This is a genomic window from Sulfitobacter sp. OXR-159 (genome assembly GCF_034377145.1).
In the GTDB taxonomy this organism is placed as follows: domain Bacteria; phylum Pseudomonadota; class Alphaproteobacteria; order Rhodobacterales; family Rhodobacteraceae; genus Sulfitobacter.
In genome coordinates this window covers 57,119-500,000 of record NZ_CP139707.1, presented here as the reverse complement: position 1 = coordinate 500,000, position 442,882 = coordinate 57,119, and the positions used below count along the sequence as shown (strand labels likewise).

Annotated in this window: 425 protein-coding genes, 5 tRNA genes, 5 pseudogenes and 2 riboswitches (1 of these 437 only partly in view); of the genes and pseudogenes, 203 read left to right on the top strand and 232 right to left on the bottom strand. The window is 61.6% G+C overall.

Annotation, left to right across the window (positions count from 1 at the left end; genetic code table 11):
• Window positions 1–41: 41 nt before the first annotated feature.
• Window positions 42–947, bottom strand: a complete 906-nt coding sequence (gene msrP, locus T8A63_RS02410; RefSeq protein WP_322344898.1) for a protein-methionine-sulfoxide reductase catalytic subunit MsrP — start codon at window positions 945–947, stop codon at window positions 42–44.
• A 122-nt stretch (window positions 948–1,069) separates the two neighbouring features.
• On the opposite strand from msrP, the gene T8A63_RS02405 reads away from it, so the two are divergent.
• A complete protein-coding gene (locus T8A63_RS02405) occupies window positions 1,070–1,504 on the top strand; it encodes a DUF302 domain-containing protein (RefSeq protein WP_322344897.1) in 435 nt (144 codons plus the stop codon).
• A 74-nt stretch (window positions 1,505–1,578) separates the two neighbouring features.
• On the opposite strand, the gene clpB is transcribed toward T8A63_RS02405, so the two are convergent.
• Window positions 1,579–4,194 (bottom strand): ATP-dependent chaperone ClpB, encoded by a 2,616-nt coding sequence (gene clpB, locus T8A63_RS02400; RefSeq protein ID WP_322344896.1) that lies wholly within the window; start codon window positions 4,192–4,194, stop codon window positions 1,579–1,581.
• A 355-nt stretch (window positions 4,195–4,549) separates the two neighbouring features.
• On the opposite strand from clpB, the gene T8A63_RS02395 reads away from it, so the two are divergent.
• Complete coding sequence (locus T8A63_RS02395) at window positions 4,550–4,864, top strand: orotidine 5-phosphate decarboxylase (RefSeq protein WP_067942287.1); 315 nt, start codon at window positions 4,550–4,552, stop codon at window positions 4,862–4,864.
• Between the two features lie 245 nt (window positions 4,865–5,109).
• A complete protein-coding gene (gene pyrF / locus T8A63_RS02390) occupies window positions 5,110–5,811 on the top strand; it encodes an orotidine-5'-phosphate decarboxylase (protein WP_322344895.1) in 702 nt (233 codons plus the stop codon).
• Between the two features lie 182 nt (window positions 5,812–5,993).
• Here pyrF and T8A63_RS02385 read toward each other — a convergent pair whose 3' ends face one another.
• Window positions 5,994–6,428, bottom strand: coding sequence for an NUDIX hydrolase (locus T8A63_RS02385; RefSeq protein ID WP_322344894.1), 435 nt, complete (start codon window positions 6,426–6,428; stop codon window positions 5,994–5,996).
• A 60-nt stretch (window positions 6,429–6,488) separates the two neighbouring features.
• Between T8A63_RS02385 and T8A63_RS02380 the strand changes: the two genes are divergently transcribed.
• The gene (locus T8A63_RS02380) at window positions 6,489–7,742 is read left to right on the top strand and encodes a DNA polymerase IV (protein WP_322344893.1); all 1,254 of its coding nucleotides are present in this window, start codon (window positions 6,489–6,491) and stop codon (window positions 7,740–7,742) included.
• Window position 7,743: 1 nt separating this feature from the next.
• Here the strand turns inward: T8A63_RS02380 and T8A63_RS02375 are convergent, their stop codons facing one another.
• Window positions 7,744–8,604: an N-formylglutamate amidohydrolase gene (locus tag T8A63_RS02375; protein WP_322344892.1), complete on the bottom strand. Its 861-nt coding sequence runs from the start codon at window positions 8,602–8,604 to the stop codon at window positions 7,744–7,746.
• A gap of 145 nt (window positions 8,605–8,749) precedes the next feature.
• On the opposite strand from T8A63_RS02375, the gene T8A63_RS02370 reads away from it, so the two are divergent.
• The 4 genes from T8A63_RS02370 (at window position 8,750) to T8A63_RS02355 (ending at window position 11,173) form a co-directional block, all read left to right on the top strand.
• Window positions 8,750–8,824 (top strand) — tRNA-Val (locus T8A63_RS02370).
• A gap of 75 nt (window positions 8,825–8,899) precedes the next feature.
• Window positions 8,900–9,025, top strand: coding sequence for a type B 50S ribosomal protein L36 (ykgO, locus tag T8A63_RS02365; protein ID WP_005850168.1), 126 nt, complete (start codon window positions 8,900–8,902; stop codon window positions 9,023–9,025).
• Window positions 9,026–9,151: 126 nt separating this feature from the next.
• Window positions 9,152–10,027: a glutathione-dependent disulfide-bond oxidoreductase gene (yghU, locus tag T8A63_RS02360; protein ID WP_322344891.1), complete on the top strand. Its 876-nt coding sequence runs from the start codon at window positions 9,152–9,154 to the stop codon at window positions 10,025–10,027.
• Window positions 10,028–10,156: 129 nt separating this feature from the next.
• A complete protein-coding gene (locus T8A63_RS02355; protein WP_322344890.1) occupies window positions 10,157–11,173 on the top strand; it encodes a Fe(3+) ABC transporter substrate-binding protein in 1,017 nt (338 codons plus the stop codon).
• A gap of 290 nt (window positions 11,174–11,463) precedes the next feature.
• Here the strand turns inward: T8A63_RS02355 and T8A63_RS02350 are convergent, their stop codons facing one another.
• The 9 genes and pseudogenes from T8A63_RS02350 to T8A63_RS02310 form a co-directional block, all read right to left on the bottom strand.
• Entirely contained in the window at window positions 11,464–13,134 is a 1,671-nt protein-coding gene (locus T8A63_RS02350) for an iron ABC transporter permease (RefSeq protein ID WP_322344889.1), read from the bottom strand.
• 54 nt (window positions 13,135–13,188) lie between these two features.
• Window positions 13,189–14,415: a phenylacetate--CoA ligase family protein gene (locus tag T8A63_RS02345; RefSeq protein ID WP_322344888.1), complete on the bottom strand. Its 1,227-nt coding sequence runs from the start codon at window positions 14,413–14,415 to the stop codon at window positions 13,189–13,191.
• A gap of 90 nt (window positions 14,416–14,505) precedes the next feature.
• Complete coding sequence (locus tag T8A63_RS02340; protein WP_067630052.1) at window positions 14,506–15,342, bottom strand: ABC transporter ATP-binding protein; 837 nt, start codon at window positions 15,340–15,342, stop codon at window positions 14,506–14,508.
• Window positions 15,343–15,409: 67 nt separating this feature from the next.
• Window positions 15,410–16,690 (bottom strand): ABC transporter substrate-binding protein, encoded by a 1,281-nt coding sequence (locus T8A63_RS02335; protein WP_067630058.1) that lies wholly within the window; start codon window positions 16,688–16,690, stop codon window positions 15,410–15,412.
• A gap of 82 nt (window positions 16,691–16,772) precedes the next feature.
• A complete protein-coding gene (locus tag T8A63_RS02330) occupies window positions 16,773–17,849 on the bottom strand; it encodes a branched-chain amino acid ABC transporter permease (RefSeq protein ID WP_120350062.1) in 1,077 nt (358 codons plus the stop codon).
• A 63-nt stretch (window positions 17,850–17,912) separates the two neighbouring features.
• Window positions 17,913–18,902 (bottom strand): annotated as a pseudogene (locus T8A63_RS02325) (branched-chain amino acid ABC transporter permease).
• Window positions 18,903–18,958: 56 nt separating this feature from the next.
• Window positions 18,959–19,777 (bottom strand): ABC transporter ATP-binding protein, encoded by an 819-nt coding sequence (locus tag T8A63_RS02320; protein ID WP_120352129.1) that lies wholly within the window; start codon window positions 19,775–19,777, stop codon window positions 18,959–18,961.
• Between the two features lie 50 nt (window positions 19,778–19,827).
• Window positions 19,828–21,759, bottom strand: coding sequence for an AMP-binding protein (locus T8A63_RS02315; RefSeq protein WP_300054416.1), 1,932 nt, complete (start codon window positions 21,757–21,759; stop codon window positions 19,828–19,830).
• Window positions 21,760–21,957: 198 nt separating this feature from the next.
• A complete protein-coding gene (locus T8A63_RS02310) occupies window positions 21,958–22,401 on the bottom strand; it encodes a c-type cytochrome (protein ID WP_416153228.1) in 444 nt (147 codons plus the stop codon).
• 93 nt (window positions 22,402–22,494) lie between these two features.
• On the opposite strand from T8A63_RS02310, the pseudogene T8A63_RS02305 reads away from it, so the two are divergent.
• Window positions 22,495–24,395 (top strand): annotated as a pseudogene (locus tag T8A63_RS02305) (PAS-domain containing protein).
• Window positions 24,392–25,108: a response regulator transcription factor gene (locus T8A63_RS02300; protein WP_322344887.1), complete on the top strand. Its 717-nt coding sequence runs from the start codon at window positions 24,392–24,394 to the stop codon at window positions 25,106–25,108. The pseudogene T8A63_RS02305 and the gene T8A63_RS02300 overlap by 4 nt, the downstream one beginning before the upstream one ends.
• A gap of 6 nt (window positions 25,109–25,114) precedes the next feature.
• On the opposite strand, the gene T8A63_RS02295 is transcribed toward T8A63_RS02300, so the two are convergent.
• Window positions 25,115–26,308, bottom strand: coding sequence for a Zn-dependent hydrolase (locus T8A63_RS02295; RefSeq protein ID WP_322344886.1), 1,194 nt, complete (start codon window positions 26,306–26,308; stop codon window positions 25,115–25,117).
• A 14-nt stretch (window positions 26,309–26,322) separates the two neighbouring features.
• Window positions 26,323–29,088, bottom strand: coding sequence for a formate dehydrogenase subunit alpha (gene fdhF / locus T8A63_RS02290; RefSeq protein ID WP_322344885.1), 2,766 nt, complete (start codon window positions 29,086–29,088; stop codon window positions 26,323–26,325).
• A 162-nt stretch (window positions 29,089–29,250) separates the two neighbouring features.
• Between fdhF and T8A63_RS02285 the strand changes: the two genes are divergently transcribed.
• From T8A63_RS02285 to T8A63_RS02275, 3 genes are read left to right on the top strand one after another with little or no spacing between them, the layout of a single operon-like run.
• On the top strand, window positions 29,251–29,901 hold the full coding sequence (locus T8A63_RS02285) for a histidine phosphatase family protein (protein WP_322344884.1): 651 nt from the start codon (window positions 29,251–29,253) through the stop codon (window positions 29,899–29,901).
• Window positions 29,902–29,927: 26 nt separating this feature from the next.
• Window positions 29,928–30,551 carry a glutathione S-transferase family protein gene (locus T8A63_RS02280; RefSeq protein WP_322344883.1) on the top strand — a complete coding sequence of 208 codons (624 nt, stop codon included), beginning with the start codon at window positions 29,928–29,930 and terminating at the stop codon, window positions 30,549–30,551.
• A complete protein-coding gene (locus tag T8A63_RS02275) occupies window positions 30,548–31,603 on the top strand; it encodes a saccharopine dehydrogenase (RefSeq protein WP_322344882.1) in 1,056 nt (351 codons plus the stop codon). Before T8A63_RS02280 ends, T8A63_RS02275 begins: the two co-directional genes overlap by 4 nt.
• 2 nt (window positions 31,604–31,605) lie before the next feature.
• Here T8A63_RS02275 and T8A63_RS02270 read toward each other — a convergent pair whose 3' ends face one another.
• The 12 genes from T8A63_RS02270 to T8A63_RS02215 all read right to left on the bottom strand — a co-directional run bounded on the left by T8A63_RS02270 (window position 31,606) and on the right by T8A63_RS02215 (window position 44,712).
• Complete coding sequence (locus T8A63_RS02270) at window positions 31,606–32,337, bottom strand: SDR family NAD(P)-dependent oxidoreductase (RefSeq protein ID WP_322344881.1); 732 nt, start codon at window positions 32,335–32,337, stop codon at window positions 31,606–31,608.
• Window positions 32,334–32,900, bottom strand: coding sequence for a DUF3833 family protein (locus T8A63_RS02265; protein ID WP_067629629.1), 567 nt, complete (start codon window positions 32,898–32,900; stop codon window positions 32,334–32,336). The genes T8A63_RS02270 and T8A63_RS02265 overlap by 4 nt, the downstream gene beginning before the upstream one ends.
• Window positions 32,897–34,132: an MFS transporter gene (locus T8A63_RS02260; RefSeq protein ID WP_067940023.1), complete on the bottom strand. Its 1,236-nt coding sequence runs from the start codon at window positions 34,130–34,132 to the stop codon at window positions 32,897–32,899. The genes T8A63_RS02265 and T8A63_RS02260 overlap by 4 nt, the downstream gene beginning before the upstream one ends.
• The gene (locus T8A63_RS02255) at window positions 34,129–34,917 is read right to left on the bottom strand and encodes a DUF1365 domain-containing protein (protein ID WP_322344880.1); all 789 of its coding nucleotides are present in this window, start codon (window positions 34,915–34,917) and stop codon (window positions 34,129–34,131) included. Before T8A63_RS02255 ends, T8A63_RS02260 begins: the two co-directional genes overlap by 4 nt.
• A complete protein-coding gene (locus T8A63_RS02250) occupies window positions 34,914–36,233 on the bottom strand; it encodes an NAD(P)/FAD-dependent oxidoreductase (RefSeq protein ID WP_067629634.1) in 1,320 nt (439 codons plus the stop codon). Before T8A63_RS02250 ends, T8A63_RS02255 begins: the two co-directional genes overlap by 4 nt.
• Before the next feature lie 138 nt (window positions 36,234–36,371).
• Window positions 36,372–37,385 carry a pyridoxal-phosphate dependent enzyme gene (locus tag T8A63_RS02245; RefSeq protein WP_322344879.1) on the bottom strand — a complete coding sequence of 338 codons (1,014 nt, stop codon included), beginning with the start codon at window positions 37,383–37,385 and terminating at the stop codon, window positions 36,372–36,374.
• Entirely contained in the window at window positions 37,386–38,630 is a 1,245-nt protein-coding gene (locus T8A63_RS02240) for a DNA recombination protein RmuC (RefSeq protein WP_322344878.1), read from the bottom strand. It abuts the gene before it with no gap.
• The gene (gene mutL / locus T8A63_RS02235) at window positions 38,627–40,513 is read right to left on the bottom strand and encodes a DNA mismatch repair endonuclease MutL (protein ID WP_067629180.1); all 1,887 of its coding nucleotides are present in this window, start codon (window positions 40,511–40,513) and stop codon (window positions 38,627–38,629) included. The genes T8A63_RS02240 and mutL overlap by 4 nt, the downstream gene beginning before the upstream one ends.
• Before the next feature lie 283 nt (window positions 40,514–40,796).
• Complete coding sequence (locus T8A63_RS02230) at window positions 40,797–41,726, bottom strand: metal ABC transporter permease (RefSeq protein WP_322344877.1); 930 nt, start codon at window positions 41,724–41,726, stop codon at window positions 40,797–40,799.
• Window positions 41,723–42,928, bottom strand: coding sequence for a metal ABC transporter permease (locus T8A63_RS02225; protein ID WP_322344876.1), 1,206 nt, complete (start codon window positions 42,926–42,928; stop codon window positions 41,723–41,725). The genes T8A63_RS02230 and T8A63_RS02225 overlap by 4 nt, the downstream gene beginning before the upstream one ends.
• Entirely contained in the window at window positions 42,925–43,719 is a 795-nt protein-coding gene (locus T8A63_RS02220) for a metal ABC transporter ATP-binding protein (protein ID WP_322344875.1), read from the bottom strand. Before T8A63_RS02220 ends, T8A63_RS02225 begins: the two co-directional genes overlap by 4 nt.
• 3 nt (window positions 43,720–43,722) lie before the next feature.
• The gene (locus T8A63_RS02215; RefSeq protein WP_322344874.1) at window positions 43,723–44,712 is read right to left on the bottom strand and encodes a metal ABC transporter solute-binding protein, Zn/Mn family; all 990 of its coding nucleotides are present in this window, start codon (window positions 44,710–44,712) and stop codon (window positions 43,723–43,725) included.
• Window positions 44,713–44,887: 175 nt separating this feature from the next.
• On the opposite strand from T8A63_RS02215, the gene deoC reads away from it, so the two are divergent.
• Window positions 44,888–45,901, top strand: coding sequence for a deoxyribose-phosphate aldolase (deoC, locus tag T8A63_RS02210; protein WP_322344873.1), 1,014 nt, complete (start codon window positions 44,888–44,890; stop codon window positions 45,899–45,901).
• Between the two features lie 44 nt (window positions 45,902–45,945).
• Window positions 45,946–48,291 carry an aldehyde dehydrogenase family protein gene (locus tag T8A63_RS02205; protein ID WP_300054380.1) on the top strand — a complete coding sequence of 782 codons (2,346 nt, stop codon included), beginning with the start codon at window positions 45,946–45,948 and terminating at the stop codon, window positions 48,289–48,291.
• Between the two features lie 56 nt (window positions 48,292–48,347).
• Here T8A63_RS02205 and T8A63_RS02200 read toward each other — a convergent pair whose 3' ends face one another.
• The 6 genes from T8A63_RS02200 to T8A63_RS02175 all read right to left on the bottom strand — a co-directional run bounded on the left by T8A63_RS02200 (window position 48,348) and on the right by T8A63_RS02175 (window position 55,498).
• Entirely contained in the window at window positions 48,348–49,670 is a 1,323-nt protein-coding gene (locus T8A63_RS02200; protein ID WP_322344872.1) for a pitrilysin family protein, read from the bottom strand.
• Window positions 49,667–51,013: a pitrilysin family protein gene (locus tag T8A63_RS02195; RefSeq protein ID WP_322344871.1), complete on the bottom strand. Its 1,347-nt coding sequence runs from the start codon at window positions 51,011–51,013 to the stop codon at window positions 49,667–49,669. The genes T8A63_RS02200 and T8A63_RS02195 overlap by 4 nt, the downstream gene beginning before the upstream one ends.
• Window positions 51,014–51,077: 64 nt before the next feature.
• Window positions 51,078–51,590, bottom strand: coding sequence for a DUF3035 domain-containing protein (locus T8A63_RS02190; RefSeq protein ID WP_067629198.1), 513 nt, complete (start codon window positions 51,588–51,590; stop codon window positions 51,078–51,080).
• Between the two features lie 52 nt (window positions 51,591–51,642).
• On the bottom strand, window positions 51,643–52,131 hold the full coding sequence (gene lspA, locus T8A63_RS02185) for a signal peptidase II (protein WP_322344870.1): 489 nt from the start codon (window positions 52,129–52,131) through the stop codon (window positions 51,643–51,645).
• Window positions 52,132–52,146: 15 nt separating this feature from the next.
• Entirely contained in the window at window positions 52,147–53,733 is a 1,587-nt protein-coding gene (gene purH, locus T8A63_RS02180; RefSeq protein WP_067629202.1) for a bifunctional phosphoribosylaminoimidazolecarboxamide formyltransferase/IMP cyclohydrolase, read from the bottom strand.
• A gap of 16 nt (window positions 53,734–53,749) precedes the next feature.
• Complete coding sequence (locus T8A63_RS02175; protein WP_322344869.1) at window positions 53,750–55,498, bottom strand: heparinase II/III family protein; 1,749 nt, start codon at window positions 55,496–55,498, stop codon at window positions 53,750–53,752.
• Window positions 55,499–55,663: 165 nt separating this feature from the next.
• Here T8A63_RS02175 and T8A63_RS02170 point away from each other — a divergent pair, with 165 nt between their 5' ends.
• On the top strand, window positions 55,664–56,413 hold the full coding sequence (locus tag T8A63_RS02170; RefSeq protein WP_322344868.1) for a phosphate/phosphite/phosphonate ABC transporter substrate-binding protein: 750 nt from the start codon (window positions 55,664–55,666) through the stop codon (window positions 56,411–56,413).
• A 3-nt stretch (window positions 56,414–56,416) separates the two neighbouring features.
• Here T8A63_RS02170 and T8A63_RS02165 read toward each other — a convergent pair whose 3' ends face one another.
• Window positions 56,417–57,688, bottom strand: coding sequence for an RsmB/NOP family class I SAM-dependent RNA methyltransferase (locus T8A63_RS02165; RefSeq protein ID WP_322344867.1), 1,272 nt, complete (start codon window positions 57,686–57,688; stop codon window positions 56,417–56,419).
• A gap of 199 nt (window positions 57,689–57,887) precedes the next feature.
• Between T8A63_RS02165 and T8A63_RS02160 the strand changes: the two genes are divergently transcribed.
• Window positions 57,888–58,088 carry a DUF1674 domain-containing protein gene (locus tag T8A63_RS02160; RefSeq protein ID WP_322345651.1) on the top strand — a complete coding sequence of 67 codons (201 nt, stop codon included), beginning with the start codon at window positions 57,888–57,890 and terminating at the stop codon, window positions 58,086–58,088.
• A 6-nt stretch (window positions 58,089–58,094) separates the two neighbouring features.
• Here T8A63_RS02160 and T8A63_RS02155 read toward each other — a convergent pair whose 3' ends face one another.
• Both T8A63_RS02155 and dapB read right to left on the bottom strand, forming a co-directional pair.
• On the bottom strand, window positions 58,095–58,454 hold the full coding sequence (locus T8A63_RS02155) for a dihydrodipicolinate reductase (protein ID WP_322344866.1): 360 nt from the start codon (window positions 58,452–58,454) through the stop codon (window positions 58,095–58,097).
• A 77-nt stretch (window positions 58,455–58,531) separates the two neighbouring features.
• Window positions 58,532–59,350 carry a 4-hydroxy-tetrahydrodipicolinate reductase gene (gene dapB / locus T8A63_RS02150; RefSeq protein WP_322344865.1) on the bottom strand — a complete coding sequence of 273 codons (819 nt, stop codon included), beginning with the start codon at window positions 59,348–59,350 and terminating at the stop codon, window positions 58,532–58,534.
• A 98-nt stretch (window positions 59,351–59,448) separates the two neighbouring features.
• Here dapB and rbfA point away from each other — a divergent pair, with 98 nt between their 5' ends.
• From rbfA to T8A63_RS02105, 9 genes are all read left to right on the top strand, one after another.
• The gene (gene rbfA, locus T8A63_RS02145) at window positions 59,449–59,880 is read left to right on the top strand and encodes a 30S ribosome-binding factor RbfA (RefSeq protein ID WP_067626238.1); all 432 of its coding nucleotides are present in this window, start codon (window positions 59,449–59,451) and stop codon (window positions 59,878–59,880) included.
• Window positions 59,877–60,623, top strand: a complete 747-nt coding sequence (locus tag T8A63_RS02140) for a phosphodiester glycosidase family protein (RefSeq protein ID WP_322344864.1) — start codon at window positions 59,877–59,879, stop codon at window positions 60,621–60,623. Before rbfA ends, T8A63_RS02140 begins: the two co-directional genes overlap by 4 nt.
• A gap of 78 nt (window positions 60,624–60,701) precedes the next feature.
• Window positions 60,702–61,628, top strand: a complete 927-nt coding sequence (truB, locus tag T8A63_RS02135) for a tRNA pseudouridine(55) synthase TruB (protein ID WP_322344863.1) — start codon at window positions 60,702–60,704, stop codon at window positions 61,626–61,628.
• Window positions 61,629–61,634: 6 nt separating this feature from the next.
• On the top strand, window positions 61,635–62,144 hold the full coding sequence (locus T8A63_RS02130) for a DUF1643 domain-containing protein (RefSeq protein ID WP_067626953.1): 510 nt from the start codon (window positions 61,635–61,637) through the stop codon (window positions 62,142–62,144).
• Between the two features lie 126 nt (window positions 62,145–62,270).
• Entirely contained in the window at window positions 62,271–63,197 is a 927-nt protein-coding gene (locus T8A63_RS02125; protein ID WP_322344862.1) for a calcium-binding protein, read from the top strand.
• Window positions 63,198–63,365: 168 nt separating this feature from the next.
• The gene (gene rpsO / locus T8A63_RS02120; protein ID WP_067624299.1) at window positions 63,366–63,635 is read left to right on the top strand and encodes a 30S ribosomal protein S15; all 270 of its coding nucleotides are present in this window, start codon (window positions 63,366–63,368) and stop codon (window positions 63,633–63,635) included.
• A 282-nt stretch (window positions 63,636–63,917) separates the two neighbouring features.
• On the top strand, window positions 63,918–66,059 hold the full coding sequence (gene pnp, locus T8A63_RS02115) for a polyribonucleotide nucleotidyltransferase (protein WP_322344861.1): 2,142 nt from the start codon (window positions 63,918–63,920) through the stop codon (window positions 66,057–66,059).
• 61 nt (window positions 66,060–66,120) lie between these two features.
• A complete protein-coding gene (locus T8A63_RS02110; RefSeq protein WP_067624305.1) occupies window positions 66,121–66,825 on the top strand; it encodes a glycosyltransferase in 705 nt (234 codons plus the stop codon).
• 52 nt (window positions 66,826–66,877) lie between these two features.
• The gene (locus T8A63_RS02105) at window positions 66,878–67,630 is read left to right on the top strand and encodes a glycosyltransferase family 25 protein (protein WP_300054350.1); all 753 of its coding nucleotides are present in this window, start codon (window positions 66,878–66,880) and stop codon (window positions 67,628–67,630) included.
• A gap of 7 nt (window positions 67,631–67,637) precedes the next feature.
• Here T8A63_RS02105 and T8A63_RS02100 read toward each other — a convergent pair whose 3' ends face one another.
• The 4 genes from T8A63_RS02100 to T8A63_RS02085 form a co-directional block, all read right to left on the bottom strand.
• Entirely contained in the window at window positions 67,638–68,291 is a 654-nt protein-coding gene (locus T8A63_RS02100; RefSeq protein ID WP_067937672.1) for a peroxiredoxin, read from the bottom strand.
• A gap of 184 nt (window positions 68,292–68,475) precedes the next feature.
• Entirely contained in the window at window positions 68,476–69,123 is a 648-nt protein-coding gene (locus T8A63_RS02095) for a pseudouridine synthase (RefSeq protein ID WP_067631262.1), read from the bottom strand.
• 48 nt (window positions 69,124–69,171) lie between these two features.
• The gene (locus tag T8A63_RS02090; protein WP_067631280.1) at window positions 69,172–69,630 is read right to left on the bottom strand and encodes a GAF domain-containing protein; all 459 of its coding nucleotides are present in this window, start codon (window positions 69,628–69,630) and stop codon (window positions 69,172–69,174) included.
• A gap of 73 nt (window positions 69,631–69,703) precedes the next feature.
• Window positions 69,704–70,876 carry an acetyl-CoA C-acyltransferase gene (locus T8A63_RS02085; RefSeq protein ID WP_322344860.1) on the bottom strand — a complete coding sequence of 391 codons (1,173 nt, stop codon included), beginning with the start codon at window positions 70,874–70,876 and terminating at the stop codon, window positions 69,704–69,706.
• 87 nt (window positions 70,877–70,963) lie between these two features.
• Here T8A63_RS02085 and T8A63_RS02080 point away from each other — a divergent pair, with 87 nt between their 5' ends.
• The 3 genes from T8A63_RS02080 (at window position 70,964) to T8A63_RS02070 (ending at window position 73,572) form a co-directional block, all read left to right on the top strand.
• Window positions 70,964–71,302: an STAS domain-containing protein gene (locus T8A63_RS02080; RefSeq protein WP_120352124.1), complete on the top strand. Its 339-nt coding sequence runs from the start codon at window positions 70,964–70,966 to the stop codon at window positions 71,300–71,302.
• A gap of 4 nt (window positions 71,303–71,306) precedes the next feature.
• The gene (locus T8A63_RS02075; RefSeq protein WP_067631267.1) at window positions 71,307–71,771 is read left to right on the top strand and encodes an ATP-binding protein; all 465 of its coding nucleotides are present in this window, start codon (window positions 71,307–71,309) and stop codon (window positions 71,769–71,771) included.
• Between the two features lie 223 nt (window positions 71,772–71,994).
• Window positions 71,995–73,572, top strand: coding sequence for a gamma-glutamyltransferase family protein (locus T8A63_RS02070; RefSeq protein WP_322344859.1), 1,578 nt, complete (start codon window positions 71,995–71,997; stop codon window positions 73,570–73,572).
• Window positions 73,573–73,608: 36 nt separating this feature from the next.
• On the opposite strand, the gene hspQ is transcribed toward T8A63_RS02070, so the two are convergent.
• On the bottom strand, window positions 73,609–73,935 hold the full coding sequence (gene hspQ / locus T8A63_RS02065) for a heat shock protein HspQ (protein WP_067261750.1): 327 nt from the start codon (window positions 73,933–73,935) through the stop codon (window positions 73,609–73,611).
• A gap of 297 nt (window positions 73,936–74,232) precedes the next feature.
• On the opposite strand from hspQ, the gene T8A63_RS02060 reads away from it, so the two are divergent.
• Window positions 74,233–74,823, top strand: a complete 591-nt coding sequence (locus T8A63_RS02060; protein ID WP_067631275.1) for a lytic transglycosylase — start codon at window positions 74,233–74,235, stop codon at window positions 74,821–74,823.
• Between the two features lie 70 nt (window positions 74,824–74,893).
• Here T8A63_RS02060 and T8A63_RS02055 read toward each other — a convergent pair whose 3' ends face one another.
• The 4 genes from T8A63_RS02055 to T8A63_RS02040 all read right to left on the bottom strand — a co-directional run bounded on the left by T8A63_RS02055 (window position 74,894) and on the right by T8A63_RS02040 (window position 81,241).
• Window positions 74,894–75,499, bottom strand: coding sequence for a LolA family protein (locus T8A63_RS02055; RefSeq protein WP_067936428.1), 606 nt, complete (start codon window positions 75,497–75,499; stop codon window positions 74,894–74,896).
• A gap of 174 nt (window positions 75,500–75,673) precedes the next feature.
• On the bottom strand, window positions 75,674–78,589 hold the full coding sequence (locus T8A63_RS02050) for a DNA translocase FtsK (RefSeq protein ID WP_322344858.1): 2,916 nt from the start codon (window positions 78,587–78,589) through the stop codon (window positions 75,674–75,676).
• Window positions 78,590–78,601: 12 nt separating this feature from the next.
• Window positions 78,602–79,783 (bottom strand): aminotransferase class I/II-fold pyridoxal phosphate-dependent enzyme, encoded by a 1,182-nt coding sequence (locus T8A63_RS02045; protein WP_322345650.1) that lies wholly within the window; start codon window positions 79,781–79,783, stop codon window positions 78,602–78,604.
• Between the two features lie 123 nt (window positions 79,784–79,906).
• A complete protein-coding gene (locus T8A63_RS02040; protein WP_322344857.1) occupies window positions 79,907–81,241 on the bottom strand; it encodes an amidase in 1,335 nt (444 codons plus the stop codon).
• Between the two features lie 85 nt (window positions 81,242–81,326).
• Here T8A63_RS02040 and T8A63_RS02035 point away from each other — a divergent pair, with 85 nt between their 5' ends.
• Entirely contained in the window at window positions 81,327–82,553 is a 1,227-nt protein-coding gene (locus T8A63_RS02035) for an FAD-dependent monooxygenase (RefSeq protein WP_322345648.1), read from the top strand.
• A gap of 10 nt (window positions 82,554–82,563) precedes the next feature.
• Here the strand turns inward: T8A63_RS02035 and T8A63_RS02030 are convergent, their stop codons facing one another.
• The 5 genes from T8A63_RS02030 to T8A63_RS02010 all read right to left on the bottom strand — a co-directional run bounded on the left by T8A63_RS02030 (window position 82,564) and on the right by T8A63_RS02010 (window position 86,343).
• The gene (locus tag T8A63_RS02030; protein ID WP_067624385.1) at window positions 82,564–82,746 is read right to left on the bottom strand and encodes a Trm112 family protein; all 183 of its coding nucleotides are present in this window, start codon (window positions 82,744–82,746) and stop codon (window positions 82,564–82,566) included.
• The gene (locus T8A63_RS02025) at window positions 82,743–83,387 is read right to left on the bottom strand and encodes an LON peptidase substrate-binding domain-containing protein (RefSeq protein ID WP_322344856.1); all 645 of its coding nucleotides are present in this window, start codon (window positions 83,385–83,387) and stop codon (window positions 82,743–82,745) included. Before T8A63_RS02025 ends, T8A63_RS02030 begins: the two co-directional genes overlap by 4 nt.
• 27 nt (window positions 83,388–83,414) lie before the next feature.
• Entirely contained in the window at window positions 83,415–84,335 is a 921-nt protein-coding gene (gene trxA, locus T8A63_RS02020) for a thioredoxin (protein ID WP_322344855.1), read from the bottom strand.
• 54 nt (window positions 84,336–84,389) lie between these two features.
• Window positions 84,390–85,178: an exodeoxyribonuclease III gene (locus tag T8A63_RS02015; RefSeq protein WP_067624394.1), complete on the bottom strand. Its 789-nt coding sequence runs from the start codon at window positions 85,176–85,178 to the stop codon at window positions 84,390–84,392.
• 478 nt (window positions 85,179–85,656) lie between these two features.
• Entirely contained in the window at window positions 85,657–86,343 is a 687-nt protein-coding gene (locus T8A63_RS02010; protein ID WP_067261731.1) for a response regulator transcription factor, read from the bottom strand.
• 162 nt (window positions 86,344–86,505) lie between these two features.
• Between T8A63_RS02010 and ribA the strand changes: the two genes are divergently transcribed.
• Both ribA and T8A63_RS02000 read left to right on the top strand, forming a co-directional pair.
• A complete protein-coding gene (ribA, locus tag T8A63_RS02005) occupies window positions 86,506–87,597 on the top strand; it encodes a GTP cyclohydrolase II (protein WP_322344854.1) in 1,092 nt (363 codons plus the stop codon).
• Window positions 87,594–88,088, top strand: coding sequence for a L,D-transpeptidase family protein (locus tag T8A63_RS02000; protein ID WP_322344853.1), 495 nt, complete (start codon window positions 87,594–87,596; stop codon window positions 88,086–88,088). Before ribA ends, T8A63_RS02000 begins: the two co-directional genes overlap by 4 nt.
• Here the strand turns inward: T8A63_RS02000 and T8A63_RS01995 are convergent.
• Entirely contained in the window at window positions 88,078–88,731 is a 654-nt protein-coding gene (locus T8A63_RS01995; protein ID WP_322344852.1) for a YggS family pyridoxal phosphate-dependent enzyme, read from the bottom strand. The genes T8A63_RS02000 and T8A63_RS01995 overlap by 11 nt on opposite strands.
• Window positions 88,732–88,833: 102 nt before the next feature.
• Window positions 88,834–89,811: a porin gene (locus T8A63_RS01990; RefSeq protein WP_322344851.1), complete on the bottom strand. Its 978-nt coding sequence runs from the start codon at window positions 89,809–89,811 to the stop codon at window positions 88,834–88,836.
• A 291-nt stretch (window positions 89,812–90,102) separates the two neighbouring features.
• Between T8A63_RS01990 and T8A63_RS01985 the strand changes: the two genes are divergently transcribed.
• From T8A63_RS01985 to T8A63_RS01965, 5 genes are all read left to right on the top strand, one after another.
• A complete protein-coding gene (locus T8A63_RS01985) occupies window positions 90,103–90,597 on the top strand; it encodes a DUF3576 domain-containing protein (protein ID WP_067936865.1) in 495 nt (164 codons plus the stop codon).
• A gap of 82 nt (window positions 90,598–90,679) precedes the next feature.
• Complete coding sequence (gene leuS, locus T8A63_RS01980; RefSeq protein ID WP_322344850.1) at window positions 90,680–93,226, top strand: leucine--tRNA ligase; 2,547 nt, start codon at window positions 90,680–90,682, stop codon at window positions 93,224–93,226.
• Entirely contained in the window at window positions 93,213–93,713 is a 501-nt protein-coding gene (gene lptE / locus T8A63_RS01975) for an LPS assembly lipoprotein LptE (RefSeq protein ID WP_067624415.1), read from the top strand. The genes leuS and lptE overlap by 14 nt, the downstream gene beginning before the upstream one ends.
• A complete protein-coding gene (gene holA / locus T8A63_RS01970; RefSeq protein ID WP_322344849.1) occupies window positions 93,710–94,708 on the top strand; it encodes a DNA polymerase III subunit delta in 999 nt (332 codons plus the stop codon). The genes lptE and holA overlap by 4 nt, the downstream gene beginning before the upstream one ends.
• A 19-nt stretch (window positions 94,709–94,727) precedes the next feature.
• Window positions 94,728–95,321: a glutathione S-transferase gene (locus tag T8A63_RS01965; RefSeq protein ID WP_322344848.1), complete on the top strand. Its 594-nt coding sequence runs from the start codon at window positions 94,728–94,730 to the stop codon at window positions 95,319–95,321.
• Here T8A63_RS01965 and T8A63_RS01960 read toward each other — a convergent pair.
• The gene (locus T8A63_RS01960) at window positions 95,318–96,496 is read right to left on the bottom strand and encodes a TIGR03862 family flavoprotein (protein WP_322344847.1); all 1,179 of its coding nucleotides are present in this window, start codon (window positions 96,494–96,496) and stop codon (window positions 95,318–95,320) included. The two genes, T8A63_RS01965 and T8A63_RS01960, sit on opposite strands and share 4 nt — an antisense overlap.
• Window positions 96,497–96,617: 121 nt before the next feature.
• Between T8A63_RS01960 and T8A63_RS01955 the strand changes: the two genes are divergently transcribed.
• On the top strand, window positions 96,618–96,923 hold the full coding sequence (locus tag T8A63_RS01955; RefSeq protein ID WP_322344846.1) for an HNH endonuclease: 306 nt from the start codon (window positions 96,618–96,620) through the stop codon (window positions 96,921–96,923).
• On the opposite strand, the gene T8A63_RS01950 is transcribed toward T8A63_RS01955, so the two are convergent.
• On the bottom strand, window positions 96,920–97,534 hold the full coding sequence (locus T8A63_RS01950) for an enoyl-CoA hydratase/isomerase family protein (protein WP_322344845.1): 615 nt from the start codon (window positions 97,532–97,534) through the stop codon (window positions 96,920–96,922). The two genes, T8A63_RS01955 and T8A63_RS01950, sit on opposite strands and share 4 nt — an antisense overlap.
• Window positions 97,531–98,280: an SDR family oxidoreductase gene (locus T8A63_RS01945; protein ID WP_067624432.1), complete on the bottom strand. Its 750-nt coding sequence runs from the start codon at window positions 98,278–98,280 to the stop codon at window positions 97,531–97,533. The genes T8A63_RS01950 and T8A63_RS01945 overlap by 4 nt, the downstream gene beginning before the upstream one ends.
• Before the next feature lie 143 nt (window positions 98,281–98,423).
• Between T8A63_RS01945 and T8A63_RS01940 the strand changes: the two genes are divergently transcribed.
• From T8A63_RS01940 to lpxK, 6 genes are all read left to right on the top strand, one after another.
• Window positions 98,424–99,953: a DUF2125 domain-containing protein gene (locus tag T8A63_RS01940; protein WP_322344844.1), complete on the top strand. Its 1,530-nt coding sequence runs from the start codon at window positions 98,424–98,426 to the stop codon at window positions 99,951–99,953.
• Window positions 99,954–100,065: 112 nt separating this feature from the next.
• The gene (locus tag T8A63_RS01935) at window positions 100,066–101,412 is read left to right on the top strand and encodes a TldD/PmbA family protein (RefSeq protein WP_322344843.1); all 1,347 of its coding nucleotides are present in this window, start codon (window positions 100,066–100,068) and stop codon (window positions 101,410–101,412) included.
• Window positions 101,405–102,181, top strand: a complete 777-nt coding sequence (locus T8A63_RS01930) for a 3'(2'),5'-bisphosphate nucleotidase CysQ (RefSeq protein WP_322344842.1) — start codon at window positions 101,405–101,407, stop codon at window positions 102,179–102,181. The genes T8A63_RS01935 and T8A63_RS01930 overlap by 8 nt, the downstream gene beginning before the upstream one ends.
• Before the next feature lie 63 nt (window positions 102,182–102,244).
• Entirely contained in the window at window positions 102,245–102,487 is a 243-nt protein-coding gene (locus T8A63_RS01925; protein ID WP_132444107.1) for a DUF4170 domain-containing protein, read from the top strand.
• A gap of 6 nt (window positions 102,488–102,493) precedes the next feature.
• Entirely contained in the window at window positions 102,494–103,738 is a 1,245-nt protein-coding gene (locus tag T8A63_RS01920; RefSeq protein ID WP_322344841.1) for a 3-deoxy-D-manno-octulosonic acid transferase, read from the top strand.
• Complete coding sequence (gene lpxK / locus T8A63_RS01915) at window positions 103,725–104,711, top strand: tetraacyldisaccharide 4'-kinase (RefSeq protein WP_322344840.1); 987 nt, start codon at window positions 103,725–103,727, stop codon at window positions 104,709–104,711. The genes T8A63_RS01920 and lpxK overlap by 14 nt, the downstream gene beginning before the upstream one ends.
• On the opposite strand, the gene T8A63_RS01910 is transcribed toward lpxK, so the two are convergent.
• The 3 genes from T8A63_RS01910 to T8A63_RS01900 are packed head-to-tail and all read right to left on the bottom strand — an operon-like array spanning window position 104,708 to window position 107,059.
• Window positions 104,708–105,826 (bottom strand): CaiB/BaiF CoA-transferase family protein, encoded by a 1,119-nt coding sequence (locus T8A63_RS01910; RefSeq protein ID WP_317390489.1) that lies wholly within the window; start codon window positions 105,824–105,826, stop codon window positions 104,708–104,710. The two genes, lpxK and T8A63_RS01910, sit on opposite strands and share 4 nt — an antisense overlap.
• On the bottom strand, window positions 105,826–106,512 hold the full coding sequence (locus tag T8A63_RS01905) for a DsbA family protein (protein WP_322344839.1): 687 nt from the start codon (window positions 106,510–106,512) through the stop codon (window positions 105,826–105,828). Before T8A63_RS01905 ends, T8A63_RS01910 begins: the two co-directional genes overlap by 1 nt.
• A 37-nt stretch (window positions 106,513–106,549) precedes the next feature.
• A complete protein-coding gene (locus T8A63_RS01900) occupies window positions 106,550–107,059 on the bottom strand; it encodes a DUF721 domain-containing protein (protein ID WP_322344838.1) in 510 nt (169 codons plus the stop codon).
• An 82-nt stretch (window positions 107,060–107,141) separates the two neighbouring features.
• Between T8A63_RS01900 and T8A63_RS01895 the strand changes: the two genes are divergently transcribed.
• From T8A63_RS01895 to T8A63_RS01885, 3 genes are all read left to right on the top strand, one after another.
• On the top strand, window positions 107,142–108,206 hold the full coding sequence (locus T8A63_RS01895) for an A/G-specific adenine glycosylase (protein WP_322344837.1): 1,065 nt from the start codon (window positions 107,142–107,144) through the stop codon (window positions 108,204–108,206).
• Window positions 108,207–108,272: 66 nt separating this feature from the next.
• Window positions 108,273–109,421, top strand: a complete 1,149-nt coding sequence (locus T8A63_RS01890; RefSeq protein WP_322344836.1) for an alkane 1-monooxygenase — start codon at window positions 108,273–108,275, stop codon at window positions 109,419–109,421.
• Window positions 109,422–109,489: 68 nt separating this feature from the next.
• On the top strand, window positions 109,490–109,915 hold the full coding sequence (locus T8A63_RS01885; protein ID WP_082849504.1) for a response regulator: 426 nt from the start codon (window positions 109,490–109,492) through the stop codon (window positions 109,913–109,915).
• Window positions 109,916–110,030: 115 nt separating this feature from the next.
• Here T8A63_RS01885 and T8A63_RS01880 read toward each other — a convergent pair whose 3' ends face one another.
• The 3 genes from T8A63_RS01880 to T8A63_RS01870 form a co-directional block, all read right to left on the bottom strand.
• On the bottom strand, window positions 110,031–111,131 hold the full coding sequence (locus tag T8A63_RS01880) for a site-specific DNA-methyltransferase (RefSeq protein ID WP_067942027.1): 1,101 nt from the start codon (window positions 111,129–111,131) through the stop codon (window positions 110,031–110,033).
• Window positions 111,132–111,219: 88 nt separating this feature from the next.
• Window positions 111,220–111,849, bottom strand: a complete 630-nt coding sequence (locus T8A63_RS01875; RefSeq protein WP_322344835.1) for a ribonuclease HII — start codon at window positions 111,847–111,849, stop codon at window positions 111,220–111,222.
• 125 nt (window positions 111,850–111,974) lie between these two features.
• Entirely contained in the window at window positions 111,975–112,556 is a 582-nt protein-coding gene (locus tag T8A63_RS01870) for a hypothetical protein (RefSeq protein WP_067623567.1), read from the bottom strand.
• Window positions 112,557–112,772: 216 nt separating this feature from the next.
• Between T8A63_RS01870 and T8A63_RS01865 the strand changes: the two genes are divergently transcribed.
• The 3 genes from T8A63_RS01865 (at window position 112,773) to T8A63_RS01855 (ending at window position 114,873) form a co-directional block, all read left to right on the top strand.
• Entirely contained in the window at window positions 112,773–113,066 is a 294-nt protein-coding gene (locus T8A63_RS01865) for a hypothetical protein (RefSeq protein ID WP_322344834.1), read from the top strand.
• A 1-nt stretch (window position 113,067) separates the two neighbouring features.
• On the top strand, window positions 113,068–113,742 hold the full coding sequence (locus T8A63_RS01860) for a winged helix-turn-helix domain-containing protein (RefSeq protein ID WP_082849503.1): 675 nt from the start codon (window positions 113,068–113,070) through the stop codon (window positions 113,740–113,742).
• Between the two features lie 108 nt (window positions 113,743–113,850).
• Window positions 113,851–114,873 carry an aspartate-semialdehyde dehydrogenase gene (locus T8A63_RS01855; protein ID WP_067623574.1) on the top strand — a complete coding sequence of 341 codons (1,023 nt, stop codon included), beginning with the start codon at window positions 113,851–113,853 and terminating at the stop codon, window positions 114,871–114,873.
• Between the two features lie 80 nt (window positions 114,874–114,953).
• Here the strand turns inward: T8A63_RS01855 and T8A63_RS01850 are convergent, their stop codons facing one another.
• Window positions 114,954–115,604 (bottom strand): carbonic anhydrase, encoded by a 651-nt coding sequence (locus tag T8A63_RS01850; protein ID WP_322344833.1) that lies wholly within the window; start codon window positions 115,602–115,604, stop codon window positions 114,954–114,956.
• 155 nt (window positions 115,605–115,759) lie between these two features.
• Between T8A63_RS01850 and T8A63_RS01845 the strand changes: the two genes are divergently transcribed.
• The 3 genes from T8A63_RS01845 (at window position 115,760) to T8A63_RS01835 (ending at window position 118,362) form a co-directional block, all read left to right on the top strand.
• Window positions 115,760–116,137, top strand: coding sequence for a hypothetical protein (locus T8A63_RS01845; protein ID WP_322344832.1), 378 nt, complete (start codon window positions 115,760–115,762; stop codon window positions 116,135–116,137).
• A gap of 63 nt (window positions 116,138–116,200) precedes the next feature.
• Window positions 116,201–117,583 carry a leucyl aminopeptidase family protein gene (locus tag T8A63_RS01840; protein ID WP_322344831.1) on the top strand — a complete coding sequence of 461 codons (1,383 nt, stop codon included), beginning with the start codon at window positions 116,201–116,203 and terminating at the stop codon, window positions 117,581–117,583.
• Window positions 117,580–118,362, top strand: coding sequence for a C40 family peptidase (locus T8A63_RS01835; RefSeq protein WP_322344830.1), 783 nt, complete (start codon window positions 117,580–117,582; stop codon window positions 118,360–118,362). Before T8A63_RS01840 ends, T8A63_RS01835 begins: the two co-directional genes overlap by 4 nt.
• On the opposite strand, the gene T8A63_RS01830 is transcribed toward T8A63_RS01835, so the two are convergent.
• Window positions 118,359–118,706 (bottom strand): DUF2794 domain-containing protein, encoded by a 348-nt coding sequence (locus T8A63_RS01830; RefSeq protein ID WP_067622201.1) that lies wholly within the window; start codon window positions 118,704–118,706, stop codon window positions 118,359–118,361. The two genes, T8A63_RS01835 and T8A63_RS01830, sit on opposite strands and share 4 nt — an antisense overlap.
• Window positions 118,707–118,836: 130 nt before the next feature.
• Here T8A63_RS01830 and paaI point away from each other — a divergent pair, with 130 nt between their 5' ends.
• Window positions 118,837–119,274, top strand: a complete 438-nt coding sequence (gene paaI / locus T8A63_RS01825) for a hydroxyphenylacetyl-CoA thioesterase PaaI (RefSeq protein ID WP_322344829.1) — start codon at window positions 118,837–118,839, stop codon at window positions 119,272–119,274.
• A complete protein-coding gene (paaK, locus tag T8A63_RS01820; RefSeq protein WP_322344828.1) occupies window positions 119,274–120,584 on the top strand; it encodes a phenylacetate--CoA ligase PaaK in 1,311 nt (436 codons plus the stop codon). The genes paaI and paaK overlap by 1 nt, the downstream gene beginning before the upstream one ends.
• A gap of 14 nt (window positions 120,585–120,598) precedes the next feature.
• On the opposite strand, the gene T8A63_RS01815 is transcribed toward paaK, so the two are convergent.
• On the bottom strand, window positions 120,599–121,078 hold the full coding sequence (locus tag T8A63_RS01815; RefSeq protein WP_132444098.1) for an I78 family peptidase inhibitor: 480 nt from the start codon (window positions 121,076–121,078) through the stop codon (window positions 120,599–120,601).
• 155 nt (window positions 121,079–121,233) lie between these two features.
• On the opposite strand from T8A63_RS01815, the gene mbfA reads away from it, so the two are divergent.
• From mbfA to T8A63_RS01785, 6 genes are read left to right on the top strand one after another with little or no spacing between them, the layout of a single operon-like run.
• On the top strand, window positions 121,234–122,208 hold the full coding sequence (gene mbfA, locus T8A63_RS01810) for an iron exporter MbfA (protein WP_322344827.1): 975 nt from the start codon (window positions 121,234–121,236) through the stop codon (window positions 122,206–122,208).
• A gap of 55 nt (window positions 122,209–122,263) precedes the next feature.
• Window positions 122,264–123,193 carry an AEC family transporter gene (locus tag T8A63_RS01805; protein ID WP_322344826.1) on the top strand — a complete coding sequence of 310 codons (930 nt, stop codon included), beginning with the start codon at window positions 122,264–122,266 and terminating at the stop codon, window positions 123,191–123,193.
• 28 nt (window positions 123,194–123,221) lie between these two features.
• Window positions 123,222–124,055 carry an S-formylglutathione hydrolase gene (gene fghA, locus T8A63_RS01800; RefSeq protein ID WP_322344825.1) on the top strand — a complete coding sequence of 278 codons (834 nt, stop codon included), beginning with the start codon at window positions 123,222–123,224 and terminating at the stop codon, window positions 124,053–124,055.
• 3 nt (window positions 124,056–124,058) lie between these two features.
• Window positions 124,059–124,511, top strand: a complete 453-nt coding sequence (locus T8A63_RS01795) for a YaiI/YqxD family protein (RefSeq protein WP_067622176.1) — start codon at window positions 124,059–124,061, stop codon at window positions 124,509–124,511.
• Window positions 124,512–124,543: 32 nt separating this feature from the next.
• A complete protein-coding gene (locus T8A63_RS01790) occupies window positions 124,544–125,164 on the top strand; it encodes an HAD family phosphatase (RefSeq protein WP_322344824.1) in 621 nt (206 codons plus the stop codon).
• Window positions 125,161–126,075, top strand: a complete 915-nt coding sequence (locus T8A63_RS01785) for an ornithine cyclodeaminase family protein (protein WP_322344823.1) — start codon at window positions 125,161–125,163, stop codon at window positions 126,073–126,075. The genes T8A63_RS01790 and T8A63_RS01785 overlap by 4 nt, the downstream gene beginning before the upstream one ends.
• Here T8A63_RS01785 and T8A63_RS01780 read toward each other — a convergent pair.
• Window positions 126,072–127,313, bottom strand: a complete 1,242-nt coding sequence (locus tag T8A63_RS01780; protein WP_322344822.1) for an MFS transporter — start codon at window positions 127,311–127,313, stop codon at window positions 126,072–126,074. The genes T8A63_RS01785 and T8A63_RS01780 overlap by 4 nt on opposite strands.
• A gap of 124 nt (window positions 127,314–127,437) precedes the next feature.
• On the opposite strand from T8A63_RS01780, the gene T8A63_RS01775 reads away from it, so the two are divergent.
• Window positions 127,438–127,869 carry an Lrp/AsnC family transcriptional regulator gene (locus T8A63_RS01775; RefSeq protein ID WP_007118685.1) on the top strand — a complete coding sequence of 144 codons (432 nt, stop codon included), beginning with the start codon at window positions 127,438–127,440 and terminating at the stop codon, window positions 127,867–127,869.
• Window position 127,870: 1 nt separating this feature from the next.
• Here the strand turns inward: T8A63_RS01775 and T8A63_RS01770 are convergent, their stop codons facing one another.
• The 4 genes from T8A63_RS01770 to T8A63_RS01755 are packed head-to-tail and all read right to left on the bottom strand — an operon-like array spanning window position 127,871 to window position 130,834.
• Window positions 127,871–128,824, bottom strand: a complete 954-nt coding sequence (locus T8A63_RS01770) for an OmpA family protein (protein ID WP_322344821.1) — start codon at window positions 128,822–128,824, stop codon at window positions 127,871–127,873.
• On the bottom strand, window positions 128,821–129,390 hold the full coding sequence (locus T8A63_RS01765; protein ID WP_322344820.1) for a peroxidase-related enzyme: 570 nt from the start codon (window positions 129,388–129,390) through the stop codon (window positions 128,821–128,823). Before T8A63_RS01765 ends, T8A63_RS01770 begins: the two co-directional genes overlap by 4 nt.
• Window positions 129,391–129,401: 11 nt before the next feature.
• Window positions 129,402–130,118 (bottom strand): GNAT family N-acetyltransferase, encoded by a 717-nt coding sequence (locus T8A63_RS01760; RefSeq protein WP_322344819.1) that lies wholly within the window; start codon window positions 130,116–130,118, stop codon window positions 129,402–129,404.
• Complete coding sequence (locus tag T8A63_RS01755; RefSeq protein WP_322344818.1) at window positions 130,115–130,834, bottom strand: competence/damage-inducible protein A; 720 nt, start codon at window positions 130,832–130,834, stop codon at window positions 130,115–130,117. The genes T8A63_RS01760 and T8A63_RS01755 overlap by 4 nt, the downstream gene beginning before the upstream one ends.
• A gap of 48 nt (window positions 130,835–130,882) precedes the next feature.
• Between T8A63_RS01755 and sfsA the strand changes: the two genes are divergently transcribed.
• Window positions 130,883–131,590 (top strand): DNA/RNA nuclease SfsA, encoded by a 708-nt coding sequence (sfsA, locus tag T8A63_RS01750; RefSeq protein ID WP_322344817.1) that lies wholly within the window; start codon window positions 130,883–130,885, stop codon window positions 131,588–131,590.
• A 51-nt stretch (window positions 131,591–131,641) separates the two neighbouring features.
• Window positions 131,642–132,472, top strand: coding sequence for a type I methionyl aminopeptidase (gene map / locus T8A63_RS01745; protein ID WP_322344816.1), 831 nt, complete (start codon window positions 131,642–131,644; stop codon window positions 132,470–132,472).
• A gap of 29 nt (window positions 132,473–132,501) precedes the next feature.
• On the opposite strand, the gene T8A63_RS01740 is transcribed toward map, so the two are convergent.
• The 8 genes from T8A63_RS01740 to T8A63_RS01705 all read right to left on the bottom strand — a co-directional run bounded on the left by T8A63_RS01740 (window position 132,502) and on the right by T8A63_RS01705 (window position 140,101).
• On the bottom strand, window positions 132,502–133,578 hold the full coding sequence (locus tag T8A63_RS01740; protein WP_322344815.1) for a DUF1513 domain-containing protein: 1,077 nt from the start codon (window positions 133,576–133,578) through the stop codon (window positions 132,502–132,504).
• Window positions 133,578–134,564 (bottom strand): imelysin family protein, encoded by a 987-nt coding sequence (locus tag T8A63_RS01735; protein WP_322344814.1) that lies wholly within the window; start codon window positions 134,562–134,564, stop codon window positions 133,578–133,580. The genes T8A63_RS01740 and T8A63_RS01735 overlap by 1 nt, the downstream gene beginning before the upstream one ends.
• Entirely contained in the window at window positions 134,564–136,087 is a 1,524-nt protein-coding gene (locus tag T8A63_RS01730) for a di-heme oxidoredictase family protein (RefSeq protein WP_322345646.1), read from the bottom strand. Before T8A63_RS01730 ends, T8A63_RS01735 begins: the two co-directional genes overlap by 1 nt.
• Window positions 136,088–136,157: 70 nt before the next feature.
• On the bottom strand, window positions 136,158–136,643 hold the full coding sequence (gene bfr, locus T8A63_RS01725; protein ID WP_067628967.1) for a bacterioferritin: 486 nt from the start codon (window positions 136,641–136,643) through the stop codon (window positions 136,158–136,160).
• Window positions 136,640–136,888 (bottom strand): (2Fe-2S)-binding protein, encoded by a 249-nt coding sequence (locus tag T8A63_RS01720; RefSeq protein WP_067628965.1) that lies wholly within the window; start codon window positions 136,886–136,888, stop codon window positions 136,640–136,642. Before T8A63_RS01720 ends, bfr begins: the two co-directional genes overlap by 4 nt.
• A gap of 61 nt (window positions 136,889–136,949) precedes the next feature.
• A complete protein-coding gene (locus T8A63_RS01715; RefSeq protein ID WP_322344813.1) occupies window positions 136,950–138,212 on the bottom strand; it encodes an imelysin family protein in 1,263 nt (420 codons plus the stop codon).
• 129 nt (window positions 138,213–138,341) lie between these two features.
• A complete protein-coding gene (rsmD, locus tag T8A63_RS01710) occupies window positions 138,342–138,899 on the bottom strand; it encodes a 16S rRNA (guanine(966)-N(2))-methyltransferase RsmD (RefSeq protein WP_322344812.1) in 558 nt (185 codons plus the stop codon).
• On the bottom strand, window positions 138,896–140,101 hold the full coding sequence (locus T8A63_RS01705; protein WP_322344811.1) for an FAD/NAD(P)-binding oxidoreductase: 1,206 nt from the start codon (window positions 140,099–140,101) through the stop codon (window positions 138,896–138,898). Before T8A63_RS01705 ends, rsmD begins: the two co-directional genes overlap by 4 nt.
• A gap of 88 nt (window positions 140,102–140,189) precedes the next feature.
• Between T8A63_RS01705 and T8A63_RS01700 the strand changes: the two genes are divergently transcribed.
• Window positions 140,190–140,678, top strand: coding sequence for a peroxiredoxin (locus T8A63_RS01700; RefSeq protein WP_120349964.1), 489 nt, complete (start codon window positions 140,190–140,192; stop codon window positions 140,676–140,678).
• Window positions 140,679–140,754: 76 nt separating this feature from the next.
• On the opposite strand, the gene T8A63_RS01695 is transcribed toward T8A63_RS01700, so the two are convergent.
• From T8A63_RS01695 to T8A63_RS01660, 8 genes are all read right to left on the bottom strand, one after another.
• The gene (locus T8A63_RS01695; protein ID WP_132444086.1) at window positions 140,755–141,600 is read right to left on the bottom strand and encodes a mechanosensitive ion channel family protein; all 846 of its coding nucleotides are present in this window, start codon (window positions 141,598–141,600) and stop codon (window positions 140,755–140,757) included.
• A gap of 12 nt (window positions 141,601–141,612) precedes the next feature.
• Complete coding sequence (locus tag T8A63_RS01690; RefSeq protein ID WP_067628953.1) at window positions 141,613–141,921, bottom strand: 4a-hydroxytetrahydrobiopterin dehydratase; 309 nt, start codon at window positions 141,919–141,921, stop codon at window positions 141,613–141,615.
• Window positions 141,918–143,105: a GNAT family N-acetyltransferase gene (locus tag T8A63_RS01685; protein WP_322344810.1), complete on the bottom strand. Its 1,188-nt coding sequence runs from the start codon at window positions 143,103–143,105 to the stop codon at window positions 141,918–141,920. The genes T8A63_RS01690 and T8A63_RS01685 overlap by 4 nt, the downstream gene beginning before the upstream one ends.
• Window positions 143,106–143,153: 48 nt before the next feature.
• Window positions 143,154–143,915 carry a glycerophosphodiester phosphodiesterase family protein gene (locus T8A63_RS01680; protein ID WP_322344809.1) on the bottom strand — a complete coding sequence of 254 codons (762 nt, stop codon included), beginning with the start codon at window positions 143,913–143,915 and terminating at the stop codon, window positions 143,154–143,156.
• Window positions 143,912–144,370 (bottom strand): RidA family protein, encoded by a 459-nt coding sequence (locus T8A63_RS01675; RefSeq protein WP_067628947.1) that lies wholly within the window; start codon window positions 144,368–144,370, stop codon window positions 143,912–143,914. Before T8A63_RS01675 ends, T8A63_RS01680 begins: the two co-directional genes overlap by 4 nt.
• Window positions 144,371–144,461: 91 nt before the next feature.
• Complete coding sequence (locus T8A63_RS01670; RefSeq protein ID WP_322344808.1) at window positions 144,462–145,772, bottom strand: HlyD family type I secretion periplasmic adaptor subunit; 1,311 nt, start codon at window positions 145,770–145,772, stop codon at window positions 144,462–144,464.
• Window positions 145,769–147,505: a type I secretion system permease/ATPase gene (locus T8A63_RS01665; protein ID WP_322344807.1), complete on the bottom strand. Its 1,737-nt coding sequence runs from the start codon at window positions 147,503–147,505 to the stop codon at window positions 145,769–145,771. Before T8A63_RS01665 ends, T8A63_RS01670 begins: the two co-directional genes overlap by 4 nt.
• 115 nt (window positions 147,506–147,620) lie before the next feature.
• Window positions 147,621–149,876 (bottom strand): PBP1A family penicillin-binding protein, encoded by a 2,256-nt coding sequence (locus T8A63_RS01660; RefSeq protein WP_322344806.1) that lies wholly within the window; start codon window positions 149,874–149,876, stop codon window positions 147,621–147,623.
• Between the two features lie 271 nt (window positions 149,877–150,147).
• Here T8A63_RS01660 and amt point away from each other — a divergent pair, with 271 nt between their 5' ends.
• Window positions 150,148–151,455 (top strand): ammonium transporter, encoded by a 1,308-nt coding sequence (amt, locus tag T8A63_RS01655; RefSeq protein ID WP_322344805.1) that lies wholly within the window; start codon window positions 150,148–150,150, stop codon window positions 151,453–151,455.
• Between the two features lie 59 nt (window positions 151,456–151,514).
• Here the strand turns inward: amt and T8A63_RS01650 are convergent, their stop codons facing one another.
• The 5 genes from T8A63_RS01650 to T8A63_RS01630 form a co-directional block, all read right to left on the bottom strand.
• Window positions 151,515–153,239, bottom strand: a complete 1,725-nt coding sequence (locus T8A63_RS01650) for a histidine kinase N-terminal 7TM domain-containing protein (RefSeq protein WP_322344804.1) — start codon at window positions 153,237–153,239, stop codon at window positions 151,515–151,517.
• A gap of 200 nt (window positions 153,240–153,439) precedes the next feature.
• Entirely contained in the window at window positions 153,440–154,621 is a 1,182-nt protein-coding gene (locus T8A63_RS01645; protein WP_322344803.1) for an amino acid aminotransferase, read from the bottom strand.
• Between the two features lie 33 nt (window positions 154,622–154,654).
• Window positions 154,655–155,509, bottom strand: coding sequence for a 3-mercaptopyruvate sulfurtransferase (gene sseA / locus T8A63_RS01640; protein ID WP_067622460.1), 855 nt, complete (start codon window positions 155,507–155,509; stop codon window positions 154,655–154,657).
• A 310-nt stretch (window positions 155,510–155,819) separates the two neighbouring features.
• On the bottom strand, window positions 155,820–156,308 hold the full coding sequence (gene smpB / locus T8A63_RS01635) for an SsrA-binding protein SmpB (RefSeq protein WP_067266812.1): 489 nt from the start codon (window positions 156,306–156,308) through the stop codon (window positions 155,820–155,822).
• A 47-nt stretch (window positions 156,309–156,355) separates the two neighbouring features.
• Window positions 156,356–157,174, bottom strand: coding sequence for a sulfotransferase family protein (locus T8A63_RS01630; RefSeq protein WP_322344802.1), 819 nt, complete (start codon window positions 157,172–157,174; stop codon window positions 156,356–156,358).
• Window positions 157,175–157,342: 168 nt separating this feature from the next.
• On the opposite strand from T8A63_RS01630, the gene T8A63_RS01625 reads away from it, so the two are divergent.
• Both T8A63_RS01625 and T8A63_RS01620 read left to right on the top strand, forming a co-directional pair.
• Window positions 157,343–158,920, top strand: coding sequence for a DUF5928 domain-containing protein (locus tag T8A63_RS01625; RefSeq protein WP_322344801.1), 1,578 nt, complete (start codon window positions 157,343–157,345; stop codon window positions 158,918–158,920).
• Between the two features lie 108 nt (window positions 158,921–159,028).
• Window positions 159,029–159,541 (top strand): PepSY domain-containing protein, encoded by a 513-nt coding sequence (locus tag T8A63_RS01620; protein ID WP_322344800.1) that lies wholly within the window; start codon window positions 159,029–159,031, stop codon window positions 159,539–159,541.
• 117 nt (window positions 159,542–159,658) lie between these two features.
• On the opposite strand, the gene T8A63_RS01615 is transcribed toward T8A63_RS01620, so the two are convergent.
• From T8A63_RS01615 to T8A63_RS01605, 3 genes are all read right to left on the bottom strand, one after another.
• Window positions 159,659–162,169 (bottom strand): cation:proton antiporter, encoded by a 2,511-nt coding sequence (locus T8A63_RS01615; RefSeq protein ID WP_322344799.1) that lies wholly within the window; start codon window positions 162,167–162,169, stop codon window positions 159,659–159,661.
• 76 nt (window positions 162,170–162,245) lie between these two features.
• Window positions 162,246–162,875, bottom strand: coding sequence for a DUF1523 family protein (locus T8A63_RS01610; RefSeq protein ID WP_067940976.1), 630 nt, complete (start codon window positions 162,873–162,875; stop codon window positions 162,246–162,248).
• Between the two features lie 128 nt (window positions 162,876–163,003).
• Complete coding sequence (locus tag T8A63_RS01605) at window positions 163,004–163,792, bottom strand: alpha/beta hydrolase (RefSeq protein WP_322344798.1); 789 nt, start codon at window positions 163,790–163,792, stop codon at window positions 163,004–163,006.
• A 91-nt stretch (window positions 163,793–163,883) separates the two neighbouring features.
• Here T8A63_RS01605 and T8A63_RS01600 point away from each other — a divergent pair, with 91 nt between their 5' ends.
• Window positions 163,884–165,359 carry an NAD-dependent succinate-semialdehyde dehydrogenase gene (locus tag T8A63_RS01600; protein ID WP_322344797.1) on the top strand — a complete coding sequence of 492 codons (1,476 nt, stop codon included), beginning with the start codon at window positions 163,884–163,886 and terminating at the stop codon, window positions 165,357–165,359.
• A gap of 180 nt (window positions 165,360–165,539) precedes the next feature.
• On the opposite strand, the gene T8A63_RS01595 is transcribed toward T8A63_RS01600, so the two are convergent.
• The 7 genes from T8A63_RS01595 to T8A63_RS01565 all read right to left on the bottom strand — a co-directional run bounded on the left by T8A63_RS01595 (window position 165,540) and on the right by T8A63_RS01565 (window position 172,117).
• Window positions 165,540–166,094 (bottom strand): hypothetical protein, encoded by a 555-nt coding sequence (locus tag T8A63_RS01595; protein ID WP_322344796.1) that lies wholly within the window; start codon window positions 166,092–166,094, stop codon window positions 165,540–165,542.
• A gap of 247 nt (window positions 166,095–166,341) precedes the next feature.
• A complete protein-coding gene (locus tag T8A63_RS01590; RefSeq protein WP_067940998.1) occupies window positions 166,342–166,812 on the bottom strand; it encodes an Hsp20 family protein in 471 nt (156 codons plus the stop codon).
• A gap of 151 nt (window positions 166,813–166,963) precedes the next feature.
• A complete protein-coding gene (locus tag T8A63_RS01585) occupies window positions 166,964–167,794 on the bottom strand; it encodes a trypsin-like serine peptidase (RefSeq protein ID WP_416153227.1) in 831 nt (276 codons plus the stop codon).
• Window positions 167,795–167,843: 49 nt separating this feature from the next.
• Window positions 167,844–169,172 carry a glycolate oxidase subunit GlcF gene (glcF, locus tag T8A63_RS01580; protein WP_322344795.1) on the bottom strand — a complete coding sequence of 443 codons (1,329 nt, stop codon included), beginning with the start codon at window positions 169,170–169,172 and terminating at the stop codon, window positions 167,844–167,846.
• 13 nt (window positions 169,173–169,185) lie between these two features.
• The gene (locus T8A63_RS01575; RefSeq protein WP_067631124.1) at window positions 169,186–169,554 is read right to left on the bottom strand and encodes a hypothetical protein; all 369 of its coding nucleotides are present in this window, start codon (window positions 169,552–169,554) and stop codon (window positions 169,186–169,188) included.
• On the bottom strand, window positions 169,551–170,669 hold the full coding sequence (locus tag T8A63_RS01570) for an FAD-binding protein (protein ID WP_067631122.1): 1,119 nt from the start codon (window positions 170,667–170,669) through the stop codon (window positions 169,551–169,553). Before T8A63_RS01570 ends, T8A63_RS01575 begins: the two co-directional genes overlap by 4 nt.
• Window positions 170,666–172,117 (bottom strand): FAD-linked oxidase C-terminal domain-containing protein, encoded by a 1,452-nt coding sequence (locus tag T8A63_RS01565; protein WP_067631120.1) that lies wholly within the window; start codon window positions 172,115–172,117, stop codon window positions 170,666–170,668. The genes T8A63_RS01570 and T8A63_RS01565 overlap by 4 nt, the downstream gene beginning before the upstream one ends.
• Before the next feature lie 185 nt (window positions 172,118–172,302).
• Here T8A63_RS01565 and T8A63_RS01560 point away from each other — a divergent pair, with 185 nt between their 5' ends.
• Window positions 172,303–172,659 (top strand): hypothetical protein, encoded by a 357-nt coding sequence (locus T8A63_RS01560; protein WP_067631118.1) that lies wholly within the window; start codon window positions 172,303–172,305, stop codon window positions 172,657–172,659.
• A gap of 23 nt (window positions 172,660–172,682) precedes the next feature.
• On the opposite strand, the gene rlmH is transcribed toward T8A63_RS01560, so the two are convergent.
• The 3 genes from rlmH to T8A63_RS01545 form a co-directional block, all read right to left on the bottom strand.
• Window positions 172,683–173,153 (bottom strand): 23S rRNA (pseudouridine(1915)-N(3))-methyltransferase RlmH, encoded by a 471-nt coding sequence (rlmH, locus tag T8A63_RS01555; protein ID WP_322344794.1) that lies wholly within the window; start codon window positions 173,151–173,153, stop codon window positions 172,683–172,685.
• Window positions 173,154–173,176: 23 nt separating this feature from the next.
• Complete coding sequence (gene rsfS / locus T8A63_RS01550) at window positions 173,177–173,548, bottom strand: ribosome silencing factor (protein ID WP_067631153.1); 372 nt, start codon at window positions 173,546–173,548, stop codon at window positions 173,177–173,179.
• Window positions 173,549–173,732: 184 nt separating this feature from the next.
• Window positions 173,733–175,088, bottom strand: coding sequence for a mechanosensitive ion channel family protein (locus tag T8A63_RS01545; protein ID WP_322344793.1), 1,356 nt, complete (start codon window positions 175,086–175,088; stop codon window positions 173,733–173,735).
• 278 nt (window positions 175,089–175,366) lie between these two features.
• Between T8A63_RS01545 and leuC the strand changes: the two genes are divergently transcribed.
• Complete coding sequence (gene leuC, locus T8A63_RS01540; protein WP_322344792.1) at window positions 175,367–176,773, top strand: 3-isopropylmalate dehydratase large subunit; 1,407 nt, start codon at window positions 175,367–175,369, stop codon at window positions 176,771–176,773.
• A gap of 38 nt (window positions 176,774–176,811) precedes the next feature.
• Here leuC and T8A63_RS01535 read toward each other — a convergent pair whose 3' ends face one another.
• Window positions 176,812–177,027, bottom strand: a complete 216-nt coding sequence (locus T8A63_RS01535) for a DUF2945 domain-containing protein (RefSeq protein ID WP_067631101.1) — start codon at window positions 177,025–177,027, stop codon at window positions 176,812–176,814.
• Window positions 177,028–177,107: 80 nt separating this feature from the next.
• Between T8A63_RS01535 and leuD the strand changes: the two genes are divergently transcribed.
• The 5 genes from leuD to T8A63_RS01510 all read left to right on the top strand — a co-directional run bounded on the left by leuD (window position 177,108) and on the right by T8A63_RS01510 (window position 181,250).
• Entirely contained in the window at window positions 177,108–177,713 is a 606-nt protein-coding gene (gene leuD / locus T8A63_RS01530; RefSeq protein WP_120349936.1) for a 3-isopropylmalate dehydratase small subunit, read from the top strand.
• A 275-nt stretch (window positions 177,714–177,988) separates the two neighbouring features.
• Complete coding sequence (locus tag T8A63_RS01525) at window positions 177,989–178,819, top strand: hypothetical protein (RefSeq protein WP_300054205.1); 831 nt, start codon at window positions 177,989–177,991, stop codon at window positions 178,817–178,819.
• Window positions 178,702–179,808 carry an endonuclease/exonuclease/phosphatase family protein gene (locus T8A63_RS01520; RefSeq protein ID WP_322344791.1) on the top strand — a complete coding sequence of 369 codons (1,107 nt, stop codon included), beginning with the start codon at window positions 178,702–178,704 and terminating at the stop codon, window positions 179,806–179,808. The genes T8A63_RS01525 and T8A63_RS01520 overlap by 118 nt, the downstream gene beginning before the upstream one ends.
• 70 nt (window positions 179,809–179,878) lie before the next feature.
• On the top strand, window positions 179,879–180,985 hold the full coding sequence (gene leuB, locus T8A63_RS01515) for a 3-isopropylmalate dehydrogenase (protein WP_322344790.1): 1,107 nt from the start codon (window positions 179,879–179,881) through the stop codon (window positions 180,983–180,985).
• A 188-nt stretch (window positions 180,986–181,173) separates the two neighbouring features.
• A tRNA-Pro gene (locus T8A63_RS01510) sits at window positions 181,174–181,250 on the top strand.
• A gap of 52 nt (window positions 181,251–181,302) precedes the next feature.
• Here the strand turns inward: T8A63_RS01510 and T8A63_RS01505 are convergent.
• Together T8A63_RS01505 and T8A63_RS01500 are read right to left on the bottom strand one after the other, a co-directional pair.
• Window positions 181,303–182,061: a glutaredoxin gene (locus tag T8A63_RS01505; RefSeq protein ID WP_322344789.1), complete on the bottom strand. Its 759-nt coding sequence runs from the start codon at window positions 182,059–182,061 to the stop codon at window positions 181,303–181,305.
• Window positions 182,062–182,207: 146 nt separating this feature from the next.
• Window positions 182,208–183,605: a PAS domain S-box protein gene (locus T8A63_RS01500; protein ID WP_322344788.1), complete on the bottom strand. Its 1,398-nt coding sequence runs from the start codon at window positions 183,603–183,605 to the stop codon at window positions 182,208–182,210.
• A 217-nt stretch (window positions 183,606–183,822) separates the two neighbouring features.
• Between T8A63_RS01500 and queC the strand changes: the two genes are divergently transcribed.
• The 5 genes from queC to T8A63_RS01475 all read left to right on the top strand — a co-directional run bounded on the left by queC (window position 183,823) and on the right by T8A63_RS01475 (window position 186,938).
• Window positions 183,823–184,524 (top strand): 7-cyano-7-deazaguanine synthase QueC, encoded by a 702-nt coding sequence (gene queC / locus T8A63_RS01495; RefSeq protein WP_322344787.1) that lies wholly within the window; start codon window positions 183,823–183,825, stop codon window positions 184,522–184,524.
• Window positions 184,524–184,877: a 6-carboxytetrahydropterin synthase QueD gene (gene queD / locus T8A63_RS01490; protein WP_067939230.1), complete on the top strand. Its 354-nt coding sequence runs from the start codon at window positions 184,524–184,526 to the stop codon at window positions 184,875–184,877. Before queC ends, queD begins: the two co-directional genes overlap by 1 nt.
• On the top strand, window positions 184,874–185,581 hold the full coding sequence (gene queE / locus T8A63_RS01485) for a 7-carboxy-7-deazaguanine synthase QueE (protein ID WP_322344786.1): 708 nt from the start codon (window positions 184,874–184,876) through the stop codon (window positions 185,579–185,581). Before queD ends, queE begins: the two co-directional genes overlap by 4 nt.
• A 15-nt stretch (window positions 185,582–185,596) precedes the next feature.
• Entirely contained in the window at window positions 185,597–186,061 is a 465-nt protein-coding gene (queF, locus tag T8A63_RS01480; RefSeq protein ID WP_067624216.1) for a preQ(1) synthase, read from the top strand.
• A gap of 211 nt (window positions 186,062–186,272) precedes the next feature.
• On the top strand, window positions 186,273–186,938 hold the full coding sequence (locus T8A63_RS01475) for a L,D-transpeptidase (RefSeq protein ID WP_067624211.1): 666 nt from the start codon (window positions 186,273–186,275) through the stop codon (window positions 186,936–186,938).
• A 46-nt stretch (window positions 186,939–186,984) separates the two neighbouring features.
• Here T8A63_RS01475 and T8A63_RS01470 read toward each other — a convergent pair whose 3' ends face one another.
• The 7 genes from T8A63_RS01470 to T8A63_RS22380 all read right to left on the bottom strand — a co-directional run bounded on the left by T8A63_RS01470 (window position 186,985) and on the right by T8A63_RS22380 (window position 194,195).
• A complete protein-coding gene (locus T8A63_RS01470) occupies window positions 186,985–187,257 on the bottom strand; it encodes a hypothetical protein (RefSeq protein ID WP_322344785.1) in 273 nt (90 codons plus the stop codon).
• A 346-nt stretch (window positions 187,258–187,603) separates the two neighbouring features.
• Window positions 187,604–188,569 carry an AAA family ATPase gene (locus tag T8A63_RS01465; RefSeq protein ID WP_322344784.1) on the bottom strand — a complete coding sequence of 322 codons (966 nt, stop codon included), beginning with the start codon at window positions 188,567–188,569 and terminating at the stop codon, window positions 187,604–187,606.
• Window positions 188,566–190,779, bottom strand: a complete 2,214-nt coding sequence (locus T8A63_RS01460; RefSeq protein ID WP_322344783.1) for a hypothetical protein — start codon at window positions 190,777–190,779, stop codon at window positions 188,566–188,568. Before T8A63_RS01460 ends, T8A63_RS01465 begins: the two co-directional genes overlap by 4 nt.
• The gene (locus T8A63_RS01455) at window positions 190,779–191,510 is read right to left on the bottom strand and encodes a hypothetical protein (RefSeq protein WP_322344782.1); all 732 of its coding nucleotides are present in this window, start codon (window positions 191,508–191,510) and stop codon (window positions 190,779–190,781) included. Before T8A63_RS01455 ends, T8A63_RS01460 begins: the two co-directional genes overlap by 1 nt.
• Window positions 191,511–191,946: 436 nt before the next feature.
• Window positions 191,947–192,303: a hypothetical protein gene (locus T8A63_RS01450; protein ID WP_322344781.1), complete on the bottom strand. Its 357-nt coding sequence runs from the start codon at window positions 192,301–192,303 to the stop codon at window positions 191,947–191,949.
• 214 nt (window positions 192,304–192,517) lie between these two features.
• Window positions 192,518–193,873, bottom strand: a complete 1,356-nt coding sequence (locus tag T8A63_RS01445; protein ID WP_006473457.1) for an IS1380-like element IS1247 family transposase — start codon at window positions 193,871–193,873, stop codon at window positions 192,518–192,520.
• Window positions 193,874–193,949: 76 nt separating this feature from the next.
• Entirely contained in the window at window positions 193,950–194,195 is a 246-nt protein-coding gene (locus T8A63_RS22380) for a transposase (protein WP_416153241.1), read from the bottom strand.
• A gap of 175 nt (window positions 194,196–194,370) precedes the next feature.
• Between T8A63_RS22380 and T8A63_RS22375 the strand changes: the two genes are divergently transcribed.
• A complete protein-coding gene (locus T8A63_RS22375; RefSeq protein WP_416153240.1) occupies window positions 194,371–195,039 on the top strand; it encodes a TniQ family protein in 669 nt (222 codons plus the stop codon).
• 12 nt (window positions 195,040–195,051) lie between these two features.
• Here the strand turns inward: T8A63_RS22375 and T8A63_RS01440 are convergent, their stop codons facing one another.
• The gene (locus T8A63_RS01440) at window positions 195,052–196,143 is read right to left on the bottom strand and encodes an IS630 family transposase (RefSeq protein WP_067931132.1); all 1,092 of its coding nucleotides are present in this window, start codon (window positions 196,141–196,143) and stop codon (window positions 195,052–195,054) included.
• Between the two features lie 554 nt (window positions 196,144–196,697).
• Here T8A63_RS01440 and T8A63_RS01435 point away from each other — a divergent pair.
• The 8 genes from T8A63_RS01435 (at window position 196,698) to T8A63_RS01400 (ending at window position 203,699) form a co-directional block, all read left to right on the top strand.
• Window positions 196,698–197,396 carry a hypothetical protein gene (locus T8A63_RS01435; RefSeq protein WP_236629141.1) on the top strand — a complete coding sequence of 233 codons (699 nt, stop codon included), beginning with the start codon at window positions 196,698–196,700 and terminating at the stop codon, window positions 197,394–197,396.
• A gap of 446 nt (window positions 197,397–197,842) precedes the next feature.
• Window positions 197,843–198,790 carry a MurR/RpiR family transcriptional regulator gene (locus T8A63_RS01430; protein ID WP_416153226.1) on the top strand — a complete coding sequence of 316 codons (948 nt, stop codon included), beginning with the start codon at window positions 197,843–197,845 and terminating at the stop codon, window positions 198,788–198,790.
• Window positions 198,780–199,565 carry an ABC transporter substrate-binding protein gene (locus T8A63_RS01425; protein WP_300056959.1) on the top strand — a complete coding sequence of 262 codons (786 nt, stop codon included), beginning with the start codon at window positions 198,780–198,782 and terminating at the stop codon, window positions 199,563–199,565. Before T8A63_RS01430 ends, T8A63_RS01425 begins: the two co-directional genes overlap by 11 nt.
• Before the next feature lie 30 nt (window positions 199,566–199,595).
• Complete coding sequence (locus T8A63_RS01420) at window positions 199,596–200,303, top strand: ABC transporter permease (protein ID WP_322344779.1); 708 nt, start codon at window positions 199,596–199,598, stop codon at window positions 200,301–200,303.
• Window position 200,304: 1 nt separating this feature from the next.
• Window positions 200,305–201,039 carry an ABC transporter permease gene (locus tag T8A63_RS01415; protein WP_322344778.1) on the top strand — a complete coding sequence of 245 codons (735 nt, stop codon included), beginning with the start codon at window positions 200,305–200,307 and terminating at the stop codon, window positions 201,037–201,039.
• The gene (locus tag T8A63_RS01410) at window positions 201,036–201,794 is read left to right on the top strand and encodes an ABC transporter ATP-binding protein (protein ID WP_322344777.1); all 759 of its coding nucleotides are present in this window, start codon (window positions 201,036–201,038) and stop codon (window positions 201,792–201,794) included. The genes T8A63_RS01415 and T8A63_RS01410 overlap by 4 nt, the downstream gene beginning before the upstream one ends.
• A 31-nt stretch (window positions 201,795–201,825) precedes the next feature.
• Window positions 201,826–202,974, top strand: coding sequence for an o-succinylbenzoate synthase (gene menC, locus T8A63_RS01405; RefSeq protein ID WP_322344776.1), 1,149 nt, complete (start codon window positions 201,826–201,828; stop codon window positions 202,972–202,974).
• Window positions 202,971–203,699 carry a GNAT family N-acetyltransferase gene (locus T8A63_RS01400; protein ID WP_322344775.1) on the top strand — a complete coding sequence of 243 codons (729 nt, stop codon included), beginning with the start codon at window positions 202,971–202,973 and terminating at the stop codon, window positions 203,697–203,699. Before menC ends, T8A63_RS01400 begins: the two co-directional genes overlap by 4 nt.
• Window positions 203,700–203,924: 225 nt before the next feature.
• Here the strand turns inward: T8A63_RS01400 and T8A63_RS01395 are convergent, their stop codons facing one another.
• The 18 genes and pseudogenes from T8A63_RS01395 to T8A63_RS01310 form a co-directional block, all read right to left on the bottom strand.
• A complete protein-coding gene (locus T8A63_RS01395; protein ID WP_067624176.1) occupies window positions 203,925–204,128 on the bottom strand; it encodes a hypothetical protein in 204 nt (67 codons plus the stop codon).
• A gap of 81 nt (window positions 204,129–204,209) precedes the next feature.
• Window positions 204,210–204,434, bottom strand: a pseudogene (locus tag T8A63_RS01390) (bile acid:sodium symporter); the annotation flags it as partial.
• Between the two features lie 198 nt (window positions 204,435–204,632).
• Window positions 204,633–205,787, bottom strand: coding sequence for a CaiB/BaiF CoA-transferase family protein (locus T8A63_RS01385; RefSeq protein WP_322344774.1), 1,155 nt, complete (start codon window positions 205,785–205,787; stop codon window positions 204,633–204,635).
• A 104-nt stretch (window positions 205,788–205,891) separates the two neighbouring features.
• Window positions 205,892–206,947, bottom strand: a complete 1,056-nt coding sequence (locus tag T8A63_RS01380; RefSeq protein WP_067627547.1) for a phosphotransferase family protein — start codon at window positions 206,945–206,947, stop codon at window positions 205,892–205,894.
• A complete protein-coding gene (locus tag T8A63_RS01375; protein WP_322344773.1) occupies window positions 206,944–209,067 on the bottom strand; it encodes a 3-hydroxyacyl-CoA dehydrogenase NAD-binding domain-containing protein in 2,124 nt (707 codons plus the stop codon). The genes T8A63_RS01380 and T8A63_RS01375 overlap by 4 nt, the downstream gene beginning before the upstream one ends.
• Window positions 209,068–209,087: 20 nt before the next feature.
• Window positions 209,088–210,278 (bottom strand): acetyl-CoA C-acyltransferase, encoded by a 1,191-nt coding sequence (locus T8A63_RS01370; protein WP_067942411.1) that lies wholly within the window; start codon window positions 210,276–210,278, stop codon window positions 209,088–209,090.
• Between the two features lie 20 nt (window positions 210,279–210,298).
• Entirely contained in the window at window positions 210,299–211,759 is a 1,461-nt protein-coding gene (locus T8A63_RS01365) for an aldehyde dehydrogenase family protein (protein ID WP_322345642.1), read from the bottom strand.
• A 17-nt stretch (window positions 211,760–211,776) separates the two neighbouring features.
• On the bottom strand, window positions 211,777–212,172 hold the full coding sequence (locus tag T8A63_RS01360) for a carboxymuconolactone decarboxylase family protein (RefSeq protein ID WP_322344772.1): 396 nt from the start codon (window positions 212,170–212,172) through the stop codon (window positions 211,777–211,779).
• Window positions 212,173–212,206: 34 nt separating this feature from the next.
• The gene (locus T8A63_RS01355) at window positions 212,207–213,379 is read right to left on the bottom strand and encodes a CaiB/BaiF CoA transferase family protein (protein ID WP_067627554.1); all 1,173 of its coding nucleotides are present in this window, start codon (window positions 213,377–213,379) and stop codon (window positions 212,207–212,209) included.
• Window positions 213,376–214,248, bottom strand: coding sequence for an NAD(P)-dependent oxidoreductase (locus tag T8A63_RS01350; protein ID WP_067627555.1), 873 nt, complete (start codon window positions 214,246–214,248; stop codon window positions 213,376–213,378). Before T8A63_RS01350 ends, T8A63_RS01355 begins: the two co-directional genes overlap by 4 nt.
• A 1-nt stretch (window position 214,249) precedes the next feature.
• A complete protein-coding gene (locus T8A63_RS01345) occupies window positions 214,250–215,485 on the bottom strand; it encodes an acyl-CoA dehydrogenase family protein (protein WP_067627561.1) in 1,236 nt (411 codons plus the stop codon).
• Window positions 215,486–215,607: 122 nt separating this feature from the next.
• Window positions 215,608–216,405: an SDR family NAD(P)-dependent oxidoreductase gene (locus T8A63_RS01340; RefSeq protein ID WP_201722093.1), complete on the bottom strand. Its 798-nt coding sequence runs from the start codon at window positions 216,403–216,405 to the stop codon at window positions 215,608–215,610.
• Window positions 216,402–217,592: a mandelate racemase/muconate lactonizing enzyme family protein gene (locus tag T8A63_RS01335; RefSeq protein WP_067627562.1), complete on the bottom strand. Its 1,191-nt coding sequence runs from the start codon at window positions 217,590–217,592 to the stop codon at window positions 216,402–216,404. The genes T8A63_RS01340 and T8A63_RS01335 overlap by 4 nt, the downstream gene beginning before the upstream one ends.
• A 36-nt stretch (window positions 217,593–217,628) precedes the next feature.
• Window positions 217,629–219,233 carry a choline dehydrogenase gene (locus tag T8A63_RS01330; RefSeq protein WP_322344771.1) on the bottom strand — a complete coding sequence of 535 codons (1,605 nt, stop codon included), beginning with the start codon at window positions 219,231–219,233 and terminating at the stop codon, window positions 217,629–217,631.
• Window positions 219,230–220,948, bottom strand: a complete 1,719-nt coding sequence (locus tag T8A63_RS01325) for an ABC transporter ATP-binding protein (RefSeq protein WP_416153225.1) — start codon at window positions 220,946–220,948, stop codon at window positions 219,230–219,232. The genes T8A63_RS01330 and T8A63_RS01325 overlap by 4 nt, the downstream gene beginning before the upstream one ends.
• A complete protein-coding gene (locus T8A63_RS01320; RefSeq protein WP_082849588.1) occupies window positions 220,948–221,862 on the bottom strand; it encodes an ABC transporter permease in 915 nt (304 codons plus the stop codon). Before T8A63_RS01320 ends, T8A63_RS01325 begins: the two co-directional genes overlap by 1 nt.
• Window position 221,863: 1 nt before the next feature.
• Window positions 221,864–222,781, bottom strand: a complete 918-nt coding sequence (locus tag T8A63_RS01315) for an ABC transporter permease (RefSeq protein ID WP_067627566.1) — start codon at window positions 222,779–222,781, stop codon at window positions 221,864–221,866.
• Window positions 222,782–222,914: 133 nt separating this feature from the next.
• The gene (locus tag T8A63_RS01310) at window positions 222,915–224,444 is read right to left on the bottom strand and encodes an ABC transporter substrate-binding protein (protein WP_322344770.1); all 1,530 of its coding nucleotides are present in this window, start codon (window positions 224,442–224,444) and stop codon (window positions 222,915–222,917) included.
• Between the two features lie 197 nt (window positions 224,445–224,641).
• On the opposite strand from T8A63_RS01310, the gene T8A63_RS01305 reads away from it, so the two are divergent.
• A complete protein-coding gene (locus T8A63_RS01305; protein ID WP_161487434.1) occupies window positions 224,642–225,529 on the top strand; it encodes a LysR family transcriptional regulator in 888 nt (295 codons plus the stop codon).
• A gap of 373 nt (window positions 225,530–225,902) precedes the next feature.
• Here T8A63_RS01305 and T8A63_RS01300 read toward each other — a convergent pair whose 3' ends face one another.
• The 4 genes from T8A63_RS01300 to T8A63_RS01285 are packed head-to-tail and all read right to left on the bottom strand — an operon-like array spanning window position 225,903 to window position 229,564.
• Window positions 225,903–227,399 (bottom strand): tripartite tricarboxylate transporter permease, encoded by a 1,497-nt coding sequence (locus tag T8A63_RS01300; protein ID WP_067627573.1) that lies wholly within the window; start codon window positions 227,397–227,399, stop codon window positions 225,903–225,905.
• Between the two features lies 1 nt (window position 227,400).
• Complete coding sequence (locus tag T8A63_RS01295; RefSeq protein ID WP_322344769.1) at window positions 227,401–227,850, bottom strand: tripartite tricarboxylate transporter TctB family protein; 450 nt, start codon at window positions 227,848–227,850, stop codon at window positions 227,401–227,403.
• Window positions 227,851–227,853: 3 nt separating this feature from the next.
• On the bottom strand, window positions 227,854–228,804 hold the full coding sequence (locus T8A63_RS01290) for a tripartite tricarboxylate transporter substrate binding protein (RefSeq protein ID WP_067627576.1): 951 nt from the start codon (window positions 228,802–228,804) through the stop codon (window positions 227,854–227,856).
• Between the two features lie 28 nt (window positions 228,805–228,832).
• Complete coding sequence (locus tag T8A63_RS01285; RefSeq protein ID WP_300057143.1) at window positions 228,833–229,564, bottom strand: GntR family transcriptional regulator; 732 nt, start codon at window positions 229,562–229,564, stop codon at window positions 228,833–228,835.
• A gap of 83 nt (window positions 229,565–229,647) precedes the next feature.
• On the opposite strand from T8A63_RS01285, the gene T8A63_RS01280 reads away from it, so the two are divergent.
• The 5 genes and pseudogenes from T8A63_RS01280 to T8A63_RS01265 all read left to right on the top strand — a co-directional run bounded on the left by T8A63_RS01280 (window position 229,648) and on the right by T8A63_RS01265 (window position 233,953).
• Window positions 229,648–230,421 carry an amidohydrolase family protein gene (locus tag T8A63_RS01280; RefSeq protein ID WP_067627580.1) on the top strand — a complete coding sequence of 258 codons (774 nt, stop codon included), beginning with the start codon at window positions 229,648–229,650 and terminating at the stop codon, window positions 230,419–230,421.
• A 351-nt stretch (window positions 230,422–230,772) separates the two neighbouring features.
• Window positions 230,773–231,060 (top strand): annotated as a pseudogene (locus T8A63_RS22370) (helix-turn-helix domain-containing protein); the annotation flags it as partial.
• Window positions 231,061–231,116: 56 nt separating this feature from the next.
• Window positions 231,117–231,491 (top strand): hypothetical protein, encoded by a 375-nt coding sequence (locus T8A63_RS01275; RefSeq protein WP_322344768.1) that lies wholly within the window; start codon window positions 231,117–231,119, stop codon window positions 231,489–231,491.
• Window positions 231,492–232,314: 823 nt separating this feature from the next.
• Entirely contained in the window at window positions 232,315–232,719 is a 405-nt protein-coding gene (gene tnpA, locus T8A63_RS01270) for an IS66-like element accessory protein TnpA (RefSeq protein WP_289084415.1), read from the top strand.
• 66 nt (window positions 232,720–232,785) lie between these two features.
• A pseudogene (locus T8A63_RS01265) lies at window positions 232,786–233,953 on the top strand (IS3 family transposase).
• Between the two features lie 605 nt (window positions 233,954–234,558).
• Here the strand turns inward: T8A63_RS01265 and T8A63_RS01260 are convergent.
• Window positions 234,559–234,635, bottom strand: a tRNA-Arg gene (locus tag T8A63_RS01260).
• A gap of 172 nt (window positions 234,636–234,807) precedes the next feature.
• On the opposite strand from T8A63_RS01260, the gene T8A63_RS01255 reads away from it, so the two are divergent.
• Together T8A63_RS01255 and T8A63_RS01250 are read left to right on the top strand one after the other, a co-directional pair.
• Complete coding sequence (locus tag T8A63_RS01255) at window positions 234,808–235,845, top strand: LacI family DNA-binding transcriptional regulator (RefSeq protein WP_322344767.1); 1,038 nt, start codon at window positions 234,808–234,810, stop codon at window positions 235,843–235,845.
• Window positions 235,842–237,056 (top strand): winged helix-turn-helix domain-containing protein, encoded by a 1,215-nt coding sequence (locus T8A63_RS01250; protein ID WP_322344766.1) that lies wholly within the window; start codon window positions 235,842–235,844, stop codon window positions 237,054–237,056. Before T8A63_RS01255 ends, T8A63_RS01250 begins: the two co-directional genes overlap by 4 nt.
• Here the strand turns inward: T8A63_RS01250 and T8A63_RS01245 are convergent.
• Window positions 237,053–237,748 (bottom strand): aspartate/glutamate racemase family protein, encoded by a 696-nt coding sequence (locus tag T8A63_RS01245; protein ID WP_322344765.1) that lies wholly within the window; start codon window positions 237,746–237,748, stop codon window positions 237,053–237,055. The genes T8A63_RS01250 and T8A63_RS01245 overlap by 4 nt on opposite strands.
• 163 nt (window positions 237,749–237,911) lie before the next feature.
• Between T8A63_RS01245 and T8A63_RS01240 the strand changes: the two genes are divergently transcribed.
• The 8 genes from T8A63_RS01240 (at window position 237,912) to T8A63_RS01205 (ending at window position 245,558) form a co-directional block, all read left to right on the top strand.
• Complete coding sequence (locus tag T8A63_RS01240) at window positions 237,912–239,153, top strand: FAD-binding oxidoreductase (RefSeq protein WP_322344764.1); 1,242 nt, start codon at window positions 237,912–237,914, stop codon at window positions 239,151–239,153.
• A gap of 38 nt (window positions 239,154–239,191) precedes the next feature.
• A complete protein-coding gene (locus tag T8A63_RS01235; protein WP_322344763.1) occupies window positions 239,192–240,181 on the top strand; it encodes a TRAP transporter substrate-binding protein in 990 nt (329 codons plus the stop codon).
• 76 nt (window positions 240,182–240,257) lie between these two features.
• Entirely contained in the window at window positions 240,258–240,782 is a 525-nt protein-coding gene (locus T8A63_RS01230) for a TRAP transporter small permease (RefSeq protein ID WP_067631297.1), read from the top strand.
• 4 nt (window positions 240,783–240,786) lie between these two features.
• On the top strand, window positions 240,787–242,103 hold the full coding sequence (locus tag T8A63_RS01225) for a TRAP transporter large permease subunit (RefSeq protein WP_322344762.1): 1,317 nt from the start codon (window positions 240,787–240,789) through the stop codon (window positions 242,101–242,103).
• A 6-nt stretch (window positions 242,104–242,109) separates the two neighbouring features.
• Window positions 242,110–243,045 (top strand): hypothetical protein, encoded by a 936-nt coding sequence (locus T8A63_RS01220; protein WP_322344761.1) that lies wholly within the window; start codon window positions 242,110–242,112, stop codon window positions 243,043–243,045.
• A complete protein-coding gene (locus tag T8A63_RS01215) occupies window positions 243,038–243,766 on the top strand; it encodes a 5-oxoprolinase subunit B family protein (RefSeq protein WP_322344760.1) in 729 nt (242 codons plus the stop codon). Before T8A63_RS01220 ends, T8A63_RS01215 begins: the two co-directional genes overlap by 8 nt.
• Window positions 243,763–244,794 carry a biotin-dependent carboxyltransferase family protein gene (locus tag T8A63_RS01210; protein ID WP_322344759.1) on the top strand — a complete coding sequence of 344 codons (1,032 nt, stop codon included), beginning with the start codon at window positions 243,763–243,765 and terminating at the stop codon, window positions 244,792–244,794. Before T8A63_RS01215 ends, T8A63_RS01210 begins: the two co-directional genes overlap by 4 nt.
• Window positions 244,791–245,558 (top strand): 5-oxoprolinase subunit PxpA, encoded by a 768-nt coding sequence (locus T8A63_RS01205; protein WP_322344758.1) that lies wholly within the window; start codon window positions 244,791–244,793, stop codon window positions 245,556–245,558. Before T8A63_RS01210 ends, T8A63_RS01205 begins: the two co-directional genes overlap by 4 nt.
• Here T8A63_RS01205 and T8A63_RS01200 read toward each other — a convergent pair.
• On the bottom strand, window positions 245,555–246,424 hold the full coding sequence (locus T8A63_RS01200) for a branched-chain amino acid aminotransferase (protein WP_322344757.1): 870 nt from the start codon (window positions 246,422–246,424) through the stop codon (window positions 245,555–245,557). The two genes, T8A63_RS01205 and T8A63_RS01200, sit on opposite strands and share 4 nt — an antisense overlap.
• 171 nt (window positions 246,425–246,595) lie before the next feature.
• On the opposite strand from T8A63_RS01200, the gene T8A63_RS01195 reads away from it, so the two are divergent.
• From T8A63_RS01195 to dxs, 5 genes are all read left to right on the top strand, one after another.
• Window positions 246,596–247,108 carry a MarR family winged helix-turn-helix transcriptional regulator gene (locus T8A63_RS01195; protein ID WP_243266339.1) on the top strand — a complete coding sequence of 171 codons (513 nt, stop codon included), beginning with the start codon at window positions 246,596–246,598 and terminating at the stop codon, window positions 247,106–247,108.
• A complete protein-coding gene (locus tag T8A63_RS01190) occupies window positions 247,105–247,806 on the top strand; it encodes a response regulator (protein WP_067628577.1) in 702 nt (233 codons plus the stop codon). Before T8A63_RS01195 ends, T8A63_RS01190 begins: the two co-directional genes overlap by 4 nt.
• Window positions 247,807–247,915: 109 nt before the next feature.
• On the top strand, window positions 247,916–248,158 hold the full coding sequence (locus tag T8A63_RS01185) for an exodeoxyribonuclease VII small subunit (RefSeq protein ID WP_067264990.1): 243 nt from the start codon (window positions 247,916–247,918) through the stop codon (window positions 248,156–248,158).
• 8 nt (window positions 248,159–248,166) lie between these two features.
• Entirely contained in the window at window positions 248,167–249,051 is an 885-nt protein-coding gene (locus tag T8A63_RS01180) for a farnesyl diphosphate synthase (RefSeq protein WP_322344756.1), read from the top strand.
• A gap of 41 nt (window positions 249,052–249,092) precedes the next feature.
• The gene (gene dxs / locus T8A63_RS01175) at window positions 249,093–251,021 is read left to right on the top strand and encodes a 1-deoxy-D-xylulose-5-phosphate synthase (protein WP_300051144.1); all 1,929 of its coding nucleotides are present in this window, start codon (window positions 249,093–249,095) and stop codon (window positions 251,019–251,021) included.
• Here the strand turns inward: dxs and T8A63_RS01170 are convergent.
• The 7 genes from T8A63_RS01170 to T8A63_RS01140 all read right to left on the bottom strand — a co-directional run bounded on the left by T8A63_RS01170 (window position 251,018) and on the right by T8A63_RS01140 (window position 259,218).
• A complete protein-coding gene (locus T8A63_RS01170) occupies window positions 251,018–251,611 on the bottom strand; it encodes an exopolysaccharide biosynthesis protein (protein WP_067942494.1) in 594 nt (197 codons plus the stop codon). The two genes, dxs and T8A63_RS01170, sit on opposite strands and share 4 nt — an antisense overlap.
• 26 nt (window positions 251,612–251,637) lie before the next feature.
• Entirely contained in the window at window positions 251,638–252,492 is an 855-nt protein-coding gene (locus tag T8A63_RS01165) for an SDR family oxidoreductase (protein ID WP_067628597.1), read from the bottom strand.
• A gap of 51 nt (window positions 252,493–252,543) precedes the next feature.
• A complete protein-coding gene (locus T8A63_RS01160; protein ID WP_161487351.1) occupies window positions 252,544–253,242 on the bottom strand; it encodes a YjbF family lipoprotein in 699 nt (232 codons plus the stop codon).
• Window positions 253,239–255,407: a YjbH domain-containing protein gene (locus tag T8A63_RS01155; protein ID WP_322344755.1), complete on the bottom strand. Its 2,169-nt coding sequence runs from the start codon at window positions 255,405–255,407 to the stop codon at window positions 253,239–253,241. Before T8A63_RS01155 ends, T8A63_RS01160 begins: the two co-directional genes overlap by 4 nt.
• Before the next feature lie 153 nt (window positions 255,408–255,560).
• Window positions 255,561–257,444 (bottom strand): polysaccharide biosynthesis protein, encoded by a 1,884-nt coding sequence (locus T8A63_RS01150; RefSeq protein WP_067628587.1) that lies wholly within the window; start codon window positions 257,442–257,444, stop codon window positions 255,561–255,563.
• A gap of 267 nt (window positions 257,445–257,711) precedes the next feature.
• Window positions 257,712–258,323, bottom strand: coding sequence for a sugar transferase (locus T8A63_RS01145; RefSeq protein ID WP_067942490.1), 612 nt, complete (start codon window positions 258,321–258,323; stop codon window positions 257,712–257,714).
• Window positions 258,324–258,333: 10 nt separating this feature from the next.
• Window positions 258,334–259,218: an NAD(P)-dependent oxidoreductase gene (locus tag T8A63_RS01140; RefSeq protein ID WP_322344754.1), complete on the bottom strand. Its 885-nt coding sequence runs from the start codon at window positions 259,216–259,218 to the stop codon at window positions 258,334–258,336.
• Between the two features lie 152 nt (window positions 259,219–259,370).
• Here T8A63_RS01140 and T8A63_RS01135 point away from each other — a divergent pair, with 152 nt between their 5' ends.
• Window positions 259,371–260,489 (top strand): polysaccharide biosynthesis/export family protein, encoded by a 1,119-nt coding sequence (locus T8A63_RS01135; RefSeq protein WP_259947027.1) that lies wholly within the window; start codon window positions 259,371–259,373, stop codon window positions 260,487–260,489.
• A 6-nt stretch (window positions 260,490–260,495) separates the two neighbouring features.
• On the opposite strand, the gene T8A63_RS01130 is transcribed toward T8A63_RS01135, so the two are convergent.
• Window positions 260,496–261,740 (bottom strand): glycosyltransferase family 4 protein, encoded by a 1,245-nt coding sequence (locus T8A63_RS01130; RefSeq protein ID WP_322344753.1) that lies wholly within the window; start codon window positions 261,738–261,740, stop codon window positions 260,496–260,498.
• A 123-nt stretch (window positions 261,741–261,863) separates the two neighbouring features.
• On the opposite strand from T8A63_RS01130, the gene ade reads away from it, so the two are divergent.
• From ade to msrA (T8A63_RS01100), 6 genes are all read left to right on the top strand, one after another.
• Entirely contained in the window at window positions 261,864–263,666 is a 1,803-nt protein-coding gene (gene ade, locus T8A63_RS01125; protein ID WP_322344752.1) for an adenine deaminase, read from the top strand.
• Window positions 263,663–265,126 carry an AMP nucleosidase gene (locus tag T8A63_RS01120; RefSeq protein ID WP_067624625.1) on the top strand — a complete coding sequence of 488 codons (1,464 nt, stop codon included), beginning with the start codon at window positions 263,663–263,665 and terminating at the stop codon, window positions 265,124–265,126. The genes ade and T8A63_RS01120 overlap by 4 nt, the downstream gene beginning before the upstream one ends.
• Before the next feature lie 127 nt (window positions 265,127–265,253).
• Window positions 265,254–265,541, top strand: a complete 288-nt coding sequence (locus tag T8A63_RS01115; RefSeq protein WP_007118569.1) for an HU family DNA-binding protein — start codon at window positions 265,254–265,256, stop codon at window positions 265,539–265,541.
• Between the two features lie 354 nt (window positions 265,542–265,895).
• A complete protein-coding gene (locus tag T8A63_RS01110; RefSeq protein ID WP_067942611.1) occupies window positions 265,896–266,765 on the top strand; it encodes a DMT family transporter in 870 nt (289 codons plus the stop codon).
• A 79-nt stretch (window positions 266,766–266,844) separates the two neighbouring features.
• Complete coding sequence (msrB, locus tag T8A63_RS01105) at window positions 266,845–267,294, top strand: peptide-methionine (R)-S-oxide reductase MsrB (RefSeq protein WP_300051110.1); 450 nt, start codon at window positions 266,845–266,847, stop codon at window positions 267,292–267,294.
• The gene (gene msrA / locus T8A63_RS01100; RefSeq protein ID WP_067942613.1) at window positions 267,291–267,800 is read left to right on the top strand and encodes a peptide-methionine (S)-S-oxide reductase MsrA; all 510 of its coding nucleotides are present in this window, start codon (window positions 267,291–267,293) and stop codon (window positions 267,798–267,800) included. The genes msrB and msrA (T8A63_RS01100) overlap by 4 nt, the downstream gene beginning before the upstream one ends.
• A gap of 29 nt (window positions 267,801–267,829) precedes the next feature.
• Here the strand turns inward: msrA (T8A63_RS01100) and T8A63_RS01095 are convergent, their stop codons facing one another.
• The 11 genes from T8A63_RS01095 to T8A63_RS01045 all read right to left on the bottom strand — a co-directional run bounded on the left by T8A63_RS01095 (window position 267,830) and on the right by T8A63_RS01045 (window position 282,149).
• Window positions 267,830–269,836: a hydantoinase/oxoprolinase family protein gene (locus tag T8A63_RS01095; RefSeq protein ID WP_322344751.1), complete on the bottom strand. Its 2,007-nt coding sequence runs from the start codon at window positions 269,834–269,836 to the stop codon at window positions 267,830–267,832.
• Between the two features lie 11 nt (window positions 269,837–269,847).
• On the bottom strand, window positions 269,848–270,912 hold the full coding sequence (queG, locus tag T8A63_RS01090) for a tRNA epoxyqueuosine(34) reductase QueG (RefSeq protein WP_322344750.1): 1,065 nt from the start codon (window positions 270,910–270,912) through the stop codon (window positions 269,848–269,850).
• Window positions 270,912–271,580 (bottom strand): glutathione S-transferase family protein, encoded by a 669-nt coding sequence (locus T8A63_RS01085; protein WP_067624607.1) that lies wholly within the window; start codon window positions 271,578–271,580, stop codon window positions 270,912–270,914. The genes queG and T8A63_RS01085 overlap by 1 nt, the downstream gene beginning before the upstream one ends.
• Window positions 271,581–271,638: 58 nt before the next feature.
• Complete coding sequence (gene mtgA / locus T8A63_RS01080; RefSeq protein WP_322344749.1) at window positions 271,639–272,367, bottom strand: monofunctional biosynthetic peptidoglycan transglycosylase; 729 nt, start codon at window positions 272,365–272,367, stop codon at window positions 271,639–271,641.
• Between the two features lie 7 nt (window positions 272,368–272,374).
• A complete protein-coding gene (locus tag T8A63_RS01075; RefSeq protein WP_322344748.1) occupies window positions 272,375–273,079 on the bottom strand; it encodes an SGNH/GDSL hydrolase family protein in 705 nt (234 codons plus the stop codon).
• Between the two features lie 249 nt (window positions 273,080–273,328).
• Window positions 273,329–277,861 carry a glutamate synthase large subunit gene (gene gltB, locus T8A63_RS01070; RefSeq protein WP_132444038.1) on the bottom strand — a complete coding sequence of 1,511 codons (4,533 nt, stop codon included), beginning with the start codon at window positions 277,859–277,861 and terminating at the stop codon, window positions 273,329–273,331.
• Entirely contained in the window at window positions 277,858–278,292 is a 435-nt protein-coding gene (locus T8A63_RS01065) for a GFA family protein (RefSeq protein ID WP_067942620.1), read from the bottom strand. Before T8A63_RS01065 ends, gltB begins: the two co-directional genes overlap by 4 nt.
• Entirely contained in the window at window positions 278,289–278,762 is a 474-nt protein-coding gene (locus T8A63_RS01060; RefSeq protein ID WP_322344747.1) for a GFA family protein, read from the bottom strand. The genes T8A63_RS01065 and T8A63_RS01060 overlap by 4 nt, the downstream gene beginning before the upstream one ends.
• 1 nt (window position 278,763) lies before the next feature.
• Entirely contained in the window at window positions 278,764–280,197 is a 1,434-nt protein-coding gene (locus tag T8A63_RS01055; RefSeq protein WP_322344746.1) for an NAD(P)-dependent oxidoreductase, read from the bottom strand.
• A gap of 159 nt (window positions 280,198–280,356) precedes the next feature.
• A complete protein-coding gene (locus T8A63_RS01050) occupies window positions 280,357–281,163 on the bottom strand; it encodes an undecaprenyl-diphosphate phosphatase (RefSeq protein WP_300051084.1) in 807 nt (268 codons plus the stop codon).
• The gene (locus T8A63_RS01045; protein WP_300051081.1) at window positions 281,163–282,149 is read right to left on the bottom strand and encodes a complex I NDUFA9 subunit family protein; all 987 of its coding nucleotides are present in this window, start codon (window positions 282,147–282,149) and stop codon (window positions 281,163–281,165) included. Before T8A63_RS01045 ends, T8A63_RS01050 begins: the two co-directional genes overlap by 1 nt.
• Before the next feature lie 168 nt (window positions 282,150–282,317).
• Between T8A63_RS01045 and T8A63_RS01040 the strand changes: the two genes are divergently transcribed.
• Window positions 282,318–282,403 (top strand) — tRNA-Leu (locus T8A63_RS01040).
• 107 nt (window positions 282,404–282,510) lie between these two features.
• Here the strand turns inward: T8A63_RS01040 and T8A63_RS01035 are convergent.
• The 3 genes from T8A63_RS01035 to T8A63_RS01025 form a co-directional block, all read right to left on the bottom strand.
• Window positions 282,511–282,906: a response regulator gene (locus tag T8A63_RS01035; RefSeq protein WP_300051021.1), complete on the bottom strand. Its 396-nt coding sequence runs from the start codon at window positions 282,904–282,906 to the stop codon at window positions 282,511–282,513.
• 75 nt (window positions 282,907–282,981) lie between these two features.
• Window positions 282,982–283,161 (bottom strand): hypothetical protein, encoded by a 180-nt coding sequence (locus tag T8A63_RS01030; protein WP_269341980.1) that lies wholly within the window; start codon window positions 283,159–283,161, stop codon window positions 282,982–282,984.
• Window positions 283,162–283,290: 129 nt separating this feature from the next.
• A complete protein-coding gene (locus T8A63_RS01025) occupies window positions 283,291–284,388 on the bottom strand; it encodes an NAD(P)/FAD-dependent oxidoreductase (protein WP_322344745.1) in 1,098 nt (365 codons plus the stop codon).
• A gap of 236 nt (window positions 284,389–284,624) precedes the next feature.
• Between T8A63_RS01025 and T8A63_RS01020 the strand changes: the two genes are divergently transcribed.
• The 4 genes from T8A63_RS01020 to T8A63_RS01005 are packed head-to-tail and all read left to right on the top strand — an operon-like array spanning window position 284,625 to window position 288,963.
• Window positions 284,625–285,716, top strand: coding sequence for an ABC transporter ATP-binding protein (locus T8A63_RS01020; RefSeq protein ID WP_322344744.1), 1,092 nt, complete (start codon window positions 284,625–284,627; stop codon window positions 285,714–285,716).
• Between the two features lie 60 nt (window positions 285,717–285,776).
• Entirely contained in the window at window positions 285,777–286,820 is a 1,044-nt protein-coding gene (locus tag T8A63_RS01015; RefSeq protein WP_322344743.1) for an ABC transporter substrate-binding protein, read from the top strand.
• A gap of 60 nt (window positions 286,821–286,880) precedes the next feature.
• Window positions 286,881–288,110, top strand: a complete 1,230-nt coding sequence (locus T8A63_RS01010; RefSeq protein WP_322344742.1) for an ABC transporter permease — start codon at window positions 286,881–286,883, stop codon at window positions 288,108–288,110.
• A 4-nt stretch (window positions 288,111–288,114) separates the two neighbouring features.
• Window positions 288,115–288,963, top strand: coding sequence for an ABC transporter permease (locus tag T8A63_RS01005; RefSeq protein ID WP_322344741.1), 849 nt, complete (start codon window positions 288,115–288,117; stop codon window positions 288,961–288,963).
• Between the two features lie 58 nt (window positions 288,964–289,021).
• On the opposite strand, the gene T8A63_RS01000 is transcribed toward T8A63_RS01005, so the two are convergent.
• Window positions 289,022–289,097 (bottom strand) — tRNA-Lys (locus T8A63_RS01000).
• 104 nt (window positions 289,098–289,201) lie between these two features.
• Here T8A63_RS01000 and dapF point away from each other — a divergent pair.
• Together dapF and mtaB are read left to right on the top strand one after the other, a co-directional pair.
• Window positions 289,202–290,035 carry a diaminopimelate epimerase gene (dapF, locus tag T8A63_RS00995; RefSeq protein ID WP_322345638.1) on the top strand — a complete coding sequence of 278 codons (834 nt, stop codon included), beginning with the start codon at window positions 289,202–289,204 and terminating at the stop codon, window positions 290,033–290,035.
• Entirely contained in the window at window positions 290,032–291,285 is a 1,254-nt protein-coding gene (gene mtaB / locus T8A63_RS00990; RefSeq protein WP_322344740.1) for a tRNA (N(6)-L-threonylcarbamoyladenosine(37)-C(2))-methylthiotransferase MtaB, read from the top strand. The genes dapF and mtaB overlap by 4 nt, the downstream gene beginning before the upstream one ends.
• A gap of 254 nt (window positions 291,286–291,539) precedes the next feature.
• On the opposite strand, the gene T8A63_RS00985 is transcribed toward mtaB, so the two are convergent.
• The 5 genes from T8A63_RS00985 to T8A63_RS00965 all read right to left on the bottom strand — a co-directional run bounded on the left by T8A63_RS00985 (window position 291,540) and on the right by T8A63_RS00965 (window position 296,339).
• Entirely contained in the window at window positions 291,540–292,934 is a 1,395-nt protein-coding gene (locus T8A63_RS00985) for a cytochrome c1 (RefSeq protein ID WP_322344739.1), read from the bottom strand.
• Between the two features lie 11 nt (window positions 292,935–292,945).
• Window positions 292,946–294,289, bottom strand: coding sequence for a cytochrome b (petB, locus tag T8A63_RS00980; protein WP_067265773.1), 1,344 nt, complete (start codon window positions 294,287–294,289; stop codon window positions 292,946–292,948).
• Window positions 294,290–294,304: 15 nt separating this feature from the next.
• Complete coding sequence (petA, locus tag T8A63_RS00975; protein WP_067623073.1) at window positions 294,305–294,865, bottom strand: ubiquinol-cytochrome c reductase iron-sulfur subunit; 561 nt, start codon at window positions 294,863–294,865, stop codon at window positions 294,305–294,307.
• Window positions 294,866–295,055: 190 nt separating this feature from the next.
• Complete coding sequence (locus T8A63_RS00970; RefSeq protein ID WP_322344738.1) at window positions 295,056–295,664, bottom strand: glutathione S-transferase; 609 nt, start codon at window positions 295,662–295,664, stop codon at window positions 295,056–295,058.
• A gap of 60 nt (window positions 295,665–295,724) precedes the next feature.
• Window positions 295,725–296,339, bottom strand: coding sequence for an FMN-binding negative transcriptional regulator (locus tag T8A63_RS00965; RefSeq protein ID WP_322344737.1), 615 nt, complete (start codon window positions 296,337–296,339; stop codon window positions 295,725–295,727).
• 58 nt (window positions 296,340–296,397) lie between these two features.
• Window positions 296,398–296,537: riboswitch (FMN riboswitch) on the top strand.
• Between the two features lie 76 nt (window positions 296,538–296,613).
• Here T8A63_RS00965 and T8A63_RS00960 point away from each other — a divergent pair.
• A complete protein-coding gene (locus T8A63_RS00960) occupies window positions 296,614–297,096 on the top strand; it encodes a 6,7-dimethyl-8-ribityllumazine synthase (RefSeq protein WP_322344736.1) in 483 nt (160 codons plus the stop codon).
• On the opposite strand, the gene T8A63_RS00955 is transcribed toward T8A63_RS00960, so the two are convergent.
• Genes T8A63_RS00955 through thiB form a run of 3 tightly spaced genes read right to left on the bottom strand, consistent with a single transcriptional unit; the run spans window position 297,093 to window position 300,281 of the window.
• Window positions 297,093–297,785, bottom strand: coding sequence for an ATP-binding cassette domain-containing protein (locus tag T8A63_RS00955; RefSeq protein WP_322344735.1), 693 nt, complete (start codon window positions 297,783–297,785; stop codon window positions 297,093–297,095). The genes T8A63_RS00960 and T8A63_RS00955 overlap by 4 nt on opposite strands.
• Window positions 297,772–299,328, bottom strand: a complete 1,557-nt coding sequence (locus T8A63_RS00950) for a thiamine/thiamine pyrophosphate ABC transporter permease ThiP (RefSeq protein WP_322344734.1) — start codon at window positions 299,326–299,328, stop codon at window positions 297,772–297,774. Before T8A63_RS00950 ends, T8A63_RS00955 begins: the two co-directional genes overlap by 14 nt.
• Window positions 299,304–300,281 (bottom strand): thiamine ABC transporter substrate binding subunit, encoded by a 978-nt coding sequence (gene thiB, locus T8A63_RS00945; protein WP_322344733.1) that lies wholly within the window; start codon window positions 300,279–300,281, stop codon window positions 299,304–299,306. Before thiB ends, T8A63_RS00950 begins: the two co-directional genes overlap by 25 nt.
• A gap of 34 nt (window positions 300,282–300,315) precedes the next feature.
• Window positions 300,316–300,417, bottom strand: a riboswitch (TPP riboswitch).
• A gap of 92 nt (window positions 300,418–300,509) precedes the next feature.
• Between thiB and aroC the strand changes: the two genes are divergently transcribed.
• From aroC to T8A63_RS00855, 18 genes are all read left to right on the top strand, one after another.
• Window positions 300,510–301,619, top strand: a complete 1,110-nt coding sequence (gene aroC, locus T8A63_RS00940; protein ID WP_322344732.1) for a chorismate synthase — start codon at window positions 300,510–300,512, stop codon at window positions 301,617–301,619.
• 10 nt (window positions 301,620–301,629) lie between these two features.
• Complete coding sequence (locus T8A63_RS00935) at window positions 301,630–302,568, top strand: DMT family transporter (RefSeq protein ID WP_067935337.1); 939 nt, start codon at window positions 301,630–301,632, stop codon at window positions 302,566–302,568.
• A gap of 70 nt (window positions 302,569–302,638) precedes the next feature.
• Entirely contained in the window at window positions 302,639–303,244 is a 606-nt protein-coding gene (gene cobO, locus T8A63_RS00930) for a cob(I)yrinic acid a,c-diamide adenosyltransferase (RefSeq protein WP_322344731.1), read from the top strand.
• A gap of 242 nt (window positions 303,245–303,486) precedes the next feature.
• Window positions 303,487–304,692 (top strand): 3-oxoadipyl-CoA thiolase, encoded by a 1,206-nt coding sequence (pcaF, locus tag T8A63_RS00925; RefSeq protein ID WP_322344730.1) that lies wholly within the window; start codon window positions 303,487–303,489, stop codon window positions 304,690–304,692.
• Window positions 304,693–304,720: 28 nt separating this feature from the next.
• Window positions 304,721–305,713, top strand: coding sequence for a 1,2-phenylacetyl-CoA epoxidase subunit PaaA (paaA, locus tag T8A63_RS00920; RefSeq protein ID WP_322344729.1), 993 nt, complete (start codon window positions 304,721–304,723; stop codon window positions 305,711–305,713).
• Window positions 305,714–305,718: 5 nt separating this feature from the next.
• The gene (gene paaB, locus T8A63_RS00915) at window positions 305,719–306,063 is read left to right on the top strand and encodes a 1,2-phenylacetyl-CoA epoxidase subunit PaaB (protein ID WP_082849541.1); all 345 of its coding nucleotides are present in this window, start codon (window positions 305,719–305,721) and stop codon (window positions 306,061–306,063) included.
• A 32-nt stretch (window positions 306,064–306,095) separates the two neighbouring features.
• Window positions 306,096–306,818, top strand: a complete 723-nt coding sequence (gene paaC, locus T8A63_RS00910) for a 1,2-phenylacetyl-CoA epoxidase subunit PaaC (RefSeq protein WP_322345790.1) — start codon at window positions 306,096–306,098, stop codon at window positions 306,816–306,818.
• Window positions 306,812–307,360, top strand: coding sequence for a 1,2-phenylacetyl-CoA epoxidase subunit PaaD (gene paaD, locus T8A63_RS00905; RefSeq protein WP_322344728.1), 549 nt, complete (start codon window positions 306,812–306,814; stop codon window positions 307,358–307,360). Before paaC ends, paaD begins: the two co-directional genes overlap by 7 nt.
• Before the next feature lie 7 nt (window positions 307,361–307,367).
• On the top strand, window positions 307,368–308,432 hold the full coding sequence (locus T8A63_RS00900; RefSeq protein ID WP_322344727.1) for a 2Fe-2S iron-sulfur cluster-binding protein: 1,065 nt from the start codon (window positions 307,368–307,370) through the stop codon (window positions 308,430–308,432).
• A gap of 10 nt (window positions 308,433–308,442) precedes the next feature.
• Window positions 308,443–310,467, top strand: a complete 2,025-nt coding sequence (gene paaZ, locus T8A63_RS00895; RefSeq protein ID WP_322344726.1) for a phenylacetic acid degradation bifunctional protein PaaZ — start codon at window positions 308,443–308,445, stop codon at window positions 310,465–310,467.
• Window positions 310,457–311,236, top strand: coding sequence for a PaaX family transcriptional regulator C-terminal domain-containing protein (locus tag T8A63_RS00890; protein WP_322344725.1), 780 nt, complete (start codon window positions 310,457–310,459; stop codon window positions 311,234–311,236). The genes paaZ and T8A63_RS00890 overlap by 11 nt, the downstream gene beginning before the upstream one ends.
• A 55-nt stretch (window positions 311,237–311,291) precedes the next feature.
• Window positions 311,292–311,906: a ribonuclease D gene (locus T8A63_RS00885; protein WP_067630549.1), complete on the top strand. Its 615-nt coding sequence runs from the start codon at window positions 311,292–311,294 to the stop codon at window positions 311,904–311,906.
• The gene (locus T8A63_RS00880; RefSeq protein WP_322344724.1) at window positions 311,903–312,871 is read left to right on the top strand and encodes a KpsF/GutQ family sugar-phosphate isomerase; all 969 of its coding nucleotides are present in this window, start codon (window positions 311,903–311,905) and stop codon (window positions 312,869–312,871) included. Before T8A63_RS00885 ends, T8A63_RS00880 begins: the two co-directional genes overlap by 4 nt.
• A 6-nt stretch (window positions 312,872–312,877) precedes the next feature.
• Window positions 312,878–313,486 (top strand): LPS export ABC transporter periplasmic protein LptC, encoded by a 609-nt coding sequence (lptC, locus tag T8A63_RS00875; RefSeq protein ID WP_322344723.1) that lies wholly within the window; start codon window positions 312,878–312,880, stop codon window positions 313,484–313,486.
• A 26-nt stretch (window positions 313,487–313,512) separates the two neighbouring features.
• Window positions 313,513–313,986: a lipopolysaccharide transport periplasmic protein LptA gene (lptA, locus tag T8A63_RS00870; RefSeq protein ID WP_386283852.1), complete on the top strand. Its 474-nt coding sequence runs from the start codon at window positions 313,513–313,515 to the stop codon at window positions 313,984–313,986.
• Entirely contained in the window at window positions 313,983–314,741 is a 759-nt protein-coding gene (lptB, locus tag T8A63_RS00865) for an LPS export ABC transporter ATP-binding protein (protein WP_120349865.1), read from the top strand. The genes lptA and lptB overlap by 4 nt, the downstream gene beginning before the upstream one ends.
• Window positions 314,742–315,049: 308 nt before the next feature.
• Window positions 315,050–315,616 (top strand): ribosome hibernation-promoting factor, HPF/YfiA family, encoded by a 567-nt coding sequence (gene hpf, locus T8A63_RS00860; protein ID WP_067630564.1) that lies wholly within the window; start codon window positions 315,050–315,052, stop codon window positions 315,614–315,616.
• A gap of 40 nt (window positions 315,617–315,656) precedes the next feature.
• Complete coding sequence (locus tag T8A63_RS00855; RefSeq protein WP_067630567.1) at window positions 315,657–316,121, top strand: PTS sugar transporter subunit IIA; 465 nt, start codon at window positions 315,657–315,659, stop codon at window positions 316,119–316,121.
• A gap of 22 nt (window positions 316,122–316,143) precedes the next feature.
• On the opposite strand, the gene T8A63_RS00850 is transcribed toward T8A63_RS00855, so the two are convergent.
• From T8A63_RS00850 to T8A63_RS00820, 7 genes are all read right to left on the bottom strand, one after another.
• Window positions 316,144–319,275 (bottom strand): efflux RND transporter permease subunit, encoded by a 3,132-nt coding sequence (locus tag T8A63_RS00850; protein WP_322344722.1) that lies wholly within the window; start codon window positions 319,273–319,275, stop codon window positions 316,144–316,146.
• On the bottom strand, window positions 319,272–320,513 hold the full coding sequence (locus T8A63_RS00845; RefSeq protein WP_322344721.1) for an efflux RND transporter periplasmic adaptor subunit: 1,242 nt from the start codon (window positions 320,511–320,513) through the stop codon (window positions 319,272–319,274). Before T8A63_RS00845 ends, T8A63_RS00850 begins: the two co-directional genes overlap by 4 nt.
• 42 nt (window positions 320,514–320,555) lie before the next feature.
• Entirely contained in the window at window positions 320,556–321,026 is a 471-nt protein-coding gene (locus tag T8A63_RS00840) for a GbsR/MarR family transcriptional regulator (RefSeq protein ID WP_067939715.1), read from the bottom strand.
• 128 nt (window positions 321,027–321,154) lie between these two features.
• A complete protein-coding gene (locus tag T8A63_RS00835; RefSeq protein WP_300050930.1) occupies window positions 321,155–321,721 on the bottom strand; it encodes a PqiC family protein in 567 nt (188 codons plus the stop codon).
• A 3-nt stretch (window positions 321,722–321,724) separates the two neighbouring features.
• Entirely contained in the window at window positions 321,725–323,809 is a 2,085-nt protein-coding gene (locus tag T8A63_RS00830) for an intermembrane transport protein PqiB (RefSeq protein WP_322344720.1), read from the bottom strand.
• Window positions 323,802–324,461, bottom strand: coding sequence for a paraquat-inducible protein A (locus tag T8A63_RS00825; protein WP_201722075.1), 660 nt, complete (start codon window positions 324,459–324,461; stop codon window positions 323,802–323,804). Before T8A63_RS00825 ends, T8A63_RS00830 begins: the two co-directional genes overlap by 8 nt.
• Entirely contained in the window at window positions 324,419–325,066 is a 648-nt protein-coding gene (locus T8A63_RS00820; RefSeq protein ID WP_067939709.1) for a paraquat-inducible protein A, read from the bottom strand. The genes T8A63_RS00825 and T8A63_RS00820 overlap by 43 nt, the downstream gene beginning before the upstream one ends.
• 157 nt (window positions 325,067–325,223) lie before the next feature.
• On the opposite strand from T8A63_RS00820, the gene T8A63_RS00815 reads away from it, so the two are divergent.
• Window positions 325,224–325,784 (top strand): type 1 glutamine amidotransferase domain-containing protein, encoded by a 561-nt coding sequence (locus T8A63_RS00815; protein WP_067629478.1) that lies wholly within the window; start codon window positions 325,224–325,226, stop codon window positions 325,782–325,784.
• A 51-nt stretch (window positions 325,785–325,835) separates the two neighbouring features.
• Here the strand turns inward: T8A63_RS00815 and T8A63_RS00810 are convergent, their stop codons facing one another.
• The 11 genes from T8A63_RS00810 to T8A63_RS00760 all read right to left on the bottom strand — a co-directional run bounded on the left by T8A63_RS00810 (window position 325,836) and on the right by T8A63_RS00760 (window position 341,200).
• Window positions 325,836–326,939, bottom strand: coding sequence for a CaiB/BaiF CoA-transferase family protein (locus T8A63_RS00810; protein WP_322344719.1), 1,104 nt, complete (start codon window positions 326,937–326,939; stop codon window positions 325,836–325,838).
• Window positions 326,936–327,907: a C45 family peptidase gene (locus T8A63_RS00805; protein ID WP_322344718.1), complete on the bottom strand. Its 972-nt coding sequence runs from the start codon at window positions 327,905–327,907 to the stop codon at window positions 326,936–326,938. Before T8A63_RS00805 ends, T8A63_RS00810 begins: the two co-directional genes overlap by 4 nt.
• Window positions 327,908–327,924: 17 nt before the next feature.
• Window positions 327,925–329,382, bottom strand: coding sequence for a biotin carboxylase (locus tag T8A63_RS00800; RefSeq protein ID WP_067629482.1), 1,458 nt, complete (start codon window positions 329,380–329,382; stop codon window positions 327,925–327,927).
• Between the two features lie 17 nt (window positions 329,383–329,399).
• Window positions 329,400–332,135 (bottom strand): ornithine decarboxylase, encoded by a 2,736-nt coding sequence (locus T8A63_RS00795; RefSeq protein ID WP_322344717.1) that lies wholly within the window; start codon window positions 332,133–332,135, stop codon window positions 329,400–329,402.
• A 65-nt stretch (window positions 332,136–332,200) separates the two neighbouring features.
• On the bottom strand, window positions 332,201–333,283 hold the full coding sequence (locus T8A63_RS00790; protein WP_067629486.1) for a carbon-nitrogen hydrolase family protein: 1,083 nt from the start codon (window positions 333,281–333,283) through the stop codon (window positions 332,201–332,203).
• A gap of 67 nt (window positions 333,284–333,350) precedes the next feature.
• Window positions 333,351–333,782: a universal stress protein gene (locus T8A63_RS00785; protein WP_067940946.1), complete on the bottom strand. Its 432-nt coding sequence runs from the start codon at window positions 333,780–333,782 to the stop codon at window positions 333,351–333,353.
• Between the two features lie 12 nt (window positions 333,783–333,794).
• Window positions 333,795–336,548, bottom strand: coding sequence for a TRAP transporter permease (locus T8A63_RS00780; protein WP_322344716.1), 2,754 nt, complete (start codon window positions 336,546–336,548; stop codon window positions 333,795–333,797).
• 102 nt (window positions 336,549–336,650) lie between these two features.
• Window positions 336,651–337,610, bottom strand: coding sequence for a TAXI family TRAP transporter solute-binding subunit (locus tag T8A63_RS00775; RefSeq protein WP_067629490.1), 960 nt, complete (start codon window positions 337,608–337,610; stop codon window positions 336,651–336,653).
• Window positions 337,611–337,842: 232 nt separating this feature from the next.
• A complete protein-coding gene (locus T8A63_RS00770) occupies window positions 337,843–339,444 on the bottom strand; it encodes a dipeptide ABC transporter ATP-binding protein (RefSeq protein WP_322344715.1) in 1,602 nt (533 codons plus the stop codon).
• Window positions 339,441–340,256 (bottom strand): ABC transporter permease, encoded by an 816-nt coding sequence (locus tag T8A63_RS00765; RefSeq protein WP_067629497.1) that lies wholly within the window; start codon window positions 340,254–340,256, stop codon window positions 339,441–339,443. The genes T8A63_RS00770 and T8A63_RS00765 overlap by 4 nt, the downstream gene beginning before the upstream one ends.
• A complete protein-coding gene (locus T8A63_RS00760) occupies window positions 340,253–341,200 on the bottom strand; it encodes an ABC transporter permease (RefSeq protein WP_322344714.1) in 948 nt (315 codons plus the stop codon). Before T8A63_RS00760 ends, T8A63_RS00765 begins: the two co-directional genes overlap by 4 nt.
• 251 nt (window positions 341,201–341,451) lie before the next feature.
• Between T8A63_RS00760 and T8A63_RS00755 the strand changes: the two genes are divergently transcribed.
• Window positions 341,452–341,892, top strand: coding sequence for an HdeA/HdeB family chaperone (locus T8A63_RS00755; RefSeq protein WP_322344713.1), 441 nt, complete (start codon window positions 341,452–341,454; stop codon window positions 341,890–341,892).
• A gap of 73 nt (window positions 341,893–341,965) precedes the next feature.
• Here T8A63_RS00755 and T8A63_RS00750 read toward each other — a convergent pair whose 3' ends face one another.
• Window positions 341,966–343,450 (bottom strand): ABC transporter substrate-binding protein, encoded by a 1,485-nt coding sequence (locus T8A63_RS00750; RefSeq protein ID WP_322344712.1) that lies wholly within the window; start codon window positions 343,448–343,450, stop codon window positions 341,966–341,968.
• Window positions 343,451–343,609: 159 nt separating this feature from the next.
• On the opposite strand from T8A63_RS00750, the gene T8A63_RS00745 reads away from it, so the two are divergent.
• The 3 genes from T8A63_RS00745 (at window position 343,610) to T8A63_RS00735 (ending at window position 346,897) form a co-directional block, all read left to right on the top strand.
• The gene (locus T8A63_RS00745) at window positions 343,610–344,875 is read left to right on the top strand and encodes an Hsp70 family protein (RefSeq protein WP_322344711.1); all 1,266 of its coding nucleotides are present in this window, start codon (window positions 343,610–343,612) and stop codon (window positions 344,873–344,875) included.
• A gap of 198 nt (window positions 344,876–345,073) precedes the next feature.
• Window positions 345,074–345,919: a formate/nitrite transporter family protein gene (locus tag T8A63_RS00740; RefSeq protein ID WP_067623994.1), complete on the top strand. Its 846-nt coding sequence runs from the start codon at window positions 345,074–345,076 to the stop codon at window positions 345,917–345,919.
• A gap of 48 nt (window positions 345,920–345,967) precedes the next feature.
• Window positions 345,968–346,897, top strand: a complete 930-nt coding sequence (locus tag T8A63_RS00735) for a YihY/virulence factor BrkB family protein (RefSeq protein ID WP_067936468.1) — start codon at window positions 345,968–345,970, stop codon at window positions 346,895–346,897.
• A gap of 3 nt (window positions 346,898–346,900) precedes the next feature.
• Here T8A63_RS00735 and T8A63_RS00730 read toward each other — a convergent pair whose 3' ends face one another.
• Window positions 346,901–347,629 carry a Crp/Fnr family transcriptional regulator gene (locus tag T8A63_RS00730; RefSeq protein WP_067623991.1) on the bottom strand — a complete coding sequence of 243 codons (729 nt, stop codon included), beginning with the start codon at window positions 347,627–347,629 and terminating at the stop codon, window positions 346,901–346,903.
• A 90-nt stretch (window positions 347,630–347,719) separates the two neighbouring features.
• On the opposite strand from T8A63_RS00730, the gene T8A63_RS00725 reads away from it, so the two are divergent.
• Window positions 347,720–348,091: a hypothetical protein gene (locus T8A63_RS00725; protein WP_150120001.1), complete on the top strand. Its 372-nt coding sequence runs from the start codon at window positions 347,720–347,722 to the stop codon at window positions 348,089–348,091.
• Here T8A63_RS00725 and T8A63_RS00720 read toward each other — a convergent pair.
• The 3 genes from T8A63_RS00720 to T8A63_RS00710 form a co-directional block, all read right to left on the bottom strand.
• Complete coding sequence (locus T8A63_RS00720) at window positions 348,042–348,377, bottom strand: phage holin family protein (protein ID WP_150120000.1); 336 nt, start codon at window positions 348,375–348,377, stop codon at window positions 348,042–348,044. The genes T8A63_RS00725 and T8A63_RS00720 overlap by 50 nt on opposite strands.
• A 16-nt stretch (window positions 348,378–348,393) precedes the next feature.
• Window positions 348,394–348,699, bottom strand: coding sequence for a DUF883 family protein (locus T8A63_RS00715; RefSeq protein WP_067623987.1), 306 nt, complete (start codon window positions 348,697–348,699; stop codon window positions 348,394–348,396).
• A 105-nt stretch (window positions 348,700–348,804) separates the two neighbouring features.
• On the bottom strand, window positions 348,805–349,614 hold the full coding sequence (locus tag T8A63_RS00710) for a response regulator (RefSeq protein ID WP_067623984.1): 810 nt from the start codon (window positions 349,612–349,614) through the stop codon (window positions 348,805–348,807).
• A 94-nt stretch (window positions 349,615–349,708) separates the two neighbouring features.
• On the opposite strand from T8A63_RS00710, the gene T8A63_RS00705 reads away from it, so the two are divergent.
• From T8A63_RS00705 to T8A63_RS00690, 4 genes are all read left to right on the top strand, one after another.
• The gene (locus T8A63_RS00705) at window positions 349,709–349,879 is read left to right on the top strand and encodes a NepR family anti-sigma factor (RefSeq protein ID WP_201722086.1); all 171 of its coding nucleotides are present in this window, start codon (window positions 349,709–349,711) and stop codon (window positions 349,877–349,879) included.
• Complete coding sequence (locus tag T8A63_RS00700; protein ID WP_067623982.1) at window positions 349,879–350,436, top strand: RNA polymerase sigma factor; 558 nt, start codon at window positions 349,879–349,881, stop codon at window positions 350,434–350,436. Before T8A63_RS00705 ends, T8A63_RS00700 begins: the two co-directional genes overlap by 1 nt.
• A 32-nt stretch (window positions 350,437–350,468) precedes the next feature.
• The gene (locus T8A63_RS00695; protein ID WP_322344710.1) at window positions 350,469–352,163 is read left to right on the top strand and encodes a sensor histidine kinase; all 1,695 of its coding nucleotides are present in this window, start codon (window positions 350,469–350,471) and stop codon (window positions 352,161–352,163) included.
• Between the two features lie 138 nt (window positions 352,164–352,301).
• Entirely contained in the window at window positions 352,302–352,469 is a 168-nt protein-coding gene (locus T8A63_RS00690; protein WP_161487433.1) for a hypothetical protein, read from the top strand.
• A 68-nt stretch (window positions 352,470–352,537) separates the two neighbouring features.
• Here the strand turns inward: T8A63_RS00690 and T8A63_RS00685 are convergent, their stop codons facing one another.
• Complete coding sequence (locus T8A63_RS00685; RefSeq protein ID WP_067936475.1) at window positions 352,538–353,089, bottom strand: cupin domain-containing protein; 552 nt, start codon at window positions 353,087–353,089, stop codon at window positions 352,538–352,540.
• A gap of 181 nt (window positions 353,090–353,270) precedes the next feature.
• Here T8A63_RS00685 and gabT point away from each other — a divergent pair, with 181 nt between their 5' ends.
• The 4 genes from gabT (at window position 353,271) to T8A63_RS00665 (ending at window position 358,077) form a co-directional block, all read left to right on the top strand.
• Window positions 353,271–354,671: a 4-aminobutyrate--2-oxoglutarate transaminase gene (gene gabT, locus T8A63_RS00680; RefSeq protein WP_201722087.1), complete on the top strand. Its 1,401-nt coding sequence runs from the start codon at window positions 353,271–353,273 to the stop codon at window positions 354,669–354,671.
• Between the two features lie 250 nt (window positions 354,672–354,921).
• Complete coding sequence (locus T8A63_RS00675) at window positions 354,922–355,911, top strand: P1 family peptidase (protein WP_322345787.1); 990 nt, start codon at window positions 354,922–354,924, stop codon at window positions 355,909–355,911.
• Window positions 355,904–356,713 (top strand): alpha/beta hydrolase, encoded by an 810-nt coding sequence (locus T8A63_RS00670; RefSeq protein WP_322344709.1) that lies wholly within the window; start codon window positions 355,904–355,906, stop codon window positions 356,711–356,713. The genes T8A63_RS00675 and T8A63_RS00670 overlap by 8 nt, the downstream gene beginning before the upstream one ends.
• Window positions 356,710–358,077 (top strand): tetratricopeptide repeat protein, encoded by a 1,368-nt coding sequence (locus T8A63_RS00665; RefSeq protein WP_322344708.1) that lies wholly within the window; start codon window positions 356,710–356,712, stop codon window positions 358,075–358,077. The genes T8A63_RS00670 and T8A63_RS00665 overlap by 4 nt, the downstream gene beginning before the upstream one ends.
• A gap of 15 nt (window positions 358,078–358,092) precedes the next feature.
• Here T8A63_RS00665 and T8A63_RS00660 read toward each other — a convergent pair whose 3' ends face one another.
• From T8A63_RS00660 to hemC, 5 genes are all read right to left on the bottom strand, one after another.
• Entirely contained in the window at window positions 358,093–358,782 is a 690-nt protein-coding gene (locus T8A63_RS00660; protein ID WP_322344707.1) for a fumarylacetoacetate hydrolase family protein, read from the bottom strand.
• 98 nt (window positions 358,783–358,880) lie between these two features.
• Window positions 358,881–360,590: a hydantoinase B/oxoprolinase family protein gene (locus tag T8A63_RS00655; protein ID WP_322344706.1), complete on the bottom strand. Its 1,710-nt coding sequence runs from the start codon at window positions 360,588–360,590 to the stop codon at window positions 358,881–358,883.
• Window positions 360,591–360,594: 4 nt separating this feature from the next.
• Window positions 360,595–362,670: a hydantoinase/oxoprolinase family protein gene (locus tag T8A63_RS00650; protein ID WP_322344705.1), complete on the bottom strand. Its 2,076-nt coding sequence runs from the start codon at window positions 362,668–362,670 to the stop codon at window positions 360,595–360,597.
• Between the two features lie 62 nt (window positions 362,671–362,732).
• Window positions 362,733–363,665, bottom strand: coding sequence for a LysR family transcriptional regulator (locus T8A63_RS00645; RefSeq protein WP_322344704.1), 933 nt, complete (start codon window positions 363,663–363,665; stop codon window positions 362,733–362,735).
• Window positions 363,662–364,609 carry a hydroxymethylbilane synthase gene (hemC, locus tag T8A63_RS00640; RefSeq protein WP_322344703.1) on the bottom strand — a complete coding sequence of 316 codons (948 nt, stop codon included), beginning with the start codon at window positions 364,607–364,609 and terminating at the stop codon, window positions 363,662–363,664. The genes T8A63_RS00645 and hemC overlap by 4 nt, the downstream gene beginning before the upstream one ends.
• A gap of 84 nt (window positions 364,610–364,693) precedes the next feature.
• Here hemC and hemE point away from each other — a divergent pair, with 84 nt between their 5' ends.
• On the top strand, window positions 364,694–365,734 hold the full coding sequence (hemE, locus tag T8A63_RS00635; protein ID WP_322344702.1) for a uroporphyrinogen decarboxylase: 1,041 nt from the start codon (window positions 364,694–364,696) through the stop codon (window positions 365,732–365,734).
• A 327-nt stretch (window positions 365,735–366,061) separates the two neighbouring features.
• Here hemE and hemF read toward each other — a convergent pair whose 3' ends face one another.
• Both hemF and idi read right to left on the bottom strand, forming a co-directional pair.
• Window positions 366,062–366,943 carry an oxygen-dependent coproporphyrinogen oxidase gene (hemF, locus tag T8A63_RS00630; RefSeq protein WP_322344701.1) on the bottom strand — a complete coding sequence of 294 codons (882 nt, stop codon included), beginning with the start codon at window positions 366,941–366,943 and terminating at the stop codon, window positions 366,062–366,064.
• Between the two features lie 18 nt (window positions 366,944–366,961).
• A complete protein-coding gene (gene idi / locus T8A63_RS00625; RefSeq protein WP_300050835.1) occupies window positions 366,962–367,492 on the bottom strand; it encodes an isopentenyl-diphosphate Delta-isomerase in 531 nt (176 codons plus the stop codon).
• A 195-nt stretch (window positions 367,493–367,687) separates the two neighbouring features.
• Between idi and T8A63_RS00620 the strand changes: the two genes are divergently transcribed.
• The gene (locus T8A63_RS00620) at window positions 367,688–368,161 is read left to right on the top strand and encodes a c-type cytochrome (protein WP_067631210.1); all 474 of its coding nucleotides are present in this window, start codon (window positions 367,688–367,690) and stop codon (window positions 368,159–368,161) included.
• A gap of 62 nt (window positions 368,162–368,223) precedes the next feature.
• On the opposite strand, the gene T8A63_RS00615 is transcribed toward T8A63_RS00620, so the two are convergent.
• The 7 genes from T8A63_RS00615 to T8A63_RS00585 are packed head-to-tail and all read right to left on the bottom strand — an operon-like array spanning window position 368,224 to window position 375,927.
• Window positions 368,224–369,369: an iron-containing alcohol dehydrogenase gene (locus T8A63_RS00615; protein WP_322344700.1), complete on the bottom strand. Its 1,146-nt coding sequence runs from the start codon at window positions 369,367–369,369 to the stop codon at window positions 368,224–368,226.
• 3 nt (window positions 369,370–369,372) lie between these two features.
• Window positions 369,373–370,746, bottom strand: a complete 1,374-nt coding sequence (locus T8A63_RS00610; RefSeq protein WP_322344699.1) for an aldehyde dehydrogenase family protein — start codon at window positions 370,744–370,746, stop codon at window positions 369,373–369,375.
• Between the two features lie 2 nt (window positions 370,747–370,748).
• A complete protein-coding gene (locus tag T8A63_RS00605; protein WP_322344698.1) occupies window positions 370,749–372,113 on the bottom strand; it encodes a glutamine synthetase family protein in 1,365 nt (454 codons plus the stop codon).
• Window positions 372,114–372,171: 58 nt separating this feature from the next.
• Entirely contained in the window at window positions 372,172–373,209 is a 1,038-nt protein-coding gene (locus T8A63_RS00600; RefSeq protein WP_067939693.1) for a TRAP transporter substrate-binding protein, read from the bottom strand.
• A gap of 50 nt (window positions 373,210–373,259) precedes the next feature.
• Entirely contained in the window at window positions 373,260–374,585 is a 1,326-nt protein-coding gene (locus T8A63_RS00595) for a TRAP transporter large permease (RefSeq protein WP_067916408.1), read from the bottom strand.
• Entirely contained in the window at window positions 374,585–375,151 is a 567-nt protein-coding gene (locus T8A63_RS00590; RefSeq protein ID WP_132443990.1) for a TRAP transporter small permease subunit, read from the bottom strand. The genes T8A63_RS00595 and T8A63_RS00590 overlap by 1 nt, the downstream gene beginning before the upstream one ends.
• The gene (locus T8A63_RS00585) at window positions 375,148–375,927 is read right to left on the bottom strand and encodes an N-formylglutamate amidohydrolase (RefSeq protein WP_322344697.1); all 780 of its coding nucleotides are present in this window, start codon (window positions 375,925–375,927) and stop codon (window positions 375,148–375,150) included. The genes T8A63_RS00590 and T8A63_RS00585 overlap by 4 nt, the downstream gene beginning before the upstream one ends.
• A gap of 119 nt (window positions 375,928–376,046) precedes the next feature.
• Between T8A63_RS00585 and T8A63_RS00580 the strand changes: the two genes are divergently transcribed.
• From T8A63_RS00580 to T8A63_RS00560, 5 genes are all read left to right on the top strand, one after another.
• Window positions 376,047–376,919: a MurR/RpiR family transcriptional regulator gene (locus T8A63_RS00580; RefSeq protein ID WP_067939702.1), complete on the top strand. Its 873-nt coding sequence runs from the start codon at window positions 376,047–376,049 to the stop codon at window positions 376,917–376,919.
• Window positions 376,920–377,053: 134 nt separating this feature from the next.
• Complete coding sequence (gene nadA, locus T8A63_RS00575) at window positions 377,054–378,106, top strand: quinolinate synthase NadA (RefSeq protein ID WP_322344696.1); 1,053 nt, start codon at window positions 377,054–377,056, stop codon at window positions 378,104–378,106.
• Between the two features lie 11 nt (window positions 378,107–378,117).
• A complete protein-coding gene (locus tag T8A63_RS00570; protein ID WP_322344695.1) occupies window positions 378,118–379,680 on the top strand; it encodes an L-aspartate oxidase in 1,563 nt (520 codons plus the stop codon).
• Entirely contained in the window at window positions 379,677–380,522 is an 846-nt protein-coding gene (gene nadC, locus T8A63_RS00565; protein WP_322344694.1) for a carboxylating nicotinate-nucleotide diphosphorylase, read from the top strand. Before T8A63_RS00570 ends, nadC begins: the two co-directional genes overlap by 4 nt.
• A 44-nt stretch (window positions 380,523–380,566) precedes the next feature.
• Window positions 380,567–381,016 (top strand): GNAT family N-acetyltransferase, encoded by a 450-nt coding sequence (locus tag T8A63_RS00560; RefSeq protein WP_322344693.1) that lies wholly within the window; start codon window positions 380,567–380,569, stop codon window positions 381,014–381,016.
• Here the strand turns inward: T8A63_RS00560 and T8A63_RS00555 are convergent.
• The 3 genes from T8A63_RS00555 to T8A63_RS00545 all read right to left on the bottom strand — a co-directional run bounded on the left by T8A63_RS00555 (window position 381,006) and on the right by T8A63_RS00545 (window position 384,872).
• Complete coding sequence (locus T8A63_RS00555) at window positions 381,006–382,511, bottom strand: heme biosynthesis protein HemY (RefSeq protein ID WP_322344692.1); 1,506 nt, start codon at window positions 382,509–382,511, stop codon at window positions 381,006–381,008. The genes T8A63_RS00560 and T8A63_RS00555 overlap by 11 nt on opposite strands.
• Before the next feature lie 10 nt (window positions 382,512–382,521).
• Window positions 382,522–384,102: a hypothetical protein gene (locus tag T8A63_RS00550; RefSeq protein WP_322344691.1), complete on the bottom strand. Its 1,581-nt coding sequence runs from the start codon at window positions 384,100–384,102 to the stop codon at window positions 382,522–382,524.
• 71 nt (window positions 384,103–384,173) lie between these two features.
• Window positions 384,174–384,872, bottom strand: coding sequence for a uroporphyrinogen-III synthase (locus tag T8A63_RS00545; RefSeq protein ID WP_322344690.1), 699 nt, complete (start codon window positions 384,870–384,872; stop codon window positions 384,174–384,176).
• A gap of 75 nt (window positions 384,873–384,947) precedes the next feature.
• Between T8A63_RS00545 and tsaD the strand changes: the two genes are divergently transcribed.
• Genes tsaD through T8A63_RS00525 form a run of 4 tightly spaced genes read left to right on the top strand, consistent with a single transcriptional unit; the run spans window position 384,948 to window position 387,694 of the window.
• Complete coding sequence (gene tsaD / locus T8A63_RS00540) at window positions 384,948–386,051, top strand: tRNA (adenosine(37)-N6)-threonylcarbamoyltransferase complex transferase subunit TsaD (RefSeq protein WP_322344689.1); 1,104 nt, start codon at window positions 384,948–384,950, stop codon at window positions 386,049–386,051.
• On the top strand, window positions 386,048–387,001 hold the full coding sequence (locus T8A63_RS00535; RefSeq protein WP_322344688.1) for an NAD(P)H-dependent glycerol-3-phosphate dehydrogenase: 954 nt from the start codon (window positions 386,048–386,050) through the stop codon (window positions 386,999–387,001). Before tsaD ends, T8A63_RS00535 begins: the two co-directional genes overlap by 4 nt.
• Before the next feature lies 1 nt (window position 387,002).
• Window positions 387,003–387,275, top strand: coding sequence for a YciI family protein (locus T8A63_RS00530; protein ID WP_067623436.1), 273 nt, complete (start codon window positions 387,003–387,005; stop codon window positions 387,273–387,275).
• Window positions 387,275–387,694, top strand: a complete 420-nt coding sequence (locus tag T8A63_RS00525) for an EVE domain-containing protein (protein ID WP_300050781.1) — start codon at window positions 387,275–387,277, stop codon at window positions 387,692–387,694. The genes T8A63_RS00530 and T8A63_RS00525 overlap by 1 nt, the downstream gene beginning before the upstream one ends.
• A gap of 267 nt (window positions 387,695–387,961) precedes the next feature.
• Here T8A63_RS00525 and T8A63_RS00520 read toward each other — a convergent pair whose 3' ends face one another.
• From T8A63_RS00520 to T8A63_RS00505, 4 genes are all read right to left on the bottom strand, one after another.
• A complete protein-coding gene (locus T8A63_RS00520; protein ID WP_120349823.1) occupies window positions 387,962–388,303 on the bottom strand; it encodes a DUF2853 family protein in 342 nt (113 codons plus the stop codon).
• A 189-nt stretch (window positions 388,304–388,492) separates the two neighbouring features.
• On the bottom strand, window positions 388,493–389,404 hold the full coding sequence (locus T8A63_RS00515) for a PRC-barrel domain-containing protein (RefSeq protein ID WP_322344687.1): 912 nt from the start codon (window positions 389,402–389,404) through the stop codon (window positions 388,493–388,495).
• A 206-nt stretch (window positions 389,405–389,610) separates the two neighbouring features.
• Window positions 389,611–391,002 carry an adenosylhomocysteinase gene (gene ahcY / locus T8A63_RS00510; RefSeq protein ID WP_322344686.1) on the bottom strand — a complete coding sequence of 464 codons (1,392 nt, stop codon included), beginning with the start codon at window positions 391,000–391,002 and terminating at the stop codon, window positions 389,611–389,613.
• Between the two features lie 85 nt (window positions 391,003–391,087).
• Window positions 391,088–391,390 carry an S-adenosyl-L-homocysteine hydrolase gene (locus T8A63_RS00505; protein WP_322344685.1) on the bottom strand — a complete coding sequence of 101 codons (303 nt, stop codon included), beginning with the start codon at window positions 391,388–391,390 and terminating at the stop codon, window positions 391,088–391,090.
• A 75-nt stretch (window positions 391,391–391,465) separates the two neighbouring features.
• Between T8A63_RS00505 and T8A63_RS00500 the strand changes: the two genes are divergently transcribed.
• Window positions 391,466–392,062 (top strand): HD family hydrolase, encoded by a 597-nt coding sequence (locus T8A63_RS00500; protein ID WP_322344684.1) that lies wholly within the window; start codon window positions 391,466–391,468, stop codon window positions 392,060–392,062.
• A complete protein-coding gene (locus tag T8A63_RS00495) occupies window positions 392,059–392,538 on the top strand; it encodes a GNAT family N-acetyltransferase (protein ID WP_322344683.1) in 480 nt (159 codons plus the stop codon). Before T8A63_RS00500 ends, T8A63_RS00495 begins: the two co-directional genes overlap by 4 nt.
• On the opposite strand, the gene T8A63_RS00490 is transcribed toward T8A63_RS00495, so the two are convergent.
• A complete protein-coding gene (locus T8A63_RS00490) occupies window positions 392,535–393,083 on the bottom strand; it encodes an ActR/PrrA/RegA family redox response regulator transcription factor (protein WP_322344682.1) in 549 nt (182 codons plus the stop codon). The genes T8A63_RS00495 and T8A63_RS00490 overlap by 4 nt on opposite strands.
• A gap of 52 nt (window positions 393,084–393,135) precedes the next feature.
• Window positions 393,136–393,750, bottom strand: a complete 615-nt coding sequence (locus tag T8A63_RS00485) for an SCO family protein (protein WP_322344681.1) — start codon at window positions 393,748–393,750, stop codon at window positions 393,136–393,138.
• A gap of 99 nt (window positions 393,751–393,849) precedes the next feature.
• On the opposite strand from T8A63_RS00485, the gene regB reads away from it, so the two are divergent.
• The 8 genes from regB to trxA (T8A63_RS00445) all read left to right on the top strand — a co-directional run bounded on the left by regB (window position 393,850) and on the right by trxA (T8A63_RS00445) (window position 405,733).
• Complete coding sequence (gene regB, locus T8A63_RS00480; RefSeq protein ID WP_322344680.1) at window positions 393,850–395,241, top strand: sensor histidine kinase RegB; 1,392 nt, start codon at window positions 393,850–393,852, stop codon at window positions 395,239–395,241.
• A gap of 85 nt (window positions 395,242–395,326) precedes the next feature.
• On the top strand, window positions 395,327–396,853 hold the full coding sequence (locus T8A63_RS00475) for a PAS-domain containing protein (RefSeq protein WP_322344679.1): 1,527 nt from the start codon (window positions 395,327–395,329) through the stop codon (window positions 396,851–396,853).
• Window positions 396,854–396,909: 56 nt separating this feature from the next.
• Window positions 396,910–397,383 (top strand): tRNA (adenosine(37)-N6)-threonylcarbamoyltransferase complex ATPase subunit type 1 TsaE, encoded by a 474-nt coding sequence (gene tsaE, locus T8A63_RS00470; RefSeq protein WP_322344678.1) that lies wholly within the window; start codon window positions 396,910–396,912, stop codon window positions 397,381–397,383.
• Entirely contained in the window at window positions 397,380–398,393 is a 1,014-nt protein-coding gene (locus tag T8A63_RS00465) for an aminoglycoside phosphotransferase family protein (protein WP_322344677.1), read from the top strand. Before tsaE ends, T8A63_RS00465 begins: the two co-directional genes overlap by 4 nt.
• Complete coding sequence (locus T8A63_RS00460; protein ID WP_322344676.1) at window positions 398,366–399,058, top strand: nucleotidyltransferase family protein; 693 nt, start codon at window positions 398,366–398,368, stop codon at window positions 399,056–399,058. The genes T8A63_RS00465 and T8A63_RS00460 overlap by 28 nt, the downstream gene beginning before the upstream one ends.
• The gene (gene addB, locus T8A63_RS00455) at window positions 399,051–402,008 is read left to right on the top strand and encodes a double-strand break repair protein AddB (protein WP_322344675.1); all 2,958 of its coding nucleotides are present in this window, start codon (window positions 399,051–399,053) and stop codon (window positions 402,006–402,008) included. Before T8A63_RS00460 ends, addB begins: the two co-directional genes overlap by 8 nt.
• Complete coding sequence (addA, locus tag T8A63_RS00450; RefSeq protein WP_322344674.1) at window positions 402,005–405,376, top strand: double-strand break repair helicase AddA; 3,372 nt, start codon at window positions 402,005–402,007, stop codon at window positions 405,374–405,376. Before addB ends, addA begins: the two co-directional genes overlap by 4 nt.
• A 36-nt stretch (window positions 405,377–405,412) precedes the next feature.
• Window positions 405,413–405,733: a thioredoxin gene (gene trxA / locus T8A63_RS00445; RefSeq protein ID WP_007118424.1), complete on the top strand. Its 321-nt coding sequence runs from the start codon at window positions 405,413–405,415 to the stop codon at window positions 405,731–405,733.
• An 80-nt stretch (window positions 405,734–405,813) separates the two neighbouring features.
• On the opposite strand, the gene T8A63_RS00440 is transcribed toward trxA (T8A63_RS00445), so the two are convergent.
• Window positions 405,814–406,716: a hypothetical protein gene (locus T8A63_RS00440; protein WP_322344673.1), complete on the bottom strand. Its 903-nt coding sequence runs from the start codon at window positions 406,714–406,716 to the stop codon at window positions 405,814–405,816.
• Window positions 406,717–406,816: 100 nt separating this feature from the next.
• On the opposite strand from T8A63_RS00440, the gene hslV reads away from it, so the two are divergent.
• Genes hslV through T8A63_RS00425 form a run of 3 tightly spaced genes read left to right on the top strand, consistent with a single transcriptional unit; the run spans window position 406,817 to window position 409,931 of the window.
• Window positions 406,817–407,377 (top strand): ATP-dependent protease subunit HslV, encoded by a 561-nt coding sequence (hslV, locus tag T8A63_RS00435; RefSeq protein ID WP_067623712.1) that lies wholly within the window; start codon window positions 406,817–406,819, stop codon window positions 407,375–407,377.
• On the top strand, window positions 407,374–408,675 hold the full coding sequence (hslU, locus tag T8A63_RS00430; protein ID WP_067623710.1) for an ATP-dependent protease ATPase subunit HslU: 1,302 nt from the start codon (window positions 407,374–407,376) through the stop codon (window positions 408,673–408,675). The genes hslV and hslU overlap by 4 nt, the downstream gene beginning before the upstream one ends.
• A 38-nt stretch (window positions 408,676–408,713) precedes the next feature.
• Window positions 408,714–409,931 (top strand): MFS transporter, encoded by a 1,218-nt coding sequence (locus T8A63_RS00425; RefSeq protein WP_322344672.1) that lies wholly within the window; start codon window positions 408,714–408,716, stop codon window positions 409,929–409,931.
• Here T8A63_RS00425 and T8A63_RS00420 read toward each other — a convergent pair.
• Genes T8A63_RS00420 through T8A63_RS00410 form a run of 3 tightly spaced genes read right to left on the bottom strand, consistent with a single transcriptional unit; the run spans window position 409,928 to window position 412,202 of the window.
• Window positions 409,928–410,512: a Smr/MutS family protein gene (locus T8A63_RS00420; protein WP_322344671.1), complete on the bottom strand. Its 585-nt coding sequence runs from the start codon at window positions 410,510–410,512 to the stop codon at window positions 409,928–409,930. The two genes, T8A63_RS00425 and T8A63_RS00420, sit on opposite strands and share 4 nt — an antisense overlap.
• Window positions 410,509–411,501 (bottom strand): murein transglycosylase A, encoded by a 993-nt coding sequence (locus T8A63_RS00415; RefSeq protein WP_322344670.1) that lies wholly within the window; start codon window positions 411,499–411,501, stop codon window positions 410,509–410,511. The genes T8A63_RS00420 and T8A63_RS00415 overlap by 4 nt, the downstream gene beginning before the upstream one ends.
• Before the next feature lie 41 nt (window positions 411,502–411,542).
• A complete protein-coding gene (locus T8A63_RS00410; RefSeq protein WP_259946790.1) occupies window positions 411,543–412,202 on the bottom strand; it encodes a Tim44/TimA family putative adaptor protein in 660 nt (219 codons plus the stop codon).
• Between the two features lie 104 nt (window positions 412,203–412,306).
• Here T8A63_RS00410 and T8A63_RS00405 point away from each other — a divergent pair, with 104 nt between their 5' ends.
• Window positions 412,307–412,810, top strand: coding sequence for an FxsA family protein (locus T8A63_RS00405; RefSeq protein ID WP_067623697.1), 504 nt, complete (start codon window positions 412,307–412,309; stop codon window positions 412,808–412,810).
• A gap of 65 nt (window positions 412,811–412,875) precedes the next feature.
• Window positions 412,876–413,358: a protein-export chaperone SecB gene (secB, locus tag T8A63_RS00400; RefSeq protein WP_067623694.1), complete on the top strand. Its 483-nt coding sequence runs from the start codon at window positions 412,876–412,878 to the stop codon at window positions 413,356–413,358.
• 3 nt (window positions 413,359–413,361) lie between these two features.
• Here secB and dnaQ read toward each other — a convergent pair whose 3' ends face one another.
• The 4 genes from dnaQ to T8A63_RS00380 are packed head-to-tail and all read right to left on the bottom strand — an operon-like array spanning window position 413,362 to window position 416,063.
• Complete coding sequence (gene dnaQ / locus T8A63_RS00395; RefSeq protein WP_322344669.1) at window positions 413,362–414,051, bottom strand: DNA polymerase III subunit epsilon; 690 nt, start codon at window positions 414,049–414,051, stop codon at window positions 413,362–413,364.
• On the bottom strand, window positions 414,044–414,634 hold the full coding sequence (gene coaE, locus T8A63_RS00390) for a dephospho-CoA kinase (RefSeq protein ID WP_322344668.1): 591 nt from the start codon (window positions 414,632–414,634) through the stop codon (window positions 414,044–414,046). Before coaE ends, dnaQ begins: the two co-directional genes overlap by 8 nt.
• Window positions 414,634–415,467 (bottom strand): shikimate dehydrogenase, encoded by an 834-nt coding sequence (locus T8A63_RS00385; protein WP_322344667.1) that lies wholly within the window; start codon window positions 415,465–415,467, stop codon window positions 414,634–414,636. Before T8A63_RS00385 ends, coaE begins: the two co-directional genes overlap by 1 nt.
• Window positions 415,464–416,063 (bottom strand): Maf family protein, encoded by a 600-nt coding sequence (locus T8A63_RS00380; RefSeq protein WP_322344666.1) that lies wholly within the window; start codon window positions 416,061–416,063, stop codon window positions 415,464–415,466. Before T8A63_RS00380 ends, T8A63_RS00385 begins: the two co-directional genes overlap by 4 nt.
• 406 nt (window positions 416,064–416,469) lie before the next feature.
• Here T8A63_RS00380 and T8A63_RS00375 point away from each other — a divergent pair, with 406 nt between their 5' ends.
• The 7 genes from T8A63_RS00375 (at window position 416,470) to T8A63_RS00345 (ending at window position 423,814) form a co-directional block, all read left to right on the top strand.
• Window positions 416,470–416,919 (top strand): CopD family protein, encoded by a 450-nt coding sequence (locus T8A63_RS00375; RefSeq protein WP_322344665.1) that lies wholly within the window; start codon window positions 416,470–416,472, stop codon window positions 416,917–416,919.
• Window positions 416,920–417,043: 124 nt separating this feature from the next.
• On the top strand, window positions 417,044–418,315 hold the full coding sequence (rho, locus tag T8A63_RS00370; RefSeq protein ID WP_067267859.1) for a transcription termination factor Rho: 1,272 nt from the start codon (window positions 417,044–417,046) through the stop codon (window positions 418,313–418,315).
• A 32-nt stretch (window positions 418,316–418,347) separates the two neighbouring features.
• On the top strand, window positions 418,348–419,634 hold the full coding sequence (mnmE, locus tag T8A63_RS00365) for a tRNA uridine-5-carboxymethylaminomethyl(34) synthesis GTPase MnmE (protein ID WP_322344664.1): 1,287 nt from the start codon (window positions 418,348–418,350) through the stop codon (window positions 419,632–419,634).
• 13 nt (window positions 419,635–419,647) lie between these two features.
• The gene (mnmG, locus tag T8A63_RS00360; RefSeq protein ID WP_416153224.1) at window positions 419,648–421,510 is read left to right on the top strand and encodes a tRNA uridine-5-carboxymethylaminomethyl(34) synthesis enzyme MnmG; all 1,863 of its coding nucleotides are present in this window, start codon (window positions 419,648–419,650) and stop codon (window positions 421,508–421,510) included.
• Window positions 421,507–422,112: a 16S rRNA (guanine(527)-N(7))-methyltransferase RsmG gene (gene rsmG, locus T8A63_RS00355; protein WP_322344662.1), complete on the top strand. Its 606-nt coding sequence runs from the start codon at window positions 421,507–421,509 to the stop codon at window positions 422,110–422,112. The genes mnmG and rsmG overlap by 4 nt, the downstream gene beginning before the upstream one ends.
• Window positions 422,105–422,902, top strand: coding sequence for a ParA family protein (locus T8A63_RS00350; RefSeq protein WP_067630794.1), 798 nt, complete (start codon window positions 422,105–422,107; stop codon window positions 422,900–422,902). The genes rsmG and T8A63_RS00350 overlap by 8 nt, the downstream gene beginning before the upstream one ends.
• Before the next feature lie 12 nt (window positions 422,903–422,914).
• Window positions 422,915–423,814 carry a ParB/RepB/Spo0J family partition protein gene (locus T8A63_RS00345; RefSeq protein ID WP_067630797.1) on the top strand — a complete coding sequence of 300 codons (900 nt, stop codon included), beginning with the start codon at window positions 422,915–422,917 and terminating at the stop codon, window positions 423,812–423,814.
• Here the strand turns inward: T8A63_RS00345 and hemW are convergent.
• From hemW to rph, 3 genes are read right to left on the bottom strand one after another with little or no spacing between them, the layout of a single operon-like run.
• Complete coding sequence (hemW, locus tag T8A63_RS00340; RefSeq protein ID WP_322344661.1) at window positions 423,811–424,965, bottom strand: radical SAM family heme chaperone HemW; 1,155 nt, start codon at window positions 424,963–424,965, stop codon at window positions 423,811–423,813. The genes T8A63_RS00345 and hemW overlap by 4 nt on opposite strands.
• On the bottom strand, window positions 424,958–425,569 hold the full coding sequence (rdgB, locus tag T8A63_RS00335; protein ID WP_322344660.1) for an RdgB/HAM1 family non-canonical purine NTP pyrophosphatase: 612 nt from the start codon (window positions 425,567–425,569) through the stop codon (window positions 424,958–424,960). Before rdgB ends, hemW begins: the two co-directional genes overlap by 8 nt.
• A complete protein-coding gene (gene rph / locus T8A63_RS00330; protein WP_067630810.1) occupies window positions 425,566–426,279 on the bottom strand; it encodes a ribonuclease PH in 714 nt (237 codons plus the stop codon). The genes rdgB and rph overlap by 4 nt, the downstream gene beginning before the upstream one ends.
• Before the next feature lie 110 nt (window positions 426,280–426,389).
• On the opposite strand from rph, the gene hrcA reads away from it, so the two are divergent.
• Entirely contained in the window at window positions 426,390–427,454 is a 1,065-nt protein-coding gene (gene hrcA, locus T8A63_RS00325) for a heat-inducible transcriptional repressor HrcA (protein ID WP_120349793.1), read from the top strand.
• 9 nt (window positions 427,455–427,463) lie between these two features.
• Window positions 427,464–428,027, top strand: coding sequence for a nucleotide exchange factor GrpE (locus T8A63_RS00320; protein ID WP_067630818.1), 564 nt, complete (start codon window positions 427,464–427,466; stop codon window positions 428,025–428,027).
• 29 nt (window positions 428,028–428,056) lie between these two features.
• Here T8A63_RS00320 and mutS read toward each other — a convergent pair whose 3' ends face one another.
• Window positions 428,057–430,678, bottom strand: a complete 2,622-nt coding sequence (mutS, locus tag T8A63_RS00315; RefSeq protein WP_322345785.1) for a DNA mismatch repair protein MutS — start codon at window positions 430,676–430,678, stop codon at window positions 428,057–428,059.
• Between the two features lie 194 nt (window positions 430,679–430,872).
• Between mutS and T8A63_RS00310 the strand changes: the two genes are divergently transcribed.
• Both T8A63_RS00310 and T8A63_RS00305 read left to right on the top strand, forming a co-directional pair.
• Window positions 430,873–433,131, top strand: coding sequence for an NADP-dependent malic enzyme (locus T8A63_RS00310; protein ID WP_322344659.1), 2,259 nt, complete (start codon window positions 430,873–430,875; stop codon window positions 433,129–433,131).
• Complete coding sequence (locus tag T8A63_RS00305; protein ID WP_120349790.1) at window positions 433,131–434,006, top strand: ribokinase; 876 nt, start codon at window positions 433,131–433,133, stop codon at window positions 434,004–434,006. The genes T8A63_RS00310 and T8A63_RS00305 overlap by 1 nt, the downstream gene beginning before the upstream one ends.
• Window positions 434,007–434,022: 16 nt before the next feature.
• Here T8A63_RS00305 and msrA (T8A63_RS00300) read toward each other — a convergent pair whose 3' ends face one another.
• A complete protein-coding gene (gene msrA / locus T8A63_RS00300) occupies window positions 434,023–434,688 on the bottom strand; it encodes a peptide-methionine (S)-S-oxide reductase MsrA (RefSeq protein WP_067622262.1) in 666 nt (221 codons plus the stop codon).
• 155 nt (window positions 434,689–434,843) lie between these two features.
• On the opposite strand from msrA (T8A63_RS00300), the gene T8A63_RS00295 reads away from it, so the two are divergent.
• Both T8A63_RS00295 and T8A63_RS00290 read left to right on the top strand, forming a co-directional pair.
• Entirely contained in the window at window positions 434,844–435,542 is a 699-nt protein-coding gene (locus T8A63_RS00295) for an HAD family hydrolase (RefSeq protein WP_322344658.1), read from the top strand.
• Between the two features lie 67 nt (window positions 435,543–435,609).
• Complete coding sequence (locus tag T8A63_RS00290) at window positions 435,610–436,023, top strand: hypothetical protein (protein WP_322344657.1); 414 nt, start codon at window positions 435,610–435,612, stop codon at window positions 436,021–436,023.
• Between the two features lie 147 nt (window positions 436,024–436,170).
• Here T8A63_RS00290 and T8A63_RS00285 read toward each other — a convergent pair whose 3' ends face one another.
• Window positions 436,171–437,397: an argininosuccinate synthase gene (locus T8A63_RS00285; RefSeq protein WP_322344656.1), complete on the bottom strand. Its 1,227-nt coding sequence runs from the start codon at window positions 437,395–437,397 to the stop codon at window positions 436,171–436,173.
• Between the two features lie 124 nt (window positions 437,398–437,521).
• Between T8A63_RS00285 and ilvA the strand changes: the two genes are divergently transcribed.
• Both ilvA and T8A63_RS00275 read left to right on the top strand, forming a co-directional pair.
• Complete coding sequence (gene ilvA / locus T8A63_RS00280; RefSeq protein ID WP_322344655.1) at window positions 437,522–438,754, top strand: threonine ammonia-lyase IlvA; 1,233 nt, start codon at window positions 437,522–437,524, stop codon at window positions 438,752–438,754.
• 89 nt (window positions 438,755–438,843) lie between these two features.
• Window positions 438,844–440,112, top strand: a complete 1,269-nt coding sequence (locus T8A63_RS00275) for a PP2C family protein-serine/threonine phosphatase (protein ID WP_300050683.1) — start codon at window positions 438,844–438,846, stop codon at window positions 440,110–440,112.
• On the opposite strand, the gene T8A63_RS00270 is transcribed toward T8A63_RS00275, so the two are convergent.
• Window positions 440,109–440,546 carry an NUDIX domain-containing protein gene (locus tag T8A63_RS00270; protein ID WP_132443952.1) on the bottom strand — a complete coding sequence of 146 codons (438 nt, stop codon included), beginning with the start codon at window positions 440,544–440,546 and terminating at the stop codon, window positions 440,109–440,111. The genes T8A63_RS00275 and T8A63_RS00270 overlap by 4 nt on opposite strands.
• A 76-nt stretch (window positions 440,547–440,622) precedes the next feature.
• Here T8A63_RS00270 and T8A63_RS00265 point away from each other — a divergent pair, with 76 nt between their 5' ends.
• The 3 genes in view from T8A63_RS00265 to T8A63_RS00255 are tightly spaced (at most 1 nt apart) and all read left to right on the top strand, a layout consistent with a single transcriptional unit that may run on beyond the window.
• A complete protein-coding gene (locus tag T8A63_RS00265) occupies window positions 440,623–441,597 on the top strand; it encodes an Hsp33 family molecular chaperone HslO (protein ID WP_067622281.1) in 975 nt (324 codons plus the stop codon).
• 1 nt (window position 441,598) lies between these two features.
• Complete coding sequence (locus T8A63_RS00260; protein WP_322344654.1) at window positions 441,599–442,195, top strand: CoA pyrophosphatase; 597 nt, start codon at window positions 441,599–441,601, stop codon at window positions 442,193–442,195.
• Window positions 442,192–442,882 carry the 5' portion of a CCA tRNA nucleotidyltransferase gene (locus T8A63_RS00255; protein WP_322344653.1) on the top strand. It continues 470 nt past the right edge of the window, so only the first 691 of its 1,161 coding nucleotides appear in the window; its start codon is at window positions 442,192–442,194; its stop codon lies beyond the right edge, outside the window. The genes T8A63_RS00260 and T8A63_RS00255 overlap by 4 nt, the downstream gene beginning before the upstream one ends.

The following is a 442,882-nucleotide window of genomic DNA, read 5'->3' as shown; positions in this document are numbered from 1 at the left end:
GAGGCGGTCAAAAACTCTGTGCATATATAGTGTGTCGCGCATCAGAAGTTCGCGGTCAGGTCCATGCCCTCGTAGAGCCCTGCCACCTCTTCTTCGTAGCCGTTGAACATCAACGTCGGCTGACGCCGCGCAAACAGCCCGCCACCGATGGGGCGCTCATCGGCCTGCGACCAACGCGGATGGCTCACGTCGGGGTTTACGTTACTGTAGAAGCCGTATTCCCGCGGCGCGGCCTTGTTCCAGCTGGTGGGCGGCTGTTTGTCTGTCAGGGTGATCCGCACGACGGATTTGATCGACTTGTAGCCATATTTCCACGGCACCACCAAACGCAGCGGCGCGCCGTTCTGGTTCGGGATGTCTTTACCATAGATGCCGGTGGCCATGATTGTCAGCGGATGCATCGCCTCATCCAGACGCAGCCCTTCGACATAGGGCCAGTCGAGCACGGGGAAGCGGACGCCGGGCATTTCCTCAGGCCGGTAGGCGGTCTCGAACGCGACGTATTTCGCACCGGATTGCACCCCGGCCATATTCAGCAGATCGGCCAACTCGAACCCGTTCCACGGCACCACCATCGACCAAGCTTCGACGCAGCGCAGGCGGTAGATGCGCTCTTCGACGGTCATGGCCTTCATGATGTCCTCAAAAGCGTAATCGCCTGGCTTATCGACCATCCCTTCGATGGCCACTGTCCACGGCTTGGTCGTCAGGCTCCCTGCGTATTTCGCGGGGTCACCCTTGCCGGTGCCGAATTCGTAGTAATTGTTGTATTGGGTGATGTCCTCATAGTCATTCGGGGTCAGCTCCTCTTGGGCCATAGCCCCCTGCCCCAAGCTGGCAAGACCAAGCCCCGCCATCGCGCCTCCCATGATCTGACGCCGGTTAAAGTACTGCGCCTCGTCAGTCACGTCTCGGTCTGTCAGTCGATTGATCCAGCGATTGGCCATTTCAGCACTCCCTACTATACTCAATAGAAGTTAGCGCCCGCCGCGGGTGGCACCAAATCCTTTCGTCCGGATTTCAGCCAGCACACCGGAATGTTAGGCGCCGTTATTAAAGGAGTGCCGCCATGATCCGTTTTCTTTTTGCCGCCGGTCTGATGCTAGCCAGCGCCGCGCAGGCGGATGAGATGGTCACCTATACCACGGATCAGAGCTTCGGCGATGTGACCTTTGGGGTGGAGAATGCGATCTTGAACCAAGGGCTGATCCCCGAAAACGTCAGCCATGTGGGTGAGATGCTCGGCCGCACCCGCGCGGATGTCGGCTCTGACGTAGTGCTGTTTGAGGCGGCGGAGGTGTTCAGCTTTTGCTCGGCCGCGCTGTCGCGCAAGGTGATGGAAGCGGATGTGATGAACATCGGCTTTTGCCCCTACGACATTTTCGTGATGCAACTGCCCGAGAGTGACGAGGTGACCGTCGGCTACCGCGCCTTCCCCGAGGGTGCGATGCAAGAGGTGCAAACCCTGCTAGATACCATCGTGAAGGAAGCGATTGGCGAATAATGGGCGCCTTTCGCGGGTCTTAGTCCAAGCAAAAAGGCCGGGAAAACCCCGGCCTTTCTTAACGTCTTGGGCGTTTAATGCACCGTGGCATCATCCGGTTTGGGCCGGTTCGACGCGGCCACCTGATCGCCAATGATCAACCCATCGGCCCCGGCACGGACGGTGACGGTATCGCCGTCTTTCACGTCTCCGGCCAGCAGCATCTCTGCCAGCGGATCCTGCACGGTGCGCTGGATCACCCGCTTGAGGGGCCGCGCCCCAAAGACCGGATCATAGCCTTCGTCAGCCAACCACTTGCGCGCGGCGTCATCCAGATCAAGCGTGATCTTCCGCCCCGCAAGCCGCTTGAGCAGGCGTGCCATCTGGATATCGACGATCCCGTCCATATCCGCACGGCCCAGACGGTCAAAGATGATCGTCTCGTCCAGACGGTTCAGGAACTCAGGCCGGAAATGCGCCCGGACCGCGTCCATCACGTCGCGCTTGGCCCCGGCCATGTCACCCCCCTCGGGCAGTTGGCTCAGCGCCTGCGCCCCGAGGTTTGAGGTCAGGATGATCAGCGTCTGCTTGAAGTCGACCGTGCGGCCCTGACCATCGGTCAGCACACCATCGTCGAGCACCTGCAACAGCACGTTAAAGACATCCGGATGCGCCTTTTCGACCTCGTCAAAGAGCACGACCTGATAAGGGCGCCGCCGCACCGCTTCGGTCAGCACACCGCCCTCGTCATAGCCGACGTAGCCCGGAGGGGCACCGATCAGACGGGCTACCGAATGTTTCTCCATAAACTCGGACATGTCGATGCGAACCATCGCATTGTCGTCGTCAAAGAGAAACTCGGCCACGGCCTTGGTCAATTCGGTCTTGCCCACGCCAGTCGGCCCGAGGAAGAGGAAACTGCCCAACGGGCGGTTCTCATCATTCAGCCCCGCCCGCGCGCGGCGAACGGCATTAGCGACCGCTTTGACAGCCGCGCTCTGACCGATCACCCGATCATGCAACTGCTCTTCCATCCGCAACAACTTGTCCCGCTCCCCTTCGAGCATCTTGCCCGCGGGGATACCGGTCCAACGCTCGACGACGCTGGCGATCTGATCCGGGCGCACGGCCTCTTCGACCATCATGTCGTCTTCGCGGCCCTCGGCGGCCTCAAGGTCGCGCTCCAATTGCGGGATCACGCCATAAGATAGCTCGCCCGCGCGCGCGAGGTTGCCTTCGCGTTTGGCAATGTCGAGGTCCGCCCGCGCATGGTCCAGCTTTTCTTTGATGTCACGCGCCCCGGCCAGCTTGTCCCGCTCGGCCTGCCACTGCGCTGTCATCTCGGCGCTGCGGTCTTGCAAATCGCTCAGGTCTTTCTGCAAAGCCTCCAGCCGATCCTTGGACGCGGTATCGTCTTCTTTCTTCAGCGCTTCGGCCTCGATCTGAAGTTGCAGGATCTGACGGTCCAGCGCGTCCAGCTCTTCGGGCTTGCTGTCGACTTCCATACGCAGACGGCTCGCGGCCTCGTCCATCAGGTCGATCGCCTTGTCGGGCAGGAAACGGTCGGTGATGTAGCGATGGCTCAGCGTCGCCGCCGCGACCAGTGCAGTGTCGGAAATGCGCACACCGTGGTGCAACTCATACTTCTCTTTGATGCCACGCAGGATCGAAACGGTGTCCTCCACCGTCGGCTCCTGCACGATTACTGGCTGGAACCGCCGCGCAAGTGCTGCGTCTTTTTCGACATATTTGCGGTATTCTTCGAGCGTGGTGGCACCCACACAGTGCAACTCACCCCGCGCCAGTGCAGGTTTCAGCAGGTTCGACGCATCCATCGCGCCGTCGGCCTTACCGGCACCGACCAGCGTGTGCATCTCGTCGATGAACAAGATCACCTCGCCCGCGGCTTCGGTCACCTCGGTCAGAACCGCCTTCAGCCGCTCCTCAAACTCGCCACGGTATTTCGCCCCGGCGATCAGCGCGCCCATGTCGAGCGCGAGCAGGCGTTTGTTGCGCAGAGATTCAGGCACGTCACCGTGCACGATCCGCAGCGCCAAGCCTTCGGCAATCGCAGTCTTACCCACACCCGGCTCACCGATCAGCACCGGGTTGTTCTTGGTCCGGCGGCTCAGCACCTGCATCGCGCGGCGGATTTCCTCATCCCGGCCAATGATAGGGTCGATCTTGCCTTCTTCGGCCCGCGCGGTCAGGTCGAGGCTGTATTTCTCCAAAGCCTCATAGCTGTCTTCGGCGGTGGCGCTGTCGGCCTTGCGTCCCTTGCGCACATCATTGATCGCGGCGTTCAGGGCTTGGGCCGTTACTTTGCCCGCTTCCAACGCCGTCTTCGCGCCAGACTTCACCATGCAAAGCGCGGTCAGAATGCGTTCGACAGTAACGAAACTATCGCCCGCTTTCTTGGCCATGGTTTCGGCCTCAGCCAATACTTTGGCGGTGGTGCCGTCTAAATAGACCTGCCCCGCATCGCCGGTGACTTTCGGGATTTTGCCAAGTGCGAGGTCAAGCGCCTGCATCACGCGCGCACCATCGCCGCCCGAGGCCGCGATCAGGTTGCGCGCCAGCCCTTGGTCGTCGTCCAGCAATGCTTTGAGTACATGTTCAGGGGACAGCCGCTGATGGCTTTCCCGTGTCGCAATGGTTTGCGCGGCTTGAATAAAGCCGCGCGATCTTTCCGTGAACTTGCTCAAGTCCATGGGTCTCTCCTTTTCTACAAGCGCTCCAAAATGCTGCGCCCGATATGTGGCACGCAGCGGTCTGAGCCTCGGTATCAATTTGGGAAGCGGTGCTGCGGGTTCAAGACCGTATGGGCGCAAAATACCGCCCTGAAAGAAGCTGCCAATAGGAAGAATTCAGCCAATAAGGCGAAAATACGGCAACTTTGCGTCAAAAAATACCATCCTATGCCATTGATATAAATACATTGTTAACCTTTATCCACAGAAAGTGTAACCATAATGAAACCATTTGGCTGCCTCTCGCGTTTATTCCGCAGACGAGAGCAGGACGACAAAGCCTGCCAAGGTTCAGAAGAACACAAGAGGTGAAACGATGCAGACGCGCCCTATCCAGTTGACAGATGTCACCTACAATGCGGCCACTCAGTGTTTCGAAGCGCTGGTGACCGTCCAAGACGGGGAGCAGCTGCGCCGCTACGCTTGTGCCATCGATGCCCCGATTACCATGTCATACCGCGATGCCGCTGACGGCCTGTCCCGTCAAGCGCTCCGCCGCCACGCCCAGAAGCGTGGTTTGAGTTCCGAAGTCCTGCGCCACGTCCCCGCTCAGCGGGCTGGACGCCGCAGCTTCGATCCGCTGCGTTGGTTGGAAGAGGTCATGGACCTCCCCGGCCGCGACGCAGCCTAACCCTCTTCCGTGCGGCTCCTGCCTGCCGCGCGGCTGCCCGCGGACCTGCTGCCACCTCATCTGTCCCGATGTGGCGTTCCGCATACCAGAGACCAGTGCCTGCCTGCTAAGTCTCTGATCACTTGGCCCGGACCCCGCAATGCGGTGTTCGGGCCTCTTTTTTGCGCCCCTGCTGCATGAATGATGGACTTGCCCCGCGCCGCGGCGTAGGTCAAAGCCGTTTGAAAATTGGCAGGAGCCCTCGCATGTCTGATGACCGTCTGATTGTCGCCCTTGATGTTCCCCATGCGGTCGCGGGGCTGGAACTGGCCGAAAAGCTCGGCGATGCCGTGGGCTTTTACAAAATTGGCCTCGGCATGCTGACGGGCGGCGGCTTGGCCTTGGCCTTGGCCAATGAACTGAAACAGGAACATGGCAAGCGCATCTTCCTTGATATGAAGCTTTTCGACATCGGTGCCACCGTTGAGGCGGCGGTGCGCGGGTTGGCCCAGTTCGATTTGGATTTCTTGACCGTCCACGGCGACCCGCATGTGGTGGCGGCGGCCAAGCAAGGGGCCGCCGGCACCGACATGAAGATCCTCGCCGTCACGATCCTCACCTCGCTTGACCGCGCCGACCTTGACGCCGCGCTGATCCAACCGGGCGATCTGGGCGATCTGGTGCTGACCCGTGCGGGCCGCGCGTTGGACGCAGGCGCGGATGGCGTCATCGCCTCCCCTCAAGAGGCCGCCGCGATCCGCGCCCTCCCCGAAGCGAACGGCAAGCTTATCGTCACGCCGGGCGTGCGCCCCCAAGGTGCCGCATTGGGCGATCAGAAACGGGTCGCCACCCCCGGTCAGGCCATCGCGGATGGCGCCGATCACATCGTGGTGGGCCGCCCGATCTGGCAGGCCGAAGACCCCGCTGCCGCTGCCCGCGCCGTTCTTCAGGAAATTTCTGAACGTTAACAAGTGCCTCCCTCCGCCCTGTAGCAAATCGACCACAGCGCGCCGGGATGCGCCGCGGGGGCGGCCATCAATGCTAGGCGAAAACCGCGTAACATGTTATGTTGAACTCAGGTGATACTCCCCGACGAACTGGTTCTTCCTGATGTTCGTCACCTCCCCCCGCTCACGCAGGCGGGGGGCCTTTATTTCCCCCTTTCGTGTTGCTGTTTTTCTGTCGCGCTTTGCGCCAGATAGACCCGCAAGCGGTCCTGAAATGCGGGCACCGCGCGGGGATGGGTCAGAAACTCATCCTGCGTCATCAAACGCCAGCGCTGCCCCTCGTCGCCAAAGACGACCTGGGCCTCTGCCTCGGCGGGCAAGCGTGCAACGAAGAACCATTTGATCCGCCCCGCCTCATCAAAGCTGCCTTGCCAGATCACCGCGTCTTCGGGCACCACGATCCCCAACTCTTCGCGGCATTCGCGCAGCGCGCAGGCCAGCGGGGTCTCTTCCCCCTCGCGGCCCCCACCGGGCAAATCCCAATGATCTGCAAAGGGCAGGCCCGGCGTGTCGTCGCGCAGGATCACGGCCAGCTTCTCTCCAAGGTAAAGCGCCAGCTTTGCGCCATCAAAGCCCATGTTAAATCCCTCGCGATCTGGTTAGAATCGTCGCCCGAACCCTGCCCTCCCGGTGTACTCATGGCTACCCTCTGTCGCGACTGTCTTTCTGAAATCGCTCCGGCGCGGCGCTGTCCGCGCTGTGGCAGCCCGCGTGTGCTGTCCCACCCGGAACTCTTCGACCTGTCAATCGCCCATATGGATTGCGATGCCTTCTATGCCTCGGTGGAAAAACGCGACAATCCCGAACTGGCTGGCAAACCCGTCATCATCGGCGGCGGGCGGCGCGGGGTCGTGTCGACCGCCTGCTATGTCGCGCGGATCCGCGGCGTGCGCTCGGCCATGCCGATGTTTCAGGCGCTCAAGCTGTGCCCCGAGGCGGTGATCATCAAGCCACGCATGGAGGTCTATGTCGAAGCCTCCCGCGCGATTCGCGCGATGATGGAAGAGATGACCCCCGCGATTGAGCCCTTGTCGCTGGACGAAGCATTTCTCGATATGACCGGCACCGCGCGGCTGCACGGCCAGCCCCCGGCGGTGATGCTGGCACGGCTGGTGCGGCGGATGAAGGTAGAACTGGGGCTGACAGGTTCTATCGGGCTGAGCCATAACAAGTTTCTGGCCAAGGTCGCCTCGGACCTCGACAAGCCGCATGGGTTCTCTGTCATCGGCGCGGGCGAAACGGCGGCGTTTTTGCGCGACAAACCGGTGGGCATGATCTGGGGCGTCGGGGCCGCCACGCAGACCGCGCTGGAAAAGGCCGGCATCCGCAGTTTTTCCGATCTGTTGCGGTGGGACCAGACCGATCTCATCGCCCGCTTTGGCAGCATGGGCGACCGGCTCTGGCATCTCGCGCGCGGCCAAGACAAACGGCGCGTGTCGCGGCACCGTCCGGTGAAGTCGATCAGCAACGAGACGACATTCTCTGACGATACGGGCGATGCGGAGATTCTGGACGGCCATATCTGGCGTTTGGCGGAAAAGGTGGCGGACCGCGCCAAGGCGAAAGAGATGGCAGGCCGGGTGGTGACGCTTAAACTGAAACGCGCCGATCACTCTTTGCTATCACGCCGCCTGTCGCTGCACGATCCGACGCAACTGGCCGACCGCATTTATCGCACCGCCCGCGCCCTGTTCGATCAGGTCGACCACAATAGCGCCTATCGGCTGATCGGCGTGGGGCTATCGGATCTCTCGGGCGCAGAGGGGGCGGATATGGCCGGCGATCTACTTGATCCCGGAGCCGCACAGCGCAGCCGCGCCGAACGCGCAGCCGACAGCATCCGCAGCCGCTTCGGCGAGAAAGCAATCGTGAAAGGCCGCGCCCTGCGCTGACCTACTCCGCAGCGAGGGGAAGCCGCTGCTGCCCGATCTGCGCCACTTCGGCCACCACACGCTGCAGCGCCGCCTGCACCGCCTCGAAAGCACCGTTGGGCCGAATCAACCGCTCGTTCATATAGAGCGCCCGGTCGATCTCGACCTGCACGGCATGCTGCCCGCGCGAGGGACGGCCATAGGCTTGGGTAATATAGGCCCCGGCAAAGGGCGAATTGCGCGTCACCACGAACCCCGCCTCGACAAAGGCGGCTTCGATCCGGTCGACCACCTCGCCCCCCGCCGCCGCGCCAAAGCGGTCGCCCAACACGACATCGGGCCGCCGCATCCCGCCGCGCGCGACGCCATCCATCGCCTCATGCGGCATGGAGTGGCAATCGACCAGCACCGCCTGCCCGTGACGGCGATGCGCCCCGCTCAGCAACTCCTGCAATTTCGCGTGATAGGGCCGCCAGTAGCTGTCGATGCGCAGCTGCGCCTCCTCTTGGGAAAGCTTGCCACGATAAATCGCCCGACCATTGGCCACCACGCGGGGAATCACCCCAAGCCCCGAGGCCACGCGCGGGTTATGACCCTGCCGCGGGATCCCTTCGATGACCGATGGGTCCAACTCCTCGGGCGCGCGGTTGAGGTCGATATAGGCCCGCGGCGCACCTGCTTTGATGAAAGTGGCCCCATGCAGCGGCGCGCAATCGAACAACAGATCAACAAATGCATCCTCGGACGAGCGGATCGCATGTTCATCCAAAACCGACCGCCGCAGGAAAGACGCAGCATAATCCCGACCCGAATGGGGCGAGGCAAAGACCACGCAAGAGCGGTTTCGGTCGGGATGCAGTACTTCGTAGGCGGTCATCGGCATAATAATTCCTTCTAAGTCGAACATAGCGTGTTTATTCCGCTCCAAAAGCCCTTGATCCCGTCGCCGACTCCTTTTATAGCACCCCAACGGCGCGAAATTTCGCGCCCCATTTAGTTTTGGGGCCGGTATGGAAACGCTTAAAAGTGGGTGATTAGCTCAGCGGTAGAGCACTTCGTTGACATCGAAGGGGTCACTGGTTCGATCCCAGTATCGCCCACCATTATTCATCGACCTGCCTTTGGCAGGTTGCCCGCAACCCAGGCGCTGGCCCGCGCCACGACATGAGGAGACGACCATGAAGGTTCGCAATTCGCTCCGCTCGCTCAAGAATCGGCATCGCGATTGCCGTGTTGTGCGTCGCAAAGGCCGCGTTTACGTCATCAACAAGACGCAGCGCCGGTTCAAAGCCCGTCAGGGCTGAGCTTCGCAGCTATTCGGTTTAAAGGCCGCTCCTTCGGGGGCGGCTTTTTTCGTTGCGCCTATCTGCTTGCAACCCCGGCGCAAAACCCCACCTTCAAAGCAGACTTGAATAACAAGGAAGACCATCATGTCGGACACGCCCGAATATACGCCGCCAAAGGTTTGGAAATGGGAATCAGAAAGCGGCGGCAAATTCGCCAGCACCAACCGGCCCATCGCCGGTGCGACCCATGACAAGGACCTGCCCGTCGGCGACCATCCCTTCCAACTTTATTCCCTTGCCACACCCAATGGCGTCAAAGTCACGGTGATGTTCGAAGAACTGCTAGAGGCGGGCCATAAGGCGGCTGAATACGACGCTTGGCTGGTTGATATTTCCGAGGGCGATCAGTTCGGTTCGGGCTTTGTCGAGGTGAACCCCAACTCTAAAATTCCCGCGCTGATGGACCGCTCTGGCGATGCGCCCCAGCGGGTTTTCGAATCGGGCGCGATCCTGCTCTGTCTCGCTGAGAAGTTTGGCGCCTTCCTGCCCCAAGACCCCACCCGTCGGACCGAGGCGCTGTCGTGGCTCTTCTGGCAGATGGGCAGCGCGCCCTACCTTGGCGGCGGCTTTGGCCATTTCTACGCCTACGCCCCAGAGAAGTTCGAATACCCCATCAACCGTTTCGCGATGGAAACCAAGCGTCAGCTTGATGTAATGGACAAGCATTTGGCCGAGCATGAGTATTTCGCCGATGAATACTCCATCGCCGATATGGCGATCTGGAGCTGGTATGGTCAATTGGTGCTCGGGCGGCTCTACTCGGCGGCTGAGTTCCTTGACGTGACCTCTTACAAAAACGTCATGCGTTGGGCCGAAGCGATTGACGCACGCCCTGCCGTGACCCGGGGCCGTATGGTCAACCGCGCCTTCGGCGACGATCTGTCGATGCAACTGCATGAGCGGCACGACGCCAGCGATTTCGACACCAAGACCCAAGACAAGATCGGCAGCAAGGACTGACCGCTTAGCCCTCGGCCTGATGCGGTCGGGGGCTTTCCGACCAAATTTATCGGAATTGGTTGCAGGGCCGGATAAAACCTGTTTCTTACTGTTTCAGTCAAGTTATCCCAAATGGAACAGGACCCTGATATGACCTTCTGCAAAACATCGACTGCCGCCGCTGCGCTGATGGCGCTGGCCCTTCCTGCGCTGGCCGATGGCGAGTTGAATCTCTACTCGTCGCGTCACTACGACACTGACGAGCGGCTCTACTCCGACTTTACCGAAGCGACCGGCATCACCATCAACCGCATCGAAGGCAAAGCCGACGAACTGCTGGCCCGTATGGAAGCCGAAGGCGCGAACTCCCCCGCCGACGTCCTGCTGACCGTGGACACCAGCCGCCTCAAGCGCGCCAAAGACATGGACCTGCTGCAAGCGGTCGAGAGCGACACGCTCGAAGAGCGCATCCCCGGCAACCTGCAGGACGACGACAACCAGTGGTTCGGTCTGTCCCAACGCGCGCGGATCATCTTCTACAACAAAGAGACGATGGACAATCCGCCAGCGACCTACATGGATCTTGCCGATCCGGCCTACAAAGGTCAGGTCTGCATCCGGTCTTCGACCAACACCTACAACCAGACCCTGCTGGCCTCCATCGTGACCCATGAGGGCGAAGAAGCCGCGACCGAATGGGCGCAGGGCGTGGTCGACAACATGGCGCGCGCACCCCAAGGCGGTGACACTGACCAGCTGCGCGGCATCGTTTCGGGTGAGTGCGACATCGCGGTCTCCAACAGCTATTACTTCGCGCGCGCGATCCGCACTGATGTCGACGGCGTGAGCGCCGATATCGGCAAGATCGGCCTGATCTGGCCGGACCAAGAAGGCAACGGCGCGCATATGAACCTCTCGGGCGGCGGCGTGGCCAAGAACGCACCGAACAAAGAGAACGCGGTGAAATTCCTTGAGTATCTCGCCTCTGATCAGGCGCAGGTCTATTTCTCGGCGGGCAACGATGAGTTCCCCACCGTGGAAGGCGTAGAACTGGCCGACAGCGTCAAGCAGTTGGGTGAGTTCAAAGCCGACGAGGTGAACCTGTCGGACGTGGCCGAGAACATCGGCACCGCGCAGAAGATCTTCAACTCGGTTGGCTGGGAATAATTCAACCTAGCGAGTAGTGCAGAAGGCGGGCTTTCGGGCCCGCCTTTATTTATGCGCACGGCGTGCAGCAAACGCTTCGCCCGGGGGCACCTCAGGCATCGCCCTCCCCCTCATCGCGCCCGGCCCGGAATCAAGCCGCAGGCGCCGGGCCATCGCCTGCCCGTCCCGGCGGGGAGGCGATTTGGTGAGGCAGGGCAAGCCCTAGCGAACACACACCAAGATTGCACCCTAAAGTGGCACCAAGGCACGTCAGGATCGCCACCCCACGAGCAGGCGCTAGCCCTTGTGGCTTACCGCTGACGCCCCACCTGCCGACAGATCAAGATCACCGGCAGCAGCCCCATCGCCACGATCACCAAGCTCGGCACCGCCGCTCCGTTCAAGCGTTCATCACTCGCCAGCCGGTACGCCTGCACCGCCAGCGTGTCATAGTTGAAAGGCCGCATGATCAGCGTCGCAGGCAGTTCCTTCATCACGTCGACAAAGACGATCAGCAGCGCGGTCAGCAGGCTCGGCGCAAGGATCGGCAGATGCACCCGGCGCAGCGTCCCCAAGGGCGTCTGCCCCAGTGACCGCGCGGCGGCGTCCATATTCGCATGCACCATCGACTGCCCGCCCTCATAGGCCCCAAGCGCCGCAGCGAGGAAGCGCACCAGATAGGCCAGCACCAAGAGCCAAATTGAACCGGTAATCAAAAGCCCGGTGGAAACATCAAAGGTCTCGCGCATCCAAGCGTCGAGCGCGTTGTCGAAGGCCGCGAAGGGCACCAGCAGCCCCACGGCGATCACCCCGCCCGGCACCGCATAGCCCAACCGCGCGACATAAGCCGCCCCCTGCGAGACCCGGCCCGGGCGCAGCCGCCGGTAAAACCCCACACTGATCGCCGCCAGCACCGTCAGCACAGCCGCGACCCCAGCAAGCGTTACCGAGTTGCGCATGAAACCGAGGTAGCGCGGGCTGAAAAGGCTCTGCTCGCTATCAAGCCCCATGGTCACGAGGATGACCACCGGCAGCACCGCGCCAAAGAGCACCGGCACACCACAAAGTATGATCGCCGCTGCGGCTTGCCAGCCTTTCAACTCGGCTGGCGGTGCGGATTGGGTCCGGCGCGCGGGGTCGTGATACTTGGCCTTGCCGCGCTGCGCCCGCTCCAGCATCGCCAGCAACAGCGCGAAACTCAGCAGGCAAAGCGCCAGTTGCGCGGCGGCGGCCCGGTCGAACATGGAAAACCAGCTGGTGTAGATGCCGGTGGCAAAGGTCTGGACGCCGAAATAGGCCACGGTGCCGAAATCGGCGATGGTCTCCATCACCGCCAGCAACACGCCGCCCGCAATGGCAGGACGTGCCAGCGGCAAGCTGACCTTGAAAAACGCGGCCCAAGCGCTGGAGCCGAGCGCGCGGGCGGCCAGGAATGTCGTCCCGCTTTGTTGCAGAAATGCGGCGCGGGCCAGGAGGTAGACGTAAGGATAAAGCACCAACACCAGCATCGCCGCCGCCCCGCCAAGCGAGCGGATCTCGGGGAACCAGTAGTCACGCGGACCCCAGCCCGTGATGTCGCGCAGCATGGTCTGCACAATGCCGGGATGGTCGAGCACATGGGTATAGGCGTAGGCCAGCACATAGGCCGGGAAGGCCAGCGGCAGCACCAGTGCAATCTCCAACAGCTTGGCGCCGGGGAAACGTGTCATCGTCACCAGCCAAGCCGCCCCCACACCGATGGCAAAGGTGCCAAGAGATACCAGCAACACCAGCAGCAGCGTCGTCACCGTGTAGCGGCCCAGCACCGTGTCGATCAGGTGTTGCACCGTCTCCGTCCCGCCGCTCAGCGCGGCGATCAGCACCGCCAGCATCGGCAGCGCACAGAGGGTGGCGACGGTCAGGGCGACAGCCGACAGCGCGCGCAGCCCGTCGCGGGCGCGGCGCAGATGAGGCGTCTCAGAGGAGGCGGTGTTCAGCGTCATGCGCCCTATTTCGACGATTTCACTCGGAAATGCCAGAGGGCGCGACGCCGCGCCTCAATCGTAGCTGCGGGTATCTTCGATCACCAACCCGTCGCGCGGCAGGCTGCCGGGGGCAACCAGCTCGACCCGGCCCTTGAGCTTGAGTAGATCGGCGACGGATCGGGCATAAGCGTCCTTGTCCACTCCGGCGGTTTCGATCTGAACTGTCATCACATCGGCCTCGCCTTCCCGGCTGGCGATGACGCGGGCCTTTTGGATCTCCTCGTGCTGGGCGACCAGTGCCGCCACCTGCTCGGGCCGGACGAACATGCCCTTGATCTTGGTGGTCTGATCGGCGCGGCCCATCCAGCCCTTGATCCGCATGTTGGTCCGCCCACAGGGGCTTTCGCCCTCCAAAACGGCACTAAGGTCGCCGGTGGCGAAGCGAATGAGCGGGTAATCGGGGTTCAGCGTGGTGACCACCACCTCGCCAACCTCGCCAGGCGCGACCGGGATTCCGGTGCCGGGAGTGACGATCTCGACGATGACCTGCTCGTCGACGATCAGCCCCTCCATCGCCGGGCTTTCATAGGCGATATTGCCCAGATCGGCGGTGGCATAGGATTGCAAACAGGTGATACCGCGCTCTTGATAGAAGGCCCGCAGGCTGGGGAAAAGCGCGCCGCCGCCGACTGCCGCCTTGGTGATTTTCAGCTCAACCCCCATGGCATCGGCCTTTTCCAAGATCACCTTGAGGTAATCCGGCGTGCCCGCATAGGCGGTTGAGCCCACATCACGGGCGGCGGTGACCTGTAGCTCGGTCTGGCCAGTGCCTGCGGGCAAGACGGTCGCCCCGACCGCGCGCGCCCCGGATTCGAAGATCATGCCGGCAGGGGTCAGGTGGTAGCCAAAGCAGTTGTGCACCACATCGCCCGCGCCGATGCCCGCGGCATGCAGGAAGCGCCCCATCCGCCACCAGTCAGGATCGTTGCTGGAGGGCTCGTAAATCGGTCCGGGCGACTGGAAGACATGGCTGAACTCCGTCACCGGCTTGGTCGTGAACCCGCCGAAGGGCGGCTGCCCCGCCTGCGCCTTGCCAAGCTCAGATTTGCGCAGCACCGGGAGGTCGGCTAGGGCGGCGGCCGAGGTGATCTGTGTCGCATTCACCCCTTTGAGCGTCTCGCCATAGCCCGGCAAGCCCTGCGCGCGGGCGATCTGCTGCGGCAGCGCCTGCGCCAGATCGGCCGCCCGTTGGTCGGCGCTGCGGGTTTCCAGATCGTCGAAATGGGGCTTGGTCAGCATCCCTGTCACTTTCCTGCTATGGCATCACTGGAGAGGGCATAGGCCCGCTCTGGTCTTGTCTTGGGTCTTTCTGGTCCGGTGGGTACCGGCTTAACTCAGCCAGCGTTTGCGGCGGCGGTAGCTGCGCACGTCGCGAAAGCTTTTGCGGCCCTCGTCGGACATGCCGAGGTAGAATTCCTTCACGTCTTGGTTCTCACGTAGGTCCTTGGCGGGACCGTCCATCACCACGCGCCCCGATTCGAGGATGTAGCCGTAATGCGCAAAGCGCAGCGCGACGTTGGTGTTCTGCTCGGCCAGCAAGAAGGTCACGCCCTCTTGCTCGTTCACCGATTTCACGATCTCGAAAATCTGCTCAACCAGTTGCGGCGCAAGGCCCATCGATGGCTCGTCCAAAAGGATCGTCTCAGGCCGGGACATCAGGGCGCGGCCAATGGCGCACATCTGCTGCTCGCCGCCCGAGGTATAGCCAGCCTGCGAGCGGCGGCGCTCTTTCAGGCGGGGGAAATAGTTATAAACCATCTCAAGATCCTGCTGAATCGCGGCATTGCCATCGGTGCGGGTATAGGCACCGGTCAGCAGGTTTTCTTCGATGGTGAGGTGCTCAAAACAGTGACGGCCTTCCATGACCTGCACGACACCTTTCTTCACGGTCTCGGCAGGATCCTGATGCTGGATCGGACCGCCGCGGTATTTGATAGAGCCTTTGGTAACCTCGCCTCGCTCCGAGGCCAGCAGCCCCGAGATCGCCTTGAGCGTCGTCGTCTTGCCCGCGCCATTGCCGCCCAGCAGCGCGGTGATGCCGCCCTTGGGCACGTTCAGGCTGACGCCCTTCAGCACGAGGATGACGTGGTTGTAGATCACCTCGATATTGTTGACCTCAAGCAGGTTGTCGACTGCGACGTCATTGGTGTTGGCGGCATCCAGCATGGGAAGGACCTTTCTTGGCGCTTGGGTAGGTTCCCGGCCACCCAGAAGGGCAGCCGGGAGCGGTATCTTAGCAGTTGCCTTCGATGGCGTTTTCGTCGGCATAGGCCGAGCTATCCGCATCGATCAGCGGCTGGATCACGTCTTGATCCGACTGCATGAAGTCCGACACGAGGTTCCATTCCTTGGCTTCCGCATCCCACTGGGTCACGGCGACAAAGCCCTCACCACCGTGGTTTTCACAGGAGACCGAGAACTCAGGCCCGAAGTCCGGCAAGCCAAGCGCCGCCATCTTCTCTTCGGTGATCTCAAGCTGCTCCATCCCGTCGCGCATCTGGCCGCCGGAGATGTCGCTCACACCGTGGATTTCCTGCGCCGTACGGGCCGCTTCAGACACCAGCATGGCGGCATAGACGCCACGGTTATAAAGCACCGAACCAACCTGATCGCCTGCGCCGGCAGCTTTGCCCGCATCGACGACGTACTTCTGCAGATCGTCATAAAGCGGATAGTCGGAGCCCACGTTGTGGAAGGTCAGCGCCTTGTAGCCATCGGCCTTGGCACCCGCCGCCAGAACGTCGTTTTCCGAACCGGACCACCAGATCCCAATGAACTTATCCATCGGGAAGCGGATGTTGGCGGCTTCTTGAACCGCAACTTGGTTCATCACGCCCCAGCCATACATGATCACATAGTCAGGCTTGTCGCGGCGGATTTGCAGCCACTGCGATTTCTGCTCCTGACCGGGGTGATCGACGGGCACTTCTTTCAGCTCGAAACCATGCTTCTCGCTCAGCTCTTGCAGCGTGCGGATCGGCTCCTTGCCATAGGCGGAGTTGTGGTACACGAGCGCGATCTTCTTGCCCTCAAGGCTGCCGCCTTCCTGCTCCATGATGTGCTTGATCGCAACAGACGCGCCATCCCAGTAGTTCGCAGGGAAGTTAAAGACGTGGCTGAAAGTGTTGCCGTTCTTGGCCGAGGTACGGCCCAGACCCGATGTCAGCATCGGGATGTCGTCTGCGGTGACTTTGGGGATCAGCTGGTAGGTGATGCCGGTCGAGAGCGGCTGATACACCAGCGCGCCTTCGCCCTTGGTCGACTCGTAGCACTCAACGCCTTTTTCGGTGTTATAGGCGGTCTCGCACTCTGGCACACGGATGGTTTCGCCACCGATGCCGCCGTCACGCTCGTTCAGCAACGTGAAGTAATCGGCGTAACCGTCGGCGAAGGGGATGCCGCCCGCCGCGTAGGGCCCGGTACGATAGCTCAGCGATGGAAAGACAAGGTCCGCCATCACGGGGCTTGCGGCCATCAGGCCAGCTACGGCCAGTGTTCCCAGTTTATATTTCATCGGTGTTTCCTCCCTTGGATTGTCCGACTTGGGTGTTTGGGCCGGGTTTCCTCCCTCCGGCCTCGCTTTTCATGGCCGTCCCTTAGTGCGGGAAGGGCCACAATCTCAGTTTTTCCTTGGCCACGCGCCACAGCTGCGCCAGCCCGTGCGGCTCTGCGATCAGGAAGATCACGATCAGCCCGCCGACAATCACCAGCTGCAAATGCGCCACGATATCCGTGGGCCAGCCCAGCCAGTCGACGCCGACGATCTTCAGAAGCACCGGCAGCAGCACAAGGAATGCGGCCCCCGCAAAGCTGCCAAAGATGCTGCCCAATCCTCCGATGATGATCATAAAGAGCACAAGGAACGATTTGGTGATGCCGAAGGCTTCGCCCACTTCGACCGCGCCGAGATAGATCGAAAAGAACAACGCGCCGGAGATGCCGATGAAGAAAGAGCTCACCGCAAAGGCCGTCAGTTTCGCCCGCAGCGGGTTCACCCCGATGATCTCGGCCGCGATGTCCATGTCGCGGATCGCCATCCATTTACGTCCCACCGAGCCGCGCGTCAGGTTGCGCGCCACCAGTGCCGAAAAGACCGTGAAGATCAGGCAGAACATATAGGTGGCCCAGGCTTCGGCGCTCGGTCCGGTGATCAGGATGCCAAAAGTGTCCCGCTCAGGTGCGCTGATCTGGCCGGAGGCCGAGTAGTTGTAGAACCACGGCACCCGGTTAAACAGCCACACAAGGAAGAACTGCGCCGCAAGTGTCGCCACGGCAAGGTAGAACCCCTTAATCCGCAGGCTTGGCAGGCCGAAGAGCGCCCCAACGGCGGCGGTGATCAACCCGGCGAGCAGGATATGGATGAACATGCTCACATCTGGCATCGCCGTCATCAGTTTGTAGGAGGCGTAAGCGCCCACCGCCATGAAGCCCCCGGTGCCAAGGCTCACCTGCCCGCAATAGCCGACAAGGATGTTCAGCCCGATCGCCGCGATGGCGTAGATCAAGAAGGGCAGGAACAGCGAGTTTACCCAGTAGTCATTGACCATGAAGGGAATGACGAAGATCGCGACGAACAGCACCACATAGTAACGGTAGCGGTCGAATTTGATCGGAAAGGTCTGTTGGTCTTCGGCGTAAGTCGTGCTGAAATCGCCTGCTTCACGATAGAACATTAGACTGATTTCCCTTCTGCGATCATTGTGTCGTTGGATGCACAGTGGCGCATCATGCCTGTATCAAACCCGTTCAATGATCTTCTCCCCAAACAGGCCCTGCGGGCGGAAGACGAGGAAGACGAGCGCCAGCATATAGGCGAACCAGTTCTCGGTCGCGCCGCCAAGGAAGGGGGCACCGATCAGGAACTCGAACAGCTTCTCACCCACACCGATGATCAGCCCGCCGACAATCGCGCCGGGGATCGAGGTGAAGCCGCCCAGCATCAGCACCGGCAGCGCCTTGAGCGCGATCAGCGACAGCGAGAACTGCACGCCCGACTTGGCGCCCCACATGATGCCCGCCACCAGCGCCACAAAACCCGCCAGCGACCAGACCAAGATCCAGATGAAGTTGAGCGAAACCCCCACCGACAACGCGGCCTAATGGTCGTCCGCCACAGCGCGCATGGCGCGGCCCTGTTTGGTGTATTGTGCGAACATCACCAGCCCGATCACAAGGATCGCCGCGACGATGGAGGCCACGATATCGAGGTTGTCGATAAAGAAGCCGTAGCCGGTGGCCTCAAAGGTGAATTCGTCGATCCAGACGTTGATGCCCTGCGGCAGACCGACATCGAGCGTCTTGATCTCGGATCCCCACATCAGGTCACCCACGCCTTCGAGGAAATAGGCCAGGCCGATGGTCGCCATGAACAGAATGATCGGCTCTTGCCCCACAAGGTAGCGGAACACGAAACGCTGCACGCAATAGGCCAGCACGATCATCACGATCATCGTTAACACAATGGCAAGGAAGGCAGGCACATGCCAACCAAAGTGATGCACTTCGGTGCCCAAGATCGCGTTGATCAGATGGCTAAAGGGCACCTGCCCGTCCATGATCCCGACCAGTGTCAGCGCGGCAAAAAGCGCCATAACACCTTGGGCATAATTGAAAATACCCGAAGCCTTGTAGATCAGCACGAAGCCAAGCGCGACGAGCGCATAAAGCACCCCGGCCATCAGCCCGTTGAGAAAAACCTCAATTGTAAACGCCAGTTGCTCAGGCATCATTGGCCCTCCCCAAAGTCAGAACGGCTGTGTCGTTGCGGGTGGTCGTGCAAAGATCACTCATGTGCCACCCCCAGATAGGCGTCGATCACCTCTTGATTGTTGCGCACGTCATGGGGCGAGCCGTCACCGATCTTGCGACCGTAGTCCATCACCACGACGCGGTCGCTAAGGTCCATGACCACGCCCATGTCATGCTCAATCAGCGCGATGGTGGTGCCGAATTCGTCGTTCACATCGAGGATAAAGCGGGACATGTCCTCTTTCTCTTCGACGTTCATGCCAGCCATCGGCTCATCCAGCAGCAGGATCGTTGGCTCAGCCGCCAAGGCGCGGGCCAGTTCAACGCGCTTTTTCAGACCGTAAGGCAGACGCGCGACCGGGGTTTTACGGATCGCCTGAATCTCCAGAAAGTCGATGACCTTCTCGGCGATCTCGCGGTTCTCCACTTCTTCGCGCTCGGCTTTTCCCTTCCACAGGGACTGCGCCAGCAGCCCCGATTTCATCTGGGTCAGACGGCCCGTCATCACGTTGTCGAGCACTGACATGCCCTCAAACAGCGCGATGTTCTGAAAGGTCCGTGCGATGCCCTGCTGCGCCACCTGGTAGGGTTTCATCGGCGGACGCTGCGCGCCTTTGTACCAAACCTCACCCTCCTGCGGGACGTAGAAGCCACTGATCACATTGAGCATCGAGGACTTGCCCGCCCCGTTCGGCCCAATGATCGCGCGGATTTCGCCCTCGCGGATGTCAAACGAGATGTCCTTGATCGCTTCCACACCGCCGAAACGCAGGGTGATGTTTTTCATCTCCATCACCGTGGGGCCGATTGTGCGGCCGTCGTCGGTGACATAGCTGTCAGCCTGATCTTTCACGCTGTCCCTTTCCATAGTTCCCGCCTGCCCGGCGCTGGCCCCGGCCGCGCTCATTCTGCTGCCATCTTGTGGCTGGTCGGCTGCACCGCGGCGTCGCGAATCTCGAGCGTCGCCTTGATCGAGCCTTTGCGGCCGTCCTCATAGGTCACTTCCGTCTCGGTACTGACCTGTTTGGAGCCGTCATAAAGTGCGGTGATGATATCGGCGTATTTCTCTTCGATGATCTTGCGGCGCACTTTGCGGGTGCGGGTCAATTCACCATCGTCGGCGTCCAACTCTTTGTGCAGCACGACAAAACGGTGCACCTGACATCCCGAAAGCATCTCATCCTCGGCGACCGAGCGGTTCACCTCCTCCACATGGCTTTGGATCGTGTCCATCACCTGCGGATGCCGCGCGAGTTCTTGGTAAGAGGCATAGCCGATGTTGTTGCGCTCGGCCCAGTTGCCCACCGCCGTGAGGTCGATGTTGATGAAAGCGGTGCATTCGCTGCGCTGGTTGCCAAAAACCACAGTCTCAAGGATGTTGGGGAAGAACTTGAGCTTGTTCTCCACATATTTCGGCGCAAAGAGGCGCCCATCGGCCATCTGGCCCACGTCCTTGGCGCGGTCGATGATGCGCAGGTGGCCCGAGCCTTCTTCGATAAAGCCCGCATCGCCCGTGGCGACCCAGCCCTCGGCATCTTTGGTGTCTGCGGTGCTTTCGGGGTTCTTGTAGTATTCCACAAAAACACCCGGCGAGCGGTAGAAGACCTCGCCATTGTCGGCGATTTTCAACTCAACGCCGGGGCAGGTCACACCCACGGTATCACTGCGCACCTCGCCATCGGGCTGCGCGGTGATGAACACCGTCGCCTCGGTCTGGCCGTAGAGTTGTTTGAGGTTGATGCCGAGCGAGCGGTAGAAATCAAAAATCTCAGGCCCAATCGCCTCGCCTGCCGTATAGCCAACACGCACGCGGCTGAACCCGAGCGTGTTTTTCAGCGGGCCATAGATCATCAGCTCACCAAGCGCATATTTCGCACGGTCCATGAACGAGACCTTCTTGCCGTCCAAAATCGCAGGCCCAACCTTGCGGGCATGGGCCATGAAGGTATCGAACAGCCATTTCTTGAAGCGGCTCGCGTCTTCCATACGGATCATAACGCTGGTCAGCTGCGTCTCGAACACGCGCGGCGGAGCGAAGTAATAGGTCGGCCCGATCTCGCGCAGATCGACATGCATGGTGTCGGCGCTTTCAGGGCAGTTGGTGCAGAACCCGGTCCAGAGCGCTTGGCCCACGGAGAAGATGAAATCCCCAACCCATGCCATCGGCAGATAGGCGAGGATCTCGTCCGTGCGACGCAGATTGTCGAACTCTGACGAAGATTTCGCCGTTTCAATCACGTTGCGGTTGCTCAGCACCACGCCCTTGGGCTTGCCTGTGGTGCCCGAGGTGTAAAGCATCACACCGGTCGAGTCGTAATTCAGCTTGGCCTGACGCGCCTCCAACTCGGCGATGTGCTTTTCGCGATTGGCGCGGCCCAATTCCTGCACTGCGCTGTATTGGTCAAGCTTGGAGTGGTCATATTTCCGCAGGCCCCGCGGGTCGAGATAGACCATCCGCTCAAAGTCAGGCAGCTGCGCCTGCACTTCGATGATCTTGTCGACCTGCTCCTGATCGCCCACCACGGCGATGCGCGCGCCGCAGTGGCCCATGACATAGGCCATCTCTTCGGCGTTGGCGTCTTGGTAAAGCGGGACGGGGATGGCGCCAGCCATCTGCGCCGCCATCATCGCCCAATAGAGGTATGGTCGGTTGCGCCCGATAACAGCGACGAAATCGCCCTCATCCAGTCCCAGCTCCAAAAATCCGAGCGCCAGCGCCTCAACCTCGTCGCGGGTTTGCGACCAGGTCCAGCTTTGCCAGATCCCGTATTCCTTCTCCCGGTAAGCGGGGGCGTTTGCGAATTCACTTGCGTTGCGATGCAACAGCGCCGGCACGGACTGAGGTCCGTCGGCACGCGTCAGCGGCTTGGCCAAATTGTCTTCCTCCCATGCCCGCCCTCCCCGGCGGGTTCGATCGCTTGTGCGATTCTATGATCTCACAAGTGACGTTGTCTTAGGTGTGGAGGTCAACTTTTTCCTGATCTTTTCCGAATCCTAACGAATTGTTACAGCGCGATTTAGCACCCTTCGCGGCTAGTCGATGCCGTTGGCACGCTGCACCTCGCGCACATAGGTCACGATGGATTTAACCTCGGCCTGGGTGATCCCTTCCACCGGGGGCATATTGCCGAAAGACCAGTGGTGCTGGCGTACGCCATTGGTTGCCGCGACCAGAAAGGCGCCATCGCCATGGTGGCTGGGCTCATAAATTTTATGGATCAGCGGTGGGCCGGACCCGTCGCGCCCGGCGGCATTAACCCCGTGACAGGCCGAGCATTTCGCTTCAAATGCACGTGCGCCGATCTGCGCCTGCTCGCTCAGGCTGTCCGGCAGGGTAACGGCTGCCATCGCCGCGCCGCTTGCTGTGGGGGCCGGGGCCTCTTCGGCACGCCACCACATATATCCGCCAATCGCGACCACCGCAGCCACCGCCACCATTCCAAAGTTCTTGTCCATGCCCTGCCTTTCGGGTTTCATTTGCCGCGCTTCTCCGGGCCTCCAGCGCAAGAAGGTCAAGCGCCATTTGGCCTTTCCTCTGCGCGGCGCTGGCCCTACCGTCGACGGATGCCAATGCAGATCACCGATGACCAAACCAAAGCCCTGACCCAAGCCGGTCTGAACCTGATCGCTCAGGCTATGACAGCGACCTGCGCCTTGCGGTCTGCAACGGGCCGTTTCAATCCATGTTCGACCTGCCCGATGAACTGGTCACTCCCGGCGCGCCGTTTGAGGATACGATCCGCCATCTTGCCGGAACCGGCGAATATGGCGAGGTCACGGATGTCGATGCCTTCGTGGCCGAGCGTGTCGAACAGGCGCAGGCTTTTGTGCCGCATTACATGGAACGCACCCGCGCGAACGGGCGCACCATCAGCGTCGAAGGTTCTCCGCTGCCGCAGGGCGGCTGGGTCACCGTCTATACCGACATCACCAACACCAAACGGCAAGAGGCGCTGTTGCGCGCGCGGTCCGATGCGCTGAGCGATCAACTGCTCTCCCATGCCGAACAACTCGCCGCCAGCAACCGCAAACTCGAAGCGACGATCACGGCGCTGGAAGAAGCCAAACGGCAGGTCACCGAAAGCGAAGCCCGCACCCGCCTGACGACCGAGATGATGCCCGCCCATATCGCCCATGTCGACGAGAATGGCCGCTATATCTATTCCAACCGCCGTCTGAGCAGTGTCATGCCGGGACGGCCCAGCAATATCTACGGACTGCACATCAGCGACGCGCTTGGGGCCTCGGCCTATGCGCGGATCAAACCGGCGCTGACCCAAGCCTATGCGGGCAGCCCGGCGGTGATCGAGTTCACTCATGACGCCTCTGCCCGCCGGATACGCGGTGCCTTCACCCCCGATGGGCGCGGCGGGGTCTATATCCTGTCGATGGACATCACCGAAGAAACCCAGACCCGCGTCGCCCTGCAACAGACACTGAAACGCGAGCTCGCCTCACGGATGATCTCTGGGCTGGCGCATGATTTCTCAAACCTTTTGACGATCATTCTGGGGATGCAGTCGAAACTCGCCCGCCTGCCCAACATGCCGCGCCAAGCGGGCGAATTGGTCGAAGGGACCTTGGCCGCCGCGCGGCGGGGTGGCACGCTGCTGAGTTCCATCGCCGATGTGACCGAACCCCGCGCCCTGCGCCCCGCGGCCACCGATCTCGCCGACCTGCTGAACGAGCTTTCGACCCTCGCCGCCCCCACTCTGCCGCCGAAATGCGCGCTGGTGGTGCGCAATGACGCGCCGGAGGGGGCTGTCCTGCTCGATAAAGGGCGGGTGCAGGACGCGCTTTTGAACCTCATCCTCAACGCCCGCGATGCCTGCGGCGCGCAGGGCACGATCACGCTGACCCAACGGCTGGTGCATGACACATGGACCGAATGGGTGATCCACGATACCGGGCCGGGCTTCTCGCCCTCTGCGCTGGAGCGTGGGGTCGAGCCCTTTTTCACCACAAAGGGCAGCGAGGGGTCGGGGCTGGGCCTGTCGATGGTCTACGACATGACCAAATCCGCAGGCGGCGATCTGCGGCTGAGCAATGCCCCCGAGGGCGGCGCGCAGATCAGCCTGCGCCTGCCCTACCGCGCCACCGTGCCCGCCACGACAGGACTGGTGCTGCTGGTCGAAGACACGAGTGATATCCGCGCTGTGGTGCGCGACATGTTGATGGATCAGGGCCATTCGGTGATCGAGGCCACCAGCGCCGATGAGGCCACCGCCCTGATCGCTGATCTGCCCGACATCACCCTTGTCCTCTCCGACATCCAACTCACCGGCGAAGGCACCGGCATCGACCTTGCCCGCCGTGTCGGCAGCAGCCTGCCACTGTTGCTGATGACCTCTCTGCCCGCCGATCACCCGCTGTTTGCCGAGGCGCAAACCCTCGCGCCGGTGCTGCGCAAACCCTTTGAAAAAGACGATCTGCAAGCGTTGATTGCCCCATTGAAAGCCACCGCCCCATGAGCCGTGATACCGCCCCGCGCCCGCTGGTCACCATTCTGGATGACGAGCCTGAAATCCGCAGCATGCTGTCAGATACGCTTGAAGAAGCGGGCTTCGACACGCTGAGCTTTGGTCGCGCGCGGGCTTTTGAGGCCGCCTTGGCCAACCATACGCCCGATGTCTGCCTTGTCGATCTCAGCCTGCCCGACACCGACGGGCTGACGCTGGTCCACCGGCTGGCGCTGGAGCAAGGCGCGATCGTTATCATCATCTCGGGCCGCGCGCAGGTGCAAGACCGGGTGACCGGGCTGGAGTTGGGGGCCGATGATTACATCATCAAACCTTTCGACCCGGCGGAAGTGGTCGCCCGCATCCGCGCGCGCCTGCGCAGCGCCAAGCCCACCCCGCAGGCTGGCACCACCGCGCGGTTCAACGGCTGGACTGCGCATTTCGACCGCTATGTCTTGCAGGATGCGACAGGCACCGAGGTGACATTTTCCCACGCCGAAGGCGAGGTGCTGCGCCTGTTCCTAGACGCACCGAAACGCCTGATCAGCCGCGCGCAGATGCAAGAAAGCCTTGGTGGCGTCGCCTCGGAGAGCTTTGACCGGGCGATGGACGTGCGCATCTCGCGGTTGCGCACGAAACTTGGCGAAGACCCGAAAAACCCGCAATTGATCAAGACGATCTATGGCGCGGGCTATATCTTCCTTGGCGATGTGGATTGGGACTGACGGCGCTCAAAGCGCCGCGACGGCCCGGCCCAACACCTCGACCGCCGCGACCAGATCGTCTTCGGCGGTGTCCTCTTCGAAAGCATGGCTGATCCCGTTGATCGACGGCGCGAACAACATCGCCACGGGCATCAGCCGGGCCACATTGGTCGCGTCGTGCAAAGCCCCCGAGGGCATCTTGCGCCACTTGCCCGGCGCTACCGTCTCCGCCGCATCGGCCAGCGCGTCGCGCAGCCGGGCATCCATCGCCACCGGCTCCAACCCCAACATCGGACCAAAAGACAGCTCCATCCCGCGGGTCTGGGCGACCTCATCGGCAGTCTCGCGGATGATCGCTTCCATCCGGGACAGACGGTCGCTGTCGCCGTCCCGCCACTGCATGGAAAATACCGCCTTGCCCGGCACGATGGACGAGGCATTGGGATGCAGGCTGACATGGCCGATCGTCCAGACGGTGCTGGGCGTCACCACATTGCGCAGCCGGTCATTGAGCAGGCTGTTGAAGGCAGATACCGCTTGAAAGGCATCCTTGCGCACCGCCATCGGCGTGGTGCCCGCGTGGTTCTGCTGGCCTTCAAAGGTCACCTTCATATCGCGAATACCGACGATATCGGTGACGACACCGATCTGCTCGCCACTGTCATCCAGCGTCGGCCCCTGTTCGATGTGTAGCTCGATATAGCCGGTGAACTGCGCGGGATCGACCGGGCCGGTCACCATGCCCGTCATCGCCTTGCGCGCCTCCGCCAAACTGACCCCCGCATGATCGGTGAGACCGTCAGCATCCACCTGATCCAGAGCGCCGGACCAGACGGTCGAACCGGTGGTCACGCCAAAGCGCCCCTCTTCATCCTGAAACGACACGACCGAGACCGCAGCCCCCCCGGCCTCCTGTGCTGCGCGGGCCACTTCAAGTGCGGCGATCACACCCAAGGCACCATCAAGCCAGCCGCCTTCGGGCTGGCTGTCGGAATGCGATCCCAGCAGGATCGACGGCCCCTCGGCAAGTCCGAAGAGGTTACCCATGGCGTCGACCTCAACGGTCAGCCCCGCATCGCGCATCCGCCCGGCAAGCCATTCCCGCGCCTCCACATCGGCAGCGGAATAGGCCGGGCGCACCACGCCCTTGCCCACACCCGCCGCGCCAATGGCACGCAGGTCGTGCAGGTCTTTCAAAAATCGGGCAGCATCAATCTTCATCTTCAGAACTTTCCTTACTCGGCAGCGACGGCCCCTTTCGCCGCCTCCACCCTAACGGCAGAGAACTTAAACTCCGGGATCTTGCCGTAGGGGTCAACCGCTGGATTTGTCAGGATATTCGCCGCGGCCTCGACATAGGCGAAGGGCAGGAAAACCATATCAGGGGCCACGGCGCGGTCCTCACGGGCCATGATCTCGATACTGCCGCGTTTGGTGGATAGCCGCACATGTTCACCCGGTGCCACACCCAGACGCCGCAGGGTCGACGGATGAAGTGAGCAGTTTGCCTCTGGCTCCAGCCCATCCAAGACCTTGGAGCGCCGCGTCATCGACCCGGTATGCCAGTGCTCCAACTGGCGTCCTGTCGTAAGGATCATCGGGTAGTCTGCATCCGGCACATCATCAGGGGCCACGATCGCGGCGGGGGTGAATTTGGCACGGCCTTCGGGCCGCGGGAAACCCTCGCTAAAGACAATCGCCTGCCCGGGATCGTATTCGCTGAGCGACGGGTAGGTCACAGCATTCTCACGCGCCAAACGGTCCCATGTGATGTTGTCAAAGGACTTCATGTTCAGCTTCATCTCGGCAAAGACATCCGCCGGGCTTTCGTAGGACCAGCCAAGGCCCAGCCGCTTCGCTAGTTCGACCTCGATCCACCAATCCTCGCGCGCCTCCCCCGGGGGCGTCACCGCCGGGCGGCCCATCTGGACCTGCCGGTTGGTGTTGGTCACCGTGCCAGTCTTCTCGGCGAAGGCAGAGGCGGGCAGGATCACATCGGCGTAATTCGCCGTTTCGGTCAGGAAAATGTCCTGCACCACCAGATGATCAAGCTTGGCAAGTGCCGCGCGCGCATGGTCGACATCGGGGTCCGACATCGCCGGGTTTTCCCCCAGCACATACATCGCCTTGATGCCCCCATCATGCACCGCGTCCATGATCTCGGTCACGGTCAGCCCCTTCTCGGCGCTGAAATCGCCCGAGCCCCAGACCTCGGTAAAGGCCGAGCGCACGCCGTCGTCCTCCACCGGCTGGTAATCGGGCAAGAACATCGGAATGAGGCCCGCGTCCGAGGCGCCCTGCACGTTGTTCTGACCCCGCAGCGGATGAAGCCCGGTGCCGGGGCGGCCGACATGACCGGTCATCAGTGCTAGCGAAATCAAGCAGCGCGAATTGTCGGTACCGTGGATGTGCTGGCTGACCCCCATACCCCAGAAGATCATACCCGCCTTGGCACGGGCAAAGGTCCGCGCCACATCGCGCAGCACTTCGGCTTCGATACCGCAGATCGGGGCGATTCTTTCGGGGCTGAAGTCCTTTAGGTGCGCCTTTTCGGCCTCCCAATTCTCGGTATAGGCCGCGATATATTGCGCGTCATACAGCCCTTCTTCGACGATCACATGCATGATCGCATTGAGCATCGACACATCGGTGCCGGGGCGGAATTGAAGCATATGGCTGGCGAAGCGCCGCAGCCCCACGCCGCGGGGGTCCATCACGATCAGCTTGCCACCGCGTTTGGTGAATTGCTTGAAATAGGTCGCGGCGACGGGGTGGTTCTCAACCGGGTTCGCGCCGATGACGATGGCCACATCGGCATTTTCGATCTCATTGAAGGTGGCCGTGACAGCGCCTGAGCCGACGTTCTCCATCAGCGCTGCCACGGATGAGGCATGACACAGCCGCGTGCAGTGATCGACGTTGTTATGGCCAAAGCCCTGACGGATCATTTTCTGGAACAGATAGGCTTCCTCATTGGTACATTTCGCACTGCCAAAGCCCGCCACCTCGCGCCCGCGCCCCTTGAGGCCCTGTGCTGCGAAATCCAACGCCTCGTCCCAACTGGCCTCGCGAAACACCTTGCTCCAGTTTCCGGGATCGACGTTCAGCCCCTTAACGGGCGCATCGTCGCGGCGGATCAGCGGTTTGGTCAGGCGGTGATCGTGGTGTATATAGTCAAAGCCAAAGCGCCCCTTGACGCAGAGCCGTCCTTCGTTCGCCGGGCCGTTGATGCCTTCAACATATTTGACCTTGTTGTCCTTCACCTTCAGCGAAATCTGGCAACCCACGCCGCAGAAGGGGCAAATGCTTTGGACCTCGCTGTCGTAATCCGCACTGTCACCGACCTGCGCCTCATCCACCACCGTGGCGGGCATCAACGCCCCCGTCGGGCAAGCCTGCACGCATTCGCCGCAGGCCACACAGGTCGACGCGCCCATCGGATCGTCGATGTCAAACACCGGATAGGCATCATGCCCGCGTCCCGCCATGCCGATCACGTCATTGACCTGCACCTCGCGGCAGGCGCGGACGCAGAGGTTGCACTGGATACAGGCATCAAGGTTCACGCGCATCGCGACGTGGCTGTCGTCCAACAGCGGAATGCGGTCCCGTTCGAGCTTGGGAAAACGGCTGCTTTCCACCCCACTCTGCGCCGCCATTTCGCGCATGTGGCTCGACTTGTCGTGGGCCACCTCCTGCGCGGGCTGATCGGCCAGTAGCAGCTCCATCACCATTTTGCGCGCATTCTCGGCGCGCGCATTGTTAGTGGTGACGACCATCCCCTCGGCAGGCTCGCGGATGCAGGAGGCCGCCAGCACCCGCTCGCCTTCAATCTCAACCATACAGGCGCGGCAGTTGCCGTCGGGGCGGTAACCGGGGGCAGGTTTATGGCAGAGATGCGGGATCTTCAGACCCCGGCCATTGGCCACTTCCCAGATGGTCATGCCAGTTTCGGCCTCGACGGTCTGACCATCAAGCGTGAATGTGATCCTCTCGGACATGGCTACCCCTCCCGCTGGCTATTGACCAAACTATAGGCAAAACCCGGCCCGTGTCAGGGGCCAATCCCGACACCCCGTCACGGATAAACGCCGCCGCAGCGCATTGGATTGTATGGCCCGACAAGCTGCCCTATCACTTGGGCGAACAGTGAAAGCCATTTGATGTCCCACATTACCCTGATCCGCCACGGCCAAGCCAATTCCACCGCCAAGGACGAGTTGAGCTATGACCAACTTAGCCCGCTTGGCCATGAGCAAGCCGCATGGTTAGGCGAGCATCTGCGTCACAGCGAAAGCCACCACACGCGGCTCTATACCGGCACCCTGACCCGCCATATCGAAACCGCCGAGGCGATGAAGACCGGGCTGGAACCCATCCGTGACGCCCGGTTGAATGAGTTAGAGTATTTCACTCTCGCCAATCTGATGGAGCAACAGCACAAGGTGCCCTTCCCCCGCGCGGGCGAGTTTGTGCACCATCTGCCGCAGGTCTTTGACTATTGGAAAGCGGGCAAGCTTGCCGACACGCCCGAAACCTATGAGCACTTTCAAACCCGCGTGCAATCGGCACTGGCCGAGATCGCCGAGGGCGAAGGCCCGGCGCTGGTGGTGACCTCGGGCGGGCTGATTTCTTTGGCGATGGCGCAGGCCATGGGCGTGGGCATCCCGGCCATGGCGCGCTTGGCGCTGGCGATCATGCATACTTCGATGCACCGGCTCTTTCCCATCGGCGGGCATTGGTCGCCCGTGCTGTTCAATGCCGTGCCGCATCTTGACCGTCCCGACCGCCGCCTTGCACAAACGCATATCTGATCCCTCGCCCGCGAAAGGCTGCCCCCATGCTGAAACTCCACTACGCCCCCGGCACGATCTCGGTCGCCGTTGCCATCGCCCTCGAAGAAGCGGGGCTGGCCTATGAGCCGGTGAAGGTCGATTTCGCCAGCGCCGAACAGACCGCCGCGCCCTATCTGGCGTTGAACCCCAAGGGCCGGGTGCCGACCCTCGTGACCGAAGCGGGCACCACCCTGACCGAGACTGGCGCGCTGTTGGACTATGTCGCCGCCCGCGCGCCCGAGGCGGGGCTGGTCCCTACCGACCCTGAGGCCGCGGCCCATATGCGCGGGGTGATGTACTACCTCGCCTCGACCATGCATGTGGCCCACGCGCATAAAATGCGCGGCCACCGCTGGGCCGATCAGCAATCGAGCTTTGACGACATGAAAGCCAAGGTGCCGCAGACCATGGCAGATTGCGCGGCCTATATCGAGAACCACGCCTTCTGGGGCGACTTCGTTGCGGGCGATGCCCTATCGCTGGCCGATCCCTATCTCTTTGTCGTCTCGGGATGGCTGGCCGGTGACGGGGTCGACCGCGCGGCTTACCCACGGCTTGATGCCTTCGCCGCCCGCATGGAATACCGTGCCAGCGTCAAGGCCGTGCGCGCGAAAGGAATCTTGGCATGACCCATCTGTGGCTGCGCGCCGAACAGCGCGACAATGAGACCCGCACCGGGCTGACGCCCGAAGGGGCCGCCGCGCTGATCGCATCCGGCATGAAGGTGAGCGTCGAAGACAGCGACAGCCGGGTGATCCCCATCGCCGCCTATGCGCAGGCGGGCTGCGAGATCGTCCCCGCGCATAGCTGGCCCGACGCCCCGCGCGATGCGGTGATCTTTGGTCTGAAGGAACTGCCCGAAGACGGCACGCCCCTGCCGCATACGCACATCATGTTCGGCCACGCCTACAAGGGCCAATCCTCGGGGCGCAAACTATTGGAGCGGTTCAAGGCGGGCGGTGGCACGCTGCTGGATTTGGAGTACCTGACCGATGACAATGGCCGCCGCGTTGCCGCCTTTGGCTATTGGGCGGGCTTTGCGGGGGCAGCCGTCTCGGTCAAATGCCGCATCGCGCAACTGCGCGGAGCGACCTGCGGCCCGGTTGCGCCCTACCCCGACGCCGAAGCGCTGAAAGCCGCGCTAGCCGAAGAACTCGCCCAAGTCGACGCGAGTGGCGACCGCGCGCTGGTCATCGGGGCCTTGGGCCGCGTGGGGCGCGGGGCGAGCGATCTTTGCGAGGCTTTGGGCATCCCCGTCACCGGCTGGGATATGGCCGAAACCGCCCATGGCGGGCCGTTCCCCGAAATCCTCGACCACGCCTATTTCTTCAACTGCATCCTCGCAGGGCCAGACACCCCCGCCTTCGTCCGCCCCGATGCCCCCGAAGCAGAGCGCGCCCTGCGGGTGATCGGCGACATTGCCTGCGACCCCGACAGCGCTTTCAATCCGGTGCAGGTCTATGATCGGGCGACCACTTGGGCGGAGCCTGCGCTGCGTGTGCATGACGCCCCGCCGTTGGATATCATGGCCATCGACAATCTGCCGTCCATGCTGCCGCGCGAAAGCTCTGAGGATTTTGCAGGCCAGTTGCTACCGACCCTTCGGGCCTTGCCAGAGGCGGGAAATCCCGTCTGGCAAGGTGCGCGGGAGCTGTTTGACCAGCATGTCGCAGAGGTCTGAATTTAGGAAAAGAACCGGTAGTAAAGCCAGTCTGGCAAGAACCGCCCCAAACGGAACAGCAGCGAAAACCCGTAGGGGAAATCCAGTTTGAAACTGTCGCCGTTCATATGCTCATAGACCCGCCGTGCGGCGTCTTCCGGCTCCATCAAAAAGGGCATTTTGAAATCGTTCTTGTCGGTCAACTGGGTCTTGATGAAACCGGGGTTGATCACCTGAACCTGTACGCCGGTCTTGCGCAGATCGGCGTGCATCGATTCCGCCAAAGACAGGGTCGCCGCCTTGGAGGCCGTATAGCCGATTGAGCCGGGCAAACCGCGATAGGCGGTCAGGCTGGAGGTGATGACGATATGCCCGTGGTCGCGCGCGACCATCTCTGGCACCACTTGTCCCAGGACACGCATCAACCCGGTGAAGTTCACATCGGCCATGGTCACACCATGCTCGGCCTGCCACTCCTGCGCAGCAAAGGGCCAATAGGCCCCCGCCAGATAAACCAACCCGTCGATTGGCCCCACATCCTTTGCCGCCTGCGCCACATCCGCGTCATCGGTCACATCCAAGACCCGCACCCGCGCCCGGCCCGGCAGGGCCTGCGCCAGCTCGGTCAACTTGTCCTTGGAGCGGGCCGAGAGGATCACCTCGACCCCGGTGCGGCTGAGCTGATGTGCCAGTGCTGCCCCAAGTCCGTCGCTTGCGCCCACAAGCCAATAGGTCTTGCCTTGCCAGTCTTTCATCTTTCCTCCGCCGGTCGCAACGTGGCGACCAATTCTGCTACTTTGATCCCGAATTTCCGAAACTGGCTGCGGTTCACGATGGTGCCATCGGGGGTGAGATACATCCAATCGACAGTTTTCAGCACATGACTGCCCAGTTCTTCGGGCAGTCGGATACGATAGCGCAGCTGCAAGGTCGGTCCAGCCTGAACTCCCTGCCCCACGCCGATCACATCCGGGGCGGTGCTGGTGAAATTGCCGTTCTCGCCCAATGTGACGGTCCATTCGCGCTCCTGACGCGAACCGTCGTTATAGCGAAAGGTTTCGGCCACGGTGGCCACATTCCCCTCCCAAGACACGTCGAACTTGGCCGTGAAGCTGCTGGTGACCCGGCCTAGGGGACCGAAAATCACGCCTTCGCAAATCATCTCATCGCGCAGATGCAACCGCAGGTCGAAGACGGGGAAAGAATCGACATAGTCGCTTGGCGACTGGCCATGAAACTCCCCTAAACGGCGGCGCAAAAAAGTGAGCAATAGACCAAGGCCAAGCCCGACAGCGATAAAGATCAACGGCTCTGTCACGGTGTCTCCACGTCTTTTGCACTGGCGAGCAGAGCGATCGCCAGCAATTTCAAGGCGCAAGGTACACCGGCATAGAACCAGATCAACAGGGATATGGATGTGTCGGAACTGGTTCCCGCTGCGGTCTGCAGCCCTGCGCGTTCTAAAGCTGGAAGTAGAGCAACGGCCGCGAAAGCCAAGGTCAATTTGGAGACGAAGGACCAGAGGCCAAAACCTTCGGCAGCCGAGGGGGAAATCTGCGCCATGCGGCTGGCGAACATGGCAGGCAAAAGGGTCAAATCCGCGCCCAAAACCGCGCCCGAAGCCAGACAGACCAAGGCGAAAAGCGCAACATCCCCCGGCCCCAGCAACAGCGCCCCGCCGAAGGATGCGATGCCCAAAGCCATTGCAACCAGCAGCACCCGACGTGGGCCGTGCTGCTCTGCCAAGATCCCCCAAAGCGGTGCCGCCGCTGCCGCTGCAAGGAAAAACAGCAGCAAAAGCGGCCCCTCCCACCCCGGCGCCTCAAGCGCCAGTTCGACGTAGAAAAGAAACAGGGTCGAGGTCACGGCAACCGGGGCGGCATTGACCAGCGCGATCAATAGCAGCCGCCGCGCCTGCGCATCGCGCAACACGGTGCCGAACCCACTTTCCATCGGCAGCACCGCCGCCCGCCACTCGCCCCGCATGGCGACCGTGGCCCAAAGCGCCAAGATCGCAAAGCCAACAGCAAACCCGGCAAAGGGACGATCCAGCCCGACGCCCAGTAGCAAAGGCGCGACAGAGGCCAGACAAACCCCCAAAAGCGCGCCCGTCTCGCGCCAGCGGGCAAGGGTCAAATGCCCCGCGCCCGGCAGGCTGTCGGCCTTGGCAACCCCTTGGGCATAGAAACAGATGGTCAGAAAGCTGAAGGCGGAAAACACCAGCGTCAGCATCAGCGCGAACCACAACACCGGCGCCACCGGCGCGGGCATGGCAAAAAGCCCCAGCATCGCCAGCGCCATCACCGCGCCTGCCACCGTCACCGCAGTGCCGCGCTTGTCGCGCAGCTTTTGGGCCAACCAACCAAGGGCGGGGTCCTGCACCACGTCCAACAGCCGCAAACCAAAAAGCACCGACCCAAGAGCCGTCAGCGAAACCCCGTATTCATCGACATAGAACTTCGGCGCGTGAATGTAGATCGGCAGCCCCGCCGACGCAAGCAATGCCGCGAAAAGCGCATAGGCGGGCAGCCGGGCCGCGCGTCCTGTCATCGGCCACCCGCGCCATGCGCCGCATCACGGGATACGTCGATATTGGGCGCCTCGGGGCGGGCGCGAAAACCCGCCCGTTTCAGCCAAAGCTTCAACGCCTGCCAATGGATCAGCGCCAGCACCCGTCGCGCACCGAAAGGGCGGCGCAGCAGCGACCAAAGGATACCGCGATTGGTCAGCGGCGCACGCGGCCCGGTCAAAGTGGCAATCAACCCGTTCTCCCCATCCGAGAAATCGATCCAGATGCCGATCCGCTCAGAGGTGATATCGAAACGAAAGACATAGCCACCCGAGACATCTTGGAAGGGGGAGACATGCATGAGCTTTGCCGCCTTCAGCCTGTCGTCGGGCGCGATCGGGCGTAGGTCTGCATGATGGCACAGATAGGAATGCCGGTCGCCATAGGTGTTCGTCACCTCGGCGATCACCGCGATCAGCGCATCATCCGCCCGGCGGCACAGCCAAAAGCTGACCGGATTGAAGACATGGCCCAGCACCCGCGGCTGCGCCACAAGCTCAATCCGCGCGACCCCGACAATGCCATGCGCCGCCAAAACCTCGCGCACCCAAAGGGCTCCACGCCCCTGCCCCGGCGCGCCGCCGTGGTCACTGTCTTGCAGGCTGGTCAGGCCCGGCCCGTTGCGGGCGAAAAGCGCGGGCGTCCTCAGCGCCGTGGCCTCGGCATCGCAGATCACATAGTCGACCGAATAGCGGAAACGGTTCTCTACCGCACCTTTGCGGCCATGAAAGGTTTGGCCCCGGATATGATCGACGCCCGCCGTCACTCCGCCGCCAAGGGTGCCGCCCGCGCGGCCTGCATCCGCTCGACCACATCTACGGCGCTGGCCAGCCCGTCTTCGTGAAAGCCATGCCGCATCCAAGCGCCGCAGAACCATGTATTCTGGCTGCCATTGAAGGCGCGCACCTCGTCCTGTGCGGCCAAGGCGGCAAGGTCATAGACCGGATGGCGCAGGGTGACTTGATCATAAATCAGATCTTCGCGGATGCTGCGTTTGGTATTGAGCGTCACAAAATGCAGATCATCCTGCGGAATCGGTTGGAGCGAGTTCATCCAATAGGTCAGGTCGATCCGGTCTGATTTCTGCTCTCGATCCTCGGTATAAACCCAAGATGCCCAAGTAGAACGCCGCTTGGGCATGATGCTGGCATCGGCGTGCAAAACGATGTCATTGGGCTGATAGCGGATTGCGCCCAAGGCGCGCTTTTCGGCCTCTGTTGGATCGGAAAGCATCGTCAGCGTGTCATCGGAATGGGTGGCAAAAATCACTTCGTCGAACGCCTCCCATTCACCGCCCCATGCGCGGACCTCTGCGCCTTGCGCGGTGCGGCGCACGGCCTGCACCGGGCAGTCGGTGCGCAGGTCAACGCCATTGGCGCGCAGAGCATTCTCCAACCGGTCGACATACTGCCGCGAGCCGCCCTTCACCGTGTACCACTGATGCTGGCCGGAATAATTCAGCAGCGCGTGGTTCTCAAAAAAGTTGACCATGGCATGGGCCGGGAAGTCCATGATTTTCTCGGTCGGGGTGGACCAGATCGCGCCGGAAAGCGGCGAGAGATAGAAGTCGCGGAAATAGCGCCCGGTGCCAAGCCGGTCGAGAAACTCTGCGATGGTCATCGACGGGTCACGCGACACCGCCAGCGCGTTCTTATTGAAATGCACGATATCGCGCAGCATCCGCAGGAAAGGCGGGCTGAACATATTGCGTTTCTGGGCAAAGACCGCGTTGAAACTGGTCAGCGCATATTCCAGCCGCCCACCGTCAATCGACGCGCCAAAGCTCATGTTCGACGGCACAACCGGCACGTCCAATTCCGCAAAGAGCGCGGCAAGATGCGGGTAGTTGGCATAATTGAACACGATAAACCCGGTATCGACCGGCTGATCGCCATTCTTGCCCGCGATCACCGTCCGCGCATGGCCGCCGATCTTGGCCCCTGCCTCATAGAGGGTGACGCGGTCCGCAGGCGCCAGCATATGCGCCGCCCCCATGCCGGAAATCCCACCGCCGATCACGGCGACACGCCGACCAAGCGGCTGTCGGGGAAGGGTACTGTCGTTCAGAGCTTCAAAAGGCATAGGGGTCCTGCTTTGGTCCGGAACTTTGGATATGGGGCACCCACGGGTAAAGGGGAGTTAAAGTTGCAGCGCCCGATAGATTTTCTTGGAAGAATTCACGCAGTTCCGCGATCGCGTGCGAAGCCCCTTGGAGGGGCGCTAGGACAGGAGGCTGTCGAGCGCCGCTTGCCCGCGGCTCATCTGGCCCAGATAGGTTTCGGTATCGATATTCGCCCCGCAGACAATCACCCCCACACGCCGCCCGGCCAGTTGCCCGCGCAGGGGCCCGAGCGCCCCGGCCATCGCAGCCCCGGCGGCAGGCTCCACCGCCAGTTTCGCGGCCTGTTGCAGCACGACCATCCCGGCGCAGATCGCATCATCGCTGACCTTCACAACGTCATCCACATAGACCGCACAGAGCGCATGGCCAAACGGCAGCGCCATCGGCGGGCCGAGGCTGTCGGCGATGGTATTGACCTCAGGGATGGTCACGGGCGCGCCGGAGGCGAGGCTTCGCGACATGCTGTCGGCGCCTGTCGGCTCCACGCCGTACACCCGACAAGCGGGGTTGATCGCCTTGACCGCGGCGGCCACACCGCTAATCAGCCCGCCGCCGCCGACCGAGACGACGACCGCGTCCAAATCCGCCACCTGTGCCATCAGTTCCAGCCCCACGCTGGCAGTGCCGAGCGAGGTGTGCAGCCCCTCGAAAGGATGGATAAAGAACCGCCCCTCTTCGCGCACCAACCGCTCGGCCTCGGCAAAGGTCTCTTGCCCGGCGGGTTTCATCACGACCTCGGCCCCAGTGGCACGGGCGAGGGCAACGCGAAAAGGATTGGCGTTGTCCTGCATCACCACCTTGGCGCTGATGCCGAGCTTGGCCGCGGCCCAGCCTGCTGCGATGGCGTGGTTGCCCGCACTGGCTGCGGTGATCCCGCGCCCGCGGGTGTCATCGTCAAGCTGGCGCGCCACCGACAACGCGCCGCGGGCCTTGAAGGTGCCGGTATGCTGAAAACACTCCAGCTTGAGCGTAACCCGCGCGCCGCCTAGCACCTCATCGACCATGGGAGAGGAGAGGGTCACCACCGGTGTTTGCACGATATCGCTGCGTAACGCGGCGGCCCGCGTCTGCATCGCCTCCAGCGTCATCCCGGTAATGTCCACGTCGTTCATTCAGCCGTTCCCTTCGGGTGTCCTTAGGGGAACAATAGCCTCGGTTTTGTTTTCTGCCAGTTCTTCGAAGTCGAAATTATGCAAGCGGCCCGCGCGTTTGGCGGCTTTTTCGCTGCTGACTTTGATCTCTTCGACATCGCGCCGCGCTTGGCTGAAATGCCGATCAAGGTTGCCGACACGCATCGCCAGACGCTCGACATCCTTGTTCAGATTGCCCAACTCGCGGCGGATCGCGCCTGCCTGTTCGCGCATCCGCGCATCTTTCAGGATCGCGCGCATGGTGTTGAGCGTGGCCATGCAGGTCGTCGGGCTGACGATCCAGACGCGCTTTTCAAACCCTTCGCGCACCAGTTCGGGGAAGTTGGTGTGCAATTCGGCATAAACCGCCTCAGAGGGGAGGAACATCAACGCGCCTTCGGCCGTCTCGCCCTCCAGAATATACTTGTCGGCAATCGCATTCAGATGCACCCGCACGGCGACCTTCATTTGCTGCGCGGCGGCGCGGGTCTCGGCTTCGGTCTTGGCGCGGCGCAGGGCCTCATAGGCCTCCAGCGGGAATTTACTGTCGATCACGATCGGGCCGGGCGGGTTGGGCAGATGGATCAGACAATCGGGCCGCTTGCCGTTGCTGAGTGTGGCTTGCAGCGAATAGCTGTCGCTCGGCAGGGCTTTCGACACGATATCGCGCAGTTGGATTTCACCGAAGGATCCGCGCGTTTGTTTGTTGCTGAGGATGTCTTGGAGCGACAGCACGTCGCCCGACAGTTTGGTGATATTATCCTGCGCCTTGTCGATCGAGGCCAGACGCTCCTGCAACTGCGCAAGACTGGTGGTGGTGCGTTTCGACGAGCCGTGCAGCGTCTCGGTCATGCGCTGCTGCATCTCGGCCAGCGAGCGCGCCGAGCGGGCGGCGTTGTCGGCCAGCCGGTCCTGCATCTGCTGCTGCACATAGGCGAGCCGCGCCTCCATGCTCTGCATCATCTGCGCTTGGGTGTTGCTTTGTGTGTCCGAGACCATCTGCAACCCGCCGCGCAGCTGCTCCTGACCCTGCCCCAACTGTTGCACATGCCCGCCAAGCACCCGCATCTGCTGCGCCAAGGGGGCCGCCATACGGGCCGAGCGGCCAGCGGCGCGGACCGCCATGATCAGCAGGATAACGATGAGCAACAGCAGCCCTGCCCCGGCAAGGGCGGCCAGCGTCACAGGGTCAGACAGGTTCAACGTCGTGCCGCCAAGCTCCATCAAGTGCGCCCGAAAAGCCGTTCGATGTCGGCGAGTTTGAGTTCGACATAGGTGGGCCGCCCGTGGTTGCACTGGCCGGAATGCGGGGTCGCCTCCATCTCGCGCAGCAGCGCGTTCATCTCTTCGGCGCGCATCCAGCGGCCCGAGCGGATCGACCCATGACAGGCCACACGGCTCAGGATCGCTTCGATCTTGGCCTGCACGATGTTGCTGCTGTCGCCGTCGTCCAATTCGTCGAGCACATCGAGGATCAGCGCGCGGGCGTTCACGGTGCCAAGGATCGCGGGCGTTTCGCGCACGGCGATGGCGCTGCCGCCGAAGGCTTCGATGCCGAGGCCGAGTTTGGCAAGTTCATCGGCCAGTTCCAGCAGGCGCGTGCAGTCATTGGCGGAAAGCTCGACAATCTCGGGGATCAGCAGCGCTTGGGCCGCGACGCCGTTCTCGTTCATCTGACGCTTCAGTTTTTCATAGACCAGCCGCTCATGCGCGGCGTGTTGGTCTACGATGACCATGCCACTGGCGGTTTGCGCGATGATGTAATTCTCATGCACCTGCCCCCGCGCGGTGCCGAGCGGGTAGTCCGGGGCGGGGGCCGCCTCTTCGCCCTCGGGCGCGGCAGTGAACGGCGCGGGCGCTTCGGGCATCGGCGTGCCCTCCACCCGGCCCCAGACGCCTGCGGTTTCGGCAAAGCCCGGCGCCTGCGCGTTATAGGCCGCTTGCCGCGCGGCGGGGCTGGGGCGGTCCATGCCCGCGCGGTCCATCTGATAGACCCGCGCGCCCTGCGGTTCCGGCTGCATCGCGCCCAAAGTCGCCTGCGCCACGGTGGTCGAAGCGCGGTGCCCCGCCTCGGCCAGCGCATGGCGCAGGGCCGAGACGATTAGCCCCCGCGCCAGACCGGGATCGCGGAAACGCACCTCGGATTTCGCGGGATGCACGTTCACATCGACCAGCGTCGGCGGGCATTCCACGAACAGCGCCGCCGCCGGGTGGCGGTCGCGGCTGAGGAAATCGAAGTACGCGCCGCGCAGCGCACCAGTCAGCAGTTTGTCCCGCACCGGGCGGCCATTAACGAAAAGATACTGCGCCACGGCAGAGCCGCGCGAATAGGTCGGCAGGGCAGCGAAGCCGGTCAGATGCAGCCCCTCGCGCATCGCGTCGATCGGCAGGGAGTTTTCCGCGAACTCTCGGCCCAGCACCTGCGCCAAGCGGCCATGAAGCGCCTCAAACAGATCGCCCTGCTCAGCCTCGGCGCGGAATACATCGCGGCCCTTGCCGTCGCCCGACACGTCGCGCAGCACGAAGCGCACGAAGGGTTCGGCCATGGCCAGCCGCTTGATAACATCGCCGATGGCCTGCGCTTCGGCCCGGTCGGTGCGCAGGAACTTGAGCCGCGCTGGCGTGGCGAAAAACAGATCGCGCAGGGTGACGATGGTGCCGCTATTCAGCGCCGCCGGGCGCACCTCGCCCATGCGGCCACCGTCGACGGTGATCTCGGCCCCGTCAAAACCAGACGCTCGGCTGGTGATGGTCAGCCGCCCGACAGCACCGAGGGACGGCAGGGCCTCCCCCCGAAAGCCAAAAGTGTGGATATCAAGCAGGTCAGAGCCATCGATTTTGGAGGTCGCGTGGCGCGACAAGGCCAGCGCCAAATCCTCGGGCGCGATGCCGCAGCCATCGTCGGTCACGCGGATCATTGTCTTGCCACCGTCGGCATATTCCACGGTGATGCGCCGCGCGCCCGCGTCGATGGCGTTCTCGACCAGTTCCTTCACGGCGGAAGCGGGGCGTTCGACCACCTCGCCCGCAGCGATGCGGTTGATCGCGGAATCGTCCAACTGGCGGATGACGGGGCGGTTTTCGCTTATATTGGGGGTCGGGCTTGGCATACCGCAAGACCTAGCATGGGCCATTCCGATTCTGCCAGATCGGATTGCGTCTATCAGAGGGGGAAGACAGAGTCAGCGGACCGCCGCCAAGACTGGGGCGATCCGCTTCTGGGTCGGCTACTCGGCGCACTGGTGCTTTTGTTATTCCGGTCTTATCAGAGCGGCGGGCGACCCGGGTACAAGTCGTCTCCGAAGGAGCTTGCCACCTGTATAGACGCAGGACGAATCACAGGTCAAAGCAAAATCGAATCGGTTGCCCAGAAAACGAATCGTTGCGATTCGATTAAGCGGCGGGGGCAGCGGCGCCTCTTTGCCGATGCGGCCCCATAAGTGCCGCAAACCCCAGGATAACCCCTGAAACCGTGGCGATCATCCCCGCCGCCGAAACCGAATCCCGCATGCCGATCCACAGCGGCCCGTATCCGGCCAGAACATAGCCCAGCACAGCGGCCAAAGTGGCAAAGAGCACCGACCACGCAATCTGATACTCCAATCGGTTGGTCATCATCCGCGCGGCGGCGGGGGGGCAGATGAACATGGCGATGACGATGATACTGCCCACCGCGTCAAAGGCAGCCACAGCGGCAATCGCCGCAACGATGACCAGACCAAGGCCCAGTGGCCCGGTCTTCATGCCGATGGTACGGGCGAAGCCCTCGTCGAAGGTGCTGATCTTGAGCGGCCGCCAGAAGATCGCGGTAAAAAGCGTAACAAAAACCAGCGTCACCGCCATGCGCGGCAGCTCCACCGGGAGGGTCGCCAGCGCCTCGGGGTCGAACAGCGACCCCCAGCCGGTCGCATCCAGCCAGATCAGGCTTTCAAGGTTGCCGTAAAGCGCATGTTCCACGTCGAGATGCACATTGCTGGTGTCCGATTGCTCAAGCAGCAGCACGCCGCCCGCGAACATCGCGGTAAAGACCACGCCCATCGCCGCACCGGATTCGATTTTGCCCAGACGGCGCACGCCTTCGATCGCCAGCACGGCGACCAGCGCCGCCCCCGCAGCGCCCAGTAGCATCGGCCAAGTGCTGACCACGCCGGTCAGCAGAAACGCCACCACAATCCCCGGCAGCACCACATGGCTGATCGCATCGCCGATCAATGCTTGGCGGCGCAGGACGAGGAAATTCCCCGGCAGGGCACAGGCCACGGCGACGAAGATGCCCGTCAGCATCGGCACCAGCGACAGGGGGACAAATTCGGAACCGTTCATGCCATCACCCCGCCGCGCATGTCGATGCGGCTGTCAATTTCGCGGATTTGGTCGGCGGTCAGCACCGTCTCGATGGGGGTCAGACCGTCATATTGCTGGGCCGCCGCCTCATAGGCCGGGTCGCGGCGGATCAACTGCCAGCGGGTTTCGTCCCGCAGTGCCTTGGCGGCACGGCCCCGGCCCGCTTTGGTGGCGACCCCATCGGGCAGCGCATAGCCTTCGGCACGCAGCAGGCGCAGGGTCAGTTGTTCGTAGATCGGTTGCCCATGGGCAAGCGCCAGCAGCCCCTGCCGCAGATGCACCCGACGCTGATACCGGCGGTGGCGCAGCAGAGCCGAAAGCGCGCCGCGCCCCGGTGCCAGCAGCAGCGATAGCGCAAAGAGCGCAAAGCCCACCAGCACAATGATCGGCCCCGTCGGCAGGTTCGGCTGCGCCGCCGACAACGCCGCGCCGACATAGGCCGCGATACCGCCAAGGGCGCCGGAGATCAGCACCACGTGATCGGTCCGCTCGCTCCAGAACCGGGCGGTGACGGGCGGGATGATCAAGAGCGCGACGATCAGGATCAGCCCAACGATTTTAAGGCCCACCACGGTCACCGCCAGCACCAGCCCCATCATCGCCAGATCCGTGCGCGGTACGTTCTGGCCAATGGCGGTGCCATATTCAGGATCGAACGAGGCGAGCGTCAGCGGACGCCGAAGCAGCAGCACCAGCGCCAGCGTCAGCGCCGCGGCCACCGCAATGATCAGAGCGTCACTGCGCAGCATCCCGGCGGTGGATCCCAAGAGGAAATCCTCCAGCCCTGCTTGTCGTCCGGCGCTCATGGTTTGGATCACCGTGAGTAAGACGATGCCAAGCCCAAAAAAAACCGACAGGACCGAGCCAATCGCCGCATCTTCGGCCAGACGTGTGCGGTTGCTGAGCCATGAGACCAATAGCAGCCCCGCCGCCGCAGACAAGGCCGCGCCCAGCAGCAGGCCGATCAGGTTGCGGCCGTCCCCGCCAAACGCGACCATCACCATGAAAGCCAGCGCCACGCCGGGCAGCGTCGCATGGGAGATCGCGTCGCTGACAAGCGCCCGTTTGCGCAGGAAAAGAAAGGTGCCTCCAACGCCCGCCGCCATGCCCAGCAGCGTCGCTCCAAGTGTTACCAGCGTGGCGTTATACCCCAGTTGCAGCGTCAGAGCCTCCCAGATCATGACAGCTGCAATGCATCCATCTGCGCCCCCGCCAAACGCCCGCCATAGGCGTCTTGCAGGTGGTTGGCTTGGAATACCTCTTCGACGCTGCCTTCGGCAACGCGGTGGGTGTTGATCAGGAACACATTGTCGAAATACTCGGCCACGGTCGATAGGTCATGGTGAACCGCCACAACCGTTTTGCCTGCGTCGCGCAGGGATTTCAGCACGGCGATGATCGCCTTTTCGGTTGCCGCATCGACCCCGGCAAAGGGTTCGTCCAGCAGATAGAGGTCTGCATCCTGCGCCAAGGCGCGGGCGAGAAAGACCCGCTGTTGCTGGCCCCCAGACAATTGGCCGATCTGGCGGGTGGCGAAATCTTCCATGCCGACGCGGGCCAGACAATCGGTGGCGCGGGCGCGGTGCACAGGGCGGATGCGGCCCAGCAGGCCCAGTTGCGGATAGAGCCCCATCAGCACCACGTCGATCACGCGGGTCGGGAAATCCCAATCCACGCTGGCGCGCTGCGGCACATAGGCGATGCGGTGGCGTTGTTCGGCGACCGGCTTGCCATAGACGGTGGCGGTGCCCGCGAGTGGGGTAAGAATGCCCAAAGCAGCCTTGAGCAAAGTCGACTTGCCCGCGCCATTCGGGCCGATGATCGCGGTCATCTTGCCCGGCTGCACCGTCATATCAACAGAAAACACCGCAGGTTTCTGCCCGTAGGAAACGGTCATGCCGCGCACGGCAAGCGGGCTATCGGCGCGGGAGGTGGGCGCGGCGTCGCGGCTGCTGGCCAGTTCAAGTGTCATGGATCAGCTTCCCTGTACCAGCTTGCCGTTCATCCCGCCCGCAGCCACCGGCGCGCCGAGCGCGCGGGCGATGGTGGTGACGTTGTGATCGATCATACCGATATAAGTGCCCTCATAGCTGCCCGGTTCCCCCATGGCGTCGCTATAGAGCGAGCCGCCGATCACGACCTCATGACCGCGCGCCGCAGCGCCTTCGACCAGCGCGCGCATGTTGCGGTCGGAAACCGACGTTTCGACAAAGACGGCGCCGATCTCACGCTCGACCAATTCATCAACCAGTGAAGAGATACGGTTCAACCCAGCCTCGCTGTTGGTTGAGATGCCCTGAATGCCGATCACCTCGAACCCAAAGGCGCGCCCGAAATAGCTGAAAGCGTCATGGGCCGTGACCAGCACGCGCTGGCTTTCTGGCACCTGTGCCACGGTCTCGGCGGCATAGCTGGCCAATTGTTCCAGCTCGGCGCGGTAGGTGGCCGCGTTCTGGGCGAAAGTCTCGGCTCCTGCGGGATGGGCCTCGGTCAGGGCGCGGGTCACCTCATCAACCACGGCGATCCAAGTTTTCGGGTCCATCCAGACGTGGGGGTCATAGCGCCCCTCGTAATCCGGGTGGCTGAGCAGATCATCCTTGGGTAGCGCGTCGGCCACAGCGACCACGGCGCGCTTGCGGCCCAGATCCTCAAAAAACCGTTCCATCTGCGCCTCAAGGTAGAGACCATGCCAGAGCACCAGATCGGCCCGGGTCAGCGCCACGATGTCGCTGCGCGTCTGGCGGTAGCTGTGCGGATCGACGCCCGAGCCCATGAGCGAGCGGACCTCGACCAATTCGCCCCCCACGCGGCGAGCGGCGTCGGCGATCATCCCTGTCGTCGCGACAACGTTAAGTTTTTGCGCTGCGAAGGCGGCTGGCGCAGCCCCGAGAAGTGCAACGGCACTGATGCCACCGATTAAAGCGGTGCGGCGGGAAGGGCGAAGCAGGTCAGATGTATGTTTCATGAGACATTAATGAGAACGATTCTCAATTAAGTCAACAGTTGAGAATGGTTCTCATTAACAATTGCGGCATCTTGCCTGTTTTTCAGGCAATCGTCCCGTGACGCGGGGTTAGCGTCGCTTGCCTTGCCCCCGGCCCCATGCCATTTTGCCCGCCTGACCAAACCGGAGAGACCCGATGGCCACCCAAACGACCCCGCGCGAAAGCACGACTGAAACCGGCGCGACCGGCCATCTGCCGCAAGTGACCGAACGACGTGTCGAGCCTATGCCGCTTGATATGGACTGGCTGCGCTCGGTGCAGGCGAACACCTCGGCGATCGAGCGCCGCGCCGCCGCCCTGCCCGCCCGCCGTTCGCTGAAAAAAGCACATCAGGCCGCGTGGCTGCTGCGCGCCGTGACCTGTATCGACCTGACGACCCTCTCGGGCGACGATACCGCGCGCCGGGTTGAGCGGCTCTGCGCCAAGGCGCGCCAACCGATTGCGCCCGATCTGCTTGATGCCCTTGGCATGGCCCCGATCACCACCGGTGCGGTTTGTGTGTACCACGAGATGATCCCCGCCGCGCGCAAGGCGCTGGAAGGGACCAATATCCCGATCGCTGCCGTCTCCACCGGTTTCCCGGCGGGCCTGTCGCCGCTGGAACTGCGGATCCGCGAGATCGAGATGAGTGTGGAAGAAGGGGCCACAGAGATCGACATCGTGATCTCGCGCCGCCACGTGCTCTCGGGCGACTGGCAGGCGCTTTATGATGAGATGCGCGCCTTCCGCGAAGCCTGTGGCGAGGCCCATGTGAAGGCGATCCTTGCGACGGGCGAGCTTGGTTCCCTGCGCAATGTGGCGCGCGCGTCGCTGGTCTGCATGATGGCCGGGGCCGATTTCATCAAGACCTCGACCGGCAAGGAAAGCGTCAACGCCACCCTGCCCGTCAGCCTCGTGATGATCCGCGCGATCCGTGAGTATTATGAGCGCACCGGGGTGCGCGTGGGCTACAAGCCCGCGGGCGGCATCTCGAAAGCCAAGGATGCGATCACCTATCTGGCGCTGATGAAGGAAGAGTTGGGCGACCGTTGGTTGCAGCCCGACCTGTTCCGCTTTGGGGCCTCGTCGCTTCTGGGCGATATTGAACGGCAGTTGGAGCATCATGTGACCGGCAACTATTCGGCGGCTTACCGCCACGCGACCGCCTGAGCCTGTTGCAGGCTACGGGACGGTATTTGGAAAAGGATGAAGGCATGAGCGTGTCCGAGATTTTTGAGAGCATGGAATACGGGCCGGCCCCGGAATCGGCGGCAGATGCGCTGGCGTGGATCGTGGATCAAGGCGGACGCTTTGGTCATTTCATTGATGGGGCGTTCACCGCGCCGGGCGCGGGTTTCGACAGCACCAACCCGGCGACGGGAGAGGTCTTGGCCATCCTGACGCAGGCGTCGCAGGGCGATGTGGATGCTGCCGTGAAGGCGGCGCGCAAGGCGCAGCCCAAGTGGGAGAAGCTGGGCGGCCATGGCCGGGCGCGGCATATCTATGCGCTGGCGCGGCTGTTGCAGAAACATGCGCGGCTGTTTGCGGTGTTGGAGGTGCTGGACAATGGTAAGCCGATCCGCGAGGCGCGTGATATTGATGTGCCCTTGGCGCAGCGGCATTTCTATTATCACGCGGGCATGGCGCAGTTGATGGAGAGCGAACTGCCCGATGCGCAGGCGCTTGGGGTTTGTGGGCAGATCATTCCGTGGAACTTCCCGCTATTGATGCTGGCGTGGAAGATCGCCCCGGCGCTGGCGATGGGCAATACCGTGGTTTTGAAGCCTGCGGAATATACCTCGCTGACCGCGCTTTTGTTTGCCGATATCTGCCGTCAGGCTGGATTGCCAAAGGGTGTGGTTAACATTGTCACCGGTGATGGCGCTGTGGGCGAGATGATTGTTACCCATGAGGATATCGACAAGATCGCCTTTACCGGCTCCACCGCCGTGGGGCGCCGCATTCGTGAGGCGACGGCAGGCTCGGGCAAGGCGCTGACTTTGGAGTTGGGCGGCAAGTCGCCTTACATCGTGTTTGATGACGCCGATCTGGATAGCGCGGTCGAAGGGCTGGTTGACGCGATTTGGTTCAATCAGGGTCAGGTCTGCTGTGCGGGCTCGCGGCTGTTGGTGCATGAGCCTGTTGCGGACCGGTTCTATGCCAAGCTGCGCACCCGGATGGAGAAGCTGCGTATCGGCGATCCGCTGGACAAGAGCATTGACGTGGGTGCGCTGGTGGACCCGGTGCAATACAAGCGCGTGAGCGAGATGGTGGAGGCAAACACCGCGGGCGAGCGTTTTGTTACGCCAGGCGACATGCCTGAGCAGGGATGTTTCTATCCGCCGACGCTGATCACCGGGCTGAACCCGGCCGATACGCTGATGCAGGAAGAGATTTTTGGCCCGGTGTTGGTCTCGACCACTTTCCGTACGCCTAGCGAGGCCGTGCAACTGGCCAATAACACCCGCTACGGGCTGGCGGCGACGGTCTGGACCGAGAATGTGAACCTCGCCCTTGATATTGCGCCACAGTTGGAGACCGGGATCGTTTGGGTCAACGGGACCAATATGATGGATGCGGCGGCTGGCTTTGGCGGCAAGCGCGAGAGTGGTTTTGGCCGTGAGGGTGGCTGGGAAGGTCTGGCGGGCTATACCAAGCCCAAGACCGCTCAGAAGCCGTTGAAAGAGATCGAAGCCTTCAGCGGTGAAGGCGGCCCGGAGGATGGGATCGACCGCACGGCAAAACTTTATATCGGGGGCAAGCAAGCCCGGCCCGATGGGGGGTATTCCGCACCGGTTTGGGGCAAGTCTGGTGGACTGTTAGGTCATGTGAGCCTCGCCAACCGCAAGGATGTGCGCAATGCCGTGGAAGCGGCGCATGCGGCGAAGGGGTGGTCGAAAACAACTGGCCATCTGCGCGCGCAAATCCTGTATTATATTGCCGAAAACCTCTCGGCGCGGGGCGATGAATTCGCCGCGCGGCTGGATGCGATGCAGGGGACAAAGAATGGTCGCAAAGAGGTCGATGCCGCTATTGACCGGCTGTTCACCTATGCCGCTTGGGCCGACAAATACGACGGTCAGGTGCACGGCGTGCCGATCCGGGGCGTGGCGCTGGCGATGAAGGAGCCTGTGGGCGTGATCGGGGCGCTTTGCCCGGCAGAGGCACCGCTTTTGGGCCTGATCTCTTGCATGGCACCCGCCATTGCCATGGGCAACCGCGTGATCCTTTCGGCGAGCGAACCCTTCCCGCTGGCGGCGACCGATTTCGTGCAGGTGTTGGAGACTTCCGACGTGCCTGCGGGTGTGGTGAATATCCTGACCGGTCCGCAGGCCGATCTGGCCGACCCGATGGCGCGGCATATGGACATTGACGCCGTCTGGAGCTTTGGTGCGGCGGAACTCGCGGCCGTGGTCGAAAAAGGGGCGGCGAGCAATATCAAGCGCACTTGGGTCAACCACGGCATGGCGCGCGATTGGTTCGGGGCCGAAGGCGCGGGGCGTGCATTCTTGCAGGCCGCGACAGAGGTCAAGAATATCTGGGTGCCCTACGGCGAATAAGCCCTATCGCCTTGATGCATTGTAAGCGCCGCCCCCCTTCGGGAGCGGCGCTTTTTTCATTCCTGTGGCGGGGTTGACGCCTCAAGCCCTTCGGGCTGGCCGACGACGACGAAATGCAGGTTTTCGGGGTCCAGCAATTCAGCCGCGACGCGCTTGACGTCGTCCAGCGTGACCGCTTCGACCTTGTCGTTGCGGGTCGCGATATAGTCGGTCGGCAGGCCGAGCATCTGCATGCCGACGAGGATATTGGCGATCGGGCTGTTGCCGTCAAACCGCAGGGGATAAGCGCCGGTGATATAGGTCTTGGCGGCCTCCAGTTCCTCTTGGGTGATGCCCTCGGTCGCGGCTTTGGCCCATTCGGCACGGATCACGTCAATCGCCTCACCGATACGGTCATTGGCTGAACTGACGGAGCCGAGATAGGTCTCAGCCAGATCGCGCGGGGCGAGGTAGGAATAGACGCCATAGGTCAGGCCGCGCTTCTCGCGCACCTCGGTCATCAGACGGGATTCGAAACCGCCACCGCCGAGGACATGGTTCAGCACTGTCGCAGTGAACCAATCGGGGTCGTCCTGCGCGAGGCCCGGCTGGCCAAAGATCGCGACGGACTGCGGCGTGGCGAAATCGACCACTGTCGTGCCCGCGGGGATATCCACATCTACAGTCGGGGGCATCGGCGCGCCTTTGGCTGGCAGATCGCCCAGCAGGGTATCGAGCAGCTTGCCCAGTTCTTCGGGCGTGATGTCGCCCACCGCGCCGACATAGATGCGGTCACGGGCCAGCACGGCGCTATGCGCCTCAATCAGGTCGTCGCGGGTCAACCCGGCCACCGTCTCAAGCGTGCCGTTCAGCGAACTGCCGTAGGGGTGGTCGCCGAACGCGATCTTGTCGAAGGTCTGGCGGGCGATGTCGTTCGGGTCTTTCTGGTTCGACTGGATGTTCGAGATCACCTGACCGCGCACCCGCTCTACCGCGTCTTCGTCAAAACGCGGCTCTAACAATGCGGCGCGCAGAAGCTCGATGGAGGCGTCGCGGTTTTCGGTCAGGAAACGGGCCGAGACGGAAAGCGAATCGTCCGACACGTCGAAGCTGAGGTTGGTTGCCAGCGCTTCGGTCTCGCGGCTAAAGGCACGCGCGTCCATGTCGCCTGCGCCCTCTTCCAGAAGGCCGGTCATCAGGTTGATCGCGCCGCGTTTGCCGGGCGCGTCCAGTGACGCGCCGCCCCGGAAACGGATTTCCAAGGCAACAACGGGGATAGAATGTTCTTCGACCAGCCAAGCGGTGGTGCCGCCGGGGCTGGTCACGGGCTGGATGTCGACTTCGGCACGGGCGGGAAATGCGGCGAAAACCGTCAGGATCAGGGCGTAGAACAGTTTCATTGCGCGTCCTCCTTCATCAGCCAACCGGTGACCGATGCGCGTTTGTCGAACAGGGTGCGGGCCACCTGCATGATGTCTTCGGCGGTGACGGCTTGCAGCACATCGGGCCAGTCCTGCACGTCTTCGACGGTCAGGCCGATGGCAAGGGCCGAGCCGTAGCGATTTGCAACGCGGTCGGCATCGTCGCGGGCGTAAATCTGATCGGCGCGCAACTGTGATTTGAGGCGCTCAAGATGCTCGGGGTCCACCCCGGCTTCCATGAACTGCACGAGCACCTCGTCCAGCGCCTCTTCGGCCTGTTGGAGGCTGACACCGGGCACGGGCAGCACCACGACATCAAAGGTCGTGTCGTCGAGCGTATCGGCCTTGTAGAAGGCACCGGTGTAATTGGCGATCTGTTCGTCGAATTGCAGCTTTTCAGCGAGGTAGGAGGTGGTGCCGCCGCCCAGCAATTCGCTGAGAAGAAAGAGCGCCGCCGCCTCTTCCTGCGCACCGCTGTCCCGCTCTTGGGCGAGGTAAGAGCGGCGCACATAGGGCTGGGCCACGCGGGCGTCTTTGTAGATCAACCGGCGCTCGGCAATCTGCGGTGGCTCTTCGGTGCGCAGACGCTCGGGCAGGTCAGGGTTGGCGGGAATCTGGCCATAGGTGGCTTCGGCCAGTTCGCGCACTTCCTCTGGCGTCACATCGCCGGAGACGATGAGGATGGCGTTGTTGGGCGAATAGTAGAGCTCATAGAACGACAGCGCATCTTCGAGGTCCAACTCCTCCATCTCATGTTTCCACCCGATGATCGGCACGCCGTAGCGGTGGTTGAGAAATTGCGCGGCGTTGAGTTGTTCGCTGAAGAGGGCGGCGGGGTTGTTCTCGGTCCGCTGGTTGCGCTCTTCCAAGATCACATCGCGTTCGGTTTCGATGTTTTCGGGCGTGAGGCGGATGTTCTTCATCCGGTCGGCCTCCATCTCCATCATCAGGCCGAGGCGGTCGGCGGCGACGCGCTGGAAATAGGCGGTGTAATCGTAGCTGGTGAAGGCATTGTCGCGCCCGCCGTTGGCCGCGACGGTGGCCGAAAACTCGCCCGACTCCAGCTTATCGGTGGCTTTGAACAGCAGGTGTTCAAGAAAATGCGCCACGCCGGACGACCCTTTGGGTTCATCGGCTGAGCCTGCGCGGTACCAGACCATTTGCTGCACGACCGGGGCGCGGTGGTCTTCGACGACCACAACCTCCATGCCGTTATCGAGGGTGAAATGGGTTACCGCCTCATTCTCGTTATCGCGCGCCTGCGCGGAGGGGGCTGTGAAGAGCGTCGCCACCAGGGCCGCCATCATCGGCAGTCGGATCATTGCTTACCTCGAAATATATCGCCTCCCGCATTACCTACGCGGTCTGGCGCTACTTTCAAGAAGCCTAGCGAAAACGTGTGTCTTGCGGAGGGTAAGACGGCGTGCGCCCGCCCGCGTTGCGCCAGCGCTCCGCCTCGTTGTGGGCGTCGAGGATTTGGCTCTTGTAGGCTTGGCTGTAGCGGTCGACCGGCACGATGCGGAACTGGGTAAAGCGGCCTTTGCGCTTGCGGAATTCCGCGTCAGACTGCGCCAAGCTGGCCCGGATGCCGGGTTGCACGCCCATCCGGCCCGCATGTTGCACCAGCGCCGCATCCCCCGCCGGGATGCCGGTAGAGGTATCCAGACGCCCGCCAAATGCCGCCACTCCTTCGGCCACCGCCGACCGGTCGGTCAGGTTCGCCTGTCCCGGCACGGGGGTCGGCAGGGCGTTCAGATTGTCGGGGCGTTCCAGCGGCTTGACCGGCTGGATCAAGAATTCGTCCGGTCCGTCAGAAGTCGGCTGCAAATCGCGAAGGCCCTGATTGCTGCAGGCGGCGAGGGCCAGCGGGATCAAGCTGATGAGGGCAATGCGACGCATGGTGTCTCCTTTCGGGGTCTGCTTGTTCAATATCGCAGGCGAGCAGGCAATGTCACTGACCTTTTTTGCCCCGGCGCTTGGGCGCGCTTTTCGGCTCTCCGGTAAAGAGGATCAGCCCCAAGGCCCCGGCAAAGATAAAGACATCCGCCAAGTTGTAGACGAAAGGGTTATTGAGGCCACAGCAAGAGTTGTTCAGGAAATCCAGCACATAGCCATAGATCAGCCGGTCCGCCACATTCGCCAAGGCCCCGCCGACCAGCAAGCCGCCGCTGAGCTGCGCCCACCGCCCATGCGGGCTGCGCCAGAGCCACAGGGTGACGCCCGCGCAGATCACCAGCGCCACCACGATCAGCACCCATTGGCTCATGTCACCCCCGAGGCCAAAGTTGATGCCCCGGTTTTCGCCATAGCGGAAATTCAGCATCGGAGGCAGCACTTCGATAGAGCGGATACGTGCCAGTTCCATCATGTGAATGACCACATATTTGCTGATCTGGTCGATCAGAAAGGCCACGATGGCCGCGATGCCGAATGTCCGCATGGTGCTGCCCTACGTTTAGTGCCGGAAGTGACGCATGTTGGTAAAGACCATGGCAAGGCCCGCTTCATCCGCTGCGGCGATCACTTCGTCGTCCCGCATGGAGCCGCCGGGCTGGATCAGCGCCGTGGCACCGGCTTCTGCCGCTGTGATCAGACCGTCCGCGAAGGGGAAGAACGCATCGGATGCCACGACCGACCCTTGGGTCAGGGGTGCGTCGATGTCCATCACCTCGGCCATGTCTTGGGCTTTGCGCGCGGCGATGCGGGTGCTGTCCACCCGGCTCATCTGGCCTGCGCCAACGCCGACTGTGGCACCGTCTTTGACATAGATGATGGCGTTGGATTTGACGTGTTTTGCCACGGTCCAAGCAAACAGCATGTCGTCGAGTTCTTGATCCGACGGCTTGCGCTTGGTCACGACCTTGAGATCATCGCGGCTGACGCGGCCCACGTCTTTGTCTTGCACCAGAAACCCGCCGGAGACTTGGCGCACGGCCAAAGCGGCGGCGGCAGGGTCGGCCAGACCTTCGGTGGTCAGCAGACGCAGGTTCTTCTTGGCGGCAAAGATGCGCTTGGCGTCCTCATCCGCGCCGGGGGCGATGACGACCTCGGTAAAGATCGCAGCAATCGCTTCGGCGGTGGGGCCGTCGAGTGGCTGGTTCAGCGCGATGATGCCGCCAAAAGCCGAGGTGCGGTCGCAGTCAAAAGCACGTTTGTAAGCCTCCAACATCGTCTCACCCCGTGCCACGCCGCAGGGGTTGGCGTGTTTGATGATCGCGCAGGCGGGGCCGTCTTTAGGGTCAAATTCGCTGACCAGCGCAAAGGCGGCGTCGGTGTCGTTGATGTTGTTGTAGGACAGTTCCTTGCCCTGATGCTGCACGGCGTTCGCCAGACCGGGGGCGGTGGAGCCATCGGTGTAGAAAGCCGCCTGCTGGTGTGGGTTCTCACCATAGCGCAGGGTTTGCGCAAGCGTGCCGCCAAAGGTCCGGCGGCGCGGGGTGCCTGCGACCTGCTCGGCCATCCAAGTGCTGACGGCAGTGTCATAGGCCGCGGTGCGGGCATAGGCGGTTTGGGCCAAGCGCTGGCGCAGGGCATAGGTGGTCTGGCCGTCGTTGGCCTCAAGCTCCGCGATCACCTCGGCGTAGTCCTCAACATCGACCACGACATTGACGAAGCCGTGGTTCTTGGCCGCCGAACGGATCATCGCTGGTCCACCAATGTCGATATTCTCGATCACCTCGGCATATTCCGCGCCCTTGGCGACGGTTTCCTCGAAGGGGTAAAGGTTCACCACAACCAGATCGATTGCGCCGATGTTATGTTCGTTCATCGCGGCAACATGTTCGTCATTGTCGCGCAGGGCCAGCAGACCGCCGTGGACCACCGGGTGCAGCGTTTTCACCCGCCCGTCCATCATCTCGGGGAAGCCTGTCACATCGGCCACATCCAACACCTCAAGCCCCGCCTCGCGCAGTGCTTTAGCGGTGCCGCCGGTGCTGAGCAACTCAACGCCCCGCGCCGCCAAAGCTTTGCCAAGGTCCAAAAGACCGGTCTTGTCGGATACGGAAAGAAGCGCGCGTTTGATGGGATAGAGGTCGGGCATGGGGCTGGTTCCTTGGTCAGTCTTCATCAGCATAGGGATCGTCGATCGACAAATCTCGCACGCCAATCGCAGTTTCCTGCGCTTTTGACAACGACCAGCGCACCCGCGTGGCATAGTTCATGGCATAGCCCGAGAGCACGATCTGCTGCGCAGCACGTGGCTTCAGCCGGGTCGTCTCAAGGTAACCCCCCGGTTCCAAAGACAAATTATGCGTGCCGTCATGGCGAAACACCCAAATTTCACCACTCTTCAGCGCCATTGAGATCGCAGCCCCGCCAAGGTCGACCGTGGCATCCACATCCGGATGCAGGTGAAAACGGATGTCGAAAGGCACGCCCTTCAGTTGCGTGGCGCTCAACACCTTATCAAAGCGCCGCTTCTCTGCCCCCTCTATCGCCAGCAGCATATCCTCCCCCGTCAGCCCGCGCCCGTCCGAGGTGAGTTCGAGCCGCCGCGCATGGGTCAGCCCGTGGCTGCGCAGATAGGCGTCATGGCCGCCCTCAAAACGCAGCCCATCCGCCGCCTCTCCGATCTCCACTGGCACTTGGCGCGGACCCGCGATGAGCGCCTCTGTCCCGCTGTGGGGGTCAGGCTCCGCCAGTCGGGCGCTGGAATGGCCGACGAGCGACAGGGCGGAATGCGACGGCGTGGCCCGCCCCGCCCGCCGCCATTCCAGCCCAAATGACGCGCCGGAGCCGCAGTTCACCACCAAGGGCCGCCGCCCCGAGGTCAGCTCAAACGCCAGTGTCGAGGCATGGGCATTGCCCGAGGCCGTGCCGCCCGGTGGCGCCGCCGCATCGACGATCACGCTGGTGCGCCCTGCCGACAGCCTTGCATAGCCCATGGCCAGCCCATCAGGCTGCCGCGTCTTGACCTTGGCCGCCGCCAGTGCGTGATCCAGCCAGCCTTCCATACCGCGCCCGCCGCCGTGAAACCGCGCCAAAGCGCCATCCGCATGGCGCAGGCTGCGCAGGGTCGGCGCGATACGCTCGATCGCAGTCAGATGTTCCTTTGGCGTGCTGCGGCCTGCATCGCTTAGCGCGGCAGCGGCCCATGTCAGCAGGGTAAACACCGCCAGCAATTCCTCGGGGTTGCGGGTGGGCAGACCGCCCTCGGCGTCGATCTGGCTGGCACATTCGCGTGCTAATGCCTTGATGGCGGGATCGGCCAGTTCCTCTAGCCCCTCCAGCGACAGGCCCGCGTAAATCAACCCGGTCAGCGCTTCGAAACGCGGCAGGCCCGGCGCAGAGGCGCGCCAGCGTTTTGACAGGAAACGGGTCTGCTGTTCGAGGGACCGGTAGAAGGCATCGCTCTGCGCGGTGTCCGTCCCGCGCAGCATGAAAAGTGCGTGGTTGATCCAGCGGATCAGCCGCCGACCGGTCAGCGCCGGGGTCCAGCCCGGCCCCTGCCCGCGCCCGAAACGGTCGATCCACCCCCAAAGCCAATCCTGCGCCGACGCCCGCGCCCGTGCATCCCCCACGGCAGCAAGATCATCCAGCCATGCAAAACCGTGCAGTTCCGCCGCAAAGGCAGGGTCAGGCGGCGTCAGTTCCCACATCGCGGTCTGCGGCGCGGTCAGCAGGCCGCCAGCAAATAGGTAATTGCCCGCCATCAACTGCCGCCCCCGCGCGAAAGAGCCGATGGTGCGCGGCTCGGGCGACGCGGTAAACCCCGCCACCCGCACCCGGCCCCGGGTCGCACGCCAAGCGTGCCAGCGGTTCAAAAACCGCACCCTTCGGGCCATGACGCTGGAAAGATTAATCATATCAAGCTGCCCCTGACGCTCTGATGGCGTTTGGCGGCAGCATAACCGCGGCCCTGCAATGAGTCACCGGATTTTCCCCGCGCGCCGGGGGATCGGCGGGGAACGGACGGTTGCCAGCCCGCAGGGGTGCCGCCTAAACAAGGGCACTGCAACCGGAGCGCACCGATGATCGCCAGCCTGATGATGTACCTACGGCCAGAAACCGCCGCGGCCACGGCCCGCTACTGGGCGTTGATCCGCGACGGGCTGCGCGCGCGAGGCGTTGTGGCCCCGGAAGAGTTGGACAATGCGCGAGAGGAATTCGCGGTGTGGAAAGCCCCCGACCTGACCCTTTCGCAAACCTGCGGGATGCCCTACCGCCTATGGCTGCACGACCATGTCACCCTGATCGGGACACCTGACTTTGCCGTCGAGGGCTGCCCGCCGGGCTACTACCACAGCGTCTTCGTGGTCCGCGCCAATGATCCCCGTGAAACAATTTCCGAGTTTCGCGCGGCGCGGTTCACCTACAACCAGACGTTTTCGCAGTCAGGCTACGCCGCCGCCTACGCGCATTGCAGCGCAGAGGGTTTCTGGTTTGCAGATCGCAGTCAAAGCCACGGGCACCGGAACTCCGCCAAAACCGTGGCCGAGGGGCGGGCGGATATTGCGGCGCTGGACGGAGTGTCGTGGCGGTTGATCCAGCGTTGTGACGCTTTTGCGGGTGGCTTGCGTGTGCTGGAAACCACGACGCCGACGCCCGGCCTGCCCTATATCGCGGCGGCAGATACCGATCGCGAAGCAACATTTGCAGCGGTCCGCGATGCCACCGTCGGGCTTACGCCCGAGGATGCCGCTACGCTGGGCCTGCGCGGCTTGGTCGAGATACCGAAATCCGCATATCTCGCTGTGCCCTCCCCACCCGATGGGGCGTAAGGCTCAGCCCTTCCGCAAACACGCGATATAGAAGCCATCCATCCCGCCTTTGTCGGCCCAAAAGTCAGGACGCAGGCGCAACCCGCCCTCTTCGGTGACCCACTCAGCCTCGACCCCCGGCAGGTCCAGCGCGGCGCGGTCGACCGTCATGTCACCATGCCGTTCCAAGGCTTCGTCGACCTGCACTTCGCCCTCGTCGGGCAGCAGGCTACAGGTACAGAACACCAGCCGCCCGCCGGGTTTCAGCAGGCTCCATGCGTGGTCGATCAACTCGGATTGCAGTTCAATCAGGTCCCCGAATTCCGAGCCATCCTTGGCATGGGGCAGATCGGGGTGGCGACGGATGGTGCCGGTGGCGGAACAGGGCGCGTCAAGCAGGATCGCGTCGAACGCGCCCTCTACGGCACGGGCGTCCTTGGTGAGCGTCTTGGCCTTAAGCCCCACGCGGGCAAGGTTTTCCTTCACCCGCTGCATCCGTGGATGCGATTGGTCAACGGCGGTGACAACAGCCCCCGCAGCGGCAAGCTGCATGGTCTTGCCCCCCGGCGCGGCGCAGAGGTCGAGCACCATTTCACCTTCCGTCGGGGCCAGCACCCGCACCGGGATCGCAGCGGCGGCATCCTGCACCCACCAGTCACCTTCGGCAAATCCCGGCATGGTGGAGACCTGCCCGGCCCCCGTCACCCGAACGGACCCTGTCGGCAGCAGCGTGCCCCCCACCGCTTCGGCCAAAGCGGCAGTATCGCCCTTGGCGGTCAGATCAAGCGATGCGCCCGCAAAATGCGCCTCTTCCATCTTGGCGATGGCGTCGGTGCCCCAAGCCTCTGCCAGTGGGCCGCGCAGCCATTTCGGCAGGCGCGGTGCGCGCAGAGCGTCCCATGCTTCGGGGCCCTGCGCGGCAATCTTGCGCAAGACGGCGTTGGTCAGCCCTTTAAGGTGGCTCAGCGTGCGGTGCTGGGATACGAGATTGACCATCGTGTTCACGACCCCATGCGCCGCGCCGCCCTGACAAAGCTCCACCGTACCGACGCGCAGCACGTTGCGCACGGTCAACGGCGGGGCCTTTTGCAGATGTTTTTGCAACAGCCGGTCGGCACGCTCCAACCCGCGTAGCGTGTCCTGTGCCAGACGTTGTGCCCGCGCCCGGTCATCGGGGGGCAGCTTGTCCAACGCGCCGGAGGCGAGCAGTTCCGACATCAGACGTGGCTCATCGCCCAAAACCTGATCCAGCAGATATACCGCGCTTCTGCGGGCCTGAACGCCTGTGTCTGCCATGGTCATGTCCTATCTGGGTCTCGCTTGAGGGGTTGCCGGGTTGTCTGGGCCAGCGCGCGACGTATATCAAGGGATAACTTGGCTCAAGAGGACCATGATGCCCGATCAACGCCCCATTCCCGACAGCAAACCCGCCCCTGACCCAACCCCTAGCCCCGCGCCGGACCTGCCACCGCAGCCCAAACCGGGGCCAAAGCCGATCCCCGACACGCCGCATGACCCGACACCGCAGCCCGGCCCCGATCTGCCTGCCGCCGCACAGCGCGCGCTGGCCGAGGCCGCCGCGCGCCGCAAGGCCGCAGCCGCGCTGGACCTGCCCGCCGAACTGGGCGGGCGCGATGGGCCGGAGCCGGTGCGCTATGGCGATTGGGAGAAAAAAGGCATCGCCATTGATTTCTAAGCGGCCTTAGCGCAGGGTCAGCACCGCTGACTCGCCCGCGCCCTTGTCAGAGGTGAAGCGGATTTTCGCGCCATCGCGCATGACGACTTGGCAATTATAGCCCAAATCCTTGCCGCCCCAGACCAGCGTCCGGCAGAAATAGCCGTCTTTCCACGACCAATTGCCGGAGAACTGCCAAGCGGCCCCCTTGCCAGCGATGGCTCCGCCGGGGGTCACCTGCAGATTGACGAGCGGACGGGTCAGCCTTTTGCCGTTCACCGCCGCGACAAAGTCTGACTTGTCCTGAATACGGGCATACTCCGCCGCCGCGGGCAGGCCGCTTAGCGCCAGCACCGCAGTCGCGGCGAGTGCAAAGATAATCCTCATCGAAACCTCCCTTGGTGAATTGCCTTTGGCATTCACGTAAGCAAAAGAGGTAAAGTTTCAGATAATCTGCATCTGGTTCAGGGTTTCAGGCCCAGCACATCAAGCATGTCATATTCGCCCGGCGTCTGCCCCTGCCCCCAAAGCGCGGCCTTCAGCGCGCCGCGCGCGAAAAGGGCGCGGTCAGAGGCGATGTGGCGCAGGATAATCCGCTCCCCGGCGGCGGCGAACATTACGTCATGCTCCCCCACGATGTCACCGCCCCGGATCGCGGTGAAACCGATATCGCCCTGCTGCCGCGCGCCGGTGATCCCATCGCGGCCCCGGTCTGACACATCAGCCAGCTTTACGCCGCGCCCTTCGGCGGCGGCTTCGCCCAGCATCAGAGCCGTGCCAGAGGGGGCATCGACTTTCTGGTTGTGGTGCGATTCGATGATCTCAATGTCGTAATCCACGTCCAGTGCAGCAGCGACCTGACGAGTGAGCTGTGTCAGCAGGTTCACGCCAAGACTCATATTGCCTGCGCGGATGATGATGGCCCCCTGTTCGGCGGCTGGGGCAAGCTGCGCGATCTCCTCATCGGTCATCCCGGTGGTGCCGATGACATGCACGATCCCGGCCTTCGCGGCCTCGGCAGCAAAAGCGATCGTTGCCTGTGGCGCGGTGAAATCGATCACGGCCTGCACCTTCGCAAACGCTTCGGCTGCGTCGTCAGTTACGGTCACACCTGACGCGGTGCCCCCCATCGCTTCGCCCACGTCGCGCCCCACCCAGTCATGACCGGGACGCTCCACCGCCGCGGCCAGATGCATTTTGTCGCTGGCGGTGATCTCACGGATCAACATCTGGCCCATGCGGCCAGAGGCGCCGGTAACGGCAATGCCGGGGGTCTGTGTCATGGGGGTGTCTCCTGCGGTTCGGGGGCATGAATGGCTCGGCTGGTTTAGCCCGTCGGCGAGCGCTTGGCAAAGTGCAACCGAAGCCTTAGATGGGGTTCATGGCAAAGAACAAGTTTCATGAGGGCGCAGGCCCGTCGCAACGACAACTCCGCGTGGGCGAAACCGTCCGCCGCGCCTTGTCTGATGTTCTCGCACGTGGGGACGTGCATGACACCGATCTCAACCGGCTGTCGATCACCGTGGGCGAGGTGCGCATCTCTCCTGATCTCAAGATCGCAACGGCCTATGTGCTGCCGCTGGGCGGTGAAGGTCAGGATGAGGTGCTTAAGCTGCTGGCGCGCAATAAGAACGAATTGCGCCGGCAAGTGGCCAAGAAACTCACGCTCAAGTTCTCTCCTGATCTGCGGTTCCAATTGGATCGGACATTCGACCGGATGGACGACACGCGCCGGATGTTGAACCAAGACGTGGTGCGCCGCGACGCGGATGCGCCTGATGATGACGCTGCCGACAGCGCGCCGGATCAGTGATCCGGGCCGGTTTGATCGCATTGGCGCTGATCGCGCTGAAAGGCACGCCTTCGGATGCTGCTGAATGCCGCAACATCACGTTCGACGGCAGCTCCTACACCATTTGCGAGGTCGATCTGGAGCGTGACGATCTGCGGCTCTTTCTCAACGATGACGCAGGCGCCCCCTATGGGTTCTTCGGATCGCTTGATGAGGCACTGAAGGCGGAGGGCTTGCGGCTGGGCTTTGCGATGAACGCGGGCATGTACCACGAGGATCGCTCTCCGGTTGGGCATTACGTCGAAGAAGGCGTCGAGGCGCGCGGCGTGATCGACAGCGCGGGGCCCGGCAACTTTGGCCTGCTGCCCAACGGCGTCTTCTGCCTGCGTGATGGCCGCGCCGATGTGATTGAGACCAAGCGTTACCTTGAGAACAAACCCGATTGCCGCTTTGCCACGCAATCGGGGCCAATGCTGGTGATCGACGGAGCGCTGCACCCACGATTCTTACCCAACAGCACCTCGCGCTATATTCGCAACGGCGTTGGCACTACGGCAGACGGAAAACGCGCGGTCTTTGCGATTTCCAATGACGTGGTCACCTTTCATGAGTTTGCCCGGCTCTACCGGGATGAGCTGGACCTGCCTAACGCGCTGTATTTCGACGGCAATATCTCGCGCCTGCGGGCGCCGGGATTGCGCCGCACCGGGGCGGGGTTCACCACGCTGGGGCCGATCGTCGGCATCGTCACGCCTGCAAAGTGACCTTTTCCCCGCTTGGGGGCTGGGCAGCGCGGCATGGCTCCGTTAGAGGGCAGCACCACAAAGGCGAAGGGGCAAGACATGGCACGCAAACGCAAGGGTCGCGATATTTCAGGCTGGCTGGTGGTGGACAAACCCGCCGGGCCGACATCGACCGCCGTGGTCAACAAGGTCCGCTGGGCGCTGGAGGCCAAAAAGGCGGGCCACGCAGGCACCCTTGATCCCGAAGCCACCGGGGTTCTGGCCATCGCCTTGGGCGAAGCGACCAAGACCGTGCCCTATATCACCGACGCGCTTAAAGCCTATGAGTTCACCGTGCGTCTGGGAATTGCCACCAACACCGACGACGCCGAAGGCGAAGTCATCGGCACCTCCGATCTGCGCCCCGACGATGCGGCCATCAAGGATGCGCTAAGCAATTTTATCGGCGATATCCAACAGGTGCCGCCACAGTTCTCTGCCGTGAAGATCGACGGCCAGCGCGCCTATAAACGCGCCCGCGATGGCGAAGAGATGGACATCGCCGCCCGCCCGCTTTGGGTGGAAAGCCTGCTGCTGCTCGACCGGCCCGACGCCGATCACGTCACACTTGAGATGGTCTGCGGCAAGGGCGGCTATGTCCGCTCCATCGCGCGAGATTTGGGGCAGAAGCTTGGCTGCCTTGGCCACGTCCGCGAGCTGCGTCGCACGTGGTCTGGCCCGTTTGAGGCGGCAAATGCCCTAACACTGGCACAGATCGACGAGATCGCCCGCACGCCAGAACTCGATACGCATCTGCTGCCGCTCGCCGAAGGATTGGTTGAGTTGCCCGAGGTCAAAGCCACCCCCGAAGGCGCGACGCGCCTGCGCAATGGTAACCCCGGTATGGTGATCGCTCATGACGTGGAATATGGCGATGAATGCTGGGCCTCGCTCGATGGCCAGCCCGTCGCCGTGGGCCGCTTCAAGGCGGGCGAATTGCACCCCAGCCGGGTGTTTAACCTATCCCCGGACACGAACGAGGGCTGAATGGCCCTGATCACCCGCAGCCATACCAAGGGCGATGCGCCCTCGACCGCTGTCTACTCCCCCTGTGAGCAGTATCGCTACAGCCTCACACGGATCTGGGACAGCGCTGCGCCGCGGGTGATGTTTGTCATGCTGAACCCCTCCACCGCGACGGAGGTGCAGAACGATCCCACGGTTGAGCGTTGTGAGCGCCGCGCGCGGGTGCTGGGCTTTGGCGGTTTCCGGGTGACCAATATCTTTGCCTTCCGCGCCACCGATCCGCGCGACATGCGGGCCGCCCCCGATCCCATCGGCCCCGATAACGACGCCACGCTGGTCGACGGAGCAGATTGGGCCGACCGCATCATCGCCGCTTGGGGCGTGCATGGTGCCCATCTGGACCGGGGTCTTAGCGTCGCCGCACAGCTGGCGGCGGGGGCCAAACCGCTCTACCACCTTGGTCTCTCCAAGGCCGGGCATCCGCGCCACCCCCTCTACCTGCCCTACACACAAGAGCCGGTTTTGTGGCAGCCCTAGCGCCCCGCGCTGGCAGGCATTCGTTAACCACTTCCCCGCTATTCCTTTGATTTTACGGCCACAGCATGCCCTTTTAAAGGCGGGATGATGTGTGGGGCATCAAGCAATGAACGGGTGGAACTGCGCATGTTGTGGCTGGCTGGTGTGATGGGTCTGATGGCGGTCGGCGCTGTCACTCTCGTTGAAATCGAAACCCCACCTGAGGAGGGGATGCCGGAGGGAGATATCCCCCACGGCGGTCCCGGCACGGTCGGAGATATCCTTTCAGGCAGCGATGACAGCGAGACGGTGCAGGGCGGCACGGGCGATGATCAGCTTGGCGGCTACGGCGGGAATGATCTGTTGCAGGGCGGTGGCGGCGCTGATGACCTGCACGGCCACCACGGTGATGATACGCTGCGCGGCGGCGATGGCGGCGACAGCCTACATGGCAACGACGGAGATGATGACCTTTTCGGCGGCGCAGGGAACGACAGCCTCTTTGGCCATAATGACGATGACTTCCTCTATGGCGGTGCGGGCGATGACGCGCTGCAAGGCTCTGCGGGTGATGACGTGCTGAATGGCGAAGCTGGGAGTGACGCGCTGCAAGGCGGGCTTGGCGATGATGCGCTGCGCGGCGGCGCGGGCGAGGATACGCTCTTTGGCGGCTGGGGGGATGACACGCTTACCGGGGCGGATGACCTGCAAAGCCGTGATTACCTGAACGGTGGCGGCGGGGATGACCTGATCGTTGCGGGGGCCGGGGACGTGGTGACATCCGGCGAGGGCACGGATCAAATCGCCTTGGGGGACTGGATCGGCCAAGGCGGGGCGGCGCAAATCACGGATTATCACGCAGAAGATGATTCGCTGCTTTTTGTGTGGGACGACAGCAGCGCCACCGGGGCAGAGCCGCCGCTGTCGATCCTGCCCGACCCCGATGACGCGGGACAAACGCTTGTCCTGCTAGACGATATCATCGTCGCGCGGGTGGTCGGCGACAGCGTCACGATGGACGATATTGCGCTGATCCCGCTGTCTGCGGCCTTTGACCTTGGCCTTGCGGCGTGACACGGCGCGCTATCGGCGCATAAATCACCCTTTGCCAAAGGCGCGAATTCCTCCTATACGCCCCCATCGCCTGCTGATTCCGTCAGCGGGTGATATCTCCATGGGCCTGAGCTGGACGACATCCCGGCCTGCGCCATCCATTTAAACTCTTTTCGAAAGGAGACCCCGATGTCGATTACTGCTGAAGAAAAAGCAAAAGTCATGAAAGATTTCGGCACCAAAGAAGGCGACACCGGTTCGCCCGAAGTACAGGTTGCCATTCTGACCTCGCGCATCGTCACGCTGACCGAGCACTTCAAGACCCACAAAAAAGACAACCACGGCCGCCGTGGTCTTTTGAAAATGGTCGCGACGCGCCGCAAGCTGCTGGATTACGTTAAGGCCAAAGATGAGTCCCGTTATCAGGACCTGATCAAGCGCCTCGGCCTGCGCCGCTAATTGCGGACAGCCCGCCGGGTTTCCCGGTGACAGGACGACCCAAACCTCCCGGCCCGCGCCGGGAGGTTTTTTGTTGCGCGCAGGTCAGCACAGTGCGCAACGGAGAGAAGCCGCCGCTCACAGCCCCGCTGCGACAGAACGCTTCCCATTTGCCTTGAAAACCTGTATGTCCGCGCAATCTGAAATCCGGCGCGCGGACTCCTGCGCCTGAAAAAGAAGATACCGGAGTCAGGGGCAATACGGCCCCTATGCAATGGCCAATGGGCCAAAAAGGAAACGTAGATGTTTAATGTAACGAAAAAATCGATCCAGTGGGGCGAAGAGACGCTGACACTGGAAACCGGTAAGGTTGCCCGTCAGGCGGACGGGTCGGTGATTGCCACGCTGGGGGAAACCAGCGTTATGGCCAACGTGACGTACGCACGTCAGCAAAAGCCGGGCCAGGACTTCTTCCCCCTGACCGTGCACTACCAAGAGAAATATTATGCCGCCGGTAAAGTACCGGGTGGCTTCTTCAAGCGTGAGGCCCGCCCCACCGAGAAAGAGACCCTGACCGCGCGTCTGATCGACCGTCCGATCCGCCCGCTCTTTGTCCCCGGCTTCAAAAACGAAGTTCTGGTGATGTGCACCGTGCTGAGCCACGATCTGGTCAACGACCCCGATATGGTCGCCATGATCGCCGCTTCCGCCGCGCTGACGATCTCCGGCGCGCCGTTCCGTGGCCCGATTGCTGGCTGCCGCGTGGGCTATGAGGATGGCGATTACATCCTGAACCCAACAATCGACGACATGCAGGACCTGCGCCTGAACCCCGAGCAGCGCCTCGATCTGGTTGTCGCCGGCACCAAAGACGCCGTGATGATGGTCGAATCCGAAGCCTATGAGCTGTCGGAAGAGGAAATGCTGGGTGCGGTGAAATTTGCCCACGACCAGATCCAGCCGGTCATCGACCTGATCATCGATTTGGCCGAAGACGCCGCGAAAGAGCCGTTTGACTTCCAGCCAGACGACTACTCTGATCTGTCCGCCGCTGTAAAAGCCGCTGGCGAAGACGAAATGCGCGCTGCATTCGCTATCGCCGACAAGCAAGAGCGCACCGCCGCTGTTGCCGCCGCACGCGAAACGATCAAAGGCAAGCTCAGCGAAGAGCAGCTTGAGGACAAGAACCTCGGCTCCGCGATGAAGGGCCTTGAGGCCAGCATCCTGCGCGGCGACGTGGTGAAAACCGGCAAGCGTATCGACGGTCGTCGCACCGACGAAATCCGCGATATCGTGGCAGAAACCGGCATCCTGCCGCGGACCCACGGCTCGGCGCTCTTCACCCGTGGTGAAACGCAAGGCCTCGTCGTGACCACGCTCGGCACCGGCGACGATGAGCAGTTCATCGACGCGCTGCACGGCAACTTCAAATCGAACTTCCTGCTGCACTATAACTTCCCCCCCTACTCGGTTGGTGAAGTTGGTCGCGTGGGCCCTCCCGGCCGTCGTGAAGTCGGCCACGGTAAGCTCGCTTGGCGTGCCCTGCAGGCGGTTCTGCCCGCAGCGACAGACTTCCCCTACACCATCCGTCTCGTGTCCGAGATCACCGAATCCAACGGCTCCTCGTCGATGGCATCGGTCTGCGGTGGTTCGCTGTCCATGATGGACGCGGGCGTGCCGCTGAAATCGGCTGTGGCCGGTGTGGCGATGGGTCTGATCCTCGAAGACGACGGCTCCTACGCGATCCTGTCGGACATCCTGGGTGACGAAGATCACCTCGGCGACATGGACTTCAAAGTGGCCGGGACCGAAGCGGGCATCACGTCGCTGCAGATGGACATCAAGGTTGCAGGCATCACGCCCGAGATCATGGAAAAAGCTCTGGCTCAGGCCAAAGAAGGCCGTATCCACATCCTTGGCGAGATGAACAAAGCGATCTCGGGTGCCGCGGACTTCTCCGTGCACGCACCGCGCATCGAGACCATGCAGATCCCCACCGACAAGATCCGTGAAGTGATCGGGTCCGGCGGCAAGGTGATCCGCGAGATCGTCGAAGTCTCTGGCGCCAAGGTCGACATCAACGACGAAGGCATCATCAAGATCGCCAGCGCCAATGGCGACGCCATCAAAAAGGCCTACGACATGATCTATTCGATCGTGGCAGAGCCCGAAGAGGGCGCGGTCTACACCGGCACCGTGGTCAAGATCGTCGATTTCGGCGCTTTCGTGAACTTCTTTGGCAAGCGCGACGGTCTGGTCCACGTGTCCCAGATCGAAAACCGCCGCCTGAACCACCCTTCGGACGTTCTGAAGGAAGGTCAGGAAGTGAAAGTGAAGCTTCTGGGCTTTGATGATCGCGGCAAGGTGCGCCTGTCGATGAAAGTCGTCGATCAGGAAACTGGTGAAGAAGTCGCTGCCGAGAAGAAAGAACCGGCAGAAGGTTGATTAAAACCTGCTGCGGACCCCCACCGGGGTCCGCAGTTTTTCCCGCAGGGCAGTACAAGACATGAGCGCAGAGAATCTGGTCACGATTTGCATCACCATGGGGCTGCGCCCCGATGTCCTGCAACAAACGCTCGAAAGCCTCGGCCCGGAACTGCGTAAGCTCCCCATCATTGGCATCAACGACTTTGGCGATGCCGAAACAAGCGCGGTCTTCGACCGTCTCTGCCCCCACGGCCAACGCATTGATCTGGGCAAACAGGTCGGACACCACCCCGCCGTTGACGCCATGTATGCCAAGGTGCGCACGCCTTATGTCTTTCACATGGAAGACGACTGGGAATTCACCCGCCACGATTTTTTAGATGACGCCCTGCGCCTGCTAGAGGCACATCCCGATGTTTCCTCGGTCTGTTTCCGCGACACCGATAACTTCTTCATCGAAGACGCGGCCCGCGCCCAGATCGTCAAGGAGGACTGTGCAGGCGTCTCCTACGCGCGCATGGATGCCCTCAGCCCTAAATGGTATGGCTATACGTTCAACCCGCATCTTGCCCCCCTCTCCCTCTGGAAAGAGGTTGGCGGCTTCAGCGGTTTCAAACGTGAAAGCCATATTTCGCGTCACCTGCGCAAACAGGGTAAATTCACGGCCTTTCTGAAACCCGGCGCTTGCCAGCACATCGGGTTTGTCAGCGTCGCCCACAAACCGCCTTCCGCCTTCAAACGATTCAAAAACTGGCTGCGCGGTCGACCCACCCCCAAAGTTTAACCCGTAAGAACCTGTTGCCGTCCCCCGGGCCGACAGGGATGAGGTCAAATCCATGCCGCAGCGCCCCAAGGGATTCGTCATCAATCTCGCCGCCTCTCCCCAACGGCTGGACAGCGCGAAGGCCGAACTGGACGGGGCCCAAGTCGACCCAATCCGCGTAGACGCATTTGACGGGCGTGAAATCGACCTCGCGCAGTTCGCGCCCTATGATGATAGCAAAGCCCGACGGTTCATGGGCCGCTCGATGACCCAAGGTGAGGTCGGATGCTACGTCTCCCACCAACGCGCCGCCACAGCCTTTCTGGAAAGCGGCGATGAGATCGGCTTCGTTTTCGAAGATGATATCGCCCTACAGCCTGAGTTCAAAACCGCCGTGCCGAAACTGATAGAATGGCTCCGCGCCCGCGACGATTGGCACTGCGTCAACTTGGGCGCAACACGCTTGAAAATCACCAGTCCCATGGCCGAGGTCGCAGGCATTGAAGTGCTCCGCGCTCACTATTTCCCCATGCTCGCCCATGCGCTGATCTGGAACCGCGCCGGAGCCAATGCCTTCCTTGCCGCCTCCGAGCCTATTTTCTGCCCCGCAGACAATATGTTAAGACAAGTCCTCACACGTTCCGACATGGGGCTGGCAACCGCCCAAAACCTCGTGACCGCTGGCCGGTTCGACAGTGACATTTCCGCCCGTTCAGGCGGAAATCGGGGTCAGTTCCGCCGGTCGCCGCTCTATGGTCTGCGCAAACAGCGCCGCTTGCTGCATGAAAAAGCGATGGCCTTCGCGCATAAGCTCGGCCATCGCTAACAGCGCATCAACCCGGCAGCTTGGCCTTACGCAGATAGGGCAACACAGTCTCAAACGCCCCGAACTTCGCCTTGGCGTCCTCGTCTGACACGGTCGCGGGAATGATTACATCCTCGCCCACCTGCCAATCCGCCGGCGTTGCGACGCCATTCTTGCCAGCAGTCTGCAACCCATCCAGCGCCCGCAGCACCTCGGCAAAGTTGCGGCCCACGTTCATCGGGTAGGTCATGCTCAGCTTCAACTGCTTATCCGGCGAAATGATAAAGACCGACCGCACAGTGGCACTGTCGTTGGGCGTGCGGCCATCGGGCATGTAGGCTTCGGCGGGCAGCATATCAAAGGCCTTCGACACCTCCAGCCCGGCATCCGCGATAATCGGGAAACCGGCCTTGGTGCCTGCAACCTTCTCAATATCGCCCTTCCATTTCTTATGCTCTTCAACCCCGTCAACGCTGACGCCAATCACCTTCGTGCCGCGCTTTTCCCACTCATCGGAAAGCCGCGCCACGGCGCCGAATTCGGTCGTGCAAACGGGGGTGAAATCCTTCGGATGCGAGAACAGGATCGCCCAGCTGTCACCGACGAACTCATGCAGCGAAAAACTGCCCTGATCGGTTTCGACGGTAAGGTCGGGAATAGTGTCGTTGATACGCAAGCCCATGATATCCTCCGGGTCAATCTGTGAACAGATAGGCTAGAGGTAATCGCAAACCCCGCCATTTTCACCCCCCCGATTGCCACAAAGTAAAACTTCACCGCAGCGCCACGGCCCCCTTCTCCTTCATCCTTTCTTAAATACCGATCCCGCCCCGCCTCACATCACAAGGCCGGGCACGGAGCACCCCTCAGAACGGCGCCTTCGCCCGGACCTTGGTCGATGTCCCGCCCTGCGGATGGTTAAACCGCAACTCCTCACTATGCAGCATCAACCGCGGAAAATCCCGCGCAGGCCCGGTGGCATAGAACGGATCGCCCAGAATAGGATGCCCAAGCGCCAGCATATGCACGCGCAGCTGGTGGCTGCGTCCTGTTTTGGGGAACAGGCGCATGCGCGCGGTCTCGCCATCGGACTTGATCTTTTTCCAGTCGGTCTGCGCGGGCTTGCCGGTCTCATGACACACCATCTGCAGCGGACGATTGGGCCAATCAACGATCAACGGCAGATCGACTGTGCCGGACTTCTCTTCCGGCACGCCCCAGACCCGGGCAACATAGGTTTTTCGCGTCATGCGTTTTTCAAACTGCAGCCCAAGATGGCGCTGTGCATGGGGTGTCATCGCAAAGATCATCACGCCCGAGGTGTCCCGATCCAACCGATGCACCAGCAACGCCTCGGGAAAGACCGCCTGCACCCGCGCGATCAGGCAATCGGCCAGATGCTCGCCCTTGCCCGGCACGCTCAGCAAACCAGAAGGCTTATCGACCAGCAAAACTTCGGCGTCTTCATGCAGAATGACCAGCGGATCCTGCGGCGGGTTATATTCGCTATCCATGGTTCCCCCTCGCAGATGCCGCCCCGCGGATCAAGCGGCGCGTGGCGGTCAGGCGACCGCAGCGAAACTGTCTTTGAGGATCGCGGCCAATGCATCGGCATCCGCTTGGGTGAATGCATTGGGCTGGTCGCTGTCGATATCAAAGACCCCCAGAAGTTCCCCCGCGCCGTTCCAGACCGGCAGCACCAATTCCGACCGCGTCGACGAGGCGCAGGCGATATGGCCCGGGAAGGCATCGACATCTTCCACCAATTGCACCTCGCCCGTGCGGGCCGCAGCCCCGCAGACCCCGCGCGAAAACGGGATCACCAAACAGCCGTGTCCGCCTTGATAGGGCCCGATCTTAAGCAACTCAGGCGCGGTGACACGGTAGAACCCGGTCCAGTCGAACCGGTCATCTGCGTGATGTACCTCGCAGGCGATGGTGGCCATCAGCGCCACGGCATCGTCTTCGCCCTCCGTCAGAGCGGCAATGGTTTTCGATAGGGTTTGGTAGTCGACTGTCATGGAAAAACTCATATTGCGGATAGAGAAAGGGAGGCAGCACGCCCCCCTTTGGATACGTCTAAGAGCCGTGGGATCAGGGGCGTTCAATCGCGATGGCCGTGCCTTCGCCGCCGCCGATGCAGATCGCCGCGACACCGCGCTTCAACCCGCGCTTTTCCAGTGCGTTCAACAGGGTCACCATGATCCGCGCGCCTGAGGCACCGATGGGATGGCCAAGCGCACAGGCGCCGCCGTTGACGTTCACGATGTCATGCGACAGGTCCATCTCATGCATGAAGGCCAGCGGCACCACGGCGAAGGCTTCATTGACCTCCCACAGGTCCACGTCTTCTTTCTTCCAGCCGATCCGCTCCAGCAGTTTCTGCGCTGCGGGCACGGGTGCAGTGGTGAAAAGCCCCGGCGCTTGCGCGTGGCTGGCATGGCCGACGATCCGTGCGCGGATGGTCTGGCCGCGGGTCTTGGCGGTCTCCTCATCCGCCAGCACCAGCGCTGCCGCCCCATCGGAGATCGACGAGGAATTCGCCGCCGTCACCGTACCCCCCTCACGGAAGGCCGGTTTTAACTGAGGGATCTTCTCAGGCCGGGCGCTGGCAGGCTGCTCATCCGCGCCGACCGTGGTGCTGCCCTTGCGCGATGTCACCTCAACCGGGGCGATTTCATCCGCAAAGGCACCGCCCTCTTGGGCCTCAATCGCCCGCGACAGCGACGCGAGTGCATAGTTGTCTTGGGTCTCACGGGTAATCTGAAACCGCTCGGCGCAATCTTCGGCAAAGGTGCCCATCAGGCGGCCTTTGTCATAGGCGTCTTCCAGGCCATCAAGGAACATATGGTCGATCACCTGCCCATGGCCCAACCGCGCGCCGCCGCGCATCTTGGGCAGCACATAAGGCGCGTTGGTCATGCTCTCCATGCCGCCCGCGACCATCACATCGGTATGGCCAAGCGCGATCTGGTCAAAGGCCATCATCGCCGCTTTCATGCCAGAGCCGCACATTTTATTGAGCGTGGTGGCGGGCACACCTTCCCCCAGCCCCGCCTTGAACCCGGCCTGACGCGCGGGCGCTTGGCCCTGCCCTGCGGGCAAAACACAGCCCATCAGCAGCTCCTGCACCTCGGCGGGATCCGTCGTTCCCAACGCCGCCTTGATCGCGCTGCCGCCCAATTCCGCGGCTGTCAGCCCTTGGAAAGCCCCTTGGAAACCGCCCATCGGGGTTCTGGCTGCACCGGTTATCACGACATTGCGCATCACGTTCTCCTAGAGTTGCACCGCAAACCAGTTGGTAAGGTTTTACGGTTAATCACGTCTCGAACTTCAAAGTCTCGAGGCATGTTTATGGAAGTTTCCGCCAAAACAGAAGACCGCTTTTGCGTGGTCAGCGTGCTGCACGAACGGATCGACGCCGCCGCCGCGCTGGAGTTCAAAGACGCGGTGCGCCGCGCCACGACCCAAGCGCCATCGGTTGTGATCCTTGACCTACACCGGGTCAACTTCATCGATTCCAGCGGGCTGGGCGCGATCGTGGCGGCGATGAAACATCTGGCACCGCAGCGGGCCTTGGTGCTGGCCGGGCTAACTCCGGCGGTGGAAAAGGTCTTTACCCTTACCCGGATGGACACGGTTTTTGGCATTTTTCACACGCTGGACGCCGCCCTCAGCGCGCACCGGGGATAGCGCCATGCGGCAACCCGCCGCGCGCTCTGCGCTTTGCCCGTTTGAGATCACCGTTCACAGCGGCCCCCACGCCGCGCGGGAGGCTCTGACGCTCTTGCTGGACGGTCTCACCTGCCTCGCGCTTGAGGCCGAAGAGGTCTGCGTGGTGCGATTGGTCGTCGCCGAAATGCTCAACAATATCGTCGAACATGCCTATTCGGATGCCGACCTCCCCGGCCCCATCCATATTGCCTGTCATCATGCGCCCGATGGCCTGCACCTTGCCGTGTCGGACGAGGGACTGCCAATGCCCGACCTGCAAGCGCCCTTGGGCCTGCCGCAAGAGATCGACCGCCCGGTCTGCGATCTTCCTGAAGGGGGTTTTGGCTGGTTTCTGATCCGCGATCTAGCAAAAGACCTGAGCTATCGCCGTCTGGCCCAAGAGAACCGGATCGACCTGCGGCTCCCGGTCGGGTTGCCGCCGCGTTAACCCCTGCGGCAGTGCGGCAGGCAGATTTCGCAAAACGGCCCTGCTGGGATCACAATTGCGCCTTTGTTGTAGGGCAAAAGAGTGCCTGTAGCTGCAAATAGCTTCCCTCGGCACCGTGTTTAATAGCCCCCACCCAGTACGCGGTGCCGAGGATCTTTCCCCGCATTGGCAGAACCGAAATGACCGTCTAGGGTCACGCTGATATATCAGCGAGGGACAGCACATGCGCGATTTTCACTTTCCCGGCCGGTCACCGGTCTTGGCCACCAATGGCATCTGCGCCACGTCGCACCCGCTCGCCGCGCGGGCGGCGGTCGATATCCTTGCGCGCGGGGGCAACGCCATGGACGCGGCCATTGCAGGGGCGGTTCTGCTGGGCATCTGCGAGCCGCAGATGACCGGGATTGGCGGCGATTGCTTCGTCCTCTACTCCCCAGCGGGGAGCGAGGAAGTCCATGCGCTCAACGGCTCAGGCCGTGCACCAGCGGCGCTGGACGCCGCCAAGCTGCGCGACAAGGGCGAGAAGACGGTGCCGCTGCGCTCAGCCGATGCGGTGACCATTCCCACCGCCATAGATGCCTTTTGCCACCTGTCAGACAACCTCGGCAAGCTGGGGCTGGACGCGCTGCTGGCCCCCGCGATCCACTATGCCGATGCCGGGGTGCCCGTCGCCCCGCGCGTGGCTTTCGACTGGGCCACGGACGGCGGCACCCTTCAGGGGCGCGCGCGGGACCACTTCCTCATCAAAGGTAAAACGCCCCGCGTCGGTGATATTTTCCGCGCGCCGGGACAGGCCGAAGTGCTGCGTCGCGTGGCCGCGAAAGGGCGCGATGCCTTCTACACCGGAGAGATCGCCGAAGACATGATCGCCACCCTGCAAGCCGCAGGTGGCAGCCATAGCGCCGAGGATTTCGCCAGCGCCCGCGCCGAGGTCTCGACGCCCGTGTCGGGCCACTACAAAGACCTCGAAGTGGTCGAACATCCGCCCAATGGCCAAGGGGCGACCGCCTTGCTGCTGATGAATATCCTAGATCACTTCGACATCGCCGGTATGGACCCGCTAGGGGCCGAGCGGCTGCATATTGAGGCCGAGGCCACCAAACTGGCCTATGACGCGCGCAACCGGTTTCTGGCGGACCCGGATCACACCACGCGGTTGGAGCATATGTTGGCGGCTGAGACCGCCCGCGCCCTTGCAGCGCTGATCGATCCCAAACGCGCCATGGTCGCCGCCGCGCCGATCAGCGAGGCGGTGCACAAAGACACGATCTATATCACCGTGGTGGATGGTGACGGCATGTCGGTCTCGCTGATCTATTCGATCTTCCATGGCTTCGGCTCTGGCATCGCGTCGGATAAGTTCGGCATCCTGCTGCAAAACCGTGGCGCGGGCTTCACGCTGGAACACGGCCACCCGAATGAGCTGAAAGGCGGCAAACGCCCGATGCATACGATCATTCCCGGCATGATCCGCGAAAACGGTCGCGTGACCATGCCCTTTGGGGTGATGGGCGGGGCCTATCAGCCCTGCGGCCACGCGCGCTTTGCCTCGAACCTCACCGATTTCGGCATGGACGTGCAAAGCGCCATCGACGCGCCCCGCGCCTTTGCCGATGGGCAAGTGATGAAGGTCGAACGCGGCTTTGGCGACGATGTGCGCCAGACACTGAGCGATCTGGGCCATAAGGTCGAAGTGCCTGAAACGGCAATCGGCGGTGCGCAGGCGATCCGCATCCGCGAAGATGGCGTGCTGGAAGGCGCGAGCGACCCGCGCAAGGACGGCTGTGCCTTGGGGTATTGATAAAACGTCTGGCGGGCTGGCAACGGCCCGCCGGGCTCAGTTCATCTGGAAATGCAGCGGATAGGCCCCGTCGGTGAAGGGGCCAAACAGATCGGGGATATCGGGGTGGTCCACAGGCTCCCCCGAATAATCAGCCACGAGGTTCTGCTCGGATACATAGGCCACATAGTAGCTCTGATCATTCTCGGCCAAGAGATGATAGAACGGCTGGTCTTTCACCGGACGGTTCTCTTCGGGAATCGCCTCATACCATTCTTCGGTATTGGCGAATTCTGGGTCGACGTCAAAAATCACGCCCCGAAAGGGATGCTTCTTGTGACGGACAATCTGTCCGAGGTGATATTTTGCGCGTGTTCGTATCATAACATGCTGCCCCTACCCCTCGACGGTAGCCCTTTCAAGGGGCTTTTGTCCAATCACAGCGACTGTGCGCGGGGAAACAGACTGTGAACGCAGCACCGACAGTGGGTTTCCGGCAGCACTCTGGGCAGGCGATCAACCGGTTTGTCGGGATTTCGCGGAATACCGCCTGCGCAGGGCTGCGCGGTCAGCGCAATATCGCGCAACGCGGCGCGTAATTTCCCAATTTAGTGATGTGATGAAGGGGGTGAATCGGTTAAAGTCCTTTAAAAACGTCCCCTAACAAAAAACGAGAGGCAGATGAGCAAGCATTTTTGCGCAATGATGATCGTACTGCTGGTGGCATCCTGCGGCGGCGGGCCTCAAACGGCCCCGCGTGATCTGGATAACGCCTGCACGATCCTGAAAGAGCACCCCGACTATCTGCGCGCATTCCGCGCGACCGAGCGCAAATGGGGTGTACCAATCCACGTGCAGATGGCCACCATCCATCAAGAAAGCAAATTCGTGGCTGACGCGCGGACGCCGTTCAAATACGTGCTGGGCGTGATCCCGATGGGCCGCCAGTCCAGCGCCTTTGGCTATTCACAGGCCTTGGACGCGACGTGGGATGAATATCTGGAATCCGAAGGCCGCTGGCGTGCGAAACGCGATGAGATCCGCGACGCGAGCGATTTCATGGGCTGGTACATGAACCTGACGCGCGACCGGAACGGCGTGTCTCTGCATGACGCCCGCAACCAATACCTCGCCTATCACGAGGGGCACACGGGTTTTTCCCGGCAGAGCTACAACAGCAAGGCTTGGCTGGTCGGGGTCGCGGGCAAGGTCGATTCCCGCGCCAAGCTGTATGAAAGACAGATCGCCGGCTGCCGTTTGGGCCGCTGGTAAAAACGATCTAGTCCAATGCAAAACGCCCCGGCTGGATCAGCCGGGGCGTTTTTTGTTTCAGCAGGGCCGCTTAGCGTTTGCTGCCTGCCCGTGCGCCTGCGGTGTCAAACAGGCTGTTGGAGATATTGCCCCCCACCTGCATGTCACCCAGCACAACGGTGGTGGCACTTCCATTGCCGTCGTTGATGATCCACTGACGCAGCTGCACCGGGTTGCCGGTGAACTTCATCCGGATGTTGCCATATTGCGGGTTGGCGGGGTCTTGGGCCGTGACCGTGGTGGCGGTGCCATCATAGCTGTGACCGGTCACCATTTTGGCGCGGCCAAGATTGACGTTTTCCGCCAAAATGATCGACAGCGGGGTACGCGCCAACGGGTAAGTCTCTGCCGGTTGGTTGGATTTCTTGTCATAGATCACAACCGTATTGGCACCCGCGACGACCAGACCGGAATCAGGGGCGTTATATTCGAAACGTACCTTACCGGGGCGTTTGATATAGATCGTGCCCGTGCTGATCGACCCATCATCGTTGATCTGGGTAAAGTCGCCCTTGGCGGTGCGAAGCTGGTTCAGATAGCCCGAGATCTCGTTCAGCGACAGTTGCTGCGCCGCCGCCGCGAGGGGGGCCGATACGGCCAGACCAACCGCCAGAATAGCAGAAGTAAGTTTACGCATGTTGTTCGTCCTGTGTTGCCTCACGTTCTGACATAGGGCGGGTGGGCGTGATATTCGATATCAGGGGGCGGTTTTTCGCTATCGCAGCCTCTGCCCCATAAAAAACACCGCCGGGAGGGAGGCCCGGCGGTGTTTTCTTTATGACCGCCCCCGAGAGGGGAGGGGGCGCGTAGCCTATGCCTGTTCCGGCACCAGAATCTCGCGCTTGCCAACATGGTTGGCCGGAGACACGAGCCCTTCTTCCTCCATCTGCTCTACCAAACGCGCGGCCTTGTTATAGCCGATCGCCAGTTTGCGCTGGATGTAAGAAGTCGAGCATTTGCGGTCTTTGATGACCACCTGAACGGCGGTGTCATAAAGCGCGTCTTCACCATCGGTATTGCCGCCAAGGCCCAGCACCGCGTCGATGTTGCTTTCTTTATCCTCGGACGGCCCTTCGACCACGCCACCGACATAGTCGGGCTCACCGAATTGCTTGAGGTGGTTGACGATCTCTTCGACCTCTTCGTCGCTGACGAAGGGGCCGTGGCAACGGGTGATCTTGGCCCCGCCTGCCATATAAAGCATGTCGCCCATGCCCAGCAGCTGCTCGGCACCCATCTCACCCAGAATCGTGCGGCTGTCGATTTTCGAGGTCACTTGGAAGGAAATCCGCGTCGGGAAGTTCGCCTTGATCGTGCCGGTGATAACATCGACTGAGGGGCGTTGCGTCGCCATAATCAAGTGGATACCCGATGCCCGCGCCATCTGCGCCAGACGCTGAATGCAGGCTTCGATTTCCTTGCCCGCGACCATCATCAGGTCGGCCATCTCGTCGACGATAACGACGATATAGGGCAGCGCCTCGGGGGTATTTTCCTCGGTCTCAAAGATCGGTTCGCCGGTGTCCTCGTCAAAACCGGTCTGCACGGTGCGAGAGAACATCTCACCCTTGGCCAGCGCTTCGCGGACACGGCCATTGTAGCCTTCGATGTTCCGCACGCCCATCTTGGACATCTTGCGATAGCGCTCTTCCATCTCGCCCACGGTCCATTTCAGCGCGACAACAGCCTTTTTCGGGTCGGTCACAACCGGGGACAGCAGATGCGGAATGCCGTCATAGACCGACAGTTCCAGCATCTTGGGGTCGATCATGATCATCCGGCATTCCTGCGGCGTCAGCTTGTACAGCAGCGACAGGATCATCGTGTTGATCGCCACCGATTTACCCGAACCGGTGGTCCCCGCGATCAGCAGGTGCGGCATTTTCGCAAGGTTGGCGACAACCGGATCGCCGCCGATGTCCTTGCCAAGCGCCAGCGGCAGGCGCTGGTTGCCATCGCCGAAATCACGACTCGACAGGATTTCGCGCAGGATCACCTTCTCGCGGTGTTCATTCGGCAGTTCGATCCCGATCACGCTGCGGCCCGGTACGGTCGAGACACGCGCCGACAGCGCGGCCATGGAGCGCGCGATGTCATCCGCAAGACCGATGACGCGGCTGGCCTTGAGGCCCGGCGCAGGCTCAAGCTCATACATGGTGACGACGGGGCCGGGGCGCACGGCGACAATCTCGCCCTTGACGCCATAATCATCCAGAACGGTTTCCAGCATCCGCGCGTTTTCTTCCAGCGCCTCATCGCTCAGGTGCAAACGCTGCACGCCTTCGGGGCTTTCCAAAAGGCTCAGCGGCGGCAGTTCGAAACCGGGGTGCGTGTCGTCGAAGGTCAAGGTGGGCTGCGCTTCGACCTGCGCCTGTTTCGAGGGTTGGACGGCCTTGCGGACTGGCTGCTGCACCACTTTGCGCGGCTCGGCCACGGGGATTTTCATCGCCTCTGGCGCCGGCGCTTGCTGCAACGGCAGGGTTTCAGAGGTGACGGTATCCTCGTAACGCTCAACCATCGGCTCTTGCATCATCGGCTCTTCGACCATCGGCTCCGGTGCCGGCTCAGGCTGCACCTGCGGTTTGCGCAGCAGCGGCTCAGGGCGCAGGGTGGCAGCGCCTGCGGTCAAAGGCGGCTCGGCGCGCAGGGTGGCGGGCTGGCTGGTGTTCAACAGCAACGGGTCCGGCCCACGGCCCCGGCCTTTGGTCAGCGGCGCAGTTGTCGGCGTGTGGATCGCATTGGCATTGCGGACGCGGTTCTTGATCACATCGGCGATCTTACTCTTGATGCGCTCCTCGCCCGGTGTCTCATCCACGATGGCGTCGCTGTAGGTCTCGATCAGTTCCGGCTCGGGCATATCGTCCGCTTCGGGGCGTTTGATAAGACCGGGCATGCGGCCAAACAGGCTGCGCGGCTCTGCTTCCGGCTCGGCCATGGGGGCTTGCTGCGCGTAATAATCCTGACCAGCATCCTGTGCGGCCCAAGTCTCGGCTTCCTCAGCCTCCTGACGGCGACGCTCACGGCGTTCGGCCTGACGGGCCGACAGGTTCTGCGCGGCCACAACGGCACCGCTGGCGCCACGGCCCAGAAGGGTCATCAACCCGGCATAGGCCATGATCAGACCGACCAGCAGGAACCGCGTGATGCGCATCAACTCGGCCTTGGTGAAGCCCAGCACAAAGGCACCCAGAGCCAGAATCGCCACGCCCATCAAAAGCGACATCAGCTTGACCGTCAGGGTCGAGCCGATGGGCAAGACCGTCAGCAACGCGCCCATAACGGTATCGCCAAAAAGCCCGCCAAGACCGAAGCTATGGGTCAGCAGCCATTCCTGACCGGGGGCCAGCGTCGCGGCATAGATCGCCCCAAGCGCCACGGCGATGGGGGCAAAGATCAGACGCCCGAGGGCACGGTCATCGCCTTGATGCAGCGCGAAACGCCCGCCCCAGAACAGCAGGACAATGGCAATGCCCCAAGCGCCCCAGCCAACGATCATGAACAACGGTGCAGCGATGGAGGCACCGATCCGGCCCATCCAGTTCTGCACCGGCGCATCGGTCGAGACCATCCAGTTGGGATCGTCGGGCGTGTAGCTGCCGATCATCATGGCGGCCATAATGCCCAGCATGATCAGCGCCAGCCCCAGCAGTTCACGACCGCGCTTTTCGATTGCCTCGGCCATGTTGCTGTCTAGCAATGGATCGCGTCCCCGTGTCTGATATGCCATGTCGTCCCTCGCTTATGTCGAATACAGACAGTCGCGGATCGCTTCCAACCCGCGCGTCGTTTCGTCTTTTGGGGCCACCAAGGCGACCCGAATGTAATTCTGACCGGGGATGGTCCCGGCAACGTTCTGCGCCAGATAGCTGCCGGGCAGCACCCGCACGCCTGTCTCGCGCCACAGTTTCAGCGCCGCAGCCTCGTCATCTTCAACCGGGAGCCACAAGAAGAACCCCGCCTCGGGGCTCGCATAGCCCGGCACATTGCCAAAAATCCGGTCGGCGATGGCGTATTTCTCTTGGTAGAGCGCGCGGTTCTCCTCCACATGCGCTTCATCCGCCCAAACGGCGGCAGCGGCCTGCTGCAAGGGCAGCGGTAGCGGTGCGCCCGCATAGTTGCGCAACTGTTTGATCTCGCGCATCGTCTCTGCCCCGCTGGCGGCAAAGCCTGAGCGCAGCCCCGGCAGGTTGGAGCGTTTCGACAGCGAGTGAAAGATCACCACCCGGTTGCGGTCGGTGCCGAGTTCTTTAACCACCTCCAACGCGCCGGTGGGCGGCGTGTCGCGGTAGATCTCAGAATAGCATTCATCGGCGAAAATCAGGAAATCATATTTCTCGGCCAGCGCGATCAGATCGGCCCAATAGTCGCGCGAGGCGACAACGCCCTGCGGATTGGCGGGGGAGCAAAGATAGGCCGCCGTGGTGCGGCGGAGCACCTCTTCGGGCAGGCTGGCGAAATCGGGCAAATGCCCGGTCTCGGCGGTGGCGGGGACCATGATGGGCTCTGCCCCGCCCGAGATCGCGCCGATCATATAGACTTGGTAGAACGGGTTCGGCATCAGAATCGCCGATTTCTCCCCGTTCTTGGTCGGCGGGCAGAGCGCGATGACGGCGTTATACAGCCCCTCGCGGGTGCCGTTCAGCGCCATAACCTCGCTGTCGGGGTCCATTTCGACCCCGTAGCGGCGGGCAATCCATGCGGCGATGGCACCGCGCAACTCGGGCGAGCCGTCGTTTGGCGGGTACTTGTTAAAGCCTTCGGCGTGTTTCGCGATCTCATCCGTGACCCAAGCCGGGAAAGCATGTTTCGGTTCGCCAATGGTCATATGGATAGGCGTACCGCCGCCCTCATGCCCATCAAGCAAGGCACGCAGGCGCGGCCACACGTGGGCCGGAAGGTTCGAAAACCGCTCGGAATACATCATCAAAACTGCCTCGGATCGGGATCATTTGCGCCCCGTTTGCCCCAAGGTACCCAAGGCCGCCTCTCCCGTCCAGAAAAACCGGGAGATTTGCGGCCCTTGTGGCTTTTCGGTCGTGCGCTGTTATGCCTCGCGCAGGGCCGCTTCAGCCGCTGCACCAAGGCGCAAAAGCTGTTCCTCGGCATTGGGCGCAGCCATCAAAGAGATGCCGCAGGACGGCGCTCCGGTTGGCAACGTAAGCGCGCAGAGCCCCATGAGATTCGCGACTCGCGTATTGCGCAGCGAAAGGAGATTCTGCGCGAGGTAATAGTCGTGATCGCTGTTCAGCCGCTCGATGTTCGGCGGCAGCATCGGCGCGGTCGGCACCAGCACCGCGTCATAGCCCGCCACGGCCCGGTCATAGCCTGCCCGCGCCAGATCAAGTTTGGCCCAAGCGGCAACGTAATCGGGGCCGGAGAACCCCTTACCCAACCGGAAACGCTCAAGAATTTCAGTGAACATCGCTTGCGGATCGGCCTCGATCACATCGCGCCACAGCCCATAGGCTTCGGTGGTGTAGAGACAAGAACTCAGCGGCATCGCGTCTTCGACCTCGGGCACGGCGATTTCATCAACCGTGGCACCGGCCTCTCTCAGCCGCTCCACTGCCGCACTGAAAGCCGCCTTTGGCTCTTCGGAAAGCTCTTCCATCACAACGTTGGTCAACACCGCAAAACGACAACCTTCGAGATTGCTTTCGTGCAAATCGGGAGATTTGGCACCTTCTAAAACGCTCAGCAGCAGCGCTGCATCTTCGACAGATCGGCAAAGCGGGCCGACCGTATCGAACTTCGCCGCCAGCGGCACCGTCCCGGCCAGAGAGACACGGCCCGCTGTGGTTTTCAGCCCCACCAGATCGTTCCACGCCGCCGGGATACGCACTGACCCGCCCGTATCGGAGCCAATCGCCGCCGCCGCCAGGCCAAAGGCAACCGAAGCCGCCGCCCCGGAGGACGACCCGCCCGACACACTGTCAGGCTCGTTGACACAAGGCGGTGTCGCAGTGCTGGGGTTATGACCAAGGCCCGAAAAAGCCAATTCGCTCATATGGGTCTTACCCAAACAGACCAGCCCCATGGCCGTGGCATTGGCGAGGACTTCGGCGTCGCTTTCCGGCACGCGGCCTTCGAGCAGCTTGGTCCCCGCCTCCGTCGCCGTGCCCGCGGTGTCAAAAAGGTCTTTCCAAGAGATCGGCACACCATCGAGGGGCGACAGGCGCTGGCCGTCGCGGGCGCGCTCTGCCGCCGCCGCCGCTTCGGCGCGGGCGCGCTCGGGGGTGACGCGGGCATAGATACGGTCGTGCATCGGATGCGCGTCGATGGCATCAAGAAAGGTATCGCAAAGCGCCACGGGGTCGATATCGCCCGCCGCGATTCCGCGCCCCAGATCCGCCGCCGTCATTTCCAACCATTCGCGCATGTCGTACCCCTTGCCGCTGTTCGTGGCGAACCTAGCGACCGTTCGGCGCATGGACAATCCCCGCGCGCAGGTCATATCTAAGGCCATGGATTTTGACCACGATATCGCGATCATCGGCGGCGGGCTGAACGGCCCTGCCCTTGCCTTGGCCCTCAGCCGCGCCGGGTTGCGCGTGGCGGTGATCGACGCCTTGCCCGCGCAGACATTTGAGAACGCCGACTTCGATGGCCGCGCCTATGCGCTGGCGCTGACCTCGGTGCGACTGATGGAAGGCATCGGCGTCTGGCCCGAGATCGCCGGTGACGCCCAGCCGATGCTTCAGATCAAAGTCACCGACGGGCGCGCCGGAACCGGCCCCTCGCCCATGTTCATGCATTTCGACCATGCCGAGATCGAAGAAGGCCCGATGGGTCATATGGTCGAAGACCGCCACCTGCGGCGCGCCTTGCTAAAGGCCGTTGCGGCCGATCCGGCGATCACCATGTTGAACGACACCCGCGTCACCGATCAAACGGTCGAGCCGACCGGCATCACCCTGACGCTGGAGAGTGGCAAGACACTGCGCGCGCGGCTGGCCGTGGGGGCCGATGGGCGCGGCAGCGGCACGGCTGAACGCGCGGGCATCAAGCGCATCGCATGGTCCTATGGTCAGACGGCGCTGGTCTGCGTGGTCGATCACGAAAAACCGCATAGCGGCATCGCGCATCAGTTCTTTATGCCCCCCGGCCCGCTGGCGATCTTGCCGCTGACTGGTAACCGCTCGCTGATCGTCTGGAGCGAAGCCAGCGCAAATGCCGCCGCCATTAATGCCCTGCCGGATGCGCAATACCTTGACGTGCTGCGCCCGCGCTTCGGCAGCTTTCTGGGGGAGCTTTCCCTGACCGGCCCGCGCTACAGCTATCCGCTGGGCCTGTCGCTGGCGCATTCCATGACCGCGCCGCGCGTGGCGCTTTTGGGAGATGCGGCACATGGAGTGCATCCCATCGCAGGTCAGGGGTTGAACGCAGGCCTACGCGATGTGGCGGCCTTGGCCGAGGTGATTGCCGATGCGGTGCGACGGGGCGAAGACCCCGGAAACGACGCGGTACCGGCGCGTTATCAGGAATGGCGGCGCTTCGACAATGCCAGCCTCGCGCTGGCGACAGACAGCTTTAACCGGCTGTTTTCAAACGATAATGCGATTTTGCGTCTGGCCCGTGACATGGGCATGGCCGCGATCAACGCCCTGCCCGGCCTGCGCCGGACCTTCATCCGCGAAGCGGCAGGGCTGACGGGTGACCTGCCCCGATTGATGCGTGGGAAGCCCCTTTAGCGGGGCCCAGTTACAGCGTCCGCGCCTCATCAGGCAGCATCACCGGAATGCCATTGCGGATCGGATAGGCCAGCCCGGCAGCTTTCGACACCAGTTCTTGCTTTTCTGCGTCATAGGTCAGCGTCGTCTGGGTGCGCGGGCAGATCAATGCCTCCAGCATCCGGCGGTCGAATTGAACGGTGGCATCCGTCATTGCATCAAGCCCTCTTCCTGACCGCCGCGCATCGCGAATTCGATCAATGTCACCAATGTCTCGCGCCGGGTTTCCAGCGACGGCGCCTCTAGCAACGCCTGTTTGTCCTCGGCCTCAAACTCCAACATCATCGACAGGGAGTTTATCAGCAGCTCATCCTCGGCATCTTTCAACGTGTCCCAATCAGCCGAGAGGCCGCGGGTGTCGAAATACCGCCCCAAGAGATCAAGAAACCGCACCCGGTCGAAACTGTCGTCGACCTCATCCTCGCCCAAGTCACGGTCAAAGCCCGCCCAGTTCACATCGCAGCGGCGATAGGGGGAAAAGCCTTCAATCTCTTCCACCACACGAAAGCGTGAGACGCCGGCAAGGGTCACCATATAGCGGCCATCCTCGGTCTCGGAAAACTGGGTGATGCGCCCCGCGCAGCCGATCTGGTGCAGCCCGTTGCCGTCGCGGCCGGGCATCTCGTTGGGCTGGACCATGCCAATCAACCGCGTGTCAGTCTTGAGCGCGTCTTCGATCATCTGAAGATAACGCGGCTCGAAGATATGCAGCGGCAGGCGCGAGCGGGGCAGCAGCAGCGCCCCTGCCAACGGAAAGATCGCAATAGTCTTGGGCAGTTCTGCTGGCTTGATCATGACAAGGGACTTAGCGCGCCCGTCTCCTCAGGCAAATATCATTGACGACAGTTTGCGACGGCCATTGAGCACCACCGGATCATTGGGCTTAAGCGCCTCAAAAATGGTGAACATTTGGGTCTTAGCAGCGCCCTCATTCCACTCACGATCCCGGCGGAAAAGCTCCAGCAGATGATCCACGGCCCCTTCGGCATCGTTATGCGCATAAAGTGCCTGAGCCAGATCAAACCGCGCCTGATGATCGTCGGGGTTGGCCTCGACCTTCTCGGTCAACTCAGCCACCGGGCCTGCATCCGCGGCCTGATGCGCCAGTTGCAATTGGGCATGGGCGGCTTCAAGTTCGGGGGCCTTGGAGATCTCAATCGGCGCACCGTTGAGCAGGGCTTCGGCCTGATCCAAAGCGCCCATGGCGATATGGGACCGGACCATGCCGCCATAGGCGGGCGCGTTCATCGGGTCTTCTTCCAGAATTGCGGCAAAGGTCTGCGCCGCATCCGTGGCGGCCCCCTCGGCCAGCATCTCTTCGGCGGCGGCGACGGCATCGGCCAGCGTATCACCGGGCGCTTCGCCGCCCCCCGCCTTTACCACGCGGTCGACGAAAGCCTTGATCTCGGACTGCGGCAGCGCGCCTTGGAAACCGTCGACCGGCTGGCCTTTGAAAAAGGCATAGACCGTGGGGATCGATTGGATCTGCAATTGGCCCGCGATGTTCTGGGCCTCATCGACATTGACCTTCACCATCTTCACCGCGCCCTTGGCCGCGCGCACGGCGTCCTCCAACATCGGGCCAAGCGTCTTGCAGGGGCCGCACCACGGCGCCCAGAAATCAACGATGACCGGCACCGTTTGCGAGGCATCGACCACGTCAGCCATGAAGGTCGCCTCGGTCGTGTCCTTGATCAGGTCGGCATCCGCAGGGGCGGCGGTGGAAAGGTTCAGGTCGGTCATGCTGTTATCCTCGCTAATCGCGTTTGGCCTTATATGGACGTGCGGGGACGCGATTCAAAGGTCAAAACTGGCAAAAACCGGCGCGTGGTCGCTGGGTTTCTCCCAACCGCGCGCATCGCGGACGATATGGCTGGAGTGCCCGGCCTGCGCGATATCCGATGTGGCCCAGATATGATCGAGTCTGCGACCCTTATCGGCGGCATCCCAATCGGCAGCGCGGTAGGACCACCAGCTATAGAGGTTGCCAGCCGGCACATCCTGCCGGGTGATGTCGACCCAATTGCCCGCATCTTGCACCGCGCCAAGCGCTTCGACCTCGACAGGCGTGTGGCTGACGATCTTCAACAGCTTTTTGTGGTCCCAGACATCATCCTCACGCGGGGCGATGTTCAGGTCGCCCACAAGGATCGACTTCTCGGGTTTGTCGCTATGAAACCAGTCGCGCATTTCCGAGAGGTAATCGAGTTTCTGGCCAAACTTCTCATTGATCTCGCGGTTGGGTTTGTCGCCGCCTGCGGGGACGTAGAAATTGTGGATCGTGGTGCCGTTTTCCAGCTTGGCCGCCACATGGCGGGCGTGGCCCAACATGGCGAAATCCTGATCGCCCGCATCCACCAAGGGCAGCTTTGACAGGATCGCCACACCGTTGTAGCCCTTCTGCCCACGCGCAACCATATGCGTGTATCCCGCCGCCTTGAACGCCTCGACCGGGATCTTGTCGACCGGGCTTTTGCATTCTTGAAGGCAGAGCACATCCGGCCCGTGTTCGGCCAGCAGCTTCAACACCAAAGGCTCGCGCAGACGGACAGAGTTGATGTTCCAAGTGGCGAGAGAAAAGGACATGGGGGCAGGCTCCGGTCTGGGGGTAGGTCGGCACAATAACGCGGGTGGCGCGGCGGTGCCATGCGGAAATGGGGTTCCTTGCGGTAAGGGCCATCGCCTGCCCGCGAGTCGGCGACCCAAGGCCGCTTGTTGCCACTTTATGGTGCGGCCTTGATGTGTGTTCTGAAGGTCGCGCCCAGCCTCTCTAAATCGCCTATCCGGTCGCACCGGAGGTGCGCTGAGAATGATACGGCACGCCTTTGGCGTGACGGGCGGGCAGGCGATGGCCCGGCGCCTGCGGCGTGGCTCCGGGCAGGAGTGACGATCTCAACCCCGCCCCGGACAAAAAAAGGCCGGGCACTATGGCCCGGCCAGTCCAACAGGGAGGTATGTACCTTTACCCGGGTACAAAAGTCGGGCTTCAAACCGAGTGGCGGGTCATGAAAACCCCGCCTCTCAGGGTTTCCAACCAAACGAGGTTGGAAATGGTTCCCGGTTTTTATGCCATCAGGCGATAACCACCGGATTCAGTCACCAGCAAGCGGGCATTCGAAGGGTCAGGCTCGATCTTCTGCCGCAGGCGGTAAATATGGGTTTCAAGCGTGTGGGTCGTGACGCCCGCATTGTAGCCCCAGACCTCATGCAGCAACACATCGCGCGGCACCACACCATCGTTGGAGCGGTAGAGGAACTTGAGGATATTAGTCTCTTTCTCGGTCAGACGCACCTTGCGGTCGTCCTCCGTGGTCAGAACCTTCATCGCGGGTTTGAACGTATAGGGTCCAAGCTGGAACACCGCATCTTCGGATTGCTCGTGCTGGCGGAGTTGCGCACGGATACGGGCCAGAAGGACGGGGAATTTGAACGGTTTGGTGACATAGTCATTCGCCCCCGCATCAAGGCCGAGGATGGTATCGGCATCGGTGTCATGACCGGTCAGCATCAGGATCGGGCTTTTCACCCCCTGTTTGCGCATCAGACGGCAAAGCTCACGGCCATCGGTATCGGGCAGGCCGACGTCGAGGATGATGAGATCATAGAGCGCCTCTTTCGCCTTGGTCATCGCCTCGGTGCCGTTGGCGGCCTCGAACACATCGAAATCCTCGGTCATGATAAGCTGTTCGCTCAGCGCTTCGCGCAGGTCATCGTCATCGTCAACGAGCAGGATTTTCTTAAGCTGGGCCATCTATCTCTCCGTCTGTTGCCTTATACATGCGCTTCGGCACGGGCTCCGACAAGGTATGTGACCTCTGTCTCACAGCCTCGTGTCAACAAAGCGTGAAATGTTTCAATTCCTTGGGAAATAACTTAGATAAACGCTGAAGCCTTTGCGGAGTTGCAACAAACCATGAGTTTCGCCCCGGACATCACCGAACAACTGGCGCGTGCGCGGGCCGATTTACGCATGGGCGTGCCCGTGGTTTTGGCGGATGGGGCGCAGGCCGCTCTCGTGCTGGCGGCGGAGACGCTGACCGCGCAGCGCCTTGCGGATGTGCTGGCCTTGGGCGGTGCGCCGGTGTTGGCGATCACGGCGCGGCGGGCGGAAACGCTTAAGGCGCGCGCCTATGATGGCAATCTCGCCCGCGTGCTGCTGCCCCCCGGCGCGACACCCGCTTGGGTGCAAAGCATCGCCGATCCGGCGGATGACCTGCGCGCGCCGATGAAAGGCCCGCTCAAAACCGCGCGGGGCGGGGATACAGCCGCCCATAGCGCCGCACTTGATCTGGTAAAAGCCGCGCGGATGCTGCCCGCGGCGCTTGTGCTGGACCTGCCGCAGGGCGCTGACTTCGCGCGACTGCATGGGTTGACCCTGATCGATCTCACCGCCGCCGCCCCCATCCTCGCCCGTCGCAGCGCCCTGCACCCGGTGGTCAACGCCCGCCTGCCGATGGAGGTGTCAGAGGCCGGTCGCCTGCATATTTTCCGACCCGAAGACGGCGGCGAAGAGCATTACGCCATCGAGATTGGCCGCCCTGCCCGCAACACGCCCGTCCTCTGCCGGCTGCATTCGGCCTGTTTTACCGGCGATCTGATGGGCAGCCTAAAATGCGACTGCGGCCCGCAGCTTCGGGCTGCATTGGCGCAGATGGGCGGTGAGGGCAATGGCGTGCTGCTTTACCTCAACCAAGAGGGGCGCGGCATCGGCCTTGCCAATAAGATGCGCGCCTATTCCTTGCAGGATCAGGGTTTCGACACGGTTGAGGCCAATCACCGGCTGGGGTTTGAGGATGATGAGCGCGACTTCCGCCTCGGGGCCGACATCCTGCGCTCGATGGGGTTCTCCGCCGTTCGTCTGCTGACCAACAACCCCCGCAAGGTCGGCATGATGGAGCAAAGCGGCATTGCGGTGACCGAGCGCGTCCCGCTGGCCGTGGGCGAGAACCGCCATAACAGCGCCTATCTGGCCACCAAAGCCGCGAAGTCTGGGCATCTGCTGTGACCCCGAACGATATGGTTTTGACCCCGACGGGGCTGCGGTTTCAGGGGCGGCGCTATGCCTGCAGCATCGGCAAGGGCGGTCTGACCCGTGACAAGCGCGAAGGCGATGGTGCCACGCCGCGCGGGGTCCATCGCTTGGTCGGCATGCTCTACCGGCCTGACCGCATCCCGGCCCCAAGCGCTTGGGCGCAGCCGATCGGGACCGGTGATCTGTGGTCGGACGCCAGCGGCCAGCCTGACTACAACCACCGCGTCCATGCCCCCTACCCCCATAGCCACGAGGCGCTGCGCCGCGCCGATCCGCTCTATGACTTGGTGATCCTGACCGATTGGAACTGGCCAGAGGCCGAGGCCGGGCGCGGCTCCGCGATCTTTATTCACCAGTGGCGGCGGCCCGGCTACCCGACCGAGGGCTGCATCGCCTTTGCGCGGGACGATCTTCATGAGATCGCGGCCCGTATCGGCCAGGCGACGCGGCTGATTATTCGCTAACCCGTTCGCCAAAGATGGCAGAGCCGACACGCACATGGGTCGCACCAAGAGCGATGGCCTGCTCGAAGTCACCACTCATGCCCATCGAAAGGCCACTCAGATCATTGCGTGCGGCGATCTTGGCCAGCAGTGCGAAGTGCAGCGATGGCGCCTCATCCACTGGGGGAATGCACATCAAGCCCTTGATCGGCAGATCCAGCGCGCGGCATTCAGCGATGAAGCCATCCGCCTCATGGGGCATCACGCCGGCCTTCTGATCTTCCTCGCCGGTGTTTACCTGAATGAACAAATCGGGACAGCGGCCAATCTCCTGTGCCAGACGGGCGATGGTCTTGGCCAGTTTCGGACGGTCCACCGTGTGGATCGCTTCGGCCAGTTCCATCGCTTGCCGCACCTTGTTGCTTTGCAATGGGCCGATGATGTGCAGGTCAATGCCGTCAAAATCCTCACGAAAACCGGGCCATTTGCCCGCCGCCTCTTGCACGCGGTTCTCTCCGAAAGAGCGGTGCCCCTCTTCCAAGACCGCACGCACACGCGCGTCGGGCTGAACCTTACTGACGGCAATCAGCTTGACCGACCCCGGCGCGCGGCCTGCATCGGCTTCGGCTTTCGAGATGCGGTTTTGGATGTCGCTCAGACTCATTTTCGGCCCTCCTTGTCAGGCGCGCAGAAAACAACAGCAGTGGGCAAAAGAAAAGGGGCAGACCGAAAGGCCTGCCCCAATATTCACAGTCTGTCGTTCAACTTAGAAGTTGAAGCGAACACCCATGTCGGCAACGGTGTGACCCTGGAAGAGTTTTGCAACGCCACCACGGAGGGACGTGCCGCCACCCAAGTCATGGTTAAAGTCAACACCATAAGAGTTGTTGCTCGTGGGGTTACCGAAGTAGGTTTCCGCATCGGAGACATAGAACTCGATATTAGTCGCGTCGCTGACGTCGTAACGACCGGCGAGCGTCCACTGGTCGCCGTTCGCACCATTATCGGCATAGGCTAGGCTCACATCAACTGCGCCAAGAGAACCACCGGCCGACGCTAGCCACTCGGTGTCCGTTGCTGAGTTGGAGTCCTGGCCACCCAGCGCGAATGTCCAGCCGCTCCAGGTATAGGCGACATGTGCCGCCACGCGGTCGCGAGCACCCTCCGACGCCGAAACATGCACCGACAAGTCGCCGAAGGAATACATAACTTCAACAGCGTTCTGGAACGGCGCACCAGTACCGGCGCTGCCAGCCGATGCACCTGCGCCATCGGAATCGTAGAAGTCGGCACCGTACTGAAAGGGCGAGTATTGGTACTCAAGACCGGTCAGGCCGAGGTCGATGGGATACATGCCGGGCATAGCTTCGATCGCGCCGTAAATGTTTCCAACGCCGACTTCTAAACCACCGGAGCGGGCGAAAAAGCGCGGTGCGTTGATACCGGTCCCGGAATTTGCCGCGTCGCCGACTTCATCGTTTTCCTGTTCGATACGAACACGCGCACCGAAAACCACACCGGCATCAGACTCTGCGGTTGCATCCAATTGGAGACGGAAACGGTACGTCAGGTCGGTGGAGCTATCTCCGGTCCCATCATCACCGAATGTTTGCGCAAGACCATCCGGGCCTGCCGCGCTCGAATACAAGACACCAAAGCGGCCGTAGCCGCCGAATGTTACGTCTGCTGCTGCTACACCGGCGGTCGCAACCAGGGCTGTTGTAGCGAAGAGAACTTTTTTCATGAGTTTTCCCTCGGTTTGAATTCATATGCCCAGACCGGGGAATCCGGTAAGGGTATGAAGGGTGTTTGCCCCCAATGCCCCGCACTTGGCAAGGTTCACGCGCCCCCCGCCCTCAATGTCGCTGACGCTGGTGCAGCTATGCCACAGTTTCGCCGCCCGGGCCTGCCCCGCCTGCCCGTTACTGCCTTTGGCGCAGGGGCAGAGCGCCCGAACAGGCACCTATGACATAGACCTTGCCGACATGGGCCTGCTTGGATAGACCGGAGCGCAAACAGGCAAAGGAAAGCTGCAATGGCCCTTCGTACCGCTTGCAAGATGGCGATCTCCGTTCTGGCGCTCAGCGCGCTTGCCGCCTGTGGTGGGGGCTTTGGCAGCCCAGCCACGGAACGGCCGGATCAATACACCAACCCGAACAATCCCAATAACATTGAGACCAATCCAGACAATACGATCTGGTCGATCTTCAACCGCAAGAACACGGTTTCCAGCGTTTCAGTGAACAAGTACCTCTGGTCGGCCTCGCTGGAAGTGTTGAACTTCCTGCCGGTGCAATCGGTCGATCCTTTCACCGGGGTGATCGTCACCGGCTACGGCACCCCGCCGGGCGGTGGCCGCGCCTATCGCGCGACCGTGCTGATCGATGATCCGGCGCTTGATGCCCGCTCGCTCAACGTGGCGCTGCAATCCTCGGGCGGCCAGCCGGTGGCACGGGCGACAACCCGCGCGGTAGAGGATGCGATCCTCAGCCGGGCGCGGGAGATGCGCGTGTCCGACAGCAAATTCTGAGCCCGCTTAACTCAACACGTTTCCAACGCCGGGCCTTGTGAAAGCAGCAGCCCGGCGTTTTTCATGTCACGAAGGTCCCCTCATGCCCCGCTATACCCCCGCCGAGATCGAAGCCCGCTGGCAGCAAGCCTGGGAAAAGGATGGCGTCTTTCAGGCCACCCGCAACGCTGACAAGCCGAAATACTATGTGCTTGAGATGTTCCCCTATCCGTCGGGCCGGATCCATATGGGCCATGTGCGCAACTACACGATGGGCGACGTAATCGCGCGCTACAAGATCGCAACGGGGCATAACGTGCTGCACCCGATGGGCTGGGATGCCTTTGGTATGCCCGCCGAAAACGCAGCGATGGCCATCGGTGGCCACCCGGCGGATTGGACCTATGCCAATATCGCCGAGATGAAAAAACAGATGAAGCCGCTCGGCCTCTCGATCGACTGGTCGCGCGAGATCGCCACCTGCCACCCCGGCTACTACGGCCAGCAGCAGGCGCTGTTTTTGGACTTCCTCAAAGAGGGGCTGGTCTACCGCAAAAACGCTGTGGTGAACTGGGACCCGGTCGATATGACCGTGCTGGCAAACGAGCAGGTCGAAAACGGCTGCGGCTGGCGCTCTGGCGCACCGGTCGAGCGGCGCGAGTTGACGCAGTGGTTCTTCAAGATTTCGGACCACTCCGAAGAGTTGCTCTCGGCGCTCGACAGCCTCGACAACTGGCCCGCGAAGGTAAAGCTGATGCAGGCGAACTGGATCGGCAAATCGCGCGGGCTGCAGTTTGCCTTCTCGACCATCGAAGCACCCGAGGGCTTCGACCGCATCGAAGTCTATACCACCCGCCCCGATACGCTGCTGGGCGCGTCTTTTGTCGGCATTTCGCCCGACCACCCGCTGGCCAAAACGCTGGAGCGGGACGATGAAGCCGTCGCCGCCTTCTGCGCCGAATGCCGCAAGGGCGGCACCACCGAAGAGGCGATCGAGACCGCCGAGAAGCTGGGCTATGACACCGGCATCCGCGTGCGCCATCCCTTTGACACGGCGCATGAATTGCCGGTCTATATCGCGAACTTCATCTTGATGGACTACGGCACCGGCGCGATCTTTGGCTGCCCCGGCCACGACCAGCGCGATTTCGATTTCGCCAGCAAATACGACCTGCCGATCATCTCGACCTTCCTGCCTTCGGAAGACGCCTCGCCCAAACTGACCGAGGCCTTCGTGCCGCAGAAGTCGGAAAAGGTCTTCTACAACCGTGGCTTCGCGGGCGACCAGTGGCAAACCGGCGAAGAAGCCGTCGATGCCGCCATCGCCTTTTGCGAGGAAAACGGCATTGGCCAAGGCGTCACCAAATACCGCCTGCGGGACTGGGGCCTCTCGCGCCAGCGCTACTGGGGCTGCCCGATCCCGGTTGTCCATTGTGGCGACTGCGGCGTGGTGCCCGAAAAGAAAGAGAACCTGCCGATCGAGCTGCCCTACGACGTCAGCTTTGACACCCCCGGCAACCCGCTTGACCGCCACCCGACATGGCGCAACTGCGCCTGTCCCACCTGCGGCAAGGACGCGCTGCGCGAGACCGACACGATGGACACCTTCGTCGACAGTTCGTGGTATTTCGCCCGTTTCACCGCACCGCGCGCGGAGACGCCGACCGTCATGGAAGACGCGCAATATTGGATGAACGTCGATCAATATATCGGCGGCATCGAACACGCGATCCTGCACCTGCTCTACTCGCGCTTCTTTGCCCGTGCGATGCAAATCACCGGCCACCTGCCCGAAAGCGCGGTGGAGCCCTTCGACGCGCTCTTTACCCAAGGCATGGTAACCCATGAGATCTACCAGACCCGCGACGATAATGGCCGCCCGGTCTATCACCTCCCCGAAGAGGTGACCGACGGCAAACTCACCGACGGCACCGAGGTTGAGATCATCCCCTCCGCCAAAATGTCGAAGTCCAAGAAGAACGTCGTCGACCCGCTGCACATCATCTCGAACTACGGCGCCGACACCGCGCGTTGGTTCGTGCTCAGCGATTCGCCCCCAGAGCGCGATGTGGAATGGACCGCCAGCGGGGCCGAGGCGTCTTACAAGCACCTGTCGCGCGTGTGGAACATCTGCGACCGCGTGAGCGAAATGGACCGCGATGCAACCGGCACCGGTGATGATGACCTGCTGCGCGCCCTGCACAAGACGATCCATGACGTGACCATGGGCGTGGAATCCTTCGGCTTCAACGCGGCGATTGCCAAGCTCTATGCCTTCACCGCCACCTTGCAAAAATCCAAAGCAGGCTATGCCGCGCAGCGCGAAGCGATCATGACGCTGGCGCAGCTCATGTCCCCGATGACCCCGCACCTGGCCGAAGACATCTGGGCACATCAAGGCGGCGAAGGGTTGATCACCAAGGCCCCATGGCCCAAGGCCGATGAGAAGATGCTGGTCGATGACACCGTGACCCTGCCGATCCAGATCAACGGCAAACGCCGGGCAGAAATTCAGGTTCCCGCCGACATGCCGAAGGAAGAGGTTGAAAAAATCGCGCTGGCGCATGAAGCTGTCATTCGAACGCTGGACGGGGCCACACCGAAAAAGGTCATCGTCGTGCCCGGACGGATTGTGAATGTCGTTGCCTAAGCCCACCCATATGCGCCGCCGCTTCCTGTTGGCTCTGCCCCTGCTGGCGCTCGCCGCCTGCGGGTTCGAGCCGGTCTATGGCCCCGGCGGCGCGGGCACGGCCCTGCAAAACCGCGTGCTGGTCGATGCGCCCGAAGACCGCTTTGGCTATTTCCTAGTGCGCGAGGTGGAAAGCCGCTTGGGCCGCGCGGCCACGCCCCGCTGGGGGCTGGCGCTGACCACCACCACAACCGAAGACGGGCTGGCCATCGACAGCGAAGGCAACACCCGGCGCTATAACCTGCTTGGCACCACCTCTTACGCCCTGCGCGACCTCGACAGCGGGCAGATCGTGACCTCGGGCAAGGTCGAAAGCTTCACCGGCTATTCCGCCACCGGCACCACCGTCGCCACCCGTGCCGCCGAGTTGGACGCGCAAGAGCGCCTAATGGTGATTCTGGCTGACCTCGTCGTGAGCCGTCTTTACGCAGCTGACTTGCCGCAATGAAGCTCACCCCCCGCGACGCAAAGCCCTATTTCGCGCGGCCTGATCCCGCGCGGACGGGGCTTTTGATCTACGGCAGCGATGCCATGCGCGTGGCATTGAAACGGCAGGAATTCCTGAAAAACCTGCTCGGCGCCAATGCCGAAGAGGAAATGCGCCTCAGCCGGATGCCCGCAGGTGAATTGCGCCGCGATCCGGCGATGCTGTTGGACGCGATCAAGGCCGTCGGGTTCTTCCCCGGCCCGCGAGCGGCGCTGGTGGAAGAGGCGAATGACAATATCGCGAAAATCCTGCTCGACGCGCTCAAAGACTGGCAGCCGGGCGATGCGCAGATCATCGTCACGGCGGGCGGTCTAAAGAAAACCTCCAAGGTGCTTAAAGCCTTTGAGAGCCACCCCAACGCCTATGCCACCGCGATCTATGACAATCCGCCCGATCGGGCCGAGATCGAACAGATGCTAAAGGATGCGGGCCTCACCCCCGAGGCCGACGCCATGGCCGCGCTCAGCGATCTGGCCCGCACCCTTGATCCGGGTGATTTCCGCCAAACGCTAGAGAAGATCACGCTCTACAAACTGGGTGACAGCAGCCACATCGGGCTGGAAGACATCGCCGCCTGCGCCCCCACCTCGACCGAGGCCGAGGTCGACGACATCCTGCATGTGGTCGCCGAGACCCGCGCCGCCGAAATCGGCCCCGTGATGAGCAAGCTGCAAGGCCAAGGCGTGAACCCGGTAACGCTGACGATCATGGCCACCCGGCATTTCCGCACCCTCTACCGCATCGCCGCCAACCCCGGCGCGCCGATCTATGGCGTGCGTGATCGCGACCGCGCGATGCGGCAGGCGCGCAACTGGGGCGCGGTGAAGCTGGAAACCGCGCTTGCGGTGCTGACCGAGACCGACCTCAAGCTGCGCTCTGCCGGGCAGCACGCCCCGGCGCTGGCTTTGGTCGAGCGGGCCTTTATCCGTCTGGCGATGCTGGGCGCACAACGTTGATTTTGGGAGAGGAAATTCAATGTATACTGTCATCGGCGGCACCAAATCCCGCGCTTTTCGCGTCATGTGGATGCTCGAAGAATTGGGCCAACCCTACGCGCTGAACCCCGCCGCGCCGCGCTCGGAAGAGGCGCGCAAATATAACCCTTCGGGCAAGATCCCCGCGCTTGTGGACGGCGATGAGGTACTGACCGATTCCCTCGCGATCATGACCTATCTGGCCGACAAACACGGGGCGCTCACCGCCCCCGCCGGAACGCCCGAACGCGCGCGGCAGGACGCATTGACCTTTTGGCTGATCGACGAGTTCGACGCGATCCTCTGGGCAGCGGCGAAACACAGTTTCATCTTCCCCGAGGAAGCGCGCGTGCCCGCGATCAAAGACAGCCTCAAGGCCGAGTTTGAACGTGCGGCCAAATACCTGTCCGACCGCCTAGAGGGACCGTTTCTGATGGGCGATCAGATCACCGTCCCCGACCTGCTGGCGGTGCATTGCATCAACTGGTCGATCGGCGCGAAATTCCCGCGCGTGGATGATAAACTGAACCTCTGGGCCAAATCCCTGCGCGAACGCCCTGCTTTCGTCGCCGCGATGGCCAAGGAAAATGGTTAACGCCGCGCCCATTCCACAGCATGGCGGCCCGCCCAATGGCCGGTCGCCAGACAGCCATTGATCAGATAGCCGCCCGTGGGCGCTTCCCAATCCAGCATTTCCCCGGCGGCAAAGACGCCCGGCACCTCGCGCAGCATCAGCCCCGCATCCAGCGCGTCGAGCGCTATCCCCCCCGCCGTCGAAATCGCCTCATCCATCGGGCGCAGCCCGGCGTGGGCGATGGGCAGGTCTTTCAGCAAGACGGCCAGCGCCTCGGCCTCCTGCGGCAGCGGGCGCGCCATCTCTTGCAGCAGCGCGATCTGGGCGGGGGTCAGTTTCAGCCGCTTGCGCAGATGGTTGGCCTGACTGTCCTTACCGCGCGGCTTCGCCAAACGTGCCGCGACATCGCGGACCTGCAAGTCCGGCAGCAGATCAAGCGACAGCCCCTGCCCTTCGCGCAGCCCGCGCGAGACGCTGTAAATGCCCCCGCCCTCCAGCCCACGGGCCGAGATCACCGCCTCCCCACGTGAGGTGTAGGGGCCAGCGCGCCATGCCACACCCTTGAGCGCCGCGCCGAAATGTCGGGTCATATGCGGCGACCAATCGACCAGCAACCCGACGTTGGCCGGGGCGAAATCGCGCAGGGTCACGCCGCGCGTCGCCAGCAGGGGCGCCCATGCCCCCGTCGCGCCAAGCCGCCGCCAACTTGCACCGCCAAGGGCCAGTACCGTCACATCGGCCTCGACCACTTCCCGCCCGCCGGGCGTATCGAAAACAAAGGCATCCCCGTCCCAGCCCTGCCACTGCCAGCGGGTGTTGAGCGTCACCCCGCATTCCGCCAGCCGCGCAAGCCAAGCCCGCAGCAACGGAGAGGCTTTCATCGCACGGGGGAAAACCCGCCCCGTCGAGCCGGTAAAGACCTCTTGCCCCAGCCCTTCGGCCCAGTCCTGCACCGCTTGGGCATCGAAGGCTTCCAGCATCGGGCGCAAGGCGGTCTGCGCCTCTTCATAGGCGGCGAGAAAGGGCGCGAAAGGTTCGGACTTGGTCAGGTTCAACCCGGATTTGCCCGCCATCAAGAACTTGCGCCCGACCGAGGGCTTCGCCTCGCAAAGCGTGACCGACAGCCCCGCCTGCGCCATGACTTCGGCCGCCATCAGCCCTGTGGGGCCGCCCCCGATGACCAAGGCGCGGGTCACGCGGCGCGCCCTTCGGTCTGATTTTCTGACGGGGAAGCCATCGGCCTGTCCTTGCCTTGGGGAGGATTTGACACATCCTCTTGCCTGCCGTGGCCCTGCAATGCAAGCGAAAGGGAGGACCGTGACCGAAGGCGAGACTTTGCCAGATTGCCCGCTCTGCCTTCGGCCCATTCCTCGGGACGTGCCGCAGAGCCTGCATCACCTCATCCCCAAGCTGCGCGGCGGCAAGGGGGGCCCGACGGTGCTAATGCATCACATCTGCCACCGCGAGGTACACGCCGCCCTGACCGAGACCGAACTGGCGCGGCACTACAACACACCCGAAGCGCTGCGCAGCCATCCGAGGCTGGCCAGATTCGCCGCATGGGTGGCGAAACGCCCGCCCGGATTTCGCTCCAAAGTGCCGGGCGGTACGCGCAAGCGTTAGGCGGGGCTGCACATCCGTTTGATTTTCTGCGCGATTTCGGGCCGCGCGGCCAGCGTATCGGCGGCCAGCGCCAGCGCGTGATCCTGCAGTTCTTCCGCCTCGACAAGGCGGTCGATCAGGCCAAAGGTCAGCGCCTCCTCTGCCGTGATCTTCTGCCCGCCCATCAGCAAAAGCTTGGTCCGCGCAGGGCCGATCAGCGCCGCCATCCGCGCCGGGTCCGAGGGCTGCGGCAGAAACCCGAGCTTCATCACCGGATAGAAGAATTTCGCCCCCGGCACCGCGATGCGCAGATCGCAGGCCAGCGCCATGCCCATCGCACCGCCCGCCAGCGTGCCATTGAGCGCGGCAATGCTCAGCCCCGGCAGGGCCGCCACCGCGCCTGAAAGACGCTCCCAAACATCCGATTTCGCCAGTCCCGCGCGGGCTTCGTCAAGATCGGCCCCCGCGCTGAACACCTTGCCGTGCCCGGTCAGGATCACCGCGCGGGCGGCCTGTGCCTCCTCAATGATATCGGCCAGTTCGACCAGCATGGCATGGGTCAGGGAATTGGCCTTGTCGGGGCGGTTGATCGTGACGGTCCAGATGTCGCCCGCGCGGTCAAGCTCGATCATATGAGGCCCACCGCCTTGCGGATGCCCTCATCCCGCAGGGAAATCTCATCGCCGAGGAAACGATCCGCCTCGGGGCCGCACATCCACAGCAGCGTGCGCGCGGGCCAATCGGCGGGGATATGCACGTCCCAGTCAAGCTGGCTGACCGGGTTCACGCCGCTGTCTTTGATGTCGCGCTGCATGTCGGTGGCCACGGTGCCCGGCGACAGACCGATGGCGCGGATGCCGTTGCCGCCCTCCTCGTGGTGCAAACACTGGGTCAGCATATTCGCCGCCGCCTTGGAGGCGCAGTAGTGGCTCCATGCCTCCACCGGGTTGTGCGCGGCCCCCGAAGAGATCGTCAGCACCGTGCCGCCGCCGTTTTCCTTCATCAGTGGCAGAGCCGCGCGCATGCCGTGAAAGACGCCAGTCACGTTGATGTTGATCGCCTTGGCCCAATCCGACGGATCGGCCTCTCCCATGAGCGAGATCGGATCGATCACGCCTGCATTGTTGATCAGCACATCCAGCCCGCCAAACGCCCGGCGCGTGGTCTCAACCGCCGAGGTCATCTCGTTATAGCGGGTCACATCGCAGGGGATGGCGATGGCGCGTTTGCCCAACTCTCCGGCCAATTCGGCGATGGCATCCTGACTGCGCGCCAACAGGGCGACATTGGCGCCTGCCTCGGCGAAAACCCGCGCGGCGGCGGCGCCGATGCCCCGGCTGGCACCGGTAATCATGATCGTCTTGCCTGTCATGTCCATGGGGTGATCCTTCCGCTAATTTTGTACATTACTTGGAGGCTGTGGTAATCTGCCGATCAACCCGGGTCCAGCCTCGCGTCGCTTGACCCTGCGCGGGGATTGGCAGACCCTATGCACAACTCATTGCCGAAAAGGATTTTCCGATGTCTCGCATCCCTACAGCGTCACTGCTTCTCGCCCTGCCGGTCACGCTGGCCTCGACGCCCCTCTGGGCCGACCTGACCCCTGCCGAAGTCTGGGGCGATTGGCGCCAGTATATGCAGAGCATGGGCTATCAGGTTGAGGCGAGCGAAGCCTTTGACGGCGCGGACCTAACCGTCAGCGATGTGACCCTGAAGATGGATATGGCCGAAGAGGGTGGCGATTTTTCCTTGTCGCTCGGCACGCTGCGTTTCGAGCCGGAAGGTGACGGCGCGGTCAATATCCGCATGCCCAATGTCATGCCGATGACGATCAACGTCGCGCCCGAAACGCCCGAGGATGAACCGGTGTCGATGGTATTGAACTATGCCCAGACCGCCCCGGTGATGCGCGCCAGCGGCAGCGCTGAGGCCCTGCAGTATGACTATGCGGCCGACAGCATCTCTCTTACGCTTGCGGGGCTCAAGGTTGGCGAAGAAAGCTATACCGAAGAAGAAGCCAAGTTCACCCTGACCGGCAGCGGCGTCAGCAGCCGGACCGAAATGACCGGGACCGATACGCGCCGCTACGACCAGTCGGGCCGCATCGACAGCCTGCAATATGACGTGGTGATGAAAACCCCCGAGGACCCTGCCCGTGTCGCCGTGAAGGGCGGCGTGGATCAGGTGGTCTTTGACGGCAGCGGCACGCTGCCGATGATTGACGCAGGCGCGGACGTGGCCGCGATGATGCGCAAAGGTCTGACCTTTGACGGCAGCTTTACCGCTGGCGCAGGCCGCACCGACATGCAAGTCTCTGACCCCGAAAATGGAGAGTTTCAGCTGGCCTCAAGCTCAACCGGGGCGAAGCTGGGCGTGGCGATGGGGCCCGAAGGGCTCTCCTATGACGGTGGCCAGCAGAACATCGAAGTCAGCGTCACCGCCGCCGACATGCCCTTCCCGATCCAGTTCAGCATGGCGGAAAGTGCGTTTAATCTGAAAATGCCGGTGATGAAGTCCGAAGAGCCGCAGGACTTTGCCTTTGGCGTCAAGCTTGACAGCTTCAAGATGTCGGACATGATCTGGGGCATCTTTGACCCCACCGGCCAATTGCCTCGCGACCCGGCAACTTTGGTCGTGGACCTGTCGGGCAAGGCCAAGCTGCTGTTTGAACTGATGGACCCCGAAGTTACCGCCACGATGGGCGATAAGGCACCGGGCGAAATTCACGCGCTGAACGTAAACGAAGTCACGCTTGACGTAGCAGGGGCCGAGTTCGATGCCACGGGGGCGATCACTTTTGACAACGACGACATGCAAACCGTGCCCGGCACGCCAAAGCCCGTCGGCGCGCTGGACCTGTCGTTGATCGGCGGCGTGGCCTTGCTCGACAAATTGGTAACCATGGGGCTGATCCCACAGGAGCAGGCCCTGGGCGCGCGGATGATGATGGGGCTCTTTACCGTCCCGGGCGAGGGCGAAGACTCCCTGACCTCCAGAATCGAGTTCACCGAAGAGGGCGGCATCCTCGCCAACGGTCAGCAGATCAAATAACAACCGGCGCGGCCTTGGTCCGCGCCCTTTCCGCAAGGGAAAATACAGCGCGGCCCTTGCCCCTCTCGGGGCGGGGGATTACCCCTTTTCCAACCCCAAAAGGAGCCAGACCATGCCAGACGCCCTTGATGCATTGACCAAGTCCCTCCTTCAGGCGGCCACCAAGGCCGGTGCGGATGCGGCCGATGCCATGGCGATCACGGCAAGCTCCGTCTCAATCGAAGTGCGCGGCGGGGCGCTGGAACAGGCCGAACGCTCCGAAGGGACGGACATCGGCCTGCGGGTTTTTGTCGGGCATCGTACGGCCAATGTCTCGGCCTCCGACACGTCATCGCGCACGATCGAAGAAATGGCCGAACGCGCCGTCGCCATGGCCCGCGAAGCGCCCGAAGACCCCTATGCGGGGTTGGCCGATCCCGATCAACTCTCTGCCCGCCGCGATGCGGAAGGGCTAGAACTTTGCGACCCCGCGCCAGAGCCTTCCCCCGAAGCCCTGCAAGATGACGCTGCCCGCGCCGAAGCCGCCGCGCTGGCCGTCAAAGGGGTGAGCCAAGTGCAATCCGCAGGCGCTGGCTATGGCGCACAGAAAATCCATCTCGCGGCGACCAACGGGTTTGAGGGCGGCTATGCCCGCAGTGAACGCGGGCTGTCCTGCGTCGCCATTGCAGGCAGCGGCACGGGGATGGAGCGGGACTACGACGGCGACAGCCGCATCTTTCAGGCCGACCTGCGCGACGCGCAAGAGATCGGCACCCGCGCGGGCGAACGCGCGCTGGCGCGGCTCGATGCCCGCAAGCCCCCCACCGGCAGCTATCCGGTGCTGTTTGACGAACGCATTGCCGCGTCGCTGATCGGGCATCTGCTGGGCGCGATCAACGGTCAGGCGATTTCGCGCGGGGCGTCTTTCTTGCGCGATGCGATGGGTGAACAGGTGCTGCCCGAAGGTCTGTCCCTGATCGAAGACCCGTCCCGCATCCGTGCCACCGGCTCACGTCCTTTCGATGCCGAAGGGTTGCCGACCCAGCAACGCGCCATCGTTGAAAAAGGCATCCTGCAAGGCTGGACGCTCGACCTTGCCACGGCCCGCAAGCTGGAGCTTACCCCCACCGGCAACGCCGCGCGGGGCCCCGGCTCTGGCCCTCAACCCTCGAACTGGAACATCGCGCTGACCCAAGGGCAGGCCAGCCGCGACGATCTGATCGCTGAGATGGGCACCGGGCTTTTGGTGACTTCGATGATCGGCAGCACGATCAACCCCAATACGGGCGACTATTCGCGCGGGGCCTCGGGCCTTTGGGTCGAGAATGGCGAGATCACCCATGCAATCAACGAATGCACCATCGCGGGCAATCTGCGCGACATGCTGCGGTCGATGATCCCCGCCAATGATGCCCGCAGACATCTCAGCCGTGTTGTGCCCTCGCTGCTGGTACCGGGAATGACCCTTGCCGGTGCCTGAGGACGACCTCTCCCTTTTGATCGACGCCGCCCTTAAGGCAGGTGCGGTTGCGCGCGGCTTTGTCGGGGCCACGGCCAAACGCTGGGACAAGCCCGACAACGCAGGCCCGGTGACCGAGGCCGATCTGGCAGTGAACGATCTGTTGCTCGCGGAACTGCGCGGCGCACGGCCCGGCTATGGCTGGCTCTCTGAGGAGACTGAGGACAATACCGACCGACTGGGGCATGAACGGGTCTTCATCATCGATCCGATCGACGGCACCCGCAGCTTTGTCGAAGGTTCCGACACATGGGCGCATTCACTGGCGGTGGCCGAGGCGGGCGAGGTTACGGCGGCGGTGGTCTACTTGCCGATGCGCGACATGCTCTACGCTGCCAGCCGGGGCGGTGGGGCGACGCTGAACGGCACGCCGATCCGCACCTCCGAGGTGAGCGATCTGGCCGAGGCGACAGTCCTCGCCGCGCGGCCCGCGCTGGTGGCAGAACGCTGGCACGGCGGCGCACCGCCTGTGTTCAAACGCAGCTACCGTCCCTCGCTCGCATACCGCATGGCACTGGTGGCGGATGCATCGTTTGACGCGATGATCACCCTGCGCCGCACGTGGGAATGGGACATCGCCGCTGGCACCTTGATCGTGGCCGAGGCGGGCGGTACTTGTACAACCGCCACCGGCGCGCCGCTCAGGTTCAACAACCCCGACCCGCGCGTGGATGGCATCGTCGCGGGCGGCCCAATGGTGCAGCGCGCGCTGATCGACGCCCTTGCGTGACCGGCCCCATCTGCTAGGCACTATGCGCAGCACCGCAGCTTTGACAGATCAAAGGACAGCTCCATGACCCAACGCCTGCACCTTGTTTTCGGTGGCGAACTTGTCGACCCGACCAAGAACGCTTTCAAGAACGTCGACGACATCCATATCGTCGGGATCTTCCCCAACTACGCCAGCGCCTATGACGCATGGAAATCCGAAGCGCACCGAACCGTGGATAACGCCCATATGCGCTATTTCATCGCGCATCTGCACCGCCTGCGCGACGAAGAGACCTCGGCCTCGCCCACCGAAGAGCTGGAATAAACCACCATGGCGGCGCGGTCGCTGGGGCTTGCAGCCTATCGCGCCCTTGTGCGCCGGGGCGGGGCCGAAGACGCAGCGCCCTATGCCGCGCGCCCCGAGGGTGAGCTGGTTTGGATGCATGCCGCCGAGGCGGGCAATGTCTTGGCCGTGCTCGACCTTGCCAAACGTCTGATGGCGATGCGTGACCGCGTCGCGGTGCTGGTGACCCTTTCGGAGAGCGCGGCCACCCAAGACCTCCCGCCGACCGACACCCGCGATCTTTTTATTCTTCCGGCCCCCAGCGAACATCCCGATAACGTCGCGCGGTTCCTTGACCATTGGCGCCCCGGCTTCTGCCTGTGGACATGGGGCGGGCTGAGGCCCAATCTGGTGTTGGAAACCGCGGCGCGCGGCTGCCCGATGATGATGATCGACGCCGACAGCGCTGGTTTCGATGGCCGCCGGGACCGCTGGATGCCCGATGTGACCCGCCAGCTGTTGTCCGCCTTCGATCAGGTACTCACCCGCTCTCCGGCCGTGCTGCGCCGTCTGGTGCAGCTGGGCCTGCCGCGCAGCAAGGGAGAGGTGACTTCGCCGCTGCTGACGGGCGGCCAAGCGCTACGCTGCGCGGATTCGGATCTGGCGGATATGTCGGCCTGCCTTGTCGGTCGCCCGGTCTGGTATGCCACGCAAGTCCTCCCCGAAGAGATACCCGTCGTGCTGACCGCTCACCGCCAAGCGCTGCGCCTGTCGCACCGGTTGCTGCTGATCCTGCACACCCATGACTACCCTACCGCCGATATCGCCTATGAACGCGCCCGCGCGCGTGGGTTCACCGCGATGCGGTGGGGGGATGATCCTTATCCCGATGAGACAACGCAGGTCATGGTGGCCGATGACCCCGGCGACCGCGGGTTGTTTTTCCGCGTCGCACCCGTGTCGTTCCTTGGCTCTTCGCTGGTGTCGGGCCATGGTGGTTGCGATCCCTTCGAGGCGTCAGCGCTCGGGTCTGCGGTGCTCTATGGCCCCAAGGTGCGGAACTTTCTGCCGTCCTACGGGCGGCTTGCCACAGCAGGGGCGGCGCGGATCGTCAACGATGCGGGTGCGCTTGGCAATGCGGTCTCGCGGTTGATCGCACCGGATCAGGCGGCGACCATGGCCCACGCGGGCTGGGACGTGATCAGCGAGGGGGCAGAACTGGCCGATAGGGTGATCGAATTGATCCAAGACAGCCTCGACGACCATGCGGGGGCCTCAAATGCGCGCGCCTGATTTCTGGCATCAGCCCCGACCCGATTGGCGTGCACGGTTGCTGCAGCCACTGGGCGCGCTTTATGCCGCTGCCACCGCGCGGCGGCTGGCCACAGGTACGCCGCTGCGCTTGGGCATCCCGGTGATCTGCGTCGGCAACATCAACGCGGGCGGCACCGGCAAGACGCCCACGGTGATGGCGGTGCTGCAATATCTGCTGGAACGCGGCCACCGCCCCCATGTCGTCTCACGCGGCTATGGCGGCACGCTGGAAGGCCCGGTGCGGGTGGTTCCAGCGCAGCACAGCGCGAATGAGGTGGGGGACGAGCCGCTGCTGCTGGCCGCATTCGCGGATGTCTGGGTTGCCCGCGATCGTGCTGCGGGCGCGCAGGCGGCAGAGGCTTCGGGCGCCACTGTCGTGGTGCTGGATGACGGTTTTCAGAACCCCGCGCTGGTGCAGGATCTGAGCATCGTGGTGGTGGACGCGGTCAAAGGTTTCGGCAACGGCCTCTGCCTGCCCGCCGGGCCGCTGCGCGAGCCTGTCGCGGCAGGGCTGGCGCGGGCTGACCTGCTGCTCTCCATCGGGGATGAAGCGGCGCAGACCCGTTTCGCGGCAGGGCTACCGAACACCGATCTGCCCCATGCACGCGCCGAACTCGCGCCCCTGCAGACCGGGATGGATTGGTCGGATTCCCAAGTACTCGCCTTTGCAGGCATCGGCCACCCTGAGAAGTTTTTCGCCACGCTGCGCGGGCTGGGGGCCACGATCCTCCATGCCGAAGCGCTAGAGGATCATCAGCCGCTGACGCCACGGCTGATGTTGAGGCTAGAGACCGAAGCCGCGATGCGCGGCGCGCAGCTTGTCACGACCGAAAAAGACGCGGTGCGCCTGCCGATGGAGTTCCGCGCCAAGGTGCTGACCCTGCCGGTGCGCCTGTCCCTGCCCGAAGGCAATGCGCTGCACGCCGCGCTGGACAGGCTGCCACCGCCCTAGGCCTTGTTGTCTTCGCCCAATTTCGGTGCGGGCCGGTGCAACGAAAGCTCAGCCCCCGAAAAGGTAAAGGGCGAGCGCAGCCCCGGCACGCCATCAAGCTCAATCTGCATGCCCCGCGCCACGACCTGCGGATCGGCCATGACATCGGACATATCGTTGATCGGCCCAGCAGGCACGCCATGCGCCTCACAGGCGGCCAGCAGATCATCACGGCTGCGCAGACGGGTTGCCCCTGTCAGGCGGCGGATCATCTCAGGCCGATTGGCCACGCGATCGGCGTTCTTGAGGTATTCCGGCGCGGTGGCCATGTCATCAAGGCCCAGTAACTGACACAGGCGCTGATATTGCCCGTCATTGCCCGTGGCGATGATGAGATGCCCGTCGGAACACTCAAACACCTCATAGGGCGTCAGGTTGGGATGTGCGTTGCCCATCCGCGTCGGCGCCTTGCCGGTGGTGAGGTAGTTCATCGCCTGATTGCCAGTGATCGCCACGGCACAATCCAAAAGCGCCATGTCGATATGTTGCCCCACGCCGGTTTGGTGACGCTGGTGCACGGCGGCCAAAATCGCGGTGCTGGCATAGACCCCGGTAAAGATATCGGTGATCGCCATGCCGGATTTCTGCGGCTGGCCATCCGGTTCGCCAGTGATCGACATCAGGCCCGACATGCCTTGGATGATGAAATCATAGCCCGCGCGATGCGCATAAGGCCCGGTATGGCCGAAACCCGTGATCGAACAATAGATCAGCTTGGGGAACTGCGCAGACAGGCTGGCATAATCCAACCCGTATTTCGCCAATCCGCCAGTCTTGAAATTCTCAATCAGGATATCCGCGTCGGCCAAAAGTTCCTTGACCTGCGCCTGACCTTCCTCGGTGCGGAAATCGACGGTGACGGAGGCTTTGCCCCGGTTCGTCGAATGGAAATAGGAGGCGGTAACATCCTCGTCACGGGTGACGAAGGGCGGTCCCCATTGACGGGTGTCATCTCCCGCCGGGCTTTCCACCTTGATCACCTCGCATCCGAGGTCAGACAGTGTCTGACCAGCCCAAGGGCCAGCCAGAACACGCGCCAATTCGACGACTTTCAGTCCTGCAAGCGGGGCGGTCATTAGCCAGCCAGCGATTCGTCGAGGAGTTCTTTCATGTCGGCATAGGACATGTTCGAATGTTTCTTGCCGTCGATGACAAAGCTCGGTGTGCTTGAAATGTCATCCTCTTTGGAGTTCTCGGTGTACCATGCCACCAGCGCCTCGGCTTTTTCACCGTCTTTCAGGCATTCGTCCAACGTCTCGTTATCAAGGCCAGCTAGACGGCCAATCTTGCGCAGCTCGTCGACGATGGCCGCAGGCTCGCCCGCGCGGGTCCACTCACTTTGCGATTTGTAGATCAGGTCAGCGATGCCAAAGAATTTCTCTTGCCCGCCGCAGCGCGCCACCATGGAGGCCCAGAGGCCGTAGCGGTCGAAATAGACTTCGCGGTAGATGAATTTCACTTTGCCGCTGTCGATGTAATCAGCCTTCAGCTTTTTGAAGGTGTCGTTGTGGAAGGTCGCACAATGCGGGCAGGTGAAGGAGGCGTATTCGATCATCGTGACCGGCGCGTTTTCATCGCCCATGACCATCTCGGTGATGCCTGAGGTATCCACATCGCCTTCAGTCGTCTGGGCATTCGCGGCACCAACGAAAGGTGTCAGCGCGGTGCTGCCGAGGGGGGAGGAGCCGAAGCTGCTTGCGGCAAACCAGCCACCGACGCCGAGTGTGGCGAGACCGCCAAGGATTACGTTTCTGCGATTCATGAGATGTTCCTTTGTCTGTTACGTCAGCTTTAGGTGGTCAGCTTTGGTTCTTGTTCAATATGTTCTCGCCCAGACGTGCAAGGGCTTCGCGCAGCCCTTCGTTGGCCACGGGCTGAGCGGCTTCGGCTGCTTTGCGTTGCAATGCAGGGCTCGGAGCGGTCTTTTCGGCCTTGGGTTTATGGTCAAACGCCACCTGCCCTTCGGCAAAGCCTGTCGCCGCTGTCTGAGTGATCCGCACCCGCGCGATGGCGTTATAGCCATAGACCGAATTGACCCGCGCGCGCAGTTGCTCTTTTTGCATCTCCAGCATGGGCGCATTGGCCCCGGTGGTCAGCAGGGTCAGCGTGGCCCCGATGCCTTCCTTGCGGCCATAGCTTACCTCAACAGGGCGCGAGATGGCAGCAGTTGCCTCGCCCGCGATCTCGGTCCAATGGGTCAGAAGACGCGATTGCGCAAAGCCACGGGTCTCGCTCGCCTTGCGAATCTGCTGCGAGAGCAGGCTGTCGGTGCGTTTGAACCCTTTTGTAGTCGTACGACGTGGCGGCATGGCTTTGTTTCCCGAATGTGCTGACATACATAACCATTTGCCCCCGCGTCACCAGCCCCTGCCCTGTGGAAAGGCCTAAACATTGCGTGAGAAGACCCCCCTGAGCAAGCTGCCGCCGATCCTGCTGGAATGGTACGACACCCACGCCCGCGCCCTGCCATGGCGGGTGCCGCCGCACGACCGGATGGCCGGGGTCATGCCCGACCCCTACCGCATCTGGCTGAGCGAGGTCATGTTGCAGCAGACGACCGTGGCCACGGTAAAGGACTATTTCGCGCGTTTCACCGCCCGCTGGCCGGATGTTGCCGCACTCGCGGCGGCGGAAGACGCGGATGTGATGGCCGAATGGGCCGGCCTTGGATACTACGCCCGCGCCCGCAACCTGTTGAAATGCGCGCGTGTGGTGGTGGCGGACCATGGCGGCAGCTTCCCTGCGGATCATGACGCGCTGATGAAACTGCCGGGTATCGGGCCTTATACGGCGGCGGCGATCGCCTCCATCGCCTTTGACCTGCCTCACGCGGTGCTTGATGGCAATGTCGAGCGGGTGATGGCGCGGGTCTATGACATCCACACGCCGCTGCCCGCTGCGAAGCCCGAGTTGATGGCGCGGGCCGTCGCGCTGACCCCGCAGGACCGGCCCGGAGACTATGCCCAAGCGGTGATGGATCTGGGCGCTACAATCTGCACGCCAAAGTCCCTCGCCTGCGGTATCTGCCCGTGGCGCGAGCCCTGCGTCGCGCGGGCAGAAGGCACAGCGGCGCTCTTGCCCAAGAAGATACCGAAAAAGCCGAAACCCATCCGGCACGGCACCGTCTATCTGGCGCAGCGCGAGGATGGCGCGTGGCTGCTCGAGACACGGCCCGACAAAGGGCTGCTTGGCGGGATGCTTGGTTGGCCCGGTTCTGATTGGATCGATACGGCAGAGCCGCGCCCCGAAGGCACGCCGCCGCTGGCCGCCGATTGGCAGCCCCTGCCCGGCGAGGTGCGCCATACCTTTACCCATTTTCACCTAATGCTGACCGTGCAGCACGCACGAGTTGGCCATGATGCCGCGCCTAAAAATGGCGAATTCATCGGCCAAAACCAATTCAGCCCCAGTGATTTGCCCACCGTAATGCGCAAGGCTTTCGACCTGACGCGCTAGCGCCGCGTCAGGCTTTGAGCGCCGACTGAACTGCGGTATATCTGGCGCGAAGCAGTAAGGTGTCCCATGGCAAACCGAATTATCTCTCCACAAGACCTCGCCCGCCTGTCGCGGGCGCTGCCGTTCTGGATGTCGCTGCTGCTGATCCCGCTGGCGTGGTTTTGCGCCATGCAAGGCGGCTGGACCATCGCGCTGTTGCCGCTGGTAACGTGGTATCTGTTTTCGATGCTCGACGCGGTGCTGGGGCTGAACCTCGACAATGCGGACCTAGAGGCCACCGAAGATGACCTCTATTGGTACCGCCTCGTCACGCTGATCTGGACACCGCTGCAATTCCTGACCGTCTTTGGTCTGATCTATTACGCCACGCGGGCCGCGCATCTGGATGCGGCAGAGCGTATTTTCCTGTTCTTCGGCGTGGGCGTCATCACCGGCACCATCGGGATTAACTACAGCCATGAATTGATGCACCAGCGGAACAAGACCGAACGGCGGCTAGCGGATATTTTGCTGGCCATGGTGCTCTATTCTCACTTCCGCTCTGAACATCTGCTGGTGCACCACCGCCACGTCGGCACCCCGCGCGACACGGTGACGGCGCGCTATAACGAAGGGTTCCACCGCTTCTACCCCCGAGTGTTGCGCGAGTCGCTGACCTCGGCCTTTCATGCCGAAAAGAACATGCTGGCGCGCAAGGGGCTGCCTTGGACCGATCCGGGCAATCCGTTTTTCAAATACTGGGCGCTGCAGGCCGGCTTTTTGCTGCTGGCGCTGATCTTGGGCGGTTGGAGCGGTCTGGGCCTGTTCCTCGTGCAGGCCGGGGTCGCGATTTGGCAGTTGGAACTGGTCAATTACATCGAACACTACGGGCTGACGCGCAAACATCTGGGCGGCGCAAAATACGAACATGTCCAGCCACGCCATTCGTGGAACGCGGCGCATAAGGCCAGCAACTGGCTGCTGATCAACCTGCAACGCCATTCCGATCACCACTACAAACCCGACCGGCGTTTCCCGGTCTTGCAGACCTATGGCACGGGCGACGCGCCACAGCTGCCCTATGGCTATCCGGTGATGACAATGGCCGCGATGGTGCCCCCGCTGTGGCGACGCATCATGAACCCGCGCGTGCGCAAATGGCGCGAAATGTACTACCCTGAGATCACCGACTGGAAAGCCTACAACAAAGCCAGCAATCCCCTGCCCCGTCTCTGAGCGCGGCAACGCAAAGTTAAACTTTGCCTGTCACATAGGCTGCGATTGTTACCAGTGGAGTGGTATTGATGCGGCAACAGCAAGCGCCCTCGGGGGCGGCGTATGATGGCACCTGTCTGATCGTCGAAGACAGTGAGTTTGACAGAGAGAGGCTGCGCCGCATTCTGGCCCGCGCCTATGGCGGGATGCGGGTGGAGTTCGCCCCCAGCATCGAAGCCGCGCGCAAGGCGCTAAGCGGGGGGGACAAGGCGCTCATTTTGCTCGACAACAACCTGCCCGACGGGTTGGGCGCGAATTTCGCGTTGGAGCTGGCCTGCGACGACCGCCATGCGCAGACGCCGGTGATTATGGTCAGCGATTGGCCCTCCCCCGGCATGTGGGAAAAAGCCGCCTCTGCCGGGGTGCTCTACGTGGTGAATAAATCCGATTTCGATGCCCGCTATATTGACGCCGTGCTGCGTGAGTTTCAGGCCCGCAAACGGTGGGTGAATTAGGCCGATCCCACAAAAAAACCCCGCCATGGGGCGGGGTCAAGGTAGGCACCCGTGTGGCTGCCCCTCACGCAGAGAGGCCACGGGTGCCGGCGGTGTTCGAATGTCTGTGGGTTGATCAGTTCGCCATTTCGGCTCTGATCTGCTGACGTAGAATGTCGATGGGGACATTCTTGCCGTCTTTCTTGTAGCACCAATAGGTCCAGCCATTACAGCTTGGCGCCTTCTCATAGGCCGCGCCCACCTGATGGATCGACCCTTTGACATCGCTGCCAATGAGGGTGCCATCGGCACGGACCTTGGCCTTGTGGCGGCCATTCATGGAATAGAGGTTCTCGCCCGGACGCAGCATGCCCCGCTCAACCAACTGACCGAAAGGCACGCGCGGTTCGGCGCGTTTGGAGGTGGTGGTTTGCAGCGCTTCGTTGTCGAACTTGCGCACCATCGAGATGCGTTTCTCGGCCACCTTGCGGTAAGCTTCCTCGCGTTCGATGCCGATGAAATCACGGCCCAGCATCTTGGCCACAGCGCCGGTGGTGCCGGTGCCAAAGAACGGATCAAGAATCACATCGCCGGGGTTGGTCGAACCAACGAGGATGCGGTGCAGCAGGCTTTCGGGCTTTTGCGTCGGATGTGCCTTGTCGCCTGCTTCGTCCTTCAGACGCTCATGGCCGGTGCAGATCGGCAGCACCCAATCGCTGCGCATCTGAATGCCTTCGTTCAGCGCCTTCAGCGCTTCGTAGTTAAAGGTGTATTTGCTGTTCTCGCTCTTGCCGGCCCAGATCATCGTCTCATGGGCATTGGTAAAGCGCTTGCCCCGGAAGTTGGGCATCGGGTTGGACTTGCGCCAAACCACATCATTAAGGATCCAGAAACCTTGATCCTGCAACGCCGCACCGACGCGGAAGATGTTGTGATAGCTGCCGATCACCCAGATCGCGCCATCGGGTTTCAGCAAACGCCGCGCGGCTTTGAGCCAAGCGCGGGTAAAATCGTCATAGGCTTTGAAGCTGGCGAACTGGTCCCATTCGTCATCAACTGCATCGACCTTGGAGTTGTCCGGGCGATGCAAATCACCTCGCAACTGCAAGTTGTAGGGCGGATCCGCGAAGATCAGATCCACCGACTCTGCTGGGAGGGCGTTCATTGCCTCAATGCAATCGCCCGCAACAATAGTGTTCAAGGGAAGCGCCGCAGCGCCCTTTGTCATCGTTTTCATATCTCTGCCTCATTACCCGGCGCTTAAGCGCTCATTGGTTGTGGATAAAATGGGCCATCAGAGATTCGTGGTCAATTTCTTTTTTGAATCAATCAGTTAACAAATTAGCTTGATACAAGATATTGTGTATAGGTTTGAACAAACGTCTATGGTGTGGGGTAACACCAAGATCCCGCAGGGCAGCCATGTGGCTTTTCGATCCGTAGCCCATATTGGTTTCCCAGCCATAGCCGGGATGCTGTTGCGCCAAGTCCACCATGAGTCTATCGCGCACGGTTTTGGCAACGATAGAAGCCGCTGAGATCGACAGACAGCGGGCGTCCCCTTTCACCACAGGTTGCGCCGGAAGGCTCAGATCGCGCGGGAGCATATTGCCATCGATCAATGCGTAATCCGCCGCGCAGTCCAATCCGGCGAGTGCGCGGGTCATCGCCAGATGGCTGGCACGCAAGATGTTGTGTTCTTCGATCTCTTCGACGGTGGCATGGGCGACGCAAACCACGGCCACCGACATGATCTCTTCATAGAGCCGTTCACGGGCGCGGGCGGTCAGATTTTTGGAATCGTTCAGCCCTTCGGGTATCTGCCCTTCGGTAAAGACCACGGCGGCGGCGGTGACCGGCCCGGCCAACGGGCCCCGGCCCACTTCGTCCACCCCGGCGATGGTGCGAAAGCCGCGGGCAGCCGCGCCGCGTTCAAATTCAAAGTCAGGTATCATAGGGCGAGGTGAAACCGCATGCGCCGAAAAGGTGCAACAAAAAAGAGAAAGGGGAGGCGCCCGAACACCCCCCCTTTCAACACCCGAGCGACAGGGACGTGCCGCTCGGTCAAGGCACGCCGGTGTTACCGACGGGCCAAGCTGTAACCCGAGTCGCGCAGGCAGCGGGCATCATAGCCGTAGCGTGCGCCGTCCGCCGTCTTCACGCGCTTGGCGCAGTAGTTGGGCAGTCGGTCGACTTGGGAATAATTCTTTTCAAGGCAGGGCTCGCCAAACATCATCACCTTGCCGTCTTCGCCGTCATAGCTGCGGAAGCACTGCTGCGGCAGCAGCTTGCGGTCTACCCGCTCTGGCAGGGGGCGCACTTCGCGCGTCGGGTAGGTGGCGCGGTCGCGCTCAGGGTAGGTCCGGGCGCTGCGGTGCGGCTCGGGGCGCGGATCAATATAGGGGCGCTGGTGCGGCCGCTTGGAAACCGTGGGATAATAGCGCGGCGCCTCATAGACGGGGGCGGCACGGCGGCGGGTGACCGTCTCACGCTCGTTGCGCTCTTTGTTGTTGTCGTAGATCATCTTGCCCACGATCGCGACGCCCGCAATCGCGGCGAGGGTGCGCAACACTTCCTTTTCATCGGCGGCGGCAGGGCGGGCACCAAAAGCGGTGATGGCAACCGCTGCGGCGGCGATGGTAGCAATGAACTTGCGGTACATGGGTCTGGTCCCTTCTCGTTTATCGGCGCGTTGCTGCGCCCTTGATCCTCTGCGGTCATAACTCGGGGACCGCGTATCGGTTCGTGTGTCTGTTGGTGCCACCAAATTGGGGTGAGGGCCAAAGACAGGCAATAACAGGGGGGCGTTATCCAATAACAAGGCGCCCAAAACGCCTTGGTTATTGAATAACAGCGGGCGAAAGCGCATTAAAAACATATGAAAAACCCATGTCTCTCCTTACTGACCGCGCTGACGGTCATACTGGCCCTGCCCGCTGCGGCAACGGCTGGATGCTTTGCCGATTACAAGGCCAAGCAAGACAATCCGCTGCGCCTCCATTACGGGGTGGCGCAGATTTCCGGGGCCTGTGAGCCAGCCTCCGCCGAAACCGAACTCACGCCGCGTCTTGCAGCGGAGGGCTGGACATTGTTGAATGTGCTGTCTGTCTTCGGTGACGAAGGCTTGGATCAAAGGAAAGACAGTGCAGGAACATTCTACCTCCGCTTCTGACATGCGCAGATTTGGCGGGCGTTTCGTGATCGGTGGCATCGCCGCCGTGGTCGCCGTGCTTTTGGTCGGGGCGCTTGTCCTGCTTTGGGCGCTGCCAGATGCGAACGTCTTTAATGCTCGGGTTGAGCGGATCTTTATCGAGAATGACGATCTGACCACCCAAGCCGAGATCAAGCTTCTCGAAATCCTCGCCCAGTCCGGCACCGCCTTTTCTGAGACTTTGGCCAGCTACCGCATCGTGATCGTCGTGCTGCTGGTCTTTGCCAGCGCCATGCTGGTCGCGGCGATGGTGTTTTTGTTCATGCTGGTCGGCTTTAACCGCCGCATGGCGCAGATCGAGCGGACCGGCATTCAGGTGAATTCCCTGCTGATCAGCCGCGAAGAGAATACCGTTTACCTTAACAACCTCGGTTTCAAACTGACCGCAGCGGCGATGGAGACGATGTCGGTTCTCGCCGAAGCGCGGATGGACGATGACGTGCTGTCAGGGTCCGAGATCGAAGGCATGATATCGGGCCGCAACGCCGCCGACTGTGATGAGGCCGCCGGGGCCACGCGGATCAAGCGTTTGCGTGACACCTTGGGCAATCAATTGGTGTCGGAACTGCTGGTCAAAAACATCGCCCGGCGTGGCTATATGCTGGCGATCAACAAGGACGTCATCAAGGTTCTTTAACCCCGGCAGAGCGGCGCTCTGCACGGTCTGCGCGCGGCTGGCCCTAGCCAATGCCCCGCAGGCACGTTAAATGGCGTCAAATTTAATTGGACAGACTGGAGTAATCAGATGGGTTATCGCGTCGCCGTCGTCGGTGCCACAGGCAATGTGGGCCGTGAAATGTTGAACATCCTTGCGGAACGTCAGTTCCCCGTGGACGAGATCGTGGCCCTGGCCAGCCGCCGTTCGCTGGGCTCGGAAATCAGCTTTGGGGACAAGACCCTCAAGACCAAAGACCTCGACACTTTCGACTTCACTGGCTGGGACATGGCGCTCTTTGCCGTGGGCTCGGAAGCGACCAAGAAATACGCTCCTGCCGCTGCCAAGGCGGGCTGCGTGGTGATCGATAACTCCTCGCTTTACCGCTATGATCAAGACGTGCCGCTGATCGTGCCCGAGGTGAACCCGCAGGACGTGCACGGCTATTCCAAGAAAAACATCATCGCCAACCCCAACTGCTCGACCGCGCAGATGGTCGTGGCGCTGAAGCCGCTGCACGACCGTGCCAAGATCAAGCGCGTCGTCGTCTCGACCTACCAGTCGGTTTCCGGCGCGGGCAAGGAAGGCATTGATGAGCTTTGGGATCAGACCAAGAGCATCTACAACCCGACCGACGACAAGCCCGCCAGCAAGTTCACCAAGCAGATCGCCTTCAACGTGATTCCGCATATCGACGTCTTCCTCGAAGACGGCTCGACGAAGGAAGAATGGAAGATGGTCGCCGAGACCAAAAAGATCGTCGACCCGTCGATCAAAGTCACCGCGACCTGCGTGCGCGTGCCGGTCTTCGTGGGCCATGCGGAATCGATCAACATCGAATTCGAAGACCACCTCGACGAAGCCGAAGCCCGCGACATCCTGCGCGAAGCGCCGGGTCTCATGGTGATCGACAAGCGCGAAGACGGCGGCTACGTCACGCCGGTGGAATGTGTGGGTGACTTCGCCACCTTCATCAGCCGCATCCGTCAGGACAGCACCATCGACAACGGCATCAACCTGTGGTGCGTCAGCGACAACCTGCGCAAGGGTGCCGCCCTGAACGCCGTTCAGATCGCCGAACTGCTGGGCCGCGAAGTGCTGAAAAAGGGCTGAGGCTCAGCCGCAGTTCTGGAATAAGAAAGGGGGCCAAACGGCCCCCTTTTTCGTCTCTGTCTCATGCGCCTGCGATGGGCTTAAACCGGCTCGAATGTCTGCGCCTTGGCGTCGTAATATTCCAAGCTACCCTCGCCGATGTCGGTCCACAGGCCATGCAAGCTCAGCGTGCCATCTTCGACCTTTTCCTTGATCCACGGGAAGGTCATCAGGTTCTCAAGCGAGGTCATCACCGCCTGACGCTCCAGCAAAAGCTGCTGCTCCGCCGCGTCTTCGACCTTTTCCACCGTCTCGTATTTCGGGCGCAGCAGGTCCATCCAGCGGCCCACGAAACTGTCTTGGTTCTCAAGTTCGGGCGCGTTGCCTTTGCACATCTGGATACACCCCGCGACGCCGCCGCAGCTGGAATGGCCCAGCACAATCAGATGCGCGACCTTCAGCGCGTTCACGGCATATTCCACCGCCGCTGAGGTACCGTGCTGTTTGCCATCCGGCTCATAGGGCGGGACAAGGTTGGCGATATTGCGGTGGATGAAGAACTCACCCTGATCGGCCCCGAAGATCGAGGTCACATGCACGCGGCTGTCGCAGCAGGAGATCACCATCGCGCGCGGGCGCTGCCCCTCAGCGGCCAATCGGCGGTACCATGTCTGGTTTTCGGCATAGCCGGTCGCCTTCCACCCTTGATAGCGTTGCAACAGATACGACGGCAGAGCCTTGGCCTTGTCCATGTGTAAACGTCCCTTAATGCGTGATGTGGTTTTAGCGCAGATAGCGCAAATGCCATACGAATTCGAGAGAAAAGGCACAGCCATCGCAACCCTTTGCACACCTTCCCGCGCCATATTGCCTCAAGGCCGTGGGGGCTGATTGAAGGATGACACCAATGCAACTTATGCAAATACGCCCGACTGAGCAGGTCTATGTCGATCAAGAGCGGCTTGGCCTGCTCTACACGCAACTCGGGGAGGTGGGCGCCGAAGATGTCGTCTGCCGCGCGATGGAGGAATTGGCCCTGCGCCTGTCGCATTGCAAAAAGCTGCACAAGGACAAAGACCGCGCCGGGCTGCGCAAAAGCGTGCACCGCCTGATCGCCATTGCAGAGCAGGTCGGCATGGCGCTGGTCGCACGGGTGGCGGCGGATGTGGTGATCTGTATCGACGCGGGGGATGACATCGCGGCCGCCGCCACTCTGTCGCGGTTGATCCGCAGCGGGGAACGGTCGCTCACCGCGATCTGGGACTTGCCCGATATCACGATCTGACCGCTTGCGGGTGGCGATGGAAAAGGTAGGCTGCGCGCAAATCCAGATTTGCAAAGGTTTGTCATGTCCGCCGAATTCGCCGCCCCCTCCGCCGCCGCCCTGCCGCTTCATGTCTTGAGCGAGGCCGCGCTTGAAGGCTGGCTTGCCGATCAGCCCGGCCCGGTGCAGGCATGGGTGAAGGCCAGCGGTTTTGCGGGCGCTCTTGGGCAGGCGCTTGTGGTGCCGGGGGAGGAAGGCACCCCCGCGCTGGCATTGGCGGGCTACGGCACCGAAGCCGCGCGCCGCAGGGGCCGCTTTCACCTTGCCACCGCAGCGGCAAAGCTGCCTGCGGGCGACTACCGAATTGAAAGCGGCCTGCCAGAGGGCCAAGCCGCGAATGAGGCGCTCGGCTGGCTGCTGGCAGGCTACCGCTTTGACCGCTACCGCGATCAGACCCCACTGGCGGCCCGTCTTGTCGCGCCCGAAGGGATCGACGCCGAGCAGATCGCGGCGCTGGCCACGGGTGAAATGCTGACCCGCGACCTGATCAACACCCCCGCCTCTGACATGGGGCCGCCCGACCTGGAAGCCGCCGCGCGCAAATTGGCCGAGCAGCATGGCGCGAAGATCGACGTCACAACTGGCGATGCGCTGCTAGAGAACAACCTGCCGATGATCCACACCGTTGGCCGCGCCGCCGACCGCGCGCCGCGATTGATCGATATGGCGTGGGGCGACACAGGCCCAAAGCTGACGCTGGTGGGCAAAGGCGTCTGTTTCGACACCGGCGGGCTGAACCTTAAGCCCGGTGCGTCGATGGCGCTGATGAAAAAGGACATGGGCGGCGCCGCCGCCGTGCTAGGGCTGGCGCATATGATCATGGCCACCGGCATGGCGGTGCAACTGCGCGTGCTGATCCCGGCGGTGGAGAATTCGGTCTCCGGCAATGCCTTCCGCCCCGGTGACATCCTGACCTCGCGCAAGGGGCTGACGGTTGAAATTAACAACACCGACGCTGAAGGGCGTCTGGTATTGGCCGATGCGCTGGCGCTGGCGGATGAGGACAAACCGGATCAGATCATCTCGATGGCGACGCTCACCGGGGCCGCGCGAGTCGCCGTGGGGCCTGACCTCGCGCCCTATTACAGCGACGATGCCGCTTTCGTCTCGGCCTTGGAAGACGCCGCTGCGGGGTCTGCCGATCCGGTCTGGCGGATGCCTTTCCATGACGCTTACGAGGCGCTGATCGAGCCCGGTATTGCCGATCTCGACAACGCGCCCAAGGGCGGCTTTGCCGGGTCGATCACCGCAGCGCTTTTCCTGCGCCGCTTTGTGACCGAGAGCAAATATGCCCATTTTGACATCTACGGCTGGCAGCCCGCCGACGCCCCCGCCCGCCCGAAAGGCGGCGCCGGCCAAGGCACCCGCGCGCTCTATGCTGCGCTGCCAGCCCTGCTAAAGCCATGAGCGATCCACGTCTCACCCCGGACCCGGCGCTGGCGAGCCAAAGCCGCGCCGCGCAGGTGGCGGTGGCGGTGGCAGACCTCTTCCGCCGTCCCGACGGCCCACGCGATCGGCAGGTGTTGTTTGGTGAGCCGTTGACCGTGCTGCATGAAGCTTCGGGCTGGGCCTATGTGCAGGCCGAGAAGGATGGCTATTGCGGCTACGTCCTGCAACGCGCGCTGAGCATACCGCGCAAGGCTACGCATCGCGTGTGCGTGCCTGCCACCCATGCCTATACTGGCGCCGATCTGAAATCGCCCGACCTGCTGAGCCTCAGTTTCGGCTCACCCGTCACGGTCATTGATGAGACCAAGGATTTTGCCGAGACCCCGCAGGGCCATATCCCGCGCGGCCACCTTGCCCCCATCGATCGGCACGAGGCCGACCCCGCGCAGATCGCGGCGCTGTTCCTCGGCACACCCTACCTTTGGGGCGGCAACAGCCGCTGGGGGATCGATTGTTCGGGCCTCGTGCAGGCGGCGCTGCTGGCCTGCGGAATCCCCTGCCCCGGTGACAGCGACCAGCAGGAAAAGACCGTGGGCGGGCCGGTCGAAGGTGACTACCAGCGCAATGATCTGCTGTTCTGGAAGGGCCATGTTGCGTTGGTGGTCGATGCCGAAACGATGATCCACGCCAATGCCCACGCCATGGCAGTGAGCTATGAAAACATCACCGATGCCATCGCCCGGATCGAAGCGGGCGGTGACGGCCCGGTGACGGCACATCGCCGCCCCGGCGTTTAATCCACCGACCGGATCAGCTTGCGTTCCAGCACCCGCAGCACCGCTTTAAGGTCATGGCCCCGGCGCAGCACCTGCCCGCCGGTGCCCACCACCGCATACATGCCCTGCCGATTGCGCAGCTTTGGCCGCTTTTCGATCCGGTAAAGCGGTATCTCTGCCGTGCGTCGGAAAACCGAAAAGACCGCCACCTCCTTGAGATGAGAAATCCCGTAATCGCGCCACTCTCCGGCGGCGACCATCCGGCCATAAAGCGATAGGATCAGCGACAGTTCCGTGCGGTGGAATGCGACCTGTTCGGCGGGGCGCTCGAAAGCCGTGATCGGCGATGGGGGCTCTATGCTCATGGCTTTACAGTTGACCCTGATGGGGGCCAAATCAAGCCCTGACATGGTCGAATGCGCCGCTCTAAATTCCTTGAAAGCGTTACAGAATTGTGCAACCAATCTGAAAAATGAAACACAAAGGCCCAATGGAATGACCCCAGAAGCCCGCGCCCGCAAATGTGCCGAGGTGATGTTCGCCCAAGATTCCGCCTCTGCCGGATTGGGCATGACCATCGACGATGTGACCCCCGGCGGCGCGGTTTTGTCGATGTCGGTGCGCCCGGACATGCTGAACGGCCACGGAATTTGCCACGGTGGTTTTATCTTCACGCTGGCCGACAGCGCCTTTGCCTTTGCCTGCAACAGCTACAACCAGACCACTGTCGCCCAGCAGAACCAGATCACATATCTCAGCCCCGGTCAGCCAGAGGAGCGGCTGACCGCCGCCGCACGCGAAGTGTCGCGCAGCGGTCGGTCGGGCATCTATGATGTGACCGTCACGGGCGAGGATGACCGTGTCGTGGCCCTGTTTCGCGGGCTCTCCCGCAGCATCAACGGCCAGCTATTTACCGAGGAGGAGCCGACCTGATGAAAGACCTGACCCCCGCGAAGGACACGCTCGACCCGATTGAGATCGCCAGCCGGGACGAGATCAGCGCCCTGCAATTGGACCGTCTGAAATGGTCCCTGCGCCACGCCTATGACAACGTGCCTTTCTATAAGCAAAGCTTTGACGATGCAGGCGTGCATCCCGACGATCTGAAACAGCTTTCCGATCTCTCGCGCTTTCCTTTCACCGTCAAAACCGATCTGCGCGACAATTACCCCTTTGGCATGTTCGCCGTGCCGCGCGATCAGGTGGCGCGCATTCATGCATCTTCTGGCACCACCGGGCAGCCGACGGTGGTGGGCTATACCAAGGATGATCTGGCGAACTGGGGCCAAGTCGTCGCCCGTTCCCTGCGCGCGGCAGGGATGCGCCCGGGCGACATGCTGCACAACGCCTATGGCTATGGGCTGTTCACTGGCGGCTTGGGCATTCACCTTGGGGCAGATGCGCTTGGCCTCTCGACCGTGCCAATCTCGGGCGGGATGACCCCACGCCAAGTGCGGCTGATCGAGGATTTTCAGCCCAAGGGCATCACGGTGACACCCTCCTACGCGCTGTCGATTTTGGATGAATTCGCCAACCAAGGCATCGACCCGCGCCAATCCTCGCTAGAGGTGGGCATTTTCGGGGCTGAGCCTTGGACCAACGCCATGCGGCTGGAAATTGAACAGGCCTTCGACATGCATGCCGTCGATATCTACGGCCTCAGCGAAGTCATGGGGCCGGGCGTGTCGATGGAATGTGTGGAGACCAAGGACGGGCTGCACATCTGGGAGGATCACTTCTACCCCGAGATCATTAACCCCGAAACAGGTGCCCCGGTCGAAGATGGTGAAATGGGCGAGCTGGTGTTCACCTCCCTCACCAAGCAAGCCTTTCCGATCATCCGCTACCGCACCCGCGACCTGACCCGGTTGCTAGCGGGCACCGCGCGCTCCATGCGGCGGATGGAGAAGGTGACGGGCCGCAGCGACGACATGATCATCCTGCGCGGCGTCAACGTCTTCCCCACCCAGATCGAAGAAGCGCTGATGGCCACGCCGGGGCTTGCCCCGCATTTCCAGATCGAACTGTCGCGGCCCGACCGGATGGATCAGATGCGCGTGCTCTGCGAATGCGCGGATGCCAGCGTGACCCCCGACGCCCGTGCCACCGCGATCAAAGCGCTCTCGGCGCAGATCAAGCAAACCGTTGGCATCTCGATCAAGGTCGAGGTCATGGACGTAGGCGGCGTTGCCCGGTCAGAGGGCAAAGCCGTGCGCATTCTCGACAAGCGTCCGAAGGGCTAGACCGAAAACCTAGCCTAGCCGCAGGTGACCTTGGCGATTTTCCCTTCCGCGTCCAACACGATGTTGGTGCGGTTGGGGTTGGCATCCATCGTCACCGGGTCGCCCTCGGTATAGACGCGCTTGGGCTCGGACACGATGTTTGCCGCCGCGCGGGGACGGCCAATCAGACCCCACCAGCTGCCTTCTTTGCAGGATTCCGCCAGTGGCTTGGCAGGCGTGGGCGCTGTAGGCGTGCTGGAACTGCTAGAGTTACTAGACGGCTCGTTCACCGCGTCGATCACCGAATTGGGCAGGGGCTTGGGCTTGGTCGTGGAGGCGCGCGCTTCCGTCCGTGCGGGGCGTGGCGCGGTCTGTGTGGGCGGTGTTGTTGTGGCCGCCGGTGGCGTAATCTGCCCCCTCGGCGCAACCGGGGCCGGAATGGGGTTTTGCACCGGCGCTGTCGCCACTTCGGCGCAGCCCGCCACCAATAGGGGTGCCAAGAAAACTAATCTCATGTTCCAAACCTCGTTATTCGCGTGGCGTCGGAGCAAGGGCCGACCATCCCGCAACAGGTAGGTCCATCACGCGCGCCGCCAAGGGCAAGGCGCTTTGCATTTGCTGGAACCCGCCGATGGCCCTACTGTGAGGGCCAGAACACGGAGCCTTCTCGATGCGATTTTCCCTCAACCGCAAACGTTTCAAAGACCTGAGCGAACAAGAGGTGCTGGCACTGGCCATCTCCTCCGAAGAGGACGACGCGCGCATCTACCGCGACTATGCCGAAAGGCTGCGCGAGGCATACCCCGACAGCGCCGCCATCTTTGACGGGATGGCCGAGGAGGAGAATGAACACCGCCGCCGTTTGATTGACCTGCACCGGAGCCGTTTTGGAGAGGTCATCCCCCTCATCCGGCGCGAGCATGTTTCTGGCTACTACGCCCGGCGCCCGGTCTGGCTGATCGAGAACCTGTCGCTAGAGCGTATCCGGCAAGAGGCCGCCGCGATGGAACAGGACGCTGAACGGTTCTACCTTGCCGCCGCCGCGCGCACGTCAGACGCGGCGACACGGCAGTTGTTAGGTGATCTGGCCGCCGCCGAGGCAGGCCACCACGGCAGCGCGCAGGATTTGACCGAGAAACACCTTAACACCGACAGCCGCAGCGACGAAGACAGCCGCGCGCATCGGCAGTTTTTGCTGACATGGGTCCAGCCGGGGCTGGCGGGGCTGATGGACGGGTCAGTCTCTACCCTCGCCCCCATCTTCGCCACCGCATTTGCCACCCATAACACTTGGACGACCTTCCTCGTCGGCCTTGCGGCGAGCGTCGGGGCGGGCATCTCAATGGGCTTCACCGAGGCGGCATCGGACGATGGGGAACTGTCGGGCCGCGGCTCTCCAATCAAACGCGGGGTAGCCTCGGGCGTGATGACCACCGTGGGCGGGCTGGGCCACGCGCTGCCCTACCTGATCACCGACTTCTGGACCGCCACTGTCGTCGCGATCATCGTCGTCTTTGTAGAGCTTTGGGCCATTGCGTGGATCCAGAATAAGTTCATGGAAACACCCTTCTTTCGCGCCGCGTTCCAGGTGGTGCTGGGCGGCGCATTGGTCTTTGCCGCTGGGGTGCTGATCGGGTCAGGTTAAGGCAAAGAGCCATGCCCCATTGCACCCCAAGGGCGGGCTGGCTAATGCTTGACCCATGGTCGCGATCTTCCTGAAAACCCTGCCGTTCTTTGCGCTGATCGGCCTTGGCTACTGGGCCGGGCGCACGCGGTTTTTCTCAGCCGAAGCGACGGCCTATCTCACCAAATTCGTTTTCTATTTCGCCCTCTCGGCGATGCTGTTCCGCTTTTCCGCCAATCTCTCACTGGCCGAGGTTTGGGACAGCCGCCTTGTCGCCGCCTATCTTTGGGGCACGGCCTTCGTCTATGCTATCGCCAGCCTCGTCGGCTTCCTACGCCGGCTGGATGTGGCGACCAACGGGATCGAGGCGCAATGCGCCGTGATCGGCAACACCGGGTTTCTGGGCGTGCCGATGCTGACGCTGCTTCTGGGGCCAGAGGCGATCGGCCCCGTGCTGCTGGCGCTGACCGTCGACATGATCATCTTTTCCAGCCTCATCGTGATCCTGATCACCGGCTCCCGCGAGGGGCAGTTGCGGCTGGCGACGCTCAAGATCGTGGGACTGGGGCTGCTGAAAAACCCGATGATCGTCGCCATCACCTTGGGGTTCCTCTGGTCGGGCTTCGGCATCCCGATCCCCGTGCCGCTGAACGAATTCCTCGCCATCCTCGGCGGGGCTGCCACCCCCGGGGCGCTCTTTGCCATCGGCGCTTCGCTGGCTTCCAAATCCGCCGAGCGGATTGAGATCGCAGGCTGGCTGACCTTTTGCAAACTCGTGCTGCACCCGCTTTTCGTGGCCTTTGGTGCGCTGTTTCTTTTCGGCGTCGATCCCTACAAAGCCGGGGTTATCATCGCCACGGCCTCCCTGCCGGTCGCGGGCAATGTCTATATGCTCGCCCAACACTACGGCGTCGCCCCTCAGCGGGTCTCTGCCGCCATTCTCGTCTCAACCACAGTCAGTATCGTGACCGTCAGCCTTGTCGTAGGCTGGGTCTCGGCCCTGTGACACATTCAAGTTCGAAAGGAACGCTGCCATGAAAACCATCTCGGAAAACGCCTGTTTCGGTGGCACGCAGGGGGTTTACTCCCACAACTCCGACGCCTGCGGCTGCGACATGACCTTTGGCCTCTTCCTGCCCGCCGAAGCACAAGACGGCCCGGTGCCGGTGCTGTGGTATCTCTCGGGCCTGACCTGCACCCATGAGAACGCGATGACCAAGGCGGGCGCGCAGCTTTGGGCGGCGGAACATGGCATCGCTGTCGTCTTCCCCGATACCTCCCCGCGGGGCGAGGATGTGGCGGATGATGACGCTTACGACCTCGGCAAAGGCGCGGGGTTCTATGTGAACGCCACGCAGGAGCCTTGGGCCAAACACTACCAGATGTGGGACTATCTGGCCGAGGAACTGCCCGGCCTGATCGGTGAAAACTTCGCCCTCGATATGGAGCGCCAAGGCATCACCGGGCATTCGATGGGCGGCCACGGCGCGCTGACGCTGGCAATGAACCTGCCGGGGCGGTTCCTCTCGGTCTCGGCCTTTGCGCCGATCACCCACCCTACGTCGAGCGATTGGGGCAAGAAGCAACTCAGCGCCTATCTGGGCACGGATGAAAGCACTTGGGCAAAACACGACAGCACCCTGCTGATGCGCGAAAAGGGTTTCGACGGGCCGATCCTGATCGACCAAGGCGGCAGCGACCAGTTCCTCGACCTGCTGAAACCCGAAGCATTGGCCGAGGCCATGGCCGCCAAACGCCAGCAAGGCAGCTTCCGCATGCAGCCGGGCTATGACCACAGCTATTTCTTCGTGGCGAGTTTTATGGAAGATCACGTCGCCTTCCACGCCGACGCGCTCTATGCGGGCTGACCGATGACCGCGCTCTATATCGACGCCGACGCCTGCCCCGTCAAAGCCGAAGCCGAGCGGGTGGCGACCCGCCATAAGGTCAAGATGTTCCTCGTCTCGAACGGGGGCCTGCGCATGTCGCAAAACCCGCTGGTCGAGGTGGTGATCGTCCCTGATGGGCCCGACATCGCCGACATGTGGATCGCTGACCGCTGCGGCAAGGGGGATGTGGTGGTGACGGGGGATATCCCACTGGCCGCCAAATGCGTCGAGGCCGGGGCGCGGGTGCTGAAACACAACGGCGAAGCGCTGACACAGGCCAACATCGGCAACGTGCTGGCCACCCGCGATCTGATGACCGACCTGCGCGCCGCCGACCCCTTTCGCCAAGGCGGCGGCAAGGGGTTTACAAAGGCCGATCGCTCCCGCTTCCTAGAGGCATTGGAGCGGGAATTGCGCGCGGCAGCGCGGGGTTAGCCCCGCGTTTAGGAATTGATAGGGCAAGTGATATGACACCTCAGGCGGTCGTTTTCGACATCGGCAACGTATTGATCGAATGGCAACCCGAACGCTTCTACGACAGCGTCATCGGCGCAGACCGCCGCCGCGCCATGTTCGATGCCGTCGATCTGCACGGCATGAACGACCGCGTCGACAGCGGCGAAAACTTCCGCGACACGATCTATGCCATGGCCGAGGCGACGCCCGACTGGCGCGATGAAATCCGCCTCTGGCATGACCGCTGGATCGACATGGCCGCCCCGGTGATCGACCACTCCCTGCGGCTGATGAAAGCACTCCAGGCGCGCGGCGTGCCGGTCTTCTCGCTCACCAATTTTGGCATCCAAAGCTATGATCTAGCCGCGACCCACTACCCCTTCCTGCGTGAATTCGACCGTGATTTCATTTCCGGCCACCTTGGCATGATCAAACCCGCGCCGTCGATTTATGAAGCCGTGGAGCAGGGCAGCGGGCTGCCGCCCGAAGCGCTACTGTTCACCGACGACCGCGCCGACAATATCGCCGCCGCCGCCGCGCGCGGCTGGCAGACGCATCACTTTACCGGGTCACAGGGATGGGCCGACCGGCTCGTTCACGCCGGGCTGCTGGGCCGGGAGGAAGCCACATGACCGTGATCCCCAATATCTCTTTCGACGAAGGCGAGGCGCTACTGGACTGGATTGCGCTCACCGATGCGCTGGCCACGGGCCATGACCTGCCCAAGGCCGAGATTGGCGACACTTTCCTCTATCGCGGCAAGGACACGCTGCTCAGCCGCGCGGCATGGATCGACGGGCTGGGCATTGCGGTGAAATCCGCCACGATCTTCCCCGGCAATCCCGACCGCGAGGTACCGATGGTCAACGGCGGCGTGTCCCTCTTTGATGACGAAACCGGCACGCTCGCCGCGATCGTGGATTTCCACCTCGTCACCAAATGGAAAACCGCTGGTGACAGCCTGCTGGCCGCGCGGCGGCTGGCGCGACCCGACAGCGAGAACATCCTGATCGTCGGCGCGGGCACCCAAGGCCGCGCCCTGCACGCCGCCTATTCCGCCGCCTTCCCGCAGGCCCGTATCACGGTCTGGAACCGTACCGCGAAGAACGCAGAAGCCATGGCGGCTGAGCTAAAGATCAACGTAGCGACCGATCTGGAGCAGGCGGTGCGCGCCGCCGATATCGTGACCTCCGCCACCATGTCGACCGACCCGCTAATCATGGGCGACTGGCTGCAACCCGGCCAGCATATCGACCTCATCGGTGCCTACCGCCCCGACATGCGCGAGGTCGACGACACGGCGCTGCTGCGGTCGCGGGTCTTTGTCGACAGCTTCGACACCACGATCGGCCATATCGGCGAAATCAACATTCCGCTTGAGGCAGGCACCCTCACCCGCGACCATCTGATCGCGGATTACTACGACCTTGAGGTTTTCACCCGCCAAAGCGACGATGAAATTACCCTGTTCAAGAACGGCGGCGGCGCGCATTTGGACCTGATGACCGCGCGCCACATCCTTGAGCGCTGGCGGGCGCGTTAAGCGGTCACCAGCCCCTCCAACCGTTTCTCGCGGATCGGCAGGTGCACGATGGCGCTAAACGCCCCCACGGCCACACCGACCCACCAGACGCCGGTGTAGCTGCCATAGATGTCATACATCCGTCCACCCAGCCACACGCCGAGGAAGCTGCCCAACTGGTGGCTGAAAAAGACGATCCCATAAAGCGTGCCCATATAGCGCAGTCCGTAGATATGCGCGACGAGACCCGACGTGAGCGGCACCGTCGCCAGCCAAAGCGCGCCCATGCCGACCGAGAATAGGATCACCGTCACCGGGGTGATCGGAAACATGATAAAGGCCGCTGCGATCACCGTGCGCCCAACGTAAATCCCCGCCAGCAGGTACTTTTTGGAATAACGCTTGCCCGCCCAGCCCGCCAGCAAGGTGCCCGCGATATTGGCGAGCCCGATGAGCGAGATCGCCACCGCGCCAAGCGCCGAGGTGGTGGTGATGCCGATGTTGTGCAGCACACCCCCGGCCAAGATTGGGCCGCACATCTCGGTCACGAAGGCCGGGAAATGCGCGGTGATGAAGGCGAGTTGATACCCGCAGGAAAAGAAGCCCAGAAAAATCAGCGTATAGGACGGATCGCGGAAGGCTTTGCCGAGAATTTGGCCCATCGACTCCTCAAGCTCGGCGCGGCTGGCCATCGCAGGCGCGCGCATCATCGGCAGGGTCAGCAGCATCGCAAGGATCACCCCCGCGAAACTGACAAAGGTCATCTGCCAAGACATGAAGCTGAGCATCCACTCCGCCACCGGCGCGCCAAAGACCTGTCCCGCACTGCCCGCCGCCGTGGCAATCGCCAGCGACATGGAGCGGTTGTCGTCCGACGCGGCGCGGCCCACCACAGCCAAGATCACGCCGAACCCGGTCCCCGCGATGCCAAAACCCACCAGCCACGCATAGGTCTGATGCTCAATCGGTGAGGCGGAATTGGCCGAGAGCAGCAGACCCACGGCATAGACGACCGCTCCGATGATGATCGCCTTTCGGTCGCCAATCTTTTCCGCCAGCGCCCCAAAGATCGGCTGACCGATGCCCCAGGCGAGGTTCTGGATCGCGATGGCGAGGGAAAACTCGCTGCGCGCCCATGCGAATTCTTCGGCAATCGGAATCTGGAAGACACCGAAAGAGGCCCGCACGGCAAAGCTGACCATGATGATGATACAACCGACCATCAGGACCGGGGTGAACAGGGGCGCGCGGCTTTGCATGGAGGAAATCCTTTCCGCGGCAGATTATGAGTTTCCCCGCCGCCGTCAATTGCGCATCCCCAAAGGCTGGCCAGCTTGCCCGCGCTGCCGTAAACCCTATTCAACAAAGCGAACGGGATCCCCCATGGACGAGATCGACAATAAGATCATCGCAGAACTGCGGCGCGACGCACGCATGTCCTATTCCGCGCTGGCGGCCACCACGGGTCTGTCGCGGGTGACGGTCCGGGCGCGGGTCGAACGTCTGGTCAGTTCCGGCGCGATCTTGGGCTTTACGCTGATCCTGAAAGAAGACATGCGCCACAGCCCGATCCGAGGCCATACGCTCTTGGCCATCGAAGGGGCGGGCACCGACCGGATCAAGCGTATCCTCGCGGGCATGCCCGCCGTGCAGGCGATCCATGCGACCAATGGCAAATGGGATTTGATCGTCGAAACGGGGACCGAAACCGTCGAAGAGTTGGACAGCGTGCTGGGCCAAATCCGCCGCATTCAGGGGGTGAGTTCCAGCGAGACGAACCTGCTGCTGGCCACCCAGATGACGGTCACGAAATAGCCTACTCGGCAGAGAGCACCACCACCTCAACCCGGCGGTTCTGCTCGCGGCCCGCTTCGGTTAGGTTGCTGGCCCGCGGCGCGAGATAGCCGGCACCCTGCGCCTCGACCCGGCCGGGGGCTACGTCATAGCTCTGCACCAATCGGTCCCGCACCGCCTCGGCCCGTCTGCGCGACAGGGCGGTGTTGGCGTCCAGACTGCCCACCGCGTCGGTATGCCCGACCAGCGCGATGCGCAGATCCGGCTCGGCCTTGAGCAACTCGGCCAGCCGCTCAAGCGTGGCAAAGGGGCCGGGACCAAGCGCAGAGGTGCCGGTCTCGAACTCCAGCCGGTTGAGCACCAGATGGCCGTCGACCTTCAGGGTTTCTGCGAAATCGCCCGTCGCAGTGGCAAGCGGCACCTCGGCAGTCGCCTCTGGCGTGATGGGGGTGCTTTCCCCTTCGGGCGCATCGCCGCTTCGGGCTTGGATGATCTGCACATAGGCCGAGGTCGCCGCCGTGCTGGCAAGGATGCTGATCGCCTCGGTCGGCGTTCCGTCCTCGCCCCGGCGCAGGGCGGTGATGAAGTGGAAAGCCCGCAGGTTCACATACATGTTCGGCCCCGGCAGCACCTCCACGGCAAAGCGGAAATCGAACCCGCCGCATTCCCGCGCGGCACAGTCGAGCACGATGTCAAATCCCGCTTCGCCCAGCTGTCGCCGCAGCGGGCGCATCACCTGCAAGGCGGTCAGCCCCGGCGTGTCCATCCGCCACGCAGCGCGGCGCACGCTGCCATCTACATTGACCCGCGCCACCTGCCCTTCGGCATAGACCCCGACCGGCGCCGCAAAGCGGTCCGGCGCGGTGTTACGCTCTGCCGTCAGGCGCGCGGTGCTGGGCAGCGCCAGCTCAAGTGCCGCCGCCGGGGCCGCCAGCAGCACCCCGATTAGAGCCGCAGCAACCCCCGCCCGGCTCATCGCGCCTGCGCGTGGTAATCGTCGTTCGGGCGCATGTCGGTGGCACTGGCCACCCGGTTGGTCATGTTGAAGAACCCGGCCACACTGGCGATGTCAAAGATATCCCGGTCAGTGAACCCCGCATCGCGCAGCGCCTGACGGTCGGCCTCTTCGATCTTGGCGCTCGCCTCGGTCAGCTTTACCGCGAAATCCAGCATGGCGCGTTGTTTGGCGGTGATCTTGACCACACGGTAGTTCATCACCAGCGCCTCGCCCAATTGCGGATCGCCCGACATTTCGCGCACCGCTGCGCCATGGGCCACAAGGCAGTAGTAGCATTTGTTGACCGAAGACACCGCCACCGCGATCATCTCACGCTCAAGCTTGCTGAGTGCACTGTCACCCAGCATCAGATCGTTATACATGCCCGCAAAAGCGTTCAGCTTGTCGATGTCAAAGGCATAGGCCCGCAGGACATTCGGCACCATTCCGAGCTTTTCCTGACAGATGTCGAAATATTTCTGCGTCGCTTCGGGCAGCGGATCGACCATTGGCAGATCAAGGGCGGTGGGCGTGTCGTTGGCCATGGTCTTATCCTTTACTCAGTGCATTGACGGTAATGATAGTGCCCGACCGGGGCAAAGCCCAGTTTGGCGTAAAGCGCCTGCGCGCGGGCATTCGTATCCACGCAGAGCACCGAAAGCCGCTTAGCCCCTTGGGCCTGCCCCCAATGGGCGGCGGCGCGCATGATCCAAGTGGCCACGCCTTGGCGCTGTTGATGCGGCAGCACTTCGACGGCGTGCACCATGCAGATGTCCTCGTGCACCCCGGCAAAGGCCACGCCTGCGGGTTTCTCGTTCCAGCGCGCAAGGATGCCTGTTTTGGTCGCGGCGCGGTCCATCACGGCAAGACGCGCAGGGCCGACCCCTCCGGCGGCCCAGACCTCGGCCATGATCGCCAGCGGCTCCCAAATGCAAAAGGCGGTGACCGGGGGCATCGGCACATCTGTCAGCCGGGTAATCGGCGCGCTCAGCACCGTGACCGGGTCGACCACCTCGTAGCCCCGCGCGGCCAGCAGCGCGTCGAGTTCATCTTCACCCGCGCGGACCATGAAAAGCGGGCGCTGCTCCATCTTGCGCATCGCCGCTTCGGCAGCCGGAATATCGGTATCGGAGATCGCCCCACGCGCTGTCGCCGCCGAGACCCGTTTCCCGCCGCCCTGCCCTTCGCGCAGGGTCCATGGCCCGTGATCAAACCGCCGCGCGGCGGGCCATGTCGCGTCGCCCGCGTCGAAAAACGCCTGCGCCTCGCTCATGCGAAGGCAGCCTTGAGCTTGACCATCGCCGCTTCGACCATCCCCGGATCGCTGCCCCGGATCACCACATGCGCACCAAAGACACCGTCCTTTTGAAACGGGTAGCTGCCCATCGACAGATGCGGGTATTCCTCGGCCAGCGCCCCCAAAGGCCCGGCGATATCGCCCTCGCCCCGGTCGATGCGCAGGGTCTCACTGATCAGGGGTTGGCCGCCTATGAGCCCCGGCAGGACGCTGGCAACCATCGCCTGAAAGACCGTCGGCACCCCGGCCATGACATGCACGTTCTCAACCACAAAGCCCGGCGCGGCAGAGACCGGGTTTTCGATCAGCGCGGCGCCCTCAGGAATACGCGCCATGCGCAGGCGGGCGTTGTTCATCTGGGTGCCCGCGCGGGCGTAGTGTTCGGCCAGTATCTCGCGCGCATCGTCGCGCACGTCGATATCACGGTTAAAGGCGGCGGCGATGCAATCGGCGGTAATATCATCATGCGTGGGCCCGATGCCGCCCGAGGTGAAGACATGGGTATAGGCCGATGACAGCGCCTGCACGGCGGCGATGATCGCGCCATGATCATCCGACACCACGCGCACCTCCTTGAGGTCGATCCCCACTTTCGTCAACTCTCCCGCAAGGTGATGCATATTGCTGTCGCGGGTCCGGCCCGAGAGGATTTCGTCGCCGATCACGATCATCGCGGCGGTGGGGTTTGACATGGGGGCGGCTCCTTGAGGATGGCGTCCCTTCGGTATAGGCCGCGCCTCATGCGCTTTCAAACCCAACTTGTCCCCGCCCGGCTGATCCGCCGCTACAAACGCTTTCTGGCCGATTGCAGGCTGGAAGATACGGGCGAGGAAGTGATCGCCCATTGCGCCAACCCCGGCTCGATGATGGGGCTGGCGGAACCGGGCAGCCGGATTTGGCTGGAGCCGAACGACGATCCGAAGAAAAAGCTGAACTACGGCTGGCGGTTGGTGGACCATGAGAACGGCCATTTCACCGGCGTCGACACCGCCCTGCCCAACCGTGCGATGAAAGCGGCGCTGATCGCGGGTGAGGTGACGCCACTGGCCGCCTATGCCGAGGTACGACCGGAGGTGAAATACGGCGAAAACTCCCGCATCGACTTTCTGCTGCGCGGTGATGGCCTGCCCGATGCCTATGTCGAGGTGAAATCGGTCACCCTCTCACGCGAAACGGGTCTGGCCGAATTCCCCGACAGCGTCACCACACGCGGGGCGAAACATCTGGGCGAACTGGCGCGGATGGCGCAGGCCGGGCACCGCGCCGTGCTGCTCTATCTGGTGCAACGCACCGATTGCACGCAGATGACCCTTGCCGCCGATATCGACCCGACCTACGCCGCCGCGTCCCAAGCCGCGCGGGCGGCGGGGCTGGAAATCTACGCCATCGGCACCCATATCACGCCCCAAGCCGTCACACTGGCGCAACCGATCCCCTTTGCGGGCTGAGCTGCACTGGCCCTTGCCGGAAAGCCACGCTAAATAGGAGCGAACACAAGGATGGAGAGAGCGGTGAACAACGCACACCGAGGCCGCCAGACGCGCGACGGCATTCGCATTTACGAGCCTTCGGATCACGCCGGGATGCAAGCGGCGGGCCGTCTGGCCGCCACGATCCTCGACGAGATCGCAGAGCATGTCTTCCCCGGTCAGACCACCGGGGAGCTTGACCGCCTGATCGAAGAGAAGGTCAACGCCGCCGGTGCGAAATCCGCGACGATCGGCTACAAGGGCTATCAGCATGCGAGCTGCATCTCAGTGAACCATGTGGTTTGCCACGGGATCCCTAGCGACAAGAAGCTGAAAGACGGCGACATCCTGAACATCGACGTGACCGTGATCGTCGATGGCTGGTTCGGCGACACCAGCCGGATGTATGTGGCGGGCAAGCTTTCGCGCAAGGCCGAGCGTTTGATCAACGTGACCCACGACAGCCTGATGCGCGGGATTGAGGCAGTGAAGCCGGGCAATACCTTTGGCGACATCGGCCATGCCATCCAGACATTTGTCGAAGTCCACCGCATGTCCGTCGTGACCGATTTCTGCGGGCACGGGCTGGGGCAGGTCTTTCACGCGCCGCCCAACGTGCTGCACTATGGCCGCCCCGGCACCGGTGCTGTGCTTGAGCCGGGCATGTTCTTTACCATTGAGCCGATGGTGAACCTTGGTCGGGCCGAGACCAAGACCCTCGCCGACGACTGGACCGCCGTCACCCGCGACAAATCCCTCTCGGCGCAGTTCGAGCATTCGGTCGGCGTGACCGAAGATGGTGTGGAGATTTTCACCCTCTCGCCCGGCGGCTTGTTCCACCCGACTTATAAAACCGACTGAAACGCTGCGGGGGCACGGCCCCCGCACGCCTATGCGTCGATGGCGACCAAATGGTTGTCCCACGCGCGGCTGGCTGTGGTCAGCCGCGATAGCGTAGCCTCTTGCAGTGACAGGATACCGCCAAGCCCATCCGTGGCGACAAAGCCGCCGCGGCCCGGCGCCAGCCCGCAGACATCGGCACGGCGGTGGCTGGCGAGGAAAGCACCTTTGCTGTCAAACAGATGCAGGCGCCCGCCCCGGGGGGAGGTGATACCGACCGCCCCGCCATCTGCCGCGAATGCCACGCTGCCCGCGTAGCCCTGCATCGCGATTTGCTCGGCCAGATCGGCCTCGGCCAAGATGGGCTCTTCCCCGCGCCGGTGCAGCCCCAGCAGCGGCACACCGTCACCCGGCTCCCCTTGCCATTGCATCGCAAAAGCCACCTGCCCGTCTGGTGCCAAGGCCAGATGACGGATCGAGTTCTTGTGCAGGTCATTCGGCAGTTCGACCTGCTCCAGCATTTCGCCCGAGAGACTGACATAGGACAGGTTGGGCCGCATCACGTCGATGTTCAGCTTCTCCCGGCCGCTGTCGGGATGGGTGCGGATGCCGCCATTGGCCACCACCAGCACATCCTCGGACCTGCGGCGGATTTCATGCGGGCCGATCCCGCCTGACGCGATCTCTCCGATCCGGGCATAGCCCTTTGCGCGGGACCACAGTCCGATGCGCCCTTTGCCTGTGTCGATCTCGTTCTCGCTGGTGGCGAGGATGGCCCCGCCCTGCAAAAACGCCCCATGCCCGTAGAAATGCCGCCCCACCGGCGCGTCGAGCCGGTGGGCCACACGGCCCTTTTCACAGTCGATCACCAATGCAAACCGCCCCGGACGGCGGGCAAAGGCCACGGCCTCCGGCGCCGTGGGATGCGCGGCGGCGGCATGGCCCCGGTCGGGCAGCGGAATGCGGAAAATGTCGTGGCCCGTCCCGTCCAGCCCGAAAAGCGCATAGGCCCCCGAAGGGTCACGCGCGGCGGCAAGGTAGGCAGGGCTGCCAGCGGCGGCCCAACCCATCGCCGGCAAGCTCGACGCGGCGGCGAGACCGGCAAGGAAGTGGCGGCGCGACGGCATCAATCGCCATCCGCCGAGTTGAACCCGACGGAAACGCCAAGCGCAGGGGCGATCTCTGCCCCCACCGCCTCGGCAATGGCGCGCACATCGTTTTGCAGCGCCTCGACCCGGATACGGCTGATCGGATCGGCCACCCCGGCAAAGACCGGGTCTTCCAAGCCGCGGGCGGCGATGAGCGCGCGGTCAAAGGCGGCGTCGGTTTCAGGCGTGGGCTGGTCCGACAGGGTGCGCGCAAAGTCCCGCAATGCTTCAAGCGATAACACCACATTGCGCAGGCTGCGACCCGAACGGCGCGCCTCGGCCACCTGCGGTTTGGGGGCGTCAAAACTGCCCATTGGGCGGCCCAAACGTTGATCGGCGACGAACTCCAACCCGGTGGCGAGGGCGGTGTAAAGCGCCTGTGACGCCTCGCGCGGGCTGAGGAAACGGCTGTTCCCCGCCTCCCCGGCGCTGCTGAGCGTCGTGGCGAAATCCTCACGCCATGCGGTGTCGACCTCGCGCCCCAGCACGGCCAGATCGGCCGCCATCGCGCGGGCCAGTGCGCAGCTATAGCTGTTAGCCTCGTAGCCCGCGAAGTCATCATCATAGAGCAGCCGTTCCAGCGCAAAGAGCCCGCGCGCGGCGATGGAGACTTCGGCGTATTCCCCGCTTGTCGCGATTGGGTCTTCCTCGGCCACCAGTCTCGCCACGCTGCGCCCCACCATGCCGCGCGTGTCGGGCCAAAAGGCGATGGCCAGCCCGCGCCCGTCTTCCTCCAACGGGCCAAGGGTCAGATGCGCGATGCCGAGCCATGCGTCGAAAGCCTCTTGATAGGCCGGGCGCAGGGCCGTGTCGGTGCAATTGGCCTGCGCTGCAGCGTCGAGCGCCGCAGTGGCAGAGGCAAAACGGGCGGTGCCGGGCAGCGCGTGGTCTTGGATCACCTCCTCCACCCCGGCGAGGGCGGGGGCGGCGGTCAGAAGGAATGTGGCGGTCAGCAGGCTGCGCATCAAAGGCTCTCCAGATAGCGGATCAGGGCGTCACGGTCGGCTTTGGGCATCTCCACCACGGCATCACGGGCGGGCTGTGCTTCGCCGCCGTGCCAGAGCACCGCTTCAAGCAGCGACCGCGCGCGCCCGTCGTGCAGGAATTGGGTATGCCCGTTGACCTGCTCGGTCAAGCCGATGCCCCAGAGCGGCGCGGTACGCCATTCGCGACCATTCGCGCGGCCCTCGGGACGGTCGTCGGCCAGCCCTTCCCCCATGTCATGGAGCAAAAGATCGGTCATCGGCCAGATCAGTTGGAAGCTCTGCTCGGGCTGGTCCTCCAACCGTTCGGTCACGAATTTCGGCTGGTGGCAAGAGGTGCAGCCGACCTCATGGAACACCGCCTTGCCGCGCAGCACCTCAGGCGCGCCGACATCGCGGCGGGCGGGCACGGCAAGGTTGCGGCTGTAAAAGGTCACCAGATCAAGACCTTCGGCGTCAATCTCTGTCCCGCGCGCGTCACCGTCCCCATGCGGGGCCTCGCGGCAAGCGGTCTGTTCGGTGGTGCAATCGCCCCATGCTGCGTCGAAGATGGGGGATGAAATGCCGATGTCCCCCGCAAAGGCGCTGGCGGATTGTTCGCGGATCGTCGGCGCGCCGGATTTCCAGCCGAAACGGCCCAGCATCGGGCGCGCGTGCTCAAAGGACCAGACGATCTGCGCCCGACCAGAGATGCCATCGCCGTCGGCGTCTTCGGGGTCGGCCAGTGCCAAGATATCCGCCGCCGGGATCGCCTCCAACAAGCCCAAACCGATCATCGGCGGGGCCACACGGGGGCTGAGCATCGCGCCATCGGCCAAGGGACCATACCCGAGGTCTTCGGCACTGTAGCTCGGGCGGCGCAGGCTGGCGGTCTCTCCCTCGGAGAGCGCGACCTCCACCTCTTCATAGCGCAGGCCCAGCCGGTATTCCGCCGGATGCCCCGCCACCCCGAAATCCTGCAATTGCCCGCCATAGACCGGATCGGGCCGCGTGCGCGGGGTGGTATCGCCCACCGAAAGCAGGAACGCCTCGATCTCGCTCATTGCCTCTTCGGGGGCGGTGGGGACCGAGATGCGCAGGAACATCGACACCGCGTCATCCTCAGGCCCCTCGGGCGGATGACCGCGCCCGTCTTTCAGGTGGCAGCGCTGGCAAGAGCGCGCGTTGAAAAGCGGCCCCAGCCCGTCAGACGCGAGCGTCGAAGACGGCGATGACACCCAGAGTTTTTTGAACAAACCATTGCCGACCTTAAAGTCCAACTCCCGCTCGAAAGGAATGTTACCCGAGGGCAGCGAAAACGCATCGGCATTGCCGCGCGGGCTGACTGTGGCGGCCCCTGCCGGGTTCGTCTCAAACGGCTCGGGCTTATCAAATTCTGTCGCGGGGGCCGTGACTGTGGCAATCCGGGCGGCCTCTTCGGCGGTGCGGGGAATGACCTTGAGATGCGGTTCCTCCAGTGCTTGCGGGGCGGCGGCGGCCATGCTCGCGGCGGCCACCGTGAGCATCGGAATGAGGAATCGCATGTGGAATGCCTTGGATAAGCGGCAGGCCCAGAACCGGGCCTGCCATTCGAAGTTACTTGCTGTCGTCTGTCGGCTTGGCTTGAAGCTGGCCATAGACGGCCTCGCCCAGTTCGGCCTGAAGCGACAATTGCGTTTCGAGGAAGTCGATATGCCCTTCCTCGTCGGCAATCAATTCCTCGAACAGGTTCTTTGAGACGTAATCGCCCACCTGATCGCAGTGATTGCGCGCCTCAATGTACAGGGTGCGGGCCTCATGTTCGGCGGCCAGATCGGACTCAAGACATTCCTTGACCGTTTCACCGATGCGCAGCGCGTCCAGCTTTTGCAGGTTGGGGTGCCCTTCAAGGAAGATGATCCGTTCGATCAGCTTGTCGGCGTGGTTCATCTCTTCGATGCTTTCCTCGCGCGATTTATCGGCAAGCCGACCATAGCCCCAGTCTTCTTGCAGCCGGTAATGCAGCCAGTACTGGCTCACGGCTGTCAATTCGCTGCGCAATGCTGCGTTGAGATATTCGATGACCTTGTCGTCGCCCTTCATGAACCTGTCTCCTTGTTTGGTTTTGCCTGACTTAGAGTGGTTGTCAGCACAGGCACGGAAAAGTTGCCATTTCCGCGCATGGTAGACAAGAACAGAGGCATGCAACCGCCACAATCGGCTGCTTTGCCCAAGGCACGGTAGATTTTGCCCGCAGTAATGACCGTGCGCGCATCGGAGGCGCGCATCCAGTCGATGGCATTGTTGATGTCGCGATCGGTGATGTTCTGACAGTGACAAACAATCATGGTTTTGCGTATTCCTTGGCTGGCCCCGGGCCGCCGCAGCGGCCCAGAGGAAGGGTTAGGATTACTGGAAGACCGCCTCCGGCGCGTCGAGGCTATCGGAGCCTTCAAAGGCGATTTCGTCACCGCCCAGAACCGTCACGGCACGCTCGATGGCGCGGGTCTGGTTCACCAGCGCATCGACCGCGCCCATGATCAGCGCTTCGCCTTCGGCATTGCCGCGCTCAAGCATCATGTCATAGCTGAACCCCGCTTCGGCGGCGGTTTTGATCTGGCCCAGTTCCACCATGGAGGCGTTCAGCTTGGCGCGCAGGTCTCCGTCGACGCTGGCATCGGCGCTGGCCAAAAGGTCAGACAGCGATGCGCCGGAAACCACGCGACCATCGACGCGCAGGTATTCGCCCAGATAGACGTTCCGCACGCCCAAACCGTCGTAGTAGTGGCTGTTGTGGGTGTTGTCCGAGAAGCAATCATGCTCTTCTTCGGGGTCGTTGAGCATGACGCCCAGCTTCATCCGTTCCCCGGCCTGTTCACCGTAGGAGAGCGAGCCCATGCCGGTCAGGATCGCGTCGATCCCGGCGTCTTCGTCTGCCAGCACGGCAGCGCGTGCCTCACCGCCATCGGCCCATTGACCGGCCATCCATTCCAGATCGCTGACCAGCAGATCGGTCGCGGCTTTCAGGTATTGCCCACGGCGGTCGCAGTTGTCGCCGGTGCAGTCTTCGCCGGTCGCGTAGTCGGTCCAAGGACGGTTGCCCGCGCCATGCTCAGTCCCGTTCAGGTCTTGGCCCCAGAGCAGGAATTCGATGGCGTGGTAGCCGGTGGCGACATTGGCCTCGACTGCGCCCGCCTCATGCAACTGCCCTTCGAGGAGCGCAGGCGTGATCTCGGTGGCGTCCACCTCTTCCCCGCCCAGTGTGAAGGTCGGGTTGGCGATGACGTTCAGAACCGCCAATTGGTTTTCATCCGTCTCGCCGCCATAGGAGGCATCAACATAGTCGATCAGACCTTCGTCCAGCGGCCATGCGTTTACCTTGCCTTCCCAGTCATCGACGATGGCGTTGCCAAAGCGGAAAACCTCGGTCTGCTGGTAGGGCACGCGGGCGGCCAGCCATGCGGACTTCGCGGCCTGAAGCGCTTCGGCCGAGGGGGTGGCGATCAGCGTCTCGACGGCGGCTTGCAGCGTCTGCGCGGTGGTCAGGCTGTCTTCGTAGCCCGCCTGTGCGATGTCGGCATAGGTGCCCAGCACCTCGGCCTTGTCTTGTGCAAATGCCGGAGCGGCGGCGCATGTGATCAGCGCAATGGCCGTGGTCGCCTTGAGGCGCATCGGATGTCCCTCCTTGAAAATCACCATAGTCCCGACACAGGCGCGGCGGGCCTTCGAGCAATAGGTGACTTATTCTGTCGGAAAAGACAAGGATCAACCTGAGAGGGGATAGCGCTCGGCAAAAAGCTGTTAGCTTGCAGCCCTTTGCAGCAGCGTCACATGGGTATCGCCGTATTTGCGCGTGTCGATCCGGGCGAATCCCTCGGGCGCGTGCATGGGCGCGTTTTCCTCCCAAACGATCATCGCGCCGGGCGCAAACCAACCGCCTTCGGCTGCCGCAACAAGCGCCTTTTGCCCCATGGATTTGCCATAGGGCGGGTCAAGGAAGACCAGATCGAGAGGGTCCTGCGTGCATGGCCCCAGCCGCGTCGCGTCATTGCGCAGCAGCCGCGTTTCCGCCTCTGCCTCTAGTTTGCGCATGTTCTCCCCGATCAACTGCTGACCTGTCCGGCCATTCTCAACAAAGCAGACCGACACAGCACCGCGCGACAGGGCCTCGAACCCAAGCGCGCCGGTGCCTGCGAACAGGTCCAACACCCGCGCGCCCTCGATCACATCGTGATGGGTCAACATCGAAAAAAGGCTCTCGCGCACCCGGTCGGAGGTCGGTCGCAGATGCGCCCCGGCGTCGCCCTTGCCAAGCGCGGCAAGCGGTCGGCCACGGTATTTCCCAGCGATAATCCTCATGGTTTCAGCAATGCCTTTAGGTCTGTCTGAGAGTCCGCGACCAAAGCCGGGTCTGGCGATTTTCCCGCTTCGATCAGCCGTTTGCCCACCATATAGCCGCGCGGATCGTTCGCGGCATCGACGGCCAGCAACGTTTCGCCAAGGTAGTACCAGAACGAGGCGCTGCCTTCGCCAAGGCGGGTGACCACGCGGTCATAGCCTGCGTTCAGCCCGGCGATTTGCAGCTTCACGTCATATTGGTCCGACCAGAACCACGGTTTGGCAATGTATTCCTTACCCGCGCCGAGGATGTTTTCAGCGACCACCTCGGCCTGATCGATGGCATTGGGCACGCTTTCCAACCGGATACGCCCGCCGCGATAGGGGAAAGAGGTGCAATCCCCCGCCGCCCAGATGCCCGGCACACTCGTGCGGCCCTGTGCGTCGACCTTGATGCCGTTGTCGATCTCGATCCCTGCTGCCTTGGCCAGCGCGATGTCGGGCTCGATGCCCACGCCGGTGATGACGAAATCGGCGGCAATCTCTGTCCCATCGCTCAGCCGTGCGCCGGTGACGTGGCCTTCGCCCAACAGCCGCTCCAGCCCCACGCCTTCGCGCAGCGTAACACCGTGGCCTTCATGCAGGGCGCGGAAATAATCACTGGTCTCGGGCGCTGCGACGCGCTGCAGGATGCGGTCGGCCATTTCCACCAGCGTGACCTCAAGCCCCAGCTTGGCCGCGACGGCCGCGGCTTCCAGCCCGATGTAGCCACCGCCGACGATCAGAACCTTCGCGCCCTTTGAGAAACGCGGCGCCATGGCATCCACATCCGCCAGATCGCGCACGGTAAAGACGCCTACCAGATCGCCGCCAATCGCCGCCGGTAGCCGACGCGGGAGGGAGCCGGTAGCGAGCACCAGTTCGTCATAGGCGATCTGCCCGACAGTGGTGGCAAGAACGCGCGTTTCAGGGTCAATCGCGGTAACGCGGCAATCGGTCTTGAGCGCGATCCCTTGGTCGGCATAGAAAGCCTCGGGCCGCAGAAACAGCCGCTCCAGTGTCATATCGCCCAGCAGATACCCTTTGGACAGCGGTGGCCGTTGGTAGGGCGGGCAAGGCTCGGCCCCGATCAGGGTGATCTTGCCCTCAAACCCGCCATTGCGCAGTTTGGCCACGCAAGAGGCCCCCGCCTGCCCGGCTCCGATCACCACCACATGCTGCATTTGCCACCCTCCGATTGATCTGGTCTCAGTCGCGGTCAAAGCCTATATCTGGCCCCAAGACAACCGCAATGACAGGAGAGGCTATCCCATGACGATTTCTCAAGGTTCGACGCTGCCGGACGCGAAACTGGTTCAGATGGGCGCGGATGGGCCCGAGCCGGTGCAGATGGCCGACAAGCTCAAGGGCCGCAAAGTGGTGATCTTTGCCGTGCCGGGTGCGTTCACGCCCACCTGCCACTCTGCCCATGTGCCGAGCTTCGTGCGCACCAAAGATCAGTTCGACGCCAAAGGCGTGGATGAGGTGATCTGCGTCTCCTGCAACGACCCTTTCGTGATGAAAGCTTGGGGCGAAGCGACCGGCGCGAGTGAGGCCGGAATCACCATGTTGGCCGACGCCAGCAGCGCATTCACCCGCGCCATCGGCATGGAGTTCGACGCCGAAGGTGCCGGGCTGGTCGGCCGGTCCAAACGCTATGCGATGCTCGTCGAAGACGGCAAGGTGACACTGTGGCAGCCCGAGGAAAGCCCCGGCACCTGCGAGATTTCCGGCGGCGAAGCACTGCTGGACAATATGTAAAATGCGAACGCCCGGCCAGATTGGCCGGGCGTTTTGCTGATAGGGGTGCCCCGCGAAGGGCCACAGACGCGAAGGCCTATTCCGCAGCCTGCACGATGGTGCGTGTGGGGAACGGAATATCCACCCCGCCTTCATCCAACGCCTCTTTGACCTTGCGGGTCATATCGGCCTTGAAGGCAAAATAATCCCCCGCGCTGCACCAGACCCGCACAAGGAAATCGACCGAACTGTCGTTGAGATTGTTCACCTGAATGAAGGGCTCAGGATCGGCATGGGCGCGTTCATCCGCCATGATCGTGCTGCGAATGATCTCTTCGGCGGTCTTGAGGTTCGCGCCATAGCCCACGCCAAAGGTCCATTCCGCACGGCGGGTCGGGTTGACGGAATAGTTGGTGATGACATTGCCCCAAACCTCAGAGTTCGGCACGATGACCTGCACATTGCTGAGGTCGGCCAGCACCGTATAGTTCAGGTTGATCTGTTTGACCGTGCCCATCTCGCCCGCGATCACCACGAAATCGCCGATCTTGATCGGACGAAAGAGGATAAGCATGACCCCGGCGGCCACGTTCGACAGGGTGCCCTGCAGGGCCAGACCAATCGCCAGACCCGCCGCACCGATAACCGCCACGACCGAAGTCGTCTTGACCCCGAAAGTGTTGAGCACGAACAAAACGGTAAAGCCCAGCACCACATAACGCACGATGGAAGCCAGAAATTCGAACAGCATCTCGTCGAGGTGCTTGTTCCGCTTGCCAAGGTTTTCGACACGGTGTTGCAGCCAACTTGAGATGACCCACCCCAGCAACAGGATCACAATCGCGCCGATCACCGAGCCTGCCGCGCTGGCAAGGAACTCCAGCGTCAGCAGATCGGCAATCGTCTTGCCCTGCCACAGTTCCGTTTCAAACAAATCTTGCATCCGGTCTCTCCGTCAGTCTTTCCCGGCCCCAAAGAGACCATCCATCTTGCGCGCCAATTTCGCGTCGAGCGAGCTTAGCCCATCCACGTCATGGGTGATCAACGTCACCTCCACGCGGTTGTAAACATTGCTCCATTCGGGATGGTGATTCCACTTTTCCGCCCAAATAGCCACCCTTGTCATCCAGCCAAAGGCGTCGGCGAAATCCTTGAACTTGAACGTCTTGTGGATCGCATCCCGGCTTTCGACCATTTCCCAGCCGGTATTGAACAGCGGTTGCAGCAGCGTCTTGCGGGTCTCGATGCTTAATCTCTCGGTCATTCTTGTTCCTCGATCGTCGTCTTTTTGAAGGGGCCGTAGTCGGTCAGCACGCTGATCTCTTCGTCCACGGCGTCGCGTGCGGCCTGCAGATACTCCCCCACGGCAGAGGCAAAGCCCGGATCGCGCATCCAATGCAGCGACCATGTGGGGGACGGCAGATAGCCGCGCGCGAGCTTGTGTTCGCCCTGCGCGCCCGCCTCTACACGGGAAAGCCCATGGGCGATGGCGAAATCCATGGCGCGATAATAGCACAGTTCGAAATGCAGAAAGGGGTGGTGTTCGGTACAGCCCCAGTAGCGGCCAAAGAGCGTCTCGCGCCCGATGAAGTTCAGCGCCCCGGCAACCCAACGCCCGTCACGTTCGGCCAGCACCAGCGCGATATCGTCGCGCAGGTTTTCTTGCGCGTGGTCAAAGAATTCCCGCGTGAGGTAAGGCGAACCCCATTTCCGCGCGCCGGTGTCTTGGTAGAACTGCCAAAAGGCATCCCAATGTTCGGGTTCGATCTGATCGCCAGTGAAGGTGTGGATCGTGCCGCCAAAATCCTGCGCCTGTGCGCGTTCTTTGCGGATGTTCTTGCGCTTGCGCGAAGACAGGCTGGCGAGGAAACCGTCGAAATCCGCATAGTCGCGGTTGCGCCAGTGAAACTGCTGGCTTTTGCGGCTCATCAGGCCCAGTGCTTCGGCCCGGGCGACCTCCTGCTCGGTGCAAAAGGTCACATGGAGCGACGACAGCGCGTTATTATCGGTCAGCTGCACCGCGCCTTGAACCAGCGCGGCGGTGCCCGCCTCTTCAAACCCGGGCCGCACCAAAAAGCGCCGCCCGGTGGCGGGGGTGTGGGGCACGGCGATCTGCAGTTTGGGGTAATACCGCCCGCCCGCGCGCTCATAGGCATGGGCCCAATTGTGGTCGAAGATATATTCGCCTTGGCTGTGCGATTTGGCATACATCGGCGCCACGGCGATCACTTGGCCCGCAATCCGCGCGGCCAGATACTGCGGCTGCCAGCCCGTGCCGGGGCCGACCGATCCGCTCTGCTCTAGCGCCGACAGGAAACGATAGGTTGTGAACGGGTCACGCGGACGGCCCCCGCCCGCGGCCTCGGGACAGGCGCAGGCGTTCCAGTCCTTTTGGCCGATCTGTGCCAGTTCTGGCACCACGGTAATCTCGATTTCCTGCGCGTTCATCTGAGCCTTGCCTGCCTTGCGTCCTATGTGTGGCCTCGGCCTCGCAGATCAAGAGCGCGGGCGCGGCAGATACCCCTCAAAGGTCACGTTCTGCGCCACCTGACGCGCGATATCTTCCTCAACTTGGCTGCGGATTGTCCAACAGAGCACCGCCGCCCCGTCGGCCTTTAGCTCAGCCACACGCAGGCGGTTCAGGTCATCGGCCTCATGGCTGATGAAACAGGAGCCGGTGTCGGCATAGTCGGGTATGCCCCGCAGCCGATCGCAGGTGGCTGCGGGCAGCGGCCATTCATCGGGGCGGTAGGCGCTGGTGGTCAGACCGCGTGGTACGTCGGGTAAAAGACGGGCGAGTGCGCGCACCGAATGCGGATTGAAGGACATGACCGCCAAATCGCCCCGGTAGCGGCCAAGCAGTTCGGCGGCGGCGGTCTCTAGCGGGCCCACGTCCGGTCCCATGGCGCCGTCTTGATCCTTGAACTCCACCAAAAGCGGCACGCGCCCGGCGATGAGGTCGAGGATTTCCTCAAGCGTTGGAATCCCCTCGTCGCCGCCCTTTAGCGGGATGGCCGCAAGGGCGCTGGCCTCACGCAGCCGGACCGCGCCGCGCTCTGGTGTCAGCCGCTCCAAAGCATAGTCATGGAACACCATCGCCTTGTTATCGGCGCTGAGTTGCAGGTCAATCTCTATGCCGACACCCGCATCGACAGCCGCCCGCACGGCGGCGCGGCTGTTCTCAGGCCGCCTGGCAGAGAGGTCATGCAGCGCGCGATGCGCCAGCGGAATGTCCAGAAAGGCGGTGGGAAGGGTCATTCGATCTCAAAAATGCCTTCGATTTCGACGGCGACACCCAAGGGCAGTGATGCGGCAGAGACCGCCGAGCGGGCGTGGCGGCCCGCGTCGCCCAAAGCCTCGACCATGAAGTCAGAGGCCCCATTGATGACCTTGGGCTGGTCGGTGAAATCGGCGGTTGAGTTCACAAAGCCCGTCAGTTTCACAACCCGTTTGAGACGGTCCAGATCGCCTCCGCAAGCAGCGCGGACCTGCGCCAAAAGGCTCAACGCACAGCTGCGCGCGGCGGCGGCCCCGGCGTCGACATCCATACCGTCGCCCAAACGCCCGGTGATCAACCCATCCGGCCCGTTGGAGATTTGGCCCGAAACATAGACGGTATTGCCGGTGACCACAAAGGGCACATAGTTCGCGGCCGGTGCGGGCGCGTCGGGCAGGGTGATGCCGAGATCGGCAAGGCGGGCGGTCAGGGACATGACGGGCTTCCTTTGGTTGCGGGTTCAAGCGGACGCTAACCGCCCTCCGCCCCGAGGAAAAGCCCCTTTGCCGCCCGCCCGGCGCCGCGCATCAGCTTTCGCGGAACGCGCGCGCGAAATAGTCGGCCATCGGTTTCAACAGATAGGCCATCGGAGAGCGTTCGCCGGTGCGGATAAACGCCTCAACCGGCATGCCGGGCAGGAGGACCGTGCCCTCTTTCAGCTTGTTGATCTCGCCGGGGTTAAGCGCAATCTCTGCCCGGTAATAGGTTTGCCCGGTCGCGTCGTCGTCAATGGAATCGGCAGAGACCTGCAAGACCTTGCCCACCAGTTCCGGCGTGGTGCGCTGGTTCAACGCCGAAAGACGCAGATTGACCTCTTGGCCCACGGCGACCTGATCGATGTGAATGGTCTGGACCCGCGCGGCGATGATCAGCGGACGATCTTGGGGGACGAGGTACATCAACGGCTCTGCTGCGCGCACGACCGATCGCGGGGTTTGGATCTGCATCCCATAGATCACCCCCGACACCGGCGCGCGAATATCAAGCCGGTCAATCTCAGCCCTGAGCGCGCGGCGCTGTTCGGCCATCTCCAACTCGCGGTAGCGCAGATCGCGCAACTGGGTGATCGCCTCTTCCCGCCCGGCGGAGCGCAGTTTCAGCCGCTCGATGTCAATCTCTGTCACCCGCTCTTGGGATTGCGCCTTTTGCGCCGACAACTCTCCGATCTGGCCGCGCAGGCGGGCCTGTTCGCGCATCAGGGTTAAGACGGCAGAGGCCTGCGTCAGGCCACGGTCCAGCAGCGACTGCTGATTGCCCAACTCCTCCTCGATCAGCTCCAGCTGGCGCGAAAGCGCGGCCTCTTGCGCATCGACCCCGCGGATTTGCGCGTTGATCTGCGCCCGGCGTTTGCCCAATTGCTCAAGCTTTTGGGCCACGCTGACGCGGCGCGCGTCAAACAGGTTGCGCTGGCCGTCCACCAGTTCCTGCACGTCGGGATTTTCGGAGGCGGCGGTTCGCAACTCTTCGTCAAAGGTGACCGCCTCCACCTCATCGCGCTGCGCTTCCAGACGGCTGCGGCGGGCCATAAGCTCATAAAGCTGGCCTTCGACGATGGCCAATTGCGAGGTCAGTTGCTCTGCATCCAGACGCAGCAAAGCGTCACCGGCGGCGACACTGTCGCCCTCATCCACAAGGATTTCGGCCACCACACCACCGGTTTCATGCTGGACGATCTGCCGGTTGCGGTCGACTTCGATCCGGCCCGAAGCCACCACCGCCCCGGCGATTTGGCTGGTCACGGCCCAAGTCCCAAAACCGCCAAAAAGCAAGATCAGCCCGAAGAACCCAAGGATCAGGGGCCGGGTTGCCGACCAGCGTTTGTCGCCGTGATCGGTCATACCACGCCCCCCGACCGCGGGGGGGCTTGCTGAATCTCGCGGTGGTTTTGCACCATCCCGGCAAGCACCTCATCCTTGGGACCAAAGGCTTTGCGGATGCCGTTATCGAGAACCAGCAGCGTGTCACATTCCTGAATGGCCGCAGGACGATGCGCCATGATCAGCACCGACCGCCCGTTCGCCTTCATCTGCCGGATTGCGTGATTCAACGCCTGAGAACCGGTATTGTCGAGGTTCGAATTCGGCTCATCCAGCACCACGATCACCGGGTCATCATAAAGCGCCCGTGCCAGCCCGATGCGCTGCATCTGTCCGCCAGAAAGCCGCACCTGCCCCGCGCGAATGGGCGTGTCATAGCCTTGGGGGAATTCGAGGATCATCTCATGCGCCGCCGCCAATTTGGCGGCCTTGATCACTTTGGCATCGTCGGGGTCGGGGGACAGCCGGGCGATATTCTCGGCGATGGTGCCATCGAACAATTGGACGCGCTGCGGCAGGTATCCGATATGCCGCCCCAAGGTTTCGCTCCCGTAGTGCTCAAGGGCGGCCCCATCCAGCCGGATCGACCCGCCCGCAGGCGGCCAGACCCCGGTGAGGGTGCGCGCCAATGTCGACTTCCCCGCCCCCGACGGGCCGATCACGCCCACCGCCTGCCCCGGCTCGACGGTAAAATTGATCGACTTGAGCGCCGCCTGTTTCTCGCCCGGTGCCACGACGGTCAGCGCCTTGGCGACCAGCCGCGCTTTGGGCTGCGGCAGCGCGGTGCGCGGGGGTTCTTCGCTCACGGCGCCGAGAAGCTGCGCCAGATTGGCCCAACCGGACCGCCCCCGCTGCACCACCGGCCATTGGTTCAATGCCAGTTCGACCGGCGCCAGCGCCCGGCCCAGCAGGATCGAGCCCGCGATCATCGCGCCCGGCGTCATCTGGTTTTTCAAGACCAACCACGCGCCGAGCCCCAGCATGGCGGACTGCAGAAACAACCGCAGCGTCTTGGTCATCGCGGTGAACGTGCCGCCCACGTCGGTCGATTTGACCTGCTGTTCCAACGCCTGACCCCGGGCCTGTTGCCAGCGCGAGAATGCCGCGTCACGCATCCCCATCGCTTGCACCATCTCAGCCTCGACCCTGATCTGGTCCGACATTGCGTTCGCTGCCTGCCCCGAGAGGTTTGCACGCGCTTGGCTTTCGCGCGACAGCAACTGGTTGGCAATGGTGATCACCACCAGCACCGCCGCGCCGCTCACCGCCAGCCACCCCAGCATCGGGTGGAACAGAAAGATCGCCGCGAAAAAGATCGGCGTCCAAGGTGCATCGAAAGCGGCCATCAGAACCGGCGATGTCATCAGCCGTTGCACGGCTTCAAGATCGGCAAGGCCCGCGTTGGTCTTCACATCCGGGGCCACGGCGGATTTGCGCACCACCGCGTCGAACACCCGCCGGTCGAGATCGGATTGAAACCGCGCGCCCACCCGCGCCATGATCCGGCCGCGCGTGTAATCCAAGAGCCCCATCACCGCATAGAGAAAGACCACAAGAACCGAGAGGGCGATCAGCGTCTCTTCGGAGCCGGAGCCGAGCACCCGGTCATAGACCTGCAACATATACAGCGGGCCGGTAAGCATGAGCATATTGGCGAATAGGCTGAACAAGGCCACAGCCCAATAAAGCCCACGGCTGCGCCCGCGCACGCGACGCAGTTCGGACAGCCCCCTGTTCACCACATCGCTTTGCATCAATCCCTTTCGAAGCTGCCCACACAGAACCCGACACGCTTCCCGCTTACGGGGAATTGATAATGATTTTGATAACCCAGTGCCATTTTTTTCTCGGGCCGACGCCCCGGCCGCCTTAGCGGTCGAGGAAACTGGGTGCAGGCGCGCTGGCGCCACTGCCGCTGCTGCCGCCGCCAAAGATGTCACGCAGAACGCGGTCGATCACATTGTCCGCGCCGCCACCCCCCTGATTGCCCCCGCCCTGCGGTTGCTGCGGCTGTGGCTCCGGTTCGGGCTGCGCTTCGCTCAGGTTGCTGGGCGGGGCGGGCGCCTGCATCGGCAACTCCTTGAGGGGCAGCCCATCATGCACGCGGCTCATGGTTTCGCGCCAAATCTCTGCGGGCAGGCCACCGCCTGTGACCCCGGTGAGCGGCGTGTTGTCATCATAGCCCATCCAGACCCCGGCCACATAATCCGCCGAAAAGCCGACGAACCAAGCGTCTTTGTTGGCCGAGGTGGTGCCGGTCTTGCCTGCCAGTTGACGGTCGCCAAACTGGGCGCGCTGGCCGGTCCCCTCCGAGATCACCTTCTCCATCATATAGACCAACTGGCGCGCGGCATCTTCTTGGATGACCCGTTCGTTGATACCGCCGCCGGTGCCCATCAGCGGCTCCGTCTCGCCCAAGAGGCGCAGATCGACCAGCCCGTAGGGGGTCACCGAAGAGCCGCCGTTCAGGATGCCCGCATAGGCGCCCGTCATCTCGAGCAGGGTGCTTTCCGATGCGCCAAGTGCCAGCGCCGGGCCTGCGGCCAGATCGCTTTTGATGCCGAACTGCGTGGCGACCGCACTCACCGTCTCGCGGCCTACGCTTTCCGAGACTTTGACCGCCGGGATGTTCAACGAGTCTTTCAGCGCGTCTGTCAGGGAGACTGGGCCTTTGAAGTTCTTGGTGTAGTTCTTGGGGCACCACTCACCCGAACCGGGGATGTTCAGGCAGTAGGGTTCGTCCACGATGATGTCTTCGGGCGAATAACCCAGATCAAGCGCCGCGGCATAGATGAAGGGTTTGAACGCCGACCCGGTCTGGCGCATCGCCTGCGTGGCACGGTTGAACGCGCCCGCGACCTTGGTCTTGCGCCCGCCGACCAGCGCCCGCACCGCCCCATCAGAAGACATCACCACGATGGCCGCCTGCGCTTTGGAGGTGTCGCGCACCTTGTTTTCAAAGACCCATTTCAGCCCCTCCTCTGCCGCGCGCTGGATGCGCTGGTCGAGGGTGGTTTTGATGATGACATCTTCGGTGGTGTTACGGGTAAAGAACTCCGGCCCCGAGGACATGACCCAATCGGCGAAATAGCCGCCCGCCTCGGCCTCTGCCGCCTCGGACAGTTGCGCGGGATTGGCGATGGCCTCATCGGCCTCCGCTGCGGTCAGATAGCCCTGATCTTCCATTAGGCGGATCACCGTAGCGGCACGGCTTTGCGACCGATCCAGATTGTTGGTGGGCGATAGGGTTGTGGGCGCGGTCAAAAGACCGGCCAGCATCGCGCCCTCAGACGGCGAAAGCGCCGCGGCGGGCTTGCCAAAGAATCGCTGCGCCGCGGCCTCTGCGCCAAAGGCACCGCCGCCCATGTAGGCACGGTTCAGATAGATCGAAAGGATGTCGCTCTTGGAGTATTTGATTTCCATGGCGACGGCAAAAAGCGCTTCTTTGGCTTTGCGACCCAAGGAAGAGCGACGGCATTCCGCCTCATATTCCTTTTCCGTCATGCCGCTGCTGGGGTCATAGGGCTCGCCCAGACAAAGCAGTTTGGCCGTCTGCTGGGTGATGGTCGACCCGCCATGGCCGGAAAGAGGGCCGCGGCCCTCGCTTAGGTTGATCCGCACCGCCGAGGCGATGCCCCGGGGGCTGACCCCGAGATGGTTGTAGAATCGCTTGTCTTCGGTGGCGATGACCGCGTTTCGCAGATGTTTGGACACCGTGTCTGCCGAGACCACGCCGCCAAACTGGTCGCCGCGCCAGGCAAAGACCTCTCCCTCCCGGTCAAGCATGGTGACAGAGCCGCGCGCGCGGCCATCCAACAGCGCTTCGAGCGGCGGGATAGTGGTATAGATATAGCCAACAGCCAAGGCGAGAACGAGGAAGGCCACAAGGCTCACGCGCCATGTGATCGTCCAGATCAAACGCCAAATCCAACGGGCCAAGCCAGCAAAGAAACCAATGATTCCCCCGCGCCGGGGGCGCTTGGTGCGCGCCGCCTTGCGGCGGGCCGGTGCGGCCTTGCGCGTGGCCGGTTTGGCCCGCGCAGAGGTCTTGGGCTTGGGTTTGGCCTTGCCCGGATACCGCCTGTCTGCGACCAGAGGGCGTTTGCGCTTGTTCTTGTCAGTCATAAAATCGCCTGCTCGGCCCTATTTTTCGCCACTTTAGCCTGACTGCAGCGGTTTGTTTAGCGCTGCAAGGTCCAATCGGCGTCAAATGTCTGATTAACTTATAGGCAGATTCCAGCCGGCGCCCGCTTTTTAGGCAGCACTGCCAAGCAATGGCGCAAATATGGCAAGCAAACCTGTCCAAGAGCGCCCGATATCCGGTTTTCTCATGCTGCACGGGCAGCCGCCCGCTTCGGTAAGCACGCATTCGGACCCGCAGACAGGAAACGACCATATGAAACCCAACCAAATACTTCCCCTCGCAGCGGCGGTCATCGCCCTGCCCGGGCTGGCGCTGGCACAGGACGCGGAATACGCGACGCTGGCGGATACGACCTTCATCTTCAACACCCTGCTTTTCCTGATCGGCGGTTTCCTCGTCTTTTGGATGGCGGCGGGTTTCGCCATGCTGGAAGCCGGACTTGTCCGCTCCAAGAACGTTACGACACAGTTGACCAAGAACATGGGCCTCTTTGCCATTGCGGCGGTCATGTATTGGCTGGTGGGCTACAACATCATGTACCCCGGTGACGGCAATTGGATCATGGAAGGCGTCTTTGGCACCATCGCTACCAAAGACATCAAGACCGAGATTGACGCAGGCGGCTATTCCAACGCTTCCGACTTCTTCTTTCAGTTGATGTTCTGCGCCACCACCGCCTCCATCGTGTCCGGCGCGCTGGCCGAGCGGATCAAACTCTGGCCCTTCCTGATCTTCGTGGTCGTGCTGACCGGATTCATCTACCCGATCGAAGCATCTTGGCAGTGGGGCGGCGGTTTCCTTTCCGCAATGGGCTTTAGCGACTTTGCCGGGTCGACCCTTGTGCACGCCGCTGGTGGCTTTGCCGCCCTCGCTGGTGCCATCGTACTGGGGCCGCGCTTGGGCAAATACGGCAAAGATGGCCGCGTTGTGCCGATGCCGGGCTCCAACCTTGCGCTCGCCACTTTGGGCACATTCATCCTGTGGATGGGCTGGTTCGGCTTTAACGGTGCGTCTCAGCTTGCCATGGGCACAATCGAAGATGTCGATGCCGTAGCGCAGATCTTTGCCAACACCAATATGGCCGCTGCCGCCGGTGCTGTTGCTGCGCTGATCCTGACACAGGTGATGTACAAAAAGGTCGACCTGACCATGGTGCTGAACGGCGCGCTGGCGGGCCTCGTCTCGATCACTGCCGGGCCGCTTGACCCGACATTGTTCGGCGCGCTTTGGATCGGTGCCGTGGGTGGTGTCATCGTGGTCTTCACCGTGCCCATGCTCGACAAGTTCAAGATTGATGACGTGGTCGGCGCGATCCCGGTTCACCTGATCGCTGGCTTCTGGGGCACACTGGTTGTGCCGGTCTATACCGAAGGCACATCCTTCGTCACACAGATCATTGGCTTTGCCGCGGTTGGCCTCTTTGTCTTCGTCGTCAGCTTCGTTGTCTGGTTGATCCTGAAAGCTGCCGGTGGCATCCGCGTCAGCGAAGAAGCCGAGATCACCGGTCTGGACATGTCCGAACTGGGGATGGAAGCCTACCCCGAGTTCGCCAAGGGCTAAGCCCTAGCCACATCGCCAAGCAATTGACCGCCCGGCCAGCAATGGCCGGGCGGTTTGCGTTAGGCCACCAAGGGTAAAGAAATCGTAAAGGTCGTGCCGACACCCGGCGCGCTGACATAGCGGATGCTGCCGCCGTGCCGGTCCAGAATTTGCCGCGTGATATGCATCCCCAGACCGCTGCCATAGGCGGTTTTCGTGTCGGAGCCGTCAAGCTGCGAGAAACGGGCAAAGACCTGCTCCTCCGCCCCCGGAGGAATGCCGCAGCCGCTATCGCTTACCTGCACCAGCGCCATGCCTTCAGCCTGCTCAAGGCTGACTTCCACCAAACCGCCGGGCAAAGAGAACTTCACCGCGTTCGAAAGCACATTGCCAAAGACCTGACCCAACCGCTCTGCATCCGCCTGCACGGTCAGGGGGGCATCAGACAACGCGCAGGTGAAACGGATATCCTTGTCGGGTTGCAGGCTTTCCGCGCGCGCCACAGCGCCCTGCACCAGCGGGCCAAGTGCCACAGATTGAAGGTCAATGCTGAACGCCGCACTGCTCAGGCTTTGCGTGTCGATCAGATCGTTAACCAGCGTCGTCAGCGTCTCGGAACCGCCCGTGGCCTTTCCAAGCAAACGGGCCTTTTGCGCATCGCTCAGCTTTGCGCCGCCCTGTGACAGCAGGCCAAGCGCGCCGTTGATCACCGTCAGCGGGGTCCGCAACTCATGGCTCACCGTGGCAAGGAACTGCATCTGCATCTGCTCGGCGGCGATCGCTTTCTGAGCGGCGATCTTTTGCACAGTCACATCCAAGAGCGCCACCGCCCAACCGACCTGTTTTTGCCCGACACCCAAGGAAATCGCATGGGCGCGCACGGCGAAATGGCGGTGGCCCAACTGGATATCTGTCACGTCCGGCAGGCTACCGTGGGCCGCGAGATGGCAAATGACCGGCCCCAGCTCTCCGAACTCGCTCAGCGGTGCTTCGGGCTCTGCGCCGCGGCGCAACAGGTCGGCCGCAGCCGGGTTCGTCTCAATCGCAACCCCTGATGGGTCCACCACGAAAACCGGGTCGGTGCTGTTATAGAACAACAGCTCCCGCGCGATCGCGTTGACATCGATCCAGCGGTTGTCAGCCACCAGCCAAACCACCAGCGTCAGCGAAAGCGCAAAGGAAAAGGGCGTCGGATCGGTGTGAAACAGCGTGATCCCGCCCAGAATATAGCCCAAATTGGCCACCATGGGGATCAGCGTCGCGGCGAAGAGCTTTAGGAAAAAGCTGCGCACCGCGGGGTTGGCCGTCCGTACGGCACGGCCCGCCACCACCGCCGCAGCCACGATGACCATGTAAAGATAGGCAATCGCGATAAAAAAGAGCGGGCCATGGTCAGATTGGACGTAGGCGCCCTCTTCGCTCAAAATCCACTTGGTTTCCGGCCCGTAGAATTTCTCATGCCAGCCGCTTGTCACTGCCGCGAGGGTGATCAGCGCTGGCGCAACCCCGGCGCAGATCGGCACCAGATACCGCGGCACCTTGGCCCCGAGCGCATATTCGTAGAGGAAAAAGGCCCAGAAGGTCGGCAGCAGCACAAAGCCGATCCACGCCCAACGGCTCACCCCAAAGGCACAGGTCGCCGAAGTGGCCGAAAGCTCGACTCCGACCGAAAGAAGCCACAGGTCCATGGCAAAGATCGCTAGCAGAAACCAATGTTTACCCGGCAGACTGCTATGCCCACGCACCCAATAGCCCAAGACGGTGACAACCGATGCCGTCACAATCACGAGCTGTACGGCTGGCATGCCAACATCCAACCGAATGCATTGAAAAATTGATTCTAAAATTTGCCTGACCTTAAGTTTTCGCTCAAGGTACTCAATCCGGGCAATCCGACCAAGTTCTGTTTTAATGTAGACATTACGGGGGCATAGTGCCCAGTTATGTTATCAACGCTTGGGTCGGCAGGATGTTCGGGCCGCGGCAGGCGCGGCCCGAAATAGCGTTAGATGCCTACGTCGATGATCGCGCGGGCCAGAATTGGCACGCTGTTTTGGTTCAACCCTGCGATGTTCATACGGCTGTCACCAACCATGTAGATGCCATGCTTTTCGCGCAGCGCTTCGACCTTGTCCGGGGTGGTGCCTAGACGCGAGAACATGCCCCGGTGCTGGGCGAGAAAGCCAAAGCGGTCCGACCCGGACAGGCGCTGCAATTCACCGGCCAGTTGCTCGCGCAGGGCAAGCATGGCATTGCGGACATCCTCCAGCTCGGCCATCCAGTCGGCCTTGAGTTCGTCATCGGTCAGGATGGTCGACACGATCCGCGCGCCGTGGTCGGGCGGGAAGCTGTAGTTCTGGCGGTTGAGGAAGGCCAAGGTGGCTTGGTTCAGCCCTTGGGCCGCTTCGGAAGCCACTAGCATTAGGATGCCGGTCCGCTCGCGGTAGATGCCGAAGTTCTTGGAGCAGCTTGCCGCGATCAGGCACTCTGGCACCGAAGACGCCACTTTGCGGGTCGCGGCGGCATCGGCTTCCAGCCCGTCGCCAAAGCCCTGATAGGCGATGTCGATCATCGGCACAGCACCAGTGCTTTGCAGCACTTCGATTACCGCGTCCCATTCACTGCTGTTAAGGTTCGCGCCGGTTGGGTTGTGGCAGCAGCCATGCAGCAGCACCACATCGCCTTTTTTGGCGGTCTTGAGATCTTCGATCATGCCGTCGAAGTTCACGCCGCCGGTTTCGCTGTCGAAATAGCGGTAGTTCACCACTTCCATGCCCAGATAGGACAGGATGGACAGGTGGTTCGGCCATGTCGGGTCAGAGACGAAAACGCGCGCTTCGGGGTTGGCCATGCGCACCAGTTCAAACGCCTGACGCACCGCGCCGGTCCCGCCGGGGGTGGCGGCGGCGGCAATCGCACCGCGCGGCACGGCATCGCCCAGCACAAGCGCGGCCATTGCGTTGGTATAGGCCGGATCACCAGCCAAACCGGTGTAGACCTTGGTGTCTTGGTTTTCCCAGATGCGCTGCTCGGCGGCTTTGACGGCGCGCATCACCGGGGTGTTGCCGCTGGCGTCTTTGTAAACGCCGACGCCGAGGTCGATCTTCGTGTCACGCGGGTCTTCGCGGTAGGCCTGTACAAGGGCGAGGATCTTGTCAGCGGGTTGCGCCTTGAGCGTCTCGAACATGGGGTTCTCCGGTTGGAAGGTAACTAAAAAGGGTTAAGCCGCGCCGGTGGCGACGGGCACGGTGGGGAACATGCCCCACTCAGCCCATGAGCCATCATAGAGCGACCATTTGCGGTGACCCACCCGCTCCAGCGCCAGCGCCAGCACGGCGGCGGTGATGCCCGACCCGCAAGAGGTGATGACGGGTTTGGCAAGGTCCACGCCCGCCGCCTCGAAAATGGCGCGGGTCTGTTCGGGGGTCTTCATCGTTTTGTCGTCGTTGAGCAATTCGGTGAAGGGCACATTGCGTGCGCCGGGAATATGGCCTGCGCGCAGCCCTTCGCGTGGCTCTGGCGCATCGCCGCGGAAGCGGGCGGCGGCGCGGGCGTCCACGATCTGCGGATCGCCGAGTTTCGAGGCATGGGCGACCTGCGTCACATCGCGCACCAACTGGTTCTGAAAGCGCACGGTCATGTGGCGGTCGCGCGGCACGGGCGGCATATCTTCGGTTTCGCGCCCCTCGGCCTGCCATTTGGGCAGACCACCATCGAGCACGGCGACATTCTCCTGCCCCATCAGGCGGAACAGCCACCAGACACGCGCCGCCGACATCAGCCCAGCGCCGTCATAGACCACCACCTGATGCCCATCACCCACGCCCATCGCGCGCAGGCGCGACATGAATTTTTCGATCGGCGGCGCCATATGCGGCAGGTCCGACCGCGCGTCCGAGATGTCATCAATGTCAAAGAACCGCGCGCCGGGGATATGGGCGGCGTCATACTCAGCCTTCGGATCGCGCCCGGCGTCGGGCAGATACCACGAAGCATCAAGGATGCGCAGGTCCGGGTCTTTCAGGTGCTGAGCCAACCAGTCGGTTGAAACCAATGTCTTGGGATCGTCGGCCATCGGGGCCTCCTTCGTCGCGGGCGTTGCCCTTGACTATAACCGGTAGGGGATGCTGGCAAGTGGAAGGGGGTAGTGAGAGGTGTAAGGAGGGCCATCGCCTGCCCGTGGGGTGGCGATGCTACGGGCTGTTGGCACCACTTTATGTTTCAGCTTTGATGTGTGCCGTCCAGGAGGCGCCCGCCTCACCAAATCGCCAGCCCGGTCGCACCAAAGGTGCGCCTAGTATATTGTGGCACGCCTCTGGCGTGATGGGCGGGCGGGCGGGCGATGGCCCGGCGCCTGCGGCTTGATTCCGGGCCTGCCGCGCGTATCAGCCGTGATCCTTCAACAACCGCTGCTTCTGCCGCGACCAATCCCGCTTGGCCGCCGTCTCGCGCTTGTCATGCAGCTTCTTACCCTTGGCCACGCCGATCTTGATCTTCGCCATGCCGCGATGGTTAAAATACATCACCAGCGGCACCAGCGTCATGCCCTTGCGCTGCGTCGCGTTCCACAGGTCCGCCAATTGCTTGCGGCTCACCAACAACTTACGGCGGCGGCGTTCCTCATGCTGGAAGGTCTTAGCCTGCTTATAGGGCGCCACATAGGAATTCACCAACCACAGCTCGCCATCCTCCACGGCGGCGTAACTTTCGGCGATATTCGCCCCACCTTCGCGCAGAGATTTCACCTCGGACCCTTCAAGGATGATGCCGCATTCGATGTCTTCTTCGATAGCGTAATCAAACCGCGCGCGGCGGTTTTCGGCGATCACCTTGTAGTTCGGATCGGATTTGGAGCTGGATTTGACCTGTGACATGCCAAAGCATGTAGAGCGCCCCCCGCCCCGGTGCAAGATGCAGCCGCTCAGTCACCCAGTTTGGCGTGCACCTCATCAAGATCAATCTCACCCACGGGCAGCTTGTTCCCCGGATTGTCGAAGTCATATTTGAACAGATCGAAGTCGCGCTTGTAGATCTCGCGCATCAGATGCATCGACAGATCGTCAAAGTAATCCTCAATCGGATGCGCCCGTTTGGGCCCGTGGCCCTCGCTTTCGTTGAACCGGGGGATCGCCGCCAGATCAACCCGATGCGGCGTCTCTACCGCATCGAGCACCTGTTGCATGCCGTCGTTAAATTGCTCGGTCCAAAAGATATTATCGTAGGTGCCACCGTTGATGATGAAGGTGCTGACGTGCCCCGACACCGCAGACCAGTGAATGTCCGGGTCCATCGGCCGCCGCCAACGGATGGTATCACGCGCAAACAGCAAGAAGCGCCGGAAACTCGCGATCTGATCGAATTCCTGCTTGCCGTCATCGCCGCCCACATCGATCCCGTATTTCTGCACCAGCAACGGCACCAGATTGCCGCGATACCGCCGCCCATTGCGCTGGATGCCGCAAATCTTGTCAAAGAAGGACGATAGAACCCGCGTGTAAGGATTGCGCACGCAGGTAAAGGCATAGGACTTGCGCGCTGTCACATTATCGGTGATCGGCCCCTGTGATGCATCCAAGGCCCATTTGTGGATGCCTGCCTTGGCATCATGGATGTCCCCGTCAAAGAATTCGCCGTGATCGGAATAATACATGATCTGCCCGATGGTCGAACAGGCGCATTTGGGCACCACCCGGTACACCATGCTCTCGCTCTCCGTCATCCATGTTCCGGGAAAACCCATGCTCGCTCGCCTCCTGCTGCGCTGACTGTTTTGAGCAACAATCTGGCCTTGCAGCAAAAAAGCAAAGAAATCCTGTTTATTCAATCGGTCTTCACGATTAACTAGGTAAGTGACCCACGACAAAAGGCCGATGCAAGCGGGCCGCGACAAGGACATTCGGTATCCTGCATGGCGAAAATTGCCTACATCCTGCTGTGCCACAAGGATCCGGAGGCTGTTATCCGGCAGGCCGAGCGGCTGACCGCCGTGGGCGACTATATGGCGATCCACTTCGACGCTTCCGCCAGTGCCAAGGATTACGCCCAGATCACCGCCGCCCTTGGCGACAACCCCAGCGTCACCTTCCCGCGCAAACGCACCCGCTGCGGCTGGGGCGAATGGTCTTTGGTACAAGCCACGCTGGATACGCTCACCGCCGCGCTGCAAAGCTTCCCCCGAGCCACGCATTTCTACCTGATGTCCGGCGATTGCATGGCAATCAAATCCGCCGAATACGCACATCAGTTTCTTGATGAGAATGACTCGGATTTCATCGAAAGCGTGGATTATTTCGACAGCGATTGGATCAAGACCGGCTGGAAAGAAGAGCGGCTGATCTATCGCCACTGGTTCAACGAACGCACACAGCGCAAGCGGTTCTACGCGATGTTCGAGGCCCAGAAACGCCTTGGCCTCACCCGCAAAATCCCCGCCGACCTTCAGGTGCAAATCGGCAGCCAATGGTGGTGCCTGCGCCGCCGCACCATCGAGGCGGTGATGGCGTTCACCCACAAACGCCGCGACGTGATGCGCTTTTTCCGCAGCACATGGATCCCGGATGAGACGTTTTTCCAAACCCTCGTGCGCCATCTGGTCCCCGAGGCCGAAATTTCCAACCGCAGCCTGACCTTCCTGCTGTTCTCCGACTACGGCATGCCGGTCACATTCTACAACGATCACTACGATCTGCTGCTCGGTCAAAACCACCTCTTCGCGCGCAAAATCAGCCCCGAAGCGCTGGACCTCAAACGCCGCCTCGGCCTGCTCTATGCCGCCCAAGGCGTGAAATTTCAGATCAGCGACGAAGGCCGCAACCTATTCGACTTTCTCACCGCAAGGGGCCGCATCGGCCGCCGCTTCGCCCCCCGCTTTTGGGAGACCGAAGCCAGCCTTGGCCGCGAGCGTGAATTGCTGATCATCCTCGCCAAGAAATGGCATGTCGCCAAACGGCTCGTCGCTCGGATACGTCAGGAAACCGACCTTCCGGCGGTGGATTTCCTCTTCAACGAAGAAGACACCCCCCTGCCCGATCTCGGCGGCATTCAAACCTCGCTGGAAAAACGCACCCGCCACCGGCGCGCCTTGATGCGGATGCTCTATGACTACTACGACAGCAGGCGGCTGATCGTCTGCATTGATACATCCAACCTCGACCTGCTGCGCGATTTCGCCTCAGACCGCGCAGAGGTGCGCATGCTCGAAGTCGAATGCAAGCTGACAGATGCCTATCTCACCGGCCACGCCCTGCGCATCGGTCTGACCGGGGAACAGACCTCGCAGGAAAACCTCACGCGCCTACTGCCTACGATCCGGGGGAACATGCTGCATGAGGTCGACCAGATCCGTGACGCACAGTTTGAAAACTATACATGCCTATCTGAATACGCCGACACCGAAACGAACACGTCTGCCCTCGCGCGCTTTCTCAACGTGAGCGAGGACAAGGCCCGCGCAATCGCCCAGAGCGACAACCTCTTCGCGGATTAACGCAGACCCCCTACCCCATGGAACAGCACGCTTTGCCAAGCGTTGAACCACGAACGCCGTCACCCAATAGGGAACCGGCAAACCGCAACACATTTCATGAGGTTTCCCATGCCACATAAGTTCACCGCCCTCGCCGCATCGCTCCTGATCGCCCCCACTGCGCTCTTCGCCCAAGAAACCGCCCCAGAGGCCGAGCGCGTCAACATGTCCCAAGCCATCAAAGCCGCACAAGGCAGCATCGACGGCGGCGTGCTGGAAGCCGAGATCGAAACCGAAGGCGATGCGCTGGTCTATGAAATTGACCTTGTCCGCGGCGAGGCCGTCTACGAAGTCACGGTCAATGCCGCCACCGGCGAGGTGATCTCGCAATCCGAAGAACAGCTCACCAGCTTCCTCAGCGGCCTCTTCCAAGAAGATGAACTGCGCGCCGCTGGCACCTCCCGCGATGTGCTGATGAAAGCGCTGGCCGAACTTGAAGGCCAAGACGGCACAAGGATCGAGGAACTCTCGCTCGACGATGAAGATGACCGCATGGTCTATGAGGTCGAACTGACCGACGCGACAGGCGAACGCGAGGTGCTGATTGACGCCTCCACCGGCGAAATCACCCAAGACGATTAACCTCACCCCAAGGTGCGGCCGCCCCTACCGGCCGCACCCCCCCCATATCTTCATCCTTTTTCAAATACCGCTGCGCAACACCGGCCCCAAACACCCCATCCGCGATTGCCAAGCAGCCTATCCAGCCCCTCCCCCCGAGAGTAAATCCACCGGATCGATCCCGCGCTTTTCTGCGCTGGCCCGCACCGCGTCGCGCAGGGCCGCACTCCGTTCCAGCAGGCGGCGAAAGCGGTCTTCGTCCAGCACCAAAAGCGTGGTCGGTGCGATGGCACGGACATCCACCCGGCGCACACGGTTCGTCAGGATCGCCATCTGGCCGAACATCTCCCCCCGACCCAATCGCCAAGTCTGACCTGCACTTTCCAACTCGACCGCGCCCGAGGCGATGAAAAACACGCTGCGTGCAGGGCTTTCCTTGTGCAAAACCACATCGCCAATATCTACATAGCGGGTTTTGAGCACCCGGCTGAGCCGTTTGAGCGCGCCCTCACCCAGATCCGCAAACAGCGGAAACTGTTCGATAAAAGCGCCGCGCCGCACGGCAAGGTCAAGGCCCGGACGCCCCTCTGCCGCCGTGCGCCGCGTGGCCAATTCCTGCATCAGCGCGGTATAGACCTCGGCCCCGAACAGCCCGTCTTCGCGCATCAACGTGTATTCGCGTTCTTCCAGCCGCAGCGCTGTACGGCGGATGAAACGCCGCTCAAGTTCCTCGGCATAGCCCGGATACTGCAACCGCAGCCCCTCTAGCGCGGTTTCGATCCCTTCGATGCGGCGCGCCAGCAGATCGTGCAGCAATTCCGCCACCCGCCGCCCGTGAATCCGGCGAATACGCCCATCGATAAAGGTGCCCAGATCGCGCAGGATCAGCCGCTGCGACAGCAGCATTTCAAAGCGGTCCGCCGTCATCCGCGCCAAGGGCCCCGAAACGCCGTAACGCCCGTGCAGCACCGCCGCCGCGCGAAAGGTGCGCCCATAGGCCACGCTGCGCCGCGCCGCCCGCTGGTACCCGCTGCGGCCTTGGGTCCGCGCCCCTTCGATCAGCCGGTCCGCATCCGAGAGCACCAGATCAGCCATCCGGGCCGAGATCGTTCGCTCCCGAACCCGCGCGAGGATCGTGTCGCGCTCGTGCCCTGCCAGCGCGATGAGACCAAGCGCGATCCGGTCCCGGTCAAGGATATCGGTCGCCTCCTCCGCGGTCTTGACCGCCGTCTCAAGCCGTTCGCCAAAGCGCTTGGCTTCGGAGCGCACGATATCGCGGTTCAGATCGTAATTCTCGGTCGTTTGGGCCACGTCTTCGCGCACGGTCTGCAGGGCCACGGCGATCACCTGCCGCGACAGGGCGTGATCGATGGGCGACAGTTGATCCAGCCCCAGCCGCCCAATGATCCAGCGCAGCGTCGTACCTTGGGCCAGCAGGGTAAACAGGGTGAAACCCGTGGCCAAGATACCCACGATCCGCTGGATATCATCCGGCACCCGCACGCTTTCCGTCACCGCCAGCGCCAGCGCCAGCGTGACCGCCCCGCGCAAGCCCCCCCAGAGGATCGCCACCCGGTAGGGCCGCTCGACCGGGGGCGAAAGCTTGGCCGCGGTCAGCAGGGGCAGCAGCCCGAAAAGGATCACCGCGCGGGCGAAAATGGCGGCCACGACGACCACGGCAATGAGAAAGAAATCCTCCAGCCGGACTTCCTCCAGCAGACGCGGGATCAGCAGGGCAGCGAGGATAAAGATGAGCGCCCCCGCCCAATGGGCCAACACATCCCAAAGCTCACGCAGGTTGGTCAGCGCCTGCGGTGGCAACCGCCCCGGTGCCGTGAGGTTCAGCGTCAACCCCGCAGCCACCACGGCGATTACTCCCGAGGCGCCGACGCTTTGTTCGGCCACGATATAGGCCAGATAGGGCAGCGCGACCGAGATCGACTGCTGCGCCAGTTCATGCCGTGCGAACAGCGCCATGACCCAAACCGCGACCCGCGCGCCCAGCCAGCCCACCAGTGCCCCGCCCGCGATCAACATCGGAAATTGCGCAAGTGCGCTGCCCAGTTCCGGGTCGGGAATGCCCAGCATGACATAGCCCATGAACAGACCGAAAAGCGCGATGGCGGCGGCGTCGTTCAGCAGGCTCTCACCCTCAATGATCCGCGCCAACCGCCGCGGGGCCGAGATTGAGCGAAAGATCGAGACCACCGCCGAAGGGTCCGTGGTCGAAACGATCGCCCCGATCAGCAGACAGGCCGCCAGCGGAATAGCACTGACCCAAAACAGCGCGTAGCCAATGCTAACGGTCGCCACCACCACGGCCACCACGGCCAGCACGAGAATAGGCACCCAGTCATCCACCATGCGCCGCAGGTTCATCCCCAGCGTCGCCTGAAACAAAAGCGTCGGCAGGAAGACATAGAGGAAGACGTTAGACCGGATCGGCAGCCCCAGAATGGCCGCCGCCATTGGATTCAGCGCATCCGTCAGATCGGTGCGCAGGAAAAAGATCGCCGAGGCCCCGATGAGGATCCCCACGACCGCAAGGATCACGCTGAATGGCAGTTGCAACCGCGCGGCAAAGGGTTCCGCCAAGCCGATAACGACAAAGAGCGACGCAATGATCGTGGTGACGAGGATGATGTCCATATAGGATGGAATACCAGAATTTAGCTGAATGCGGGGCGCTACCTGCCCCGCTCAGCGTTTACAGTTCTTGGTGAGGTTACTTCCGCGCGCGTCGTTCGGCACGCCACCGGGCAAAGCGCCCTCGGCGCGCGGCGAAGTCATCCTCGATCGCCTCGATCCTTGGGTCCAACCGCGCGCGACGGAACCGCCGCCACCGCACCCAGATGGCATAGAACAGGGCCGCCACCAGGGTCAGCACAATGATGGTCACGAAAGGAATACCCTTGCTCGCCTCCGGCCCTTCGACAGGGCGGAGCGAAATGGCATTGGGGTAGATCGACAAAAGCTCACTGCGCCAACCGTAATGTTTCAGCGCATAATACTGCGGCGCGCCGGTGGTGCTGCGGGCATCCGCCGCCTCGGCCTGAAGGTTGGCAGTGTCGAATTTGAAATAGGGCGGCCAGCCCCAGCCGGTGTCTTCGTTGCGGTAAACCATGACATCGCCCTTGGCGCGGCGGGTCTGGATGAAAAAGACATCGCGGTTGACCGCTAGCCCGGCACTATCCGTCGCAGAGCCGGCCCAGAAGATCGAACTGTTGCCGAAGTCGATCCGCTTTTCATAGGTGTCCGTGACCCGAACGATATCAGTCTGCGGCAGAGTATAATGGAAGAACGCCGCCACCAGCACCCAGACGGTCACCCAGAACACCCATTTAACGATTCTCATCTTCGGCCCTTTCAATTGCGTCGCTTGGCCGAACAGGGGCCTTTGCCCCTCTGACATAGTGTTTCTGCGGCACTGCGGCAAATGCCTTACGTGCATTAACGCAGGGCATCTGCCGTAAAATGTGGGGCCTAGCTGCCCAATAGCGCTTTGGTCAGGTCGCTGTCCGGCTCGGCCAACGGGTCGATCACGTCGAAATGGTGCTTGCCTTCGGCCACGACCAGTTTCGCGCCCCAACTGCGGGCAAAATTCTCGGCCTGTTCAAGGAAGGCGGGCCGCTCCTGAGCGCCCACCCAAACGGTGACATCAACGCCGTGCGGCGGCGTCATGTTCATCGGGCTTTCCGCCTCGGCCTCGGCCTCGTCCAGTCGCAGGGTTTCGTTCATCTGGGTCTGAAGCAGCGGCGCAAGGTCAGCCACGGGCGAGATCGGCACGATCCGCGTGATCCGGTCGCGCACCTCGGCCCCGAGCAGCAGGGGGTCGGTCATCCGGGCCACCAGATGCCCGCCCGCCGAATGGCCCGACAGCACGATTGTGCCCTGTGTGCGGTTCGCCACTTCGGTCAGCGCAGCGGCGATCTGTGTGGAAATCTCCGAGATGCGCACATCGGGGCAAAGGTCATAAGACGGCATCGCCACGGCATAGCCCCGCGCCAGCGGACCGGCGGCCAGATGCGACCAATAGCTTTTGTCGAACGCCTTCCAATAGCCGCCATGCACGAAAACCACCGTGCCGCGCGACACGCCCTCGGGCTGGAAAAAATCGAACTTCTGACGGTCCGAAGGGCCATAGCGCACATTCAACTGCGCCCGCGCACCCAAGTTTGCGCGAAACGCCTCTGCCTCCTTCTTCCAGCGGGGCGGAAAGCTGTCGGCCCCGTCGATATAGGCAGCATTTGCATAGGCGTCATCTAGCATCATTTGGGTCTCCCACCCCGGATTTGATCAAACTGAACTGGACAATCATACTCGTTGTTGCTTTGGAGGCTATAGAGAATAGCGGAGAGATGACATGACTGATGCTAAGACGGATCTGAAATCACTGCTGAAAGACCCCAGCCTGCTTGAAACCCGCGCCTATATCGGCGGCCAATGGGTCGACGGTGAAGACGGCACCTTTGACGTGACCAATCCCGCGCGGGGCGATGTCATCGCACAGGTTGCTGACCTCAGCCGTGCACAGGTCGCGGGCGCGATTGCCCAAGCCGAAAAGGCGCAAAAAGACTGGGCCAGCTGGACCGGCAAGGAACGCGCCGCAGTGATGCGCAAATGGTTCGACCTGATGATGGAGAACCAAGACGATCTGGGCACCATCCTGACCGCCGAGCAGGGCAAACCGCTGGCCGAGGCCAAGGGCGAGATCGCCTATGGCGCGTCCTTCATCGAGTTCTTCGGCGAAGAAGCCAAGCGCGTCTACGGCGAGATGATCCCCGGCCACCAGCGCGACAAGCGCATCATGGTGATGAAGCAGCCCATCGGTGTTGCCGCCTCGATCACGCCGTGGAACTTCCCTAACGCGATGATCACCCGCAAGGCAGCCCCGGCGCTGGCGGCGGGCTGTTCCTTTGTGGCGCGTCCGGCGGCTGAGACACCGCTCTCGGCCATCGTCATGGGCGTGCTGGCGGAACGTGCGGGCATTCCCGCAGGCGTGTTCAACGTGCTGCCGTCCTCATCGTCGTCGGCTGTGGGCAAGGAGTTCTGCGAGAACCCCGCCGTGCGCAAGCTGACCTTCACCGGCTCCACCGAAGTTGGGCGCATCCTGCTGAAGCAGGCTGCCGATCAGGTGATGAAATGCTCCATGGAACTGGGCGGCAACGCGCCGTTCATCGTCTTTGACGACGCCGATCTTGATGCCGCCGTCGAAGGCGCGATCATGTGCAAGTTCCGCAACAATGGTCAGACCTGCGTCTGCGCCAACCGGATCTACGTGCAGGCCGGGGTCTATGACGCCTTCGCGGCCAAGCTGAAGGACCGTGTGAGCAAGATGAAGGTCGGCGATGGCCTTGAAGAGGGCACCGACCTTGGCCCGCTTATCAACCCCGAAGCCTCCGACAAGGTGCGCGAGCACATCAAGGATGCGGTCGACAACGGGGCCGAGGTCATTCTGGGCAATGCTAAGGACGACATGGGCGGCAACTTCTTCGGCCCGACCATCGTGACAGGCGTGACGCAGGACATGAAGGTTGCCAAGGAAGAGACATTCGGCCCCCTCGCGCCGCTGTTCAAATTCGACGATGTTGACGATGTCATCGCCATGGCGAACGACACGATCTTTGGCCTCGCGTCCTACTTCTATGCCAAGGATCTCAGCCGCGTCTACAAGGTGGCCGAGGCGCTGGAATACGGCATCGTCGGCGTGAACACCGGCATCATCTCGACCGAGCTTGCGCCCTTTGGTGGGGTCAAGCAATCTGGCCTTGGCCGCGAAGGCAGCCACCACGGGATCGAAGACTATCTTGAGATGAAATACGTCTGCCTGTCGGTCTAAAACTTAAAGACCAGCTGAAACGATTTAGGGCCGCCGGGATCGCCCCGCGCGGCCCTTTCTTCACGGTGCAAGTCGGGTGTGAGGTAACGGCCCCGACCCCCGGCACATAAAAAAGCCGACAGCACTTTCGTGCTGCCGACCTCCGGGCGGGGGAGAGAAACGCCCTGGGAGTGACCCGTCTTAGTTGGTCCGGGTCTGCGCCGCGCTGCCCGCATTCACTTGCTGGGTCAGGGCTGCGGCGAATTCTTCGCCTGTCATGCCGATGACAAGTTGGCCTTCGGCGTCAACATCTTGGTCGATCTGCACGACTGCGCGGTCGCTATCGGCAGCGAAATCATTGGCCAGATCGATGGAATAGCGCACAGAGCCATCGGCCTGTGGTTCCGCATTGGAAATCGTGCCAATGACAGTGTCGTCCGACGCGACGGCCACGGTGCTGCCATCCAGCGCGATATCGACATCCGTGTCGCTCTCGCCCGGCATGGTCTCAGCGACCCGGTCTTCGACGTTCAGATCGGTGTCGGCGGAAATGGCGCTATCGGCGCCCGCCGCGACACCAGCACCGGTCGCAGTGTCGGCCATATCGGCGCCTACACCGGCGTTTGCTTCGGCATTCACATCAGCGCCAACGCCGACATCGGCGGTCTGAGCCTGTGCAGCAATCGGGGCGGCCATAAGCGCCGTGACAGCCGTGGTCAGGGTCAGCTTGCGTAGGGAATTTGCATAGTTAGTCATGGTTCTTCCTTTCATTGCGCGTGCGGTACTCTGCACGCTGTTGCCCGAGCACGCCTGCCCGGTCCCCCACTCAACCCGACAGCTTTCGCATGGTTTCCCCCGCCCCGCTGCGCAGCAGAAAGCCGCCGTTTTCGCGCCCCACCTTCGGCAGATATTCTCCCACGAAGGGGCCCCCTCAAGCGCCGTTGCCAACAAAAAAAGGCCCGCTGGATAGCGGGCCTTCACAAAGCTCGGAATGGAACCGGGCTTAGTTCACGGACTTGGCGTCAACCACGTCCTTGTCGATCGCCTTCACCTCGGAAGAGATGGCGATCTGGCGCGGCTTCAGGGCCTCAGGCACCTGACGCTCAAGCTCGATATGCAGCATGCCATTGGCATGGGCCGCGCCGATCACCTGAACGTGGTCCGCCAAATGGAAGCGGCGCTCAAAGGCGCGGGTGGCGATGCCACGGTGCAGGTAGGACTTGGCCTCATCCTCATCAGCCTTGCGGGCCGAAACGATCAGCGCCTTCTCACGGACTTCGACGCTCAGGTCGCTGTCGGAGAAACCAGCCACGGCGATCGAGATGCGGTAGGCATCGTTGTCGAGCTTTTCGATATTGTAGGGGGGATAGCTGGGGGTGGCCCCATCGTTTGTCAGAACCCGGTCCATCATATTGGCGATCTGGTCAAAACCAACGCTGGAGCGGTAAAGGGGTGCGAAATCAAAGCTACGCATGTGTTCATCCTCATCAGTGAGCGATTGACATATCGGGCCTTCCACCATTGGACAGACCCGGTTTTTTCAAGCGCCGAAGCCCTATAGAGGCACCTCGGCAAAGCTCATGTGGGAAGGGTTTTGCGCGCTTTCAAGACTTGGGGTCGCAGATTTAGGGTCGGATAAATTTCGCCCCGGTCTCGCGCTCTTCGCCGACCCGGATGCGCTTGCCAGCGGGGTTGGAATCCAGAAACACACCTTTGCCCGCCACCAGCTCCGCTTGCAGCAACGCCAAGGGCGCCCCCAGAGCGGTGCCGAGCGAGACCTGCGCGCCTTCGACCTCGGCCTTGGCCGAGACGACTGAAACGATATGCGCCTCGCCCGCGACAATGCTAAAGATCGGCGCGCCGCTGGAGCCGAAATCGACTGAACAGGAGGTGACAAGAACCCCTTCTTGCTGCGCCAAAACCTTACAAACCTCTTGCAGGGATGGCGCCTCAGCCCGGTCGCGGGCATAGCTGACCACGCCCACGCTGTCGCCGGGACGGGGGCGCGCGGCGGTGCCAAAGGGCCGGATCGTCGTGTTGCGGATGGGGCGGGAGAGTTCCAAGAGCGCCAGATCGTTGCGCACCCGGCCCGAGGATACCTCTCCGTCATAAACGTAGTCGGGGTGCACCACGGCGCGGCGGATATCGCGGTAGGCCCCGGCGCGGCCATTGCGCCAACCGGCGAGGAACTGCACTTCGCCATGGTCGATCCGGGCCTTGGTTTCGCGGTCAAACAGGCAATGCGCGGCGGTCAGCACCAGACGCGGAGCGATCAACGTGCCGGTGCAAAACCCGGTGCCGCCGATGTCGAGACGGCCCACGGCCTCCCAAGCAGCGGCGTCCACACCGTTGTCGAGCGCCTTGAGCGCACTGTCTTGGGCCAGCGCCGCCGTGGCGAAGGTAAATACGCCGAGAATAGCCGCCAACAATTGTCGCAAAATGCACCTCAAAACCATGTTCACCTTGGCGGATATAGGGGAGTTGCGGCGAAAGTACGGCGCAGGCTTAACGCAAACGCGGCACCTGCGCGGGCGCATCGGGGTCACAGTCAAGCGCGGGCGGTCTCGGCCCGCCACAGGCCCAATCCAGCAGTTCGACACTATGCACCACAGGCACCCCGGTGCCCGACCCGATCTGCATCATACACCCGATATTGCCCGCTGCGATGACATCCGGCGATTTCGCCTCTAGCGTCTTGATCTTGCGCTCTTTCAGCTTGGCCGAAATCTCTGGCTGCATGAGGTTATACGTCCCTGCCGAGCCACAGCAGAGGTGGCTATCGGCAGGCTCTACCACCGTGAAGCCGGCCTGTTTCAGCAGCGTTTTCGGCGTGGTCTTGATCTGCTGCCCATGCTGCAGAGAACAAGCCGCGTGATAGGCGACGACCATGCCCGGCTCTGCCGGTTCGACAAAGGGCAGGTCCAACTCCGCGAGCAGCTCCGTCACATCCTTTGCCAAGGCCGAGACCCGCGCGGCATCCTCTGCCAGTGGGTCATTGCGGAACATATGGCCGTAATCCTTGACCGCGGTGCCGCAGCCCGAGGTGTTGATCACGATGGCATCCAGCCCCCCGCCATCCATCTCAGCACACCACGCGCGGATATTACGCGCCGCATGGGCGTGGCTTTCATCGGTCTTGCCCATGTGATGGGTCAGCGCGCCGCAACAGCCCGCGCCTTCGGCCACCACCACCTCGCAACCCGCACGGGTCAGCAACCGGATCGTGGCGTCATTGATATCGGTGTTCAGCGCCTTTTGGGCGCAGCCGGTCATCAGGGCCACCCGCCGCAGCGGTTTGCCCTGAGCCTGGAAGCTTTGCGGATCGTCATTGCGGCTGACCGGAGGGATCGTTTTTGGTGCCATTTCAAGCATGGCGCGCAGCCGGGCGTCGGGCATCAGCCGCGCGAAGGGCCGCCCGATCTTGGCCCCTAAAAGCGCCACTCGAAAGCGTGTCGGATAGGGCAGGATCCGCGCCAGCATCCAGCGCAGCGCGCGTTCGCCTAGGGGCCGCTTGTACCGCTCTTCGATGTAGCTGCGCGCGTGGTCGACCAGATGCATGTAATGCACGCCCGAGGGGCAGGTCGTCATACAGGCAAGGCAAGAGAGGCAGCGGTCGATGTGCAGCACCGTCTTTGGGTCCGGGTCGCGGTCATTCTCCAGCATGTCCTTAATCAGGTAGATACGTCCGCGCGGGCTGTCCAACTCATCGCCCAAGACCTGATAGGTCGGGCAAGTCGCCGTGCAAAAACCGCAGTGCACACAGGCGCGCAGAATGTCGTTGCTGCGCTGCGTGTCAGGATCCTGCAATTGCTCGGGGGTAAAGGTGGTTTGCATGGATGCTCCGTTACTATGTGCTGCGCATCAGATTGGCGAGGACAAGGCCGAACCAAGGAACCGTCGTGCCTACGGCCCCCAAAACCCCGCTCCACCGGCGCATGGCGGGGCGCGGATCGGCGCGGCGCAGTGCTTGGACCACCAGCGCGATCACCCCGATCCAAGCGGCCCAGAGGGTGAGGGCGATGACCCCCAGCAACCACGGGCTGTCGCTCCAATAGCGCAGCAGTCCATAGCGCAGGCCGGTGGCGAATAAAAAGGCGGCCAAGACCATCGCCCCCAAGGTGCGGACGGCCCGCAGGGAAGGCGGCACGGCGATCAACGCCTTGAACAGAAACGGGCCGATCAGAAAAACGATGAGAAAGACCAGCACCAATGTCATGGGGTCAGCGCCAAGGCTTCGGCGTTGAAGATGCCTCGCGGGTCGAACTTGGCCCTCAGCCCCGCCGTCAACCGCGCCACGCCCGGCGCTTCGGGTTCCTGCCGGGGCAGCAGAGTCTGCGCCGCGCTTTCGGCCCGCAATAGGGTCGCGTGACCGTCATACCGCCCCAACCGCGCGCGCAGGTCGGTGCCGGGCGCCATGCGCAGCCAGATCAGCCCCCCGGCCCAGTCATAAAGATGTGCCTCGGCCCCGGCTTTTGCCGCCAGCGCGGGGGCCTCGGTCGGGCGGCAGTGCACCCGCCAGACATCCCCCGCCGCCCCATGAAAGGCCGCAACATCGCGCAAATCGCGCCAGAGGGTCGCGGAGGGCTCTGCGTCCAGCACCTCAAGCTCGGCCCCCGTTGCGGCCAGCAAATCCTTCAGCCGCCCCGTCCGGTAGGAGACCGAGGTCTCAAACCCCTCCAACCGCAGAAATGACAGCCCCTGCGCCTGATCATGTGCCGCGCCGGCAACTTCAAAGGGGCTGCGCATGGCCAGCGCCATGGCGGCGATGGCAGCGGCGTCGTCCAGCCCCGAAAGCACGAGCGTTGCGCTGGTTTCCGGGGTGGGCAGCACCTTTAGCGACACCTCGGTCACGGCCCCCAAGGTTCCGCGCGACCCGGCCATCAACTTGACCAGATCATAGCCGGTGACGTTCTTCATCACCCGGCCCCCGTTTTTGATAACGTTCCCCTGCCCATCGACAAAGCGCACGCCCAGAAGGAAATCCCGCGCCGCGCCGATGGCAAGCCGCCGCGGGCCGCTAACGTTCGCCGCAAAAACCCCGCCGATGGTCGGCGTGCCACTGCAGCCCATAAGCGCGCGGTGGTCCATCGGTTCAAAGGCCAGCCGCTGCCCTTCGGCGGCCAATGTCGTCTCAATCTCGGAGACTGGCGTCCCCGCCTGCGCCACCAGCGTCAGCGCGCCCGGCTCATAGAGGCTGATGCCCCGCAATCCGGCAAGCGACAGGTCCGCCCCCGGCCCAGCCATGCCGCGCGTATTGCCACCCCGCAGGGACAAGGGCGCCTGCGCGGATCGGATCGCCTCGACCACTTCTGCTTCAGTCGTTATCGTCACGCGGCCACCGATGCGCCGCTGCCGCGCCGCCCTTCCGTGACATCCAAAGGAAAGACCTTGGCCGGGTTCAACAGCCACGTCGGATCAAACACGTCTTTCACCGCCAACTGCGCCTCAAGATCCGCCGGGGCATATTGCACATGCATCAGATCGCGCTTTTCGATGCCCACGCCATGCTCCCCGGTCAGACAGCCGCCCGCCTCGACACAAAGCCGCAGGATATCCGCGCCGAAGGCTTCGCATTTTTCCAGATCGCCGGGTTTGTTGGCGTCAAACAGGATCAGCGGGTGCATATTGCCGTCGCCTGCGTGAAAGACGTTGCCGACTTTAAGGCCATAGCTGTCCGACATCTCGCCAATGCGCCGTAGCACCATCGGCAGCTCGTTCACCGGGATCGTGCCATCCAGACACATGTAGTCGTTGATCTGCCCCATCGCACCGAAGGCCGATTTGCGCCCCAGCCAGATCGCCGCGCTTTCTTCGGCGCTGGTGCTTTCGCGCAGTTCCACCGGGTTGTGGCGGCGGGCGATCTCGGTGATCAGGGCAAGCTGGTGATCGATCTCGGCGTCGGAGCCTTCGACCTCGACGATCAGCAGCGCCTCGCACATCGGGTAGCCTGCATGGGCGAAAGCCTCCGTCGCCTCGATACAGGGGCGGTCCATGAATTCGATCGCCACCGGCAGCACCCCGGCCTTGATGATGTCGCTGACACAGGCCCCCGCCACGGCGTTATCGTCAAAGCCCATCAGCACGGGCCGCGCGCCTTCGGGTTTGGGCAGAATCCGCAGCGTTGCCTCTGTCACCACGCCCAGCTGACCTTCGGAGCCGCAGACCAGCCCCAGAAGGTCCAGCCCGCCTGCATCCATATAGCCCCCACCGATTTCAACCACGTCGCCATCCATCATCACCATCGTGACGCCCAGCAGGTTGTTCGTGGTGACCCCGTATTTCAGACAATGCGCCCCGCCTGAATTCATCGCGATATTGCCCGCGATGGCGCAGGCCAACTGGCTGGAAGGGTCTGGCGCGTAGAAGAAGCCATCCTCCTCTACCGCGCCGGTCACGCTGAGATTGGTGCGCCCGGTCTGCACCCGCATGAGCCGGTTGTCATAGTCGACCTCAAGCACCTCGGCCATGCGGGCCACCCCCAGCACAACACTATCGGCTGTGGGCAGCGCCCCACCGGCGAGCGAGGTGCCCGATCCGCGCGGCACGACAGGCACGCCCTCCTCATGACATATCCGCAGCACGGTGGAAACTTCTTGAGTGCTGGCCGGAAGGGTCACGGCCAAAGGGGGGCATTTATAGGCTGTGAGCGCGTCGCATTCATAGGCGCGGGTCTCATGCTCATCGTCGATGACGGCATTGCGGGGCAGCGCCGCACGCAGCCGCGCCACGACTCGCGCTTTGCGCGCAATGATCCCGGAATCGGGTGTTGGCATCTGCATCGCGGTCCCTCCTCTTGCCCCGCAGCATAAAGACTATGCCGCCGGTTTGACCAGACTGCCGCGCGCTTGGTGCAATTGCACCACTAATTTGCAGCCTCACGGTGAATTGCGCGGCGCCGCGCTGTGCTTACCTTGGAACCCTTCCGAAATGCGCTATATTCAGTTTGTTGTTTTATTGGTGCCACATGTTCAAACGCAGCCTCATTCTCTCCCTATTGGCATTTGCCATGCCGGCCTTGGCCGATCCGCCCGACATTTTGAATGTCACGGTCGATCGACAGGGGGATCTGTGGAAATTTGACGTTACCATCCGCCACAACGACAGCGGTTGGGATCACTATGCCGATGCTTGGCGCATTCTGGACCCCGAGGGGGAGCCTTTGGGCACGCGCAATCTGGCGCATCCGCACACCAAAGAGCAGCCCTTCACCCGTTCGCTGTCGGGCGTGCGCATCCCCGATGGGATGACTGAGGTCAGCATTCAGGCGCGCGACAGTGTGAGTGGCTGGTCGCCGGAATTGGTGACGATCCCGCTGCCCTGACCCCGCCCCTTGATCCCTAAGCCTCAGACCCGGTGATAAGGCCCGCCCGATAGTATCGCGGCGGCGCGGTATAGCTGTTCGACCAGCATGACCCGCACCAGCATATGCGGCCAGACCATCTTGCCAAAGGACAGCGCGTGATCCGCCTGCGCCCGCAGACTGGGATCAATGCCATCCGCCCCGCCGATGACAAAGGCCAAATCGCCCCGCCCGGCATCACGCCAAGTGCCAAGCCGTTCAGCAAAAGCAGGGGAGGTTTCGACTTTGCCGCGCTCATCCAACACGCAAATCACCGCACCTTGCGGAATCGCGCGTTGCAACAGGACGGCCTCGGCAGCCATGCCGCCGCCCTTTTTGTCTTCCACCTCAACCACACGCGCAGGACCAAGGCCCAGACCGCGCCCGGTCCGGTCGAACCGGGTGAGATAATCATCGACAAGAGTTTTTTCGGGACCGGCGCGAAGCCGGCCCATGGCGCAGAGATGTACCCGCATGGCTTAGTCCCGCAAAAGCAGGATCAGTGCGGCATGACCGCAGCTGCGTCTTCGCCGCCCAGCCACATCTTTTCGAGCTGGTAGAACTCACGCACTTCGGGGCGGAAGACATGCACTACAACGTCGCCTGTGTCGATCAAGACCCAGTCGCCGGTTTCGCGGCCTTCCATCTTGGACGTACGTCCGGTGGCGTCTTTGACGGCCTGTGCCAGCTTTTCCGAGATCGCCGAAACCTGCCGCGTGGAGCGGCCCGAGCAGATCACCATATAGTCGCCGATGGCCGTCTTGCCGCGCAGATCGATCTGCACGATGTCTTCGGCCTTGTCGTCATTCAGCGAGGAAAGGATAAGCGCCAGCAGGTCGTCGCTGGTTGCGATTTGCGAGGCGGCAGTCATTGCGGCCCCATGGTCAGCAGCCTGCGCTGCGTCAACGTTAAGAGACAGGACATTGTCCTCCTTCGTAATGCACCGCCAATGCTGAACGCTTGCCCCGGTGCCGAGCCCCCCTAATTTAGCGATATAGGCCAGATTTTTCAATGGACCCTATGCGCTCCGCGTGAACCGTGGCGCAAATCCCCGCCTAGTCAGGCAAATTCTCCGCCGCCGCCACCCTTGAGAGCGCCAATTGACTGTCTTCGATGACTTTCACCTCGCGCTGCGGGAAGGGGATGGAAATGTCGTTTTCCTTGAACGCATCCCAAAGCGCCAGATAGACATTGCCGCGAATGTTGGTCAGCCCGCCGGTCGGATCCTTGATCCAGAAGCGCAGGATGTAATCCACCGACGAATCGCCAAAGCCGACGATGTGACAGACCGGCGCCTTGTAGCTCAGCACCCGGTCGACGCCTTTGGCCGCATCGACCGCCAGTTTGCGCACCACATGCGGATCGTCGGAATAGGCCGTGCCAAAATAGATATCGAGGCGCACAAAGTCATTGGAATGCGACCAGTTCACCACTTGTCCGGTGATCAGGTCTTCGTTCGGGATCAGGTATTCTTTGCCGTCCCGCGTGACCACAGAGGCATAGCGCGCGCCGAGCGTTTGGATCCAGCCGAAGGTCTCACCCAGGCTGATCACATCGCCGGGCTTGATCGACTTATCCAGCAGGATGATCACGCCCGAGACGAGGTTCGACACGACCTTTTGCAGACCGAAACCAAGGCCCACACCGATCGCACCCGAGAGCACCGCCAGCCCCGTCAGATCAATCCCCACGGCTCGCACCCCGATGAAGAACGCCAGACCATAGAGTAGGATCTGCACCCCCTTCACGGCCAGCACCTGCATGGAAGGGCTGATGTCTTCGTTCTTACGGATCGTCGCAGCAGTTGTCGTGCTGGCAAGCCGCGCCATGGTCAGCAACGCGCCGACCACCACCAAAGCCGTCAGGACGGTCAATACCGACAGCCGGAACTCCCCAATCGTCAGCGCCACGTCATCCAGAAACACCGCCACATCGTCCGCGACATTCAGCATGTAGAGCGTGGCATAGATCCACAGCCCCCATGTCACCATGCGCCGCAGGGGTCGGTTGCGCACCAGACGCGCGGCAAAGGCGATGCCGACATAGATTGCCGCCAAGGTCGCCGCCAAGCCGATAAGATAAGACCGCGACGGCCAAGTGATATTCTGCATCACCTGATACAAAATCCCGGCCAGCAGCGCGAACCAGATCAGCCCCAGCCGTCGCTTGACCTGCACCACCACCCGCAACTGCCACTTGGACCACCCTTCGCGCGAGCGGACCCAGTTTTGCAGCATCACGCCGGTGACCCGATGCAGGATCCACGCCAGCGCAACCAAGGCCAGCAAGATCAAAATCTGGTTCTGCCGCCACCCGGGGCTCAGGACGCTTTCACCAAAGCCGAGGACCCCATCAAACAAAGCCTGAAGCGATAGAAGGAAGTTCGAGAAAGGGTGGGACTCAGGGATCATGTACGGCCTTTGCAACTCAGGGAGATCACGGTTGCACAGGCTCCTCGCTAGAGCAAGAACCGCCGCGCGACCAGCCCCGCACACCGCCCCACGATGCCACCTTGCGAGACTCGCTCAGGGTCTATATCCAAGGCCCCATGATACTGGTGTTTGATCTTTGCGACCGTGCGCGTCTGCGCGAACGCTTTTTCGGCGCGACGCATAGCGTTCTGGCCCGACTATAAGCCAGCCCTCTCAGCCACACCCATAGCCATTCCAAACCACGGGAGAGGACCATCATGTCCCCCAAGACGCTTTACGATAAAATCTGGGACGCCCATGTCGTCCACGAAGCCGATGACGGCACTTGCTTGCTTTATATCGATCGTCACCTCGTCCACGAAGTGACCAGCCCGCAGGCCTTTGAAGGGCTGCGCATGTCGGGCCGCACCGTGCGCGCGCCGGACAAGACCATCGCCGTGCCGGATCACAACGTGCCAACCACCGAAGGCCGCGAAGACCCCGCCGCGATGACCGAAGACAGCCGCATTCAGGTCTCTGCGTTGGATAAGAACGCGCGCGAGTTCGGCGTGCACTACTACCCCGTCTCGGACGTGCGCCAAGGCATCGTGCATATCGTCGGCCCCGAGCAGGGCTGGACCCTGCCCGGCATGACCGTCGTCTGCGGCGACAGCCACACCGCGACCCACGGCGCTTTCGGCGCGCTGGCCCACGGCATCGGCACCTCCGAGGTTGAGCACGTTCTCGCCACCCAGACGCTGATCCAGCGCAAGGGCAAGAACATGAAGGTCGAGATCACCGGCAAGCTGCGGCCCGGCGTCACGGCCAAGGACATCACCCTTTCCGTCATCGGCACCACCGGCACCGCGGGCGGCACCGGCTATGTCATCGAATATTGCGGCGAAGCGATCCGCGACCTGTCGATGGAAGGCCGCATGACCGTCTGCAACATGGCGATCGAAGGCGGCGCGCGCGCGGGCCTTATCGCACCTGACGAAAAGACTTTTGAGTATTGCAAAGGCCGCCCCCACGCTCCGAAAGGCGCACAATGGGAAGCGGCGATGGACTGGTGGAAAACGCTCTACTCCGACGACGACGCCCACTTCGACAAGGTCGTCACGCTCAAGGGCGAAGACATCGCACCAGTCGTTACATGGGGCACCTCGCCCGAAGACGTGCTGCCGATCACTTCGGTCGTCCCTGCGCCTGAGGACTTCAAAGGCGGCAAGGTTGATGCGGTGAAACGTGCGCTGGAATATATGGATCTGAAGCCCGGCCAAAAACTGACCGACATCCAGATCGACACCGTCTTTATCGGCTCCTGCACCAATGGCCGCATCGAAGACCTGCGCGCCGCCGCTGCGGTGCTGAAGGGCAAGAAGATCAAGGACGGGCTGCGCGCCATGGTCGTGCCCGGCTCGGGCCTTGTGCGCGCACAGGCCGAGGAAGAAGGACTGGCGGACATCTTCCGCGAGGCCGGTTTCGAATGGCGTCTTGCAGGCTGCTCGATGTGTCTGGCGATGAACCCCGACCAGCTTGCCCCCGGCGAACGCTGCGCGGCCACATCGAACCGGAACTTTGAGGGGCGTCAGGGCTATAAAGGGCGCACGCATCTCGTATCGCCCGGCATGGCCGCGGCGGCTGCTCTCACCGGTCATTTGACCGACGTGCGCGAATTGGCGTGACCGACCGGGGCGTGGATACCGGGCGCGTTGCGCAGGGCTCAGTCGGCCTTGCGCAACTCGCTGCCAGACTTCAGCACTTCGCTGCCGTCGTCCTGTTCTATCTTATAAGCCGGTTCGTCATCACTCGCTTTGCGGGTCACCTCGCTGCCCTGCAGCTTCAGCGTGATCTTCTGCGTGTATTTCTTGACGATCTTGCCGGTCCCGGTGCCATTGCCCCAGTCCCATTCCACTTTCGTGCCGGTTTGGTACGTCATGCCATGCCCTCCTGATACCCCATTTGCTTAGAACGCGCCGCTCAGCAGCGCGGTTCCCGCACTCTCCGAAGGATACCCCGATGGAAAAGTTTACAGAAATCACCGGCACCGCGGCTCCCATGCCGCTGGTGAACATCGACACCGACATGATCATCCCCAAGGTCTTTCTCAAAACGATCAAACGCTCCGGCCTTGGCGTGAACCTGTTCGACGAAATGCGCTATGACCGCGAAGGCAACGAAATCCCCGATTTCGTGCTGAACCAACCGCAATACCGCGACGCGCAAATCCTCGTCGCAGGCGACAACTTTGGCTGCGGCTCTTCGCGCGAACACGCGCCTTGGGCGATCAAGGATTTCGGCATCCGCTGTGTCATCGCGCCCAGCTTTGCGGACATCTTTCACAACAACTGCTTCAAGAACGGCATCCTGCCCATCGTCCTTCCGCAAGAGCAGGTCGATGTGCTGATGAAGGACGCCGAAAAAGGCTCAAACGCGCGGATGACCATTGATTTGGAAGGCCAGACTGTCACCACTTCGGACGGTGAGAAGTTCCCCTTCGAAGTCGATGCCTTCAAAAAGCACTGCCTGCTCAACGGTCTGGACGACATTGGCCTGACGCTTGAAAAGGGCACGGCGATCGACACCTATGAGGATTCGCTCAACCAGAGCCGTCCTTGGGTCTAAGGGCCATTTCTAAACTCAACTTGTGGGCGTAAATCCAGCGCCCACAAGATGTTGCGGCCTGCCATCAACCTGCCACGGAATTGATGCAAGAACGCACCACCCTTTCCCTCAAAATACCCCAGAACCCTGCTCTTCTCCACACGGAGCCTTGAGGCGCGCGCGGAAAGAAGGCAAAAATTGGACAATAATGAGGCGAGCCCCAGCAACCGGGGCCATCAAGTTGGAACAAGCACGCGGCAATGTATCGCGTCTGGCCAGTTTGGAAGGGCAGAGCAGTGATCGGACGAATGACAGGCGCGGCGACGCGTGGCCTATTGGTGGCGCTATTGATAGCCGCACCTGCGCTCCTTTTGCCGGGTGCCGATGCGGAGTCGAGCCAGATCACCGTGCTTCTCGCCTGTATCGCGTCGATTTTGACCTTCATGGAATACAACTCGCGCCAACCGAGCATCGTCGAATTTCGCGATGCGCCACCCTTCAATCGGCTGCGCTTCATCAGCCTGCTGTTCACCATCGTCGTTCTGTCGCTGATCGCACGGGGCCAAGCGGCACCCACCCTGCTGACAGGCGCACTGACCTCGCTCGGCGTGATCTTGGGCAACGCGCTTGATTTTCCCTATTCTCCGGTGCGGCTGGTGGTGCTGATGATGCCCGCCGATGCCCCCTATGAGGCGGTCAATCTGATCCGCACGGCAGCGGGGCTGGCCTACCTCGTTTCGCTCATCGCATTGGCGACCTTCGTGGTGCTGGTGCGGGTCATGGGCTGGCCCGCCCGCCAAGGCGCCTTTAACGTCTGGGTGAATCTGCCGCTCTTTGACCCAACCGCCGGGGGCGACGTGCTTTACCGTCTGCAACGCGATGCACGGATCAACATCGCGCTTGGGTTCTTGTTGCCCTTCATCATCCCCGCAGTGGTCAAGGCCACCGCCGATCTGCTAGATCCGATCTCACTGAGCAATCCGCAAACCATGATCTGGACAATAAGCGCATGGGCATTCCTTCCGGCCAGTATGATTATGCGGGGCATCGCCATGGGGCGCGTGGCCGAGATGATCCACGACAAACGCCGCCGCGCCTACGCCGAAGCGCATATGCAGGCCGCCTGATCAGACTGCTGCTGGCGTTTTTCCTGCTGACTGGTTTCGCACAGGCCGAGCCGCTGCGCATCGCCACCTTCAACACCGAATTGTCACGCAAAGGGCCGGGCATTCTGCTGCGCGACATCCTGCGCGGCGATGACCCAAGCATCGCTTCGGTGGTGCAAACCATCGCCGCCGCCGATCCCGATATCATCGCCCTCCAAGGCATCGACTATGACCTCGAACGCAGCGCCCTCAACGCTCTTGCCGACGCCCTCACCGCTGCCGGTGCGCCCTACCCCCACCGTTTCGCCGCGCCGCCCAATGCAGGCCGTCAAAGCGGTGCGGACCTCGACGCAGACGGCAAACGCGGTGGCCCCCGCGACGCGCAAGGTTACGGCCGTTTCTTTGGCCAAGGCGCGATGGCCATCCTCACGCGCTACCCGATCATGACGGCGCAGCTCCAAGACTTCAGCACCCTCCTCTGGCGCGACCTCCCCGGATCACTTTACCCGATCATCGACGGCGCCCCCTTCGCCGGAACCGAGGCGCACGCCGCGCAGCGCCTGTCGTCCAACAGCCACTGGTCCCTGCCTGTCCAACTGCCCAACGGCCCCATCACCCTGCTGACATACCACGCCACCCCGCCTGTCTTCGACGGCCCCGAAGACCGCAACGACCGACGCAACCACGATGAAACGGCCTTCTGGTCTCACCACCTTGCCGGAGTGATCGGCACCCCGCCCCAAGATGCTTTCATTCTCCTCGGCGATGCCAACCTTGATCCTACGCGCGGTGAAGGACGCGGTGACGCCATCGCCAGGCTGCTCGCTCACCCCACCTTGCAAGACCCGCTGCCCGACCAATCTACAGTCGACTGGTCGCAAACCGGCCCGATGCGCGTCGACTACATCCTGCCCTCTCGCGACTGGCAGGTGCTCGACGCTGGCCTGATCTGGCCCAAGGGGGAAGACGCCAGCCGCCATGCGCTGGTCTGGGTCGACCTCACCCGCTGACGCGCCGCTATCTTGACCCTTCGGAACCCGCAGGCTACCCAATCTCCAACCGTATTTTCAGGAGTTTCCCATGGCCAACCCATCCTTGCTCATCCTCCCCGGCGACGGCATCGGCCCCGAGGTTATGGCGCAGGTCACGCGCATCATCGATTGGTTCGGCGAAAAGCGCGATCTGGCCTTCGACGTAGAGCATGATCTGGTCGGCGGTGCCGCCTATGACAAACACGGCACACCCCTGCACGACGACACGATGGCACGCGCCCTCGAAGTCGACGCGGTGCTTCTGGGCGCCGTCGGCGGCCCGAAATACGACGATCTCGATTTCTCCGTGAAACCCGAGCGCGGCCTCTTGCGCCTGCGCAAAGAGATGGACCTCTTCTCCAACCTGCGCCCGGCGCAATGCTTTGACGCGCTGGCCGATTTCTCCTCGCTGAAAAAAGACATCGTCGCGGGCCTCGACATCATGATCGTGCGCGAGCTGACCTCCGGCGTCTACTTCGGTGAACCGCGCGGCATCTTCGAGGAAGGCAACGAGCGCGTCGGCATCAACACGCAGCGCTACACCGAAAGCGAGATCGAACGCGTCGCCCGCTCCGCCTTTGAACTCGCCCGCCGCCGCGGCAACAAAGTCTGCTCCATGGAAAAAGCCAATGTCATGGAAAGCGGCATCCTGTGGCGCGAAGTCACCCAACGGGTGCGCGATGCCGAATACCCCGATGTCGAACTCAGCCATATGTACGCCGACAACGGCGCCATGCAACTGGTCCGGGCCCCCAAACAATTCGACGTCATCGTCACCGATAACCTCTTCGGCGACATCCTCAGCGACTGCGCCGCCATGCTCACGGGCAGCCTCGGCATGCTGCCCTCCGCCAGCCTCGGCGCGCCCAATGTCGATGGCCGGCCCAAAGCCCTCTACGAGCCCGTCCACGGCTCCGCCCCCGACATCGCGGGCCAAGGCAAAGCCAACCCGATCGCCTGTATCCTCAGCTTCGCCATGGCGCTGCGCTATTCCTTCGACCAAGGCGAAGAAGCCGCGCGCCTGGAAAAAGCCGTCGAACAGGCACTGGCCGACGGCGCCCGCACCCCCGATCTGATGGGCCCCGAAGGCGGCACCCCCATCACGACCGAGGAAATGGGCAACGCGATCCTCAAAGCGCTCGACGCGAGCCTCTAAAGAACCGCGGCGGGGTTCACGCCCCGCCGCTTCCCCCTTCATTCTTTCTCAAATACCCGCGGGGGAGCAGCCAAAGGCTGCGGGGGCAGCGCCCCCAACTGCGCCCGATCTCCCCATCCGCACCGCAAAATCCCTACAACTGACCAATTGCCAATTACGCCACGCTGCGCTATGCGCTGCACATCGGTCGGGCTGTAGCGCAGCCTGGTAGCGCACCTGCTTCGGGAGCAGGGGGTCGGAGGTTCGAATCCTCTCAGCCCGACCAGATATCCCCCTGACACCAGCCTACGCCCAAACCTCGGCGCGCCCCGATCCGCTTAGCCGTAGACCTTGATCAACATCCAAATCCCCATGCCCAGCATCATGACGTTCTCGGTGAGCGAGACGAACCCAAGCGGCACATTACTTGAACCGCCCACACAGGCGCATTTCAACTCGCGTTTGTCGACATAGACCGCCTTGATCACCGACACCGCGCCGATCGCGCCGATGACAATCGCGACGGGGGCCGACAGCCATGTCAGCGCACCGGCTGTCATCAAGATACCGGCCAGCGCCTCGCCAAAGGGGTAGACCTTGCCATAGGGCACCCAACGCTGCGCCAGCAGGTCGTAGTTCAGGAACATCGTCGAAAAGCTCTCGATGTCCTGCAACTTCTGTACGGCGAGGAAACACATCGAGATCGAGATGAACCATTCAAACGCCCGCAGGGTGAAGATGCTGTCGAAGGCGTACCAAGAAAGGCCCAGTGCCATCAAGAAGGCGACGCCGAAAATAGCGATGACGGGCTGATAGCTGGTGTCCGACTGCTCTTCTTTGGGCTTGTCCAGACCGAAATGCACACGCAGATCGTCATAGCCGCCTATCCGCTCACCGTCGATGAAGGTCTGTGGCGTGGTTTCCACACCTTCTTTCGCCATGAAGGCGTCGGTCTCTTCGCGCGTCGTCAGGTGGTGATCTTCGACGAGATAGCCCTGCCGCTCCAGCAGGTCTTTAGACTTCAACCCAAAGGGACAGAGGTGCTGCTCCATCACCATGCGGTAAAGCTTTGCGGTCTTGTCCTGTCCTTCGGCCATCCTAGCCTCCTATTGTTTTTCCAAACGACGTGTCTGGGGAAGGAACAAGTTTCCAGCGCAGGAGAGTTCCGCAAAAGCGCTACTTTGCGCCACCGGGAACGGCCCTTGCGGGCATACATCCCCCGAGGCGTAAGGTTTCGTGACCTTCAGGTCACCTTGCCAAGATGCGCGGCGGGGATCGTCACGGTCCAGGTCAGCGCGTCTTCACTGGTCACCGTATCCGCTGAGCCATCGACCATGGCGGGGGCCAATACGGAAAGCACCTTGCTGCCAAAGCCGGACGCTTTTTTGGCGGAGGGATCAAATGTGATGCCGGTCTCGACCCACTGGAAGCGCAGACCGCCCTGTTCGGTGTGCGACCAATGGCACCGGATATCGCCGCCCCCGCCACTCATCACACCGTATTTGGTAGAATTCGTCGCCAGTTCGTGCAGCGCCATGCCGATCAGCTGCAATGCCTGCGGCCCCAAAGCGACGGTGGGGCCTGCCACATCCACCCCCTTGCCTTGCAGATGCAAGAAGGGGTCCAATTGCGCCCGGACCAGCTGAGCAAGGTCCACGGAGGACCATCCACCATCGACCAGCAAATCGGTTGAACGGGCCAGCGCCTGAATACGGTCCCCGAAGGATTTATTGAACTCCGCCAGAGAGGCCGCCGAACTCGCCGTTTGCCGCTGCATCGCCGTCACCAAAGACAGCATGTTCTTGGCGCGGTGGATGACCTCCCGCGAGACAAGATCGCGCACCTCTTCGGCTTTGCGCGTCGCGGTCACATCGTGGTGGATGTTCGAGATCGAAACGATATCCCCCGACAGCGTCCGGATGGGCGTGCAGGCGATTGTGACATGCCGCTCGGTGCCGTCCTTGGCGACCCGCACCGCATCGAACTGGCGCAGCTTACCCGCCATAATCTGATCGCGATATTCAAGCACCCGTGTCGGCCAATCCGGCGGATACAAAAGCTCGACCGACCGGCCCAATGCCTCCTCTTCGGTATAGCCATAAAGCCGCTCGGCGGCGGGGTTCCAGCTGATGATACGGCCATCCATATCATAGGTCAGGATCGCTTCGCCCGTGGTGGCGACGAGGGCGGCAAAGGTTTCAGCACGCACATGGGCACGCTCGATATCGTCATGGGCCATGCGGCGCGTGGTGACATTGCGGTGCTGCAACAGCAGGCAGGGCGCGCCTTGGATTGTCATGCGGTTGGCGTTCAGTTGAAACCAGCGCCGCACGCCCGGCCCATCACAGGGGTATTCCCCCTCAAAGGCGGCACCGGTTCTTAATGCCTGTCGCAGCCCGTCCAAAACGATTTCCGCCTGCACCACGGAATCCATCACCGCCGCTTTGCAGATGTCAAAGTAATTGGCCCCGACATAATGCGACCCGGCGTCCCCGCCGTTCTCTTCGCAAAAGATCTTCCACGCCATATTTACCGCGACAATCTCGCCGGTGGCGTCAAGGATGACCACTTCGTCGGTCATCGCCTCGATCAATTCATAATGGCTGGCGTCAAGCGTGACGCTTTGGCTGCTTTTCAACATATCCTCACCTTAGCGCGGATTCGGACTTGTCTAAAGTTAACTTAGGTTTAATCGTAAAGGCCAAATCCCATATTTTAACGGGCTCCGACCGCGCCCCTCCTGCCCTATGCCTGCGACCCGGCGCCGCTGCTCGGAAGGCTTGCAATCTGTGAAAATTCTGAAATAAGCCCCGCCATCCGGTCGCAGCCTACCCGGACATCAAAACAAGGGCCCCAGAATGAAAACACTTGTCATCTGCTCAGGCGGACTCGATTCCGTGTCGCTTGCGCATATCACCGCCGCTGAGCATCACCTCACCCGGCTTGTCTCTTTTGACTATGGTCAACGCCACCGCAAGGAGGTCGACTTCGCCGAAGCCGCCGCCAAACGGCTTGGCGTGCCGTTCCACCTGATCGACATGCGCGGCATCGGTGCTGCGCTGTCAGGCTCCGCCCTGACCGATGATATCGACGTGCCCGATGGGCATTACGCCGAAGACACGATGAAGATCACCGTCGTGCCAAACCGCAATGCGATCATGCTGTCGATCGGCTTTGGCATCGCGGCAGCGCAAGGCGATGAGGCCGTGGCGACCGCCGTGCATGGTGGCGACCACTTCATTTATCCTGACTGCCGCCCCGGCTTCACCCGCGCCTTCGACGCAATGCAGCAGGCCGCACTCGACGGCTATGCCAATGTGCGCCTGCGCACGCCCTTCGTCGAGCAAAGCAAGGCCGAGATCGTCCGCCAAGGCGCGCGCCATGCCACGCCTTTCGCCGAGACCTGGTCTTGCTACAAAGGCGGCGCGGTCCATTGCGGGCGCTGCGGCACCTGTGTCGAGCGGCGCGAAGCCTTTCATTTGGCCGAGGTCACCGACCCGACGGTCTATGCCGACCCGGACTATTGGACCACGGCCCTCGCCACACGAGGGGAAGGCTGATGTTCCGTATTCGCAAGGAATTCCACTTCTCCGCCAGCCACCAGTTGACCCACCTGCCCGACGACCACCAATGCGCGCGGCTGCATGGGCACAACTATATCGTCGTGGTCGAACTGGCCGCCGAGACGCTCAATGCCGACGGTTTCGTGCGCGATTATCACGACCTGAAGCCGCTCAAGACCTATATCGACGATCACTTTGACCACCGGCATCTGAACGATGTTCTCGACGGCCCCTCCACGGCCGAGAACATGGCAAAGCACTTCCACGATTGGTGCGCAGCGCGTTGGCCGGAAACCTGCGCGGTGCTGGTCAGCGAGACCCCCAAGACATGGGCGGAATACCGGCCATGAGCCTGCGCATAGCCGAGATTTTCGGCCCCACCATTCAGGGCGAAGGCGCGCTGATCGGGGAGCCGACGGTATTCGTTCGCGCGGGCGGCTGTGACTATCGGTGTAGCTGGTGCGACAGTCTGCACGCCGTCGACAGCCAATACCGCCATAGCTGGGCCCCCATGTCGACCGAGGATATCTGGCGCCGGATCCGCAAACTCTCCAAGGATCAACCGCTGACCGTCTCCCTTTCCGGTGGCAACCCGGCAATTCAGGATTTCGGTTCGCTGATCCGGATGGGGCAGGCCGCGGGATACCGTTTCGCCTGCGAGACCCAAGGCTCCGTCGCGCGCCCGTGGTTTGCCGATCTTGATACGCTGGTGCTCTCTCCCAAACCGCCCTCAAGCGGTGAGACTGTCGATTGGGATGCCTTCGACGCTTGCCGGGCCTTCGGCGCTCAGGCGCGCCAACAGGTGATGAAGATCGTGATCTTCGATGAGATCGACTACCACTGGGCCCGCGAAGTGCATGCGCATCACCCCGATATCCCGCTCTACCTCCAGCCCGGCAATCCCGAGGTTGACCCCGCCACGCCCGTTGACCCGCAGGCGCTGGCCGACCGTCTGGGTTGGCTGACCGACCTTGCCATGACCGATCACTGGTTCGCCCCCCGCATCCTGCCGCAGCTTCATGTCCTGATCTGGGGCAACAAGCGCGGCGTCTGACCGATGGAGACACCTATGTCCGAAGACATCTACAGCAATCTCAAGCAACTTGGCGGTGAGACCCGCATTCCCGCCAGCCCCGAAGAGGCCGAGTTGGAGCGGGTGCCGAACCCGCAGGCCGATGTCGCCTATAACGTGCGTTTCACCGCGCCCGAGTTCACCTCGCTCTGTCCGATGACCGGCCAGCCGGACTTTGCCCACCTGGTGATCGACTATGTGCCCGGCCCGTGGCTGGTGGAATCCAAATCGCTCAAACTCTTCCTGACCTCGTTCCGCAATCACGGCGCTTTCCATGAGGATTGCACGGTCTCCATTGCGCGCCGCTTGGCCGATTTCCTTGATCCGCAATGGCTGCGGATCGGCGGCTATTGGTATCCGCGCGGCGGCATTCCCATCGATGTGTTCTGGCAGACCGGCCCCCTGCCCGAAGGCGTCTGGATCCCCGATCAGGGCGTGCCGCCCTACCGGGGCCGTGGCTGAGCGGGCACCGCCAACCCCACCCTCACCCCCAGTGCCTTCGGGGCGCGCGACCCCCTGCGCGCCCCTGTTTTCGTGAAAACCGTGTGTTTTAGATCACATTCTCTTTAACAACGGCCTTCTTCCTTGAACCTCCGGCGGGGAAAGGCCGTTAGTCTTTCATACACGCATACGACCCTGCCCTGCGCAGAGAGGTCAACCACGGAGCGACCACATGCTGACAAGACGTCATTTCATCCAGACCACCACAGCGCTTTTTTCCGGCGCGATTGCCACTCCTTTGATGGCACGCACCCGCCCCAGCGAAGCGGAGAAAGCCGCATGGGACGCGCGGATCACCCCGACAGGGTTTGACCCGGCGACCAGCAACCCTTGGGGCGTCCACCCGCGTTTCCTGCCTCAGCGGGTTGTGGCGAACGACAATCTGCGCGTCGGTGATGTCCACGTTGATGCCGTGGCGCGCTATGTCTACCATATCGAAGAAGGCGGCACCGCGATGCGCTATGGCGTGGCGATTGCGCGCGGCAACCTTTATGAGCCGGGCACCTATACGATCAAGCGCAAGGTGGAATGGCCGCATTGGACCCCCACTCAAAACATGATCAAGCGCGATCCCGAGCTTTACGCGGGCCTCGAAGACGGCGTGCCCCCCGGCCCTGAGAACCCCCTCGGTTCGCGGGCGCTTTATCTATTCGAAGGCAACCGTGACACCTATCTGCGCATCCACGGCACACCCGAGCCGCGCAGCATTGGTGGGCGGGCCAGCTCTGGCTGTGTGCGGATGATTATGGCGCATATTAACCAACTCTACCCGAATGTGCGGACCGGCTCGACGGCCTATCTCTATTCGGCAGAAGAAAGCGTCGTCGCGCGCAGCTAAGCCGCGACGCAGGACGGGGACCGCGAACAGGCGGTCCCCGCTCTCATTAGGCTTGGCGTTTGGTGCAGATCGGATTGCCGCCCACCGCCCGCAGCGGTACCATCGCCGTCTCAACCGGACCGCTGTGCTGATACCAATAGCAGCCATCTTCGGGCAGCAAACGCGCCGTGGACAGGTCTTGGTTCGGCGCGGCAAGGCGCACCACCGACTCTGGCAGATTGCCCACCCGTTCCGACCCGCCATCTGGCGCGGTCGCGGGCACCGTACATCCGGCAACAGCCAGCAAGGCCGCCCCGATCACAAAAGTTCCTGTTTTCATCAAAGCCTCTGCCATTCCTGATTATATCCCCGCGCAATCTGACAGACCGGTTGGGGATTTCAAGCAACAACGGGGTGAATGAGGCAGATGTTGGCATCGTGCCAACGAAAGTGGATGTCTGCGCAAAGTGAAAAATTCCAAAAGGTCTGATGCCGTATATAAACGATATATCAATAGATTACGCCGCCATAAAAACGAATCAAAAAGACATAGCCTGCGCAAGGAACCGATAGTCTGCGCAAACTTTTTTGGATTTTTTCGATGTTCGCTGGGCTGTCCTATCGCACGACAAAGCCCGCCTCAGAGAGGCGGGCTTTGAAGCCTTAATCATCAGATCAAAACGAAGCTAGTCGGCAAGGGCCTTCTTGAAGGGATGATCTTTCCGGTACAGCGTCTTGTAACCACTGTGGGTGAACGGAGTTGCCACCCTTGAGACCTCGGTTTTTCCTACCCACCAATCCGTAAAATGATCCCGCATCAGGGTGTTCGCTACGGTGACCGCCGCTTCCCCGACCGCACCTTCTGTTACCTCTATTAAGAGCCCCCATCGATAAGCCGAAGCTGCGACCAAGCGGTCGAAAAAGTCCTGCGACATTAGGTCAGGGTCAACGTTCGTTTCCGCCCTAAGTGCGTAGCTGCCCACGATTTCATGAATGGTCCGGTAGTCGTCCGGGATATTGATATCGTTGAAACGAATGCGGTGAAGCATCCGATGGAGCTGAGGCTCCATCTCGATGTAGTCGTTCAAGTCCGGAACACCTGAAAAGATCAGCATCAAGGGCCAGTCATGAGATTTCATCAAAGTCTTGAAGAAGTCGAGAACCGCGAACCGGTCTGCATCACTCTTCTCGCGAAAGATATGCTGTGCTTCATCAAAATGAATGCCGATGACACCGGCGAGCTTGGCTTCCCGAACGACAATATCCCAGTTTTCACTCTGCGTCAGTCTTGCCTTAGAGCTCACAGGATAGCCAATGGCAGCGGCGGTTGCCTTACCGAGATCTTTCCAGGTCCCAATTCCCTTCAAAACGCACTCCGCGAAACGCGCACCCGACCCGTCGGGAAGCACGATCTTGTCCGCGTTGAACTGGCAGATCAGCGCACCGATTTCAGTGGTCTTACCAGTGCCGGAAGGTCCGGTCACGAGAAGCCCTTCAGTTTCGAAGCGCCCCCCACCGATCAAATGCCCCAAATGAGCGCTGAAGACCCGGGCGAAGTCAGCCTTCAGTTTTGCAGCACGTACCAAGGGATATACCTTGCTGGCCGTATTGGCGGCAGCATCCCGATACGCCTCGACGATGAACTCGCTCATACCTTACTCTCCGTGATGGGACTGAACATGGGCTTAGTGTTGGCCTCCAACTCCTCGAAGTCCTTGGACACCGGCGGCGCTTCTGCCTCCGTGGAAGAAGTTTCAGGCGGTGGATCCGTCGGTTCCTCTGCCGGGGCTGGCACAGCGTGGCACGGACCCGAATGACCAGAGCGTTCCATGATGTTTCCTGGTCCTGATGTCTCCATCGACCGGGACAAGGGCGCCAGTTCCACATGGGCCATTTCGGCTGCATCTTTGCGGATCTTGTCGATTGTGGCGTAAGAGGACGGCAAATTGGAATCTGGGAAAAAGCCAGACTCACGAACCCTGCGCTGACGCGCTTCAGCAAGATGCTGTCTATGCAGAGAGCGCAATTCCGGGTTCGCCTCGATCGCAGCGCGCTTCACAGCCATGGCTTCGTCCAATGTCAAATCTGCGAAGATTGTCATCGACAAATTAGCGATAATCTTTTCTTTCTTTCCCTGAGGCAGGACGGTGACATGACGAAGGTCATCCGGATTTAGCAATACCGTACATTTCTTGCTTGCGCCCCCCGCGAACGATTGCAGGGCCGAGGAGTTGTAAGGGATGCCAAAGATCTTGATACCTTCGGATGTTGTAGATGCTTGTCCTTCCACGCCCAGATGTAAACGCAACTGTTCTGGATCGGGCGGTTCGATACCGTTGGTCCGAGCGGAAACCTCTTCGAACTTCTGCCAAGGGGTTGCACCGAACATGCCGGTCCCATTGTGCGGTGTGTAAGGATACTCATCGATAAAATAACGGGTGATGATCCCCATCAGGGCGTCAGGCGTGATCTCCGCATTCTTTTTGCCGTCATAACCGTTCAATTCGCCCGGCCTACTACCGGTATAGCCGGGCAAGAAGTTCAGGACCTTCCACTGTAGCGTCCCAAACATCCGTTCCACATAGGCATTGTCAGTGGAATTGTATGCCCGGCCGGTCATGACCGCAGTGCCAAGCCCGAGCTGGCTCGCGTAAATATTCGCGTTACGCGTGGCCGTGCCGTTGTCAGACTTTACCAGCGCCAAGCTTACCGGCGGTGCTGGCTCCCGGTTACAACCATAACGGACCTTTTCGCGGAATTTATCCCGCAATGCCATGCGGAGAAGTTTTTCCTGATGGTCCCCATCAGCCGATTCAGCAAGGAGCCAAGCCAGAGGCATTCTCGTGGCCAAATCTAGCATGAAGAACAACCAGAGCCGTCTAATTTCCCCTTCCTCAAGTGGGTCCTGCGCTTTCGTACGATCGATCCTTTTGACCCTAACGTTGCCCTTCGCGTCGGTGAAGATTGACAAGAGGTATTGATCAGTTGGACAGGTCTCGCCGTATTTCAGAGCGCGAACGTCCGTTGTTCCTGCGCCAAACTTGTTCTGCGCGTGACGTTTTCCGTTGCGCCCCACTTCTTTCGTCGCAGGGGATTCCTGGCTCAGCCGTGTGCGGATCGTAGTGATCGACGGAAATTTGAAGCCCCACAAAATGTCATGTTCCGAAAGCTTGAACTCGTCTGTCGCACCCTCATAAAGCCGCGCAAGCTTCGGCTGCTCTTTTTTGAAGTAGAGGTTCATGACATAATCGACAAAACGCTCGTGCATGGGGCACAGACGTTCCCTTTTATCTTCTGGCGGGCCTTTCCGGTGATGCCTGCGCATCAAGACAACCGGCTCGCGCCAGAACCTGATAAAAGTGTTGCGCATTTCTTGAAGTACGCGGCCTGTGGGTAAGGAGTGCGGGCGCTTTGCACTCCCGATGTATGCGCCGTGAAGAAGATGCGGGTTATTGGTTAGCGTTTTTGCCATGTCACGAAGGCGCTGCCGAACATCTCGCCGGCTAAGATACCGTTGGGTAAGTTTCTTACCCTCAGCTTCCAAGGCTTCCATAGCGTGTACGAGCCCTAGGCGCGCATGCACATCGCGCTGCTCATCCGCAGTAAGCTGCGAAACCTTCTCAAAACCGCCTGTATAGGCGCGAAGCGCTTTGCGGCGCTCGGCCATCACTGGCGTAATGACCTTGCCGTCTCCAACAGTCAGGGCATCATTGATCCGCTGAAACGGCAAAACCATACATTCACCGTCCTCGAGACCCTCCACGGCATATCCGTCGGCCTCTTTGCCGACCACACGCCAGCGCCGCCGCTCCAGCACCAATTCGGAGCCTTGTGGGATCCTGTATTTTACGGCAGCAGACATTAGGCGAGCCAGATCCGGGAGTATTCGCAGATAACAGCATGCAGATTCGCCTTGATTACCCCTTGCCCAACATGCCGAAGAACTGCGTTGAACGCACGCGCCGAGGTTACTTCGCACTGGGCCAAAAGTTCGCGCATCAGCCAATACCCACCCCTGCGAGCACGGTCGAGGACATGTGCGTCGGCTTCTTGATCAACGATCTCAGTCGCCCTGTAGATACGAAGAAGATTGTCCCGGTAGGCGCGCGTGTAGCGATCGCCATTTACGACCCTTTTGTCGTCCGCAAAGCAGGCCGGAGTGGCTTCGAAAATCGCCTTGATCTCTTCCTTGGTCTTCTCTCCTGCGAGGCTGTCACTATAGCGGACATACACTGCACGCCTAAAGCCGTCCCTGAAAGTAATGCGCAGATCGAAGCTATGCTCTCTTAGCTTGCCTTTACGGATGCGATAGTTGACTGGCGGAAGCTGCACCTCAAGACCATAGAGATCGGGCGAAAGGAGCGCTTCGATCCCGACCGCCATTTCGCGCTGACCGTCAAAGTGGTAAACTTTGCGCTGTCCTTTCGTGGCGGGCGTTGCGAACGTCATGGACACGCGGGAAGCCGAGCTGCTGCGGGTCAGCGGATTGCGATAACCATCGTAGGCCCAGACACCGTGGATCCGATTCACTTTCAGTGCGGGCATTTTTTTCTGCTCGCCTGTCGATGTGTCCCATTCGAGAGGATACGGCATGACTTCTCCGTTCTCATTCGCTCATGCGAGTGAGGTTTTGAGTTTAGATTTACGGGGTTTGATCGCAGTCGCCTGAACTTTTTGAAGTTCTTCCTAGGCAAAATTACGCGGCCAACAGCCCAATTCTAGCGGTGCAATTTCCGGTGCGCATGATCACGCGGGACCAGACTTTCATTTGTTTTCCAACCGCAGGCTGCGGTTAGGCAGGAACCGTTCATGCCTAAGCGATTCGAGTCAAATATTATTTTATTACAACACATTAGCTTTCTTTCACTCCTTCGAAAATCGCAAGCCAGAATGCCATGTCCCCGTCTGTCATGGCCGTCATCTTCATCACTCGGCCCAGCTTTCCCTGCGCCTTATGAAGGTGAATTAGGATTTGATTTTCATGAATGAAAGCTCGCGACAGCGTTAAGCTGTGGACGGAGTATCTACTTTACTCAATTCCAAGCTCTCGCCAGCGGCGCCGCTGCATCTCGCGTTCCAAAAGTAGCAGGTGAGTATCAGTCCCAAACACCATATCTTGGGGTAGGCGTGGAAAAATAACGCAGATGCAGCGCCCAAGCAGGCCGCCATGAAACTTCGCCAAGTCCGCGGATAATTTAGACCGAAGTTTTATGGCAGTCGCATAGGCCATGCCATGCTTGTCTTGGAGCATACGCAAAGTGGGCATGTCGTTGCGTTGCCGATATTGGATAATCTCTTCGGCGAGCCCGAAATAGAATTTCAGGCCCCGATGGCTCCCGTGCAGTTCGGTCCCTGATTTCAGGCTGAACTGCTTCTTACCCTGCATTCCCCAGGTGGCGTGTCGTTTGAGGTGAAGATCGCCTGTATCCGATCGCTAGACAAGGATTTTCTGCCGCAAGCGGCACCTGCGGTCGCGCAGACTGCTGGATCTGGACGGATCAGACCGCGAAGCCGCTGTTTCCTTGCCCAGGGGCGGCGTTTTTCAGCGCAGCGGACAGATCTGTCCAGCCGCTTTCGTTCAGTTTGAGCGTGGATCGCGATCATGCGCATAGCGGTGGCGCTCGCAATCGGCGGATAGCGGCGAGGATGGCGCGTACCATCGTGCCGGTGACAGCGACCTCGGCCAGCTGGAAGGTGATGGTGCGGGCGTGACGGACCACACGTGCCCCGATCTTGATCAGCTTCAGTTGCAGGCTGGTCAACGACCAGTCGGCCATGGCTTCGGGCAGCTCGATGCAGCGCAAGAAGGTGGCCAGGTTGTACGCCAGGGCGTGCAGTTGCAGCCGCACCTCATTGTCGCGGAACTTCCGGCACGACAGCCGCGTCCAGCGAAAGGCGTATTTGCCCTCTTTGATGTGCTGCTCGGCGGTGCCGCGCTGGTTGTAGAACCGCACCACCCAGTCCGGCTCCATCGGCAGGTTGGTGACGATGAAGCCGACACGCGGGAACAGTTCGCCCGGATGCCATTCGATCTTGGCGATCACCCGGCGTTCCTTGTCCCAGGACGCCGCCTGATACTCGAATTCCTCGAAGAACCGCTTGACCTTGGTCAGTGACGGCCGCCCGACAGGGCGCGTTAGCCGATGCGCGATCTTGTCCTTGAGGACCGCGTTTGCGGGCAGCCGGATGGCGTAGAAGAACCGCGCTTCTTCCAATCGCTCATAGATCGCCGGGATCGCGTAGGCAGCATCGGCCCGGAAGAACCTGCCACCAAGGTCGCGCTCCGCGTAGCGCGCAATGACGGGGTCGAGAACATCACGCCAGCCATCGGCGCTGTGGACGTTGCCATGGCGCAGGGCGCAGCGTTCCAGCATCCCGAACTGGTTGAACAGAAAGTTGGGGTGATAGCAGCTACAGTCGAAATGGCCATTCCAGGCGGACCCTTCCTGGTCGCCATGGGTCGGGCTGACCGAGCTGTCCATGTCCAGAACGATGTACTTCAGCCCGTTACGGTCATGGAACCGGTCGATCCATTGCCCGTTCAGGTCGGCCAGCGCGGCACGGTTCCCGGCCAGAGCCAGCGTCTCGGTCTCGAACCGTCCCATCTGCGATGCCGAGGCCGCTTGTGCATCGACCGCTCTGCCGCCGACAACTTGGCGCATGACCGGATCGCAGGCGAGACGGTTGGCGTCGTTGACATCCTCGTATCCGGCCAGCCGCCCAAAGACTGATTGCCGGAACAGGCCGTCGAGCCGATGGACCGTGTTCTTGCCAGAGCGAGTATCGCGCAGCGCCGCTGACGCCAAATCGGACAACCCGAGCGCGTCATCAAGCTCGCGCATCACCAGAAGGCCGCCGTCGGAACTGAGCTGCGTGCCGCGAAATTCCAGCCGCACGCGAGGGTCGAAATCCACCCGATCTGCCCGTTGCAAGCCCGCACCCTCTGGGTGATCCATGAAACGCGCCCCTCGCAGCCTTCAACACCATGTTTTATATAGGAAATATAATGGTCAGGACAGCGAAATCAGCGCCTTACTTGGGAAATGTGGGCTTACATTTTCGGCAGACCTGGAGTTTTCGCAGATCCAAAAAATTTACATTTTGATGGAAGCACCTTGGGCACACCGGTCCATCTGGCCACCGGACCTGATACAACCGAGCTTCGCAAGCCGCCTCAGTCGGAAAGGTAGTGTCGAGACCGACCGAAGGCAGTCCTAGATACAGTGAAACCCAGTGTATCCGTTCTAATGTGTAGCTTTCGAATAAGCCTGAAGTCATGGGTGAGCGATACACAGCCGACAGGCGCAACTGAATACGCTAAATAGAGCGCAACCGTTGACCTGCCTCTGCCTGCCGACTCGCCTGATGCCAAACGTAGAAATTTAAGACCCAGGCGCTTAGTGTAAGAGGTTGACCAACTGAGGACGCTAGACTTAGCAAGCACAGCCAAAGGATACGTACGCTGCCTACTTCGATCGTTGCAAAACCTAAGCCTCAACCTCGTGAAGGAATTGTATCGTTCGTGTCGCGCACAGCGGGCATGCGGGGCTTATCGCTTTCTGGCTTCTGCAGTGAATTGGGTTTGTCTCTCAAAAAACTGATCAAGTTCGATGATCGTCAGACAAAAGCTATCGCCAAGATCTTTGACCTCCCAGGTCAGGAGATACAAGAAATGATGTCTTGGACGCCGCAGCCCACAGCCGGTGTTCAGGTCTGTTTTAGGGGGGAGGAGTTCGTATCTCGCGCCCTCATCAATCCTGTAGTCAGAGGTTGTCCGGCCTGCCTTAGGGAAGATCTAAAATCTTGCCCCGCAGCGCCTCAGAGTCAAATGGTCATGCGGGGAGACTGGCAGGTGCGGTACGTGGAAGTTTGCCTGCGCCATAGCCAGCCTCTTGTTCCGCTCTGGAAAATCGCATCGCCATTGGCACGATATGATTTCGCCACACACCTTCATAGTATTGCGGATGACGTCATATCAGGAGGTTTGGACCGGCCACGCCATCAAATCTCAAGCTATGACCAGTGGCTGGATGACCGGCTTTCTTCTGGCGCAGACCCGACATGGCTCGCTACGCAGCCTACCGATACGGCTGCTCGGTTCTGCCAACTGCTAGTGCTCTGAGTCTGACACTTCCTACCTGTTTCCGCGAGTTTCATCGAGCTTGTCCAGCGCGCGACGTTCCCGGGTGAGGATATCCTCTGCGGTTTTGGTCCATTTGAAGGGCCTTGGCTTCTCGTTGTGGTGGGCCAGATAGTCGTAGATCGCGGCCTCAAGATCATCGACGCTGGAATAGCTGCCGCGCCGGATGCGCCTTGATGTGATCTCGGCAAAGAAGCGCTCCACCAGGTTCAGCCATGACGCGCTGGTGGGCGTGAAGTGCAGCTTGAAGCGCGGATGCTTTTCGAGCCAGGCCTTTACCTCAGGCGTCTTGTGGGTGGCGTAGTTGTCGAGCACCAGATGCACATCGCGCCGCGTGGGCACAGCCTTGTCGATCTGTCGGAGGAATTTCAGGAACTCCTGCGCACGATGGCGTGGCATGCAATCGCCAATGACGGTGCCTGATTTCACATCCAGCGCAGCAAACAGCGTGGTCGTGCCATGGCGTTTGTAATCGTGCGTTACGGTCGCGGCACGGCCCTTCTTGAGCGGCAGTCCGGGCTGGGTGCGATCCAGCGCCTGGATCTGGGATTTCTCATCGACGCAGAGCACCACGGCACGGTCTGGCGGGTCGAGGTAGAGCCCGACGATATCGGTGACCTTCTCCTCGAACTTTGGGTCGTTCGAGACCTTGAACCCCTTCGTGAGATGCGGCTTCAAGCCAGCTTCTGCCCAGATGCGGCCGACGCTCGACGGCGAGATGCCCATGGCTTCGGCCATTAGCGCGCGGCTCCAGTGCGTTGCATTGGGCGGGGTTTCCTGCACCGTCTTGGCGATCACCTTCAGCCTTGTTTCCACGGGCAAAGGCGGCACCCGCGAGGGTCGCGTCTTGTCACGCTTGAGACCGGCCACGCCCTCATCGAGATACCGCTGCTGCCAGCGCCAGACCGTGGGTTTCGACGTGCCCGCGCGTCGCATAATCTCGAACGTGCCATGACCGTCCGCTGTGGCCAGGACGATCTCGGCCCGCCAGACAAGCTTGCGCGCAGTGTTGCGGTTGCTGATCAGGGCTTGAAGCTCAGTACGGTCGGCGGGGCCAAGGTAAAGGCAGATGTCATGGCGTCTCATGCCTCAAATATGGCACATCACGTTGCCGATGGGAATCTCCTGTCAGGTGGAGAACACTAGGTGGCGAAATGGTAAGGGCCAAGTTGGGTGGAACAGATGGTGGCCGACCTGCGAGGGCTTTGGGATTCGATTGTGCGCGCGCCGGTCCGGATGGACTGTCCCAAATTCTACTAGAGCTAGCGAGCACAGCGGAAGGACCGCAGTTCAGTCCAAAAAGGGCTTTCGGCCGACTTTACCGTTGGCTGGCACACGACATGGCAAACGATACAAGGTGTGATCCATATCGCGATATCCTGCGTGAGGTCATATTCCAAACTTGGGCCGTACCGGCAGACGAACCCATTCTGGGAAAGTCTCTATCGGCCCCAAGGCTTTACTCTGTCCTTACTGCGGCAGATGAGCTTGGCAGGTCCGCGAAAACTACGCGACGAATGCTAGAGCATTTCGGCACTGTGGATCCCGAGGATAATCGACCTGACGCCCGCCTAACCTTCCTTGCAAAGCTTGCGCAGCCGGCTTTTGCTCGAGCAAGGCGTCTCGTCGTGGCGAAGAGTATGAGGCAACAACTCGGTGTCTCTGTGGGTCAGTTCGAGATCCTTGTAGATAAGAAAGTTCTCGAACCGGCAGTGCCTCAATCGGTTTCGAAACTGCAATGGGATATTGCTGACGCCGACGCTCTGCTCGGCGATCTGACTAAAGATGCCGTCACCGTAAAAGGTACTGACGCGGACTGGCTGCCTTTGGGTGTTGCCGCCGCACGTGCGCGCGTGGATATTGCCCACGCCATCGATGCGGCACGAGAAGGAGTGATCAAAGTCGCACTGAAAGATGGCCTCGTTGGATATGCTGCCATTTGCGTACGGCAAAGCGATATAAACAAATTGCAAGAAAAGCCGCCGGAACTCAGAAACTTGGGTGCATTTGCAAAAGAGATAGGGCTACATAACAGCGGCGCGCTGACCGCTCTTTTCAATGCAGGTCACATCAAGGCAACTAAGCTCTTTAATCCGCTAACCCGCCGCCATGGGCTATACGTGACCGATGCCGATATTTCGGCATTCCACGCGAAGTTCACGACGCCTAAACTGCTGTCGATCCGCGAGAAGATGGATAGCCGGTTGATCGCACGCAAGCTTAGAAACGCTGGGATTTCGCGCTTTGCGCCAGGTGGTAGAAATTTCGGCCCCGTCTATCTTGCAGATGATGTCAAGAAAGCCTGTTCCGTTGACACATCGCGAGAGAGATCTGATTAACGCTTTGAAGCGACTGACCTCTGAGCGTTAGATGCCCCCCGGAACTGCATAGCCCTGTCGCCCAGACCAATGGGGCGAAATCCGCGAAGTGCCGCGTTTAGATATACCTACTCGCAAAGCCATCGTGCCGACCGGATAGCGAAGCGATCACCAACCCGCACTCCATGTCGAAAGGTGCCTTAGGGCTGCAAACGGCTCTTAGCATGTGTAGTTGGGCTGTTATGCAAATCGCAGAGGATGTTTGATCCCTATTACTGCAAGGGGCTTAGCTGTTCCAAATACGGCGCGAGCGCTTTTCCCCGCCCCTCAGCCGATCCATACGACTAAGCCTTCACCACCACCCTCAATCAAGTGTTAAGCCACGCAAACTCGCCCCGAAACACAGCATCGATGAGCGGAATATATCATCGTTGACAGTTTGAAAGATTACTTTCATTCTCGGTGTAATGAGAATTTCGGAGGCCCCGTTGCAAACCTCAATCAGAGCTCAGCTAGGAGGTGTCTTTGAAGAAGGGACCAAAGCAGACCGCCTTTTGGCCCGCTACATGCTGGATTCTTGGGCAGGCTTGCCTTTTGAGACCGCCGCCAGCATCGCACGGTCGGTAAAGGTGAGCGAAGCCACCGTCGGGCGGTTCTGCCGTTCAATCGGCTATGATAGCTTTCGCGACCTGAAGGATCACCTCAAGCACGATATGGGCGATGACCCTTGGTTGATGTCTGAACGGCTTCAAGAAATGCGTAAGGGTGGCAATGTAGACAGTGCTCAGCTCAATCACGGCCTGCAGCTCGAGATCGCGGCACTCGTCGGCATCTATGAAATGGCCAGCAGCCCCGAATGGCAGCAAGAAGCAGAGCGATTGGCGCAGACTGCACATGTTTTCGTTGCCGGTTTTCAGACGGAACGTGGTCTTGCCCAGTATTTCGCCAACCAAATGCAATATGTCCGCGACGGCGTCACGTTGCTTGACCTCGCGGCTGGGAACTTCGCCGAGGTCTTGTTGACCGACCGCCCTGCCCATCTCGTGATTTTTGAGGCGCGGCGCTATTCAGTCTTGTCCAAAAGCCTCGCTGAAGAGGCCCGCGCGGCAGGGGTGACGGTTACACTTATTACAGATGTCTTTTGTGACTGGGGCCATGAGGCGGCGGGTCAGGTGTTCGCGGTGCCCACGCAGTTCAACCAATTCTGGGATTCGACAGCCCAGATGGCGAGCCTGTCCAACCTGCTGATCCACAGCGTTTTTCTACAGCTTGGTTCCGAGCTGGAGGGCAGGCTCAACCGGATTGCCCATCTCTATGGTCGCTTTACCGGCCATGTCGACCACCCTGCGCGACAGGGTGCCAAACGGAAAAATGACACAGAAAAACCCAACAGGAGTGAACACGATGACACCTAAACTCAAACTGGCCACGGCGCTTTCGACGCTGGCCGTTGCCGCCAGCTTTTCTACCGGCGCTTTTGCCGAGACATTGCGCTTGGGGACAGAAGGCGCCTACCCCCCGTTCAACTACATCGAAGCGGACGGCAAGATCGCCGGTTTCGATGTCGAGATCGGTCAGGAGCTTTGCAAGCGGATCGGCGAAGAATGCGAAGTCGTCGCACAGGATTGGGATGGAATCATTCCGGGGCTGCTGGCGAATAAATACGATTTCATCATTGCGTCGATGTTCATCACCGAAGAGCGCAAGAAACAGGTGGATTTCACCGATCCCTATTATCTGGCCGCGATGACAAATGTCGTGCCCAAGGGCTCTGACATCACCGAATTCACCAATGAAGCCCTCGCCGACAAAGTTATTGGCGCGCAGTCTGGCACAACGCAGGCCGACTATATCGAAGCGACCTACCCGGATGCGGATGTGCGGCTGTATCCAACGCAGGATGAGGTCAACCTCGACATGGCCAGTGGCCGGATCGACATGCAGGTCGGTGACATGCTGCCGATGCTGGACTGGACCAAAAAGACCGAAGACGGCACCTGCTGCGAGTTGGCTGGCGATCCGATCACCGATCCGGCCTTTGTCGGTGAAGGCGTGGGTATCGCGCTGCGTCAGGAAGACGACGAGTTGCGTGAAAAGCTTAACGCCGCTCTGGCCGAAATGCGCGCTGATGGCACCTACAAAACCATCAACGACAAGTATTTCGACATCGACGTTTACACGATGAAATGATGACAACGTCCCCCCAGTTGGTAATCCTGTATGTTTGAGTTGCTCTCTTACGGCGATGCCGGCTGGGGGGATGAAATCCTCGCGGGTTTGGCGATCACGATGCAGCTTGCCATTGTGACGCTGCCCATCGGTCTGCTGATCGGCTTTGTCGCGGCCTTTGCCTCCATGTCGCGCCATGCGGGGCTGCGGGCAATTGGCTTTGGCTACACCACGATCATGCGCGGCCTGCCCGAGATCCTAACGCTCTTTGTGGTCTACAATGGCGTCGGACTTTTGCTAAACAAACTGGCTGTCTGGTGGAATCCGGGCGGCACCAATATCGAGTTCAGCCCCTTTGCCGCCGGGGTCACGGCACTTGCCATGGTCTTTGGCGCCTTTGCGGGCGAGGTGCTGCGCGGCGCCTTCCAATCGCTCGACGAAGGGCAGATGGAAGCCGGCCGGGCGATCGGCATGTCTCCACGCAAAATCTTCTTTCGTATCCGCCTACCGCAGGTCTGGCGCTTTGCCCTGCCCGGCCTTGGGAACCTATGGATCAACATGCTGAAGGACACGGCACTGGTGTCAATCATCGCACTGGACGATCTGATGCGCATGACCAAGGTCGCCGTCGGCGTGACCAAACAGCCCTTCACCTTCTACCTGCTGGCCTGCCTGGTCTACTGGGCGCTCTGCGTCCTGTCGGAAGTGGTGCTGAACCATATGGAACGCCGCGCCAATCGCGGCATTCAGAGGGTCTGAGATGAACCCGTTTGACATCGTGGTAGAATATTGGCCACGCCTGCTTGATGGCACTTTGATGACCCTCAAGCTGACCTTTCTGGGCGCCTTCATTGCGGCCCTCTTCTCCCCCGGCCTTGCCCTGATCCGCGCCAATACGAGCCCTATCGCGCAGGCTCCCCTGCGGCTTTATATCTCCTTCATGCGCGGCACGCCGATCTTGGGGCAATTGTTCTTGATCTATTACGGGTCCGGCCAGTTCCGCCCATTCTTGCAGGACTGGGGGCTTTGGGGATTTTTCCGCGATCCGTTCAACTGTGCGCTCTTGGCCTTTGCGCTGAACTCGACAGCCTATCAGACAGAGATCCTGCGCGGCGGCATCATGGGCGTTGCACGCGGAGAGATTGAGGCCGCCAAGGCTATCGGCATGACCAGCCTGCAAATCCTGCGCCGGGTGACTTTCCCTCATGCATACCGCATTGCATGGCCGGCGCTTGGCAATGAAATCATCCTGCTCATGAAGGCCAGCGCACTGGCCAGCGTTGTCACCGTCTTCGACATCATGGGCCGCACGCGGCAGATCTTCTCGCGCACATTCGACTTCTCGATCTATCTCTGGGCCGCGCTGATCTACCTCTGCATCACCGCGATCTTTGTGCTGCTCTGGCGACAGGGTGAGACACGCCTCAGCCGCCACATCGGTCCGCGCAACACGGGCCGCTCCATTCTCTCTCCCCCGGAAGGACCAAAGCCATGAGCGAGGCCGACATTATCCTCAAAGCCGATGATATCTGCAAATCCTTCGGCGCTGTTGAGGTGCTCAAGGGCATCTCACTTGAGGCGCGGGAGGGCGATGTGATCTCGATCCTCGGCTCATCCGGCTCTGGCAAAAGCACCTTTCTCCGCTGTCTGAATTTCCTCGAGACCCCCACCTCTGGCACGGTTACCGTGCATGGCGAGGAAATCCAGGTGCGCGACGGCAAGCCGCTGAACGCCCGTCATATCGAAACGGTGCGCAGCCGTTTGGGAATGGTGTTTCAACAGTTCAACCTGTGGAGCCATCGCACCGCTTTGGAAAACGTGATGGAAGGTCCGGTGCAAGTGAAGGGCACGCCCAAGGCGATCGCCCGCACCGCTGCCGAGGCACTCTTGGAACGGGTTGGCCTGCAGGACCGGATGGACATGTACCCTTCCCAGCTTTCCGGTGGCCAGCAACAGCGCGTGGCCATTGCGCGGGCGCTGGCGATGGAGCCGGATGCGATCTTGTTCGATGAGCCGACCAGCGCGCTTGACCCCGAATTGGTGGGCGAGGTGCTAAAGGTCATGCAGTCGCTCGCCGCCGAGGGGCGCACCATGATCGTCGTCACCCATGAGATGGCATTCGCCCGTGATGTCTCCTCCGACGTGGTGTTCTTGCACGAGGGCCGCATTGCCGAACGCGGCACCCCTGAGCAGATGTTCACCAATCCGCAAACCGAAGTCTTTCAGCGTTTCATCGCCAACGTGAAGTAACGCCCTGCCCTTATTGATCCAGCGAGTTTCCATGTCCCAGCACAATACTAATCCCGCTTTTGCCGGCGGCGGCATCCTGATCGAAGCGGCCGAGCTGCATATTGTTAGCCTGCCGCTCATCACCCCTTTCGTGATTTCCAACCAGACATTGACGGATAAGACCTTTCCGTTGTTGGTCCTGAAAGGAGCGGGCATCGAGGGCATTGCCGAAGCGGTGATGGACGAAATTCCTGATTACCTCGAAGAAACGATCCCCGCCGCAATGGCTTTCCTACGCGATGTCTTGCTGCCACGGATCGTCGGAAAACGCTTCGCCTCGCCCTATGAGTTGGAGCCGATCCTCGCCCCGTGGCGCGGCAATCGGATGGCCAAAGCTGTGGTGGAGATGGCTTTTTGGGATCTCTGGGCAAAGAGCCTCGGCATTCCGCTCAAAGCGGCACTCGGCGGGGTGCGCGATGCGGTGGATGTGGGCGTGAGCATTGGCATCGGCAGCGTTGAGCTCACCCTCGAACGGATCGCTGAGGCGCAGGCAGCGGGCTATAAACGCACCAAATTGAAGATCGCCAAGGGTCATGACGTGGCCCTGCTCGACGCGGTGCGCGCGCGCTACCCCGACATCAAGCTGACGGTCGACGCCAATACCGATTACGGGCTCGAAGACCTAGCCTTGCTGCGGCGGTTTGACGAATTTGACCTCGACTATATCGAACAGCCGCTGGCCTTCGACGATATCCACGACCATGCGCAGGTGCAGGCGGCGCTGAAAACGGCGATCTGCCTTGATGAGAGCATCCGCAACGCTGGAGATGCCCGCAAGGCGCTTGAGATGCGGGCGGCGCGGGTCATCAATATCAAGGTTGGCCGCGTTGGCGGCTTTGCCGCTGCCCGTGCAATCCATGACGTCAGCGACGCCTTCGGTGTGCCGGTCTGGTGTGGCGGGATGCTGGAGGCCGGGATTGGCCGGGCGCATAATATCCACCTCGCCACCCTCGCCAATTTCACTAAGCCGGGGGATACCTCCAGCGCCAGCCGCTATTTCAAACGCGACATCGTGAATGAGCCGCTTGAGGCCGCCAACGGCGAAATGCCGGTGCCAAACAATGGCGCGGGGATCGGGGTAACCCTAGACCGGGACTACATGAAATCCGTCACCAGCCATAGTGAGATGATCCGCCCATGACTGCCGTGAATACCGAGGTTGAACTGCGTGAACTCGACGGCGTGGTGGAACTCAAACACGCTGAGGATTTCCAGCGCAGCGTTTGGGGCGCCGATGATCCAGCGGACAATTCCGATCTCATGCTTGCGATCCAGCACGAAGGCGGATTGGTCGCCGGTGCCTTTGTCGAAGGGCGGATGCTCGGGTTTCTCTTTGGGTTTCCGACCAAGGATCCGCAGGTGCAGCATTCCCACCGCCTCGCTGTCCACCCCGACAGCCGGGGGATGGGGCTGGGCGCACGACTGAAATGGTATCAACGCGACTGGTGTCTGGCGCGCGGGATTACTTCCGTCCGTTGGACCTTCGACCCTCTGCGCCGCATCAATGCTAATCTCAACATCGCGCGACTTGGTGCTACGGCCAAAGTCTACCTGCCAGATTACTACGGAAAAATGGAGGGCATTAATGCTGGTGTGGCCTCAGACCGTATCGTGGCGGAGTGGGCACTGGACAATAAGCGGGTGGCACACGGAGCTGAAGGCCCACGCTCGGAAATGAGAATGCATTGCTACCCACTGCACATCGCAATCCCAAAGGATCTGGATGCCTTGCTTGCGGTTGATCTTAACCGCGCGATTGCCGAAAGGCAGCGCGTTCGCGACGAGATGACCACCGCATTTGCCGCAGGCTACCGAGTTACCGGGTTCGATACAGTCAGCAGCACATATGGGCTTTCCAAGCCGTAAGCTTCCCCACAGAATTGCCAACCATTAACGCGCGGCGACTGCAGTCCACCGCATCGACCAGCTGACGCTGAAAGGCTGGTCGTTCAACTCATTTCAGAGTGTCTTCCAGCCCCACAAGATCGGCAGCAGTGTTGTCGAGTACATAGATCACGAGATCGGTCCATGCTTTGAGCCGTGAAACATCGCGCCGGACGGCGCCTGGTTAACACTATTGCCAATACGGTTTCACACCACGCTTTGCTGGCCAAACCAGGAAAGTGTTAAGCTGCCTTTCCCGTTCCCAGAAACACCTGTAGCGATTGGCCCACTGAGGTCCTTAATGCCCATTGCTGCGGATGACGGCTTTAACTCACGGATGGTGGCCTTCGCGCGCTTGCCGAACTCTATATAAAGCTTAACCGCGCCCAGTCGTTCTTCGTAGCTGCACATGGACTATCTCCGAGATAGTCCAACTTTTTGTCCGCACCCCCAATGGGTCAATCCCACACGAAAAGAGTTTTTCCTCTCAAATTACGCCGCGGGCGCGACCACTGCCTTTTGGGCCAGAAAGGCGCAGACCAGTAATTGCAGCATGTGGTAGATCATCAGCGGGAGTACGATGGCACCGACGGCCTCCGCGGCGAAAAGTGCCGTCGCGATGGGCAGGCCCGATGCGAGGCTCTTGGTCGATCCGCAATAAAACAGTGCTGCACGATCTCCAGCATCGAGACCGAAAAGCCGACCCGTCAAAACCATCAACAGCGGATGTCGGCTCTCCGCCCTGAGGACCCACAAAGCTTGAAACAGGTACGCAGCAAAAGGTTCGCATCCGCCTTTGCTCAGTATCCACATTGCCGTTCGATATCATTGGCATGACATGCTCATAAAAAACCGCAGAAGGCCCGCCTTGCGAAACAGTGACGTCACGAATGGCTTCCCGGCAATAGATCTGATCTACCTGCCAAGCCCAAAACCTCGGCCACCAGCGCCTAACATTGGTGCTGCCCGATCCAGCGCCAGTTTACTCCGCGAGAAACGCACCGGCGTGCGCAACCCATCGATACCCTCGGGGTCAATCCGCATGTCGCGGGCCACGATTTGTGGCTCGCTCAGAGCTTCGGCGACCGTATTGATCGGGTCTGCGGGTACCCCGCATTGCGTGAGACGCTCAATCAGCGACGCTTTGGTGAACTGTGCAGTCCGTTCCGCAATCAAGCCGCAGAGCGCCTCACGGTGCTGAACACGGGCCGGGTTTGTCGCGAATCTCTCATCATCTGCCGTACCGACTAAATCAAGCACTTCGCAGAGCCTACGAAATTGAGAGTCGTTGCCGCAGGCAATGATCAAATGACCCTCTTGGGTCGGGAACACCTGATAGGGTACGATGTTGGGGTGCGCGTTGCCGAGCCGCTTGGGGGCGGCGTCGCCCAAGAGGTAATTACTCGCCTGATTGGCCAGAACGCCAACCCCGCAATCCAGCAGCGACAGATCGACATGTTGCCCCTGTCCCGACCGCGCACGCTCGGCCAGCGCCGCCTGAATGCCGATCACGCCGTAAAGCCCGGTAAAGACATCAACCCATGCCACGCCGACTTTCTGGGGCGCACCATCTGGCTCGCCTGTCAGGTCCATGATCCCGCACATGCCTTGGATCAGGAAATCATAACCCGCCTCCTTAGCACGCGGTCCGTCCTGACCAAAGCCACTGACAGATGCATAGACCAGACCCGGGTTCTCAGCTGCCAATGACGCATAGTCCAAGCCGAATTTCACCAGCCCCCCGACTTTGAAATTCTCGATCACCACATCGGCCTCCGCGATCAGCGCTTTCAGTTCCGCCAGATCCGCGGGATTGGTGAAGTCGCAGGTCAGTGAGGTCTTGCCACGATTTGCCGACTGGAAATAAGCCGATACCGTTTCGGTGCTGCCATCGGGCCGGGTCCGTTCAATGAACGGCGGGCCCCAACGTCGGGTATCGTCGCCCTCCGGGGCTTCGACCTTGATCACCTCAGACCCGAGATCCGCGAGCGTTTGCCCGATCCAAGGCCCTGCGAGAATTCGCGCCAGTTCGACGACCTTGAGCCCGGCCAGAGGCGCTGACCCATACATCAGATGTTAGGCTCGGAATGAACGTGGGACAGGAATGGCATGATATTGGCCCTACTCATTTTAAGGTGGATTTCATTGCGGATCACTCTTTCGCGTGGCGCAGATCACAGGTTCTGCTCCACGATCCGCCATGCGTTTTCGGCTCGCACACGTGCCAGATGGCCCAGTTTCAGCGCCTTTTGCGACGCGGCATTGCCGTCAAGCCCGCGCTTGTAGACCCCCTGAATGATCGCGGCACTACGAAAGAAGGAAAACACCACAAAAAACAAATGGTTCGACACGGTGTCGCGCCCCGAATACCGGCAGTAGAGGTCAAGAAACTCCTGTTCGGTCGGTATGCCCAAGGCCTCGAAATCAAGCCCCTTGAACTGCCCGGTCGGCAGGTTGTCGGCGTGATAATTTGCGCAGACATACCCCAGATCGGCGAGCGGGTGGCCCAGCGTGCAAAGCTCCCAATCCAGCAGCGCAGCTACCTCGGGCGTGCCGTCGCGCACGATCGCATTTCCCGGGCGGAAGTCGCCATGCACGATCGCGGCCTCGTCGTCGGCAGGCAGATTGGCTGGCAGCCATTCCATCAGCTTGTCCATCGCCGTGATGGTCTCGGTTTCTGTCGCTTTGTATTGTTTGGTCCAGCGGGCGACCTGACGCGACAGATATCCTTCGGGGCGGCCGAAATCGCCCAATCCCACGGCCTCGGGCTTCACCGCATGCAAATCGGCCAAAGCCTTGATGAAGCTTTCGTAAAAGGCACGGCGCTCAGACGGGGTCAATCCCGGCAGGCTGGGGTCGTGAAAGACCCGACCTTCGACCATTTCCATCACGTAGAAATCAGTACCGATCACCGATGGATCAGTGCAGAGATGCAGCATCTTTGGCACCGGGACCGGCGTGTCGCGCAGGGCATGCATCACCCGGTATTCCCGATCCACCGCATGGGCGGAAGGCAGCAGCGTTCCCGGGGGCTTCTTGCGCAGGACGTATTTGCGCCCACCGGCGGACAGTTGATAGGTTGGATTGCTTTGGCCCGCATTGAACTGGCGCACCTGCAGGTCGCCGGAAAATCCTTCCAGATGATCGGACAGATAGGCCTTTAGCGCGGCCTCGTCAAAGCTGAGGGCTTCGCTGACAGTGATAAGGGGGGGGCCACCATTCTCGCTCATTTTGTGCTTCCTTTTGTGACATGTCCTGGTGCTGCGCTGTTCAAATCCGCAAAACTGCGACCTTCACGCGCCATGTCGCGCAGCAAGTGCGGCACTTGCCAAAACTGGGGGTCTTCGTTGGCATAAAGCTCGATCCGCCGGATCAGCTCTGCGGGGCCGATCAGGTCCGCCTGATGCATCGGCCCGCCGCGGTGGCGGGGAAAGCCGTAGCCAAAGGGCTCGACCGCATCGATATCCACGGGCCGTAGGGCGATGCCCTCTTCGAGCACGCGGACAGCTTCAGCGATCATGGCGGTGAGGCAGCGGGAAACGATCTCTTCGCTGGTGAAGCTGCGCTTGGGCAGGTTCAGAGCGCGGCGCTCCGCTGCAACAATCTCAAATGCTCCGGGGTTCCCACCCTGCTGCTTTCCACCCTCGTAGATGTAATAGCCCTGCCCGGTCTTTCGACCAAACCAACCCTGATCGCAAATCAGATCAGCAACGCGGGAATAACGCTCCTCCGCTGACCGCGTGGCAGCCTTTCGGTCTCGGGTCGCCTTGGCGATGTCGAGCCCGGCAAGGTCGGACACCGCAAAGGGCCCCATGGCAAAGCCGAAATCCTCCAACGCGCTGTCGATCTCTGTGAAACTTGCGCCGTCGAGCAGCAGGTAATCGGCCGCTCGGCGGTATTGGGTCAGAATGCGATTGCCGATGAAGCCGTCGCAGACTTCTGCGCGCACCGGCACCTTGCCGAGTTTGCGGGCCAAGGCGAAAGCCGAGGCGACACAAGCGGGGGCGGTCTCCTTCGCGACCACCACCTCGATCAGGCGCATGATATGGGCGGGCGAAAAGAAATGCAGACCGATCACATCTTGGGGCCGTTTGGTCGCGGCGGCGATTTCATTCACATCGAGATAGGAGGTATTGGTGGCAAGGATCGCGCCGGGTTTGCAGATCGCATCCAGCTTGGTGAAAAGTGCCGTCTTGGCTGTCATATCCTCAAAGATCGCCTCGATCACCAGATCGGCCCGGCCCGCGGCATCCAGATTGTCGGTACAGTCCAGCGCAGCGAGAGCGGTATCATGCGCCTGTTCGCTCAGCTTGCCGCGTTTCAACGCGCCAGCGAGATTGCCCTCAACCCCGGCACGCGCCTGCGCGACTCGTTCGCTTTGCGCTTCAATAAGGTCGACGTGGTAACCGCCGATGAGCAGGGACGTGGCAATGCCAACCCCCATCGTCCCGCCGCCGATCACGGCGATGTGGTCTATTTGCCGGGGCTGCGCGGTCTTCTCAGGGATATCGACGGTGGCGCGCTCGGCAAAGAACGCATGGACCAGCGCGGCACGTTCCTCTCCCGCCATCAATTCCATGAACAGCGCCCGTTCTCTGGCGAGCCCTTCGTCAATCGGCAGGGTGGCGGCGCAGACGGCCTCCAGTGCTGTGAGCGGTGCTTGCAAGGCAGGGCGCTTAGCCTTCAAGCGCGCTTTTGCGTCTTCCACTGCGGCAAGGTCTTCGGCCACATCGCGCGTATCTGTTCGGCGGGCGGCGAGCATTCCGGCCAGCACGTCGCGCGCTGCGGCAATGCCCGCCTCGCGTGGCGCGCCTTCGGCCAGTCGATCCAGAATGCCAAGGTCCAGCGCCTCACGCGCAGACACGTCGCGCCCGGAACAGATGATATCAATCGCCCCTGCCAGCCCGGTGAGCCTCGGCAGCCGCTGCGCGCCCCCGGCGCCGGGCAGCAGCCCCAGCTTCACTTCCGGTAGGCCGATGCGCAAATCCCCGGCGCCGACGCGCAGGTGGGTGGCCAGCGCCACCTCCAGCGCACCGCCAAATGCCACACCGTGCAGCGCAGCGATCACTGGCTTTTCGCTGTCATTCAACGCCGTGAGGATATGCGGCAGGGTTGGCGCGACATCTGCCTTGCCAAAATCCCTGATGTCAGCGCCTGCGGAGAAAAACCGCCCCTCGCCATAGAGCACGATGGCACGCACGGCAGAATCGCGCTGGAGGGTCTGGAACCCCTCGTAGATCGCCGTGCGCAGCGCCAGCCCGATGGCATTGACGGGCGGCTTGGCAAGCCGGATCAACCCGATCTCCCCTTCCGTCTCAATAACCACCAATCTGTTGACGTTGTCTTTCATGGCCTGTGCCCCTTCCCCGTTCATTTCAATCGTTCGATGATCACGGCGATGCCCTGACCAAAGCCGATGCACATCGACAGACAGCCATAGCGCCCACCGCTGGCCTCAAGCTGCCGAAGCCCGGTGAGCATGAGACGCGCGCCCGAGGCGCCGAGCGGATGGCCCACGGCAATGGCGCCGCCGTTTGGATTGAGCCGGCTGTCGTCTGGCGAGAGGTCGAGCGCCTTGCAGCAGGCGAGCACCTGCGACGCGAAAGCCTCGTTGATCTCGATCACATCCATTTGCTCGAGGGATAGCCCCGCTCGGCTCAGCGCCTTTGGAATGGCCAGCGCGGGGCCGATGCCCATCACCCGGGGAGCCACGCCCGATACGGCCCCGGCGAGGATGCGCCCGCGTGGCACGGGGCCAAGTCCGTTTCGGCCAATCAGCAGGGCCGCAGCGCCATCATTGATGCCCGAGGCATTGGCGGCGGTCACAACGCCTGCGGGGTCCAGCGGGCGCAGGCTGGCCATTTTTTCAACTGTGGTGTCTGGGCGCGGATGTTCGTCCTCGGCCACCGTGGTGACGGCGCCTTTGCGGCCTGAAATCTCAATCGGGATTACCTCGCCGTCGAAGAACCCACCTTTGCGAGCGGTTTCAAAACGCCGCTGGCTGCTGGCGGCAAAAGCGTCGCAGGCTGCGCGGGTCAGCCCGTAATCGGCGGCGAGGTTATCGGCCGTTTGCGGCATGCTGTCGCTGCCAAAGGCCGCTTGGAAGCGTGGGTTGGGAAAGGGTTTGCCCGCAGTCGCGTCGTGGATCTCGCCCTGACGCGACCACGCGGTTGCAGATTTTGCCATGACAAAGGGCGCGCGGGTCATGCTTTCCACACCGCCTGCGACAAACAGATCGCCCTCGCCTACGGTCACCGCCCGCGCCACATCCAGCGCGGCAGACAGGCTCGATCCACAGAGCCGATTGACCGTCTGCGCGCCGACCGTGTCCGGCAGACCGGCGAGCAGGGCTGAAAAACGCGCAAGGTTGCGGCTGTCTTCGCCGGACTGGCAGACGTTGCCCAGCGCCACATCCTCGACCATGTCGGCCTGTAGGGTGCTGCGCGACATCAGTGCCGTGATGACCTGCGCCATCAGGTCATCTGGCCTGATCGCCGCAAGCGCCCCGCCGTGCCGTCCGAAGGGGCTGCGGAGTCCGTCGTAGATATAGGCGTCCAGCATCGTCTGCTCCTTGGGTTCGCTTAGGCCAGCGTGAAACGGCCTGCTTCGGCCATCGCATCGATCGAAGGCATCACTTTGACTTCCAGATATTCCTCGAGCCCAAAGGCCCCGCCTTCGCGCCCGTTGCCGGAATGTTTGAAGCCCCCGAAAGGCGAGCCATAGGCCGCGCCCTGTCCGTTGATCGCCACGACCCCCGCGCGCAACTGGTTGGCCACGCGCTGCGCCCGTGCGGCGCTGCCGGTTTGGACATAGGCTGCAAGGCCGTAGTCGCTGTCATTGGCGATGCGGATGGCGTCTTCTTCGGTGTCGAAGGGGATGATCGAAAGCACGGGGCCAAAGATTTCCTCGCGGGCGATGCGCATGTCGTTGTTCACATCGGCAAAGATAGTCGGCTTGGCGAACCAGCCTTTGGCCAACCCTTCTGGCCGCCCCAGTCCGCCCGCCAAAAGCCGAGCGCCCTCGTCGATGCCCAGCTGAATCATCGTCTGCACCCGATTGAACTGCATCTCATCAAAAAGCGGGCCGATATGGCTGCCTTCCTTGGCCGGGTCATCGACCACCTGCGCCTCGGCGGTCTGGCGCGCCAGATCAACAACTTTGTCATAGCAGGCGCGTTCCACCAACATGCGTGTGGGTGCGTTGCAGCCCTGACCTGTGTTGAGAAAGCAGCGCGTGACCGACGCCGGAACAACCGTGTCCAAATCGGCATCGGCAAAGATCAGATTGGCGGATTTGCCCCCCAATTCCAGTGCCACGCGTTTCACGCTGTCGGAACTGTCGCGCGAGACCATGGCTCCGGCGCGGGTCGAGCCGGTAAATGACATCATCGCCACATCCGGGTGGCGCGACATCGCGCTGCCCACATCGGCGCCGTCCCCGAAAACGAGGTTGAACACCCCGGCAGGATAGCCCGCTTCATGCACACATTCGGCAAAGATTGCGGCCGACAGCGGCGTATGTTCGGACGGTTTGAGTACGCAGGTCGCCCCGACGGCAAGCGCGGGCATGACCTTTTGTGCGATCTGGTTGATCGGCCAGTTCCATGGCGTAATCAGACCGCAGACACCGATCGGTTCTTTGCGGATGATATCGCCATTTGGCAGCGTGTATTCTTCCTCATGCGCCTCAAGCGCTGCGATATAGGCGGCGGCGTGACGCGGTCCACATCCGGCCTGTGCGTTGCGCGCCAGTGTGATGGGTGCGCCCATCTCCTGACTGATCGCCCGGCCCATGTCGTATGTGCGGGCCTCCAGCGCTTTTTGCAGCGCGCGCAGATATCCCAGACGTTCGGCCTTGGAGCTCAGCGAAAAGCTGGCAAAGGCGCGTTTGGCGGCGGCGACGGCAAGGTCAACATCTGCGGCACTGCCCAGAGTGACGGTGCCGATCTGCGCCTCCGTCGCGGGGTTCATGATTGGGAAGGGCTTGCCGCCCTGCCCTGCGACCCATGCGCCGTCGATGTAATGTTTGTCGGCTGTGATCATGCCGTCCTGATCTCCGTTCACTTGGCTGCACCTTCCAAAAGACCGCGTTCTTCCAGTACCTTGCGGGCATGGCGGAAGCATTCCAGCGACTGGGGCACGCCGCAGTAGATGCCGATGATGTGGAGGATCGAACGGATCTCTTCTTTGGTGACGCCGTTGTTGATCGCGCCGTTACAATGGATCTCCCATTCATGCATCTTGCCCAAGGCCGCCAGCATGACGAGGTTGAGCATCGAGCGGGTTTTGAGGTCGATCGTGTCGTCCCCCCAACCAAAGCCCCAGCACCAGGCGGTCATCGCTTCCTGAAACGGCAGCGAAAAGTCATCGGCTGCCGCGAGGTTCTTCTCGACATACTCTGCGCCGACGACCTTCTTGCGTTGCTGAAGGCCCAGTTCGAAAAGTTTCTCGTCCATCTGTCTCTTCCTTTTGATTTACGCCTGCGGGGGATCAGGCGACCACGCCATCGGCGTAGAGGGTGTCAATCTGGTCGTTGCCGTAGCCCAGCTCCGTAAGGATCTGGCGCGTGTGCTGGCCGACTGTGGGGGATTGGGCGCGTTCATCGCCCGGAACGAAGGCCGGCAGGCCGGGGATATTCGGCACCGGCCATGGATCGTTGGCACCGGCCTGCTGCAGCCATGAAAAGACGCCTACAGCTTCGGCCTGTGGATGATGGACAAGCTCGCGGTAGGTCTGCACGACCTCGTTTTGCAATCCTGCCTTGCTCAGCAGGTCCGACAGTTCCGCCGTTTTCCAACTGGCGGTGAAGCGGCGCACGTAGTCGTAGAGGAAGTCGATATCCTCCAAGCGTCCGGCAATGGTGTGATACTTCTCGTTGGCCCAAAGATCGTCGAGCTTCAGCAGGTCGCAGAACACCTTGAACTCGCGATCGCGCACGATGTTGATCTGGATATGCCCGTCGCTGGTCTGAAAGGTGCCCGACGGCGCGGTGGAGGCGCGGCGCGGCCCGGTGCGATAGCCGCTCAGCAGACGCACGGCCTGAATGCTGGCGGCCGCTTCGAGCAGGCTCACTTCGATCTTGCGGCCCTCTGCCCCATCGCGTCGAGCATAAAGTGCCGCCGCCAGTGCCTGTTGCGCATAAAGCCCGGTGGACATGTCGAAATAGCTGACTGGTGTGTGGTGAGGCGTGCCGTCGGTGCCCGTGTTTTCAGCAACAAAACCGCTGAACGCCTGCAACATCGGGTCCATCGCGGGGCGGTCGCGCATGGGGCCACATTGGCCAAAGCCGGAAACGGAGACGTAGATCAGCCCCGGATTGAGCGCGCGCAGCCGTTCATAGCCATAGCCCAGCCGTTCGGCAACGCCCGGACGGTAGCCCTCGATAAAGACATCCGCCTGCGCAATTAGCTTGTCGACGATCTCACCGCTGGGTTCGCTCTTGAGGTTCATCGCCAGGGCCCGCTTGCCGGTGTTGGCAACGATGGAATAGGCCGTGTGATCGCCAAAAACGCCCCCGATCAGGCGGGCCCAATCGCCCCCCTGCGGTTCGATCTTGATCACGTCGGCACCCTGCTGGGCCATCAGCATGCCGCAATAGGGCCCTGCCAGTCCTTGGGAGAGGTCAACGACCTTCAGCCCTTCATATGGTCGTTCAAAGCTCATGACCGGTTCCTCTTTTCCAAAACCTCAAACACGCGGGTGAAGTCCGATTGCGGCGGCAGGCTGTCTTCGACAAGGTTCCAGACCTCGGCCACGCGTTCGCCCATCAGGTTGGAGGTGCCCGCCTCTTTCACAAACTCGTTGTAGAGGCGCACATCCTTGTTCAGCAGTTCCGCAAAGAAGCCTGCGTCATAGGTGCCGGGCAGGACGCGATTGGGGAACTTGTCCTCAATGGCCGTATTGTTACCGGTCGAGACCTTCACCACGTCGAGGATGGTTTTCATCTCGACCCCATGCGCCAAGCCAAACAACACCGCCTCGGAGGAGGCCGCCATGGCCGTGGCCGACAGGAAGTTGTTCAAAAGCTTCACCGCCTGCCCCTGTCCGGGCGTTTCACCGACATGGAACGTATTCTTGCTGAATAGATCGAGGATCGCCTGATGCCGCTCCATTTCGGTCTTAGGACCGGACCAGATGATGGTGATCGCAGCCTTGAGCGCGCCTTGCCGCCCGCCGCTGACCGGCGCATCGACATAAGTCATGCCCGCGCCTTCGATGGTGGCGGCGGCCTGTTTTGCGGCGGCGGGGCCGATGGTGGACATGTCGATGATGACCTTGCCCGCGACATTCGGCAGGGCAGCGATATCGTCGACGACAGCGTTCACGATCTTGCCGTCGGGCAATGACAGGAAGACCGTGTCGGCACCCGCAACCACTTCGGCAAGGCCGTTTGTGGCGGTACCGCCCTCGGGGGTGCGGTCCGGCACCCGGTCATAGCACAATACGGGGGTGTCGCCCTTGCAGATGAAGGCGCACATGGGTTCGCCCATTTGGCCCAACCCGATGAAACCGATGGTTTTAGGAGCGCTCATTTCAAACCCTTTCATTGGTGTAAGGCTTCAGTTCCAACCGGGCGATCTGGTTCTGGTGAACCTCATCCGGCCCGTCCGCCAAGCGGATCGCGCGGGCCCGTGCATAGGCGTAGGAGAGACCAAAATCGCTGGAGATACCGGCGGCACCGTGGACTTGGATGGCCCAGTCGATGACCTGTGCGGCCATGCGCGGGGCGACCACTTTGATCATACCGATGTCCTTGCGGGCCTCTTTGTTACCGACCTTGTCCATCCGGTCCGCGGCCTTGAGCGTCAGCAAACGCGCCTGATCGATCATAATGCGGGATTCCGCGATCCGCTCGCGCGTGACGCCTTGATCCGACAAAAGCTTGCCGAAGGGCCGCCGCTCAAGCGCACGTTTGCACATCTTCTCAAGGGCCACTTCGGCCTGCCCGATCATGCGCATGCAGTGATGGATGCGTCCGGGTCCAAGCCGCCCTTGAGCGATCTCAAAGCCGCGCCCTTCGCCCAGCAGGATGTTTTCCGCAGGCACGCGAACATTGTCGTAAATGATCTCACCATGCCCATGCGGCGCGTCAGAAAAGCCAAAGACTGGGATCATCCGCTTGATCGTCAGGCCCGGTGTGTCACGCGGCACGAGGATCATGCTCTGTTGGCGATAAGGTTCGGCCTCTGGGTCAGTTTTACCCATCACGATGAACAGTTTGCAGCGCGAGTCGCCCGAACCTGAGGTCCACCATTTGCGCCCGTTGATGACGTATTCATCGCCATCGCGGGTGATGGTCAGGCTGATGTTACGCGCATCCGAGGACGCGACATCGGGTTCTGTCATGGAAAAGCAGGAGCGGATTTCGCCCGCCAAAAGCGGCTCCATCCACTCTTTCTTCTGCGCCTCGGTGCCAAAACGTTCCAGCGTTTCCATATTCCCGGTATCGGGTGCGGAACAGTTGAACACTTCCGCCGACCAAGGTGCGCGCCCCATGATCTCGCAAAGCGGTGCATATTCGAGGTTGGTCAGTCCGCCACCCCGTCGGCTCTCGGGCAGAAAGAGGTTCCACAACCCGGCCTCGCGGGCCTTGGGTTTGAGCTCTTCGATGATCGGTACGCCGCCCCAGTTTTCCCAGTGCTCGATGCCGTGGCCCATTTCTTGGAGCTGCTGATTGTGAAGCTCCTGATTGGGGTAGATGTGCTCTTCCATGAAGGCGTTGAGCCTGTCGCAGAGGTCTTTCACCTTGGGGCTGTGATCGAAATCCATTGATATTACTCCTTTATTTTCCGGCCCGCGGCCGTTTTCAAGGTGCAAGAGGCCGCGGCCTAAAGTCGGCCGTTGCGCTACCTCCTGCAGCTTGGGTTCAGTTTTTGCTCAGAAACGCGGCCTTATGGCCCGACGATGGTTGTCCCCCCGTCCACGACGATGACCTCGCCGGTGATGAAGCGGGCCGATGGTCCGGCCAAGAAAGTCGCCACCCCGCCAATGTCTTCAGGAGCGCCAAGCCGCCGGACCGGGGTCCGCGCAATACGGTCGTCGCGCAGGCTGTCGTTCTCCCAAAGGGCGCGGGCGAAATCGGTCTTGATGAGCCCCGGCATGATGCAGTTGACGGTGATATTCTTCGGCCCCCACTCCACCGCGAGGGATCGCGTGACACCGACATCCGCTGTTTTCGAAATGCCGTATGCCCCCAGGGTGGCCGAGCCACGCAGACCGCCGATGGAGGAAACGATGATGAACGCCCCGCCACCCGCTTCGGCCATATGCGGCATGGCGGCGTTGGCGAACCAGATCGCACTGTGGACGTTGGAGGTCATTACTTTGTTGAACGCCTCGTCGGTCAGATCGGCGAGCGGTCCGTAGACCGGGTTGACCGCCGCGTTGGCGACGAAAATGTCCAGACGGCCCCAAGCTTCATGGGTCTTGGCCACCAAGGCTTCACATTCGTCGCGCCGCGAGATGTTGCAGGCCACGGCCATGGCCTCGCCCCCGGCATCGCGGATTTCCTGTGCCGCGGCTTCGCAGGCCTCGATCTTGCGGCTGGCGATGGCGACTTTGGCGCCCATCGCAGCGAGGTGGTGCGCGATGGACAGGCCAATCCCTTTGCTGCCGCCGGTCACGATGGCGACTTTGCCTTCAAGCGAGAATGGGTTCTTCATAGGGTTGTCTCCAGTCGGTTGGGTCATGCTGGCGTGTCCTTCATCCGCAGTTGCAGACGTTCGCCGGTGTAGGGGTTGGCTTCGGCCACGGCCTCATCGAGTTCGACACCCAATCCCGGCGCGGTCGGTGGGATGACATAACCGTCTTCCCAGCGGATCGGGGTCTTTAGGATCTCGGCCTGAAATCCGCCCCATTGCTCGATCCCCTCCATGATGAGAAAGTTCGGACTACAGGCAGAAACCTGAATATTCGCTGCACCGACCAGCGGGCCGCAGAACAGGTGCGGTGCGATCTGGGCGTGAAAGGCCTCGCCCATGGAAGCGATCTTCTTGGCCTCCAGAATGCCGCCGACACGGCCGAGGTTCATCTGCAAGATCGACGCAGCATTCTGGCGCAGCAGATCGGCAAATTCGTATTTGGTGGTCAGCCGCTCCCCTGTTGCCACGGGGATGCGGGTCCCGGCGGCGACGAGAGCCATGCCAGAGATGTTGTCAGGCGGTGTCGGCTCCTCGAACCAGAGGGGATCATGCGGCTCCAACTTGCGCGCGAGACGCAGCGCGCCCGAGGGGGACATCTCCCCATGTGTGCCAATCAGGATATCGCAGCTTGCACCCACTGCCTCACGGACACGGGCAGTGTAGCGGTCGGCAAAGTCGAGTGTCTCCATCGAAAGTTGGCGGGGATCAAAGGCGGTATAGGGCCGCGCCGGATCGAATTTCAGTGCCGTGAATCCTTGGGCGACATATTCCAGAGCCCGCTCTGCCGCAGCGTCCGGATCGTCATAGACCTTCTGGTTCGACGCGGCATCGGGGGCGGCATTAAGATAGGTATAGCTGCGCAGGCGTTCATGCACTTGCCCGCCGAGCAATTCATAGATCGGCTTGTCGAGCGCCTTGCCGATGATGTCCCACAGGGCCATCTCGATGCCGCTGAAGATGCCCATGACCGTCGGATCAGGACGCTGGGAAAAGCCGGCCGAATAGACCAGTCGGAAGTGCCGTTCGATCTTGAAAGGGTCCGTGCCCGCGAAATGGCGCTCGAACATGTCGTCGATCATCGCGGTCAGCGCCTTGGGGTGGAACGCCACGCCGTAGATTTCCCCGTAGCCCACTGTGCCGCAATCCGTGGTGACCTTAACGAAAACCCAATACGGACCGCCCCGGTGAATGGATTTATTGCCGACCACGAAGGTCTTGATATCCTTGATCTTCATCTTCTTGCTCGCTTCTTGGGTTCGATGTGGGTCATGTCAGGCGATGTCCTCGAGGATCATGTCCGCGGCTTTTTCGCCAATCATGATGCAGGCAGCATTGGTGTTGGCCGAAACCAGTGTCGGCATGATTGAGGCGTCCGCCACCCGCAGGCCGGTCAGCCCATGTACCCGAAGCCGCGGATCGACCACGGCGCCCGCGTCCACCCCCATGCGGCAGGTGGAACTGGGGTGAAAGATCGACGAGCCATTGGCGCGAACGTAGTCCAGCAGGGCGTCATCGCTGGTCACATCACGACCGGGCAACATTTCCTCGCTGATGTAATCGGCCAGCGCCGGTTGCGCCGCGACTTTGCGGACCAGTTTCATGCCGGCGACCATGGTGTCGCGGTCCGTGGTTGTATCGAGGTAATTCGGCTGGATCGTTGGTTTCGCCCGGTGATCCGGGCTTGTGATCCGCACATGACCACGGCTTTCCGGGCGCAGCTGGCACATGGTCACGGTGAAGCCTGAAAACGGGTCCAGTGTGCGGCCGCGTTTCTGCGCAGTGTAGCGCAGGAAGTGAAACTGCACATCCGGGGTGGCGCATTCCGGGCGGGTCTTGGCAAAGACGCCGACCTGCCCTGCGCTGAGCGACATCGGGCCGCTGCGGTCCTTTAGCCATTGGAGGGCCACCCCAACCTTGCGCGGCCAGCTGCGGACCTCGTCATTGACTGTGACAGGCTGCGCGCAGCGGTAGGTGCTGCGGCAGGTGTAGTGGTCTTGAAGGTTCTCACCGACCTCTGGCAGATCATGCACAATATCTACGCCAGCACTGCGCAGCATCTCGGCGTAACCGATGCCCGAAACCTGCAGGATCTGCGGCGAGTTGATCGCCCCCGCCGCCAGCAGCACTTCGCGCCCGGCGCGCAGGGTTTCGACCTTGCCGCCCTGTTCGACCTCGACCCCGACCACGCGGGTGCCTTCGAGGATGAGACGGCGTACCAGCGTGTCGGTCTGCACATGCAGATTGGGTCGCTTACGCGCGGGTTTCAGATAGGCCGTTGCCGCACTGCTGCGCCAGCCGTTGCGGGTGGTGACCTGAAAGTACCCCGCACCCTCCTGCTCACGACCATTGTAATCGGGGTTTGGTGGAATGCCCGCCTCATCCGCCGCGGCAATATAGGCGTCGCACAGCGGGTTCGCACTTGCCCGGCTGACACCAAGCGGCCCGTCGCGACCATGGAATTCCTCGTCGATGTCATTGATCGACGCACCCTCGGCCCGGCGGAAGTAGGGCAACACATCCGCGTAGCTCCAACCGGGATTGCCAAGCTGCCGCCAATGATCAAAATCCGCCGCCTGCCCCCGGGCATAGACCAGCCCGTTGATCGAACTGCAGCCGCCCAGCACCTTGCCCCGCGGCCAGTCAAAGCGCCGTCCGGCAGATTGCGGCACATCTTCGGTCTGGTACTGCCAGTTGATGCGCGTGTCATCCATCGTGCGGTAGTAGCCAATCGGAATGTGAATCCAGGGGTTCAAATCGCGCGGTCCGGCCTCAAGCAACAGCACGCGCAAGCCTGGCTTGGCCGACAAGCGATTGGCCAGCACGCAGCCGGTCGAGCCCGCACCGACGATGATGAAGTCATAGGCCGCGTCGCTCATATCTCGGCCACCTTATGTCCACCCGACAGGGTCTGTGGTGCGAATTCGGCCATGTCCGGGATCTCCCAGCCCTGCCCCGGTTGTGCGGCGATCAATGCCTTGGTGTATTCATGCTGCGGGTTGGTGAAGATGCGGCCAACGCCGCCCCGTTCCAACACTTCACCGTGCTTCATCACCAGCACTTCGTTGCAGATCTGCGCCGCGACCCGCAGATCATGGGTGATGAAGATGACGGTAAGGCCAAGCCGGTCGCGGATATCGTTGATCAGCTTGAGCACCTCGCGCTGGATCGACACATCCAGCGCCGACACCGCTTCATCCGCGATCAGCACCTTGGGATTGACAACAAGTGCGCGTGCGATGCACAGGCGCTGGCGCTGCCCGCCTGAGAACTGACTGGGATAGCGGTGAACGGAATATTTTGGCATCTGCACGATTTCGAGCAGTTCATAGACCCGCTTCCACGCTTCTTCGCGCGGCATTCCGAAATTGATCGCGCCTTGGATCAACTGGCTGCCGATGGTGCGGCGCGGATTAAGCGAGCCGTAGGGGTCCTGAAAGACGATTTGAATGTCCTTGCGGTGGCGGCGCAGCTCGGCAGCGGTCTTGCTGGCAAAGTCCACACCCGAGATGTTGATTGCCCCGCTGTCGGGATCAATGAGCCGCATCAGACAGCGCACCAGCGTGGTCTTGCCCGAACCGGATTCGCCCACAATGCCCAGTGTCTCGCCCCGGCGCACCTGAAAGGAAATATCGTTCACGGCGGCGACGGTTCGGCTTTTCTTGAACATGCCGCCCGAGGTGTGAAAGGTCTTCATCAGCCCCTGCACGTCAACGACAATAGGGTTTTCCGAGATCGTCATCTCCCGGTCTTCGGCACGGCGCGGCACCGCGTCGATCAACGCACGGGTGTAGGGATGTTGCGGATTGTTGAGCACCTCGTCGGCGGTGCCCTGCTCTACGATCTGGCCGTGGCGCATGACAACCACACGGTCGGCGATCTCGGCTACCACACCGAAGTCATGGGTGATGAACATGATGCCGGCGTCGTGTTTGGCGTTGAGCTGTTTCAGCAGATGCAAGATTTGCTTTTGGGTCGTGACATCCAGCGCGGTGGTCGGCTCGTCCGCGATCAGGAGTTTGGGGTCCAGCGCCAGCGCCATGGCGATCATGATCCGCTGCCGCTGACCGCCTGAGAGTTGATGCGGGTACGAGTTGAACAGCCGCTCGGGATCCGGAAGCCGCACCTCATCCAGCAGCTTCAACGTGCGCTCACGCCGCTCTGCCGCATCAAAGGACCGGTGGACGCGCAAGACCTCTTCGATCTGGTTGCCGACGGTATAGGCCGGGTTGAGGGCAGTCATCGGCTCCTGAAAAATCATCGCAATACGGTCACCGCGAAGCTTGTTATGCTCGCTTTCGCTGAGTTTCAGGACATCGCGCCCGTCAAAGTCGATCTCCCCCCCGGTCACCTTCAGGCTGGAAGCCAAGAGCCCCATCGTCGCCAGCGACGTGATCGACTTGCCGGAGCCGGATTCACCCACAACACAGAGGATTTCCTTGGGCCGGACGTCAAAGGTCAGGTTGTCGACCGCGTTGGCGCGTTCCAATTGAACCGGCAGCGCCACCGTGAGGTTGCGGATCGAAAGAATTGGCTTGGTCGAATTGGTCATTTGCTCACCGATCTTGCCAGAGTGTTTCATCAGATTGCCCATCAGCTGCGGTCCTCCGGGGCGGTCACGTCGCGCAGCCCGTCACCGAGCAGATTGATTGCCAGCACCAACATAAACAGCGCGGTCCCCGGCACGGCGATCAGCCAACCGTCAAAGAACATCAGCCCCTTGGCGTCCGAGATCATCAGCCCCCAACTTGGTGTGGGCGGCTGCACCCCCAACCCGAGGAAGGACAGCGCCGCTTCGAGCAGGATGGCGTGGGCCATCTCAAGGGTGGCGATCACGATGATATGGTTCGAAATATTGGGCAGGACATCACTGAAAAGGATACGCGGTGTGGAACTTCCCAAAGCCTGCGCGGAGGCCACAAAATCCAGCCCCCGCACCTGCTGGGTCGCACTGCGCACCACCACCGCGAAACGGTCCCAGATCAGAAGGCCGATCACCCAGATCACCACCGTCAGCGAAGACCCGACAATGCTGATGACCGCCAGCGCCACCAGAACCACCGGCATCGAGAGGCGCGTGGTGATGATGAAGTTGATCACCATATCCACCCGGCCGCCGAAATAACCGGCACAGACGCCCAGGATGGTGCCGATCACACCCGAGATCAGCATGGCGGAGAAACCGATCATCAGCGAGATCCGCGCGCCATACATCAGGCGGGAAAGGTAGTCGCGGCCCAGATGGTCGGTGCCAAGGATATGGTCCCAAGTTGTTTTTGGGCTGTCAAACCAGACTGGCGGGATCAGCTTGCGCGACAGCATCTGCGCATAGGGATCATGCGGTGCAATCAACGGTGCCAGAAGGGCTACCAGAACGATCACAGCGATGACAAAGCCACCGAGCATCAATCCGCGATGGGTCTTCGCGTGTTGGAACATCATCTGCCGGGGGGAGCGAACGAGCGCCTCGCTGGGCATGGTGGGGGCGTTGTTTTGCAGCGTGCTCATATCATCCGATCCTAATCCGCGGGTCCAGCCAAGCGTTCAGAACGTCGGCGAGGAAGGTGAGTGCGATGTAAAAAAAGCTGAGAACCAGCACGATGGCCTGCATCATCGGCAGGTCGGCCCGCTGGATCGACTCCCAGGCCAAGAAGCCAAGGCCATTGATCGCGAAGATCGTCTCGATCACGATGGACCCGCCCAGCATGAAGCCGAATTGCACGGCCGCCAGTGATACCACCGGGATGATTGCGTTGCGCAACGCATGTTTGAACATCAGCGAGAAGCGACTGACACCCTTGGCGCGGGCAGTTCGAATGTAGTCGGAACGCAGGACTTCCAGCATCCCGGCGCGGGTCAGGCGCATGACGCCCGGTGTGATGTAGTAGCCAAGTGCGATGGATGGCATGACGAAATGCAGCCAGGTATCGCTGCCAGAGACCGGCAGGATGCGCCAATTGATGGCGAACCACAGCATCATCGTCAGCGCAAACCAGAAGCTGGGCATCGCCTGTCCCACCACGGCCACGGTCAGGGCAAAACGGTCTAACAAGCTGTTGGGTCGGATCGCCGCCAACACCCCCAAGGGGATCGAGAGGACCAGTGCAAAGACAAGTGCGCTCAGTCCAAGTGTCATGGTGGTGGGCAGGCGTTGGAAGATCTCATCTGCAACCGGCTGGTTGAGGTAGTGCGACTGGCCCAAGTCCCCCTGCAGCGCCCCGGTCAGCCAGTTGAAGTACTGGACGGGGATGGGTTTGTCGTAGCCATAGGCCTCGCGAATGGTCTGTAGGTCCTCTTGGGTGGCGCTTTCGCCTGCAAGGGCAATGGCCGGATCCCCCGAAAGGAAATTGAGCGAAAAGGTGAGCGACGACACGGTCAAAGCGACGAGTAGAGCCGTCGATATTCGCCTGAGAAGGAATGCAAGCACCGGTCAACCTCGATTGTTAATGGTGTGGATATTGGGTTTGCCCCGTCTGCGGGTACCCAGGTTTTGGGTACCCGCGGGTTTGGGGGTGCCTTAAAGGGTGGAAGCCCATACGGCTCCGCCCTCAAGCGGCGTGTTACTTCCAGCTTGCCTCATAGAGACGGGGGATCTCATCCGCGGTGGGCGTGAAGTCGAGATCATTGGAGAACACGTAGTATTTGGCGTAGGTGAACATCGGCAGCCAATAGACTTCTTCGGCGATGATATTCAGCGCCTCTTGATAAGCCTCTTTGCGGACTTCGGGATCGACCGAGGTATCACCGCGCGCCAGCGCTTCGGCAGTGCGCGGATCCTTGGCCGGATCATCGCTGCTGCCCGAGAAGAAATGGCTGGTAATCGCCGCGACATCGGGGATCGAACTCGAACCCCAGGTCATGTGGTTCACCGGGGTCTCGCCGTTCTGAACTTTTTCGAGCAGCGAGCTGTACTGCAGCCAGTTCAGATTGGCCTGAATGCCAACCGCCGCGAGGTCGCCGATCACCGCTTCGGTGAACTCACGCTCCCGGTAACCATAAAGGTCGAATTTGAAACCGTCCGGATATCCCGCCTCGGCCAACAGCTCTTTGGCCTTTTCCGGGTTATAGTCATAGTGCGGCACATCCTGAGAACAGGCAAACTGCTCAGGGTGGCAGGCGGAATGGATGGCGACAGAGGCCGGGCCGACCAGCTCTTTTGCAATGGCGTCGCGGTTGATAGCATGGGCAAAAGCGGCGCGGACCTTTTGATCTGTAAAGTAGTCTTGACCAGAACTGCCATCGACATCAAAGGCCAGATAAGAAATCCGCAGCGTCTTTTCGTTGACCACCTGCACCTGTCCGCTTTCCTCAAGGCGCAGAGCCTGCTCTTTCGGCACGTCCCATGCCCAATCGAGCCCGCCTGTCATCAATTCGGCCAATTGGGTGTTCGACTCGCCAATTGTCCGGAAGTTGATGTTGCCAATTTGAGGAGTGCCTTTCGGCCCGTCGGCAAAATACTGGTCATTCTTCGCCCAGTTGACGTATTTACCCGTTCTCACATCACTGACCGTGTAGGGGCCCGTCCCGATTGGCGTCACCTTCGACAGGTCCCGAGTGCCATCTGCATTGATTGTTGAATTTTCGTAGTAGCCCTCTGGCATGATCGAGATTTCATTCGCCAGATAGGCGAAGGCGTTCGGGAAAGGCTGAACCAATTCCAGACGAACTTTGTACTGATCGATCTTGGTCGCGCCCTTCATCCAGTTGACAACAGACTGTGCTGGAACGCCATTGGCTTCGTCCGCCAAAAAATTGATCGTATAGACAACGTCATCCGCATCAAAGGTAGTGCCATCGTGGAAGACGACGCCCTCACGCAGATCGAACTCGACCTCAGTGTTGCTTTTCCACTCCCACGAGGTGGCCAACAGCGGGTCAAACTCACCGGTTTCATTGTTGAAAAGGACAAGGCCGTCCCACCCCATATGCCCCATGATGACGAGTTCACGGGTCACGCTGAAATAGGGGTCGACAACGGCGACTTCCTTGTCGGTGGCCCAATTCAATGTGTCATCCGCCTTACCGGCCATCGCCGGCATGGCAGTGCTGGCCAAAAGGCTCGCAGAAAGCGCAAGGTACATCGGTCTCATCAGCGGTCTCCTCCCAGAGATATATTGGCACTCATTCCTACCGAAAGCTGCCTCCCTGCAGCTCCCTATTTGTGCCGGTGCGACCGCCTGACATTTATCTGACTGGTCGATCTTGTAGAAACTTTGCTTAGGGCTAGGCATAAAGCAAATTCTAAATTAGCATCACATCATAACGAAACCTGATGGGGTCGGATTTCATGCTACGTTTCAACATTCGGCAGATCGAAGCGTTTCGCGCAGTAATTGAAACTGGAAATATGACGCAAGCGGGCGAAGTGCTCGGCGTCACCCAGCCCGCCATCAGCCGCCTGATCCGCGACCTTGAAGAAGAGTATGGTCTACAGCTGTTTGCCCGTCATGCCGGCCGCATCGACCCAACCAAGGATGCCATTGCTTTCCATGCAGAAGTCGAACGCTGTTACGGAGAACTGGAACAGATGGTCAAGTTCGCCACTGAACTCGGCGCTCACCGCAAAAAGAGACTGCGCCTGGCCTCTACCGTCGGGCATTCATATTTTTTTCTTCCCGAGGTCATCAAGGCTTTTCACGCGCGTTGGCCGGATGTGGTGATCAGTCTGGTTAGCGGGCCATCGCCTGAGGTCGTCGAACATGTAGAAAAGGGCAGATGCGACATAGGGTTGGCGCTTTTGCCGCTCAATGTCCACGGTGTGGCCATCAAGACGATGCCCGAAACCAACCTTGTCTGCGTGATGCCAAAGGACCACGCCCTGTCCAAATTGAATTCCGTCGCGCCGCAAGACCTGCAAGAGACCCCCCTGCTGCTGATTTCAGAGAGTAGCCTGATGCGAAAGCGGCTGTTGAAAGCGTTCAACGAGGCTAATGTCACGCCAAACGTCATTCTGGACTCCACCTACACAGGCCCAATCTGCAGCTTGGTCGCGAACGGGATGGGCGTGTCGATCATGGATATTCTGACAGCAGACGCCTATTCGAACCTTGAGATCGAAATACGTCCCTTCAGCCCCAGTATACCCTGTGAATTGAAGCTGGTGCTCCCTGAGTCGCAGGTGCTGGCGCCGCCCGCGCAGGCGTTCGTGGAGATACTGATGGAACGTGCCCGCTAAGCGGGCGCGATTACCGCCTTTATAGGTCTAAGCCCGCCTTTCGCGCCACCTCCAGATCCTGCACGCCAGATTACCCGCAATAGGAAATAATCCGCTGCCGCAGCACCGTTAGCGCCTATGGTCCGTTTCCCGGCCCACACCTGCCGTTCGTGACTTGCGCGGCGAATGTCAGCTACCGAGTCCTTTTTTGTCGCACAGCGCAGCCGCAGCACTTGTCAGCGACAATGGGCAGAACAAGCCACCCTAAAAAGACATTTGGCGCTGAAGTGGATAGCTGCAGTCATTTGCAGGGTTATGAACCCGCGTGGCTCCCTCTGGTATCACGCGGCCGAAGATCAGTGCGTTCGATTTATCAGAGCAAAAATCCCGCGACTCAAGCCTCTCGCGCGTCACGCCGGCGCCGCATGGCCTTGGCAATGGGCCAGACGATCACGAGGAGAGTGGTGATGGCGAGCGCCGCAGAGATCGGACGAGTCAGCAGGTCGGTGGCGTCGCCACGGCTGATCAGCAGGGCGCGCCGGACGCTTTGTTCAGCCATCGGGCCCAAGATCATACCAAGGATAATCGGTGCCAGCGGAACGTTCACCTTTTCCAGGAAATACCCCACGAGGCCTGCGGCGAGCATCACCCAGAGGTCGACAGGGCGGCCGTTGATAACATAGACCCCCACGCACATCAGGATGAGGATTGACGGCACCAGAAGCACCCCAGGCAGGCGCTGGAACTGGGCAAAGACGCGAGTGGCGACGGCCCCTCCGAGAGCGAAGATCAAGACCGAAGTTAGGAGCATCTCCATCATGAAACCGCCGACCAGCACCGGGTTCTGATGGAACAGTTGCGGGCCGGGTTGCAGCCCATGGATGGTCAACGCGCTCAGCACCAGCGCCGCGACAACGTTGCCGGGGATGCCGAGCGCCAGCGCCGGGATCATCGACGCGGCGTTGTCGGCGTTGTTACCACATTCCGCCGCGGCTACGCCCTGCGGGTTACCTTTGCCGAAACTCGATGGATCGTCCGAGGCGTTCTTGGCGGCGTTGTAACTGAGAAAGGCCGCGATGTTGCCGCCCGCGCCTGGCAGGATGCCGACACCTATGCCGATGCCCGAGGAGCGCAGCCAAGTCGGGATCAATGCACGGCGTTCGCCGGGTTTGAAAGGCACATCGGTCAGCTTAAGTTGCGCGGCAGATAGCCCCTTGAGGTCGGCCTTTTCAGCCAATTGCAAGACCGGCGGCAGAGCATAAAGCCCCACCAGCACCACGATCAGGTCGAGCCCACCCAAAAGCCAGGTTTGGCCGAAGGTAAACCGAGCTTGGCCTGAAAGGTTATCGATCCCCATCGTGCCGATCAGCAGACCGAGCACGGCAGCCATGATCCCCTTGACCGGGTCTGAACCGACCATGACGCCGACCGATGCCATGCCGAAGATCGCGATCCAGAAATATTCGGCGGGGCCGAAATATAAGGTTACTCTTGCCAACAGTGGTCCGACAGTCATCAAAGCGATTGCGCTGGCGATGCCCCCAACAGCGGAGGACCAACAAGCAATCTTCAGCGCTTTCGCGGCCTCGCCTTTGTCGGCCATCGGGAAGCCGTCAAAGGTGGTGGCGATTGAGGCCGGAGTGCCGGGAATGCGCAGCAGTATCGCCGGGATTGCGCCGCCGTACATCGAGCCGTTGTAGATGCCTGCCACCATGGCCAGTGCCACTAACGGATCCATCGAATAGGTCAGGGGCAACAGGAGCGCGATAGCCATCACCGGGTTAAGCCCCGGCAGAGCGCCGATAAATACGCCCAGCAGCGTGGCACCGATCATTGCTGTCAGCGGCCCGAAGGTCAGAACTTGGGCCAATGCATTGGTGTAAAATTCCATATCAGGCTCCGGGTGCGAAGATGGATAGGAGGGCTTCACGCGGTAGCGGCTTTTCCAACAGCAATGAGAAGACGAGGTAAATCAGGATCATGAACACCAGCGCCACGATCAACGCATAGATACCCTGGCGAAAACCAAGCGCCACCGGCAGAGCCAGCATCAAAAGAAAGGACGCGGTGTAAAAGCCCAATGGCACAACCAGCGCCACGTAGATCGTCGAGAGTACCGCCGCGATGAACATCTGCGTGGGCGCGCTAATCAGCGCCCGCGCCTCGTTACGGCCTGAGCGGATAGCCTTTACCGTCACGGCTCCGCCGAGAAGCGCCAAGATCAGACCGAGTGACATCGGGTAATTCCCGCTGGCCCCGTTATAATCTGTCGCCTTCCAGGCCGCGGCCATGCCGAGGCCGGCAAAAAGCAGCCCGAGGACGATATCCTGACGCTTCTCCATCGTTCAAAGCCCGAGGTTCTTGGAGACTTCGGCCAGAGCGTCGTATTCGCCTTGCAGCCGTTTGCCCAGGTCTTCGCCCTTGACCACATTGGGCACTTCGCCCTTGGTGGCCAGAAACTCGACATAAGTAGGATCATTGACCGCCTCGTCGATCATGTCGGCCAGCTTGTCAACGATGGCCTGATCAAGACCCTTCGGCCCAAGAATGGCACGCCATAGAAGCGTTTCCTTGTCGCCAAGCCCCAATACCTCAAGCCCGGAAGCGCCCGGTAGGGCCGGAACGCCAGAGGCTGAAGTTACCAACGGGCACTTGGCTTCGCCGTTTTCGACGTAAGGCAAAACGGTCGAGATTGAACCGCCGTAGATATCCACGTGACCGCCAAGGAAATTTTGAAGCGTCTCGCCCGCGCCACCGAAGGGAATGGCGATAGCCTCGATCCCCTTGGCCTGGAAGACCCGCTCGGCAGCGAGCTGCATGGTGCCGCCGATGCCGTCATTGCCATAGGTGTACTTGCCCGGGTTGGCTTCCAGTTCGGCCAGGAACTCTTCGCCCGTGGTGGCCGGGAAATCTGACTTCACGCAAAGCGTATAGGCGGTTTGCGAGGTCGAGGCGATGGGGGTGAAGCTGTCGAGCGAATAGGCCACGTTCTGCACCTGCGGCACGGTGGTCAGGGGGCTGTTCCATGTGGCGAACAGTGAATAGCCGTCCGCGTTGGCCTGCATAAATTGCGAAGCCCCGACAGAGCCGCCGCCGCCACCCACATTCAGGATCGCAATGGAGGTACCGAGCTTTTCTTCCAAAAGGATCGCCAATTTACGGGCGCTGGTGTCGGTTCCTCCGCCGGCGCCGGCTGGTATGGTCAGTTCAATGGTACGTTCTGGGTATTCTGCCAGTGCCGGGGCGGCCAGCGCCGCGGCGGCGGACAGTCCGAGCAAAGTTGTCTTAATCATCATGGTCTCTCTCCCTTTGAAATTGAAGTCGTCAATTGATTTCGCTGCGATAGCGGAAGCCCTCGGCATTTCCGCTGGCGATGCGCCATTCGACGGGCTTGCCCTCGATGTCGAAGGCTGTGCGACAGATTACCGCCAGAGGATCATTCGTACGGATGCGCAGTTGTTGCGCCACTGCGTCCGAGGCACGCCCGAACGACACTTCGTCTGTCGCGCGTTTCACCAGCACGCCGAAATGCTCGAAATAGGTAGGATAAAGCAGCGGTCCGAAAGCGGCGTCCGGTAGGGCTTCGAAGCCAGAAAACCGCGCTTTGGGAATGTAGATCTCTTCGAACAGTACCGGTTGATCGGCCAAGCTGCGCAGACGCTCAATCTTTATCACATCCTTTGTGCCAAGCGCCCCGGCAGCCTCTGCGGACGCTTCTGCCAAGCTGCGCTTGATCATTTTGCTCTGCGGGATCGTCATCGGCTCACCGTTGCCCTCACGCATTGGGAAGAAGCGGAACAGGGTGGCGTTAAAGGACGGCGCACGCATGTAGGTACCCGACCCTTGGCGCCGTTCCAAAAGGCCCTCGCCCACCAGTCCGTCTACCGCCTTGCGCACCGTGCCTACAGAGACGTCGAATTCTCGCGCCAGACGCGCCTCCGACGGGATCGGCTGGTCGGGCGTCCAGTCGCCCGCAGCGATGCGCGCTGTTAAGGTGTCGCGCAACCGCGCATAAGCCGGCAACCGTGCATCTGTCATAGCGAATCTGGTGCTCATTGTCGTCCTCCCCAGAATGGCTTAACGAATATTGACCCATTCAGTCAACTGGTCATATATATGAATTGGCTAAGGAGCACATTATGATCCAATTCGACTGCCATGCGCATGTTTATGAAACGACCACTGCCGTCGACGGGGCGCGGTACGTCCCTGCCCGACCGGCGCCATTGGCGGAGTGGCTGGGCCATCAGGAAACACATAAGCTACGAGGCGGCGTCATCGTGCAGGTCAGCTTCCTTGGCACCGACAATTCGGAGATGTGCGCTGCACTTTCAAAATTGGACCGCTCGCGTTTCGCGGGAGTCGGTGTTGTCCCGTTAGACGTAGCCGACGAGGAACTGGACCGCCTCGCGCACGCTGGAATGCGCGGGGTTCGCTGGAATCTCGTCCGCGGCGCGGCAATCCCCCGCCTGAACGCGACCCCAACACAGCGATTTTTGGCAAAACTGAGAGACCGGAACCTGCACCTTGAGCTTCATCTTGAAGGCCCGCGCCTCGCACCGGTCCTTCCTGCGCTCGCAGACCAGGGGGTGAACCTGGTAATCGACCATTTCGGTCTACCGTCTGAACCGGACCCGCACAACGATCCGATGATCCGAGCGGTTGCCGCGATGTATGACCGAAGCGCGCTGTATTTCAAGTTCGCCGCGCACTACCGCATCCCGTTCGACATCACGTTCCATGCCAGCGAACTACTGGGTGTACTGCCCGACAGTCACGTTGTCTGGGGCAGCGATTGGCCGCACACTCAGCACGAGAACCACACTGGCTATGCTGACGTCTGGTCTCGCAACAAAGAGTGGCGCAACTTATCGAACAGAACCGCAGCGAAAAGGCTGTACGGCATACGCTGAATTCCAAGCGGGATCGGCCCAACCCATCTGCTGCCCCGGAATCTATATGCGCCCAGTTGAAATGCAGCCCGGAGATCACAGCGGCCGGCGTAAGCCATTTTGGGGCACCCCACCGCGATGCATGTATTCGCCATCGTCCCTGACCGGACATTCACGCGACTCGTGGCGAACGGCAGTGAAAAACCCGAACCAACAAGCGCTCCACTATGAATGAAGCTCAGCGAAACGCAAAATGCGGGCATTGCCAAACTGCAAAGCTTAGTAAATGTTCTGAGCAAGGGAATGGGAAGTTCAGAAGCACCACCGACCTGCTCTGCGGTTGTCCTTCTCTGAAACTTGATAGAATCGATTATGCCCCACGAACTGCCCCCTGATCTTGGTAATGCCCTACAGTTTTCAACTGAGGATTTAGACGTTGAGTTTAAGCGCTCACTACCCCTGCGCGAGAATATAGGCAAAGCGAAGCTTGCCAAGGAAATCTGCGCTTTGGCCAATCATGGTGGAGAGTGGATCCTATTGGGTCGCGAAGACGATGGGTCTTACCCGGATGCAATCCCAACAGAGATTATAACCGTCGATCAAGACCAAGTTAATCAAATCGCGGCTGCTTATTTGCAACCGGCACCGCACTGCACCGTCAGTAAACAGCAACCGGAGGGAGTAGCTTTTGCTGTGCCAGTCATCTGGGTGCCCCCATGTGGCACATCACCAGTTTGCGCAAAAAAGAATGGACCAGACGACGAACGCGGGCGCACGCGAGGCGTTACAAAGGGTATACACTACACCCGCAGGCGGGCCCTGTTTCAGCGCCTATTGAATCTCCAGATGAATGGCAGGACGTGATAAGGCGCTGTGTTCTAAGTGACAAAGCTTCATTGCTTGGCGCTTTGTCAACCATGATCGAACAGCCCCGACCTACGCCTGAGACGGTGGAAGAAAGCGTTTTCGAAGCTGACTTCGAACATACCGTTGGAAAATGGAAGGAGGAGGCTCAGGAACACCCATATGAAGTTGATCTATCGAATTGCTTTGTGGGTTATGGCTTCACCTGGTTGATGCTGAACGAGTAACAACCGATCAGATTACTGAGTGTTTGCGCCAACGTCCGCATGATGCACGCGGCGGCCATGTCTTTTTCGAAAGCAACTACAATACCCCCTATCGTCCCTTTGTAATCGAGGTAGCGGGCCATCACGGGCTCGAGGTCCATGTAAATACCACAGACTTCGATCATCGTGCCGTTTGGCGGCTTAGTGAGTGGTTAAGCGGAACGGAGGCTATCTCGTATTGGGAGGACACCGCCCGGATAAAGGAAGCCGTTGAGCACAGGTCCTCACTTACCTGGGAACGAGGCCAGCATATATGGATAGCTCAACAGATTTCCTACGCTAATAGTTTCCTCGCAACGGTGAAGCACATTGCTGACTACTTTGATTTCACCGGTGACGTCCGCATCCGTGTTTTGTTTAGTGGATTAAGTGGGCGAAACCTCAGATCCACCAACATTGGGGTCTACTACAGCATGGACTACCGGGCTCGCCAGAACACAAAGCAAATCGACTTTGTCCTAAAAGCTTCAGATTTAGCTGCCGAAACTCGGAGCTCGGCAATCGCTTCGATCATTCAGCCGATGAACAAACTCACTCAAGGACCTGTAGTTAACGCTGAGAGCGTCGTTCGCAGCCTTAGGGCTAATTGAGGATAGAGCTGCCTACAATAGGTCGGGTGCCGGCCCCGCAAAGCTGGCCGGCCGCATAGTGAAGGTCAAAAATTTTTTCGTAGCTGACCCTCATGCCTCACGCAGCGGATGACCTGTGTGGATGGCTCCTGCATAGTAAACCTCCGGCGACGGCCGTCTGATCTCAGGCTCGATCCGATGGTAAGTCCGACCTTATGTCCGACTTTATCAACCGCCCTCAAATCGAAGTTCTGTCTGCTGCCGATGGTGAACGCCGCCGGCATTGGTCGGATGATGACAAACTGCGCATTGTGGAAGAAAGCTTTATTGGCCACCGTCAGGTGACAGCCACGGCGCGGCGACACGGCATTTGCCGGTCGCTTTTGACGACTTGGCGGCGGCAGTATCGAAACGGTGAGCTTGGGTCTTCTGGCTCTGTATCGTTCGCGCCGGTGACTGTGCCGAAGGAAGTTTCCGCGTCGCAGGCAAATCCGATCGATGCCATTCCATCTCCGGACTGTCGGGTTGAGGTAGCTCTTCCGAATGGGCGTCGACTCATCGTGCCGATCGGCGTGGAGTCCGAAGCGCTTGCTCGGATTCTGGCAGTGGTGGATCGGTAATCCCCCCTAAAAATAGTGGTGTTCAAAAGTAGAATTTTCTCGGCAAGATATCTGAGGAGATTTATGATGAAGAACGGACGATTTAGCGACGCACAGATCATGGCCGTGTTGAAGCAGGCAGAGGGTGGCGTTCCGGTCTCTGAGCTGTGCCGCGAGCACGGAATGAGCAGCGCGAGTTTTTACAAATGGCGGGCCAAGTTTGGCGGCATGGACGCGTCCTTGATTTCCGAGATGAAGGATATGGCGGAAGAGAACCGTCGTCTGAAGCGCATGTATGCCGAGATGAGCATGCAAAACGACCTGCTGAAGGAAGCGCTTGGAAAAAAGCGTTAAGGCCGTCTCATCGGCGAGAGATGGCCATGAATGCAGTTGAGCAATATGGGGTCAGCATAGCTCTGGCCTGCCGTGCGTTCGAGATCAGCGAGACCTGCTACAGATACAGCCCTGTGCTGAGCGATGAGAACGAAGAGATCGCAGATTGGCTTGAACGCTTGACGACTAACAAGCGGACCTGGGGCTTCGGCCTGTGCTTTTTGTATCTGCGCAACGTGCAGGGCTATGGCTGGAACCATAAAAGAGTCTACCGGATCTACTGTGAGCTGGCGTTGAACCTGCGCCCCTCTCGGGACATTGCTGCGCAATGCCCTGCCGGTTGACAATCAATCCGAAGAAACGCTTAAAGCGGGACAAGCCGGAGCCACTGGCTGTGCCTGAAAGACCAAATGAAACTTGGTCCATGGACTTCATGGCGGATCAGTTGGCGGATGGCCGGTCGATCAGGACGTTAAACGTCTTGGATGACTTCAATCGCGAAGGACTGGCTATTGAGGTCGACTTCTCGCTGCCTGCTGAACGTGTCGTGCGTGCGCTGAACCAGATCATTGAGTGGCGCGGAAAGCCCCAAGCTATTCGTGTGGACAACGGCCCAGAATACGTCAGCGGGAAGCTCATGGAATGGGCTGAGAAACGCAATGTGCGGCTCGAATATATCCAGCCCGGAAAGCCCCAACAGAATGCCTATATCGAGCGCTACAACCGCACCGTTCGCCCCTCTCATCGCAACTTCGTTGCGACTGCCGGGCAGTGGGACGAATGGCTGGGGCAATACATCTTCGAAACCATTGAGGAGGCACAAGACCAAGCAACACAATGGCTCTGGACTTACAACAACGAGCGACCCAACATGGGCATCGGCGGCATGACACCCGCAATGAAACTGAAAACGGCTGCGTGAATTCTACGGCTGGACCCCATTAAAAATGGGGGGATTACCCTCCAGCCTCTGGCGGTCTTTGTCCGCAAGATGGCCCATGCCTGATCTACGAGAAACCGCATCCTTGTACGCGGCTATCTTCCGCAGGATATTGCGCCGATCTCGGTCAGAGATTTGACTGTCTGGTTTGCATTTGCTCACGTTCTCTCGGAAATTGATCAGGTGCTGTTTCAACCGATGTTCAATGTCAAAGACCGACGGGGTATTCGGGTCCGGGAATCTCACGTCGGCAAATTTGATGCGTGGCATTTGATGTCCTCTCATGGCCAGCTCACCAGTAACTTGGCGACCAGCATTCGACAGCGAATGGCTGCCTGTAGTTAAACGAGAGGATCCGGAACCTTGATAAAGTTGGTGCCATTCATTGGAAGGATATCAACTGGCGTGTCAAATATGCGCGAAAGCCACCCGGACAGACAACCTTAGCGACACGAGAAACTCAGCCGTAACCACATGAAACAAAATACAAAATACTGCCACGCCTGCGTTCAGAACACCATTATGCGCAAGCTATTGCTTGGTTTTGCGCATACATTCGCTTTCGTTGGCACATCGCGCAAGACGCATGGCGACCCCGGCAGGATTCGAACCTGCAACCTGCCCCTTAGGAGGGGGCTGCTCTATCCAGTTGAGCCACGGGGCCGACAGGGGCGGTTTAGCGCAAGCATGGGGCGATGTCATCGGCAGAATGGCCACCGATTGTTCGGGCGCCCCGGCCCGACTGCACGACCTGACTGCACGGCCTGACTGCGGCAGTGCTTGATCGCGCGTCCCGCTTCGCGCTACCTATGGGTGAGGCAAACAGGAAAACCAAATTGACCACACCCCCCAAACGCCCGTTGACCCTACGCGATGTATCCGATGCTTGTGGCGTTTCCGAGATGACGGTCAGCCGTGTCCTGCGCAAACGCGGCGACGTATCAGAGGCCACCCGCAACCGTGTTCTCGCCGCCGCCAAGGCGCTTGGCTATGTGCCCAACCAGATCGCCGGATCGCTGGCCAGCCAGCGCGTGAACCTTGTGGCAGTGGTGATCCCGTCGCTGGGCAATATGGTGTTTCCCGAAGTCCTGAACGGCATTAATCAGGTGCTCGAAGACACGCCGCTGCAGCCGGTCGTGGGGGTGACGGACTACCTCCCCGAAAAGGAAGAGCGGGTGCTCTATGAGATGCTCTCATGGCGGCCCTCGGGGGTGATCATCGCGGGCCTGGAACATTCCGACGCCACCCGCGCCATGCTCCGCAATGCAGGCATTCCAGTGGTCGAGATTATGGACACCGACGGCAAACCCATCGATGCGATGGTGGGTATCTCACACCGTCGCGCGGGGCGCGAGATGGCGCAGGCGATCCTGCGCGAAGGCTATGAGCGGATCGGCTTCATGGGCACGAAAATGCCGCTGGATCACCGCGCCCGCAAACGGTTCGAAGGTTTCACCGAAGGGCTCGCCAAGGCAGGGGTGGAGATCGAAGACCGCGCCTTTTACTCCGGCGGCTCTGCGCTGGCCAAGGGTCGCGAGATGACGCAAGAAATGTTGGAACGCTCACCCGACCTCGATTTCCTCTATTATTCCAATGACATGATTGGCGCGGGCGGGCTACTGCATCTGATCGATCAAGGCATCGACATCCCCGGTCAGATCGGTTTGGCGGGGTTCAACAACGTCGAACTGTTGCAAGGTTTGCCGCGTCAACTGGCGACGATGGATGCCTGCCGGAACGAGATCGGTCAGGCAGCGGCGCGGATCATCCTCAACCAGACCCAGCCCGAGCCGGACCCGGAAATGCAGACCCAGATCACCCTTACCCCGACGCTGTCGCTGGGCGACACCCTGCGCCGCCGCCGTCAGGGGTGAGCCGCCCCAGGCTCGCCAATGCCGCCGCGCGGCGGTTATTTTTGGCGCGTCACCTGCTGTCCGACCCGCCGCAGGGCCCGGCCAAGGGCGTGGCGCTGCTCAAACTGATCCATGATCTGGGCTTCGTGCAGCTCGACAGCATCAATACCGTGGCGCGGGCGCATGATCTGATCCTCTTTGCACGGCGCCCTCGGTATCGCCCCGCTGCCCTGAAACGGCTCTATGAAAATGGCCGCGCGCTGTTTGAGCATTGGACCCATGACGCCGCCGTCATCCCGATGGAATTCTACCCCCAGTGGCACCTGCGCCGCACCCGCGATGCGGCAAAGCTGCTGGGCCGTTGGAAGGATTGGCAGCGCCATGATTTCGAAGCGCAAATGCAAAGCGTGCTGGCGCAGGTCCGCGCGGAGGGCGGCGTCACCTCATCAGATGTGGGCCGGGACGAGCCGCGCAGCAGCGGAGGCTGGTGGCAGTGGCATCCGTCGAAAACCGCGCTGGAATATCTGTGGCGCAGCGGCGCGCTGGCGGTGACCGGGCGCGAGGGCTTTCGCAAACGCTATGATCTGACCGAGCGGGTGGTGCCCGCCGCGCTGCGTGACCCGGCGAATGCCCCTGACATAGGGCAGACGGTCGACTGGTGCTGCAATCAGGCGCTGGCGCGTTTAGGCTTTGCCACGGCGGGGGAGCTCGCGGCCTTCTGGGCGCATATCTCTCCCGCCGAAGCGCGCGGATGGTGCGCGGCCGAACAGGCCGCCGGGCGGTTGGAGGAGATCGATATCGAGGCCGCCGATGGCAGCCTACGCCCTGCCTTTGTCCGCCCCGGCTGGGCCGATGACCCCGCCCTCATCCGCGAACCGCCCAAACGGCTTCGGGTGCTCAGCCCCTTCGACCCCGCCCTGCGCGACCGCAAACGCGCGGCACGGCTCTTCGGTTTTGACTATCGGATCGAAGTCTTCGTGCCCGAGGCGCAGCGTAGATACGGCTACTATGTTTTCCCCTTGCTGCAGGGCGACAGGCTGGTGGGCCGCGTTGATATGAAAGCCCATCGCGACGCGGATGAGCTGCGCATCACCGCGCTTTGGCCCGAGCGTGGCATCCGCTGGGGCAAGGGGCGGCAGGTGGCGTTTGAGGCGGAAGTGCACCGTCTCCTGCCGCTCGCCGGGGTGAGCCAAGTCTGTTTTGCCGACGACTGGCTGCGTGATCCGGTCTAGGCGAAGCTGGGCGGCTGCAACCCTGCGTGAAACCAGTTGAGATAACTGTGGATCGAATGCACGGGCCGCCCGGTCGCCGCCGCGATGTCGGGGGCGTATGGCACCATATTGGTGCACTCCAACAGGATCGCGCCGACATCTGCATGGGCCTCTACCAGCCGCTGCGCCGCCTGCACCATCTCGGCCCGCGCCTGCGGCACATCAAGGTCGGGCAAATTGCCAAGGATCGTCCGGGCGAAACTGCTGCCTTCCAACCCCATCACCGGGCTGCCTTCGGGCACGCCCGCCGCGCGCAGATGGGCGGGCGAAAGGGTGCTGGCCGAGATCGTTAAAATCCCCACCCTGCGCCCGGGCGGCAGGCAAGCCGCGATCTGCCCGGCCTGCTCTAACGCCGAGGCCGCAACCGGCACGTCCAACGCTTCGGCCAGACGGGGCCGGATCAGCGCCAAGAACCCGCAGGTGGTGGCGATGCCAGTGCAGCCTTCCGCGACCAAGTCCCGCCCCACCGCGATGAATGCCTGCACAAAGGGTTCGATATCATCGCAAACGATGGCTTCGGGCGTGGCCCCCGGCACAACAGCATAGCGCACCGGAAACGACCAACTCCCCGCATTGCCGACATCGCCCAGAATGCGGGGGAACCGCGTGTCGAGCATCAGTATCCCCAGCCGCGCGCCTGTCTCGTTTGCCATATGCCCTCCGTTTGGGCGCAGGGTGCCTTTGCGGGCAGCGGGAGACAAGCAAAACCATGACGATGACATTTTATCAGCATTTTGTTGACGTGGTGATTTTTTGTGTAAAGATGCCCCAAAGGAACCCAGCCATGACCCAACGCGAAAACGAAAGCCGCCACCCATGAGCCAGCATGTCGTCGTTATCGGCGCCGGAATTGTCGGCGTCTCTGCCGCGATCTGGCTGCGCCGCGCCGGGGCGGAAGTGACGCTGCTGGACCGGTCTGAGCCGGGGCGGGGCACCTCGCATGGCAATGGTGGCGTGCTGGCGGCGGCGGGCGTTGCGCCGGTGACCGGGCCGGGCCTGATGCGGAAATCGCCGGGGATGCTGCGCGACCCCGAGTTTCCGCTGTTCCTGCGTTGGCCCTATCTCCCACGTCTGCTGCCATGGCTACGCCGCTACATGAGCCACGCCAACGATGCCGACACCCGACGCATCTCTGCCGGGCTGGTGCCCATCGTGAGCGACAGCGTGGCGCAACACAAAGCCCTCTGCGCCGATCTGGGGCTGGCCGATTGGGTGCGCGACGGCGACTATTGCTTTGCCTATACCAGCCGCGCGGCCTTTGAGGCCGAAGCCTATACATGGGCGCTCCGCCGCGAGGCGGGCTTCGTGCCGGAGATCATCGAAGGCGGCGCGGTCAGGGAATTTGACCCGGCCTATGGCCCGCAGATCACCTGCATCGCCCGGTTGGCCGACCACGGTTTCATCGCCGACCCCGGCGGCTATGTCCGGGCGCTGGCCAAGGCGTTTGAGGGGATGGGCGGCACTATTAGACGGGCCGAGGTTGAGGACATCACGGTCCTTGATGAAGAGGTCACTTCGGTCCTGACCGATCAAGGCCCCCTGCCCTGCGACGACGTGCTGCTGGCCACGGGCGTCTGGTCGAAACCGCTGATGCGCAAGCTGGGGATCAATGTGCCGCTGGAATCCGAACGCGGCTACCACATCGTGTTTAAGGATGCTGAGGGCGGCCCGTCGCGCCCCACCATGATGGCGGCAGGCAAATTCGTCGCCACGCCAATGGCCGAGGGGCTGCGCTGCGCCGGGATCGTCGAATTCGGCGGGTTGGAGGCAGGTGCATCCAAAGCGCCCTTAGCGCTGCTGCATCGTCAGGCCAAGGCCGCCTTTCCCAACCTCACCGCCGAGGAAGAGATCGAATGGCTGGGGCACCGACCCGCCCCCAGCGACTCGCTGCCCCTGATCGGGCAGATCGGGACGAGCCGGGTCTATACTGCCTTCGGGCATCACCACATCGGGTTGACGGGCGGGCCGAAAACGGGCCGACTGGTCGCCGGATTGATCACGGGGCAGCCGCCAAACACGGATCTGACTCCGTATCACCCCCAGCGCTTTGACAGATAACGCCAAGCGCGCACGCAAATAAACAAGGGAGAAACCAAATGACACTGACAGCAAGACTGATGGCCGGCGCGGCGATGACCGCCCTGACACTGGGCACCGCCATGCCCGCCTTCGCGGCCGAGAATTGGGACATGCCGATGGCCTATTCGGCCTCGAACTTCCATTCCGAGAACGGCGTGCAATTCGCCGAATGCGTGACCGAAGCCACCGGCGGCGAGATCGAGATCACTGTGCATCCGGGCGGCGCACTTTTCGCTGGGGCCGACATCAAACGCGCGATCCAGACCGGTCAGGTTCAGATCGGCGAGCGTCTGCTCTCTGGCCACCAGAACGAGAACGCGGTCTTCGGCTTTGACTCCATCCCCTTCCTCGCGCCTTCTTTCGAGGCGAGCGCGAAGCTCTGGGAAGCCGCCAAGCCCAAAGTCGAAGCCGTGCTGGAAGAGCAGAACCTCGTCCTGCTTTATAACGTGCCATGGCCACCTCAAGGGCTCTACTTCAAGAAGGAAGTCGGCTCGGTCGAGGACATGAAGGGCGTGAAATTCCGCTCCTACAACAACACCACCGCGCGATTGGCCGAACTGACCGGCATGTCGCCCGTCACCATCGAAGCCGCCGAAGTCAGCCAAGCCTTCGCCACGGGTGTTGCGGAATCGATGATCTCGTCGGGGGCCACCGGCTATGACCAGAAGGTCTGGGAAAGCCTGACGCATTTCTACGAAGTCGACGCTTGGCTGCCGCGCAACTACGTGATGGTGAACGCCGATGTCTGGGCCGAAGTCACGGACGCCAACAAAGAGGCGATCACCACCTGCGCCACCGAGGCCGAAGAACGTGGCCTGCAAGCCTCCAAGGACTACACCCAGTTCACCTATGACGGGCTGCGCGAAGGCGGCATGAACGTGGAGCCTGCCAGCGAAGAGCTGATGTCCGGCCTGCGCGAAGTGGGTGAGACCATGACGCAAGAATGGCTCGAAGCCGCGGGCGAAGACGGTCAGGCGATCGTCGACGACTATAAGGCGATGCAATAATCACGAAACCTGCGGCGGCCCGTTATTCGGGCCGCCGTTCTCATGCCGGGGCATGACTTGACTGAGGGAGAGCCAGATGAAGGCGCTGCGCAGACTATTGGACGGGCTTTACATCGGGGCGGGGGCGTTGGCGGCGCTCTGTCTGGTGGCCATCCTCACCTTGATCGTGGCCCAGATGGTCGCCCGCTGGACCGGCAATGTCTTTCCGGGCGCGGCCAGCTATGCGGGCTATGCCATGGCCGGGGCAAGCTTCCTCGCCTTTGCCAATGCGCTGAACCGCGGCTCGCATATCCGCGTGTCGATCCTGCTTAACGCGCTAAGCACGGGCGGGAAGCGGCTGCTTGATATCTGGTGTTTCGCCGTGGCGGCGGCGGTCGCGTGGTACTTCACCTATTACGCCTATTGGTTCGTCTACTGGTCGTGGAAGTTCAACGAGGTCAGCCAAGACCAAGACGCCACGGCGCTGTGGATACCGCAATCTGTCATGGTCATCGGCGGCGGCATTCTGGCCATCGCGCTGACGGACAACCTTTTGCACCTCATCTTCAAGGGCGACCACCGCGTCACCCGTGACCTAGTCGATCAAAGCTTCGGGGAATGACGCCATGACCGAGATTTATGCCATTGCCCTGTTCCTGATCGTCCTGTTCTTCCTCCTCGGCACTGGTGTCTGGGTCGGGCTCGCCCTGATGGGCGTGGCCTGGGTCGGGATGGAGCTTTTCACCACCCGCCCCGTCGGCGACGCGATGATCACCACGATCTGGGCCAGTTCCTCTAGTTGGACGCTGACCGCGCTGCCGCTTTTTGTCTGGATGGGCGAAATCCTTTACCGCACGCGATTGTCGCAAGACATGTTCCGCGGGCTGTCGCCGTGGCTCGCGAAACTGCCGGGCGGGCTGGTGCATACCAATATCGTGGGCTGTACCGTGTTTGCCGCCGTCTCCGGCTCTTCCGCCGCGACGCTGACGACCGTGGGCAAAATGTCGATCCCCGAACTTCGGGCGCGCAACTATCCCGAAAAGATGATCATCGGCACGCTGGCCGGGGCCGCGACACTGGGCCTGATGATCCCGCCCTCGCTGGCGCTGATTGTCTACGGCGTCACGGTGAACGAAAGCATCACCAAGCTCTTCTTTGCCGGCGTCATGCCCGGCCTGCTGCTGGCGCTGATGTTCATGGGCTATGTCGCGATCACCAGTAAGCTGTCAAAAGACTGGAACCCCGATATCGAGACCGACATGAGCTTTGCCGACAAGCTGCGCAACTCACGTTTCCTGCTGCCGGTCTTCGCGCTGATCACGGTCGTGATCGGCTCCATGTATCTGGGTTTTGCCACGGCGACCGAGGCCGCCGCCATCGGCGTCATCGGCTCGCTGACGCTAGCGCTGTTCCAAGGCTCGCTGAACTGGCACAGCTTCCGCGAGAGCCTGATGGGGGCGATGCGCACCTCCGCCATGATCGCGCTGATCCTTGCCGGTGCGGCGTTCCTGAAACTGTCGATGGGGTTCACCGGCCTGCCCCGCGCCTTGGCCGACGGGATTGCGGCGATGGAGCTGTCTCGCTTCGAGTTGCTGATGGCGCTTTTGGTCTTCTATATCGTGCTGGGCATGTTCCTCGACGGGATTTCCTCGGTCGTGCTGACCATGGCCGTGGTGGAGCCGATGGTGCGCGGCGCAGGCATCGACCTGATCTGGTTCGGCATCTTCGTGGTCGTGGTCGTCGAAATGGCCCAGATCACCCCGCCGATTGGCTTTAACCTCTTCGTGCTGCAAGGCATGACCAATCACGAGATGGGCTATATCACCAAGGCCGCGCTGCCGATGTTTGCGATCATGGTTTTCATGGTTTTCGTGCTGATCTGGTTCCCCGAAGTGGCCACATGGCTGCCCGAAAACCTGCGCAGCGGCCCGGCCAGCGGGTGATCCAACATGCTGCATATCCTCAAACTGGCCTCGCGCCATGCGCGGGTCTGCCTGATCGTCGGACTGCTGGCAGGGTTGGGATTGCCCAGCCTTGCGGCGGCGCTGGCCGACTGGTTGCCGCAGATGGTGGCTGCGCTGCTGACGATCACCGCGCTCAGGATCGGGCATCGCGCGGCCCTTGGGGCTGTACGGGATCTGCTTTGGGGATTGGCCTCGGTAGTGGCATTGCAGACGGCACTGCCGCTGGCGCTGCTGGGGGGCTTCATGCTGGCCGGGCTGGGGCAGACCCCCGCCGCACTGGCGGTGACGCTGGCCGCCGCGGCCCCGGCGCTGACGGGCAGCGTCAACCTTGCCCTGTTGCTGCGGCTCGACGCCGGGCGGATGATGCAACTGATGGTGCTGGGCACCGCGGCTTTTCCGCTGACGGTACTGCCGGTCTTGGCCTTGCTGCCGCAACTCGGACCAGCCTCGGACGTGGCCCAAGCCGCGATGCGTCTGTTGGCGGTGATCCTTGGGGCGACGGGCTTGGGCTTTGCCCTGCGCCATGTCTTCCTGCCGCACCCCTCAGCGCGTCAGATCGAAGCGCTCGACGGCGCGTCGGTGCTGGCCTTCTCGGTCATTGTCGTCGGGCTTATGGCGGCACTCAACCCCGCGCTGCGGAGCGATCCTTGGGCGGTGGCGGGCTGGACGGTGCTGGCCTTCGCCCTAAGCTATCTGTTGCAGGCGGGCACATTGCTGCTGACCCGGCGCGGCCCGCTGCATGCTGTGGCCGGCCCGCTGGCGATCGGCGCGGGCAACCGCAATATCGCGCTCTTCCTCGTCGCACTCCCGCCCGAGGTTCTGGCGCCCTTGATGATCTTTATCGGCTGTTGGCAACTGCCGATGTATCTGACCCCGGTGCTGCTGCCGCGCCTTTACGAAAGGATGCTCTCCAATGACTGACCGGCCCCGCATCCGCAGTGTCGGCCTCTCTGGCCTATTGGTCACCTTTGCCGAGAAGATGTCCGAACCCGCCAACCGCGCCGCCCTCGCCTTTCGCGCGGCGGTCGAGGAACAGGACTGGCCCGAGGTGCGCGAGACCAGCACCTCGCTGGTATCAACCTTCGTGCAGTTTGAGGTCAGCCAAGAGGCCATCACACAGATGACCGACCGCCTGCGCGACTTGCTCGAAACCCGCGATTGGTTCGCCGAAGCCCTGCCCGCCGGGCGCAGCCTGTGGCATGTGCCGACCGTCTATGGTACCGACCTCGCCCCGCAGTTGGAGGAAGCCGCCGAGGCCGCGGGCCTCGACCCCGACGCGGCCATAGCCGAGCTGTCGCAGGCTCGCGTGCGCGTCCTCACCATCGGCTTTGCCCCCGGCCAGCCCTATATGGGTGAACTGCCCTCGCATTGGGACATCCCGCGCCAGCAGGGGCTGACAAAATCCGTGCCCTCCGGCGCGCTGGTCGTGGCGATCCGGCAGTTGATCATCTTCACCAATGCCTCCCCCACCGGCTGGCGGCACATCGGCCAGACCGCCTTTCGCACCTTCCGCCCCGGCAGCGACATGCCCTTTCCGCTGTCGCCGGGCGATGAGTTGATCTTTCCATCCATCACCCGGCAAGAGTTCGACCGCATCGCCGACGAGCCCACCGGTGGTGCCGAGCGGGAGGCGCTGACATGAGCGGCACGCTGACCATCCTCCAAGCTGGCCCGGCGATGACGGTTCAAGACCATGGCCGCCCCGGCTACCGCGCCCTTGGCCTGACCCATGGCGGCGCGGCGGACCCGACCGCCCTGCACGAAGGGGCCGCCCTGTTGGGGCAGGACCCGAACTGTGCGGCAATTGAAATGGCGGGCAGCGGCGGCAGTTTCGAGGTGGATCAGGACACACGCATCGCGCTGACCGGGGCGCAGATGCAAGTGAGCATCGACGGCGAAGCGATTGCATGGAACGCCAGCCACCTGCTGCCTGCGGGGGCCAAGCTGACCATCGGCGGCGCGCGGGATGGGGCTTATGGCTACCTTCATGTGGGCGGCGGCTTTGATGTTGAGCCGGTGATGGAGTCCCGCTCTAGCCATCTGGCCGCTGGCATCGGCGCCCTGCTGCAAAGCGGGGAGACCCTGCCGCTGGGGGCGGACAAGGGCGGTGAGACGAACCTGACCCTGCCCCGTGACAGCCGCTTTGGCGCGGAGCGTGTGCGCATCGTCGTCTCCATGCAGACCGACGCCTTTGACGACGCGACCCGTGCGCGCTTTACCGATACCACCTTTCGACGTGACGCTCGCGCCAACCGCATGGGCGCACGGATGGATCACGAGGGCGAAGGTTTCGCGACCGGCGGGCAGTTGACCATCGTCTCAGAGGTCATCACCCCCGGCGATATCCAGATTACCGGCGATGGCGCGCCTTTTGTGCTGATGTGTGAATGTCAGACCACCGGCGGCTACCCCCGCATCGGCACGGTGATCCCCTGTGACCTGCCCATCGTGGCGCAGGCGCAGCCCGGCGCTGCGCTGCGGTTCGAGTTCATTGACCTCGACGAAGCGCTGGCCGCCGAGACACGCCACCGCGCCGACCTCGCCGCCCTTCCCAAACGCCGCCAGCCCCTGTTGCGCGATCCCGCGCGCATCCGTGATTTGCTGGGCTATCAACTGATCTCTGGCGTGGTTTCGGCCACCGCCGATCCATTCGAAAAGGACACGCCATGACATCCGTCGATCTGAACGCCGACATGGGCGAAAGCTTTGGCCCATGGACGATGGGCGACGACGCGGCGCTTCTGCGTGTCGTGACCTCGGCCAATATCGCATGTGGCGGGCACGCGGGCGACGCAGACGTGATGGCCGCGACGATGCGCATGGCGCATGAAAACGGCGTCGGCATCGGCGCGCATCCGGGTTTCATGGATCTCGCGGGCTTCGGGCGCAACCGCATGGCGGTGCCGCGCGGCACCTTGCAGAACCAGATCCGCTATCAGGTCGCGGCAAGTGTCGGCATGGCCCGCAGCGTCGGCGCGGAGGTGCGGCATCTGAAGCTGCATGGCGCGTTGGCAAATATGGCGTCCGAAGATGAAGGCTTGGCCCGCGATCTTTATGAGGCGGCGCTAAGCGTGGCCCCCGATCTCATCGTTATGGTGCTGGCCGCCACGGCGCAGGAACGGGCGGTGAAATCACTGGGCTGCAAATGGGCCGGAGAAATCTTTGCCGACCGCGCCTATAACGACGACGCCACGCTGGTCGACCGCAGCAATCCGGGCGCGGTGATCCATGACGCCGATCACGCCGCCGCCAGAATGGTCGAGATGGTCAAAGCCGGCGCGATCATCACCGAAAGCGGGAAACACATCCCCACGCGGATCGACACGATCTGCCTGCATGGCGACACCGCAGAGGCCGTTCAAATCGCAACCGCCGTCCGCAAGGGTTTGCAGGACGGCGGGGTAACATTGGCAAAATTCGGCGGCAGCGTTTAGCTGCGCACCAACTTTTCATAGTCGGTGGCAATCTCACGGGTCAGCGCGCCGACCTCAAACTTCCAGTCGCCGATTTGCCCCACCGGGGTCACTTCGGCGGCGGTGCCGGTCAGCCAGCACTGCTCGAAGCCTTCGAGTTCCTCGGGCATGATGTGGCGCTCGTGGACGGTAATCCCCTTGTCCTTCAGCATGCCAATGACCGTCTGACGGGTGATCCCATTGAGGAAGCAATCAGGCGTCGGCGTGTGCACTTCGCCATCCTTGACGAAGAAGATATTCGCGCCCGTCGCCTCGGCCACATAGCCGCGATAGTCATACATCATCGCGTCCGAACAGCCCTTTGCTTCGGCGGCGTGTTTGGACATGGTGCAGATCATATAGAGACCCGCCGCCTTGGCGTGGCTCGGGATCGTCTCAGGCGAGGGGCGCTTCCATTTGGAGATGTCGAGCTTGGCACCCTTCATCTTGGCGTCGCCGTAATAGGCACCCCATTCCCATGCTGCGATGGCCATGCGGACCGGGTTGCGGGCCGAGGCGACACCCATGTCTTCGCCCACACCGCGCCAAGCGACCGCACGCACATAGGCGTCTTGCAGGCCAGAGGCGGCGAGGACTTCGGCCTTGGCGGCTTCGATCTCGTCAATGGTGTAGGGGATCTCGAAGTCGATCATCTCAGCCGAGCGCTTGAGCCGTTCGGAATGCTCCCGGCTTTTGAAGATTTTGCCGTTATAGGCGCGCTCGCCCTCGAACACCGAAGACGCATAGTGCATCGCATGGGTCAGGATGTGGACATTGGCCTCGCGCCAGTCCACCATTTTGCCATCCATCCAGATGTACCCATCTCGGTTGTCATATCCGCCTGCCATGGTGTTTACCTCCCAAATGACGCGCTATCTTTTCAAAAATTGCGCAACAATCGGCAGATGCAGACATTTAATTGCGCAAAACACGGGATTCGATAGCCTTTCACTATTGGAATGTCAACAACGCTGACGTAAACTGATCCCCAACAGGCCCGAGAGAGAATGAGACATACTATGGCTGACGGGCGGATGATGGCCCCTAGCAGCGGCGACAGCCTGCTGTTTTTGACCGACGAACAACTGCGGCAGGGGATTGAGGCGATGTTCTTTGCCTATCGCGGCTTCACTGCCGATCCCGACAGGATTCTGGCCGATATGGCCTATGGCCGCGCGCATCACCGCGCCATCCACTTTATCAACCGCGCCCCCGGCACGACAGTGAACAACCTGCTCAACATCCTTGGGGTCACGAAACAATCGCTCAACCGTGTCTTGCGCACGCTGATCGCCGATGGTCTGGTGCAAAGCAAGGTTGGCCGCAATGACAAGCGCGAGCGGCATCTGTTCCTGACCGACGAGGGTCGCAAGCTGGAACAGGAGCTATCGGACGCTCAGCGCGCGCGCATGCGGCTGGCCTTTCGCACCGCCGGGCCCGACGCCGTGGCCGGTTTCAGAACGGTATTGGAGGCCATGATGGATCCCGAAATGCGCCAGAGCTTTGACCGGCTCCGCGAAAGCGCTCCATGAACGAGCTTGACGCGCACCTGCTGGTTGTCGACGACGATGAGCGCATCCGCAGCCTGCTAAAGAAATTCCTGATGCGGAACGGCTTTCTGGTCAGCACGGCCCGCGACGCGGCCCATGCGCGCCGGGTGCTGGCGGGGCTAGAGTTTGATCTGATCGTGCTCGACGTGATGATGCCCGGCGAAGACGGCATGGCGCTGACCCGATCCCTGCGCGAAACCCTGCAAACGCCGATCTTGCTGCTGACCGCCAAGGGCGAGACCGACAACCGCATCGAAGGGTTGGAGGCCGGGGCGGATGACTATCTGCCAAAACCCTTCGAGCCTAAGGAACTGCTGCTGCGCATCAACGCGATCCTGCGCCGCATGCCCGACACCTCAGCCGCCGATGCCGCGCCAAAAGTGCTGTCGCTCGGCGTGATCCGCTATGACATGGAGCGGGGTGAAATGTGGCAGGGCGACGATCTGGTACGTCTCACCGCGACCGAAGTGCAACTGATGAAGATTTTCGCCGCGCAGCCCGGTGTCGCGCTCAGCCGGTCAAAACTTGTCGAAGAATTGGGCCGCGACCGGGGCCAAGCGCAGGAACGCGCGGTTGATGTTCAGATCACCCGCCTGCGCCGCAAGATCGAAAGCGATCCGAAACAGCCGCAATACCTGCAAACCGTGCGCGGCGCGGGCTATATGCTGGCCCCGGACTGACCCGGCCCTTTTAGCGAAACACATAGGTAAAATTCATAAGGCCAGCCCGCTGGCAATGCCCGGCGCGAAGCACTATTGTCGCGCGAAATTCCGACCAACGAGGCGCGCAATGTCTGACACACCCGTAGAAGAGATGAACTTTGAGACCGCCATGGCCGAGCTTGAAAAAGTGTTGGGCCAGCTTGAAAACGGCAATGTCGCGCTGGACGAAAGCATCGCGCTTTACGAACGCGGGGCGAAGCTTAAGGCGCGCTGCGAGACCAAGCTGAAAGAGGCCGAAGAAAAGGTCGCCGCGATCACCCTTGATGGCGATGGCAACCCCAATGGGCTGAAACCCGTCGAAGGGCTTTGACCGCCTGCATGACCTTCCAGCCCACCCCCCTTCCCTTGGCAGAGGCGCTTGCCCTTGCCCGTGATCTGGCGCAAGCGCAGATCGAAGCGGCCTTGGCCGAGCGCACAGGCCCGGTCGCCGAGGCGATGCGCTATGCCTGCGGCGGCGGCAAGGGGTTGCGCGGCTTTCTGGTAATCGAATCCGCTCGGCTGCATGGCATCGCCCCCGGCATGGCCGCCCCAGCCGCTGCGGCCATTGAGGCGCTGCATGCCTATTCGCTGGTGCATGACGATCTGCCCTGTATGGACGACGACGATCTGCGCCGGGGCCAGCCCACGGTGCACCGCAAGTGGGATGAGGCGACCGCCGTTCTGGCCGGTGACGCGCTGCAAACGCTGGCCTTTGAACTGCTCGGGCAACTCGCCTGTCCGGCGGAGGCGCGTCTGATTCTGATGACGAGCCTCGCCCAAGCGGCAGGCGTCGGCGGCATGGTCGGCGGGCAAGCGCTGGACATCGCCGCCGAAACCGCCCCCGCGCCGCTGTCGCTGGCCGAGATCACGGCACTTCAGGCAGGCAAGACCGGCGCGCTGATTGAATGGTCGGCCATGGCCGGGCCGCGCATGGCCGGAGCCGATGCCACGGCGCTTGGGGCTTACGCCAAACACCTTGGCCTTGCGTTCCAGATCGCCGATGACATCCTTGACGTTGAAGGCGACGCCGAGACCGTGGGCAAAGCCGTGGGCAAAGACGACGCAGCGGGAAAAGCGACCTTTGTGTCCCACCTTGGGCTTGCCGGGGCCAAGACCCGCGCCGCCGAATTGGTGGACTTGGCCTGCGACGCCCTATCTGAATATGGACCAGAGGCGCAGAGCTTGCGAGCCGCTGCCGCCTTCGTTATTGCCCGCGACAGCTAGCCGGGCGGCACATGCGCCAATGCGGCACCAGAGAGGCCCCGATGAGTGACAAACCCGCCACCCCCCTGCTTGATCAGGTCACCCGCCCTGCGGACCTGAAACGCCTGTCCGATGCCGAACTGACCCAAGTCGCGCGTGAACTGCGGGCCGAGACGATCTCGGCCGTGTCGGAAACCGGCGGACACTTGGGCGCGGGGCTTGGCGTGGTGGAGCTGACCGTGGCGCTGCATGCGGTCTTTGACACCCCGCGCGACAAGATCATCTGGGATGTCAGCCACCAGTGCTACCCGCATAAAATCCTTACCGAACGCCGCGACCGTATTCGCAGCCTGCGGATGAAGGACGGGCTCTCGGGCTTCACCAAACGCAGCGAATCCCCCTACGACCCCTTCGGCGCGGCGCATAGCTCGACCTCGATCTCGGCCGCGCTCGGCTTTGCCGTGGGCCGCGATCTGGGCGGTGTGATCCCCGAAGGGCTTGGCGACGCGATTGCCGTGATCGGTGACGGCGCGATGAGCGCGGGCATGGCCTATGAGGCGCTTAACAACGCGGGCGACCTGAAAAAACGGTTGATCGTCATCCTCAACGACAACGAGATGTCCATCGCCCCGCCCGTCGGCGCAATGTCGAGCTACCTCAGCCGCCTCTATGCCGAAGCGCCGTTTCAGGACTTCAAAGCCGCCGCCAAAGGCGCGGTGAGCCTGCTGCCCGAACCGTTCCGCGAAGGCGCGAAACGCGCCAAGGATATGCTCAAGGGCATGGCGGTCGGCGGCACCCTGTTCGAGAACCTCGGCTTTTCCTACCTCGGCCCGATCAACGGGCACGACATGGATCAGTTGCTGCCCGTGCTGCGCACCGTTCATCAACGCGCGACGGGGCCGATCCTGATCCATATCCAGACCCAAAAGGGCAAGGGCTATGGCCCCGCCGAAGCCGCGCGGGATCGCGGCCATGCCACGGCCAAGTTCAACGTGGTTACGGGCGAGCAAAAGAAAGCCCCCTCCAATGCACCCAGCTATACCCGCGTTTTCGCCGACAGCCTGCTGGCCGAGGCCGCCGAGGACGACAAGATCTGCGCCGTGACCGCAGCGATGCCCGATGGCACAGGGCTGGATCTTTTTGCCGAACGCTACCCCAGCCGCTGTTTCGACGTGGGCATCGCCGAACAGCACGGCGTGACCTTTTGCGCGGGGCTGGCGGCGGCGGGGATGAAACCCTTCTGCGCGATGTATTCCACCTTCCTACAACGCGGTTACGACCAAGTCGTGCATGACGTCGCGATCCAGCGCCTGCCGGTGCGTTTCGCAATCGACCGCGCCGGGCTGGTGGGGGCCGATGGGCCAACCCACGCGGGCGCATTTGATGTGGCTTTCCTTGCCAACCTGCCGGGTTTCGTGGTGATGGCCGCCGCCGATGAAGCCGAGTTGCGCCATATGGTCGCCACCGCCGCTGCCCATAACGATGGGCCTATCGCCTTCCGCTATCCGCGCGGCGAGGGGCGCGGGGTCGAGATGCCAGAGCGCGGCACGCCACTGGAAATCGGCAAGGGCCGGATGATCCGGGAAGGCAGCAAGGTTGCGCTCTTGTCCTTTGGCACGCGGCTCGAAGAAGTCGAGAAAGCCGCCGAACAGCTTAGCGCCAAGGGCATCACCCCCACCATCGCCGATGCGCGTTTTGCCAAGCCGCTGGACCGCGACATGATCCTGAAACTGGCCGCAGACCACGAAGCGCTCATCACCATCGAAGAGGGTGCCGTAGGCGGCTTTGGCAGCCATGTGGCGCAACTGCTTGCCGATGAGGCGGTCTTTGATAAGGGGCTTAAGTTCCGCTCCATGGTGCTGCCCGATACTTTCATCGATCAGGCCAGCCCGGCGGATATGTACGCCGTGGCGGGGATGAACGCTGAACAGATCATCGCCAAAGTGCTTGAGGTGCTCGGCATCGGCGATCTGGACGCGCAGCGCGCCTAACTGGTGGCGGTCAGCACCAGCAGGGCGCCCGCGACCAGCGTGATCGCCACGCAGAGATAGCCCAACAGCACGAACAGCCCGTCGCGGGTGAAAAGGCCGAAAACCAGAAGCGCCACAGTGCCAGCGCCGAGCGACGACATCATCGGCAAGACCTCCATAAAGGGCCAGCCGAGCGGGATGATCGTGACCACAACAAGCGTGATGAACCGCATCGGGCCGGTGGTGAGGAACTGAAGACGCGGCTTGCAGCGCCCGTCGACAAAGGCGCAGGGACGGCGCAAAAAGCGGACGCAGCCGCTTAACCGATGGCCCGCCACTTCGCGCCGCAACAGAAACTGCGGCATCCAAAGCCTGCGCCGCCCGGTAACGGCTTGCACCGCCAAAAGGATGATCGTCACCGCCGCTAGGGTCGAGACGCCGGGGATTCCCGACAGGGGCGAGACCAGCAGCAAGGCGACAATCAGGATCAGCGGTGTGATGGAACGGTCGCCGATCTCATGCAGCACATCGTTGATCGACACCGTCTCCTTCTCTGCCGCGCGCTCCATACTGTCGAGCAGATAGGCCAACGTGTGTTCGTCTTGACGCATTCGGTGCCTCGGGCGATGCCACGGGTTCAGTCATCCGCCCCCAGCAGCGCGGCCAGACCCGAGCGATAATCAGGGTAGATCGGTTGCCAGCCCAACGCCGCCTTGGCGTGATCGTTCCGGACCTTCTTGCTCTCCGCATAAAAGCTGCGGGCCATGGGGGTCATCTCGGCCTCGTCGAAGTTCACCGCCGGGGGTAAGGGCAGGCCCAAAAGCGCGGCGGCATGGCCGATTACATCTTGGGGCGGAGCGGGGTCGTCGTCGCACAGGTTGTAGATCGCCCCCGGCTGCGGTTTTGCCAAAGACAATTCCAGCGCTTGGGCGATATCCTCCACATGGATCCGCGAAAAGACTTGGCCCTGCTTGATGATGCGCCGCGCCGTGCCCTTGCGCACCTTGGCAAATGGCCCGCGTCCGGGGCCGTAGATGCCCGCCAGCCGAAAAATATGTAGCGGCAGATCGGGGATCGCGCCCCATGCCGCCTCGGCCTGCACCCGCGCCGCGCCGCGTCGGGTGGAGGGGGCAAGCGGCGTGGTCTCGTCCACCCAATCGCCACCGTGGTCGCCGTAGACGCCAGTGGTCGACAGATAGCCCACCCACCGCAGATGCGGGGCGGCGGCGGTGATCTGATCCTGCAACTCCAGCAGAACCGGATCGCCCTCCGGCCCCGGCCCGGCAGAGACCAGCAAGTTCGGCACCTCTTGCAAAAGCGCGCTCAGATCGTCGCCGGGCCAGAGCATCGGGTCCACCCCCGTCGCGGCAATCTCTTTAAGCTTTTCGGGGCTGCGCGTGGTGCCGATGATGCGCCAGCCCTGCGGGATCAACCGGGCGGCCAATGCGCGCGCGCTATAGCCATGCCCAAGGGAAAGAAGCGTTTTATCCATCTCGCCAAATTGGCCCGCGCGGGCTGCGATCACAAGCGCCAAGCAGGGATTTTAATCTTTCAGAAGGTCGATCGCCATATAGCCGAATTGCGGCCCGGCCCATTGCCGCGAACGGCGGAGTTTGCCGGTACCGACCTCGGCCCAATAGTCATTGCTGAAGGTCGTTGCGCCATAAATACAATCCTCACGGAAATGACGCACGGACAGGCGACGGTCCACGATCTGGATCGTTTCTGGACCCAGATGGGTCACGTCGCAGGCAAAGGGCACCGTCTGTGCCGTGCCATCCAGCCGCGCCAGCGTGATTAACCTTTCGCCGCCGCCGCCCTGCCCGTCCAGCGCCGCGATCACTGTTTGCGCTTGGGCCGAGCGCATATCGCCACCAAGCCCCTTGGTGCCGACCAGCACGCCTTCGCGCAGGACGATCTGAACCTGATCCGTGGATTGCCAGACCTCTACCATCCCCGGCGTGCCATCAGACCGCCGAGCGACACGTTTCAGAAAGTCCTGCAGCCCGGTGTTTTCCGGAACGACCTGCATGACCGCGCCGGGCGTCTGATCCAGCAGCGTGCGCGTCACTGTTACCCGCCCCTTGGCTGGCGCCTCGGGTCCGGTGCGGTCTTTGAGAATGCTAAACAACGTGCTGCCCGCGCTGAGCAGTGGGCTGCGCTCCTCTTCGCGCCCTCCGCCCGCACAGGCGCTCAAGGTAAGGCTGGCGATCAACAAAAGACCGGTTGCAAAATGCTTCATTCCCAGACCCTCGACCATTGATCTTCCAGTGAATTGCGATGGCCACTGCGCACCTGTTCATAAAGCCGGCCCGGCACCTGAAGCCGCGCCCCGCCATCCCGCTGGATCGGTCGGATCGTGGTAGACACGCTGCGTTTGTCCGGCTCGCCCAAGAACCAACCGATGGGGATCGTCAGGTTGATGCCCTTGTCAAAAGACCCCTCGCCAAACTCTTCGGCCGAGACATCCGTGATGGTGAAAAAGCCGCCGACCTTCCAGCCGTTGGTAAATTCGCGCGTCAGGGTCACGGTCGCACCGACATCACCGGCCAAATAGCGGCCCACGTCCAATTGACCATGATAGCCGCCGCCAAAGGCGTAATAGGCCGAGACATGGCCCGTCGCCACGCTGTAATCGAGAAAGCCCAGAGCACCGTCATAATCGCGCTGCTTCACGTAATTCGCCTCAACCCCGAGTGCGAGATTGCTGTTGACGGGTTTCCACAGCAATTCGGCCGAAACACCCCCGAACATCCGCTCAAGATAGCCTGCCGTGACCCGCGCATAGAGGTCATTGCCGGGCTTCCATTGCTTGCTCACATAGGCATTGTCGATGATCGTCTCGCCTTCGCGGGCATAGCGCGGCCCCTCGGTGCGGACGGTCGGAAGCCTTGAATTGCTCGGCGTCGTCTTATCGCCCACAGAGCCAAAAAGACGGTGCTTCAGACCGCCTGCGACGGTCCAGCCCGGCGCGGGGCGATAGCTGGCCGTGACCTCCACGCCGCCATCCAGGCGAACCGGCTCTTCCGGGTCGAAATAGCTGGGCGACAGATAGGGGCCGATGGACCAGGCGAAATCGGGGTAGAGGTCGCCATTTTTCATCGCGCCGGGCAGCCGGGGAGTGGCCTCACCGATGCCTGCCACGGCCAGAAGCGCGTCGGCGGCCTGCGGGTCAAACTCCAAAGCCTCAAGGTCAGAGCGGCGCAGGGTCACGGCGGATTGCGCCAAACCCTCTTCGACCAAGACGATGCGGAAGGTCTCAACCGAGGCGGGCAGCACCCAAGCCAGCGCGCGCGCACCACGCCCCACAGCAACCGCCGGGGCCTGATACCGGTCATTGCGCAACCGCAACTCGGCCTTGGCGGAATCAAGCGTCAGCGCCACGAGGGAAAGACCGCTGGCATCCAGCACCTCTTTCACCTGATCGCGCAGGCTGCGCTGCTGGTTGGTGCTGGCGGCCCATTGCGTATCCCAAGCCGCCGGAGAGGTGGCGCGGCTGGGGCGCACCTTGAGCGGCGCGACCGGGGTAATCTTGACCGGCGTCAGCGGCTTGCGGGGGTTCAACTGGTATTGCAGGTTCACCCCGATCTCGGACCCATAGAGATAATAGGCCCCCAACCGCAGCCCATCGGAATATTGGTATTCGGTGCCGAAGTTGAACTGCGATTTACGGGTAAAGATCTCGCGCAAGCCGTCTTCGGTCTCATAGGCGTCGGAACTGTATTCCGCCTTGAGGGTCCAACGGTCATTCACCGCCCACTCTACCCCGGCGAAGGGCGCAGCCGACCCGCGAAACCATTGATCAAACGAAGGTTTGCCCCCCGTGCTGCCCCCAACAAAGGAGCCGCGGTTGCCACCAAAGGGCGCACCGATGCTGCCGTGGCTGCCCAGACGCCCCCAGCCCAGACCGCCGGTCACCTTGACGCGGCCGGGCAGCAGCGTGTTGTCGAAAGTCTTGGTCGCAACGACATATTCGCCCGCGTAGATCCCAGTGCCTGCGAAATCCTGCAAACCTACGGTGATCGCAGGCCAGAAAACATCTTCCTTTTTCAGCATATAGCGCAGGTCAAAGCTTCGGTCGCGATAGGTATCGAAATTGCCGGGAACGACATCGGTCCAATCCCGAATTCCAACGTAGCGAAAGCTGGCCGACAGGCGCGGTGTGGCCTGAAAGGTCAAGGTGGTGCGCGTCATGCCTGCAAAGTTTGAGACCCCGATGGCAAGCTGCCCATCCGGCAGTGCATGGGCGGTTGGCATATCGACCAGCCCCGGCGAGCCGTAAAAGTTGAGCGAAGGACGCTCGGGGGTTTCAAAGATGTCGTAAGTCGGATCAGCCAGCGCAACACCGGGCAGCGCCACCCCCGCCAAGAGCATCGACACCAGCGGCCCACGGTTCAGCCTACGCATTCCTAATTTCGTCTGCCGATCCACAAAGCGCCCCTTACCTGCGATATTGTTGGCTAGATTTGGCACGGACGGCCCCTGCAAATCAATCTCTGTCCCGCCACCGTTTTGCCGCGCGCCGCGACCGCGGCAATATCGCGACATGTGACGGTCCGGTCAGGAGGATTTTCTCAGCGCCTCGGGTGGGGCGAAGCCTTCGACCCAGCGGTAGACAACCTGACGGGCCAAATCTTCGTCATTGGCAACAAGTGCTTCGCGCAAGTCCCGCAGGACCGAGGCGATTTCCAGTTCGTTCAATCCGTTTTCCCGCGCGGAATAGATCTTGGGATGCGCCGTGTTGATGAGCAAACCGCTCAGCGTCAACTCCTCGGTCATCTTCTCGCCGGGCCGCAGGCCGGTGATCTCGATCTCGATATCGCCATCGGGGTTGTCTTCGTCCCGGACAGTATAACCAGCCGTTTCAATTACTTGGCGTGCAAGTTTCAAGATGGGCACAGGCTTGCCCATGTCCAGAACAAAGACCTCGCCCCCTTGGGCCAGCGATCCAGCCTGCAAGACCAGACGCACGGCCTCTTCCACCGTCATAAAGTAGCGCGCCACGCCCCGATCCGTCACCGTCAACGGGCCGCCGCGGCTAACCTGCTCTTGAAACAGCGGCACGACAGACCCGGACGACCCCAACACATTGCCAAAGCGGACCATGGAAAAGATGACACCGCCTTCGCCGCCATATTTGCGTGCCATATCTTGAATGACGAGTTCGGCAAGCCGCTTGGACCCACCCATAATATTGGTCGGGCGCACGGCCTTGTCGGTCGATACCAGAATGAAACGCTCCACGCCTGCGCGAGCGGCCTGCTCGGCCAGCGCCTGTGTGCCCAAAACATTGTTCACCAGCCCCGAAAGCGGGTTCGCCTCGACCAGCGGGACATGTTTATAGGCGGCGGCATGAAGGATCACATTGACCCCGTGCTGCGACAGCACTTTGCGCAGCTGCCGGGTATCCGTGACCGTACCCAGGACCGAGACGATTTCGATGTCGCTGCCCTCGGCCAACTGCCGGATCTCCATGTCGGCGTTGTAGAGGGCCAGTTCGCTCAGTTCGAAAAGCACCAGTTTGGTGGGCCGACAAAGCAGAACCTGACGGCAAAGCTCCGACCCGATGGAGCCGCCCGCACCAGAGACGAAAACCACCTTACCGGCATAGCTCTCTCCGCCTTCGTTGATCAAAGGGGTGATTTCATCGCGGTTCAGGAACCGACGCGGAGAAACGGGGGAAAGCTTGTCGACCAAAGCCTCTTCCCCGATCAATTGCGCGAAGGACGGAAGGGTTTGCACCTCCAGACCCAGCTTCTCCAGCCGTCGGGCGATCTGCGCCTGCTTTGGGGTGCTTAGCGAGGGCACGGCCAGCAACACGCGGTCGATCTGTTTCTCGACGACAAGTTCAGCAATGCCGCGCGAGGAATAGACCGGCAGTTTTGAGACGTTGAGCCCTTGCAGCGCAATGTTATCATCGACAAAGGCAATAGGCTCAATCGTTTCATGGCCGCGCAGCGCCGAGACCAGCTGTGTCCCCGTGGTGCCCGCGCCATAAATCAGGACACGGCAGCGCGCGTCGCCGGTACGGTAGATTTGCAGCACGATATGCAACAAGATTACCCGCGACAGCACCACCAGAGAGAAAAAGATCGCCCCGAACATGATATGCACGCCCAGCGGGAAATCCAGCCCCAGAAGGGACGCGCCCAGCAGGGATACGCCCGCCAGGGTGGTCCCCAAAATAGCGGTGCTACCGACCGCTGCGGTCTCATAGGCGTTCAATTGTGTGCTACAGACCCCCAAGCGGATCGATACGAGCACACCAACAATCAGGGTAAGAGGTAATACCGGGGCATAGTTGGCGAGTGTTTCGAGAAGATGCTCAGGCAGCCCGCGCACAGCCAAGGCGGCAATCGTGGAGACAACGATTAAAAGGGAGTCGAGCGCCAACATGATCACGCGCTTTTGCCGTTTGGTCAGCGACTTGATGATGCTCAGCATGCGCCGTCTCCTGTCTACGTGTATATTAGCGACCGCGATGCGCCCGAAACGTATTAGTAGCTCTCTTTCGTCCATGGAGCTCTTTCTGAGCACCAGCAAGCGTAAAAACAGTAAATAGCGCTCAATGTGTCATCAATCGAATCTGGATTCGCTTAAATTTTCAGCAAACATTGCCACGATTTTGTCAAAAACACCAATTTTTAACTATTTGCCCCCGGTCACGCCGCGGGCCACCGCCACCTTCATCTGCGTCTAAAACCGCCACCTTCATCTGCGTCTAAAAAGGTTGCTGATAGTTTGAAACACCAAATCGAAGTCGTAACATGTGCTTTGATGGCGCTGATAAATCAGATCTAGTTGGGCTTTGCGCGGGACGCAGATACGACAATAGACACGGTCGGTCTCTTCCGGGGTCTCGCAGCGCGACAGCAGCCGTTCTTCATGTTTGTGAAACCGGATCGTGGCCAACCCGGTCACGCCGGGCCGTGATTTCAGAACCTCGGCATAGACCTCGGGAAAACGCTCCACATATTCGCGCAGCGGCGGGCGGGGGCCGACAAAGCTTAGATCGCCGCGCAGGATATTCCAAAGCTGGGGAAACTCATCCAAGCGCCGCGCCCTGAGCCATGCGCCGGTGGGGGTGATCCGCGCGGCTTTGTTGCCGCCCGATACGCCCTGATCCTTCTCTGCCACGGTCATCGTACGCAGTTTCCAAAGGTTGAAACTCTGCTCAGGCGTTTTCATCCGCTCGGCCACATGAAAAAGCGGCCGCCCCTCTTTCAGCAGCAACCAGACCAGCAACCCCAGCAAGATCGGCCCCAAGATGATGACAAGCAGGCTGGCGAAGAACAGATCGAAGATGCGCTTGCGCCACGTCATTGAAGGGTCTTCATCGTTTGTTCATATCCTGCTGCCATTCACGTACCAAACCGGCGGGCGTTTGAGTTTCTGGCGTGAAATCGACGTGGCATTCAAGCGCATTCGTATCCAGCCGCACCTCAGGAATGGCGGTGGCCGGGGCCGGTTTGGGCTGCCACGCCAGCCCCGCCGCATCGAGCAGCGCCCCCATTTGCACCGCGCCGGGGGCCGCGGTATTCAAAACAGGCGGCAGGTCGTCCACATGGCAGAGCGCGCAGAGCACCCGCGCCAAGGTCACCGGCCCGATATAGCTGCGGCTTGGCGTGGCGCCATCGGGGAAGCGATCAATCTGCATTTTCGGTTGCCAGCCGCCAAGGATCGCGTCCGCGCCGGCCACATTGCCGATCCGCAGCGCGGTGATGGCGGTCTTGCCTTGCGCTTCTCGCACCGCCTGCTCCATCGCCAGCTTCTGCCTGCCGTACTCCGAAAGCGGAGCGCAGGGCATATCCTCTCGCAGCGGACCGTCTTGCGCGCCATAGACCGCTGCCGAAGAAGCGACAAAAAACCGGGGGACCGCCGCCGCCTCTGCCAGTTTCAGCGCGGCGAGGGCGAGGGTGACGTTATCCTCCAATGGTGCGCCGCAGGCCCCCGCCCGGGCCGGGGTCACCCCGGCCAAAGAGATCACCGCCCGCGCCCCACGGGCGGCGGAAATCGCCGCATCGCTTGGCCCCTCTCCCGCTGCTGGCAGATCGAAATTGCAAAACCCGGGTCGAGGCTGCCGCGACTGGCTGCGCAGAGCCTGCGGTTCAGGCCAATGACGGCGCAGCATGCTGCCCAAACGCCCCGTCGCGCCCAGCAAGAGAACCCCGTCAAAATCCGCCGGGCCGCTTGAAACCGCGCTGTCTTTTGTAGTCATTGACGCCATAGGTTCAGCCTCTATCCTGAGGGACTAGAATTTCGGATGGGGGCCGGGTTTACAACATCCTTTGCAAGCCGCCAATGAACACTGCATACAGGCACAAGTACCCCGGTTTACCGGTGAAACACCAGAAAGCGACTGCGCATCTCATGAAGCACCTGAGCAAACTGTTCCTCTTGGCCCTGATGACCTTCTCGCTGGCGGCATGCAGCAACCTTCCGCGTGGTGCAGCCATCCAAAAAGAGGTCACTGAGGAAGCGGCCGCGCCGGATGCCGATATCGCCGTTTATCCCGTCACCCGTGCCTTTCTGCCCAGTGTTGCTCAGTGGCCCCGCACCGGCGAAAGACGCCATGGCTGGATCGGTGCCAGCCGAGGGTCGAACGCCCAAGTGATCCGCCCCGGTGATCGGCTGGACATTCTGGTTTGGGACAGCAGCGACAACTCGCTTCTGACGTCGCCAAGCCAACAGGTTGCCACCCTGTCCGGCATTCGCGTTTCGGAGAGCGGGACGATTTTCATGCCCTATATCGGCAAGGTTCAGGTCTCGGGCCGGACCCCGGATTCAGCGCGGCAATTGCTTCAGCGTCGGCTTGAGACGATCGTGCCCTCGGCACAGGTGCAACTGGCCATGACCGAAGGGCGCAGCAACTCCGTCGATCTGGTGAGCGGCGTGAGCAGCCCCGGCAACATCCTGATGCCCGACAATAACTTTACCGTGCTGGCGGCGATTTCGGCTGGTGGCGGGGTGCAAAGCGGCATCGAAAACCCGCAGGTCAAACTGCTGCGCGGCCCAAACATCTATACCACGTCGATCGACCGGCTTTACGAAAACCCCAGCCTTGATACCCGGCTGATCGGGGGCGACAAACTGATCATCGAGGATGATCGCCGTTACTTCCTGTCGCTGGGTGCCGCCGGAAGGGAGGCACAGTTTCCCTTTAACCGCGATGAGGTCTCTGCGCTGGATGCGCTGGCGATCATCGGTGGGGTAAACGAATCCCGCGCCGACCCCGAGGGCATTTTGATCCTGCGCGAATACCCCGCCAGCGCGGTCAGCGCCGGGGTGCGCGGCCCGCGCCGCACGCGGGTGGTGTTCACGCTGGATTTGACCACATCTGACGGGCTCTTTTCGGCGCGGAATTTCCACATTCAATCTGGCGATCTGGTGCTTGCGACCGAAAGCCCACTGTCGGACACGCGCACCATTCTGGGCCTTGTCGGATCGGTCTTTGGGCTGGTGAACACAGCCGGGAACCTTGGCAACTGATCCCCGCTAGCTGATCCGTTTGCTGTCGGGCACCAATGCGTTGATCCGCGCGAGGTGTTCGGGCAGGCAGCGGGTAAGGAAATCGTAATTCTCAATCACATGCGCCCGCGCCGCCGGGCCGAGATGTGCGTGGTCCTGCGGATTGGCAAGCACCTCCACCACCTGCGCCGCCAACGCATCGGGGTCAAAGAAATCCACCAGCAGCCCGGTCTTGCCATGGCTCACCGCCTCGCGCACCGGGGCCACATCAGAGGCCACGATCGTGGCCTGCATCGACATGGCTTCGAGCAGGGACCAAGACAGCACAAAGGGCATCGTCAGATAGATGTGACAGCGGCTGATCTGCACAAGCTTCTTGAAATCGGGGTATGGCACTTTGCCGACGAAATGCACCCGCTCCCAATCGACCTTGCCCTGCAGTTCTGCCGCCATCTCTCCGCGCAACCCGCCGGGATGGTCGCTTTGCTTGCCGTAGGACACCTCATTGCCGCCGACGATCACCACCCGCGCAGAGGGCCGCTCGGCCAAGATACGCGGCAAAGCGCGCATCATCGTGTGAAAGCCCCGCGTCTTTTCCAGATTGCGCGCGACATAGGTGATGATCTCATCCTCGCGCGTGACGGGCTCTGCCAGACGCCCCAACCGCAGGCTGACATCCGGGTCGGGCAATAGTTGATCGGTGCGGATGCCATCGTGGCAGACGTAGAGCTTGCGGTGAAAGCTTTCGGGAAAACGGTCACGTTGCCAATGGGTCGGACAGTGGCCTAGATCGACGGTTTCGATATTGGCCAGCGGCACGATATTGCGCGCATGGTTAAGATAAGGCGCATGGGTCGAAATTTTCTCGGCTGGATCAAAGCCGACCATCCCACCGGTCATGTTATAATAATACTCGAAATAGCCGATGATCGGCACATCGGGCCAAAGCTCTTTGAAAAAGCTTAACTCCCCCCAACCGACGTGGCCGATGATGATGTCGGGGCGAAAGCCCTCTTGCGTTTCGATCTGCCGGGCCGCGTTGACGGCCCCGAAACCATTGCCCGAGGCTTCTTCCCAAACGCGCGAGAGCCCATAGGCTTTGTCGTCGGCCCGGTGGTGAGGGCGGTAGACCCGGGTTTCTACGCCGGGCAGATTTGGGGCGTTCTGACGCTGGGTCAGAAAATAAATCCGATGCCCGCCCGCCTGCGCCAGCCATTGCACCAACTCCCGGTATTGGCCGGGCATATTCTGGTGCACAAAGAGAAAATTCATCAGATGGTTCCGTAAATGCCTTGGGCCCCAGTTAGCCGCAAGCGGCGCGTTCTGGCAACATCCCGCGCCCTTTCATATCGCGGGCCCGCTTGAACCTCCCCCGGCCCTATGGCACCTTTGGACATGACAGATAAAACGTTCCCCACTTGGCCCGATGTGGCCGCACAATTGGTCGAGGTCGCCGCCGGGCGGCGCGCGGCCGATACGATCATCACCGGCGGCATTTGGGTGAATGTGCACACCCGCGAATGCCTGCCCGATCACGACATCGCCATTGCCGCCGGGCGCATCGCCTTTGTCGGGCCGGATGCCAGCCACTGCCGCGGCGATGATACCCGCATTATCGAGGCCAATGGCCGCTATATGGTCCCCGGTCTTTGCGACGGGCATATGCATATTGAATCGACCATGCTCACCCCGGCGGAGTTCGCCCGCGCCGTGATCCCGCATGGCACGACATCGGCCTTCACCGACCCGCATGAGATCGCCAATGTGCTGGGGCTGAACGGCGTGCGCATGATGCATGACGAAGCGCTGATGCAGCCGATTAACATCTTCACGCAAATGCCCTCCTGCGCGCCTTCGGCCCCGGGACTGGAAACCACGGGTTTTGAGATCACCGCCGAAGATGTGGCCGAGGCAATGGCATGGCCCGGCATCGTGGGCTTGGGCGAAATGATGAACTTCCCCGGTGTCAGCAATGCCGACCCGCAAATGCTGGCCGAGATTGCAGCGACGCAACGCGCGGACAAGACCGTGGGCGGGCATTATGCCTCCCCCGACCTCGGCCCCGCCTTTGCTGCCTATGTGGCGGGCGGTCCGGCGGATGACCATGAGGGCACCTGCGAAGCCGACGCCGTGGCGCGGATGCGGCAGGGCATGCGGTCGATGATCCGGCTCGGTTCGGCGTGGTATGACGTGAAGACGCAGATCACCGCGATCACCGAAAAGGGGCTCGATCCGCGCAACATGATCCTGTGCACCGATGACAGCCACTCGGGTACCATCACCAACGAAGGGCATATGAACCGGGTGGTGCGTCATGCCATCGACTGCGGCTGCGATCCGTTGATTGCCTTGCAAATGGCGACGATCAACACCGCGACGCATTTCGGGTTGGAGCGGGAGATCGGCTCACTCACACCCGGCCGCCGAGCTGATGTGATCCTGACATCGGACCTTGCGAGCTTCCCGGTAGAGGCGGTGATCGCGCGTGGCGAGGTGGTCGCGGAAGATGGCAAATGCCTTGTCGATTGCCCGCATTTCGACTGGCCTAACAATGCTCGCCAGACCGTAAACATGGCCCGAAACCTGAGCGCCGATGACTTCGACATCGCTGCCCCCGAAGGCGCGAACGCCGTCACCGCCAATGTCATCGGCGTGGTCGAAAACCAAGCGCCCACACGCGCGCTGAAGTTTGAACTGCCCGTGACCGAAGGCCGCGTGCAGGGCACTGGCGAGGTTTGCCAGATCGCACTGGTCGAACGCCACCGCGCCACCGGGACGGTGACCAACGCTTTCGTCTCGGGATTCGGCTATGAGGGGCGCATGGCCATGGCCTCGACCGTGGCGCATGACAGCCACCACATGATTGTCGTGGGCACCGATGCCGAGCAGATGGCGCTGGCCGCCAACCGGCTGCGCGAAGTCGGCGGGGGCATCACGATCTTCCGCGAGGGCGAGGAACTGGCGCTTGTCGCCCTGCCCATCGCCGGGTTGATGTCTGACCGCCCCGCCGCTGAAGTCGCCGCCGATGCCGAAGCCCTTGTGCAGGCGATGATCGACTGTGGCTGCAAGCTGAACAACGCCTATATGCAGCATTCTCTTTTGGCCCTTGTGGTGATCCCGGAGTTGCGGATCTCGGACCTTGGGCTGGTCGATGTGCAGAAATTTGAAATCATCCCATTGTTAGAGCCGCAAACATGACAACGATCCTGACCCCGGACACCCCGAACCCGGAAAGCTTCCGCGATGCGACAGCTGCCGTGGACCGCCTGACCGAACTCTATCAGCAGGCCACGACCTTCCTGCATGATGCCTTTGCCAAGGCGATGGAGACTTCGGCCCCCGATGCCCGCGTGCGTGCCTTTTATCCCGAACTGCGGTTTCGCACCTCGTCTTACGCCCATGTCGATACGCGGCTGTCTTTCGGACATGTCTCCTCTCCCGGCACCTTCGCCGCGACGATCACCCGGCCTGACCTGTTTCGGAACTATCTGATCCAGCAGATCGGCCTGCTGATTGAAAATCACGACCAGCCAGTGATCGTTGGCCCGTCGACCACACCGATTCCGGTACATTTCGCCATGTCGGGTGATAATGCGCTGAACGTGCCCCAAGAAGGGGCCGCCGATTTCACCCTGCGCGATGTCTTTGACGTGCCGGACCTGTCGACCACCAATGATGATATCGTCAACGGGACCTACGTGCCTGAGGACGACGTGCGCCCGCTCGCGCCCTTTACCGCGCAGCGCGTCGATTACTCCCTCGCCCGGCTGGCGCATTACACGGCCACGGATCCCGAGCATTTCCAGACACATGTGCTGTTTACGAACTACCAGTTCTATGTGACCGAGTTTGAGCAATACGCCCGCGAGATGCTGCGCGACCCCGAGAGCGGCTATACCGCCTTTGTCTCGACCGGCAATGCCGAGATCACCGATCCCGATGCCCCCTTGGCCGAAACGCTGAAGACCCCGCAGATGCCGACCTATCACCTGAAACGCGCCGACGGTTCGGGCATCACGCTGGTCAATATCGGCGTCGGCCCGTCCAACGCTAAAACGGCGACGGACCACATCGCCGTGCTGCGCCCCCATGCTTGGCTGATGGTCGGCCACTGTGCCGGGCTGCGCAATACGCAGGCTCTAGGCGACTTCGTGCTGGCGCATGGCTACCTGCGCGAGGATCACGTTCTGGATGACGATCTGCCCGTCTGGGTGCCGATCCCGGCGTTGGCCGAGATCCAGATCGCGTTGGAGCAGTCGGTGGCGCAGGTCACGCAATTGGAGGGCTATGAGCTTAAACGCATCATGCGCACCGGCACCGTCGCTACCATCGACAACCGCAACTGGGAATTGCGCGACCAATCTGGCCCGGTGCAGCGGCTGAGCCAATCCCGCGCCGTGGCGCTGGATATGGAAAGTGCCACCATCGCCGCCAACGGCTACCGCTTCCGGGTGCCCTATGGCACGCTGCTGTGTGTGTCGGACAAACCGCTGCATGGGGAGTTGAAACTGCCCGGCATGGCCTCGGACTTCTACAAGACTCAAGTCGCGCGCCATCTGATGATCGGCATTCGCGCCATGGAACTGCTGCGCCGCATGCCATTGGAGCGGATCCACAGCCGGAAACTTCGATCCTTCGACGAAACGGCGTTCCTATAGGGCGGAAAACAGCGGAAATTCGCATGTTTTCGCGTTTATAGCGCCACAATTCGTTGTGTTATCCCACAACATACCGTTACATTCCGGCCATGAGGCCCTAAAAAGCGGGCAGTCTAAGGAGAATAAAATGGCAAAACCGATGACCAAGACCCAGCTCGTCGCTGCTCTGGCAGAAGAGATGGACACCGACAAGAAATCCGCAGGCGCAGCGCTCGACGCCGTTTGCAACCTGATCACCCGTGAAGTGTCCGCCGGCGGTGCCGTGACCCTGCCAGGCGTTGGCAAAATCTATTGCCGTGAGCGCCCCGAGCGGATGGTCCGCAACCCCGCCACCGGCGAACAGTTCAAGAAAGACGCCGACAAAGTGGTCAAGATGACCATCGCGAAGGCACTGAAGGACAGCGTGAACGAGTAAGCCTTGGGCTGAATGTTTGCGAAAGGGTCGTCTTCGGGCGGCCCTTTTTTGTTGGCCTTGAGGGCCATCACCTGCCCGCGGGTCGGCGATCCAAACTTCTGACGTTGCCACTTTATGGCTCAGCCGTGATGTGCGCTCTCAATTTTGCGCCTAACCTCAACAAAACGCCTACCCGGTCGCACCAGCGGTGCGCCCAAACTACCACGGCACGCCTCTGGCGTGACGGGCGGGCAGGCGATGGCCCGGTGCCTGCGGCTTGATTCCGAGCGGGGTGGCGAACTCCCCCGTTTCCGCACCTTGCCCTCCCCCTTCAAACCCGCCATTGCTTAGCAAGTTCAGCACAGGGGGCATTTCATGGACATCCGCGCAATTCTCATGGGACTGGCCTTTGCCGTGATGTGGTCCTCGGCCTTCACCTCTGCCCGTATCATCGTGATGGATGCCTCGCCCCTACTGGCTCTCTCTCTGCGCTACCTGATTTCCGGCCTGATCGGCGTCGGCATCGCGCTGGCCTTAGGCCAAAGCTGGCGGCTCACCCCCGCGCAATGGCGCGCGACGATCATCTTCGGCGTGCTACAAAACGCGGTTTACCTTGGGCTTAACTTCATCGCCATGCAGACCATCGAGGCGTCCCTTGCCGCGATCATCGCTTCCACCATGCCGCTGCTCGTGGGTTTCGCCGCGTGGGCGTTCCTGGGAGAAAAGCTGCGCCCCTTGGGCATTGCGGGACTGTTTGCCGGTGTCATCGGCGTCGCCATCATCATGGGCGCGCGCCTCGGCGGGCAAGTCGACCTCTATGGTCTCATCCTCTGCGCCATCGGCGTGGTGGCCCTCACCGCGGCCACCCTGCTTGTGCGCGGCGCGACATCCGGCGGCAACTTTCTCATGGTGGTGGGCTTGCAAATGCTTGTCGGCTGCGTGGCCCTCTCCATCGCCACCCTGCTGTTTGAGACACCCCGCATCGACCCCAGCCTGCGCCTGACGCTCGCCTTCGCCTATACCTGCCTTGTCCCCGGCCTTGCCGCCACCGTGGTCTGGTTCTGGCTGGTCAACCGCATCGGCGCCACGCGGGCGGCGACCTTCCACTTTCTCAACCCGTTCTTCGGCGTGGCCATCGCGGCCCTGCTGCTGGGCGAAACGCTGGGTCCGCGCGACATCCTTGGCGTCGCCATCATCGCAGGCGGCATCCTTGCCGTGCAGATCTCGCGGCAACGCAAGGCGTAACGCCAGTGTGAGCCGCAAACCCTTTGAATTTCACCGCCACACCCCATCTAATAGGCCAAGCCCATGAATGGAGGACGCCATGCCCCGCTACGAAAAAACCAACGCCGCGATTGATGCGCTGAGCCCCGAAGAGTTCCACGTCACGCAACGCAGCGGCACCGAACGCCCCGGCACCGGCAAATACCTGAACAACAAAGAGCCGGGCATCTACGTTGACATCGTCTCGGGCGAGCCTTTGTTCGCCAGCGGTGACAAATACGAAAGCGGCTGTGGCTGGCCCAGCTTTACCAAACCGATTGTGCCAGCCTATGTCGAAGAGTTGGAAGACGCCTCGCTCGGCATGGTCCGCACCGAGGTGCGCAGCAAGCACGGCGACAGCCACCTTGGTCACGTCTTTCCCGACGGCCCACCGGATCGCGGTGGGCTGCGCTATTGCATCAACTCCGCCTCTTTGCGCTTCGTGCACCGTGACGACATGGAGGCCGAAGGCTATGGCGAGTATCTCAACCAAGTGGAGAATGTGACATGACAACCGAACGCGCAGTATTGGCCGGTGGCTGTTTCTGGGGGATGCAAGATCTGATCCGCCGCCGCCCCGGTGTGGTCTCGACCCGCGTCGGCTATACCGGCGGCGACGTGCCCAATGCGACCTACCGCAACCATGGCACCCATGCCGAAGGGATCGAGATCAACTTCGACCCCGAGAAGACCTCCTACCGCGAGTTGCTGGAGTTTTTCTTTCAGATCCACGACCCCACCACGATGAACCGTCAGGGCAATGACCGTGGGATGAGCTACCGTTCCGCGATCTACTATGTCGACGATGAACAAAAAGCGGTCGCCGAAGATACCATCGCCGATGTCGAAGCTTCTGGCCTGTGGCCGGGCAAAGTCGTGACCGAGATCGAACCCGTTGGCGATTTCTGGGAGGCAGAGCCAGAGCATCAGGACTATCTGGAACGTCTGCCCAATGGCTACACCTGCCATTTCCCGCGCGCCGATTGGGTACTGCCCAAACGCGCAGCGGCTGAGTAACGATGCTGCCCCCGGCACCGCGCCGGGGGTCAGCCCGCCGCCACGCGCGGCCGCCCCGAGGCTTCGACGGTAAGCGCGGCCTCGACAAACACCTCCCGCCCCTCAATCTCGGCCATACGAATATCGCGCGTCACGTGGCACTCGATCTGTGCGGCCCCGGCTGAGTGGGCCCGCGCGCGGGCGGTTTCGGTCAAAGCAGTCTCTGCTTCGGCCAAAGCGCGTTCGGCATCCGGGAAATCCTGTGGGCCATTGGCCAGATGAACGCGAAACACCCCTTCGTGCGGGACGGTGACAGTGCCGCTTTCACGCATGATCACCCGCCCCACCACCGCACCGATGGCATTGGCGACATGGGCGTGGCTAGGCAGGATCATCTCGCTCCCCAGTCTCTTTCCTACCGCCGGGTAGTAGGTCGCCGCCGAAGCGCCCAAGCCCACGACAGGCAAGTTCAGACCCGCATCAATCCGCAGCACGCCGCGATGCCCCGACAGGCCACGCTGCATCAAAGCATGCCGTGCCAAGGTCTCGGGCGGCAGGTCAAAGGCGGGGGATTCTTCGGCAAAAGCGGTCTCTAACAGGGCCAAAGCGGTCTGATCGGTCAGCTGGTCGATGATGATTTTGGCAAGGCTCTCGGGCTCGGGGCAGAACCGCAGGCCCGAGCCGCCGCGCTTGCGTCCGAACAACGCCAACGCCTTATGCGCAGCCGCGCTGTCCCATGCGACAAGATGCCCGGCGACATGGCTCGCATCACTGGGCGTAACCCCCGCCACCTGCACCAGCCCGCGCGCCACCAACCGGTTCAAAGCGCCCTGTTCGACCCGGTTCCGCAGCACGTCGCCCAAGGGCCAGACATCGGTGCCGATCCGCTCCAGCAGTGCCAAGTCGCGCGGGACCAGACCTTCGACCTCTTGACCCGGCACGGCCCGCACAAAACGGCCATCATGCTCCCCCACGACACTCCGCCGCATTTGGGCGTCCAATGCTCTATGCACCACCTCGCCCGCCTCCACCGCAAGGAGAGAGATCGGCAGCAGCCGCTTCGGCCCTAGGGTCACGCCCGCGGTCAGACCTTGGGACGTGAAATGCACTTCGCTGTCACCGCCCAAGCCATGGGTCCGCATCGCCACCGCCTCGACCATGGTTCGATAAAGGCCAACCTGCGCACCCGCCGGATCAATCGCCGGGCGTCCGTCGCGCAACAGCGCTACATCGGTCGTCGTCCCGCCGATATCCGACACCAGCGCCGTCTCTGCCCCGGTCAACCAGCGCGCGCCTACGAGCGACGCGGCAGGGCCGCTGAGAATCGTCTCGATCGGGCGCTCGCGGGCCTGGGCGCTCGACATCAAGGCACCGTCGCCGCGCACCACCATCATCGGGGCGTTGATGCCCAAGCTGCGCAATTGATCCTCAGCCCGGCCTATCAGCCGATCGATCATGCCAATCAGCCGCGCGTTCAGCAATGCCGTCAGCGCCCGCTTAGGCCCGTTCAGCTTGGCCGATAGATTGTGAGACGCCGACACCGGACGCCCCGTGACCGCTGCCACCAGTTCCGCGACCCGCTGCTCATGTGCCGGATTGCGCGTGGCGAATTGGCTGGCCACGGCAAAGCCGCTTACATCGACCCTATGCGTCTCTAAAAAGGCGATTAGGGCTGTCTCGTCCAGCGGTGCAACCTCGGCCCCCGCATGGTCGTGCCCACCAGTCAGCAGCAGGCAAGGGTCACCCCGCAGCGCCTCTGACAGCCCATGCACCTCAAGATCAGGAGCGCGAAACCCGACATAGATCAGCGCCACGCGGCCGCCCTGCCCCTCGACCAGCGCGTTGGTCGCCAGCGTGGTGGAGAGCGAAGCCATGGCGATCTGATCCGCCGCCATGCCGGACTGCGCCAGCACCGCGCTGACCGCATTGCCCACGCCAACAGCCAGATCGACGCGGGTCGTCAGCGCTTTGGCCGAGGCGATCACCTCTGTCTCATCGCGGATCAGCACCGCGTCGGTATAGGTGCCGCCCGTGTCCACACCCAATAACACCGCCATGGGCGTGCCTCCTATGCCAACCGTTCTGCCGCCCAACGCGCGGCATCGGCCACGGTGGGGTCAGCATCTTCGGTTAGAGATTGCGCCACCGGGCGCAGCCGCGCCAGCCCGGAATTGCCGATGGCATAGAGCACGTTGCGCACAAAGCGATCCCGCCCGATGCGTTTGATCGGAGAGCCGGAATAGCGCGCGCGGAACGCGGTATCATCCAGCGTCGCCAACTCTGCCAAGTCCGCCGGCTGCACTGCGGGGCCGTGATAGCGCATATCACTGGCCGCCACGGCAAATTTGTTCCACGGGCAAGCGGCAAGGCAATCGTCGCAGCCATAGATCCGGTTGCCCATCTTCTCGCGCAGGTCCAGATCGACCGGCCCTTTGTGTTCGATCGTCAGATAGGAAATGCAGCGCCGCGCGTCGAGTTGATAGGGCGCAGGGAAGGCATCTGTCGGGCAAGCCTCAAGGCAGGCGCGGCATGACCCGCAGTGGTCGACCTCCCGCGCATCGGGGGCGAGATCAAACGTTGTGAAAACAGACCCTAAAAAGGCCCAATTGCCGAATCTCCGGCTGAGAAGATTGGTATGTTTGCCCTGCCAGCCGAGCCCCGCCGCCTGCGCCAGCGCCTTTTCCGGCACCGGGGCGGTATCGACGAAAACCTTCACCTCGGGGTCAGCCGCGCGGGCCTCCTCCATCAGCCAACGCGCCAGCCGTTTCAGCCGTTTCTTGACGATATCGTGGTAGTCACGCCCCTGCGCATAGACTGAGATCGCCCCCTTGTCGGGATGTTCCAATACCGCGCGGGGGTCATGTTCGGGGGTGTAGCTTTCGGCCAGCATGATGACCGACCGCGCCTCGGGCCAGAGTGCTGCGGGATTGCCGCGCCAATGCATCCGATCTTCCATCCAGCCCATCTGCCCGTGAAACCCGGCTTCGACAAAACGGGCGAGCCGTTCGGGCATTTCGGGCACATCATCGGGGCGGCAAATGCGGCAGGCGACAAAGCCTTCCTCAAGCGCCCGAGCCACCACCCGCGCCTTGAGGGCCTCCGGCCCGATCTCGGCGCGGGGGCGGGCAGGCATCAGAAGTCGAGGTTGTTGTAATGCACCGGCGGCGGGAAGCCCGGCAATTGGTCGGCGAGGATCGACCGAAAGGCGGGACGCGATTTGATCTTGGCGTACCAGTCCTTAACCACGTCAGAGCGGTTCCAATCCACGTCTGAGATATAGTCGAGCGACGACAGATGCGCGGCGGCGGCGAAATCGGCCAGCGTCATTACATCGCCCGCCAGCCAGCGGCGGTGGTCCAGCAGCCACGCCATATAGTCGAGGTGATATTTGATCGCCTTGGCCCCGGCCTTCACGTTCTTGCTGTCCGGGTAGCCCTGTTTGGTGACCTTCTTGTTGACCCGCTCGTACAGCAGTTTCGAGGTCACCTCGTCGTGGAATTTGTCGTCGAACCAGCTGACCAGACGGCGCACTTCCAAGCGCTGCACCGGGTCGCTGGGCAGCAATGACGCCTCTGGGCGGGTCTCTTCGATATACTCACAGATCGCGGCGCTTTCCGCCATCATGATCCCGTCCAACCGCAGCACCGGCACCTTGCCCGCCGGATTGCGGCGCAGGAAATCGGGGTCTTGCTCCCAATAGCGCTCCTCGACCAGTTCCACCTCGATCTTCTTCTCCCCAAGGCTAAGCCGCACCTTGCGACAGAAGGGGGACAAGGGAACGTGAAACAAGCGAGCCGTCATATAAAGTCCGTGTGGTTAAAGGGATAGCACTCTTCCATGCCTGCTGGCGGGAGGATTTTCAACTCTCGAAACAAGCGGCACGACCGTCCGCGCGGATGGTCGCCGCCCCGTCCATGATCTGGGCCGTGCGCTTGCGGGTAAAGTCACCGGGCCGGGAGGCGGAACGCTCTTTCGGGTCGGGCAGGATCGCGGCAAGCCGGGCGGCCTGCGTCGGGCTCAGGTCTGCGGCCGCGACGCCAAAGTAATGCGGGGCCGCAGCGCCGACGCCAAAGACACCTTCGTCAAACTCGGCCACATTCAAATAGACCTCGATGATCCGGCGCTTGGGCCAAAGGGTTTCGACCAGCGGAGTCATCCCGGCCTCAAGTGCTTTGCGCAGCCACGAGCGGCCATGCCAAAGATAGACGTTCTTGACCGTTTGCTGGCTGATCGTGGACGCCCCGCGGGCAGAGCCATTTTCAATCGCGGTGCGAATGGCCTGCATGTCAAAGCCCCAGTGGTTGCAAAAATTCGCATCCTCTGCCGCGACAGCCGCGCGGGCCATCACGGGGGCGATCTGCTCAAGCGGCACCCAGTCGCGCTGCACCCCACCCAGACGGCGCGATTCCGAAAGCATGTAGACCCCGGTGGGCGGGTTGACGAAGCGGAACAGCAGCACCAGCAGCACAGCCAAGACAAAGGTCAACGCCAAGGCGCGCACCACCCAGCGGCCCGCGCGTTTCTTCAACGGGGGGCTTGCCTTGCTCGATTTCTTGCCCTTGGGGGCGGTCTTTTTCCGTGTCGCCATGGATCAGCTATAGGCCGTCTGCGGGATTTTGTGAACGGTTCTCGCGCGCGGTGATTTCTTGGGCGAGGTAGGCACCGATCCGGGCGGAGCCACGGGCGGAGGGATGCACGTTGTCCCCGGCAAAAAGCCCGCGGTCCCCCCGGTCGATCACGTCTTCGGAATCGACGAAATGGATCCCCGGGCGGCCTGCAGCGAAAGTGGCGATGCGGGATTCGATTTCGACCAGATCATCGCGGCATCCGGCAAAGGAGCCTGAGCCGGAGCCTGCGTAATAGCCCATCCACATGACCTGCGCCCCGGTCTGGGCACGGAGGCGTTGCAAGAAGGCGGGGATGCTGCCGCTTTGACCGTCCGGTGCGATCAGCGCATTCACCGAGGCCCCGCAGGCCCCGCAGCCGCAATCGGCGCTCAGATCGTTGGCACCGCCATTCACCACCACCCAGTTCCAGCGCCCGCCGGGGAACTGCTGCTGAATGTCAAAGCCAACGGCAGAGGCGATGGTCGAGCCGTTGTCGAACTGCGCGCCGGGCACGGCACGGCTGGTGACGCTGCGGCCCGTTTGGTTGGCAATGACATCGGGAATCGAGCGGCCTCCATTCCACGCCACGATGGAATCGCCCAGCACGAGGATATCGCCCCCGCCACGCGGTGCGGTGTCGGTGCAGGCGCTGAGGCCCGTGACTATCAGCAATACCGCTAGAATTCTTCGCATGATCTGCCTCCCGTGGAGAGGCAGAGGTAGCGCAGACACTTTTAAATACCACCCCAGCCCGGAATCAAGCCGCAGGCGCCGGGCCATCGCCTGCCCGTCCCGGCGGGCTGGCGATTTGGTGAGGCTGGGCGAACCTTCGCGAACACACATCATCGCTGCGCCATAAAGTGGCCCGAAGCGGCGTTTCAATCGCCACCCCACGGACATGCGATGTCCGCCCCGCGCGACCGAAGCCGCGCGGGGGATAACTTACTCCGCTGGAACTGCCGTCTCTTCCACTGACAGCGGCGCGGGCAGATGCACCAGCATCTCCTTCGGGCAGACCTGCAGGAAGTTGTGCTTCTCAGTCTCCCAATGCTGAAGAATATCGGCGGCCTTGCGGCTGTTGGTCTCGGCGACATGACGCTCCAGCAGCCCGTGCAACTGGTCCAACCAATGCTCGACGCTGACCGGGCAGGTCACAATTGTTTCGGCATTCATCAGCTTCGGCGCCAGCCCGTCGGGATCATAGAGATAGGCCATCCCCCCGGTCATCCCGGCGGCAAAGTTCGCGCCGATCTCGCCCAAGATCACCGCCACACCGCCAGTCATATATTCACAACCGTTGCTGCCGCAGCCTTCGATCACCACATGCGCGCCCGAGTTGCGCACCGCGAAACGCTCGCCCGCCCGGCCCGCGGCAAAGAGGTAGCCCGCCGTCGCACCATAAAGCACCGTGTTGCCGATGATCGTATTCTCCGACGCCACCACTGGGCTCGCCATCGAAGGCCGCACCACAATCGTACCGCCCGACAGACCCTTGCCGACATAGTCGTTGGCATCGCCCGAGACTTCGAGCTTCAGCCCCGGTGCCGCGAAGGCGCCGAGCGATTGTCCGGCACTCCCGGTCAGCTTCACCGTCAAGTGGTCCGGCTGCAGGGAATTGCGCATACCGAAGCGTTTCACGATATGGCTCGAAACCCGCGTGCCGACCGTCCGGTGCGTGTTCTGCACGGCGTAGGACAGCTGCATCTTCTCACCATCCTCAAGGAAACGCGCGGCATCCCGGACGATCTGCGCATCAAGCGTATCAAGCACCACCTGACGCGGTTTGTCGCGGTCATAGACGTTCTCATGTGCGCCATCGACGGTGATCAACAGCGGGTTGAGGTCCAGATCATCCAAATGCGCCGAACCTCGGCTGACCTGCGTCAACAGGTCCGCGCGCCCGATCACTTCATCAAGACTGCGTGCCCCGATGCTGGCGAGAATTTCCCGCACCTCTGTGGCGTAGAAGGTGATGAGGTTCACCACTTTGTCCGCATTGCCGGTGAACTTGCCACGCAGAGCTTCGTCCTGTGTGCAAACACCCACGGGGCAAGTATTCGACTGGCACTGGCGGACCATGATGCAGCCCATAGCGATCAGCGCGGCGGTGCCGATGCCATATTCCTCGGCCCCCATCATCGCAGCCATGACGATGTCGCGTCCGGTGCGCAGGCCACCATCGGTGCGCAATGTCACCCGGTCGCGCAGGTTGTTCATCGACAGAACCTGATGCGCCTCGGTGAGGCCCATCTCCCACGGCAGACCCGCATATTTGATCGAGGTCGCAGGCGAGGCCCCGGTGCCACCGTTATGGCCCGAGATCAGGATGATGTCGGCCTTGGCCTTGGCCACCCCCGCAGCAATCGTGCCGACACCGCTCGACGCCACCAGCTTGACCGTCACCTTGCAGCGCGGGTTGATCTGCTTGAGGTCATAGATCAGCTGCGCAAGGTCTTCGATCGAGTAGATGTCGTGGTGCGGCGGGGGCGAGATCAGCGTCACGCCCTTGGTCGAATGCCGCAGCCGCGCGATCAGATCGGTGACCTTCATGCCGGGAAGCTGCCCACCCTCACCGGGCTTGGCACCCTGTGCGACCTTGATCTCCAACTCTTCGCATTGGTTCAGATACTCCGCCGTCACGCCAAAGCGGCCCGAGGCGACCTGTTTGATCTTGGCCGACGGATTGTCGCCGTTGCTTTCTGGCACGAAATGCGCCGGATCTTCGCCGCCCTCGCCGCTGTCAGATTTCGCGCCAATACGGTTCATCGCCACGTTCAGCGTCTTATGCGCCTCTGGGGAAAGCGCGCCCAGCGACATGCCCGGCGTTACGAAACGCTTGCGGATCGAGGTGATGCTCTCCACCTCCTCCAATGGCACCGGCGTGCCCTTGGGCTTGATGTCGAGCAGGTCACGCAGATGGATCGGCGGGTTGCTCTGCATCTTTTTCGAATACTGCTGCCACATCTGATAGGACGCCTTGTTGCAGGCCATTTGCAGCATATGCATGCTGCTCGCCTCCCAAGCGTGTTTTTCGCCCGTCTTGCGCTGCTTGTAGAAACCGCCAATCGGCATCACGACCCCGTCGCCCTGCCAGCCTTTGGCGTGGACCTCTTCGGCCTTGCGCTGAATGCCGACGACACCGATGCCGGAGATACGGCTGGTCATGCCGGGGAAGTACTCGGCACACATGGCGCGCGAAAGGCCCACAGCCTCAAAGTTCAGACCGCCGCGATAAGACGAGATCACGGAAATCCCCATCTTCGCCATGATCTTGAGCAGACCTTGGTCAATCGCCTCACGGTATTTCTGCACCGCCTGCGTCAAGGTCATGTCCAGAAGCCCGCGCTCAATCCGGTCGGCGAGGGAATCTTCGGCCAGATAGGCGTTCACCACGGTCGCGCCGCAGCCCACAAGCACCGCGAAGTAATGCGGGTCGACACATTCCGCCGCACGCACGTTGAGCGAGGTAAAGGTCCGCAGACCCTTGCGCACGAGGTGACTGTGCACCGCGCTGGTCGCAAGGATCATCGGCATCGCGACCCGGTCGGCCCCGCTGTGCTGATCGGTCAGCACCAGATGGCCCGCGCCAGAGCGCACGGCGTCTTCCGCCTCGGCCCGAATCCGCGCCAGACCGGCACTGAGATTGCCGTTGCCCGCCTCAAAGGTGCAGTCGATGGACACGGTATGCACCTTGAACTGCGCCATCAGTTCTTCGAACTGCGCATTGCCGACGAAGGGACTGTCGAGCACGAGGATCTCGGTCTGGGAGCTGTCTTCGTCGAGCACGTTCTTGAGGTTACCGAAGCGCGTCTTGAGGCTCATCACCCGGAATTCGCGCAAGGAATCGATCGGCGGGTTGGTGACTTGGCTAAAGTTTTGACGGAAGAAGTGGCTCAGCGGGCGGTACTGGCCGCTCAAGACCGCCGAGGGCGTGTCATCGCCCATTGAGGCCAGCGTCTCTTTCCCATCCTCGGCCATAGGCGCGAGGATCTGTTCCAACTCTTCGATGGTATAGCCCGCAGCCACCTGACGGCGGCGCAGTTCGGCCCCGTCAAACAGCGGCTTTTCGGTGACGCGGCCAAGGACATCATCCATCTCGGTGATCTTGCCGACCCATTCGCCGAAGGGCTGGTTCGACGCGAGCTTGTTCTTGATCTCGGTATCGTTGAAGAGTTTGCCCTCTTCCATATCGACCGCGATGATCTGCCCGGGGCCAAGCGCGCCTTTGCGCACGACCCGCGCCTCGTCCAGCGGCACCATCCCGGCCTCGGACCCGGCGATCAACATGCCGTCGGAGGTTTCCACATAGCGCATCGGGCGCAGGCCGTTCCGGTCAAGCCCGGCGCAAACCCAGCGGCCATCGGTCATCGCCAATGCGGCGGGGCCGTCCCACGGCTCCATCACGGAGTTGCAGTAGGAATACATGTCGCGCCATGCTTGAGGCAGTTCCACCGCCTGTTTCGACCACGATTCCGGCACCAGCATCGTCTTGGCCATCGGCGCGGAGCGGCCCGCGCGGACCAGCACCTCGAACACGGAATCCAGTGCGGCAGAGTCGCTGGACCCCGAGGCCACGATCGGTTTGATGTCCTCGGCCATGTCGCCAAAGGTAGCAGAGGCCATGCGGATCTCATGGCTCTTCATCCAGTTCATGTTGCCCTTGAGGGTGTTGATCTCACCGTTATGGGCCAACATGCGGAAGGGCTGTGCCAGCCACCACTGCGGGAAGGTGTTGGTGGAGTAACGCTGGTGATAGATCGCGAAGGCGCTGATGAACTTGTCGTCCTTCAGGTCGGGATAGAATTCGGCCACCTGTTCGGCCAGCATCATGCCCTTGTAGATGATGCTGCGGCAGGACATCGAGGCGATGTACATCTGCGGCACCTGCGCGGCGATGGCGGCTTTTTCGATGCGACGGCGGATGACATAAAGCTCACGCTCAAAGGTCTCTTCGTCGACACCTTTGGCGTTGGAAATGAGGATCTGCTCAATCTCGGGCCGGGTCGCGTTGGCCTTTTCGCCCAACACGGAGATGTCCACCGGCACATGCCGCCAGCCGTAGATGTAATAGCCCATGCGGAGCACTTCGGTCTCCACGATGGTCCGGCAGGTTTCTTGCGCGGCAAAGTTGGTGCGCGGCAGGAAGACTTGGCCCACGGCGATCAGCTCGTTCTCGCGCGGGGTGTGGCCGGTGCGGCGGACCTGCTCATAAAAGAAGGGCACAGGGATCTGCACGTGGATGCCCGCGCCATCGCCGGTCATCCCATCTGCGTCAACCGCGCCGCGGTGCCAGATCGCCTTGAGCGCGTTGATCCCGTTCAGCACGACCTCGCGGGTCTTCTCACCGTTGATGTTGACCACAAGGCCCACGCCGCAGGAAGAATGCTCTTCCTCGAAACTATACATGCCCTTATCGGCCATCATCGCGCGTTTGGCTTCTTCGCGGGCCACCCAGGCGTCATCATATTTGGTCATGGCTTGGTTCCTTCCACAAACGCCGCAAATCCTGCTTCGACTTCGGCCTTGGTTTTGATCTCGTGGTCCCCGGCAAAGGCATAGCCGTCGGGCTTCACATCTATGTAAATCTCGGTCTTGAGCGGCAGGCCGCCCGCATTCTCCACCAACCCGGCAGAGAGTGAGTAATAGTCATGCCCCGGCAGCGTGAGGTGATACCAAAGCGTGCTGCCGCAACTGTCGCACCATGCCCGCTCTGCCCAGTCCGAAGAGGCATAGGATTTCACCGGGCCGTCATAGGTCAGGCTGCCCGGTTTTGCGTCGATCTCAAGGAAAGCGCTGCCGGTCCAACGGCGGCACATCTCGCAGTGGCAGGCACCAAGCGCGTCTTTCAACGGCTCAAAGCTGACCGTGACCGCCCCGCAAAGGCAATGACCGCTCAAAAGGCTCATTGCTTGTCCTCCACATGCAGGGCGCGGGCCTCGTAATCGGCTTTGCTCACCCGCTCCAGTTCTCCGGCCAGGGCAAAGTTGCTTGGGGCGCGGTCGGCATAGACCACACGCGCCAGCTTTGCCCCGCCGAAGCCATCGAAGAGCCCCGGAGCCAGTTCCAGCAGCTCCGCGTTCTCTCCTTTGGTATCGGCAAACCAAACCGCCGTGCCGCAGGTCTCGCACCACGCCCGCTCGGCAAAGGAGGATGAGGCATAGGTCCGGATCGGTCCCTTGTGGGAAACCCGCGCGCGTGGCACTTCGATCCCCATCTGGACAGAGCCGCTCCACCGGGTGCAGAGGTCACAATGACAGGCCGAAATCGCAGCCAACGGCCCGGTCACATCCACCGTGACCGCGCCGCACAGACAGTGGCCGTGGTGAGCTTCCCCCCCCATGGCGTTGTCCGCTTTGATGGCTGCACCAGCACTCATTTCATTCCGCAGCGATGCGCTGCGCCCCGTTGAAATCATCAAGGATCGCCTGCGCGCAGTCGCGGCCATCCTTGATGGCCCAGACCACAAGGCTCGCCCCGCGCACGATGTCGCCCACGGCATAGACGCCATCAAGCGCCGTCGCCCCGGTGACGTAATCGGCTTTGATCGTGCCCCAGCGGTTCACCGGCAGGTCCGGCTCGTTCCAAAGGGTCGGCAGGTCTTCGGGTTCAAAGCCCAGAGCCATGATGACCAGATCGGCCTCTTCGACGTAATCCGCACCTTCGATGACCTCGGGCGCCTGACGGCCAGTGACATCCGGCGCGCCAAGGCGCATTTTCTGAACCATGACGCCGGTCACCGGATCGCCGACAAAGCCCTTGGGTGCGCTGAGCCATTCAAAGATCACGCCTTCTTCCTCGGCGTTTTGTACTTCGCGTTGGCTGCCCGGCATATTGGCCCGGTCCCGACGGTAGAGGCATTTCACGCTCTCCGCGCCTTGGCGGATCGAGGTGCGCACGCAGTCCATCGCGGTGTCGCCACCGCCGATCACGACGACTTTCTTACCCGCAGCATTCAGACGGCCATTTTCGAATTCATCGACCGAGTCGCCAAAGCTTTTGCGGTTGGAGGCGGTGAGGAAGTCAATCGCCCGCTCCACACCGAACCCGCCCACGCCGGGGGCTTCGATCTCGCGCGTTTTGTAAACGCCGGTGGCAATGATCACCGCGTCATGTTTGCCCCGGATCGCGCCAAAGCTAAGGTCGACGCCCACATCGCAGTTCAATTCAAAGGTCACGCCACCTTCGGCGAGCTGTGCATTGCGGCGCTCGACCACGTCTTTCTCCAGCTTGAAGCCGGGGATGCCATAGGTCAGCAACCCGCCCGCACGGTCGTAGCGGTCATAGATGGTGACCTGCACCCCCGCGCGGCGCAGCATGTCCGCCGCTGCCAGACCGCCGGGGCCGGCACCGATGATGCCAACGCTTTCAGCGCGCTCTTCGCGTGGGGCGGCGGGTTTGACCCAGCCCTGCTCCCATGCGGTGTCGGTTATGTATTTCTCGATCGAGCCGATGGTGACGGTGCCATGGCCCGACTGCTCGATCACGCAGTTGCCTTCGCACAGGCGGTCCTGCGGGCAGATGCGGCCACAGATCTCGGGGAAGGTATTGGTCGCCTGACTGATCTCATAGGCCTCTTGCAGACGCCCTTCCGCAGTCAGGCGAAGCCAGTCGGGGATGTTGTTGTGCAAAGGGCAATGGGTCTGGCAGTAGGGCACGCCGCATTGGCTGCACCGGCTGGACTGTTCAGCCGCTTTGGCATCTGCATATTCGGCATAAATCTCGTCGAAATCCGTCCGGCGCAAATCGGGCGGGCGCTTTTCGGGCATATCCCGCGCAACGTCTGTAAATTTCAGCATGACCTGCTTCGCCATATACCCGCTCCTTCGACAAATTCCGTCAGAAGGCTCGTATACGAGAGCGCCCAAGTAAATAAAAGACAGCAGTGCTGACCTATTTACCTCTTTCCGGGCAAATGGATCGCCCCCAGGTCATTTTTATGCATCATTTAAGGTCCGATACGGACCTAAGCGTCAAAACCCTGCCCAAAGCGCAATGATCACGACACCACCTACAAGGATTCGCCACCACCCAAAAAGCGCATAGCCATAGCGGCTGATGTAATCGAGCACCCAACGCACTACGAAGACGGCAGAGATAAAGGCCATGACAAAGCCCACAGCAATCTCGCCCATGGCAGAGGCATCCAGCACATCGCGGTTCTTGTAGATGTCATAGGCAAAGGCGCCCGCCATCGTCGGCATCGACAAAAAGAACGAGAATTCCGCCGCGGCGCGTTTGCTGGCCCCCAGCAACAGGGCGCCAACGATCGTCGCGCCCGACCGCGAGGTGCCCGGCACCATGGCAAGGCATTGGATGACGCCGATCTTGAACGCCATGGAAAGCGGGAATTTGGTCGCGTCGGAATGGGTCGGCGCAGGTGCGATGCGATCCACGATCAGCAGCACCACCCCGCCCAGCACCAACATGATGGCGATCAGCAGAGGTGTTTCGAACAGGACCGTCTTGATGAAATCATGGGCCAAGACGCCGATGAACACCGCAGGCAGAAAGGCCAGAAGCACCGACCAGATGAACCGCCGTGCCTGCGGATCATGCGGCGCGGCGGAGAATACCGCCCAAAGCCGTGCGGAATAAACTGTCAGGATCGCCAGCACCGCGCCCAATTGGATCACGACCTCAAAGGTCCGCCCGGCGCTCTCAAAGCCCAAGAAGTGACCGGCCAACAGAAGATGCCCGGTCGAAGATACGGGGATGAACTCTGTCAGCCCCTCCAGCAAACCCAGAAAGGCGGCGATCAGAGTGGTTGACTGTTCCATTATCCCTGCCGCAGGTTACGTGCCGATGCTTTGATGGCGTCATACTGCCCCGAGGGTCGGAACCGCCAGAGATAGTCGGGCAGCACCGCGTCCATCGCGGTGGGGGTGATGCCAAGCTCGGTAAAGCCGCGCGCCCCTTCTGCCACAACGTTGTCATTGCGCAGGTTTTTGACCTGATCGCGGGTCAGCATCTTGTTGGTGAAAAGACCAAAGGTCGCGGCCTGCACCATGTCGAACCCAAAGGCGACGATCTTGGCTAAGAACCACGGCATGTTGAGCACCAAACGCCGACGGTGAATCACCTCAAGCATACGCTGCATCAGGCCGCGGAAAGTATCCACATCAGGGCCACCAAGCTCATAGACACCCGCGGGGGCCTGCCCCTCCAGAGCCTTTTCGGCCGCTTTGGCAACGTCATCGACAAAGACCGGCTGGAACCGGGTAGAGGCACCGGCGACCGGTAGGATCGGGCCGGTGCGGGTCATGCCCGCAAAGCGGTTAAAGAACTCATCCTCGGGGCCAAACATGATCGAGGGGCGCAGAATCACGGCCTCAGGCATATGTTTGAGAATGGCGGCCTCGCCCTCGCCCTTGGTGCGGGCATAGTCGCTCTCGGCCTCCATGTCCGCGCCGATGGCAGAGACATGCACGAAACGACCAACTCCTTCGGTTGCGGCCATATGGGCGATACGCTCCGCCCCTTCGGACTGCACCGCGTCAAAGCTGTTCTTGCCGGTTTCGACCAGAATGCCCACGCAGTTCACGACCGCGTCCGCCCCACGCAGGGCGTCGCGCACGGAGCCATCGTTGCGAATGTTGCACAAAACAGGTTCGACTTGGCCAACCACACCATAGGTCCGCACAAAGAGCGCTTCGTTGGGGTGGCGCACCGCCACCCGTACCCGCCAACCAGCTCTGGCCATGCGATACGCGATATAGCGTCCGACAAACCCCGAACCGCCATAAATCGTGACCAGCTTAGACATTCTGCCGCTCCTGTAGATAAATTCTCTGACAGGATGTACCCGTGCGCCGCCGCTGTCACAAGGCCAAACCCCCGGTTGTAGCGATCCTCGCGCAGGATTTTCTAGATTTCGCTCAAATTGCGATTGACAGTCACCCGGCTGAGCCTTAGAGCACCCCACACGATACGTGCCCAGGTGGCGGAATGGTAGACGCGCTAGCTTCAGGTGCTAGTACTGGCAACGGTGTGGAGGTTCGAGTCCTCTCCTGGGCACCAATATTCCCCGACAGATGATTGACTGTAGATCAGGTCTTAACCGACCCCGACGCTACGCGCCCCGCAACGGGGCGTTATGCCGCCCAGTCTGCGTGCAGACGCACCCGCTATTGAACCGCAACGCCTGCGTTTTTCAGACATAACTGCAGCCGCCTTCCAAGCTCTGACAGGCTAAAAGGCTTTTTCAAACAGTCGCTTGCCCCTGCTGCCAAAGCGCGGCGCAGCAGATCCGCGTCTTTTCGGGTTGAGATCATGACGACCGGAACGCCGTGGTAGAATGGCAGACCTCTGACATGGCTACAAAACTCAAGCCCGTCCATCGCGGGCATCATGAAATCCGTGATGATCACATCTGTCGCGATCCGTTCCTTCGCGAGCGCGGCCAAGGCTTGGGCGGGGCATCCATAATCCGCCACGCATGAAAATCCGACTTCGGCGAGGGACGCCTGAATGAACTGCCGCGCAATCTCTGAATCGTCTATAACGATAGCATTCCAGTTCATTTCACCGCACCTTACCTTCTAAACAACGCCCCGGGGGCCACCGTAGCGGCGTGGCACTTAATATCGTGTGAATGCTTAAATGCGTTTGCCGACAAACAGCGCCGTGTCGGAGCGGATGCAGGCGATCTCACCCTTTTGCCAGACAAGCTCCCCCTGCGCGGTCGCGTATTTGCCCATGCTGACGCAGGCGGTGATCGGGGTGATCTCTGTGACGTTTTGGGCGGCATCGAAACTGTGGCTGAACTGAATGGACATGGCTTGTGCTCCTGAGTTGACGTTTATCAACCTTCACACATGTCGCCGCTCAATGCCTGCTGGCGTCAGGATAACGGCCCTATTCTTAGGTATATGCCACGTCACTTTCAGACTACGAAAAGCGCCCCGTCAGCGACGGTTCAGCAGCTTTTGGTACTTTGGCACGAACAGATCCGCGCCTTTCACCTTTTTCGTTATCCAATCGCCTGCTGTGAACAGCATCAAAAAGCTATTGCCGCGCTCCGGCCCCAAGGGCAGCACGATCGGCGCCTCCGTACCCCACGGGCGGTAGGTTTTCATATCCGCCAGTTTGCGGCCCGTGATCAGCCCGGTGAGGGTCTTTTTCAACCAAGGCAATTGCCGGCTGACCGCGACGATGGTCATGTTGTCACCGGGGTCCGCCACGTCCCCGGCGGCAAAGACGTTGGGCAGGGACGAGGGGCGCAGATGGCCATCGGTCTTGATCCGCTCTGCGGCGGTGACCTCTGCGCCGGGAAGGTTCTTCAGCAGGTCAGAACAGGCGCGCGCCCCCAACACGGGAAAGATCAGATCGAATGCGCGTTCAGGTCCTCCTTCGAGGGTCACACTGCCCGCATGCGGCTCTGTCATAGAGGTAAGCCCTTCGACCTTTTTGCCGAGGATAAGCTCCACCCCGCTGGCCTTTAACTTCTTGCTCAGCGAAGCCCCAAGGCTGTCCGGCTTGGCCGCAAAGAGCTTGTCGTCCATGGTGATCACGGTGATCTTTTTGTCGGGCATGGCCTCGGCAATCTCGCCCGCAAGCTCAACCCCCACAGCCCCGGCGCCGATGATGCCGACGGTCTTGGCCGCCTGTAGCTTTTCATGCGCGGCTCGGCTCGCGGCCCGCAACCCGTCGATGTCTGCGCCTTTGGGCTTGAAGGGCGCGGCATAGTTTGAGCCGGTCGCGACAACGATGTAATCTGCGTCGACCCGCGCGCCGCTATCAAGGGTCACACCCTCCCCGTCCACACCCGTCGCCCGCGCCGCAACGACACGGCCGCGTTTCAGCAAGCGGTCATAGGGGATCAGCGAGTCTTCGACCAAACTGGGCTGCACCACGGCGCGGATCATCGCAGAGGCATGCACAAAATGGCTGCGCGGTTCGATCAATGTGACATCGGCAATGTCGTCCATCGCCTTGGCCAGATCTGCCCCCAGATACCCGCCCCCTACGATTGCGATACGTTTGCCCATCGGTGCTGTCTCCATGTGGTCATCCCAGTCTGCCGGACAATCTTGCCCATGCGGTTGGCTATCCACATAGGCGCGGGGTCATAAATTTCCCGCCCGGGATGCCAAAACCTGCCGACTGTGCCGCCAAAGTGGTCACATGCTCACCCGATAAGCGCCTTAAGGGGGGCCGATTCTCTTAAACGATACAACATATTGTTTAGAATCATCGCACCTGTTTAACTCCCCCCAGCGACAGGGAGAGCCGCGGCACAATGAAAGACACCAAAGCAGAGACTTTTCTGCGTTTTGACAACGTCAAGAAGAGCTACGATCAGGAAAACCTCGTCGTCAAAGGCTTCGACATGGATGTGCAGGAGGGGGAGTTCATCACCCTTCTTGGCCCCTCCGGGTCGGGCAAAACCACCGTTCTGATGATGTTGGCGGGGTTTGAAAGCGTCACCTCGGGCGATATCGCGATCAATGGCCGGTCGATCAACAAGACCGCGCCGAACAAGCGCAATATCGGCATGGTGTTCCAAAACTACGCGCTGTTCCCGCATATGACGGTGGCCGAAAACCTCGCCTATCCGCTCAGCGTTCGCAAAATGTCCAAGGCGGATATCAAAGAGCGCGTGGCCGAGTATCTCGCATTGGTCGAACTTTCGGCCTTTGGCGACCGCCGCCCCGGTCAGCTTTCCGGCGGCCAACGGCAGCGTGTGGCGCTGGCCCGCGCGATGATCTTTCAGCCGACGCTGATCCTGATGGACGAACCCTTGGGTGCGCTCGACAAGAACCTCCGCGAACAGATGCAGTTCGAGATCACCCGCCTGCACAAGCAGATCGGCTTTACCGTGATCTACGTGACCCACGACCAGACCGAGGCACTTTCGATGTCGGACCGGATCGCGGTCTTCAACGATGGCGTCGTGCAGCAATGCGCCCCACCGGCGGAACTGTATGAGCGCCCGGTCAATGCCTTCGTGGCCGAGTTCATTGGTGAGAATAACTTTGTGCAGGGCAAGGTCAGCAAGATCGATGGCGACCTTGCCAAGGTCGAGACAGACACCGGCACCATCACCACGCAAACTTCCGAAGGGCTGACCGAAGGCGCGCAATGCCGCGTCTCCATCCGGCCCGAGAAACTGTTCATTCACCCCACGACCCACGCCCATGACAACGCGCTGACGGCGACCTTTGTCACGCGCATCTATGTGGGCGATTTCATCCGCTATTATTTCCGCCTACCCGACGGCACCGACATTATCGTCAAAGTGCTCAACGACCTGTCCGCGCCAGAATTCGAAGACGGCGCGACGGCGCAGCTGTTGTCCCTGACGAAAGATTGCATCGCCTTTGCCAATTAAGGGCGACCGGGGGCAAACCGGGGCCCCGCAAAAGACCTGGACACAACAAGGAGAGACCCGATGAAGAAACATCTGACGTATCTGGCCACGACGGCGCTGCTTGCCAGCCCTGCTCTGGCCCAGGATCTGACAGTGACATCTTTTGGCGGCGCCTATGGCGCGGCACAGATGGAGCACATGATTGAACCCTACATGAAGGAATCCGGCACCAACGTCCTGTTCGAGGACTACGGCGGCGGCGTTGCTGAGATGAAGGCGCAGGTCGAAGCGGGCAACATCCTGTGGGATGTCGTCGACATCGAAGTGATCGACCTCGAACGCGCTTGCGCCGAAGGTTATCTGGAAGTGATCGACCAATCGGTTCTGCCCGATGGCGATGATGGCACCCCGGCGGCGGATGACTTCATCGAAGACGCGCTAGCCAATGAGTGTGGCGTCGGCAATATCGTTTGGTCCGTCGTCTTTGCGGTGAACACCGAAAACGGCGAAGGCCCGAAAACCATCGAAGACTTCTTTGACACCGAGAAGTTCCCCGGCAAACGTGGTCTGCGCAAGCGCCCCCAAGTGAACATGGAATGGGCGCTGCTGGCCGATGGCGTTGCCCCCGAAGAAGTCTATGAAGTGCTCGCCACCGAAGAGGGCCAAGCCCAAGCCTTCGCCAAGCTCGACACCATCAAGGACGAGATCACTTGGTATGACAGCTGGTCTCAGGCCCCCGTCCTGCTGAACGACGGCGGTGCCACCATGGTGCAATCCGCCAACGGTCGTATCTTTGCCGCAATCAAGGACGATGGCGCCCCCTTCGAGATCGTCTGGGACAGCCACATCTATGACCTCGACGTTTGGGCGATCATGAAAGGCACCGAGAAGAAAGAAGAGGCGATGGAGTTCATCAAGTTCGCCACAGGCACCGTGCCGCTCTCGGGGATGCAGGACGTGGCCTACGGCCCGACCCGCGCCTCTGCTCAGGCGCTGCTGCCCGAAGAGGTCAAGAAAGACCTGCCCACCGCGCACCTTGATGAGGGCGTGAAGGCCGATGGTATCTTCTGGGCCGACTATGGTGAGACGTTGGGCGAGAAGTTCAACGAATGGCTGCTGCAATAAGCACCCTGCCCCGCGCCTGACCGGGCGCGGGGCAACCAACCCCTATAGAAGAGTAAACGCGTGTCCAGCCTCAGTTCCCAAGACGCCGCCAACGCCCGTCGCCAAATGCGCAGACGCCGCCTGCAGGCGTTTTTGTTCGTGGTGCCGCTGCTGGTCTTTATCCTTTTTGCCTTTGTGGCCCCGATCACCACGATGCTGTTTCGCAGTGTCTATAACCCGACGGTCGCCGAACTGGTGCCTGAGACGCTGACCATGCTGGAAGACTGGGAGGGTGAGACCCTGCCCGATCCGGCTGTGGTGACGCAAATGGCCATCGACATGAAGCGCATGGCGGGCAACCGCACCTCCGGCAAATTCGCCGATGAGATCAACCGCGCCCTGCCGGGCATGTCGAGCGTGATCAAATCCACCGCCCGCGGTCTGCGCCGTGCCGATGATGCGGAACTCGCCGCCAACGGGGCCGAGATGCTGCTGGCCGAGAATGACCGCTGGGCCAAACCCGCCACATGGCGCGCGATCCGCAGTGCCGGGCAGGCCTACACCTCAAGCTATTACCTTACCGCCGTCGATCTGGAGTACGACGCCGAGGGCGAAATCGTCATGCGCGACACGCAGATCTACAAACAGCTCTATACCAAGACGCTGAAGATGGCGCTGATCATCACCGGGCTGACCATGTTGCTCGGCTATCCGCTGGCCTTCTACATGTCCCAAGCCTCTCCGGCGATGGCGAATTTTCTGATGGTCTTTGTGCTGCTGCCCTTCTGGACCTCGCTTCTGGTGCGCACGACCGCTTGGATCGCGCTGCTGCAAGCGGGCGGCGTGGTGAACTCTACGCTGATTTGGGCGGGGCTGATCAATGAGCCGATTGAACTGCTCTACAATGAGTTCTCCACCATCCTTGCCATGACCCATATCCTGCTGCCCTTCATGGTGCTGCCGCTCTACGCGGTGATGCGCGGGATCGACGCGAGCTTCATGCGCGCCGCGATTTCGATGGGCTCGAACCCCATCGGCGCGTGGTACAAAATCTACCTGCCGATGAGCCTGCCGGGCTTGTCTGCCGGGGCGCTCTTGGTCTTCATCATCTCGGTTGGCTACTACATCACGCCTGCGCTGGTGGGAGGCACCGATGGTCAGATGATCTCCAACATCATCGCCTTCCACATGCAGGTCTCGAACAACTGGGAACTGGCGGCGGCGCTTGGCTCGCTCCTCTTGATCCTGATCCTCGTTCTCTACTGGCTGTTCGACCGTTTCGTCGGCACCGACAACCTCAAGCTGGGATGACGTCATGAGCCAACTGCCCGACTATTACACGATCTGGCACAAGGCGGGGCACTATGGCCTGCGCATCATGGCGGGGCTTGTGCTGGTCTTCCTGATGCTGCCGATCCTCGTGATCATGCCGCTGTCGTTCAATGCCGAGCCCTTCTTTACCTTTACCCAAGGCATGCTGTCGCTCGACCCCGACGCCTATTCAACGCGCTGGTATCAGGAGATCGTCGATGACCAGAAATGGCGCATCGCGATCCGCAACTCCTTCCTCGTCGGCATCGCTGCGGCAAGCATCGCTACGGTGCTGGGGACACTGGCCGCCGTCGGCCTCGCCTCGCCTTGGATGCCGTTCAAACGGATCATTACCGCACTGTTGCTGTCGCCGATGATCGTGCCGTTGATCATCATCGCGGCGGGCATGTTCTTTTTCTACACGCAGTTCAATCTGGTCGGCACCTTCACCGGGCTGATCATCGCCCATGCGGCGCTTGGCGTGCCCTTTGTCATCATCACCGTCACCGCCACGCTCAGCGGTTTTGACCGCTCGCTCTTCGTGGCGGGGCTGAGCCTTGGGGCCTCTCCGATCAAGGTGTTCTGGGACGTGGTGATACCGCTCATTCGCCCCGGCGTGATCTCGGGCGGGCTCTTCGCCTTTGTCACATCCTTTGACGAGGTGGTGCTGGTGCTCTTCCTCGCAGGCCCCGAACAGCGCACGATTCCGCGGCAGATGTTCTCGGGTCTGCGCGAGCAGATCAACCCGACGATTCTGGCGGTGGCAACGCTGCTGGTGGTGCTCTCGGCGACGATGCTTTTCGTGCTGGAAGCCCTGCGCCGACGCTCGGCGCGGCTGCGCGGGCAGGAATAGGCGAACCGCTTTCACGGCACCAAACACCTGATCCACAACCATATTCGGGGAGGGTGAGTGGTGAGCCGTGATGGGTTCGAACCATCGACCTACTGATTAAAAGTCAGTTGCTCTACCAACTGAGCTAACGGCCCACTAGGCGGGTAACTAGAAATTACGGGCGGCAGGGTCAAGCCCTTAATTACGAAAATAATGCGAGATGCTGGATTAGTTTTCATGCCGGGGTTATATGCCCCGAATGTACAGCGATCAGACCCCCGGATTGCCCTTCATGAAAATGCATGGGCTAGGCAATGACTTCGTCGTGTTTGACGCACGCGCGGAGGCAATCGACGTGACCCCGGCGATGGCGCAGGCCATCGGGCACCGGCAATTTGGCGTAGGATTCGATCAGCTTGCGGTGATTACACAAGGCGCGGGCGACGCGCATCTGACGTTTTACAACAGTGACGGCTCCCTCTCCGCCGCCTGCGGCAACGCCACCCGCTGCATCGCGCGCTATCTGATGGACGAGTCGGGCCGCGATTCGCTGCATTTGACCACCGCGCGGGGCGACTTGGTGGCGAAGGACGCCGGGGGCGGCTTGACCTCCGTCAACATGGGCCACCCGCAGTTGAGTTGGGACGAGGTGCCGCTGGCGCGCGAAATGGACACGCTGCACCTGCCGATTGACGGCGACCCCGTCGCCACCGGCATGGGCAACCCGCATTGCACCTTTTTCGTCGATGATGCCGAGGCGGTGGACCTATCCGATCTCGGCCCCCGCGCCGAGCATGACCCGCTTTATCCTGAGCGGACCAATGTGCAAGTCGCGCAGATCGTCGGGCCGGATCACATCCGCATGCGCGTTTGGGAGCGGGGCGTGGGCGTGACGCTGGCCTCGGGCTCGTCCTCCTGCGCCACCGCCGTGGCCGCCGCGCGCCGGGGCCTCACGGGCCGTGCCGTGCGTATCGACCTCGACGGCGGCACGCTGCACATCGATTGGCGCGAGGATGGCGTCTGGATGACGGGGCCGACCGCCCATGTCTTTTCCGGCACCTTCACCCCCGACTTTCTGGAGAGCCTGACATGAGCGCCCCGATCTTCAGCACCATGGGCTGTCGTCTCAACGCCTATGAGACCGAGGCGATGAAGGAACTGGCCGAACAGGCCGGGTTGCAAGACGCCGTGGTGGTCAACACCTGCGCCGTCACCGCCGAGGCTGTGCGCAAAGCCCGCCAAGATATCCGCAAGCTGCGCAAGGCGCACCCCGATGCGCGGCTGATCGTCACCGGCTGCGCCGCACAGACCGAGCCCGAGACCTTTAACGCCATGCCCGAGGTCGACGCCGTGATCGGCAACACCGAAAAGATGCAGGGTGCGACATGGCAGGGCATGGCCGCCGATTTCATCGGCGAGACCGAGACCGTGCAGGTCGACGACATCATGTCTGTCACTGAAACAGCAGGCCATTTGATCGACGGGTTCGGCACCCGGAGCCGCGCCTATGTGCAGGTGCAAAACGGCTGCGACCATCGCTGCACCTTCTGCATCATTCCTTACGGTCGCGGCAATTCCCGCTCGGTCCCCGCAGGGGTCGTGGTGGATCAGATCAAGCGGTTGGTCGACAAGGGCTTTAACGAGGTGGTGCTGACCGGGGTCGATCTGACATCATGGGGGGCCGATCTGCCTGCCACGCCAAAGCTCGGCGATCTGGTGATGCGAATCTTGCGTCTGGTGCCCGATCTGCCGCGATTGCGGATTTCCTCGATCGATTCGATTGAGGTGGATGAAAGCCTGATGCAGGCCATCGCGACGGAGCCACGCCTGATGCCGCATCTGCACCTGTCGTTGCAGCATGGCGACGACATGATCCTCAAGCGCATGAAACGCCGCCACCTGCGCGACGACGCGATCCGTTTCGCCCAAGAGGCCCGCGCCTTGCGGCCCGACATGACCTTTGGTGCCGACATCATCGCCGGTTTCCCGACCGAGACCGAAGCGATGTTCGAAAACTCGATGAAACTGGTCGAGGAATGTGACCTGACATGGCTGCATGTCTTCCCCTATTCCGCCCGCCCCGGCACCCCCGCGGCGCGGATGCCCGCGGTGAACGGTGCTGCGATTAAAACCCGCGCGGCGCGGCTGCGCGCGGCGGGAGAGCGGCAAGTGCAGCGGCATCTGGAGGCGCAGGTGGGGCAAACGCATGATGTGCTGATGGAGAACCCTCACATGGGGCGCACGGCGCAGTTCACCGAGGTGAGTTTTGCCGCGCCACAGGTCGAGGGCGACATCGTGCGGGCCGAGATCACCGGAATTTCAGGCGCGCAGCTGACCGCCTAGCGCGAAGGGCATCGCCCTCCCTGGGGGGCGATGGAACGAGGCTGTGGTCGGAACGGCTACCGTACTCGAAACGACTCCGCATCATGAAACCTCGCCAAATCGCCCTCCGGGGGGAGGGAGGGCGATGCCCGGTGTGCCACCGGGCGGACCCTGTTGAGAGGTTTTAGGCCAAATGGCCGCCACCATTACGCATGGCCAAAAAAAAGGGCGCCGGTTTCCCGACGCCCTTCTCATTTCCAAAAGCCGTGGCCCGATCAGTCGTCCTTGCGACGGTTCTTGACCGGCGCCCAGAGCTTTTTGTTGGTCAGGTACAGCAGCACCGACAACAGACCCAACAGCACGACCCCAGCAAAGCCAGCCTGCTTGCGTGCGCCCAGCTTCGGCTCGGCGGTCCACATCAGGAAGGCAGAGACATCTTCGGCCATGTGCTGCACGTCGTTGGCATGGTCATCCGCGAACTCGACCAGCTCATCCGACAACGGGGGCGCCATGGCGATCCAGCCGCCCGGGAAGACAGTGTTCTCATAAAGAACCGTGCCCGCTTGCTCTTTCTCTTCGCCGGTGTAGCCGGCCAGAAGTGCGGTGATATACTCCGGCCCGCCGATCCCTTTGAGGAACTGGTTGATGCCCAAACCGTAGGGGCCGTGGAACGCGGCGCGTTTCTTGGCCATCAGCGAGAGGTCAGGTGCGTTCGGCAGGTTGGACCCGGGGAAGTGGTCAACCGGGGTGCCGGGGCGGGTGTCGTCCAGCTCGGCGTCATAGACGTCATAGCCTTTTGCGTATTCGATCACCTGCTCTTCGGGCATGTTCGGACCGGTTTCGTCCGACAATGTCCGCATCGCGACATACTCCAGACCGTGGCAGGCCGCGCAAACCTCGGTGTAGATCTGCAGACCGCGCTGGAGCTGGTTTACGTCGTAACCGCCGAACGGACCATCGAAAGAGAAATCGATGTTGTCGATATGCGGTGTGGCGTGGGAATCGTCACCCTGATCGTCGTCACCGGCGTGATCTTCAGCGGCAGTTTCCTCGCCGTGGTCTTCCGCTTCCATGACACCCACGTTGGGGTCATCACTATGCGCCTGACCGGCAACATCGTCTTCGGCGATCACTTCGTTTTCAGCGTTTTCCTCGGCTGTCGATTGCGCTTCGTCCGTGGCTCCGACTTCCTCGGCAGGCGCTTCTTCGGCGTCTTCGGCAGAAACCTCTTCGGGCGCTTCCTCGGTGGCAGCATCCTCAGTGGCGGTTTCTTCGGCCGGGGCCTCTTCCGCTACTGGTGCTTCCTCGGCAGGCGCCGTTTCAGCCGGAGCTTCTTCGGTTGTCGCCTCTTCAGCTGGTGCGTCTTCAACCGGAGCCTCGGCAGCAGGTGCCTCTTCGGTTGCGGTGTCCTCAGCAGGGGCTGCCTCAACCGCGGGTTCCTCTGCCGGGGCCGCGTCGACCTCGGGTTCGGCTGCGGTGGTGTCAGCTTCGGCAGGTGCCTCTTCCGCCGCTGGCGCTTCAGCAGGCGCGGTTTCGGCTTCGGCCTCCGGCGTTTCCGCCGGAGTTGTTAGCAGTTCTTCTTCTGTCGCTGTGTCCTGCGCCAGCACCGCCGTCCCCGGCAGGGCAAGGCCCAGAGTTACCACGGCAGAAAGGAGGTTGGTCTTCATCATGGTCATGATCCTTATTCCGCCGGGTTCACAAGCGTCTTGGTGCCGCCTGCCTTCGGCGCGTAATGCGCGTCAAAGTCGGCTTCGATGGTTTCAGGCTGCGCCAGCGGCTTCTCGATCACGCCCAAGAGGGGCAGGATCACGAGGAAGTAGGCGAACCAATAGGCCGAAGCGATCAGTGAGAAGCTCGCATAGGGCTCTTCTGCGGGCATCGCACCCAGCCACATCAGGGCGAAGAAGTCGATCACCAGCAGAGCGAACCACCATTTGAACATCGGACGATACCGGCCCGAACGTACAGAGGATGTGTCCAGCCATGGCACCAGCGCCATCACGGCAATCGCACCGAACATCGCCAGCACGCCGAAGAACTTGGCGTCGATGATGCCACCGGTCACGAAGGACGCGATCTGCACAACCCAAACCTCAGAGGTGAAGGCCCGCAGGATCGCGTAGAAGGGCAGGAAGTACCATTCCGGCACGATGTGTGCAGGCGTCGCCAGAGCGTTGGCTTCGATGTAGTTGTCCGGGTGGCCCAGATAGTTCGGCATGAAGCCAACAACCGCGAAGAACAGCGTCAGGATCACGGCCAGCGCGAACAAGTCCTTGATCACGAAGTAGGGCCAGAACGGCAGCGTGTCTTTCTTGGCGTCTTCCTTCGAGGTGCGGCGCACTTCGACCCCGGTGGGGTTGTTGTTGCCGGTTGTGTGGAAGGCCCAGATGTGGAGAACCACAAGGCCCGCAATTACGAAGGGCAGCAGATAGTGCAACGAGAAGAAGCGGTTCAGCGTCGCGTTATCAACGGCAGGTCCACCCAGCAGGAATGTCTGCAGTGTTTCACCGACGAAGGGCACCGCGCCAAAGAGGCCGGTAATCACGGTCGCGCCCCAGAAGGACATCTGACCCCAAGGCAGAACATAGCCCATAAAGCCGGTGGCCATCATCAGCAGATAGATCAACATGCCGATGATCCATGTGATCTCACGCGGGGCTTTATAGGAGCCATAGTAGAGACCACGGAAAATATGCGCATAGACCGCGATAAAGAACAGCGACGCGCCGTTCATATGCAGATAGCGGATCATATAGCCGCCGTTCACGTTGCGCATGATGTGCTCAACCGACGAGAAGGCCAGATCGACATGCGGCGTGTAGTGCATCACCAGAACGATGCCGGTGATGATCTGCAGTGCCAGACAGAAAGTCAGCACGATGCCCCAGATCCACATCCAGTTCAGGTTCTTGGGCGTGGGGATCATCAATGTGTCGTACAAAAGGCCAACGATGGGAAGGCGGCGGTGCAGCCACTTTTCGCCGTTCGAATTCGGCTCGTAATGGTCGTGAGGAATTCCAGACATCTTTCTTCCGCTCCCTTAACCCAGTTTAATCGTGGACTCGTCCACGAATTCGGCGACAGGCACCGACAAGTTGCGTGGGGCCGGCCCCTTACGGATGCGGCCTGCGGTATCATAGTGCGACCCGTGGCAGGGGCAGAACCAGCCGCCAAAGTCACCCGCATCACCCAAAGGCACACAGCCAAGGTGCGTACAAACGCCCATCTGAACCAGCCATTCGCCAGTTTCATCCAGCGCGCGGTTCTCATCCGTGGCAGGCACGTCGCCACCAAGATTCTCGTTCTGCGCGATCGGATCGGGCAGCGTCGATACATCGACGGCTTTCGCCTCTTCGATCTCGGCTTCGGTGCGGCGGCGAATGAACACCGGCTTGCCCAGCCATTTCACGGTCAGCTGCGTCCCGACTTCAACGCCAGACACATCCACACGAATGGACGACAGCGCCTTTACGTCGGCAGAGGGGTTCATCTGGTTGACCAGCGGCCAGACGGCGGCACCAACGGCGACGGCACCTGTACCGGCTGTCGCGTAATACAGGAAATCCCTCCGGGTGCCTGCGTGTTCTTCTGCTTGGGACACGGGTTTACTCCAATTCTTGGCCAAATCTGGCCGTCAGACATAGGGGTGGCGTCACCTTGCCACCTGACTTCTCGCCGCTATCTACCGGGATGGACCGCGCCCGTCCAGATGTCAAAGCCGCGCATCTGGGATCAACCGCGCCACAACGCGGCAAAAATACCGCGATTGTGGCAATATCATTACGGCCCGATTACTGCGGCGGCGCGGTATGGGTCATCGCGGGGCGCGAATCAAAGGCATCGAACCAAGCTGCCAGATCGGGGTTTCCGGCCCGCCAATCCCGCGCGCCATGGCGGAAATCGATATAACCCAAGGCGCAGCCAACCGCGATCTGCCCCATGTCCAAAGGCCCAGCGAGATGCGCCGCCCATTGATTGTTCAGCGTCTTGCAGGCGCGTTCAACCTTGCCCCACTGGCCCTCGACCCATTCCGCCATGCGTTTGTTTTCGGGGCGCAGCTTGCCTTCGTAGACCATGGCGAGCGCTGCATCGAGCATCCCGTCCGCCGTGGCCTCCAGCGTCAAAGTGTCCCACCTGCTTGCGCCTTGAGGGTAAAGCCCCGCCCCGGCGCGGTCATCCAGATAGGCGCAGATCACCCGGCTGTCATAGAGCGTGCATCCGTCCGGTCGCTCCAGCGCGGGTACTTTGGTCAGCGGATTGCGCGCGGCAAAGCCCTCGGCCGGGGCCAATGGTGTGCCCGATGTCGGCTCCAGCGCGACATCATCAAGCTGGCCAGTTTCGTGCAGCAGCACCATGACCTTGCGGACATAGGGCGAGGTTTGAGAATAAAATAGTTTCACGTGAAGTCCCCCCTTGGTTGCCCGCACTATTCAACGGCGCCGCGCCGGACGCAACGGCGATCACACCCCGCGCATCAGGGCCGCCATCACCGCAGGCTCTGTCCCGAACCCATGCGCCGCCATCTGATCCGCCGCCGCCAGACGCACGGCCTCATCCTTGTTCTGGCCCAGCTTCCATGTGCCGTCGATCCCGGTGACGCGGATCTGACAGGGGACGATCATGCGCAGCATCTTGTCTCGCGCTTCGGGGGTCATCTTGTCCAATTTCCACGGGGTCTTGGGCGCCAGCCGCGCCTCATAGATCGCCGATTGCCGCGCCAGCAGATCGGGCAGTTCCTCTGCCGGGCGCGCCTCTAGCATCCCGGTCAGATGCACGGCCACATAGTTCCATGTCGGCACTTGATCCTCAATCCCGTACCAATCCGGCGAGACATAGCTGTCGGCCCCGGTCACCGCCAAACGCACCGGCTGCGGAACCTTCAGCGCTCGCGCGATGGGGTTTGAGCGCACCAGATGCAGCTCTGCCAAATCCCCGGCGTCGTTCAGAATGAAAGGCACATGCGCCATCAGCGGTCCCTCTGCCCCGTTGATCGCCAAGACGCCAAAGCCGATGTCACGGGCAAAGGCAAGGTTCCGGTCTCGGCCCTCTTTGCGGTAGATCGGATTGGGGTGCATGGTGCCTCCTATGCGTTTCTTTTGGTATTGCAGAGCCTTGTGCAACTTGGCAACCTGACATCATTCTCAGGGCGGGGCGAAATTCCCCACCGGCGGTAAGCGGTTCCCGCAAGCCCGCGAGCGGCCTTTTCGAAGGTGTCAGCAGATCTGGTGCGATTCCAGAGCCGACGGTCACAGTCCGGATGGAAGAGAATGCGAACATATGTGGGGCCTTGGCCCCGCCTATGCTCGTGATCGCCTTGGGTGGACGTGTCTGAACCTAAAGGAGATCACAATGACACAACAACGTTCCGCCCGTTTCGCCTTTGTGCGCGCCAGTTGGCATGCGGATATCGTCGACCGCGCCTATGACGGGTTTACCGAGGTTATCGACGCCGCGCAGGTGGACAGCTTCGCCGTTCCCGGGGCCTTTGAACTGCCGCTCATGGCGCAGCGTCTGGCCAAGACCGGGCGCTATGATGCCGTGATCTGCGCGGCCTTCGTGGTGGATGGCGGCATTTACCGGCATGATTTCGTGGCGCAGACGGTGGTCGATGGGCTGATGCGCGTTGGGCTGGACTGCGACCTGCCGGTGCTGTCGGTCTCGCTCACCCCGCATCACTATCAGGAAACCGACCACCACAACGCGATCTACCGCGCGCATTTTGTCACCAAAGGACGCGAGGCTGCTCAAGCAGCTCTTGGCATGACCGAAACGTTGAAGGCGTTTTCTTTAAAAGAAAACGCCCCGGAAATTTCAAAAATTTCCGCCGCCTAGCCGAGATAGGCGCGCAAGGCCGGTGGCGGGTTGTCGAGCAATTCCGCCGCCGGTCCCGGCGCATGGGCGCGCCCGCCTTCGACAAAGATCACCTCATCCGCGATGCGCCGCACGTCATCGGGCGCATGGGTTACCATGATCAACCCCGCCCCGGTCTCTCGGGCGAGGTCTTGGACCAGATCAAGCATCTCAATCCGCAGCGCCGGGCCGAGCGCCGCAAAGGGTTCATCCAACAGCACCCAAGGCCGCGCCTGCACCAGCACCCGCGCCAGCGCCACGCGGCTTTGCTGCCCACCCGACAGCGCACCGGGGCGTTTGGCGGCGTGATCGCTCAGCCCCACCCGCGAGAGGGCGGCATCAATCGCCTCTCGATCCGCCGCCTTCAGACGAAGGTCCGGGCGCAGACCAAGCCCTACGTTCTGACGCACGGTGAGATGGGGAAACAGATTATTATCCTGAAACAGCATCGTCATGCCGCGCTGGCCGGGATGTTGATCCGTGATCTCGACCCCCTTCCGCAACAACCGCCCCGCCGCCACTGGCACAAAACCACAAATCGCCGCCAGCAACGTCGACTTGCCCGACCCGGAGGGACCGATCACGGCGTAGCTGCGCCCCGGTGCGAGCGTCATATCGGCAGAGAGGCTGAAATCGCCCCGCTCGATGCGCATTCCCTCAAGCGTCAGCATGCCAGCGCCCCCATTTGTCGCAGATGAAAAACACCGCCAGCGCCAAGACCAGCAGCAACAGCGCCGCGCCCGCGGCGGCCTCCATCCGGTAGGCGCCCATCAGACGGTACATTTGCAACGGCAGCGTCGCACGGTCCTGATCGGCGAACAGCGCGATCACGCCGAGGTCACCCACCGACAGCGCCCCCGTCAACCCGGCGGCAAAGCCCAGTTGTGGACGCAAGCGCGGCAAGACCAGCAAACGCCAAAGCGCCCAACCTTTCATGCCGAGGGTCTGTGTCAGCGGGCCATAATCCTGCAATGTCTCGCGAAGGCGCGGCACCAGAATACGCAGCACGAAAGGCAGCGCCATCAGCGCATTGACCAAGGCCGTGACCGGCAGGCTCAGCCGCGCCGGGTCAAGTACGGGGTTAATCAGAATGAACCAGCCCGTGCCGATCATCAGCGGAGAGGCCGCAAGCCCCATCAGGCCAATCGCCTCCACCCCGCCGCGCCGCCGGGTGGCGATCCAACCCGCCATCGGCAAGGCCAGTGCGGCAAGTACCATCACGCTGAAGCCCGCCACCAGAATGCTATTCAATGTAGCTTGCCACACCGAAGGCGGCAGTTGCCCCAAACCTACCAATCCGCGCAGCACTACAGCCCCCAGCGGCAGCAGCAAAAACAAGGCGGCAACCGAAATCACGGTAATGTCCAACGCTCGCTGCCCCCCGCCCAGCGCATCCCAACGGCGCAAGGGGCGATCCAGCCCGCCGCCCATGCTGATCGGCGGGATCAGCCAAAGCGCCGCAACCGCCGCAGCACCGGCGAGCACAAGCTGCACCACCGACAAAAGCGCCGCCCGTCCAAGGTCAAAATCAAACCGAAACGCCTGATAGATCGCCAGCTCGATCGTCGTCGCGCGTGGCCCGCCACCCAGTGTCAGGGCCACGGCAAAACTGGTCAGACAAATCACGAAGATCAGCGCCGCCACGCCGGGCAGCACCTGCCGCAGCATCGGCCATTCCAGCGCCAGAAACAGTGCACGGGGCGTCATCTGCAGCTGCCCGGCCAGTCGAAACCGCTCGGACGGTATGCTCTGCCAGCCTTGCAGCAAAAGCCGTGTCGCCAGCGGAAGGTTAAAGAAGACATGGGCCAGAACCACCCCATGCAGCCCGTAGATCGACACGGACGGCAGGCCCAGAGCCGCGCCAAATTGGTTCAGCACGCCCGAGCGGCCAAAGACCGTGAGCAACCCCAGCACCGCCACGATCACCGGCAGAATAAACGGCGCGCCGAGCAATGTGATCAACGCCCCACGCCCCCAAAACTGCCGCCGCGCCAAGGCCCGCGCGACCGGCACCGCCAGCAGCACAGACAGCACCGCCGACCACACCGCCTGCGTGACGGTAAAACGCACCGCCGCCCAATCCGCCGCCCCCAGCCCCGCCGCCACATCGGCTGCCATGAAAACGGCAACCAACGCAGCAAGGATCAGGCCCGCGACCAGTGCGGCGGCGAAAAGCCCCGTCTTGCCGCTTAACGCGACAGCGCGGTCAGCCATTCGTCCAAAGCCTCTTCACGGAGCGCGGGGACTTCGCCGTTCGGCACCAACAGCGCCTTGCCGGGCTGGATCATCCCGTCAAACCCTTCGGGCAGACCGCCTTCGGGCGTCACGGCGGGGTACATCCAGTTGGTCGTCGGCAGCACCGATTGCGCGGCGTCAGAGACGAGGTATTGCAGGAACTGATCGGCCAGCTCCGGCTGATCCGACCCCGCGAGCTTTCCCGCCACTTCGATCTGCATGTAGTGGCCTTCGTCAAACAGCGCCGCTGTCTTGCTGTCGTCTTCCTCGGCAATCAGGTGATAGGCGGGGGATGTGGTGTAGCTGAGCACCATATCGGCCTCGCCTTCGAGGAACAGACCGTAGGCTTCGGACCAGCCTTTGGTGACGGTCACGACGTTATCGGCCAGCCCCGCCCAAACCTCGGGCGCCTCATCGCCATAGGCCGTTTTGACCCACATCAACAGACCCAGACCGGGTGTCGAGGACCGTGGGTCTTGGATCACGATCTTCAAATCGCTCTCGGCCAGCGCTTTGAAATCGGTGGGCGCGGAAAGGTCCGTGCCATGGACAAAGGCAAAATAGCCCCAATCATAGGGGACGAAAACTTCGTCTTCCCAAGTGATCGGCAGATCATAGTCAGCCTGCAACCCGCTCGGCGCAAACAGCTCGGTCTCTTTCGCGGCGGCGACAAGGCTGGTGTCCAGCCCCAGCACGATATCTGCGTCGGAACGTGCGCCCTCAAGTTTCAAACGCGCCAGCAGTGCCGCGCCATCGCCCATGCCGACGAATTTCAGGTTGCAACCGCATTCAGCCTCGAACCCCTCTTCGATGGCCGGGCCGGGGCCCCATTCGGTGACGAAACTGTCGTAGGTATAGACCGTCAATTCAGGCGTTTCGGCCCATGCAGCCGATGCGCCCAAGACGCCCGCAGCAAGTGTAAGATACTTCATTGCATCCTCCTTTTGCGGCGAAAGGTAAAAGGTGGATGTCTGTCCGGACCTTCCCTCCGCCGGTGTTAACCGGTTCAGGTTCAACGGGTCCGCACAACACGTACATCTCAGCCCAAAGGCCCCCCGAGGTAGCGTCAGGGGTAGATCGGACCTGCACAATTGGCAAGGCAAATCCCCTTGAGGCAGGGCGCTGCCCCGGCTAAGGGTTTGACAACAGGAGGTCCGCCCATGTCGATCAACAGCTTTGGCCATCTTTACCGGGTCACCACATGGGGCGAAAGCCACGGTCCCGCCCTTGGCGCCACGATTGATGGCTGCCCCCCCGGCGTGCCGATTGACGAGGCGATGATCCAGCAGTGGTTGGACAAGCGCAAACCGGGCCAGAACAAATACACCACGCAGCGGCGTGAGGCGGATGAGGTGCGGATTCTGTCGGGCACCTTTGAGGGTGTCACCACCGGCACGCCCATCCAACTGATGATTGAAAACACCGACCAGCGCTCGAAAGACTACGGGGATATCAAGGACAAGTTCCGCCCCGGTCATGCCGACATCACCTATTTCCAGAAATACGGCATCCGCGACTATCGCGGGGGTGGGCGTTCCTCGGCGCGCGAAACGGCGGCGCGGGTGGCGGCGGGTGGTCTGGCGCGCGAGGCGATCAAGGCGCTGGCCCCGAACCTGCAAATCACCGGCTATATGGTGCAGATGGGTCCGCATAAGGTCGACCGGGATGCGTTCGATTGGGACCAGATCGAGCAGAACCCGTTTTGGGTGCCCGATGCCAAGGCGGCGGACGACTGGGCCGCGTATCTCGACGGGCTGCGCAAGTCCGGCAGCAGCGTGGGTGCGATCATCGAAGTCACCGCGCGCGGCGTGCCTGCGGGGCTCGGCGCGCCGGTCTATGGCAAGCTCGACACCGATCTGGCCGCCGCGATGATGAGCATCAATGCCGTCAAAGGCGTGGAAATCGGCGAAGGCATGTCAGCCGCGATGCTGACCGGAGAGCTGAACGCGGATGAGATCACCATGGGGCCGGAGGGGCCGGAGTATTCCTCCAACCATGCGGGCGGTATCTTGGGCGGGATCAGTACCGGACAGGACGTGGTTGTGCGTTTCGCGGTCAAACCGACCTCAAGCATCCTGACCACACGGCGCACCATCACCAAACAGGGTGAAGAGACCGAGATCATCACCAAAGGCCGCCATGATCCCTGTGTTGGTATCCGCGCGGTGCCGGTGGGTGAGGCGATGATGGCCTGTGTGCTGCTGGACCACCTGCTGCTGCACCGCGGGCAGATCGGCACCAACCGCGGACGGATCGGCCCCGAAGCGTGAGGACCAGAGCATGAAAGTCGATGATTTCTCCGCCCGCCCCGCCCTTGGCGTCGGGCTGAAGATCACGGCGATCCTGCTCTTTACCTGCATGTCTGCGATCATCAAATCGCTGGCCGACGACGTGCCCGCGGGCGAGTCCGTCTTCTTTCGGTCCTTCTTTGCCATTCCGGTGATCCTGATCTGGCTGGCGCAACGCGGCAAACTGAAAAGCGGGCTGAAGACCAAGAACCCGATGGGCCATGTTTGGCGCGGGCTTTTCGGCACCACGGCAATGGGGCTGACCTTTACCGGCCTTGGCCTGCTGCCCCTGCCCGAGGTCACCGCCATCGGCTTTGCCACACCGATTTTCACTGTGATCCTTGCCGCCGTGTTGCTGGGCGAACAGATCCGTCTGATCCGCGTGACTGCCGTGGCGATCGGGCTGGTCGGGGTGATGATCATCCTCTGGCCGCGTTTCAGCAGCATCGGTACGATGGAACAGACAGCCACGATTGGTGCGCTGTTGATCCTGATGGCGACGATGGTGCGCAGCCTTGTGCAGATCCACATCCGGCAATTGGTGCAGAACGAAGACACGGCGGCGATCGTCTTTTACTTTTCCGTCACTGCATCGGTCTTGGCGCTTTTCACCCTACCCTTCGGCTGGGTCATGCCTGATCTGCAAACCTTTGGCTTGCTGGTGTTGGCAGGGTTAATCGGCGGAGTGGCGCAGATTCTTATCACCTCGGCTTATCGCTTTGGCTCGGCTTCTATGCTGGCGCCATACGACTATACCTCGATGCTCTTTGCCATCTTGCTCGGCTATGTCTTCTTTGCAGAACTGCCGACAATGATGATGCTGGCAGGCGCGGCGCTGGTGATCAGCGCGGGCGCGCTGGTGATCTGGCGCGAGCGGCAGTTGGGGATGGAGCGCGGCAAAGCGCGGTCTGTCACCGATCCCAAGGCGTGATTCATTGCGGGCTTTCGCCCGGCTCGCCCTCTCCCTATGGTGCCCCGAAACCGGATAGAGGAGATGACCGATGAGCGACGCGGATCCGCAAGACCACAAGGAAAAGATGCAGCAGCGTCAGGCCGAGCAGCGCGCCAAGGTGGCCGAGCTGCAAGACCCGGAAAAGGGTCTGGTGCTGGTCCATACCGGACCGGGCAAGGGCAAATCCTCCTCTGCTTTCGGGGTCGTCGTACGCGCGCTTGGCTGGAAACAGCGCGTCGGTGTGGTGCAGTTCATTAAGGGCAAATGGAAAACCGGCGAACGGCTGTTCTTTGAACAGCTGGACGAGGTGACATGGCACACGATGGGCGAAGGTTTCACCTGGGACACCCAAGACCGAAACCGCGATATCGCCGCCGCCGAGACCGCATTTGGCAAGGCACGTGAGATGATGGCGAGCGGCGAATATGACCTTGTGGTGATGGACGAGATCAACATCGCCATCCGCTATGAATACCTCAAGATCGAAGACGTGATCGCCGGACTTGATGCCCGCGACAAACGCACCGCCGTCGTGCTGACAGGCCGCGACGCCCGGCCCGAGCTTTGCGACTATGCCGATCTGGTGACCGAGATGTCAGAGGTCAAACACCCGTTCAAAGCGGGCATCAAAGCGCAGCGCGGTGTTGACTACTAACCCCCTCGCTTTGCATTTCTGAAAATACCAAAGGCTGTCCTTTCCCAAGGGCGGCCTCTTTTTATTTCTCTCGCGATCCAGCGTTTCATGACCGCACCATACGGCGCGGGTCTCTGCCGCCGATGGCCTCTCTGCACCGCGACATGTTACCGAAATCAACACATCAGTTCTATTTCGTAACATTTTGATTGAACCGAATCGCCCCGCTGTGTAAATTGCAGGGCAACAACAGGAGTACCCCCATGCAGGCATTCATCTGCGACGCGCAGCGCACCCCCATTGGCCGTTACGGCGGCGCCCTCTCTTCGGTTCGCGCCGACGATCTGGCCGCGATCCCGTTGAAGGCATTGATGGAGCGGAACCCCTCGGTGGATTGGGCGCGTGTCGATGATGTCATCATGGGCTGCGCCAACCAAGCGGGCGAAGACAACCGCAACGTCGCGCGCATGGCCGCTCTGCTGGCAGGCCTGCCTGTCGATGTCCCGGGGGCCACGATCAACCGGCTCTGCGCCAGCGGCATGGATGCCGTCGGTGCCGCCGCCCGGGCGATCCGCGCCGGCGACATGGATCTGGCCATCGCCGGTGGCATCGAGAGCATGTCGCGTGCACCTTTCGTCATGCCCAAGGCCGAAACCGCCTTTTCCCGCAACAACGCCGTCTATGACACCACCATCGGCTGGCGCTTTGTGAATCCCAAAATGAAGGCGCAGTTCGGCGTGGATTCCATGCCCGAGACAGCCGACAACGTCGCCGCCGACCATGACGTGTCGCGCGAGGACCAAGACGCTTTCGCCGCGCGTAGCCAGCAACGCTGGGCCGATGCGGATGAGAAAGGCATCTTTGCCGAGGAAATCGCCCCCGTCACCATCCCGCAGCGGAAAGGCGACGACGTAATCGTCGACCGTGACGAGCACCCCCGCCCCGGCTCCACGCTGGATAAACTCGCCAAGCTGCGCGGCATCAATGGCGCTGACCTGACTGTGACTGCTGGCAATGCCTCGGGCGTGAATGATGGCGCGGCGGCGATGCTGCTGGCGTCTGAGGCTGGCCTGAAAGACCACGGCCTCACCCCCATCGCCCGCGTAGTCGCGATGTCCGCTGCAGGTGTCGAGCCACGCATCATGGGCATCGGCCCGATCCCTGCCGTGCGCAAGGTGCTGGACCGTGCGGGCCTCTCGATCGAACAGATGGACGTGATCGAACTTAATGAGGCTTTCGCCTCCCAAGGTCTCGCGACCCTCCGCGCCTTGGGCGTGCCGGATGACGCAGCCCATGTGAACGCCAACGGCGGCGCCATCGCCATCGGCCACCCCCTTGGCATGTCCGGCGCGCGTCTCGTGATGACGGCGGCGCTGCAACTCAAGCGGACGGGCGGCAAATACGCGCTATGTACAATGTGTGTGGGCGTGGGACAGGGCGTCGCCCTGATCCTCGAAAACGCAGGCTGAGACTTCTTTCCCGGAAAGGAACAGACCGATGTATGCACAGATGATCAAATCCACCGGCAAGGGCATCAAATCCCTCGACGAGATGGACCCCGAAGAACGCGCCTTTCAGGAGCGCGTCGACGCGGGCGGCAAGATCGAGCCAAAAGACTGGATGCCCGATGGCTACCGCAAGAACCTGATCCGCCAGATCGGTCAGCACGCGCATAGCGAGATTGTGGGCCAGCTGCCCGAGGGCAACTGGATCACCCGCGCCCCGACGTTGGAGCGTAAGGCGATCCTGCTGGCAAAGGTGCAAGACGAGGCGGGCCACGGCCTCTACCTTTATTGCGCGGCGGAAACGCTCGGCGTGACCCGTGACCAAATGACCCGCGACCTGCTGTCGGGCAAGATGAAGTATTCCTCGATCTTCAATTATCCGACCCTAACATGGGCCGATATGGGTGCTGTGGGCTGGCTGGTCGATGGTGCTGCCATCATGAACCAAGTGCCGCTGCAACGGACATCGTACGGTCCCTACGCCCGCGCCATGGTGCGGATCTGTAAGGAAGAAAGCTTCCACCAGCGCCAAGGCTTCGACATCATGATGAAGATGGCCAACGGCACGGAAGCACAGCGCAAGATGGCGCAGGATGCGCTCAACCGTTTCTGGTTCCCGGCACTGATGATGTTCGGCCCGTCGGACAAGGATTCGGTCCATTCCGCGCAGTCGATGGCGTGGAAAATCAAGATGAACACCAATGACGAGTTGCGCCAAAAGTTCGTCGACGAGACGGTGCCGCAGGCCGAATACCTTGGCCTGACGATCCCCGACGAGACGCTGAAGTTCAACGAAGAAACCGGTCATTACGACTTTGCCGAGCCGGATTGGGAGGAGTTCTTCCAGGTGCTCAAGGGCAATGGCCCCTGCAACACCGAACGTCTGGCGGCGCGCAATAAGGCTTGGGACGAAGGCCGTTGGGTGCGCGAGGGGCTTTTGGCCCACGCCGAGAAAAAGCGCAGCAGACAAATGGCAGCGGAGTAAGCGACATGAGCAGCCCTGAATCCAGTGAATACGACGGCACCGAAGCCGCCCCGCACGGCAAGGCGCGGACCACCGAATGGCCCCTGTGGGAGATCTTCATCCGCGGCCAGCACGGGTTGAGCCACCGCCATGTCGGCAGCCTGCATGCGGCGGACGCGGAAATGGCGATCAAGAACGCCCGCGACGTCTATACCCGCCGCAACGAAGGCGTCAGCATCTGGGCCGTTGAGGCCAGCGCCATCGCCGCCTCCTCCCCCGAGGAAAAAGGCGCGCTTTATGAGCCCGCCAATGACAAGGTCTACCGCCACCCGACCTTTTTCGACATTCCCGATGAAGTGGGGGCGATGTGAGCACCGATCCTAAGTTCGAATTCCTTTGCCGGATGGGCGACAACGCCCTTGTGCTGGGCCACCGCGTTTCGGAATGGTGCGGCACGGCTCCGGTGCTGGAAGAAGATATCGCGCTGGCCAATATGGCGCTCGACTTGATCGGGCAAACGCAGCTGTGGCTGGGCATGGCGGGTGAGGTCGAGGGCGCGGGGCGTGACGCCGACAAGCTGGCTTTTCACCGCGATGTTTGGGATTTTCGCAATGTCTTGCTGGTCGAACAGCCTAATGGCGACTTCGGCCAGACCATGATGCGGCAGTTTCTGTTCGACGCATGGCATCTGGCGCAACTGACCGCATTGATCGATTCCAGCGATAAAGAGATCGCCGCCATTGCCGAAAAATCCGCCAAAGAGGTCACCTACCACCTCGAACGTTCCTCCGACACGGTGATCGGCCTTGGCGACGGGACCGAGGAAAGCCACCGTCGGATGCAGGCGGCGCTGGATCTGCTCTGGCCATATGTGGGGGAGATGTTCCTTGGCGATGAAGTCGACGCTGCCATGAAAGATGCGGGCATCGCCCCTGATCCAGCCAGCCTGCGCGATGGCTACGACCAACTGGTCGGCGACACACTCGCGGCAGCGACCCTGACCAAACCCGAAGATGATTTTGCCCATAAGGGCGGGAAAAGCGGCGCACGGCACAGCGAACATCTGGGCCATATGCTGACCCAGATGCAGTGGCTGCAGCGCGCCTACCCGGACGCCACATGGTAAAACCCGCGCCCCACAGCCGGCCGGCCCCCGCGCCGGTGCCGGGGGTGGTGCGCGATACCGCCCCGCGCGGTGCCGCGTTGGCGGAAAAGCCCACGTTAGAGACGGTTTGGGCATGGCTTTCGGCGATCCCGGACCCGGAGATCCCGGCCATTTCGCTTACCGATCTCGGCATCATCCGCGATGTGGCATGGGACGGCGATACTCTGGTTGTGACCATCACACCGACCTATTCGGGGTGCCCGGCCACCAGCATCATCAACCTAGATATCGAGATGGCGCTGCGCGACCACGGCATCGAAAACCTTGACCTGAAACGGCAGCTTTCTCCGCCTTGGACCACCGATTGGATGAGTGACACTGGCCGTGCCAAGCTGGAATCTTACGGCATCGCGCCACCCCGCCCGGCCGGTGGGCCGCAACATTGCCCGCATTGCAAATCCACCGCGGTGGAGCGGATCAGCCAATTCGGCTCGACCCCCTGCAAGGCGCAATGGCGGTGCTGCGACTGCCGTGAACCCTTCGACTATTTCAAATGTATCTGAGGCCCCGATGAGCCAGTTTCACCCCCTGTTAGTGACTGATATCCACCACACCATCCGCGATGCGGTGGTGCTGACGCTGAAGCCGGAGGACCCCGAAGCTTTTGCGTTTACCCAAGGCCAATACCTGACCTTCAAGCAGGACTTCGACGGCACCGAGTTGCGCCGCAACTATTCGATCTGCGCCGGGTTAGACGATGGCGAGCTGAAGGTCGGTATCAAGCGCGTCGATGGCGGGGCATTCTCGACCTATGCCAATACCGAATTGAAGGTCGGCGATACGCTCCACGCCATGCCGCCACAGGGCAAATTCTTCACCGCGATTGAACCAGAGGTGGCGAAAAACTACCTCGGGTTTGCGGGCGGTTCGGGCATCACGCCGGTGCTTTCGATTCTAAAGACTGTGCTGAAACGCGAGCCGAACTCGACCTTCACGCTGGTCTATGCCAACCGCGCGGTGAATACGATCATGTTCCGCGAGGAGCTTGAGGATCTCAAGAACCACTACATGGGCCGCCTGACGGTGATCCACATCCTCGAATCCGGGCAGGATATGGAGTTGTTTGAGGGCCGTATCGATCAAGCGAAATGCGATGCGCTGTTTAAGCATTGGATTCAGATCAACAACATCGACACCGCCTTCATCTGCGGGCCGGAGCCGATGATGCTGGCGATTGCCGAGGCGCTGAAGACCAATGGGCTGACCGATGAACAGATCAAATTTGAACTCTTCAGCGAAAGCCAGCAGGGCCGTCTGGCGAAACAGGAAATGGCCAAACGCAGCGAGGGCCAGAAGGGCACCGAGATCACCGTCATCATCGACGGCGCGCGGCGCAGTTTCACCATGCAGAAGGGCCAATCGGTGCTGGAAGCCGCACTAGAGAACGGGCAGGAAGCGCCGTTTTCCTGCAAGGCCGGGGTTTGTTCGACCTGCATGGGCAAGGTGCTTGACGGCGAGGTCGAGATGATCTCGAACCACGCGCTTGAGGATTACGAGGTCGAGCGCGGTTATGTGCTGACCTGCCAGAGCTACCCGCTGAGCGACACGCTCACCATCGACTACGACACGCACTAAAGGAGCCGACATGCGCGATATTCACAGTTACGCGGCAGGCGAATGGCTGGCCCCGGGCGCGGGCGCCCGCAACATCGCCAGCGCCATCACTGGCGAAGTGATTGCGCAGGCCGGCAACGATGCGCTCGACGCGCAGGCCATGCTGGGCTTTGCCCGCGACCACGGCGGCCCCGCCCTGCGCGCCATGACCTTCCATGACCGCGCGCGCATGTTGAAGGCGCTGGCGCTGCACCTTATGGAGCACAAACAGGCGCTCTATGACCTGAGCTACGACACCGGCGCGACGCTGTCGGACCACAAGATCGACATCGACGGCGGCATCGGCACCATGCTGGTTTTCGCCTCTAAAGGTCGGCGCGAGATGCCGGATGCGCATGTTTATCTCGACGGTGCGCCCGAGCAACTGGGCCGCGACGGGCAGTTCATGGGGCGGCATATCTGCACCCCGCTGCAGGGCGTGGCGGTGCATATCAACGCCTTCAACTTCCCGGTTTGGGGCATGTTGGAGAAGCTGGCGCCTACGCTGCTGGCAGGTGTCCCGGCGATCGTGAAACCGGCGACGGCGACCTGTTACGTTACCGAACATTGCGTACGGCTGATGCTCGACAGTGGGTTGCTGCCGAAGGGCGCGCTGCAACTGGTCAGCGGCGGCTTGGGCGATATGCTCGACCACCTCGACTGTCAGGATGCCGTGGCCTTTACCGGGTCGGCCGATACCGCGCTGAAGCTGCGCAGCAATCCCTTGTTGCTGCAGAACTCGGTGCGTTTCACGTCTGAGCAGGACAGTCTCAACGCCTCGGTCCTCGGCCCCGACGCAAGCCCCGGCACGCCGGAGTTCGACCTCTTCGTCAAGGAAGTGCAGCGCGAGATGACCGCCAAGGCGGGGCAGAAATGCACCGCCATTCGCCGCATCATGGTGCCGCAGGCGCAGGTCGACGCGGTGATCTCTGCTCTGTCAGAACGCCTAGCCAAGACCACCATCGGCGACCCGCGTGCCGAAGATACGCGCATGGGCGCGCTGGTCTCGGGTAGCCAAAAGCGCGATGTGCTGGAAAAGGTGGGGCTGCTGAGTGCCGAGGCCGAGCGGGTCTTTGGCGATCCCGACAACTTTACCGTCAACGGCGCCGACAAAGACAAAGGCGCATTCCTGCCGCCAATGCTGTTCCACTGCGCTGATCCCGACAGCGCCGAGCGCGTGCATGACACCGAGGCTTTCGGCCCTGTTTCCACCCTCATGCCCTACCGCGATCTGGCCCATGCCTCGCAGTTGCTGAACCGCGGCCAAGGCTCTCTTGTCGCCTCGATCATCACCAATGACGGTGAGGTGGCGCGCGAGCTAACGATGGGTTCGGCAGCCTTCCACGGACGGCTCTATTTCAACAACCGAACGTCGATGGGCGAGGCCACGGGCCACGGCTCTCCGCTGCCGCATATGGTGCATGGCGGGCCGGGCCGCGCAGGGGGCGGCGAAGAACTGGGCGGCATTCGCGGCGTGATGCATTACATGCAGCGCACCGCCATTCAGGGCAGCCCCGACATCCTGACGGCCATCGGCAAACAATGGGTGCCGGGGGCCGAGGAAATCACCGACCGCGACCACCCCTTCACCCGCCGCTTCACCGAGCTGGATCTGGGCGAGACCTTCAACTCGCCCACCCGAGAAGTCACGCTGGAGGATATCGAGACCTTCGCCCATTTCACCGGCGATACTTTCTACGCCCATATGGACGACGAGGCCGCCGCCGCGAACCCCTTCTTTCCGGGGCGCGTGGCCCATGGCTACCTCTTGCTCAGCTTCGCCGCGGGCCTTTTCGTGCAACCCGACCCCGGCCCGGTGCTGGCCAATACCGGCCTCGACAATCTTCGCTTTCTTGAGCCTGTCTCGGCGGGCGACAGCATCAAGGTGCGGCTCTCAGTCAAGCACAAGACGCCGCGCAACGAGGAATATGGCGAGGTGCGCTGGCATGTGACCCTGACCAACCAACGCGAGGAGGCGGTCGCGGAATATGAACTGCTGACGATGAATGCCCTCTGATCCCTCCCTTCCCGCTGTCGCGGCCTTTGCGGGCTTGGGGGGCCAGCGCGTCTGGTCGCTGATGGTCAGCCTTTTCGGCGATCTGGCGCAGGGAGAGGGTGATGCGATCGACGGGCCGGTGCTCTCGGCCATCATGGGCGCGCTTGACGTGCGGCCAGAGGCGAGCCGCGTGGCGCTGCACCGGCTACGCAATGACGGATGGTTGCAGTCACACAAGGTCGGGCGGATCAGCCAGCACAGCCTGACCGCCCAAGGCCGCGCGGAAAGTGCCGCCGCCAGCCCCCGCATCTACGCCACGCCGCCCGACCTGTCAGAGCCATGGCAGATGGTGGTGACCGAAGAGAACGGGCGCGAGACCGACAGCGCCCTGCGGGGCGCGGGTTTTATCGCCGCCCTGCCCCGCGCCTATGTCGGGCGGGCCGATAGCGCGGTGCCCAAAGGCTGTCTTGCCCTGCCCGGCACGCCGCCGCCCGACTGGCTGCGCCGCGCGGTGGAGCCTGCCGAGCTTGAGGCCGACTATGCCGCGCTGCTGGCTGCGCTTTCTACCTTGGACGCCGAACTGCCGGATGCAGACAGGTTGAGCGCCTTGGATGTCGCGGTTCTGCGCTGTCTGATCGTGCACAACTGGCGGCGGCTGGTGCTGAAACACCCGGCCCTGCCCGGTGGATTGATCCGCCCCGAGTGGCCCGGCTACCGGTGCCATCTACTGGTCGACCGCTTGCTGCGCCTCTATCCCCGCCCCGCATTGCAGGATCTGGCCACCGCCTGACCCGGGGCAAAGCCTCCGCTTTCCCATGCCGGACAAGCACGATATAGACGTGCTCATGACAAATTTCCTCTATCAGAACGACCTGCCGGATGACCTCGACCTTGGGCCGATGGTCGCCATCGATTGCGAAACGATGGGGCTGCATCCGCATCGCGACCGGCTCTGTGTTGTGCAGCTTTCGGGCGGCGATGGTCACGCGCATCTGGTGCAGGTCGCCAAGGGCCAGACCGAGGCGCCGAACCTCTGCGCGCTGTTGGAAGATCCGCATGTGCTGAAACTGTTCCACTACGGCCGTTTTGACATCGCCGCGATGCGCAACACCTTTGGCGCCACCGCAGCGCCGGTCTATTGCACCAAGATCGCCAGCCGTCTGGTGCGCACCTATACCGACCGGCACGGGCTGGCGAAGCTGTGCCAAGAACTGCTGAGCGTCGACATCTCGAAACAGCAACAATCCAGCGATTGGGGGGCCGAAAAGCTGACCCAAGCGCAGATCGACTATGCCGCGTCGGATGTGCTCTATCTGCACCGTCTGCGCGATGAACTTAACAAACGCCTGATACGCGAAGGTCGGATGGACATGGCGCAGGCCTGTTTCGATTTCCTGCCGATGCGCGCCCGGCTGGATCTGGAGGGATGGCCGGACACGGACATCTTCGCACACGCATGAACACACCTTTCCTCGACACTGCCCGCCGCGTCATCCGCTGCGAATCCGAGGCGCTGACGCTGCTGGCCGACAGCCTTGATGACCGTTTCCGTGCCGCCGTGGACCTGATGCGTGCCTGCAAGGGCCGCGTGATCGTCACTGGCATCGGCAAATCGGGCCATATCGGCAACAAGATCGCGGCGACGCTGGCCTCTACCGGCACGCCTGCGCAATTTGTGCACCCGGCAGAGGCGAGCCACGGCGATCTGGGGATGATCACGGCGGCTGATGTGGTGCTGGCAATTTCAAACTCGGGCGAGGCACCGGAACTGGCGAACCTCATCGCCTATTCGCGCCGCTATGCGATCCCGCTCATCGGCATCACCAGCCGCCCCGACAGCAGCCTTGGCCGCCACAGTGACGTGGTGCTGGAACTGCCCCGCGCGGCAGAGGCCTGCGGCACCGGCGTGGTGCCGACCACCTCGACCACCTTGACGCTGGCGATGGGCGATGCTGTGGCCGTGGCCCTGATGGAGAACCGCGCCTTCACCGCCGAGCATTTCCGCGACTTCCACCCCGGCGGCAAACTGGGCGCAAGGCTGAGCCGCGTAGCCGATCTGATGCATGTGGGCGATGCGCTGCCGCTGGTCGCAGCCGACGCGCCGATGCCCGACGCGCTGAGCGAGATGAGCCGCAAGGGCTTTGGCGTGGTCTGCGTGACCGATGGCGCTGGCGCACTGGCTGGGATCATCACCATGGGCGACCTCGCGCGGCACCTTGACGGGTTGATGACCATGACCGCGCATGAGGTCATGACCCCGGCCCCTGTTACCATCGGCCCCGACGAACTGGCCGAGAAAGCCGTGGGCGTGATGAACAACCGCAAGATCACATGCTTGATCGTGACCGACCCTGCGGAGAATGACGGCAAATCGCCCGTGGGCCTGCTGCATATCCACGACTGCCTGCGCGTTGGGCTGGGGTAGCCTGCGATGAAGGGTGACCGCCACTCTCGCGTCGTCTCTTGGCTGAAAGTGCTCTTTCCGCTGATCGCGCTGGCGCTGCTGTCGACCCTGTTCTTGCTGTCGCGCGCGATTGAACCGCAGGCGGTGATCCCCTTTGCAGATAAAGAAGTGCAAGAGCGGCTGCGCGACCAGCAGATCACCGGCCCCTTCTATTCCGGCACCACGGCGGAGGGCGATCTGATCTCATTCTCGGCGGAAAAGCTGACCACCCCCGGCGGGGAAACCGGCACCAACGAGGCCGAAGAGATCGAGGCGACGCTGGACCTGCAGGGCGGCGCCAAGATCACTCTGCAATCCAACAGAGGGCGGTTTGACACCGGCGCGGAACAAGCGGAACTGGCGGGCGATGTGCGGGTTAGCACCTCAACCGGCTACCAGATTCTGTCGGACCGGATGACTTCGAACCTCACCACACTAGATCTGCTATCACCCGGCCCGGTCAAAGCCACCAGCCCCGCGGGCGAGATCACCGCCGGGCGCATGGCCATCACCAACCGCCAGAACAGCGCCGGATCGCAATTGCTTTTCACAAAGGGTGTGAAACTGATATATACGCCGCAAGCAACGAAAGAGTAACTGCCTTGAGACATTTGATTATTTTGATGCTGCCGCTGTTTCTCGCGCTGCATGCCGCCCCTGTCTCTGCCCAATCTGCCGATGTGGCCTTTGGCGCGCTAGAGCAAGATACCAGCCTGCCCGTCGAAGTGACCGCCGACAACCTATCGGTCGACAACGCCACGGGCACCGCGGTCTTTACTGGCAATGTGTTGATTTCTCAGGGCGAAATGACCCTGTCCGCCGGTAAGGTCGAGGTGATATATCGCGCGTCGGATCAAGGCATCGCCAAGCTGGAAGCAACCGGCGGCGTGGTTTTGGTCGCGGGCGAAGACGCCGCTGAATCGCAGCGGGCTGACTATGATATCGACGCAGGCACCTTGGTAATGAGCGGCGATGTGTTGATGACCCAAGGCCCAAGTGCGCTGAGCGCGCAGGAAATGACGGTAAACCTGAACGACGGCACGGCGCAGATGTCGGGCGGCGTGAAGACCATTTTGCAGCCCGGCAGCGGCAACTGATGCCGCCCGAGCTGAAAGTCGCCGGGGGCGAATCCGGCCTGCGCATTCAGCATTTGCGCAAGTCTTATCGCAAGAAAGCGGTGATCCGCGACTTTTCGATGGAGCTTGACCGGGGTGAAGTCGTGGCGCTGTTGGGGCCGAACGGGTCGGGCAAGACCACGACATTTTACGCGGTGGCCGGGCTGGTCACGCCCGAAGGCGGGCGCGTCACCGTGGATGGCAAGGATGTCACCACCCTGCCGATGTACCGCCGCGCGCAGTTGGGAATCGGCTATCTGCCGCAGGAAATGAGCATCTTTCGCGGGCTGTCGGTGCAAGACAACATCAGCGCGATTCTCGATATCCGGGTCAAACATCGTCACCAGCGCCGCGAACGGCTCGAAGAGCTGCTGACCGAGTTTTCCATCGAACACCTGCGCCGCGCGCCTGCGCTGGCCCTGTCGGGTGGGGAGCGTCGCCGGGTCGAAATCGCCCGCTGTCTGGCCGCCAATCCCAACTATCTGCTGCTTGACGAACCCTTTGCCGGGGTCGATCCGATCTCTGTCGGAGACATCCGGCAATTGGTTGCCGACCTTAAAAAACGTGGCATCGGCGTGCTGATCACCGACCACAACGTCCGCGAAACCCTAGAGATCGTGGACCGCGCCTATATCCTGCATGAGGGCAAAGTTCTGATGTCCGGAACGCCCGAAGAAGTTGTGCAAAACGAGAATGTACGCCGCGTCTACCTTGGCGATAACTTCCGTATTTCCTAAGACTTAGCGCGTTTCGCTCGGCCTTCCAGCCCTTAGCAGGGCCCTGCCTGCACTTTGCGGAAAACCGCTCTGATTGTAGCGATAAAAGAATGGCGGGTGCATCGGCGCCATTGACTTTCAAACGGAAACGCGGCCTCATTGACCTATGGTGACATCGCGTTCCTGTTTGATCCTGCATCGCCCTTCCCGCGAAGGAACGGTTAAAATCATCCTGGTCGCAGCACCATTCCTCCATATCTGAAAGTTGTCGCGCTCCACGCATGTGGACCGTTTGGCAATGTTCGGAACAAGAAAGACAAGGAGACGATATGCGGTATCAGATCAGTGGCAAACAGATCGACATTGGCGATGCGCTCCGGACACATGTCCGGACCGAACTGGACGAGGCGGTCAGCAAATATGCTGAACGCCCGACAGATGCTCTGGTGGTGTTTTCCAAAACAGGTCACGAATTTGCCTGCGAGGCCACCGTGCATCTTTCCACCGGTCTCAATGCCTCGGCCAAGGCCAAGGCGACAGAGATCTATGCCGCCTTCGATAGCTGCTGCGAAAAGATGGAAAAACAGCTGCGCCGCTACAAGCGCCGCCTGAAGGACCATCACAAAGAACGCGCCGAACCGGTTGAACTTTTGGGTGCGTCCTCCTATATCCTCGCGTCAGACAGCGATTCAGATGCGCAGGAACCTGATACCCTCCAACCCATGATCATTGCAGAGATGCAGACGAAGGTGCCAACTTTGTCTGTCGGTGAAGCGGTGATGCAGATGGAATTGTCGGGCGACCCGGTGCTGCTGTTTCGCAAGGAAGGCCAGGAAGGGATGAACGTCGTGTACCGTCGAGAAGACGGCAACATCGGCTGGATCGACCCTTCGTAACCCACGGCGGTAATATCCGCCAAAGAGCAGGGCGAGCGGAATGGATTTCGGCAAACTCCTCAAGCCAGAGGCCGTGAAGGTTTTGACTTCGGCTTCGAGCAAGAAGCGTCTGATGCAGGATATCGGCGAACTCGCCCAGCAAGCCTATGGGCTGCCGGCCGGCCAAGTGGTGGATGCGCTGATGACGCGCGAAACCCTCGGGCCGACCGGTGTCGGCCACGGCGTCGCCCTGCCCCATGCGCGGATGGACGGGATCGACAAGGTTGTCGGTGCTTTCGTGCTGTTGGACAAACCGATTGATTTCTCTTCGGTCGATCGTCAGCCAGTCGATGTGGCCTTTGCCCTCTTCGCCCCCGAAGATGCGGGGGTGGAGCACCTCAAGGCGCTGGCACTGGTGGCCCGCACGCTGCGCGACACCAGCATCTGCACCAAGCTGCGGTCGAACCCCGACCCGGCCACGCTTTACACCATCCTGACCGAGGATAAGGCCGACAAGGCCGCCTGATCTTGGGCCGCCTGACCTTGGCTTAGATCGCGACCGGTTCCGGCTCTCGCGGGGTTGGCTCGGCGCGTTTCGCTTTCTTTTCTCCCAACATCAGCATCGCCGGTGTTACCACCAGCGTCAGCACAGTGGCCACCACCAGACCGCCCGCGATGGCCGAACTCAGCTCGGTCCACCATTGGGTAGAGGGCGCGCCATAGACGATCTCACGGGTGAAAAAGTTGATGTTGAGGCCGATCACCATGGGCATCAGGCCAAGCGCCGTGGTGACGGAAGTCAGCACCACCGGACGCAAACGCTGCGCCCCAGTGCGCAGCGCGGCCTCCAGCGGCGACAGCCCGGCTTTCTTGAGGTCATTATAGGTGTCGATCAGAACGATATTGTTGTTCACCACGATCCCCGCCAAGGCGATCACACCGATCCCCCCCATGACCACCCCGAAGGGCCGCCCGGTGATCAGCAGGCCGAATAGCACTCCTGCAATCGAAAACACGATGGCCGACATAACGACGAAGGCTTGGTAGAAGCTGTTGAACTGGATCACGAGGATCACGAACATCAGGAAAATCGCGGTAATAAACGCCCCCGCGAGGAAGATCATCGATTCCTGCTGGTCCTCCGCCTCCCCGGCGAAGGAGGCTTCGACACCCGGCGGCAGGTCCATCGCGTCAATCGCGCTGCGCAGGGCGACGGTTTGGTCGTTCACCAGAACGCCCGGTGCGACATTGGCCTCAATCGTCACCACCCGTTCCTGATCCACCCGCGTGATCGTACCGGTGCGGGGGCTTGGCTCAAAAGTCACGAAGTTCGAGATCGGCACCAGCCCCGCCGAGGTCGGCACGCGCAGCGATTGCAATTCTTCCAGCGTGCGCTCATCCGAGGGAAAGCGCACGTTGATGTCGATGGAGCCTTCGGCATCGTCGGGCCGGTAATCCGCCACGGTAATGCCGCGCGTCAGCAGTTGCACAGCCTGCCCCAGTGTCGAGATATCGGCCCCAAACCGCGCCGCCTCTGAGCGATTCACCGCAATGCGCCACTCCACCCCCGGCAGGGGGCGCGAGTCGGTCACATCGGTAAAGCCGCCGATATCGGCCATCTTTTCGCGGATTTGGTCGACCAACTGTTGCTGCACCTCAGGATCATGGGCTTGGACCCGCAGATTGACGGGCTTGCCCGCCGAGGGGCCGTTCGAGGCGGTCTGCACCTGCACGTCGATCCCCGGAATGGCCGCCATCTCGGTCCGGATTTCTTCGCCGATCATGGCAGCGGTCCGCCGTTCGTCCCATTCGGTGAACTCAACCTGAATGGTGCCGATCAGGTCGGCGCTGTCGCGGTTGCTGCTGCCGGTGCGGGCATAGACGCTGGCAATCTCGTCGTAGGCAAAGAGACGTTGCTCGACCTGCCGCACCAGCGCGTCTTGTTCGTAGATCGAGAAATTGTCCCGCGCGCGCACCTGTACCTGCGCAAAATCAGGCTCTACTTCAGGGAAAAAGGTGATGCCGTTGCCAAATTGCGCATAGGCGGTGAAGCCGCCCATCAGCATGGCAATGGCAAGGATCAGCGTAATCCAAGGACGCAGGATGGCGAATTGCAGCAGTTTGACATAGCCGCCGGTGAAGCCCTTCAGGTCACGCGGATCCCCCTGTTCGGCGGCAAATAGTGTGGCCTTATCCTTGGCCGATTGCGGGGGCCGTTTGCCGATGATCCCGCCAACCACGGGAATGAAAACCAGCGCCATGAAAAGCGATGCGGTCAGGGTCAGGATCACGGTGATGGGCAGGAACTTCATGAACTCCCCCACCGTGCCGGTCCAAAACAGCAACGGAAAGAACACGCTGAGCGTCGTGGCGGTAGAGGCGATGATGGGCCATGCCATGCGCTTGGCCGCATGGGCATAGGCGGCGCGGGGCGCATGCCCCTCTTGCAGGCGGCGGTCGGCCAGTTCGGTGGTCACGATGGCCCCGTCGACCAGCATCCCCACCACAAGGATCAGCGAGAAGAGCACCACAAGGTTCATCGTATAGCCCATGACCCAAAGCGCCGTGACCCCGGCCAAAAACGCCCCCGGAATCGCCAGCCCCACCAGTAGCGCCGAGCGGACGCCCAAGGCCCAGACGATCACGATCATCACAAGGATCACCGCCGCGATGACATTGGCCTCAAGATCGCTGAGCATGTCTTGGACCTGCTCGGATTCGTCTTGGGTGTATTTGACTGTGATGCTGTCGGGCCATTCCGCGCGCATCTCGTCGATCAACTCACGCACGGCGGCGACTGTTTCGATGATATTCGCGCCGGAGCGTTTCTTGATCTCAAGCGCCAGCGCGGGCTGGCCGTCGATACGGGCAAAACCAGTGGGGTCTTTGAAGGTCCGGCGGATCGCGGCGACATCGGCGAAGGTCACCACCGTATCGCCACGCACCTTGATCGGCAGCGACATGACATCTTCGACATTCTCGATCAGCCCCGGCACTTTGAGCACCAGCCGCCCCGCGCCGCTTTCAATCGCCCCCGCCGCAATCAGGCGGTTGTTGCGGTTGATCTGGCTGATCAGCTCTTCAAAAGAGATGTTGTAGGTCTCGAACACTGTGGGGTCGATCAGCACCTCCAGCAGTTCCGTACGCTCACCGCCGACATCGACCTCAAGCACGCCTGACAGCCCCTCAATCGCGTCCTTCAACTCCTCCGAAATGGTGTTGAGCGTCCGTTCCGGCACCGGGCCGGACAGGATCGCGGTCAGGATCGGGAAAAGCGCGGTGTTGATCTCGGTCACGACCGGATCGGTGGCGTCTTCGGGCAGGTCCGACTTGGCCCGGTCCACGCCTTCGCGCACCTTGTCGAGCGCCTCGTCGGAATCAAAACCCGGCTCGAACTCCAACTGCACCGAGGCATGACCTTCGGCGCCGTTGGAGGTGATCTGTTTCAGCCCGGTAATGGCACTGAGTTCGGTCTCAAGCGGTTCGACCAATAGCCGTTCGCTATCTTCCGGAGAGATACCTTCGAGCGAGGTCGAAACATAGAGTGTCGGGATCGGAATCTCGGGCGAGCTTTCCTTGGGGATGCCGATATAGGCATAGGCACCGACGGCCAAGATCATCACCAAGCTCAGGATCACCACGCGGGCGCGGCTGAAAGCGGCGTCGATCAGCGCGTTCATTCCGCCTGCTCCGGCTGGGCGGCTTCGGCGCTGCCGGTGATCTGCCCATCACCGGCTGGCTGTTCCTCCAATTCGTCAATCTCAGGCACGCCCGCCATCGGCTGCCCCTCGGGGCTGGCATCCGTGCCGCTTTCGGGTTGGGGGTTAACGGTCTCTCCGTCGTTCACGAAGCCCTGCCCGATGGTGATGATTTCGGCCTCATCCGGCAGGCCCGCAATCCAGATACCATCGGTCTGGGCACGCACGATCGCGATCTTGTTGAAAACGACCTTGTCCTCGTCATTCACGGTTTTGACACCCAATGTGCCATTGGTGTCCAAGGACAGGATCGCCGGAGAAACGAAATGCGCACGGGTCTCGCCCGTAGGAATACGCACGCGGGCCGAGATACCGGCAGGGATCGCACCATCGGCGTTTTCGACCCTAACCTCGGCGGTAAAGGTCCGGGTTTCGGCGCTGGCGCTGCTTGAGACGAATTGCACCTTCCCCTGCGCCTCTGTCCCGGTGATGAACACGACCTCGGCGTTCTGCCCTTCCTTGATGTCTTTCAGCGACTGCTGAGGCACCTGCACTTGGATCGTCAGCGGGGTGTTGTCGACCAGACGTGCGATTTCCTCACCGGTGGAGACGAACTCTCCGGCAGAGATATCCAGCATCTCTAACCGACCGGGAAAGGGGGCGCGGATTTCGGTGTTGTTCAGCGCCTCTTCGGCTGAAGTGACCGACGCCTGCGCGGCGGCCAAGGTCGCCCGCGCTTGGCTGACCCGGTCCACGGTCGAGACGCCCCGGTCCAGTAGGGCTTCGGCATTGTCGTATTCCCGCTGTGCGCGGCTTAATTCCTCGCGGGCGCGGGCCAGATCGGAATCGCGCGCCGTGGTGCTGAGACGCGCGATCAACGTACCCGCGTCGACCACATCGCCCTTGGCAACCAGCACCTCGGCGATTTCTCCGCCTGCTTCGGCGCGGACCATCGTGTCGCGGTCCGGCAGGGCCTGACCTTCGGCCACAAAGACCTGCGTCACACTTTTGGCTTGAGAGCCGCGCACGGCCACTGTCACCGCCTCGGGCGAGAGGGGGGCAGGTGCGGCTTCCTCGGTTTCTTCGGAGGGGATGATATAGCCGCTGCCCATCCAAAGTCCGATCAACAGCGCGATTCCACCGGCGATGAATTTCGACCGTTTCGAGCCAGCGTCGCTGTCGAATGAAAGCGTCTGGCGCTCTTGAGATGTGTCACTCATTGATCGAACTCCATCACCGCGTTCCTGTTTGCAGGTCGCGCGTCAATTCTTGGGTTTGCTCACCCGGGTTGCGACATCATCAAGCGCGGTGCTGATCGCGTCGTAAAACTCGGCAAAGGAATCGAGCCTCGCGCGTACGCCGTCGGCCTCTTCGGGCAGTTTGCTGATCGTGTCGCTAATCTCGGCCTTGGCGTGGCGCGTGCCTGCCAGCGCGAATTTTGTCATCGCGGCATAGGCGTCATCGGCAAGTTGAAAGTAGTCCTGCCGGTCGCCGGTCTTGTTCACACGCCGGATCAGGCCCCGCTCTTCCAGCACACGGATTGATGTGCTGATCGTGGCGCGGCTAACGGACAAACGGCGCGACAGCGCGCCAAAGGCTATCGGCTCGCCCTCGAAAACGAGCATGGCAAAGACCTGTCCCGACATGCGCGGCAAGCCCTCGCCCATGGCGATCACGCCCATGCGCGTGATGAAATCATCGCGGACTTGGTCGATTTGGTCTGTGGTATCCATTTGTTCCCCGTCAACGACACGCTGCGTTGACGGTAGATAAACAAGGCCCGGCACAAATCAAGTCTATTCAGAAAATTCCGAACAGACTGAACACGACACGCCGCAAGGTCATTTTCGGGCGAACTGCCCTACTTCAACCCGTTTTGCGCGATGTAGCGGGCCAGATCGAGCACAAGCTGGCCGCGCGCTGTGGCGATGGCATTGGCCCCGCCTTCGGGGTTGAACGGCACGCTGAGGTCAAACAGGCCCGAACGCTCCCGACGGTCATCGAGGACGGCCACGAAATACTGACCAGAGGCGCGGAATTCTCCGGCTTCGGTGGCCACCATTTCGGCAAAGCGCACTTCGAGACGGGCGTCGGGGAAAGCCTCAAAAGGCCAAGGCTCAGACGCGATGCGCCGCCCGGTCATCCGCGCGAGGTTTTGGCTCAGCTCCAGCGCCACGGCCCGTTCAGGGGCATCGGCCCACAGCACATCGGTCGAACTGACCAGACTGCCGTCGGCCATCTGCAGGGAAATCTCTTCGGCGGCGGCATAGGTCGGCAGGGACACATCGCGCACCTCAACCGAGCTAAAAGCGATCGAAGTCTTTTCTGTGACCGCCGGGGCGCGCACGGTGAAACGCTCAGCAGCGCCGCCACAGGCCGCCAAGGCTGCCAGCAGGCCGAGGGTGATCAGAGGTCTTGCAACATTCATGCTTTACCGTCCCAGCAATAGAGAATTGGGGTTACGTTCGATGGTCCGCGCCAAAGATGCAAGCGCATCGGCGGCTTTCTGGATGTCGCGCAGGGTGCGCTCGGCGCTGCGGCTTAGCTGTTCGCCTTGGTTATAGCCTTCTATGGTGCGGCTGGCCTGCGCGAAAAGCGCGGTCAAACGTTCGACCACCTGCGGCAGATCGCGGGCCGAGACGGCGATGCTATCCGCCGCATTGCGGGCCGAGGCCAAGGTGCGGTTCACATTCTCAACCGCGCCGCCTTCGCGCAATTCTACCAACGTGGCGTTCACCTCATCCAATGCCCGCTTGAGCGCGCCCGGCAGGGCCACCGCATCTTCGGTGCCGATCACCGCATCGGCGGATTCGGTGAGGTCCGTCAGCGCGACGACCAACTCTTCGACTTCCAGTGTTTCGGCCTTGGCCGCCACGGCCTGAATGCGCTCTACCAACTCTGGCACGCCCTCAACCGAAGACGATACCGCGTTCGCCGCCTCCGACGCCCCTTCAAGCGCGGTGGACAGGCGCTCGGCGATCCGCTCTTCCTCAAGCTGCGCCACCAGTTCTTCGATCCGCACCAGCGTTCCGTTCAAGGCGACCGGCACGTTCTTGACCTCCTCGGAAGAGACCAACCCCGTCAGTTCACCCAAAAGGATCCGCACATCCTGCGGCGTTTCGCGCAGGTCTTCGTCTGAGACGAAAGCCTCTGCCGAGTTGAGGAAGGTAATCGCACTGTTGAGCAACTCTTCGATCGGCAGGCTGTTGATGCGGGTAAAGACCCCTTCGACCGTGGCCGCCGCATCGGAAACATCGCTTTCAGTGGTCGGCATCAGCGCAAGACCGTTATCTGCCGCTTCCAACGCTGCCTCAGGCACGTCTTCCACCGTCACGAACTCAACCTTCAAGCCGCCGGTCAGCAGACTGGCCGAGGCCAGCCGCGCACGCAGGCCGTTTTCCACACGTTCTTGCAAGAAGGCCAGCGCGGCTTCGGCGGTTACGTCGTCTTGCAATCCCAGATGCGCCGGTTGGATCGACAAGATCGCGTTGAGCCGAACCCGGCTATCGCCGAAGCGTTCGAAATCCACGAGGCCCGAGAGGGTCTCGACCTCACCAATCTCAAGCCCGCTCATTTCAACTGGGGCGCCGACGATCAGCCCTGAGATATTGTCGTCGAACACAACGCTCAACTTGAGCGGATCAACTTCGGAAGCGTTAAAGACAGAGTTCCGCGCGGTTTCCTTGTCGGGGTAGATCTCAAACACCGTCCCGTCAGACACCTGCGCCCCGCCCGAGACGAAGGTGTCAAAGGTGATCCCGCCGCCCACGAGGGTCGCGAGCGAGGAAAAGTCAATCTCGGCCCCCGCCGGGCCGATGTTGACGCTAAAGCCGGAGGCGTCCCAGAAACGGGTGGATTCATTGATCAGCTGGCGGTGCTCTTCAAAGATCAGCGCCTCAACAATGGCAAAGTTGCCCCGCGGGGCGATCTTGGCATAGCCTACGCGGCCCACTTCGATGCCCTTGTAAAGGATCGGCGCATTGTCGGTCAGCTGGCCATTGGCGGTGGACCGAAAGGCAATCTCAAGCCCGCCCTGACCGCCACGGATCAAAGGCTCGGTCGAGGACCCCTGAAAACGCTGCGCCGCCGGGCCGACCTGCTGGTCCCATGACCCTTCGATATAGACACCGCTCAGCACCGTGCTGAGGCCGGTAATGCCCTGCGCGGTGACTTCGGGCTGCACGACCCAAAAGACCGCGCCGTTGTCGATATAGGGGGCTACATCTTTGTCCAGCCGGATATGCGCCGTCACCCGGTCCAGATCCGAGGTGAAGCCGACCTTTTCGACCACACCGACCGTCACATCGCGAAAGCGCAGTTCGGTCTCTCCGGCAGAGATGCCCGCGCCTTCTTCGAACTCCACAATGATCACCGGGCCGCGTTCACTATAAGAGCGATACGCCACGAAGAGCGCCACGATCAGGGCAAGGATCGGGATGATCCAGATCACCGACGCCCCACTGAGGAACATCTTGCGTGTCGGAGAAATCGGTACGTCGGGAGGCGTCTTAGTCATCGGTTTTCAGGCCCTCGTCCTTGGTCTGAGCGTCCCAGATCATGCGGGTATCAAACGCTTGCGCCGCCAGCATGGTAAAGATCACGGAGAGGGCGAAAAAGATGCTCGCGGTACCGGGATTGATGGCGGCCAGTGTCTTGAGTTGCACCAGAGCGGATAAAATCGCAACCACAAAGATATCAATCATTGACCAGCGGCCAATGTACTCAACCACTTCGTAAAGGTAGTGCCGCTGCCGCTGCGAGGTGACAGAGCGCCGTTTGACGCTGATCGCAAGAAAGGCCACGGCCATGAACTTGGCCAGCGGAATGGCAACAGAGGCAAAGAGGATGATAAAGGCGATCCCCCAATTGCCGTATTGCGCCAGTTCCACCGCGCCGCCGATGATGGTGCTTTCCTCGACCTGAAACAGCGTCCGGGTCTTGAGCATCGGGTAGGTGTTGGCGGGGATGTAGCACATCAGCCCAACGGTCCAGAACGCCCAGACACGCTGAAGGCTCAACCGATCGCGTGAGACCAGCTTGCTGCCGCAGCGGCTGCAGGTCTGCGTGCCCATCGGCGCAGGCTTGCTACAACGGGTGCAGGCCACGACGCCCAATTCCCGCGCGCTCAGGATGTCTTGGGATGTTCCAGAGAGTTCCATACAGACCATTTGCATAAGAATCTGTCCTGCGCGATGACGAGGATCACCAGCGCGCCGAACATGTAAAACGCCGGGCCAAAGCCGACATCGGCCAGATCGGCCACTTTAACCAGCGCCACCGCACAGCCGATGGCAAAGACCTCGGCCATCGACCAAGGGCGCAGTTCCTCTGACAGGCGAAAGGCGGCGACGGCATGCCGCGCGGCCGGGCGATCCAGCACCACGGGGATCAACACATAGAGCGTCAGCAATACCCGCAAAAGCGGGATGAAAAAGATCAGCGCCGCCGTGGCCAGTGACAGAAAGATCATCGGCCCCCCGGAAAAGGCAAGCGCCGCATCCAGCACCGACACTGCGTTGCGGGCCCCCGCCGCGTCAATCGTAAGGAAGGGAAAGACCGCCGCCCCGATGATCAACACCATGACCGCAACCGCCACGGCGATGATTTGCAAACCTGCATTCCTGCGCGGCGTGATCAGGGCCGTGTGGCACCGCTCACAAGCCGCGCGTTCCCCATGGGCGGGGCGGCGCAGCCGGTAGACGGCATCGCATTGCGGACAGACGATCAATTCGTCCATGGGCAGTTCGGCGAGGGGGGTGTCGGGGTGATCCATTCTGAACGCATATATGATGCCGCTCTTGGCTGTATCAACAAATATTCGCGGCCCTGTGGCGCATCTGCACCGGCGGATCACTGCCCTCGCGCGAATGTGAGCGGAACAGGGGACCATGCACATCGTTGGTCCAGCAGAAATCACAAAGGAGAAAGCAATGACCGATATCACCAATGCAAAGATCCTGATCCTCGCCACCAACGGTTTTGAGCAGTCCGAACTGGAAAAACCCCTGAACGACCTCCGCGACCGCGGCGCCACTGTCCATGTGGCCACCCCCGACGGGAATGAGATCAAGGGCTGGGACGAAGACGACTGGGGCAACACCGTGCCCGCAGACCTCGCCCTTCGGGACGTAAATGTTGATGACTACCAAGGCATCGTGCTGCCCGGCGGCCAGATCAACCCTGACCTGCTGCGCGCCAACAAAGACGCGGTGGCCCTGATCCGCAAGTTCCACGACAGCGGCAAGACCGTCGCCGCGATTTGCCATGCCCCATGGCTGCTGATCGAAGCGGGCATCATCAAAGGCCGTAACGCAACCTGCTTTAACTCCATCGCGACCGACGTGAAGAACGCCGGCGCGCAGTATGAAGACAGCGAAGTGGTGGCCGACCAAGGCATCGTGACCAGCCGCTCGCCCGAGGATCTCGACGCATTCGTCGCCAAGATCGTCGAGGAGATCGAAGAGGGCAAACACGACCGCAAAGCGGCCTAAGCCTGAGCTTTCGTTCCAAGATTGACCCCCGGCCCTCGCGCCGGGGGTTTTTTATGCGCGGTCCAAACGCAGGCCAAGCTCCGCCAGTACCGCATCGGTGTCCGCCCCAATGCCACGCGGGGGGCTGGGCATCTGGGGCGCAGTTTCGCCAAAACGCGGCGCACGGCCCGATTGCAGCACGGCGTCCACCTTCACCACATTGCCCCGCGCCGCCATCTGCGGGTGATCCGGCGCTTCGGAAAAGCTGAGCACGGGGGCCACGCAGGCATCCGAACCGTCGAAATGCGCCGCCCAATCATCACGGGCGCGGGCTGCGAATATCGCGACGAATTCGGCGGTCCGCGCCTCCCAAGTCGCCCGGTCGTTCTGACTGGCGGCAAGGTCCGCAGGCAGACCCAGCTTCTCCAACAGGATCGCGTAGAACTGCGGCTCCAACGCGCCGACCGAGATGAACTTCTCATCGGCGCAGGTGTAGCAACGGTAAAACGGCGCGGCCCCGTCAAGCCAATTGGCAGCGCGTTCTTCGGTCCATGTGCCTTGGGCCAACATGCCGTGGATAAGCCCCATCATCGCAGGCACCCCATCGACCATCGCGGCATCGACAACTTGGCCTTTGCCGGTCACCCCCCGCTCGATCACGGCCGAGAGGATGCCAAACAGTAGAAACATCGTGCCGCCGCCGTAATCCGCCACCATGTTTAAAGGCGGCACCGGGGGCGCACCCGCGCTGCCCATGGCGTGCAAGGCCCCGGTCAGAGCCAGATAGTTGATGTCATGCCCCGCCGTCTGCGCCCATGGGCCGGTTTGGCCCCAGCCGGTCATGCGGCCATAGATCAGCTTGTCAGAGCAATCCGTCGGGCCGAGGCCCAAACGCTCCATCACGCCGGGGCGGAACCCTTCGATCAGCACATCGGCAGAGGCAATCAGCGCCCGCGCTGCCGCGATCCCTTCGGCGGCTTTCAGATTCAGCACCACCGACCGCTTGCCGCGCCGGTTGATATCGGACGGGTCCGCCGGGGCGGCTTTGCGGTCGACCGTGATGACATCCGCGTCCAGATCGGCCAGCAATTGCCCCGCCAGTGGTGCGGGGCCGAGGCCGGAGAACTCCACCACCCGCAGCGACGACAGCGGCCCTTTGCGCGCTGCCCCGCTCATGCCGCCCCCGGCACCAAGACCTGCCGCGCCCCTTCGGTGAAATCCGACAGCGACAGCGCCCAAGTCGTGCCAGGCCAGCGCAATTCCATCTCGCGTTTTCGTGGACGGTAAACAGCGGTGTAAAGCGTGCCAAACCCGGCGTTGAATGCCGTGGAATAAAGCGGAGGTTTCAGAAACGCCCCGATGAATTTCTCTTCCGGATCGCGGTGTAGACGCAGACGTTGCAAAAGATAGCGTTCACGCTCGACCGTGGCGGTAAAACGGGCGTGGCTGATCCATTCCACATTTTCTTGGTGGTTGGTGGCCACTGCGGCGCGGGTGATGACAGCCGGGCGGTCAGGGGCCATCATCGCGGTCAGGTAGCGCCGCTTCCGGTCGAGCACGGTGACGTTATAGCTCATATGCGTCGGCACCCGTGCCAGCACCTCTCCCGCCTCTTGCGCGGTTTCGCAGGTCTGCAGCACATAGCGCAGGATCAGCGGCACGCCGAAGCCTTCGCCTACCACGCGCCGCCCGCCAAAGGTCAGCGAGATCGACAGCCCCGCATCATTCACCCCATCGACCAGCCCCCATAGCCCATCCGATGTGCCCATGACCTGCCGCCCCTGCCAGCCCGAGCGCAGCACCATCGCGTCGAATGCATTGGGATTATAGTCATAGTTGCGCACCATGACCGGCTCTTTCCCGGCCCAGATCGCCTGTGAACAGGCCGAGAGATAGGGCGGCGGGCAATAGAAGCTCAGAAACCGCGCCGCGTGATCGCCGCCGCCCGCGAGGGTGCAAAGCTCATCATAAAGCGGCAGCATCTCTGGCATATGTTTGCCCAAGGCGCGGCGGCATTGGGCATAGGTCGGGCGCGCGGCCTCCCCTTCCTTCAGCCACCATGCATGGTAGTCAGGCCAATAGGCTGCGAAGAGACCGGCCCACTTGGGGCCGGGCTGATCTTCGGACATTGCGCGCCAGTACATCGCGGCCTTTCATCTTGCTACAGGATCTTGAACGCCGGATCAGAAAGCTCCGGACCAGCAGACGCGGTGGGCAGGGGTTTGCCGTCCACACTGCGTTTGATCCCATGGATCCACTTTTTCGCGCGCTCATTCAACTGGAAAGACTTGGTCATCGACCGCCCCCGCGTCACAAGGATGCCGATATCCGCGCCTTCGTAGCGGTAATCACCCGGTTGCAGGATGCGCAGGAAGAAGGCTTCGTTCTCGCTCTCCACCGCGCGGCGGTGATAGTCGAAGCGGTCAAAGACCACGCTGCCGTCTTCCTTCATCTTGTAGATGCCGGTCTCGGGCGCTTCGGTGCAGATGTCGACACTGTCATCGGTGTGTTTGATGACCATCTGGCTCCAACCGTCGATGTTGTCCGGATCGGCCCAGCGGGCGTTCAACTCATCCACGTCGAGGTTGAACTTCTTGCGGCTGAACTCCAACAGGTGGAACAGGAAGAGCGGCGCATCGGCATGGGCAAAGGCGGCGTGGTTGGTCATCGAAGACGCGCCTGTGATGCGCGGGTTCAACTCCCCTAGCCACAGATCGCCGGTCTTTTTGTCGATCAGGAAATCGAGCTCGAAATAGCCGCGATAACCCTCCTTGCGCAGCTGCTCCCCGAATTTGAAGGTCAGATCGCGGGCCTTCTCCCGCACCTTCGGCGGGAAGGCGGTGGCGAGGATTTCATTCCCGCACCAGCCGCCGCGATAGGGGGTCAGTTCTTTGAAACCCACAAGTTCGGTCATCAGCGGGCCGACGATGGTGCCCTCCTTGGTCGCACAGGCCTCGATCGCCGCGCCACGGCAATCGATCCGCTTCATGATCTTGATCTCGCCCTCGCCGATGATCTCGCTCTCGTGGCGGCGGAAGTCGGCTTCGGACTTGATGAAGAAGGTCGTGTGCCCGCTGTCGCCATAGGCCGACTGCAACACCAGATCATGGCCGATCCCGGCCTTCTCGCAGGTCTTTTTCAGGTCGTCGTAAGATTTCACCTCGGCCAGAACGTTCGGCACCGAGGGCACGCCCGCCTTATTGCCGATGCGCACGGTTTCGATCTTGTTGTCCATCGACTGGCGCAGCTTGGCTTTCGGGAACCAGACCTCGGCGCCCAACTCCTTGCTGAGACGCTCGGTCTCTTCGTCGAACATCAAAAAGACGAACTTGGGCTTGCCGCCGCGACGCTTGATGAAGTCGATGACCTCTTTGTGCTGCAGCAGGTAGTTGTTGATGTCCTCGATGCTCTGGAACTCCGCATGGGGCTGTTCCGAGGGGCAAAAGACGTTGGGGTGCTTGCCGCCATAGCAGTCGATATAACAAATGTATTTGAAATTCTTCACCCATTCATCGAGGCCCAACAGATTGAAGTTGGTGGCCGAGATGAAATAGACCGGGTCCTCGTTTCGGTGAAAGAACCGGCGGATTTCGGAGATATTCTTGAGAATTTTTACCATGTCGTGGGTCCTTTTGGTCAAACGGGTGAAGAAGAAAGGTCTTTGCGGCGCACGCGTTTCAGCGCCTCCGCGGTAAAGACGCGCAGGCCCAGATCGGGCCGGTATCCGTGGATCTCGCTCACGTCCAAGGCACGCATAAAGTCGAGAATTTCCTGACTGACGACCTGTCCGGGGACAAGGATCGGAAAGCCGGGCGGATAGGGGATGATGAAACTGGCCGAGACAACGGTATCGCCCGCGTCCATTACCTCTTGGAGTGAGCCGTTCAGGTCGAGGTAATCACAGTTTTTCTCATCATAGGCGAGGAAGAAGGGCGTGCGAATGTCCCCCTCGGGCGTATCCGCGGCGCGGAAGGCTTCGTGGAAGCAACTGAAATCCGGCAGCGGGGGGTAGTTTTCCATCAGGTTGGTCACACGCCGGTCAAACGACAGCCGTTCCATCCGGCTGGCATCGTCCAAAAGATCGTCGAGCGATTTGGCGATCTCGACCAGCACTTCGATCAGATAGGCGACCGAAGAGCGCGTGGTGCCGATGTTGGTCATGAACAACACGGTATTGCGCGAGGTCTTGTTGATCTGGATGCCGTATTTATCCATCAGGATCTGCGTCTTGAAGGTATCGCCATCCCAACCGGTGCCGCCCACGGCCAAGGTAACGCGGGTGGCGTCAAGGACGAACTCATCCTGCTCCCAACAATCCCACATATCAGTCCAGCCCTGCTCCACGTCATAATAGCTGGTGACGCCGCTTTCGCGGTGCTGTTCGGGGATCATGTCGCCGGCGGAAAGCACTTTGAAATACTTCCGTAGCAAGGCGTGTTCGCTGATCGCGCGGCGCATAGACATCGCCGCTTCGACCTGCCGTTGGACAAATTCGAATCCTTCCAGTTCCACCTGCCGTCGCCCGACATCCAGTGAGGCGATGATCTGGTAGTTTGGCGAGGTTGACGTGTGGGTCATATAGGCTTCGTGAAAGCTCTGCTCGACCTCGCCTTTGAAGTCCTGATCGTTGACGTGGATCATTGAGCCTTGGCGCAGCGATGTCAGCGTCTTATGGGTCGATTGCGTGGCATAGGCCCGCACCCGCGCGTGGGGCGGCGGGATCAGCCGGGTGTTGAGCAGGGTCTCATCATCCGCGTCTTTCAGCGTCTTTTGCTGCGCTTCATAGGCCTCGGCATGGGCGTCAGACTTGAATTTCTCGCGCAGGGTATTGGCCGCGTTCATCGCCGTGCGCTGGCGATATGTGGGGCTAAACCGGGCGAAAGCGAACCACGCCTCATCCCAGAGGAAGATCAGATCGGGCTTGATCGCCAGACATTCCTCCATCACCCGCTCAACGTTATAGACCAGCCCGTCGAAGGTGCAGTTGGTCAGCAAAAGCATCCGCACCCGATCAAGCTTGCCCGCCGCTTTCAGCTCCAGCAGCCGGTGCTTGATCTCGCGCAGCGGCACCGCGCCATACATCGAGTATTCATTCAGCGGGTAGCTGTCGAGATAGCTGACCTGCGCGCCGGCCAGCACCATGCCATAGTGGTGGCTCTTGTGGCAGTCACGGTCGACCAGCACGATGTCACCGGGCCGCACCAGCGCCTGCACGACGATCTTGTTGCAGGTCGAGGTGCCGTTGGTGGCAAAAAACGTCTGTTTAGAGCCGAAAGCGCGGCTTGCCAGTTCCTGTGCTTCTTTGATCGGGCCATGCGGTTCTAGCAGACTGTCGAGGCCGCCGGAGGTTGCCGAAGTCTCCGCAAGGAAGATGTTAGGCCCGTAGAACGCGCCCATGTCCTGAATCCAGTGCGAGCGCGAGATCGACTTGCCGCGGCTGATGGGCATGGCGTGGAAAACGCCTGTGGGCTGCTTGGAATATTCCACCAGCGCGGTGAAGAAGGGCGACTTGTTGCGCGCCTGCACCCCCCGCAGGATGTTGAGGTGTAATTCCATGAAGTCTTCTTGGTTGTAGAAAACCCGCCGACAAATCCCCAGATCGAGCCCCGCGATATCCTCGACCGAGCGTTCGGTGACCAGATAGGCGTCCAACTCGGGCCGGACCTTGGCGATCATCCGGCAGAGTTCGGGACCGTAGCTTTCAGGCTCAAGCGCGTCGATCTCATCCCGCCCCCCTGCGCGGGCGAGGTAGCGGGTCAGGATTTGCTGATCGACTTTCGACTTCAGCGTCAGCCCCGGACGCACCACAATGGCTTGGATGTTGTGGTTGAACATCACCGCAATCAGCGCGTCTTCGAGGCTCGGCACCACGACGGCTTCGTAGATAAACGGGTCTTCGCTGCGGCGCATGCGGGTGACATTGCTGCGCAGCCAGCGCTCTTGCTGTTCGCTTACATTGTCGACGATCAGCACTTCGAAATAGGGTTTCGCCAACGCCCGTGCCTCGGGCGGGAGCATCGCCTCGTCGTCGTGCTCGTCCTGATCCAGACTGTCGCGTTCCAGTGGGATCGTGCGACGGCGATAGGCGCCGGTGGTCAACGCACGGGTCACACGGTTCACCGCAAAGGCCAGATCCTCGAAATTGCCATGGGCAAACTGACGGCGCATGTGGTCAAAGGCGGACATGCCCGGAAAGGCCCAATAGGGCTCGATCAGGGCCAGCGAGTCGAACAGCGCCTCGATTTCCTTGCGGCCCTGCGCCGCGCCTTTGCCCTTAGGGTCACGCGACATGGCGGCGGCGGCGGCGCGCAGGGCGCTCCACCGATCCGACCGCAGTTGAATGGCCGAGGAATAGTCGTTCATAGAATGCATCAGTCGTCCTCTGCTGGAGGGCCGACCGATGCCTAGGTACTGCAGTCTGCGTACCTAACCTCGGCCTAGCCGCTGGTATTGTCGTTCTGCCCGGGTGTTTCGGGCGTTGTTTGTGGGTCTGGCATGGCCGCAGCAGGTGCCGCGGGCGCCGGTGTCTGTGCCACTTCCGGCGCGGTGCCGGCGGTGGCGCTGGCAAGCGGTTCCGGCGGGAAACCGTTCTTGCCCTTATAGGCGGGGATCTCGGCAGGCACCTGCTGGGCGGGCACATCGACATGCAGCCCCGCGCGGCTGCCCTGCTGCGGAACTTCGAGCGGGCCGAGGGTGTGCAGGAAAGCATCCGCGCCGCTGTCGCGGTCATAGACCGGGAAATCGGTCGGGCGATCACGGAAGGATTTGAGCAACTGGCCCAAGCCCTTCATCCCCGTCTCACGCTGGCGGCGCACCATGTTGAGATCGATCTCAATCGGGAACATGTCTTCTTGGCCTGCCGACTGGTGCAGCACCATCGAGGTCGGATCAACGACACAGGACTTGCCCACACCGCCAGCGCCAAGGCCGTTCACGTCAAAGATATAGCACTGGAACTGCGCCGCCGTGGCCCGCGCGATGGCAAGCTCTGCGTCGCGGTCCGTGGTGCCAGTCAAAACCGGGTGCAACAGCACTTCGACACCCTGAGAGGTCAGCTGGCGCGTCGTCTCGGGGAACCACATGTCATAGCAGATCGACAGGCCAAAGCGGCCCACATCTGGCACGTCGAAGATGCAGAATTCATTGCCCGCCGCGATCCCGGCCTCATAGGGCCGGAATGGGAACATCTTGGCATAGCGGCGCACCACTTCGCCTTCGGGGTTGATGACGACGGAAGTGTTATAGACCCGGCCATCTTCGGGATGCTTTAGGAACATCGAACCGGGGATCAGCCAGACGCGGTGCCGCCGCGCGGCGGCCTGAAACTGTTCAATCGTCTCGTTCTCGGGCGGCAGGGCAAACCGGTCGAGCGGGCCGAAAGGCGCCAGTTCAGAGAACAGCACCATCTGCGTCCAAGGGAAGCGTGCCATCAGAATGTCGAGCCGCTGGATCATGCCATCGACATTGGGCTGCAAGGCATTGACGTACATCTGCACGCCGGCAATCGCGAAAGGGGTCATGCGTGAATACTCCGAACAACGCGGCGCAATGGACCATTTCCCTGCTTATCTCCGCGACGCACGTGTCTTACGCCCTCACGACCAGAACGGAAACAGGCGAACGACGCACAATGCGGTCGGCATTGGAGCCGACGAGGAATTCGCGCAGGCTGTCGGGGTGCTCAGATCCCATGACCACCAGATCGGCGTTTGATTTCTTTATCGTTTTCAGCGCCTCGCGGTGGATTTTGCCGAACTTGAGGTGCTGCTTCACCTTTACGTCATCAGGCACTTCACGCTCGACTAGCTTTTCAAGCGCCTTGGCCGCGCGGCCTGTGGCCTGTTTTTCGTAATCTGCGGGAAAGAACCCTTCGACCAGCGGCGTGCCCATGTCAGGCACGACCGACAGGATATGCAGGGTGCCCTTGGACAGACGGATCATATCCACCGCCTGCGGCAGCGCTTTCTCCCATGATTTTGGGTCACTCAGGTCAACAGTCAGCAAGATATTGTCAAACATGGTGCGCCCTCCTCAGGCTGTCGCGGGCTTGCGGGTGTCACGCGCGGCACGGCCCCGTTGCAGGAAGACGACCAGTGCCAGCAGCAACAGCGCGGGGATGAACATCCAATATTTGCTGGGTTGCGGCATCGGTTTCAGCACGCGCAGCACCTCTTGGTCCCAATCAAGGCCCGCGCCCTGCGCAGGGCTATCGTAGAGGACATCGTCGATGATCATCTTGTCGCCATCCTCGCGGAACATGAGACCTGCGGCTTCCAGCTTCTCGGCCCCCGTCTCGCCCGCGCCAATCGGCAGCAGCGCGACGAATTCCAGCGGATCGCCCAGATCGTTCACTCCCGCAACGCGCAGGCGCAGCCGCTCACCGGCGGGCGTTTCCTCAGCCGCCTGCACGATCTCGGTCGGCGCTTCTTCGCTATAGGGCGGATAGACCATGTCCATCCAGAACCCCGGGCGGAACAGGGTAAAGGCAATCAGCAGCAGCGCGATGGTTTCATAGAAACGGTTGCGGGCCAAAAACCAGCCTTGGGTCGCGGCGGCGAAAAGCAGCATCGCCACGGTTGCCACGACAAAGATGAACAGCCCCTGCCCCCATGTGACGCCAATCAAGAGCAGTTCCGTGTTGAAGATAAACAGGAACGGCAGCGCAGCTGTGCGCAGGGAGTAGAAGAAGGCCACGAGACCCGTGCGGATCGGATCACCGCCCGAAACGGCGGCGGCGGCGAAACTGGCCAAGCCGACCGGCGGGGTCACATCGGCCATGATGCCGAAGTAGAACACAAAGAGGTGCACGGCGATCAGCGGCACGATCAGCCCGTTCTGCTGACCCAATGTCACGATCACCGGCGCCAACAGGGCCGAGACGACGATGTAGTTCGCAGTGGTGGGCAAGCCCATGCCAAGAATCAGCGACAGGACCGCGGTCAGGAAGAGGATCGCAAGGATATTGCCGCCCGAGAGCACCTCAACCACATCCGCCAGCGCCGAGCCGACGCCGGTCTGGCTCACCGCGCCCACGATGATACCAGCCGTTGCCGTGGCGATGCCGATACCGATCATGTTGCGTGCGCCGGTGACCAATCCGTCGATCAGGTCAAGCACACCCGCCTTCACGTCGTTCACAAACTGGCTTTCGCCGCGGAACATCGCCATCAACGGGCGCTGTGTCAGCAGGATAAAGATCATGTAAGCCGCCGCCCAAAAGGCCGAAAGGCCGGGCGACAGGCGGTCGACCATCAGCGCCCAGACCAGCACGACGACAGGCAGGATGAAATGCAGCCCTGACCGCGCGGTCGGCCCGGGCATCGGCAACGATGTCACCTCAGCATTGGGATCGTCCAGTTTCAACGGTTCTTCCTTACTCGCCACATAGAGCAGGCCAACATAGACCGCCGTGAGGAAGACAAAGATGATGTAGCCCGCTGTCTCAGGGAAGGCCGGGCGGATCCAGCCCATCAGGTAATATACGGCAAAGGACAGCGCGCAGATCGCGATGATCGCAAAGGCGATGCCGATCAACTGTTGCACCAGCGGCTTGGGCGTATAGGCGCGGGGCAGACCCTGCATCCCGGCTTTCATCGCTTCAAGGTGCACGATGTAGACCAGCGCGATGTAAGAGATAACCGCAGGCAAGAAGGCGTGTTTGACCACGTCGAAATAGGGAATGCCGACATACTCGACCATCAGGAACGCCGCAGCGCCCATCACGGGCGGCATGATCTGGCCATTGACCGAAGAGGCCACCTCGACCGCGCCTGCTTTTTCGGAGTTGAAGCCCACTTTCTTCATCAGCGGAATGGTGAATGTGCCGGTGGTCACAACGTTCGCGATGGAGGAACCGGAAATCAGGCCGGTCATGGCGGATGCCACAACAGCCGCTTTCGCTGGTCCGCCGCGCATGTGGCCCATGAGGCTGAATGCGACCTGAATGAAGTAGTTGCCCGCGCCCGCACGGTCCAACAGCGAGCCGAACAGCACGAAGAGGAACACGAAAGAGGTCGACACACCAAGCGCGATGCCAAAGACGCCCTCGGTCGTGATCCACTGGTGGTTCACGATCTCCGACAGGCTGTTGCCCTTATGGGCGATGATGCTGGGCATAGAAGGGCCAAGCACGGTGTAGAAAAGAAAAATGCTCGCCACGATCATCAACGCAGGCCCAAGGGCGCGGCGGGTGGCTTCGAGCAGGATTAACAGTCCGGTAACCCCTGCGATATAGTCTGGCAGGATCGGCGCGCCGACGCGGTTGGCGATCTCGCGGTAGAAGATAAAGAGGTAGAGCGCACAAAAGGTGCCGACGATGGCTAAGGCCCATTCCCAGATTGGAATGCGGTTCTTGGGCGAGCCGAGCAGCACTGTCGCAATCACGAAAAGTGCGGGGATCGGGATCCACCAAATCGCGGTCGAATCTTTGGTGCTGACCATAAAGAGCGCGGCAAGAACGGCCGGAACGATGACACCAAGCGCCACCTGAAAGCTGGTGCGCGTGGCCGGGAACACCATGATGCCAAGGAATACGGCAAAGCCCAAGTGAATGGAGCGGGCCAGCGTATCATTGAACAGACCAATGGGTGACGCGATGTAGAGTTGAAACAGCGACCAAGCCAGTGCCACCAACAGCAGCAAGGTGCCCATCAGCCCGCTGACAGCACGGCCGCCCGTATCAGAAGAAGCGACAAGTTCGTCCAGTTCCGCCTGGCTCAGTCCGCCTCGGTCACCGGTTGCGGCGGTTTCGACAGCCGCCGCCTTTTGCTGGTCCTTCTCAGACATATCGTCCCCCTGTCGGCTCCACCTTGGGGTGGATGCGCATATTGTTTTTTCGGGTCTCTGACGGCAGCGTACCGCCGCCAGAGCTATCATGTCACGCGAAGATTACTCGATCCAACCTTGCTCTTTGTAATACTTCTCTGCGCCGGGGTGCAGCGGCGCAGACAGACCGCCCGAGATCATCTCTTCTTGGGTCAGGTTCTCGAACGCCGGGTGCAGACGCTTGAAACGGTCGAAGTTGTCAAAGACAGCTTTCACGACCTGATAGACCACATCGTCATCCACATCAGCGGATGTCACAAAGGTCGCTTTCACGCCGAAGGTTTTCACGTCTTCGTCGGTGCCCTTGTACATGCCGCCCGGCACGGTGGCCTCGGCATAATAGGGGTTGTCGTCGATCAGGCCTTGGATCGCATCACCATCCACGGGGATCAGCTTGGCGTCGATGGTCGACACGGCTTCTTGGATGGAACCATTCGGGTGGCCAACGGTGTAGATGATCGCATCCACTTTGTTGTCGCCCAGAGCGGCGGCCTGCTCGGCCGGCTTCAGTTCGGAAGCCAGTGCGAAATCGTCCAGTGTCCAGCCTTTGGCGTCCATCACGACTTCCATGGTGGCGCGCTGACCGGAACCGGGGTTGCCGATGTTGACGCGCTTTCCTTTGAGGTCGTCAAAGGACTCGATGCCGCTGTCGGCACGGGCGATGACGTTGAACGGCTCACCATGCACGGAGAAGACCGCGCGCAGGTTGTCGAACTTGTCGCCTTCGAACTGCGAGGAGCCGTTGTAGGCGTGGAACTGCCAGTCGGACTGGGCAACGCCCATGTCCATGTCGCCCGCTTTGATCGCGTTGATGTTGGCGATGGACCCGCCGGTGGAGGGCGCGGTGCATTTCAGGTTGTGATCCGCTGTGCCGCGGTTCACCAGACGGCAGATCGACTGACCGACGACGAAGTAAACGCCTGTCTGGCCACCGGTGCCGATGGTGATGAACTTTTCCTGCGCCATGGCCGCAGTGCCGGCCACCATGGCACCGGTCATCGCGAGCATTTTGAACATTTTCATAAGATGTCTCCCATTGTTATATTGGCGGACCACCCTTTAGGCGGACACCATTGCATGCACAAGTAGAGCGCCGCAGCCTTTAGGCAATTGACTGGGCAGGGAAATTTCTAACGCGCCGTTCAGGGCCCAAGCAGACATGCCCTTGTGGCGGGAATCCCCGTATTCAGGTTAGGTCGGATTGCCATCGCGATCAATGCAACTCCCTTTCATGGCGCAACCCGGCCCCCAAAGCCTATCCTACAGGCTGGGGCAAATCCGGCAGAACCGGCGCGGCGGCGATGAGTGATTTGGTATATTCATGCTGCGGCGCATCGAAGACCAGCGCGGTCTCTCCGGCCTCTACGATCTTGCCGGACTGCATCACCAGCACCCGGTCCGTCACCGTACGCACCACCGACAGGTCGTGCGAGATAAAGAGATAGGTCAGGTCATAATGGCCGCAAAGCTCGGCCAGCAGATCAAGGATCTGCGCCCGGACTGAGACATCCAGCGCGCTGACCGCCTCGTCGAAAAGGATCAGCTCTGGCCGGATGATCAGCGCGCGGGCAATGGCGATCCGCTGCCGCTGTCCGCCCGAGAATTCGTGAATGTATTTGCGCGCATCTGCGGGGCGCAGCCCCACGGCGGTCAGCGCTTCGTCAATCGCGCGGGTCCGCTCCGCCCCCTGCGGCGCGCTGTCGAGCAGGTGGAAAGGCTCAGTCACCAACCGATCAACGCGGTGGCGCGGATTGAAGCTGCCGAAAGGGTCTTGGAACACCACCTGCATCTTGCGGCGCACGGCAAGGTTCGGCTTTGTCCCGGTAAAGACGGGCTGACCATCGACGGTGATGCTGCCCTCTTGCACCTGTTCCAGACCCAAAATCGCCCGCGTCAGGGTCGATTTTCCGCAACCGGATTCCCCCACCAAGCCCAACCGCTCCCCCCGGTTCAGGGTAAAGCTGAGGTTGTCCACCGCGCGGAACCTACCGGGCGCACCAAACAGCGTTTTGCGCGGCAGATGATAGTCACGACAGACGCCCTTGACCTCCAACAGCGGCACGGGCGCGGGTGGCGTGGGCAGGTTGACCTCATGGCGGGAGGCCTCGAAGAGCATCTTGGTATAGGGGTGGCGCATGTCGCGCAGCAGGCTCTGAGTCTCTCCTTGCTCGACAATCTGGCCCTTGCGCATGACGATGATCCGGTCGGCCATATCGGCCACGACGGCAAGGTCATGGGTGATCATCAACAGCCCCATGCCATCTTCGCGCGCCAGACGGGTCAGCAGGGTAAGGATTTGCGCCTGTGTGGTCACATCCAACGCTGTGGTCGGCTCATCCGCGATCAGCAGACGGGGACGCAGGGCGATGGCGATGGCGATCACCACCCGCTGGCGCTGCCCGCCGCTCAACTCATGCGGATAGCGCGACAGGGGGAAGCGGTCTTGGGGCAGGCCGACGCGGGTCAGCGTTTCGGCGGCGCGGGCCTCGGCCTCGGCGCGTGAGACGCTGGGCTCATGCACGCGGATGGTTTCGGCCACTTGGCGACCGATGGTCTGTACCGGGTTCAGCGCGGTCATCGGCTCTTGAAACACCATGCCGATGTCATTGCCGCGCACGCCGCACAGCGTCGCTTCGCTCATCTGGCTCAGATCGTCATCGCCCAGCATGATATGGCCGGTGGTCGTGGCCCCCTTAGGCAGCAGTTGCATCGCCGCCAGCGCGGTCATCGACTTGCCCGAGCCGCTTTCCCCGGTCACGGCGACGATTTCGCCCGGCGCGACAGAGAAGGTCACCCCGTCGAGGATGCGCAGCCCGTGGATCGACAGCGAGAGATTGGAGACAGTCAAAAGCGTCATGTGCGTGCCACCCTCAGGCGGGGATCAAGCATGTCCCGCAGCCCGTCACCCATCAAGTTCAACCCCAGAACCGTCAGAATGATTGCGAAACCGGGCATCAAGGCCATATGCGGCGCGATGCTGACCATCGTCTGCGCATCGGCCAACATCCGGCCCCATGACGGCACCGGCGGCTGCGCGCCAAGGCCGACGTAGCTCAGCCCCGCTTCGGCAAGGATACCCAGAGAGAATTGGATGGTCCCCTGCACGATCAGCAGATTGGCGACATTGGGCAGGATATGCTCCGCCGAGATACGCGCGGCGGATTTACCGGCGACCCGCGCGGCGAGGATGAATTCACGTTGCCACAAAGACAGCGCCGCACCGCGGGTGATCCGGGCGAAAACGGGGATGTTAAAGATGCCGATGGCAATGATCGCATTGATCGCCCCGGCGCCAAAGACCGCCGTGATCAAAATGGCGATGACAATGGCCGGAAAGGCAAAGACCAGATCATTGCCGCGCATGATGACTTCATCCACAAGGCTCCCACGCCGCGCTGCGGCCCAAAGCCCCAGCGGCACGCCCGCGCCCATGCCGATGCCCACCGCCACCAACGCCACGGCGATAGAGGTCCGCGCGCCGACCATGATCATGCTCAGAATATCGCGGCCAAAGTGATCCGTGCCCATCGGATGCGCCAGCGACGGGCTGTGCAGCTTGTTCGCGATGTCGAGCCCGGCATAGTCATAAGGCGTCCAGACAAAGGAGATCAGCGCCGCCAGCAAAAAGACCGAGGTCAACACGGCCCCAAGAAACAGGTTGCGGTTCATGTGCGGGCCCTCAACCGGGGATCGACGGCGGCATAGGCCAGATCGACAAGGAAATTCACCAAGATCACCGAAAAGACCAAGAGCATCACCACCGACTCGACCACGATCAGATCCCGCGCCGAGATCGACTGGAACACCAGCCGCCCAAGGCCCGGCAGGTAAAAGACCTGCTCGATAATGATTGACCCGGCCAGCAGGAAGGAGAACTGCAAACCGATGATCGTCAGCACCGGGATCAGCGCATTGCGCAGCCCGTGCCGCCAAAGCGCCTGTCGCGCGGTTAGCCCCTTGGCCCGCGCGGTGCGCATGAAATCTTCGCCCAGAACATCCAGAAGGGCCGAGCGCATGACCCGCGCGAGGATCGCAGCCTGTGGCAAGGCAAGCGCAATGGCAGGCAGGGTCAGCGCATGCAGCCCGGCGAAAAGCCCCTTGTCCCAGCCGACGAAACCGCCTGCCGAAAACCAGCGCAGGTTGATCGAAAAGATCAGCACGAGGATCATGGCGAACCAAAAGTTCGGCACCGCCACGCCCAATTGCGTCGCGCCCATGACGCTGATGTCACCCGCCCGGCCCCGTCGTGACGCGGCATAGATGCCCGCTGGAAATGCCACCACGACAGTCAGCGCCAGCGCATAAAGCGCCAGAGGCACCGAGACCCAAAGCCGGTCACCGATCATCTCGGTCACCGGGGTGCGATAGGTGTAGGACGTGCCGAAATCGCCGCGCAGCATGCCACCAACCCATTCTAGGTAGCGCTCGGGTCGGGATTGATCGAGACCCAGCTCACTGCGCAGCGCGGCCAGTGTTTCCGGCTGTGCATTCAGGCCCAGCATAAAGGAGGCCGGATCGCCGGGGGCGACCTCAATAACCACAAAAATCACCAGCGACGCGACCGCGAGACTGATGAGCAGGGAGAGAAATCTTTTCAACGCATAGCGAAACATAGCGCGGAGGTTAGGCGGCACGCTCGGGAGGGTCCAGAGCCCGCGTGCAGTTTCCCCGAGGAGAAAGAGAGAAATGCTGAATTTTTAAGGCCCACGTAGGGCGGGGCCGGGGTCCACATCGAAAGAATCCAGCATTGTGAGCATGTTATGCACTGAAACCGCCGTTTTCCCTTTCCTAATCGCTATGCGCTGGAACCATATCCGTTATGCGGTGTTGTCTTCGGGAGAACAGATAAAACTGGAGAATAAAAATGAAAACGACTCTGAAAACACTTGCGATCGCCGGCCTTCTGGGCACCGTTTCCGCACCCGCCTTCGCCGCTGCTCACATGGACATGGCCAGCATGACCTGCGCCCAGTACCAAGAATTGAGCGATGAAGACAAAATGAAAGTCTCTTCCATGGCAATTGCCGAACTGGAAGATGGCGACCACGGTGGCTCCATGATCACCGAAACCAAAAACGACGGTTCCGAGCCGAGCGACATCTCTGCTGCTGAAGCGACAGACGCTGAAGAAACCGAAGATTCCCTGATCGACAATACAAAAGCCGTCGAAGATTCCGAAGAAGCTGACGAGATGGCCGACACGGAAATGGAACAGGAAATGGAAGACTTCATGGTCGTCTGTAACCAGAACCCCGACGCGCTGGTAAGCGAAGCCGCAGCAAACCTGCGTGGCAAAGACCAATAGGTCTTCGCATCTAATTAAAAAGGGCGCGCCTCACGGCGCGCCCTTTTTTAATGCTTAAACGCAATCCTATGGATCACTCCGCCCAGCTCACACCGGTCAGGTCGGTGGCCTGCGTGGGCGCGTTTACCCAAAGCCCCTCGACACCCGCCTTGGCAATCGTCGGGAAAGCGAGTTGGAACAGATAGCCGTTCACATAGTCTTCGGCGATCATGCGCTGCGCCTTGGCCAGCATCTCGGTCCGCGCTGCGGGTTCTGCCGTCTTGTTGAACTCGGTTATCAGCGACTGGAACTCAGCATTGTCATATTGGAAGTAATAGTCCGGGTTGGCGTAGATATTGATGTCCATCGGCTCTGTATGGCTGACGATCGACAGACCGAAATCCTTGCCTTTGAACACGGTTTCCAACCACTGTGCCCATTCGACATTGGTGATCTGCGCCTTGATGCCAACTTCGGCCAGCTGGGCTGCGATGATCTCTCCGCCGCGGCGGGCGTAGGATGGGGGCGGCAGGTGCAACGTCGTCTCGAACCCATCGGGGAAACCGGCCTCGGCCAGCAGCGCCTTGGATTTTTCAGGGTCGTAGCTGCTCATCTCAGTCAGATCGACGTAGTCCGGGTTATGCGGTGCGAAATGGGTGCCGATGGGCGTGCCATAGCCAAACATTGCCCCATCAATGATTGCCTGACGGTCGATGGCATGGGCCACAGCCTCGCGGACTTTGACGTTATCGAAAGGTTCGCGCTTGTTATTGATCGACAGGATCGTTTCCCCCTCGGTCGAGCCGATCAGCACTTGGAAACGGGGGTCCGCCTCGAACTGGGGGATATTTTCCGGCGCGGGGAAGCCGGTGAAAACATCGACATCCTCGGCCATGACCGAAGCGAAAGCCGCTGTCGGATCTGAGATGAACTTGAAGGTCGCGCTGGCCAGCGCGGGCGCCTCGCCCCAATAGTCGTCATTCCGGGTCAGAGTGATCTTGTCGCCCTGATTCCAGTTCTCAAACTTGAACGCGCCGGTGCCAATCGGGGTCTGCTTGATCGTCTCAACCGTTTCAGGTGCCACGATCACCGCGTCGCCCCAGGCGAGGTTGAACAGCATGTTGCCATTCGGTTCGCTCAGTTTGACCTCAACGGTCTGCGGGTCAATGACGTTCACTTCGGAAATCGCGGCATAGAGCGCCTTTTGGGCATTGGCGCTGTCTTCGGCGTTGATCCGGTCGAGGGTGAATTTCACGTCCTCGGCGTCCATCGTGGTGCCATCGTGAAAGGTGACCCCCTCGCGCAGCTTGAACGTATAGGTCAGCCCGTCTTCGGAAATCTCCCAGGACTCAGCCAAGCCCGGCACGACAGAGCCATCGCCCATGAAACGGGTCAGCCCTTCGAAGACATTGGTATAAAGCACCGAGTCGATGGCCCCGGCCGCGGCAGAGGTCGGATCAAGGTGCGGCGGCTCAAGCTGCATGGCGACGGTGATGTCGTCCTTGGCGAAGGCGCTGGTGGCGGCGACAACCAATGCAGCACTGGCCACACCGGTCATCAAACGGTTCAAACGGTTCATGAAGTTCTCCCATATAGGCGTATTTTTTTGCGAGGCTAGCCAAAAGCCGCGCGACGCGCCAGCCTTCGTTGCCAAGCCCGCGCGAGAAGGGTATCGCGGGTGCTTTGCACGGGCGCGCTGCGCATCGGACCGCCCGTGAGAAGGCATTAGGAGAACGTCATGGCCAGGCTGGGGATTGATTTTGGAACGTCCAACACCGCGGCGGGCATCGCCGTCAACGGCACCCCGCAACTGATCGCATTAGAGGCCGAGGCGCAGACCCTGCCGACGGCGGTATTTTTCGATTTCGAAGCGCGTGAAATGCGGATCGGCGCCGCCGCCTCTGACGCGCTGCTGGCCGGGGCCGAGGGCCGTTATATGCGCGGGTTGAAAAGCCTGCTTGGCACCCGGCTGATGCGCGAGCGGCGGGTGCTTTTGGGCGAACGGCTGGACTTTATCGATATTGTGGCGCGGTTTCTGGCGCGGGTGAAAACGCAAGCCGAAGCCGCCACGGGGATGCAGTTCGACACAGCACTCTCTGGCCGTCCGGTGCGCTTTCATTCAGCCGATGACGCGCGCGATGCACAAGCGCTGACAGACCTGCGCGAGGCCTATGGCCGGGCCGGTTTCGACCATGTGGATTTCATGAACGAACCCGAAGCCGCCGCGCTTGCCAACCGCGCCGCGCTGCGACCGGGGGATCTGGGGCTGGTGATCGATATCGGCGGCGGCACCTCTGATTTCACGCTTTTCCGCCAGCGCGGGAATGATGAGATCGACATTTTGGAAAGCCACGGCATCCGCCTTGGCGGGACCGATTTTGACCGGTCCTTGTCCATCGGGCGGGTGATGCCGCAGCTTGGGATGGGCAGCGAAATTCGCCATGCTTTCGGAGGCGACACCCACATCGCGCCTAACGCGATCTTCAACGATCTGGCCACTTGGGCGAAAATTCCGTTTCTCTATGGCCCGGATACCCGCAAGGCGGCGGCGGAATTGCATAAGTTTGCCGAACACCCCAAGCGTCTGGCACGGTTGGTTAAAGTGCTTAATGAAGAGCTTGGTCATGATCTTGCTTTTGCCGTCGAAGCGGGCAAAATCCGCGCCAATGGCGCAGGGGCCGAGGGGGATGCAGAGCCAGTGATCAACGTGTCGATGCTCAAACCCCGCGCGACTTTGCCCCTGCCCCGTGACTGGATGCGCAAGCGGCTTTCGAAACTGGCCGCACAGATGGGGGATGCAGCGGAGACGACAGCGCGGAACGCAGGCATCGCGCCCGGCGCTGTGGACCGGTTAATCTTTGTCGGCGGGTCGAGCCTGATGGAGGTGGTCGAGGCCGAAATGCGCGCACGTTTTCCGCGCGCGGAAGGGCATCGGGGGGCGGCGCTGACGGCGATTGTCGAGGGGTTGGCGTTGAGTGCCGGTGGGGGGGGTAAACGCGGCTGATCCGTTTGGTTGAGGGTGCGGGATCGGTATTTAAGAAAGGATGAAGTTGAAGGGGGGGAGACGCTCCCCCGTGGGGGGCGAGATTGGCGGGGCGTTATTGTTTGGGTCGCGCGATTTGAGCAGGCTGGGGCTTTTTACTGTGCAGGGGGCTTCGGCGGGCTATGTTCATCATGTCCATGAATTTCAGGAAGAACGCGAATGGCCCCACTGATCCAGAAAAAGCCCCCTACCTCTGCCGTGCAGGAAGAGGCGGAAGAACGCTCTGTCAGTGAGGCGGCGGCGCTGTCGCCCAAGCTGATCTATGAGGTGATCCGGCGCGAGGGGCGCGATGAGTTGAACCGCACCAACCGGTCGTTGATCTGGTCTGGGATATCCGCGGGGATGCTGATCAGTCTTTCGGTCTTGGGGGAGGCGATTTTTCGAACCTATTTGCCGGATGCGGGCTGGCGTTTTCTGTTGGAGAACCTCGGCTATTCCTTGGGGTTCATCGCGGTCATCATGGGCCGGATGCAGTTGTTTACCGAAAACACCATCACCACGGTCTTGCCCCTGATGCAGGAACGCAGCCTGAATATTCTGTGCAGGCTCATGCGGCTTTGGGCCGTTGTGCTGGGGGCCAATGTGATCGGGGCCTTCGCGGCGGCCGCGCTGTTTATCTATACGCCCGCCATCCCGGCGGAGGTTTTGCCCGCTATCATCAGCCTTTCGGAACACGCGACGGGCATGCCGGCGGCGGAGGGGTTTTGGCGGGCCATTCCGGCGGGGGTCATCGTGGCGTTGATCGTTTGGATGCTACCTGAGGCGGATGAGGCTGCATTTTTCCTGATCCTGACCTTTACCTGGCTTATTGCCGCGGGGGACTTCACCCATATCGTCGCAGGGTCTGTAGAGATGGCCGCGCTCATTCTGCATGGCGGGCTGGGGCTTGGTCAGGCGATCTTTGGCTTCTTCCTGCCGGTGCTTGTCGGCAACATCATCGGTGGCACGTTGATCTTCACCCTTGTTGCTTGGGGGCAGGTCCGCGACGATGTGGAGGACAGCTAACGCGAAGCGGTCCCGGTTTTTGCCGGGGCCGAATTGAAAGGATTGGCATTGGTGCTGCGCAGACCTCCGACCCGACCGGCGATCTATTGGGATGCTTTCAAGGCGAGCCTAAAACAAGCGGCCGACGATAACCTTGCGCTGATCTCGGCCGGGGTGGCGTTTTTCGCGATGCTGTCGTTGTTTCCCGCGCTGGCGGCGCTGATCGCGCTTTTGGGGCTGATCTCGGACCCTGTTGTGGTCATTGCCCAGTTGGAGGATGTGCGCGGGCTGCTGCCGGATGATGTCTATGACATTATCAATACGCAGGTGACCGGGCTGGTCACCGCGCGGGCCGATACCTTGGGTTGGGCCGGTATTGTATCGCTGCTGGTGGCGCTGTGGTCTGCGCGGGCCGGTGTGGGGGCGATGGTGATCGGTCTGAACGCCGTCTATAACGAGCGCAACCGCAATGCTGCGAAACATTACCTTCATGCCTTGATGTTGACGGTAAGCCTTGTGGGGGTCGGGATCGTGGCGCTGCTGGCGGTGGTGGTCGCACCCATCATTCTGGCGTTCATCCCGCTTGGACCCTTTGGCAACGCCGTGGCCGACCTGCTGCGCTGGACCGTTGCGACGGCGGTTTTGTTTGCCGGTGTGGGTGTGCTTTACCGTTTCGGGCCGAACCGGCGCGCGGCGCGATTGCCTTGGCTTAGCAGCGGGGCGATTTTGGCGGTGATGTCTTGGGCGGTGCTTTCGATCGGGTTTTCCTATTACGTCGCCAATTTCGGCAACTACAATCAGGTCTATGGCTCGATCGGGGCTGTGATTGCGATGTTGGTCTGGCTTTGGATCAGCAGTTTTCTGATCCTATTCGGCGCGGCCCTGAACGCGCAGGTCGAACGCCGGACGCGCCCGGACAGCACCATCGGCCCGGCCAAACCGCGCGGGCAACGTGGGGCCGAGGCCGCAGATACCTTTATCGATATCACGCAAGAGTAGCTGTTAAAGCAGGGGGCGCTTTTGGCGACCCTCAAGTTCGGTCACCCCCGCTTTCGCCAAGGCGGCGAGGTCGTTGATCTGAAGCACCCTGTCGGACCACGAAAGCAACTGGCGTTCTTTCAGGGCACCGAGGGTTTTGTTGGTGTGCACCACCGACAGGCCAAGCGCATCGGCCAGATCGCGTTGTGAATAGGGCAGCAGCATCTGGTTGTGGGTGACCATCCCCAGCGACTGGCCACGTTCGAAAATCTTGACCATCGCCCAAGCGATGGCCTGCATCGCGGTGCGTTGGCCAATGGTGGCAAGGACTTCGCCCATGAAATGTTCTTCGATCGCGGCCAACCAAGTGATGTCAAAGGCGCGTTCGGGGTGGTTCTTGAAGAAATTCCAGAACTCGCTGCGGTTGAAAACGCAAAGCCGCATATGGGTCCGGGCTTCGACGGAATGGCCCATTTCACCCATGATGCCTGCCTGCAGGCCGATGAAATCGCCGGGGAAGACAAAGCTGATGACCTGCCGGTTGCCGTTTTCCAAGGTCTTGTCGCGGATGCCCATCCCGGTCAGCGCGGTGTAAAGCTGGGGCGAGTTTGACCCCTCAAGCAGGATCGGCGTGCCCGGCTCAACCGTCAGCTCACCGGACTTGAACTTCTCCATGAAGTTCACTTCATCTTTCGACATCGGCAGGAAGGCATCTTTGCGACGGAGAGGGCAATAGCGGCATTGTGTCGTCATCAGATAAAATTTGCCTTCTTATGTCTTAGTTTAATGCGCCCTCGTGGCGCGCCCCCTAAATCGACAACTTTGCTAACCCGGGGGAAGACCATGTCGATTTTGATCTACGAACCGGACCCGTTGGTCTGTTCAGACATAAATGAAACGCTTTCTGCTGCGTTTCCGCAATCGCAAATTCGCGTTTTAGAGACGTTTGATCTCAGCAAGCTGGTGGAGAACATCGACAACATCGAATTCGCGGTCCTGTCGCTGCGGCGCGATCAGTTGCACCAGCATCTGTCGGATTTGTCGAACCTGCGGGAGTGGTTTCCAATCGTCTGTATCATGAACGATACGCCCCGATTGGCGGAGGCCGAAAGGAGGCTGAGGTTCATCACCCGCCCCTTTTCCAGTGGCAATCTTCTCAGCGCTGTTAACGGCGCGCTTTCTGACCCGCGGTTATGCCAGCCAGAAATGCCATGACCAAGTTCTTGAGACCGTCATGTTCGGTCGCGGAGGGGTCTTCCTGACGGGGGGCCTGAGCGGCGGGCGCGCGGTCGGATCCGGCCATGGCAAGCAAGAGGAAACCAACACCGAAATAGACCGCGCCGAGGATCAGCGCGGCGGTGAGCGCTGTGGTGACGGTGATGAGATAAAGCCATGCCGCAAGCGTGAGAAACAGCAGCCCGATCAGCAGAAAGAGCGCGGCCCCTGCGCTGAGCATCGCGGTGCGCAGCACACGCCGCAGGGAGCCGCGCAGATGGTTCATCACCGAGGAAAGCATCTTAGCGGCGGGCCGTCACAAGACCGACAAGGAAACCGATGCCTGCGGCGATGCCGAGGGCGGTACCGGGCTGGGCTTGCAGGAATTCCTCGGCTTGCTTTTGGGCCTCCATCGCCTTCAGGCGCCCTGTGTCGGCAAAATCATTCGCCGCGTTGCGGGCGTTGTCGCGCATCTCTTCCGACTTGGCCTTGCCGTATTCGCCCAAGGTTTCGGTCAGCGATGCGATGTCTTTTTTGAGAAGCGCGATCTGGTCCGACAGATCGTCGATGGTCAGATCTTTTGCGGCAGCGGTCGGGGTCTTGGCCATGCGGGCCTCCTGAATGTTTGACTGACGATAGGCAGCGCGGGCGCTGAATGCAAAGGGTTCCCTGCGCAAAACGATGCGCGGGGAACCCTGTTTTTCTGGCCCGGCTTAGGCGTTGAGCGTTTCCGTGGAGGAAAAGAACATCGCTTGCGAGACAGCCGAGACGACCTGATCCACCGAATAGGGTTTGGAGATCAGGAAGGCGGGCTCTGGCTTGTCGCCGGTCAACAGACGCTCCGGAAAGGCGGTGATAAAGATCACCGGACGCATGCCCAGTTCGTTCAGCAGGTCGTTCACCGCATCGATGCCCGAAGAGTTATCGGCCAGTTGGATATCGGCGAGGATCAGGTCAGGCACATCGGCCTTGCCTAGTTTCACCGCTTCATCACGGGTGCGCGCGATGCCGGTTACCCGGTGGCCCATCTCGGCGACGATGGATTCAATGTCCATCGCGATAATGGCTTCGTCTTCGATAATCATCACCGAACCGGAGGTGCTGTCAGCCATTTCGCGATGTGCGATCTGGATCAGCTCATCGGCCTCGGCCTCATCCACGCCAATGATTTTGGCGATTTCACCATGCGAAAAGCCTTCGATCGTGTGCAGCAGCAGCGCTTCGCGGCTGTTGTTGGTCAGGCTCGACAGATGCCGCTGCGCCTTGGCGCGGGGGCCGCTTTCGCCTTCTTCCACCGGGGCACCTGCGCTGGCCCAGATACCGTACAAAACCTTGAAAAGACCCGTCTTTGTGTCTACTCCATCGAGCACCGAGCGATCAACCAGGATGGCTTCCAGCGCCGCCGCGGCGAAGGTGTCACCACTGGTCTGGCTGCCAGTCATCGCCCGCGCGAACCGGCGAAGGTAGGGGATGTTGGCACCCAGTTCATCGCTGATGCTGGTCTTTTGTGTCGCATCGTTCATCTAGTCGAATCCTTTTTTACTTTTCTTGGAACCAAACACGTCGACATTGTGTTTGGTTCCAGTATGCGTACATAATTATTCAAACGAGACGACGATGCCAGAGGTGATGTTAGTGAATTCAGGAAACAAGGACGAGCGCGAGCGCGTCATCGACGACAACCTCAAGCGTGTCTTCGATGAGACGCTCGATGAAGGCATCCCTGATCGTTTCAAGGATCTGCTTCAGAAGTTGAAGGAACAGGATTCAGAAAAAGGAACGTCATAATGACCCGTCCCGATCCGCGCGACGAGCTGGTAGAACATCTGCCGGCCATGCGGGCCTTTGCCATCAGCCTGACACGCAATGGTGCCACGGCAGACGACATGGTGCAGGACACCTTGGTCAAGGCGTGGACCAACATCGAAAAATTCCAAGAGGGCACGAACATGCGTGCTTGGCTCTTCACGATCCTGCGGAACACTTACTATTCCTCGCGCCGCAAGGCGAAACGCGAAGTCTCGGATGTGGATGGCGTGTTGACCGACGGGCTGGCCGAAAAGCCCGCACATGATGGTCACATGCAGATGACGGATTTCCGCAAGGCGCTTGCCCTGCTGAAGGATGAGCAACGCGAAGCGCTGCTTCTTGTGGGGGCCTCTGGCTTCTCCTACGAGGAAGCTGCAGACATGTGTGGCGTTGCCGTAGGCACCATCAAAAGCCGCACCAACCGGGCTCGTGCCCGCCTTGCTGAACTGCTGGGTCACCATGACGACGAGTCGCTTGAAATGACCGATGATGCAACAATGTCCGTCCTATCCGCTTCTAAAGTTTCTTCTTTCTAAATATGACGTCTGGCTTCTTCAGCGGTGATCTGATGCGTGGGCTGACGATCCGTATTTTGCTGTTTCTGTCTCTCGCGCTTTTGCCCATCGGGCTGATCGCGGTTGTGCAGACACGGCAGATTGCGGATCAGAGCCGCCAAAGCGCAGAGCTATCGCTGATCGCCGTCACAGAACAGGCCTCGGCCGCGGAACGCCGGGTGATCCAAGAGGCTTTCGGCGCCGCCGAAGCGCTCACCTCGATCGTGCGTCTCAGGCGAGACGACCCAGAGGAATGCACCGCCTTCCTTAAAGAATACAAACAAGCGTCAGACATCTATTCGCTTGTGGGTTTCATCGGGCTAGACGGGAAAATGACCTGCTCCTCCACGGGGCAGGATCATGACTTTTCCGAGGATGAGAACTTTCAAACACTGGTGGAAACACCGGTCCGTCGTGCGATGCCGGTGTTGCAAGGGGCGGTCAGCAATCAGATGGTCACGCTGATCAACGCGCCGGTCTACGAAGAGCGCGAATTGATCGGCTTCATGGCGCTCAGCATTCCCGAAGACGCCATCAACGCGATACGCGAACCCAAGAGCAAACACAGCAGCGTCGCGATGATGACCCTCAACAAGATGGGCCACATCCTGACCACCGAAAACGGGCTGGCCGTTGCCAAAAAGGAATACCCCAGCGATGTCGCCTTGTCGCTGTTGACCACCAAAGAACCCAACGTCTTCCTTTCAGAGAATTTCGATGGCCAAGACCGCGCCTATGTGATCGTCCCAATCGTGCCAGACACGGTCTTTGCGCTGAGCGTATGGCCCAGAAACACCCCGTTTCTGGACACGGGCGTTTCCACCCGCCTGAGCGCGCTTTTGCCCATCGTCATGTGGCTGGCCAGCTTGATCGTGGCCTTCTGGGCGTTGAACCGGCTGGCGATCAACCACATTCGCAAGCTTGGCCGGCAGATGCGTCGCTTTGCGCTGAACCGCACCCTGCCGCGCGGGACGCTTGGCCCCTCGGTGCCCACCGAATTGGTCGAGATGGAATCCGCTTTTGTCGGCATGGCGGAATCGATCCTGCGAGATGAGGCGACGCTCGAAGACAGCCTTCGGCAAAAGAACATCCTGCTGAAAGAGGTCCACCACCGGGTCAAAAACAACCTTCAGCTTATCTCGTCGATCATGAACATGCAGATCCGGCAGGCCAAAAGCGAAGACGCGCGTTTTGTCCTGCGGCGCTTGCAAGATCGCATCCTCAGCCTCGCCACCGTGCACAAGAACCTCTACCAGAATGACGATCTGGTGCGGGTCAATGCCAGCGAACTGCTGAACGAGATTGTAGGCCAGATGCTATCGGTCGGGCTGGCCTCTGGTTCGGGCGTGCAGGTTGAGCAATCCTTTGAGCCGATCAAGATTGACGCCGACGATGCGGCCCCCCTCACCCTGCTGGTGTCAGAGGCGCTGACCAACGCGCTGAAATACGTCTCGACGGTCGAACATGGCAAAGGGTTCATTTCGCTCAAGCTGATCCAGACCGGGCCGGAACAGGCGATGATTGAAGTCCGCAACACCATCGGCAACCCCGAAGAGGTGAAATCCGGCACCGGGCTCGGCTCTCGTTTGATCCTTGCCTTTACCCGCCAGTTAAACGGTCAGGTCGAGGTTGAAACCACGGATGGCGTTTACCAAATCCGGGTGAATTTCCACGTGCCGACCGACAGCAAGATGGTCTACGACTACTGACGCGCTATCGATCAGCGGAATCTGGCCGGAAACGTGGCCCGCAAGCCACAGACTCGTCATAGGCGAAAAATTTGTCGGAACCCTTTGGCTCGCGCACGGTTGAGCACCTGAAACGCAGTGCTAAAAAGGAAAACGGAGATGACCACGGAGCTCTTTCTCGGCGGTCTGACCATCCTGACCTTAGCCGCGGTCATCATTCTGGCCTTAACCACGGGCCGACGGGAACTAAACCCGGATGAAGACCGTGCCGGTCGCGACAAACAGCAACCGGAGACCCAAAGGTCGAACTACCGGTCAGACTATTAAGACCTGACACCCCTATCGACCGCCCCGAGCAGAACGCTCGGGGCGGTCGATATTTATAGGGCGTCTTTTCAAAAACTGGGGGGCGTGCAGGCGCTGACAATCTCACAGGGGTCGGTGCCAATATTGCGAAACCGATGCGGCAGGCGGCTGTCGAACAGGTAGCCATCCCCAGCGTTTAACAGGCTAACTGCGCCATCGACCGTCACCTCGATGCTGCCCCGCACCACCACGCCCGCTTCTTCGCCCTCATGGCTCAGAAACTCCGGCCCGGTATCCGCGCCGGGCTCATAGGTTTCATGCAGCACCTGAAGCGCGTGATGCGCCGCGTTGCCCAATTGGCGCAGCGATACGCCGCCCTGGTGGCTTGGCGAAATCTCGGTCAGTTCCTGCGCGCGGTAGAAAACCTTGGCGCTGTCGTCCTCCTCAAGGATCGAGAAGAACTCCGCCATACTGATGGGAATCGCGTCCAGCAGGCTTTTCAGCGATGCGACTGATGGGCTCGTCCGGTTCTTTTCGATCAGCGAGATCGTGCCATTGGTCAGCCCGGCCTTGGTCGCAAGCTCACGTTGGGACAACCCATGTTTCTTGCGGATCGCTCTAAGTTTATCGCCGACGTTCAATGACTTGTCCTTTGTGGGCATCGGCGTTGCGACCGGGCATCGTGGCGGAGGGGCAACCGATGATCTTGGGAATTGTTAGATAGGCTCTGCCTTCGCGATTGACAATTATATTAAACGGAATATGGATTTTTTAAACGACACGTCACTGCCCCTCTCTCTTTCGCAATAAGGTATCTGTTCCATGTCCAGCACCGTCAAGAAATCGCACCGCAAATCCTCTGCCAAGGCCAAAGCCGCGCCGCAGATGACAGTGGTCGAAGCAAATCCCGCCACCAAACCCGACGGTCAGACGAATGCCGACCTCGTCGCGCGCCGCGACGCCGCCGTGCCGCGCGGTGTGGCCTCCGCCGCGCCGATCTATGCGAAATACGCCGAGAATGCCGAACTGTGGGATGTCGAAGGCAACCGCTACATCGATTTCGTCGGGGGCATCGGCGTCCTGAACACCGGCCATCGCCACCCCAAAGTGGTCGAAGCCGCCAAGGCGCAAGAAGATCACTATACCCACACCAGCTTTCAGGTGGTGCCCTACGGCCCCTACATCGAACTGGCTGAAAAACTGAACGCGCTGGCCCCGGGTGACGCACCCAAAAAGACGCTGCTCGTCACCACCGGCGCCGAAGCCGTTGAGAACGCCGTGAAAATTGCCCGCGCCGCCACTGGCCGTCCGGGCATCATCGCCTTCACCGGCGGCTACCATGGCCGCACCCTGCTGACGCTGGGCATGACCGGCAAGGTCACGCCCTACAAAAAAGACGTGGGCCCTTTCCCGGCAGATGTCTTCCGTGCGCCTTTCCCTTCGGTGCGCGACGGGATCACCGTGCAGGACGCGCTGACCGGGTTGAAGAACCTCTTCCTCACCGATGCCCAGCCCGAGCGCGTTGCCGCGATCATCATCGAGCCAGTGCTCGGCGAAGGCGGCTATACCCCTGTGCCTTTCGACATGATGCAAGAACTGCGCGCAATCTGTGACCAGCACGGCATCCTGCTGATCGCCGACGAAGTGCAGGCCGGGTTTGGCCGCACCGGCACATGGTTCGCGATTGAGCATTCCGGCGTCGCGCCGGACCTGATCACCGTGGCGAAATCCATGGCCGGTGGGTACCCGCTGGCCGGTGTGATTGGCCGCGCCGATGTGATGGACGCGATGGCCCCCGGCGGTCTGGGCGGCACCTATGGCGGCAACCCGGTGGCTTGTGCTGCAGCGCTGGCGGCGATTGAGGCGATCGAAGACGAAGGTCTGCTGGCCCGCTCCACCGCGATGGGCGAAACGCTCAAAGCCCGCTTTGCCGAAATCGGCGCGCGGTCGGCGCCCTACCGCTTTTGGGATATCCGCGGCCTTGGTGCCATGGTCGCCGTCGAATTCGTAACCGACTTTGACAGCGCCAAACCCGATGCCGATTTCACGAAGCGCGTCATCGCCCACGCCCTCAAGCGCGGCCTGCTGCTGCTGAGCTGTGGCATGCATGGCAACGCCGTGCGCGTGATGGTTCCGCTGACCGCATCTGACGCCATCGTCGAAGAGGGCCTCGCGATCTTTGAAGAGGCCGTGGCCGCAGCTGTCGCCGAAGAGCAAAAATAAACCAACCGGCCATGCCGGAGGGATCGGGCGTGCGGGGCAACCTGCGCGCCCATTTTTATGGCGCGCATCCGGTGGGGCAGGTCTCTGGCAGCACAGGCCTTGGCATCCGCTGGGGAAGCGCGCAAACTCCGCCTGAAATCAATGCCGGAGTGACGATGCCCCTGTTAGACCCCTTGCCCATTTGCACCATTACGGGGATGTTTCACGTGAATAGCGCGGCTGCCCGCGGGAGCCGTTCATGACCGCGCCGATGCGTCCCGGCCCGCGCAACCTGATCACCGATGTGGCAGGGCTGAAGGTCGGCAGTGCGCAGGACACGCGGCTGAAATCCGGCAGCACCGTGTTGATCGGCGACACGCCCTTCACCGCCTCCGTCCACATCATGGGCGGCGCCCCCGGCACGCGCGAGACCGACCTGCTGGCCCCCGACAAGACCGTGGCGGCGGTCGATGCGCTGGTGCTTTCGGGCGGCTCTGCCTATGGGTTGGATGCTTGTTCGGGCGTGGTGGATGCCCTGCGCGCGCAGGGGCGCGGGTTTCGCGTAGGCGATGCGCTGATCCCGCTGGTGCCCGGCGCGATCCTGTTTGATTTACTCAACGGCGGAGACAAGGATTGGGCGCAGAACCCCTATGCCGATCTGGGCCGCAAGGCCATGGAAGCGGCCGACGAAGAGTTTGAAATAGGCTCTGTCGGCGCGGGCACCGGCGCGCTCAGCGCGATGGTAAAAGGCGGGCTCGGCTCGGCCAGTTTGCAACTGCCCGATGGCAGCATGGTCGGTGCGCTGGTGGGGGCCAATCCGGTCGGTGCCGTCACCACGCCCGGTGACCGCTACTTCCACGCCGCCCCGTTTGAGATCGACAGGGAGTTTGGCGGGCTGGGGCCAGACCCTTCCGCCGGGCTGGGGCTGCGCTTTGAGAGCCGCAAGATGGCCGCCATGTCGGCCCGCGCCAATACCACCATCGCCATCGTCGCCACCGATGCCGCGCTGACCAAGGCCGAATGCCAGCGCGTTGCCGTGGCCGCCCATGACGGCATCGCCCGCGCCGTGGTGCCCGCGCATATGCCCAATGACGGCGATCTGGTCTTCTCCCTCTCGACCGCGGCGCGACCTGCGGGGGATGTGGCGATGATCGGCCATGCCGCCGCGCTTTGCCTGTCGCGCGCCATTGCCCGCGCGATCTATGCCGCCTCCCCCGCCCAAGGGGATCTTCTGCCTTGTTGGAGCACGCTGAATGCCTGATCTACCCCTCTCCGATATCTCCCTTCATTACGAGGTCGACGGCAGCGGCCCGCCACTGCTGATGCTGGCAGGCATGCTCAGCGACAGTGCAAGCTGGGGCGCTTTGGCACCGCTGCTTTCGGATCATTTCACCCTGATCCGGCCCGACAACCGCAGCACCGGGCGCACAACGCCGTGGGACGCAGAAACCTCCGTCGCGCAGATGGCGCGGGATGCGCTGACGCTAATGGAGTATCTGGGGCATGACACCTTTCACGTCGTCGGCCATTCCATGGGCGGGCTGATGGCGATGGAGCTTTTTGGCCTAGCGCCCGAGCGCATCCAAGCGATGAGCATCCTCGCCTCCGCCCCGGTCCGTGCGCCGCGCACTATGGCGGTCTTCGACGCGCTGCTGGCCGTGCGCCGCGCGCCGCAAGGGGAGCAGCTTTGGCTGCGGGCGCTCTACCCTTGGATTTTCGCCCCCGGTTTCTTTTCCGACCCGAAAAATACTGAGACCGCCCTTGCCGCCGCGTTGGCCTATCCCCATGCGCAGAGTGCGGATGCCATGGCCCATCAACTCGAAGCGTTGCGCGGTTTCCGCCCCACGGTGCGCCCTGCCGATCTTCGGTGCCCAACCCAAGTGTTGCACGGCGCCGAAGACCTGCTGATCCCCCGCGCCGCCGCCGAGGAAGCCTTTGCGCAGGTCCCGAACCTGACGCAGACCACCCTGCCAAACGCAGGCCATTCGATCCATTGGGACGCCTCTGAGGCCGTCGCCCAACACCTGCGCCAATTCCACGCCACCGCCGGAGACCCGAGATGACACAAGACCTTTACGGATTGGAAACCTCTGCCAGCCGCCCGGAAACCCTGCAGGCGATCAACGATTTCATCCACGGCTTTCTGTCTTACCAGCCCAAAGCCGCAGGCGTCATCGCCGCAGCCGATGCCGACCCCGAGGGCCCGCTGGTCAATGCCTATGCCGCGCTATTGTGGATGTTCCTTGAGCACCCCATCGCACCGGAAAAAGCCCGCCCCTATCTGGAACGCGCCACAGCCGCGACCGGGGCCAACGCCCGCGAGCAAGAGATCATCCGCGCCGTGGGCCACTGGATCGACGGCGATGTGCCCGCTCTCGTCGCTGCCTGTGACGCCATCACCGACAAATGGCCGCGCGATCTGGCGATGCTGAAACTGGCGCAATACCATCTGTTCAACACAGGCGATGCCGCTGGCATGTTGCGCCTTGCGCTGAAATCCCTGCCCGAGGCCGAAGACATTGCCTATGCGCACGGCATGATCGCCTTTGGCTACGAGCAGTGCCACCTGCTCGACCGGGCCGAGGCCGCCGCCCGCCGCGCGATGGAGCTGCGCCACGATGAGCCTTGGGCGCATCACGCGCTGGCCCATGTGATGCTAACGCAAGGCCGCGTGGCGGAAGGCGCGCGTTTCATGGAAAGCGTGGCCGTGACATGGACTGATCTGAACTCCTTCATGCGCAGCCACAACTGGTGGCATCTGGCATTGTTCTACCTGTCCCAAGGCCGTCACGCCGATGTGCGCGCCGCCTATGACCAGCACATCTGGGGGCTTGAGAAAGACTATTCTCAAGACCAAGTCGGCGCGGTGTCCCTGCTGGCGCGGATGGAGTTCGCGGGCGTTGATGTGGGCGACCGTTGGGGCGATGTGGCAGACCATGTGGCAGCGCGGGGGGCGGATACGGTCAGCCCCTTCCTGACGCTGCAATACCTCTATGCCCTCTGCCGCACCGGACGGCCCGAGGCAGCAGAGATGCTCAGCGCAATCAAGGCCCGCGCCGCCGAAACCACGGCCCATGACCATGCCGCATGGGCCGAAGTCGCGCTGCCCGCCGCCCGCGGCATCGCCGCCCATGCCAAAGGGGATTGGGCCACGGCGATCCGCGAACTTGGCTTGGCCCTGCCCCGCATGGCCGAATGCGGTGGCAGCCATGCGCAGCGCGATCTTTTCGAGCAGATCCACCTAGATGCGCTGGTGCGCGATGGCCGCGCCTCTGCCGCGCAACAGGTGCTTGAGATGCGCCGCACCTATGACCCCGAAGGCGTGCCGCTGAACCTGATGCTGGGCGCGGTCTATGAAAAGAGCGGTTTGCCAGATCTGGCCGCCCAAGCCCGCGCGCGGGCAGAACGCACGCTGGCCGGAGCCTAGACCGGGCCGCGTACTTTAGGCGCGCGGGCCGACGGTGACCTCGAATTCGGCGATGCCGTCGACACCCCCGGTGATCACATCGCCGGGCTGCACAGCCGCGACACCGGCGGGCGTGCCGGTCATGATGATGTCACCCGGTGCCAAGGTCACGGCCTGCGACAGGGTGGCGGTATGTTCGCGCACCGACCAGATCATTTGCGACAGATCGGCTTCCTGTCTCATCTCGCCGTTCACCGCGAGCCAAAGGCGGCCCTTCTCGACCGAGGCGACATCGGCGATGGGCAGGATTGGTGCGATGGGCGCGGAATTATCAAACGCCTTAGACCAGTCCCACGGGCGGCCCATCTTCTTGGCCTGCGCCTGAAGGTCGCGGCGGGTGAAATCGATGCCCACAGATGCGCCCCAGATGTGATCCATCACATCAGCTTCCGCGATGTTTGCGCCGCCCTTGCCGATGGCGATGACAAGCTCTGCCTCAAAGTGGAAATCCTCGGTCAGCGGCGGATAGGGCACGGTGCAGGGCGTATCGAGCGTGGCATCGGCGGGTTTGGTGAAAAAGAACGGCGGGTCGCGCATGTCATTGCCCATCTCAAGCACATGCGCCTCATAGTTGCGGCCCACGCAAAAGACACGGCGCACCGGGAAACGGTCGCTGGTCCCTTGAACGGCAAGGCTGCTTTGCTTTGGGGGGTCAATCACATACATCACTGGGTTCCTCTTGGCATGATGCGGCCAAGGAACACCCGCGCTTTGTAACAGTCAATGACCCCCGTGCGCTTATAAACCCTTGAGCGGCAACTCTTTCACAGGTCCGCGCCTTTGCGGATCGCCTCTTGCACCTCGCGGATGTCTTCGGCGCTCAGCCCATAGTCCGCCGCTGCCACCTCTGCGCTGATGTAGCCGCGCAGAAGGTCGCGTTTCACCAAGTCCTTGGGGCGTTCGGTGGCGGGGCCGTAGCCCGCGCCCCCCGGAAAGGCCATCATCACCTTTGCCCCATGCGGCACGAATTGTTTGCCCTTGCCGCGCATCGGCGTGCCATCGTCGCGGGCAATGGTGGTCGGGGCACCGGGGGCACCGCCCTGCCGCCCACGGGCGGGATGATCGACGCGGTCAAACATGGCCTGCATGTCGAACTCATGCCCCGCGCGGGCGCTGACTTCCATGTACTGCCCCAGCCCCCCGCGCTGGCGACCCGCGCCGCCGCTGTCGGGGCGCAGTTCTTTGCGCCAGATCACCACAGGACCGGCATGTTCCGTGGCCTCCACCGGCATGGTCATCACGCCCGAAGGGAAGGCCGTGGCATTCAGCCCGTCGTGTTCTGGCCGCGCGCCCGAGCCCCCGGAGTTGAAGGTCAGCACCTCGGCCCGGCGCGCGCCTGTGGGGGCTTGCGCATCCGTGCGCGGGCGCAGGCTGACTTGGAAGTTGCACAGGCAACCCGCGCCCTCGGCAGGGACAAGATTGGGCAGGATCTGATCCAGCGCCGCGTAGACTGTATCGGGCACGAAGTGACCGACGATGTGCCGCAGGGCCACGGGTGCCGGGTGCACCGCGTTGACGATGGTGTTTTCCGGCGCGGTGATCCGAAACGGCTCTAGCGAGGCGGCGTTGTTGGGAATCTCCGGCGCGATGGCGCATTTCAGCGCGTAGCAGGCATAGGCCTTGGTATAGACCAGCGGGCAGTTGATGCCCTTTTTGTCGATCCCGCTGGTGCCCGCGAAATCCGACAGGATGTGATCTTCTTCGATGCTCACCGTGACCTTCAGCGTGATCGGCGTGTCGAAGCCGTCGATCGTCATCTCGCCGGTCGCCTGCTGGCGTGGCAGCGCCGCGATCCGCTCCAGCGTGGCGCGGCGGGAATTGTCGAGGATGAAACCCGCGATGCCGGTGAGATCGTCGAGGGCAAACTCCTCCATCATGTCGATCAACCGGCGGTGGCCGATCTCGTTGCAGGTGGTCAGCGCGTAGATGTCGCCGACCAATTGATCCGGCTCGCGCACGTTGCCACGGATGATCCGCACCAGTGTCGCGTCGACCTTGCCCGCATCGGCGAATTTCATGATCGGCAGGTAAAGCCCTTCTTCGTAGACGCTCGCCGCATCCGCACCAAAGCCACGCCCGCCGATGTCGACGATATGCGCGGTACAGGCAAAGAAGCCGACCAGCTTGCCACGGTGAAAAGACGGCGTGACCATGGTGATGTCATGCAGATGGCCCGTCCCCTCCCAAGGGTCGTTGGTGATATAAACGTCGCCCTCAAGGATGTTCTGCCGCCCGATGCGGCGGATAAAATGCGCCACCGCGTCGGCCATGGCGTTGACGTGGCCGGGCGTGCCGGTGACCGCCTGCGCCAGCATCTGACCGTCGGTATCATAGACCCCGGCCGAGAGATCGCCCGCCTCGCGCACCGAGGTCGAAAAGGCGGTGCGCACCAGCGCCTGCGCCTGTTCCTCAACGACCGAGATCAGCCGGTTCCACATGACCTGATAGGCGACGTTGGAATGTGTCTGTGCCATGGGCTTACCCTTTCACGGTGATGTCGATGCAGCCGTCCGGCTGGCAGATGGCGCGGCGTGACGCGGGCAGGATGATCGTCGTCTCATCCTCGGTGATCGCGGCGGGGCCTTGGGCGGTCTGGCCGGGGGCCATCTGGGCGCGCAGGACCACGTCGGCATCGCAGTATTCGGCGAGCGCCGGGTCGAACATACGCCGTGTTAGAGCCACATCTGCCGCCGCACCCGGAGACTGCTCTGCGGTGCGGGCGACCGCCTCGGGCGGGGTGGTGGCATTGACCGACCAGACCGTGATCTCGATATCCAACCCCTCGACGGTACGACCGAAAAGCTTGGAGTAATCCGCCTCAAAAAGCGCCTCGAACCGGACGGCATTGGGGTTTAGGGCGTCTGCCTCGTCCAGCACGATGGGGATCTCCCAGCCCTGCCCGCTGTAGCGCATGTAGACTTTGTATTCCGACAGGATTTCCGCCCCGGCGTCGCAGTTGCGGACAAAGCCGGTGGCCTCTTCCTGCAGTTCGGCCAACAGCGTCTTGATGCGATCCGCATCGAAATCCGACAGCTTCATATAGACCGAGCGGTTGGCCTCGAAGCTAAACGGCGCGCGCAGGAACCCGATGGCCGAGCCGACCCCGGCACCAGGCGGCACCAGCAGGCGTTCAACGCCCAGTTTCTCACAGAGCCGCCCGGCGTGCAGCGGGGCCGCACCGCCGAAGGCGATCATCGTGTAGTCGCTGAGGTCCTCGCCGTTTTCCACCGCATGCACGCGGGCCGCATTGGCCATGTTTTCGTCCACCACTTCGGCCAGCCCAAAGGCGGCGGTGGCGGCGTCCATGTCCAATTCCTTGCCGATGACATTTTGCAACGCGCCTTCAGAGCCTGTGGTGTCGAGGCGGATCGAGCCGCCCGCGAAATTGTCGGGGTCGAGCTTGCCCAGCACAAGATCAGCATCGGTCACGGCAGGCTTCTCACCGCCCCGCCCGTAGCAGGCCGGCCCGGGCTCAGAGCCCGCACTTTCCGGCCCGACCCGGATTTGCCGCATGGCGTCGACATGCGCGAGCGAGCCACCGCCTGCACCGATCTCCACCATGTCGATCACCGGGATCGAGATCGGCATGCCGGAGCCTTTCTTGAAACGGTAGGTCCGCGCCACTTCGAACACTCGGCTGGTCTTAGGCGTCTGGTTCTTGATCAGGCAGATCTTGGCCGTGGTGCCGCCCATGTCGAAGCTCAGCACCTTGTCGAGCCCATAGCGCGCGGCGATGTTCGCGGCAAAGACCGCGCCCCCCGCCGGGCCGGATTCCACCAGCCGCACGGGGAATTCGGCAGCGCTTTCGATCGAGATGATGCCGCCGCCCGAGTGCATTAGGAAGATGTTGCAGGAGACACCTTCCTCTTGCAGCCGCCCTTCGAGCCGCCCAAGGTAGGATTTCATCAGAGGCTTGATATAGGCATTGGCGACCACGGTGTTGAACCGCTCATACTCGCGCATCTGCGGTGAGACCTCGGAAGAGATCGAGACCATGACCCCCGGCAGCCGCTCTTCTAGCACCTCGCGGATCAGCCGTTCATGCGCGTCATTCAGGTAGGAATGGATCAGCCCCACGGCGACGCTGTCATAGCCGGCGTCCGCGATACGGTCGGCCAAGGCTTCGACCTCGGTACGGTCGAGCGGCAGCAGAACCGCGCCGGTGGCATCGACGCGCTCTTCCACCGTGTAGCGCATCTGGCGTGGCAGCAGCGGCTCGGGGAGATTGAGGTTCAGGTCATATTGCTCGAACCGGCTTTCGGTGCGCATCTCGATCACGTCGCGGAAACCTTGGGTCGTGATCAGCGCCGTCTTGGCCCCGCGCCGCTCGATCAGCGCGTTGGTGGCCAGCGTTGTGCCGTGGATGATCTGGGTCAGGTCGGCAGGGGTGACCCCGGCCTTGGTGCAGACCTGATGCATCCCGTCGATGATCGCGTTCTCGGGCGCGGCATAGGTGGTCAGCACCTTGGTCGAGAAACTTTCGCCGCCCTTTTCCAGAACCACGTCGGTAAAGGTGCCGCCAATGTCTACGCCCAGTCGAATGGTTGATGCCATGTCTCACTCCTGTTTGGACGCAGGATAGGGGCGGGTGCAGCATCGGCGCAAATTATTATATTCTATGGGTGTGAAAGGTTTTTTCGATCCTCGACATCGAAGCTTCGGGCGCAGTCACGGGCAAGTTCGGCGGCGCGGGTGACATAGGCGGGCGTACGCTCTGCGTGGTACCGCGCGGCCACCTGCAACGGGCGTGGATGCCACGCGGCGGGGAGAATTTGCAGCGCCCCATCAGCCAGCGCGCCTGCCACCATGACACGCGGCATTACCGCCACGCCCATCCCGTCGAGCACCATGTTCATCGCCGCCGACAGGCTGCTCGAAGGCACCAATCGAGCCTTGGGCGCGGTGGTGCCATCGAAATGGCGGATCAGATCAGAATGGGCCTGCGTGTGCCGCGCATGGCCCAAAACCGGGTGCCGCACCAGCGCCTCAAGGTTAGGCGTGGGGCCAATCTGTGCTGCAAGCTCCGGCGCGGCGACCCAAATGTAGTCATAGGTCGCCAAGTCCAACTGACCTCCCGCCGGGGTTGAGAAGGGCGCGGTTTGCAAGGTCAGGTCAAGCGCATGGGCGGCAAGCTCCCGATCCAGATCACGCGAGAGATCGACGGTAAGCTCAACCGTTAGATTGGGATAAGCCTCTGCCAGCGCGCGCAAAAAGGGGCGCAACCATGTGCTGGCCACCACTTCGGTCACACCAAGGCGCAGGCTGTCGTCGATCAGGTCAGGCCGCGCGGCGGTCTCAACCAGCGCTTCGGCCTCGCGCAGCACGCGGCGGGCTTGGGCCAGCAGCGCGGTGCCCTTTTCGGTCAGCCGGATCGACCCGGCGTCGCGCTGCATGAGGGTCACGCCCAGCGTCGCCTCCAACCCCGATATCCGGGCCGAGATGTTCGGCTGCGTGGTATTCAGATGCGCGGCGGCGCGGCGGAAACTGCCAAGGTCGGCGACCCAGATCAGCGCTTCAAGCTGTTTCAGCGTGAAGAGATTGCCGATCATTCGCGCCAGTCAAAGAAACCCGGTCCGGCCTCGGCCAGAAGCTTGCGGGCCATCGCCTCGCCCGCCTCGGCTCCGTCGGAAATGGCGCAGGTCACGTCGTCGCCGATGGCGTCTGACCCGTCCGGGCGCAGCACCTGGCCGCGCAGGCGCATCTCGGTGCCGTTGAGTTCGGCCAGCCCAGCGATGGGCGTCTCGCAAGAGCCGTCAAGCGTCGCCAGAAACGCGCGTTCGGCGGCCAGTTGTTCGCCCGTGGCGCGGTCATGGATCGCCGCCAACATGTCGGCGGCGCGGCTGTCGTCGATGCGGCGCTCAACCCCAATCGCCCCTTGGGCGATGGCCGGCAGCATGTCATCGGGATGCACGGCGGCCTGCGGCACATCGTCCATTCTCAGCCGGTTCAGCCCGGCCATGGCAAGGAATGTCGCTTCGGCCACGCCGTCATCCAGCTTTTTCAAACGGGTTTGCAGGTTGCCACGAAACTCGACCACTTCCAAATCGGGCCGCCGCAGTTTCACCTGGGCGCGGCGGCGCAGGCTGGAGGTGCCCACGACCGCGCCCTGCGGCAGGTCGGCGATGGATTTCAGATGCGGCGAGATGAACGCATCGCGGCAATCCTCGCGCGGGAGATAGGTGTCGATCAACAGCCCACCGGGTTGCAGCGTCGGCATGTCCTTCATCGAATGCACCGCGATGTCGATGGAGCCATCCAGCAGCGCCGCTTCGATCTCGCGGGTGAACAGGCCCTTGCCGCCGATCTCTTTCAGCGGGCGGTCGATGATCTTGTCGCCCGTGGTCTTGATCACCACGATCGTAAACGCTTCAAACGGCAGGTCAAAGGCGGCGGCGAGCCGGTCGCGCACCTCATTCGCCTGCGCGAGCGCCAGAAGCGATCCGCGTGTGCCGATGTTGAGGGGCCGGGCCGGGGTGGGAAGCTGATACGTCATGACGCATCCCTACCCCCGTCGACATGAACTGACAACTACTGTACCTGCGCTACCTACGGGTTTGCCACAATTAGGAACGCCATAATGACTGCGAATAAGACCATCCTGCGCGCCCTTACGGGCGAAACCCTGCCGACCCCACCGATCTGGATGATGCGGCAAGCTGGGCGCTACCTGCCGGAGTACCGCGCGACGCGGGCCAAGGCGGGGGATTTCCTGTCGCTCTGCTATAACCCCGAACTTGCCGCCGAGGTGACGTTGCAGCCGATCCGCCGCTACGGTTTCGATGCCTCGATCCTTTTTGCCGACATCCTGCTGGTGCCGCAGGCGCTTGGGGCCGATCTGTGGTTTGTCACCGGCGAAGGGCCGCGTCTGTCGACGATCACCACCAAGGCCGAGATGGAAGCGCTGAAACCGGCGGATGCCATTCACGACCACCTCGCCCCGATTTACGAGACCGTGCGCATCCTGTCACGCGAACTGCCCGAGGAAACCACGCTGATCGGTTTCGCAGGCGCGCCATGGACGGTGGCGACCTATATGATCGCGGGCAAAGGCACGCCGGATCAGGGGCCAGCCCATGCGCTGAAGGACGAAAACCCCGAGGTTTTCGATGCGTTGATGGAGAGGATTACGCTCGCCACAATCGAATACCTCGACATGCAGATCCAAGCCGGGGCCGAGGTGGTGAAGCTCTTCGACAGCTGGGCCGGATCGCTGCAAGGCACCGATTTCGACCGTTATTCGACCGAGCCGCTGCGCCAGATCATCAGCGCGCTGAAAGCGCGGCATCCGGATGTCCCGATCATCGCCTTCCCCCGTGGTGCGGGCGCGCGGTTTGCCAATCTGCATGCGGCGACCGGAGCGGACTGCATCGCCATCGACGATGGTGTCAGCGCGGAATGGGTCGCCGAGCATGTGCAGCCCAATGGCTGTGTGCAGGGCAATCTGAAGTCATCGCATATGGTGACGGGCGGGGATGCGCTGGTGCAAGAGACGCGCGCGATTGTCGACGCGCTGGCGAAGGGGCCGCATATCTTTAATCTTGGCCATGGCATTACGCCGGATGCGGATCCGGAGAATGTGCAGTTGATGATCGACACGGTGCGCGGGACGCGAGGCTGAACCTCCGCATCTTACAATGAGGGCCATCGCCTGCCCGCGGGTCGGCGATGAGACGATGGCTCATGCCACTTTATGGTTCAACCGTGATGTGCCTTCACGAAGTCATGCCCAGCCTCTCCAAATCGCCTACCCGGTCGCACCGAAGGTGCGCCAAATATGGAGGCACGCATCCGGCGTGACGGGCGGGCAGGCGACGGCCCGGCGCCTGCGGCTTGATTCCGGGCTAGATGGCACCTTCGCCGTTACTTTGTCGCTCTAACAGAAAGGGGCGGAAGGCTGCCTTTCGATTGTGCAGCGCCTCCTGCCTGCTTGTTGCCCAGCCTCAGTTCACACCCACTTCGCCATCGGCGGCAAGCTCATCAGCACTGCATCAGGGTCATGCCCCGTCTCAAGCCCGAACTTCGTCCCCCGATCATAAACAAGGTTATACTCGGCATAGAGCCCACGGTGCCGCAGCTGCACGTCCTTGTCGTCCATGTCCCATGTCATCTCGCGCCGCTTGTCGACCAGTGGCACATAGGCGGGCAGAAACGCCCGGCCCACATCCTGCGTCAGCGCGAAATCGGCGGCCCAATCGCCGCTGTTGCGGTCGTCATAAAAGATACCGCCCACACCCCGCGCACGTTTGCGGTGCGGGATGTAGAAATACTCATCCGCCCAAGCCTTCAGCTCATCATAGAGCGTGGCGCTATGGGGGTCACAGGCGGCCTTCATCTCGGCATGGAAATAGGCGGTGTCCTCGTCATACTCAATACAAGGATTCAAATCCGCCCCACCGCCGAACCACCACGCATGAGGGGTCCAGAACATGCGGGTGTTCATGTGCACGGCAGGCACATGCGGGTTTTGCATATGCGCGACCAGACTGATGCCCGATGCCCAAAACCGCGGATCATCGGCCATGCCCGGCAGTCCTTTGCGCGCTGCCATCGCCACTTGCGCCCGTTCACCCAAGGTGCCGTAAACGGTGGAGATATTCACGCCCACCTTCTCAAACACGCGCCCGCCGCGCATGACAGACATCTCACCGCCGCCAGCGTCGGACCCATCAGGCGCGGTGCGGGTTGTGTTGCTGACCACGAAACGTCCGGCCTCTTCTTCCCCGACATGACGCGCTTCAATGTCATGGAACGCCTGAACGATGTCATCGCGTAGCTTGCGGAACCAGTCCGCCGCGCGTGTCTTTTGGTCTTGCATGTCTTCGGTCATCTCTGGCCCGCCTTTCTATTATTCCATCGCCCCGCCGCCGAGGATCAGACCTTCGTGTTCGGCCATGTAGATCCGCAACCAAGGCGTATATTCTTCGGGGCTCTGCGCGAGGTTGGTGTGTAGATCGCTCAGGCTGATCCAGCGCGTCGCCATCACCTCATCGGGGTTTTCCGTGATCGACAACGCCGGGTCTGCATGGGCAAGGAATACCTCAACAACCTCATGCTCTATCAACCCGCCGCCAACATCGGCGCGGTATTCGACTTGGCCGCGATGCTGAAGGTCCAACCCGGTGATCCCCAGTTCTTCGTCCAACCGCCGCGTGGCGCAGACGTTGGGCGGCTCGTCCCATTGCGGATGCGTGCAGCAGGTATTCGCCCAGAGGCCGGGGGTGTGGTATTTGCCAAGCGCGCGCTGCTGCAGCAGCAACCTGCCCTCGGCAATTACAAAGACCGAGACCGCCATATGCCGCAAACCGCGTTCATGCGCGGCCAGCTTCTCAACCGGTTGCAGGGTGCCGTCGACCCAAGCGGGGACCATGATCTCCATCAGAGGCGGCTCGCCGTTGTGTTCATCTCACCCTCGAAGCAGAAGAAATTCACCGGCAGTTATCGGAGGAATTCCCCTTGGTCTCAACCGCTAACCGGCCCGCAGCCCGCCCGTGCTACCTTTTGGCGCAGACGATATGCTTTACCCCCTCGCCCAAAACGCTAGTTTCAAATCAGCCAGACAAAGGAACTCACAATGAACATGCGTATCGCGTCGATCTTCGCCATTTGCCTTGGGGCCACGCCCCTATGGGCAGAAAGCCATGCCTCCGGTGATGCCGAAGCCGGGGAAAAGGTCTTTCGTAAATGCAAAAGCTGCCACATGATCCAAGATGATGAAGGCAATGACATCCAAAAAGGCGGCCGCACCGGGCCGAACCTTTATGGAATCTACAACCGCGTGGCGGGGTCGGTCGAAGACTACCGCTATGGCGATTTCATCGTTGAAGCCGGCGAAGCCGGGCTGGCGTGGAACGAAGAAGACTTCACCGGATATGTTGCCGATCCCAAGAAGTTTCTGGCCAGCTATCTCGACACGAACCGCGCCAAATCCAAGATGTCTTACCGTCTGAAAGATGAAGAAGACGCCAAGGATGTTTGGGCGTATTTGGTCTCGGTCGGGCCCGAGGTTACTGAAGTGGATATGGAAGAAGCCAAAACGACTGAATAATCCGACGTTTCACTGATTTTTAATAAACAGGGGGCCGATGATCCGGCCCCCTGTTTTGCGTTTTAAAAGCAGTCGCGCAGCAGCTGCGTGACATTCTCTTTGGTCAGTTCAATCGGGTTGCCGCCGCAGCTTGGGTCTTGCAAAGCCGAGGCCACCAGCGCGTCAATGTCGGGTTCGGTCACGCCAAGGGCGGTCAGATTAGCGGGGATATTCAACTCCGCATTCAACTTGCCGACGAAATCATAGAAGCCATCAAAGCCGCCGACGATATCGAGATAGGCTGCCGCTTTGGCCAGACGGTCCTCAATGGCGGGGCGGTTCATGCGCAGGACGGGCTGCATGACGACCGCGTTGGTGGTGCCGTGGTGCGTGTGATGCACCGCGCCAATCGGGTGGCTGATGGCATGGATGGCACCCAGACCCTTTTGAAACGCCGTGGCGCCCATGGCCGCAGCAGACATCATATGCCCGCGCGCCTCAAGATCAGTACCATCGGCATAGGCCCGCGGCAGATATTCCTTGACCAGACGCATGCCTTCCAGCGCCATACCCTGGCTCATCGGGTGGTAATGCGGCGAGCAGAAGGCTTCGAGGCAGTGGGCGAAAGCATCCATCCCGGTGCCTGCGGTGATCATCGGCGGCATGCCCACGGTCAGCTCCGGGTCGCAGATCACGACGGCGGGCAGCATTTTAGGGTGGAAGATGATCTTTTTCTCATGGCTTTGGGAATTGGTGATCACGCTGGCGCGGCCCACTTCCGACCCGGTGCCGGCGGTCGTCGGCACAGCCACGATAGGCGCAATGCCCTCAGGGTCGGCGCGGGTCCACCAGTCCCCAATATCCTCAAAATCCCACAGGGGGCGCGTTTGGCCCGCCATGAAGGCAATGACCTTGCCCAGATCAAGCCCCGAGCCGCCGCCAAAGGCGATCACGCCGTCATGGCCGCCGTCGCGGTAGACCTTGATGCCCGCTTCGGCGTTCATCTCGGTCGGGTTCGGGTCAACGTCCGAAAACATCGCGCGGCCAAGGCCAGCAGCTTCCATCAGGTCGAGCGTGGACTGGGTGATCGGCAGATAGGCCAGCCCTTTGTCGGTGACCAACAGGGGGTTTTTGATACCCGCAGCGGCGCAGGCCTCGGCGATCTCTTTAATGCGGCCCGTGCCGAAACGGATGGCGGTGGGGTAAGACCAATTGGCAGTCAGGGACATGTCTCAGGCTTTCTTGAGGTGGTAGGATTTAGGGCGTGTCAGCGCGTGATAGCCCAGTTCAGACAGGCCCGCGCCGCGCCCGGTCTGCTTGCAGCCGGTCCAGCAAAGCGCCGGGTCAAGGTAATCGGCACGGTTCATGAAGACGGTGCCGGTTTCCAGCCGCTGGCCAATGGCTTCGGCGGCATCAGCGTCAGCGGTAAAGATCGCGGCGGTCAGACCAAATTGGCTGTCGTTCATCAGCGCGATGGCTTCTTCGTCGTCCTTGACTGGCATGATGCCGACCACGGGGCCAAAGCTTTCGTCGCGCATGACGCGCATTTCGTGGGTCACACCGGTCAGGACCTGCGGCGTCAGATAGGCACCGCCATCGTCGGAGGGCATCTTTTCGATATGCGCCTTGGCACCTGCCGCAACGGCCTCATCAATCTGCGCGCGGACCTCATTGGCGAAACGCACGTTGGCCATCGGGCCAAGCGTCGTGGCTTCTTCCAACGGATTGCCGAGGTTGAGGTTGTTCACCCAAGCCACAGCCTTTTCAACGAAAGCGTCATAGAGGCTTTCGTGTACATAGATCCGCTCGATCCCGCAGCAGCATTGACCCGCGTTGAACATCGCGCCGTCCATCACACCATCGACTGCCGCGTCGAGATTGGCATCGGCCCGGACATAGGCGGGGTCTTTGCCGCCCAACTCTGTCGCGACGCCAGTGAATGTGCCCGCCGCCGCGCGCTCCATCGCCTGCCCGCCACCGACGGAGCCGGTGAAGTTCACGAAATCGAACGCATTGTCCGCGATCAGCGCCGATGTGGTGTCATGGCTCAGCACAACGTTCTGAAACACATCCTCGGGCACGCCCGCCGCACGGTAGGCATCGGCAAGGTGTTCACCGACCAGAATGGTCTGCGAGGCGTGTTTCAGGATCACCGCGTTGCCCGCGATCAGCGCAGGCGCGATGGTGTTGTTCGCGGTCATGTAGGGGTAGTTCCACGGTGCCACGACGAAAACCACGCCATGCGGCTCACGCATGATTTTGCGGCTAAAGGCATCGCTGTCTTCGATTACCGTGGGGGCCAGTGCATCGCTGGCGATCTTGGCCATATGGCTGGTGCGCTCCTGCAAGCCACCGAACTCACCACCGTAGCGCACCGGGCGGCCCATCTGGTGGGCCAGTTCCTCGGTCATGCGGTCGGTCGAATTCTCAATCTCTTTCAGCGCGCCCATCACCAGATCGACACGTTCCTGCAGGGGGCGCGCGGCCCATGCCTTTTGCGCTTTGCGAGCGCGGGCAACAGCCTCAAGCGCCGCATCGTTGCTTAGGGTTTCGCGTTCCGCATAGACCGAACCGTCAATCGGAGAGATACATTTTACCGTCGTCATTCTTAGGCCCTTTCAAAGCCACGGGCGATTTCCCAATCGGTCACCACCCGGTCAAATTCTTCCTGCTCCCATTCCGCCGCGCGGGTGTAATGGGTCACTACATCGTCGCCCAACACCTCGCGCAAGAACGTCGAACCGCGCAGGGTCTCGGTTGCTGCCCGCAGGGTCTGGGGGATATCGACAGCGTCGGACTCGCCGTAAGCATCGCCGCGTGTGGGCGGGGCCAGTTCCATCTTGTCTTCGATCCCTTTGATCCCGGCGGCCAGCATGACCGCCTGCGCCAGATAAGGGTTCAAGTCCGATCCGCCAATACGGCATTCGACACGCACGCCCTTGGTCCCCGCCCCACATAGGCGGAACCCAGCGGTGCGGTTGTCGACGGACCAGACGGTTTTGGTCGGGGCAAAGGTGCCTTTGGCGAAACGCTTGTAGCTGTTGATATAGGGCGCGAGGAAATAGGTATATTCCGGCGCATAGGCGATCAAACCGGCCATATAATGCCGCATCAGGTCAGACACGCCCAACTCGTCGTCACCATCGACAAACATCGGCTTGCCGTCTTTCCACAGCGACTGGTGGACGTGGCTGGAGGAGCCGACACGGTCCTTATGCCACTTGGGCAGGAAGCTCGCTGCATGGCCCTGCTGCCACGCGATCTCCTTGACCGCATGTTTGGCAATCGTGTGGTAGTCGGCACAGTCGAGCGCCGCTGAATAGCGGATGTTAAGCTCTTCCTGACCGGCTTCGGCTTCGCCCTTGGTGTTCTCGATCGGCAGACCGGCGGCGAAGAGATGGTTGCGCAGCGGGCGCATCACGTTCTCTTCCTTGGTGGTCTGAAGGATGTTGTAATCCTCGTTGTAGCCGCTGATCGGCACGAGGTTGCGGTAGCCATCCTTGCGCAGCGCGTCAAAGCTCTGCTCAAACAGGAAGAACTCCAACTCCGTCGCCATCATGGCGTCGAAGCCCAACTCCTTCAGCCGCGCGATCTGTTTCTTCAACATGGCGCGGGGCGAATGAGGCACGGGCGCATGGGTGTCGTGATCCAGCACGTCGCAAAGCACCATCACCGTCCCGTCCAGCCACGGCACCGGGCGGATCGTCTCAAGGTCGGGCTGCATTACATAGTCGCCATAGCCGGACTGCCACGAGGTGGAGGCGAAACCATCGGGCGTCGCCATCTCAAGGTCGGTGGCCAGCAGGTAGTTGCAGCAATGGGTCTCTTTGTAAGAGGTCTCAACAAAGTTCACCGCATGGAAGCGTTTGCCCATCAACCGGCCCTGCATATCCACAAGGCAGGCAAGGACCGTGTCGACGGATCCCTCTTTGACCAGTTTTTTCAGCGCGTCGAATGTCAGTGTGCCGGGCATGTTCTGTCCACTTCAGGGGTAAGGCGGGGGCGCAGGCAGCGCGCCCCCGGTTGTCGGTTCAGCCGTTGGTGTAGGGCGGACCGGCTTTGTTGATGACTTCGTTATAGTCGCGGAAGATCTGCACGATCTTGGCGTGCACTTCGCCTTCTTCGGCGATCTCGGTCCAGAAGTCCTTGGCCGCGTTTTCGACCTCGGCCCATTCGTCGGCAGGCACAGTGCTGAGCTTGAGCTTGTCGCCCTGCGCCCGCAGACGCGCCTCGCCGCCCCAGTACCACTGGTTACGGTAGGTGTGGCCCGCTTCGATCCCCGCCATGACCAACTGCTTGAGGTGATCCGGCAGATCGGCCCATTGCTGCTGGTTGACGAAGAACGACCCGATCCAAGCACCCGAGATGTTGTTGGTGAGGAAGTAGTCCGTCACATCGGCCCAGCCGACGGTGTAGTCTTCGGTGATGCCCGACCACGCCATGCCGTCTAGCTCACCTGTTTGCACGGCAACTTCGGCGTCCTCATAAGGAATGTTCACCGGCACCACGCCGAACTTCGACAAGAAGCGGCCCGCGGTGGGGAAGGTGTAGAGCTTCAGACCATCCAGATCGGCGACCGATTTGATCTCTTTGGTGGTGTTGAAGTTACAGGGGTCCTGACCCGCAGCCGACAGCCATTCGACCCCAACCTTGGCGTATTCTTCTTTCCAAATGTCGGCCAACCCATATTGGTTGAACAGCACCGGCACGTCGAGGATGTGCTTGGTGGCAAAGGGGAAATAGCCGCCGAACTGCTGCAAGGGCGTGGGCGAAGCCATGGAGTCGTCATCGGAATGCACCATGTCGATGGTGCCGCGCTGCATGGCTTGGAACAGCTCGCCGGTGGGGACGATCTGGTCGGCGTAGAACAGTTCGATCTCCATCTCGCCATTGGCGGCGGCGTTGATGTAGTCGACGGCAGGCTTGGTCACCTGCTCGCCCAAGGCGGCACCGGCATAGGTCTGCATGCGCCATTTGATCGGCGCTTGGGCATGGACAATGGAGGGCGCGGCGAGGGCCGCAGGGGCGGCGACGGCGGCCCCGGATAGAAACTTTCTGCGAGTGGTCATACGTCTCTCCTTTGTTGAAATGTCAGGCCGTCTTTGCGCGGCTCTCATTGTTATTTGTCGTAGATATAATCAGGCAGCCATGTCGCGATCTGCGGGAAGACCATGACCAGTATCAGCGCCAAGACCATCACCAGCACGAAGGGCGTGATCGAAGCATAGATGTCGCGCAGGGTAATCTCCGGCGGGGCCATCGCGCGCATCAGAAACAGGTTATAGCCAAACGGCGGCGTCATATAGGCGATCTGCGTGGTGATCGTGTACAGGATACCATACCAGATCAGATCAAAGCCCAGCGCACCGACCAGCGGCACATAGAGCGGGGCCACGATGACCAGCATCGCCGTGTCATCAAGGAAGGTGCCCATGATGATGAAACTCAGCTGCATCATGATCAGGATCATCCAGGGGCTGAGGTTCATCTTCTCGGTAAAGAGACTCTCAATCGCCTTAACCGCGCCCAGCCCGTCAAAGACCGCACCAAAGGCGAGGGCGGCGAGGATGATCCACATGAACATGCAGGTGATGCCCAACGTGTTGCGCACCGAGTTCTCGAAAACCTCGCGGGTCATCCGGCCCTTCAGAACGGCGGCAAGAAAAGCCGCGCCTGCCCCGATGGCAGAGCTTTCCACAAGGCTGGTCCAACCGCGCACAAACGGCACCATCATCACCGCAAAGATCACCAGCGGCAGGATGCCAGCCCGCAGAAGGCGCAGCTTTTCGGCGCGCGGAATGTCACGATCTTCGGCTGAGAGGATGGGACCAAGTTCAGGGTTCATGCGGCACCGGATCACGATATAGGCAATGAACATCGCCGCCATCATCAGCCCCGGAATGACACCCGCCAGCCACAGTTGCCCCACGGGCTGCCGCGCGATCATCGCATAAAGCACCAGCACCACCGAGGGCGGCACGAGGATGCCAAGGCTCGACCCCGCTTGGATCACCCCGGTCACCATCCTCTTGTCATACCCGCGTTTCAGCAATTCCGGCAGCGCAATGGTCGAGCCAATCGCCATCCCCGCCACGCTCAGCCCGTTCATGGCCGAGATCAGCACCATCAGACCAATCGTCCCAATCGCCAGCCCGCCGCGCACACCGCCCATCCAGACATGGAACATCTTGTAAAGGTCATCGGCGATGCGGCTCTCGCTCAGCACATAGCCCATGAAGATGAACATCGGCAGGGTCAGCAGCGGATACCACTTCATCAGCTTCATCGCGGCGGCAAAGCCGATGTCATAGCCGCCCTTGTCACCCCAGAGCAGCAGCGCCGACACAACGGCGATAAAGCCGATAGCGCCAAACACGCGCTGGCCGGTCAGTAGCATCAGCATCATCGATGAGAACATCAATGTCGCGATCATTTCATAGGACATCAGATGGCCTCACCCTTGAGCCGCAGCACGTCTTTCAACAGCTCGGACAGACATTGCAGCAGCATCAGAAAGATACCGACGATCATCACGACCTTGATCGGCCAGAGGTAGGGCCGCCAAGCGGAACTGGATTTCTCCATATGGCCGATCTCTTCGGTCCCCGTGACCAACCCACCGAAAAAGCTAAACGGCTCGGTCCCCCAATAGCCCAACGAATAGGCGGTGGAACTCACCGCGCCATAGAGCAGCACGCAGAGATAGAAGATCAGGAAGAAGACGGTGAAGAGATCAAACCACGCTTTGCGGCGCAGCGACCAATCGCCATAGAGCAGGTCCATCCGCACGTTCGACCCCAGTTGGATCGAGTAAGGCCCACCTAAGATGTAGTAGCCCACCATGACAAACTGCGCCATTTCCAGCGTCCAGAGCGACGGGACGAAGAAGGCTTTGCTGACGGTGGACCACAACAGCACCCCCATCAGGACAAAGATGCCATACATCATGATCCGCCCGATCCGTCGGTTCATCGCGTCGATGCCCCGGATATAGCCACGCATGAATTTCATGGTTTGGAGTCCTTCATCGCGTCATTCATTTCGGGCCGCATCAGCGCGGCACGCAACCAATTGCTGATCATCGCGGCCATCTGCTGTTGCTCGGCCTCGGTTGTGATCAGGTCATTACGGATCTCAAGCATGACATGCGGATGGCCATGCGCCAAACCGTGTTCCTTGAGCGTATGGGTTACCCCGTCTTGGGGGCCATAGGGCGCGTTGCGCTCGACCGTTAGGTCAGTGAACTCTGGCGCCACCGCTAGCATCGCATCCGCCAGCCGTGCGTCACTGTCATGCAGGATGCCAATTTCCACACGGCGCGGTTTGCCGTGGTAGATCGGCGTGAAACTATGCACCGTGACGATCGCGGGCGCATCGACCCGTTTGATCGTCGCGGCAAGGGTCGCGCGGAAGGGCTCGTAATAGCGCGTCACCCGCTCGGCCCGGCCTGCCTCATCAAGTGACGCATTGCCGGGGATCGCAAAAATCTCGCTCTGGGCGGGCATCGCGCCGGGGGCTTCGGGCGGGCGGTTGCAGTCGTAAACAAGCCGCGAAACGCGCCCCGCCACCAGCACGGCGTCTAAATCCTGCGCCATCGCCCGCGCCACGGCCAGAGCGCCGGGATCCCACGCCACATGGCTTTCGCGGGCCGCAGCATCCAGACCAAGACCGTCAAAGCAGGCCGGTATCTCACGCGCCGCATGTTCGCAGACCAACACCAGCGGCGCCTTGGCTCCGGCGTTGATCACCTCGACGGCTTCATTCGAAAGATCTGTCTGCTCTGACACCTTGTCCCCCTCAGTTGATCAAACCTCATTCGGGCGGGGGGCTTCTGTCAACAGAATAATGTCAAATTTATTACAACGCCGTTCAGTTTGTGTTATTACTCGTCAAAAGAGGGGCATCCATGGCTGAACCGACGCTGACCATTTCCGACCGTATCCAGCAAGAACTGGACCGGCTGACCCGTGCGGAACGCCAACTCGCCCATTCGATTCTTGAGAATTACCCCGCCTCTGGCCTCGGCCCGCTGACGGCGCTGGCCAAGGATGCCAATGTCTCGACCCCCACCGTGGCGCGAATGGTGCAAAAGCTGGGGTTCAAGGGTTACCCCGAGTTTCAGAACGAGTTGCGCGAAGAGCTAAAGGCCAAGGCCAAGAACCCCATCGCCAAACACGACACATGGACCGAAGGCGCGCCCTCGGGCCATGTGCTGAACCGTTTCACCGACGCGGTGATCGACAATATCCGTCACACCCTCGGCCAGATTGAACCGGCGACTTTTGACCGTGCCTGCGCCATGATCGCCGATACCGCGCACCCACTTTATATCGTGGGCGGGCGCATCACGCATACGATGGCGGAATATCTGTTTCTGCACGCGCAGATCATCCGGCCCCGGGTGACGCATATCCAGTCCACCTCCAACGCATGGCCGCATTACCTGCTGGACGTGGGCGAAGGCGATGTCTTCGTCATTTTCGACGTGCGCCGCTATGAGAACAACACCCTGAAACTGGCTGAGATGGCCCATGCGCGGGGGGCCAAGATCATCCTCTTTACCGACCAGTGGCGCTCTCCGGTGCATAGCCTTGCCGATATCTGCTTCTCCAGCCGGATCGTCGCGCCCTCGGCTTGGGACAGTGCGGCGGCGACGCTTTTGCTGGTGGAAAGCGTGATCTCGGCCATGCAGGACATCAATTGGGCCGACACCAAAGACCGGGCCGAGCGGCTGGAAGAGATGTTCGATCAGACCCGATTGTTCCGCAAATTCACCTGATCCACAAAGGCTGAGCGCCCTGTCATAAAGGGTATTGGCTTGCCCAAACCCCGCCAGTCGTCTATGGCCAGCACGCCGGGTGTGGTGTCCAGCGCGGTGCCGTGACACGCGCCAAGGCCGGAGGGGGACCGACCATGCGTGATGAAATCTTTTCGCCCAGCGAGCTTGAGCGCCATTATGACCTCGCGCCATCGCCAGCGCTGGCGGCTGAAATGGCCGATATCTACGCCAAGATGGACCGTGTCGTTTCCCCCCCCGATTGGGCCATTCACGCCCCCTATGTCGCCGCGATCAACAAGCTGAAAAAAGAGCGTAACGCGGTCATCCTTGCGCATAACTACATGACGCCCGACATCTATCACGGCATCGCCGATTTCGTGGGCGACAGCCTGCAACTGGCGATCAAGGCGACTGAGGTTGAGGCCGATGTGATCGTGCAATGCGGCGTGCATTTTATGGCCGAGACCTCGAAAATCCTGAACCCGTCGAAAACCGTGCTGATCCCCGATATGGAAGCGGGCTGTTCGCTGGCCGAAAGCATCACCGCCGAGGGTGTCGAACAGATGCGCGCGCAATACCCCGGCGCGCCGGTGGTAACTTATGTGAACACCACTGCCGAGGTGAAAGCCGCGTCGGACATCTGCTGCACCTCGTCCAACGCCGCGCAGATCGTCGCCGCGATGGAAAGCGACACTGTCATCATGACGCCCGACAAATACCTCGCCCAGAACATTGCCAAACAGGTGCCCGAGAAGCGCATCGTCTGGTGGGACGGGGCCTGCATCGTGCACGAACGATATACCGCCAAAGACATCGCCGATTACCGCGAGTGGAACCCCGACACCCGCATCATCGCGCACCCTGAATGCCCGCCGGATGTGGTGGCCGAGGCGGATTTCTCCGGTTCGACCAGCGGCATTCTGGACTATGTGCACCGCGAAAAACCGGCGAAAGCGATGCTAGTCACCGAATGCTCCATGGCGTCGAACATCGCGGATGAGCTGCCCGAGGTCGATTTCGTCGGCCCCTGCAACATGTGCCCCTACATGAAGAAGATCACGCTGGAAAAGGTGCTGTGGTCGCTGCACACCATGTCCGGCGCGGTCGAGGTTGAGGCGGAAGACTCCGAAAAAGCACGCGTCGCGGTGCAGCGGATGATCGACCTCTCCCGCGAACTCGGCCTCTGAGGGCCGCGCCGGTGCAAGAGATCACAACCGGCAGGATCATCATCGTTGGTGCGGGCCTCGGCGCGCTTTATGCCGCGCTTTGTCTTGCGCCGCGCCCCGTTTTGCTGATCTCGCCTGATCCGCTTGGCTCGGGGGCCAGTTCTGCTTGGGCGCAGGGCGGGGTGGCCGCCGCGATGGCGCAGGCCGACAGCCCCGAGGCGCATGCCTTGGATACCATCGCCGCCGGTGCCGGCACGGTAGAGCCGCGCGTCGCGGCCACCGTGACGGAAGAGGCGCGCGCGCATATCCTCGCCCTAACCGACTTTGGCACCGCCTTCGACCGCAGCGCCGACGGGGGCTATGTCATGTCCCGCGAGGCGGCGCATAGTTTCGCGCGTGTGGTGCGGGTGCAGGGCGATCAGGCCGGGGCCGAGATTATGCGCGCTCTGATCGAGCGGGTGCGCAATACCCCGTCGATCCAAGTACTCGAAGGCGTGTTGGCGCGCGGATTGGACAGCGACGGCAGCAAAGTCACCGGCGTTGAGATTGAATTGGCCCGGGCCGAAGGCTCCGCCCCCGCCCTGTTGCGCGGCGCGGGGGTCTTGCTGGCGGGGGGCGGGTCGGGCGGGCTTTATGCGCTGACGACCAACCCGGCACGGATCCGTGGACAAGTGATCGGCATGGCCGCCCGCGCGGGCGCGCTCATCGCCGATGCAGAATTCGTGCAGTTCCACCCCACCGCCATCGACTGCGGCGAAGACCCCGCCCCCTTGGCAACCGAAGCCCTGCGCGGTGCCGGCGCGCATCTGATCAACAGCGAGGGGGCGCGGTTCATGACCGAGGTCCACCCGCTGGCCGAACTCGCCCCGCGTGACATCGTGGCCCGCGCGATCTTTGCCCAGACCCAAGCGGGCCTGCGCCCCATGCTCGACACCCGTGCAGCCTTGGGCCCTGCGGTACTGGCCGAGTATCCCGCCGTCGCCGCCGCTTGCGCGCGCAACGGCATTGACCCGGTGATCCAACCGATCCCCGTGGCCGCCGCTGCGCATTACCACATGGGCGGCGTGGCCACGGATGCACATGGGCGGTCCAGCCTTGCCGGACTGTGGGTCTGTGGCGAGGCGTCCTCGACAGGGTTGCACGGCGCGAACCGGCTTGCATCAAACGGGCTGCTCGAAGCGCTGGTCTTTGCCCGCCGCGCGGCGCAGGACATGCTTGAGGAATGCAGCACCGGCGACAGCGGAACGGTGGCCCTGCCCGACCTGCCCGCTGGCGAAACACCCGCTGAGACCCTCGTTGCCCAGTTGCGCCAAACCATGACCGCCCATGTCGGCGTTCTGCGCGATGCGGAAGGGCTCCAACGTGCCCTTGCCACGATTGCACAGATCGAAGCCGCACAACCCGACTGCGCCCAGCTGCAAAACATGACCGCCACGGCCACGCTGATCGCTGCCGCCGCCCATGCGCGCCGCGAAAGCCGTGGCGCGCATTGCCGCACCGATTACCCCAATACGCTCGAAGAGGCTGCGCGCAGTTTCATGACGCTGGCCGATGCCACTGCCCTACGCTCTAATCCTGAGGAACTTCCCGCATGACCACCGCCCTGCCCGACCTGATCCTTGAGCCGCTGGTCCGCGCCGCGCTGATGGAAGACCTCGGCACCTATGGCGATGTCACCACCCGCAGCGTGATCCCCGAGGGCACGACCTATTCCGCCCGCCTGCGCGCCCGCGCCGAGGGGGTCGTTTCCGGTATGCAGATCGCACGGCTGGCCTTTCATCTGGTCGATCCAACGCTTGAGGTTCGCACGCTGAAAGAAGACGGAAGCACGATTTCCAAAGGCGACACGCTGATGGAGATCGAAGGCTCCGCCGCCGCGATCCTGTCGGCAGAGCGTGTGGCGTTGAACTTTGCCGGGCGGCTTTCGGGCATCGCCACCCTGACAGCGGCCTGCGTGGCCGAGACCAAGGGCACCGAGACCCGGATCACCTGCACCCGCAAGACCACGCCGGGGCTGCGGATGGTGGAGAAACAGGCGGTGCTGCATGGCGGCGGGTTCAACCACCGCTTTTCCCTCTCGGATGCGATCCTGATCAAGGACAATCACATCGCCGCCGCCGGGGGCATCCGGCCCGTCTTGCAGGCGGTGAAGTCCAACGCCTCGCATATGATCCGGGTCGAGATCGAAGTGGACACGCTGGCGCAGCTTGAAGAGGTCTTGGACGAAGGCGGCGCGGATGTTGTGCTGTTGGACAATATGGACACGGCGACGCTTCGTGAAGCGGTGGAAATGGCCAGGGGCCGCATCGTGCTTGAGGCATCGGGCAATATGACATTGCCGCGCATTGCGGAGGTCGCGGCGACGGGGGTGAACTATATCTCCATGGGTGCGCTGACACATTCGGCGACAACGCTGGACCTTGGGCTGGATTTCTGAACCAACTGGGGCAAAGATCGCGCAGCCAGCGAAGGGAGCCCGCCATGTCCGACCTCACAGTTCGTACCGTAAAAGACCATGACCGCGCCGATTGGGAGCGGCTCTATCAAGGCTATGCCGCGTTTTACAAAGTCGAGCAGACACCAGAAATGCGCGCGCGGGTCTGGTCTTGGCTGCATGATCCGCTGACAGAGGTCGAAGGGCTGGTCTGCGAAGACGCCGAAGGCCGTGTGATCGGCCTGACCCATTTCCGCCACTTTGCGCGCCCCTTGGCGGCGGCGACGGGCTGCTTCCTTGACGATCTATTCGTGGCCCCCGAAGCACGCGGCAGCGGCGCTGCCGACGCGCTGATCGGTGAGGTGAAAAAGATCGCCCAGAAACGCGGCTGGAGCCTCGTGCGCTGGATCACGGCCGAGGATAACTACCGCGGCCGTGGGGTGTATGACAAGCTGGCCACGCGGACCAACTGGGTCACCTACGACATCAAGCTGTAGGGTCCGGCGCCTTTTTCGAGGCGTCGGGATTGGTCGGCTCGTCTGTGTCCGTCACCAACTCTGCCTCTTCGATGTCGTCGGTCCGGGTTGTAAGCGCGCCTTCTGGCGGTGTCGTTTCCGGGGCCCCGACGATCAGCGGCAGCATCTGCACACCGCTTGGCATGGCGACTTCCGAGAGCGGCGGGGTCTTCCATTCCAATGTGTCAAAGCTCTTGCAGTTTTCGCAGATCGGCTTCCATTCGGCGTGGATGTGGTGGCAATTCTCGCAAATCCACTGCGGCCCGCGCGAGACATTGAGCGCGCGTGTCAGCCAGCCTTTGACCACCGTATCAGACGCCCCCTCACCCCGCTCGATCGCGGCCATCAGCGTGACGGAACGCGCCGACGGATCGGTCTCGACCAGATTGCCAAGCGCGCGGCGCGCTTCGGGGAAATCTTCGTTGGCGATGTGCAATTCGGCCAGCAGCATCTTGGTTTCGGGATGGTCGGGCTGTGATTTCGTCAGCGCGCGGAACCGTTTGATGCGCTGCTGCGGGGTTTCATCCGGCTGAACCTCGGCAAAGGCGGCGGCAAGGTCGGGGTGCGGATGCACGCTCCACGCTTTTTGCAGCACTTTCGAGGCATAGCGCGGCTTGTCCTGCGCGATATAGCTGCGCGCGGCCATTACGGCGGCTGGCACCAGATCGGGCGACAGGCGGTTGGCTTCGATCGCGGCCTCGCGCGCCTCAATGCTGTTGCCCTCGGCGATGACTTCGCGGGCTTCCGACAGCGCCAGCACCGCATCGCGGCGTTTGTGCACATCGCGCGGCAGGTGGCCGTTTTTGTACTTGGCCTGCAAGGTGCCGCGCGCACCGGTCCAGTCATGCTTTTCGGCCTGCAACTTCAGCAGCGTATCGCCGGTTTCTTCGTGTTTGGGCTTCAGCGCGAAGGCCTTCTCGGCCAGCTTCAGCGCTGTATCGGTATCCCCGTCAGCCAGCTTTTGCTTCATGATGCCACGCACGCCGACGAAACGGGTCTTTTCGTCTTCGACCAGCTTGCGATAGGTCCGCTCTGCCTTGCGGCGGTCGCCTGCAAGCTCTGCGGCCTGCGCAGTCAGCAGATTGGTCAGCGCCGGGCGTTTGAGATAGCGGTCCGCCTTGGCGGCCTTGGCCATCGCAACCTGACCCTCACCGCTGGCAAGCGCCATCAGCCCGTCCGACAGCGCCTCGTAGCCCTTCCGTTCGCGGTTGCGGTCAAAGTAGCGCGACAGGGCGGTCTCATCCCCATTCAGGAAATGCCAGACCGCCGACAGCAGCGCCACGATCTTGAGCAGCACCCAGACCGCGAACATCAAAAGCAAAACGGCGATGACCGATTGCAGCGGCCCGAGGGTATATTCGGTGCCCGCCACGGTCAGTTGAATGCCGCCCTCGCTTTCCAGCAAGAAGCCCGCACCCCATGCCAAAGCGGCGACGAGCACGACGAAAAGAACGATTTTAATAAGAGACCAGAGCATTTTTCGTTCCTCAGTTGGCCGTCAGGCGTTGGGAGAGTTCATTGGCGGCGGTTTCAGCCGCCTGACGCGCGCGGGCATCGGCAAGCCATTCCGCCATCGCGTCCTGCGCAGGGGCGGGCAGCGTTTCGATCTCGGCCAGCGCGTCGGTCAAACGGCCATCGCGCACCGCTGCTTCGGCGCGGGAGAGGACAGCATCGGGGTCCGTCCCTTCGCGGGGCGCGACCGAGCGGGCACCAAGCTGCCGTTTCAGGAAACTGCCAAAGCCGCCTTCGCCTTCTTCAGGCACGGCGGCGCGGGCGGTGGCCAGGGCCTGCCGCGCGGCATCGGGATAACGGGCCTGCAGATTGGCGAGGGTGACCACACCGCCCGCAGCGGTCTCAGTCAGCGCTTGGGGAATGTTCTCAACCCCGGCTTCCTGCAACTCGACCAGCGCGGCCTCAAAGGGGCGTCCGGCGCTGATCGCGGCGTTCATCTGGGTCAGGCCGGTCTGGGCGCGGGCTGCTTCTGCAGCGGCGGCGGTCGCCTCTTCGGCGGTTTGGGCGTTATCCAGCAGGCTTTCGATTTCGCGGCGTTGCTCAGCGACCGAGGCGCGCAGGGCTTCCATTTCACGTTCAAAGGCCGCGACTGCAATCTCGTTTTCGCCACCGCTTACGGGCTGTTTCTCAACCGTGGTGAGGCGGCTGTCGATCTCGGCCAATTGGCTTTGAAGCGCCGAGAATTCTTCGCGTGCGGCGGTCAACTCTGCGCTGAGCGCGTCGACCTGTGGCAGGCTTTCCGGTAGGGCCGCAGGCTCATCAGCGCGGGCTTCCAACTCTGCGATGCGGGCCTGCTGCGCTTCGATCGCGTTTTGCAATTCCGCAGCCCCCTGCGCGCGGGTGCCAAGAACGTCGTATTCCGATGCGGCAAACCCCAGTCCGGCAGCAATGGCACCACCGAGCAGCATGGGGAAAAACACGCCCCGCTTGCGCTCCTTCGAAGCGGGCGCGGGGGTCGGTGTCGGGGTTGGTTTGGGGGTCGTAGCGCTTGGCTTTTCGGTCTTGGTCGGCGCGGGCTTCGACGTGCTGTCACCCGGCTTAGACGCGGCTACCGACGCGCGTGAAGGCGCAGGATCGGTCGCTGGTTTGTCTTGGGAAACCGATCTATCCTTAGGCGCAACGCCGCTGGACGTTGGTTTAGGATCATCCTTAGGCAAGGACGTATTTGGCGTCGTATCTTTGGCGGTAGAGGCGCTCTCCGCCTTAGCCGGTGCCTTGTCATCACGCTTGACCGCGTCGCTTGCAGCGGTCGGCTTCGCCGTGGCTTTCTCCGCTGCGGGCGCAGTGTCCCGCACGGGCAGAGTGCTGGTTGTTTTGCCCGGCTCGGTTTTGCCCACGTCGGTTTTCCCGGGCTCGGCTTTCGCTGCATCCGGTTTAACATCTTCGGTCTTCGGCGCGTCGGGTTTCACCGGGTCCGTACCCTTGGCATCGGTTTCGGATGGTTTCGGCGCGTCAGCTTTCTCTGCCGCTACTGCCTTATCCGCCTGCGGGGGCGTCTGTTCGGCCGTGGTCTTGTCCGCTTCGCTTTTGCTGACCGTCTTTTTGGGTTTTGCCACGCCGTACGCCTTTCGATTCTGAACCTATCATCCGCTCGCAGTGGCGAGCTTACCCGGCATACCTATGCCCCTCAAGGCAAGGTGGTGCAGCGGAAAAGTTTTTCAACGGCCTCCGCCATGGCTTCGCCAGTGGGTTCCGCAGCGACATCATGCGCATAGAGCGGCAGAGCTTCAAGCGCCTGCGCGGCGGCGGGGCTGATCGACAGGGCGATGACCCGCTCTGTACAACTGGCCTCGCGGGCAAAATGCTCCGCGCTGCGCGGGGAAAAGAGCGGCACGATAACAGGACTTGGCCCATTTAATAGGGTTTGCGCCGCGGAGGAAAGCGGCAAAAGGTTCTGTTCATAGACCGTTGCAACATCGACGGTCAGACCCGAAGCGCCTAAAATTGCGGCAACATCTGCCCGCCGATGGCGTCCGGCAAGGTGCAAGAGCGGGCCAATCTGCGGCTGGCCTAAGAGGGTCGCGATCAGCGCTTGGGCATCCAGCCCGGCCATCTGCGCCTGCCAGCCCGCTTTCGCTGCCGCCGCTGTGGTCTGCGGGCCGACACAAAAGGCAGGCCGTCCATCCCCCTTTGGCGCATGGGCCACACCATTGGCCGAGGTAAAGATCACCCCGGCGAAAGGCGCGAGATCGACCCCTACACCGGTCGGGGCAATCTCGATCAGGGGGGAAATCACCGCCCCGTCCCGCAGCGCGGGCGAGAGCCGATCCAGAAACTGCGCGGCACCGGGATGTGGACGTGTCAGAAGCAATCTTGGCTGTGGCATCACAAGGCTCCGGCATTGTTTGCGCGTGATAGCGGTGTTACCTGCGGTACAGGTGCCTTGCAACGGAAAGCCCCCATGCCCTCTACCCAGCCTCAGACCCGCTTGATCCTTGGTTTGGAAAGCAGTTGCGACGATACCGCCGCCGCCGTGGTGCGTATGGGCGAGGATGGGCGCGGCACGGTGCTGGCCTCGGTTGTGGCAGGCCAGACCGAATTGCACGCCGACTTTGGCGGCGTCGTGCCCGAGATTGCCGCCCGCGCTCATGCGGAAAAACTGGATCACTGTGTCGAAGAGGCCTTGGCCGAGGCTGGGATCGGCCTGCCGCAGATCGATGCCATCGCCGTCACTGCGGGGCCGGGGCTGATCGGCGGAGTTGTCTCAGGCGTAATGTGTGCCAAGGGGCTTTCGGCGGCGACGGGCAAACCGCTTTATGGGGTGAACCATCTGGCGGGCCACGCGCTGACGCCGCGGCTGACCGATGATGTACCCTATCCCTATCTGATGTTGCTGGTGTCGGGCGGACATTGCCAGTTCCTGCTGGTGCGGGGACCGGAGAGTTTTGACCGTCTTGGCGGCACCATTGATGACGCGCCGGGCGAAGCCTTTGACAAGGTTGCGCGGCTGTTGGGGCTGCCGCAGCCCGGGGGGCCGTCAATCGAGAAATGCGCGCAGGAGGGCGAGCCCAACCGCTTCGCCCTGCCGCGCCCGCTGTTGGATCGTGACGGCTGCGACATGTCTTTTTCGGGCCTGAAAACCGCCGTGCTGCGCGCTCGCGACAAATGCGTGGCAGAGCGTGGCGGGCTGACCCGACAAGATCAGGCGGATCTGGCGGCAGGGTTTCAAGCAGCCGTGGTCGATGTGCTTGCCCATAAGACCCGCCGCGCCTTTGCGGAGTATCCAGCAGAGGGTGCGCGGGGCCTTTGTGTGGCAGGCGGGGTGGCGGCAAACAAGTCCATCCGTGCCGCTTTAGAGACTGTTGCAGCGGAACAGCAGGCGCGTTTCGTCGCTCCGCCGCTGGCGCTTTGCACCGATAACGCCGCGATGATCGCCTTCGCTGCTGGAGAGCAAGCCGCCCTGCGCGAGGCCGATGATCTGACACTCTCGGCACGTCCCCGCTGGCCACTGGATACCGCACGGCCTTCGATGCTGGGCAGTGGCAAAAAGGGGGCCAAGGCATGAGCGTTTCCGTCCTTGGCGCAGGGGCATTCGGCACGGCGCTGGCAATCTCGCTGGCGGGCAAAGGGCCGGTGACGCTTTGGGCGCGTGATGCGGGGGATATGGCCAAGCGCCGTGAGAATACCAAACGCCTTCCGGGGTGCCCTTTCCCTGATACGCTCACGGTGACGGATAGCCTTGAGGAAGCGAGCGGGGCAAAAATCCTGTTGCTGGCCGTGCCAATGCAGCGGCTGCGCAGTGTCTTGGAAGACCACAAAGACGCGCTTCACGGGAAACATCTGGTGGCCTGCTGCAAGGGGATCGAACTCAGCAGCGGTGTCGGACCGGTGAGCGTGATCACCCAAACCATCCCCGATGCCACGGCCGCGATCCTGACGGGGCCAAGCTTTGCCGCTGATATCGCCCGCGGCTTGCCCACCGCGCTGACTTTGGCCTGTGCGGATGCGAAGGCGGGCAAATACCTGCAGGCGGAGTTGACCACGGCGAACCTGCGGCTTTACCGCACCACGGATACAATTGGCGCGGAACTGGGCGGGGCGCTGAAGAACGTCGTCGCCATCGCGAGCGGGGCCGCGATTGGTGCAGGGCTGGGGGAAAGCGCGCGGGCCGCGCTGATGACGCGCGGATATGCCGAAATGCAGCGCCTCGCCGCGCATCTGAAGGCGGAGCCGACAACGCTGGCCGGGCTTTCGGGCTTTGGCGATCTGACGCTGACCTGCACCTCAGAGCAATCGCGCAACTACCGGCTGGGCCAATCGCTGGGCCAAGGCACGCCGTTTGACCAGTCGACCACGGTCGAAGGAGCCGCCACCGCGCGCGCTGTGGATGCACTTGCCTGCGAGGCTGCGCTCGATATGCCGATTACACGTGCGGTTGCCGGGCTGCTCGACAACCAGTTAGATGTGGCTGGCGCCATGAAATCACTACTGACCCGCCCCCTAAAGGAAGAATGATATGTTTGTTGCCCTGACCGCCCATGACAAAGCCGATGGCCTGCCGATCCGTCAGGAAAACCGGCCCGACCATTTGGCCTATCTCAAATCCAGCGATGCCGTAGCCCAAGCTGGCCCGCTGCTGAATGCCGAAGGCGGCATGATCGGCTCGCTCATCATTCTGGATGTCCCAGATATGGCCGCAGCCGAGGATTGGGCCGCGAATGACCCCTATGCCAAGGCTGGTCTGTTCCAAAGCGTGACCCTGACCCATTGGAACCGGGTGATCGGCTAATGGCCTATTGGTTGTTCAAATCCGAACCCGCAACATGGAGCTGGGCCGACCAAAAGGCCAAAGGTGACGCGGGCGAGGAATGGGACGGCGTGCGCAACTATCAAGCGCGCAACTTCATGCGCGAGATGAAGGTTGGCGATCTGGGGTTCTTCTACCACTCTCAGAAAGACCGCGAGGTTGTCGGCATCGTCGAAGTCTGCGCAGAAGCGCATCCCGACAGCAGCACCGATGACCCGCGTTGGGAATGTGTGGATATCAAAGCGGCGCGGTCGTTCAGCCTGCCTGTGACACTGGATACGATCAAGGCCGACCCACGGCTGGAGGATATGGTGCTGGTGAAAAACTCCCGCCTATCGGTGCAACCTGTGACCGAAGCTGAATGGGACCTTATCTGCGCTTTGGGTAAGACTGCGCCCTAGGGTCGGGCCCTAAGACCGGCCAAAATTAACGATTGGGAAACGAAAAAGGGTTCCGGCACCCCGCCAGAACCCTTCTCACCCCATGTGCTCCCAAAACCACCACACATGTTCTTTAAACTCTTATCAGCGCATCAAGCCGATATAAGACTGATAGCAGAAGTCATTGAATTTCTCAACTTTCTACTGTGTCAAAGCCCCATCAAAAACGAAACGCGCGCTTAACCAAGCGCGCGTCCGAGGTAAGGTTTTGGTAAGTCTTTCCGGCAATTAGCCGTAGACAGACTCTTTGCCGAAATGTTTGACCAGCATGTAATAGACCACGGCGCGGTACTTGTTCCGCTCTGACCGGCCATAGGTTTCAATCACTTTCTGGATGCCACCCATGAGGTGCTCATCATCCGGCAGGCCGAGTTTCTTGATAAGGAAGTTGTCCTTTACGGTGTTCAATTCAGCCGTATCACCGGCAGACACCGTTTGCGCGTCGGCGTTGTAGATCGACGGACCGCAACCGATGGTCACCTTGGTCAAAAGGTCCATATCCGGGTCCATGCCGCATTTATTCTTCAGGTCCTCGGCGTATTTCGCGATCCATTCGTCACGCTTGCCCATAAATCTCTCCAACAGTAACTTCGGCTTCAGGGGTTCCTGAAACCGGAGCCTAAGGCCATAACCCTGTTTTGCAAAAGATTTATTTTGCGACCCCGGCTGACTGCCCCCGTCGACCACGACCGTCAGCCACGCCCCCATACGCAAAGAGGCGCCCGATGGGGCGCCTCTGAGTTCGATATCGCGGGTCGCTTAGGATGCGTCGTCAAGACGGACGTCGTCTTCGAGACCTTCGATTGTATCTTCATCAACTTCCGGCTGGGCTTCCAGCTCGGCTTTGGTCCAAGAGCTCAGCTTCAGGTCATTTTCGGCGGCCATGGAGATTTCCTCAAGCGGCACGGCGACGGTGTGTTCGCCAAGGCCAAGGAAGCCACCCACACCAACGACAGCGGCATAACCAGCGTCAGTTTTGATCACATAGTCGATGTCACCGATGGTGTCGCCATCCGCTTCCACGACGGTCAGGCCGACCAGATCACCCACAACCATACCGGAGAAGGCATTGCTCATGCCGGTGTCGGTGCGTGTGACGTCTGTTTCCATGTTCGCTTCGGTGTCCGAAGCGACATTCTCTTCCAGATCGGTCTCAGCTTCGCCTTCGATCTCGGCAGTCATTTCGCTGTCGATATCGGCGTCTTCATCGGCTGCCAGATCGGTGTCTGTCTCTGTTGTGACAGTGCCGCTGGTGTCGGTGCTCAGGGTCGAGTTCGACTCTGAGTCCGCGTTCCCGGCCAGATCGGCTTCGGCATCCGTCGACGGGGTCACGCCATCGGTTTCGGCGGTCAGCTCCGCTTCGTTGTCGACTTCGGTTTCACCTTCGATTTCCGCGCTCTCTGTCGGGGCGGTCAGAATTTCGTCGGTTTTGTTGGGGTCGTTGGTTCCATCGTAGTCGTCGGAATTCTCACGCGACATCTCAGCGGTTTGCTCGGCCTGTTTCTCAACAGTGGCGGTCAAATCGTTGGCGGTGTCGCTTACGCTCTCACCCGAGATTGTGGCCTCGGCCTCTGCTGCTGCACCGGCTTCGGTGTCGGCAGTCTGAGCGAATGCGGTGCCCGCAGTCAGTGCAAGGGCGGCGACGGTGGATTTCAGGAATGTACGTTTCATTTTCGATACTCCTTTTCAGTGGTCTGGGGAAGAAACACCGCCCGGGTGACTATGTTCCGCCCGCCATTTGCTACCGGCAGATATTTGCTTGAATCCGCCGATGGGCCGCATTTCCTGAGGAGTTTCAGTACTTTAATACAAAAACGCCGCCCCGACGGTCTGCGGGGCGGCGTTGAAACCTTACCAAAGAGGGAACTCTTTGCGATTTAGTAGCGGTAATGCTCGGGCTTGAACGGGCCTTCAGGCGTCACACCGATATAGGCGGCCTGTTCGGGGTTCAGTTTTGAGAGCTTCACGCCGATCCGGTCGAGATGCAGACGGGCGACTTTCTCATCCAGATGTTTGGGCAGGATATAAACGTCGTTGCCGTATTTGTCGGTGTTCTCCCACAGTTCGATCTGCGCCAACACTTGGTTGGTAAAGGAGGCGGACATCACGAAGGACGGGTGGCCGGTGGCATTGCCGAGGTTCAGCAGGCGGCCTTCGGAGAGCAGGATCAGACGATTGCCGTTCGGCATCTCGATCATGTCCACCTGTTCTTTGATGTTGGTCCATTTATGGTTCTTCAGCGCAGCAACTTGGATTTCATTGTCGAAGTGGCCGATGTTGCCAACAATCGCCATGTCCTTCATCTCGCGCATATGCTCGATGCGGATGACGTCCTTGTTGCCGGTGGTGGTGATGAAGATATCGGCAGTTGCCACGACATCTTCCAGCAGCACGACTTCAAAACCGTCCATCGCTGCTTGCAACGCGCAGATGGGATCGACTTCGGTGACCTTGACGCGCGCGCCAGCACCGCTCAGCGACGCGGCAGAGCCTTTGCCCACATCGCCATAGCCCATCACAACAGCGACCTTACCGGCCATCATCGTGTCGGTGGCGCGGCGGATACCGTCGACGAGGCTCTCTTTACAGCCGTATTTGTTGTCGAACTTCGACTTGGTGACAGAGTCGTTCACATTGATCGCGGGGAAGGGCAATTGGCCCTGTTTCACCAGATCATAGAGACGGTGCACGCCGGTGGTTGTCTCTTCGGATACACCTTTGATCTGGTCGCGCATCTTGGTGAACCAGCCGGGGCTTTCCGCCATACGCTTCTTGATCTGAGCGAAGATCGCTTCTTCTTCCTCAGACTTTGGCACAGCGATCAGTTCGTCTTCGCCATTCTCAACGCGCGCGCCCAGCAGAATGTACAGCGTCGCATCGCCGCCATCGTCAAGAATCAGGTTCGGGCCATTGGGGAACATGAAGGATTTGTCGAGGTAATCCCAATGTTCAACCAACGACTGGCCTTTGATGGCGAAGACCGGAACGCCTGCTTCGGCAATCGCCGCCGCGGCGTGATCTTGGGTGGAAAAGATGTTGCAGGATGCCCAACGCACATCCGCGCCAAGTGCGACAAGCGTCTCGATCAGAACGGCGGTCTGGATGGTCATGTGCAAGGAGCCGACGATCCGCGATCCTTTCAGCGGCTTGCTTTCACCGTACTCATCACGCAGCGCCATCAAGCCCGGCATTTCGGTTTCGGCGATGTCCAGCTCTTTGCGCCCGTAGGCCGCCAGATTGATATCCTTAACAATATAGTCGTGGGCCATGCGGCGCTCCTGTTTGAAGTGTTGCAGGGCGGTTAGCACCTTCGCCGCGAATTCTCAATGTGAATGGGGAATGACCCCCGCAGGGTCAACGTTGAAGAGCGGCCAGTTGCTTATCGCCCGACAGCCCCGCCATCCAGTCATCGCCTTGGGCCAGCACACAGGCATTGCCGTCGGCCAATGTCTTGACCAAGGTCCATGTGCCCGATTGATCCGACGCCCAGAGTTGGCTGTTGTCGTCCCGCTGACCCGGCACAGGCTCTTCGCCGTACCAATCGATCAGAGCCGACTTCATTTCCTTGGCGGGCATGCAGACTTCTTCTGCCTGCGCGGCACCTGCGAGGGTGGCCAAGGTAACTGCAAATATCGTACCGGAAAAAACGGGTTTCATGATTATCTCCTTCGTGGGATGAACAGGTTTGACAGGGATTTGTTCCCAAGGATCACGAGGTAAGGACTCCGGCGGATGGCGCAGAAACCACGTGCATGGCAAAGGATGCTGTCAGGTCGACGGCTAGATCTGCTCGACCCCACCCCGGTGGATGTCGAGATCGAAGACATCGCCCATGGGTTGGCCTTCGTCGCGCGGTGGAACGGTCAGACGCGGGGCGACTATGCCTATTCGGTGGCCGAACATTCGCTATTGGTGGAAACGATATTTGCCCGGATCGCCCCCCGTGCGCCTGCGAAATGGCGCTTGGCCGCGCTGCTGCATGACGCACCGGAATATGTGATCGGCGATATGATCTCGCCCGTGAAGGCTGCTGTTGGGCCGGATTATCGCGCTTTGGATGACCGGCTGACCACCGCCGTACATGTCCGATTTGGCCTGCCTGCCAGCTTGCCGGTGCGCGTCAAGCAACAGATCAAAAAGGCGGACCGCGTCAGTGCTTGGATGGAGGCCAGCCAGATCGCGGGCTTTTCCGAAACCGAGGCGAGCCGTTTCTTTGGCCGCCCCGATGCGGCGCTGATGGAGGGGCTTAGCATTCTGCTGCGCCCGCCGGTCGAGGTACGGGCCGAGTTTACCCAACGCCATGAGGCGCTGCTGCGCGAGATGGCATGATCCATGTCCGCCGTGCCGGGGCGCTTGATATCCGCGCCTTGGCCGACTTGCTGAACGCGATCATCGCCAAGGGCGGCACCACCGCCATGGTCACCCCCGTCACCCCGCGCGAGCTGCAAGGTTGGATGACCGCGCCTGACAGCGCATGGCATCTGGCCGAAGACGAGCGGGGAGAGATCAAAGGCTTTCAGTACATAGAGCCCCATCCAGACCTGCCCGAAGGCGGTGTGGATGTCGCGACTTTCGTGCGGTTGGGAGAGACGGGGTTCGGCATCGGCTCGGCCCTGTTCGAGCAGACAAAGACTGCCGCGCGTGACCTAGGCTATGCCCATATCCACGCGATCATCCGCGCCGACAATCTAGGCGGGTTGGCCTATTACCAAAGCCGCGGGTTCGAGGATTTCCGCCGCCTGCCCAGTTGCACGCTGGCCGATGGCACCCGCGTCGATAAAATCTGGAAACGGTTCGAGCTTTAGCGCGGCGAGCGTTTTGCCAAGATGCGCTGCAAGGTGCGCCGGTGCATGTTCAGCCGCCGCGCGGTTTCCGAGACGTTGCGATCACAAAGCTCATAGACCCTCTGGATATGCTCCCACCGCACGCGGTCCGCACTCATCGGGTTCTCCGGCGGCTCGGGCAGATCGCCGCCGGTTGCCAAAAGCGCATTCACGATGTCATTCGCATCAGCCGGTTTTGAGAGGTAGTCCGTGGCGCCTGATTTCACCGCCGCAACCGCCGTGGCAATCGCGCCATAGCCCGTCAGCACGACCACCCGCGCATCGGCACGTTTGTCACGCAGCACTTCCAAAACGTCGAGGCCGTTGCCATCCTGAAGCCGCAGATCAACCACGGCAAAGGCCGGGGGACGCGCGGTGGCGATGGCCTTGCCCGCCGCGACAGAGCCTGCGGTTTCCACCTCAAAGCCGCGTTTCTCCATCGCCTTGGCCAAGCGGCGCAGAAACGGCTCATCGTCATCGACTAAAAGCAAACTACGGTCTGGGCCTAAGTCAGCAATATCCTGCATCAACGTCCCCTCTCCAAGGCCAATATGGGGCGGCTATCGCGGCGGGTCAATTTCAGCTTTGATCGAGGAAGCAACCAATGCTGTCCGCCATCTGCTCGGGGCGCACCTCCCGGCGGAAAAAGTCGACGACGCCTTCTTCGGGCATGACCAGATAGCTGAAGGTCGAGTGATCGACGAGGTATTCACCATTCTCATCTGCCGGGTGGGCCTTGTAGTATGTGCGGTAAGCTTGGCTGGCCGCTTTGACTTGCTCAGGCGATCCGGTCAGCCCCACCATCCGCGGGTGCATCACCTCAGCAAAGTCGCCGACCACTTCAGGCGTGTCGCGTGCCGGGTCGACGGTGATAAAAACCGGCGTAATGCTTTGGCCGCGCTCATCGAGGATCTCGGTGGCGGCGGCGTTGCGGTCCACGTCCAGCGGGCAGACATCGGGGCAAGAGGTATAGCCGAAATAGAGCAAGGCAGGCTCGGTGATGACATCGGCATCGGTCACGGTTTCGCCCGCGCCGTTGACCAATTCGAACGGACCGCCAATATCGCCCCCCGCCACCTGGCTTGACCGGCAAGAGGCATAGGGATCATCTTCGCCGCGCAGCACCATAAAGGCCGTCCCGGCCAGAAATACCGCTGCAACCCCAACCGCACCAAATGCAATCATCTGTTTCATGTCAGTCCTTTGCGCCGATGGCCGCTCTTGATCGTGTTTCGCCGCAGACCTACGCTAGATCGCAGGTGATGCAAGACGCAATAAAGTGATGGGGCTCAGATGACGCAGGCAAACATTCGGCCCCTCGACGGGCGCACCCGCGCCAGTTGGATCCGCCTGCGCACGATGATCCTGCTGCGCTGGTTCGCCATCGCCGGACAGTTGACCGCCGTCACCGTGGCGCAATGGGCGCTAGGGCTGCAACTGGCCTTCGGCCTGTGTTATCTGACCATCGGTGCCTCGGTGGTCGGCAACCTCGTCGCGGCCTTTGTCTTTCCCCAGAACAAACGCCTGTCCGAGCGCGAGAACCTTGCCATGGTCCTGTTTGACCTGCTGCAACTGACCGCCCTGCTGGGGCTGACCGGAGGGTTGCACAATCCCTTTGCGCTGTTGCTGCTGGCCCCGGTAACGATCTCGGCCACCGCACTCAGCCTGCGTTCGACACTGGTTTTGGGCGCTACCGCGATTGTCGCGGCTTCGGTGCTGGCGCTGTGGCATCTGCCGCTTGTCACCCAGTCGGGCGATGTGCTGCGCCAACCCGGCATTTTTGTCTTTGGCCATTGGGCGGCGCTGCTGATCGCCATCGTTTTCACCAGCGCCTATTCGCGGCGCGTCACGACTGAGGTCCACTCCATGGCCGATGCCCTCTCGGCCACGCAGATGGTGCTGGCACGGGAGCAGAAATTGTCGGACCTGAGCGGTGTTGTGGCCGCTGCCGCCCATGAATTGGGAACGCCCCTAGCCACCATCAAACTGGCCAGCACCGAACTGCTGGGTGACCTCGAAGACCGGCCCGATCTGGCCGAAGACGCCGCGTTGATCCGCGATCAGGCTGACCGGTGTCGCGATATCCTGCGCGATATGGGCCGCATTGGGAAAGACGATCTGCATATGCAACGCGCGCAACTCACCGCCGTGGTGAAAGAGGCCGCCGAGCCACATCTGGAGCGCGGCAAGACGGTGATGTTCTCTGACAACCCGATGGCCCGAGATCACGCGCGCCCCCCGACGATCCCGCGCAAACCCGAGATCATTCATGGGCTGCGCAATCTGGTGCAGAACGCGGTGGATTTTGCCGAGAGCACGGTTTGGATCGAAACCGAATGGTCCGCCGAGGATATCTCGGTGCGGATCATCGACAACGGGCCGGGCTTTCCGCCGCAGCATCTAGGGCGGATCGGCGACCCCTTCCTGCGCCGCCGTAGCGGCACGGCAAGCGAGACGGCGCGCCCCGAATATGAGGGCATGGGGCTGGGGCTTTTCATCGCCAAGACTTTCCTCGAACGGTCCGGCGCGCGGCTCCGGTTTGCCAATGGGTCAGACAGCGGTTGGCTGCGCGGGTTGCCGCCCGCAGGCAGCGGCGCGGTGGTCGAAGTCGTCTGGCCGCGCCGCCTGCTGGACCTTGGCCCCGATGATGCCGTGATGGGCGAGAACCAGCGCTTAACGGCTTGAAAGGGGGAACTGCGCTTTTGTTAACCCGCCGTTAACCTTTGGCTCTCAATATAGGGCGTCGCATTTGCCGAAAGGGGTATCCGTCATGGCATTGCCAGACGTTATCATCGTGCTTGCCGCTGCTTTCACCGCCGCTCTGGCCGCCCTTTGGTGGCTTAGCACAAACGCGGGCCGCCCCGCTGCGGCACCGCCCGGCATCGACGATATGAGCCTGCTTTTCGAAGACGGCGAGTTGATCCACGGCTCCGACAGCGCGCTGACCCGCTTTGCCCTCGCCCCCGGCCACCACCAGTGGGAGGACATCCGCGAAGCGCTGCTGTCGCGGTTTCCTGAATTCCCCCGCACGGCCCGGCACGGGGCCACTGGCAAACTGACCCTCGTGGCAGAGGATGGCGACAGCCCGTCGGAACTTCGCATCACATGGCGGGACGCGCTATGCTGGCTGCACCTGCCCCAGACCCGCGCGGCCGAAGAGATCACGCAAGAGACATTCCAAAAACTCGCCGCGCTGCGCCGGGCCAGCGAAACCAACCCCAACCCTGCATGGCAGACCAATGCCGCAGGCCGCATCATCTGGCACAACCGGGCCTACGGGGCCCTGAAACGCAAGGCACCGGCCGATCCTGAATGCGGCGGCGCCGCATTGTTCAGCACGCCCTCGCCCGAACATCCCAACCGCGTATGCCTGCGCTGCGGCGACGGGGACAAACCCGATTGGTACGCCCTGACCACCACGACAGAGGACAATGTGCAGGTCTACCACGCCACCTGCATCAACGCTGTGGTCGCCGCCGAAGAGGCGCAGCGCAACTTCGTTCAAACCCTTGCCAAGACCTTTGCGCATCTGTCCATCGGGCTGGCGATTTTTGACCGCAATGGGCAGTTGGCCCTGTTCAACCCTGCCCTGGTTGACCTGACCTCCCTGCCCGCCCCCTTTCTCAGCGCCCGACCGACGATGGTGTCCTTTTTCGATCAGCTGCGCGAAAGCCGCCGCATGCCGGAACCAAAAAACTACAAGAATTGGCGTCAGGAGATTGCCGAGGTGATCGCCGCCGCAACCGATGGGCGCTATCAAGAGACATGGTCGCTTGAGAACGGTCAAACCTACAGCATCCGTGGCCGGCCCCACCCCGACGGGGCCACCGCATTCTTGATCGAAGACATCACCGCCGAAGTCACCCTGACCCGCAATTTCCGCGCTGAGCTTGAGCAAAGCCAAAGCCTGCTGGACAAGCTCGAAGATGGGTTCGCCGTCTTCTCCGCCTCCGGCGTGCTGACCTTTTGCAACGCCGCCTATCGCGACCAATGGAAACAAGACCCCGACAAAAGCTTTGCCGAGATTACAATCAACGACGCGATCCGCGTCTGGCAAAAGATGTCGGCCGCCAATCCGCTGTGGCCCGACGTGGCCGAGTTTGTCATGGGCAGAGGGGACCGCGCGGGCTGGAACATGCCCATCGCTCCGCTCCACGGCGTGGCCCTCACTTGTGAGATTTCGGCCATCGCTTCCGGCGCGACGCTTTTGCGCTTCCGCCCGACCCCGGTTGGAACGGCCCGCCCGGACCGCAGCGCCATGCCTTCGGCATGCGACCGGCGACAACCCTCCAACTAGGGCATTCCCCGCCGCTTTAATCTTGCGGCTGCGTGTCGGCACGCTAAGCATGGGGCATGTCCGACGATACCCTTTCCCTCCGGCTCAGCGGCCCCGATGACACCGCCCGGCGCGCCCAGCAATTGGCCCGCCGCCTGTCACCCGGCGATGTCATTTTGCTCAGCGGCGATGTCGGTGCGGGCAAGACCCATTTCGCCCGCGCCCTGATTACCGAACTGCTCGACTACCCCGAGGACATCCCCTCACCGACCTTCACATTGGTGCAAACCTATGAGGGGGCAAGCGGCGCGATCTGGCATGCCGATCTCTACCGTCTGACCTCCACCCATGAGATTGAGGAATTGGGACTGGTTGAGGCCTTTCATGACGCGATCTGTCTGGTGGAATGGCCGGATCGTCTGGGCCCGCTCGCCCCCGCCGGGGCGCTACGGATCAGCCTTTCCCCCGGGGCCCACGAAGACAGCCGCGCGCTGACAGCCGAATGGTCCGGCAGCGGTTGGGCCACCAAGTTGACAGAGTGGCGCACATGACCGAACGCGCCGCATTAATCGAAGGTTTTTTGCAAACGTCCGGCTGGGCCGGGGCCACCCGAAAGCTGCTGGCGGGCGACGCCTCCAACCGGCGGTATGACCGGCTGCGCAAAGAGAATGGAGATAGGGCCATCTTGATGGATGCCCCACCCGAACGCGGCGAAGACGTGCGCCCCTTCCTTGATGTCGCGGCGCATCTGACGGCCTGCGGCCTCAGCGCGCCCCAGATTTACCACAAGGACAGCGACCACGGGCTGCTGCTGATCGAAGACCTTGGCGATGACCTTTTCGCCCGGCTGATGGCGGCTGATCCCGCTCGGGAACTTCCGCTGTACCGCGCCGCCGCAGACGTATTGGTCAAACTTCACAGCGCCCCCTTGCCGGAACTGCCGCTTTGCGATGCCGATTGGCTGACCGATATGGTAGCCCCCGCATTCGACTTTTACGCACCCGAGGGTGGGCAAGTGGCAAGCGCCGCTTTCGCGCAGGCTTTCCGCCCCCTCGCCGCTGCGCTGGATGACGCGCCCAAGGTCGTGATCCTGCGCGACTATCACGCCGAAAATCTGCTCTGGCTGCCGGAGCGCGAAGGTGCCGCGCGCGTCGGCTTGCTGGATTTTCAGGACGCGCTGCTGGGCCATCCGGCCTATGATCTGGTCTCAATCCTGCAAGACGCCCGCCGTGATGTTCCCCGCGCGGTGGAGGCACAGATCATCGACTATTACCTTGCCCAGACCGAACAAGAAGCCGCCCCCTTCCGCCGCGCCTATGCGCTGCTTGGTGCCCAGCGCAATCTGCGCATTCTGGGCATTTTTGCGCGCCTTTGCCTGCGTGATGGCAAACCGCATTACGTCGATCTGATCCCCCGTGTGTGGCAGCATCTGCAACATAACCTGCGTCATCCCGCGCTTGCCGCGGTGGCGGATTCTATCGCGGGCGTGCTGCCCCCTCCGACCCCCGAATTCTTGGAGCATCTAAAAAGCCAATGCGCGACTATCCCGACGCCATCATGATGTTCGCGGCCGGGTTCGGCACGCGTATGAAACATCTCACCCAGACCCAGCCCAAGCCCATGGTGCCGGTCGCAGGTCGCCCCTTGATCGACCACGCGCTGGACCTCGCCCGCGGGATATCCCCCGCCCGGATCGTGGCGAACCTGCACTATCTGCCCGACCAGCTTGATGCCCATCTGCGGGCACAGGGTGTTAAGACCGTGATCGAGACGCCTGAGATCCTCGACACCGGCGGCGGGCTGCGCAATGCCCTGCCGTTGCTGGGCGCGGGGCCGGTTTTCACCATGAACAGTGACGCACTTTGGGCCGGGCCGAACCCGCTCGCGATGCTGCAAGCAGCGTGGGATCCGGCGCGGATGGAAGCGCTATTGATGACCGTGCCGCTGGAAAACACCCTTGGCCATGGCGGCACGGGCGACTTTACCCGCGCCCCGGATGGCCGCCTGCAACGCGGGCCGGGGCAGGTCTATGGCGGGATACAGATCATCAAAACCGATCTGCTGGCCGATATCGAAGCCGAGAAATTCTCGCTCAACCTATTGTGGGATATGATGCTTCAGCGCGAGACGTTGTTTGGCCTGCCCTATACTGGGCGTTGGTGCGATGTGGGCCATCCCGGCGGCATTCCCCTTGCCGAAAGCCTTTTGGCGGGCGCCGATGTTTGAACCGCAAGACAGCCCCCGAGTCTTTGGCCTCGCCCCCGGTGTCGACTTCCCACGCGGGTTGGTGCGCGGGCTTTGCGACCGGTTGGAGAATGGCCCGCCCGAGGCGATGGCCCGCGTTGAACTGCTGGTCAACACCAACCGAATGGCACGCCGGTTGCGCCATGATTTCGACGCAGGACCGGCGGGGTTTCTGCCCCGCATTCGGCTGATTACGGACCTTGATGCCTTGGGCCCCGGCATTGCGCTGCCTGCCCCAACGCCACCGCTGCAACGGCGGCTGGAACTCATTCAACTGGTGTCGCGCCTACTGGATGCCGCGCCGGATCTCGCGCCGCGCGCGTCGCTTTATGCGCTGTCGGACAGTCTTGCGGGCCTGATCGACGAGATGCAGGGCGAAGGGGTCTCGCCCGAGACGGTGGCCGGGCTGGACGTTGGCCATCTCTCGGCCCATTGGGAGCGCGCGCAGCGGTTCCTAGCCATCGCCCATGACTATCTAGGTCAGACCACCACCCGCCCGGATGCCGAAGCGCGGCGGCGTCAACTCGTCGCCCGGATCATCGCCCGCTGGCAGGACAATCCACCGCAGCACCCGGTGATCCTTGCCGGCTCCACCGGCTCGCGCGGGACCACCGCGCTGCTGATGGAGGCCGTGGCCCGCCTGCCGCAAGGGGCGATCATCCTGCCCGGTTTCGACTTTGAGATGCCGACCGCCGTTTGGAATGAATTGGATCAGGCGCTTTTGGCCGAGGATCACCCGCAATACCGCTTTCGCAAGCTTATGAACATGCTCGGCGTTGCGCGCGGCGCGGTTGAGCCGTGGTGCGAGATGCCCCCGGTTTCGACGGCCCGTAACAAGCTGGTGTCGCTCTCGCTCCGGCCCGCGCCGGTCACCCATGCTTGGCTGGGTGAGGGGCCGAAACTGGAAGACCTGCAAGGTGCCACCGCCAACATCACCCTGATCGAAGCGCCCACGCCGCGGGTCGAGGCATTGGCCATTGCGCTGCGTCTGCGCCAAGCTGCCGAAGACGGGGTGAAAGCCGCGTTGATCACGCCCGACCGGATGCTTACCCGGCAGGTCACGGCGGCTCTTGATCGGTGGAACATCCTGCCTGACGACAGCGCCGGGATGCCGCTGCAACTCTCTCCGCCGGGGCGGTTCTTGCGCCATGTGGCGGCGCTGTTCGTCCGGAAACTGGATGCCGAGGCGCTGCTGACCCTGCTGAAACACCCGCTGACACACAGCGGCGCGGGGCGGAACTTTCACCAGCTTTACACCCAGCGGCTCGAGGCCGAGATCCGGCGTCACGGGCTGCCCTATCCCGATGCAGAGAGCTTGGTCGAGATTGCAGAGCGGGCCGCGAAGCGGATGGAGGACCCCAGCGGCTTCCGCGATTGGGTCGCTTGGCTGGGCGAGACCTTCCCCGGCCATGACGCCCCCGGAGAGCGGCCCCTGCCCGATTGCGTCGCCGCGCATTTGGCGCTGGCCGAAAGGATCGCCGCCGGGCAACCCGCCGACCCCGATCACCTGCTCTGGCAGCAGGGTGCGGGCATCGCGGCTGCGGCGGTGATGGCCAACCTGACGGAGCATGCCGCCCATGGCGGCGCGATGAATGCCGCAGATTACGCCGACCTGCTGGGCGCGGTTTTGTCCCAAGAAGAGGTGCGTGAGGCCGATACCCCGCACCCCGACATCATGATCTGGGGCACGATGGAGGCGCGGGTTCAGGGGGCCGATCTGGTCATCCTCGGCGGATTGAACGAAGGCACATGGCCCGAAGCCCCGCCGCCCGATCCTTGGCTCAACCGTCAAATGCGCGAGAAGGCCGGGCTGCTGTTGCCCGAACGGCGCATCGGCCTGTCGGCGCATGACTATCAGCAAGCCATCGCTAGCCCCGAGGTTTGGATCACCCGAGCGATCCGCTCGGATGAGGCCGAGATGGTGCCGTCACGCTGGCTGAACCGGTTGGGCAATCTGCTGGGCGGCTTGGGCGACACCGGCGGGCCGGAGGCGTGGAAGGCGATGCAACAACGCGGCGGCTATTGGCTGGATCAGGTGCGCGGCCTTGAGGCGGTGAAGCGTACGGCCCCCGCGCCGCGCCCCTCGCCGCGCCCGCCCCGTGCCGCGCGGCCGCGCAAACTATCGGTGACCGAGATCAAGACGCTGATCCGTGATCCCTATGCCGTCTACGCCAAGCACAGCCTGAAATTGCGTCCGATCAACCCGCTGGTGCAATCTCCCGACGCGCCGGTGCGGGGCATCGTTTTGCACCGCATCATGGAGGATTTCGTGAAGCTGGTGGCCCGCGATCCTACGCGACTGACCCGCGACACGCTGATGCAAGTGGCCGCCGAAGTGCTGGAGGAGGAAGCCCCATGGCCCGCCGCCCGCGCCATGTGGCTGGCACGGATCGACCGGATCGCAGATTGGTTCATCGCCCGTGAAAGCCAACGCGCCGCATTCTCCAGCCCCGTCGCGTTCGAACAGGGCGCGCGCGGCAGCTACACCTTCGCCGACCTCGGCTTTACCCTCAGTGGCTTTGCGGACCGGATCGACCAGACCGATGATGGCGATGTGCTGATCTACGACTACAAGACCGGGACGCCGCCGGGCAAAAAGGAACAGCGGCTGTTTGACAAGCAACTGCTGATCGAGGCTGCGATGGTCGAGCGTGGCGGTTTCCCAGAGGTGGGCGTGGCCCATGTGGCCCATGCTGCCTTTATCGGGCTCGGGTCGAAACCCGTCGAAGTCCCTGCCCCGCTGGAAGAAGAAAACCCGCAAGAGGTGCTCGCCGGGCTGCACGCGCTGCTCTCACGCTACCTTGATGAGGGGCAGGGCTTCACCGCGCGCCGCATGGTGCAAAGCGATGCTTTTGCCGGGAATTATGACCAACTGGCCCGCTTCGGCGAATGGGACGGCACCAGCTCTGCCCGTCCAGAGGATTTGGAATGATGCGCGATTTTGACGATGCCACCCGCGCCCAGATCGAAGCGGCGCGGCCCGATGCCTCCACTTGGCTCACCGCCAACGCGGGCTCTGGCAAGACCCGCGTGCTGACCGACCGCGTGGCGCGGCTGTTGCTGGACGATGTGGAGCCGCAGCACATCCTTTGCCTGACCTATACCAAGGCCGCCGCGTCAGAGATGCAAAACCGTCTGTTCAAACGTTTGGGCGAATGGGCGATGCTGAAGGACGAAGCGCTGCGCGATGCCTTGGCCGATCTCGGCGTGCAAGGAGAGTTGACGCCCGAGCAACTGCGCAATGCCCGCACCCTTTTCGCCCGCGCGATTGAGACACCGGGCGGGCTGAAAATCCAAACCATCCACTCTTTCTGCGCGGCCCTTCTGCGCCGCTTCCCGTTGGAGGCGCAGGTCAGCCCGCAATTCACCGAGATCGAAGACCGCGCCGCCGATCTGCTGCGGGCCGAGATCGTCGATGAGATGGCCGAGAGCGAAGACGCCCCGCTGGTGGCCGACATTGCGCGGCATTACACCGGCGAAGATTTCGCCAGCCTTACCCGTAGCATCGTGGGCCAGCGCGATGCTTTCACCGACCCCCGGTCATGGGCCGAGATCCTAACGCTTTTCGCCCAGCCCGAAGACCTGACCGAAGAGAAAATCGCGGCGTCGGTCTTTCTTGGCAGCGAAGCGGCGATGATGGCCGAGATCATCCCGCATCTGCTGGCCAAAGGCGGAAATGACGGCAAGGCTGGCGCGGCGCTGCAAGAGATTGACCGCTACGATCTTTCTGCCCTGCCCCAGCTTGAAAATACCCTTTTGACCGGCAGCGGCGCCAAGGCGCCATTTACCGCAAAAATCGGCAGTTTTCCGACCAAGCCGACACAAAAGGTCATCGCCGTACAGATGCCGCAGCTTGAGCAGTTGATGCAGCGCGTCGAAGACGCCCGCGAAGCGCGGCTGGCCTTAAAGGCGGCGCGCAAGTCCTATGTGCTGCACCGGTTCGCGGCCCGTTTCCTTGAGCGTTATGCCGATGAGAAACAAAAACGCGGCTGGCTCGACTTTGACGATCTGATCCTCAAAGCCAGCGCTTTGTTGACCGACAAGGCGGTGGCGGCTTGGGTGCTGTTTCGCATCGACGGTGGCATCGACCATATCCTTGTGGACGAAGCGCAGGACACCTCGCCGCGCCAATGGGATGTGATCGAACGGCTGACGGATGAATTTTACTCAGGCGCTGGCGCACGTAATGAGGTGGATCGGACGCTTTTCGTCGTGGGCGACAAAAAGCAGTCGATCTACTCCTTCCAAGGCGCCGACCCCGAAGAGTTGGACCGCAAAGGCGCGACCTTTGAACAGAAAATCGGCGAAGCGGGCCAGTTCTTCCAGCGCCGCAGCCTCGCCTATTCCTTCCGCTCTTCTTCGGCGATCTTGCAGGCAGTCGATGGGGTTTTCGACCCCGAGATCCAGACCGGCTTTACCAATGACGGGCATATGGCCTTTAAGGACCGCCTGCCCGGCCGCGTCGATCTTTGGCCTTTCATCGAAAAGGCGGGCCCAGACGAGGAAGGCGATTGGACCGACCCCGTCGACCGGCGCAGCGCGCGGCATCACACGGTGCAACTGGCCGAACGCATCGCGCGGCGCATCAAGGAGCTGACGACCGAGGAACATTTCCTCCCCGACGACAGCAAGGGCGGCCTGGCGCGGCGGCGTATCCAACCGGGGGATTTCCTGATCCTCGTGCAGCGCCGCTCGGCCCTGTTTTCCGAGATCATCCGCGCCTGCAAGGCGGCGGAACTGCCCATTGCGGGGGCGGACCGGCTTAAGGTCGGGGCCGAACTGGCGGTGCGCGATCTGGCGGCGATCCTGTCGTTCCTCGCCACACCGGACGACGATCTATCCCTTGCCACCGCGTTAAAATCACCGCTGTTCGGCTGGTCAGAGCAAGACCTTTTCACCCTCGCCCATTACCGCAAAGAGGATCACCTCTGGCAAGCCCTGCGCGGCCAGACCGAGACCCACGCCGCCACCCTCGCCGTGCTGCGCGATCTGCGCGGGCAGGTCGATTACCTGCGCCCCTACGACCTGATCGAACGCATCCTCACCCGCCACGATGGCCGCCGCAAACTGCTGGCGCGGTTGGGGCCAGAGGCCGAGGATGGGATCAATGCGATGCTAAGCCAAGCGCTCTCTTACGAGCGCGGCACGGTGCCAAGCCTGACCGGATTCCTGCAATGGATGCAGACCGATGATCTGGAGATTAAACGCCAGATCGACAGTGCTTCGAACCAGATCCGCGTGATGACGGTGCATGGGGCAAAGGGGCTGGAAGCGCCGATCGTGATCCTGCCCGACACCGGGCGGCGCGATGTGACGATCAAGGATGAGATCATCACCGTAGATGGCACGCCCGTCTGGAAAGCCCCGGCAGATGACATGCCTCAGCCCATGCGCGCGCGGTTGGACGAGATGAAAGAGGCCGCATTGCAAGAGCGGCTTCGCTTGTTCTATGTCGCCATGACGCGGGCCGAGAAATGGCTGATCGTGGCGGCGGCGGGGGAACTGTCGAAAGATGAATCCTCTTGGTATCAGATCACCGCTGCCGCTTTGGCCCGGCTCCGGGCCGAGCCCTTGGGCGATGATGGCACGCTGCGCTATCAACAGGGCGACTGGGATACGCTCGACATCGTAGAGACGCCAGAGAAAATCGTCACAACGCCCGTGTTAGACCCTATTTTTACCCGTTCCGCCCCGTCCCTCCGGGGGGAGGACAAGACCCTCTCGCCCTCCGATCTTGGCGATGCCAAGGCGCTGGCGGGTGAGGCCGGCTTTGATATGGATACCGCGCTGAGCTACGGCACTTTGGTCCATGAATTGTTGGAGCATCTGCCCCTCATGGGGCCGGACGCGCGGCAAGTATTTCTGGACCGCTTGGCCCGAAGGCATCCACCTGAAATGATTGCCCGCGCCGAAAGTGAGGCCGACGCGGTTCTGCGCACCCCTGCCCTCGCCCCGCTGTTCACCGAAACGACCCTTGCCGAAGTCCCCGTGACCGGCAGCTTGGGCCATCAGCGTCTGCACGGCACGATCGACCGATTGGTGATCGCCGAGGACCATATCCTTGCCGTCGATTTCAAGACCAACCGCGTGGTCCCCGAGACCGCCGACGCCTGCCCCGACGGGCTGTTGCGCCAGATGGGCGCCTATGCCCATATGCTGCGCCAAATCTACCCCGATCGCCGGATCGAGACCGCCATTCTGTGGACCGCCCGCCCCGCGCTTATGGTGTTACCCAACGATATCGTGACAAATGCGCTGCGTGCCCTGCCATATCTTGACGCCACCGCCCCGCGTTCATAGGTTCAGGCCTCAACCCATTCCTGTCAGGAGAGCATCATGGCAACCGTCGCAGTCACCGACGACACTTTCGACGCCGAAGTCAAAAATTCGGACATTCCGGTTCTGGTCGATTTCTGGGCCGAATGGTGCGGCCCGTGCAAACAGATCGGCCCTTCGCTAGAGGAGCTGTCGGATGAGATGAACGGTCGCGTGAAGATTGTCAAAGTCAACGTCGACGAAAACCCGAACTCCCCCGCTCAGGTCGGCGTGCGTGGTATTCCGGCGCTGTTCATCTTTAAAGACGGGCAGGTCGTGTCCAACCTTGCTGGCGCACGCCCCAAGGCGGCCCTGCAAAGCTGGATCGAAGAATCCATCTAAGGTCAGTACCTTACCAGATTTGAGTTACGAAAACGGGCGTCCTTCGGGGCGCCCTTTCCATTTGCGGTCACAAGAGCCAGTCAAAGGGGCCAGCCAAAGCGTTTGAACCGGGCAACGATCTTTTCTTCGGCCTCGGCGCGGCCTGCGTTGATGCAATGCTCTTGCCAGAACCACCGGATATAAGCGGCGAAATCCGGGGCAGCCTGCCCCACGGCGTCAAAGCTGTGGCTGAGATCCGCAAGATCCGCCCGCACGCCGATATGGTGGAAATCGATCTGGCCAAAGAACAACGCCGGTTTGCCAAAGAAGTAACCAGAGAAGGCGGCTGCTGAATTCTGCGTCACGACGAATGCACAGCTTTGCAAATGCCGCACCATCTCACCCATCGTCAGTGTCAATTTTGGATGGCGCGCAGCGAGCGCTTCAAGCGCGGTTTGCTCCTCGGGGCTATAGAACTCTTTCGGGTGCAAGGCCGCGACGACGGGGCCGGTGCTATGATCAAGAGTGAGGGTCAGCATTTCAAGTGGGCTGCAAGATTGAAAAGACCGCCGCTGCAACAAGCGGCCCTGTAGCGGCACGTAGATCGGCCCATCGCGGTTGGACTGTTGCGGCGCATCTCCGAACAGGCGCTTTTGCCAGAAACTGTAGAAGCGTTGCGCCTGCTTTGGATCGACACCGCTTGGATCAAACTCGGCCACGGCGACATCCCAAAGCCACCGTTCAGGGCGCGCTTCGATCTGCCAAAAGGGGTAGTAGTAGCAGCGCCGAAAGACCAAACCGCGGGACGTTGGGGCAGGGGCCATATGGCTTAATGAAAGCGCATCAGCCGCGCGGGCGGGCGCGCCGATATCTCGATATGTGACCCTAAATTGAGCATTTTCGAGGACACGCGCGAGTTTTCCGATGAAGTTATGCGTCCCGGCTTCGGCGCTCTGCCGTAGCGGGGGTTCAAGGTAGATATTAACTTGGGCGTGATCCTGCATCGCCAGAGGCTAGCCGGTCGCCCGACCGCTCACAAGCGGCGCTGCCCTTGTCCTGCCCTGCCACGGGGGCCATATAGAGCGCCAAGCGACAGGAGGCCCCATGGCACAGAACGACGATTTCCCCGGTTGGCACGGGACCACGATCATTGGCGTCAAAAAAGGCGGCGAAGTAGTAATTGCCGGTGACGGACAGGTCAGCCTTGGCCAGACCGTGATCAAAGGCACCGCGCGCAAAGTGCGCAAGCTCAGCCCCGGCGGCTATGACGTTGTGGCGGGGTTTGCGGGGTCCACGGCAGATGCCTTTACCCTGCTGGAACGGTTGGAGGCCAAGCTCGAAGCGACACCGGGGCAATTGGCCCGCGCGAGTGTCGAATTGGCCAAGGACTGGCGCACCGACAAATACCTGCAAAAGCTCGAAGCGATGCTGATCGTGACCGACGGGAAAGACCTGCTGGTCATCACCGGCGCGGGCGATGTGCTGGAGCCCGAACATGAGGTCGCGGCCATCGGGTCGGGCGGGAACTATGCCCTCGCCGCTGCGCGCGGCATGATGGACAGCGACCGCGACGCCGAAACCATTGCCCGTGATGCCATGGCGATCGCCGCCGACATCTGCGTCTACACCAACGGCAAACTCACCGTGGAGAAAATCACCGCATGACCGACCTGACCCCCCGCGAGATCGTATCCGAATTGGACCGCTATATCATCGGCCAGAATGACGCCAAACGCGCCGTAGCCGTGGCCCTGCGCAACCGCTGGCGCCGCAAACAGCTAAGCGATGACCTGCGCGACGAAGTCTATCCCAAGAACATCCTGATGATCGGCCCCACCGGCGTCGGCAAGACCGAGATCAGCCGCCGTCTGGCAAAGCTGGCCCGCGCGCCGTTCATCAAGATCGAAGCGACGAAATTCACCGAAGTGGGCTATGTTGGCCGCGACGTGGAGCAGATCATCCGTGATCTTGTGGACAGCGCCATCGCCATGACCCGCGATTTCATGCGTGAAGACGTGAAAACCAAGGCCGAGCAGGCCGCCGAAGAGCGCGTGATCGACGCCATCGCCGGCACCGATGCCCGCGACGGCACGCGCGAGATGTTCCGCAAGAAGCTCCGCAGTGGTGAGCTGGATGACACGATGATCGAGCTTGAGGTCTCCGATACCTCCAGCCCCTTCCCAATGATGGACATTCCCGGCCAACAGGGCATGGGGATGATGAACCTTGGCGATATGTTTGGCAAAGCCATGGGGGGGCGCACCACCAAAAAACGCATGGCCGTGGCCGATAGCTATGAGGTGCTGGTCGGCGAAGAAGCCGACAAACTGCTGGACGATGAAGCCGTGAACCGCGCCGCCATCGAGGCTGTCGAGCAGAACGGCATCGTCTTTTTGGATGAGATCGACAAGGTCTGCGCCCGTTCCGATGCGCGGGGCGGTGATGTTTCACGTGAAGGGGTGCAGCGCGATCTGCTGCCGCTGATCGAAGGCACCGTGGTGTCGACGAAATACGGCACGGTTAAGACCGATCATATCCTCTTTATCGCCTCTGGTGCCTTCCACATCGCCAAGCCGTCGGACCTGTTGCCCGAGCTTCAGGGCCGTCTGCCGATCCGCGTCGAACTGCGGGCGCTGACGGAGGGTGATTTTGTTCGCATCCTGACCGAGACCGACAATGCGCTGACGCGGCAATACACCGCCCTGATGGGGACCGAAGATCTGACCGTCACCTTCACCGAAGAGGGCATCGCGGCGCTGGCCAAGATCGCGGCGGATGTGAACACCTCAGTCGAAAATATCGGCGCGCGGCGGCTTTATACGGTGATGGAACGGGTGTTCGAAGAGGTCTCCTTTGATGCGCCCGACCGGTCGGGGCAGGAGATCACGGTTAATGCCGACTTTGTCGAAAAGAACCTTGGCGAACTGACCCGCTCCACCGATCTAAGCCGCTACGTTCTTTAGGGCTTTCCTTTCCTCCTTGCCCCGGCGATGAAAGGGGCATGGAGTACCTCTCATTTTTGCGGCGCAACTGGCTGTTTCTGCTGGCCGGTTTCCTGCTGACATTCACCTCGTCCTATGGGCAAACCTATTTCATCTCGCTCTTTGCCGGGGCGGTGAAGGGCGATTTTGGCCTGAGTGATGGGCAATGGGGCGGCATCTATACCATCGGCACGACGCTTTCGGCAGTCACCATGGTCTGGGCCGGGGTGCTGACGGATCGTTTTCGCGTGCGGGTGCTGGCCTTTGGCGTGATGGTGGCGCTTGCCGGGGCCTGTTTGGCGATGGCGGCAGTGCCTAATTGGATCGCGCTGATCTTCGTTATCTATGCCTTGCGGCTAACCGGGCAGGGCATGATGTCTCAGCTTGGGCAGGTCGCCATGGTGCGCTGGTTTGAGGCATCACGTGGCAAAGCGCTTTCGCTATCCTCTATGGGATTTGCGGCCGGTCAGGCGTTTCTTCCGGTAATCTTTGTGGCGCTTTTCGCCAGCTTTCATTGGCGCAGCCTTTGGGTGCTGGCCGCCGGGCTGGTGCTGCTGACCATCCCGGTGATCCTGATGCTGCTGCGTCAAGAGCGCACCCCGCAGAGCATGGCGGATCAGGCGCAGCGCGCGGGCATGGAGGGGCGGCATTGGACGCGGGCAGAGATGTTCCGTTCGGGCCTGTTTTGGATGATCATCCCTCTCGCCATCGGCCCCGCTGCATGGGGCACCGCGCTGTTTTTCCAGCAGGTTCACCTGACCGAAGTGAAAGGCTGGGCCTTGGTCGAATTCGTGGCGCTTATGCCAGTCTACACCCTCTCGGCGGTGGCCTCGACCTTCCTTTCGGGCTGGGCGATTGACCGCTTTGGTGTCAGCCGCGTGGTGCCTGTGATGATGCTGCCCTTTGCCCTGTCATTCGCGGTGCTGGCCTATGCCGATACGCTGTGGATGGCGGGGATCGGTTTGGTGATTTTCGGCTTCGGGCAAGGCATGCAATCCACCGCACCGGCGGCGTTCTGGGCCGAGTACTTCGGCACCCGCCATGTGGGGTCGATCAAAGCAGTAGCCGCGGCGCTGATGGTCTTTGGCTCGGCCATCGGGCCGGGGGTGACGGGTCTGTTCATCGACTTGGGCGTCGATTTCCCGCAGCAAATGTTGCCGATTGCGGTCTACTATCTGGTGGCGGCTGGATTGGCCGCATGGGCGATCAGACGCTATAGGCCGCTGTTGCGCGGCTAACGGTTGCGCCGGAGATAGACGTAATAGGCCCCGCCGCCGCCGTGGCTGACATGGGCCTGCGCAATCTGAAGCACAAGGCCGTTGAGCGGCGGCATCGACAGCCATTGCGGCACCTGATGGCGCAAAACACCATCGCGCACAGGGATCGGGCCACCATCGTCGCGGCGCTTGCCCTTGCCGGTGATGACCAGCACCAACCGCTTGCCCCGCGCATGGGCATCCATGATGAAGCCGTTCAACACCGGATGCGCGCGGTCAAGCGTCATGCCATGAAGATCAATCCGGCCTTCGGGGCGCAGTTTGCCGCGCTTCAGCTTGCCGAAGGCTTTGTGATCCATCTGAACCGGGGCGGCTTTCATCTGTTCTGACAATGTCGGGCGCAAGTCATTGCTGCGTTTCTTCATGGTCGGCTGAGGCTTGTTGCCTTGGAGCGCGATTTTGGCCCGACGGACCTGCGGCGGGGCAGGGGCGGGCGCGTCGATCTCCTGCGTGAAAAGCTTGTTCAGCTCCAGCTTCTCTGTCCGTTCCGTGACCCTGCGCCAAAGCGCAAGATCGTCTTCGTTCAGGCGGCGGCGTTTCATATCGCGCTCTCCGGCAGGAAAGCATAGGCGCGTTGGATCGGCATCAAAACCATCATCCGCCCCGCGTCGCGCAGGCGGCCTGCCTCGCGGCCCGCTTTGTCGCCGGTGCCAAAGAACACATCCGCACGCTGCGTGCCCTTGATGGCCGAGCCTGTATCCTGCGCGACCATCAAGCGCCGCATGGGTTTCTTGCCGTCTTTTTCGATCCAAACCGGCGCGCCAAGCGGCACATGCGACGGGTCCACCGCGATGCTGCGCAGCGTGGTGATAGAACGGTTCATCGCCCCAAGCGGCCCCTTGTCGGCGGGCACCCGGCTGACCTCTCGAAAGAAAACATAGGATGGATTGTGATAGAGCAATTCGCGGCCATCTTCGGGGTTGCGGCGCACCCAATTCTTGATGACATCGGCGCTAACCTGATGCGCCTCATAGACCCCGCGCCGCACCAGTTCGACCCCGACAGAGCGGTAATCATGGCCATTCGCCCCCCGGTAGCCCACGCGCAGGTAGCTGCCGTTGGGCAGGCGGATACGGCCAGAGCCTTGAATTTGCAAAAAGAAAAGCTCAACCGGGTCATCGACCCAAGCGATTTCCAATCCGCGGTCCCGCATCACGTCGCCATCTAGGATCTCACGTCTGGTGAGCCAGGGGCGGTTCTCTTCGGCCTCGGGGGGCATGGCGTAGATGGGGTACTGAAACCGCGCAGAGGGGTAGAGATCGCCGTCCAACTCTGGCTCGAAATACCCTGTGAACAGCCCATCTTTCCCGTCTTCCATCAACACGGGCCGGAAGAACAATTCGAAAAACTGCCGGGGGTCGGGGCCATCTTTGGCCAGCTTGCACAGCGCGCGCCAATCGACATCTTTCATGTCGCCGCAAGTGCTGGTGAACACCTCAAAGGCGGCGGCGTGGTCATCTTCGGCCCAGCCGTCAAGCTGGTCGAAATCCATCACCGTATAATGCACCTCTGCTGCGGACGGCGTGTTCATCGACACACCGCCCAACAGCGCAAGTGCGCCGAGCGCACGCGCTACCCGTCTGTGGAAACCAACAGCCAATTCGGATCATCCGAGCCCATGACACGGGCGAAGACCCATGTATCTTTTTGGCGTTTGATTTCGTTGCTGCTGCCCTCGACAACCTCGCCTTCGCGGTTGCGTACTTCAGAGGTCAGCTCTCCCACGAAGCGAATGGTGAGTTCGGCTTCTTTGGTGGTCTCGTCCATCGTGGCGTCGACCAATTCCATTTCACGCACGCCGATAAAGTTGGCGTCGATCGTCAGACCTTGATCCTCGCGCGCCGCGACACCGTCAACAAAGCTTTCATAGACATCATCGGCCAGAAACGGCTGAATTTCTGCCAGATCGCCACGCTCGTAGCCCATGACGATCATCTCATAGGCACCGCGTGCGCCTTGCAGAAAATCGCTGACGCCGAACGAGGGCTCAACCCGTTTCATCTCGGCCAGTGCCTTGCCCGAGGAGCTGTCTTCGGGAACGTGGTCGGTGATATCGAGATCGGGGCCGCCCTCGATCACCTCAAACGCGGGGCCACTGCGGGCGCTTGGCGTTTGATCGGTTACCGGGGGCTTTTCAAAACCCTCGCGGGTGCCAAGCACGTTTTTCAGCCGCAGGATCAGGAATACGGCGATACCGGCAAGCACCAGAAGCTGTATCAGGGGAGAATTCATCGAAACCTCATTCAGGGGTGGCATGGAAACATGCGTGTTAAGCTCTTATGTAGGTGTTCGACCGGGGCAAGTCCACTCTGCCCCCAGCGAAAGGACCCCGCCACATGTGGCTATTGATCGCATTTATCGCCGTGCCTCTGATCGAGATCACGCTTTTCATCCAAGTCGGTGGCGCCATCGGCCTTGGCTGGACGCTGGCCGTGGTGGTGCTGACCGCCGTTCTGGGCACATGGTTGGTGCGCTCTCAAGGGGCGCTGGCGCTTGGTCAATTGCGCAGTTCCTTCAATGACCTGCGCGACCCGACAGAGCCTTTGGTACATGGCGCGATGATCCTGTTTTCCGGCGCGCTGCTGCTGACACCGGGTTTTTTCACCGATGCTGTCGGCTTTGCTTTCCTGATCCCGCGCTTCCGGCAGGCGGCCTACAGCGCGATCCGCGACCGGGTGAAGGTCCAAAGCTTTGGCACCCCGGGCGGCATGGGCCCGCGCCCCGGCCCGCAGGGCAGACGCGACCCGCGCGGTCGCGGTGACGTGATCGATGGCGATTTCCATGAGATCCCCGAACAGCCGCGCCAGACCAAGGGCCCCTCCGGCTGGACTAAGGATTGAGCGGCCCGTGCCGACCTGCTAAGTCCGGATAGATTTAAGAAATTCACCACAACAGGACACAGAAAATGGCAGAAAACGAAACAGCGCAACCGAAACAGCCGCAGATGCGCGTGCTGGGCCAGTTCATCCGCGACATGTCGTTTGAGAACATCATGGCGCAAAAGGGCGCCCCTGCAGATGTGCAGCCCGATGTGCAGGTTCAGGTCAACCTCGACGCGAAAAAGCGTGGTGGGGAGAACCAGTATGAGACCGCGATCAAGCTGAACATCACCTCGAAAGCGAAAGACGGCGACGCGACGCTCTTCGTGCTGGAAATCGACTATGTCGGTATTTTCCAAGTCGAAAGCGTGCCTGAAGAGCAGATGCACCCCTATCTGCTGATCGAATGCCCGCGGATGATCTTCCCCTTCCTGCGCCGCATCGTCAGCGACGTGACCCGCGATGGTGGCTTCCCGCCGCTGAACCTTGAGAACATCGACTTCCTGTCGCTCTACCGCAACGAAGTTGCCCGCCGTCAGGCCGAGACCCCGCCAAAAGCCGACGCCTAAGCGTCAGCCAAGCTGTTTCCACAGCGCATCGTCGCCCAGTTTGCCGACAAATTCGGCATGGGCGGCGGCTTCGGCCTCTGTCAGACGCGAGGGCAGGGGATTGGGCCGCGGTTTCGCGATCCAGCGCGTGTCAGGCTCACCGGATTTCCGTTCGGGCGCCGATGACAGCGCAAAGTCGGGCTGCCGCCCCCCGATCAATTCCAGATAGACTTCGGCCAGAATCTCACTGTCGAGCAAAGCGCCGTGCAGCGTCCGCGAGGTATTGTCGATCCCAAAGCGGCGGCAGAGCGCGTCGAGCGAGGCGGGCGAGCCGGGGAAGCGTTTCCTCGCAATTTCAAGCGTATCAAGCGCTTGTTCCCATGGGATTTGAGGCAGACCCATCCAGCGCAGCTCGGCGTTCAGGAATTTAATGTCGAAGGCAGCGTTGTGAATGATCAGCTTGGACGTGCCAATAAAGTCGAGGAATGACTTGCCGATCTGCGCAAACTTGGGCTTGTCGCGCAGGAAATCATCACCCAACCCGTGCACCTGAAACGCCTCTTCGGGCATGGAGCGTTCGGGGTTGATATATTGGTGGTAGGTCTCGCCCGTGGACATATGGTTCATCAGCTCGACCGCACCGATTTCGACGATACGGTCGCCGCTTTCGGGGTCAAAGCCGGTGGTTTCGGTATCGAGCACGATTTCACGCATGACGTAGCTTTTCCCTAATGTGGCGGATCACATCCCGCACCTGCGCGCGGGCATGGTCAGGCGTGTCGGTCACTATCACATAGTCGGACCGGGCGCACTTCTCTTTGGCGGGCATCTGCTTGGCGCGGATGGTATCGAATTGCGCCTCGGTCATGGTGCCACGGGCAAGCACGCGGTCGCGTTGGACGGCGTCGGGGATGGTGACGCAGACCACCGCGTCCATCGCAGCGTCGCCGCCAGTTTCAAACAGCAACGGAATGTCGAGGACGGCAATGTCGCTATGAGCCTCGGCCAGAAATGTCGCCCGGTCTTGGGTCACCAATGGATGTACGATGGACTCGATCCGGGGCAGGGCGGTTGGATCAGCGGCGATGATCTCTTTCAATGCGGCGCGAGAAACCGCGTCAGCCTCTATCGCCGTCGGAAACGCCGCCTGCATGGGCGCGACCGCCGGGCCCCCCTTTGCATAAAGCCGGTGCACCGCTGCATCGGCATCCCACACGGCGCAGCCTTCCTCGGCAAACATCTTTGCCGTAGTCGATTTGCCCATGCCGATCGACCCGGTGAGCCCGAGGTGAAACATCAGCGCAGCACCGCCGTGCGCGTGGCGCGATTGACCTCGGGCCGCTGACCGAACCAACGCTCAAAGGCGGGCACCGCCTGATGCAATAACATGCCAAGGCCGTCGACCGTGACACAGCCCATTTCCTCGGCCGTTTCCAGCAGATGTGTCCGCAGCGGCGTATAAACGAGGTCCGTCACCACGGTGCCGGGGCGCAGCCCATCAAGCGGCACACGCAAAGCACCCTTGCCAATCATACCAAGCGATGTGGTGTTCACCACCAAGGCGGCATGATCAATCATATTGCCTGCCTGCATCCAATCGACGACTTTGACCCTGCTGCCAAAATCGCGCTGCAACTGCTCTGCCCGCACGCGGGTGCGGTTCGACAGGCAGATCTCAGGCACCCCAGCGTCCAAAAGCGACGAGACCACAGCGCGCGCCGCGCCGCCTGCACCCAAGATCGCCGCTGGTCCGGATTTTGGATCCCAATCGGGCGCTCCGGCTTTGAGGTTTTCGATGAATCCATAGCCATCCGTATTATCCGCATGAATTTTGCCATCGGGACGAAAGATCAGCGTATTGGCGGCACCAATCAATGTGGCGCGGTCGGTGATCAGATCCGCAATCTTCATCACCGCTTCCTTATGGGGGATCGTCAGATTTACCCCGACGAAACCCATCTTGGGCAGTGTCCGCAAAACCTCCTTCAGATCATCGGGCGCCACATCAAGCGGTACATAATGACCCGCGATGCCGTAGGTCTCTAGCCAATGGCGGTGCAGTTGCGGGGATTTGGAATGCGCGATGGGCGATCCGATCACACCGGCAAGGGGGATTTTGGACAGGCTCATGTCGTGAGGTCTCCGCGCAGCGTCAGGTAATTCAGCAGTTCAAGAAATGGCATACCGAGGACGTGAAAGTAATCCCCCTCAATCTGGCTGAACAGCCGCACACCTTCTTCTTCCAGCTTATAGCAGCCCACCGCGTAGCGGATGCTGTCCCAGTTCCGTTCGACGTAGTCCTTAATATAGGCGTCACTGGCGTCACGCATCCGCAGCCGCACTTGGCCGACATGCCGCCACAGCGGTTCACCATCTTCGTAGAGCACGGCGGCAGAGAGCAGCGAATGCCGATCCCCGCGCAACTGGTAAAGCTGCGCGATGGCCTCATCCCGATCACGCGGCTTGTGCAACATCTCTCCGCGATGCTCCAAGACCTGATCGCAGCCCAATACCAGGGCGCCGGGGTGTTTTTCGCTCACATTGCGGGCCTTCATCTCGGCCAATGTATCGGCGATGTCGCGCGGTTTCGCCGCCTCTGCGCGCAGGGCAGCGGTGATCATCTCTTCGTCGATCCGCGCCGGGATCACCTCATGCGGGATCGCGGCCTGCGCCAAGAGTTTTGCGCGGATCTCCGAGCCGGAGGCGAGGACGATTTTCTGCGGCATGTGGATAACCCTGTGATGATCTGGCGCAAATCTTGAGGATTTGTTCTGCGAGATAAAAGTTGACAGCACAAGCCCGCAGATCTCGCCCCGAGTCGCGGTTTTTGTCGCCGATTCCCACCCCGATGGATAGGGATAAGCCGCTTGTGCGTATAACCACGGCACTTCATCGGTTATCCCCTCTTTGATACATTTTGTCCCCCGGAAAATACGCTGGCAAGATCCTGAGAAAGTTCAACATTCGCGAATCGGGGCGGGTTTATCCACAGGTGGCGGTGAAGTTTGTTCACCTGTTGATAAGCGGCTGTATAAATCATTAATCCACAGGAATCCGGTTCCCTACAATCAACTACATCTTTTCTCTTTTCTTATTTATTAAGAAAGAAGCACGCACACCGGAGCCGTCCCCATGTTTGATCTTCTCAGCCTCGCCTATCCGTGGATCAAAGCGCTCCATATCGTGTCCGTCATCAGTTGGATGGCCGCGCTCTTCTATCTGCCCCGGCTCTTCGTGCATCATGTCGAACAGGCAGGCTCGGCAGGTCGGATGCATGAGACCTTCTCGATGATGGAATTTAAGCTCGCTCAGTTCATCATGCGCCCCGCGATGATGGCGACATGGGGTTTCGGCCTCGCCCTCGTTCTGACGCCCGGAATCGTGGATTGGACGATGATCTGGCCTTGGACCAAGGGTGCTAGCGTCGTCGCCATGACGGTTTTCCACATTTGGTTGAAAAAACAGGTCAAATCCGTCAAAAGCGGCGACAGCACGGTGACAGGCCGTCAGTTCCGCCTTTTGAACGAGGTGCCGACGCTTTTGATGATCGTGATCGTCTTCTCGGTCGTTGTGAAATTCTGAAGCAATTGACTCAAGCAGCCCCGTTGCCTATATCTGCGCCACTGTCCCGTCCGGGGCGGTTTCTGCTTGCCACATTCAAATGATCGACCAGCCCGCATTCTGCTGCGGCTGAACAGGATGCTCCATGACAACCGAAACGCTGAACCTCGCTGATCTCAAGGCGCAGACGCCGAAAAACCTGCTCGCCATGGCCGAAGAGCTGGAAATCGAAAACGCCTCGACCATGCGTAAAGGCGAGATGATGTTCCAAATTCTTCGCGAACGCGCGGATGACGGTTGGGAGATCTCGGGCGATGGCGTCTTGGAAGTGCTGCAAGACGGATTCGGTTTCCTGCGCTCGCCCGAAGCGAACTATCTGCCGGGCCCCGATGACATCTATGTCTCGCCCGACATGATCCGCAAATGGTCGCTGCGTACCGGGGACACCATCGAGGGGCTGATCAAGGCGCCCGACGACACCGAACGCTATTTCGCGCTGACCGAAGTGACCAAGATCAACTTTGAGGCGCCTGAGAAGGCCCGCCATAAGGTTGCTTTTGAAAACCTGACGCCGCTCTACCCTGACGAGCGCCTGACGATGGAGGTCGATGACCCCACTATCAAAGACCGCTCCGCGCGGATCATCGACCTCGTGTCGCCCATCGGTAAGGGTCAGCGTTCGCTGATCGTCGCCCCGCCGCGCACCGGTAAGACCGTGCTGCTGCAAAACATCGCCAATAGCATCGAAAAGAACCACCCAGAGTGCTATCTCATCGTCTTGCTGATCGACGAACGGCCCGAGGAAGTCACCGACATGCAGCGTTCGGTAAAGGGGGAGGTCGTTTCCTCCACTTTCGACGAACCTGCAACGCGCCACGTGGCCGTGTCCGAGATGGTGATCGAGAAAGCCAAGCGTCTTGTCGAACACAAGCGCGACGTGGTGATCTTGCTCGATTCGATCACCCGTCTGGGCCGCGCGTTCAACACCGTGGTGCCATCTTCGGGTAAGGTTCTGACCGGTGGTGTCGACGCAAACGCCCTGCAGCGCCCAAAACGCTTCTTCGGTGCCGCACGGAACATTGAAGAGGGCGGATCGCTCACCATCATCGCGACCGCGCTGATCGACACCGGCAGCCGCATGGACGAAGTGATCTTTGAAGAGTTCAAAGGTACCGGCAACTCCGAAATCGTGCTGGACCGCAAGATCGCCGACAAGCGCGTCTTCCCGGCGATCGACATCCTCAAATCCGGCACCCGGAAAGAGGATTTGCTGGTCGATAAAGTGGACTTGCAAAAGACCTTTGTCCTGCGCCGCATTCTCAACCCGATGGGGACCACCGACGCCATCGAGTTCCTGCTCGGCAAACTCAAGCAGACCAAGTCGAATTCTGACTTCTTCGACTCCATGAACACCTGAGTTATTTATTAATAACAATAGGTTAGTGAGATATGGACACGATATTCGCCCAAGCGTCAGCGCCGGGCCGTGCCGGAGTTGCGGTGATCCGCATTTCCGGCCCGCAGGCCTTTGCGATCGCAGAGAAGATCACGGGCCAACGTCCTAAGGGGCGCGAAAGCGTGTTACGCAATCTTCGGGGCGCCGATGGGGAGGTCATTGACCAAGCCTTGGTGCTCAGCTTTCCCGGGCCGAATTCCTTCACCGGCGAGGATGTTGTCGAGCTGCAAGTGCACGGATCGATCGCTGTCGTGCGCGCTATGCTCTCACTGCTCTCGACATTCCCGGAAACACGAATGGCTGAGGCAGGTGAATTCACCCGTCGCGCTCTAGAAAATGAAAAATTGGACCTCGCACAGGTTGAAGGGCTGGCAGATCTCATCGAAGCCGAAACTGAGGCTCAAAGAAAGCAAGCTCTTCGCGTTCTCTCCGGGCACCTTGGCGCACGGGTCGAAGACTGGCGGAAAGACCTGATCCGTGCCGCAGCCCTGCTTGAAGCGACGATCGACTTCGCAGACGAAGAGGTGCCCGTCGATGTCACCCCAGAGGTCGACGCGCTGCTGACCAAAGTCGGGAAAGAGCTGGAGGCCGAATCGCGGGGCACCTATGTCGCAGAGCGCGTTCGGAATGGCTTCGAGGTAGCCATCATCGGCGCACCGAACGCCGGTAAATCGACCCTGCTAAATGCTCTCGCAGGACGTGACGCCGCGATTACTTCCGAAATTGCAGGCACGACCCGGGACGTTATCGAGGTGAGGATGGACCTCGGCGGCCTGCCGGTGACACTGCTGGATACGGCGGGTCTGCGCGATAGCGATGATAAGATTGAGGCCATGGGAATCGAGCGGGCTGTCGAGCGCGCGAAAGCCGCGGACTTGCGAGTCTTCCTTGCCGCCCCGGATGAGACTTTGATGATCGCTCCGGAGTCCGATGATATCTTGGTCCGGCCAAAAGCGGATCTTTCAGGTATCAAAGAAAGTGGGATCTCCGGAAAAACCGGGCAGGGCGTCTCTGAGCTTATTTCTCGGGTCCAAACGACACTTTCGACGAAGAGCGCCAGCATCGGACTCGCGACGCATGAGCGACATCGCGTCGCTCTGGAGCAAGCTGTCTCGTGTTTGGCTGAGGTAGATGTTATCCTGCAGCGTGGACCCGACTTTTATGATCTGGCCGCGGCGGAATTGCGATTCGCTATACGCGCGCTCGAATCTTTAGTAGGCCGAATAGATGTCGAAAACTTGCTGGATGAAATCTTCACCAGCTTTTGCGTAGGTAAATGATGGAGTGTTTCACGTGAAACATTTTGATGTGATCGTGATCGGCGGCGGCCATGCGGGCGCGGAAGCGGCTCACGCTTCGGCGCGCCTCGGAGCTCATACCGCTCTTGTGACGATGGACCGGAGCGGCATAGGTGTGATGTCTTGCAATCCTGCGATTGGAGGGCTGGGCAAAGGTCACCTCGTCCGCGAGATTGATGCGATGGACGGCGTTATGGGGCGGGTGGCAGATAAGGCGGGCATTCAGTTTCGTCTGCTGAACCGTCGCAAAGGCCCCGCGGTGCAAGGCCCGCGAGCCCAGGCAGACCGCAAAATCTACCGTACCGAGATGCTCAAAGAGATCGAAGGCCAAGAGAACCTCGATATTGTCGAAGGCGAAGTCGTGGATTTCGCAATGGATGGTGACACTGTCGCTGGGGTGGTATTGGCCGACGGTGCTACTCTCCGAGCTACCTCTGTGGTCCTAACCACTGGAACCTTTTTGCGTGGCGTCATTCATATCGGCGACGTCTCGCGTCAGGGCGGTCGGATGGGCGACAAAGCCTCCGTTCGTCTCGCTAAGCGGATCGACTCCTTCGGCCTTCCTATGGGACGGTTGAAGACAGGAACACCGCCGCGCCTGGACGGCCGAACCATTAACTGGGATATTTTGGAGAAACAGCCTGGCGACGAGGAGCCTGTCGTATTTTCCTTTCTTTCGACTACGGTATCCGCGCCGCAGGTCGCCTGCGGAATAACGCACACCAACGAGAAAACTCATCAGATCATTCGCGAGAACCTCGATAGGTCCGCCATGTATGGAGGGCATATCGATGGCGTGGGCCCGCGTTATTGCCCATCTATTGAAGACAAGGTGGTTCGATTTGCGGATAAAGACTCGCATCAGGTTTTCTTGGAGCCTGAGGGCGTAGACGACCATACTGTATACCCGAACGGAATTTCAACATCGTTGCCGGAAGACATACAAGAGGCCTACGTACGGAGTATGGTCGGGCTCGAAAATGCAGTAATCATACAGCCCGGCTATGCCATCGAATACGATTATATAGACCCGCGTGCTTTGTCTTCGACCCTCGCTGTGCGGACCGTGCCGGGCCTCTATTTGGCGGGTCAGATCAATGGTACCACAGGATATGAAGAGGCCGCTGCTCAGGGCCTCGTCGCTGGCTTGAACGCCGCGCTAACGTCACTGGGTAGGGACGCTGTAACCTTCGGGCGGGCAGAGAGCTATATCGGTGTCATGATTGATGACCTGACGACCCGTGGTGTGAGCGAGCCATATCGCATGTTTACGTCCCGGGCGGAGTTCCGTCTATCCTTACGCGCGGATAATGCGGACCAGCGCTTGACACCCGTGGCAATGGAGATCGGCTGCGTATCGGAAGCTCGTTGTAAGACTTTCCAGCGTAAGCTGGCCTCTTTGAAGGCCATTAAACAGCAATTACTCTCTAAAGAATTTACCCCCAAAGAACTCTTGGAGGCCGGTATTGCCGTCAACCAAGATGGTTCTAAACGGAATGGCTTTCAAGTACTCGCATTCCCAGACGTTAAGTTCGAAGATCTATTGTCGCTCGATAGTAGCCTTGAGGAAGCCTCACAAGAGGTACGACGCCAGATCGAGCGCGATGCGCTTTACGCGACCTATATCTCTCGCCAGCAGAACGAGATCGATCTCCTTAAGAAGGACGAGGGCCTTCGGATACCAGCTGATTTCATGTTTGACGACCTTGCGGGGCTCTCTAATGAATTGAAATCGAAGATCGCGGCGGCCCGACCTGAAACGATGGCACAGGCAGCCCGTATCGACGGGATGACGCCGGCTGCCCTAACTTTGATCCTCGCGCGGGTGAAAAGGCGATCGGGTAAGAGGTCCGCATGACGATAAAATATGACCTGAATGTTTCACGTGAAACATTTTCCAAGCTGGAAGCCTTCGCAGATTTGGTTCGAAAATGGAATCCGAAGATCAATTTAGTTTCCAAAAACAGCTTGGATGATCTCTGGCAGCGTCATATTCTCGATTCCGTACAGGTTTTTGAACTTGCAGAGGGCGAGGGCCATTGGGTTGATCTTGGCAGCGGCGGAGGGTTTCCGGGAATTGTGGTTGCGATTCTCAATCAAGAAGCGCAGACCTTTCAAGTGACCATGGTCGAAAGTGATCAACGCAAATGCGCGTTTCTCCGTACCGCTATTCGTGAACTCGGCCTGACCGCATTAGTGAAAACTGAGAGGATCGAGCAGTTGGATGGTCTCAAAGCCGATCTATTGTCGGCACGAGCCCTTGCAGATTTGACCCAGCTTTTGGACTTCACTGACCTTCATCTAAATCCTGACGGTACCGCGCTCTTTCCCAAGGGGCAGAATTGGCAAAGCGAAGACAGTGATGCTAAGAAAGTCTGGACCTACGCGCTCGAAGCCATAGAGAGCAAAACAAATCCAGCTGCCGCTATTTTGAAGATTAAGGATATTGCCCGTGTCTGACCTCTCTCGTCCGGCTGGACCGAAAATCGTTGCCATTGCGAACCAAAAGGGCGGCGTTGGTAAGACCACTACCACCATCAACCTCGCAGCAGCGCTTGCAGAGGCAGGCAAGCGAATCCTCGTTGTCGATCTTGACCCGCAGGGGAACGCCTCTACCGGGCTTGGGATCGAAGTAGAGGATCGAGAGTTCACGACCTATGATCTTTTGCTTGACGACAGCTTGCCGCAGGATGTCATTCAGCGCACTGAGACGGATGGATTGCTTATCGTTCCCGCGACGGTCGACCTTAGCTCTGCAGATATTGAGCTTTTCTCGAATGAGAAGAGGAGCTTCCTTCTTCATGATGCGCTGCGGCAACCAGCAATGGATCAGTTTGAGTTCGACTATATCCTGATCGACTGCCCTCCATCTCTCAACCTATTGACGGTAAACGCGATGATCGCGGCGCATTCTGTTCTGGTGCCGCTTCAGAGCGAGTTTTTCGCGCTGGAGGGTCTTTCACAGCTTATGCTTACGATCCGCGAAGTGCGGCAGAGCGGGAATAAAGAGCTGAGGATCGAGGGCGTGCTTCTTACGATGTATGATAGGCGGAATAACCTGTCGCAGCAGGTTGAGAGTGATGCGCGTTCGAACCTGGGAGATTTGGTGTTCCAGACCGTCATCCCGCGGAATGTTCGGGTAAGCGAAGCGCCAAGTTTTGCGATGCCTGTTTTGAGTTACGATCCTACTTCGAAAGGGGCCCAAGCCTACCGCGATTTGGCGGCAGAGCTAACGAGAAACAATGGTTAATAAGGTGGCAGTATGGCAGATAAACAAGAGCGTAAACGGGGCCTTGGCCGGGGGCTTTCGGCACTGATGGCGGATGTAGCTGAGACAGAGAGCGTGGCCGCCAAGGGGGCCGCGGCGGCGGAGCAGTTCGTTCCGATTGAGCGGATCAAGCCGAACCCAGATCAGCCGCGTAAACGGTTTGAGCAAGAGCATCTGGACGACCTCGCCGCATCTATCAAGGAGAAGGGGGTCATTCAGCCCCTGATCGTGCGTGCGCTGGACAATGGTAACTTTGAGATTGTCGCGGGTGAGCGGCGGTGGCGTGCTTCCCAAATCGCGAAGATACATAGCCTTCCGGTCATCGTGCGCGAGTTCACAGATGTTGAAGTGCTTGAAGTTGCGATTATCGAAAACATCCAGCGGGCCGACCTGAACTCGGTCGAAGAAGCGGCGGGTTATCGTCAGCTGATGGATAAATTCGGGCACACACAGGAGAAGATGGCAGAGGCTCTTGGCAAGAGCCGGAGCCATATTGCGAACCTTTTGCGTCTGTTGAACCTGCCGGATCCGGTCCAGGAAATGGTGCGTCAGAATGAATTAAGCGCGGGGCACGCGCGGGCGCTGATCCCTGCAAAGGACCCGATGAAATTGGCCCAGCAGGTCATCAAGGGTGGCCTTTCCGTGCGCGCAACCGAAGCGTTGGTCAAGAAAGATCAGGCTGGCGAGCGCGGAAATATGGTAAATAAAGAGCGCCTCTCGCAGCGCTCAGAGAAAGACGCCGATACTCAGGCGCTTGAAGGCGACCTGTCAGCTAACCTTGGTATGAAGGTTAGTTTGGACCATAAACCGGGCCAAGAAGCGGGTAAGGTGACGTTGCACTATACCACGCTTGACCAGTTGGACGAGATCTGCCGCCTGCTGGGCGGGTCCTAGGGCAAAAGCGTTTCGATCACGGCGTTTAGAACAATAACGCCTTGATCGGACACGATTAATCTGCCTGCTTCGCGCTTTGCCATGCCAATATCTTGCAGGTGATCGACGGCCTTTTCGTCGATTTCATGCCCGGCGATCTCGACGTAGCGAGCCAGATCGACGCCTTCTTTCAGGCGCAGACCCATAAGGAGAAACTCGGTCGCCTGTTCGCTTCGGCTGATGGCGGCGCGGGGTTTCTCCGCTTGGCCTTTCGCGACACCATCAAGCCACCGTTGCGGATTGCTATAGGCGACGGTTGCCAACTTCTGTCCGTCAAGCGTCAGCCGTCCGTGCGCGCCGGGGCCGATACCGATATAATCGCCGTAGCGCCAATAGATCAGGTTGTGACGCGATTGGGCGCCATCGCGCGCGTGATTTGAAACCTCATAGGCGGGCATGCCCATATCGTTGCAAATGTCTTGTGTCAGAGTGAACATATCCGCGCCCAAGTCTTCGTCGGGCAGGCCGCGCAGCTTGCCACGGGCATAGCGGTCGCCGAAAGCAGTGCCTTGTTCGATGGTCAGTTGGTAGAGCGAAATATGGTCTATCGCAAGCGATAGAGCCTGCTTTAGCTCGGCTTCCCATTGGGCCGCGGTTTGATCCTGACGGCCATAGATAAGATCGAAACTGACCCGTTCGAACGTATTGCGGGCGATATCGAAAGCCGTCATCGCCTCTTTCGCAGAGTGCAGGCGGCCCAAACGCTTGAGATCTGAATCGTTGAGCGCCTGAATTCCCATAGAGACACGTGAAACGCCGGCTTGTCGGTAAGCGGTGAAACGGCCCGCTTCGACAGAACCGGGGTTGGCTTCGAGCGTGATCTCCAGATCATTTGCGGTGGGCCAGTGTCGCCGGATCGCGGCAATGATATCGGCCACGACATCCGGGTCCATCAGGCTGGGTGTGCCGCCCCCGAAAAAGACTGCGTTGAGGACGCGGCCCGGTGTCTCATCCGCCGCTCTCTGAAGCTCGGCCAGATAGGCATCACGCCAGGCGGTTTGGTCAATCCGGCGGCTGACATGGCTGTTGAAGTCGCAATAGGGACATTTCGCCTCGCAAAATGGCCAGTGGATATAAAGGCCGAAGCCGCCCTGTTGCCAATCTTCAGCCAAAACAGCCCGCAATCAATTTCGCAAAAGCATCGGCGCGGTGGCTGATGCTGTTTTTCTGTTCCGCGTCCATCTCGGCGAATGTGAAGTCATGCCCATCGGGTTGGAACATCGGGTCATAGCCATGCCCTTGTTCACCCCGCATGGGCCAAACCAGCGTGCCATTTACCTTACCCGCAAAGACTTCGTCGTGGCCATCGGGCCAAGCCAGCACCAGCGTCGCGCAAAAGCGGGCGCGGCGCGGGTGGGGGGCGTTCTTTTCTTCCAACAGGTCCCGCGTTTTGGTCATGGCCATGATAAAATCGCGGCCATTCTCGGTCTCTGCCCAGTCGGCGGTATAGACACCGGGGGCGTTGTCCAGCGCTTCGACCTCAATGCCGGAATCGTCGGCCAAGGCGGGCATGCCGGTGGCCTTGGCCGCCGCATGTGCCTTGATCCGCGCGTTGCCAACGAATGTGGCCTCGGTCTCTTCGGGCTCGGGCAGGTCCATCTCTGCCGCGCCGACGACCTCTACCCCGTGGGGCGCGAAAAGCTGGCGCATTTCGTCCAGTTTGCCCGCGTTATGGGTGGCGATCAGGATCCGGCTTTCGGTGAACTTGCGTGTCATGCGGTGACCGATTTCTGAATCGCGGCCAGTTCGCCGACGCCTTTTTCGGCCAGATCCATCAGCTGGTTCATCTGGTCGCGCGTATAGGTAGAGCCTTCGGCGCTCATCTGGACTTCGATCAGCTTGCCGGACCCCGTCATGATGAAGTTACCGTCAACGCCGGCCTCAGAGTCTTCGGGATAATCGAGGTCAAGCACCGGCTGTCCTGCATAGATACCACAACTTACCGCAGCGACCGGATCAACCAGCGGATCAGAGACGACATCGCCCGCTTTCATCAGTTTGTTCACGGCCAAACGCAGGGCAATCCAACCGCCGGTGATCGACGCGCAGCGGGTGCCGCCATCGGCCTGAAGCACGTCACAATCGACGGTGATCTGACGCTCTCCCAGAGCGGAGCGGTCGACACCGGCGCGCAGGGCGCGACCGATCAGGCGCTGGATCTCGACCGTGCGGCCCCCTTGCTTACCCGAAGCAGCCTCTCGGCGCATCCGTGTATTGGTGGCGCGGGGCAGCATGCCGTATTCGGCGGTGACCCAACCCAGACCGGAGCCTTTGATAAACGGCGGCACGCGGTCTTCGATCGTGGCGGTGCACAGCACATGGGTATCGCCCATCTTGATCAGGGCCGACCCTTCGGCGTGTTTGGTGAAACCTGTCTCGATCGAGACGGCGCGCATTTCATCGAGTTTCCGGCCAGAGGGACGCATGACATATCCTTTTTGATGTTGCCCGGGGATACCGCCCCACAAGGCTTTGATGCAACCCCGATTGACGTTTGCCCGGCTTGTACCTTTATTGGGGAAGAGAGCGAGCACCGATGAAAAACACGCCTGAATTGCTGAAAGACATGAACGACCGGTCCCGCGAAGTGTTTCGCCGGGTGGTCGAAGGCTATCTGGAAAGTGGCGATCCCGTCGGGTCGCGCACGCTGACGCGCGACTTCAGCGAAAAGGTTTCGGCAGCGACGATCCGCAATGTGATGCAGGATCTCGAATACATGGGGCTGCTCGACAGCCCGCATGTCTCGGCCGGGCGGATTCCAACCCAATTGGGGCTGCGGATGTTCGTCGATGGCATGATCGAGATTGGCGACCCGACCGAGTTGGACCGCGAAAAGATTGACGCGACGCTGGGCAATAATTCGTCCGATGTGGGCGGGCTTTTGGACCGGATTGGCTCTGCCTTGTCGGGAGTTACGCATGGCGCCTCTCTTGTGCTGACGCCGAAGCACGAAGCGCCGATAAAGCATATCGAATTCGTCTCTCTGTCGCCTGATAGGGCCTTGGTTGTGCTCGTCTTTTCCGATGGCCATGTGGAAAACCGGCTTTTCACGCCTCCGCCGGGGCAAACGCCCAGTTCGATGCGCGAGGCGGCGAATTTTCTGAATGCTTTCGTTGAGGGAAAGACCCTCAGCGAATTGCAACGCAGCATCAAACAAGAGATCGCCAAACGCCGTCAGGAGATTGACGTCTTGGCCCAGCAACTGGTCGAGAGCGGTGCCGTGCTCTGGGACGCAGAAGGGGAGCATTCCGAACGCTTGATTGTCCGGGGCCGGTCGAATCTGCTGAGCGGGGAGGGGGAGGCCGAAGACCTCGACCGTATCCGCAGCCTCTTTGATGACCTTGAGCGCAAGCGAGACATCGCCGAATTCCTCGAACTGGCCGAAGATGGGGACGGTGTGCGCATTTTTATCGGCTCCGAAAACAAACTTTTCTCACTTTCGGGTTCCTCTCTGGTCGTTTCCCCTTATATGAACGCTGATCGTAAGGTGATCGGCGCCGTGGGTGTCATTGGCCCGACACGCTTAAATTATGGACGTATCGTGCCGATTGTGAACTACACGGCACAACTGGTGGGAAAGCTGATTTCCGACCGGAACTAGAGGTGGAACATGGCAGAGCCGAAAGAAAACGACTTTTTGGACGAGATCGACAGCGCCGAAGCTGAAGAATACGCCGAAGACATGGCCGAGATCGACGAAGAAGCCCTTGCGGTGGAAGAGTTGCGCGCCGAGCGTGACCAATACCGCGACCGTTTCATGCGCGCGCTGGCCGATGCCGAGAACGCGCGCAAACGCTCCGACAAGGATCGTCGAGAGGCTGAGAACTACGGCGGCTCCAAGCTCGCCCGTGACATGCTGCCGGTCTACGACAACATGAAACGCGCGCTGGAAACCACCACCGAAGAGCAGAAAGAGGCTTTTGGCCCGCTGCTGGAAGGTGTGGAACTGACGATGCGCGAGCTGCTGAACGTCTTTAAAAAGCATGGCATCGAAGTGATCGCACCCGAAGTGGGCGACAAGTTCGACCCCAAGCATCACGAAGCGATGTTCGAAGCCCCGGTGCCCGGCACCGTCGCGGGCGAGATCATTCAGGTCGCCGCCGAAGGCTTCATGCTGCACGACCGTCTGCTGCGCCCCGCGCAGGTTGGGGTGTCTTCGACTCCGGCGAGCTAAGCCCAGTCAGATATCTTTGAGTGAGGCGGTCAGGACTTGGCCGCCTCTTTTAGTTTGTAGATCAGTTCAAGCGCTTCACGAGGGGAGAGTTCATCAGGGATGATCTCTTTCAGCCTTTCCTCGACCGCCGATGTCGTCGCGGGCTTCGGCTGTGGAGTCGGGCTGACGGCGAACAGCGGCAGATCATCGATCAGCGTTTTCTGCGTCGCGCCGCCTTCGCGCTCGCCTTTTTCCAGCGCCTCCAGCACCACGCGGGCGCGTGCGATCACCGGCCCAGGCAGGCCCGCCAGTTGCGCGACCTGCACCCCGTAAGACCGGTCTGCCGCGCCTTTGCGCACCTCATGGAGGAAGACGACCTCGCCCTCCCATTCCTTGACCGCTACCGTGGCATTGTCGACACCCGGCAGCTTGCCCGCCAGTGCCGTCATTTCATGATAGTGCGTGGCAAACAGCGCCCGTGTCCGGTTCACGTCGTGCAGATGTTCCAGCGTCGCCCAAGCGATAGAGAGGCCATCATAAGTGGCCGTGCCGCGGCCAATTTCATCAAGGATGACCAAGGCGCGGTCATCCGCCTGGTTCAGGATCGCGGCGGTTTCGACCATCTCCACCATGAAAGTCGAGCGGCCCCGCGCCAGATCGTCCGACGCGCCGACGCGGCTGAAAAGCTGGCTGATAACGCCGATATGGGCCGAGCTTGCGGGCACGAAACTGCCCATTTGCGCCATCAGCGCAATCAGGGCGTTCTGCCGCAGGAAGGTCGATTTACCGGCCATGTTCGGGCCGGTCAGCAGCCAGATGTTCGCGGCTTCGCCCTCGGCACTAAGGTCGCAGTCATTGGCGATGAAAGGCTCGCCTGATTGTTGGGTCAAAGCGCGCTCAACCACCGGATGCCGCCCGCCCTTGATGTCAAACGCCCGAGACATATCAACGCGCGGGCGGGTCCAATTCTCGCTCCGCGCAAGGTCGGCCAGACCTGTCGCAAGGTCGACCTCAGCCAGCCCGGCAGAGGTTTGGCCAATCTCTGCTGCATGTTCCAAAATGGCACTCCGAAGGCTTTCGTAGAGCCGTTTTTCGATCTCCTGCGCATGGTTGCCAGCGTTGAGGATTTTCGTCTCCAACTCAGACAGTTCGACGGTGGTGAACCGCACTTGGTTCGCCGTTGTCTGACGGTGGATAAAGGTCTCTGACAGCGGCGGAGAGAGCATCTTTTCCGCATGGGTCGCGGTGCATTCGACGAAATAGCCCAAGACATTGTTGTGCTTGATCTTGAGCGAGGAAATCCCCGTGTCAGAAACAAATTGCTGCTGCATGCCCGCGATTACGCCGCGTCCTTCGTCGCGCAACTCGCGCGCGGCGTCGAGGTCTCCATCGTGACCGGGCGCGATGAAGCCGCCATCCCGCACCATCAGCGGCGGTTCGGCGACTAAGGCTTGATCCAGCAGGTCGATGAGGTCGCCATGACCCTGCAAACCTTCGGCGGCCTCGCGCAGCAGATCTGGCAGTTCCGGTTGTGTTAGGCTCTGGTGTAAAGCCTCGGCTTCGATCAACCCGTTGCGGATCGCGGCAAGGTCACGCGGGCCGCCCCGGTCAAGCGAAAGTCGCGACAATGCGCGGTCGAGGTCCGGAACATTGCGCAGCCGTCGGCGCACGTCTTCGGCAAGACGGGCATTCTCATGGGCAAAGCTGACCGCATCGGCGCGAGCGGACACCACGTCAACGACCCGCGAGGGGCTTGAGATCCGCCGTTCCAGCAGGCGCGCGCCCCCGGCAGTGACGGTATTGTCCATGATCGACAGCAAAGACCCGCCGCGTCCGCCATTCAGAGAATGCGTCAGTTCCAGATTGCGCCGGGTTGCCGCGTCGATCTGTACGGTACGCGCTTCCGCCTCTTTCTGCGGGGGGCGGAGCAGGGGCAGCTTGCCGCGTTGCGTGATGGTGAGGTATTCTATTACCGCACCCATGGCCGAGACTTCGGCGCGGGTGAAGCTGCCGAATGCCTCAAGCGTCGCGATATCAAACAGATCGCAGACCCGCTTTTCCGCGCTGGCGCTGTCAAAGGCCGAACGGGCCAAGCCCGTCAACGCAATCCCGAAATCAGAGACGACTTCGTGCAATTCACTCTCTTTCGCCTCAGAGACGATCAATTCAGACGGCGAGAGGCGGGCCAGTTCCGGCCCCAGACGAACCTGCGCCAAGGGCATCACGTGAAACGCACCGGTAGAGATATCGACCCATGCCATCGCGCAGGCATCACGGACCTCGGCAAAGGCAGCGAGGTAGTTGTGACGGCGGGCTTCCAGCAGGCTTTCTTCGGTCAGAGTGCCGGGTGTCACCAGCCGCACCACATCGCGTTTCACCACTGACTTATAGCCACGTTTCTTGGCTTCGGCGGGGCTTTCCATCTGCTCGCAGACCGCCACGCGAAAGCCCTTGCGGATCAGCGTCAACAGATAGCCTTCGGCAGCATGGACCGGCACGCCACACATGGCGATGTCCTTGCCCTGATGTTTGCCGCGTTTGGTCAGCGCGATGTCCAGCGCTTCGGCAGCGGCCACGGCATCGTCGAAAAACATCTCGTAGAAATCGCCCATGCGGTAGAACAGCAGCGCATCCGCGTGGTCCGCTTTAAGCTCAAGATATTGCGCCATCATTGGCGTTACTTTTTCTGTCTGCACGGCGGCCCCCTATTGCAGCGCGGACCCTACAAAACCCCCCGAAGCAGGGAAAGGGGGTGCAGGCGTGATGGGCGGCCTTTATCGGGCAATTTTGCTCTGACGCGGCGCTTGCGTTGTGCAGGCGTCCGATCGTGGCTAAGAAGATTCCAAAGCAAGGGAAGGGCCATATCGTGACCAGAAAGAACCGTATCACCTCTGAAGAGGCGCTTGCCTTTCACCTTGAGCCGACGCCCGGCAAATTCGAGATCTCGGCGACGGTGCCGATGACCACCCAGCGGGACCTCAGCCTCGCCTATTCCCCCGGCGTGGCGGTGCCCTGTGAGGCGATCGCGGAAAACCCCGAGACGGCCTATGACTACACCAACAAGGGTAATCTGGTTGCGGTGATCTCAAACGGGACGGCGGTGCTGGGCTTGGGGAACCTCGGCGCGCTGGCCTCCAAGCCGGTGATGGAGGGCAAGGCGGTTCTGTTCAAACGCTTTGCCGATGTGAACTCGATCGATATCGAGTTGGATACTGAGGATACCGAGGCTTTCATCAACGCGTGTAAGCTGATGGGGCCAACCTTTGGCGGCATCAACCTCGAAGACATCAAAGCGCCTGAGTGTTTCATCATCGAACAACGTCTGAAGGAAGAGATGGACATCCCCGTCTTCCATGACGACCAGCACGGCACGGCGGTGATCTGCGCAGCGGGTCTGATCAACGCGCTGCATCTGTCGGGCAAAAAGATCGAAGATGTGCACATCGTGCTCAACGGGGCGGGGGCGGCGGGTATCGCCTGTCTGGAACTGCTCAAATCGATGGGCGCGCGGCATGACAACTGCATCATGTGCGACACCAAGGGTGTGATCTATCAGGGTCGTACCGAGGGCATGAACCAGTGGAAATCGGCCCATGCTGCCAATACCGAGCTGCGCAGCCTCGAAGAGGCGATGAAGGGCGCGGATGTCTTCCTCGGCGTTTCGGTCAAGGGTGCGGTGACGCCTGCGATGGTTGCCTCCATGGCCGACAACCCGGTGATCTTCGCCATGGCGAACCCGGATCCAGAGATCACCCCCGAAGAGGCGCATGAGGTCCGTATGGACGCCATCGTCGCCACCGGGCGGTCGGATTATCCGAACCAAGTTAACAACGTGCTGGGCTTTCCCTATCTCTTCCGCGGTGCCCTGGATATTCACGCACGCGCTATCAACGATGAGATGAAGATCGCCTGCGCCCATGCTTTGGCGCAGCTGGCGCGTGAGGATGTGCCCGATGAAGTGGCGCTGGCCTATGGCCGAACGCTGAGCTTTGGTCGCGACTATATCATCCCCACGCCCTTTGATCCGCGCTTGATCCACCGCATTCCGCCTGCCGTGGCCAAGGCGGGGATGGACACAGGGGCGGCGCGGCGGCCGATCATCGATATGGATGCCTATGAACTGGGTCTGAAATCGCGGATGGACCCGACGGCGAGCATCCTGCGCGGCATCAACGCCCGCGCTCGGGCCAATCAGGCGCGGATGATCTTTGCCGAGGGCGATGATCCCAAAGTACTGCGCGCGGCGGTCATGTACCAGCGCGCCGGGCTGGGGAAAGCCTTGGTCGTGGGCCGCGAGGACGACGTGCGCGCCAAGCTCGAAGAAGCGGGCATGGAAGATGCGGTGCGCGAGTTGGAGGTGGTGAACGCTGCCAATACGCAGCATTTGGAAACATACAAAGATTTCCTTTATGGCCGTCTGCAGCGCAAAGGGTTTGACCGCAAAGACATCCACCGCCTTGCTTCGCGCGATCGTCACGTCTTCGCGGCGCTGATGCTGGCGCATGGACATGGCGATGGTCTGGTCACCGGGGCCACGCGCAAATCGGCGCATGTTCTGGAACGGTTGAACCATGTCTTTGAGGCCAATGCCGAAGCCGGAGCCGCAGGCATCACGGCGTTGCTGCACAAGGGGCGCATCGTCTTTATCGCGGACACGCTGGTTCATGAATGGCCCGATGAGAACGATCTGGCTAATATCGCTGAAAGCGGTGCCCGCGTAGCGCGGCATCTGGGGCTGGAGCCGCGGGTGGCCTTTGTCAGCTTCTCGACCTTTGGCTACCCCGTCTCGGAACGCGCCGAAAAGATGCACCTCGCGCCCGAAGTGCTCGACCGGCGCGGCGTCGATTTCGAATACGAAGGCGAGATGACCGTCGACGTGGCTCTGAATGCGGCCAGTCAGGCGAACTACCCGTTCTCGCGGCTGACGGGGCCTGCCAATATCCTCGTGGTGCCAGCGCGGCACTCGGCCAGCATCTCGGTCAAGCTGATGCAAGAGATGGCGGGGGCCACGGTGATCGGGCCGATCCTTACGGGATTGGACAAGTCAATTCAGATCTGCTCCTCCACCTCCACGGCGAATGACATTCTTAACATGGCCATTCTCGCGGCCTGCAAGGTGGGCTGATGATCTGGAACCTCGGCTCTATCAACGCGGATAACTTCTATCTGTTGCCCCATCTGCCGGGGCCGGGAGAGACCATTTCGGCCCGCAATTTTCGACAAGGGCTGGGCGGTAAGGGGGCCAATATGTCGGTTGCCGCCGCCCGCGCCGGGACGCGGGTGATGCATGTCGGCGCGCTGGGGGCCGATGGCGGTTGGGCGCTGGAAAGGCTGCTGGAATACGGGGTCGAGACGGCGCATATCACCTTGATGGAGGGGGTCACCGGCCACGCCAATATCGCCGTTGATCTTGAGGGCGAGAACAACATCGTCATTTTCCCCGGCACCAACCACGAAATCACCGATGAGATGATCGGCGCGGCGCTGAGTGAGGCCTCCTCTGGCGATTGGCTGTTGATGCAGAATGAGACCAACGGCCAGCGGTTCGCGGCCCGGACGGCAAAGACATTGGGCCTGCGGCTGGCCTATGCCGCCGCGCCTTTCGATGCGGCGGCGGTGACGGCGATCCTAGACCAGATCGATCTGTTGGTATTGAACGAAGTCGAAGCGGCGCAGCTTCGGGCCGCGACGGGGGGCGAGCTGCGACAACTGCCTGTCGATGACATCGTGGTGACACTGGGCGCCGGGGGCTGCGAATGGGTCTCTAACAAGGCGCATCTGGTGGAAAGCTACCCTGCCTATCGGGTCGAGGCGGTGGATACGACCGGGGCGGGGGATACCTTTACCGGCTATCTGGTCGCGGGGTTGGACCGGGGGATGACCATGCCGCAGGCGATTGATCTGGCGATGCGCGCCGGGGCGTTGATGGTCATGCGCCATGGCACCGCGGATGTGATCCCCGACCTGAAAGAGATCCGGGATCACGATTTTCGTACCTAAGCGATCGGTGTCGCGGTTACTTCACAAAGGGTGCCGCGCTGCCCCAAAGCTGTTTCACACGGGCATCCCGGCCACAGCCGTTGCGGTAGCGTTTGTAGGCGACTGACTTTTTGACCGCCACGCCGACACTGCTGAAGGCCAGCCGCTCGCTGCTTTTGTAGTAGTCTTGGTGGTAATCCTCAGCCGGATAAAACGGCGCATCGCCAAGGATTGGGGTCACGACCTTGGCGCCAAGGGCGGTCTGCGCCTCGGCCTTGGCCGCCTCTGCGGCGCTTTTCTGGGCAGGGCTGCCCGCAAAGATCGCGGTGCGGTAGCTTTCCCCTCGGTCACAGAATTGACCGCCCGCATCCGTCGGGTCGATTGAGCGGAAAAAGAGGTCCAGCAGCGTTTTACGGCTGACCACGTCTGGGTCGAATTGGATTTGCACGGCCTCATAATGGCCGGTGTTGCCGCCGGTGACCTGTTTGTAGGTGGGGTTCTGGGTGCGCCCCCCGGCAAAGCCCGAGACGGCTTCTTTCACGCCTTTGACGGATTCGAAATCCGCCTCGACGCACCAGAAACAGCCGCCTGCGACGGTCAGTACCTCGGTTTGCGCCGCAGCGGCAGGGCGGTTCTGCGCCGCGAGGCCCAAGGTGATGGCGAGGGTCAGAATGGCGGGTTTGAACATTGTTTTTCGGAACATGATGGTCCTCCTCTGGCGTAGGGTTGCCGCTGGGACTGAGATAGCGCAAGGCCGGGGCAGGGGAAGTCACGCGCTGGTGAAGGCAATTTACCACTTGGCGAGATGGCGCGTTCTTTCTAGCGTTCCGGGTTTAACGGCAATGGGGGAAACCTTTCATGCGAATTGCGATGTGGTCAGGGCCACGCAATCTAAGCACCGCGATGATGTATAGTTTCGGGGCGCGGCAGGACTTTACCGCGATGGATGAGCCTTTCTACGCGGCCTATCTGAAGGCGACCGGGTTGGAACATCCGATGCGCGACGCCGTGCTGGCGGCTCAGGAGCAAGACCCTGCGCGGGTGCCCTTGGGGTTTGTGCAGGACGGCGCGCGGCATCTTTATATGAAACATATGGCGCAGCATATGATCGACGGGTTTCCGCTGGACTGGGCGGAGGATTGTGTGAACATCCATCTGATCCGCCATCCCGCACGGGTGATCGCGAGCTACGCCGCGAAACGTGAAGCGCCCCGTTTGGCGGACATTGGATTTGACCGACAGCTTATGCTGTTTGAGCGTTTGGGCGGGCTGGTCATCGACAGTGGCGATATCCGTGCGGACCCAGAGGGGATGCTGCGCAAACTCTGCGCCGCGGTCGGTCTGCCTTTCGACCCTGCGATGCTGCGCTGGCCTGCCGGACCACGCCCCGAGGATGGGGTTTGGGCCCCGCATTGGTATGGGGCGATTCATCAAAGCACCGGATTTGCCGGACCCGAGGGGGGGGTGCCCCTGCTGAACGGGGCGAATGCTGAGGTTCTGGCCGCCGCCTTACCCTATTATGAGCAGCTATTTGTGGAACGTCTTAAAAATTTCTAAAATCTGCGAAACTTATTTTGGGTCGCTGTCGTGACTACGGCGTTATTTCAAACGGAGGGAAAACCAGATGGAAAAATTTGCAAGCACCGTAGTCGCCCTGTCCATGATCGCCGGTGGCGCATGGGCTGATGCCCATGCCATGGCAATGGTCGAAGCGTCGGGCCAAGATGTTTCGAATGGCGTCGTTAGCGCCGATAAAGTGATGGCAGGAGAGAATGGCTGGCTGGTCGTGCACCGCACCGATGCCGACATGAAGCCCGGCCCCGTTGTGGGCTATGCGCCGCTGCGTGCGGGTGAGAACACCGACGTGGTCGCGATCCTGCAAGAGGACGTGGCTTCGGGTGATATGCTGATGCTGATGGTGCATTCCGAAGATGGCGGCATGAAGACCGGTGTGTTCGAATACACGCTGGGCGCCAAGGAAGACGGGCCGATCAAGCCAAACGGCGAATTGGTGATGAAAGTCATCACTGCCGATTGATTTGGCATTGATAGATGTAGAAAGGCCCGGGCGGGAACGTCCGGGCCTTTTGCGTCTGTGCGCGGGGCAGACCGCCGGGGGCGCTGCCCCCGGACCCCCGCGGGTATTTAAGAAAGGATGAAGAGAGAAATTAGGTCCCCTCTTGGCTCAGCCTTTGGTGCGCTTATCGCGGGCGGCGAGGAGTTTGAGGCGCAGGGCGTTCAGTTGGATGAAGCCTGCGGCGTCTTTTTGGTCATAGGCGCCGGCGTCGTCTTCAAAGGTGACATGGGCCTCGGAATAGAGGCTGTGATCGGACCAGCGACCCACGGTGCGGACATGACCTTTGTAGAGTTTCAGGCGCACGGTGCCGGTGACATGGGTTTGGCTCGCGTCGATGGCGGCTTGCAGCATGGTCCGTTCGGGGCTGTACCAGAAGCCGTTGTAGATCAGTTCGGCGTATTTCGGCATCAGCTCGTCTTTGAGGTGCATGGCGCCGCGGTCGAGGGTGATGGATTCGATGCCGCGGTGGGCTTCGAGCAGCAGGGTGCCACCGGGGGTCTCATAGATGCCGCGGGATTTCATGCCGACGAAGCGGCCTTCGACCAGATCGAGACGTCCACAGCCATGTTTGCCGCCAAGCTCGTTCAATTTGGTGAGGATCGTGGCGGGGGACATAGCTTCGCCGTTGATGCTGACGGCATCGCCGCGCTCAAAGCCGATTTCGATGTATTCGGGCGTGTCCGGCGCGTCTTCGGGGTTCACCGTGCGCTGGTAGACATAGTCGGGCGCGTCGATGGCTGGGTCTTCGAGGACTTTGCCTTCGGAAGAGGTGTGCAGCAGGTTGGCATCGACGGAGAAGGGGGCTTCGCCACGTTTGTCTTTTGCGACGGGGATTTGGTGCGCTTCGGCGAATTCCAAGAGTTTGGTGCGGCTCGACAGATCCCATTCGCGCCAAGGGGCGATGACTTTGATGTCGGGGTTGAGCGCGTAGGCGGCCAGTTCAAAGCGGACCTGATCGTTGCCTTTGCCGGTTGCACCGTGGGCCACGGCATCGGCACCGGTTTCTTCGGCGATTTCCACGAGGCGTTTGGAGATCAGCGGGCGGGCGATGGAGGTGCCCAAGAGATACAGACCTTCATAGACCGCGTTGGCGCGGAACATCGGGAAGACGAAGTCGCGGACGAATTCCTCGCGCACGTCTTCGATGTAGATGTTCTCTGGCGCGATGCCCATCATCTCGGCCTTTTTTCGGGCCGGTTCAAGCTCTTCACCTTGGCCGAGGTCGGCGGTGAAGGTCACCACCTCGCAGCCATATTCGGTTTGCAGCCATTTCAGGATGATCGAGGTATCGAGGCCGCCGGAATAGGCAAGCACGACTTTCTTGGGCGCGGACATGACGGGGTTCCTTTCAAGTTCGCCCTGCGAGGTAGCGGTTTTCGCGGGCGCGGGCAAGATTGAAGCCTGCGTTGACCTATGCAGGCTGCGCGCCTATCGACGAATGGCAGCAAGGAGAGCACAAATGGCGGATGAATTTGCACAGAAAGCACAGGCGGCGGCAGAGGCGTTGCGGGTGTTGTTTCCGGCCACACCACTGTTGCGGAATGAGCATCTGTCGGAGCGCTTTGGCGCGGATATCTGGCTGAAGCGCGAGGATTTAAGCCCGGTTCGCTCTTACAAACTGCGTGGCGCGTTCAATGCGATGCGCAAAGTGATCCCGGGGCAGGGGTTGTTTGTCTGTGCCTCGGCGGGGAACCATGCGCAGGGGGTGGCTTTTGCCTGTAGCCATTTCGGGGTGCGCGGCGTGATTTTCATGCCGGTGACCACGCCGCAGCAGAAGGTGCAAAAGACCCGGATGTTCGGCGGTGAGAATGTCGAGATTCGGCTGGTGGGGGATTATTTCGATGCGACCTTGGCGGCGGCACAGAGTTTCTGCCGGGACGAGGGCGCGCATTTCCTGTCGCCTTTTGACGATGATGACGTGATTGAGGGGCAGGCTTCTGTTGCTGTGGAGATTGCCGCGCAATTGGGCCAGGTGCCGGATCGGGTGATCTTGCCCGTAGGCGGCGGCGGGCTGTCTTCGGGGGTGGTCAGTTATTTTGGGGACGCCTGCGACTATACATTCGTCGAACCCGCAGGGGCACCGAGCCTTGCGCGGGCGTTGGAGGCCGGGGCGCCGGTCGATGTCTCTCCGATCGATAACTTTGTGGATGGCGCTGCGGTGGCCAAGATCGGCGCGCGGACCTTTGAGCGTTTGCGCGGGGTGAACCCGGCGGATGTGGTGCATCTGCCGGAGGACCGGATTTGCGTGACGATCAACGAGATGTTGAATGTCGAAGGCATCGTTTTAGAGCCAGCAGGCGCGCTGTCGATAGATGCGCTGGGCGAGGTGGCCGATCAGATTGTCGGCAAGACGGTGGTCTGTGTGGCTTCGGGCGGCAATTTCGATTTCGAGCGTTTGCCAGAGGTCAAAGAGCGGGCGCAGCGCTATTCGGGCGTGAAGAAGTATTTCATCCTGCGCATGCCGCAGCGGCCGGGGGCGTTGAAGGAGTTTCTGATGCTGCTTGGCCCGGAGGATGACATCTGCCGGTTTGAGTATTTGAAGAAGTCGGCGCGAAATTTCGGCTCTGTCCTCATTGGGATCGAGACGCGGCGACCTGAGAATTTTAAGCCCTTCCTTGAACAGCTGGGGCAATCCGGCTTTACCTATACGGATATCACCAACGACGAGACCTTGGCGCAGTTCGTGCTGTAGGCGCGCCCGACGCGGCGGATTTACAGAAGAATTCACGTTTCGGTAAGGCACCGCTGTTTAGATCAGCGGGCCTGTCAGGATCGTGTCGCATGAAATTGGATATCCCCAGCCTCTCTGAAGCGGTGGCGACGCCTGCTGTGTCGCCATTGATTTTGGTGGTTGAGGGGGATGAAACCCATCGGGGTTTTCTCTCGGCGTCTCTGAGGGCATGGGGGTATGAGGTGATCTCTGCCGCGTCGGGTGCTGTGGCTCTGACCCTTTGCGAGCGCCGTTTGCCTGATATTGTGCTCTGCAGTTGGGCGATGACGGGGCTGTCGGGGCTCGACGTCTGCCGGACTTTCCGAAGCCTGTCGGAAGAGCGTCGTGGCTATTTCATTCTGCTCACCGACAGGCCTGAAGGTGGCGCGGTGACCCGCGCCCTTGATGCGGGGGCTGATGATGTGTTGATCCGGCCAATCGGTCCGCCGGACCTGCGCGCCCGGGTCATGGCTGGGGAGCGTTTTCTGGTCATGCAGCGTGAGCTGACGCAGAAAAACAAGCTGATCACCGAAACATTGGATGTTCTTCGGCAGGTGCATGCGCTGATCGACAAGGATTTGATTGAGGCCAAGAAATTCCAGCAATCGCTGCTCCGCGAACGCTATCGCGCCATGGAGGGGGGCAATCTGTCGATGATGCTGCGCTCTGCCGGGCATGTTGGCGGCGATTTGGTGGGGTATTTCCCTGTGCGACCGGGGGTCGTGGGGCTTTTCGGTTTGGATGTGTCGGGCCATGGCATCAGCTCGGCCCTAATGACGGCGCGGCTGGCCGGATATCTGTCGGCGTCGACGCCGGACCAGAACCTTGCGCTCACGCTATTGCCCGGGGGCAGCTATGCGGCGCGCCCCCCGGGGGAGGTGATCGAAGAGCTTAACGATCTTGTTCTTCATGAGATGGAGACGGAGCATTATTTTACGCTAATGCTGGCGATTGCCGACCTCACCACCGGGGAGGTCACAGTTGCGCAGGCAGGGCACCCGCATCCCGCTTTGCTGCGCGGCGATGGGCAGGTCGAACAGCCGGGCACCGGGGGCTTTCCTGTTGGCTTGCTCGCCGGGGTGGGGTTTGAGGAATATAAGCTTCAGATGGCGCCGGGGGACAGGCTGTTGATTCTATCGGATGGGGTGACGGAATGCCCCGATCCGGGCGGAGAGATGTTGGGCGAAGAGGGTTTGGCAGGGATGCTGGGTGAATTGCGCCGGTTCAGCGGTCCGGCGCTTCTCAGCGCGCTGGTTTGGAAGCTTTCCGAATTCGCGGGCAGCCGTGATTTCCCCGATGATGTGTCAGGGATATTGCTTGAGTATCAGGGCAACGTTTAGCGCAGGTGGCGTTGCAGAAACAGGCGGTCGCCTTCGTTTGCGAGGGTCGCCAATGCTTCGCTGGCCGATAGCACCAAAGTGGCGTGATGTGGTTCTGTCGGCGCGGCGATCTGGCGCACGGGATGCGCGACGTAGATATGGCAGATCTTTTGCGCCCAGAGGTCGTAATCTTTCATATAGGTAAAGCGACGGAACGCGCCCAATCGGCGCGGGCGGGCAATGCGCCAGCCGGTTTCCTCCAGCACTTCGCGGTGGAGTGCTTGGAGCGGGGATTCTCCCGCTTCGATACCGCCGCCGGGCAATTGCACCTCGGTGTCTTGGGCCATTTCCAGCGTCATCAGAAAGCGGCGTTGCAGCGGGAGAATGGCATAGACCCCGGGCCGCGGTGTGTAGCTTTGGCCGGGCTGTGGTGTCTCACCTGTACGTCGGATCATCTGCTGCCCCTTTTTCCATGGGTTGCTGCGCCTATATAGACGCGGTATGCCAAGCGGCCCCCGATAAGGAAACCCGATGACCCAAGGAACTAAAATCGCGTGGGACGATACCGTTCTGCCCTTTCAGCTTGATGATGTCGACATGCGCGGCCGCGTGGCGCGGCTTGATGGCGTGTTGGAAGGCATCCTGAAGCAGCACGACTATCCGCCGCAGGTCGAAGCCTTGGTGGCCGAGATGGCGTTGTTGACCGCATTGATCGGTCAGACGATCAAACTGCGTTGGAAACTGTCGCTACAGGTGCAATCCAAAGGTGCCGTTCGGATGATCGCGACTGATTACTACGGCCCCGAAAAGGAAGGCGAGCCTGCGCGCATCCGCGCCTATGCCAGCTATGATGCGGATCGGCTGACCGATGACGCCCCGTTTGAACAGATCGGCGAAGGCTATTTCGCGATCATGATCGACCAAGGCAAAGGCATGACCCCCTATCAGGGCATCACGCCGCTGGCCGGTGGGTCTTTGGCTGCCTGTGCGGAAGCCTATTTCGCCCAGTCCGAGCAGTTGCCGACCCGCTTTTCGCTGAGCTTTGGCAAATCGTCGGGCCCCGGCGAGCCAGAGCATTGGCGTGCTGGTGGCATCATGTTGCAGCATATGCCCAAAGCCTCGCCGCTATCAGCGTCGGGCGAAGGGACGGGTGAGGTCCTCAAAGCCGATGATTTGGTCGAAGGCGACGAGGCCGAGAATTGGAACCGCGTGAACATCCTGCTCGGCACGGTTGAGGATCTTGAGCTGATCGGCCCCAGCGTACCGCCGACCGATCTTCTGTTGCGATTGTTTCACGAGGAACAACCGCGGGTCTATGACCCTCAGCCGGTGCGTTTCGGCTGCACCTGTTCCGAAGACCGCGTGCGTCAAAGCCTTTCGATCTACTCGGCCCGCGATATCGAAAAGATGACGACGGACGAGGGGCGGGTGACCGCAGACTGTCAGTTCTGCGGCGCGCATTATGACCTTGATCCGGCCACGGTCGGTTTCGACGCCAAGGCCTAGGGTGAGCGACCGGTTCCAATCCTTTCGCGAGGCCCTTGCCCAGACTGGGGTAGAATCCTCTGATTTCGATCTGAACCCGGAGGTCACCCTGCCCGAGGGGCGCAGTCTGCGGCCTGCGGGTGTGCTCGCCCCGGTGGTGGATACCGGTACGCGGCTGGAACTGATCCTGACCAAGCGGTCTTCGGCGCTGAAACATCACCCCGGGCAGATTGCCTTTCCGGGGGGCAAGCAAGACGGCGGCGATGCGGATGTCATCGCCGCCGCCCTGCGCGAAGCGCGCGAAGAGATCGGCCTGCCGAGCGACATCGTGGATGTCTTGGGCGTTCTTCCGGCCCATGAGACGGTCACCGGCTTTAGCGTGACTCCCGTGATCGGCTATGTGACGCGCGATTTCACCGTGGTGCCAGAACCCGGCGAGGTCGAAGAGGTGTTTCGCGTGCCGCTTGACCATGTGCTGAACCCCAGCAACTACCTTGTGCATTCCCGGCGTTGGCGCGGCCAGCGGCGGTATTATTACGCTGTTCCCTATGGCCCCTATTACATCTGGGGCGCGACCGCGCGTATGTTGCGGGCATGGGCGAAACGAATGAACAGATGATTCCAACCACGACGCGATGGTTACATGACGCAGACGCACAGCGGGTTTGCCGCGTGGTGCAGGATGGCGGGCACCGTATCTATTTCGTCGGCGGTTGCGTGCGCGACGCGCTGTTGGGTCTGCCGGACAGCGATGTGGACCTCTCCACCGATGCGACACCTGAAACGGTGATGGCGCTGGCCAAAGCCGCCGGGGTCAAGGCCGTGCCGACAGGGATCGAGCATGGCACGGTAACGCTTGTGTCGGGCGGCAAACCGTTTGAGATCACCACCTTTCGGCGCGATGTGGAAACCGATGGCCGCCGGGCGGTTGTGGCTTTCTCGACCGATATCACCGAGGACGCCCGGCGCCGCGATTTCACGATGAACGCGCTCTATGCCACGCCCGAGGGCCGTGTGATCGACCCGTTGGGCGGCCTGCCTGACCTGTACGCGCGACGGCTGCGTTTTATCGAGGATGCAGGTCAGCGTATCCGCGAGGATTACCTGCGCACCCTGCGCTATTTTCGCTTCATGGCGTGGTATGGCGACCCGGAGGCGGGGCCGGAGCCTGATGCGCTGGATGCCATCGCGTCGAACTTGGATGGGTTAGAAACGCTGTCGGCCGAGCGTGTCGGGCAGGAGTTCAAAAAGCTCCTCCGCGCGCCGGATCCCGCCCCCGCCTTGGCGTTGATGCGGCAAACCGGTG

Coding starts and splice junctions, on each gene's coding strand:
- rpsO (WP_067624299.1), top strand. CDS start 63,366: ATGTCGATTACTGCTGAAGAAAAAGCAAAAGTCATGAAAGATTTCGGC.
- lspA (WP_322344870.1), bottom strand. CDS start 52,131: ATGCGGACATTCGGCATCGCGGCCATCGTGGCCTTTCTGATCGACCAG.
- T8A63_RS01455 (WP_322344782.1), bottom strand. CDS start 191,510: ATGCCGTATCCTCTCGAATGGGACACATCGACAGGCGAGCAGAAAAAA.
- T8A63_RS01500 (WP_322344788.1), bottom strand. CDS start 183,605: ATGTTGAAAAGCAGCCAAAGCGTCACGCTTGACGCCAGCCATTATGAA.
- T8A63_RS00270 (WP_132443952.1), bottom strand. CDS start 440,546: ATGATCCGACGTACAGGTGAGACACCACAGCCCGGCCAAAGCTACACA.
- T8A63_RS01770 (WP_322344821.1), bottom strand. CDS start 128,824: ATGAGCCGGGCGGGGGTTGCTGCGGCTCTAATCGGGGTGCTGCTGGCG.
- dapB (WP_322344865.1), bottom strand. CDS start 59,350: ATGACACAGACCCCCGGCATTGCCGTTACCGGCGCCTCTGGCCGCATG.
- T8A63_RS00890 (WP_322344725.1), top strand. CDS start 310,457: ATGCCCTCTGATCCCTCCCTTCCCGCTGTCGCGGCCTTTGCGGGCTTG.
- T8A63_RS01985 (WP_067936865.1), top strand. CDS start 90,103: ATGGCCCTTCGTACCGCTTGCAAGATGGCGATCTCCGTTCTGGCGCTC.
- msrP (WP_322344898.1), bottom strand. CDS start 947: ATGGCCAATCGCTGGATCAATCGACTGACAGACCGAGACGTGACTGAC.
- T8A63_RS01600 (WP_322344797.1), top strand. CDS start 163,884: ATGACTGATGCTAAGACGGATCTGAAATCACTGCTGAAAGACCCCAGC.
- hspQ (WP_067261750.1), bottom strand. CDS start 73,935: ATGATACGAACACGCGCAAAATATCACCTCGGACAGATTGTCCGTCAC.
- T8A63_RS00770 (WP_322344715.1), bottom strand. CDS start 339,444: ATGACGCTTTTGACTGTCTCCAATCTCTCGCTGTCGATCCACGGGCTG.
- T8A63_RS00385 (WP_322344667.1), bottom strand. CDS start 415,467: ATGAGCCTGTCCAAAATCCCCCTTGCCGGTGTGATCGGATCGCCCATC.
- T8A63_RS01435 (WP_236629141.1), top strand. CDS start 196,698: ATGAGGCAACAACTCGGTGTCTCTGTGGGTCAGTTCGAGATCCTTGTA.
- pcaF (WP_322344730.1), top strand. CDS start 303,487: ATGCAGGCATTCATCTGCGACGCGCAGCGCACCCCCATTGGCCGTTAC.
- hemE (WP_322344702.1), top strand. CDS start 364,694: ATGACTGCGAATAAGACCATCCTGCGCGCCCTTACGGGCGAAACCCTG.
- rbfA (WP_067626238.1), top strand. CDS start 59,449: ATGGCAAAGAACAAGTTTCATGAGGGCGCAGGCCCGTCGCAACGACAA.
- T8A63_RS02310 (WP_416153228.1), bottom strand. CDS start 22,401: ATGAAACCCGAAAGGCAGGGCATGGACAAGAACTTTGGAATGGTGGCG.
- addB (WP_322344675.1), top strand. CDS start 399,051: ATGTTTGAACCGCAAGACAGCCCCCGAGTCTTTGGCCTCGCCCCCGGT.
- mnmE (WP_322344664.1), top strand. CDS start 418,348: ATGGACACGATATTCGCCCAAGCGTCAGCGCCGGGCCGTGCCGGAGTT.
- T8A63_RS00495 (WP_322344683.1), top strand. CDS start 392,059: ATGATCCATGTCCGCCGTGCCGGGGCGCTTGATATCCGCGCCTTGGCC.
- T8A63_RS01195 (WP_243266339.1), top strand. CDS start 246,596: ATGGCTGACGGGCGGATGATGGCCCCTAGCAGCGGCGACAGCCTGCTG.
- clpB (WP_322344896.1), bottom strand. CDS start 4,194: ATGGACTTGAGCAAGTTCACGGAAAGATCGCGCGGCTTTATTCAAGCC.
- T8A63_RS00845 (WP_322344721.1), bottom strand. CDS start 320,513: ATGAGTGACACATCTCAAGAGCGCCAGACGCTTTCATTCGACAGCGAC.
- T8A63_RS00285 (WP_322344656.1), bottom strand. CDS start 437,397: ATGTCCGCGCCCAAGAAAGTCGTGCTTGCCTATTCCGGCGGCCTCGAT.
- T8A63_RS01505 (WP_322344789.1), bottom strand. CDS start 182,061: ATGGCCGAAGGACAGGACAAGACCGCAAAGCTTTACCGCATGGTGATG.
- T8A63_RS02110 (WP_067624305.1), top strand. CDS start 66,121: ATGAGCGCAGAGAATCTGGTCACGATTTGCATCACCATGGGGCTGCGC.
- T8A63_RS00590 (WP_132443990.1), bottom strand. CDS start 375,151: ATGAAATTCATGCGTGGCTATATCCGGGGCATCGACGCGATGAACCGA.
- T8A63_RS00490 (WP_322344682.1), bottom strand. CDS start 393,083: ATGCAGGATATTGCTGACTTAGGCCCAGACCGTAGTTTGCTTTTAGTC.
- purH (WP_067629202.1), bottom strand. CDS start 53,733: ATGCCCGACCTCTATCCCATCAAACGCGCGCTTCTTTCCGTATCCGAC.
- T8A63_RS01425 (WP_300056959.1), top strand. CDS start 198,780: ATGACACCTAAACTCAAACTGGCCACGGCGCTTTCGACGCTGGCCGTT.
- hpf (WP_067630564.1), top strand. CDS start 315,050: ATGCGGTATCAGATCAGTGGCAAACAGATCGACATTGGCGATGCGCTC.
- T8A63_RS00880 (WP_322344724.1), top strand. CDS start 311,903: ATGAACACACCTTTCCTCGACACTGCCCGCCGCGTCATCCGCTGCGAA.
- T8A63_RS01385 (WP_322344774.1), bottom strand. CDS start 205,787: ATGTATGGGTCAGCGCCTCTGGCCGGGCTCAAGGTCGTCGAACTGGCG.
- T8A63_RS01650 (WP_322344804.1), bottom strand. CDS start 153,239: ATGCCAGCCGTACAGCTCGTGATTGTGACGGCATCGGTTGTCACCGTC.
- T8A63_RS02090 (WP_067631280.1), bottom strand. CDS start 69,630: ATGACAGTCGACTACCAAACCCTATCGAAAACCATTGCCGCTCTGACG.
- queC (WP_322344787.1), top strand. CDS start 183,823: ATGAAAACACTTGTCATCTGCTCAGGCGGACTCGATTCCGTGTCGCTT.
- secB (WP_067623694.1), top strand. CDS start 412,876: ATGGCAGAAAACGAAACAGCGCAACCGAAACAGCCGCAGATGCGCGTG.
- T8A63_RS00620 (WP_067631210.1), top strand. CDS start 367,688: ATGAACATGCGTATCGCGTCGATCTTCGCCATTTGCCTTGGGGCCACG.
- T8A63_RS00605 (WP_322344698.1), bottom strand. CDS start 372,113: ATGCCCGGCACACTGACATTCGACGCGCTGAAAAAACTGGTCAAAGAG.
- T8A63_RS02190 (WP_067629198.1), bottom strand. CDS start 51,590: ATGCGTCGCATTGCCCTCATCAGCTTGATCCCGCTGGCCCTCGCCGCC.
- T8A63_RS02405 (WP_322344897.1), top strand. CDS start 1,070: ATGATCCGTTTTCTTTTTGCCGCCGGTCTGATGCTAGCCAGCGCCGCG.
- T8A63_RS01415 (WP_322344778.1), top strand. CDS start 200,305: ATGAACCCGTTTGACATCGTGGTAGAATATTGGCCACGCCTGCTTGAT.
- T8A63_RS01350 (WP_067627555.1), bottom strand. CDS start 214,248: ATGAGCGCTCCTAAAACCATCGGTTTCATCGGGTTGGGCCAAATGGGC.
- leuC (WP_322344792.1), top strand. CDS start 175,367: ATGTCCCCCAAGACGCTTTACGATAAAATCTGGGACGCCCATGTCGTC.
- T8A63_RS00320 (WP_067630818.1), top strand. CDS start 427,464: ATGGCAGAGCCGAAAGAAAACGACTTTTTGGACGAGATCGACAGCGCC.
- T8A63_RS01045 (WP_300051081.1), bottom strand. CDS start 282,149: ATGTCTAAGCTGGTCACGATTTATGGCGGTTCGGGGTTTGTCGGACGC.
- T8A63_RS01285 (WP_300057143.1), bottom strand. CDS start 229,564: ATGAGCACCAGATTCGCTATGACAGATGCACGGTTGCCGGCTTATGCG.
- T8A63_RS01950 (WP_322344845.1), bottom strand. CDS start 97,534: ATGATCGAGCTTGACCGCGCGGGCGACATCTGGACCGTCACGATCAAC.
- T8A63_RS00465 (WP_322344677.1), top strand. CDS start 397,380: ATGACCGAACGCGCCGCATTAATCGAAGGTTTTTTGCAAACGTCCGGC.
- hemF (WP_322344701.1), bottom strand. CDS start 366,943: ATGACCGAAGACATGCAAGACCAAAAGACACGCGCGGCGGACTGGTTC.
- T8A63_RS01470 (WP_322344785.1), bottom strand. CDS start 187,257: ATGAAAACAGGAACTTTTGTGATCGGGGCGGCCTTGCTGGCTGTTGCC.
- T8A63_RS00425 (WP_322344672.1), top strand. CDS start 408,714: ATGGAGTACCTCTCATTTTTGCGGCGCAACTGGCTGTTTCTGCTGGCC.
- T8A63_RS02025 (WP_322344856.1), bottom strand. CDS start 83,387: ATGATCAAGCCAGCAGAACTGCCCAAGACTATTGCGATCTTTCCGTTG.
- glcF (WP_322344795.1), bottom strand. CDS start 169,172: ATGCAAACCACCTTTACCCCCGAGCAATTGCAGGATCCTGACACGCAG.
- T8A63_RS02345 (WP_322344888.1), bottom strand. CDS start 14,415: ATGCTGACCAAGCCCCATTTCGACGATCTGGAAACCCGCAGCGCCGAC.
- T8A63_RS01835 (WP_322344830.1), top strand. CDS start 117,580: ATGAGCGATCCACGTCTCACCCCGGACCCGGCGCTGGCGAGCCAAAGC.
- T8A63_RS01110 (WP_067942611.1), top strand. CDS start 265,896: ATGGACATCCGCGCAATTCTCATGGGACTGGCCTTTGCCGTGATGTGG.
- msrA (WP_067942613.1), top strand. CDS start 267,291: ATGACAACCGAACGCGCAGTATTGGCCGGTGGCTGTTTCTGGGGGATG.
- T8A63_RS01865 (WP_322344834.1), top strand. CDS start 112,773: ATGAAAAACCCATGTCTCTCCTTACTGACCGCGCTGACGGTCATACTG.
- T8A63_RS01940 (WP_322344844.1), top strand. CDS start 98,424: ATGTCTCGCATCCCTACAGCGTCACTGCTTCTCGCCCTGCCGGTCACG.
- rsmD (WP_322344812.1), bottom strand. CDS start 138,899: ATGAGGATTATCGCTGGGAAATACCGTGGCCGACCGCTTGCCGCGCTT.
- T8A63_RS01840 (WP_322344831.1), top strand. CDS start 116,201: ATGTCCGCCGAATTCGCCGCCCCCTCCGCCGCCGCCCTGCCGCTTCAT.
- T8A63_RS00265 (WP_067622281.1), top strand. CDS start 440,623: ATGACCCAAGGAACTAAAATCGCGTGGGACGATACCGTTCTGCCCTTT.
- T8A63_RS01130 (WP_322344753.1), bottom strand. CDS start 261,740: ATGAATTTTCTCTTTGTGCACCAGAATATGCCCGGCCAATACCGGGAG.
- T8A63_RS01545 (WP_322344793.1), bottom strand. CDS start 175,088: ATGATCCCTGAGTCCCACCCTTTCTCGAACTTCCTTCTATCGCTTCAG.
- T8A63_RS01400 (WP_322344775.1), top strand. CDS start 202,971: ATGACTGCCGTGAATACCGAGGTTGAACTGCGTGAACTCGACGGCGTG.
- T8A63_RS01520 (WP_322344791.1), top strand. CDS start 178,702: ATGGGCATTCCTTCCGGCCAGTATGATTATGCGGGGCATCGCCATGGG.
- T8A63_RS00580 (WP_067939702.1), top strand. CDS start 376,047: ATGGCTGAACCGACGCTGACCATTTCCGACCGTATCCAGCAAGAACTG.
- T8A63_RS01575 (WP_067631124.1), bottom strand. CDS start 169,554: ATGACATTGGTGCTGGTCTTTCTCATCGTTTTTCTGATCGGCCCGTTT.
- T8A63_RS02195 (WP_322344871.1), bottom strand. CDS start 51,013: ATGATCCGACTGCCGATGATGGCGGCCCTGGTGGCGACGCTCTTCACA.
- T8A63_RS01280 (WP_067627580.1), top strand. CDS start 229,648: ATGATCCAATTCGACTGCCATGCGCATGTTTATGAAACGACCACTGCC.
- T8A63_RS01445 (WP_006473457.1), bottom strand. CDS start 193,873: ATGGATCACCCAGAGGGTGCGGGCTTGCAACGGGCAGATCGGGTGGAT.
- T8A63_RS00755 (WP_322344713.1), top strand. CDS start 341,452: ATGAAAACGACTCTGAAAACACTTGCGATCGCCGGCCTTCTGGGCACC.
- smpB (WP_067266812.1), bottom strand. CDS start 156,308: ATGTCACAGGTCAAATCCAGCTCCAAATCCGATCCGAACTACAAGGTG.
- T8A63_RS02285 (WP_322344884.1), top strand. CDS start 29,251: ATGTCCCACATTACCCTGATCCGCCACGGCCAAGCCAATTCCACCGCC.
- T8A63_RS01875 (WP_322344835.1), bottom strand. CDS start 111,849: ATGATACCTGACTTTGAATTTGAACGCGGCGCGGCTGCCCGCGGCTTT.
- ribA (WP_322344854.1), top strand. CDS start 86,506: ATGAGTTTCGCCCCGGACATCACCGAACAACTGGCGCGTGCGCGGGCC.
- T8A63_RS00675 (WP_322345787.1), top strand. CDS start 354,922: ATGCGTCCCGGCCCGCGCAACCTGATCACCGATGTGGCAGGGCTGAAG.
- T8A63_RS02275 (WP_322344882.1), top strand. CDS start 30,548: ATGACCCATCTGTGGCTGCGCGCCGAACAGCGCGACAATGAGACCCGC.
- regB (WP_322344680.1), top strand. CDS start 393,850: ATGACGCAGGCAAACATTCGGCCCCTCGACGGGCGCACCCGCGCCAGT.
- ade (WP_322344752.1), top strand. CDS start 261,864: ATGACAGATAAAACGTTCCCCACTTGGCCCGATGTGGCCGCACAATTG.
- T8A63_RS02080 (WP_120352124.1), top strand. CDS start 70,964: ATGGAAGTTTCCGCCAAAACAGAAGACCGCTTTTGCGTGGTCAGCGTG.
- T8A63_RS01360 (WP_322344772.1), bottom strand. CDS start 212,172: ATGGACGAGAAACTTTTCGAACTGGGCCTTCAGCAACGCAAGAAGGTC.
- T8A63_RS00545 (WP_322344690.1), bottom strand. CDS start 384,872: ATGCCACAGCCAAGATTGCTTCTGACACGTCCACATCCCGGTGCCGCG.
- T8A63_RS02070 (WP_322344859.1), top strand. CDS start 71,995: ATGCGCGATTTTCACTTTCCCGGCCGGTCACCGGTCTTGGCCACCAAT.
- T8A63_RS02350 (WP_322344889.1), bottom strand. CDS start 13,134: ATGACGCTGAACACCGCCTCCTCTGAGACGCCTCATCTGCGCCGCGCC.
- T8A63_RS00950 (WP_322344734.1), bottom strand. CDS start 299,328: ATGGCTGACCGCGCTGTCGCGTTAAGCGGCAAGACGGGGCTTTTCGCC.
- leuS (WP_322344850.1), top strand. CDS start 90,680: ATGCCCCGCTATACCCCCGCCGAGATCGAAGCCCGCTGGCAGCAAGCC.
- T8A63_RS01180 (WP_322344756.1), top strand. CDS start 248,167: ATGACCTTCCAGCCCACCCCCCTTCCCTTGGCAGAGGCGCTTGCCCTT.
- T8A63_RS01220 (WP_322344761.1), top strand. CDS start 242,110: ATGCTGCATATCCTCAAACTGGCCTCGCGCCATGCGCGGGTCTGCCTG.
- T8A63_RS00785 (WP_067940946.1), bottom strand. CDS start 333,782: ATGTTTGACAATATCTTGCTGACTGTTGACCTGAGTGACCCAAAATCA.
- T8A63_RS01185 (WP_067264990.1), top strand. CDS start 247,916: ATGTCTGACACACCCGTAGAAGAGATGAACTTTGAGACCGCCATGGCC.
- T8A63_RS00855 (WP_067630567.1), top strand. CDS start 315,657: ATGGATTTCGGCAAACTCCTCAAGCCAGAGGCCGTGAAGGTTTTGACT.
- T8A63_RS00560 (WP_322344693.1), top strand. CDS start 380,567: ATGTCCGACCTCACAGTTCGTACCGTAAAAGACCATGACCGCGCCGAT.
- T8A63_RS01230 (WP_067631297.1), top strand. CDS start 240,258: ATGAAGGCGCTGCGCAGACTATTGGACGGGCTTTACATCGGGGCGGGG.
- T8A63_RS01805 (WP_322344826.1), top strand. CDS start 122,264: ATGGTCGCGATCTTCCTGAAAACCCTGCCGTTCTTTGCGCTGATCGGC.
- T8A63_RS00695 (WP_322344710.1), top strand. CDS start 350,469: ATGCGTGGGCTGACGATCCGTATTTTGCTGTTTCTGTCTCTCGCGCTT.
- T8A63_RS01025 (WP_322344745.1), bottom strand. CDS start 284,388: ATGGAGACAGCACCGATGGGCAAACGTATCGCAATCGTAGGGGGCGGG.
- T8A63_RS00650 (WP_322344705.1), bottom strand. CDS start 362,670: ATGGCATCAACCATTCGACTGGGCGTAGACATTGGCGGCACCTTTACC.
- T8A63_RS00305 (WP_120349790.1), top strand. CDS start 433,131: ATGATCTGGAACCTCGGCTCTATCAACGCGGATAACTTCTATCTGTTG.
- T8A63_RS01440 (WP_067931132.1), bottom strand. CDS start 196,143: ATGAGACGCCATGACATCTGCCTTTACCTTGGCCCCGCCGACCGTACT.
- T8A63_RS00275 (WP_300050683.1), top strand. CDS start 438,844: ATGAAATTGGATATCCCCAGCCTCTCTGAAGCGGTGGCGACGCCTGCT.
- T8A63_RS02245 (WP_322344879.1), bottom strand. CDS start 37,385: ATGAACGACGTGGACATTACCGGGATGACGCTGGAGGCGATGCAGACG.
- rph (WP_067630810.1), bottom strand. CDS start 426,279: ATGCGTCCCTCTGGCCGGAAACTCGATGAAATGCGCGCCGTCTCGATC.
- T8A63_RS01420 (WP_322344779.1), top strand. CDS start 199,596: ATGTTTGAGTTGCTCTCTTACGGCGATGCCGGCTGGGGGGATGAAATC.
- T8A63_RS01215 (WP_322344760.1), top strand. CDS start 243,038: ATGACTGACCGGCCCCGCATCCGCAGTGTCGGCCTCTCTGGCCTATTG.
- queG (WP_322344750.1), bottom strand. CDS start 270,912: ATGCCTGCCCGCCCCCGCGCCGAGATCGGGCCGGAGGCCCTCAAGGCG.
- T8A63_RS01305 (WP_161487434.1), top strand. CDS start 224,642: ATGCTACGTTTCAACATTCGGCAGATCGAAGCGTTTCGCGCAGTAATT.
- T8A63_RS02055 (WP_067936428.1), bottom strand. CDS start 75,499: ATGCGTAAACTTACTTCTGCTATTCTGGCGGTTGGTCTGGCCGTATCG.
- T8A63_RS00775 (WP_067629490.1), bottom strand. CDS start 337,610: ATGAAAATGTTCAAAATGCTCGCGATGACCGGTGCCATGGTGGCCGGC.
- T8A63_RS01160 (WP_161487351.1), bottom strand. CDS start 253,242: ATGAAGCATTTTGCAACCGGTCTTTTGTTGATCGCCAGCCTTACCTTG.
- T8A63_RS00380 (WP_322344666.1), bottom strand. CDS start 416,063: ATGCCGCAGAAAATCGTCCTCGCCTCCGGCTCGGAGATCCGCGCAAAA.
- T8A63_RS02165 (WP_322344867.1), bottom strand. CDS start 57,688: ATGGCAGACACAGGCGTTCAGGCCCGCAGAAGCGCGGTATATCTGCTG.
- T8A63_RS01345 (WP_067627561.1), bottom strand. CDS start 215,485: ATGGATTTCGATCACAGCCCCAAGGTGAAAGACCTCTGCGACAGGCTC.
- T8A63_RS01560 (WP_067631118.1), top strand. CDS start 172,303: ATGTTCAAACGCAGCCTCATTCTCTCCCTATTGGCATTTGCCATGCCG.
- T8A63_RS02125 (WP_322344862.1), top strand. CDS start 62,271: ATGTTGTGGCTGGCTGGTGTGATGGGTCTGATGGCGGTCGGCGCTGTC.
- T8A63_RS00615 (WP_322344700.1), bottom strand. CDS start 369,369: ATGTCCCTGACTGCCAATTGGTCTTACCCCACCGCCATCCGTTTCGGC.
- rsmG (WP_322344662.1), top strand. CDS start 421,507: ATGACGATAAAATATGACCTGAATGTTTCACGTGAAACATTTTCCAAG.
- T8A63_RS02010 (WP_067261731.1), bottom strand. CDS start 86,343: ATGGCCCAGCTTAAGAAAATCCTGCTCGTTGACGATGACGATGACCTG.
- T8A63_RS01880 (WP_067942027.1), bottom strand. CDS start 111,131: ATGAAAACGATGACAAAGGGCGCTGCGGCGCTTCCCTTGAACACTATT.
- T8A63_RS01785 (WP_322344823.1), top strand. CDS start 125,161: ATGACCGTGATCCCCAATATCTCTTTCGACGAAGGCGAGGCGCTACTG.
- T8A63_RS02220 (WP_322344875.1), bottom strand. CDS start 43,719: ATGACACTTGAACTGGCCAGCAGCCGCGACGCCGCGCCCACCTCCCGC.
- paaC (WP_322345790.1), top strand. CDS start 306,096: ATGGGCGACAACGCCCTTGTGCTGGGCCACCGCGTTTCGGAATGGTGC.
- T8A63_RS01475 (WP_067624211.1), top strand. CDS start 186,273: ATGCTGACAAGACGTCATTTCATCCAGACCACCACAGCGCTTTTTTCC.
- T8A63_RS01735 (WP_322344814.1), bottom strand. CDS start 134,564: ATGCGCAGCCTGCTGACCGCCACATTCCTTCTGACCGCCGCCCCCGCC.
- T8A63_RS02015 (WP_067624394.1), bottom strand. CDS start 85,178: ATGTCCTTTTCTCTCGCCACTTGGAACATCAACTCTGTCCGTCTGCGC.
- T8A63_RS01690 (WP_067628953.1), bottom strand. CDS start 141,921: ATGACCGAGAGATTAAGCATCGAGACCCGCAAGACGCTGCTGCAACCG.
- T8A63_RS01340 (WP_201722093.1), bottom strand. CDS start 216,405: ATGACCCAACCGACTGGAGACAACCCTATGAAGAACCCATTCTCGCTT.
- T8A63_RS00655 (WP_322344706.1), bottom strand. CDS start 360,590: ATGGCACAGACACATTCCAACGTCGCCTATCAGGTCATGTGGAACCGG.
- T8A63_RS01275 (WP_322344768.1), top strand. CDS start 231,117: ATGTGGCACATCACCAGTTTGCGCAAAAAAGAATGGACCAGACGACGA.
- T8A63_RS01355 (WP_067627554.1), bottom strand. CDS start 213,379: ATGAGCTTTGAACGACCATATGAAGGGCTGAAGGTCGTTGACCTCTCC.
- T8A63_RS00765 (WP_067629497.1), bottom strand. CDS start 340,256: ATGAACCGCAACCTGTTTCTTGGGGCCGTGTTGACCTCGGTCTTTTTG.
- T8A63_RS02300 (WP_322344887.1), top strand. CDS start 24,392: ATGAGCCGTGATACCGCCCCGCGCCCGCTGGTCACCATTCTGGATGAC.
- T8A63_RS00955 (WP_322344735.1), bottom strand. CDS start 297,785: ATGCTGACGCTTGAGGGAATGCGCATCGAGCGGGGCGATTTCAGCCTC.
- T8A63_RS01020 (WP_322344744.1), top strand. CDS start 284,625: ATGAAAGACACCAAAGCAGAGACTTTTCTGCGTTTTGACAACGTCAAG.
- T8A63_RS00820 (WP_067939709.1), bottom strand. CDS start 325,066: ATGGATCACCCCGACACCCCCCTCGCCGAACTGCCCATGGACGAATTG.
- T8A63_RS00410 (WP_259946790.1), bottom strand. CDS start 412,202: ATGAATTCTCCCCTGATACAGCTTCTGGTGCTTGCCGGTATCGCCGTA.
- queE (WP_322344786.1), top strand. CDS start 184,874: ATGAGCCTGCGCATAGCCGAGATTTTCGGCCCCACCATTCAGGGCGAA.
- T8A63_RS01615 (WP_322344799.1), bottom strand. CDS start 162,169: ATGGACATCATCCTCGTCACCACGATCATTGCGTCGCTCTTTGTCGTT.
- paaA (WP_322344729.1), top strand. CDS start 304,721: ATGTATGCACAGATGATCAAATCCACCGGCAAGGGCATCAAATCCCTC.
- hemC (WP_322344703.1), bottom strand. CDS start 364,609: ATGACGTATCAGCTTCCCACCCCGGCCCGGCCCCTCAACATCGGCACA.
- T8A63_RS01935 (WP_322344843.1), top strand. CDS start 100,066: ATGCCAGACGCCCTTGATGCATTGACCAAGTCCCTCCTTCAGGCGGCC.
- mtgA (WP_322344749.1), bottom strand. CDS start 272,367: ATGGCGACACGGAAAAAGACCGCCCCCAAGGGCAAGAAATCGAGCAAG.
- T8A63_RS01665 (WP_322344807.1), bottom strand. CDS start 147,505: ATGCAAAGCGATGTGGTGAACAGGGGGCTGTCCGAACTGCGTCGCGTG.
- T8A63_RS01700 (WP_120349964.1), top strand. CDS start 140,190: ATGACGATTTCTCAAGGTTCGACGCTGCCGGACGCGAAACTGGTTCAG.
- amt (WP_322344805.1), top strand. CDS start 150,148: ATGAAACCCAACCAAATACTTCCCCTCGCAGCGGCGGTCATCGCCCTG.
- truB (WP_322344863.1), top strand. CDS start 60,702: ATGGCACGCAAACGCAAGGGTCGCGATATTTCAGGCTGGCTGGTGGTG.
- T8A63_RS00520 (WP_120349823.1), bottom strand. CDS start 388,303: ATGGGCAAGCGTGACGAATGGATCGCGAAATACGCCGAGGACCTGAAG.
- T8A63_RS00815 (WP_067629478.1), top strand. CDS start 325,224: ATGACCGATATCACCAATGCAAAGATCCTGATCCTCGCCACCAACGGT.
- T8A63_RS00600 (WP_067939693.1), bottom strand. CDS start 373,209: ATGACCACTCGCAGAAAGTTTCTATCCGGGGCCGCCGTCGCCGCCCCT.
- T8A63_RS00610 (WP_322344699.1), bottom strand. CDS start 370,746: ATGACGACGGTAAAATGTATCTCTCCGATTGACGGTTCGGTCTATGCG.
- T8A63_RS01235 (WP_322344763.1), top strand. CDS start 239,192: ATGACACTGACAGCAAGACTGATGGCCGGCGCGGCGATGACCGCCCTG.
- leuB (WP_322344790.1), top strand. CDS start 179,879: ATGGCCAACCCATCCTTGCTCATCCTCCCCGGCGACGGCATCGGCCCC.
- T8A63_RS01240 (WP_322344764.1), top strand. CDS start 237,912: ATGAGCCAGCATGTCGTCGTTATCGGCGCCGGAATTGTCGGCGTCTCT.
- T8A63_RS01150 (WP_067628587.1), bottom strand. CDS start 257,444: ATGCTGAGCATCATCAAGTCGCTGACCAAACGGCAAAAGCGCGTGATC.
- T8A63_RS00900 (WP_322344727.1), top strand. CDS start 307,368: ATGAGCCAGTTTCACCCCCTGTTAGTGACTGATATCCACCACACCATC.
- tsaD (WP_322344689.1), top strand. CDS start 384,948: ATGCCCTCTACCCAGCCTCAGACCCGCTTGATCCTTGGTTTGGAAAGC.
- T8A63_RS01300 (WP_067627573.1), bottom strand. CDS start 227,399: ATGGAATTTTACACCAATGCATTGGCCCAAGTTCTGACCTTCGGGCCG.
- hrcA (WP_120349793.1), top strand. CDS start 426,390: ATGAAAAACACGCCTGAATTGCTGAAAGACATGAACGACCGGTCCCGC.
- T8A63_RS01720 (WP_067628965.1), bottom strand. CDS start 136,888: ATGATTGTTTGTCACTGTCAGAACATCACCGATCGCGACATCAACAAT.
- T8A63_RS02040 (WP_322344857.1), bottom strand. CDS start 81,241: ATGCGCGAATGGTTGGAAATGACGGCGGCGGATCTGGGGCGCGGAATC.
- T8A63_RS01780 (WP_322344822.1), bottom strand. CDS start 127,313: ATGCAAAGCCGCGCGCCCCTGTTCACCCCGGTCCTGATGGTCGGTTGT.
- T8A63_RS01670 (WP_322344808.1), bottom strand. CDS start 145,772: ATGACCGATCACGGCGACAAACGCTGGTCGGCAACCCGGCCCCTGATC.
- T8A63_RS01705 (WP_322344811.1), bottom strand. CDS start 140,101: ATGCAGCATGTGGTGGTGATCGGAGCCGGGCAGGCGGGGGCCTCTTGC.
- T8A63_RS02250 (WP_067629634.1), bottom strand. CDS start 36,233: ATGCCTTTTGAAGCTCTGAACGACAGTACCCTTCCCCGACAGCCGCTT.
- T8A63_RS01135 (WP_259947027.1), top strand. CDS start 259,371: ATGAAGCACCTGAGCAAACTGTTCCTCTTGGCCCTGATGACCTTCTCG.
- msrB (WP_300051110.1), top strand. CDS start 266,845: ATGCCCCGCTACGAAAAAACCAACGCCGCGATTGATGCGCTGAGCCCC.
- T8A63_RS00805 (WP_322344718.1), bottom strand. CDS start 327,907: ATGTACTGGCGCGCAATGTCCGAAGATCAGCCCGGCCCCAAGTGGGCC.
- T8A63_RS00505 (WP_322344685.1), bottom strand. CDS start 391,390: ATGAAACCCGTTTTTTCCGGTACGATATTTGCAGTTACCTTGGCCACC.
- T8A63_RS00730 (WP_067623991.1), bottom strand. CDS start 347,629: ATGACGACACAATGCCGCTATTGCCCTCTCCGTCGCAAAGATGCCTTC.
- T8A63_RS01155 (WP_322344755.1), bottom strand. CDS start 255,407: ATGCGTAGGCTGAACCGTGGGCCGCTGGTGTCGATGCTCTTGGCGGGG.
- T8A63_RS00670 (WP_322344709.1), top strand. CDS start 355,904: ATGCCTGATCTACCCCTCTCCGATATCTCCCTTCATTACGAGGTCGAC.
- T8A63_RS02095 (WP_067631262.1), bottom strand. CDS start 69,123: ATGGATAGCGAATATAACCCGCCGCAGGATCCGCTGGTCATTCTGCAT.
- T8A63_RS01850 (WP_322344833.1), bottom strand. CDS start 115,604: ATGGACAAGGCCAAGGCTCTGCCGTCGTATCTGTTGCAACGCTATCAA.
- T8A63_RS02335 (WP_067630058.1), bottom strand. CDS start 16,690: ATGAAATATAAACTGGGAACACTGGCCGTAGCTGGCCTGATGGCCGCA.
- T8A63_RS01310 (WP_322344770.1), bottom strand. CDS start 224,444: ATGAGACCGATGTACCTTGCGCTTTCTGCGAGCCTTTTGGCCAGCACT.
- T8A63_RS01320 (WP_082849588.1), bottom strand. CDS start 221,862: ATGAGCACGCTGCAAAACAACGCCCCCACCATGCCCAGCGAGGCGCTC.
- T8A63_RS01795 (WP_067622176.1), top strand. CDS start 124,059: ATGACCGCGCTCTATATCGACGCCGACGCCTGCCCCGTCAAAGCCGAA.
- T8A63_RS02270 (WP_322344881.1), bottom strand. CDS start 32,337: ATGAAAGACTGGCAAGGCAAGACCTATTGGCTTGTGGGCGCAAGCGAC.
- T8A63_RS00985 (WP_322344739.1), bottom strand. CDS start 292,934: ATGATGAAGACCAACCTCCTTTCTGCCGTGGTAACTCTGGGCCTTGCC.
- pyrF (WP_322344895.1), top strand. CDS start 5,110: ATGTCTGATGACCGTCTGATTGTCGCCCTTGATGTTCCCCATGCGGTC.
- T8A63_RS00830 (WP_322344720.1), bottom strand. CDS start 323,809: ATGACTAAGACGCCTCCCGACGTACCGATTTCTCCGACACGCAAGATG.
- T8A63_RS02380 (WP_322344893.1), top strand. CDS start 6,489: ATGGCTACCCTCTGTCGCGACTGTCTTTCTGAAATCGCTCCGGCGCGG.
- rsfS (WP_067631153.1), bottom strand. CDS start 173,548: ATGACTGCCGCCTCGCAAATCGCAACCAGCGACGACCTGCTGGCGCTT.
- T8A63_RS00965 (WP_322344737.1), bottom strand. CDS start 296,339: ATGCACCCCAATCCGATCTACCGCAAAGAGGGCCGAGACCGGAACCTT.
- T8A63_RS01660 (WP_322344806.1), bottom strand. CDS start 149,876: ATGACTGACAAGAACAAGCGCAAACGCCCTCTGGTCGCAGACAGGCGG.
- T8A63_RS01370 (WP_067942411.1), bottom strand. CDS start 210,278: ATGCTGGACGCCTATATCTACGACGGACTCCGCAGCCCCTTCGGACGG.
- T8A63_RS02105 (WP_300054350.1), top strand. CDS start 66,878: ATGCCGCAGCGCCCCAAGGGATTCGTCATCAATCTCGCCGCCTCTCCC.
- T8A63_RS01035 (WP_300051021.1), bottom strand. CDS start 282,906: ATGAACTGGAATGCTATCGTTATAGACGATTCAGAGATTGCGCGGCAG.
- T8A63_RS02075 (WP_067631267.1), top strand. CDS start 71,307: ATGCGGCAACCCGCCGCGCGCTCTGCGCTTTGCCCGTTTGAGATCACC.
- T8A63_RS01830 (WP_067622201.1), bottom strand. CDS start 118,706: ATGAGCATAGAGCCCCCATCGCCGATCACGGCTTTCGAGCGCCCCGCC.
- T8A63_RS01410 (WP_322344777.1), top strand. CDS start 201,036: ATGAGCGAGGCCGACATTATCCTCAAAGCCGATGATATCTGCAAATCC.
- T8A63_RS02260 (WP_067940023.1), bottom strand. CDS start 34,132: ATGACAGGACGCGCGGCCCGGCTGCCCGCCTATGCGCTTTTCGCGGCA.
- T8A63_RS01760 (WP_322344819.1), bottom strand. CDS start 130,118: ATGAGCGAGGCGCAGGCGTTTTTCGACGCGGGCGACGCGACATGGCCC.
- T8A63_RS01365 (WP_322345642.1), bottom strand. CDS start 211,759: ATGATCACAGCCGACAAACATTACATCGACGGCGCATGGGTCGCAGGG.
- T8A63_RS01905 (WP_322344839.1), bottom strand. CDS start 106,512: ATGAATCGCAGAAACGTAATCCTTGGCGGTCTCGCCACACTCGGCGTC.
- T8A63_RS00295 (WP_322344658.1), top strand. CDS start 434,844: ATGCGAATTGCGATGTGGTCAGGGCCACGCAATCTAAGCACCGCGATG.
- map (WP_322344816.1), top strand. CDS start 131,642: ATGGAGAGAGCGGTGAACAACGCACACCGAGGCCGCCAGACGCGCGAC.
- T8A63_RS00700 (WP_067623982.1), top strand. CDS start 349,879: ATGACCCGTCCCGATCCGCGCGACGAGCTGGTAGAACATCTGCCGGCC.
- paaB (WP_082849541.1), top strand. CDS start 305,719: ATGAGCAGCCCTGAATCCAGTGAATACGACGGCACCGAAGCCGCCCCG.
- T8A63_RS01015 (WP_322344743.1), top strand. CDS start 285,777: ATGAAGAAACATCTGACGTATCTGGCCACGACGGCGCTGCTTGCCAGC.
- T8A63_RS00715 (WP_067623987.1), bottom strand. CDS start 348,699: ATGGCCAAGACCCCGACCGCTGCCGCAAAAGATCTGACCATCGACGAT.
- T8A63_RS01900 (WP_322344838.1), bottom strand. CDS start 107,059: ATGCCGCCACGTCGTACGACTACAAAAGGGTTCAAACGCACCGACAGC.
- holA (WP_322344849.1), top strand. CDS start 93,710: ATGAAGCTCACCCCCCGCGACGCAAAGCCCTATTTCGCGCGGCCTGAT.
- T8A63_RS00345 (WP_067630797.1), top strand. CDS start 422,915: ATGGCAGATAAACAAGAGCGTAAACGGGGCCTTGGCCGGGGGCTTTCG.
- T8A63_RS01060 (WP_322344747.1), bottom strand. CDS start 278,762: ATGAGTGCTGGTGCAGCCATCAAAGCGGACAACGCCATGGGGGGGGAA.
- T8A63_RS02045 (WP_322345650.1), bottom strand. CDS start 79,783: ATGTATTCCGAGCGGTTTTCGAACCTTCCGGCCCACGTGTGGCCGCGC.
- paaI (WP_322344829.1), top strand. CDS start 118,837: ATGACCCCAGAAGCCCGCGCCCGCAAATGTGCCGAGGTGATGTTCGCC.
- T8A63_RS01335 (WP_067627562.1), bottom strand. CDS start 217,592: ATGAAGATCAAGGATATCAAGACCTTCGTGGTCGGCAATAAATCCATT.
- T8A63_RS00710 (WP_067623984.1), bottom strand. CDS start 349,614: ATGAACGATGCGACACAAAAGACCAGCATCAGCGATGAACTGGGTGCC.
- T8A63_RS00440 (WP_322344673.1), bottom strand. CDS start 406,716: ATGCAGGATCACGCCCAAGTTAATATCTACCTTGAACCCCCGCTACGG.
- tsaE (WP_322344678.1), top strand. CDS start 396,910: ATGTCCGACGATACCCTTTCCCTCCGGCTCAGCGGCCCCGATGACACC.
- mutL (WP_067629180.1), bottom strand. CDS start 40,513: ATGCCAAGCCCGACCCCCAATATAAGCGAAAACCGCCCCGTCATCCGC.
- aroC (WP_322344732.1), top strand. CDS start 300,510: ATGTCGATCAACAGCTTTGGCCATCTTTACCGGGTCACCACATGGGGC.
- T8A63_RS01675 (WP_067628947.1), bottom strand. CDS start 144,370: ATGTCCCTGACCGCCCGCCTTGCCGATCTCGGCATCACCCTGCCCGAC.
- T8A63_RS00885 (WP_067630549.1), top strand. CDS start 311,292: ATGACAAATTTCCTCTATCAGAACGACCTGCCGGATGACCTCGACCTT.
- T8A63_RS01380 (WP_067627547.1), bottom strand. CDS start 206,947: ATGAGCGAGAATGGTGGCCCCCCCCTTATCACTGTCAGCGAAGCCCTC.
- T8A63_RS00555 (WP_322344692.1), bottom strand. CDS start 382,511: ATGCTCTGGTCTCTTATTAAAATCGTTCTTTTCGTCGTGCTCGTCGCC.
- T8A63_RS00790 (WP_067629486.1), bottom strand. CDS start 333,283: ATGACCCCTTTCGCGATTGCCGGCGTGCAGATGTACGTCAATGCCTTG.
- T8A63_RS00500 (WP_322344684.1), top strand. CDS start 391,466: ATGGCGCAGAAACCACGTGCATGGCAAAGGATGCTGTCAGGTCGACGG.
- T8A63_RS01765 (WP_322344820.1), bottom strand. CDS start 129,390: ATGGCCAACGACACGCCCACCGCCCTTGATCTGCCAATGGTCGATCCG.
- T8A63_RS02060 (WP_067631275.1), top strand. CDS start 74,233: ATGAGCAAGCATTTTTGCGCAATGATGATCGTACTGCTGGTGGCATCC.
- T8A63_RS01855 (WP_067623574.1), top strand. CDS start 113,851: ATGGGTTATCGCGTCGCCGTCGTCGGTGCCACAGGCAATGTGGGCCGT.
- T8A63_RS01170 (WP_067942494.1), bottom strand. CDS start 251,611: ATGCGTCAAGACGAACACACGTTGGCCTATCTGCTCGACAGTATGGAG.
- T8A63_RS01005 (WP_322344741.1), top strand. CDS start 288,115: ATGAGCCAACTGCCCGACTATTACACGATCTGGCACAAGGCGGGGCAC.
- T8A63_RS01910 (WP_317390489.1), bottom strand. CDS start 105,826: ATGACCGCCCCGCTTGCAGGACTGAAAGTCGTCGAATTGGCGCGTGTT.
- T8A63_RS01430 (WP_416153226.1), top strand. CDS start 197,843: ATGAGAATTTCGGAGGCCCCGTTGCAAACCTCAATCAGAGCTCAGCTA.
- T8A63_RS00645 (WP_322344704.1), bottom strand. CDS start 363,665: ATGATCGGCAATCTCTTCACGCTGAAACAGCTTGAAGCGCTGATCTGG.
- T8A63_RS01450 (WP_322344781.1), bottom strand. CDS start 192,303: ATGCAGGGTAAGAAGCAGTTCAGCCTGAAATCAGGGACCGAACTGCAC.
- bfr (WP_067628967.1), bottom strand. CDS start 136,643: ATGAAGGGCGACGACAAGGTCATCGAATATCTCAACGCAGCATTGCGC.
- yghU (WP_322344891.1), top strand. CDS start 9,152: ATGTCGGACACGCCCGAATATACGCCGCCAAAGGTTTGGAAATGGGAA.
- mutS (WP_322345785.1), bottom strand. CDS start 430,678: ATGATGGCGCAATATCTTGAGCTTAAAGCGGACCACGCGGATGCGCTG.
- T8A63_RS00780 (WP_322344716.1), bottom strand. CDS start 336,548: ATGTCTGAGAAGGACCAGCAAAAGGCGGCGGCTGTCGAAACCGCCGCA.
- T8A63_RS01715 (WP_322344813.1), bottom strand. CDS start 138,212: ATGCGCCTCAAGGCGACCACGGCCATTGCGCTGATCACATGCGCCGCC.
- T8A63_RS01870 (WP_067623567.1), bottom strand. CDS start 112,556: ATGTACCGCAAGTTCATTGCTACCATCGCCGCCGCAGCGGTTGCCATC.
- T8A63_RS00935 (WP_067935337.1), top strand. CDS start 301,630: ATGAAAGTCGATGATTTCTCCGCCCGCCCCGCCCTTGGCGTCGGGCTG.
- T8A63_RS01460 (WP_322344783.1), bottom strand. CDS start 190,779: ATGTCTGCTGCCGTAAAATACAGGATCCCACAAGGCTCCGAATTGGTG.
- T8A63_RS02035 (WP_322345648.1), top strand. CDS start 81,327: ATGGATTTTGACCACGATATCGCGATCATCGGCGGCGGGCTGAACGGC.
- T8A63_RS01790 (WP_322344824.1), top strand. CDS start 124,544: ATGACACCTCAGGCGGTCGTTTTCGACATCGGCAACGTATTGATCGAA.
- T8A63_RS01210 (WP_322344759.1), top strand. CDS start 243,763: ATGAGCGGCACGCTGACCATCCTCCAAGCTGGCCCGGCGATGACGGTT.
- T8A63_RS00810 (WP_322344719.1), bottom strand. CDS start 326,939: ATGAGCGGGGCAGCGCGCAAAGGGCCGCTGTCGTCGCTGCGGGTGGTG.
- ilvA (WP_322344655.1), top strand. CDS start 437,522: ATGGCGGATGAATTTGCACAGAAAGCACAGGCGGCGGCAGAGGCGTTG.
- menC (WP_322344776.1), top strand. CDS start 201,826: ATGTCCCAGCACAATACTAATCCCGCTTTTGCCGGCGGCGGCATCCTG.
- T8A63_RS02200 (WP_322344872.1), bottom strand. CDS start 49,670: ATGAAACTGTTCTACGCCCTGATCCTGACGGTTTTCGCCGCATTTCCC.
- T8A63_RS00745 (WP_322344711.1), top strand. CDS start 343,610: ATGGCCAGGCTGGGGATTGATTTTGGAACGTCCAACACCGCGGCGGGC.
- T8A63_RS00835 (WP_300050930.1), bottom strand. CDS start 321,721: ATGAATGTTGCAAGACCTCTGATCACCCTCGGCCTGCTGGCAGCCTTG.
- T8A63_RS01050 (WP_300051084.1), bottom strand. CDS start 281,163: ATGGAACAGTCAACCACTCTGATCGCCGCCTTTCTGGGTTTGCTGGAG.
- T8A63_RS01245 (WP_322344765.1), bottom strand. CDS start 237,748: ATGGCAAACGAGACAGGCGCGCGGCTGGGGATACTGATGCTCGACACG.
- leuD (WP_120349936.1), top strand. CDS start 177,108: ATGGAAAAGTTTACAGAAATCACCGGCACCGCGGCTCCCATGCCGCTG.
- T8A63_RS01120 (WP_067624625.1), top strand. CDS start 263,663: ATGACAACGATCCTGACCCCGGACACCCCGAACCCGGAAAGCTTCCGC.
- T8A63_RS01205 (WP_322344758.1), top strand. CDS start 244,791: ATGACATCCGTCGATCTGAACGCCGACATGGGCGAAAGCTTTGGCCCA.
- T8A63_RS01065 (WP_067942620.1), bottom strand. CDS start 278,292: ATGAGCCTTTTGAGCGGTCATTGCCTTTGCGGGGCGGTCACGGTCAGC.
- T8A63_RS00535 (WP_322344688.1), top strand. CDS start 386,048: ATGAGCGTTTCCGTCCTTGGCGCAGGGGCATTCGGCACGGCGCTGGCA.
- T8A63_RS01885 (WP_082849504.1), top strand. CDS start 109,490: ATGCGGCAACAGCAAGCGCCCTCGGGGGCGGCGTATGATGGCACCTGT.
- T8A63_RS01200 (WP_322344757.1), bottom strand. CDS start 246,424: ATGGCAGGCGGATATGACAACCGAGATGGGTACATCTGGATGGATGGC.
- T8A63_RS01330 (WP_322344771.1), bottom strand. CDS start 219,233: ATGAGCGACGCGGCCTATGACTTCATCATCGTCGGTGCGGGCTCGACC.
- T8A63_RS01325 (WP_416153225.1), bottom strand. CDS start 220,948: ATGGGCAATCTGATGAAACACTCTGGCAAGATCGGTGAGCAAATGACC.
- gltB (WP_132444038.1), bottom strand. CDS start 277,861: ATGACCAAATATGATGACGCCTGGGTGGCCCGCGAAGAAGCCAAACGC.
- T8A63_RS01680 (WP_322344809.1), bottom strand. CDS start 143,915: ATGACCCTTCCCACCGCCTTTCTGGACATTCCGCTGGCGCATCGCGCG.
- T8A63_RS00740 (WP_067623994.1), top strand. CDS start 345,074: ATGGCCCCACTGATCCAGAAAAAGCCCCCTACCTCTGCCGTGCAGGAA.
- T8A63_RS00960 (WP_322344736.1), top strand. CDS start 296,614: ATGACACAACAACGTTCCGCCCGTTTCGCCTTTGTGCGCGCCAGTTGG.
- petB (WP_067265773.1), bottom strand. CDS start 294,289: ATGTCTGGAATTCCTCACGACCATTACGAGCCGAATTCGAACGGCGAA.
- dnaQ (WP_322344669.1), bottom strand. CDS start 414,051: ATGCGTGAAATCGTGCTCGATACCGAAACCACCGGCTTTGACCCCGAA.
- pnp (WP_322344861.1), top strand. CDS start 63,918: ATGTTTAATGTAACGAAAAAATCGATCCAGTGGGGCGAAGAGACGCTG.
- nadC (WP_322344694.1), top strand. CDS start 379,677: ATGACCACCGCCCTGCCCGACCTGATCCTTGAGCCGCTGGTCCGCGCC.
- T8A63_RS01630 (WP_322344802.1), bottom strand. CDS start 157,174: ATGGGTTTTCCCGGAACATGGATGACGGAGAGCGAGAGCATGGTGTAC.
- dxs (WP_300051144.1), top strand. CDS start 249,093: ATGAGTGACAAACCCGCCACCCCCCTGCTTGATCAGGTCACCCGCCCT.
- T8A63_RS00460 (WP_322344676.1), top strand. CDS start 398,366: ATGCGCGACTATCCCGACGCCATCATGATGTTCGCGGCCGGGTTCGGC.
- T8A63_RS02355 (WP_322344890.1), top strand. CDS start 10,157: ATGACCTTCTGCAAAACATCGACTGCCGCCGCTGCGCTGATGGCGCTG.
- T8A63_RS00760 (WP_322344714.1), bottom strand. CDS start 341,200: ATGTTTCGCTATGCGTTGAAAAGATTTCTCTCCCTGCTCATCAGTCTC.
- T8A63_RS01565 (WP_067631120.1), bottom strand. CDS start 172,117: ATGCAGATGCCAACACCCGATTCCGGGATCATTGCGCGCAAAGCGCGA.
- T8A63_RS01535 (WP_067631101.1), bottom strand. CDS start 177,027: ATGACGTACCAAACCGGCACGAAAGTGGAATGGGACTGGGGCAATGGC.
- cobO (WP_322344731.1), top strand. CDS start 302,639: ATGAGCGACGCGGATCCGCAAGACCACAAGGAAAAGATGCAGCAGCGT.
- T8A63_RS00375 (WP_322344665.1), top strand. CDS start 416,470: ATGTTTGATCTTCTCAGCCTCGCCTATCCGTGGATCAAAGCGCTCCAT.
- lptC (WP_322344723.1), top strand. CDS start 312,878: ATGAAGGGTGACCGCCACTCTCGCGTCGTCTCTTGGCTGAAAGTGCTC.
- lpxK (WP_322344840.1), top strand. CDS start 103,725: ATGCGCGCGCCTGATTTCTGGCATCAGCCCCGACCCGATTGGCGTGCA.
- T8A63_RS00825 (WP_201722075.1), bottom strand. CDS start 324,461: ATGGTCTGTATGGAACTCTCTGGAACATCCCAAGACATCCTGAGCGCG.
- T8A63_RS02215 (WP_322344874.1), bottom strand. CDS start 44,712: ATGAAACATACATCTGACCTGCTTCGCCCTTCCCGCCGCACCGCTTTA.
- ykgO (WP_005850168.1), top strand. CDS start 8,900: ATGAAGGTTCGCAATTCGCTCCGCTCGCTCAAGAATCGGCATCGCGAT.
- rlmH (WP_322344794.1), bottom strand. CDS start 173,153: ATGCGGGTACATCTCTGCGCCATGGGCCGGCTTCGCGCCGGTCCCGAA.
- T8A63_RS01695 (WP_132444086.1), bottom strand. CDS start 141,600: ATGCAAGATTTGTTTGAAACGGAACTGTGGCAGGGCAAGACGATTGCC.
- paaK (WP_322344828.1), top strand. CDS start 119,274: ATGAAAGACCTGACCCCCGCGAAGGACACGCTCGACCCGATTGAGATC.
- fdhF (WP_322344885.1), bottom strand. CDS start 29,088: ATGTCCGAGAGGATCACATTCACGCTTGATGGTCAGACCGTCGAGGCC.
- lptE (WP_067624415.1), top strand. CDS start 93,213: ATGTCGTTGCCTAAGCCCACCCATATGCGCCGCCGCTTCCTGTTGGCT.
- T8A63_RS01965 (WP_322344848.1), top strand. CDS start 94,728: ATGTATACTGTCATCGGCGGCACCAAATCCCGCGCTTTTCGCGTCATG.
- T8A63_RS01465 (WP_322344784.1), bottom strand. CDS start 188,569: ATGAGCGAGTTCATCGTCGAGGCGTATCGGGATGCTGCCGCCAATACG.
- T8A63_RS01585 (WP_416153227.1), bottom strand. CDS start 167,794: ATGGTTTTGAGGTGCATTTTGCGACAATTGTTGGCGGCTATTCTCGGC.
- T8A63_RS00515 (WP_322344687.1), bottom strand. CDS start 389,404: ATGAAACGTACATTCCTGAAATCCACCGTCGCCGCCCTTGCACTGACT.
- T8A63_RS01030 (WP_269341980.1), bottom strand. CDS start 283,161: ATGTCCATTCAGTTCAGCCACAGTTTCGATGCCGCCCAAAACGTCACA.
- T8A63_RS01995 (WP_322344852.1), bottom strand. CDS start 88,731: ATGAGTCTGAGCGACATCCAAAACCGCATCTCGAAAGCCGAAGCCGAT.
- T8A63_RS01605 (WP_322344798.1), bottom strand. CDS start 163,792: ATGATGCTAGATGACGCCTATGCAAATGCTGCCTATATCGACGGGGCC.
- T8A63_RS01075 (WP_322344748.1), bottom strand. CDS start 273,079: ATGCGAAGAATTCTAGCGGTATTGCTGATAGTCACGGGCCTCAGCGCC.
- T8A63_RS01815 (WP_132444098.1), bottom strand. CDS start 121,078: ATGAGATTAGTTTTCTTGGCACCCCTATTGGTGGCGGGCTGCGCCGAA.
- sfsA (WP_322344817.1), top strand. CDS start 130,883: ATGCGCTTTCAAACCCAACTTGTCCCCGCCCGGCTGATCCGCCGCTAC.
- T8A63_RS01165 (WP_067628597.1), bottom strand. CDS start 252,492: ATGGATAAAACGCTTCTTTCCCTTGGGCATGGCTATAGCGCGCGCGCA.
- T8A63_RS02100 (WP_067937672.1), bottom strand. CDS start 68,291: ATGGGCTTGCGTATCAACGACACTATTCCCGACCTTACCGTCGAAACC.
- T8A63_RS01290 (WP_067627576.1), bottom strand. CDS start 228,804: ATGATGATTAAGACAACTTTGCTCGGACTGTCCGCCGCCGCGGCGCTG.
- T8A63_RS02230 (WP_322344877.1), bottom strand. CDS start 41,726: ATGAACGGTTCCGAATTTGTCCCCCTGTCGCTGGTGCCGATGCTGACG.
- nadA (WP_322344696.1), top strand. CDS start 377,054: ATGCGTGATGAAATCTTTTCGCCCAGCGAGCTTGAGCGCCATTATGAC.
- T8A63_RS01645 (WP_322344803.1), bottom strand. CDS start 154,621: ATGTTCGAGACGCTCAAGGCGCAACCCGCTGACAAGATCCTCGCCCTT.
- queF (WP_067624216.1), top strand. CDS start 185,597: ATGTCCGAAGACATCTACAGCAATCTCAAGCAACTTGGCGGTGAGACC.
- hslV (WP_067623712.1), top strand. CDS start 406,817: ATGGCACAGAACGACGATTTCCCCGGTTGGCACGGGACCACGATCATT.
- T8A63_RS02280 (WP_322344883.1), top strand. CDS start 29,928: ATGCTGAAACTCCACTACGCCCCCGGCACGATCTCGGTCGCCGTTGCC.
- T8A63_RS02330 (WP_120350062.1), bottom strand. CDS start 17,849: ATGTTCTATCGTGAAGCAGGCGATTTCAGCACGACTTACGCCGAAGAC.
- T8A63_RS00530 (WP_067623436.1), top strand. CDS start 387,003: ATGTTTGTTGCCCTGACCGCCCATGACAAAGCCGATGGCCTGCCGATC.
- T8A63_RS00405 (WP_067623697.1), top strand. CDS start 412,307: ATGTGGCTATTGATCGCATTTATCGCCGTGCCTCTGATCGAGATCACG.
- T8A63_RS00475 (WP_322344679.1), top strand. CDS start 395,327: ATGGCATTGCCAGACGTTATCATCGTGCTTGCCGCTGCTTTCACCGCC.
- T8A63_RS02085 (WP_322344860.1), bottom strand. CDS start 70,876: ATGCGCAATGTCGTGATAACCGGTGCAGCCAGAACCCCGATGGGCGGT.
- T8A63_RS00485 (WP_322344681.1), bottom strand. CDS start 393,750: ATGAAACAGATGATTGCATTTGGTGCGGTTGGGGTTGCAGCGGTATTT.
- idi (WP_300050835.1), bottom strand. CDS start 367,492: ATGGAGATCATGGTCCCCGCTTGGGTCGACGGCACCCTGCAACCGGTT.
- T8A63_RS01610 (WP_067940976.1), bottom strand. CDS start 162,875: ATGAGAATCGTTAAATGGGTGTTCTGGGTGACCGTCTGGGTGCTGGTG.
- T8A63_RS02175 (WP_322344869.1), bottom strand. CDS start 55,498: ATGATTAATCTTTCCAGCGTCATGGCCCGAAGGGTGCGGTTTTTGAAC.
- mbfA (WP_322344827.1), top strand. CDS start 121,234: ATGCGATTTTCCCTCAACCGCAAACGTTTCAAAGACCTGAGCGAACAA.
- dapF (WP_322345638.1), top strand. CDS start 289,202: ATGTACAGCGATCAGACCCCCGGATTGCCCTTCATGAAAATGCATGGG.
- trxA (WP_322344855.1), bottom strand. CDS start 84,335: ATGACCGACCTGAACCTTTCCACCGCCGCCCCTGCGGATGCCGACCTG.
- T8A63_RS01890 (WP_322344836.1), top strand. CDS start 108,273: ATGGCAAACCGAATTATCTCTCCACAAGACCTCGCCCGCCTGTCGCGG.
- T8A63_RS01140 (WP_322344754.1), bottom strand. CDS start 259,218: ATGACTACAAAAGACAGCGCGGTTTCAAGCGGCCCGGCGGATTTTGAC.
- T8A63_RS02050 (WP_322344858.1), bottom strand. CDS start 78,589: ATGGCATATCAGACACGGGGACGCGATCCATTGCTAGACAGCAACATG.
- T8A63_RS02385 (WP_322344894.1), bottom strand. CDS start 6,428: ATGGGCTTTGATGGCGCAAAGCTGGCGCTTTACCTTGGAGAGAAGCTG.
- T8A63_RS00720 (WP_150120000.1), bottom strand. CDS start 348,377: ATGAACCATCTGCGCGGCTCCCTGCGGCGTGTGCTGCGCACCGCGATG.
- T8A63_RS01225 (WP_322344762.1), top strand. CDS start 240,787: ATGACCGAGATTTATGCCATTGCCCTGTTCCTGATCGTCCTGTTCTTC.
- T8A63_RS01395 (WP_067624176.1), bottom strand. CDS start 204,128: ATGTGCAGCTACGAAGAACGACTGGGCGCGGTTAAGCTTTATATAGAG.
- coaE (WP_322344668.1), bottom strand. CDS start 414,634: ATGTTTCACCTCGGGCTCACCGGGTCGATCGGCATGGGCAAATCGACT.
- T8A63_RS00420 (WP_322344671.1), bottom strand. CDS start 410,512: ATGAAACGCCGCCGCCTGAACGAAGACGATCTTGCGCTTTGGCGCAGG.
- T8A63_RS01375 (WP_322344773.1), bottom strand. CDS start 209,067: ATGAAAGACAACGTCAACAGATTGGTGGTTATTGAGACGGAAGGGGAG.
- T8A63_RS02205 (WP_300054380.1), top strand. CDS start 45,946: ATGAGCGTGTCCGAGATTTTTGAGAGCATGGAATACGGGCCGGCCCCG.
- T8A63_RS00665 (WP_322344708.1), top strand. CDS start 356,710: ATGACACAAGACCTTTACGGATTGGAAACCTCTGCCAGCCGCCCGGAA.
- paaZ (WP_322344726.1), top strand. CDS start 308,443: ATGCGCGATATTCACAGTTACGCGGCAGGCGAATGGCTGGCCCCGGGC.
- queD (WP_067939230.1), top strand. CDS start 184,524: ATGTTCCGTATTCGCAAGGAATTCCACTTCTCCGCCAGCCACCAGTTG.
- T8A63_RS00415 (WP_322344670.1), bottom strand. CDS start 411,501: ATGAACACGCCGTCCGCAGCAGAGGTGCATTATACGGTGATGGATTTC.
- trxA (WP_007118424.1), top strand. CDS start 405,413: ATGGCAACCGTCGCAGTCACCGACGACACTTTCGACGCCGAAGTCAAA.
- T8A63_RS01755 (WP_322344818.1), bottom strand. CDS start 130,834: ATGTCAAACCCCACCGCCGCGATGATCGTGATCGGCGACGAAATCCTC.
- T8A63_RS00800 (WP_067629482.1), bottom strand. CDS start 329,382: ATGGTAAAAATTCTCAAGAATATCTCCGAAATCCGCCGGTTCTTTCAC.
- T8A63_RS01775 (WP_007118685.1), top strand. CDS start 127,438: ATGGACGAGATCGACAATAAGATCATCGCAGAACTGCGGCGCGACGCA.
- T8A63_RS01860 (WP_082849503.1), top strand. CDS start 113,068: ATGCGCAGATTTGGCGGGCGTTTCGTGATCGGTGGCATCGCCGCCGTG.
- hslU (WP_067623710.1), top strand. CDS start 407,374: ATGACCGACCTGACCCCCCGCGAGATCGTATCCGAATTGGACCGCTAT.
- paaD (WP_322344728.1), top strand. CDS start 306,812: ATGGTAAAACCCGCGCCCCACAGCCGGCCGGCCCCCGCGCCGGTGCCG.
- T8A63_RS02030 (WP_067624385.1), bottom strand. CDS start 82,746: ATGACGGATGCCACCGTTCAATTCGACCGCCGGATGCTGGAGGCATTG.
- lptA (WP_386283852.1), top strand. CDS start 313,513: ATGCTGCCGCTGTTTCTCGCGCTGCATGCCGCCCCTGTCTCTGCCCAA.
- rdgB (WP_322344660.1), bottom strand. CDS start 425,569: ATGACACGCAAGTTCACCGAAAGCCGGATCCTGATCGCCACCCATAAC.
- T8A63_RS01685 (WP_322344810.1), bottom strand. CDS start 143,105: ATGAACGCGCAGGAAATCGAGATTACCGTGGTGCCAGAACTGGCACAG.
- thiB (WP_322344733.1), bottom strand. CDS start 300,281: ATGAAGTATCTTACACTTGCTGCGGGCGTCTTGGGCGCATCGGCTGCA.
- fghA (WP_322344825.1), top strand. CDS start 123,222: ATGAAAACCATCTCGGAAAACGCCTGTTTCGGTGGCACGCAGGGGGTT.
- T8A63_RS01990 (WP_322344851.1), bottom strand. CDS start 89,811: ATGAAAAAAGTTCTCTTCGCTACAACAGCCCTGGTTGCGACCGCCGGT.
- T8A63_RS01625 (WP_322344801.1), top strand. CDS start 157,343: ATGGCGAAAATTGCCTACATCCTGCTGTGCCACAAGGATCCGGAGGCT.
- T8A63_RS01055 (WP_322344746.1), bottom strand. CDS start 280,197: ATGGCGAAGCAGGTCATGCTGAAATTTACAGACGTTGCGCGGGATATG.
- addA (WP_322344674.1), top strand. CDS start 402,005: ATGATGCGCGATTTTGACGATGCCACCCGCGCCCAGATCGAAGCGGCG.
- T8A63_RS02225 (WP_322344876.1), bottom strand. CDS start 42,928: ATGATCTGGGAGGCTCTGACGCTGCAACTGGGGTATAACGCCACGCTG.
- T8A63_RS01945 (WP_067624432.1), bottom strand. CDS start 98,280: ATGGACATGACAGGCAAGACGATCATGATTACCGGTGCCAGCCGGGGC.
- T8A63_RS00525 (WP_300050781.1), top strand. CDS start 387,275: ATGGCCTATTGGTTGTTCAAATCCGAACCCGCAACATGGAGCTGGGCC.
- T8A63_RS02340 (WP_067630052.1), bottom strand. CDS start 15,342: ATGCTGGATGCCGCCAACACCAATGACGTCGCAGTCGACAACCTGCTT.
- T8A63_RS00795 (WP_322344717.1), bottom strand. CDS start 332,135: ATGCATTCTATGAACGACTATTCCTCGGCCATTCAACTGCGGTCGGAT.
- sseA (WP_067622460.1), bottom strand. CDS start 155,509: ATGGCCGACGATCCCAAGACATTGGTTTCAACCGACTGGTTGGCTCAG.
- tnpA (WP_289084415.1), top strand. CDS start 232,315: ATGTCCGACTTTATCAACCGCCCTCAAATCGAAGTTCTGTCTGCTGCC.
- T8A63_RS01095 (WP_322344751.1), bottom strand. CDS start 269,836: ATGGCGGTGTTATTGGGTGTGGACACGGGCGGCACCTATACCGACGCG.
- T8A63_RS01595 (WP_322344796.1), bottom strand. CDS start 166,094: ATGACTAACTATGCAAATTCCCTACGCAAGCTGACCCTGACCACGGCT.
- T8A63_RS02155 (WP_322344866.1), bottom strand. CDS start 58,454: ATGAGGATTATCTTTGCACTCGCCGCGACTGCGGTGCTGGCGCTAAGC.
- T8A63_RS01590 (WP_067940998.1), bottom strand. CDS start 166,812: ATGCGTAGCTTTGATTTCGCACCCCTTTACCGCTCCAGCGTTGGTTTT.
- ahcY (WP_322344686.1), bottom strand. CDS start 391,002: ATGGCCCACGACTATATTGTTAAGGATATCAATCTGGCGGCCTACGGG.
- T8A63_RS00850 (WP_322344722.1), bottom strand. CDS start 319,275: ATGAACGCGCTGATCGACGCCGCTTTCAGCCGCGCCCGCGTGGTGATC.
- T8A63_RS01920 (WP_322344841.1), top strand. CDS start 102,494: ATGGCGGCGCGGTCGCTGGGGCTTGCAGCCTATCGCGCCCTTGTGCGC.
- deoC (WP_322344873.1), top strand. CDS start 44,888: ATGGCCACCCAAACGACCCCGCGCGAAAGCACGACTGAAACCGGCGCG.
- T8A63_RS01085 (WP_067624607.1), bottom strand. CDS start 271,580: ATGACGGCTCGCTTGTTTCACGTTCCCTTGTCCCCCTTCTGTCGCAAG.
- T8A63_RS00595 (WP_067916408.1), bottom strand. CDS start 374,585: ATGTCCTATGAAATGATCGCGACATTGATGTTCTCATCGATGATGCTG.
- T8A63_RS01190 (WP_067628577.1), top strand. CDS start 247,105: ATGAACGAGCTTGACGCGCACCTGCTGGTTGTCGACGACGATGAGCGC.
- T8A63_RS02295 (WP_322344886.1), bottom strand. CDS start 26,308: ATGAAGATTGATGCTGCCCGATTTTTGAAAGACCTGCACGACCTGCGT.
- T8A63_RS00690 (WP_161487433.1), top strand. CDS start 352,302: ATGACCACGGAGCTCTTTCTCGGCGGTCTGACCATCCTGACCTTAGCC.
- rho (WP_067267859.1), top strand. CDS start 417,044: ATGACAACCGAAACGCTGAACCTCGCTGATCTCAAGGCGCAGACGCCG.
- T8A63_RS00840 (WP_067939715.1), bottom strand. CDS start 321,026: ATGGATACCACAGACCAAATCGACCAAGTCCGCGATGATTTCATCACG.
- T8A63_RS00725 (WP_150120001.1), top strand. CDS start 347,720: ATGTCGATTTTGATCTACGAACCGGACCCGTTGGTCTGTTCAGACATA.
- T8A63_RS01620 (WP_322344800.1), top strand. CDS start 159,029: ATGCCACATAAGTTCACCGCCCTCGCCGCATCGCTCCTGATCGCCCCC.
- T8A63_RS00705 (WP_201722086.1), top strand. CDS start 349,709: ATGCCAGAGGTGATGTTAGTGAATTCAGGAAACAAGGACGAGCGCGAG.
- T8A63_RS00290 (WP_322344657.1), top strand. CDS start 435,610: ATGGAAAAATTTGCAAGCACCGTAGTCGCCCTGTCCATGATCGCCGGT.
- T8A63_RS01115 (WP_007118569.1), top strand. CDS start 265,254: ATGGCAAAACCGATGACCAAGACCCAGCTCGTCGCTGCTCTGGCAGAA.
- T8A63_RS00660 (WP_322344707.1), bottom strand. CDS start 358,782: ATGTATGTGATTGACCCCCCAAAGCAAAGCAGCCTTGCCGTTCAAGGG.
- T8A63_RS01145 (WP_067942490.1), bottom strand. CDS start 258,323: ATGACGTGGCGCAAGCGCATCTTCGATCTGTTCTTCGCCAGCCTGCTT.
- T8A63_RS01925 (WP_132444107.1), top strand. CDS start 102,245: ATGACCCAACGCCTGCACCTTGTTTTCGGTGGCGAACTTGTCGACCCG.
- T8A63_RS01730 (WP_322345646.1), bottom strand. CDS start 136,087: ATGCTCACGGTGGCCGCCGCGAGCATGGCCGCCGCCGCCCCGCAAGCA.
- T8A63_RS02375 (WP_322344892.1), bottom strand. CDS start 8,604: ATGCCGATGACCGCCTACGAAGTACTGCATCCCGACCGAAACCGCTCT.
- T8A63_RS00750 (WP_322344712.1), bottom strand. CDS start 343,450: ATGAACCGTTTGAACCGTTTGATGACCGGTGTGGCCAGTGCTGCATTG.
- T8A63_RS02170 (WP_322344868.1), top strand. CDS start 55,664: ATGATCGCCAGCCTGATGATGTACCTACGGCCAGAAACCGCCGCGGCC.
- T8A63_RS01740 (WP_322344815.1), bottom strand. CDS start 133,578: ATGCCGTCGCGCCGCCACTTCCTTGCCGGTCTCGCCGCCGCGTCGAGC.
- mtaB (WP_322344740.1), top strand. CDS start 290,032: ATGAGCGCCCCGATCTTCAGCACCATGGGCTGTCGTCTCAACGCCTAT.
- T8A63_RS02395 (WP_067942287.1), top strand. CDS start 4,550: ATGCAGACGCGCCCTATCCAGTTGACAGATGTCACCTACAATGCGGCC.
- T8A63_RS01295 (WP_322344769.1), bottom strand. CDS start 227,850: ATGGAGAAGCGTCAGGATATCGTCCTCGGGCTGCTTTTTGCCGGCCTC.
- gabT (WP_201722087.1), top strand. CDS start 353,271: ATGTCCAGCACCGTCAAGAAATCGCACCGCAAATCCTCTGCCAAGGCC.
- msrA (WP_067622262.1), bottom strand. CDS start 434,688: ATGTTCCGAAAAACAATGTTCAAACCCGCCATTCTGACCCTCGCCATC.
- T8A63_RS01845 (WP_322344832.1), top strand. CDS start 115,760: ATGCAACTTATGCAAATACGCCCGACTGAGCAGGTCTATGTCGATCAA.
- T8A63_RS22380 (WP_416153241.1), bottom strand. CDS start 194,195: ATGACTTCAGGCTTATTCGAAAGCTACACATTAGAACGGATACACTGG.